At 69.4% G+C, this 461373-nt stretch carries 415 protein-coding genes, 6 tRNA genes, 20 pseudogenes and 1 riboswitch (2 of these 442 running past the window's edge); of the genes and pseudogenes, 270 read left to right on the top strand and 171 right to left on the bottom strand.

Annotated features, from left to right (window positions below; genetic code table 11):
• Together ACH492_RS08040 and ACH492_RS08045 are read left to right on the top strand one after the other, a co-directional pair.
• On the top strand, positions 1-542 hold the 3' portion of the coding sequence (locus ACH492_RS08040; protein WP_398983991.1) for an AAA family ATPase. Its footprint begins 472 nt before the window's first position; the window shows 542 of its 1014 coding nt (coding positions 473-1014); the start codon falls outside the window, past its left edge; the stop codon is at positions 540-542.
• Between the two features lie 5 nt (positions 543-547).
• On the top strand, positions 548-3799 hold the full coding sequence (locus tag ACH492_RS08045) for an SAV_2336 N-terminal domain-related protein (RefSeq protein ID WP_398984804.1): 3252 nt from the start codon (positions 548-550) through the stop codon (positions 3797-3799).
• Between the two features lie 108 nt (positions 3800-3907).
• On the opposite strand, the gene ACH492_RS08050 is transcribed toward ACH492_RS08045, so the two are convergent.
• From ACH492_RS08050 to ACH492_RS08065, 4 genes are all read right to left on the bottom strand, one after another.
• Positions 3908-7801, bottom strand: coding sequence for a multifunctional oxoglutarate decarboxylase/oxoglutarate dehydrogenase thiamine pyrophosphate-binding subunit/dihydrolipoyllysine-residue succinyltransferase subunit (locus ACH492_RS08050; RefSeq protein ID WP_398983993.1), 3894 nt, complete (start codon positions 7799-7801; stop codon positions 3908-3910).
• A 300-nt stretch (positions 7802-8101) separates the two neighbouring features.
• On the bottom strand, positions 8102-9223 hold the full coding sequence (locus tag ACH492_RS08055) for an ATP-binding protein (protein WP_398983995.1): 1122 nt from the start codon (positions 9221-9223) through the stop codon (positions 8102-8104).
• Positions 9220-9957, bottom strand: a complete 738-nt coding sequence (locus tag ACH492_RS08060) for a response regulator transcription factor (RefSeq protein ID WP_307661179.1) — start codon at positions 9955-9957, stop codon at positions 9220-9222. Before ACH492_RS08060 ends, ACH492_RS08055 begins: the two co-directional genes overlap by 4 nt.
• A gap of 91 nt (positions 9958-10048) precedes the next feature.
• Positions 10049-10732, bottom strand: coding sequence for a spermidine synthase (locus tag ACH492_RS08065; protein ID WP_398983999.1), 684 nt, complete (start codon positions 10730-10732; stop codon positions 10049-10051).
• 418 nt (positions 10733-11150) lie between these two features.
• Between ACH492_RS08065 and ACH492_RS08070 the strand changes: the two genes are divergently transcribed.
• Together ACH492_RS08070 and lon are read left to right on the top strand one after the other, a co-directional pair.
• Positions 11151-11831 carry a rhomboid-like protein gene (locus tag ACH492_RS08070; protein ID WP_398984001.1) on the top strand — a complete coding sequence of 227 codons (681 nt, stop codon included), beginning with the start codon at positions 11151-11153 and terminating at the stop codon, positions 11829-11831.
• 136 nt (positions 11832-11967) lie between these two features.
• Positions 11968-14409 carry an endopeptidase La gene (gene lon / locus ACH492_RS08075; RefSeq protein WP_398984003.1) on the top strand — a complete coding sequence of 814 codons (2442 nt, stop codon included), beginning with the start codon at positions 11968-11970 and terminating at the stop codon, positions 14407-14409.
• 123 nt (positions 14410-14532) lie between these two features.
• Here lon and ACH492_RS08080 read toward each other — a convergent pair whose 3' ends face one another.
• Together ACH492_RS08080 and ACH492_RS08085 are read right to left on the bottom strand one after the other, a co-directional pair.
• Positions 14533-15414, bottom strand: a complete 882-nt coding sequence (locus tag ACH492_RS08080) for a trypsin-like serine peptidase (RefSeq protein WP_398984006.1) — start codon at positions 15412-15414, stop codon at positions 14533-14535.
• A 26-nt stretch (positions 15415-15440) separates the two neighbouring features.
• Positions 15441-16451, bottom strand: a complete 1011-nt coding sequence (locus ACH492_RS08085; protein ID WP_398984008.1) for a helix-turn-helix domain-containing protein — start codon at positions 16449-16451, stop codon at positions 15441-15443.
• 150 nt (positions 16452-16601) lie between these two features.
• On the opposite strand from ACH492_RS08085, the gene ACH492_RS08090 reads away from it, so the two are divergent.
• Together ACH492_RS08090 and ACH492_RS08095 are read left to right on the top strand one after the other, a co-directional pair.
• Entirely contained in the window at positions 16602-19457 is a 2856-nt protein-coding gene (locus ACH492_RS08090; RefSeq protein ID WP_398984010.1) for a M4 family metallopeptidase, read from the top strand.
• 98 nt (positions 19458-19555) lie between these two features.
• A complete protein-coding gene (locus tag ACH492_RS08095) occupies positions 19556-20407 on the top strand; it encodes a pentapeptide repeat-containing protein (RefSeq protein WP_398984012.1) in 852 nt (283 codons plus the stop codon).
• Positions 20408-20439: 32 nt separating this feature from the next.
• Here the strand turns inward: ACH492_RS08095 and ACH492_RS08100 are convergent, their stop codons facing one another.
• Positions 20440-21267, bottom strand: a complete 828-nt coding sequence (locus ACH492_RS08100; protein WP_398984014.1) for a lysozyme — start codon at positions 21265-21267, stop codon at positions 20440-20442.
• 231 nt (positions 21268-21498) lie between these two features.
• Between ACH492_RS08100 and ACH492_RS08105 the strand changes: the two genes are divergently transcribed.
• On the top strand, positions 21499-21987 hold the full coding sequence (locus ACH492_RS08105; RefSeq protein ID WP_398984016.1) for a MarR family winged helix-turn-helix transcriptional regulator: 489 nt from the start codon (positions 21499-21501) through the stop codon (positions 21985-21987).
• Between the two features lie 6 nt (positions 21988-21993).
• Here ACH492_RS08105 and ACH492_RS08110 read toward each other — a convergent pair whose 3' ends face one another.
• On the bottom strand, positions 21994-22782 hold the full coding sequence (locus ACH492_RS08110) for a hypothetical protein (RefSeq protein WP_398984018.1): 789 nt from the start codon (positions 22780-22782) through the stop codon (positions 21994-21996).
• A 313-nt stretch (positions 22783-23095) separates the two neighbouring features.
• On the opposite strand from ACH492_RS08110, the gene ACH492_RS08115 reads away from it, so the two are divergent.
• The 5 genes from ACH492_RS08115 to ACH492_RS08135 are packed head-to-tail and all read left to right on the top strand — an operon-like array spanning position 23096 to position 28727.
• On the top strand, positions 23096-25951 hold the full coding sequence (locus ACH492_RS08115; protein WP_398984020.1) for a nitrate- and nitrite sensing domain-containing protein: 2856 nt from the start codon (positions 23096-23098) through the stop codon (positions 25949-25951).
• Entirely contained in the window at positions 25948-26430 is a 483-nt protein-coding gene (locus ACH492_RS08120; protein ID WP_398984022.1) for a roadblock/LC7 domain-containing protein, read from the top strand. The genes ACH492_RS08115 and ACH492_RS08120 overlap by 4 nt, the downstream gene beginning before the upstream one ends.
• Positions 26427-26840 (top strand): DUF742 domain-containing protein, encoded by a 414-nt coding sequence (locus ACH492_RS08125; protein WP_307661166.1) that lies wholly within the window; start codon positions 26427-26429, stop codon positions 26838-26840. The genes ACH492_RS08120 and ACH492_RS08125 overlap by 4 nt, the downstream gene beginning before the upstream one ends.
• Positions 26821-27456: a GTP-binding protein gene (locus tag ACH492_RS08130; RefSeq protein ID WP_398984024.1), complete on the top strand. Its 636-nt coding sequence runs from the start codon at positions 26821-26823 to the stop codon at positions 27454-27456. Before ACH492_RS08125 ends, ACH492_RS08130 begins: the two co-directional genes overlap by 20 nt.
• Before the next feature lie 23 nt (positions 27457-27479).
• Complete coding sequence (locus ACH492_RS08135; RefSeq protein WP_356221372.1) at positions 27480-28727, top strand: styrene monooxygenase/indole monooxygenase family protein; 1248 nt, start codon at positions 27480-27482, stop codon at positions 28725-28727.
• On the opposite strand, the gene ACH492_RS08140 is transcribed toward ACH492_RS08135, so the two are convergent.
• The 3 genes from ACH492_RS08140 to ACH492_RS08150 all read right to left on the bottom strand — a co-directional run bounded on the left by ACH492_RS08140 (position 28688) and on the right by ACH492_RS08150 (position 32768).
• Complete coding sequence (locus tag ACH492_RS08140; RefSeq protein ID WP_398984026.1) at positions 28688-29860, bottom strand: NlpC/P60 family protein; 1173 nt, start codon at positions 29858-29860, stop codon at positions 28688-28690. The genes ACH492_RS08135 and ACH492_RS08140 overlap by 40 nt on opposite strands.
• A 144-nt stretch (positions 29861-30004) precedes the next feature.
• Positions 30005-32455 carry a PQQ-binding-like beta-propeller repeat protein gene (locus tag ACH492_RS08145; protein ID WP_398984028.1) on the bottom strand — a complete coding sequence of 817 codons (2451 nt, stop codon included), beginning with the start codon at positions 32453-32455 and terminating at the stop codon, positions 30005-30007.
• Positions 32456-32492: 37 nt separating this feature from the next.
• Positions 32493-32768 (bottom strand): hypothetical protein, encoded by a 276-nt coding sequence (locus ACH492_RS08150; protein ID WP_398984030.1) that lies wholly within the window; start codon positions 32766-32768, stop codon positions 32493-32495.
• 202 nt (positions 32769-32970) lie between these two features.
• Here ACH492_RS08150 and ACH492_RS08155 point away from each other — a divergent pair, with 202 nt between their 5' ends.
• The 7 genes from ACH492_RS08155 (at position 32971) to ACH492_RS08185 (ending at position 40790) form a co-directional block, all read left to right on the top strand.
• The gene (locus ACH492_RS08155) at positions 32971-35007 is read left to right on the top strand and encodes a hypothetical protein (protein WP_398984032.1); all 2037 of its coding nucleotides are present in this window, start codon (positions 32971-32973) and stop codon (positions 35005-35007) included.
• Positions 35008-35179: 172 nt separating this feature from the next.
• Complete coding sequence (locus tag ACH492_RS08160; protein WP_398984034.1) at positions 35180-36436, top strand: extracellular solute-binding protein; 1257 nt, start codon at positions 35180-35182, stop codon at positions 36434-36436.
• A complete protein-coding gene (locus ACH492_RS08165; protein ID WP_398984036.1) occupies positions 36433-37383 on the top strand; it encodes a carbohydrate ABC transporter permease in 951 nt (316 codons plus the stop codon). The genes ACH492_RS08160 and ACH492_RS08165 overlap by 4 nt, the downstream gene beginning before the upstream one ends.
• Positions 37383-38186 (top strand): carbohydrate ABC transporter permease, encoded by an 804-nt coding sequence (locus ACH492_RS08170; protein ID WP_398984038.1) that lies wholly within the window; start codon positions 37383-37385, stop codon positions 38184-38186. The genes ACH492_RS08165 and ACH492_RS08170 overlap by 1 nt, the downstream gene beginning before the upstream one ends.
• Complete coding sequence (locus tag ACH492_RS08175) at positions 38183-38902, top strand: amidohydrolase family protein (protein WP_398984040.1); 720 nt, start codon at positions 38183-38185, stop codon at positions 38900-38902. Before ACH492_RS08170 ends, ACH492_RS08175 begins: the two co-directional genes overlap by 4 nt.
• Positions 38899-39651 (top strand): amidohydrolase family protein, encoded by a 753-nt coding sequence (locus ACH492_RS08180; protein ID WP_398984042.1) that lies wholly within the window; start codon positions 38899-38901, stop codon positions 39649-39651. Before ACH492_RS08175 ends, ACH492_RS08180 begins: the two co-directional genes overlap by 4 nt.
• Positions 39648-40790, top strand: coding sequence for a DegT/DnrJ/EryC1/StrS family aminotransferase (locus ACH492_RS08185; RefSeq protein ID WP_398984044.1), 1143 nt, complete (start codon positions 39648-39650; stop codon positions 40788-40790). The genes ACH492_RS08180 and ACH492_RS08185 overlap by 4 nt, the downstream gene beginning before the upstream one ends.
• Here ACH492_RS08185 and ACH492_RS08190 read toward each other — a convergent pair.
• A complete protein-coding gene (locus tag ACH492_RS08190) occupies positions 40780-41778 on the bottom strand; it encodes an LLM class flavin-dependent oxidoreductase (RefSeq protein ID WP_398984046.1) in 999 nt (332 codons plus the stop codon). The two genes, ACH492_RS08185 and ACH492_RS08190, sit on opposite strands and share 11 nt — an antisense overlap.
• Before the next feature lie 81 nt (positions 41779-41859).
• On the opposite strand from ACH492_RS08190, the gene ACH492_RS08195 reads away from it, so the two are divergent.
• Positions 41860-42840, top strand: coding sequence for a dihydrodipicolinate synthase family protein (locus ACH492_RS08195; RefSeq protein ID WP_398984048.1), 981 nt, complete (start codon positions 41860-41862; stop codon positions 42838-42840).
• A gap of 334 nt (positions 42841-43174) precedes the next feature.
• On the opposite strand, the gene ACH492_RS08200 is transcribed toward ACH492_RS08195, so the two are convergent.
• Genes ACH492_RS08200 through ACH492_RS08210 form a run of 3 tightly spaced genes read right to left on the bottom strand, consistent with a single transcriptional unit; the run spans position 43175 to position 45875 of the window.
• Positions 43175-43936 (bottom strand): amidohydrolase family protein, encoded by a 762-nt coding sequence (locus ACH492_RS08200; RefSeq protein ID WP_398984050.1) that lies wholly within the window; start codon positions 43934-43936, stop codon positions 43175-43177.
• Complete coding sequence (locus tag ACH492_RS08205) at positions 43936-44679, bottom strand: amidohydrolase family protein (RefSeq protein ID WP_398984052.1); 744 nt, start codon at positions 44677-44679, stop codon at positions 43936-43938. Before ACH492_RS08205 ends, ACH492_RS08200 begins: the two co-directional genes overlap by 1 nt.
• Positions 44680-44684: 5 nt before the next feature.
• Positions 44685-45875 (bottom strand): DegT/DnrJ/EryC1/StrS family aminotransferase, encoded by a 1191-nt coding sequence (locus tag ACH492_RS08210; RefSeq protein WP_398984054.1) that lies wholly within the window; start codon positions 45873-45875, stop codon positions 44685-44687.
• A 124-nt stretch (positions 45876-45999) separates the two neighbouring features.
• On the opposite strand from ACH492_RS08210, the gene ACH492_RS08215 reads away from it, so the two are divergent.
• Positions 46000-47238 carry a hypothetical protein gene (locus ACH492_RS08215; RefSeq protein WP_307661149.1) on the top strand — a complete coding sequence of 413 codons (1239 nt, stop codon included), beginning with the start codon at positions 46000-46002 and terminating at the stop codon, positions 47236-47238.
• 42 nt (positions 47239-47280) lie between these two features.
• Positions 47281-48357 (top strand): mandelate racemase/muconate lactonizing enzyme family protein, encoded by a 1077-nt coding sequence (locus ACH492_RS08220; protein ID WP_398984056.1) that lies wholly within the window; start codon positions 47281-47283, stop codon positions 48355-48357.
• A gap of 33 nt (positions 48358-48390) precedes the next feature.
• On the opposite strand, the pseudogene ACH492_RS08225 reads toward ACH492_RS08220, so the two are convergent.
• Positions 48391-48549, bottom strand: a pseudogene (locus ACH492_RS08225) (IS1380 family transposase); the annotation flags it as partial.
• Positions 48550-48927: 378 nt separating this feature from the next.
• Here ACH492_RS08225 and ACH492_RS08230 point away from each other — a divergent pair.
• From ACH492_RS08230 to ACH492_RS08285, 12 genes are all read left to right on the top strand, one after another.
• A complete protein-coding gene (locus ACH492_RS08230; RefSeq protein WP_398984058.1) occupies positions 48928-49389 on the top strand; it encodes a hypothetical protein in 462 nt (153 codons plus the stop codon).
• Positions 49390-49439: 50 nt separating this feature from the next.
• Positions 49440-50417 carry a phosphate ABC transporter permease subunit PstC gene (pstC, locus tag ACH492_RS08235; protein ID WP_398984060.1) on the top strand — a complete coding sequence of 326 codons (978 nt, stop codon included), beginning with the start codon at positions 49440-49442 and terminating at the stop codon, positions 50415-50417.
• 1 nt (position 50418) lies between these two features.
• Entirely contained in the window at positions 50419-51663 is a 1245-nt protein-coding gene (gene pstA / locus ACH492_RS08240; protein WP_398984062.1) for a phosphate ABC transporter permease PstA, read from the top strand.
• A gap of 145 nt (positions 51664-51808) precedes the next feature.
• Positions 51809-53536, top strand: coding sequence for a phosphate ABC transporter substrate-binding protein PstS (gene pstS, locus ACH492_RS08245; RefSeq protein ID WP_398984064.1), 1728 nt, complete (start codon positions 51809-51811; stop codon positions 53534-53536).
• Positions 53533-56100, top strand: coding sequence for a hypothetical protein (locus ACH492_RS08250; RefSeq protein ID WP_398984066.1), 2568 nt, complete (start codon positions 53533-53535; stop codon positions 56098-56100). The genes pstS and ACH492_RS08250 overlap by 4 nt, the downstream gene beginning before the upstream one ends.
• A 97-nt stretch (positions 56101-56197) precedes the next feature.
• On the top strand, positions 56198-57196 hold the full coding sequence (locus ACH492_RS08255; RefSeq protein ID WP_398984068.1) for a hypothetical protein: 999 nt from the start codon (positions 56198-56200) through the stop codon (positions 57194-57196).
• 80 nt (positions 57197-57276) lie between these two features.
• Entirely contained in the window at positions 57277-58851 is a 1575-nt protein-coding gene (locus ACH492_RS08260) for an Ig-like domain repeat protein (protein WP_398984070.1), read from the top strand.
• 147 nt (positions 58852-58998) lie between these two features.
• Positions 58999-60849, top strand: a complete 1851-nt coding sequence (locus ACH492_RS08265; RefSeq protein ID WP_398984072.1) for a WxL protein peptidoglycan domain-containing protein — start codon at positions 58999-59001, stop codon at positions 60847-60849.
• 52 nt (positions 60850-60901) lie between these two features.
• A complete protein-coding gene (locus ACH492_RS08270; protein ID WP_398984074.1) occupies positions 60902-61798 on the top strand; it encodes a hypothetical protein in 897 nt (298 codons plus the stop codon).
• 15 nt (positions 61799-61813) lie between these two features.
• Positions 61814-63112 carry an Ig-like domain repeat protein gene (locus ACH492_RS08275; protein ID WP_398984076.1) on the top strand — a complete coding sequence of 433 codons (1299 nt, stop codon included), beginning with the start codon at positions 61814-61816 and terminating at the stop codon, positions 63110-63112.
• Complete coding sequence (locus ACH492_RS08280; RefSeq protein WP_398984078.1) at positions 63109-64080, top strand: sortase domain-bontaining protein; 972 nt, start codon at positions 63109-63111, stop codon at positions 64078-64080. The genes ACH492_RS08275 and ACH492_RS08280 overlap by 4 nt, the downstream gene beginning before the upstream one ends.
• A gap of 196 nt (positions 64081-64276) precedes the next feature.
• Positions 64277-65026, top strand: coding sequence for a phosphate ABC transporter ATP-binding protein (locus tag ACH492_RS08285; protein WP_398984806.1), 750 nt, complete (start codon positions 64277-64279; stop codon positions 65024-65026).
• Between the two features lie 59 nt (positions 65027-65085).
• On the opposite strand, the gene ACH492_RS08290 is transcribed toward ACH492_RS08285, so the two are convergent.
• Positions 65086-65814 (bottom strand): TetR/AcrR family transcriptional regulator, encoded by a 729-nt coding sequence (locus ACH492_RS08290; protein WP_398984080.1) that lies wholly within the window; start codon positions 65812-65814, stop codon positions 65086-65088.
• A gap of 29 nt (positions 65815-65843) precedes the next feature.
• A complete protein-coding gene (locus ACH492_RS08295; RefSeq protein ID WP_398984082.1) occupies positions 65844-66779 on the bottom strand; it encodes a diiron oxygenase in 936 nt (311 codons plus the stop codon).
• A 166-nt stretch (positions 66780-66945) separates the two neighbouring features.
• On the opposite strand from ACH492_RS08295, the gene ACH492_RS08300 reads away from it, so the two are divergent.
• Positions 66946-68058 (top strand): ferritin-like domain-containing protein, encoded by a 1113-nt coding sequence (locus ACH492_RS08300; protein WP_398984084.1) that lies wholly within the window; start codon positions 66946-66948, stop codon positions 68056-68058.
• 79 nt (positions 68059-68137) lie between these two features.
• On the opposite strand, the gene ACH492_RS08305 is transcribed toward ACH492_RS08300, so the two are convergent.
• The 6 genes from ACH492_RS08305 to ACH492_RS08330 all read right to left on the bottom strand — a co-directional run bounded on the left by ACH492_RS08305 (position 68138) and on the right by ACH492_RS08330 (position 75058).
• Positions 68138-68596, bottom strand: coding sequence for a DUF3291 domain-containing protein (locus ACH492_RS08305; protein ID WP_398984086.1), 459 nt, complete (start codon positions 68594-68596; stop codon positions 68138-68140).
• Positions 68593-69645, bottom strand: coding sequence for an amidase family protein (locus ACH492_RS08310; RefSeq protein ID WP_398984088.1), 1053 nt, complete (start codon positions 69643-69645; stop codon positions 68593-68595). The genes ACH492_RS08305 and ACH492_RS08310 overlap by 4 nt, the downstream gene beginning before the upstream one ends.
• A gap of 5 nt (positions 69646-69650) precedes the next feature.
• The gene (locus tag ACH492_RS08315) at positions 69651-71111 is read right to left on the bottom strand and encodes a penicillin-binding transpeptidase domain-containing protein (RefSeq protein ID WP_398984090.1); all 1461 of its coding nucleotides are present in this window, start codon (positions 71109-71111) and stop codon (positions 69651-69653) included.
• Positions 71108-72487, bottom strand: a complete 1380-nt coding sequence (locus ACH492_RS08320) for an FtsW/RodA/SpoVE family cell cycle protein (protein ID WP_398984092.1) — start codon at positions 72485-72487, stop codon at positions 71108-71110. The genes ACH492_RS08315 and ACH492_RS08320 overlap by 4 nt, the downstream gene beginning before the upstream one ends.
• A gap of 94 nt (positions 72488-72581) precedes the next feature.
• Complete coding sequence (locus tag ACH492_RS08325) at positions 72582-72884, bottom strand: zinc-ribbon domain-containing protein (protein ID WP_398984094.1); 303 nt, start codon at positions 72882-72884, stop codon at positions 72582-72584.
• Complete coding sequence (locus ACH492_RS08330; protein WP_398984096.1) at positions 72881-75058, bottom strand: HEAT repeat domain-containing protein; 2178 nt, start codon at positions 75056-75058, stop codon at positions 72881-72883. Before ACH492_RS08330 ends, ACH492_RS08325 begins: the two co-directional genes overlap by 4 nt.
• A gap of 115 nt (positions 75059-75173) precedes the next feature.
• On the opposite strand from ACH492_RS08330, the gene ACH492_RS08335 reads away from it, so the two are divergent.
• Complete coding sequence (locus ACH492_RS08335; RefSeq protein ID WP_398984098.1) at positions 75174-75974, top strand: nuclease-related domain-containing protein; 801 nt, start codon at positions 75174-75176, stop codon at positions 75972-75974.
• Between the two features lie 34 nt (positions 75975-76008).
• Here ACH492_RS08335 and ACH492_RS08340 read toward each other — a convergent pair whose 3' ends face one another.
• Entirely contained in the window at positions 76009-76914 is a 906-nt protein-coding gene (locus tag ACH492_RS08340; RefSeq protein WP_398984100.1) for an ATP-dependent DNA ligase, read from the bottom strand.
• Positions 76911-77798 (bottom strand): non-homologous end-joining DNA ligase, encoded by an 888-nt coding sequence (gene ligD, locus ACH492_RS08345; RefSeq protein WP_398984102.1) that lies wholly within the window; start codon positions 77796-77798, stop codon positions 76911-76913. Before ligD ends, ACH492_RS08340 begins: the two co-directional genes overlap by 4 nt.
• 49 nt (positions 77799-77847) lie before the next feature.
• On the opposite strand from ligD, the gene ACH492_RS08350 reads away from it, so the two are divergent.
• Positions 77848-78948, top strand: a complete 1101-nt coding sequence (locus ACH492_RS08350; RefSeq protein WP_398984104.1) for a Ku protein — start codon at positions 77848-77850, stop codon at positions 78946-78948.
• A gap of 142 nt (positions 78949-79090) precedes the next feature.
• On the opposite strand, the gene ACH492_RS08355 is transcribed toward ACH492_RS08350, so the two are convergent.
• On the bottom strand, positions 79091-79699 hold the full coding sequence (locus ACH492_RS08355; protein ID WP_398984106.1) for a TetR/AcrR family transcriptional regulator: 609 nt from the start codon (positions 79697-79699) through the stop codon (positions 79091-79093).
• 45 nt (positions 79700-79744) lie between these two features.
• On the opposite strand from ACH492_RS08355, the gene ACH492_RS08360 reads away from it, so the two are divergent.
• From ACH492_RS08360 to ACH492_RS08370, 3 genes are read left to right on the top strand one after another with little or no spacing between them, the layout of a single operon-like run.
• Positions 79745-80671: a DUF2867 domain-containing protein gene (locus ACH492_RS08360; RefSeq protein ID WP_398984108.1), complete on the top strand. Its 927-nt coding sequence runs from the start codon at positions 79745-79747 to the stop codon at positions 80669-80671.
• 42 nt (positions 80672-80713) lie between these two features.
• On the top strand, positions 80714-81964 hold the full coding sequence (cbiE, locus tag ACH492_RS08365) for a precorrin-6y C5,15-methyltransferase (decarboxylating) subunit CbiE (protein ID WP_398984110.1): 1251 nt from the start codon (positions 80714-80716) through the stop codon (positions 81962-81964).
• Between the two features lie 10 nt (positions 81965-81974).
• The gene (locus ACH492_RS08370) at positions 81975-82709 is read left to right on the top strand and encodes a cobalt-precorrin-6A reductase (protein WP_398984112.1); all 735 of its coding nucleotides are present in this window, start codon (positions 81975-81977) and stop codon (positions 82707-82709) included.
• A 58-nt stretch (positions 82710-82767) separates the two neighbouring features.
• On the opposite strand, the gene ACH492_RS08375 is transcribed toward ACH492_RS08370, so the two are convergent.
• Positions 82768-83394: a precorrin-8X methylmutase gene (locus tag ACH492_RS08375; protein ID WP_398984808.1), complete on the bottom strand. Its 627-nt coding sequence runs from the start codon at positions 83392-83394 to the stop codon at positions 82768-82770.
• 65 nt (positions 83395-83459) lie between these two features.
• Positions 83460-84083, bottom strand: a complete 624-nt coding sequence (locus ACH492_RS08380) for a MerR family transcriptional regulator (protein ID WP_398984114.1) — start codon at positions 84081-84083, stop codon at positions 83460-83462.
• Between the two features lie 94 nt (positions 84084-84177).
• Here ACH492_RS08380 and ACH492_RS08385 point away from each other — a divergent pair, with 94 nt between their 5' ends.
• From ACH492_RS08385 to ACH492_RS08395, 3 genes are all read left to right on the top strand, one after another.
• A complete protein-coding gene (locus ACH492_RS08385; RefSeq protein WP_398984116.1) occupies positions 84178-84591 on the top strand; it encodes a DUF3291 domain-containing protein in 414 nt (137 codons plus the stop codon).
• A gap of 1065 nt (positions 84592-85656) precedes the next feature.
• Positions 85657-86250 (top strand): carbonic anhydrase, encoded by a 594-nt coding sequence (locus ACH492_RS08390; protein ID WP_398984118.1) that lies wholly within the window; start codon positions 85657-85659, stop codon positions 86248-86250.
• Positions 86247-87800: a SulP family inorganic anion transporter gene (locus ACH492_RS08395; protein WP_398984120.1), complete on the top strand. Its 1554-nt coding sequence runs from the start codon at positions 86247-86249 to the stop codon at positions 87798-87800. The genes ACH492_RS08390 and ACH492_RS08395 overlap by 4 nt, the downstream gene beginning before the upstream one ends.
• A gap of 61 nt (positions 87801-87861) precedes the next feature.
• Here ACH492_RS08395 and ACH492_RS08400 read toward each other — a convergent pair whose 3' ends face one another.
• Together ACH492_RS08400 and ACH492_RS08405 are read right to left on the bottom strand one after the other, a co-directional pair.
• Positions 87862-88251 (bottom strand): VOC family protein, encoded by a 390-nt coding sequence (locus tag ACH492_RS08400; protein ID WP_398984123.1) that lies wholly within the window; start codon positions 88249-88251, stop codon positions 87862-87864.
• Between the two features lie 24 nt (positions 88252-88275).
• Entirely contained in the window at positions 88276-88404 is a 129-nt protein-coding gene (locus ACH492_RS08405) for a hypothetical protein (RefSeq protein ID WP_398984125.1), read from the bottom strand.
• Between the two features lie 179 nt (positions 88405-88583).
• Here ACH492_RS08405 and ACH492_RS08410 point away from each other — a divergent pair, with 179 nt between their 5' ends.
• Positions 88584-89090 carry a DUF6624 domain-containing protein gene (locus ACH492_RS08410; protein WP_398984127.1) on the top strand — a complete coding sequence of 169 codons (507 nt, stop codon included), beginning with the start codon at positions 88584-88586 and terminating at the stop codon, positions 89088-89090.
• A 114-nt stretch (positions 89091-89204) separates the two neighbouring features.
• Here the strand turns inward: ACH492_RS08410 and ACH492_RS08415 are convergent, their stop codons facing one another.
• Positions 89205-89558, bottom strand: a complete 354-nt coding sequence (locus ACH492_RS08415) for a hypothetical protein (protein ID WP_398984129.1) — start codon at positions 89556-89558, stop codon at positions 89205-89207.
• 348 nt (positions 89559-89906) lie between these two features.
• A complete protein-coding gene (locus ACH492_RS08420; protein WP_398984131.1) occupies positions 89907-90260 on the bottom strand; it encodes a hypothetical protein in 354 nt (117 codons plus the stop codon).
• Positions 90261-90474: 214 nt separating this feature from the next.
• Here ACH492_RS08420 and ACH492_RS08425 point away from each other — a divergent pair, with 214 nt between their 5' ends.
• Positions 90475-90642, top strand: coding sequence for a hypothetical protein (locus ACH492_RS08425; protein ID WP_398984133.1), 168 nt, complete (start codon positions 90475-90477; stop codon positions 90640-90642).
• 212 nt (positions 90643-90854) lie between these two features.
• Here ACH492_RS08425 and ACH492_RS08430 read toward each other — a convergent pair whose 3' ends face one another.
• Together ACH492_RS08430 and ACH492_RS08435 are read right to left on the bottom strand one after the other, a co-directional pair.
• A complete protein-coding gene (locus ACH492_RS08430) occupies positions 90855-92651 on the bottom strand; it encodes a S8 family serine peptidase (RefSeq protein ID WP_398984135.1) in 1797 nt (598 codons plus the stop codon).
• 182 nt (positions 92652-92833) lie between these two features.
• Positions 92834-93391 (bottom strand): hypothetical protein, encoded by a 558-nt coding sequence (locus ACH492_RS08435; RefSeq protein WP_398984137.1) that lies wholly within the window; start codon positions 93389-93391, stop codon positions 92834-92836.
• A gap of 270 nt (positions 93392-93661) precedes the next feature.
• On the opposite strand from ACH492_RS08435, the gene ACH492_RS08440 reads away from it, so the two are divergent.
• A complete protein-coding gene (locus ACH492_RS08440) occupies positions 93662-94309 on the top strand; it encodes a hypothetical protein (RefSeq protein ID WP_398984139.1) in 648 nt (215 codons plus the stop codon).
• A gap of 148 nt (positions 94310-94457) precedes the next feature.
• On the opposite strand, the gene ACH492_RS08445 is transcribed toward ACH492_RS08440, so the two are convergent.
• The 4 genes from ACH492_RS08445 to ACH492_RS08460 all read right to left on the bottom strand — a co-directional run bounded on the left by ACH492_RS08445 (position 94458) and on the right by ACH492_RS08460 (position 97849).
• Positions 94458-95438, bottom strand: coding sequence for a hypothetical protein (locus tag ACH492_RS08445; protein ID WP_398984141.1), 981 nt, complete (start codon positions 95436-95438; stop codon positions 94458-94460).
• A gap of 254 nt (positions 95439-95692) precedes the next feature.
• The gene (locus tag ACH492_RS08450; protein ID WP_398984143.1) at positions 95693-96271 is read right to left on the bottom strand and encodes an esterase/lipase family protein; all 579 of its coding nucleotides are present in this window, start codon (positions 96269-96271) and stop codon (positions 95693-95695) included.
• 888 nt (positions 96272-97159) lie between these two features.
• Positions 97160-97552 (bottom strand): DNA-binding protein, encoded by a 393-nt coding sequence (locus tag ACH492_RS08455; protein ID WP_398984145.1) that lies wholly within the window; start codon positions 97550-97552, stop codon positions 97160-97162.
• A 78-nt stretch (positions 97553-97630) separates the two neighbouring features.
• Positions 97631-97849, bottom strand: a complete 219-nt coding sequence (locus tag ACH492_RS08460) for a hypothetical protein (RefSeq protein ID WP_398984147.1) — start codon at positions 97847-97849, stop codon at positions 97631-97633.
• Between the two features lie 109 nt (positions 97850-97958).
• Here ACH492_RS08460 and ACH492_RS08465 point away from each other — a divergent pair, with 109 nt between their 5' ends.
• From ACH492_RS08465 to ACH492_RS08495, 7 genes and pseudogenes are all read left to right on the top strand, one after another.
• Positions 97959-98837: a Scr1 family TA system antitoxin-like transcriptional regulator gene (locus tag ACH492_RS08465; RefSeq protein ID WP_398984810.1), complete on the top strand. Its 879-nt coding sequence runs from the start codon at positions 97959-97961 to the stop codon at positions 98835-98837.
• The gene (locus ACH492_RS08470) at positions 98834-99040 is read left to right on the top strand and encodes a DUF397 domain-containing protein (RefSeq protein WP_398984149.1); all 207 of its coding nucleotides are present in this window, start codon (positions 98834-98836) and stop codon (positions 99038-99040) included. Before ACH492_RS08465 ends, ACH492_RS08470 begins: the two co-directional genes overlap by 4 nt.
• A gap of 307 nt (positions 99041-99347) precedes the next feature.
• A complete protein-coding gene (locus ACH492_RS08475; RefSeq protein ID WP_398984151.1) occupies positions 99348-100637 on the top strand; it encodes a pentapeptide repeat-containing protein in 1290 nt (429 codons plus the stop codon).
• An 851-nt stretch (positions 100638-101488) separates the two neighbouring features.
• Positions 101489-102145 (top strand): annotated as a pseudogene (locus tag ACH492_RS08480) (HAD-IB family hydrolase); the annotation flags it as partial.
• Between the two features lie 77 nt (positions 102146-102222).
• Positions 102223-102883 (top strand): annotated as a pseudogene (locus tag ACH492_RS08485) (IS630 family transposase); the annotation flags it as partial.
• Between the two features lie 36 nt (positions 102884-102919).
• On the top strand, positions 102920-103489 hold the full coding sequence (locus ACH492_RS08490; RefSeq protein WP_398984812.1) for a DinB family protein: 570 nt from the start codon (positions 102920-102922) through the stop codon (positions 103487-103489).
• 370 nt (positions 103490-103859) lie between these two features.
• Positions 103860-104213 carry an ankyrin repeat domain-containing protein gene (locus ACH492_RS08495; protein WP_398984152.1) on the top strand — a complete coding sequence of 118 codons (354 nt, stop codon included), beginning with the start codon at positions 103860-103862 and terminating at the stop codon, positions 104211-104213.
• A 208-nt stretch (positions 104214-104421) separates the two neighbouring features.
• Here ACH492_RS08495 and ACH492_RS08500 read toward each other — a convergent pair whose 3' ends face one another.
• The gene (locus ACH492_RS08500; protein ID WP_398984154.1) at positions 104422-104973 is read right to left on the bottom strand and encodes a tellurite resistance TerB family protein; all 552 of its coding nucleotides are present in this window, start codon (positions 104971-104973) and stop codon (positions 104422-104424) included.
• Between the two features lie 557 nt (positions 104974-105530).
• On the opposite strand from ACH492_RS08500, the gene ACH492_RS08505 reads away from it, so the two are divergent.
• The 4 genes and pseudogenes from ACH492_RS08505 to ACH492_RS08520 all read left to right on the top strand — a co-directional run bounded on the left by ACH492_RS08505 (position 105531) and on the right by ACH492_RS08520 (position 110081).
• Positions 105531-106460 carry a DUF4344 domain-containing metallopeptidase gene (locus ACH492_RS08505; protein WP_398984156.1) on the top strand — a complete coding sequence of 310 codons (930 nt, stop codon included), beginning with the start codon at positions 105531-105533 and terminating at the stop codon, positions 106458-106460.
• A 563-nt stretch (positions 106461-107023) separates the two neighbouring features.
• Positions 107024-107683 carry a hypothetical protein gene (locus tag ACH492_RS08510; protein ID WP_398984158.1) on the top strand — a complete coding sequence of 220 codons (660 nt, stop codon included), beginning with the start codon at positions 107024-107026 and terminating at the stop codon, positions 107681-107683.
• An 84-nt stretch (positions 107684-107767) separates the two neighbouring features.
• Positions 107768-108625 (top strand): annotated as a pseudogene (locus ACH492_RS08515) (tyrosine-type recombinase/integrase); the annotation flags it as partial.
• A gap of 229 nt (positions 108626-108854) precedes the next feature.
• Positions 108855-110081 (top strand): RNA polymerase sigma factor, encoded by a 1227-nt coding sequence (locus tag ACH492_RS08520; protein ID WP_398984160.1) that lies wholly within the window; start codon positions 108855-108857, stop codon positions 110079-110081.
• Between the two features lie 39 nt (positions 110082-110120).
• On the opposite strand, the gene ACH492_RS08525 is transcribed toward ACH492_RS08520, so the two are convergent.
• Positions 110121-110786, bottom strand: a complete 666-nt coding sequence (locus tag ACH492_RS08525) for a CDP-alcohol phosphatidyltransferase family protein (protein WP_398984162.1) — start codon at positions 110784-110786, stop codon at positions 110121-110123.
• Between the two features lie 379 nt (positions 110787-111165).
• Here ACH492_RS08525 and ACH492_RS08530 point away from each other — a divergent pair, with 379 nt between their 5' ends.
• Positions 111166-111522, top strand: a complete 357-nt coding sequence (locus tag ACH492_RS08530) for a hypothetical protein (RefSeq protein ID WP_398984164.1) — start codon at positions 111166-111168, stop codon at positions 111520-111522.
• A gap of 5 nt (positions 111523-111527) precedes the next feature.
• Here the strand turns inward: ACH492_RS08530 and ACH492_RS08535 are convergent, their stop codons facing one another.
• Positions 111528-111824 (bottom strand): hypothetical protein, encoded by a 297-nt coding sequence (locus ACH492_RS08535; protein ID WP_398984166.1) that lies wholly within the window; start codon positions 111822-111824, stop codon positions 111528-111530.
• A gap of 132 nt (positions 111825-111956) precedes the next feature.
• Entirely contained in the window at positions 111957-112229 is a 273-nt protein-coding gene (locus ACH492_RS08540; RefSeq protein ID WP_398984168.1) for a hypothetical protein, read from the bottom strand.
• Between the two features lie 188 nt (positions 112230-112417).
• Here ACH492_RS08540 and ACH492_RS08545 point away from each other — a divergent pair, with 188 nt between their 5' ends.
• The 6 genes from ACH492_RS08545 (at position 112418) to ACH492_RS08570 (ending at position 117890) form a co-directional block, all read left to right on the top strand.
• Positions 112418-114046: a radical SAM protein gene (locus tag ACH492_RS08545; RefSeq protein WP_398984170.1), complete on the top strand. Its 1629-nt coding sequence runs from the start codon at positions 112418-112420 to the stop codon at positions 114044-114046.
• Positions 114043-114843 carry a class I SAM-dependent methyltransferase gene (locus ACH492_RS08550; RefSeq protein ID WP_398984172.1) on the top strand — a complete coding sequence of 267 codons (801 nt, stop codon included), beginning with the start codon at positions 114043-114045 and terminating at the stop codon, positions 114841-114843. The genes ACH492_RS08545 and ACH492_RS08550 overlap by 4 nt, the downstream gene beginning before the upstream one ends.
• A 117-nt stretch (positions 114844-114960) precedes the next feature.
• Positions 114961-115446, top strand: coding sequence for a hypothetical protein (locus ACH492_RS08555; protein WP_398984175.1), 486 nt, complete (start codon positions 114961-114963; stop codon positions 115444-115446).
• A gap of 176 nt (positions 115447-115622) precedes the next feature.
• A complete protein-coding gene (locus ACH492_RS08560) occupies positions 115623-116324 on the top strand; it encodes a Crp/Fnr family transcriptional regulator (RefSeq protein WP_398984177.1) in 702 nt (233 codons plus the stop codon).
• An 86-nt stretch (positions 116325-116410) separates the two neighbouring features.
• Entirely contained in the window at positions 116411-116986 is a 576-nt protein-coding gene (locus tag ACH492_RS08565; RefSeq protein ID WP_398984179.1) for a redoxin domain-containing protein, read from the top strand.
• A 7-nt stretch (positions 116987-116993) separates the two neighbouring features.
• Positions 116994-117890 (top strand): cytochrome c biogenesis CcdA family protein, encoded by an 897-nt coding sequence (locus ACH492_RS08570; protein ID WP_398984181.1) that lies wholly within the window; start codon positions 116994-116996, stop codon positions 117888-117890.
• A 57-nt stretch (positions 117891-117947) separates the two neighbouring features.
• Here ACH492_RS08570 and ACH492_RS08575 read toward each other — a convergent pair whose 3' ends face one another.
• Complete coding sequence (locus tag ACH492_RS08575) at positions 117948-118277, bottom strand: TfoX/Sxy family protein (protein WP_398984183.1); 330 nt, start codon at positions 118275-118277, stop codon at positions 117948-117950.
• 746 nt (positions 118278-119023) lie between these two features.
• Here ACH492_RS08575 and ACH492_RS08580 point away from each other — a divergent pair.
• On the top strand, positions 119024-119488 hold the full coding sequence (locus ACH492_RS08580) for a hypothetical protein (protein WP_398984185.1): 465 nt from the start codon (positions 119024-119026) through the stop codon (positions 119486-119488).
• A 12-nt stretch (positions 119489-119500) separates the two neighbouring features.
• On the opposite strand, the gene ACH492_RS08585 is transcribed toward ACH492_RS08580, so the two are convergent.
• The gene (locus ACH492_RS08585; protein WP_398984842.1) at positions 119501-119686 is read right to left on the bottom strand and encodes a hypothetical protein; all 186 of its coding nucleotides are present in this window, start codon (positions 119684-119686) and stop codon (positions 119501-119503) included.
• Positions 119687-120327: 641 nt separating this feature from the next.
• On the opposite strand from ACH492_RS08585, the gene ACH492_RS08590 reads away from it, so the two are divergent.
• A complete protein-coding gene (locus ACH492_RS08590) occupies positions 120328-120735 on the top strand; it encodes a DUF3040 domain-containing protein (RefSeq protein WP_398984187.1) in 408 nt (135 codons plus the stop codon).
• A 189-nt stretch (positions 120736-120924) separates the two neighbouring features.
• Here ACH492_RS08590 and ACH492_RS08595 read toward each other — a convergent pair whose 3' ends face one another.
• Positions 120925-121245 (bottom strand): hypothetical protein, encoded by a 321-nt coding sequence (locus tag ACH492_RS08595; RefSeq protein WP_398984189.1) that lies wholly within the window; start codon positions 121243-121245, stop codon positions 120925-120927.
• A gap of 210 nt (positions 121246-121455) precedes the next feature.
• Complete coding sequence (locus ACH492_RS08600) at positions 121456-121809, bottom strand: STAS domain-containing protein (protein WP_398984191.1); 354 nt, start codon at positions 121807-121809, stop codon at positions 121456-121458.
• 728 nt (positions 121810-122537) lie between these two features.
• On the opposite strand from ACH492_RS08600, the gene ACH492_RS08605 reads away from it, so the two are divergent.
• The gene (locus ACH492_RS08605) at positions 122538-122681 is read left to right on the top strand and encodes a hypothetical protein (protein ID WP_398984193.1); all 144 of its coding nucleotides are present in this window, start codon (positions 122538-122540) and stop codon (positions 122679-122681) included.
• Between the two features lie 334 nt (positions 122682-123015).
• On the opposite strand, the gene ACH492_RS08610 is transcribed toward ACH492_RS08605, so the two are convergent.
• On the bottom strand, positions 123016-123306 hold the full coding sequence (locus ACH492_RS08610; protein WP_398984194.1) for a hypothetical protein: 291 nt from the start codon (positions 123304-123306) through the stop codon (positions 123016-123018).
• 160 nt (positions 123307-123466) lie between these two features.
• Between ACH492_RS08610 and ACH492_RS08615 the strand changes: the two genes are divergently transcribed.
• The gene (locus tag ACH492_RS08615; RefSeq protein ID WP_398984196.1) at positions 123467-124027 is read left to right on the top strand and encodes a hypothetical protein; all 561 of its coding nucleotides are present in this window, start codon (positions 123467-123469) and stop codon (positions 124025-124027) included.
• A 23-nt stretch (positions 124028-124050) separates the two neighbouring features.
• Here ACH492_RS08615 and ACH492_RS08620 read toward each other — a convergent pair whose 3' ends face one another.
• The 7 genes from ACH492_RS08620 to ACH492_RS08650 all read right to left on the bottom strand — a co-directional run bounded on the left by ACH492_RS08620 (position 124051) and on the right by ACH492_RS08650 (position 129174).
• Positions 124051-124536 carry a CBS domain-containing protein gene (locus tag ACH492_RS08620; RefSeq protein WP_398984198.1) on the bottom strand — a complete coding sequence of 162 codons (486 nt, stop codon included), beginning with the start codon at positions 124534-124536 and terminating at the stop codon, positions 124051-124053.
• A gap of 120 nt (positions 124537-124656) precedes the next feature.
• Positions 124657-124809 (bottom strand): hypothetical protein, encoded by a 153-nt coding sequence (locus ACH492_RS08625; protein ID WP_398984200.1) that lies wholly within the window; start codon positions 124807-124809, stop codon positions 124657-124659.
• Positions 124806-125081, bottom strand: a complete 276-nt coding sequence (locus tag ACH492_RS08630; RefSeq protein WP_398984202.1) for a hypothetical protein — start codon at positions 125079-125081, stop codon at positions 124806-124808. The genes ACH492_RS08625 and ACH492_RS08630 overlap by 4 nt, the downstream gene beginning before the upstream one ends.
• A 3-nt stretch (positions 125082-125084) precedes the next feature.
• Positions 125085-126383 carry an SLC13 family permease gene (locus ACH492_RS08635; RefSeq protein ID WP_398984204.1) on the bottom strand — a complete coding sequence of 433 codons (1299 nt, stop codon included), beginning with the start codon at positions 126381-126383 and terminating at the stop codon, positions 125085-125087.
• Positions 126380-126838, bottom strand: a complete 459-nt coding sequence (locus tag ACH492_RS08640; protein ID WP_398984206.1) for a CBS domain-containing protein — start codon at positions 126836-126838, stop codon at positions 126380-126382. The genes ACH492_RS08635 and ACH492_RS08640 overlap by 4 nt, the downstream gene beginning before the upstream one ends.
• Positions 126825-128066: a cation:proton antiporter gene (locus ACH492_RS08645; RefSeq protein ID WP_398984207.1), complete on the bottom strand. Its 1242-nt coding sequence runs from the start codon at positions 128064-128066 to the stop codon at positions 126825-126827. Before ACH492_RS08645 ends, ACH492_RS08640 begins: the two co-directional genes overlap by 14 nt.
• Positions 128067-128520: 454 nt before the next feature.
• Positions 128521-129174 carry a DUF4142 domain-containing protein gene (locus ACH492_RS08650; RefSeq protein WP_398984209.1) on the bottom strand — a complete coding sequence of 218 codons (654 nt, stop codon included), beginning with the start codon at positions 129172-129174 and terminating at the stop codon, positions 128521-128523.
• A gap of 251 nt (positions 129175-129425) precedes the next feature.
• On the opposite strand from ACH492_RS08650, the pseudogene ACH492_RS08655 reads away from it, so the two are divergent.
• The 3 genes and pseudogenes from ACH492_RS08655 to ACH492_RS08665 all read left to right on the top strand — a co-directional run.
• A pseudogene (locus tag ACH492_RS08655) lies at positions 129426-130415 on the top strand (PP2C family protein-serine/threonine phosphatase); the annotation flags it as partial.
• A gap of 72 nt (positions 130416-130487) precedes the next feature.
• Complete coding sequence (locus ACH492_RS08660) at positions 130488-131018, top strand: MarR family winged helix-turn-helix transcriptional regulator (protein WP_398984211.1); 531 nt, start codon at positions 130488-130490, stop codon at positions 131016-131018.
• A 593-nt stretch (positions 131019-131611) separates the two neighbouring features.
• Positions 131612-131812, top strand: a pseudogene (locus ACH492_RS08665) (helix-turn-helix domain-containing protein); the annotation flags it as partial.
• Between the two features lie 75 nt (positions 131813-131887).
• On the opposite strand, the pseudogene ACH492_RS08670 reads toward ACH492_RS08665, so the two are convergent.
• The 5 genes and pseudogenes from ACH492_RS08670 to ACH492_RS08690 all read right to left on the bottom strand — a co-directional run.
• Positions 131888-132007: pseudogene (locus ACH492_RS08670) on the bottom strand (transposase); the annotation flags it as partial.
• Positions 131965-132195, bottom strand: a complete 231-nt coding sequence (locus tag ACH492_RS08675; protein WP_398984844.1) for a hypothetical protein — start codon at positions 132193-132195, stop codon at positions 131965-131967. The gene ACH492_RS08675 and the pseudogene ACH492_RS08670, both read right to left, overlap by 43 nt.
• A gap of 80 nt (positions 132196-132275) precedes the next feature.
• Complete coding sequence (locus ACH492_RS08680) at positions 132276-137168, bottom strand: DNA repair ATPase (RefSeq protein WP_398984213.1); 4893 nt, start codon at positions 137166-137168, stop codon at positions 132276-132278.
• Between the two features lie 133 nt (positions 137169-137301).
• The gene (locus ACH492_RS08685; RefSeq protein WP_398984215.1) at positions 137302-139335 is read right to left on the bottom strand and encodes a flotillin family protein; all 2034 of its coding nucleotides are present in this window, start codon (positions 139333-139335) and stop codon (positions 137302-137304) included.
• 72 nt (positions 139336-139407) lie between these two features.
• Complete coding sequence (locus ACH492_RS08690; protein ID WP_398984217.1) at positions 139408-139899, bottom strand: hypothetical protein; 492 nt, start codon at positions 139897-139899, stop codon at positions 139408-139410.
• Positions 139900-140145: 246 nt separating this feature from the next.
• Between ACH492_RS08690 and ACH492_RS08695 the strand changes: the two genes are divergently transcribed.
• Both ACH492_RS08695 and ACH492_RS08700 read left to right on the top strand, forming a co-directional pair.
• A complete protein-coding gene (locus ACH492_RS08695) occupies positions 140146-141204 on the top strand; it encodes a PucR family transcriptional regulator (RefSeq protein WP_398984219.1) in 1059 nt (352 codons plus the stop codon).
• Between the two features lie 661 nt (positions 141205-141865).
• The gene (locus ACH492_RS08700) at positions 141866-142393 is read left to right on the top strand and encodes a TerD family protein (RefSeq protein WP_398984221.1); all 528 of its coding nucleotides are present in this window, start codon (positions 141866-141868) and stop codon (positions 142391-142393) included.
• Positions 142394-142655: 262 nt separating this feature from the next.
• On the opposite strand, the gene ACH492_RS08705 is transcribed toward ACH492_RS08700, so the two are convergent.
• The 3 genes and pseudogenes from ACH492_RS08705 to ACH492_RS08715 form a co-directional block, all read right to left on the bottom strand.
• The gene (locus ACH492_RS08705; protein ID WP_398984223.1) at positions 142656-143693 is read right to left on the bottom strand and encodes an SPFH domain-containing protein; all 1038 of its coding nucleotides are present in this window, start codon (positions 143691-143693) and stop codon (positions 142656-142658) included.
• A 4-nt stretch (positions 143694-143697) separates the two neighbouring features.
• Complete coding sequence (locus ACH492_RS08710; protein ID WP_398984225.1) at positions 143698-144129, bottom strand: NfeD family protein; 432 nt, start codon at positions 144127-144129, stop codon at positions 143698-143700.
• 159 nt (positions 144130-144288) lie between these two features.
• Positions 144289-144644: pseudogene (locus ACH492_RS08715) on the bottom strand (MerR family transcriptional regulator).
• A 514-nt stretch (positions 144645-145158) separates the two neighbouring features.
• On the opposite strand from ACH492_RS08715, the gene ACH492_RS08720 reads away from it, so the two are divergent.
• Positions 145159-146181: a DNA-directed RNA polymerase subunit alpha gene (locus tag ACH492_RS08720; RefSeq protein WP_398984227.1), complete on the top strand. Its 1023-nt coding sequence runs from the start codon at positions 145159-145161 to the stop codon at positions 146179-146181.
• On the opposite strand, the pseudogene ACH492_RS08725 reads toward ACH492_RS08720, so the two are convergent.
• The 4 genes and pseudogenes from ACH492_RS08725 to ACH492_RS08740 form a co-directional block, all read right to left on the bottom strand.
• Positions 146081-146290, bottom strand: a pseudogene (locus ACH492_RS08725) (hypothetical protein); the annotation flags it as partial. The gene ACH492_RS08720 and the pseudogene ACH492_RS08725 sit on opposite strands and share 101 nt — an antisense overlap.
• Before the next feature lie 352 nt (positions 146291-146642).
• Positions 146643-147215: a hypothetical protein gene (locus ACH492_RS08730; protein WP_398984229.1), complete on the bottom strand. Its 573-nt coding sequence runs from the start codon at positions 147213-147215 to the stop codon at positions 146643-146645.
• Between the two features lie 321 nt (positions 147216-147536).
• Positions 147537-148604, bottom strand: coding sequence for an ATP-binding protein (locus ACH492_RS08735; protein ID WP_398984231.1), 1068 nt, complete (start codon positions 148602-148604; stop codon positions 147537-147539).
• 836 nt (positions 148605-149440) lie between these two features.
• The gene (locus tag ACH492_RS08740) at positions 149441-149806 is read right to left on the bottom strand and encodes a deaminase (RefSeq protein ID WP_398984233.1); all 366 of its coding nucleotides are present in this window, start codon (positions 149804-149806) and stop codon (positions 149441-149443) included.
• Between the two features lie 591 nt (positions 149807-150397).
• On the opposite strand from ACH492_RS08740, the gene ACH492_RS08745 reads away from it, so the two are divergent.
• Positions 150398-150640, top strand: a complete 243-nt coding sequence (locus ACH492_RS08745) for a hypothetical protein (protein ID WP_398984234.1) — start codon at positions 150398-150400, stop codon at positions 150638-150640.
• Positions 150641-150855: 215 nt separating this feature from the next.
• Here ACH492_RS08745 and ACH492_RS08750 read toward each other — a convergent pair whose 3' ends face one another.
• Together ACH492_RS08750 and ACH492_RS08755 are read right to left on the bottom strand one after the other, a co-directional pair.
• Positions 150856-151386: a flavoprotein gene (locus tag ACH492_RS08750; protein WP_398984236.1), complete on the bottom strand. Its 531-nt coding sequence runs from the start codon at positions 151384-151386 to the stop codon at positions 150856-150858.
• Positions 151387-151415: 29 nt separating this feature from the next.
• Positions 151416-151967: a hypothetical protein gene (locus ACH492_RS08755; RefSeq protein ID WP_398984238.1), complete on the bottom strand. Its 552-nt coding sequence runs from the start codon at positions 151965-151967 to the stop codon at positions 151416-151418.
• Between the two features lie 418 nt (positions 151968-152385).
• On the opposite strand from ACH492_RS08755, the gene ACH492_RS08760 reads away from it, so the two are divergent.
• Both ACH492_RS08760 and ACH492_RS08765 read left to right on the top strand, forming a co-directional pair.
• On the top strand, positions 152386-152847 hold the full coding sequence (locus ACH492_RS08760) for a hypothetical protein (protein WP_398984240.1): 462 nt from the start codon (positions 152386-152388) through the stop codon (positions 152845-152847).
• 773 nt (positions 152848-153620) lie between these two features.
• Positions 153621-153860, top strand: coding sequence for a hypothetical protein (locus ACH492_RS08765; RefSeq protein WP_398984242.1), 240 nt, complete (start codon positions 153621-153623; stop codon positions 153858-153860).
• A gap of 810 nt (positions 153861-154670) precedes the next feature.
• Here ACH492_RS08765 and ACH492_RS08770 read toward each other — a convergent pair.
• The 4 genes from ACH492_RS08770 to ACH492_RS08785 form a co-directional block, all read right to left on the bottom strand.
• Positions 154671-154967 carry a GYD domain-containing protein gene (locus ACH492_RS08770; protein WP_398984245.1) on the bottom strand — a complete coding sequence of 99 codons (297 nt, stop codon included), beginning with the start codon at positions 154965-154967 and terminating at the stop codon, positions 154671-154673.
• A gap of 40 nt (positions 154968-155007) precedes the next feature.
• Positions 155008-155436 carry a YciI family protein gene (locus tag ACH492_RS08775; protein ID WP_398984247.1) on the bottom strand — a complete coding sequence of 143 codons (429 nt, stop codon included), beginning with the start codon at positions 155434-155436 and terminating at the stop codon, positions 155008-155010.
• Positions 155437-155486: 50 nt separating this feature from the next.
• Positions 155487-155813: a DUF427 domain-containing protein gene (locus ACH492_RS08780; RefSeq protein WP_398984250.1), complete on the bottom strand. Its 327-nt coding sequence runs from the start codon at positions 155811-155813 to the stop codon at positions 155487-155489.
• 212 nt (positions 155814-156025) lie between these two features.
• A complete protein-coding gene (locus ACH492_RS08785) occupies positions 156026-156475 on the bottom strand; it encodes a MauE/DoxX family redox-associated membrane protein (RefSeq protein ID WP_398984252.1) in 450 nt (149 codons plus the stop codon).
• A 117-nt stretch (positions 156476-156592) separates the two neighbouring features.
• Between ACH492_RS08785 and ACH492_RS08790 the strand changes: the two genes are divergently transcribed.
• From ACH492_RS08790 to ACH492_RS08800, 3 genes are read left to right on the top strand one after another with little or no spacing between them, the layout of a single operon-like run.
• Entirely contained in the window at positions 156593-157384 is a 792-nt protein-coding gene (locus tag ACH492_RS08790; RefSeq protein WP_398984254.1) for a DUF3179 domain-containing protein, read from the top strand.
• A complete protein-coding gene (locus ACH492_RS08795; RefSeq protein WP_398984255.1) occupies positions 157342-157623 on the top strand; it encodes a DUF3179 domain-containing (seleno)protein in 282 nt (93 codons plus the stop codon). Before ACH492_RS08790 ends, ACH492_RS08795 begins: the two co-directional genes overlap by 43 nt.
• Positions 157620-158264 (top strand): hypothetical protein, encoded by a 645-nt coding sequence (locus tag ACH492_RS08800; protein ID WP_398984257.1) that lies wholly within the window; start codon positions 157620-157622, stop codon positions 158262-158264. The genes ACH492_RS08795 and ACH492_RS08800 overlap by 4 nt, the downstream gene beginning before the upstream one ends.
• On the opposite strand, the gene ACH492_RS08805 is transcribed toward ACH492_RS08800, so the two are convergent.
• The 3 genes from ACH492_RS08805 to ACH492_RS08815 are packed head-to-tail and all read right to left on the bottom strand — an operon-like array spanning position 158249 to position 159340.
• Entirely contained in the window at positions 158249-158440 is a 192-nt protein-coding gene (locus tag ACH492_RS08805; protein ID WP_398984259.1) for a hypothetical protein, read from the bottom strand. The genes ACH492_RS08800 and ACH492_RS08805 overlap by 16 nt on opposite strands.
• A gap of 25 nt (positions 158441-158465) precedes the next feature.
• Positions 158466-159041: an SRPBCC family protein gene (locus tag ACH492_RS08810; protein WP_398984261.1), complete on the bottom strand. Its 576-nt coding sequence runs from the start codon at positions 159039-159041 to the stop codon at positions 158466-158468.
• Entirely contained in the window at positions 159038-159340 is a 303-nt protein-coding gene (locus ACH492_RS08815; RefSeq protein WP_398984263.1) for a DUF427 domain-containing protein, read from the bottom strand. Before ACH492_RS08815 ends, ACH492_RS08810 begins: the two co-directional genes overlap by 4 nt.
• Positions 159341-159498: 158 nt before the next feature.
• On the opposite strand from ACH492_RS08815, the gene ACH492_RS08820 reads away from it, so the two are divergent.
• From ACH492_RS08820 to ACH492_RS08840, 5 genes are all read left to right on the top strand, one after another.
• A complete protein-coding gene (locus tag ACH492_RS08820; RefSeq protein WP_398984265.1) occupies positions 159499-159813 on the top strand; it encodes an alkylmercury lyase in 315 nt (104 codons plus the stop codon).
• 1132 nt (positions 159814-160945) lie between these two features.
• The gene (locus ACH492_RS08825; RefSeq protein WP_398984267.1) at positions 160946-161857 is read left to right on the top strand and encodes a hypothetical protein; all 912 of its coding nucleotides are present in this window, start codon (positions 160946-160948) and stop codon (positions 161855-161857) included.
• A gap of 121 nt (positions 161858-161978) precedes the next feature.
• Complete coding sequence (locus ACH492_RS08830) at positions 161979-162770, top strand: TIGR04255 family protein (RefSeq protein ID WP_398984269.1); 792 nt, start codon at positions 161979-161981, stop codon at positions 162768-162770.
• Positions 162771-162778: 8 nt separating this feature from the next.
• On the top strand, positions 162779-163621 hold the full coding sequence (locus ACH492_RS08835) for a hypothetical protein (RefSeq protein ID WP_398984271.1): 843 nt from the start codon (positions 162779-162781) through the stop codon (positions 163619-163621).
• Positions 163622-163841: 220 nt separating this feature from the next.
• Positions 163842-164522, top strand: a complete 681-nt coding sequence (locus tag ACH492_RS08840) for an HAD family hydrolase (RefSeq protein WP_398984273.1) — start codon at positions 163842-163844, stop codon at positions 164520-164522.
• Here the strand turns inward: ACH492_RS08840 and ACH492_RS08845 are convergent.
• The 4 genes and pseudogenes from ACH492_RS08845 to ACH492_RS08860 form a co-directional block, all read right to left on the bottom strand.
• On the bottom strand, positions 164501-164875 hold the full coding sequence (locus ACH492_RS08845) for a DUF1932 domain-containing protein (RefSeq protein ID WP_398984814.1): 375 nt from the start codon (positions 164873-164875) through the stop codon (positions 164501-164503). The genes ACH492_RS08840 and ACH492_RS08845 overlap by 22 nt on opposite strands.
• Before the next feature lie 27 nt (positions 164876-164902).
• Positions 164903-165349: pseudogene (locus tag ACH492_RS08850) on the bottom strand (NAD(P)-binding domain-containing protein); the annotation flags it as partial.
• Between the two features lie 574 nt (positions 165350-165923).
• Positions 165924-166664, bottom strand: a complete 741-nt coding sequence (locus tag ACH492_RS08855; protein ID WP_398984275.1) for an AAA family ATPase — start codon at positions 166662-166664, stop codon at positions 165924-165926.
• Positions 166665-167182: 518 nt separating this feature from the next.
• Positions 167183-167560, bottom strand: coding sequence for a winged helix-turn-helix domain-containing protein (locus tag ACH492_RS08860; RefSeq protein ID WP_398984277.1), 378 nt, complete (start codon positions 167558-167560; stop codon positions 167183-167185).
• 259 nt (positions 167561-167819) lie between these two features.
• Between ACH492_RS08860 and ACH492_RS08865 the strand changes: the two genes are divergently transcribed.
• From ACH492_RS08865 to ACH492_RS08925, 13 genes are all read left to right on the top strand, one after another.
• Positions 167820-168131, top strand: coding sequence for a hypothetical protein (locus ACH492_RS08865; RefSeq protein WP_398984279.1), 312 nt, complete (start codon positions 167820-167822; stop codon positions 168129-168131).
• Entirely contained in the window at positions 168128-169114 is a 987-nt protein-coding gene (locus ACH492_RS08870; RefSeq protein WP_398984281.1) for a DUF2637 domain-containing protein, read from the top strand. Before ACH492_RS08865 ends, ACH492_RS08870 begins: the two co-directional genes overlap by 4 nt.
• A complete protein-coding gene (locus ACH492_RS08875; RefSeq protein WP_398984283.1) occupies positions 169114-169497 on the top strand; it encodes an RRQRL motif-containing zinc-binding protein in 384 nt (127 codons plus the stop codon). Before ACH492_RS08870 ends, ACH492_RS08875 begins: the two co-directional genes overlap by 1 nt.
• Positions 169498-169576: 79 nt before the next feature.
• Positions 169577-171820 (top strand): cell division protein FtsK, encoded by a 2244-nt coding sequence (locus tag ACH492_RS08880; protein WP_398984285.1) that lies wholly within the window; start codon positions 169577-169579, stop codon positions 171818-171820.
• 140 nt (positions 171821-171960) lie between these two features.
• Positions 171961-172212 (top strand): hypothetical protein, encoded by a 252-nt coding sequence (locus ACH492_RS08885; RefSeq protein WP_266487437.1) that lies wholly within the window; start codon positions 171961-171963, stop codon positions 172210-172212.
• A 36-nt stretch (positions 172213-172248) separates the two neighbouring features.
• On the top strand, positions 172249-172437 hold the full coding sequence (locus ACH492_RS08890) for a hypothetical protein (protein ID WP_398984288.1): 189 nt from the start codon (positions 172249-172251) through the stop codon (positions 172435-172437).
• 13 nt (positions 172438-172450) lie between these two features.
• Positions 172451-173056 (top strand): hypothetical protein, encoded by a 606-nt coding sequence (locus ACH492_RS08895; RefSeq protein WP_398984290.1) that lies wholly within the window; start codon positions 172451-172453, stop codon positions 173054-173056.
• A 2-nt stretch (positions 173057-173058) separates the two neighbouring features.
• Positions 173059-173424, top strand: a complete 366-nt coding sequence (locus tag ACH492_RS08900; protein ID WP_398984291.1) for a hypothetical protein — start codon at positions 173059-173061, stop codon at positions 173422-173424.
• Between the two features lie 90 nt (positions 173425-173514).
• Positions 173515-174411: a bifunctional DNA primase/polymerase gene (locus tag ACH492_RS08905; protein ID WP_398984294.1), complete on the top strand. Its 897-nt coding sequence runs from the start codon at positions 173515-173517 to the stop codon at positions 174409-174411.
• Positions 174408-175571, top strand: coding sequence for an AAA family ATPase (locus ACH492_RS08910; RefSeq protein WP_398984296.1), 1164 nt, complete (start codon positions 174408-174410; stop codon positions 175569-175571). The genes ACH492_RS08905 and ACH492_RS08910 overlap by 4 nt, the downstream gene beginning before the upstream one ends.
• 2 nt (positions 175572-175573) lie before the next feature.
• A complete protein-coding gene (locus tag ACH492_RS08915) occupies positions 175574-175759 on the top strand; it encodes a helix-turn-helix transcriptional regulator (RefSeq protein WP_398984298.1) in 186 nt (61 codons plus the stop codon).
• Positions 175756-177222: a tyrosine-type recombinase/integrase gene (locus ACH492_RS08920; protein WP_398984300.1), complete on the top strand. Its 1467-nt coding sequence runs from the start codon at positions 175756-175758 to the stop codon at positions 177220-177222. The genes ACH492_RS08915 and ACH492_RS08920 overlap by 4 nt, the downstream gene beginning before the upstream one ends.
• A 238-nt stretch (positions 177223-177460) precedes the next feature.
• On the top strand, positions 177461-178336 hold the full coding sequence (locus ACH492_RS08925) for a hypothetical protein (RefSeq protein WP_398984302.1): 876 nt from the start codon (positions 177461-177463) through the stop codon (positions 178334-178336).
• A gap of 507 nt (positions 178337-178843) precedes the next feature.
• Here the strand turns inward: ACH492_RS08925 and ACH492_RS08930 are convergent.
• A tRNA-Arg gene (locus ACH492_RS08930) sits at positions 178844-178915 on the bottom strand.
• A gap of 220 nt (positions 178916-179135) precedes the next feature.
• On the opposite strand from ACH492_RS08930, the gene ACH492_RS08935 reads away from it, so the two are divergent.
• From ACH492_RS08935 to ACH492_RS09055, 25 genes are all read left to right on the top strand, one after another.
• On the top strand, positions 179136-179570 hold the full coding sequence (locus ACH492_RS08935; RefSeq protein ID WP_398984304.1) for a response regulator: 435 nt from the start codon (positions 179136-179138) through the stop codon (positions 179568-179570).
• A gap of 55 nt (positions 179571-179625) precedes the next feature.
• Positions 179626-180609, top strand: a complete 984-nt coding sequence (gene nrtL / locus ACH492_RS08940) for an ArgS-related anticodon-binding protein NrtL (protein ID WP_398984306.1) — start codon at positions 179626-179628, stop codon at positions 180607-180609.
• A 7-nt stretch (positions 180610-180616) separates the two neighbouring features.
• A complete protein-coding gene (gene lysA, locus ACH492_RS08945) occupies positions 180617-182008 on the top strand; it encodes a diaminopimelate decarboxylase (protein WP_398984308.1) in 1392 nt (463 codons plus the stop codon).
• A 108-nt stretch (positions 182009-182116) separates the two neighbouring features.
• Positions 182117-183406, top strand: coding sequence for a homoserine dehydrogenase (locus ACH492_RS08950; RefSeq protein ID WP_398984816.1), 1290 nt, complete (start codon positions 182117-182119; stop codon positions 183404-183406).
• Between the two features lie 7 nt (positions 183407-183413).
• Positions 183414-184484 carry a threonine synthase gene (thrC, locus tag ACH492_RS08955; RefSeq protein ID WP_398984310.1) on the top strand — a complete coding sequence of 357 codons (1071 nt, stop codon included), beginning with the start codon at positions 183414-183416 and terminating at the stop codon, positions 184482-184484.
• Between the two features lie 271 nt (positions 184485-184755).
• Positions 184756-185673, top strand: a complete 918-nt coding sequence (gene thrB / locus ACH492_RS08960) for a homoserine kinase (RefSeq protein ID WP_398984312.1) — start codon at positions 184756-184758, stop codon at positions 185671-185673.
• A gap of 384 nt (positions 185674-186057) precedes the next feature.
• The gene (gene rho / locus ACH492_RS08965; RefSeq protein ID WP_398984314.1) at positions 186058-188094 is read left to right on the top strand and encodes a transcription termination factor Rho; all 2037 of its coding nucleotides are present in this window, start codon (positions 186058-186060) and stop codon (positions 188092-188094) included.
• A gap of 289 nt (positions 188095-188383) precedes the next feature.
• Positions 188384-189490: an LCP family protein gene (locus tag ACH492_RS08970; protein WP_398984316.1), complete on the top strand. Its 1107-nt coding sequence runs from the start codon at positions 188384-188386 to the stop codon at positions 189488-189490.
• Between the two features lie 145 nt (positions 189491-189635).
• Entirely contained in the window at positions 189636-189860 is a 225-nt protein-coding gene (rpmE, locus tag ACH492_RS08975) for a 50S ribosomal protein L31 (RefSeq protein ID WP_307661074.1), read from the top strand.
• Between the two features lie 107 nt (positions 189861-189967).
• Positions 189968-191047, top strand: coding sequence for a peptide chain release factor 1 (gene prfA / locus ACH492_RS08980; protein WP_398984318.1), 1080 nt, complete (start codon positions 189968-189970; stop codon positions 191045-191047).
• A gap of 40 nt (positions 191048-191087) precedes the next feature.
• Entirely contained in the window at positions 191088-191933 is an 846-nt protein-coding gene (gene prmC, locus ACH492_RS08985) for a peptide chain release factor N(5)-glutamine methyltransferase (protein ID WP_398984320.1), read from the top strand.
• 40 nt (positions 191934-191973) lie between these two features.
• On the top strand, positions 191974-192621 hold the full coding sequence (locus ACH492_RS08990) for an L-threonylcarbamoyladenylate synthase (RefSeq protein WP_307661071.1): 648 nt from the start codon (positions 191974-191976) through the stop codon (positions 192619-192621).
• Positions 192618-193292 (top strand): protein-tyrosine-phosphatase, encoded by a 675-nt coding sequence (locus ACH492_RS08995; RefSeq protein WP_398984322.1) that lies wholly within the window; start codon positions 192618-192620, stop codon positions 193290-193292. Before ACH492_RS08990 ends, ACH492_RS08995 begins: the two co-directional genes overlap by 4 nt.
• 356 nt (positions 193293-193648) lie before the next feature.
• A complete protein-coding gene (gene glyA / locus ACH492_RS09000) occupies positions 193649-194917 on the top strand; it encodes a serine hydroxymethyltransferase (RefSeq protein WP_398984324.1) in 1269 nt (422 codons plus the stop codon).
• Positions 194918-195023: 106 nt separating this feature from the next.
• Entirely contained in the window at positions 195024-196355 is a 1332-nt protein-coding gene (locus tag ACH492_RS09005; protein ID WP_398984326.1) for an MraY family glycosyltransferase, read from the top strand.
• A 263-nt stretch (positions 196356-196618) separates the two neighbouring features.
• Positions 196619-197056, top strand: a complete 438-nt coding sequence (locus ACH492_RS09010; protein WP_398984328.1) for a hypothetical protein — start codon at positions 196619-196621, stop codon at positions 197054-197056.
• A gap of 228 nt (positions 197057-197284) precedes the next feature.
• Positions 197285-198094 (top strand): F0F1 ATP synthase subunit A, encoded by an 810-nt coding sequence (atpB, locus tag ACH492_RS09015; RefSeq protein WP_398984330.1) that lies wholly within the window; start codon positions 197285-197287, stop codon positions 198092-198094.
• 80 nt (positions 198095-198174) lie between these two features.
• Entirely contained in the window at positions 198175-198405 is a 231-nt protein-coding gene (gene atpE, locus ACH492_RS09020) for an ATP synthase F0 subunit C (protein WP_137993321.1), read from the top strand.
• A gap of 45 nt (positions 198406-198450) precedes the next feature.
• Entirely contained in the window at positions 198451-199005 is a 555-nt protein-coding gene (locus ACH492_RS09025; RefSeq protein WP_398984332.1) for a F0F1 ATP synthase subunit B, read from the top strand.
• On the top strand, positions 199002-199817 hold the full coding sequence (locus tag ACH492_RS09030) for a F0F1 ATP synthase subunit delta (protein ID WP_398984333.1): 816 nt from the start codon (positions 199002-199004) through the stop codon (positions 199815-199817). Before ACH492_RS09025 ends, ACH492_RS09030 begins: the two co-directional genes overlap by 4 nt.
• Before the next feature lie 131 nt (positions 199818-199948).
• Complete coding sequence (gene atpA, locus ACH492_RS09035; protein WP_398984335.1) at positions 199949-201541, top strand: F0F1 ATP synthase subunit alpha; 1593 nt, start codon at positions 199949-199951, stop codon at positions 201539-201541.
• A gap of 20 nt (positions 201542-201561) precedes the next feature.
• The gene (locus ACH492_RS09040) at positions 201562-202479 is read left to right on the top strand and encodes a F0F1 ATP synthase subunit gamma (protein WP_398984337.1); all 918 of its coding nucleotides are present in this window, start codon (positions 201562-201564) and stop codon (positions 202477-202479) included.
• On the top strand, positions 202479-203921 hold the full coding sequence (gene atpD / locus ACH492_RS09045; RefSeq protein ID WP_398984339.1) for a F0F1 ATP synthase subunit beta: 1443 nt from the start codon (positions 202479-202481) through the stop codon (positions 203919-203921). Before ACH492_RS09040 ends, atpD begins: the two co-directional genes overlap by 1 nt.
• 110 nt (positions 203922-204031) lie before the next feature.
• Positions 204032-204406 carry a F0F1 ATP synthase subunit epsilon gene (locus ACH492_RS09050; protein WP_398984341.1) on the top strand — a complete coding sequence of 125 codons (375 nt, stop codon included), beginning with the start codon at positions 204032-204034 and terminating at the stop codon, positions 204404-204406.
• Positions 204407-204578: 172 nt separating this feature from the next.
• Positions 204579-205028, top strand: a complete 450-nt coding sequence (locus ACH492_RS09055) for a DUF2550 domain-containing protein (protein WP_307661061.1) — start codon at positions 204579-204581, stop codon at positions 205026-205028.
• Positions 205029-205104: 76 nt separating this feature from the next.
• Here ACH492_RS09055 and ACH492_RS09060 read toward each other — a convergent pair whose 3' ends face one another.
• The 3 genes from ACH492_RS09060 to ACH492_RS09070 all read right to left on the bottom strand — a co-directional run bounded on the left by ACH492_RS09060 (position 205105) and on the right by ACH492_RS09070 (position 208955).
• Entirely contained in the window at positions 205105-206952 is a 1848-nt protein-coding gene (locus ACH492_RS09060; RefSeq protein ID WP_398984343.1) for a glycosyl hydrolase family 18 protein, read from the bottom strand.
• 159 nt (positions 206953-207111) lie between these two features.
• The gene (locus ACH492_RS09065; protein WP_398984345.1) at positions 207112-207762 is read right to left on the bottom strand and encodes a response regulator; all 651 of its coding nucleotides are present in this window, start codon (positions 207760-207762) and stop codon (positions 207112-207114) included.
• Positions 207759-208955, bottom strand: a complete 1197-nt coding sequence (locus tag ACH492_RS09070; protein WP_398984347.1) for a sensor histidine kinase — start codon at positions 208953-208955, stop codon at positions 207759-207761. Before ACH492_RS09070 ends, ACH492_RS09065 begins: the two co-directional genes overlap by 4 nt.
• 162 nt (positions 208956-209117) lie before the next feature.
• Between ACH492_RS09070 and ACH492_RS09075 the strand changes: the two genes are divergently transcribed.
• On the top strand, positions 209118-209684 hold the full coding sequence (locus tag ACH492_RS09075; RefSeq protein WP_398984349.1) for a hypothetical protein: 567 nt from the start codon (positions 209118-209120) through the stop codon (positions 209682-209684).
• Here the strand turns inward: ACH492_RS09075 and ACH492_RS09080 are convergent.
• Positions 209681-210253 carry a cob(I)yrinic acid a,c-diamide adenosyltransferase gene (locus tag ACH492_RS09080; RefSeq protein WP_356226137.1) on the bottom strand — a complete coding sequence of 191 codons (573 nt, stop codon included), beginning with the start codon at positions 210251-210253 and terminating at the stop codon, positions 209681-209683. The genes ACH492_RS09075 and ACH492_RS09080 overlap by 4 nt on opposite strands.
• 237 nt (positions 210254-210490) lie before the next feature.
• Here ACH492_RS09080 and ACH492_RS09085 point away from each other — a divergent pair, with 237 nt between their 5' ends.
• The 3 genes from ACH492_RS09085 (at position 210491) to ACH492_RS09095 (ending at position 214415) form a co-directional block, all read left to right on the top strand.
• On the top strand, positions 210491-211339 hold the full coding sequence (locus ACH492_RS09085) for a 3-hydroxyacyl-CoA dehydrogenase family protein (protein ID WP_398984352.1): 849 nt from the start codon (positions 210491-210493) through the stop codon (positions 211337-211339).
• 148 nt (positions 211340-211487) lie between these two features.
• Positions 211488-211811 (top strand): STAS domain-containing protein, encoded by a 324-nt coding sequence (locus tag ACH492_RS09090; protein WP_100109176.1) that lies wholly within the window; start codon positions 211488-211490, stop codon positions 211809-211811.
• A 156-nt stretch (positions 211812-211967) separates the two neighbouring features.
• Positions 211968-214415 (top strand): ATP-binding protein, encoded by a 2448-nt coding sequence (locus ACH492_RS09095; RefSeq protein WP_398984354.1) that lies wholly within the window; start codon positions 211968-211970, stop codon positions 214413-214415.
• Positions 214416-214491: 76 nt separating this feature from the next.
• Here the strand turns inward: ACH492_RS09095 and nucS are convergent, their stop codons facing one another.
• Positions 214492-215154, bottom strand: coding sequence for an endonuclease NucS (gene nucS, locus ACH492_RS09100; protein WP_398984356.1), 663 nt, complete (start codon positions 215152-215154; stop codon positions 214492-214494).
• A 241-nt stretch (positions 215155-215395) separates the two neighbouring features.
• Between nucS and ACH492_RS09105 the strand changes: the two genes are divergently transcribed.
• Entirely contained in the window at positions 215396-215788 is a 393-nt protein-coding gene (locus ACH492_RS09105) for an SCO5389 family protein (RefSeq protein ID WP_307661054.1), read from the top strand.
• Positions 215789-215880: 92 nt separating this feature from the next.
• Here the strand turns inward: ACH492_RS09105 and ACH492_RS09110 are convergent, their stop codons facing one another.
• Positions 215881-216912 carry an LLM class flavin-dependent oxidoreductase gene (locus ACH492_RS09110; RefSeq protein ID WP_398984358.1) on the bottom strand — a complete coding sequence of 344 codons (1032 nt, stop codon included), beginning with the start codon at positions 216910-216912 and terminating at the stop codon, positions 215881-215883.
• 213 nt (positions 216913-217125) lie between these two features.
• Between ACH492_RS09110 and ACH492_RS09115 the strand changes: the two genes are divergently transcribed.
• On the top strand, positions 217126-217458 hold the full coding sequence (locus ACH492_RS09115) for an ATP/GTP-binding protein (protein WP_398984359.1): 333 nt from the start codon (positions 217126-217128) through the stop codon (positions 217456-217458).
• Between the two features lie 23 nt (positions 217459-217481).
• On the opposite strand, the gene ACH492_RS09120 is transcribed toward ACH492_RS09115, so the two are convergent.
• From ACH492_RS09120 to mce, 7 genes are all read right to left on the bottom strand, one after another.
• Positions 217482-218327: an ABC transporter permease subunit gene (locus ACH492_RS09120; RefSeq protein WP_398984361.1), complete on the bottom strand. Its 846-nt coding sequence runs from the start codon at positions 218325-218327 to the stop codon at positions 217482-217484.
• Positions 218324-219463, bottom strand: coding sequence for an ABC transporter ATP-binding protein (locus ACH492_RS09125; RefSeq protein WP_398984363.1), 1140 nt, complete (start codon positions 219461-219463; stop codon positions 218324-218326). Before ACH492_RS09125 ends, ACH492_RS09120 begins: the two co-directional genes overlap by 4 nt.
• A 146-nt stretch (positions 219464-219609) precedes the next feature.
• The gene (locus ACH492_RS09130; protein ID WP_398984365.1) at positions 219610-220389 is read right to left on the bottom strand and encodes an ABC transporter permease subunit; all 780 of its coding nucleotides are present in this window, start codon (positions 220387-220389) and stop codon (positions 219610-219612) included.
• A 3-nt stretch (positions 220390-220392) separates the two neighbouring features.
• Complete coding sequence (locus ACH492_RS09135) at positions 220393-221376, bottom strand: ABC transporter ATP-binding protein (protein ID WP_398984367.1); 984 nt, start codon at positions 221374-221376, stop codon at positions 220393-220395.
• 100 nt (positions 221377-221476) lie between these two features.
• Positions 221477-222415 (bottom strand): cellulose-binding protein, encoded by a 939-nt coding sequence (locus ACH492_RS09140; RefSeq protein WP_398984369.1) that lies wholly within the window; start codon positions 222413-222415, stop codon positions 221477-221479.
• A 114-nt stretch (positions 222416-222529) separates the two neighbouring features.
• Entirely contained in the window at positions 222530-226477 is a 3948-nt protein-coding gene (gene scy, locus ACH492_RS09145; protein ID WP_398984371.1) for a polarized growth protein Scy, read from the bottom strand.
• Between the two features lie 167 nt (positions 226478-226644).
• Positions 226645-227073 carry a methylmalonyl-CoA epimerase gene (mce, locus tag ACH492_RS09150; RefSeq protein WP_398984373.1) on the bottom strand — a complete coding sequence of 143 codons (429 nt, stop codon included), beginning with the start codon at positions 227071-227073 and terminating at the stop codon, positions 226645-226647.
• Between the two features lie 146 nt (positions 227074-227219).
• Here mce and ACH492_RS09155 point away from each other — a divergent pair, with 146 nt between their 5' ends.
• From ACH492_RS09155 to ACH492_RS09165, 3 genes and pseudogenes are all read left to right on the top strand, one after another.
• Positions 227220-228428 carry an acetyl-CoA C-acetyltransferase gene (locus tag ACH492_RS09155; protein ID WP_398984374.1) on the top strand — a complete coding sequence of 403 codons (1209 nt, stop codon included), beginning with the start codon at positions 227220-227222 and terminating at the stop codon, positions 228426-228428.
• A gap of 10 nt (positions 228429-228438) precedes the next feature.
• Positions 228439-229395 (top strand): methylmalonyl Co-A mutase-associated GTPase MeaB, encoded by a 957-nt coding sequence (gene meaB / locus ACH492_RS09160; RefSeq protein WP_398984376.1) that lies wholly within the window; start codon positions 228439-228441, stop codon positions 229393-229395.
• Between the two features lie 191 nt (positions 229396-229586).
• Positions 229587-230312 (top strand): annotated as a pseudogene (locus ACH492_RS09165) (sensor histidine kinase); the annotation flags it as partial.
• Positions 230313-230384: 72 nt separating this feature from the next.
• On the opposite strand, the gene ACH492_RS09170 reads toward ACH492_RS09165, so the two are convergent.
• The 4 genes from ACH492_RS09170 to ACH492_RS09185 all read right to left on the bottom strand — a co-directional run bounded on the left by ACH492_RS09170 (position 230385) and on the right by ACH492_RS09185 (position 233070).
• Entirely contained in the window at positions 230385-230861 is a 477-nt protein-coding gene (locus tag ACH492_RS09170) for a MarR family winged helix-turn-helix transcriptional regulator (RefSeq protein ID WP_398984378.1), read from the bottom strand.
• A 141-nt stretch (positions 230862-231002) separates the two neighbouring features.
• Complete coding sequence (locus ACH492_RS09175; protein WP_398984379.1) at positions 231003-231785, bottom strand: AIM24 family protein; 783 nt, start codon at positions 231783-231785, stop codon at positions 231003-231005.
• A complete protein-coding gene (locus tag ACH492_RS09180; RefSeq protein WP_389178037.1) occupies positions 231782-232432 on the bottom strand; it encodes an AIM24 family protein in 651 nt (216 codons plus the stop codon). Before ACH492_RS09180 ends, ACH492_RS09175 begins: the two co-directional genes overlap by 4 nt.
• Positions 232432-233070, bottom strand: coding sequence for an AIM24 family protein (locus ACH492_RS09185; RefSeq protein ID WP_356226151.1), 639 nt, complete (start codon positions 233068-233070; stop codon positions 232432-232434). The genes ACH492_RS09180 and ACH492_RS09185 overlap by 1 nt, the downstream gene beginning before the upstream one ends.
• 190 nt (positions 233071-233260) lie before the next feature.
• On the opposite strand from ACH492_RS09185, the gene ACH492_RS09190 reads away from it, so the two are divergent.
• On the top strand, positions 233261-233605 hold the full coding sequence (locus ACH492_RS09190) for a DUF3817 domain-containing protein (RefSeq protein ID WP_398984382.1): 345 nt from the start codon (positions 233261-233263) through the stop codon (positions 233603-233605).
• Positions 233602-233895: an MTH1187 family thiamine-binding protein gene (locus ACH492_RS09195; protein ID WP_307661037.1), complete on the top strand. Its 294-nt coding sequence runs from the start codon at positions 233602-233604 to the stop codon at positions 233893-233895. Before ACH492_RS09190 ends, ACH492_RS09195 begins: the two co-directional genes overlap by 4 nt.
• On the opposite strand, the gene ACH492_RS09200 is transcribed toward ACH492_RS09195, so the two are convergent.
• On the bottom strand, positions 233892-234887 hold the full coding sequence (locus ACH492_RS09200) for a DUF5937 family protein (protein WP_398984384.1): 996 nt from the start codon (positions 234885-234887) through the stop codon (positions 233892-233894). The two genes, ACH492_RS09195 and ACH492_RS09200, sit on opposite strands and share 4 nt — an antisense overlap.
• Before the next feature lie 203 nt (positions 234888-235090).
• Here ACH492_RS09200 and ACH492_RS09205 point away from each other — a divergent pair, with 203 nt between their 5' ends.
• From ACH492_RS09205 to ACH492_RS09220, 4 genes are all read left to right on the top strand, one after another.
• Positions 235091-236488: an MFS transporter gene (locus ACH492_RS09205; RefSeq protein WP_398984386.1), complete on the top strand. Its 1398-nt coding sequence runs from the start codon at positions 235091-235093 to the stop codon at positions 236486-236488.
• Positions 236489-236520: 32 nt separating this feature from the next.
• The gene (locus ACH492_RS09210) at positions 236521-237033 is read left to right on the top strand and encodes a MarR family winged helix-turn-helix transcriptional regulator (protein ID WP_398984388.1); all 513 of its coding nucleotides are present in this window, start codon (positions 236521-236523) and stop codon (positions 237031-237033) included.
• Between the two features lie 101 nt (positions 237034-237134).
• On the top strand, positions 237135-237461 hold the full coding sequence (locus tag ACH492_RS09215; protein ID WP_398984390.1) for a DUF3817 domain-containing protein: 327 nt from the start codon (positions 237135-237137) through the stop codon (positions 237459-237461).
• Between the two features lie 85 nt (positions 237462-237546).
• Positions 237547-239247, top strand: coding sequence for a methylmalonyl-CoA mutase (locus tag ACH492_RS09220; RefSeq protein ID WP_398984392.1), 1701 nt, complete (start codon positions 237547-237549; stop codon positions 239245-239247).
• A 126-nt stretch (positions 239248-239373) separates the two neighbouring features.
• On the opposite strand, the gene ACH492_RS09225 is transcribed toward ACH492_RS09220, so the two are convergent.
• The gene (locus ACH492_RS09225; RefSeq protein ID WP_398984818.1) at positions 239374-240021 is read right to left on the bottom strand and encodes a TetR/AcrR family transcriptional regulator; all 648 of its coding nucleotides are present in this window, start codon (positions 240019-240021) and stop codon (positions 239374-239376) included.
• A gap of 219 nt (positions 240022-240240) precedes the next feature.
• On the opposite strand from ACH492_RS09225, the gene ACH492_RS09230 reads away from it, so the two are divergent.
• The 4 genes from ACH492_RS09230 to ACH492_RS09245 all read left to right on the top strand — a co-directional run bounded on the left by ACH492_RS09230 (position 240241) and on the right by ACH492_RS09245 (position 244450).
• Entirely contained in the window at positions 240241-241215 is a 975-nt protein-coding gene (locus tag ACH492_RS09230; protein WP_398984394.1) for a tetratricopeptide repeat protein, read from the top strand.
• Positions 241216-241858: 643 nt separating this feature from the next.
• A complete protein-coding gene (locus ACH492_RS09235; RefSeq protein WP_398984396.1) occupies positions 241859-242491 on the top strand; it encodes a DUF6230 family protein in 633 nt (210 codons plus the stop codon).
• A gap of 113 nt (positions 242492-242604) precedes the next feature.
• A complete protein-coding gene (locus tag ACH492_RS09240; RefSeq protein WP_398984398.1) occupies positions 242605-243159 on the top strand; it encodes a DUF6114 domain-containing protein in 555 nt (184 codons plus the stop codon).
• Positions 243149-244450 carry a hypothetical protein gene (locus tag ACH492_RS09245; protein WP_398984400.1) on the top strand — a complete coding sequence of 434 codons (1302 nt, stop codon included), beginning with the start codon at positions 243149-243151 and terminating at the stop codon, positions 244448-244450. Before ACH492_RS09240 ends, ACH492_RS09245 begins: the two co-directional genes overlap by 11 nt.
• Before the next feature lie 81 nt (positions 244451-244531).
• Here the strand turns inward: ACH492_RS09245 and pyk are convergent, their stop codons facing one another.
• The 3 genes from pyk to pta form a co-directional block, all read right to left on the bottom strand.
• Positions 244532-245962, bottom strand: coding sequence for a pyruvate kinase (pyk, locus tag ACH492_RS09250; RefSeq protein ID WP_398984402.1), 1431 nt, complete (start codon positions 245960-245962; stop codon positions 244532-244534).
• Positions 245963-246062: 100 nt separating this feature from the next.
• On the bottom strand, positions 246063-247283 hold the full coding sequence (locus ACH492_RS09255) for an acetate kinase (protein ID WP_398984404.1): 1221 nt from the start codon (positions 247281-247283) through the stop codon (positions 246063-246065).
• Positions 247284-247308: 25 nt separating this feature from the next.
• Positions 247309-249495: a phosphate acetyltransferase gene (gene pta / locus ACH492_RS09260; RefSeq protein ID WP_398984407.1), complete on the bottom strand. Its 2187-nt coding sequence runs from the start codon at positions 249493-249495 to the stop codon at positions 247309-247311.
• A gap of 312 nt (positions 249496-249807) precedes the next feature.
• On the opposite strand from pta, the gene ACH492_RS09265 reads away from it, so the two are divergent.
• Both ACH492_RS09265 and ACH492_RS09270 read left to right on the top strand, forming a co-directional pair.
• The gene (locus ACH492_RS09265) at positions 249808-250833 is read left to right on the top strand and encodes an ATP-dependent 6-phosphofructokinase (protein ID WP_398984409.1); all 1026 of its coding nucleotides are present in this window, start codon (positions 249808-249810) and stop codon (positions 250831-250833) included.
• 196 nt (positions 250834-251029) lie between these two features.
• Positions 251030-252082 carry an RICIN domain-containing protein gene (locus ACH492_RS09270; protein ID WP_398984411.1) on the top strand — a complete coding sequence of 351 codons (1053 nt, stop codon included), beginning with the start codon at positions 251030-251032 and terminating at the stop codon, positions 252080-252082.
• Here ACH492_RS09270 and ACH492_RS09275 read toward each other — a convergent pair.
• The 6 genes from ACH492_RS09275 to ACH492_RS09300 all read right to left on the bottom strand — a co-directional run bounded on the left by ACH492_RS09275 (position 252079) and on the right by ACH492_RS09300 (position 258471).
• The gene (locus ACH492_RS09275; protein ID WP_398984413.1) at positions 252079-252762 is read right to left on the bottom strand and encodes a helix-turn-helix domain-containing protein; all 684 of its coding nucleotides are present in this window, start codon (positions 252760-252762) and stop codon (positions 252079-252081) included. The genes ACH492_RS09270 and ACH492_RS09275 overlap by 4 nt on opposite strands.
• Before the next feature lie 119 nt (positions 252763-252881).
• Positions 252882-253706, bottom strand: coding sequence for a carbohydrate ABC transporter permease (locus ACH492_RS09280; protein WP_398984415.1), 825 nt, complete (start codon positions 253704-253706; stop codon positions 252882-252884).
• Entirely contained in the window at positions 253706-254572 is an 867-nt protein-coding gene (locus ACH492_RS09285) for a carbohydrate ABC transporter permease (protein ID WP_398984417.1), read from the bottom strand. The genes ACH492_RS09280 and ACH492_RS09285 overlap by 1 nt, the downstream gene beginning before the upstream one ends.
• Complete coding sequence (locus ACH492_RS09290) at positions 254569-255936, bottom strand: extracellular solute-binding protein (RefSeq protein WP_398984419.1); 1368 nt, start codon at positions 255934-255936, stop codon at positions 254569-254571. Before ACH492_RS09290 ends, ACH492_RS09285 begins: the two co-directional genes overlap by 4 nt.
• Before the next feature lie 125 nt (positions 255937-256061).
• Positions 256062-256748, bottom strand: a complete 687-nt coding sequence (locus ACH492_RS09295; protein WP_398984421.1) for a response regulator — start codon at positions 256746-256748, stop codon at positions 256062-256064.
• A gap of 76 nt (positions 256749-256824) precedes the next feature.
• Positions 256825-258471, bottom strand: a complete 1647-nt coding sequence (locus tag ACH492_RS09300) for an ATP-binding protein (RefSeq protein ID WP_398984423.1) — start codon at positions 258469-258471, stop codon at positions 256825-256827.
• Between the two features lie 127 nt (positions 258472-258598).
• On the opposite strand from ACH492_RS09300, the gene ACH492_RS09305 reads away from it, so the two are divergent.
• Positions 258599-259996 (top strand): cation:dicarboxylate symporter family transporter, encoded by a 1398-nt coding sequence (locus ACH492_RS09305; RefSeq protein ID WP_398984425.1) that lies wholly within the window; start codon positions 258599-258601, stop codon positions 259994-259996.
• A gap of 133 nt (positions 259997-260129) precedes the next feature.
• On the opposite strand, the gene ACH492_RS09310 is transcribed toward ACH492_RS09305, so the two are convergent.
• Together ACH492_RS09310 and ACH492_RS09315 are read right to left on the bottom strand one after the other, a co-directional pair.
• Entirely contained in the window at positions 260130-261071 is a 942-nt protein-coding gene (locus ACH492_RS09310; protein WP_398984427.1) for a DUF1996 domain-containing protein, read from the bottom strand.
• A 17-nt stretch (positions 261072-261088) separates the two neighbouring features.
• Positions 261089-262561 carry a glycoside hydrolase family 16 protein gene (locus tag ACH492_RS09315; protein WP_398984429.1) on the bottom strand — a complete coding sequence of 491 codons (1473 nt, stop codon included), beginning with the start codon at positions 262559-262561 and terminating at the stop codon, positions 261089-261091.
• A gap of 359 nt (positions 262562-262920) precedes the next feature.
• Between ACH492_RS09315 and ACH492_RS09320 the strand changes: the two genes are divergently transcribed.
• From ACH492_RS09320 to ACH492_RS09335, 4 genes are all read left to right on the top strand, one after another.
• Entirely contained in the window at positions 262921-263805 is an 885-nt protein-coding gene (locus ACH492_RS09320; protein WP_398984431.1) for an NAD(P)-dependent oxidoreductase, read from the top strand.
• 43 nt (positions 263806-263848) lie between these two features.
• Positions 263849-264241, top strand: coding sequence for a MerR family transcriptional regulator (locus ACH492_RS09325; RefSeq protein ID WP_398984433.1), 393 nt, complete (start codon positions 263849-263851; stop codon positions 264239-264241).
• Between the two features lie 3 nt (positions 264242-264244).
• The gene (trxA, locus tag ACH492_RS09330; RefSeq protein ID WP_398984435.1) at positions 264245-264577 is read left to right on the top strand and encodes a thioredoxin; all 333 of its coding nucleotides are present in this window, start codon (positions 264245-264247) and stop codon (positions 264575-264577) included.
• Between the two features lie 79 nt (positions 264578-264656).
• The gene (locus ACH492_RS09335) at positions 264657-264836 is read left to right on the top strand and encodes a VOC family protein (protein WP_398984437.1); all 180 of its coding nucleotides are present in this window, start codon (positions 264657-264659) and stop codon (positions 264834-264836) included.
• On the opposite strand, the gene ACH492_RS09340 is transcribed toward ACH492_RS09335, so the two are convergent.
• Complete coding sequence (locus tag ACH492_RS09340) at positions 264822-265844, bottom strand: alpha/beta fold hydrolase (protein ID WP_398984439.1); 1023 nt, start codon at positions 265842-265844, stop codon at positions 264822-264824. The two genes, ACH492_RS09335 and ACH492_RS09340, sit on opposite strands and share 15 nt — an antisense overlap.
• Positions 265845-266143: 299 nt before the next feature.
• On the opposite strand from ACH492_RS09340, the gene ACH492_RS09345 reads away from it, so the two are divergent.
• Positions 266144-268429, top strand: a complete 2286-nt coding sequence (locus ACH492_RS09345; RefSeq protein ID WP_398984441.1) for a HelD family protein — start codon at positions 266144-266146, stop codon at positions 268427-268429.
• 38 nt (positions 268430-268467) lie between these two features.
• On the opposite strand, the gene glgB is transcribed toward ACH492_RS09345, so the two are convergent.
• The 5 genes from glgB to ACH492_RS09370 form a co-directional block, all read right to left on the bottom strand.
• Positions 268468-270732 (bottom strand): 1,4-alpha-glucan branching enzyme, encoded by a 2265-nt coding sequence (glgB, locus tag ACH492_RS09350; RefSeq protein WP_398984820.1) that lies wholly within the window; start codon positions 270730-270732, stop codon positions 268468-268470.
• 101 nt (positions 270733-270833) lie between these two features.
• Entirely contained in the window at positions 270834-272222 is a 1389-nt protein-coding gene (locus tag ACH492_RS09355; protein ID WP_398984443.1) for a maltokinase, read from the bottom strand.
• 164 nt (positions 272223-272386) lie between these two features.
• Positions 272387-274093: a maltose alpha-D-glucosyltransferase gene (treS, locus tag ACH492_RS09360; protein WP_398984445.1), complete on the bottom strand. Its 1707-nt coding sequence runs from the start codon at positions 274091-274093 to the stop codon at positions 272387-272389.
• Positions 274090-276090 carry an alpha-1,4-glucan--maltose-1-phosphate maltosyltransferase gene (locus ACH492_RS09365; RefSeq protein WP_398984447.1) on the bottom strand — a complete coding sequence of 667 codons (2001 nt, stop codon included), beginning with the start codon at positions 276088-276090 and terminating at the stop codon, positions 274090-274092. The genes treS and ACH492_RS09365 overlap by 4 nt, the downstream gene beginning before the upstream one ends.
• 512 nt (positions 276091-276602) lie before the next feature.
• Entirely contained in the window at positions 276603-277532 is a 930-nt protein-coding gene (locus ACH492_RS09370) for an SDR family oxidoreductase (protein ID WP_398984449.1), read from the bottom strand.
• A 120-nt stretch (positions 277533-277652) separates the two neighbouring features.
• Here ACH492_RS09370 and ACH492_RS09375 point away from each other — a divergent pair, with 120 nt between their 5' ends.
• From ACH492_RS09375 to ACH492_RS09405, 7 genes are all read left to right on the top strand, one after another.
• Entirely contained in the window at positions 277653-278606 is a 954-nt protein-coding gene (locus ACH492_RS09375) for an AraC family transcriptional regulator (RefSeq protein ID WP_398984451.1), read from the top strand.
• A 112-nt stretch (positions 278607-278718) separates the two neighbouring features.
• A complete protein-coding gene (locus ACH492_RS09380; RefSeq protein WP_398984453.1) occupies positions 278719-280167 on the top strand; it encodes a 4-hydroxyphenylacetate 3-hydroxylase family protein in 1449 nt (482 codons plus the stop codon).
• Positions 280164-281579, top strand: coding sequence for an MFS transporter (locus tag ACH492_RS09385; RefSeq protein WP_398984455.1), 1416 nt, complete (start codon positions 280164-280166; stop codon positions 281577-281579). Before ACH492_RS09380 ends, ACH492_RS09385 begins: the two co-directional genes overlap by 4 nt.
• 99 nt (positions 281580-281678) lie before the next feature.
• The gene (locus ACH492_RS09390) at positions 281679-282824 is read left to right on the top strand and encodes a monodechloroaminopyrrolnitrin synthase PrnB family protein (RefSeq protein WP_398984457.1); all 1146 of its coding nucleotides are present in this window, start codon (positions 281679-281681) and stop codon (positions 282822-282824) included.
• A 23-nt stretch (positions 282825-282847) separates the two neighbouring features.
• Positions 282848-284134: a flavin-dependent oxidoreductase gene (locus ACH492_RS09395; RefSeq protein WP_398984459.1), complete on the top strand. Its 1287-nt coding sequence runs from the start codon at positions 282848-282850 to the stop codon at positions 284132-284134.
• A 140-nt stretch (positions 284135-284274) separates the two neighbouring features.
• On the top strand, positions 284275-286950 hold the full coding sequence (gene glgP, locus ACH492_RS09400; protein WP_398984461.1) for an alpha-glucan family phosphorylase: 2676 nt from the start codon (positions 284275-284277) through the stop codon (positions 286948-286950).
• Between the two features lie 199 nt (positions 286951-287149).
• Positions 287150-288373 (top strand): alginate lyase family protein, encoded by a 1224-nt coding sequence (locus ACH492_RS09405; RefSeq protein WP_398984463.1) that lies wholly within the window; start codon positions 287150-287152, stop codon positions 288371-288373.
• 50 nt (positions 288374-288423) lie between these two features.
• Here ACH492_RS09405 and ACH492_RS09410 read toward each other — a convergent pair whose 3' ends face one another.
• From ACH492_RS09410 to ACH492_RS09420, 3 genes are all read right to left on the bottom strand, one after another.
• Positions 288424-290460 carry a M4 family metallopeptidase gene (locus ACH492_RS09410; protein ID WP_398984465.1) on the bottom strand — a complete coding sequence of 679 codons (2037 nt, stop codon included), beginning with the start codon at positions 290458-290460 and terminating at the stop codon, positions 288424-288426.
• Between the two features lie 399 nt (positions 290461-290859).
• Positions 290860-291591: a hotdog fold domain-containing protein gene (locus ACH492_RS09415; protein WP_398984468.1), complete on the bottom strand. Its 732-nt coding sequence runs from the start codon at positions 291589-291591 to the stop codon at positions 290860-290862.
• Between the two features lie 39 nt (positions 291592-291630).
• Positions 291631-291789, bottom strand: coding sequence for a hypothetical protein (locus tag ACH492_RS09420; RefSeq protein ID WP_398984470.1), 159 nt, complete (start codon positions 291787-291789; stop codon positions 291631-291633).
• A gap of 372 nt (positions 291790-292161) precedes the next feature.
• Here ACH492_RS09420 and ACH492_RS09425 point away from each other — a divergent pair, with 372 nt between their 5' ends.
• A complete protein-coding gene (locus ACH492_RS09425; RefSeq protein ID WP_398984472.1) occupies positions 292162-293991 on the top strand; it encodes a glycoside hydrolase family 15 protein in 1830 nt (609 codons plus the stop codon).
• Between the two features lie 9 nt (positions 293992-294000).
• Here ACH492_RS09425 and ACH492_RS09430 read toward each other — a convergent pair whose 3' ends face one another.
• The 3 genes from ACH492_RS09430 to glgX all read right to left on the bottom strand — a co-directional run bounded on the left by ACH492_RS09430 (position 294001) and on the right by glgX (position 300263).
• On the bottom strand, positions 294001-295839 hold the full coding sequence (locus ACH492_RS09430; RefSeq protein ID WP_398984474.1) for an ABC transporter ATP-binding protein: 1839 nt from the start codon (positions 295837-295839) through the stop codon (positions 294001-294003).
• Positions 295836-297884 (bottom strand): ABC transporter ATP-binding protein, encoded by a 2049-nt coding sequence (locus tag ACH492_RS09435; RefSeq protein ID WP_398984475.1) that lies wholly within the window; start codon positions 297882-297884, stop codon positions 295836-295838. Before ACH492_RS09435 ends, ACH492_RS09430 begins: the two co-directional genes overlap by 4 nt.
• A gap of 102 nt (positions 297885-297986) precedes the next feature.
• Positions 297987-300263, bottom strand: a complete 2277-nt coding sequence (gene glgX / locus ACH492_RS09440) for a glycogen debranching protein GlgX (protein ID WP_398984476.1) — start codon at positions 300261-300263, stop codon at positions 297987-297989.
• A gap of 202 nt (positions 300264-300465) precedes the next feature.
• On the opposite strand from glgX, the gene ACH492_RS09445 reads away from it, so the two are divergent.
• From ACH492_RS09445 to ACH492_RS09470, 6 genes are all read left to right on the top strand, one after another.
• Positions 300466-301692, top strand: a complete 1227-nt coding sequence (locus tag ACH492_RS09445; protein WP_398984478.1) for an Ig-like domain-containing protein — start codon at positions 300466-300468, stop codon at positions 301690-301692.
• 182 nt (positions 301693-301874) lie between these two features.
• The gene (locus ACH492_RS09450; protein ID WP_398984480.1) at positions 301875-303119 is read left to right on the top strand and encodes an Ig-like domain-containing protein; all 1245 of its coding nucleotides are present in this window, start codon (positions 301875-301877) and stop codon (positions 303117-303119) included.
• A 97-nt stretch (positions 303120-303216) separates the two neighbouring features.
• Entirely contained in the window at positions 303217-303984 is a 768-nt protein-coding gene (locus tag ACH492_RS09455; RefSeq protein ID WP_398984482.1) for an enoyl-CoA hydratase/isomerase family protein, read from the top strand.
• Positions 303985-304247: 263 nt separating this feature from the next.
• A complete protein-coding gene (locus ACH492_RS09460) occupies positions 304248-304751 on the top strand; it encodes an ATP-binding protein (RefSeq protein ID WP_398984484.1) in 504 nt (167 codons plus the stop codon).
• Between the two features lie 399 nt (positions 304752-305150).
• Positions 305151-305921: a polysaccharide deacetylase family protein gene (locus tag ACH492_RS09465; RefSeq protein ID WP_398984486.1), complete on the top strand. Its 771-nt coding sequence runs from the start codon at positions 305151-305153 to the stop codon at positions 305919-305921.
• Positions 305921-307111 (top strand): hypothetical protein, encoded by a 1191-nt coding sequence (locus ACH492_RS09470; RefSeq protein WP_398984488.1) that lies wholly within the window; start codon positions 305921-305923, stop codon positions 307109-307111. The genes ACH492_RS09465 and ACH492_RS09470 overlap by 1 nt, the downstream gene beginning before the upstream one ends.
• Before the next feature lie 215 nt (positions 307112-307326).
• On the opposite strand, the gene ACH492_RS09475 is transcribed toward ACH492_RS09470, so the two are convergent.
• The 3 genes from ACH492_RS09475 to ACH492_RS09485 all read right to left on the bottom strand — a co-directional run bounded on the left by ACH492_RS09475 (position 307327) and on the right by ACH492_RS09485 (position 310053).
• Positions 307327-308514 (bottom strand): cytochrome P450, encoded by a 1188-nt coding sequence (locus tag ACH492_RS09475; RefSeq protein WP_398984490.1) that lies wholly within the window; start codon positions 308512-308514, stop codon positions 307327-307329.
• Positions 308489-309220, bottom strand: a complete 732-nt coding sequence (locus ACH492_RS09480) for a tRNA-dependent cyclodipeptide synthase (protein ID WP_398984492.1) — start codon at positions 309218-309220, stop codon at positions 308489-308491. The genes ACH492_RS09475 and ACH492_RS09480 overlap by 26 nt, the downstream gene beginning before the upstream one ends.
• 194 nt (positions 309221-309414) lie before the next feature.
• Positions 309415-310053, bottom strand: a complete 639-nt coding sequence (locus ACH492_RS09485; RefSeq protein ID WP_398984494.1) for a GNAT family N-acetyltransferase — start codon at positions 310051-310053, stop codon at positions 309415-309417.
• 82 nt (positions 310054-310135) lie between these two features.
• Here ACH492_RS09485 and ACH492_RS09490 point away from each other — a divergent pair, with 82 nt between their 5' ends.
• Positions 310136-310351, top strand: coding sequence for an EF-hand domain-containing protein (locus tag ACH492_RS09490; RefSeq protein ID WP_215092733.1), 216 nt, complete (start codon positions 310136-310138; stop codon positions 310349-310351).
• A gap of 85 nt (positions 310352-310436) precedes the next feature.
• On the opposite strand, the gene ACH492_RS09495 is transcribed toward ACH492_RS09490, so the two are convergent.
• The 5 genes from ACH492_RS09495 to gcvT form a co-directional block, all read right to left on the bottom strand.
• Entirely contained in the window at positions 310437-310829 is a 393-nt protein-coding gene (locus tag ACH492_RS09495) for an STAS domain-containing protein (protein WP_398984496.1), read from the bottom strand.
• Between the two features lie 213 nt (positions 310830-311042).
• Complete coding sequence (locus tag ACH492_RS09500; protein WP_398984498.1) at positions 311043-312410, bottom strand: L-serine ammonia-lyase; 1368 nt, start codon at positions 312408-312410, stop codon at positions 311043-311045.
• A gap of 150 nt (positions 312411-312560) precedes the next feature.
• Positions 312561-313823 carry a serine hydroxymethyltransferase gene (gene glyA / locus ACH492_RS09505; RefSeq protein ID WP_307660978.1) on the bottom strand — a complete coding sequence of 421 codons (1263 nt, stop codon included), beginning with the start codon at positions 313821-313823 and terminating at the stop codon, positions 312561-312563.
• Between the two features lie 11 nt (positions 313824-313834).
• A complete protein-coding gene (gene gcvH, locus ACH492_RS09510) occupies positions 313835-314212 on the bottom strand; it encodes a glycine cleavage system protein GcvH (protein WP_398984501.1) in 378 nt (125 codons plus the stop codon).
• 61 nt (positions 314213-314273) lie between these two features.
• Positions 314274-315398: a glycine cleavage system aminomethyltransferase GcvT gene (gene gcvT / locus ACH492_RS09515; protein ID WP_398984503.1), complete on the bottom strand. Its 1125-nt coding sequence runs from the start codon at positions 315396-315398 to the stop codon at positions 314274-314276.
• Positions 315399-315546: 148 nt separating this feature from the next.
• Positions 315547-315644: riboswitch (glycine riboswitch) on the bottom strand.
• A 148-nt stretch (positions 315645-315792) separates the two neighbouring features.
• Between gcvT and ACH492_RS09520 the strand changes: the two genes are divergently transcribed.
• From ACH492_RS09520 to ACH492_RS09565, 10 genes are all read left to right on the top strand, one after another.
• Positions 315793-316482 carry an AAA family ATPase gene (locus tag ACH492_RS09520; RefSeq protein WP_398984504.1) on the top strand — a complete coding sequence of 230 codons (690 nt, stop codon included), beginning with the start codon at positions 315793-315795 and terminating at the stop codon, positions 316480-316482.
• Positions 316483-316587: 105 nt separating this feature from the next.
• Complete coding sequence (locus ACH492_RS09525; RefSeq protein ID WP_398984506.1) at positions 316588-317364, top strand: enhanced serine sensitivity protein SseB; 777 nt, start codon at positions 316588-316590, stop codon at positions 317362-317364.
• A gap of 102 nt (positions 317365-317466) precedes the next feature.
• Entirely contained in the window at positions 317467-318279 is an 813-nt protein-coding gene (locus tag ACH492_RS09530; protein WP_398984508.1) for an enhanced serine sensitivity protein SseB C-terminal domain-containing protein, read from the top strand.
• Between the two features lie 450 nt (positions 318280-318729).
• Positions 318730-319734, top strand: coding sequence for an ABC transporter permease (locus tag ACH492_RS09535; RefSeq protein WP_398984510.1), 1005 nt, complete (start codon positions 318730-318732; stop codon positions 319732-319734).
• A gap of 128 nt (positions 319735-319862) precedes the next feature.
• The gene (locus ACH492_RS09540; protein ID WP_398984512.1) at positions 319863-321638 is read left to right on the top strand and encodes an ABC transporter substrate-binding protein; all 1776 of its coding nucleotides are present in this window, start codon (positions 319863-319865) and stop codon (positions 321636-321638) included.
• 130 nt (positions 321639-321768) lie between these two features.
• Positions 321769-322767 (top strand): ABC transporter permease, encoded by a 999-nt coding sequence (locus ACH492_RS09545; RefSeq protein ID WP_398984514.1) that lies wholly within the window; start codon positions 321769-321771, stop codon positions 322765-322767.
• Positions 322764-323888, top strand: coding sequence for an ABC transporter ATP-binding protein (locus ACH492_RS09550; protein ID WP_398984516.1), 1125 nt, complete (start codon positions 322764-322766; stop codon positions 323886-323888). The genes ACH492_RS09545 and ACH492_RS09550 overlap by 4 nt, the downstream gene beginning before the upstream one ends.
• A complete protein-coding gene (locus tag ACH492_RS09555) occupies positions 323885-325207 on the top strand; it encodes an ABC transporter ATP-binding protein (protein ID WP_398984518.1) in 1323 nt (440 codons plus the stop codon). The genes ACH492_RS09550 and ACH492_RS09555 overlap by 4 nt, the downstream gene beginning before the upstream one ends.
• A gap of 18 nt (positions 325208-325225) precedes the next feature.
• On the top strand, positions 325226-325885 hold the full coding sequence (locus tag ACH492_RS09560) for a trimeric intracellular cation channel family protein (RefSeq protein ID WP_398984520.1): 660 nt from the start codon (positions 325226-325228) through the stop codon (positions 325883-325885).
• Positions 325886-325992: 107 nt separating this feature from the next.
• On the top strand, positions 325993-326841 hold the full coding sequence (locus tag ACH492_RS09565) for a thioesterase family protein (protein ID WP_398984522.1): 849 nt from the start codon (positions 325993-325995) through the stop codon (positions 326839-326841).
• 26 nt (positions 326842-326867) lie between these two features.
• Here ACH492_RS09565 and ACH492_RS09570 read toward each other — a convergent pair whose 3' ends face one another.
• Positions 326868-327719: a helix-turn-helix transcriptional regulator gene (locus ACH492_RS09570; RefSeq protein ID WP_398984524.1), complete on the bottom strand. Its 852-nt coding sequence runs from the start codon at positions 327717-327719 to the stop codon at positions 326868-326870.
• A gap of 467 nt (positions 327720-328186) precedes the next feature.
• Here ACH492_RS09570 and ACH492_RS09575 point away from each other — a divergent pair, with 467 nt between their 5' ends.
• The gene (locus ACH492_RS09575; RefSeq protein ID WP_398984822.1) at positions 328187-329017 is read left to right on the top strand and encodes a helix-turn-helix domain-containing protein; all 831 of its coding nucleotides are present in this window, start codon (positions 328187-328189) and stop codon (positions 329015-329017) included.
• 130 nt (positions 329018-329147) lie between these two features.
• Here ACH492_RS09575 and ACH492_RS09580 read toward each other — a convergent pair whose 3' ends face one another.
• Both ACH492_RS09580 and ACH492_RS09585 read right to left on the bottom strand, forming a co-directional pair.
• A complete protein-coding gene (locus tag ACH492_RS09580) occupies positions 329148-331622 on the bottom strand; it encodes an alpha/beta fold hydrolase (protein WP_398984526.1) in 2475 nt (824 codons plus the stop codon).
• 47 nt (positions 331623-331669) lie between these two features.
• Positions 331670-332071, bottom strand: coding sequence for a nuclear transport factor 2 family protein (locus tag ACH492_RS09585; protein ID WP_398984528.1), 402 nt, complete (start codon positions 332069-332071; stop codon positions 331670-331672).
• A 222-nt stretch (positions 332072-332293) separates the two neighbouring features.
• On the opposite strand from ACH492_RS09585, the gene ACH492_RS09590 reads away from it, so the two are divergent.
• The 6 genes from ACH492_RS09590 (at position 332294) to ACH492_RS09615 (ending at position 339398) form a co-directional block, all read left to right on the top strand.
• Positions 332294-333688, top strand: a complete 1395-nt coding sequence (locus ACH492_RS09590) for an MFS transporter (protein ID WP_398984530.1) — start codon at positions 332294-332296, stop codon at positions 333686-333688.
• A gap of 148 nt (positions 333689-333836) precedes the next feature.
• Positions 333837-335387 carry an FAD-dependent monooxygenase gene (locus ACH492_RS09595; protein ID WP_398984532.1) on the top strand — a complete coding sequence of 517 codons (1551 nt, stop codon included), beginning with the start codon at positions 333837-333839 and terminating at the stop codon, positions 335385-335387.
• Positions 335384-336403, top strand: a complete 1020-nt coding sequence (locus ACH492_RS09600; RefSeq protein ID WP_398984534.1) for a ketoacyl-ACP synthase III family protein — start codon at positions 335384-335386, stop codon at positions 336401-336403. Before ACH492_RS09595 ends, ACH492_RS09600 begins: the two co-directional genes overlap by 4 nt.
• Before the next feature lie 99 nt (positions 336404-336502).
• Positions 336503-337588, top strand: a complete 1086-nt coding sequence (locus tag ACH492_RS09605; protein WP_398984536.1) for a ScbA/BarX family gamma-butyrolactone biosynthesis protein — start codon at positions 336503-336505, stop codon at positions 337586-337588.
• Positions 337585-338316: an HAD family hydrolase gene (locus ACH492_RS09610; RefSeq protein ID WP_398984538.1), complete on the top strand. Its 732-nt coding sequence runs from the start codon at positions 337585-337587 to the stop codon at positions 338314-338316. The genes ACH492_RS09605 and ACH492_RS09610 overlap by 4 nt, the downstream gene beginning before the upstream one ends.
• A gap of 20 nt (positions 338317-338336) precedes the next feature.
• Positions 338337-339398 (top strand): 3-oxoacyl-ACP synthase III family protein, encoded by a 1062-nt coding sequence (locus ACH492_RS09615; RefSeq protein ID WP_398984540.1) that lies wholly within the window; start codon positions 338337-338339, stop codon positions 339396-339398.
• Between the two features lie 234 nt (positions 339399-339632).
• Here ACH492_RS09615 and ACH492_RS09620 read toward each other — a convergent pair whose 3' ends face one another.
• Positions 339633-340562 carry a LysR family transcriptional regulator gene (locus ACH492_RS09620; RefSeq protein ID WP_398984542.1) on the bottom strand — a complete coding sequence of 310 codons (930 nt, stop codon included), beginning with the start codon at positions 340560-340562 and terminating at the stop codon, positions 339633-339635.
• 199 nt (positions 340563-340761) lie between these two features.
• On the opposite strand from ACH492_RS09620, the gene ACH492_RS09625 reads away from it, so the two are divergent.
• From ACH492_RS09625 to ACH492_RS09635, 3 genes are read left to right on the top strand one after another with little or no spacing between them, the layout of a single operon-like run.
• On the top strand, positions 340762-341712 hold the full coding sequence (locus tag ACH492_RS09625; RefSeq protein WP_398984544.1) for a zinc-binding dehydrogenase: 951 nt from the start codon (positions 340762-340764) through the stop codon (positions 341710-341712).
• 2 nt (positions 341713-341714) lie between these two features.
• Positions 341715-342362 carry an NAD(P)H-binding protein gene (locus tag ACH492_RS09630; RefSeq protein WP_398984546.1) on the top strand — a complete coding sequence of 216 codons (648 nt, stop codon included), beginning with the start codon at positions 341715-341717 and terminating at the stop codon, positions 342360-342362.
• Positions 342359-343444 (top strand): hypothetical protein, encoded by a 1086-nt coding sequence (locus ACH492_RS09635; protein WP_398984548.1) that lies wholly within the window; start codon positions 342359-342361, stop codon positions 343442-343444. The genes ACH492_RS09630 and ACH492_RS09635 overlap by 4 nt, the downstream gene beginning before the upstream one ends.
• A 13-nt stretch (positions 343445-343457) precedes the next feature.
• Here the strand turns inward: ACH492_RS09635 and ACH492_RS09640 are convergent, their stop codons facing one another.
• A complete protein-coding gene (locus ACH492_RS09640) occupies positions 343458-344078 on the bottom strand; it encodes a TetR family transcriptional regulator (RefSeq protein WP_398984550.1) in 621 nt (206 codons plus the stop codon).
• A gap of 111 nt (positions 344079-344189) precedes the next feature.
• Here ACH492_RS09640 and ACH492_RS09645 point away from each other — a divergent pair, with 111 nt between their 5' ends.
• The 3 genes from ACH492_RS09645 to ACH492_RS09655 all read left to right on the top strand — a co-directional run bounded on the left by ACH492_RS09645 (position 344190) and on the right by ACH492_RS09655 (position 345934).
• On the top strand, positions 344190-344342 hold the full coding sequence (locus tag ACH492_RS09645; protein WP_307660951.1) for a hypothetical protein: 153 nt from the start codon (positions 344190-344192) through the stop codon (positions 344340-344342).
• A 14-nt stretch (positions 344343-344356) separates the two neighbouring features.
• On the top strand, positions 344357-344680 hold the full coding sequence (locus ACH492_RS09650) for a DUF4190 domain-containing protein (protein WP_398984552.1): 324 nt from the start codon (positions 344357-344359) through the stop codon (positions 344678-344680).
• 90 nt (positions 344681-344770) lie between these two features.
• Positions 344771-345934, top strand: coding sequence for a cysteine desulfurase family protein (locus ACH492_RS09655; RefSeq protein WP_398984554.1), 1164 nt, complete (start codon positions 344771-344773; stop codon positions 345932-345934).
• Here ACH492_RS09655 and ACH492_RS09660 read toward each other — a convergent pair.
• Positions 345931-346623 carry an N-acetylmuramoyl-L-alanine amidase gene (locus ACH492_RS09660; RefSeq protein ID WP_398984556.1) on the bottom strand — a complete coding sequence of 231 codons (693 nt, stop codon included), beginning with the start codon at positions 346621-346623 and terminating at the stop codon, positions 345931-345933. The genes ACH492_RS09655 and ACH492_RS09660 overlap by 4 nt on opposite strands.
• 61 nt (positions 346624-346684) lie before the next feature.
• Here ACH492_RS09660 and mnmA point away from each other — a divergent pair, with 61 nt between their 5' ends.
• On the top strand, positions 346685-347818 hold the full coding sequence (gene mnmA, locus ACH492_RS09665; RefSeq protein ID WP_398984558.1) for a tRNA 2-thiouridine(34) synthase MnmA: 1134 nt from the start codon (positions 346685-346687) through the stop codon (positions 347816-347818).
• 159 nt (positions 347819-347977) lie between these two features.
• On the opposite strand, the gene ACH492_RS09670 is transcribed toward mnmA, so the two are convergent.
• A complete protein-coding gene (locus ACH492_RS09670; protein WP_398984824.1) occupies positions 347978-348307 on the bottom strand; it encodes a DUF427 domain-containing protein in 330 nt (109 codons plus the stop codon).
• 109 nt (positions 348308-348416) lie between these two features.
• Here ACH492_RS09670 and ACH492_RS09675 point away from each other — a divergent pair, with 109 nt between their 5' ends.
• The 8 genes from ACH492_RS09675 to gatB all read left to right on the top strand — a co-directional run bounded on the left by ACH492_RS09675 (position 348417) and on the right by gatB (position 358447).
• A complete protein-coding gene (locus ACH492_RS09675; RefSeq protein ID WP_398984560.1) occupies positions 348417-349106 on the top strand; it encodes an SDR family oxidoreductase in 690 nt (229 codons plus the stop codon).
• Entirely contained in the window at positions 349103-350098 is a 996-nt protein-coding gene (locus ACH492_RS09680) for a methionine synthase (protein WP_398984562.1), read from the top strand. The genes ACH492_RS09675 and ACH492_RS09680 overlap by 4 nt, the downstream gene beginning before the upstream one ends.
• A 42-nt stretch (positions 350099-350140) precedes the next feature.
• Positions 350141-352324: an NAD-dependent DNA ligase LigA gene (gene ligA, locus ACH492_RS09685; protein WP_398984564.1), complete on the top strand. Its 2184-nt coding sequence runs from the start codon at positions 350141-350143 to the stop codon at positions 352322-352324.
• 315 nt (positions 352325-352639) lie between these two features.
• The gene (locus ACH492_RS09690; RefSeq protein WP_398984566.1) at positions 352640-354760 is read left to right on the top strand and encodes a putative bifunctional diguanylate cyclase/phosphodiesterase; all 2121 of its coding nucleotides are present in this window, start codon (positions 352640-352642) and stop codon (positions 354758-354760) included.
• A gap of 130 nt (positions 354761-354890) precedes the next feature.
• Entirely contained in the window at positions 354891-355187 is a 297-nt protein-coding gene (gene gatC / locus ACH492_RS09695; protein ID WP_356228241.1) for an Asp-tRNA(Asn)/Glu-tRNA(Gln) amidotransferase subunit GatC, read from the top strand.
• Between the two features lie 5 nt (positions 355188-355192).
• A complete protein-coding gene (gatA, locus tag ACH492_RS09700; RefSeq protein ID WP_398984568.1) occupies positions 355193-356686 on the top strand; it encodes an Asp-tRNA(Asn)/Glu-tRNA(Gln) amidotransferase subunit GatA in 1494 nt (497 codons plus the stop codon).
• A complete protein-coding gene (locus ACH492_RS09705) occupies positions 356683-356922 on the top strand; it encodes a hypothetical protein (protein ID WP_398984570.1) in 240 nt (79 codons plus the stop codon). The genes gatA and ACH492_RS09705 overlap by 4 nt, the downstream gene beginning before the upstream one ends.
• 16 nt (positions 356923-356938) lie before the next feature.
• Entirely contained in the window at positions 356939-358447 is a 1509-nt protein-coding gene (gatB, locus tag ACH492_RS09710) for an Asp-tRNA(Asn)/Glu-tRNA(Gln) amidotransferase subunit GatB (protein WP_398984572.1), read from the top strand.
• Between the two features lie 230 nt (positions 358448-358677).
• Here the strand turns inward: gatB and ACH492_RS09715 are convergent, their stop codons facing one another.
• Positions 358678-359586 carry a hypothetical protein gene (locus tag ACH492_RS09715; protein WP_398984574.1) on the bottom strand — a complete coding sequence of 303 codons (909 nt, stop codon included), beginning with the start codon at positions 359584-359586 and terminating at the stop codon, positions 358678-358680.
• 370 nt (positions 359587-359956) lie between these two features.
• Between ACH492_RS09715 and ACH492_RS09720 the strand changes: the two genes are divergently transcribed.
• The 7 genes and pseudogenes from ACH492_RS09720 to ACH492_RS09750 all read left to right on the top strand — a co-directional run bounded on the left by ACH492_RS09720 (position 359957) and on the right by ACH492_RS09750 (position 369584).
• The gene (locus tag ACH492_RS09720) at positions 359957-362047 is read left to right on the top strand and encodes a phosphocholine-specific phospholipase C (protein WP_398984576.1); all 2091 of its coding nucleotides are present in this window, start codon (positions 359957-359959) and stop codon (positions 362045-362047) included.
• 207 nt (positions 362048-362254) lie between these two features.
• The gene (locus ACH492_RS09725; RefSeq protein ID WP_398984578.1) at positions 362255-364459 is read left to right on the top strand and encodes an MMPL family transporter; all 2205 of its coding nucleotides are present in this window, start codon (positions 362255-362257) and stop codon (positions 364457-364459) included.
• A gap of 18 nt (positions 364460-364477) precedes the next feature.
• A complete protein-coding gene (locus tag ACH492_RS09730; protein WP_398984580.1) occupies positions 364478-365044 on the top strand; it encodes a GNAT family N-acetyltransferase in 567 nt (188 codons plus the stop codon).
• A gap of 99 nt (positions 365045-365143) precedes the next feature.
• Positions 365144-365692 (top strand): hypothetical protein, encoded by a 549-nt coding sequence (locus ACH492_RS09735; protein ID WP_398984582.1) that lies wholly within the window; start codon positions 365144-365146, stop codon positions 365690-365692.
• A gap of 1 nt (position 365693) precedes the next feature.
• Positions 365694-366128 (top strand): annotated as a pseudogene (locus tag ACH492_RS09740) (GNAT family N-acetyltransferase); the annotation flags it as partial.
• Between the two features lie 167 nt (positions 366129-366295).
• Positions 366296-366466 carry a hypothetical protein gene (locus tag ACH492_RS09745; RefSeq protein WP_398984584.1) on the top strand — a complete coding sequence of 57 codons (171 nt, stop codon included), beginning with the start codon at positions 366296-366298 and terminating at the stop codon, positions 366464-366466.
• Positions 366467-366536: 70 nt separating this feature from the next.
• Complete coding sequence (locus ACH492_RS09750) at positions 366537-369584, top strand: AAA family ATPase (RefSeq protein WP_398984826.1); 3048 nt, start codon at positions 366537-366539, stop codon at positions 369582-369584.
• A 402-nt stretch (positions 369585-369986) separates the two neighbouring features.
• On the opposite strand, the gene ACH492_RS09755 is transcribed toward ACH492_RS09750, so the two are convergent.
• The 3 genes from ACH492_RS09755 to ACH492_RS09765 all read right to left on the bottom strand — a co-directional run bounded on the left by ACH492_RS09755 (position 369987) and on the right by ACH492_RS09765 (position 372475).
• A complete protein-coding gene (locus ACH492_RS09755; protein WP_398984586.1) occupies positions 369987-370163 on the bottom strand; it encodes a DUF6191 domain-containing protein in 177 nt (58 codons plus the stop codon).
• 38 nt (positions 370164-370201) lie between these two features.
• Positions 370202-371353, bottom strand: coding sequence for a PQQ-dependent sugar dehydrogenase (locus ACH492_RS09760; RefSeq protein WP_398984588.1), 1152 nt, complete (start codon positions 371351-371353; stop codon positions 370202-370204).
• Between the two features lie 129 nt (positions 371354-371482).
• Positions 371483-372475 (bottom strand): aldo/keto reductase, encoded by a 993-nt coding sequence (locus tag ACH492_RS09765; RefSeq protein WP_398984590.1) that lies wholly within the window; start codon positions 372473-372475, stop codon positions 371483-371485.
• 75 nt (positions 372476-372550) lie between these two features.
• Between ACH492_RS09765 and ACH492_RS09770 the strand changes: the two genes are divergently transcribed.
• The 7 genes and pseudogenes from ACH492_RS09770 (at position 372551) to ACH492_RS09800 (ending at position 382900) form a co-directional block, all read left to right on the top strand.
• On the top strand, positions 372551-373504 hold the full coding sequence (locus ACH492_RS09770; protein WP_398984592.1) for a 2-hydroxyacid dehydrogenase: 954 nt from the start codon (positions 372551-372553) through the stop codon (positions 373502-373504).
• A gap of 334 nt (positions 373505-373838) precedes the next feature.
• On the top strand, positions 373839-376664 hold the full coding sequence (locus tag ACH492_RS09775) for a putative bifunctional diguanylate cyclase/phosphodiesterase (RefSeq protein ID WP_398984594.1): 2826 nt from the start codon (positions 373839-373841) through the stop codon (positions 376662-376664).
• 202 nt (positions 376665-376866) lie between these two features.
• A complete protein-coding gene (locus tag ACH492_RS09780; protein WP_307660929.1) occupies positions 376867-378750 on the top strand; it encodes an acetolactate synthase large subunit in 1884 nt (627 codons plus the stop codon).
• 26 nt (positions 378751-378776) lie between these two features.
• On the top strand, positions 378777-379301 hold the full coding sequence (gene ilvN / locus ACH492_RS09785; RefSeq protein ID WP_005311534.1) for an acetolactate synthase small subunit: 525 nt from the start codon (positions 378777-378779) through the stop codon (positions 379299-379301).
• A gap of 76 nt (positions 379302-379377) precedes the next feature.
• Positions 379378-380394: pseudogene (gene ilvC, locus ACH492_RS09790) on the top strand (ketol-acid reductoisomerase); the annotation flags it as partial.
• A gap of 256 nt (positions 380395-380650) precedes the next feature.
• Positions 380651-382243 (top strand): phosphoglycerate dehydrogenase, encoded by a 1593-nt coding sequence (serA, locus tag ACH492_RS09795; RefSeq protein ID WP_398984597.1) that lies wholly within the window; start codon positions 380651-380653, stop codon positions 382241-382243.
• Positions 382244-382324: 81 nt separating this feature from the next.
• Positions 382325-382900, top strand: coding sequence for a TetR/AcrR family transcriptional regulator (locus ACH492_RS09800; RefSeq protein WP_398984599.1), 576 nt, complete (start codon positions 382325-382327; stop codon positions 382898-382900).
• Positions 382901-382904: 4 nt separating this feature from the next.
• On the opposite strand, the gene ACH492_RS09805 is transcribed toward ACH492_RS09800, so the two are convergent.
• Positions 382905-384248 (bottom strand): PucR family transcriptional regulator, encoded by a 1344-nt coding sequence (locus ACH492_RS09805; RefSeq protein WP_398984602.1) that lies wholly within the window; start codon positions 384246-384248, stop codon positions 382905-382907.
• A 175-nt stretch (positions 384249-384423) separates the two neighbouring features.
• Here ACH492_RS09805 and ACH492_RS09810 point away from each other — a divergent pair, with 175 nt between their 5' ends.
• The 3 genes from ACH492_RS09810 (at position 384424) to ACH492_RS09820 (ending at position 387419) form a co-directional block, all read left to right on the top strand.
• Positions 384424-385404 (top strand): proline dehydrogenase family protein, encoded by a 981-nt coding sequence (locus ACH492_RS09810; RefSeq protein WP_398984604.1) that lies wholly within the window; start codon positions 384424-384426, stop codon positions 385402-385404.
• A 35-nt stretch (positions 385405-385439) separates the two neighbouring features.
• Complete coding sequence (gene pruA, locus ACH492_RS09815; protein ID WP_398984606.1) at positions 385440-387071, top strand: L-glutamate gamma-semialdehyde dehydrogenase; 1632 nt, start codon at positions 385440-385442, stop codon at positions 387069-387071.
• Between the two features lie 108 nt (positions 387072-387179).
• Positions 387180-387419 carry a hypothetical protein gene (locus tag ACH492_RS09820; protein WP_398984608.1) on the top strand — a complete coding sequence of 80 codons (240 nt, stop codon included), beginning with the start codon at positions 387180-387182 and terminating at the stop codon, positions 387417-387419.
• Here the strand turns inward: ACH492_RS09820 and ACH492_RS09825 are convergent.
• The 4 genes from ACH492_RS09825 to ACH492_RS09840 form a co-directional block, all read right to left on the bottom strand.
• Positions 387364-387714, bottom strand: coding sequence for an ArsR/SmtB family transcription factor (locus ACH492_RS09825; protein WP_398984828.1), 351 nt, complete (start codon positions 387712-387714; stop codon positions 387364-387366). The genes ACH492_RS09820 and ACH492_RS09825 overlap by 56 nt on opposite strands.
• A gap of 98 nt (positions 387715-387812) precedes the next feature.
• Positions 387813-388268, bottom strand: a complete 456-nt coding sequence (locus tag ACH492_RS09830) for an SRPBCC family protein (RefSeq protein WP_307660922.1) — start codon at positions 388266-388268, stop codon at positions 387813-387815.
• A gap of 21 nt (positions 388269-388289) precedes the next feature.
• Positions 388290-388778, bottom strand: coding sequence for a glycoside hydrolase family 97 C-terminal domain-containing protein (locus ACH492_RS09835; RefSeq protein WP_398984610.1), 489 nt, complete (start codon positions 388776-388778; stop codon positions 388290-388292).
• A 185-nt stretch (positions 388779-388963) separates the two neighbouring features.
• Positions 388964-389632 carry a MerR family transcriptional regulator gene (locus ACH492_RS09840; RefSeq protein ID WP_398984612.1) on the bottom strand — a complete coding sequence of 223 codons (669 nt, stop codon included), beginning with the start codon at positions 389630-389632 and terminating at the stop codon, positions 388964-388966.
• A 102-nt stretch (positions 389633-389734) separates the two neighbouring features.
• Between ACH492_RS09840 and ACH492_RS09845 the strand changes: the two genes are divergently transcribed.
• The 6 genes and pseudogenes from ACH492_RS09845 (at position 389735) to ACH492_RS09870 (ending at position 393335) form a co-directional block, all read left to right on the top strand.
• Positions 389735-390697, top strand: a complete 963-nt coding sequence (locus ACH492_RS09845) for a hypothetical protein (protein ID WP_398984613.1) — start codon at positions 389735-389737, stop codon at positions 390695-390697.
• The gene (locus ACH492_RS09850) at positions 390694-391155 is read left to right on the top strand and encodes an ABA4-like family protein (RefSeq protein ID WP_398984615.1); all 462 of its coding nucleotides are present in this window, start codon (positions 390694-390696) and stop codon (positions 391153-391155) included. Before ACH492_RS09845 ends, ACH492_RS09850 begins: the two co-directional genes overlap by 4 nt.
• A gap of 560 nt (positions 391156-391715) precedes the next feature.
• Positions 391716-392015, top strand: a complete 300-nt coding sequence (locus ACH492_RS09855; protein ID WP_398984617.1) for a hypothetical protein — start codon at positions 391716-391718, stop codon at positions 392013-392015.
• A gap of 70 nt (positions 392016-392085) precedes the next feature.
• The gene (locus tag ACH492_RS09860) at positions 392086-392628 is read left to right on the top strand and encodes a GNAT family N-acetyltransferase (protein ID WP_398984619.1); all 543 of its coding nucleotides are present in this window, start codon (positions 392086-392088) and stop codon (positions 392626-392628) included.
• A 37-nt stretch (positions 392629-392665) separates the two neighbouring features.
• Positions 392666-393035: pseudogene (locus ACH492_RS09865) on the top strand (LysR substrate-binding domain-containing protein); the annotation flags it as partial.
• Positions 393036-393206: 171 nt separating this feature from the next.
• A complete protein-coding gene (locus tag ACH492_RS09870) occupies positions 393207-393335 on the top strand; it encodes a hypothetical protein (RefSeq protein ID WP_307660919.1) in 129 nt (42 codons plus the stop codon).
• Positions 393336-393341: 6 nt separating this feature from the next.
• Here the strand turns inward: ACH492_RS09870 and ACH492_RS09875 are convergent, their stop codons facing one another.
• Entirely contained in the window at positions 393342-394940 is a 1599-nt protein-coding gene (locus ACH492_RS09875) for a purple acid phosphatase family protein (RefSeq protein WP_398984621.1), read from the bottom strand.
• Between the two features lie 139 nt (positions 394941-395079).
• Here ACH492_RS09875 and ACH492_RS09880 point away from each other — a divergent pair, with 139 nt between their 5' ends.
• Together ACH492_RS09880 and ACH492_RS09885 are read left to right on the top strand one after the other, a co-directional pair.
• The gene (locus ACH492_RS09880) at positions 395080-396123 is read left to right on the top strand and encodes a 3-isopropylmalate dehydrogenase (RefSeq protein WP_398984623.1); all 1044 of its coding nucleotides are present in this window, start codon (positions 395080-395082) and stop codon (positions 396121-396123) included.
• Positions 396124-396360: 237 nt separating this feature from the next.
• Positions 396361-397449, top strand: coding sequence for a branched-chain amino acid aminotransferase (locus tag ACH492_RS09885; protein ID WP_398984625.1), 1089 nt, complete (start codon positions 396361-396363; stop codon positions 397447-397449).
• A gap of 62 nt (positions 397450-397511) precedes the next feature.
• Here the strand turns inward: ACH492_RS09885 and ACH492_RS09890 are convergent.
• Positions 397512-397915: pseudogene (locus tag ACH492_RS09890) on the bottom strand (cytosine permease); the annotation flags it as partial.
• On the opposite strand from ACH492_RS09890, the pseudogene ACH492_RS09895 reads away from it, so the two are divergent.
• The 4 genes and pseudogenes from ACH492_RS09895 to cimA form a co-directional block, all read left to right on the top strand.
• Positions 397916-398089 (top strand): annotated as a pseudogene (locus ACH492_RS09895) (agmatine deiminase family protein); the annotation flags it as partial.
• 121 nt (positions 398090-398210) lie between these two features.
• Complete coding sequence (locus tag ACH492_RS09900) at positions 398211-398813, top strand: TetR/AcrR family transcriptional regulator (protein WP_398984627.1); 603 nt, start codon at positions 398211-398213, stop codon at positions 398811-398813.
• Between the two features lie 4 nt (positions 398814-398817).
• Positions 398818-399103, top strand: a pseudogene (locus ACH492_RS09905) (MFS transporter); the annotation flags it as partial.
• A gap of 567 nt (positions 399104-399670) precedes the next feature.
• Positions 399671-401269, top strand: a complete 1599-nt coding sequence (gene cimA, locus ACH492_RS09910) for a citramalate synthase (RefSeq protein ID WP_398984629.1) — start codon at positions 399671-399673, stop codon at positions 401267-401269.
• A gap of 13 nt (positions 401270-401282) precedes the next feature.
• Here the strand turns inward: cimA and ACH492_RS09915 are convergent.
• Positions 401283-401477: pseudogene (locus ACH492_RS09915) on the bottom strand (ricin-type beta-trefoil lectin domain protein); the annotation flags it as partial.
• A gap of 161 nt (positions 401478-401638) precedes the next feature.
• Positions 401639-402193, bottom strand: a complete 555-nt coding sequence (locus ACH492_RS09920) for a zinc ribbon domain-containing protein (RefSeq protein ID WP_398984631.1) — start codon at positions 402191-402193, stop codon at positions 401639-401641.
• Positions 402194-402421: 228 nt separating this feature from the next.
• On the opposite strand from ACH492_RS09920, the gene ACH492_RS09925 reads away from it, so the two are divergent.
• The 4 genes from ACH492_RS09925 (at position 402422) to ACH492_RS09940 (ending at position 408761) form a co-directional block, all read left to right on the top strand.
• Positions 402422-403402 (top strand): LacI family DNA-binding transcriptional regulator, encoded by a 981-nt coding sequence (locus ACH492_RS09925; RefSeq protein ID WP_398984633.1) that lies wholly within the window; start codon positions 402422-402424, stop codon positions 403400-403402.
• 35 nt (positions 403403-403437) lie between these two features.
• Positions 403438-406509, top strand: coding sequence for a glycoside hydrolase family 3 protein (locus tag ACH492_RS09930; RefSeq protein ID WP_398984635.1), 3072 nt, complete (start codon positions 403438-403440; stop codon positions 406507-406509).
• Between the two features lie 288 nt (positions 406510-406797).
• Complete coding sequence (locus tag ACH492_RS09935) at positions 406798-408138, top strand: hypothetical protein (protein WP_398984637.1); 1341 nt, start codon at positions 406798-406800, stop codon at positions 408136-408138.
• The gene (locus ACH492_RS09940; RefSeq protein ID WP_398984639.1) at positions 408138-408761 is read left to right on the top strand and encodes a class I SAM-dependent methyltransferase; all 624 of its coding nucleotides are present in this window, start codon (positions 408138-408140) and stop codon (positions 408759-408761) included. The genes ACH492_RS09935 and ACH492_RS09940 overlap by 1 nt, the downstream gene beginning before the upstream one ends.
• On the opposite strand, the gene ACH492_RS09945 is transcribed toward ACH492_RS09940, so the two are convergent.
• The 3 genes from ACH492_RS09945 to ACH492_RS09955 form a co-directional block, all read right to left on the bottom strand.
• A complete protein-coding gene (locus ACH492_RS09945; protein WP_398984641.1) occupies positions 408762-408983 on the bottom strand; it encodes a DUF397 domain-containing protein in 222 nt (73 codons plus the stop codon).
• On the bottom strand, positions 408980-409801 hold the full coding sequence (locus tag ACH492_RS09950) for a Scr1 family TA system antitoxin-like transcriptional regulator (protein ID WP_398984643.1): 822 nt from the start codon (positions 409799-409801) through the stop codon (positions 408980-408982). Before ACH492_RS09950 ends, ACH492_RS09945 begins: the two co-directional genes overlap by 4 nt.
• Before the next feature lie 149 nt (positions 409802-409950).
• On the bottom strand, positions 409951-410562 hold the full coding sequence (locus tag ACH492_RS09955; RefSeq protein ID WP_398984645.1) for a YceI family protein: 612 nt from the start codon (positions 410560-410562) through the stop codon (positions 409951-409953).
• 252 nt (positions 410563-410814) lie between these two features.
• Here ACH492_RS09955 and ACH492_RS09960 point away from each other — a divergent pair, with 252 nt between their 5' ends.
• Entirely contained in the window at positions 410815-411327 is a 513-nt protein-coding gene (locus ACH492_RS09960) for a hypothetical protein (protein WP_398984647.1), read from the top strand.
• 66 nt (positions 411328-411393) lie between these two features.
• Here ACH492_RS09960 and ACH492_RS09965 read toward each other — a convergent pair whose 3' ends face one another.
• On the bottom strand, positions 411394-412605 hold the full coding sequence (locus tag ACH492_RS09965) for a glycoside hydrolase family 64 protein (RefSeq protein WP_398984830.1): 1212 nt from the start codon (positions 412603-412605) through the stop codon (positions 411394-411396).
• Positions 412606-413092: 487 nt separating this feature from the next.
• Here ACH492_RS09965 and ACH492_RS09970 point away from each other — a divergent pair, with 487 nt between their 5' ends.
• The 6 genes and pseudogenes from ACH492_RS09970 to ACH492_RS09995 all read left to right on the top strand — a co-directional run bounded on the left by ACH492_RS09970 (position 413093) and on the right by ACH492_RS09995 (position 419328).
• On the top strand, positions 413093-415426 hold the full coding sequence (locus ACH492_RS09970; RefSeq protein ID WP_398984649.1) for a polysaccharide lyase 8 family protein: 2334 nt from the start codon (positions 413093-413095) through the stop codon (positions 415424-415426).
• A gap of 154 nt (positions 415427-415580) precedes the next feature.
• Positions 415581-417164 (top strand): acyl-CoA carboxylase subunit beta, encoded by a 1584-nt coding sequence (locus tag ACH492_RS09975; protein WP_398984651.1) that lies wholly within the window; start codon positions 415581-415583, stop codon positions 417162-417164.
• Positions 417165-417190: 26 nt separating this feature from the next.
• Positions 417191-417403: an acyl-CoA carboxylase subunit epsilon gene (locus ACH492_RS09980; RefSeq protein ID WP_356223657.1), complete on the top strand. Its 213-nt coding sequence runs from the start codon at positions 417191-417193 to the stop codon at positions 417401-417403.
• Between the two features lie 109 nt (positions 417404-417512).
• Positions 417513-417741: pseudogene (locus tag ACH492_RS09985) on the top strand (Tn3 family transposase); the annotation flags it as partial.
• A gap of 502 nt (positions 417742-418243) precedes the next feature.
• Positions 418244-418819, top strand: coding sequence for a DUF6230 family protein (locus tag ACH492_RS09990; RefSeq protein WP_398984653.1), 576 nt, complete (start codon positions 418244-418246; stop codon positions 418817-418819).
• An 86-nt stretch (positions 418820-418905) separates the two neighbouring features.
• A complete protein-coding gene (locus ACH492_RS09995; RefSeq protein ID WP_398984655.1) occupies positions 418906-419328 on the top strand; it encodes a DUF6114 domain-containing protein in 423 nt (140 codons plus the stop codon).
• A 267-nt stretch (positions 419329-419595) separates the two neighbouring features.
• On the opposite strand, the gene ACH492_RS10000 is transcribed toward ACH492_RS09995, so the two are convergent.
• From ACH492_RS10000 to ACH492_RS10035, 8 genes are all read right to left on the bottom strand, one after another.
• Positions 419596-420177, bottom strand: a complete 582-nt coding sequence (locus tag ACH492_RS10000; RefSeq protein ID WP_050791473.1) for an ATP/GTP-binding protein — start codon at positions 420175-420177, stop codon at positions 419596-419598.
• Positions 420158-420715: a DUF742 domain-containing protein gene (locus ACH492_RS10005; RefSeq protein WP_398984657.1), complete on the bottom strand. Its 558-nt coding sequence runs from the start codon at positions 420713-420715 to the stop codon at positions 420158-420160. Before ACH492_RS10005 ends, ACH492_RS10000 begins: the two co-directional genes overlap by 20 nt.
• A 92-nt stretch (positions 420716-420807) precedes the next feature.
• Complete coding sequence (locus ACH492_RS10010; protein WP_307665799.1) at positions 420808-421221, bottom strand: roadblock/LC7 domain-containing protein; 414 nt, start codon at positions 421219-421221, stop codon at positions 420808-420810.
• A 10-nt stretch (positions 421222-421231) separates the two neighbouring features.
• Positions 421232-424372, bottom strand: coding sequence for a nitrate- and nitrite sensing domain-containing protein (locus ACH492_RS10015; protein ID WP_398984659.1), 3141 nt, complete (start codon positions 424370-424372; stop codon positions 421232-421234).
• Positions 424373-424734: 362 nt separating this feature from the next.
• A complete protein-coding gene (locus ACH492_RS10020) occupies positions 424735-425316 on the bottom strand; it encodes an ATP/GTP-binding protein (protein WP_307660891.1) in 582 nt (193 codons plus the stop codon).
• A complete protein-coding gene (locus ACH492_RS10025; RefSeq protein ID WP_398984661.1) occupies positions 425297-425704 on the bottom strand; it encodes a DUF742 domain-containing protein in 408 nt (135 codons plus the stop codon). The genes ACH492_RS10020 and ACH492_RS10025 overlap by 20 nt, the downstream gene beginning before the upstream one ends.
• A gap of 127 nt (positions 425705-425831) precedes the next feature.
• A complete protein-coding gene (locus tag ACH492_RS10030) occupies positions 425832-426245 on the bottom strand; it encodes a roadblock/LC7 domain-containing protein (RefSeq protein WP_142214992.1) in 414 nt (137 codons plus the stop codon).
• Between the two features lie 9 nt (positions 426246-426254).
• Positions 426255-429794, bottom strand: coding sequence for a nitrate- and nitrite sensing domain-containing protein (locus tag ACH492_RS10035; protein WP_398984663.1), 3540 nt, complete (start codon positions 429792-429794; stop codon positions 426255-426257).
• Between the two features lie 581 nt (positions 429795-430375).
• Between ACH492_RS10035 and ACH492_RS10040 the strand changes: the two genes are divergently transcribed.
• The 12 genes and pseudogenes from ACH492_RS10040 to ACH492_RS10095 all read left to right on the top strand — a co-directional run bounded on the left by ACH492_RS10040 (position 430376) and on the right by ACH492_RS10095 (position 435625).
• Complete coding sequence (locus ACH492_RS10040) at positions 430376-430549, top strand: hypothetical protein (RefSeq protein WP_398984665.1); 174 nt, start codon at positions 430376-430378, stop codon at positions 430547-430549.
• Between the two features lie 80 nt (positions 430550-430629).
• On the top strand, positions 430630-431415 hold the full coding sequence (locus tag ACH492_RS10045; protein WP_307660887.1) for a fumarylacetoacetate hydrolase family protein: 786 nt from the start codon (positions 430630-430632) through the stop codon (positions 431413-431415).
• Positions 431408-432883, top strand: coding sequence for a glutamate--tRNA ligase (gene gltX, locus ACH492_RS10050; RefSeq protein ID WP_398984667.1), 1476 nt, complete (start codon positions 431408-431410; stop codon positions 432881-432883). Before ACH492_RS10045 ends, gltX begins: the two co-directional genes overlap by 8 nt.
• A 9-nt stretch (positions 432884-432892) precedes the next feature.
• The gene (locus tag ACH492_RS10055) at positions 432893-433612 is read left to right on the top strand and encodes an HAD family hydrolase (protein WP_398984669.1); all 720 of its coding nucleotides are present in this window, start codon (positions 432893-432895) and stop codon (positions 433610-433612) included.
• Between the two features lie 87 nt (positions 433613-433699).
• Positions 433700-433771: transfer RNA gene (locus tag ACH492_RS10060), tRNA-Gln, on the top strand.
• A 24-nt stretch (positions 433772-433795) separates the two neighbouring features.
• Positions 433796-433868 (top strand) — tRNA-Glu (locus tag ACH492_RS10065).
• Positions 433869-433951: 83 nt separating this feature from the next.
• A tRNA-Glu gene (locus ACH492_RS10070) sits at positions 433952-434024 on the top strand.
• 16 nt (positions 434025-434040) lie between these two features.
• A tRNA-Gln gene (locus ACH492_RS10075) sits at positions 434041-434112 on the top strand.
• A gap of 21 nt (positions 434113-434133) precedes the next feature.
• Positions 434134-434206: transfer RNA gene (locus tag ACH492_RS10080), tRNA-Glu, on the top strand.
• A gap of 108 nt (positions 434207-434314) precedes the next feature.
• Positions 434315-434668 carry an STAS domain-containing protein gene (locus ACH492_RS10085; protein ID WP_398984671.1) on the top strand — a complete coding sequence of 118 codons (354 nt, stop codon included), beginning with the start codon at positions 434315-434317 and terminating at the stop codon, positions 434666-434668.
• A gap of 70 nt (positions 434669-434738) precedes the next feature.
• Positions 434739-435065, top strand: a pseudogene (locus tag ACH492_RS10090) (MEDS domain-containing protein); the annotation flags it as partial.
• A gap of 356 nt (positions 435066-435421) precedes the next feature.
• Positions 435422-435625: a hypothetical protein gene (locus ACH492_RS10095; protein ID WP_398984846.1), complete on the top strand. Its 204-nt coding sequence runs from the start codon at positions 435422-435424 to the stop codon at positions 435623-435625.
• Between the two features lie 103 nt (positions 435626-435728).
• On the opposite strand, the gene ndgR is transcribed toward ACH492_RS10095, so the two are convergent.
• The gene (gene ndgR, locus ACH492_RS10100; RefSeq protein ID WP_026278050.1) at positions 435729-436445 is read right to left on the bottom strand and encodes an IclR family transcriptional regulator NdgR; all 717 of its coding nucleotides are present in this window, start codon (positions 436443-436445) and stop codon (positions 435729-435731) included.
• A gap of 144 nt (positions 436446-436589) precedes the next feature.
• On the opposite strand from ndgR, the gene leuC reads away from it, so the two are divergent.
• The 4 genes from leuC to ACH492_RS10120 all read left to right on the top strand — a co-directional run bounded on the left by leuC (position 436590) and on the right by ACH492_RS10120 (position 439730).
• Positions 436590-438014 carry a 3-isopropylmalate dehydratase large subunit gene (gene leuC, locus ACH492_RS10105; RefSeq protein ID WP_398984834.1) on the top strand — a complete coding sequence of 475 codons (1425 nt, stop codon included), beginning with the start codon at positions 436590-436592 and terminating at the stop codon, positions 438012-438014.
• A 6-nt stretch (positions 438015-438020) separates the two neighbouring features.
• Positions 438021-438614, top strand: coding sequence for a 3-isopropylmalate dehydratase small subunit (gene leuD / locus ACH492_RS10110; RefSeq protein WP_398984673.1), 594 nt, complete (start codon positions 438021-438023; stop codon positions 438612-438614).
• A 104-nt stretch (positions 438615-438718) separates the two neighbouring features.
• The gene (locus ACH492_RS10115; protein WP_398984675.1) at positions 438719-438946 is read left to right on the top strand and encodes a hypothetical protein; all 228 of its coding nucleotides are present in this window, start codon (positions 438719-438721) and stop codon (positions 438944-438946) included.
• A gap of 142 nt (positions 438947-439088) precedes the next feature.
• Complete coding sequence (locus ACH492_RS10120) at positions 439089-439730, top strand: HU family DNA-binding protein (protein WP_398984677.1); 642 nt, start codon at positions 439089-439091, stop codon at positions 439728-439730.
• A 95-nt stretch (positions 439731-439825) separates the two neighbouring features.
• Here ACH492_RS10120 and ACH492_RS10125 read toward each other — a convergent pair whose 3' ends face one another.
• Together ACH492_RS10125 and cofC are read right to left on the bottom strand one after the other, a co-directional pair.
• On the bottom strand, positions 439826-440029 hold the full coding sequence (locus ACH492_RS10125) for a hypothetical protein (RefSeq protein WP_307660878.1): 204 nt from the start codon (positions 440027-440029) through the stop codon (positions 439826-439828).
• 22 nt (positions 440030-440051) lie between these two features.
• Positions 440052-440735, bottom strand: a complete 684-nt coding sequence (cofC, locus tag ACH492_RS10130) for a 2-phospho-L-lactate guanylyltransferase (RefSeq protein ID WP_398984679.1) — start codon at positions 440733-440735, stop codon at positions 440052-440054.
• 148 nt (positions 440736-440883) lie between these two features.
• On the opposite strand from cofC, the gene ACH492_RS10135 reads away from it, so the two are divergent.
• The 3 genes from ACH492_RS10135 to ACH492_RS10145 all read left to right on the top strand — a co-directional run bounded on the left by ACH492_RS10135 (position 440884) and on the right by ACH492_RS10145 (position 443978).
• Complete coding sequence (locus tag ACH492_RS10135; RefSeq protein WP_398984681.1) at positions 440884-441636, top strand: lysophospholipid acyltransferase family protein; 753 nt, start codon at positions 440884-440886, stop codon at positions 441634-441636.
• On the top strand, positions 441633-442646 hold the full coding sequence (locus tag ACH492_RS10140; RefSeq protein WP_398984683.1) for an NAD(P)H-dependent glycerol-3-phosphate dehydrogenase: 1014 nt from the start codon (positions 441633-441635) through the stop codon (positions 442644-442646). Before ACH492_RS10135 ends, ACH492_RS10140 begins: the two co-directional genes overlap by 4 nt.
• Before the next feature lie 174 nt (positions 442647-442820).
• Positions 442821-443978 (top strand): D-alanine--D-alanine ligase family protein, encoded by a 1158-nt coding sequence (locus ACH492_RS10145; RefSeq protein WP_398984685.1) that lies wholly within the window; start codon positions 442821-442823, stop codon positions 443976-443978.
• Positions 443979-443990: 12 nt separating this feature from the next.
• On the opposite strand, the gene ACH492_RS10150 is transcribed toward ACH492_RS10145, so the two are convergent.
• Positions 443991-444467 (bottom strand): DUF3515 domain-containing protein, encoded by a 477-nt coding sequence (locus tag ACH492_RS10150; RefSeq protein WP_398984836.1) that lies wholly within the window; start codon positions 444465-444467, stop codon positions 443991-443993.
• Between the two features lie 26 nt (positions 444468-444493).
• Positions 444494-444727 carry an Lrp/AsnC family transcriptional regulator gene (locus tag ACH492_RS10155; RefSeq protein WP_108152814.1) on the bottom strand — a complete coding sequence of 78 codons (234 nt, stop codon included), beginning with the start codon at positions 444725-444727 and terminating at the stop codon, positions 444494-444496.
• Positions 444728-444954: 227 nt separating this feature from the next.
• Between ACH492_RS10155 and ACH492_RS10160 the strand changes: the two genes are divergently transcribed.
• Together ACH492_RS10160 and thiD are read left to right on the top strand one after the other, a co-directional pair.
• The gene (locus tag ACH492_RS10160) at positions 444955-445926 is read left to right on the top strand and encodes a thiamine-phosphate kinase (protein WP_307660873.1); all 972 of its coding nucleotides are present in this window, start codon (positions 444955-444957) and stop codon (positions 445924-445926) included.
• A 10-nt stretch (positions 445927-445936) separates the two neighbouring features.
• Positions 445937-446737, top strand: coding sequence for a bifunctional hydroxymethylpyrimidine kinase/phosphomethylpyrimidine kinase (gene thiD, locus ACH492_RS10165; protein WP_398984687.1), 801 nt, complete (start codon positions 445937-445939; stop codon positions 446735-446737).
• A gap of 145 nt (positions 446738-446882) precedes the next feature.
• Here the strand turns inward: thiD and rpmB are convergent, their stop codons facing one another.
• Positions 446883-447068, bottom strand: a complete 186-nt coding sequence (rpmB, locus tag ACH492_RS10170; RefSeq protein ID WP_307660871.1) for a 50S ribosomal protein L28 — start codon at positions 447066-447068, stop codon at positions 446883-446885.
• Between the two features lie 260 nt (positions 447069-447328).
• Here rpmB and ACH492_RS10175 point away from each other — a divergent pair, with 260 nt between their 5' ends.
• The 9 genes from ACH492_RS10175 to mutM all read left to right on the top strand — a co-directional run bounded on the left by ACH492_RS10175 (position 447329) and on the right by mutM (position 456423).
• Positions 447329-448921 carry a DAK2 domain-containing protein gene (locus ACH492_RS10175; RefSeq protein ID WP_398984689.1) on the top strand — a complete coding sequence of 531 codons (1593 nt, stop codon included), beginning with the start codon at positions 447329-447331 and terminating at the stop codon, positions 448919-448921.
• Positions 448922-449015: 94 nt separating this feature from the next.
• Positions 449016-451199: an ATP-dependent DNA helicase RecG gene (gene recG / locus ACH492_RS10180; protein ID WP_398984691.1), complete on the top strand. Its 2184-nt coding sequence runs from the start codon at positions 449016-449018 to the stop codon at positions 451197-451199.
• 110 nt (positions 451200-451309) lie between these two features.
• Entirely contained in the window at positions 451310-451894 is a 585-nt protein-coding gene (rsmD, locus tag ACH492_RS10185; protein WP_398984693.1) for a 16S rRNA (guanine(966)-N(2))-methyltransferase RsmD, read from the top strand.
• Between the two features lie 26 nt (positions 451895-451920).
• Positions 451921-452400 (top strand): pantetheine-phosphate adenylyltransferase, encoded by a 480-nt coding sequence (gene coaD, locus ACH492_RS10190; RefSeq protein ID WP_307665797.1) that lies wholly within the window; start codon positions 451921-451923, stop codon positions 452398-452400.
• 98 nt (positions 452401-452498) lie between these two features.
• On the top strand, positions 452499-453566 hold the full coding sequence (locus tag ACH492_RS10195; RefSeq protein ID WP_398984695.1) for an ATP synthase F0 subunit B: 1068 nt from the start codon (positions 452499-452501) through the stop codon (positions 453564-453566).
• A gap of 181 nt (positions 453567-453747) precedes the next feature.
• A complete protein-coding gene (locus ACH492_RS10200) occupies positions 453748-454353 on the top strand; it encodes a DUF177 domain-containing protein (protein WP_356223719.1) in 606 nt (201 codons plus the stop codon).
• A gap of 2 nt (positions 454354-454355) precedes the next feature.
• Positions 454356-454529, top strand: a complete 174-nt coding sequence (gene rpmF / locus ACH492_RS10205) for a 50S ribosomal protein L32 (RefSeq protein WP_026165248.1) — start codon at positions 454356-454358, stop codon at positions 454527-454529.
• Positions 454530-454548: 19 nt separating this feature from the next.
• On the top strand, positions 454549-455430 hold the full coding sequence (gene rnc, locus ACH492_RS10210; RefSeq protein ID WP_398984697.1) for a ribonuclease III: 882 nt from the start codon (positions 454549-454551) through the stop codon (positions 455428-455430).
• A 123-nt stretch (positions 455431-455553) separates the two neighbouring features.
• Complete coding sequence (gene mutM / locus ACH492_RS10215; protein ID WP_398984699.1) at positions 455554-456423, top strand: bifunctional DNA-formamidopyrimidine glycosylase/DNA-(apurinic or apyrimidinic site) lyase; 870 nt, start codon at positions 455554-455556, stop codon at positions 456421-456423.
• Here the strand turns inward: mutM and ACH492_RS10220 are convergent.
• The gene (locus ACH492_RS10220) at positions 456387-456773 is read right to left on the bottom strand and encodes a helix-turn-helix domain-containing protein (RefSeq protein ID WP_307660863.1); all 387 of its coding nucleotides are present in this window, start codon (positions 456771-456773) and stop codon (positions 456387-456389) included. The genes mutM and ACH492_RS10220 overlap by 37 nt on opposite strands.
• A gap of 55 nt (positions 456774-456828) precedes the next feature.
• Positions 456829-457605, bottom strand: a complete 777-nt coding sequence (locus ACH492_RS10225; RefSeq protein WP_398984701.1) for a CAP domain-containing protein — start codon at positions 457603-457605, stop codon at positions 456829-456831.
• A gap of 184 nt (positions 457606-457789) precedes the next feature.
• Between ACH492_RS10225 and ACH492_RS10230 the strand changes: the two genes are divergently transcribed.
• The 3 genes from ACH492_RS10230 to smc all read left to right on the top strand — a co-directional run.
• On the top strand, positions 457790-458071 hold the full coding sequence (locus ACH492_RS10230) for an acylphosphatase (protein ID WP_215097131.1): 282 nt from the start codon (positions 457790-457792) through the stop codon (positions 458069-458071).
• A gap of 391 nt (positions 458072-458462) precedes the next feature.
• Entirely contained in the window at positions 458463-458681 is a 219-nt protein-coding gene (locus ACH492_RS10235) for a hypothetical protein (protein WP_215097132.1), read from the top strand.
• Between the two features lie 157 nt (positions 458682-458838).
• A protein-coding gene (smc, locus tag ACH492_RS10240) for a chromosome segregation protein SMC (RefSeq protein WP_398984704.1) crosses the window boundary here: on the top strand, positions 458839-461373 show its 5' portion. 1020 nt of this gene lie beyond the right edge of the window; 2535 of the gene's 3555 nt are visible here — the first part of the coding sequence; the start codon lies at positions 458839-458841; its stop codon lies off the right edge, out of view.

Below are 461373 nucleotides of genomic sequence, written 5' to 3' on the forward strand. Positions count from 1 at the left end.
TGCTGCCGGCCGAGCTGCCCCGCGTCCTGCTCATCGACGAGCTCGACAAGAGCGACATCGATCTGCCGAACGACCTGCTGAATGTGGTGGAGGAGGGGGAGTTCGCCCTTCCCGAGCTGGAGCGGACGGCCGACCGGCCCGGCCAGGACGAGGTGCGGGTACTCACCGACGACGGCCGCCGGGTGCCCGTCAGGGACGGCCGGGTGCGCTGCAAGGCGTTCCCCTTCGTGGTGATGACCAGCAACGGAGAGCGCGACTTCCCCGCCCCGCTGTTGCGCCGCTGCATCCATCTGCACCTCGACCCGCCGCGCGACGAGCGGCTCGCCGCAATGGTGCAGGCCCACTTCGGAGCCGGATCCGACGAGCGGAACCTCGATCTGATCGGCCAGTTCACCCGCGAGGACGGCGACGGCGAACTGCGGCCCACCGACCAGCTGCTCAACGCCATCTACCTCACGCAGCAGGCGGTCCGCGCGGACGCCGGGCGGCGCGAGGAGATCGCCGAGCTGCTGATACGTCCGCTCGATACCCGACAGCGGTGACCGCAATGAGCCCGGCCGTCCCGCCCTCCGCACTGACCGCACTGGTCACGCGGCTGCGCGAGGCGGAACTGAAACCCACCGCCGAGGAGTTGGCGGACGCCCTGTGGCTCTCCCGGCATGTGCCCGCGGCCGCATCCCGGCGGCCGGCCCCCGCATCCGCGGGGACGGCCGGGGCGCAGCCCGCGGACCGTCCGGCCGTGGAGGTCACGGAGCAGCCCGCGCCCTCGCCGCTGCGGGCGGGAGCGCCGCCGCGCCCCCGCGTCGACCTGTACGGGCCCGCGCAGGGCGAGGGCGCGCCCAACGGCGTACCGCCCGAAGGTATGCGCCGGGTGCCCGTCCCGGCCGCCGCCGCGCTGCCGGACGCGCTCGCCCTCCAGCGCTCTCTGCGGCCCCTTCAGCGGTACCGCCCGCCCATGCGACTGGTACGCCGCGAGCTCGACGAGGTCGCGACAGCGGACCGGGCCGCCGACACAGGTCTTGTGGTGCCGGTGCTGCGCACCGCCCGGCGGCGTGAGGCGCGGCTCGCCCTGGTCATGGACGTCTCCTCGTCGAATATCGTCTGGGACAAGGCACTTGACGAGCTGCGGCAGGTCTGCGAACGCGCCGGAGCGTTCCGCGAGGTCGCCGTGCACCACCTGAGCGAGGACGCGCCGACGCCCGCCCAGCTCGGCGACCCCACCGGGCGGCAGCTGACCGTGGTGCTCAGCGACTGCGCGGGCCCCATGTGGCGCAGCGGCCGTATGCAGCGCCTGCTGTACACCTGGGCGTCGACCGCGCCGGTCGCCGTCGTGCAGCCGCTGCCGCAGCGGATGTGGAGGCGTACGCATCTGCCCGCGCGGCCGGGTCTGCTGCGGCGGCGCGAAGGACCGGCGGGGCGGCTGGAGTTCACCCCGCACCTCGGCGGCCTCGAGCGGGGTATCCCGGTTCCGGTGCTCGCGCTGCGCCGCTCCTCGTTCGAGGCCTGGACCCGACTGGTGGCGGGCGCGACCGGGCAGTCGCTGAACGCCGCCGCGGCGCTGGTGAGAGCCCGCCACGAACCCGCCTCCGGCCGGTCCCGTACCGCACTGGACATCGACGCAACGGCGCGGGTACGGGCCTTCCGCCGGACCGCGTCGCCCGCCGCCGCGCAGCTCGCGGTCTATCTGTCGGCGGTCCCGCTGGTGCTCCCGGTGATGCAGCTCGTCCAGCGCGCCATGCTGGTGCGCAGTGGCCCCGACGTACTTGCCGAGGTGCTGCTCAGCGGCCTGCTGCGGCGGGACGACGAAGGACCGGGCGACCGGGAGGGCGGACCTTCGTACGTCTTCCTGGACGGGGTGCGCGAGGAGCTGCTGGGCCAACTGGGTGCGAGCAGCGCCGCGTTGGTTCTCAAGCACTGCTCCGAGTACGTCGAGACGCGCTACGGGCGTACGGTACGCAACTTCCCCGCCATGGCCGCCGCCTTCCTCGCCGGGTCGGTCGACCCGCACCCGGTGGCATCCGGCAGCCCCGACAACCGCAGCCAGACGGCCTTCGCGCAGATCTCCGCCCAGGTGCTGCGCAGACTCGGCGGCCCCGAACCGGCCTCGCCCCCCGGCGGCCTGCCGCGACAGGGCCCGGCGGGTCTGCTGGCGCAGGCCCGCGCCTGTCTGGCGCACTTCGGCGAGTACGGCACCGTACGCGATCTGGACGCGGCGATCAGGCTGCTCGGCTCGGCCACCCAGGCAGAGCGTCGCACCGCAGAACGAGCCGTGCTGTACGGCGAGTTGGCCGAGGCGCTGCTGCGGCGCTGGCTGGTGCGTCCGCTGCCCGAGGACCTGCGCGAGGCGCTGGACGCCGCGCAGAACGCGCTCACCGGGAAGCCACAGGCGCATCTCACGCTGGCGCACGTCCTCGAGGCGATGGCGGACGAGGTGGATGAGGGCAGGCTGAGCCCCGGGCTGATGCCGGAGTGGGTACGGGTCCAGGCGGCCGCGGGCCCCGACGACGCCGGCCTGGTGGCGTCGATCCTGCTTTCGACCGCGGACGTCAGCCTCGCCGAACTGATCGAAGCCCCGCCGCGGCCGGACGGCCCGGGCGGGCTCGGCAAGGCAGCGGCGGCGGCCAGGATCCGGGTGCTGCGGCGGCTGGCCGTGACCGGCGCTCCGTACGCGCTGCGCGGTCCGGTCCGCCCCGAGGACTGGTTCACCGAGACGCTGCACATCGCCCTCGGCGTCGTACAACTGCTGCTGGCCGACGAGCGCCGGGAGTCCGCACTGCTCATCAAGGGCGGACTGCTCCTCGAACTGGCCCGCCACTACCGGGGCGAGGGGCCCGTCGCGCGGGCCGCCGACGAGGAGGACCTGATCGCCTCCCGCGCCTTCGCCGACCGGGCCGACAAGGATCTGCACGCCGGCATCGACGGGCTCGACTGGGACGCCGTCCCGCAGACGGAGCTCTGCCGTGCCTGGCTGGACTACGCCGACGCCATCGAGTTCGCCCACCAGTACCCCGACGACGACGCCAGACTGCGCATCCTCCAGGCTCTCGACCAGGCGCGTCGCTACGTCGGCAAGGACGAGGAGGCACAGGCCGACATCCTGCTGCGGATGGCCCGCGTCCTGGAGCAGCGCTATGTGTCCACCGGCGGCTGGGCGCACCGCGACTCGGCGATCGCGGCCTGGACCGAGGCCGTGCCGCTGCTGCCCTGGCACGACCCCGGCCGCGCCGTCGTGCTCACCTCGCTCGGCAGGCAGCTGACCGAACGCGGCGTGGACAAGGAGTCGCCCGCCGATGTGCACTCGGCCGTGCGTGCCCTGCGCGGGGCGATCGACGAGACACCGTCCGCCGATCCCGAACTCCCGCGCCGCAGGGCCCTGCTGGGCCACGCCTACATCGAGAGCTTCCGGGCCGAGCAGACCGTCGCCGATCTCCACGAGGCGGACTGGGCACTGGGCGCCGCCGCCCGCGCGGCCGCCGACCCCGAACTGACCGCGTACGCCTGGTGGTACCGCGCCGTGGCCGCCGCCCTGCTGGCCCAGCGCACCGCATCCCACCCGAAGCTGCAGGACGCCGCGTCCCACTACCGCCACGCCGCTGCCCAGTCCGGAACCGGCGACCTGCTGGACCGCGCGGCCACCGCCCAGTGGATGCGAGCCACTCGTCTGGAACGTACGGCGGGCTTTGAGCGCGCCCTGGAGGAACACCGGGCCGTGCTGTCCATGCTGTCCGCCGCGGGTGCGTCCGACTCGGAGGCGGCGAGCCTCATCCGCCACGAGATCGCCAGACTCGAAGAGGCCTGAACAGGCCGAAGAGCCGAAGGGCCTGAACAGCCGAAGGCGCCTGAACAGCCCGAAGGGCCCTGTCCCGCGCGGTGTGCGCGGGACAGGGCCCTCCGGTTCGTACGACGGTCAGGCCTCGAAGACCTCGTTGAGCAGCTGCTGCTGCTCCGCCTGGTGACGCTTGGCCGAGCCGACAGCCGGCGACGAGCCGTGCGGCCGCGAGATGCGGCGCAGGCGCTCGGCGCCCGGGATGTCCGCGCCGACGGCCAGGTCCAGGTGGTCGATCAGGTTCAGCGCGATGAACGGCCACGCACCCTGGTTCGCCGGCTCCTCCTGCGTCCAGAGGTACTTCTCGGCGTTCGGGAACTTGGCGATCTCCGCCTGGAGCTCGGCGCCCGGCAGCGGGTACAGACGCTCGAGACGGATGATCGCGGTGTCCGTGTTGCCGCGCTTGATCCGCTCGGCGTCCAGGTCGTAGTAGACCTTGCCGGTGCAGAAGACGACCTTGCGGATCGCGTTCGGGTCCACCTTGCCCGAATCAACCGCGGTGTCGCCGATCACCGGGCGGAAGCCGCCGTTGGTGAACTCCTCCGACTTCGACGCCGCCGCCTTCAGACGCAGCATCGACTTCGGGGTGAAGACGATCAGCGGCTTGTGGTGCGGGTTGTGGACCTGCCAGCGCAGCAGGTGGAAGTAGTTCGACGGCAGGGTCGGCATCGCGACCGTCATGTTGTTCTGCGCGCACATCTGCAGGAAGCGCTCAGGACGGGCGGACGAGTGGTCCGGGCCCTGGCCCTCGTAGCCGTGCGGCAGCAGCAGGGTCACACCGGAGGTCTGGCCCCACTTCTGCTCCGCCGAGGAGATGAACTCGTCGACGACGGTCTGCGCGCCGTTGACGAAGTCACCGAACTGCGCCTCCCACATGACCAGCGCGTCCGGGCGGGCGAGGGAGTAGCCGTACTCGAAGCCCATCGCCGCGTACTCGCTCAGCAGCGAGTCGTAGACGTTGAAACGGGCCTGGTCCTCGGAGAGGTACTGCAGCGGGGTGTAGTCCTCGCCGGTCTCCTGGTCCACCAGCACCGCGTGGCGCTGGCCGAATGTGCCACGGCGGGTGTCCTGGCCGGAGAGCCGGACCGGGGTGCCCTCCATCAGCAGCGAGCCGATGGCGAGGGTCTCGCCCATGCCCCAGTCGATCGTGCCGTCCTCCACCGAGGCCGCACGCCGCTGGAGCTGCGGCAGCAGACGCGGGTGGACGGTGACGTAGTCGGGGATGTTCACCTGGGACTCGGCGATCCGCTTCACGATCTCCTGGGAGACCGCGGTGGTGACGGCCACCGGGAACTCGGGCTGCGGTTCCGGGACATGCGCCGGGGCCGGGTGGCTGGTGGCCTCGCGCACTTCCGCGAAGACCTTCTCCAGCTGGCCCTGGAAGTCCTGGAGCGCCTGCTCCGCCTCTTCCAGCGTGATGTCGCCGCGACCGATCAGCGACTCGGTGTACAGCTTGCGCACCGAGCGCTTCTTGTCGATCAGGTTGTACATCTGCGGGTTGGTGAACTGCGGGTTGTCGCCCTCGTTGTGACCGCGGCGGCGGTAGCAGATGAGGTCGATCACGACGTCCTTGTTGAACGTCTGCCGGAACTCGAAGGCGAGCCGCGCCACCCGGACCACGGCCTCCGGGTCGTCGCCGTTCACATGGAAGATCGGCGCCTCGATCATGCGGGCCACGTCGGTCGCGTACATCGACGAACGCGACGACTCCGGGGCGGCCGTGAAGCCGACCTGGTTGTTGATGACGATGTGGACCGTGCCGCCGGTGCGGTAGCCGCGCAGCTGCGACATGTTCAGCGTCTCGGCGACGACACCCTGGCCGGCGAAGGCCGCGTCACCGTGCAGGGCGACAGGCAGGACCGTGAAGTCCGTGCCGCCCTTGTTGATGACGTCCTGCTTGGCGCGCGCGACACCCTCCAGGACCGGGTCGACCGCCTCCAGGTGCGAGGGGTTGGCGACCAGCGAGACCTTGATCTGCTCGCCGTCCAGACCGGTGAAGGTGCCGTTGGCGCCCAGGTGGTACTTCACATCGCCGGAGCCGTGCATCGACTTCGGGTCGAGGTTGCCCTCGAACTCCCGGAAGATCTGCGCGTACGACTTGCCCACGATGTTCGCGAGGACGTTGAGGCGGCCGCGGTGGGCCATGCCGATGACGACCTCGTCCAGGCGCGACTCGGCAGCCGAGTCGATGACCGCGTCGAGCAGCGGGATGACGGACTCGCCGCCCTCCAGCGAGAACCGCTTCTGACCGACGTACTTGGTCTGCAGGAAGGTCTCGAAGGCCTCCGCCGCGTTGAGGCGGCGCAGGATCCGCAGCTGCTCCTCGCGCTCGGGCTTGGTGTGCCCGCGCTCGACGCGGTCCTGGATCCACTTGCGCTGCTTCGGGTCCTGGATGTGCATGAACTCGATGCCGGTGGTGCGGCAGTACGAGTCGCGCAGGACGCCCAGCACATCGCGCAGCTTCATCAGGGACTTGCCGGAGAAGCCGCCGACGGCGAACTCGCGCTCCAGGTCCCACAGCGTGAGGCCGTGCTCGGTGATGTCCAGGTCGGGGTGCTTGCGCTGGCGGTACTCCAGCGGGTCGGTGTCGGCCATGACATGGCCGCGGACCCGGTAGGAGTGGATCAGCTCGAAGACACGCGCCGCCTTGGTGACGTCGTCGTCGTGCGAGGCGTCGATGTCCTTGAGCCAGCGGACCGGCTCGTACGGAATGCGCAGCGCCTCGAAGATGTCGTCGTAGAAGCCGTTGTCGCCGAGGAGAAGGTTGGCGACGATCCGCAGGAACTCGCCGGAGGCGGCGCCCTGGATGACCCGGTGGTCGTACGTGCTGGTGAGGGTCATCACCTTGGCGACGCCCAGCTTGTTCAGGGTGTCCTGGGAGGTGCCCTGGAACTCCGCCGGGTAGTCCATGGAGCCGACGCCCATGATGACCGACTGTCCGGGCATCAGACGCGGCACGGAGTGGACCGTGCCGAGGCCGCCGGGGTTGGTCAGCGAGACGGTGACGCCGGTGAAGTCGTCCATCGTCAGCTTGTTGTTGCGCGCGCGCCGGACGATGTCCTCGTAGGCCTGCCAGAACTCGAAGAAGTTCATGGTCTCGGCCTTCTTGATGCCGGCGACGACCAGCTGGCGGTCGCCGTTCGGCTTCACCAGGTCGATGGCCAGACCGAAGTTGATGTGCTCCGGCCTCACGAGGGCCGGCTTGCCGTCCTTCTCCGTGTACGACCAGTTCATCGACGGCATGGCCTTGATGGCCTGCACCATCGCGTACCCGATGAGGTGCGTGAAGGAGACCTTCCCGCCGCGGGCGCGCTTGAGGTGGTTGTTGATGACGATGCGGTTGTCGAAGAGCAGCTTCACCGGGACGGCGCGCACGGACGTGGCCGTGGGCACCTCCAGCGAGGCGTTCATGTTCTTCGCGACCGCGGCGGCGGGGCCGCGCAGCGGGACGAGCTGGGGGCCCTCGGACGGGGCCGGTTCAGCTGCCTTGCCGGCGGCAGCCGCCGGCTTGGAGGTGACGGTGCCTGCGGCACCGGCGCTCGCGGCGGGCTTCGCCGGTGCGGCGGGGGCCGCGGCGGCCGGAGCGGCCTGCTGGGGCGCCGCGGGTGCGACTGCCGCGGGTGCGACTGGGGTGGCCGTACCGGCCGGCGTGCCCGCAGACGCTGCGGGAGCGCTCGGGGCGACGGCAGCCGGGGCCGCGGCGGTGGCACCCGCAGCCCCCGCGGCTGCGGCGCCGGCCTGCGAGGCGGGGGCTTCGCCCACCGGCTTCGCCCCTGCGGCGGCACCCGCGCCGCCCGGCTTGTAGTCGGCGAAGAAGTCCCACCAGGCACGGTCGACCGAACTGGGGTCCTGGAGGTACTGCTGGTAGATCTCGTCGACGAGCCACTCATTGGGACCGAACGCGGCGGCAGGGTTCTTGCCCTGCCGGCCTTGGTCGGCCGAGATGCTCGAGTTACTGGGGGACTGAGACGACACGGCGGCAACCGCCCTCTTCCGCTTCACAAGGTGATGGACAGCGGAAATAAAGGCTACGCCTCCCTGGCCGGGAGGTGCAGGCGGGGCGGGTCATCGTCGCGCAAGTCACACCTGAAGGCGGGTTTCGGGGCTGGGAATGGCGGGAAACAAGCGTGGTTCCGCTTCCCCGGGGGCAAGCTCGGGTACGCCACACCGCGGCCGCAGCCCGGTCGGCTCGTACCCTCGACGGCGTACGGCCTTGTTCCGGCCACGTCCTCACTACGCACACGCAGAACGCGCGCTTCCGGTTCGAACCTTACGTCAACCGCGTGCCGAAGGGATCCCCGGAAGGGTGACCTGGATCCGGCATCCCCGGGACGATTCGGCCACCCCGATGCGCCCGCCGTGCAGATCGACCGCCCAGCGCGCGATCGCCAGGCCCAGGCCCGTGCCGCCGTCGCTGCCCTTGCCGTGCGGGGACGGGACGCTGCCCCGGTTGAAGCGCTCGAAGACCCGGTGCCGCTCCGGCTCCGGGATGCCCGGGCCTTCGTCGAGGACTTCCAGGTCGAGGGACTCCGGCTGCGGGCCGCGGCGGGCGCGTACCGTCACGCGGCCGTGCGGCGGCGAGTGCTTGACCGCGTTGTCGATCAGATTGGCGACCACCTGGTGCAGCCGCTCCGCGTCCGCGTGCGCGGTCAGCTCCGGCGGCGACACATCCAGGTGCAGATGCACGTCGGTACGGGTGTGGTTGCCCGACCCGGAGGTCAGACCGCGCTGGATCGCGGCCAGATTGGCCTCCTTCAGCACCCCGGAGAGGTACGGCCACACCTCGAATCGGCGGGCCTTGAGCGGTACGACGCCGTTGTCGAGCCGGGACAGGTCGAGCAGCGTCTCGACCAGGCGGCCCAGGCGCTCCGTCTGCTTGAGCGCCGTGCGCATCGTCTCCGGGTCGGCGGCGGAGACCCCGTCGACGACGTTCTCCAGCACGGCGCGCAGCGCGGCGATCGGGGTGCGCAGCTCGTGCGAGACATTGGCGACCAGCTCCTTGCGGTGCTGGTCCACGGCTTCCAGATCGTCGGCCATGCGGTTGATGGTGGAGGCGAGGTCGCCGAGCTCGTCACGGCGGTCGGCGCCGCGCACCCGGCGGGTGTAGTCGCCGTGCGATATGCCTTTGGCCACGGTGTTCATCTCGTCCAGCGGCGCGGTCAGTCCGTGCGCCACGAACTGGGTGATCAGCAAGGTCGCGATCACCGAGAAGACGGTGATGAAGCGGACCTCGGTCTGGGTGCGCAGGGCGACCAGCAGCAGGCCCGTGGTGATGAAGACCGAGACGACGACCAGCGTCCCGAGCTTGGTCTTGATCGAGATCGCGATGGAGGCGGACCGCGGCCGGCTCCGCCGGCCGCCGCGGCCGGGCGGCCGGTCCCAGCGCCGCCGTCTCATGGAGCCGGCGTCTCCAGCGCGTAGCCGACGCCGTGGACGGTACGGATGCGCTCGGCGCCGATCTTCCGGCGCAGGGCCTTGATGTGGCTGTCGACGGTGCGGGTGCCGGACGCGTCGGCCCAGTCCCACACCTCCGCGAGCAGTTGCTCACGGGACAGGACGGCGCGCGGCGTGTTCGCCAGGCAGACCAGCAGGTCGAACTCGGTCGGCGTGAGATGTACGTCCTCGCCGCGCACCCGGACCCGGCGCTGGGCGTGGTCGATCTCCAGCTCGCCCAGGCGCAGGATCCCGCTGCGGGGAGTGACCGCGGCGAGGGCTGCCCGCTCCACGCGGCGCAGCAGCACATGCACCCGGGCCGCGAGCTCGCGCATCGAGAACGGCTTGGTCATGTAGTCGTCGGCGCCCACGCCGAGACCGACGAGCATGTCGGTCTCGTCGTCGCGCGCCGTGAGCATCAGCACCGGAACCGGGCGCTGCGCCTGGACGCGGCGGCAGACCTCCAGGCCGTCGAACCCCGGAAGCATCACATCGAGCACCATCAGATCGGGCTGCCAGGCCTCGGCGGCGTCGACGGCGGCCGGGCCGTCCAATGCCGTCTGGACCAGGAAGCCTTCCGCCCGCAGGCGGGCGGCGATGGCGTCGACGATCGTCGAGTCGTCCTCGACGACCAGCACCCGGCGCTGGGCGCCGGGTGTGGCCGCGACGCCGTTGTGCGTGGTGTGTGTCTGCTCCATCGCCCCGCCCCTGTACGCGTTCTCGCGAGCTGCATGCCGGTGTAGATCTCGTGTGTAGGTCAGCAGCGTAAAGGCAGTGAAGGTGTCCCGGCTACGCAGGGCGAACAGCGAGGTGGACCACGTCGGGTACGCCTCGGGCAACACGGATCTCTTCGGTGGTTACCCCGGTGAATCCGGCATTCCGCAACGCATCCTCAAAAGCCGGGGAGGGCTGCGCGGACCACACCGCGAGGATGCCGCCGGGCTCCAACCGGCCCTGGCAGGCGGCGAGTCCGGCCGGCGAGTAGAGGTTTTCGTTGTCGTCGGTGACGGTCCAGTCGGGTCCGTTGTCGATGTCCAGACAGAGAGCGTCGTAGCGGTCCGTGGTCGTTCGCAGGTACGCGACGAGGTCCGTGCGAAGGATCACGCTGCGGGGGTCGGCGAGCGCGTCGCCGGAGATCTGTCCGAGGGGACCGGTGCGATGCCAGTCGATGATCGCCTGCTCGCGCTCGACGACGGCGATGTGCCGCCAGCGGGGGTTGGCGGCGGCACGGGCGAGGGAGAAACCGACGCCGAGTCCGCCGATGAGGAGGGTGGGGTCGCTCTTTCCGGCGGCGGCGAGGGCTTCGTAGGCGGCGTCGACGAGCAGCCGCTCGGAGCGGCCGTCGGAAGTGTCCATCAGGAAGCACCCATTGGCGATGATCTCGTGATGCGCACCGCGCTGCCGGAGCACGACCTCCCCGTGGGGCCCCTCTCGCCGGTCGAGGATGACGGGTCCGTCGGCTTGGAGCGGCATGGCGGGTGACCTCCGGGTGACGGGTGCGGGGCGGACGCGTTGTCGGTGGTCATGGTGGCGGGGTGGGGCGAGCGGGACAAATGGTTTCGGCCAAGCGCGGCCCGGGTCTGCCGGGCCAGGGTCGGTCCGACGTGCTCGCGACGCCTGGAAACCTGTGAAGGTTGCCCCGTGTGGCGCACGTCATAGACGGGTGTGATGGTGATCGCGTTGGGTGGGGGCTTGTTCGGGGGCTTGACGAAAGGGGCCTCACGCGGTGCATCGGCCGACGACACGCGACCCGGCCACGGGCCAGGAACTGCTGAACGCCGTCCCGACTCAGCGGACATCAGCCGCGCCGGTTGTCACGGCTCCCGTGCAGGCCCCCGTCACGCCGGCAGCTGTCGCACCAGTAGTCGCACCGGCGGTGACGCCCGCCCCGATGCCCACCGCGACGCCCGCTCCGCCCGTGGGTCTCCCGGCCTGGCGGCGCGTGCTCCAGCTGCTGCCCACGCCCACCGGGACACCGTTCACCTTCTGCTATGTCCTCGTCCTGCTCACCACCTCGCTCTTCACGCAGTACGGAGACCCCGCGACCGTCTCCTCTCTGCTCCGCGGTTCCAGCACTGATGTCGCCCATTTGGCGGACAGCCCCCTGCTCGTTCTCGGCGCCAGCGCGCTGTGGGTCGCGGGCGACCTGCTGGGCCCGTACGCCATCGCCTTCTTCTTCACACTCACCGCGCTGGAACGCCGCATCGGAGGCTGGCGCACCGCCGGCGTCTTCCTGGCCGGCCACGTCGCGGCGACGCTGGCCACCGAGATCCCGGTCGGGGTCTCGGTGGTGGCCGGACATCTGCCCGCCACTTCGCTGCACCGTCTCGACTACGGCATCAGCTTCGGCCTGATGGCGAGCATCGGCGCCCTTGCCGGGCTGCTCAGCCCGGTGCTGCGCGCGACGCTGCTCGGCTTCGTCTCCCTGATGCTCCTCCAGGACCTGCTCGCCTTCGAGGACCCGCTCACCAACTGGGGCCATCCGCTTGCCCTGCTGGCCGGCATCGCCTGCTGGCCCGCGGTGCGCCGCTGGGCGCGGTGGCGGAACGGTTTCGCGCTCCGCGACCGGTAAGCATCAGCTCCCGCCCCTGCGCGCCCCTTGACCAGGCACGAGAGTCGATCGCTGACAGCGAACACCCCCTGGGAACATCTCCGCAGCGCTGTGCATTGAGTCCATACAGCTCAACTTCACTGCCTAAGGGGAGATAATGGCTTCGACGTCCACACCGCTCACCCTGCCCGTGCTGCCGCTCGACGACGAGGTCGTGCTGCCCGGAATGGTGGTGCCGCTCGACCTGTCCGACACCGACGTACGAGCCGCGGTGGAGGCCGCCCAGGCTGCCGCGCGTTCCAGTGGTGCCAGCAAGCCGACGGTGCTGCTTGTTCCGCGCGTCGACGGGACCTACGCCGCGACCGGCGTGCTCGGAACCGTGGAGCAGGTCGGCCGGCTCTCCGACGGAGACCCCGGCGCCCTCATCCGCGGCCGGGGCCGGGTGAGGATCGGCGCGGGGACCACGGGCCCCGGCGCCGCGCTCTGGGTCGAGGGGGCGCGCGTCGAGGAGATCGTGCCCGACCCTTCCCCTGGGCCCCAGGGGGCCCGGGGAGGCTCCATGCCCGGCTCGGTCACCGAGCTGGTCAAGGAGTACAAGGCGCTCGCCACCGACTGGCTGAAGAAGCGCGGCGCATGGCAGGTCGTGGACCGTGTCCAGCAGATCGACGACATCTCGCAACTGGCCGACAACTCCGGCTACTCGCCGTTCCTGTCCACCGCCCAGAAGATCGAGCTGCTCGAGACCGCCGACCCGGTGGCCCGCCTCAAGCTCGCCACCGAGCAGCTGCGTGAGCACCTCGCCGAGCAGGACGTCGCCGAGTCCATCGCCAAGGACGTCCAGGAGGGCGTCGACAAGCAGCAGCGCGAGTTCCTGCTGCGCCGTCAGCTCGAAGCCGTACGCAAGGAGCTGCGCGAGCTCAACGGCGAGGACGGCGAAGACGAGTCCGACGACTACCGGGCCCGCGTCGAGGCCGCCGACCTCCCCGAGAAGGTGCGCGAGGCCGCGCTCAAGGAGGTCGAGAAGCTGGAGCGGTCGAGCGACCAGAGCCCTGAGGGCTCCTGGATCCGCACGTGGCTCGACACCGTCCTCGAGCTGCCGTGGAACGAACGGACAGAGGACGAGTACGACATCCAGGGCGCCAAGGCGATCCTGGACGCCGAGCACTCCGGCCTGCAGGACGTGAAGGAACGGATCACCGAATACCTGGCGGTGCGCAAGCGGCGCGCCGACCGAGGGCTCGGCGTCGTCGGCGGACGGCGCGGTGGCGCGGTCCTGGCGCTCGTCGGCCCGCCCGGCGTCGGCAAGACCTCGCTCGGTGAGTCCGTCGCGCACGCGATGGGACGGAAGTTCGTCCGGGTCGCGCTCGGCGGCGTACGGGACGAGGCGGAGATCCGCGGACACCGGCGTACGTACGTGGGTGCTCTCCCCGGCCGGATCGTGCGGGCGATCAAGGAGGCCGGTTCGATGAACCCGGTCGTCCTGCTCGATGAGATCGACAAGGTCGGCTCGGACTTCCGGGGCGACCCTGCGGCCGCGCTGCTCGAAGTCCTGGACCCGGCGCAGAACCACACCTTCCGCGACCACTACCTGGAGGTCGAACTCGACCTGTCCGACGTGGTGTTCCTCGCCACGGCGAACGTCCTGGAGGCCATCCCGGAGGCCCTGCTCGACCGGATGGAGCTGGTCAGGCTCGACGGCTACACCGAGGACGAGAAGGTCGTCATCGCCCGGGACCACCTGCTGCCGCGCCAGCTGGAGCGGGCGGGTCTTGAGCCCGGCGAGGTCGTCCTGGAGGACTCGGCGCTGCGCAAGCTCGCGGGTGAGTACACCCGGGAGGCGGGCGTCCGTAACCTGGAGCGTTCGGTGGCCCGGCTGCTGCGCAAGGTGGCCGCCCAGCACGAACTGGGCGAGCGGGAGCTGCCGTTCACGGTCGGTGCCGAGCAGCTGCGCGGCCTGATCGGACGGCCGCACCACGTGCCCGAGTCCGCGCAGGACCCGGCCGAGCGCCGGACGGCCGTGCCCGGCGTGGCCACCGGCCTCGCGGTCACCGGCGCGGGCGGCGACGTGCTGTACGTCGAGGCGTCGCTGGCCGACCCGGAGACGGGCGCGGCGGGACTGACCCTCACCGGTCAGCTCGGCGACGTGATGAAGGAGTCCGCGCAGATCGCACTCTCCTTCCTCCGCTCGCACGGGGCCGAACTGGAGCTTCCGGTCGCCGACCTGAAGGACCGGGGCGCGCACATCCACTTCCCGGCGGGCGCGGTGCCGAAGGACGGGCCGAGCGCGGGCATCACGATGACGACGGCGCTCGCATCGCTGCTGAGTGGCCGTCAGGTGCGCACGGACGTCGCCATGACCGGCGAGGTCTCGCTGACCGGCCGCGTCCTGCCCATCGGCGGTCTGAAGCAGAAGCTGCTGGCCGCGCACCGGGCGGGCATCACGACCGTCGTGATCCCCAAGCGGAACGAGGCGGACCTGGACGACGTCCCGGCGGAGATCCTCGACAAGCTGGAGGTGCACCCGGTGACGGATGTCCGCCAGGTGCTGGGGATCGCGCTCTCGCCGGCGGAGGTTCCGGTGGCTGCCGCGGCGGCCTGACCGGGGATGCGCTGTGGGCCCGGCGGTGTTCCGGCACTGCCGGGCCTTCGCGTTGTCCGGCCGCTGCCCTTTCCCGGCCGCGGCCCTTTATCCGGCCGCGGCCTCTTCTCCGGCCGCGGCCCTTTATCCGGCCCTGGCTTCGTCGTACAGCGCGCGGGCGCGGGCGTCGAAGAGGGCAGCTGTCGACTCGCTGTCCGTGTCGCCGCCGCTCAGTACGCCGATGAGCCTGCCCTGATGCCTGGCGTCCCGGTAGCCGGCGAGCCAGGGCCCGCCGCTGGTGCCTTCCCAGAAGCCCGCGCACTCCATGATCAGCGTCTTCGGCAGATCCGGGTCGGGGCGGGTGTCGGTGGTGCAGGCGACGGGGCGGTTGGTGGGGTTGTGATTCCGGTTCGGATACCCGACGACGGTGACCCGGCGCTCGGGCGGCGAGGCCCAGTCGGCGGTGGCGGCGCCGACGGCCTGCTGCACCTGACGACCCTTCGCGTCCGGCTTCAGCACGAGGAACGCGTAGTCGGCGGCATCCGCGTCGTCGTCGCCGTCCGTCCAGCGCTCGTCGACGTGGATGGCTCCGACCTTCCAGCGCCCGTACGGATACGTCCCCTTGCCCCTGCCCGAGAATCCGGGCGCGAACTCCAGCTCGCCCGGCCGGTACGCGTCCGCGCTGCCCGAGTCCTGGATGCAGTGCGCGGCGGTGGCGATGACATTGCCCCGGGGGCTGGCCACGACGCTCGCGGTGCAGAAGTGCTCGCCGTCCGGATCGATCAGCACCCCGACGGACGAGGCTCCGGCAAAGGTGGTGGCGGAGGCCCGCGGCGCGGGGGCGACGGCCCGCGCCTCGGCCGACCGGTCCGCCGCGGTGGCTTTCGGCGGCGCGGCGGAAGAGGTGGGCCCGGCGCACGCGGTCGCGGCAGTCAGCACGGCCACGGTGGTCAGCACGGCCATGGCGGGCCACACGAGCCCCCTGAACGTGCCGCTGGTTCTGTTCGTACGGCTGTGCCAACTCATCCGGACATCCTGCCCGCTCGTGGCTTTCAGTCCAGCCAGCCCCGCAACGTCGCCTGCGCCCCCGCCTGGAAGCGCGTCTCCGCGCCCAGCGTCTCCAGCAGGTGGCTGATCCTCCGGCGTGCCGTGTGCACATGGACGCCCAGGCGGCGGGCGATCGCCTCGTCCTTGAGGCCCGCCGCCAGCAGGCCGAGCAATTCCTTCTGGGCCTTCGGCAGCGCCGCGCACGCCCGGGCCGAGCCGCCCAGTGGCGTGGCATGGGCCCAGACCGTTTCGAACAGCGGCACCAGCGCGTTGCTCAGCAGCGAGTCGCCGATCACCAGTGCCGAGGCCTTCGGGTCCGCCGCTTCGGTCGGGGGGAGGAGGGTGATCCGGCGGTCAACCGCGATCAGTTTGGTGGGGACGGCCGTCGACACCCGTGCCCGCAGGCCCTGTTCGACGAGGCAGGTCACCGAGCGCATCCGGCCCGGGTAGGCGAGTCCGTCCCGGTCCAGGACGGTCCGCACCTGAACGCCCCGGTCGAGGAGCGCCTCGATGCCGAGACCCGGCTGCGCGGCGCTGCCGTCCCGCGGCCCCTTCACATACGGCGGGCGGTCCAGGATCGCCACCTCCCGTTCCGCCGACGCCAGCAGGTACTCCGCCCGTTCGCCGATCGCCCGTGGGCCCGTCACTACCTCGATGCCGCCGTCGGGCGCGCAGGGTGACCCGGACATCAGCCGGCCCGCCAGCCGGTCCGCGGTCATCCGTAATCGCTCCAACTCCGCGGACCGTAAGTGCAGTTCCGCCTGCCGGCGGTGGATGAGCGTACGGATCGCGGCGGCCGGAGCGGCCGGATGCGGCAGCCCGTCGCCGTCCCCGTCCGCGGGCAGCGCGAGGCCGTGCTCGACCAGATGGCCGAGCGCCCGGTCCAGCCGGTCCCGCGGCAGTCCCAGCAGTCGTGCCAACTCCTCGGCCCCAGCGGCCCGTTCCTTGAGCAGTGCCTCGTAAGCGCGCTCCTCGGCCTCCCCCAGGCCGAGGGTGTGCAATTCCCCCTCGGTCATGCATCGGATTCTCACTCCGCCTTCACGAGGCACACAAGTGGGCATGTCCACTTGTCAACGCGCAGGCCACATTGATCGGTTGGCGTCCCACCGGTTGCATGGCCATGACCACCTTTACGGCTTGACCAGCACGTGGGAGGGGTACGAACTGTGCGCAAGGCCAGGACAAGCACACAGAGACCGGGCATATCCAGGGGGACCGGTCTCGCCGCACTGCTCGGAGCAGCCGGGCTGCTGCTCACCGCGGTACCGGCACAGGCGGTCACTCCGCCGGCCGCCGCACCGCCCGCCGATGTCGTCCCGGGGGCCGAGACGGCCACCCCGTCGCTCGTCGACGGCATCCGGGAGGCGGCGGACGCCAAGGCCAGCCCTGCGGACGCGGCCCGCGGCCATCTCGACGCCAAGGACGGCCGCTACAGGATCGCCGACGCACGGCGCGACCTCGCGCCGCTGCAGACCGTCAGACACGGCGCGGAAGAGGTCGTGAGGCTTCAGCAGAAGCACCACGGCATCCCGGTGTTCGGCGGCCAGTACGTCGTACGCATGGAGTCCAAGGGCGGCGAGCGCTTCGTCACCGGCACCTCCGGCAAGTACTTCACCGGACTGAAGACCGGCACGAACGCGACGGTCAGCAAGGAGACGGCGGTGCGCCGCGCGGTCGCGGCGACGGTGGCGCGCCTCGGCGGCAGGACGCTGAGCAAGGCCGACGCCGTACGCGGCAAGGGGGCCAAGTCCGCGAAGGCCGCCGCGCTCACCGGCGCCGCCGGCGGTCTCGTGGTGATCCCGCGCGGCGAGGGCGTCCTCGCGTACCACGTGACCGTACGCGGCACGAACCCCACCACCGGCGAACCGGTGCTTCAGCAGGTCTACGTCGACGCCCGCGCCGGCTACCCGGTGCTGCAGTTCAGCGGCATCAAAACGCTGACCGCGACGAAGGCCGCCGCGTCCGCCGCCACCGCGTCCGGCACGGCGCCGAAGGCCGCACCGCGGTCCGCGCGCGCGGCCGACGCCGACCCCGCCGTCGGCCTCAAGGGCACCGGCGTCAAGCTGGACGGCGCCAAGGTCGACCTCGACGTCCAGCTCGACACCACCCGCGACCAGTACGTGCTGATCGACCAGTCGCGGATGGGCGCCACCAGCAAGAACACCCTCACCACCTGGGACGCGCGGGACCGCGACGTGAGCGAGGTGGCCGGCGCCTGGCCCAGCGGGCTGAAGGAATTCGGCCACCCGGCCAAGGACTTCGGCAAGGACGCAACCGAGTCCGGCGCGGTCGACGCCCACTGGGCGGGCGGCAAGGTCTACGACTACTTCAAGTCGAACCACGCCCGCGACAGCCTCGACGGCCGCGGCATGACCGTCAACTCCCTGGTCGGGGTCACCTTCTTCGGCGGTCCGTACGTCAACGCCTTCTGGGACGGCCAGAAGATGGTCTACGGCAGCGGCGACGAGGACTACAAGCCGCTCTCCGCCGACCTCGACGTGGTGGGTCACGAGATGACCCATGGCGTCGTCGAGAACACCGCCAACCTCGTCTACGCCGGCCAGTCCGGCGCCCTCAACGAGGCACTCGCCGACTACTTCGGCAACGCGATCGACACCAGCGTCTCCGGCGCCGCCATGGACGACCCGGACGCCGGTCTGATCGGCGAGGACCTCTGCCGTACGACGAAGCCGCGCGAGTGCGCCTTCCGCAATCTCAACGACGGCGCGACCACCTCGAAGAACTTCCTCGGCGTCGCCTTCGGCACCGACAACGGTGGCGTGCACCTCAACTCCACCATCTTCTCCGGCGCGCTGTGGGACCTGCGCCAGGACGTGGGCGGGGAGCTCGCCGACCGCATCGTGTACAAGGCGCTGGCCGAGTACATGACGCCGCTCGACGGCTTCACCGACGGCCGCAACGCGGTGCTCGCGGCGGCCAAGGACCTCGGTGTCACCGCGAAGCAACTCACCGCGGTGAAGCGCTCCTTCAACGCCCACGGCATCGTCCCCGGCTGGGAGGACGCGCTCGGCGTCGACTCCGACCAGCTGCTGGGCAAGGTCAACACGTCCGGCACCCGGGTCCAGGCGGGCGGCGGCTGGTGGGCCGCGTCGCAGTCCAACGACGACGGCTCGGAGCCGTACTCCGTGTACGCGGGCCGTGCCGACGGCAAGGGTGCCCCGAAGCTGATCAGCCCCAACGACGGCCGTTACCACGTCTACCCGGCGACCGACGGCAAGACGGTCGTCTGGGCGGCGTACGGCACGACCAGCCTCGACATCCTCTCCCGGCCGCTCGCGGGCGGTCCGATCAAGAAGCTCTACACCTCGTTCACGGACGTCGGCGGGCTGCGCGTGGAGAACGGCGTCGTCGTCTTCGAGAGCTTCGGCATCTTCGGCGACCGGCATGTGGGCCATCTGCGCCCCGGCGACCGTGAGCCCACTTTCGTGGACGGCGGCGGCTTCGACATACTCACCGCGCTCCCCTCGATCAAGAACGGGAAGCTCGCCTACGCCAAGCTGTATCCGACCCCCGAGGAGTACAAGCTGGGCGTCGAGGTCTACGACCTCAAGACCGGCAAGGCCACCCTCGCGGGCCAGCTCGGTGAGCCGCAGGTCCTCGGCCAGGGCGGCATCAACTCCACGCACGTCTTCTGGCTGGTGGACGAGAATCTGAACGACGAGGGCCAGATGGCCGTCCGCCGCTCGGGCCTGGACGGCACCGGCACGGTGGACATCAGCCCGGAGGCCAAGCCGACCGCGCTGCTGCCCTTCGACCTGACGGTCTCCGAGGACGCAGTCACCGTGAACAGCGTGCTGCCCGGCACGGCGTTCCGTAACGAGTCGCTGTCGAAGCTGTGGCAGCTGACGACGGACGGCTCGCGCCAGGAGCGGGTCTCCTGCAACCGCGGCGAGCAGATCTCCCCGGCCGCGGTCTCGGGCCGGCAGGTGGTCTGGATCGACGGCACGACGGGCTGGACAGACCTGGTCACCCGTGAGCGCCCGGCCGGCCTGTGCGGCTGACGAGCCCGCGATGATCTCTCGGTGAGAGACGGACCCCCGGCGCCCGTGCGCCGGGGGTTCGGGGGTCCGGCGGTGGCGGCCCGGGAGGACGCAGCACAATGGCTGGTGTGAACGACCAACGCGATGACCGGGCCCTGCGGGCGGACTGCGGGAGCTGCTTCGGACTGTGCTGCGTGGCACTGCCCTTCTCCGCATCCGCGGACTTCGCGGTCGACAAGGACGCCGGAAAGCCCTGCTCCAACCTGCAGACGGACTTCCGGTGCGGCATCCACACGCGACTGCGGCAGAGCGGCTTTCCCGGCTGCACGGTCTACGACTGCTTCGGCGCGGGACAGAAGGTCTCCCAGGTCACCTTCGGCGGCACGGACTGGCGACAGGCCCCGGAAGCCGCATCGCAGATGTTCGCGGTGTTCCCCGTCGTACGACAGCTTCATGAGCTGCTCGTGTATCTGACCGAGGCGCTCAGCCTGCACCCCGCCCGCGCGCTGCACGCCGAGCTGCGGCGGCTGCTGGAGGAGACCGAGCGCCTCACGGGGCTCGGCCCCGACGCCCTCGAAAAGCTGGACGTGGCCACGCACCGGCAGGACGTCAACGTACTGCTGCTCCGTACGAGCGAACTCGTCCGGGCCGAAGCGGCCGGCAAGATGAAGGACCGTAGGAAGAAGGACCGGAAGAAGGACCGCAGGGGCGCCGACCTCGTCGGTGCGCGGCTGCGGGGCGCGGACCTCAGGGGCGCCGATCTGCGCGGCGCGTATCTCATCGCCGCCGATCTCACCGGCGCCGATCTGCGTCTCGCCGACCTCATCGGGGCCGACCTCAGGGACGCGAACCTCACGGGCGCGGATCTGACCGGCAGCATCTTCCTCACCCAGCCGCAGCTGAACGCGGCCAAGGGCGACCTGTCAACCAGGCTGTCCCTCGGGCTGACCCGCCCCGCGCACTGGTCGTGACCAGCGGGCGCGGGACGGGCTGGGTGCGCCGCTCAGCCGTTGGCGAGCGCCACGACGCGGTCCAGCGCGCCGTTGAACTTGTTGTGGTCGCCGACGATCGGTCCTGACGAGGTGTACTGCCACATCGTCTGGTAGGCCCAGCCGGCCGGCAGGGTGCCCGGCGTGGTGTTGTACCGGGCGATCCACAGCGGGTTGGCCGCGCCGAAGCCGCTGTAGTTGCCGGTGCACTGCGTCCACCAGCTGGTGGCGGTGTAGATCACCGCGTCCCGCCCGGTGCGCGCCTTGTAGCGGTTCAGGAAGTCGCGGATCCAGGTGACCATCCCGGACCGGGTCTTGCCGAAGCAGGCGGCGCCGTACGGATTCCACTCGATGTCCAGCGCGCCCGGCAGGGTCTTGCCGTCCCGGGACCAGCCGCCGCCGTTGTTCACGAAGTAGTCGGCCTGCGCCGTGCCGGACGCGGTGTCGGGGGTGGCGAAGTGGTAGGCACCGCGGATCATCCCGATGTTGTACGAGCCGTTGTACTGCTGCGCGAAGTACGGGTTCTTGTAGTAGGTGCCCTCGGTGGCCTTGACATAGGCCCACTTCACGCCGCTGCTCCACAGGCCGGACCAGTTGACGTTGCCCTGGTGGCTGGAGACGTCGACGCCTTCCGTCTGTGCGGCGCGGTTGACCGGCGGTAGGCCTCCCTGTCCGTCGTGAGCGATGACGCCCATGCCAAGGTGCGCCGAGCCGCGCGGGGGAGCGTCAGCGGCGCCGGCGGTGGCGGGGAGGGCGAGGAGGAGGGAGAGAACTGCGAGGAGAGTGCCGGCCGCTGTCGCGAGGCGTGAGCGGTCGGTCGATCCGGATCTGAGCACGGGCATAGCGTGCCTCCGAAGACCTCGGTGGGGGTGAACTGACGATGTGTCGACATGTCGTGGCGGATTTCATGGTGTGGACATGTCAGCTAGGAAGCTACGCACGTAGAACCGCCTTGTGGAAGGGGGGCAGGGTGCTGCCGTTGGTCTACGCCTGCGAAATACTGGCCGAGCTGCGGCAATCGGTGCCGCCGAAAGAAACTTTCAGGATCCGGAAAGCGCGCGAGGGGTGCTGACGTGCACGAAAGCGGTACAGAGAGTGAAGCGGACCCCAAGGGCGAGAGTGGTGTGGACCACGAATTCCTCGCTCTGGAACGGGAGTTGGCCGTCTTTCTGCGCCGGGCCCGGGCGTCCTCCGGCGAGATGGCCCGCGAGGTCCACCCCGATCTCGAGCCCGCCGCGTACGGACTTCTCGTGCGGCTCGAGGAGGCCGGGCAGCAGCGCGCCACTGACCTCGCCGGCTACATCGGCGTCGGCAAGGCGACCATGAGCCGCCAGTTGCGCGCCCTGGAGGAGCTCGGCCTGGTGGTCCGCGAACCCGACCCGGCCGACGGCCGCGCTTCACTCGTCCGGCTCACCGACGAAGGGCGCTCGCGCTTCCGCCGGGTGCGGGACGCGCGGCGCGACCGCTATATGAGCAAACTGGCGGGCTGGGACCGCGGCGAGGTCGCGGAGCTGGCCCGGCTGCTGCACCAGCTGAACCAGCGGGCCGAGAGCGAGGAGTGACTCGGGTCAGAGCTCCGCGAAGACCGCCGCCGCGTCGTCGTGCAGTTTCCAGCGGATCACGCTCCCACGCTCCTGGGCCGAGTTCTCCAGTGCCCTGACCCGGTCGATCAGACCCTGCGGCCCCTCCTTGCGCAGCAGCCCCAGGCACTCGGCCCAGCTGCCCTCCGCGAACATCTCCACCCAGCGGGCCGCCCCATCGGTCAGCGCCGCCACGGCCCGCACCTCGCCGCGGGGCGTGCTGCCCGTCACCGCGCGGACCGCCACCCCCGGATCGGCCGCCGCGGTGAAGAACCCGCCCTCCGTATTGCGCAGCGCGTCCGCCGAGGCATGTGTACGCAGGGACTCGCGGGGCAACTGGTCGATACGGTCGTCCAGCACCGCCCGCACCTGCCCGTCCGGCGACTCCAGCAGGAGCGTCGAGTCGGACAGCACCAGATGCTCCACCGGCTCCGCCCGGCCGCCCCAGCGCGCCATGACCACCGTGGCCTGCGGTGTACGCACGTGAGAAAGGTCACAGGTGTCCCGGTGGGCGTCCGCGGTGCGCCGGATTGCCTCCGAAAGGACCTCTGCCAGTGTCATATCCCGTCGCGAACCGGACAGTTCGACCAGCGCGCCGCCGAGCCTGGCGGTGAACCACGGCACCCCGTGCACACATCCGTAGTCCCCCGCCGGTGGCGTCACACCGTCCAGCACCACGAGCGTTCCGCCCTGGCCGGAGCCCGGCAGGGCCACGGAAGCCCAGTCCTCGTTGGGGCGTTCGGGCGTGCCGGGGGTGGTCGCGAGTTCGATACGCATAATCCCCAGTCTGCATGACACCTTCACGAAGCCCGCATGACCACGCAATTGGCCCGTACAAGCAGGTCAGGACGTGTTCAGGGGCTGTGTGACGCGGGCCGTCCCGGCTGCGGGCGCGCATCCTGCCAAAGCCCGGCCGGAAGATCCAGCCGATGCCCCGCGCGTCGCCGTATCGGCCCCGGCGGCGACTTGTTCGCCAACTCCCGAGTGATGTTCACTCGTTTCCGTACCAGGGGTAGGCCCTCGCGTGTGACCGGTCGTCATCTCTGGTCGGATTCATGGGCGGACGAGTCAAGCAAGATTGCGAGCACCGGTGCAGATGAAGCGGCCTCGGGGCAACGGCGGCAGGCCCATTGAAACTCCGGACGGCTCCCCGGCCCCCCGCGCCGTACGGGTACGCAGCCGTCTGGTGGCGGGAGTCGCCGCCGTCAGCCTCGTCGTGATCGCGGCGGGCGCCCCTGGCGTCCTCGCCACCTCCGCCGAACTGACCGAGTCCCAGGACCTGGTCACCCTCGCCGCCCTGAACCGCCAGGCCGTCACCCTGGCCCACTCCCTTGCCGACGAGCGCGACGAGGTCACCGCGTACATCGCGGCGGGCCGTGACGACCAGAAGGGTGACAAGGACGACCGGCGCGAGATCTCCGCCAGCCGCAGCACCCGCGTCGACCGGCAGATCGACGAGATCCGCGGTGCCATCCCCGGCGACCACGCCGAACTGCGCCGCGACCTGTCCGCCGTGCCCTCCGTCCGCCGCACCGCCCTCACCGGCAAGGGCACGGCGATGGAGGCCTACCAGGCGTACTCCGCGGTCATCGCGAACCTGCACGCCCTCGCCGACGAGCTCGCCGACAAGACCCCACCGCGGGCCGCCGCGGGCACCCTCCCCCAGAGCCTTCGGCCTGGGGGGACCCCCAGCTCGCTGCGCTCGTCCGCCGCACTCGGCCTCGCCGTCGAGCAGGCGTCCGCCACCCGCGGGCTGCTGCTGGCCGCACTCTCCGTGCCGCGCACGGAGAGCAGCCCGAGCCTCGACCCGGTCACCGGACTGCCCGTCCAGGACGAGGGCGGGGACGACGGCGAGAGCGACCGTACGCGCAACGCGCTGAGCGCCGCCGCCCAGCAGTCCCGGGTGCGTGAACTGGCCGCGCTCGCCGATTTCGACCAGGCGGCAGGCAAGGACGCCCGCGACTCGCTGGCCGCCACCGTCACCGGATCCGAGGTCAAGGCCGCAGAGCGCTATCTCGCCCGGCTGACCGACCAGCCCGAGCTCTCCTCGGCCGACCGCAAGTCCAACCGCGAAAAGCTCGAATCCTCGCTCACCGCCCGTATCGAGCAGATGCGGGGCGTCGAGTCCTCCCTCGCCGCCGAACGGACCGAGAGTTTCGAGCAGCTGCGCGACGACGACGTCACCGCGCTGGAGATCCGGATCGCGCTGCTCGGCGGACTGCTGATCGTCGCCGTCGGCGTGTCCGCCGCCGTCGCCCGTACGCTCACCCGGCCGCTCGCAGTCCTGCGGATCGGCGCGGCCCGACTCGCGGCCGCCCCCGAGGTCGAGGAGCCGGTCCGCTTCACCGGCCGCAACGACGAGTTCGCGCAGGTCGTACGGTCCCTGAACACCCTGCACGACAAGCTGCGGGACCTCGGCGTACGGGCCGAGCGGCTGGACAGCGACCGCGGCGACCTGGCCGACGCCCGTGACACGCTGACCGCCGAAGTGGCCGCGGGCCGCGCCGAACTCCAGGCGCACACCCGCGAGCTGACCGCCGAGCTCGAACGGCTGCGGAACACCGTCCAGCACACCTTCGTCAACCTCTCGCTGCGCACCCTCGGCCTCGTCGAGCGGCAGCTCGGCGTGATCGAGAGGCTGGAGGAGCGCGAGCAGGACCCCGAGCGGCTCGCCACCCTCTTCAAGCTCGACCACATGGCCACCGTCATGCGCCGGCACAGCGAGAACCTGCTGGTCCTCGCGGGCGCCGAGCACGGCCAGGGGCACGCGAGCCCGGTGCCGCTCATCGACGTACTGCGCGCCGCCGTCAGCGAGATCGAGCGGTACGAGCGGGTGATCATCCAGTCCCTGCCGCCGCACGCGCAGGTCGCCGGATTCGCCGCGGACGACCTCAGCCATCTGATCGCCGAGCTCCTGGAGAACGCCGCCTCCTTCTCGCCGCCGGACGCCCAGGTCGAGCTGTCGGGCTGGCTGCTGGAGAGCGGCGAGGTCATGCTCTCCGTACAGGACACCGGCATCGGGATGACCGCCGGGCGGATGGCCGAGCTGAACGCGCGACTCGAGGACCCGGACGCGTACGAGAGCCGGGCCGGCCGGGACGGCGAGGGCCTCGGGCTGCGGGTGGCCGGGCTGCTGGCAGCACGGCACGGCGTACGGGTGCAGCTGCGCGAGCAGAAGCAGGGCGGGATCGCCGCGGTCGTCGTTCTCACGCAGGCGCTGCTGCCGACCGGACCGCCGGGCGCCGAGACGCACACCGTGCCGGTGGCGGGCACCGTCGGGACGCCGACGCAGCATCTGCCCGGGTCGGTGGCGGAGGCCAACTCCAATGCGCTGCCGGGCAGTTCGCGCCGAATTGACCCGTTGGTCGTGGCCGCAGAGCAGGCGATCCGCGCGGCGGAGCCGGACGCGCACGAGCGGACGGCCGACGGGGACCCGGAGAGCACCGGGGTCGACGAGGCGACGTTCGCGATGCGCATGCCGGAGTCGGTCTCCGAAGAGCCGGTGGCCGCGGTGGAGCCCGAGCCGACCGCCGGGTCCGAGCCGACCGCCGGATCCGTGCCCACGGCCGGGTCCGAGCCGGTCGCCGGATCCGTGCCCACCGCCGGGTCCGAGCCGGTCGCCGAGCCTGAACCGGTTACCGAGCCTGAGCCCGTTGCCGAGCCCGAGCCGGTCGATGAGCCGCGGCCCGCCTGGGAACGCGTCACGGACAAGGGCCTGCCCAAGCGCACCCCCAAGGTCGTCAAGCCCGCCGCCGCGCCCAGCGAGCGCGCCGGCAGCGTCGACGCCGACGCCCTGCGCCGCCGCCTGGGCGGCTTCCACCAGGGCGCGAAGGACGGCCGCCGCGACGCCGAGGCGGAGATCGCCGAGATCGCGGACCAGACGGAGACGGATGAAGGCACCGAAGCAGCAGAAGCGGGGGACACAGTCGAGGAGGCACGCAGTTGACTGCGACCGGGACATTCGGCCTGAGCAGTGAAGCCCGCAATCTGCACTGGTTGCTGAGCAATCTCGTGGAGGAGGTGCCAGGGGTTCGCTCGGTCGCCGTCGTCTCGTCCGACGGACTCCTGCTGCTCTCGTCCGACCCTGCCCAGAACGCCGCTCCGGCCGCCACCGGACGCCGGGAAGGCCCCAGGGGCTCCAGCGCGAACCTCGCCACCATCGTCTCCGGCATCGGCAGCCTCACCATCGGCGCCGCCAAGCTGATGGACGGCGGCGGCGTCAAGCAGACGATGGTCGCGATGGAGGAGGGCAGCGTCTTCGTGATGTCGATCAGCGACGGCTCGCTGCTCGGCGTGCACGCCACCCCCGACTGCGACATGACCGTCGTCGCGTACCACATGGCGCTCTTCGTCGGCCGCGCCGGACATGTCCTTACCCCCGAACTCCGCAGCGAACTGCGCAAATCGATGGAGAGCGCTCAGTGACGCCCGCCGCTGAACCCGCCCGAAGGCTTCCCGTCCGCGGCGAGAGCCGACGCCCCGCCCGGGTCCGCCCCTACTCACTCACCGGCGGCCGCACCCGCTTCGGCCACGTGCTGCTCGTCGAGACGTTCGTCGCCGCGCTCGAAGCCCCCGAGGAGCGCAGGGAACTGCCCAACGGCGACCTCTCCTCGCGCGTCATGCCCGAGCTGCGGGCGATCGTCGAGCTGTGCCGCCGTATGCGTACCGTCGCCGAGATATCGGCCCTGCTGAAGATGCCGCTCGGTGTAGTCCGGGTGCTGCTCAGCGACCTGGCCGACCAGGGAAAGATTCGCGTGTACGGGACCGGGCACGGCGCCGGCCAGCCCGACCGCGCGCTGCTCGAAAGGGTGCTGAGTGGACTCCGCCGCCTCTGACACGCTGCTTGCCCGTCCCCACCCGCAGCCGGAAGAGGAGCTGCAGGTCTGGCAGTTGGACCGCACCAGGGCACCCATCGCCACCAAGATCGTGGTCGCGGGCGGCTTCGGCGTCGGCAAGACGACCTTCGTCCGCTCGGTCTCCGAGATAACGCCGCTGCAGACCGAGGCGCTGATGACGCAGGCCAGCGAGGAGAGTGACGATCTCGCCGCGACGCCCGACAAGCTCACCACGACCGTGGCCATGGACTTCGGCCGGATCACGCTCGACGACGACCTGGTGCTGTACGTCTTCGGCACGCCGGGCCAGCAGCGCTTCTGGTTCATGTGGGACGACCTGGTGCGTGGCGCGATAGGCGCGGTCGTGCTGGCCGACACCCGCAGGCTGCCGGACTGCTTCCCGGCGCTCGACTACTTCGAGAGCAGTGGCCTGCCGTACATCGTCGCCGTCAACCACTTCGAGGGTACGGAGCTGTTCGAGGCCGCAGACGTGCGGGAAGCGCTGACGGTGCCGCCCCACGTACCGGTGGTGATCATGGACGCGCGCAACCGGATCACGGTGATCGAGTCCCTGCTCACGCTGGTCGCCCACGCCCTCGAAGCAACCCCCGAATAGCTACGCAACGGAGAACACCCGCCATGCGGAAGATACTCATAGTCGGAGCCGGTCAGTCCGGTCTCCAGCTCGCCCTCGGACTCCAGTCGCAGGGCTACGAGGTCACCCTCATGTCCAACCGCACGGCCGACGAGATCCGGTCCGGGCGGGTCATGTCCACACAGTGCATGTTCCACACCGCGCTGCAGCACGAGCGCGATCTGGGCATCAACTTCTGGGAGTCCCAGGCCCCGCGCATCGAGGGCCTGGGCGTCTCCGTTGCGGCCCCGGACTCCACCCGCGCCATCGACTGGGTCGGCAAGCTCGACGGCTACGCCCAGTCCGTCGACCAGCGCGTGAAGATGGCCGGCTGGATGGAGACGTTCGCGCAGCGCGGCGGCCAGCTCGTCATCCACGGCGCGGCGGTCTCCGACCTGGACTACTTCTCCCGTACGTACGACCTGGTGATGGTCTCGGCGGGCAAGGGCGAGCTGGTCTCGATGTTCGGCCGTGACGCCTCCCGCTCCCCGTACGACGCACCGCAGCGCGCGCTCGCCGTCGCCTACGTCCACGGCCTGGGCCCGCGCCCCGAGCACCCCGACTACGACGCGGTCCGCTGCAACCTGGTCCCCGGTGTCGGCGAGCTCTTCGTGATGCCGACGCTCACCAACAGCGGCCGCGCGGACATCCTCTTCTGGGAGGGCATCCCGGGCGGACCGCTCGATGCCTTCCAGGGGGTGAAGGACCCCGCCGAGCACCTCTCCCTGACCCTGGAGCTCATGGAGAAGTTCACGCCCTGGGAGTACGCACGCGCCACCAAGGTCGAGCTGACCGATCCGAACGGCACGCTCGCGGGCCGGTACGCCCCCACCGTCCGCAATCCGATCGGCCGCCTCCCCGGCGGCGGTCTGGTCCTCGGCGTCGCGGACGTCGTCGTCGCCAACGACCCGATCACCGGGCAGGGCTCCAACTCGGCGTCCAAGTGCGCCGCCTCGTACCTCGCCTCGATCACCGAGCACGGCGACCGGCCGTTCGACGAGGCGTGGATGCAGTCCACGTTCGACCGTTACTGGGACACCGCGCAGCACGTCACCAAGTGGACGAACGCGATGCTCGGCGTCCCGCCGGAGCACGTGCTCAACCTGATCGGCGCGGCCGGCGGGCTCCAGCCGGTCGCCGACCGGTTCGCGAACGGCTTCAACGATCCGGCCGACTTCGAGAACTTCTTCTTCGAGCCGGAGAAGGCGAACGCCTACTTGGCCGAGGTGTCCGGAGCCTCCGCCGCCGAGTAGCCGTGGTCCGGCCCCGCCGCGGCGCCCTTCGGGAGCCGCGGCGGTGTGTACGTGCTCAGCGGACTGCCGCCCGGGTCCGGGCGGACCGCGCCGAGCAGCGGATTCGCCGCGATGGGGGAGACCTTGACCTTGGTGCCCGGGCGGGGGGCCTGGACGACCATGCCGTTGCCGAGGTAGATGGCCACATGGGTGGCCTTGGGGAAGTAGATCACCAGATCGCCGGGGCGCAGTGAGCGCAGCGAGACCTTCGGGAGCTGGGCCCACTGCTCCTGGCTGGTCCGCGGGATCTCGCGGCCTGCCTGTGCCCAGGCCTGCGAGGTCAGCCCCGAGCAGTCGTACGATCGCGGGCCCTCCGCGCCCCAGACGTACGGCTTGCCGATCTGCTCGACCGCGTACTCCAGCGCCCGCTCGCCCTTCCGCGTCGGCGTCCGCCTACCGTCGAGCACACCCGAGGCGAGGAGCTTCTCCTGGGCCTTGGCCGCGTTGGACCGCTCCAACGCCGCCACTTCGGCGATCTCGTCGGCGGAGAGCGAGGCGAGCATCTTCTCGACGTCCTTCAGCCGCGCGGTCGCGTTGTCGCGCGCCTCCTTCTGCTTCGTCGCCAGCGTCAGCTCCCTGTCCAGCGCCTTGCGGGACGCGGCCGCCAGCCTGGCGGCCCGCTTCGCGCCCGCCTCAAGACCGGCCATCGTCGCCAGCCGCCCGGCGGCCGCGCGCTCCATCAGATGGTCCTGGTCGAGGGCCTGTTTCGGATTCCGGGCGAGCAGCAGCCACAGATACGAGGACAGCTCGGACTGGCCCCGGTACTGCTCGCGGGCCAGCCGTCCCGCTTCGCCGCGGGCCGCGACGACCGCGTTGCGCGCGCCGGCCAGCTCGCGGGCGAGCCTCGCCGTCCTGGCGCGCTGCTTGTTGAGCTCCTCCTCCGTCGCGTTGTACGTCTCGCCGGCCTCCTCCACCTGGCGGTACAGCGTCTGAAGCGCGGTCAGCATCCCGGAGACGGTCGTGGGCGGTGCGGGTGCGGGTGTGGGTGTGCCGGCCGCGGGGTCGTCGGCCGCGGGTGCGGCCGGTACCGCCGCGACGGTGGTCGCGGCCGCCAGCGCCGCCGTACAGACAGAGCGGAGCAGTCTGCCTGACACTTCATCACCTCCGGCTGCGGGGAGGGCGGGCCGTCCACCCCACGGCCGATCATGCGAGGGCGCGCGTGGGAGTGCCCCGCGAGTGGTCGGATCAGCGCAATACGGTCACTCGTCGGGGCGTAGTGCGGGGTCGCCTCCGGCGTGTCAGTCCACCGGCAGCGCGTAGAAGGTCCGCTCTCGCTGGACGACGAGATTCCGGCCGCCGCCACCCGGCAGGGGCACATAGCGGGGGCCGCCCGGGACGTCCTTCACGCCCGCCTCCTGGAACTTCCACAGCCGCCTGCCGTCGCGCGCGGCGAACGCGGTGAGCTGCGCGCCGTCGCCCGCGAGCACCGTGGCGCCGCTCGCGCTGAGGGCGGTGCCGGGGACGCCGTTCCAGACGGGCGCCTCGGTGGAGCGCCGCCACTGCTGGCGGCCGGTGGCGGTGTCGATCGCGCACACCTGCTGGTAGCGGTTGGCGACGTACAGCACCGGGCCGCGCAGGGTCCCCTTGCCGAAGGGGAAGATTCCGGTCTGGCCGGCCGCTGGGGTGGCGGCGGCCAGCCGCCACAGCCGTGCGCCGGTGCGGCTGGTGAAGGCGTGCAACTCGCTCGCCGCCGCGGCGAACAGCCTCCCCGTCGTATCGCCGACGACCGCGGCGGCAGGCACCACGCCGGGCAGCGGCAGCGACTGGCGCAGCTTGCCCGTCCTCCGGTCGAACGCGAGCAGCACGGACGCGCCTTTGGACGCGGTGCGCTGCGCGGGGGTGAGGGACGCCGCGTCCTGCCGTACGACGATGTCGGCGGGGCGGACGGCGATCAGGTCGTACCGGGGGATGCGCGGGGGGAGGCCGTTCGTGACCGGGGTGCGCCACAGCCACTTGCGCGCGACGAGGTCGTACGCGAAGAAGTACGCGGCGAGCGCGGCGCCCTTCTTCACGTGGCCGGTCATCCAGAGCGTGCTGCCTTCCCAGCCGGTGATGCTCCCGAGGGTCAGGGTCTCGCCAGGGCCGGCGAGGGCGGTCTTGGCGACCCGGTGCCTGATCTGCCCGTCCAGCGCGGAGATCCAGAGGAAGTGGGTGGGGCCGTCGACGAGACAGAGCGCGTCGTCGACGGGCACGGCGCGGGAGAGCGAGGCGGCTTCCTTGAGCTGCCAGAGCCGGCGTCCGGTGCGCACGTCCACGCCGACGGCCTGGTCACCGCCGGTCAGCACGAGCACGCGGTCGCGCCAGACGGTGGCACTGGGCGGCGCGTCGCCCTCCTTGCCGGGCTGCTCGTACCGCCAGGCGGGCTCCGGCGGCATTCCGGCGACGCGGGTGCGCCCGGGAGCGGGGCGGGCCTTGGGGGCGGCCTCTGATTCGCCGTCAGTGACGGCGTACACCCCACCGCCACCGAGGGCGACCCCGGCGAGCCCGGCGGCGATGCCTACGAGCAGGGCCCGCCGGTCGGGCTTGGCGGAGGCGGAGGCGGAGGCGGGGGCAAGGGCGGGGGTGGGCGACGGTGCGAATGCGGGTACGGGCATGGCCTGCGGCATGGGCGGGGCGCTTCGCGCGGCGGGCAGCGCGAGGGCGGCGGTCATCCGGTCACCGGGCGTCACGTTCGGTACGGGGACGCTGCCGCCGGCCTGCGGGCGCCCGCCGAACGGATGCGGGCCCGGGGCCTGGCCGGGTACGCCGACGCCCACGGGTTCGGCCACGGCGCCTGCCGAGTGCCGCGGCACCACCACACCGTGCGGAACGACCACACCGAGGGTGAGCCCCTCCACCGCTCCCGCCTGTGACTCCACCGCCTTCACCAGGCTCGGTGGCAGCCAGCCGTCCCTGGCCAGTGCCGCCGCGCCCTCCAGAGCCAAGGTCGCCGCCGCAGTGCTCGCCGACGGGCGGTCCTGAGGGAGCTTGGACAGGCAGCTCGCCACCAGCGGGCGCAACCCGGCCGGAACCCCGCCCAGCTCCGGCTCGCCGTGCGCGATGCCGTCCGCGTCGCCCAGCGGGGTGGTGCCCGTCGCGGCGTACGCGAGAAGCAGGCCCAGGACGAAGATGTCGGACGCCGGGCCCGGCTCCGAACCCGCCGACTGTTCCGGGGTCAGATAGCCGAGCTGTACGGACAGTTGCCCGCCCGGGCCCGCCTGGGCCACCGCCGCCGCGCCCAGCGCCCCGAAGGCCGTGAGCCGGGGGCCGTCCGCCGCCAGCAGCACGGTGTCGGGGGCCAGGCCGTGCAGCACCGCACCCGTGGCGTGCACCCGGGACAGCGTCTCCGCCAGCGCCGCGCCCAGTATCCGAACGGCCCGCTCCGGCAGCGGGCCGGCCAGCGCGATCGCCTCGCGCAGGGTCAGCGCCGGGATGTACGCGCTCGCCGTCCACAGTTCTTCGTCGGTGCCGGATCCGAGCGGCTCGGGCACCCACCCGCCGGCCAGCCGTTCCGCGGTCCGCGCCTCGGCCTGGAAGCGGCGCCGGAACGCCGGCACCGCGGCCAGCTCGGGCCTGGCGGCGGAGACCACCACGGTCGTGCCGTCGGGCCCCTGCGCCAGATAGCGGACGCTGCTCGCCGACTCCCACAAGCGCGCCAGTGTGGCGTAGGGGCCGAACTGGCGCGGATCGTCCTGCTGCAGCGGCTCCATGGCGAGCATCCCCCCTGGCGAAACGGTCCTCGCGATCTTATGGCGCGCCGTTCGGCTTCGACCAGGGCCACTTGAGCGCGCGTCGCACCGCGCCCTCGGGGGCGTACTCGTACTTCCAGCCGCGCCGCAGACCGAGCCGCTTGGAGTAGCCCGCGGGGACACGCCGGTATGCGTACACCGTCGGCGGCGTGCCGTCGTCGTTCGGCACGGGGACCTCGTACCACTTCGGGGGATGCCCGGTCGGCCCGACCAGAACCGGCAGCACGCGCCCGTCCAGCGGCCCGCCCACGAAGGGGGTGTTCTCACTTCTCACACCATCAGTCTCACGCAGGCCCGCCGTGCCGCCGGCACCGGGCGCGCCGCTGTCCGGTGGATGGAGCTGAATGGCCATGACGTGGGCCCGTTGGAGTGCTGTCCCGGAGCCGCTCGGTCGGCGCCGTTGACGCCCCACGGGGGGTGGCGTATCACTTTCGGCTAGTGCCGTAACTCCCGTTCCTTTCGGAGGTGTTACCCCTGTGACGACGCGACGAGCGTTTCTCGCCGGCTCGACCGCAGCACTGTCCGCCTCTGTACTGTCGTTAGCAGCTCCGAGCACCGCGTCCGCCGAGGAGGCGCTGATGCGCGACCCCGTATCGCTGGGTGTACCGCTCGCCGACGTCCTGCTTCTGGGCGGCACGGTCGCTCCGGGGCCGGGCGGCAAACCGGCCCTGTGGAACGCGTCGACGGGCAAGCCCGCCTATCTCAACGCCATCGACCCGGCCACCGGAGAACAACTGGTCAGCGCGCCCCTCACCGGAGCTGACGGCTCCTGGGCCGTCGCCGCCGCGCCGGACGGGGTGTACGCGGGGACCTACGGCAACGCTCATCTCTACCGCTGGCGGCCCGGCGCCGGCGACGTCGCCGAGGACCTCGGCCTGCCGATCGCCGCGCAGACCTTCATCTGGTCGCTGACCTCGGACGCGGACGGCAAGATCTGGGGCGGCACCTTCCCCGGCGGAAAGGTCTTCCGCTTCGACCCGGCGACCAAGGAGTACACCAACTTCGGACAGGTGGTCGTGGGTCAGACGTATGTGCGGAGCATCGCCTGCGCGGGCGGCAAGGTCTACTCCGGCTCGTACGCCGCGGCACACATCGCCGAGCTGGACCCGGCGACCGGCTCGGTCACCGAACTCCCCAAGCCGCCCGGCCTCAGCACCATAGAGGGCAAGGCCGTGTACGACCTGGACGCTCTGGGCGGACGGCTCTACGCGCGGATCGGCTCCGACCTGCCGGGTCCGCTCTTCGTCTACGACCTCGCCACGCGCGCCTGGACCGATGAGATCCCCGACGCACACGGCCTGAAGATCGCCCCGCCCGACTCCGGCGGCGGCATCCACCTCATCCAGCGGGGCGAACTGCGCCGCTACGACCCGGCCACCAAACAGCTCACCGGCACCGGCCTCACCCTCACCGGCAAGGTGCAGAACACCCGGTCCATCGGCTGGGCCGAGCTGGGCGTCGCGGACTATCCGGGGCGCAGTGTCGTCGGCACGCTCTGGCGCGGCGAGATGTTCCGCTACAACCCCACCACCGGGGCGCACGCGATCCTGGAGACCAAGGTCCGCAAGGAGCCCATAGAGATCCTGGCGGTGGCCGGGGGCGGGCGCAGAACCGTCTACGCCGGCGGGTTCCTCAACGGCGGCCTGGGCGCGGTCCGTACGGACACCGGGGCCTCTTCGTTCCACCGCTTCGCGCAGATCGAATCTATCCTTCAGTCCTCGGACGGCTCGGTCTGGCTCGGCGTCTATCCCGAGTCCAGGCTCTACCGCTACCGGCCCGACAAGCCCTGGAACAGTCCCGAGTACTCACCCGGCGGCCCGCCGGGGACCACCCCCAACCCCGAGCTGATCTTCAACCTGGGGCCACAGCTGCAGGCCCGCAGCAAATGCCTCGCCGAGGCGGATGACGGGAAGATCGCCGTGGGCACCGTCCCGTCCGGCGACCGGCTCGGCGGCGGGCTCGCCATCTACGATCCGTCATCCCGGGACTGGCAGTTCACCCGCAATGTCTCGCAGGATCAGAGCCTCTTCGCGCTCGCCGCGTACGACGGCGTGGTCTACGGCGGCGGGTCCGTGACCGGCGGGCTCAGCACCACGCCGCCCACGAGGAAGGCGGGTGCGGTCTTCGCCTGGGACGTGGACCGCGGCCAGAAGCTCTGGGAGTTCGAGCCGGTCAGCACGGAGGGGACGGTCAGCGCGCTGGCCATCGGCCCCGACCGGAAGCTGTGGGGGCTCGCCGGGCACACGCTCTTCGCCGTCGACCGGCAGAGCCGGCAGATCGTTCACCGCTATGAGCTGGGCACCAGGAGCACCGGCGGCTCGATAGTGGTGTCGCGCTCGAAGCTGTACGTGAGCGTGGACGGCGGCTTGATATACCGCATCGATCCGTTCGCCCCGCACCGCGACCCGGTGCTGATCGTCGCGTATCCGCACCGGCGGCTGACGGGGCATCAGGACGGACGGTTGTACTTCAACCGTGTCGCCGAGCTGTTCGTCGTCGATCCCCGGCACTGATCTCCCGGCCCGGTCACACGATCTGATCGCCGGATCTGAACCGCGGTCTGACCTCGCGACATTGACCCCCCGTCATCAAGGCATTGACATGCCAAAACCGCCCGGCTAGTTTCGGCCCAGGCCGAAACTAGCCGGGCTCTGGCTCCCCTTCTCAGGCCTTCCGGAGGCCCCCATGAAGACAGGCTTCAAGCGCGCCGCCGCACCACTCGCGTTGTTCACGCTCGCCGCCCTGATCACCGGGTGCGGCGGCGACAGCAGCTCGGGGTCGAAGAAGGTCACCGTCTGGATGTACCCGGTGATCGCCGACCCCAAGGCCAACTCCGCCTACTGGACACAGATCGAGAAGGACTTCGCCAAGGCCGAGCCCGGCGTGCAGCTCACCGTGGAGCAGCAGCCGTGGGAGAACCGCGACGAGAAGCTCGCCACCGCCTTCAGCAGCGGCAAGGGCCCGGACGTCGTGCTGCTCGGCCCCGACCAGATCCCGCAGTATCTGAGCAATGGAGCCATCAGGCCGGTCGACGGGGCGCTCAAGGGCACCGAGGGCAAGTTCCTGCCGGCCGCACTCGAAGCCATGAAGCAGGACGGCAAGGTCTACGCGGCGCCGATCTACCACACCGTCACCACAACGCTCTACAACAAGAAGTTGCTGGACCAGGCGGGCATCACCAAGCCCCCGGCCACCTGGGACGAGATCAAGGCGGCCGCCCCCAAACTGAAGCAGGCGGGCGCCGCGGCCCTCGACTACTCCGCGGGCAACGAAGCGACGCAGAACCTCAACTTCTACCCCCTGCTCTGGCAGGCGGGCGGCAAGGTCTTCGCCGACGACGGCAAGAAGGTCGCCTTCAACGGGCCCGAGGGCGTCGCGGCCCTCACCTTCGTCACCGACCTGTACAAATCCGGCGCGATCCCCAAGTCCGCCCTGACCAACGCCAACGTCGTCGCCGACCAGGCGCTCGGCAAGCAGCAGGCGGCGATGGGCTTCTCCAACACCCCCGCGGACGCCGTGACCGCGGCCCAGGCCTGGGGCGCGGAGAACGTCGTCGTCGGCCCGCCGCTCACCGGGGCCAAGCAGGTGACCTTCGGCATCCCGGGCGGGCTCGGCATCAACGCCAAGTCCAAGAACGTCTCCGGGTCGGAGAAGTTCCTCGCGTTCATGACGAAGCCGGAGCAGCTCCAGAGCATGGGCAAGGCAAGCGGCTTCCTCTCGCCGCGTACGGACGTCACCGTGCCGAGCGACGCCCCGCACGCCAAGGAGTTCCAGGAGGCGCTCGCCAACGCCTACCCCGGTGAGCCCAACCCCACCGCACGCCAGCTGATGTCACTGATCGCGCCCGAGATCCAGGCCGCGCTGACCGGCAAGAAGAGCCCCAAGGAAGCCCTCGACGCGGCGGCGAAGCAGGCCGACGACCTCCTGGCGCGGCAGCGTTGAGTCAGACGTCCCTGACCAAGATCTCCCCGGGCGAGGTCCCTCCCCGCAAGGCCTCGCCCGGCAGGAGCTCTTTCAGCAGGGCCGTACGACGGCGTGAGGCCCGCGTCGGGCTTCTCTTCGTGGCCCCGATGCTCCTGCTGTTCATCGTCTTCCGCTTCGGACCGACCCTCGGCGCCGCGTTCCTCTCGCTCACCGACTACCGGCTGAACGGCGAGTGGCAGTTCATCGGGGCCGAGAACTACAGCCGTCTCCTGGACGACGACGTGTTCTGGTCCAGCCTCGGCGTCACCGCCCTGTACACCGCGTTCTTCGTGCCGCTGACCGTCCTGCTCTCCCTGGGCACGGCCCTGCTGCTGCACCGCACCGTCTGGGCGCGCGGGTTCTTCCGCGGGGTGTTCTTCCTGCCGTACGTCACCAGCATCGTGCTGGCCGCCGTCATCTGGAAGTGGATCTACGAGGTCCAGGACGGCCTGCTCAATGCCGCGCTCGGCGTCATCTCCCTCGGCCCCGTCGACTTCCTCGGCAACGAGCACCTCGTCCTGCCCTCCATCGCCGTCACCTCCGCGTGGAAGGGCTTCGGCTACTCGATGCTGATCCTGCTGGCCGGACTCCAGTCGATCCCGCAGCACGTCATCGAGGCGGCCACCATCGACGGGGCGAACGGCTGGCAGCGGTTTCGCTGGGTGACCCTCCCGCTGCTGCGGCCGGTGCTGTTCTTCGTTCTCGTCATCGAGGCCATCGGCTCCTTCCAGGTCTTCGACCAGATGTATGTGATGACGGCCGGCGGACCCGTGCGCTCCAGCTACTCGCTCGTCTATTTCCTCTACGACTCCGGCTTCAAGTTCTTCGACTTCGGATACGCGAGCGCGATCGGCCTGGTGCTCTTCCTCGTCGTACTGATCTTCTCGCTCATCCAGCGACGGCTCATCGGAAGGGACGCGGACTGATGGCGCGGCTGCGACTGCCCGTCCTGCTGGTCCTGGTGGCGCTCGTGACCGTCATCCCCTTCGTGGTGATGGTGCTCGTCGCCTTCGCGCCGCCCGGCGGGCAGACGCTGCCGGGCGCGTTCGACCTGACCCGGGCCACCTGGCAGAACTTCTCCGACGTGCTCAGCAGCGCGGACATCATGCGCTGGGCGGTCAACTCACTGATCTACTCGGTGGTCTCCGTCGCGCTCATCCTGCTGTTCTCGTCCATGGCCGGATACGCGTTCGCGAAGAAGCGGTTCCCGGGCCGTGAGGTGCTGTTCTGGTCGTTCCTGGCGACCCTGATGGTGCCGTTCCAGGCCACCCTCATCCCGTACTACATCCTCGTCTCGGAGCTGGGCGGCGTCGACACGTACTGGGGAATGATCGTGCCTACGCTCGCCAACTCCCAGGCGGTCTTCCTCATGCGGCAGTTCATCCAGCAGCTGCCCGACGAACTCTTCGAGGCCGCGAAGATCGACGGCGCCTCGGAGTGGCGCATCTACACCACCGTCGTCATCCCGCTGATCCGGCCGGTCCTGGCGACCCTGGGCGTCTTCGTCTTCCTCTGGCACTGGAACGACTTCCTGTGGCCGCTCGTCATCGGCCAGTCCGCCGAGATGCGCACGCTCACGGTCGGCCTCGCCACCCTTGAAGGCGAGAATGTCGCGGTCAACCAGATCATGGCCGGGGCCACCATCACCGTGATCCCCTGTCTGCTCGTCTTCGGACTGCTGCAGCGGTATCTGACCGACTCGATCGCCACCACCGGCCTCAAGACATGACCGTCGTCGACATCAACCGGCTGCTCGGCCCGCTGCCGTACGACGAGGTGGCGAGCCGGGCCCCGGCCGGGCTCGTCGGCGAACTCGACCGGCTGCGCATCGACAGCGCATGCGTGGTCCACACGCATGCCGTGTACGGCGACCCGCGCGACGGCAACGAGTCGCTCACGGCCGTCGAGGAGGCCGACAGCGTACGGCTGCGTCCGGTGCCGGTGCTGATTCCCGGGCCGCTCGGCACACCACAGTGGCAGGGCGGCGCCCGGCTGGTGCGGCTGTGCCCCGGCGAACACCGCTGGTCCCTCACCGGCGGGCACGCCCTCGCCCTCGCCGCCGCGCTGGCGAAGACGCGCACCACCGTCCTGCTCGGCTGGGAGACGGTGACCGCCGCCGAGATCCATCAATTGGCGAGCGCCCTGCCGACCCTGCGCATCATTCTCACCGGCACCGGCTACCGCAGCCTGCGCGAGCTCGCCGAACTCATGGACTCACACGTGGAGTTGTACGTGGACACCTCGACACTCGCCGGGCATCTGCAGGTCGAGTGGTTCGCCGGACGGTACGGAGCCCGCCGCGTCCTGTTCGGCACGGGCGCGCCCGTCACCGACGACGCGGGACCCCGCTACCAGCTGGACACCCTGGCGCTGCCGGACGCCGACACGGTGCTGATCGCGGGCGGCAACGCCCTGCGGCTGCTCGGCGAGGGCGAAGACCCGTGACCGTCATCGACGCCCACGGCCACCTCGGGCGCTGGTCCGACTTCGCCATCCCGGACGGCTCCGCCCGCAGCCTCGTCGAGGTCATGGACCGGTGCGGCGTCGCCACGGCCTGTGTCTCGCATCTGCTCGCCGTCGGCCCCGACGCCCGCGCCGGAAACGCCCTGCTGCTCACCGAGCTCGCACAGCACCCCGGACGCCTCCTCGGTTACGCCGTCTTCAATCCGCACGATTCCGAGGCACCGGCCCGGCTGCGCGACCTGATGGACGCGCCCGGCGTCATCGGGGTCAAGCTCCACCCCGAAGTCCATGAACTCCCGCTCGACCACCGCGCCTACACCCAGGCTTTCGACATCGCCGCCGACCGCGGCCGCATCGTGCTCGCGCACAGCCAGCAGGCATCCGCCTTCTCCGAGCCGGTGCGCTTTTCGGCCGTGGCCCCCCACTACCCGGAACTGCCGCTTCTGATGGGCCACTCGGGCCTGTGGACCAGCGGCTTCGCACCCGCCGCCGAAGCCGCGGCCCGCTGCCCCAATCTGGTCCTGGAGACGTGCGGCTCCCGGATGACCGCCCGCCATCTTCTGCGGCTGGTCGCCGAGACCGGGGCCGAGCGCATCGCCTTCGGCTCCGACGCCGTCTTCCTCGATCTGCGGGTGGGACTCGGGCGCGTACTGCTCGCCGACCTCGACGAGGCCGACCGGGCGCAGATTCTGCACGGCACCATGGACCGCCTGCTGAAGGGCCTGAAATGACGCCCGTACGCACCGAAGGGTGGCCGCAGTGGCCGCCGCCGGCCGGCGAGGAGCAGCGCGAGCGGCTGCTGCGGGTGCTGGAGAGCGGAGAGTGGGGAGCGACCACGGGCAGCGAGACCGAGTCCTTCGCGGCGGCCTTTGCCGAGAGCGTCGGCGCTTCTCACGGCGTCTGCACGGTCAATGGCACTGTGGCGCTCTTCCTGGCGCTGCGCGCGCTCGGGGTACGGCCGGGTGACGAAGTGATCGTGCCCGCCTATACGTTCGTGGCCAGCGCCACCGCGGTGGTGCTGGCGGGTGCCCGGCCCGTTGTCGCCGACGTACTGCCCGAGACCCTGCACCTGGATCCGGCGGCGGCGCGGCGGCTCGTGGGACCACGGACCCGGGCCGTCATGCCGGTGCATCTGGCGGGCGCGCCTGCCGACACCGAGGCGCTGCGCTCCTGGGACATCCCGGTGGTGGAGGACGCGGCCCAGGCGCACGGTGCGCGGCGGCACGGACGGGCGGCCGGGAACCTCGGGGACGCGGGCTGTTTCAGCTTCCAGTCCAGCAAGGCGATGACCGCGGGGGAGGGCGGCATCGTGGTGACGGACGACCGGCGCACGTACGAGCGACTGTGGTCGCTGCACAATGTCGGCCGCCGCCGGGACGGGGGCTGGTACGAGCACCCGGAACTGGGCTGGAATCTGCGGATGACGGAGTTCCAGGCCGCTGTGCTGCATCCCCAACTGTCGGTACTCGAACAGCAGTTGGCTCACCGGGCGGCGCGGGCGGCGACGCTGGAGGCGGCTCTGAAGGAGGTAGAGGGCCTGGATCTGATCGGGTCCCCTGACGGGACCACCCGGCACACCTGGCACCTGGCCATGCTCCGTTATGAACCGGCGGCCTTCGGCGGCCACCCCAAGGCGGCGTTCCTGGAGGCCATGACCGCTCAGGGCATCCCGCTGGACGCGGGCTACCGCTCCCTGTCGCGCGAGCCCTGCACCGCGGGCGGTCCGTGCCCGGTCGCAGAGGCGGCCGAGGACACGGTCGTCTGGGTGCGCCAGCCGATGCTGATGGCCGACGACGCGGCCATGGCGGACATCGCCCGCGCCGCGCTCCTGGTCCAGCAGGCTTTCCGGCAGCGCCCGTTCACCCGTTGAGACGCGGCAGCACCTCGGACCCGAACGACTCGATCGCGCTCAGGGCGTCCTTCTGAGGCATGCCCGGCGGCTGAATACGCAGCACTACACCGTCGGCGCCCATCTCGCCGTACGCCCCCAGACGCTGCACGCACTGGTCCACCGAGCCGATCACGGAGCGCGCCTCGATGTCGTCCCACTGCTGAGCGTAGCGCGCGGCATCCGCGGAGGTGCGCTTCCAGTCGCCGTAGGCGTCGTACAGACCACGCAGCGGGGCCTCCAGGGCGGAGCGGGCCTGCTGCGAAGAGGGCGCGGCGTAGCCCTCGCGGCAGACGATGACCTCCGCGCCCAGACTCGCCGCTCCGCGCGGGTAGGAGCGGTACTCCGCGATCTTTTCCGGGAGTTCGGAGTCGAGTTCGTTGAAGGAGGTCGTCCAGCCGTCGCACATCAGGGCCGTGCGCTCCAGCGCCGCCGACACCCGCCCGCCGTTCCAGATCCGGGGGCGTGGGGACTGCACCGGACGCGGCGACAGGAAGGCCTCGTCCACCGAGGTCCAGCGGCCGTGGTGGGTGACCGCGTCCTCCGTCCACAGCCGGGTGACAAGCTCCAGACACTCCTCGAAGCGCGACACGCGCTCGCGCGGCTGGGTGCCGTACAGAGTGAACTCCTCGGGCCGGTAGCCCAGTACGAATCCCGCCGTGAGCCGCCCTCCTGACAGCACGTCGATGTGCGCGAGGGTCTCGGCCAGCCACACCGGCTGGTAGACGGGCGCGATCAGCCCGGCCGTCGCGAGTCCGATCCGCTCGGTGTGCGCGGCGAGATACGCCAGGGAGGTGAGGGCCTCGTGGTATCCGGGCCGGTGCAGATGCCGTTCGCCCAGCACCACCCAGTCGAATCCGGCCTGTTCGGCAAGGAGCACCTGCTCCACCGCGTCGGCGAGCCGGGGCCGGTCGGCCTTGTCCGCGTAGAGATTGACGTACAGGCCGAGACGCATGGCGCGCTTGGGCATTCTCGCTGGCCTTTCCTTTACGGTCCGGACCGTAAAGGCTAGCGTGTCGACAACGACCGCAACAGACGGGAGAGATCGCTCATGTCTGCGACGGAGAACCTGGTGCACAGGCTGCGCGGTGCCGTACTGCCCGCGGTGGCCACACCCATGGATCCCCGGGGAGTCGTGGACCTGGACGCGCTGCGCGGATACGCGGAGCGGATCGCGGCCGCCCGGATCGGCGGCGTCGCGGTATGGGCCCACACGGGTCGCGGTCTTCATCTCTCCGAACCCGACCGACAGCAGGTGCTGAGCATCTGGCGGGAGGCGGTCGATGGGCCGATCGTGGCAGGCGTGGGGGTGCCACGATCGGTCCGCCCCAGGACCCTGCAGGAGGCCGCGTCCGCCACGGTCGCCATGGCCGTGCAGGCGGCGGAGGGCGGTGCGGACGCGGTCATGGTCTATCCGCTCGCGCAGCTCGACGGGGACGACGACGAGGCCGTACGGCTGCACGAGAGCGTGGCCGCGGTGAGCGGGCTGCCCGTGCTCGGCTTCTTCCTGCACGGCGAGGCGGGCGGCTATCCGTATCCGCCGGCGCTGATCCGCCGACTGATGGCTCTTCCGTCGGCCGCGGGGATCAAACTCGCCACCCTGGACCGGGCGATGGCGTGCCAGGACGCGATCCGCGCGACCGAGGAGAGCGGAAAGCTGGTGGTCACCGGCGAGGACCGGATGTTCGGCCCGTCCCTGATGTGGGGTGCGGACTCGGCACTGGTGGGCATCGCGGCGGCCCGGGTCGGCCTGACGAGCGCGGTGCTGGACGCCTGGTGCGCGGGCGACCACGCCGGTTTCGTGCGCGCGTCGGGCCGCCTGGACCGGTTCGCGGAGGCGACGTTCCTGGCGCCCATCGAGGGGTATGTGCAGCGGATGCTGTGGGCGGCGGTGTGGGAGGGGCTGCTTCCGGAGTCGTCGGCGTGTGATCCGTACGGGCCGGGGTTGGCTGTGGGGGAGCGGCGGGTGGTGGTGGACTGCCTGGAGGAGCTGGCAAAGGAGCCGGACGAGGCCGAGGCGGGGGCTGTCTGAACCGGGCTCGGCCCCCGGACCCCGCGCCTCAATCGCCGGCGAGGCTGAAATTCGCGTCCGGGACCGCGCCCTGAACGTCGACGGCGCTTGATTTCGCTGTCCGGGACCGCGCCCTCAACGTCGGCGGGGCTTGATTCGCGTCCGGGACCGCGCCTCAAACTCCTCCCGACTTCGTCCGGGGATCCCCACGAGGCTGGAATTTCCCGCCGGTCGGCGTGAAATTCCAGGCCGACCGGCGGAAATCAAGCCCGTTGGGGGTCCGCCCGGACGAAGTCTGGGGGAGATTGAGGACACGGCCGGAGGCCGTACGGGGGCCCGGGGGGCTTGCCCCCGGTTACGGGAAGGGGCGGGGTGGGGAAAGAACCCCCTCCAAGCCGAACAGCCCCACCGCGTTCCGCCACAACACCCCCTCCCGCTCCTCAAACGAAAAGCCCGCATCCCGGACCACCCCCAGCGCCACCGACGGATCGATCAGCGTCGAGTCCGTCCCGAACAGCAGCCGCTCCACCGGCACCCCCGCCGCCCGCGCGTAGTCGATCCGGCCGGCGTCCGTGACCGTACGGCAGTGTTCGAGGTAGAGCCGGTCGCACGCCGCCGCCGCGTGCGCGGCCTCGCGCCAGGCGTCGCCGCCCGCGTGGCCCATGATGATCCGCAGCCGCGGCCGGCTCTCCAGCAGCTCGGGCAGCAGCGCGACCTCCGGGCCCCAGGTGTGCAGCAGCAGCGGCACCCCCGCCTCGTCGACAACGTCGAAGGCCTCGGCCATCTCCCGCGTGCCGATCAGCCGCCCCGGATAGTGGGTGTGGATCTTCGCGCCGACGAACCGGCCGGTGTCCAGACAGCGCCGCAGATCCTCGGCGCTCTCCTCGATACGGTTCGGGTTCACCACGGCGTAGCCGAGCAGCCGCGGGTGCACGGCCAGCACCTCGCGCAGCGCGGCGTTGCCCGCCACGGCGTCGTACACCACCGCCTCGGCGGCCGACACCAGCTGCAGATCGATGCCGTACTTGTCCATCAGGCGGATGTTGAACGCCGCGTCGCCCGTGTCCATGTGGAATGGCCACGGGCCCACATGCGCATGCACATCGATGATCGGCATCAGCCCAGCAACTCCTCGACGTTCCCGCCCGCGATCGCCGCGCGCTCCGCCTCCCCGATGCCCGCGTAGCGCAGCCGCAGCGTCTGCGGGGAGATGTCCATGAAGGGGGTGCGCGAGCCGAAGACCAGATGGCGCGCGCCTGCCGTGTCGACGACCCGCTCGATCGCGTCGGGGGCGGAGAGCAGCCGGGTGGTGGCCCGGAAACCCGGTTCGCTCCGGGCGAGGAGCAGGAAGTCGGCCAGCACATACGAGTGCACGTCGAGGAAGACGACATCCGCGCCGCGCCCGGCGAGCACCGGCCCGTAGTGGCGCGGGTCCCCGTCGTGCAGGAGGACCAGACCGCGGGCGACTGCCTGCCCGATCACATGCCGGTAGCCGGGGAAGTCCGGTTCCACGTCCTGCTGCTCGGTGAACAGCCGCAGGAAGCGCACGCCCTCCGCGTCCAGGGCGTCAAGACGATCGTCGGCGGCGAGCGCGTCCCGCAGATCCACGGTGCCGACCGGCAGCAGCTCGGGGCAGTCGGCGAGGTCCTTGACCGTACGGATGTTGCCCGCGGCGTCGTCGAAGAGCGCGCCCCGCGTCGACATGGCCAGCGCCCTGGAGACGGGAGAGCGGGCGAGGCGGGCCCTGACCTCGGCGAGGCCGATGTCGGCGTGATGCCTGGGCCACGGGCCGTACAGCACGTCGACGTCCCAGCCGATGAGTTCCTCGGGCGCGGTCCGCAGCCAGTCGTAGTCGGTCACCGCGGTCACCGTGCGTGGGCCCGGTCGTGGACGGTGCGGATCGCGCGGGCGATGTACTCCACGTCCGCCTCGGTGTATCCCTCGTTCCAGGGGAGGGCGAGCAGGGTCCGGCCGATCAGCTGCTCCGCCTGCGGACACAGCCCCGGCGGGTACCCCGGCAGGGCGGGATTGGCGTACAGCGGACGTTCGAGATAGCCCGGCATGGTGGGGACGCCCTCGGCCTGAAGGTCCTTTGCCCAGCGGGAGTTGTCGTCGACGAGCAGCGGGAAGAGCCACCAAGCGTGGCCCGGCAGCGGCTCGGGCACGGTGACCCGGTCGAGCCCGGCGAGCGCGGCGACGAGCTGCCCGGCCCGCTCCCGCCGCACGCGTACGACGTCCGCCACCTTGGCCAGCTGCGCGCGGGCCACCGCCGCGGTGAGCTCGGTCATCCGGTAGTTGAGGCCCATCTCGCGGTGGATCCGGCCCTCTGTGCGGTCCCAGCCCTTGTCCATGAACAGCCGCATATGGCGAGCGAGCCCGGGGTCGTCGGTGAGCGCGAGGCCGCCGTCGCCCGCGGTGATGTGCTTGTACTGCTGAAGGCTGAAGCAGGCGATGTCCCCGACCGTGCCGAGCAGTCGGCCGGTGCTGTCCTCGCCGAGCCAGGCCTGCGCGCAGTCCTCGATGAGCACAAGTCCGTGCCGGTCGCAGATGGCGCGCAGCGCGTCGATGTCGGCGGCGGCGCCGAAGAGATGCACGGCGATGACGGCCTTGGTGCGCGAGGTGAGCGCCGCCTCGACGGCGCCGGGGTCGAGGTTTCCGTCGTCGGGGCGTACGTCGGCGAACACCACCCGGCCGCCCTGCGCGACGACCGGTGCCACCGTGCCGAAGTCCGACAGCGGTGTGGTGATCACCTCGTCGCCCGGGCCGACCCCGGCCGCCGCGACCGCCAGATGCAGCGCGGCCGTACCCGAACTGCAGGCGACCGTTTCCCCGCGGGACGGGCGGGACGGGCGGGACGGGCGGGACGGGCCGGACCCGCGGGCCCCGCGGGAGTACAACCGCGTCATCTCGGCTTCAAGGGAACGTGCTTCACTGCCGAAGGCGCTGCACAGCACCGCGGAGTCCAGGACGCGCAGCACCGCGGCCCGTTCCTCCTCACCGAAGGTGCGGCCGCGCGGGCCGAGAACTGTGGGCAGCGGCATTTCCCGTTCGGGCATCGGGGCACTATCCTCTCCGCAAGCATGCGGTTATGGCCTGGGCCGAAATTAAAGCCGCGGTTGTCGGGCGTCAACCCCGTCCAGAAGTACCCCAGAACCACTCCAGAAGAACGGAGACCGGCCGATGGCTCTCACGGTCGGCGTCATCGGTCCCGAGGACCTTGTGCACAAGGTGGTCGCGGTCGGCGGCTCGGCCGGGGCGGACCGGCTGGTGCCCCTCCCGTACCGGCACGAGGACGAGACCCTCGACGTGGTCGGCAGGGCGCAGGCCGAGGTGGACGCGCTGCTCTTCACCGGCGTCGTGCCGCACACGCTCGCCACCGCCGCCGGAATCGTCGACCGGCCCGCGATGTATGTGCCGTACAGCGGCGCGACCCTGCTGCGTGCCCTGGTCGAACTGCTCCGCCTCGGCCACGACGTATCCCGTATCTCCATCGACACGCTGCGCCGCAGCGAGGTGATGGAGACGCTCACCGAGGCCAAGCTGCCCACCGACCATGTGCATGTACTGCCCTACCGGCCCGGGCTGACCTCGCAGGACCTGGCGGAGTTCCATCTCGCCGCGCGGGACAGGAAGCAGACGCGGGTCGCCCTCACCTGCCTCGGCTCGGCGTTCCATCTCCTCGACCACGAGATGCACGCCGTACGTCTCGCGCCGTCCCGGCACTCCATACGCTCCACGCTCCAGGCCCTTGTGCTCGCCACCGCGGGACAGCACAGCGGCGACGCCCAGGTCGCCCTCGGCATCATCGATCTTCCGGCGGCCGACAGTGAACTGGCCGCGGATCTGCGAGTGCTGGGCGGCAGCCTCGCCGATCTGGCGGACGGGCAGCGGCTGGTCGTCACCACCCGGGGCGTCCTGGAGGAGGTGAGCGGGCAGTTCACCCGCCTCCCCTTCCTCGACGACCTCGCGGCCCGGCACGGCGCCGCTCATGTGGGCTTCGGCCTCGGCCGCACCGCCGCGGAGGCCGAATCGCTGGCCAGGCGCGCGGTCAACAGGGCCCGCTCGGTGGGCCCGGTGGCCGGAGTCGTCTCGATGACCGACGACGTCGACATCGTGATCGACGCGGAACGCTCCGCGTCCACGCTGTCCGCGGCGGCGGCCGGGCCGGAGAGCACGGTCACGCTCGCCCGCCGCGTCGGACTGAACCCCAAGACGCTGGACCGGCTGCGTGAACTGGCCGCTCAGGAGCAGGACGAGGGCATCACCGCGCACCGCGTGGCGGAGCACCTCGCCGTCCAGCAGCGCACGGCCCGCCGCATCCTCAAGCGCCTGGAACGGGCCGGGGTGGCCGTACCGACGGGCAGCCGGCAGCTGGGCCAGACGGGCCGCCCGCCGATCGTCTACCGCGTACGCCTCTAAGCCCACCCTTACGGTCCGGGCCGTAACTCGAAGGAGCCGTGCTTGAAGATCGTCTCGGTCCACACCCGCGTTGTCAGGGCCCCCTATCGGCGACCCTTCGTCATCAGCAGTGGAACCAGCCCCGAACTCATCAGCCTGGTCGTCGAAGTACGCACGGCAGACGGCGATACCGGCTTCGGTGAGGCCTCCCCGATGACCGCGTACACCGGCGAGACCCTCGCGGGCCTTGAGGCGGCGCTCACCGAACACGCCGCCCCGGCGCTGATCGGCCGCGACCCCCGCGACCTGGCGGGAGCGCACGCCGCCATGGACGCCGCCATCCGCGGCCAGAAGCTGGCCAAGGCGGCGCTGGACATCGCGCTGCACGATGTGGCGGCGCGGGCGGCGGGCTGGCCCGTGCATCTGCTGCTCGGCGGCTGTGTCCGCCCGCGCATCCCCACCACCTGGGTGGTCGGTCTCGGGACGGTCGAGGAGATGGTTGAGGAGGCGGCCGTGTACGCCGCACGCGGCTTCACCCACATCAAGGTGAAGGGCGGCGAGGACCCGGAACTGGATGTGCGGCTGGTCCATTCCGTGCGCGATGCCGTGCCGGACTTTGTGGAGCTCAGCCTCGACGCGAACGAGGGCTACGACCCCGGCATCGCGGGCCGGACCGTCGGCCGGCTCGCCGACGCCGGGCTCGATCTGATCGAACAGCCGCTGCCCCGCTGGGACTTGACCGGCATGGCCGCGCTGCGCAGCCGCGGCGGCGCGCGCGTCATGGCCGACGAGAGCGTGCACTCGCTGCACGACGCCCTGGAGATCGTCCGCCGAGGGGCGGCCGATGTCCTCAATATCAAGATCCTGAAGGTGGGCGGGCTGTACAGGGCCCGGCAGATCGCAGCGCTCGCCGAGTCCGCGGGCCTCGCCGTAAAGATCGGCACCATGCCGGAGTTGGGCGTCGCCACCCTGGCCGCTGCCCATCTGACCGCCGCCCTGCCGCACGCCACGGTCCCGGCGGACCTGGTGGGCCCGCTGCTGGTGGATACGGAACCGCTGGCGCCGACGGCGTTCGCGGCGACGGCGGAGACGGGGTGGGTGGACGTACCGGTGGGACCGGGCCTGGGCCACGACCTGTGATCCGGACGGCTGAAGGCCCCGGCTGGGACTCCGCAAGCGCAGGCGGCGGCCGCCTCGGGTGAGGCGGGCGGCGACGTGCGGCAGCCGGTAGCGGAGTTTCTCGGGTTCGGCAGCGGCCGGCTCGCTGTCCAGCAGCAGGACGCGCGTGCAGGCCAGGAGAACGATTGCCGCGAGGCTGAGTTCGAGCCAGGCCTACGGGGGCCATGATGCGCGGCCCCAGGTCTCAGGAGGCTTCCGACTGCCCCTTCATCACACGGTTGGTGCGAAGCCACGGTTCCGCGACAACGGGCGAGGGGCGAAGGCGCCGGCGGCGGCCGGAACGCGACGGTCAAGCCCTGGAGAAACCTCGCGGGAGCCGCGCAGCGTCACCAGAGGCTTGATCATGATTACGTTGCGTTCGCCGGAGCTGCCCATTCATCTTCTCTCCGTTCGGCCTTCACCCTTCTGTGCTCACAGGCCCCACACAACCAGCGACTGTCAGGTGCGCTGGGGAGGGGTTTCAGCCTGTGGCGTGAAGCGTTCGGGCAGAAGGGGGTGGTTTCGATGGTTCGGCCGCGGTTTTTGTACGTAGTGCGCGTATCGCAGCAGAGACCGGACGGAGAGGAGAAGCCGGTCGGGTGGCGGTTGGTCGGTGCGAACAACCGGGAACTCGGCCGCAGTGCCGAGGTGTTCGGCAGCCTCGCGGAGTGTCAGACCGCAGTGACCCGGCTCCGGGAGAAGGTGGCGGGGGCCCGTGTTCTCCTGACCATGCCGGATGCCGCGGGCAGCTGGACATGGCACCTGGAGATCGAGGGGCGGGCTGTCGCTGTTGCCGGGCGGCGCTATCTGCGCCAGCGGGAGTGCCAGTACAACCTCAGCCAGTTCCTGGTCGCGGTCCCCGTGGCCCAGCTGGCCGTGGGGATGACGAACCGCCCGAGGTCGCGCGGTCTGCCCCCGCGCGGTCTTGAGGGGGCGCGGTCCACGCGAGCAGACCAGGAAGACGAAGGACACGCCTCGCCGCGCACCGTCGTCCGGACGGCCGGTGCGCGATGACCGTTGCCGTGCCCGGGCCGGTACGCCCGGCGGAGTCAGGGCCGGATCCCGTGGACGTGCCGCGTGCCGTGCGGGGCAGGGGTGAGCCGGGGGACCGCCTCTTCCGTGGGGCGGCGCGCGGAAGCGGGGCCGTCGTACTGGCCATCATGCTGCTGGTCGGTGTCTTCCTCACCTACCGTGCGTCTCAGGCGCTCGATGTGGCCAAGGGCTCGTTCCTCACCACGTCCGCGTGGGAGCCGGATGCCCACCGCTTCGGGATCGCCGCGGTGCTCACCGGCACCGTGCTCATCGGCCTGGTGGCGATCAGCATCGCGGTGCCGCTGGCGATCGGCACGGCGCTGTACATCTCGGAGTACGCGCCGCGGCGTCTGAAGCGGACGTTCGTCAGTCTTGTGGACCTCATGGCCGCGGTGCCGAGTGTGGTGTACGGGCTGTGGGGTGCCTTCTTCCTGCAGGGGCATGTCGTGGGGCTCTCCCGCTGGATCGCGACGTACTTCTCCTGGATACCGCTCTTCAAGGTCGACGGGAGCGACCCGCACGACCCGCTGGAGACGGCGACCGTCTACACGTCCTCCACCTTCATCGCCGGCATCGTCGTGGCGCTCATGGTCACGCCGATCGCCTGCTCGGTGATGCGGGAGACGTTCTCCCAGGCGCCTCCGGGAGAGCGCGAGGGCGCGTTCGCGCTCGGGGCCACCCGGTGGGGAATGATCCGCGCGGTCGTGCTGCCGTTCGGCTGGGGCGGCGTGATCGGCGGCACCATGCTCGGTCTGGGCCGGGCCCTGGGCGAGACGATCGCCGTCTACATGATCATCTCGCCGGTCTTCGCCGTACAGCCGCACATCCTGCAGAACGGCTCCAACTCCGTGTCGGCACTGATCGCGCTGCGCTACGGATCGGCGAGCGGATTCGGCATGTCGGCCCTGATGGCCGCGGGACTGGCCCTGTTCCTGATGACCCTTGTCGTGAACTTCATCGCGTCCTCGATCGCGGCCCGCAGCCGCTCGGGCAGCGGGACGGAGGCCTGAGATGACCGACCTCCTCAAAGAGCGGCCGGCGCAGACCGTACGGCCGGCAACCGAAGGACAGGGCAAATCCCCGGAAGTCCGCCGGAACACCTCGTCGGTGCAAGGCTCGGATCTGCTCGCTCTGGCGGGCGCCACCGTGGGGTCCCTCTCCCTGACGGCCCTACTCTTCACCTGGATCGCGCCGTTCGACTCGATCCTGGGCTTCCTGGTCGTCGCCTACGTGTTCTTCCTCGGCGTCTACGCCGTGCTTGTCTCCTTCGACGAGAACGGCGTGGCGGTACGGGACAAGGTCGCGGCGGTGCTGTGGCAGAGCCTCGCGCTGCTGCTGCTGGCGGCGCTGGTCCTGGTCGTGGTGTACACCCTGTGGCGCGGCAAGTCGGCCCTGGTGCATCTGAACTTCTTCACCGAGGACATGTCGCGCACCGGCCCGCTCCAGCCGCTCACCGACGGCGGCATGGTGCACGCCATCATCGGCACGCTGGAGCAGATCGCCATCTCACTGGTGATCACTGTGCCGCTGGGGCTTGCCTGCGCGGTGTTCCTCAATGAAGTCCCGGGCCGGTACGCCCGGTTCGTACGGACCATCGTGGAGGCGATGACGGCACTGCCGTCGATCGTGGCCGGCCTGTTCATCTACGCCACGGTGATCCTCATCCTCGGCGTCGACAAGTCCGGCTTCGCCGCCTCCCTGGCGCTCAGCGTGATGATGCTGCCCATCATCATCCGTGCCTCCGACGTCGTCATCCGGCTGGTGCCCAGCTCGCTGCGCGAGGCGTCGTATGCCCTCGGCGCGAGCCAGTGGCGCACGGTGTGGACCGTGGTCCTGCCCACCGCACGCTCCGGGCTCACCACCGCGGTGATCCTGGGCACCGCCCGCGGGATCGGCGAAACCTCGCCGGTGCTGCTCACCTCCGGCTTCACGGCCGACCTCAACACCAGCGCGCTCAGCGGTCCACAGGTCTCGCTGCCGCTGGCGACCTTCCAGCTGGTGGGATCCCCCCAGCCCAGCCTGATCGCCCGCGGGTTCGGATCCGCGGCCCTGCTGATGGCTCTCGTACTGCTGCTCTTCATCGTGGCCCGGGTGGTCGGCGGACGCGGTCCCGGCGAGCTGACCCGCAACCAGCAGCACCGGCGCGTGGTGGCCTCGCGCCGCGACACCGAGCGCATGAGCAAGCGCGCACGGCTCAGGCCACAAGGCCCCGAGCCGCACGCCCGCCCCGGTGCCCCCGGCAGCCCCTCCGACTGAGACCCGTCCAGCCGCACGGCTCCCACCCGCACGGCTCCCACCCGCACGGCTCCCACCCGCACGGCTCCCACCCGCACCGCTCCCACCCGCACCCACGGATTCCGCACTGCCCTGTACCGACGACACCGACCAGGAGTCACCAGCCATGCCCGGATCGCCTCCGGCAACGTCCGCACGCTTCCGCCTGAGAGTCGTGACCGCCTTCACCCTCTTGGCCGCCCTCCTGTTCGGCGCCGCGCTGCCCGGCGCCGAGCCCGCCCATGCCGCGACGTATGTCCCGATCTCGGGTGCCGGATCCACCTGGAGCCAGAACGCCCTCGACCAGTGGCGGGCCAACGTCAAGCAGTACGGAATGACGGTGAACTACAACGGCACCGGGTCCTCCGACGGCCGTAACCAGTTCCGCAACGGCACCGTGGACTACGGCGTCTCCGAGATCCCGTACGGCATCAAGGACTCGGGCGTCGTCGACTCTCCGCCGTCCCGCAAGTACGCCTATATGCCGATCGTGGCCGGCGGTACCTCGTTCATGTACAACCTCAAGATCGGCAACAAGCGGGTGACCAACCTCCGGCTGTCCGGAGAGGTCATCGCCAAGATCTTCACCGGGCAGATCAAGACCTGGAACGACCCGGCGATCAAGGCCGACAACCCGGCGCTCGCCTCGGCGCTGCCCGCCCGCAGGGTCGTCCCCGTGGTGCGCTCCGACGGCTCCGGCACCACCGCGCAGTTCACCACCTGGATGAGCAAGCAGCACTCCTCGCTGTGGGACGCCTACTGCCGCCGGGCCGGCCGCGACACGCCCTGCGGCGCGACGTCGAACTACCCGCTCGTCCCGGGCAGCGGCTTCGTCGGCCAGTCGGGCTCGAACGGTGTGTCCGGCTATGTCGCCCAGGGGGGCAACGTCGGCACGATCACCTACGTCGAGTACTCCTACGCGGTCTACACGACCGGGTTCCCGGTGGCCAAGGTGCTCAACTCGGCCGGGTACTACACCGAGCCGACCGCGAAGAACGTGGCGGTGGCCCTCACAAAGGCGCGGATCAACGAGAACAGCTCATCGCCGGGCTATCTGACGCAGATCCTCGACGACGTCTACAACGACCGGGACGCGCGCGCCTATCCGCTCTCCAGCTACAGCTACATGGTCATCCCGACGGCGCTGGAGTCGAACTTCAACACCCAGAAGGGCAAGACCCTCGGTGCCTTCGCGTACTACTTCCTCTGCCAGGGGCAGCAGCACGTGGACAACCTCGGCTACTCGCCACTGCCGATCAACCTCGTGCAGGCCGGCCTGAAGCAGGTCCGCAGGATTCCCGGGGTCGACGTCGAGAAGATCAATATCAAGGACTGCCGCAACCCAACGTTCTCCAGCGACGGCAGCAACACCCTTGCCAAGACCGCCCCTTACCCGCCGGCCTGTGACAAGAAGGGCGCGGCGCAGTGCTCGACCGGCACGGGCGGAGCCAAGACCCCGACCACCGTCAACGGCAACGGCTCCGGCTCCGGCTCCGGCTCCTCCGGCGGTTCATCCGGATCCGCACAGGGCGCCACCGGAGGCGGCAGCACCGGCTCCGGCGGGTCGGCCTCGGGCGCGGGCGGCAAGGGTACGGGCGGGGCGGCGGCCGGCAGCGGCGGCGCGTCCGCCGGCCCCGGGGCCACGATCGACCCGGACACCGGGCAGGTCATCGGGGACAACGGCGCGGCGGCCGACGGCGGCAGCGGTGACGCCTTCGCCGTACCCGTCATGACATCCCGGAGCATCGGGGGTGGCATGCGGACCGCGCTGATGGTGGTGGCGGGTGTGCTGCTGATCGTGGTGACGGTCGGACCTCCGCTGCTGAACAGACGGCTGAAGCGGAGCACGTCATGATCGGGGCGCTCCGCCGGTTCCTCCGCGCGACGTCTGTCGTCGCGCTCGTCCTGCTCACCGCGGTAACGGCTGCCGTCGCCGTGACCATGGCTTCCCAGCCGGCCGACGCCGCCGAGGGGAGCGGGTCCGGGTCCGGGGTGACTGTCTCCGGACGAGGCCCCTACGCGGACCTGAAGGTGACCGTCAGCCAGACCCGGAACCTGGTCAACCAGGTGGTGAAGATCTCCTGGAAGGGCGGCGCACCCACGGTCTCTGACACCAACTATGCGGCCAACTACCTCCAGGTCATGCAGTGCTGGGGGGACAAAGCCGGCGGACCCGACCCCGAGCAGTGCCAGTTCGGCGGCTCGTCCGCGCTGGGTGGGGGCTCGGGCAGTCAGGCCGCCGGCGCGTACACCAACACCCGGCAGCTGACCTATGGCGGGCTGAAGGACCCGGAGCAGCAGCTTCCGCCTGCGACCGGCACCGGCATCTCCTACGTCCCGTTCAAGTCGGCGGCCGGCGATGTGATCACCAAGGGGAACTGGAACGAGTTCTACGACGTGAACACCACGAACGAGGCCCCCTACGCCCGCAGCGGTCCCGACGGCAAGGGCGAGGTGTACTTCGAGGCCCAGACGGCGCTGGAGGCGCCCGGCCTGGGCTGCGGCGAGGTGCCGGCCGGGGCCTCGAACGCGACGGCCGGCCGGCCCTGCTGGCTGGTGATCGTGCCGCGCGGCGAGAGTGAGGTGGACGGCAGCTCGTACGGCTCCCAGCCGAGCGGGCTCCTGCAGTCCTCGCCGCTCACCGCGAGCAACTGGAAGCACCGTCTCGTCGTGCCGATGCGCTTCGAACCGATGGGCCGTTTCTGCCCGATCGGCGCCGACGAGCGGAGCACGCTCGGCAACGAGATCGTCGCCGAGGCCATCGCCCGCTGGCAGCCCGCCCTGTGCCAGTCCGCGAGCAAGACGATCTACGGCTATGCACAGGTGACCGACGACACCGCCCGCGCCAAGCTGGTCTCCGGCAAGCCCGGCCTTGTCTTTCTGGGCCGCCCGGCCACCGGCAGCCAGGTGCCCGCCGGCCTGCGTCCCATCTACGCACCCTTGGCGCTGTCCGGGCTGACCATCGGCTTCTTCATCGAGAGCCAGGCCGGCTTCAACGCGCCCGGCGCGGTCAAGGCGCGCGACGGAGCACGGCTGACCAGCCTCAACCTCACCCCGAGGCTGGTCGCCAAGCTGCTCACCGAGTCGTACCAGGACGGCAATTCGCGCTTCGCGCCGAGCACCGCCGACAACCCGTTCAACCTGGGCCGCGACCCGGAGTTCCGCAAGTTCAACCCCGATTACAAGGACCTGGACTTCGGCGGCAGCCTCGGCGACGCGCTCGTACCCGAGGCGCTCTCCGATGCGGCGTGGCAGCTGTGGAACTGGGTGGACCAGGACCCCGCCGCCCGGGAGTTCCTGAGCGGCACCGCCGACAACAAGGGACGGTACGGCGACGCCGCCCTGTCGGGTATGAAGGTCAACCCGCACTACCGGGACCTCAAGCTGCCGCTGAACGACTTCCCGAAGAGCGACCCGTTCTGCCAGGAGTTCGAGGACCACCCGGACCACCCGCTGTGCATCCAGGACAAGCATCCGTACGCCTCCGACATGCACGCGGCCGCCCGGGCCGCCGCCCGCGGTGACACGCTGGCCCGGGCCGGCTGGGACAACACCACCACGCCGCCCGGCTACAAGAAGAACCCTCCGCAGCCCACGGGCCGACGGGCGGTCCTCGCCGTGACCGACACGGCGACGGCGAGCCGCTACGGGCTGGTGACGGCGAAGCTCCAGAACGCCGCGGGCCGCTTCGTCGGCCCCGATACGGCCGCTCTGCTCGCCGGCCAGGCGGCCATGAAGCCCAGTGGAGTCACCGGGGTTGTGAGCCCCAACCCGGCCACGAAGACAAAGAACGCCTACCCGCTCACCCTCCTCACCTACGCGGCGACCGTGCCCGAACAGCTGACCAAGAAGGAAGGCCAGGACTACGCGGCCCTCCTGAGGTACGCGGCGGGCAACGGACAGCGGCCGGGGGTGGCGGCAGGGACTCTCCCCGAGGGGTACGCCCCGCTGCCGCGGACTGTGCGCGCGGGGACCCTTGCCGCCGCCGACGCCATCGCGTCCCGGGCCGGCACCTCGCCGTCACCTCCCGGCCCCGGCGGTGACGCCGAAGGCTCCATCGCGGGCTCGGACTCGTCCGGAGGCGGCGCTGCGGGCGGTGGTGGGGGCGACGCGAGCGGCGGTGCCGGGTCGGCCGACGGGCAGTCGAGCCCGGCGGGCGGCGCCGGGGCGCCCCCGTCCGCGACCACGAAGCCGTCCGGTTCGCCGTCCGCGGCGGCAGCCGCCGCCTCCGACGAGCCGATCATCCGCACCCCGGCCTGGGCGCTCGGCGCTGTGCGCTACGCCCTCCTGACCGCCCTCATCGTCGGGCTCGCCGCCGCGGTCAGCGGCCCCCTTCTGCCGAGGGTGCTGCCGCGGCTGTCGGCAGGTTTGTCGGCCTGGCGCGCCGGGGCCAACAAGTCCGGCAGCGAAGGGAGGTGATGCCCGAACTCGAAACATCGACAGGTCCGCGCCAACGAACTGTCTGAACACCGTGCCGGGCACCACCCGGCGAAAGCCTATCCGAGAGGTAACGCAAGTGAACAAGAGAAAGATAGCCGTCGCCGCTGTCGGCATCACCGGTCTCCTCACCGGCACCGTCTGCGCGAGCCAGGCCGTCGCCGACCCCTCCGGGCCGCCGCCCTACCGCCAGCTCTCCGGCGTAGGTTCCGACACCACCCAGGACGTGATGAACGGCCTGGCCAACGCCATCACCATCAATGGCACCAAGGTCATCGGCTCGTACGACTCCACCGGCTCGGCGCAGATCACCACCAAGGACCCCGCCACCACCCCGGGCTGCACCGTCAACCGCCCGAACGGATCCGGCGCCGGACGCACCGCCCTGCTGAACTCCCTGCAGGCGGGCAACGGCTGTCTGGACTTCGCCCGCTCCTCCAGCCTCAACCTGAGTGCGGCGAACCCTGGACTGACCTATGTCCCGTTCGCCGTGGACGCGGTGAGCTACTCGATCACGCCGACCAGCACCGTGCCGCGCAAGCTCTCGCTGGCCGACCTCAAGGCCATCTACCACTGCGACCCCAACTACGTGGGCACCGCGCCCAACTTCAGCCTCACCGTGTACCTGCCGCAGGCGGGCTCGGGCACCCGTAGCTTCTGGGAGTCCCAGATGGGCATCACGGACGCGGATGTGGTCGCGGGCGTCTACCCCTGCATCAAGGACACCAAGAGCGGCGCGCCCGTCCAGGAGCACGACGGCCGAGTGCTCGACGACAAGTCGATCGCCCCGTTCTCCATCGCGCAGTACAACTCGCAGGCCACGCAGACCATCGCGGACCTGCGAGGCCGCGCCATCCTCGGCACCATCGACGGTCTCGCGCCGAACACGCTGAACAGCAACTTCGGTGTGAAGCGCGACGTTTACAACGTCATCCCGACCAGCAAGATCGGGACCGCGCCGTACAGCGCCGTCTTCGTCGGCTCGAACTCCCTCGTCTGCCAGCAGTCGGCAGTGATCAACACCTACGGCTTCGCGACCAACGCGAATTGCGGCGACACCAGCAAGCAGACCCCCTGACGCTGTCCCGGCTTCTCAACCCCCCATGCCTGACCCATCGCTTTCGTCACTTTCATCCTTCCAAGAAGGAGAGCACGACTGTGTGGAAGAACACCCTCTCGCGAACCCTGGCGGGCGGTCTCGCGAGCCTGGTCGCCGTGCTGGCAGGCGGCCTGATCCTGGCCCCCTCGGCACATGCGGCCGACATCGGCACCGCGGCCGTCACCCCGGCGACCGGCTCCGACACCTCCAGCATGACGCTGACCACGTCGGGAGCCTGCCCGGCCAACGCCACCAACGTCATTGTCTCGGTGACCGGTTCGGGCTTCCCGGCCGGCGGCCAGAACGTGGTCGGCAACTCGCCGATCAGCACCTACGGATCGACGGCGGACGGTGGGCTCGTCATCCCGCTCTCGCAGACGATGCGTGACTACGCCAACACGGCCGGCTTCAGCAACCTGACCGGCAAGTACACCTTCCAGGTCACCTGCCGCACGGCCTTCAACGGCACCAGCCTCGGAGACTTCCCGGGCGCGGTCTGGTTCACCTCCAACACGGCCTACCAGAACACCGACCCGGCCGTGAAGACCGACACCACCACCTCCCTCGCGGTGTCCCCGGCGAGCCCGGTCACCGCGGGTACTCCCGTGACGCTGACCGCGACCGTCGGCCCGGCCGGCGCCGCGGGCACGGTGCAGTTCAGCGACAACGGCGCTGCGCTGGGCAACCCGGTGACCGTGTCCGGCGGCCAGGCCGCGCTCACCACGAGCAGCCTGGGCGCGGGCAGCCACTCGCTGACGGCCGCCTTCACGCCGAGCGGCACCGCCTACAACCCGTCCGCCTCCTCCGCGGTCTCGTACACGGTCAACGCCGCTCCGGCGACCGCGACGACCACCGCGCTGGCCGTCTCGCCGGCCGGCACTTCGGCGCAGTTCAGCCCGGTCAGCATGTCGGCCACGGTGGCGCCCGCCTCGGCGGCCGGTTCCGTGAAATTCCAGGACACCGTGGGCGGCACCACCACCACGCTGGCCACGGTGCCCCTCGCCGCGGGTCAGGCGGCCTACACCACCAGCAGCCTGGCTGCCGGTGACCACTCCTTCTCGGCGGTCTTCGTCCCGTCGAACCCGGCCGCGTACCTCGGCTCGGACTCCAGTGCCGTTCCCTACGTGATCGGTGCCTTCGCCGGTGTCACCGCCTCGCAGGACATCACCACCACCGTCGAGGCCGGTGCGCTGGTCATCAGCGTCGACAACCCGCACGTCACCCTGCCTTCCCCGGTGCTCAACGCCAATGGTGACCTGCTGACCACCACGGGCGCGATCAACGCAGTCACGCTCACCGACACCCGCGCCGGTAACCCGGGCTGGTCCGTCAGCGGCCAGCTGACCGACTTCTCCGACGGCGGTACGCACCTGATCAACGGTCAGAACCTCGGCTGGACGCCGAAGGTGATCGACAAGGGCGCGTCCCAGACCGTCACGGCCGGTGCGGCGGTCGCCGCCGCCAATGGTGTCGCCCCCGCGGACGCGGGCACGGCCGGACTCAAGTCCTCCCGTTCCCTCGCCAACGGAACCGGCCTGGGCACCGCCCACGTCGGGGCGGACCTCGCCCTCAACGCGCCGACTTCGACCGTGGCCGGCACCTACACCGCCACGCTCACCCTGACGGCCATCTGACCCGGTCGGATGGCCATGGGGCGGCCCCAACCCCCTGGTGACCGCCCCGGGCCGGGACGGGCAGCGATGCCCGTCCCGGCCTCCCACCCCACCAGCAACCCACCCCACCCCGCTCCGCCCGTCCCGCGCCCGATCGGACGACCCGACATGATCACGACCTCAGCCCGCCGCATCGCCGCCGTCCTGGCCGCATGCCTCCTCGCCGTCCTCCCGGCCGCAGCCGGAGCCGCGTCGGCTGCCGCCCCGGTTCCGGCCACCCGGCCGGGCGACGGCAGACAGGGGCGTACGACCTTCGGTGTCCAGCCGTCGGCCGCGAAGAAGCCCGACGCGCGGCCGCACTTCTCGTACGGGGCGACCCCGGGCGCCGCCGTCAACGACCACATCGCCGTCTACAACTACGGCAAAGAGCCGCTCACCCTGCGGGTGTACGCGGGCGACGCCTTCACCACCGCCGACGGAGGCTTCGACCTGTTCGCGGCGAACCACAGGTCCACCGACGTGGGCTCCTGGGTGAAGCTCGGCAAGAACCTGCTGAGCGTGCCCGGCCGGTCCCACGTCATCGTGCCCTTCACCCTGACCGTCCCGCGGAATGTGACGCCCGGGGACCACACCGGCGGCATCGTCGCGTCGCTGTCGGCGGCAGGCACCGACAAGAAGGGCAGCAAGGTCGCGGTCGACCAGCGGGTGGGGGCGCGGATCTATCTGAGGGTGGCCGGTGAACTGAAGCCCCGGCTCACTGTTGAGGGCCTGCACACGACCTACCAGGGCACGGCCAACCCCTTCGGCACGGGATCGGCGACCGTCACGTACACCGTGCGCAACACCGGCAACGTCCGGCTGGCAGCCCGTCAAGCGGTCCGTGTGCGCGATCTGTTCGGCAGCGGAGCGAAGGTGGCGAACCCTCGTGACATCACCGAGCTGCTGCCCGGCGCCGCTGTGAAGATCACGGCCTCGGCCACCGGGGTCGTCCCGGCCATGCGGGACACCACCACGGTCACCGTCGACCCCAAGCCCGTACGGGGCGACATCAAGCATCGCGTGCTGCCACGGGTCACTCGGGTCGAAAACTTCTGGGCCGTGCCGTGGGCGCTGCTGGCCGTGCTGCTGGTCGCCGCCGGTGCCCCGACGCTCCGGCTCGTACGCAGGCGGCGCCGGCGCGGCGCCGGCACGAGCGCACCGGAGCAGCGCCCCGCCGCGGCCAGGTCGAAGCAGGCCGTCGGCCTCGCGGCGATCCTGCTCACCGCCGGAGCGGTCGTCGCGGGTGCACCTGCCGACGCCCGGGCGGCGGAGGCGGCGGAGTCCGGAGGACTCGCGGTCAGCCCGGCGCGGGGCAGCGACGCCCAGCCCATCACGCTCAGTTCCGCCGCGCCCTGCCCCGCGAAGACCGCCAACGTCATCGCCCGCGTCACCGGAGCGGGATTCCCCCGCGACGGCCAGATCGTCGTCGGCAACGCCCCGCTCGCCACCTATCCGAAGGTGCCCGGCGGCGGCCTGTCGATCCCGCTCACGTACACGATGCGGGACTACGCCAGCACGGCCGGCTTCACCACCCTGCGCGGCACCTACACCTTCACGGTCAGCTGCCTCAAGGGCGCATTCGACCTGACGAGTCTGCGGGACTTCACGGGGTCCCTGCGGTTCACCGCGAAAGACGCGTACCGGGACGGTACGCGGGTCGCGGTCAAGGCCCCGGACGCGAAAGCGCCGGGGCAATCGGAGCAGCCCGTACCGCCGACCGTGTCGGGGGGCGGTACGGGCGCTGAAACAGGGAGCGCGGCGGGCGCCGGGGCGGCGGCACCTTCCGCGCCCGCGAACGGGTCCGCCGCACCCGCGGGTGCGCCCGCCGCGACGGAAGCCGCCGCTCAGGACTCCAACACCTCGCTCGTCGTCTGGTCGGTGGCCGGTTTCGCCGCCGCCCTGCTGGCACTCCTCATGGGTGCCGCTCACTGGGCGCGGGGACGCCGGGCGCGTGCCGCCGAACCCGAGCCGGGCGACTGAACACCACCACCATCCACACCTCTTGAACCATCAGTCACAGGGAGAGAACACCGTGTCCATCACAACCAAGTCCCGCACCTTGATATCCTGGCCCGCTGCCGTCCTGCTCGGATCGCTGATCGCGGCGACCGGCGCGGCCGGGGTGCTCACCGCGACCGCCGCGCACGCCGAGGTCGTCGGTACGGCGGAGGTGGCCCCGGCCACCGGCACGGACACCAGCGGGATTTCGCTGACCACGTCGAAGGCGTGCCCGGAGGCGGCCACGAACCTCATCGTCGCGGTGAAGGGCTTGGGCTTCCCGGCCGAGGGCCAGAACGTGGTCGGCAACTCGCCGCTCAGCACCTACGGATCGACGGCGGACGGCGGGCTCATCATCCCGCTCTCCCAGACGATGCGTGACTACGCCAACACGGCGGGGTTCACCACGCTGAAGGGCCGCTACGACTTCACGGTGACCTGCCGCACCGCCTTCAACGGCACCAGCCTCGGCGACTTCACCGCGCCGATCTGGTTCACCTCCAACACCGCGTACCGCAACACCGACCCCGCCGGGCCCACGGCCACGCCGTCCTCCACGGCGCCCACCAGCACCGCCTCCCCGTCGCCCACGGGGACCGCCTCGCCGACCGACACCGCGTCTCCGACGGACACCGCCTCGCCCACCGACACGGCGCTGCCGACCGACACCGCGACGCCCACCGACACGGCGCTGCCGACCGACACCGCGACGCCGACGGAGACCGCGACCCCGGGCGGCGGCTCCCAGGGCATCTCCACCGACGTCAACGGCGGTGCCTCGGGCGGCGGCAAGGGATCCCTCGCTGCCACCGGCACCGATGTGGCCATGGTCGGCGCGGTTTCGGCCCTTCTGGTCGCGGCGGGCATCACCGTCGTCCGGCGGAACCGCAAGCGCGACGAGTTCTCCGTCACTGACACCCCGAACGTCTGAGGCGGGGGAGACACCATGAAGTTCAGAACTGCACGCCGACCCCTGTCGGTCGCCCTCGCATCGCTCCTCGCCGCCGGCGCGCTCGCGCTCGGCACCACCGGAGCCAGGGCCGATGTCCTCGGCCCGATGGAGGTGACCCCGGCCACCGGTACGGACACCAGCGGGGTCACGCTGACCACCGCCGGGCCGTGCCCGGCCGAGGCCACCAACCTCATCGTCGCGGTGAAGGGCTCGGGCTTCCCGGCCGAGGGCCAGATCGTGGTGAGCAACTCACCGCTCGAGACGTACGGCTCCACGGGCAACGGCGGCATCGTGGTGCCGCTGACGCAGACGATGCGGGACTACGCCAGCACGGCGGGGTTCACCACGCTGGAGGGGCGCTACGACTTCACGCTGACCTGCCGGGCCGCCTTCGGTTCGACGACGTACGGCGATTTCACCGCCCCCATCTGGTTCACCTCCAACACCGCCTACCAGAACACCGCGCCCGCCGCCGCGACCACGACCACCCTCGCGACGGCTCCAGTGAGCCCGGTCGTCCAGGGCACGGCCGTGAAGCTGACGGCGGCGGTGGCCCCGGCCGAGGCGGCCGGTTCGGTCCGTTTCCTGGACGGGGCGACCCAACTCGGCTCCCCCGTCGCCGTGTCGGCGGGAGCGGCCACCCTGACCGCCGCCGCCCTGGCCGTCGGCGCACACTCGCTGAAAGCCGAGTTCACGCCGTCCGACCCGGCGGTGTACGGCTCTTCGGCCTCTGCGGCCCTGTCGTACACGGTCAAGATCAAGCCGCCGGCGGTCGTCACACCGGCGAAGGTGACCGGCACCCTCAAGGTCGGCTATACGGCCACCTGCACCGTGGCCTTCAGCGACGCGACGTCGATCAAGTACCTCTGGCTCCGCGACGGCGCAGTGATCAGTGGGGCCATCGCGCGCACCCGCCCCCTCGTCGCCGCCGACTACAACCACAAGACCGCCTGTCGCGCGATCGCGGCCAACAGCACCGGCAGCACCACCTCGACCAGCGCGGCCGTGACCGTGGCTGCGGGCCCGGCGCTGAAGAACGTGACGAGGCCCTCGATCACAGGCACCGCCAGGGTGGGCTACCGGCAGACCGCCAGGCCCGGCACCTTTACCCCCGCCGCCACCACGTACAGCTACACCTGGAAGCGCGACGGACGGACGATCACCGGTGCGACCCGCGTGACGTACTACCCGACCAGGGCCGACCGCGGCCACCTGCTCACCGTCACCATCACGGCCAAGCGCCCCGGATACGCCTGGGGTTACGCCACCTCGGTGTCACGGAGGATCGGATGACAGCGCCGAGTGCCCTGGCCGACGCCGTGGCACAGGGCGACCTGCCGCCGTCCGGCGGCACGTCACCTGGCAACCCGTCATCTCCGGAGTCCGGCGGGGCGCGTCAGGCGCGCCCGGCCGCGGGCCCCGGACTGCGCGTCGTCAGCGCGGCGTTGAGCATCCTCGCCGCGCTGCTGCTCGGATTCGTCGTCGACGTCGGTCTCGTGGGCGACCTCCGGCACGCCCGCGACCGGCAGGTCGACTACGCCGGTTTCCGGTCCGACCTGGCCAATGGTGTCGCCCCCATCGGCCGGTCCGCGGGTGGCGGCGTGGCGCCGGAACCCGGCGCGCCGGTGGCGATGCTGGAGATCCCCGTACTCCAGCTGCGCGAAGTCGTCCGCGAGGGCACCACGGCACAGGACCTGGCCCGGGGGGCGGGCCACCGCCGGGACACCACGCTGCCGGGCCAGGCCGGAGTCAGCGTCGTCATGGGCCGCCAGGCGACCTATGGCGGGCCGTTCCGACGCCTGGGCGACCTGACGGAGGGGGACCGGTTCACCGTGACCACCGGGCAGGGGAAGCACACGTACAAGGTCATCGGCCCGCGCCGGGAGGGCGACCCCCAGCCGTCGGCGCTCACCGCCGGCCGTGGCCGCCTCACCCTCATCACGGCCGATGGCACCCCGTTCATGCCCCGCGGCATTCTGCGGGTGGACGCCGACCTGGTCTCGGACGCCCAGCCCACACCGCCGACTGCCGTCCCGCCGGGGGCCCTGCCGGAGGACGAGAGGCCGATGGCCATGCAGCAGACGGCCTGGCTGCCACTCGTGCTGTGGGGCCAGGGGCTGGTGCTGGCGGCCGCGGCCATCGCATGGGCGCACGCCCGCTGGGGCCGGCCGCACACGTGGGTGGTGGGCGTGCCGCTGCTGGGCGCCCTCGGCCTGGCGGTCGCCGACCAGGCGGCGCTGTTGCTCCCCAACCTGCTGTAACCCAGTCTCCGCCGAAAAAGGATGTGCCGTGACCGACCAGACCACCCAGACCGAGACCACCCTCCCGGTCCCGGCGCGCGCCGATGGCTCCGGGAGCCCCGGAGCCGCCGGAGCGCCCGGAGCGCCCGGGGCGACAGGCACGACAGGCACGACAGGCACTACAGGCACGACAGGGGCGACCCTTGAGGCCCGCCGGATCTCGGCCTGGTTCAGCGACCACAAAGTCCTCGACCGCGTGTCGCTGACCATGCCGACGAGCCTGGTGACGGCACTCATCGGCCCCTCCGGATGCGGCAAGTCGACCTTCCTGCGCATCCTCAACCGCATGCACGAACTCGTCCCGTCCGCCTCCCTCGCGGGCGAGGTGCTGGTCGACGGCCAGGACGTCTACGCGCCCGGCCAACGGCTGACCGAGGCGCGGCGCCAGGTCGGCATGGTGTTCCAGAAGCCGAACCCCTTCCCGGCGATGTCCATTTACGACAACGTCACCGCGGGCCTGAAACTCACCGGCATCCGGCTGGGCGGCAGCGCCAGGGACGACCTCGTCGAGGAGTGCCTGACCAAGGCGGGCCTCTGGAAGGAGGTCCGCACCCGCCTCCGCCAGCCCGGCGGCGCACTCTCCGGCGGCCAGCAGCAACGTCTGTGCATCGCCCGCTCCCTGGCCATCCGTCCCAAGGTCCTCCTGATGGACGAACCGTGCTCGGCGCTCGACCCGACGTCCACCCGCCGCATCGAGGAAACGATCCGCGAACTGGTCCACGAGGTCACGATCGTGATCGTCACCCACAATATGCAGCAGGCGGCGCGGGTCTCCGACCAATGCGCCTTCTTCCTCGCGGAACAGGGCACGCCGGGCGCGATCGTCGAACACGGCCCCACTCCGGCGATGTTCTCCGCGCCGTCGGACCCGCGGACGGCGGACTACGTGGAGGGCCGCTTCGGATAGGCCCCGTAGCGACTCGGGGGATGGCTCACTCCGCGGACGGCTTTGACGCCCGGCGTCCGCTACAGCAAGCCCCCCGCGTCCCCCACCACCGGCCCCACCCGCCGTGCCAGCACCCCCACGGGCCCGGACGGCGTCTCCAGCGCCACCAGTTGTCTGACCGCCTCCGCCGTCTCCTCGTCGCTCGCCGCCGTCGCCGCGAGCAGCGCGATCAGATGGTCGACCAGCCAGTCCCGCAGCTCCTCCGCCGGCGGCTGCTTCCCCTCGTCCAGCCAGATCAGCGACGCCGCCTCGACCGCCGCGATCCAGGTGCGCACCATCATCCGCAGCCGCGGACCCGGCCGCGCGACGCCGATGTGGACGAGGATCTGCTCGGCCGCGGCCCGCCGCACCTCGTCGACGATCGCCGTCGTACGGGAGGTCTCGGCGACGCTGCCCCCGCGCAGCAGCGCGCTGAACCCGGCGTCGTGTTCGTCGACGAAGACGAGATAGCGGTCGAGGACCCGGGAGACCCGCTCGGTGGGCGGTCCCGCGGGCGGCTCGGTGAAGCACAGTTCCAGCTGGTCGGCGGCGGAGCGCAGAGCCGTCTCGTACAACTGCTGCTTGCCCCCGGGGAAGTAGCGGTAGACGAGGGGCCGGGAGACCCCGGCCGCCTCGGCCACGTCGTCGAGGGACACCTCGTCCGGCGGCCGGTGCGCGAAGAGCGTGAGCGCGGCGGCGAGGAGCTGCCTGCGGCGCTCCTCGACGCTGAGCCGTCGGTAGGCACGGGTCGCTGGAGCGGGACTGGTCATGCTCGCAGCGTAACCGCCCCGTTCCTGGATTACGCGAGGAGGCCCGAGCTCTTCCAGAGCCTGCGGCCCGGGCCCCGCAGGACGCCGATGTCGTCGAGGAAGTCCGTCAGCCGCTTCGCGCCCGACTGCATCACCTCGCGGCGGTGGCCGCTCGCCTTCACCTGGGCGACCGCCTCGCGCCGGTCGAGGCCGACGTCCGTGTACACCTGCGGATTCACGAAGCAGACCGAGAAGACCCGCGCCGCCTCCCCGCAGCTCAGGCGCGTGAGCTCCTGCTCCCAGCGCGGCGCTGTCACCATCTGCCGGCGCAACTCCTCGCGGGCGTATCGCACATGACGCGCCTCCTCCACCACGTGGATGCGGGTCACGCCGCGCACCAGGGTCTGGACGCGCTCGTCCGGGAAGGTGAGGCGCTGCATCCAGTCGAGGATCTCCTCGCCGAGCAGCGTCGCCGCGAACGAACCCGGTGTGGTCGAGACGGTCTTCAGGACGCGCGCCAGATTGTGGTAGAGCCGCGGTACGGGATACGCCGGCGCCCCGCCCTTCTGGATCAGCCGGGCGAACATCATCGAGTGCCGGCACTCGTCCGCGATCTCGGTGAGCGCGTACCGCACATGGCTGCTGGTCACGGGCTTGTCGTAGATGTGCCTGACCAGCAGCTGCATCAGGATGATCTCGAACCAGATGCCCAGCGAGGCGAGCGACGCGGACTCGCGCCTGGCCAGGTCCAGCCGCTGTTCCTCGGACATCCTGTGCCACAGCGGGGTGTCGTAGAGGGAGAGCAGCTCCGGCGGCCAGAACCACTTGCCCTCCTCGACCGGGGAGTCCCAGTCGAGCTCCTTGTCGGGGTCGAAGGAGTGCTTGGAGGAGGACTCGAGGAGACGCTGGGCGACCTGCTCCCGGTCCCGGAGCGGGCCGAGTGCGTCGCGGAGTTGCTGCACGTCGCTTTCGGTCACTGTTGTCATGGCTGAGGGCACCTCGCGGGTGGGGTGAGCAACGTCAACCTTTATGAGACTGCCTGTCAGTAAGACCGTCAATCCCTTGCGTACGACTTGTTGACTGGACGTCTACCAACGTGTGAGCCTGCCAACTGTACGTAGTGGTACGGGATATGAGGCGAAGGAGCCGTCAGTGTCGACTCACGACCGCTACACGCACGCCCCGGAGAGCTTCCACTGGCAGGTCCCGGCCTCCGGCGCTGCCCGCTTCAGCTGGGAGTACGAGGACGGCCGCGACCGGCTGCTCGCCCTGTACCAGAAGGGCAAGGACAAGCAGTGGGACGGCGCAAAGCGCATCGACTGGGACCTGGAGGTCGATCCGTACGACCCGCTGGGCACCCCCGACGAGGCGCTCACGCTCTACGGCTCGCGCCACTGGCCGAAGCTGACCGAGAAGGACAAGGGGGAGCTGCGCAGGCACTACACCTCCTGGCAGTTCAGCCAGTTCCTGCACGGCGAGCAGGGCGCGATGGTGTGTGCGGCGCGGATCGTGGAGTCGGTGCCCGATCTGGACGCGAAGTTCTACTCCGCCACCCAGACGATGGACGAGGCCCGGCACGCGGAGATCTACAGCCGCTTCCTGCACGACAAGATCGGGATGCTCTACCCGATCAACGACAACCTCCAGGGGCTGCTCGGCGACACCCTGCGCGACTCACGCTGGGACATGCCGTACCTGGGTATGCAGGTCCTCATCGAAGGGCTCGCGCTCGCCGCGTTCGGCCTGCTCCGGGACACGACGGACAAGCCGCTGCCGAAGCAGATCCTGGCCTACGTCATGCAGGACGAGGCACGCCATGTCGCCTTCGGGCGGATGGCGCTGCGTGACTACTACAAGCAGCTCAGCGACGCGGAGCTGCGCGAGCGCGAGGATTTCGTCATCGAGGGCTGCTACTTGATGCGCGACCGGCTCAGCGGGGTCGAGGTGCTGGAGAACTTCGGCATCCCCAAGGCCGAGGCGGCGGAGCTCTCCGAACAGTCCGAGTTCCTGCAGCTGTTCCGGAAGCTGCTGTTCAGCCGGATCGTGCCGTGCGTCAAGGACATCGGGCTGTGGGGCGAGCGCCTGCAGAAGGCCTATCTGGACATGGGCGTCTTCGAGATGGGCGACGCCAACCTCGACCTCCTCATGTCCCAGGACGAGGAGATCGCCGAGCAGCTCGACCGCGAACGCTTCGCGACGGAGGAGCAGGCGCGGGTAGCGGAAGTGGAGGAAGCGATCGCGGAGGGCGCGCAAGCGGCGGGCTGAGCCGAGGGGCCGACGGGCTGAGGCGCCGACGAGCCGACGGGCGGGGGTCGGCAGACCCGTGGGGCAGCAGCTGGGCTGATCACTCCGCCGTCGGCGGCGGGAAGCTCGTCCGCAGCGTGAACGCCCGTGGCGTCGGGCCGTGTTCGCGTACATGGAGCAGGCGATCCTCCGCCTCCTGGACCGTCGGGCGGTGGCCCCGCTCCACCCACCACTGCGTGCTCATGACCTCCTGGACGCGTTCGAACCACTCGTAGCGCCGCCCCAGCAGCTCCCTGTGCTGTCCCTGGTACATGAACGCGGTCAGGGCGTCCGTGTCCCGCCACACCGACATGTTCAGGATCAGCCACTCGTCCCCGAAAACCGGCACATCCGTGGCATTTCCGGTCTCGCTCTGGAGTCGCCAGATGAAGCCGTCCGCCGCGTCCGCGACAGCGTTCACCGGGTCCAGGCCGTCGACGAAGTCCTTCAACTCCGGGGAATCCAGCGGGAATTTGAGTCGGGCTATGTTCACCTGGGCGAGCTCGTGGGTCATGGTCATGGGCGCACCATAATCGTGTACCGCTCCGCCGCCACCGCCATTTCGAGGAGCGAGACGTCCGCGCCGCGCGCCGCGACCAGTTGCAGGCCGGCCGGGCAGCCGTCGCTCGTGAAGCCGGCCGGGACGCTTGCGGCCGGGTGGCCGCTGAGGTTGAACGCCCAGGTCAGGGCGGTGGAGTAGAGCTCGCCCGGGCCTTCGTGGCCGTGCGGGCGGTTCGGGGTGGCCGGGGTGAGGAGCAGCTCCGCCTCCGCGAACAGCGCGCCGAGACGGCGGTCGTTCTCCGCGCGCACCGCCGACCCCGCCGAAGGCTGTCCGCGCCGTACCGCCTGCCAGGCGTCCCGCGGGTCGAGCAGCGCGAACGGCCGCTCGTCGAGGCGTACGACTCCGGCCGAGACCAGCCGCTCCACCGCAGCCCTCGCGACCGACTCCACCTCCGGGTCCGTCCGCGCGAAACCCAGGTCGGGCGACCAGCGCGCCCGTACCGGGAACGGCGGCCGCACCTCCGCGTACCCGTCAAGGACGCAGCGCAGATACGCCCGCGCGTCCGCCGCCGTGCGCGTCAGCACCCCCGCCGTCGTCAGACCGGTCCGGTCGGGTGAGGGCAGCAGGCCGTTCGTCGTCTTCAGGCCGAACACCCCGCACCAGGCCGCCGGGATGCGCACCGACCCCGCCCCGTCGCTGCCGGTGGCCAGGCCCACCATCCCCGCCGCGACCGCCACCGCCGAACCGGCCGACGAGCCGCCCGGCGTACGGTCCGGGCGCCAGGGGTTGACCGTGCGGCCGTGCGCGCCGAGGCCCCAGGTCTGCCAGTACGTGCCGGGGCCCGGCACCGCCGTCGAGCCGACCGGCACCGCGCCCGCCGCGATCAGCCGCCGGGCCGCGTACGAACGGATACCCAAGGGCCCCTTCACCGCGAACGGGATCCCAGTGAGGGGCAGTTCGGGCGAAACCCCGCATGCCGAAGACGCCGCCTCGCCCCACACCTCGATGAAAGCGCACAACTGCGGGTCGAGCCGCGCGATGCGCTCCAGGGCCTCCTCCACCGTCATACGGCTCAGTGTCGCAGCGCCGCCTCCATCACCGCCCGCGCGATCGGCGCCGCGCTGCCACCGCCGCTGATCTCGCCGCGGTCGGCCGACACGTCCTCCTCGACGACCACGGCGACCGCGACCGCCGGCTGGCCCGCGTCGGCCGCCTGCGCCCAGGAGATGAACCAGGCATAGGGCCGACCGGTGTTGTCCAAGCCGTGCTGCGCCGTACCGGTCTTGCCGCCCACCGTCGCCCCTTCGATCGCCGCGTTCTCACCGGTGCCCTCCTCCACGGCCTGGACCATCATCCGCTGGAGCTGCTGCGCGGTCGCGGGGTTCATCGCCTGCTGGTACGACTGCGGGTAGTTCCGTGCGACCGTGCGACCGTCCGACCTGGTCACCCGGTTCACCAGATAGGGGCGTTTGAGATCCCCGCCGTTGGCGACAGCGGCCGACACCATCGCCATCTGCAGCGGCGTCGCCGTGGTGTCGAACTGCCCGATCGAGGAGAGCGCCAGCTGATCGACGGTCATATGGCGGTCGAAGTTGGACACGGCGACGCCCGAGGGGATCCGCAGCCTGCGGTCGTTGAAGCCGAACCTGCCGACCGTGTCCAGCATTCCGGCCAGGCCCACCTTCACCCCCAGATGCGCCATCACGGTGTTGCAGGACCACTGGATGGCGTACGCGAGCGAGGCGTCGCCGCAGCCGTCCGTCGCGTTGGGGAGCGTCGTTCTCGTGCCGGGCAGAACATACGGATCGGGCGCGCCGGACGGCGCGTCGATGTCCGTGACCACACCCGCGTCCAGCGCGGCGGCCGCCGTCACGATCTTGAAGGCGGAGCCGGGCGGATACGTCTGCCGGATGGCCCGGTTGAGCATCGGCTGGCTGCCCGAAGCATTGAGCCTCGCCCACTCGGTCTTGACCGGCGGCCCGGTACCGGAGAGCAGCCCGGGGTCGTACGAAGGGCTGCTGACCAGTACCAGGATCTTCCCGGTCGACGGTTCGAGCGCGGCGACCGCGCCCCGTTTGCCGCCGAGCCCGTCGAACGCGGCGCGCTGCATCGAGGGCCTGATGGTGGTGACGACATCGCCGCCGGGCTGCTGGATGCGGCTGATGTCGTTCCAGAAGGGCAGCGGCGCGAGCATGGCGGCCGTGCCGGTCAGGACGCCGTCCTCGGCGTTCTCGACGAGGGTGGTGCCGTACGTCTGCGAGGCGTAGCCGGTGACGGGCGCGTACATCGGGCCCTGGGTGTAGGTGCGTTCGTACCGCAGTTGCTGGCCGGTGTCCTTGGAGCCGGTGACGGGCTTGCCGCCGACCAGGATGTCGCCGCGCGGCTCGTCGTAACGGGCAATGGCAAGGCGCCGGTTGGCCGGGTTCTTGTCGAGCGACGAGGATTCGATGATCTGCACGCGGGCGGCATTGACCAGCAGCGCGACCAGGAGCAGCAGACACAGAGCGGCGGCGCGCCGGATGTAGCGGATCACCGTTCGTCCTCCAGGACCGGCGCGATGACGCCGGTAACGACCACGTCGGGATGCGGTGAGCGGGCCGAGTCGCTGACCCTGATGAGCAGCGCCACGATGATCCAGTTGGTGACGACGGACGAACCGCCCTGGGCAAGGAAGGGCATCGCCATGCCGGTCAGCGGGATCAGACCCATCACGCCGCCCGCGATGACGAACACCTGGAGGGCGATGATCGAGGCGAGCCCGATGGCGAGCAGTCGTCCGAAGGGGTCGCGCAGGGCGAGCCCGGCGCGGTAGCCGCGCGCCACCATCAGCGCGTACAGCATGAAGATCGCGGTCAGGCCCACCAGGCCGAGCTCCTCGCCCGCGGTGGCGAGGATGAAGTCCGACTTGGCTGCGAAGCCGATGAGGATGGAGTGCCCGAGGCCGAGGCCCGCGCCGAGCATCCCGCCGGCGGCGAAGGCGAAGAGCGACTGGGCGAGCTGGCTGGGGCCCTGGCCCGCCCTGATGGTGGCGAAGGGGTCGAGCCAGTCCTCGACCCGGCTGTGGACGTGCGGTTCGAGGGCGCCGACGGCGAACGCGCCGGCCGCCGCGAGCAGCAGTCCGACCGCGATCCAGCCGGTCCGGCCGGTCGCCACGTACAGCATGATCACGAAGAGTCCGAAGAAGAGCAGCGAGGTCCCGAGGTCGCGTTCGAGGACCAGTACGACGACGCTGAGCAGCCAGATCGCGACGATCGGGCCGAGCACCCGGCCGGTGGGCAGCTGGAGCCGCCAGATCCGGCGGCCGGTGTAGGCCAGGGCGTTGCGGTTGGCCGCGAGATACGCGGCGAAGAAGACGGCGAGCAGGATCTTGGCGAACTCGCCCGGCTGGAAGGAGAGTCCGCCGATCCGGATCCAGATCCTGGCGCCGTTCACGGCGGGGAAGAGGATCGGCACGATCATCAGGACGAGGGCGGCGACGACCGAGAGATACGCGTAGCGCTGCAGGACCCGGTGGTCGCGCAGGAAAACGACGGCCACGATGAACAGCGCGACACCGAGGGTGGACCAGATCAGCTGGGCGGGCGCGGCCTCGTCGAGCGGGGTCTCCAGGTCGAGACGGTAGATGAGCACCAGGCCGAGGCCGTTGAGGAGGACCGCGATGGGCAGCAGCAGCGGGTCGGCGTAGGGGGCGCAAAAGCGCACGGCGAGATGCGCGAGGAGGGCCAGTACGCCGAGGCCCGCTCCATAGCGCATGGCGTCCGGCGGAACCGCGCTGTTCTTCGTCAGGCCGACGTCGATGTAGCCGTAGACGCACATGAGGACGGCGCAGACGAGGAGCGAGAGCTCGACGCCCCGCCGCTTGGTGAGGCGTAGTTCGGGCGGAGGAGCGTCGCCCGTCGTTGCGGTCATGCCACGCAACGTAGCAAGACGCAGGCCTTTTTCCCTTTATGTCATAGAGCGCCGAAAATGAGCAGACGGGCCGTAAGCTCCGGCTCGGGGCCCGTCAGTACTGGTACGGCTGCTGGCCGGGCTGCTGCTGAGGCTGCCCGTACGCCTGATCGCCCGGCCCGCCCGCGCCCTGGAGCTGCAGCTGCTCCGCCTGCTCCTTGGTCACCTGCTGCTCCATGCCGCAGAAGGTGCACTGCGTCGCGTACTTCGTCGAGAACGGGAACAGCGGCACGAAGAACAGCGTGAACTTCGTGACGCGCTTCCTGAGCGTGTGCGCCGAGGGATTGCCGCAGTGCCCGCACACCAGCGTGAGTATCGCCAGCTGGTAGAGGTAGCCCTTGGTGCCGAAGATGATCATGCTGTTCTCTCCCTCGTCAGTGCCCGCCGGCACAGGGCCAGCAGCTTCTCGTCCGTAAAGATGTCATGGCTGCCGTATCCGCCGTCGATCGCGTTGTGACGTCGTACGGCCGCGAGCTCGTCGCGCAGGATCCGCTCCGCGCCCTCGGCCGTCAGCTCCGCCAGGCACTCGGCGATCGGGACCCGGGTGTTCGGCAGCCCCTCCCAGGCCGCCAGCAGCACCGGCCATGCCCGCCCATGATCGCCCGTCACCCGCCAGAGCGCGATCGCCCCGTCCACCCGGGTCCACGGCTCCGCCGCCCGCAGCAGGTCACCCAGCGCCCCGGCGGCCTCCTCGCCCGCCGGCCCCAGCGCGCCGAGCGCCCTCGCGGCCGACCGCCGGGCCCCGGAGTCCGCGCCGGACAACGCCGCACGCAGCACCGGCAGTACGGGCTCGGCGTCACCCTCGATCGCCCACAGCGCCCCCGCCGTCCGTGCCGCGAGGGACTCCGAGAAGCCGGAGCCGACGCCCACGCAGCGCAGCAGCTCCCGCAGCTCCGGAACGGCCTCCCGCGCACCGGGCCCGAAGGCGGTGAGCGCCCGCAGCGCCGACTCGGCCACCCACTCCCTGCGGTAGTCGGGCGCGCCCCGCAGCACCCGCAGCACCTCGGGCACCGCGTCGGCGGCCCGCAGCGCCGTCAGCCCGTACAGCAGCGGCCCGGCCCGGTCGTAAAGCCGCTCGTCCAGCTCGATTTCGCCGAGACGGTGGCGCAGTGCGGGGGCGAGCGACGCCGCGGCCGCGCCCAGATGGTCCAGCACATAGCCCAGATCGTGCGGCGCCTCGGGCCGCTGAAGCGTCCGCGCGAGCACCGGCACCGCGCGCCGGTCGCCCGCCCGGGCCAGCGCGGCGAGCGCGCTGCCGAGCGTGGGCGGCCCGTTCTCCCACTCCCGGACCCAGGCGCCGGGGTCCGCGGCCACCCGGTCCGCCAGCGCGTCCGCGGCGGGCGCGGCGAGGCCGAACAGCTCCCCGAGCGCGTCGGCGGCCGCGTCCGCAAGCCGTTTCTCCGGGTCGGCGAGCTGCTCCCCGATCAGGCCGACCAACTCGTGGTACGCACCGCGCCAGGTCCGCAGCAGCCCGCTGCTCATCCGTACGGCATCGATCCGCTGGCTCCAGTCGGGGCTGCACAACTGGTCGGCGAGCAGGGCGATCCGGTCGTCGACGCGGTCGCCGAGTCCGGAGTGGAGCGTACGCAGCAGATCCGCCGTCCAGGGCGCGCCGCGGCCCGCACGGTCCGCCTCGTGCATCTCGCGCAGCCGGCCGAGGAGCGTGGGCGTCGACGGCCGCTCGGGCACGGGTTCCGTGGCGGGTGCCGCGGGCTCGGCGCAGGAGCCGACCGACTCCGCGCAGGGGCCCACCGGTTCCGCGGCGGTGCCCGCCGACCCGGCCGCCGGGCTTGCCGTCACCGGCTCGGCGCGCAGTTCGCGCAGCAGGCCCGTCACCCCCGGCACGACATCGGCCGGCAGCGCATCCGGCGCGCAGCGGGCGAGCTGCGCGAGCGCGGCCAGCCGCAGCCCCGGGTGGTACGGCGCCCGGGTCAGCCCGGTGAGCCACTCCACCACCTCGGGCGCCAGACCCCGGTGGCGCAGCGCGATCCGGCCCGCGGCCTCGACGCAGGCGAACCGCACCTCCACATCCGGCTCGACGCCGAGCCGCTCCCGCAGCAGTCCGAGCACCAGCTCGGGATCGTCGTGCAGCGTGGCGAGCGCGAGCGGAGCCGTGAGCCGCACGCCGCGGTCCTCCGCGTCGACCAGCGCGAGGAAGACGTCCGCGCCCGCGGTCACGGCGGACGAAGCCATCGCGTAGTTCGCGGCGTGCTCGAACTCCTCGTCCTCCGGGTCGAGTTCGTCGTCGCCGTCCAGATCGATGCCGCCGATGCTGGTCAGCAGCTCGACGATGCCACCCCGGTCCTGAACCGCGGGATCCGCCACGAGCTCGATGAGGAAGGGAATGCAGGCGAGCGTCGAGTCGTACACATCGCCCTGGTGGTGCACCGATCCGTACATCCCGTCGAGTGCCGTCTCGCGCTCCGCGGGATCCGCGGACGCGAGTCCGAACAGCATGTGAGGCACATCGTCCGCCGGCCCATAGGCGTGCGCCAGTGATGCCCAGTCGACCTCGTCGATCCCCCCGAACACGCTTGCCCCCTCCCAAGAACCTTGCGCTTGGGGAGAGTGTGCACTACGGCTCCGGCATCGCGCGGTTATTGCTCCGAAGGCCCCACGGCTGTTCCCATGGTCGAGGGGTGGTGGCATGACGGAACTGCGCGTCACACCGGCACGAGAGCAGGGCCGGGACAGGCTGTACGTCAGCCTCCCGGACGGCCGCAACGTCGCCTGGTACGACAGGGACAGCGGCCGCGTCAGCCTGGTCTCCGAACGCCACCGCGCCGATGCGCTGGCCGCCCTCGCCCCGTATCTGACCGGCGAGGTCACCGTCGGACCTCCGCCCGTGCCCACCTCCGCCGATCTCGCCAGGCTGACCCTGCACCCGGACGACGACCTCGCCCCCAACCGCCCCGGCGAGGCGCTCCACGCCGAGCTGGACCACCTCCCCGCCGGGCGCCGCTTCCGGCAGGACCCGCGCCGCGCGGAACTCGCCGCCCAGCAGCTGCTCGGCGACGCTCTCGACCGGCTGGAGGGCGCGGGCTGGCGGATCATTCACTCGGTGCCGCTGCCGGGCGCCGACCGCATCGACCATCTGGCCGTCGGCCCGGGCGGGGTGCTGGCCGTGCACACCCTGGCGGCCCGCCGGCTGCGGGTGCGGATCGCCGACCCGATGGTCCGGGCCGGCCGCGGAGTGCCGGGCCCGCTGCTGCGGCTGACCCGCCGCCGGGCCGAGCGGGCGACCCTCGCGCTGACGGCGGCGGTGCGCCCGGTCCTCGCCGTGGTGGGGGCGGCGCGGCTGGATGTGCTGCCCGCGCCACCGGACGTACGGATTCTGCGGGAGAACGAGGTGCCCGCGCTGGCCAGGCTCAGCGGCGTACTGAAGCCCGCGGACATCGAGGCGCTCTACGCGGCGGCGCGCGACCGCCGCACCTGGCTGCGCGCGTAATCCGGCCCTGTCCGGCCCTGCCAGTCGTGGTCCTCTAGTCGTGGTCCTCGGGGAGCCGCAGCCGCAGCACTGTGGTGACCGTGTGCCGTGTCGTGCCCTGCTCCACCTCGGCCGTCAGCCCGGTCTCCACGGCCCGGTACTCGACCTCGCCCACGCCGACCGCCATCGCCGTCCCCGTCCCGGTGCTCGTCCGGCCGGTCAGCGCGGCGGCCGCCTGTGCCCGCAGTGCGGGTGCCAGGGGGCTCGATACCAGCGGCGTGTCGTCGTCCGGCAGTACCAGTACGAGCGCGCTCGGCCGCGCCTGCGGCCCGGTGAAGCCGACGACCGCCGCATCGCGCGCGGAGGTGTGCCGAAGTTTCTGCCACGCGCGCGTGCCGCTCCGATACGTCTGGTCGAGGCGCTTGACCACCAGGCCCTCGACGCCTATCGCGGGCAGCGACTCGAACCAGGTGGCCGCCTCCCCGGCGTCCAGGGTCATCGGCACGGGCTGCAACGGCGGACCGAGCGGGCCGAGCAGCGCGACCAGCCGCGCGCGCCGTTTCTCGTACGCCGACAGCCGCAGATCCTCGCCTCCCTCGGCGAGCAGATCGAAGGCGGCGTACGAGGCGGGCAGCCGGCGTGCGAGGGCCGGTGCGCGCCCCGGAGTGGCGGCCGCGCGCTTCTGTACGGCGGCGAAGTCGATGCGCCCTTCCGTCCAGACCACCACCTCCCCGTCAAGCACCGTGCCGTCGGGCAACTGCCGTGCCGCGTCCGCGAGATCGGGGAACGCGGCGGTGATGATCCGGCCCGAACGGGCCTGGAGCAACACCTCGCCGCCGAGCCGGAAGATCACCATCCGGTGGCCGTCGAACTTCGGCTCGTACGCCAGACCGCGCCCACGCGGCAGGACGCTCACCGATTCGGCGAGCGCGACCTTCAGGGGCGGCCTGGGCGCGTTCATGGCGGCCCGTCCGGCAGCCGCCCGGCCCGGTTGAGATTGATGAGCGGGCCGAGCAGATCCCCGTACCGGTCGAGCCGTGGCGCGATGTCGCCGATCCGGAAGACGAGATTCTGGTGCGCCTCGATCTCCTCCCAGGTGACGGGCGTCGAGACGGTCGGCTCGGTGCGGGCGCGCAGGGTGTAGGGGGCGGCGGTGGTCTTCGCGGCGGCGTTCTGGCTGTGGTCGACGAAGACCTTGCCGGGCCGCAGGGAGCGCTTCATCCGGTGCAGGATCAGGCCGGGCAGCGCGGCCTCGCCCTCGACGGCCAGGCTCTTGGCGTACGCCGACACCTCCTCCGAGGGGGTGGGCTCCACCGGCACGAGGACATGCAGCCCCTTGGAGCCCGAGGTCTTGGCGTACGCGTGCAGTCCGTCGGCCGCGAGCCGCTCGCGCAACCAGAGCGCGACGGAACAGCACTCGGCGATCGTCGCGGGGGCGCCCGGATCGAGGTCGAAGACCATGCGGTCGGCCATCGCCGGCTCGTCCGCCTGCCACTGCGGCGTATGGAACTCCACGACCAGATTCGCCGCCCACATCAGCGACGCGAGGTCCTGCACGACGACCTGCCGGGCGTTCTTGTCCTCCGAACGGGGGACGGCGACGGTCCGGACCCAGTCGGGCGTTCCTGGCGGCGGGTTCTTGGTGAAGAACAGCTGGCCGTCGGGCCCGTCCGGGTACCGCAGGAAGGACAGCGGACGGTTGTGGAGATGGGCGAGGATCGCACCGGCGGTGGTGGCGTAGTAGTGCAGGATCTCGCCCTTGGTGGTGCCGGTGGCGGGGTGGATGACCTTCTCCAGATTGCTGAGCGCCAGGCGCCGCCCCTCCACCTCCGTGATCGGCGTCATACGATGAGAATCCCACGAATCCCGAAATTTCTGATGAAAGGGATGAAACGTGCGATCCATATGGAACGGCGCGATCTCCTTCGGTCTGGTCAGCATTCCGATCAAGCTGGTGAACGCCACCGAGAGCCACTCGGTCTCCTTCCGGCAGATCCACACCGTCGACGGCGGCCGGATCCGCTACCGCAAGGCCTGCGAGCTGGAGGAGAAGGAAGTGCCGGCCTCCGAGATCGGCAAGGGGTACGAGGACGCGGACGGATCGATCATCCCGATCACCGATGAGGATCTCGCGGCCCTGCCGCTGCCCACGGCGAAGACGATAGAGATCGTCGCGTTCGTGCCGGCGGAGCGGATCGATCCGCTCCAGATGGACGCGGCGTACTACCTGTCCGCCAACGGCGTCCCGGCCGCCAAGCCGTACACGCTGCTGCGTGAGGCGCTCAAGCGGAGCCAGAAGGTCGCCGTCGCCAAGTTCGCCCTGCGCGGCCGGGAACGCCTCGGCATGCTGCGCGTCGTCGACAATGTGATCGCCATGCACGGGCTGCTCTGGCCCGACGAGATCCGCTCTCCGCGGGAGGCGGCCCCGGACACCGAGGTGACGGTCCGGGAGGCGGAACTCGACCTGGCCGACGCTCTGATGGACACGCTCGGCGACGTCGACCTGGATTCGCTGCACGACGACTACCGGACGGCGGTGGAGGCGATGATCGCCGCGAAGGTGGAGGGCGGCGAGGTGGCTCCCGAGACCGCGCCGGCCGAGCGCGCGGGCGGCAAGGTCATCGACCTGATGGCCGCGCTGGAGAAGAGCGTTCAGGCGGCGAAGGAGGCGCGCGGGGAGGAGGGCGAGGAGGTCGCAGAGGTCACCTCGATCAAGGGGCGCAAGCGGGCGGCGGCTTCGCCGAAATCGACGGGCGGTGCGGGCGCGGGCGAGGGCGCGAAGAAGTCCACCGCGAAGACGGCGAAGAAGACGGCGGCGAGCGCGAAGAAGACCACGGCGGCCAAGTCGACGGCGAGCAAGCCGGCGGCGAGCAAGTCGACAGCGAGCAAGTCCACCGCCACGAAGTCCACCGCCACGAAGTCCACGGCCGCGAAGAAGACGACGAAGAAGGCCGTGGCCAAGAAGGCGACCCCGAAGAAGCGCGCCTCGGCGTGAGGCTGACTGCGCAGCCTGCGCGCCACGCGCAGCTCGCCCGCCGCGCCTCGCGTTCGCGCCTAAGGTCGAGGCGGCCTGTTGCGGCCTCCAGCGGCGCCTCACAGGCACAGGTGCGGCGACTGTTCTGCCTCGGCGGCGCCGTCTATGCGCGGCGCAGCAGGTTGTCCAGCACGGACTCCAGATAGTCGGCGCGCTCGGCCCCGACGGGCAGCGTCTGCGGCACGGCATGGCTCAGCTGCGTGTGCCCGAGATAGCTGGTGTAAGCGAGCAGCCCGCGCTGCCGCGCCTGGTCCGGCGGGAAGCCCAGCTCCTCGAAGAGATGCGCCACATAGCCGACCCGGCGCTCCGTCACCCGCGCCAGTACGGCGGCGACTTGGGGATGGTCGGCAGTCGCGAGCAGCGAGACCTCGAGGGGGTCGTCGGCGGCGGACGCCGTCACCTGCGCGAAGAGGGTGCGCAGCCGCCGCTCCGGGTCCGGCTCGGACTCCATCGCGGTGATGATCTCCTCGGTGCAGATCTCTTCCCACCGGGCCAGCGCCGCCTCGATCAGCGCATCCCGGTTGGTGAAGTGCCAGTAGAAGCTGCCCTTGGTCGTGCCGAGCCGGGCGGCGAGCGGCTCCACCGCGACGGCGGCGAGCCCGCGCTCCCCGATGGCGGCGAGCGCCGCGTCGGCCCAGTCGCGGGCCGAGAGCCTCTTGCGGCCCTGCCCCGGTCCTGTCTGCGGGGCCTCTTCTGCTTGCACCATGACCATACGCTACCGTACGGTGAAACATACGCCACCGTATGGAGGTGCGTGATGCGCACGGTACGGAACGTTCACGAGCGGCTGATCGACGCCCCGGCGGAGGTGGTCGGCGCCCTGCTCGACCGCATCTCCTCCCCGGACGACCCGCTCAGCCCGAGCCCCGTCTGGCCCCCGATCCGGTTCGACGGCCCCCTCGGCGTCGGCGCGGACGGCGGCCACGGCTTCGTCCGCTACTCGATCGGCGCGTACGACCCGGGGCGCAGCATCCGCTTCGACTTCAGCCCGCCGGGCAACGGCTTCCACGCCCTCGCGATAGAACCGCTGGACGCCGGCCGCTGCCGGGTCCGCCATGTCCTCGAACAGGAACAGGGCCTCAAGGCATGGCTGTTGTGGACCCTGGCGATCCGCCCGATGCACGACACGATGATCGAAGAACTCTTCGACAACATCGAGCGCGCCGCGTCCCCCGCCGGTCTGCCACGTCCCTACCGCTGGACCCGCTGGGCCCGCCTGATGCACGGTCTGGTCCGGGAGCGCCCGACCGCCACGAGTGTCCCGACGGAAGCCGAACTGGCCCACCAGGCATTCGCCGCCCCGGACTTCGCCGACGCGTACACCCTCCCCCTGCGCCCGGGCATGCCCCGCGACCCCCAGGCCTGGCGCAAGGTCCTGCCCTTCCCGGTCCGGGCCACGGCCCCGGACGAACTCCTGCTCGGCGAGGACGGCGGCCATCTCGACTTCCGCGCCTCGGTCCTGATCGCCGGCGACAAGGTCACGCTCACCACGGTGGTGAAGTTCCACAACTGGCGCGGCAGGCTCTACTTCGCGGCGGTCCGCCGCCTCCACCCCCTCATGGCCCGCAGGATGCTCCGCCGCACCCACCGCCGCCTGACCTTCGCGGCCCCGCCCGCGCCTGACCGGACACCGTCGCCGCCCGACCTGTCACCAGCACGGATGGACGAAACGGCCGACCAGTAGAGTGCGCCTTCGTTCCTCTCTCCGTTCCCGAGGTGTCCGTCCGTGAGTTCCGCGAGTTCCGCGTCCCCCAGCACACCGGCCGTGACCGTCGTAGGGGTCGGAGCAGACGGCTGGGACGGAATTCCCGCCGCCTCGCAGCAGGCGCTCCTCGACGCCGAGGTCCTCGTCGGGGGGCCGCGCCAGCTGGAGTTGCTGCCGCCCGCCTGCGCGGGGGATCGAGTGGCCTGGCCGTCGCCGCTGCGGCCCGCCGTGCCCGGGCTGCTCGCGGCCCACGCCGGGCGTCGTGTCGCCGTGCTGGCCAGCGGCGATCCCATGTTCTACGGGATCGGGCGGGCGCTCACCGAAGTGCTCGGCGCCGGTGTGCCGCGGGTACTGCCGCACCCGTCCTCGGTGTCGTACGCCTGTGCGCGCCTGGGCTGGCCGCTGGAGGACACCGAGGTCGTGACGCTCGTCGGCAGGCCCACCGCGCGGCTCGGCGCGGCGCTGCACGACGGGCGGCGGCTGCTCGTCCTCAGCGCCGGGGCCGCGACGCCCGCCGACGTCGCGGCCTTCCTGCGCGAGTACGGGTTCGGCCCCAGCCGGATGCGGGTGCTGGAGCAGCTGGGCGGGGAGCGCGAACAGCGGGCGGAAGGGACCGCCGACGCCTGGGACCTGCCGCCCGGCGATCCGCTGAACGTCATCGCCATCGACTGCCGCCGTGCCCCGGGCGCTCTGCGCCTCGGCGCCGTACCAGGGCTGCCGGACGCCGCGTACGAACACGACGGGCAGCTCACCAAGCGCCATGTGCGTGCCGCAACGCTCGGCGTGCTCGCCCCCGCCCCCGGCGAACTGCTGTGGGACATCGGCGGCGGCTCCGGCTCCATCGCCGTCGAGTGGATGCGTACGCACCGCTCAAGCCGGGCCGTCACCGTAGAGCGCGACCCCGCCCGGGCAGAGCGCATCTCCCGCAACGCTGACCGGCTCGGGGTGCCGGGGCTGCGGGTCGTCACCGGCACCGCGCCCGAGGCGCTCGCCGGGCTGCCCATGCCGGACGCGGTGTTCGTCGGTGGCGGGCTGACCGTGCCGGGGCTGCTCGAAGCGTGCTGGGAGGCGCTGCCTCCGGGCGGGCGGCTGGTCGCCAACACCGTGACGCTGGAGTCCGAGGCGCTGCTGGCCGACTGGTACCGGCGCCGCGGCGGCGAGTTGGTACGGCTCGCTGTGGCGCACGCCGTCCCGGTGGGCGGCTTCACCGGCTGGCGGCAGGCCATGCCCGTGACGCAGTGGGCTGTCACCAAGTCGGGAGACGAACGATGACCGGCGCCCGATGCACGTACTGATACTCGGCGGGACCACAGAGGCCCGCCGCCTCGCCGAGTCCCTGCAGCCGGCTGCGCGGGTCACCACCTCGCTCGCCGGACGCGTCACCGGCCCCACGCTGCCCGCGGGCGAGGTCCGCATCGGCGGCTTCGGCGGGGCCGAGGGCCTGGCGCAGTGGCTGCGCACCCACCAAGTGGACGCGCTCGTCGACGCCACCCATCCCTTCGCGGAGACGATCAGCTTCAACGCGGCGTCGGCCGCGGTCACGGCACACGTTCCCCTGCTGGCCCTGCGCAGGCCCGGCTGGGCCGCGGGCGCGGGCGACGACTGGCACATCGCCGGCTCACTGGAACAGGCCGCCGGGATGCTTCCCGCCCTCGGCCGGCGGGTCTTCCTCACCACCGGACGGATGGGCCTCGCCGCCTTCGCGGGCCTCGACCAACTCTGGTTCCTCATGCGGTCGGTGGACGCCCCGGAGCCGCCGATGCCGTCCCGGACGGAGGTGCTGCTGGACCGGGGCCCCTTCACGCTCGACAGCGAGCGCGAGCTGTTGCGCCGCCACCGCATCGACCTCCTGGTCACCAAGGACAGCGGCGGGGCCGCCACCGCCCCCAAGCTCACCGCCGCCCGCGAGGCCGGACTGCCGGTGGTGGTGGTCCGGCGACCACCGGTCCCGGACGGGGTGGAGGTGGCGGTCACCGTGGACGAGGCGGCCGCCTGGCTGAGTCAGTTCTCCGGATAGCGGCGAGGACCCGGCCCGCTCACTGTTCCTCTCACTCTCCCTCTTCCTCCTGTTTCTCTCACTCTTCCTCGCTCGCTAGAGCGTTGACCGCGGCGGCGGCGATGGCGCTGCCGCCCCGGCGTCCGCGCACCACCAAGAAATCGAGACCCGAGGGGTGTTCGGCAAGCGCGTCCTTGGACTCGGCCGCCCCTACGAAGCCGACCGGCACTCCGATGACCGCCGCCGGGCGCGGTGCGCCCTCCTCGATCATCTCCAGCAGCCGGAAGAGAGCCGTGGGCGCATTGCCGACGGCCACCACCGCGCCCTCCATGCGGTCGCGCCACAGCTCCAGGGCAGCGGCGCTACGAGTGGTGCCGAGCTCGGCCGCGAGGCCCGGAACCGACGGGTCGGACAGCGTGCACACCACGTCGTTGTCCGCGGGCAGCCGCTTGCGGGTCACCCCGCTCGCGACCATGGAGACATCGCACAGGACGGGCGCGCCGGCGCGCAGCGCCGCGCGGGCGCGGGCCACCACGTCCGGGGTGAACGAGAGGTCGCGTACCAGGTCGACCATGCCGCAGGCGTGGATCATCCGGACCGCGACCCGGCTGACATCGGCGGGCAGCCCCGCGAGATCCGCTTCCGCGCGGATGGTGGCAAAGGACTGGCGGTAGATCTCCGCGCCGTCCTTCTCGTACTCGAACACTGTGCTCTCGCTCATCTCTTCAACGCGTTACGGCCGGAACCGGCCGACTGTATCCGCCACCCGGATCAACCGCGGTATCGGACGGTCGACTCGGCTTCCTGCGCGAGGCGGCGCAGGGCCATCAGCGCAGGCTCCAGGAGAAACGTAAGCAGTACGGCGCGCTCGGCCTTCTCGAGCGGATCGTCCGGCCCTTCGAGCTGGTCCAGGTCCAGGGTGGCGGTTTTCTCGGCGAGCTGCGCGTAGGGAACGAGGGAGTGCCAGTCGTAGTCCACGCCGAGAGAGCGCAGGGTGTGGAGCGTCTGTGTGATGACGTCACGGGCGGGATTGTGCTCCGTGACCTCCCAGCCCATCTCCGCCAGCAGCGCGCTCACCTCGGAGTCGTCCGCATCGCCGTCCTCGTCCTTGGCGGCGCCGGAGGCAGGCCAGACACCGAACACGAGGCCGAGCAGCTCATGCAGGTTGGTCGCGTGCTCGGAGACGGCTTCCAGCACGTCCTTGGCTGCACTGACCGACAGTCCTCGCACGCCGATCAGAGCGCGGATCAGCCGGAGGCGCCGCACATGCGACTCTCCGTACTCCGCCTGGGTCGCCGCGGTTGCGCGGCCCGGCGGCAGGAGCCCTTCGCGCAGGTAGTACTTGATCGTCGCTGTGGACACCCCGCTGCGGCGGCTCAACTCAGAAATTCGCATCCCGGTCCTGTTTCCCTGCTTCCAACCGGCCATTGGGTAGCGGTACTGTCTAATATAGATACTGCTACTCACCAACTGTGGAGGCGAGACTATCGTGCCGACTCTTCCCTGGACGAAGCCGAACCCGGCTCGGCCCAACACCCGCGCCTTCGTCATGGCCTCCCGCCTTGAGGTGAAGTCCATCAAGAACGTGCCGGGCTTCTTTCTGAAGGCGCTCTCCGCCTGGAGGCAGGTGCGCTCGGCGCCGGGCGCGCTGGGTGCGTCCCTCGAAGCCCGGCTGCTGAAGGGTGTTTTCTTCACCCTGTCCGCCTGGGAGGACAAGGAGGCGCTCTATACCTACGCGAGGACCGAGCCCCACAAGAGCATCATGATCGGCCTGCGATCCACGATGCGCAGCTCGACCTTCACGTTCTGGGAGGTGTCGGTGGAGGAGCTGCCGATCGCCTGGAAGGACGCCAAGGCGCGCATCGACGCCCAGGCCCGCGCGGACGCGGAGGGTGCCCGCTGATCGCAGGACGCGAGTCGGGCGCGGCCCCGGGCGCCGCCATCCTCATCTTCATCCCCGCCGACCGCATCATCCGCAGCCACGACGTGCACCGCCGGCCGCATGAGCGCGGTGATCGTGAACGCCTCGCGGCCCGCGCTCGGTTGACCGGCCCCCTCCCCGCAACTCGCCCTCACCGGCTCCCACGTGGAGCCGAGTGGTCGCCGAACCCGCCCGTGAAGGATTTCGCTCCCCGGCGGTCCGTACGGCGGACCGTACGGCGGTGTCGGACGCAATCGGCGTCTCAACTGGGGTGACCCGCGGTAGCGTCGCCAGACTGCCGCTGTCAAGTGGTGTGACGCTCACGAATGTTTAACGAATCGCTGACTTTTGCGCCGTCGTGCTGTCACAGTGACTGAAGAGGCTGGAGTTACTGACCAGTTGGACCAATTGCTGAGGACCGAAGTCGGGGAGGGACCGTGACACGGCGTATCGCAGCAGCGGACGCACTCGCCGCGCTGTGCACCCTGTTGCTCGCGGTCCTCCTGTTCTGCCAGGCGGCCGTAGACGCCGCCGGAGAAGTGGAATTGGACGCCGGAGGGACTTCCCGAGAGGCCGACTCCATACCTGAGTCGCCCGGCGAACCCGAGCCACCGGGCCCACCGGAGTCATCAGACTCACCGAGCCCACCCGGTGAGCTCAACTCACCCAACGAACACGGCTTGCGCGGCTCACACGCCGACTCGTCCCGGGACGATCCGAATCCCCTGGACAAGCCGCCCCCCTACCGCAACGGCGGCCGGCCCAACAGCCTGCTGACCGCCCACGCCCCGCCCACAGGCGATCGTCCCCCCTCCGCCCGACCGGTGAGGGTGACCCCGCCGCCTCCCGGGTGCTCCACCGACTCCTGGTGCACGGGGCACAACCCCGCTCCACCCGGACAGCACCCCGCAGCACGGCCCGCCGTGCTGCAAGTGTTCCGCCTCTGATCGATTCGTCGGCTCCCGCACGGCTTCCCCCACTCAGCACCTGCGATCCGACATGACGACTCACCACCGCGCGCCTTGGGCGCGCTGGAGGAACACCCCCATGCACATGCTCATGAAGAATGCCCGCGCCTTCCGGGACCGGGCCGCCGCCTGCGCCGACGAGTTCGGCCGCCTCGCGGAAGGCCAGTCCCCACAGGCGCTGTTCATCACCTGCTCCGACTCGCGGGTGATCCCCTCGCTGATCACCGCAGCCCGCCCCGGCGAGCTCTTCGAACTCCGCACGGCAGGCAGCATCATCCCCGAACACGACCCCGAGCGGCACTCGAGCGAGGCGGCCACCATCGAGTACGCCGTCGAGGTGCTCGGCGTCGCCGACATCGTCGTCTGCGGCCACTCCCACTGCGGTGCCGTCGGCGCGATGGTGCGCCGCGAAGACCTCTCCGCCGTCCCCGCGGTCCGCGGCTGGCTGGAGAGTGCGTCACCCCCGCCCCTCTTCGCCGACCCTTCGTCACCGGCCATCGCCGAGGCCGTCCAGCACCATGTGCTGCGCCAGCTCCGGCAGTTGCGCGACTACCCATGCGTCGCCCGCCGGGTCGCGGAAGGGCGCCTCAGCCTGCACGGCTGGTTCTACGAGATAGACACCGGCTCCGTGCTCGTCCACCGGCCGCACGATGACGCGTTCCTTCCGCTGTGAGCGCCGCCGCCACCCGCGAACGCGGGAACCGCGGACGCCACCGGCGGGCGGCGCCGCAGCGCGCGGAGCGACCCTCCGCCTCGACGCTGCGAACCGATCTCACCGCGTCCGTCGTCGTATTCCTCGTCGCCCTGCCGCTGTGCGTGGGCGTGGCCGTTGCCTCCGGCGTCCCGGCGGAACTCGGCCTGGTCACCGGCATCGTCGGCGGACTCGTCACCGGACTGCTCCCCGGGAGCAGCCTCCAGGTCAGCGGACCCGCCGCGGGGCTGACCGTCCTCGTCCTCGAAGCCGTCAACGAATTCGGACTCGGGGCCCTGGGCGTCTTCGTCCTCACGGCGGGCGTGCTCCAGCTGGTCATGGGCGCGCTGCGGCTGGGCCGCTGGTTCCGCGCCATCTCCATCGCCGTGGTGGAAGGGATGCTGGCCGGGATCGGCCTCGTGCTGATCGCCGGTCAGCTCTACGCCATGGCCGACGCGAAGGCGCCCGGCTCGGGCCCCGCCAACCTCGCGGGCCTGCCAGAGATGCTCATCCGTACGGCCCGCACGCCGGAGGCTCTGACCGCCTTCGCTCTCGGCGCGGTCACCGTAGTACTGATGGCCTTCTGGAAGCATCTGCCGCCCAAGGTCCGAGTGGTCCCCGCACCACTGGCCGCCGTGGCTTTGACCACCACCGTCGTGGCGCTGTTCGCACTGCCCGTCAAGCGGGTCGAGGTGCAGGGGCTGCTGGGCGCGATCCGGCCACCGTCCACCGACGACCTCGGCAGGATTACGGATGCCGGAGTGGTCGGGGCGATCGGCACGGTCGTCGCCATCACGCTCATCGCCTCGGCGGAGAGTCTGTTCAGCGCCGCCGCCGTCGACCGTCTCCACACAGGACCCGGCACCGACTACGACAAGGAGTTGATGGCGCAGGGCGCGGGCAACGCCGTCTGCGGCGCCCTCGGGGCGCTGCCGATGACCGCGGTCATCGTGCGCAGCGCGGCCAATGTGCAAGCGGGCGCCCGGACCAAGGCGTCACGGGTGCTGCACGGCGTATGGCTGCTGCTCTTCGCGGCACTCGTACCGGCCGCGCTCGGCCTCATACCGGTCGCCGCGCTCGCCGGAATCCTGGTCTTCTCCGGCTGGAAGCTCATCCCGCTGAAGGAACTCGGGCCGCTGTGGCGCGAGCACCGCGGTGAGGCGCTGATCCTGATGGCCACCGCGGTGGCCATCGTCGCGACCAACATGTTCGAGGGCGTGCTGGCCGGGCTGCTGCTCGCCGTCGCCAAGACGGCGTGGGAGACGTCGCACGTCCAGGTGCACGTCGACGAAGACTCCGACCGCAGCGGCCCCCTCCGTGTGGTCGTCTCGGGCAACGCGACCTTCCTCCGGCTGCCCAGGATCCTCGACAGCCTCGAGGGACTGCCGAAGGACCGGCACATCGAGCTCGACCTGCTGGACCTGCGCCATCTCGATCACGCGTGCAGTACGGCCCTCGCCAACTGGGCCGACCGGCACAACAGGCACAACAAGGAGGAAGGAGCCACCCGCGTCCTGATGCCCACGGGCTGACCGGCCCCGGACGCCTCCGCTTCGCCCGTTTCGCCGCGGCGAGGTGGAGGCGTCCGGTCTGTCAGCCGTGACTGGTGCCGATGGCACCGTGACCGGTGTCGATGACACAGAAGCGATTGCCCTCGGGATCGGCGAGTACGACGAAGTCGGCGTCGTCCGGATAGAGGTCCCAGTCGACGCGCTGGGCGCCGAGGGACACCAGCCGCTCGACCTCGGCGGCCTGGTCGGCCGCGTCCCCGGCGTACAGGTCGAGATGGATCCGCGGATGCTCCTGCACCGGCGTCTCGCTGAGACCGAGCGACAACTGGGGCCCGACCCCATCCGCAGGCACCAGCACCACCCAGTCGTCTTGCATCTCCTCGCGCGGGACGTATCCCAGGGCCTCCATCCAGAAGGCGGCCGCGCGCGGCACATCCGAGACGCCCAGAACAACGGATCCGATTCTCAGCATGCGCCGATTCTGGCGGCACCAACCTCAGACCAGTGCCAGGTACACCGTGAACGGGACCGGGATCACCACGGCCGTGCCGAGCCACCTGCCAAGCCGGTCACCGCGCCGCAGCGGCAGGAGCACCTCCACGATGAGGATCAGGCGGCACGACAAGCGTCTTCCACCGCAGCGTCACCGTGGCCGCCATCCGGCTCTGGCTTCGCGGGTAGATCCAGTATCCCAGCGCACGGACGCGCCTGTCACCGTTCTCCTGAATGATCTTTGTGTGCCATATGCGCCTTTAGATTTGCCGTCTGGCAGTACAACGCATCGACCGGACCGAGGAGTTGAGAGTGGCGCACGACATGGCCGCATTGGCAACCGAACTCGCGAGCATGGCTGAGGCGGATCACCAGGCCGCTGTCCACGCCAACAGCGATGATCCGAACGAGCAGTTGGCGTGGCGGCGTCTGACCGCACGACACGGCGATCGCCTGAACGAGATCATGGATGAGTTCGGCTGGCCCACGGCGGATCTCGTCGGTGAGGAAGCCGCCCGCGCCGCTTGGCTCGTCGCCCAACATGCCGACCGGCAACTCGACGTGCAGCGACGCGCACTCCAACTGCTCCAGCAGGCGGTCACAGCAGGCTCAGCCAGCCGTCGCGAACTGGCATTCTTGCGCGACCGCATGCTCGTCAACGAAGGACGCAGGCAGATCTGCGGCACACAGATCGCCGGCGTGCGCGACGGCGCGCCCGTTCCGTGGCCGAGTGAGGATCCGGATCGTATGGATGCGCTGCGCGCGGAGGTCGGCATCGAACCCTTCGACGAGTACGTCGCCAAGTTCTCGGCACCCTGACTCCCTGTTCCTGACCGGTTCGGGCGGTCCGAGGCCCAAGGCCCCTCTCAGACTTGACTCCTCGGACAGGCCCTGGGCAGGACCGCGTGCAGCGAGCGAAGCTGGAGAACAAGCTTAAGACGCCGGAGCATGCACAACGACGACGTGCCCTTGCGCATCGACGGTCAGGGCGACCCGCTCGACCCTGTTCGTCGCCATGAGAACGACCCACACCATGGCCCACAGAAAGCAGGTGACGAGGCTGAGGATGGCGTGCAGCACATGGTTCACCGGCTGACCACGGACCAGTACCGCCTGCGTCTCTGAACGGGACTCCACGCGCCATCCGCTCGCGATCCGCTGGCTCACTGCCCAGTCGAGGATGAGGCGCCGCTGCGCCTCATCGGGCACGCTCCCTTCGGGTCCGAAGTAGCCGGGCGGTGGCTGGAGTAGTTCCCCCCACCCGGCTCTCACTCTGCGGAGCCTCATGAGCTCACCTCCAGACGTGGGGCCCTCCGTCTCGCCATTCAATGAGCGCGGACGATTCCACCGCGCAGGCTGTGGACCGGGCCGAGGCCATCCACCTGCGGGGACAGGCGAGGCCATGTGTCCAGGGTGCGTCGCGCGGCCGGTCACGGCACGCCGAGATCGGTGTCGGGCGGGCAAGGAACGCGGAATGCCGTCCTCCGTGATTGCGCGGAAGGCCTGCTCGCGGCTTCATCTCCCCGACGGCTCGGTTATCCGGCCCGTCCAGCGAGTCCAGAAGCGCATCTACGGCGACGCCTCGGAGAGCACATCGGCCTACGCCGCCGCGATTTGAGCGCGGTCTGAGCTCAGTCAGAGCGGGTACTCCTCGCCGTCGTCGCCCTGCACTTTCGCACCCAGCAGAGCGGCGACGGCTTTCATCTTGCCGAGCAGCACCTCGTCCGGGTTCTTGACGGTGATCACTCCCTCCCGCCAGTCCAGCCAGGCACCCTCGGTCCCGAGCCCCGGGTGAGTGACCAACCGGGCCAGCAGCGGATTCTCGTACCGCAGCCCGGCAGCGCCCTCCTCCACGGTGGCCTCCGCGGCTCCCGCCATCTCCAGCTCGGGGTCGCGCTCGACCACCGCGGCCCACTTCTCACCGCAGATCGGCTCGTCCTCCTCGTCCCACCAGAATTCGCGTCGCGTGATGTGTACGTCGTAGCCCACGGGCCGCATCGTACGAGCACCTGCAGGATTGCCTGGTGAGTTGAATCCTCGGGCAGGCGTGGGACAGCGTGTGCCGTCCTCGCCGCGGCTCTGGCCCCGGCGGCCACCGCGTTCGAGAAGGTGATTCGAACCTGCACACGGCTCCGGAGCCCGGACCGGCACCACGGCCGTCACCCGGCTCCGCCGCCGGCTCGGCGGCGGACTGCTTCTGCTGATGGGCGCGTACGCGGCGTACCGCGGCTGGTACGAGATCCGCGTCCAGCGCACCCCGGCCGTCCGGGACCCGGTCATCGACGCACCGGGCGCCGTCCTGCGCAAGATCACCGACGCCCTTGACGCCGTCGCGCTGCAGCGATTGCCGGCGTCTTCACGGGCCTGCTGATCGCGGCTCTGGCGCTGGTGCGGGTCGGCGGGTCCGACGCCGGCGCGCCGCGGACATGCCCCGCACACCCCCTGAGGCCCTTGAGGCGCTGCCGTCGGCCCGTTATCGGGGTCTGGCCGCCGTCAGCGGCTGATCCGGCGTGATCCGGCTGACCAGGGCCGTCCCCGGCGCGTGGCGTCCGACGCCGGGGACGGAGCATGCGGAGCCGTTCTTCAGCCTCGAGGAAACACCCCGGCCGCCGCATACAGGTGTTCGCTGCGGTAGTCCTGCTCCCAGGTGGTGGGGATGCCGAGCGCGGTGGGGGCATCGGCGATCCCGGCACCGATGCGGGCCGGGTCGGCGCCGGGCAGAGGGCGGCAGGCGGTCCGCAGCAGGGTGTGCACAAGGTCGGCGCGGGCCGGGGTGCGCGGGACGGCCTGAGTGCGCAAGTGGTCATGGTGCGCCAGCAGCAGCGCCGCCAGCCCCGTGACGTGGGCAGCGGCGATCGCGGTGCCGTCGGCGGGGGTGTAGCCGTCGCCGAGGCCGGTGGTGATCACCGCCGCGCCGGGGGCGACCAGGTCGACGCCGGGTCCGGTGGGGGTGAACGGGGCCGAATAGGGCCCGGGCCAGGGCGGTTGTACGGCCGCGAGGGGGCTGTTGGCGGGACATGTGCCGGTGTGGGCGATCGCCCCTACCGCAAGGACGCCGGGCAGGGCGGCGGGGTGGGTGAGCGGGCCGGGGGTGTCGCCGGCCGGGGCGATGACGGTGATGCCGGCAGCGTGCGCGTCCAGCAGCTTCCACGCGACCAGCTGGGAAGGGGCCTCGTACGCGAGGCTGAGCTGGGCGACATCGATGTTGTTTGCTACGCAGTAGTCGACCGCCTGCAGCAGATCGCTGACGTGCCCGCCGGGGAAAAGCTTGAGGGCGTGGAGCTCGGCCTCCGCGGCGATCCCGGTGATGCCGGTGCGGTTGTCGGCTGCGGCGATGATCCCGGCGCACCAGGTGCCCCGGCCGGTGAGGTCCACTCCCCATGTGCCGTTTCCGGTGCCGGTGAAGTCGTGGCCGTTCCGGACGGTGTCCTTCAGATCGGGGTGGGCGGTGTTCACGCCGGAGTCGAGGAGGGCGATACGGATGCCGTGGCCGCGATAGGTCGGGGGGATCTGGTGGAGTCGCATGGCCTGAACTCCCCAGCCGCTCACCGCCCGGCCGGGGAAGCCCTCGAACGTCTCGGACAGGGCCTGCACTTCGACCACGGCCTCTCCGCTGTCGCCCGTGGGGCGGGGGCAGCCGGTTCGCAGGGGCCAGTAGCCGCCCACCGGCCGCACACATACGGCCTGGACGGTGTCCGGGGTGTCCGCGGACAGGGTGAGGGTCACCCGGCCGTCCGGGCCGGTGACCCCGTGCGCGGTCGCGCCCGTGCCGATCGTCCACACGTGCGCGCCCCGAACTGCCTCCCCGTCGCTGCCCTTGACCTGCAGCGTGAAGTGCCCGGGCTCCTCCAGCACGACGGCCAGTGCCGGATCCATCACGGACACGGTCGTGCCGGCTCCGCCGCCGACCGATGGGGTGGGCGTGTAGGAGAGGGGCTGGTCGATCTCAACGACGACCTGGGGGTTCGCCGCCAGGGCGTGGGCCCGTTCGTCCGGCATCGCGACCACCGCAACCGGCGGGCACGCGAGATGCGGCTCGGCGATCGCCCCGAGCCCCCGCGAGCGTGACGGCCGTACCTGTGCCAGAGGTTCCACGTCGGGGTCCTCCTCCAGCAGCGCGAACAGCGCGGCGGCCTCGATCGGCGGCACCCCACCGCCCATCAGGCCCACCGGGCGTGGCGCTACCAGATACCGACCCCACCCGGCCCGCACACCCCGCCCCGGCACACGGGACTCGGGTCGCTCGTGCCGTCCCTCGTCCCTACCGCGCGGCTCGCTCGTGGCCGGCGGCTGCTTGCCCGCGCCCCCCTGCGTGCCCTGGGCCTTCGCGCCCTTGCCTCCGTTGCCCGGCTTCATGCCGCTGCCGCCCTGCTCACTCATCACCCAACCGCCATCTCAGACTCAAAGGGTCGTTACGTGTCCTGGATCTTCCGTTGTTGCTGGTGGGAGCGGGCGTGTCTCCGCTCCCACCAGCGGCCCGCCGCCCGGTGCCTCGCACCGGGCCGCGGATCCGGTCGGGCGGCCTGCCCATCGGGAGTGGGGCAGGCGGCGCCCGGCCGGTCTCACATGCCCATCTGCGACAGCTGCCCGTACTGCGGCTGCTGCCCGAACTGACCCTGACCCTGGAGCTGGCCGAACTGGCCCTGCGGCTGCTGGCTGGGGAACTGACCGAACTGCTGGCCGTACTGGCCGGCCTGGCCCTGCGGCTGCTGGCTGGGGGACTGACCGAACTGCTGGCCGTACTGGCCGGCCTGCCCCTGGCCGGTGATCTGGGCCAGCGTGGTGTGAACGACGGGGGCGATCCGGCGGGCGCATTCGGTCAGCACGTTGCTCCAGGCGTGCGGCGGGATCTGCCCCTGAGCCTGGATCCCCATCAGGATCTGCGGGTCCATCCGCAGCTGCTCCACCACCGCGCTCACCGCAGTCACGGCACAGCGCAGCGACAGCTCCGTCACCAGCTGCGGCAGCTGCTGCTGTCCCTGCATCCCGAACTGGCCCTGCTGGCCGAACGATGACGAGCCGAACATCTGCTGCGCGATGGGGGGCTGACCGTACGGCTGCTGGCTCCAGGGCTGCTGGATCTGCGGCTGGCCGATCTGCTGGGGGGTGTAGACGGACATACGGGCTCCTCCTTGAGTTTCCGGATGCACACGATGAGCGACGAACCGAAGCTCGGCCGCCGCCACGAAGCAGCAAACCACCAACCGACGAAGGGTGCATTCCGTGACATACCGCCAAGTGATGTGGTCGCACGCCGACGACATCGGCCATCCACGCGGTCGCGGCAACAGCCCTGCGCACGACTGCTCCGACCTGCTCACGACTGCTCCGAACGCACCGGCGGGGCGGGCGGGTGGCCGATCCGCGCCAATGGGCGCACGCTGGAAACCATGGGCGTGCACTCATCCTCCGGCGCTCAACGTGTGCTGCCCGCGCTGTCGCCGATGCTGGCGGTGATCGGCCCGCCGCCCGGGCCGGAAGCCGAGGCCGAGTACGCGTACGAAACCCTCTGGAACGGGGCCCGCGTGATCTCCCACCTGCCCGGGGACGGCAGCGTGCGGCTACTGGCCGCCACCGGGCTGGACGTCACCGCCCAGTACCCCGAACTCCAGGCGCTGGCCGCTGTGCTGCCCGGGCCGGAGGCAGTGCTCGACGGGGAGATCGTCACCCGGGACAGCGAGGGGCGCCCGTCCGTGCAGCGGCTGCAGCAGCGCATGAGTCTGCACCACCCGGACGCGGTCACCCACGCAGCCAGGGACCTGCCCGTCAGGCTGATGCTCTTCGACATCCTCTACCTCGGGGAGCCGACCGTGCAGCTGCCGTACACCGCCCGCCGCGACCTCCTCGACGACCTCGCGCTGGCTGGACCGGGCATCGCCGTGCCCGCGGCCTGGCCCGCGATGGCAGCCGAGGCACTGGAGCAGAGCGTCCTCGAGGGCTACGACGGCGTGGTCGCGAAACGCCTCACCAGCCCCTACCTGCCCGGACGCCGCTCCCGCGACTGGATCAAGATCAAGCACCTGAACCGGGACACGTGAACCGCTCGCGCAGGACCGTCGGGCTCGATTTCGTCTCCGCCGCAAAATACGCGCTGGGCCCGCGCGCAGAGGCCGTCCGCGGCGGGCCCACGAAGGGAGCGGGATCCCAAACCCCTTCCCGGATCCCGAACCCCTCACAACCAGCCAGTCAGTCGTAGGCTCGCACGACCGCTGAAAGGATGGTGGCGCGTGCTTGATGGCGGCGTTCGTAGTCCAAGACTCGCCAGGCGAGGCCCGATTCGGTGTCCTGGAGGCGTTTGAGGATTTCGTCCGCGGTCATGCTGTCGTAGCCCGGCCAGGGCTCGTGCCCGAGCAGATCCGCAATCCTGCTCAAGATCACGGGGCGGCCCGCGTGAGAACGCTCATAGGCGTCGACTGTGGCCAGGTCAGCCTGGGGCAGGTGCGGAAGCCGGTCGAGGATCGACTTGGTGCTGCGTCTGCGGTAATCCGGGATCGGCAATTCGGCCTCCGTGATGAAGGCTCCCTGCGGTGCACTCTGGAGCCGCTCCACACCCGGCACACGCTCGGCGGATTCCCGCAGCCAGTTGCTCCAGGCGCGGACCGTCCGGGTGATGCCTGCCGCCGGTGAGCCGTCAGCGGTCTCGGCGGCCACCACTTCCTCGGCGCGCTGTTCGAGGCTGCTGCCCAGCTCCTCCAGTGCCTCCTCGCCGTCGCGCCGGATGGAGTTGAGCAGATCCGAACTGCCGGCGTCCTCGGCGTCCTGAGCCATGCGCTCGGCGGCCCGGCAGACGGCCACGGCGAGCGCGGTGACTGCATACTCGTCCTCAGCGTTCTTCAGCAACTGATGCTTCGTTGTCTTCCCCTGACCTCGCAGCATGACCTGCGGGACAGCCATCGCCGCGTCGAAAGGCAGCCGGGCGGCTCGCCCGGTGAGGTGCCAGGCATTGCCGAGAACGGTCTGCACCCCGCCGCGGGGCCGCAGCGCGCGCAGGTGTTCGTCGATGCGGTATACGTGGCCCCGGGCGTCGCCGGCGCGGCGCTCCAATGCCTCCCGGTGCTCCCCGGGGGGCGTGACCGCGAGATGGCTTCTGAAACGGTCAGCAAGCGCAGCCTCGGTCTCGCGTACCTCGCGCAACGCCGGAATGAGTAGGTCTGTCGTTACGGCCATCGCGTTCCCTCCGGGTGATGCGATGCTCGGCAAGGACCAGTCCTTTCCACCGTTGCTGAAAGCGGCCGCTCCCGCATCTGGGGGACCGGCTCCGGCATCAGAACTTCAGCGACGACCGGAACTTCCCACATGGGGTTCGTCAAGCGCCGTCGGAGATGGCCGTTCGGTGGGGGCGGTTCACCTGCCCCCGGCTGCCTGGGCTGGGGTGCGCCCGTGGTTGTGGAGTTCGAGGGTGCATACCCTGCCCCCGAACGCTACGTTGCCGACGGCCACTGATCAGATGCAGGCGGTGTGAGGGGCAGTTCGGGCTGCCCGGCCGGAGATGTGAGCGCGTGACAGACGGCGTCGATCATGCCGCGGTGGAACAGCATCGACAGGTGGCCGACACCATGAACGGCTACGTGGTCGACGAGCAGATCCGGGTGACTGATCCGGGCATGACCGGAGGGGATGACCATCTCGTCGAGTTCGCTGTGGAAGGCGACGAAACGGGTCCGGCATCCCGGCGAAGGCAAGGCCAGTTCGGCGAGCAGGGCACTACCCGGCCGGATCTGCCCGATCATTGGGGACGGGCCCGGCACGATCGCGGCCCAGGTCCCCTGATGGGGCGCTCCCAGAGTGACCACGGTGTCCACCCGGGCATCGCCGCCCAAGCGTTGCGCGTAGTAACGGGCAATCAGGCCACCGAGGCTGTGACCGACTACCTTGACTCGCTCGGAGCCACCGTGCTCGCACAACCGTCGCACTTCCACGGCCAGTTGCTGCGCGGCATCACCGATATCCCCTGCCAGGGAACGGTAGTTCATCGCCGACCACGCACGGGAAGCCACCACGCAGCAGTCCCTTGCGCAGGACCGTGAGGACCGCCCGGCTGCCGCCCAGCCCGTGTACGAGCAGCACGGGAGCGTGAGCGGCGGTCTCCCCGGGCACGATGCCGTGCGCGGTCGGCAGGCGCGGCAACGAGGTGTGACCGGTGCAGACGCTCCCGCGACTGTCGCCGGTGCCGAAAGGAAGAAGAGCCAGGGCCGCAGTGACGGGACGGCAGCTGCCTCCGTGACCGCGCCACGCGCCATCCAGCCGACTCTTTGTGCTGGGTATCGGTCCATCCCCTGCGTACCTCCTGCGTCCCGCGCCCACATGGGAACAGCGGCCCCTCCGGTATGCCACCGCCAGGAATCGTGCCGTCGCGGCACTCATTGCATGCAAAGCAGTCGCCGCCCAACCTGGCCGTGAGCCATGGCCGGATTGTCCCTATTGTGCTTTGAGGCCGCTGGGCCCGGCGGATCAGGCGTCGGAGGGTTCCTGTCGGAGGGTTCTTGCCGGGTGCCACAAGGGCGCGGGAGGTCACCCAGGCTTCACGCCGGGGTCATCCAGACTTCATGCGGGAACTGGTGGACACGGCCGTAGGAGCCATCGGTCCGCCGCCTCGCTCAGCGCATCGGGCACCGGGACGCCGCACGGGTCCCCCGCGGTCGCAATCCCCGGACGCCGCACGAAGCCCGGCTCGCAACGCACAAGCGCACGGCGGAGCCGAGGCCGTGGCAGACCCAGGTATTGTCCCAGGTCAGGGGCTTAAGTGGCGATCCGTCAGGCTCGCGGTCCCGCGCAGGTCCCGCGGAAATGAAATGCCCTATATGCCGCCCAGGTGTCGACGGATGGCCTACACAATCCCCCGCTGGGGCATCAGTCCCTGGCCTCACTGCACCTGGAGGAGCGTCGGGTCAGACCTTGATGACGGTGACGCGTCCACCGCACAGGGCGGTGAGGTCCTCCGGGTCCGAGGCGAGGATCGTGACCGGTCCGGGGGCGACGAGGGCGGTGGCACCGAGCATGGCGTCGATGGCGTACTTGTGCCCGTGAAGGCCGGCGTCGGCGAGGAGGGCGGCGGCGTGGCGGGCGATCGGCTCGGTGACCGGTTCGATGATGAGGCGGGACAGGGTCCACTCCAGGGCAGGGCGGTTGATCCGAGGGTGGACCACTTCGACGAAGGTGGCCGCGCTAGTGATCACACGCATGTCGTCCGCCCGGGCCAGGGCGAGCCATCCGGTGACGTCGCGGTCGCGCAGCACGGCCTTTGCCAGCCCTTCGCTGTCGAGGACCAGGGAGCTCGGCACTCGCTTAGGGCAGTGGTTGAGCTTGGCAAGAACCGCTGCGGTGATCGCCCGACTCCGCTGAGAGGACAGATCCGAAAGTCACGGGCCGGGCTTGTGGCCGTGGGGGACCGCGTCGTGGCGGGCGACGAGAAGCGCTGTGGTCTGCACGGTCTCGCTGTCTCTGGCCCAACCGCAGTCGGGCAGTTGCTGAACGGTGAGCAGCCGCGCAAGGCGGGCGCCGTGCCGGGTGGAGCTGAGCGGCTGCTTGAAGCGAGCTGTGGGGGTGCTGAGTTGAGGCGAGTGGATTTCCGACTTCATGTGACAGAGCGTGGCCGGATACCCGTACGCTGACCAGGGAAAAATTCCGGCACGGAGAGTGCGTGTACCGGTACGTTCGGTTGTCTGTCCGGGGTGGCGGGTGGTCGTGGTGGTGAACGAGGCTCAACAGAGGGACGCCGAGAGGCGGCCGGATCCGCCGGAGGACGCGGACGGCGCGGCGGATCTGTACCGAGCCGTGGGCAAGCAACTGAAGCTGCTGCGGGAGCGGGCGGGGCTGACGCAGAAGGAACTGGGCGACCGGCTGGGGTACGGAGAGGACCTGATCTCGTCCCTGGAGCGGGGCCGCAGAACGCCGCAGCCGGAGCTGCTGGATGCGGCGGACGATCTGCTCGGCGCGGGCGGCCTGTTGAAGGCAACGAAGGCGGACGTGGCTCGGGCGAAGGCTCGGGCGCGGGTACGGCACCCGGCTTGGTTCCGCGACTATGCACGCCTCGAGGCAGAGGCCGTCGAGGTCAACTTCTACAGCACGCTGACGGTGCCGGGGCTGTTACAGACGGAGGGGTACGCGCGGCTTACCTTTGCCGTCAGGCAACCCCTGCTGGCCGAGAACGTCATCGAACAACGGGTGGCCGCACGGTTGGCGCGGCAGGAGATCCTGACGCGGTGGCCTTCACCGATCGTCACGGCGATTATCGACGAGTCTGTACTGCGGAGGCAGATCAGTGGCTGGGAAGTTCAACAGGGGCAGCTGAGGCACCTTTTGCGCCTGGGCAAGCTGCGCAGCACGACGATTCAGGTGTTGCCGCTCGACTGCGAGGAGAACGCCGGCATCGACGGTCCGTTCATCCTGCTCACCCCCAAGGGGAAGCAGCAGGTGGCGTATGTGGAGGTGCAGGGCGTCAGCCGACTGATCACGGAGCCCGAGGACGTCCGTATGCTGGCTGTGCGGTATGGGAGCATCCGGGGGCAGGCCCTAACTCCCCGCGAGTCCTTGACTCTGATCGAGAAGATGCTGGGAGAAGCATGAACACCGAGGTATCCGCGTCCGGCACCGCTGAACTCGGCTGGTTCAAGAGCAGCTACAGCGGAGGCGAGGGCGGCGAGTGCGTAGAGGTCGCCGTTGAGACGTCCACCGTCCACATCCGTGACTCCAAGGACATTCGGCGCCCGTACCTCTCGATCCGGGCAGCCGGGTGGGCGGCGTTCTTGGGCTTCGCGGCGGGACGCTGACCCCTCGGTCCGCAATGACTAAGGGCGCTGGGGATGACAGCCCGCAGCGCCCTCGCGCGAATAACGCAGCCGCTAACTCGCAGGTCAGCCAAGCAGCTTGGCGATGGTGAGGGCGATCCGCTCGATCGCATGGGTCACGAGAGCGCCGGCTTTCTGCCTGGCCGGGCGAGTGTGACTTGGCGCGTTGGCAACAGGTCGGGCGACACGGCTCTCATCACGATACGGCCGCAACCACTGGCGGCAGCCCTTCACCAGATATCCCGACACCTCAACCTCAAATCCCGCTCTAAACAACCCACTTCACTGCATGTCGCACATCGCGCCAGGACATCATCCCGCCATGACGCCAACGACGAAGCGCAAACTCGTCTGGGGAGTAACTGGTGCTGCGGCCGGAGCCCTCCTCCTCGCTGCCCTCGTCTGGGGCCCCTGGTACTTCGAAGGCCACCACGTCCGCGACAACAGGCTCGCCCCCAGTGCCGGCATCATCGTCACCGGCTTTCGAACCATGCTCGTCGCCCTCGCCGCAGGCGCCATCGGAGCACTCGGCCTCTACTACACCGGCAAGAACCACCGCCTGGCTCGCAAGCAGTTCGCCCAGAGTCAAGACCAGTTCAGCCTGGCGCAACAGCAGTTCGAGCACGCGCAGGAACAGTTCAGGCACACCCAAACCAGGGACCGAGAGCAAGCGGAGTTGACCCTCGAAGCCCAAGTAACAAATCGATACGTCGAAGCGATCAAGATCCTCAGTTCCGACAACATCACCCAGAGGCTGGGCGGCATTTACTCACTGGAACGCATCATGCGAGACAGCGTTAAGGACCGCCGAACCGTCCTCGAAGTACTCTCCGCCTTCATCCGCAACCCGCCGCGCCCCGAGGAAAAGGACAAGGGGGAGCCCGCGAAGCCAGAGGACCCATGGATGGAACCCCCGGACATCACCGTGGACGTCCAAGCCGCCTTGACGGTGATAGCGCGACGAGACTATGCAGAAGGAACCGAGAGCATCGACCTAACAGCCTCCTCCCTGCGACGAGCCAACCTGCAGCGGGCCCGCCTCGCCGGTATCAACCTGCAGGGCTCTGACCTCTGTCTGGCGCAGATGGACCAAGTGGATCTAGCCGGTGCTGATCTCAGCGACGCAGTTATGAGGGGTGCTCAGATGCAAGGCGCGGTGCTCCGCAAAGCAAGCCTGAAGGGAGCAGACCTGAGGAATGCGAATCTTGCCAATGCAGACCTCGCAGAGGCAGTACTGGCGTCGGTCCAGCTTGAGGATGTTAACGGCCTGAAGGTTCCACAGCTCGTCAGGGCACTGATCGACAGCAGTACGGAACTATCGGAAGATCTCGCAAGCAACGGCATAGTCAAGGATCGAATCGCCAAGGTCGAAAAGGGGCGCAAGCGGGCCACCCAGCGCGGCTTCGAACGCAGCGGAATCATCCGGTGCGGTCTGTCAGCCGATGAACGGGCCAGGCGAGAGCAAGTGCCGTTCGAGGCTGTCGACATGTGCGCTGAGGATGCGACGGAACGGGAGGTCTCCGGCCCTTACGGGTCTCGCGGATCTTGGCGAGGCGCGCCCACCGCAGCCTGCGGATGAGGCGGCCAGTCGCAGCCCGCGACCGGCCGCACGTCTACTACCTGTCGCACTAGCGTGGGCCCACCTCAAGACGCCGTTGGCCAACTCGCAAGGCTGGTCAAGCCCGGCCCAGTGCCGACTCACCTCTGGGCCACTGCGCCACGCTGACCTGGAAGTCGTAGTCGACGGGACTGCCGATCCCGGCCTACGGGGCTGTCTCATCATCGAGCGATGGGCTCGGGAATCCCAAGCGCGCGACCGGCTGTTCACGGAAAAGAACTGGGCAAAATTGATCATCTAAAACACGGCCCAGAACCAAGGGAAGTCGCAGTCAGGGAGAACGCAATCAAAGCCCCCGGACCGACACCAATAGGCGTCGATCCGGGAACTCGCTTACATCCCACAAAAGCGACACGCGTCAATTTCGCTGAAGCGATTCTCAATTTCGATCGGCATCGCCACCACGGCTCTGCCAATTACAGATCGCCAATACCGCCGCCGTTCCAACCCCTGCAATCGCAGCTGCGGCCGACGTCTGTTCTGCACCAAGAACCCCCGCGAACACGAGTGCACAGAGAACTCCGGCCACTGCCAACACGCTGCTGACCAGCAGATTCCGGTGCCGAGTTAGCCGAGGTGGCTGGACTTGCGACGGTTCGGATGGGCTTTCGTGGCCATCCGCCGTAGAATGGGACATGGAGAAGGCTCTCCCTTCTTGGGATCTGCGATAAGCCACTCCAGGCGGCCTCCTGTTACAGCAGGGGGCCGCCATTTTCCATTCATGCGGCCTAGGCCATCCGGGTGACCCGGTGGCTTCCATGGTGTACCCGAGAGCCTTCTCAGGCAAACCCACGCGCCCCAGCTTACGCCGAATGGTGGGCGCCTATGCTCGGCTCGTGGAAAACCGCTTTCCTTTGAAGATCGACGCCTTCTTTGATCTGGACAAGACGGTCATTACGAAGTCCAGCACGCTGACTTTCAGCAAGTCGTTCTACCAAGGCGGCCTGGTCAACTGCAGAGCTGTGCTGCGCACGGCGTACGCACGGTTCGTCTTCCTCGCGGGCGTACCGACCACGACCAGATGGAGCGGATGCGGGCCTACCTGTCCGCGCCCTGCAAGGGCTCGAACGTCCAGCAGGCCGAGGAGATCGTCGCCGAGACCCTGCACGACCACATCGACCCGATCATCTACGACAAGGCCGTCCCACTTACCGAGGAGCACCACACCGCGGGCCGCAAATCCGAGCCGATCGGGCGGCTTCTCGGCGCCGACCGGGTCGTCGCCACTCGTACGGAGGTCGGCGAGGACTCCCGATTCACGGGCGAAGTGGAGTACTACGCATACGGCCCACCAAGGCAGAGGCCGTGTCAGGGAGCCAGCCGAGTCCGAGGGGGTGGACCTGGAGCGCTGCTACGCGTACAGCGACTCCTTCACCGATGTGCCGATGCTGGAGTCGGTTGGCCGTCCGTACGCCGTCAATCCGAACTGGGCACTGGACTGGGGTAGAAAGGAATCAACGGCCCGCGAGACCAAGGGCACGCGGCGGCCCCGGCATTGATCCTGCGTGAGGGAGATCGGGGGAGCTGTCCCGGTTGACCCGGTCGAGTGGGCATCTCGGATGCGACCGTGGCCAAGGCGTGGCGGGAGTACCGGTCCAGCCGTGGCGGGCCGAGAGCTTCCGGTTCTCCGCCGACCCGGAGCTGGTCGGGAAGGTCACCGACGTGGTCGGGCGCGCTACCTGAACCCAGCGGAGAACGCGATCGTGCTGTGCGTGGATGAGAAGTCCCAGATCCAGGCGTTGGACCGGACCCCGCCGATCCTGCCGCTGCAGCCCGGGCCGGCCGAGCGCCGCACCCACAACTACGTCCGGCACGGCACCTCGACCCTGTTCGCGCGCTCTGGATATCGCCACCGGCCAGGTCACCGGGGCCTGCAAGCCCCCGGCACCGGCACCAAGAGTTCCTCGCCTTCCTCAAGCAGGTCACCCGCGCCTACCCCGAAGGCGGTCTGCACCGGGTGATGGACAACTGCGCCCGCCCACAAGCACCCGAACGTGAAGAAGTGGCTGGGCGACAACCCGCGGGTCGTCGTGCACTTCACACCGACCCACGCGTCGTGGATGAACCTGATCGAGGTCTGGTTCTCCCTGATCGTGCGTCAAGCCATCCACCGCGGCACCTTCCGGTCCGTCCGCGACCTCAGCTCCAAGATCCGCGCGTTCATCGACGGCTGGAACGACCGCGCACACCCGTTCGTCTGGACCAAGAAACTGACTAGCGAGCTTGGGCCCTCACGGACGAACATGGAACGCATGAGTGACCAACCCGCACGATGGAGCCGGGCAAGCATCTACCCCGACATGTGGGCTGACCCGGACGACGACCCCCGCAACAGCGAAGGAGTCACTCCGGACGGCGAGCTTGCGACGCTGCAGGACTTCCTGACGAACTACCGCATGACCCTGCGGATGAAGTGCGAGGGCCTGGACGCGGAGCAACTGGCCCGTCGGTCGGTTTCGCCGTCGACGATGTCGCTGCTCGGCCTGATTCGGCACCTCGCCGAGGTGGAACGGGACTGGCGCAACTGGATCAGCGACGGTGATCCGCTGCCGAAGCTGTACGGCGAGAGTGACGCGGACTTCGACGGAGCTGTCGCCGAGCAGGCCGAGGTCGACGCTGCGTACTCCGCTCTGGCGCGCGAGCAGGCCGCGACCGACGCCGCGCTGGCCGAGCACCCGGATCTGAGCGAGCGTCTGGGGAAGGACGGGATCGCAGTCCGGGAGCTGATGGTGCACAGGATCGAGGAGTATGCCCGTCACTGCGGGCACGCCGATCTGTTGCGCGAGTGCATCGACGGAAGGGTGGGCCAGTGAAGTGGGCCGGGGGTCACATCCGCCGCCGGAGGCGCATGCAGGATTGCGGTGAACGACAATTCGGCTCGAACGCTCCTCACAATCCAGCCAGACTTCCGCAGTAGTTGAAGCGCGAGCGCAGTTCGTCCACGCTCAGCGGAGTCTCGTCGGTCGTAGCTGAGATGCGTCACGCTGTCACTGACCCCTCACTGTGCCGGCACAGCGGACCGCTTACGCCCGATCTTGCCGCTGGTCGGGGCCGGACGATTTGCCATCTCAGAGCCCCGCGTACGACCGTTGTTTCCCGTTGTTTCCCGGCTTGGCGGGCACGTGGGGGGCACGGGCTAAAAGTGCGGCGCCCGCGCTCGTGCATCCTGCTTGGATCGACGGCATGACCGAACTCGTAGACCGATACGAAATGTCACCCGTCCATCTCGCAGTGGAGACTGACGACCTCGCGGAGCTGACTCGCCTCCTGGACGTCGGCCACGACCCGAATGAGTTCGACAGCTACAGCGGCTGGACTCCCCTGCTCAGGGCCATCGACGGTGAGGCGGATGGTTCTGCCCAGACCGGTCAACCGTTGGAAGCTGCGGGTACTGCTGTCCTGCTTGCATATGGGGCGGACCCGCAGCAGCCCTCAAGGGATGGACTCACCCCGTACCACCTCGCGTTCCAGTCCGGGCATGAGATGGCCGTTCGGCTGATCGAAGCGCATACAGCCCGCCGCCGTACCGCAGGCTGAGCACGTGAGGTCGGTGGAGTGGCTCTGGCCGGTGTCCTGCCCGGTTTGGGGTCGTGCGTGATCACCGAGCAGCGGTAGCACGCGGTCAGGGAGGTGGCCGCAGGAGGTCCGGTCACTCAGGTCGCAGCCCGGTATGGGGTCTCAAGGCAGTCGGCGCACTCCTGGACTCCGCCGGCCGACGGCGACAGGCGGTGCGGTGGGCAGATGGTCAGATGCCGAACTCCTGCGGGGACAGGCCGAGCACAGAGCATGCCTCTCGCAGGACCTGCTCTTCGGCCGACGCGACGAATCCGTCCGCACCGGCGACGACGAAGCCGGTCTGCACGACCGCCCTGGCCTCCGTCGGCTTCTTCGCCGCCTTGGCGATTTCCTGCATGGCCTCCGCCTTGCCCTGCTGGAAGTTGAACGCCAGCTGGTCGACGTGCTTGTTGAACCGCTGCCGCAGCTGGTCGGAGGGGAAGTTCTGCAGGACGTCGTTGTTCAGGATCAGCGACTCCACATGCTGCCGCTCGGCGGGGTCGACATGCCCGTCGGCGGCCGCGACCAGGGCGCACATCGCCATGCTGGCGTCCCGGTAGGCGCCACTCTTCAGCTCCGCCTTGAGGGAGGTGAGCTGGGACTTGAGCGTGTTCACCAGCTGAGCCCGCGATCCGCCAGCGGACCCCGCACCCGGCCGCCCGTGTCCGCCAGAGCCCCGCGTCCCCGGCGACTGCTGCTGCAGATTCTTCGCCTGGTCCTTGATCCGATCCCACATCGCCACTCGTGCCACCTCGGCTTCTACCCGTGTCGTTCCGGTCGTCCGCGCGCTTTCCGCCCGGCGTCGTGCCAACGCCTCCCGGCCCCTCGAAGTTCCGCGAACGGCCTGTCGGCGCGCCCGGTGCGTGAAGGACAGACGTCAAGCATCACCCGACGGGGAATCGTCAACCATCACCTGAGACTCGACACAGTCCCTGTCCTGACGCTGTGGCAGCTCTGGGCAAGCTCCGTCGCGTACGGCACGAAGCGGACCCGCTGACGTGTGGCATCGAGCGTGGGTGGCCAGCGCACACGGGACGAAAACCGCCGCAAACGGATCATTGCGGACGCAGGGTCCGTCGATCATAATCCGCGTGTCAGGTTCGAGTCCTGCCTCCGGCATCCGGCCGTCGGCACGATCGAACCTGCGATACCGCTCGCCGTTCTCGGCTCGTTACGTTCGAGTCCCTCCTCCGGCATCGGGAAGTGGCTCCGGAGACCACGAAAGTGCGACCGCCCGCCCCAACGCCCTGACCAAGGAAAGAGCTGACTAGGGTGCTGAGCAGTGGTGGGTACTCGGCCATGTCCAGGACTGCTTTCGCGGGGGCGCTGCTCGTCGCCGGCTTCGCAGTCGCCTCGTGTGGCGGTGACGGCAACAAGGCTGACGCGAACGGCAAGGTCACGGTCGTCTACCAGGACAACGCGATCAAGCCTAAGGACCGGCAGGCCGTAGAGGTGATCCGGAAGTCCCGCGTGCTCGAGCAGGTCGCCGACTGGGTGAACAAGTCGGTCGCCCTCCCGCATGACCTGGTGGTGAAAGTCACCGACAAGGTCCCACCGGGGGTTACGGATGCGGTCACCCAGCCCGACGGCAGGACGATCTTTGTGCCCCCACCGTTCCTGACTCAGATCGAAGGGGTCCTCAGCAAGGTGGTCAAGACCGTCAAGCGTCCCGCCCTGTTCCCCGAGGCCGGGTTCAACGCCGACGACCTGACCGCGCTGTCGACCCAGTTCATCATGGGCCACGAGATGGGCCATGCTCTGCAGCGTCAGCTTCTGCTTCCGAACCTCGGCCTCGAGGAGGACGCCGCCGACGGGTTCGCGTCGTTCTACACCGTCAACGAGGTTGGACCGGAGCCGTCGCTGGCAGCCGCAATCCTTTTCGACGAGATCGCCCGCGAGGAGGGCAAGCTGACGCTGGAGGGGCTCTCGAGCGATCACCCCGTCACCCAGCAACGGGTCTTCAACTTCCTTTGCTACCTCGAGGGGAGCGACCCGAAGAGGTTCCGCGGGCCCCTGGTCGGTGCCGGTTACCTGCCGAAAACCCGCGCCCCGTTGTGTCCGCAGGCATGGGCGATGCTGGACTTCGGCTGGTGGACCCAACTCAAGCCACATTTCAGCGGGGCATTCAAGGACCAGGGCGGCAAGACGCAGGAGAACGCACGCGACCGGCTGATCGCGGAGACGAAGGCCTTTGCGAAGGAGCTCGACAAGTTCCGCAGCGGGCAATGAGCATTCAGAGCCATCGGCCCGCATCTCCGGCCGTCCCTTAAGAGCGCGGGCCTGTGATCGGTAGCGGGTCCTCCGCCACCGTCACGGTGGTACGTGGAGGCGCCCTGATCCGGGCGACGGGTGGTGTGTCGGACGTGTGTCGCGAACAGTGAGAGGCAACGAGAAAGAGCGGGAGTCAGTGAGACTGACTCCCGCTCTCTCATGTCGGCATCCGCCCTGGTCAGAGCTTGATTCTTGCTGACTGACTGGCGAGTGCCCCCGGCAGGATTCGAACCCGCGCACACGGCTCCGGAGGCCCCTTGAGTCCCAGGCGTTCGCGCTGGTCACAGGCCTGAATGGTGATCCTCTTGCTTCTTCGCGTCCACGAACAGACCGCAGACTGATGACGGGTCTCCACTTCGTCGCGTCTGGAGCCATCACGTCACACCGTCCGTGCCCCGTGACGGCCTTGTCCCGGCTCTGTGACACCAGGAGTTCCAGTGCTGCGGTGCGACGAGGCCGTTGCTACGGTCCCGCTTCGGGGAGCGGCCGATTGGGCCGCCTGTGAACAGGGGGACGTCCACATGAATGCCAATCGCCTCAGACCCGTTGTCCTCGCGCTCGCGGCCGTCGCGCTGACCGCTGTACTCACCGGGTGCAGGGAGGACGGGTCTGCCGCCGGGGCGGACGCGGCGCCGAGCGCGGGAGCTAAGGCCACTCCGTCGCCAAGCACGACTGCCGGGGAGCCCGACGCGATGCCGAGCGTGGCCGCCACGGCCCCCTCGTCGCCCGGCGCGGGCGGTAGCGGCACGCCCGCTGGCAAGCCCGACGCCAAGCACACCGGATCAGCCGCGACCAGCGCACCCGCCGCTGACTGTGCCAGCGAGCCGCCGAGCCCGGACCAGGTCGACCCCGACGAGATCGCCGTCTACCGAGTTGAGGAACTCGACGGCAGCACCGGGAAGGTGAACCTGGTCATTGAGCACGGTGCCTGGGGATGCCCGGGGAAGGACACTGACGGCGCGCCCTTCGTCGTCACAGGCGAGCACAGCCGCTGGGCTCTCGACCAGGCCGCGTATGTCACCGCCACCAACCCCGTCACCGACAGCAGTGAGAACCAGCGGATCGGCGTGCAGGAGCTGATCGACTGGATCAATGCGCACCCCGACTCCGGCCTGGTGTTCAGATATGAGACCGGCGAGGACGGCGCTATCCACCGCCTGGAGCAGGTCTTCACACCGTAGTCAGTGCGGAGCACTGCTGGTCTCCGCCCTGGCTGTACCCGTACGCCAAGAGCAACGCACAAGACCGACCTGCACCATCTGTTGACCGGTCGCGCCGTCCTGGACTCTCTCAAACTCCGGTTGGACGGAGCGGCTGCCGCTGCTGAAACGGTGCGACGTAAGCGCCGAACCCTGGTCAATGCCATGCATTACGCCGTCGATCTTGGGGAATTTCAAGAGAATCCCCTCTCCACGGTGCGCTGGCAGAAGCCCAAGGTGTCCAGCGAGGTAGATCCGCGCGTCGTTGCAAACCCTCAACAGGCTCGATCTTTGCTGCACGCCGTCTCGTACGTCGGCGGCTTCCGGCGGGCCCGTGGTCGACGTCTGGTCGGCCTTTTTGCCTGCATGTACTTCGGAGGTTTCCGCCCTGCTGAGGCGGTGGGGCTGACCGAAGCCGATCTCACGTTGCAGGATTCGGGGTGGGGGTCCGTCCTCCTGCACCGCACCCGTCCCAGCGTCGGCAAGCGGTGGACCGACTCCGGGGAGAGTCACGACGACCGCGGGCTGAAGAACCGTCCGGCCGAGGACGTACGGCGCGTCCCGTTTCCGCCTCAGCTCGTGTTGCTGCTTCGCGAACACCTGGAGACCTTCGGCACGGCCGCTGATGGACGGCTGTTCTTCAGCGAAGGCGGGGGAGTGGTCGCCTCATCCACGTACTACCGGGCCTGGCAGGAAGCCCGGACGTTGGCTCTCTCGCCGGCCGTGGTGGCTTCGCCGCTGGCCAAGCGTCCGTACGACCTGCGGCACTCCGCGCTCTCCACGTGGCTCAACGCAGGCGTGGACCCGACCGAGGTTGCGGAGCGCGCGGGCAACAGCGTTGAGGTGTTGCTCAGTTGGTACGCCAAGTGCCTCGACGGCCGCCAGGAGGTCGCCAATCGCCGTATCGAGGATCTGTTACGTGAGGCCCCTGGATCTGTCCGGGGGCCTTCGCCATGTCGCAAACCGACCTGGCCGATGCCCGGCATTCCTGTCCACAGACAGTCCGCAGCGGTGAGCTTCGGGACTCGGTGTTTCGAGGATGTCGGGCGGGGCTGTGACGCCAGACCCGACCGGCCGACGTCACCACCCTGAGCGCTGCTGACTTCAGTGTCCGTCCCTTCGCGGGCTTCGCTGCGTAGCCGGGAGACTGACCTTGCCGGTCATCGACGAGGCCGCGGTCGGCCGGATCTTCCGCGAGGAATCCGGCCGATCGGTCGCTGCTCTGATCCGCGTCTTCGGCGATATCGACGTCGCCGAGGATGCGGTGCAGGAGGCGTTCGCCGTCGCCCTGCGCATCTGGCCGGACCGCGGCCTGCCGCCCAACCCGGGCGGCTGGATCACCACGACCGCCCGCAGGCGTGCCATCGACCGGCTGCGCCACGAGTCGCGTGAAAGGGAACTGCTCGGCGAGGCAGCGGCGGTCTCGCCCGGCTATGACGGTTGCGGCATGTCCGAGGAGGCAGGGCCCGTGCGGGACGACCGGCTTCGCCTCATCTTCACCTGCTGCCACCCGGCACTCTCCACGGAAGCGCAGGTGGCTCTCACCCTTCGACTGCTCGGCGGCCTGTCGACCGTGGAGGTCGCGCGATCCTTCCTGGTGGCCGAAGCGACGATGGCGCAGCGTCTGGTGCGTGCCAAGCACAAGATCAAGGCCGCCCGGATCCCCTACCGCGTGCCGGAGGATCACGAGCTGCCCGATCGCCTTCCCCCTGTGCTGGCCGTGGTCTACCTCGTCTACAACGCGGGGCTGACGGGCACGGCCGAACGGGGTCTGTGCTCGGAGGCGATCCGGCTGGCACGGATCCTGGCGACGCTCATGCCCGACGAGCCGGAGGTGGACGGCCTGCTGGCGCTGTTGCTCCTGACCGAATCCCGTCGCGCCTCGCGCATGCGGGCAGACGGCTCCCTGGTGCTGCTCGGCGAGCAGGACCGCAGCCGATGGGATCGGGCCCTGATCGAGGAGGGCCAGGCGATCGTCCGCCGGTGCCTTCGCCGCGACCACCCCGGTCCGTCTCAGCTCCAGGCCGCCATCAACGCCGTACATGCGGACGCCGCGACATTCGAGCAGACCGACTGGTCACAGATCCTCGCCCTGTACGACCAGTTGCTCGCCATCGCCCCCACGCCCGTCGTGGCCCTCAACCACGCCATCGCCGTCGGCGAGGTGCACGGCCCCGCCGCCGCGCTGGCCCTGGTGGACGAGCTGGACCTGGACAACTACCACCCGTTCCACGCCACGCGAGCTGATCTGCTTCAACGACTGGGCCGGAACAGCGAGGCCGCGGCCGCCTACAAGCGCGCCGCCTCCTTGGCGCCGACGGACGCCGAGCGGGACTTCCTCAGGCTCGGCGGCCGAGCTGCGCGCCGAGCGAAACTGTGACTTCGCGTATCCGTGGGCTTCGCTGAGGTGGGGGGCATCTCAGCGCACCAGGTGGCGCAGTGCGACGACACACTGCATCGCGGCGGCCGGGCGCAACAGCGTGGGACGGGGCCGCTCAGGCATGGTGCCGCGGCGGATACCGATGGCGGTGACCGTGACGACAGGCAGCGCCCATGCGGTGATCGCCGCTGCCCGTACCGTGCGGCTGGGTTCGTGGCGCAGGGTGAGCCAGGTCCAGTAGGCGGCGTCGGCGAAGGTGTCGGCGTAGTCGCCGAAGGGGGACACGGTGCCCTGCCTCCGGGCCAGTCGGCCGTCGGCCAGGTCCAGGGCGATTGCCAGTACCCCGGACCATCGGCTCGCGCTCCCGGGCAGGGCCGGGAGGTTCGCGCGGATCAAGGTGAGTGCGTCGGCGGCCGCTAGCCGCTCACGGTGCTCCAGCAGACCCATGTGCAGGACGCTGAGGGTCCAGCTGGTTGCCACCCATCGCCTTCCCGGCCGTCGGTCACGGGAGACAGCGAGCATCAGGCCGTGCAGCACGGTGAGCTGTACCAGCGCCCGGGGGCGGCGGGTTGCCTGCCGCAGTGACCGGTCCGCGGCCCGCCAAATGAACCGGGCGACGGCGTGCGGGGTCCAATGGCCCTGTCTGAGCATCCCCAGCAGAGCGTCGGTGGCGGCACGGCTGTCGGCGAGATCGGATACGGACACGTCGGCCAGCTCTTTCTTCCACGGTCAGTGCGTTGCGCTCACGGTAGGCGGCCGAGGCGTTGCCTGAAGGTGAGCGCGCTCACCGATCCGTGAGGGGGTGGGCCGCAGCGTCGTTGTGCGGATGGCGCAAAGGGAGAGAGGGCCAGACCTGGCGTGGATCAGTCGGCTGGCGGTCGTGGCGGTTACGGGCGGTGGCGCGGTTGCCGGGTATCTGGGGCTGGTCACCGGGGCGATGCCGCTGGACGTGGGTGTCGGCCGGCGGATCCGCCCGTTGTGGCCCGCAGACTGTCGACATCGCGGCGCAGCGGGAGGTGGTTTTCGATGTGATCGACCAGCCGTATCTCGGTCGGACCACCCGAGCGATGCGGGAGAAGTGCGGGTGCTGGAGCGCGGCAGTGACATGGTCCTCGCCGCCCACTTCACCCCGGTGGCGGGTGGGTGGCTGACGGCGACGACGGTGGAGTCGGTGCGGTTCACCCGTCCCGGCCGGATCGACTTCCGCCTCGTCCGCGGACCGGTGCCCGCCGTCGTCGAGTCGTTCCGGCTCAGCGAGTACGAGTCGGGCACGCGGCTGGAGTACGAGGGGGAGCTGGGTACCGACGTGTGGGCGCTTGGGCAACGCTGGGGGCAACTGGTGGCCGGACGTTGGGTCGTGGACCGTGCGCGTCCGAGGCAGGACGGTCCGAGGCTGCTCGCGCTGCCTCTGCTCGGGGCCGCGCCCGGCCGTGCCGAGTAATGGCTCTACTTCACTCGCTTCGTGCCGGCGATCAGTTTGCTGACATATTTCTCGCCGTCGGCGTACGCGAGGTCGTGGGTGTAGTTCTCGGAGACGTACTGGCGGCGCCCGGTTTCCGTGTCGGTGACCACCACGCGGAACCCGAGGGCGCTGCAGCCGCGCCTGAACGGGACCCCGACGCCCATCAAGCCCTCTGCGATGTCGATAGCGAAACGCTCGCGGCTCAGCGAGCCGTCTATCGGGGGCACCGGACGGCGACCGAATCCGATATGGAATGGTCCGATTCGCATTATGTGGCGCATGACGCCTCCCCGCGGGTACGCGTGTAGTTTACGCGTGGTCAGGCGCAGGGCTGTTTGCTGACCTGCGTCGTCACGCAACACAGCCGACGGTTCGAGCCTCCTTTACGGGCGGTGCCTGTTCGGTGAGCGGCCTTACAGTTCTCGGCTCGTTCCGGGCGTAGCGTCCTGGCCATGGTGCTGCGATTGGTGCTGGGCGGTGTACACGGTGATGGCTGTCGGCCAGCTCGCCTCGTTCGGGGAGATGCCGGGCATCCTCGCCGCATACGGGCCGGTAAGAACACAGTCGCGGCCGCGCCGGTGCGTGGTGTGGATCATGGGCGAGCTGGTGTGCCGGGTGTGGTTCCTGGCCCGCCCGCGCTCGAAGGCGATCACCCCTGTATGGGTGCACACGGGCGTGTCACTCATCTGGAGCACGCTCGCTGTGCAGGCGTTCGCCAGGGGAAGGTGGTTCGTGCTGGTCCAGGACGGGCTGACCCTCCTGTATGCCGCGCTGCTGCTGCGCACTGCACGCGCCGGACCATTCCTGCCTCGGAGGGCGACGCCTCTGGTGGAAACAGCTCATGCGATGTCACGGAATCGGAGAGGCGATGACGGTGGACGAGACAGCACAGGCACCCGGCGCGGTGGGGAATGAAGGCGCGCCACGGAAACGGGACAGGGACGAGGTGTTCGTGGAGTTCACCAAGTCGATCTGCCCGATGTGCAAGACGCCCGTCGACGCACAGGTCAACATTCGCGAGAACAAGGTGTTCCTACGGAAACGCTGCCGCGAGCACGGTGAGTTCGAGGCTCTTGTCTACGGCGATGCCCAGGAGTACGTGTCGTCGGCGCGGTTCAACAAGCCGGGCACGATTCCGTTAGTCTTCCAGACCGAGGTGAAGGACGGCTGTCCGAGCGACTGCGGGCTGTGTCCGGAGCACAAGCAGCACGCCTGCCTGGGGATCATCGAGGTCAACACCGGCTGCAACCTGGACTGCCCGATCTGCTTCGCCGACTCCGGCCACCAACCCGACGGCTACTCCATCACCCACGCCCAGTGCGAGCAGATGCTGGACGCGTTCGTCGCGTCCGAGGGCGAGGCGGAAGTGGTGATGTTCTCCGGCGGCGAGCCCACCATCCACAAGCACATCCTCGACTTCATCGACCTCGCCCAGCAGCGCCCCATCAAGAACGTCAATCTCAACACCAACGGCATCCGACTCGCCTCGGACCAGCGGTTCGTCGCCGAACTCGGCAAGCGCAACCAGGTGCCGGGCAGGTCGGTGAACATCTATCTCCAGTTCGACGGCTTCGACGAGCGCACCCACCGCGAGATCCGGGGCCGGGACCTGCGTACGTTCAAGCAACGGGCCCTGGACAACTGCGCCAAAGCCGGGCTGACCGTCACCCTCGTCGCCGCCGTCGAGCGCGGCCTGAACGAGCACGAACTCGGCGACATCATCGAGTTCGGCATCGACCACCCCGCCGTGCGCTCCGTGGCCTTCCAGCCCGTCACCCACTCCGGGCGCCATGTGGAGTTCGACCCGCTGAACCGGCTCACCAACCCCGACGTCATCCGGCTCATCAACGCCCAGCGCCCGCAATGGTTCCAGAAGGGCGACTTCTTCCCCGTCCCCTGCTGCTTCCCCACCTGCCGCTCCATCACCTACCTCCTGGTCGACGGCGAGACAGGCAACCGAACCGTCGTGCCCATCCCACGTCTGCTGCAGGTCGAGGACTACCTCGACTACATCACCAACCGCGTCATGCCCGACGCCGGCATCCGCGAGGCCCTGGAGAAACTCTGGTCCGCCTCCGCCTTCATGGGCACGGAGACGACCGAAGAGAACCTGCGCGCCACCGCCGAGGCCCTGGACTGCGCTGGGGGTACCTCCCGTGCCGAAGGCTACGGGGGAGCCTGCGGCATCGACCTCCCGCAGGCGGTGAAGGACCTCAATGACAAGGCGTTCATGATCGTCGTCCAGGACTTCCAGGACCCCTACACGCTCAACGTCAAGCAGCTGATGAAGTGCTGCGTCGAGGAGATCACCCCTGACGGGCGGCTCATCCCGTTCTGCGCGTACAACTCCGTCGGCTACCGCGAACAGGTCCGTGCCCAGATGTCCGGCGTCCCGGTCGACCAGGTCGTCCCCAACGCCCTGCCCCTCGCCGACCGCCTCGCCACGACTCCGTACGGATCCAAGACCGCACGGGCCGCGACTGGACAGGAGCCCACCCCATGACACAGCCGCCCGCCGGTGAGGAGATGAAGGCGTGCTGTGCCGCCGCGTACTCCTCCGACGTCGTCGCCCTGCTGCTGGGCGACTCCTACCACCCCGGCGGCACCGCTCTGACCCGCCGCCTCGCCGACGCCCTCACCCTCGGCCCGGGTGAGCGGGTGCTCGATGTCGCCTCCGGCCGGGGCACCACCGCCCTGCTCCTCGCCGACAGATACCAGGCGCGGGTCGACGGCGTGGACTACTCCGCCGCCAACACCGCCCTCGCGCAAGGAGCCGCCCAGGCCGCGGGGCTGACCGCACGAGCGCGCTTCACGACCGGAGACGCCGAACGACTGCCGTACCCGGACGGCGTCTTCGATGCGGTGGTGTGCGAGTGCGCGCTGTGCACCTTCCCCGACAAGGCGAAGGCCGCCGCGGAGTTCGCCCGCGTCCTGCGCCCGGGCGGCCGGCTCGGCATCACTGATGTCACCGCCCGCCCCGACCGGCTTCCGCTCGAACTCACCACCCTGGGTGCCCGGATCGCCTGCGTCGCCGACGCCCAGCCGCTCCAGGAGTACGCGCGCATCCTGTCCGGTGCCGGCCTGCGCACCGTCACGACGGAACGCCACGACCAGGCGATGCTGCGCATGATCGACCAGATCGAGGCCCGTCTGAGCCTGCTGCGTATGACAGCCCCGGACAGACTCACCGCCGCCGGCGTCGATCTCGACGCCGCCGAGGACGTGCTCGGCGCAGCCCGCACAGCCGCTGCCGATGGCGCTCTGGGATACGCCCTGCTCATCGCAGCAAAGGGCCAGTAGCAGCCGATCGGGACTACCACCCGGTAGGTAAGCGCGCTCACATACCTGCCCCCGCCACTGGTCCTAGCGTCAGCGGCGGAGAAACGAGACAGCCGCATTATCGAGAGGACGCTCACCATGGCCAGCACAGTGCAGGTATCCCCCAGGACCGCCGCCATCCCGGTCCACGCCGCCTGGGGTGCCGCGGCCGGTCTGATCGGCGGCATCGGCATGGGCATCTGGATGTCGGTGTCCACACCGATGCCGGACACTGCGATGATCACGATGGTCGCCGGCCTCCTCGGCTCGACCAACGCCTTGGCGGGCTGGCTGATCCACCTGTCCATCGCACTCTTCGCAGGCATCACCTTCGGCGCCCTGCTCGGCCAGTTCGCCCAGCGCCTCGCGCCCGCCGTCGTTCTCGGCCTGGTCTACGGCGCCGCCTGGTGGTTCATCGGCGCGCTGTGGATCATGCCCGCCAACATGGGCATGCCCGTCTTCGGATGGAACGACGTCACCAGCTCCAGCCTCGGCGCCCACCTGGTGTTCGGGCTCCTCGCCGGAGGGGCCTTCGCCGCCATAGCCCAGATGGGCGGCAACCGGACGAGCCGGTCCGGAGGATGACCCGCATACCCCCGGCGTCAACACCCGGCCCCGGCGCACCGCTCCGGGGTGCTGCGCAGCATCGCAGCACCCGGGACGGCTACTGTCTCGCCGACAGCACGGGTGCGCTGGCCAGCCCGCCGTGGGGGGCCGCGCCCCCGCCCTGGGCACCGGGACGACGCGAGGAGATACACCACATGACCCACGCCCGTGAGGACGCCGAGAGGACGTGGTGCATGTCCGAGGTCGACATCTTCCGCGACCTCAGCGAGCGGGAAATGGACGCCATCGCCGCCGCGGCCCCGATGAAGACCTACAGCGCGGGTGAACTGCTCTACTCCCCCTCACAGCCGTCCGAGGTGCTGTTCATCCTGAAGAAGGGCAGAGTCCGCATCTTCCGCGTCTCCGCCGACGGCCGCGCCCTGACCTGCGCCATCATCACTCCTGGCACCATCTTCGGCGAGATGGTGCTCCTCGGTCAGCGCATGTACGACAACTTCGCCGAAGCCCTTGACGACGTCACCGTATGCGTCATGAGCCGCGCCGACGTCCACCGCTTCCTGCTCGCCGACGCCCGGATCTCCGCCCGCATCACCGAGATCCTCGGCCGCCGCCTCACCGACCTCGAACAGCGCCTGTCCGACAGCGTCTTCAAGTCCGTACCGCAACGGATCGCCACCACCCTGCTGACCCTCGCCGCCGAGACCCGGCCCCGGCTGCTCGGCGCCCGCGCCCCGCAGGTCGCCCTGACCCATCAGCAGATCGCGGCCCTCGCCGGCACCTCCCGCGAGACCTGCACCAAGGTCCTGCGCGACTACGCCGGCCAAGGTCTGATTCACCTCGCCCGGGGCCGCATCACCGTCCTGGACCCCGAGCGGCTCAAGGACCAGGCCGGCTGACGTCACCGAACCGTAAGGATCCGGCCGTCCCCTCCGCCGGGTCGGCGATCTACATTCAGAGCCGATCCCGAACACCAGGAGTCCACATGCGTGCCCGCTCGTTCCTCCCGGCCCTCCTGGCCGCAGCCACGCTCACCCTGACCGGCTGCGGCTCAGAGAACGGCGCCACCGCCAGCGATGCCGCAGGAACGGACAGCTCCACGACAGCCAGCGCCCCCGCCACGGCGGACAGCGGTTCCGCCACTGCGGCGGGGGTCCCCGAGGCGCTGCGGTTCACCGGCACGACCATCGACGGGAAGCAGTTCGACGGCGCGTCGCTGGCGGGCAAGCCCACCGTGCTGTGGTTCTGGGCCCCGTGGTGCCCCAAGTGCAAGGCCCAGGGGCCGGAGACCGCGAAGGTCGCCAAGGAATTCGCGGGGAAGGCCAACGTCGTCGGGGTGGCCGGGCTGGACAAGCCGACGGCCATGAAGGACTTCGTCGCCTCCACGAACGTCGGCGGCTTCCCGAACCTGTCCGACGAACCCGGGGACATCTGGAAGAAGTTCGAGATCACCGAGCAGAGCATCTACGTCCTGCTCGACAAGGACGGCAAGACCGTCTTCACCGGAAACCTGCCCGCCGGTAAGGGGCTTGCCGACAAGGTCAGCAAGCTCGTCGGCTGACCGGCCCATGTCCGACCTTCCGCTCGCCCTCGCCCTGTCCGCCGGGATGCTCGCCGCGGTGAACCCGTGCGGCTTCGCCCTGCTGCCCGCCTACCTCTCACTGCTCGTTCTGGGCGACGACTCGCCCACCCGGGCCGCAGCCGTCGGCCGCGCCCTGGCCGCAACTGCCGCCATGACGACCGGATTCGCAGCCGTCTTCGCCCTCTTCGGACTGGCCGTCGCACCGGTCGCGGGACAGGTGCAGCAGCATCTGCCCTGGTTCACCGTCGCCTTCGGGCTGCTGCTGGCTGCCGTCGGCGGCTGGCTGCTGGCCGGCCGCGCGCTGCCCGCGCTACTGCCCAAGCTCCGCCGCGCCCCCGCCGTCACCCGCTCCCTGCCCTCGATGGCGCTGTTCGGCGCCGCGTACGCGATCGCCTCGCTGGGCTGCACCATCGCCCCGTTCCTCGCCATCGTGGTCTCCGCGTTCCGCAGCGGATCGACGCTCGAAGGGGTGGTGCTGTTCGGCGCGTACGCGGCCGGCATGGGCGTGATCGTCGGCGCCGCCGCCCTGTCCGTGGCACTGACCCGCACCACCAAAGTGGGCCACCTCCGCCGCCTCGGCGCGGTCGCCTCCCGCCTCGGCGGCGGCCTGCTGCTCCTGGTCGGCGCGTACGTGGCGTACTACGGCTGGTACGAGATCCGGGTGCTCCGCGGCGGCGAGATCACCGACCCCGTGATCGACGCCGCAGGCAGCGTCCAGCGTTGGATCGCGGAGAGCCTGGACCGCATCGGCGTCCCCGTGATCGCCGCCGTACTCGCCCTGCTGCTCCTGACCGCCCTGGCACTCCACCGGCTGGCCAAGGCCCGCCGGGGTGATTCCCGTACGGCCGAGGACACCCCGGCCGTCCAGCAGCCCCTCACCTGACACCGCGAACTCTGCCGTTGGCATCGGGACAGCGTCCCCGGAACCCTCGCGGTCGGCCTACTTGGGCGGCAGGCCGGCCGCGAAGGTGTGGCCTTCGTCGATCCAGGCGTCGAGCTCGGTGTCCTCGGCGAGTACGGATGCGGCGACGACGACCCAGCCGCGCATCGGGCGGCCGGTGAAGTCGAAGACGCGCGCACCGGGCCGGGCCAGCGCGATGTCGGTGCCGTCGGGTCCGACGCGGACCATGAGTTCGTCCCCGATGACGCCTACGGCCATGTTGCCCTGATGGAGGAATGCCAGGCCGCCGAACATGTGCTTCTCGGTGATCGCCGGATCCGTGCTCAGGCGATCGCGGATTCGTTCAGCCAGTCCTTCGTCGAATGCCATGACAGACCTCGCTCCCTAAAGTGCTTGGACCGCCGCGGTGTGGACCGGCGGTCATGACGGTGGCTCCAGCAGCTTGCGCTCGAGGTCGCGCAGGTCCTTGCCAATGGAGGTGCGGACCTTCTTGTAAGCCTGCACCCGGCTGCCGACGGAAGCCGTCCGTATGGACACGGCCCGGCTCAGGTCCGGACCCTACCGCCGCCGCTGAAACACTCCGGAGGGCGGGACGGCCCGGCGGCAGCAGGACCGATGCCGCCCCTGCCGGGTCAGACGGTTGGTTGCCGGCCGATTGACGCGAGGGTCGCGGACACCGCCTTCTCCAGGGTGTGCGCATCGGCTCCGGCGCGAGAGCGCAGGTTCACGCCATAGGCGAGCGGGGCCAGTACGTCGGCGGCGGTGGCGGAGGCCAGCTACCCGTGGGCCTCGGCGGTGGTGAGGGCCACGTGCAGTGCGCCGGTGCGCTGCGGGCGGCGCGCTCGGCCAGTGCGCGCAATCCGGGTTCCGGTTCCACGGACACGAGGCGTTTCACTTCGGGCGGATAGTGAGGGAGGTTCAGGCCGTTGCCGGCGCCGATCTCGACGATCTCGCCGGACAGGCCCGCCACCAGGCGCTTGCGATGTTCCGTGGTGTCCGCCTTCTCCAGCGCGGGACCTGCGACCTTCGCGTAGACGCGGCGAAGACCGGACGTCGTGTGATCATTGCGGCGGCCCCTATGTGTTTGGTCAAGCTGTGTGGCTCACAATGCGGGCATGGATGACCAGGGTGGGGACTCGGTGTCGGTGTGGCGGGTGGAGGGGCCGGCTCTCGTGGCGGCCTATGTGATTCCCGCTGTCGTAGGGGTGAGGGCGGTCATTGGCTGGGGCGGGTGGGCTTCGTCTCCGGCAGCGGAGACGGCACGGTCGGCCGGACTGTGGACGGGGCTGGCCGTCGGCGTTGCGTTGTTCTTCTGGTGGGCGATTCTCAGGGTCCGGCTTGAGGTCGGCTCCGACGGCATCGTGGCGGTCAACCCATGGGGGACCCACCGCCTTCTCCTGGATGAGGTGGCTTCCGTGCGGCTTGGTGCGTGGGGTGCGGAGTTCCATCACGGAGACGGCTTCAAGACCACGGCTTATGCGCTGAGCGAGCTGGCCGCGGGGACCTCGCAGGACCAGCGCTTCGCGGAGCTGCTGGCTGTTCTGGAGGCAGACCCTGATTCCTCACCGCGGTGCGCCTGACAGGGACGGCGGTCATGGGCTGGCCGGGCGCATTTCGTAGAAGGTGCCGTCGCGGAGCATGGCGAAGAGGACATCTGCCCGCCGTCGGGCGAGGCAGAGCAGGGCCTGGGTGTGGTGCTTGCCCTGCGCGATCTTCTGGGGCCCGCGGTGGGCACTCCATGCCGAGATGGGCGCTGTAGGTGGTCTGCCAGTGCGCACGCTGTACCTCGGCCAGCTCGTCACCCTGCTCGTATCCCGCCACCTTGATCGCTCCCTTGCTCTTCTCCCCGCCGGCGCCAAGGCTGCCGCAGAACAGAGTAGATCTCGCAACTGCGCGACTGTCGGCTGTCTGCGGCGGACTGGAGCTGAGCTCAGCCGCTCGGCTCCTGACGATCGACTACGTTCATCCTGCTTGAGGCAGGCCTGCCCGGAACACCCGGCGGCCCGCCTCACGGCATCCGACGGGGGCGGAGCACGGCAGGGATACGCAACACCGACGCGGGTAGATCTCCTGACAGGAGCAGCAACCTGGGGTCGCGCTCGGGGACTGAAGGGGTCCTGCACCGTGCCCATGCTCACCGTCGCCGATACCAGCGGCAGGTCAAGGACACGATCTGCCCGAGGTCGGGCTGCGCGTCATCGCTTTACAGGGGAAGGCTGGGGGCAATCGCCGGGGCGACGCAGTTCAGGGTTCAGCGAGGCCGCCGGGATTCTGGCCGACGCCACACACGGCACGACGGCCATCCCGCAGCACGCACTGAGCATCGCAGCCCCCACGCCCGAGTTCCCCGCCGAGCGGCTCCACGCCGGTCTTCTCGCCGTCGTGTCTCACGATCCAGGTGATCGGTATGAATCCCTCGATGGATGACCGCCGCATCTTCGCAGAGATCGAGCGACGCCTTGCCCGGGACGACCCCGCATTGGCCTCGCTCCTGGACGCGCTCAATCAGCAGTTCATTGAAGACGATAGTGACGGTGTTCATGACGAGCACCGACGGCGCGACTGGCGATGGGTGACTGCTGTCGTACTCGTGGTCGTGGCCCTTCTGGCGATGATCCTCACCGCTGTGTTCGCGGCGCCTCCTCCGACCGAGGGGGACAAGGGACGGCTTGACGGCCGTGTGCCGGCCGTGTCGGTTCATACGCAGCGGCGCGATCAGCGAGCCCGGACGCATCATGTCCCCGTGCCAGGGACGGGGACATACACGGTCGGGGCCCGGCGCAGGAAGTCGCCCGCGTCACTGAGGGGCTCCAGGGCGTCCAGGTGACGGTTGCACGCCGACGGACTGCACGAGCTGCGCCCGCGAAGAAGAGACTCTGCAGCATGAGTCCGGTGACAGCGAGAAGCGGACTCCTGGCGTGCAGACCTTGGCACGGGATTGCGGTGAGTGGGAAGGCTGCACCGGCAAGCTAGAGCCAGAAGGGCATTACGCACGGCCTGTGAAGGTCCGGTCTGCTCAGGCCCGTCCGTCCTTCGCCGCCCGGTGGTCCTTGCGGTCGGCGAGGAAGAACAGGACTCCCGTAGCCGCGATGAAGGCGAAGCCGACGTTCATGCATGCCATGACCGTCTCGTACGAGGCGTGGGCCAGGCGCGGAATCGCGTTTGCGAGCGCGAGCCCGTATATGCACAGCAGTGCGCAGGCGCGTAGCCGGACTCCTGCTGCGTACTTCTTCTGCCACGGCGGTACCCAGCCCAGGAGCATGGCGGCCGGCATGGGCACCAACAACGCCGTGGCGATGCCGAGGCCGATCCAGTGATAGAGCGGGTTGCCGTTCATGAGTGCCTCCTCGTGGACGGGGACAGGCTAGAGGGCACTCGTGGGTGTTCCCATGCCGGGATCCGGCAGTGTTCATGGGTCCTGGGCGGCCGGCTCAAGGTACGTCCATGCTTGGCCAGCGGCTAAAGGGGCCTCGGCGGAACGCCGGACCCGTCCTCGGGCCCGCCCGTAGGCGCGTGCGCTGCTCGGGAAACGGGTGGCTCCGAAGTGTCAGGAGAGGGTCAGCAGACGTCCCAGCCCGACACGTTGGAGCACCCAGCGCACGTGGGCCTGCGGGTGGGTGACGACCAGGCGAGTCCCCGTGGATCGCGCTTCCACCACCGCGGCGAAGAAGATGAGCGTGCCGTCGGTGCTCACGTGGGTCACATGGGTGAGATCCACTTCAAGGATCAACGGGGACATGCGAAGGGCATCGAGCAGTGTCCGTTGCGTCCGCTTCGAAGTCTCTGCGTTGATCTCGCCCCTGAGCGTTACGACGATGCGTCCCGGGGCGCTCGACTTCTTGTGGAGAAAGGCGAGTTTGCGCCAGGGCAATCGCCAGCCCGCTGGCGGGGGGTGCGGCATCGGCTCGCTCCAGGGCAGGGGGCTCCTATTGCCGACCAGGCTTCCCGGCGCACCCGGCGGCCAGCCTACGCATCTCCTGCGGTCGGATCTGCCCTGTGGAGCGCGTGCCGGGCAGGGCCACTCGTACGTACGATCAGCCCAGTGACGGGCCCGTGGCACTGACCCTGGCTGTGTGGCTGGCCGGCGGCCGGGAAGAGTGCCCTTACTTCGCGGTGTTCACAGCCTCCGCCCTGTGCCGGCCGCTGCTCCGCACGGCAAGGGCCAGAGCTGACTGGCCGTGTGCCACCGAGGACTGAGCGGATCTCGTGCATCCAACAGCGCGCCGCTGTCTGCCTGCGCGGGCCGACGGCGTTCAGCAAGGGCCCTTCTCAGGCCTCGCGAATCAGCGCCTCGTAGCCGCCGGCGCACGAAGCGCTGCGGCTCCGCCTCCAGTGCACGGGTGGCCCCGTGTACGGCGCCCCGCAACTCTCCCTCACTCCAGGCCGAACTCGCGTTCGGCTGCAAGCCGATGGCGGGCGAGGGCCTGCTCGTCACGGCCGAGTCGAGCCGCAGGTCTGAGGCCGTTTCGGACGCAGAGGTCCTCCAGGTGGCCCGCGTCGGAGACAGCGCGCAGGGCCGCCGGCCAGTTCACGTGTGAGGGGCGGCTCGGTGAACGGCCTGGTGAAGTCGACCTCACGGAATGGACCGCACGGCCCGTCGGCCGGGCCACGGGCACCTGCCGAGATGTTGTGACCGGGCGCGAGGCCGCTCGTCTGCGCATCACGACGGTCTCCGAGGCGCCCGCAGGACGCGCACTGACCGAACAGTGCACCCTGAGCCAGGGCAAGTTGGGCCGCTTCCGCGTGACTGCCTACTACGGCCCCCTCGGCTGAGCAGGAAATGCATCTCGACGGCAAGTATCCGGGAAGGTCAAAGGCGCGCGCGTGCCCGCACGCTCGAGTGCGGAGTCGCGATCGGGACTGCCTAACTTCAAGCTCGTACGCATCAACGACAAATCCCCAGACGGCACTTCCGGTAACCACGCAACGGGCGATCCGGAGACGCTGAACCGGATGCCGGCGTCGTACGCCACTGCCTCGGCGGACGGGCACGCTGCCCCGCCGTCTGACAGGCACAGCCGTCGGTTCAGAGCGGAGACCCGGGGTCCGCGTCCAGGGCTGCACGGTGCTGACGTCGGTCATCGGCTCCGTATCGGCTGCGCAGTCCTCACTGAGTTCGGACATTCGGGATTCCGGTCTCTGCTGCGCGCCGATGCCGCCGGATCTCGCCGAGCGCGACCACAAGAGTCGCGACGTTCAGGGGAAACGCCACAGCTGCGGCGATCGCAGTGATTCCGGTGGCCCGGGTGAGGCCGGCGGCCAGCGCCGCGCACAGCAACACTGCGGGCAGACGTCGGCGCCAGGTGGGAAGGTCTCGCATGCGCCATACGCGCGCGCTCAAGATCACATTGAGGGCCAGGAACGTCACGGCCCAGGCGGCGAGCACGATCAGGGTCAAGGGCATCGGCAGAGCCTCCACAGCAGAAGGAATTCACGCCGACCAGACTTCCCGGCTCACCTGCCGTGATCCTAGTGGGTGCGTGCGCTGGTCAACAGGGGCGCACCGAACGTGCCGCGGGGTAGGGACATGCGACAGCGGAGTCCCTACTGTGGGCGGCATGGGACGGCACATCGGACGGCGTCCGCCATCGTGGTGCGCGCGCCGGACAGCAATCTCCGGTGAGATTGCTCGCGACGCGTGCTGGGGCCGGGAGTTGAGGGATGCGCTGGGCTGTGCATGCCTGCTGTTCGCGGCGCTGGTCGCGCTCGACTGGGGAACAGGGAATCTCTCCTTCCCACGGGTTGGCCTGTGGGCCGGCCTCGGGGTGCTGCTCTTCGTCGTCCTGCTGCCGCCTCTGGTGACCGGGGGCGAGGGATGGCTTGCGTCGCGTGGTGTCCTTCGCATGCGGGAGGTGCGGACCGACTGCCTGGTCTCGGTGAGGCTGTACGACGGTGTGGCGGCGCGTCTGGTACTGCGCGATGTGCACGGCGAGCGGGTGCAGTTGGACCCACGGGTGCTGACTTCCAACCCGCTGATCTGGCACCTGCTGGAACAAGGTGCGCATCGCTCCTACGAGAGCGGAACCCTGCTGTGCGGGATGACGGCGCTGGAGCGGCTGGGTAAGCGGATCGACGGCGAGACGTGCCGCGCGGTCCTGCGGGCATCCGGGCTGAGTTAGCCCGCGCGAGCCGTCCTCGGCAATCACGGCTGTCTCGTACCGCCGTCGCCGCCCACGGCGCCGAGGAGTTCGTGCAGCAGGTGGGCGGCGGTGATCACGCCGAGCATGTGGGTGCCGTCCTTGGCCCTCTCGGCCACTGCCACCAGCGGGCTGCGGACCCGTGCCATGAGCGCGGCCACCTCCAGTGCGGTGTCGTCGGGTGCGGCGATCGGCGGCGGGGCTGCCCGGGCGGGCAGACAGTCGCCGACCCGGCGTCCGACCAGTGCCTGGCACAGCCGGTCGGCGTGCCTCTCGTCGACAACCGCGGCCAGGGTAGGGTCCTCGACCACATACTCGGGCACGAGGACCTTGACCATCTGGGAGGCGGGCAGGATCGCCTTGGGCTCGCCGCGCTCGTCGAGCACCAGGAGGCCGGGGAGTCTGTGCTCGGCCATCAGCCGGGCCGCCTCCAGTGCGTCGCTGTCGACGCTCACCGATTCGTACTCAACCGCCAAGTCTCGTGCCCGCACGGCCGGCTCCTCGTCTGTTCAGAATGTCCCTGATCCCAGCGTCGTCCACTGCCGGGATTCCAGCGATGACCTTGACGCGAAATATACGGACCTCGATCCGGTCCGCCCCGTCGTCCGCGGTCATCCGAGAGCCCACTGGGCAACGGCGATGAGCACCATGGGGAGCGGGCTCCACGCGAGGTACGGGCGGCCGTGCTGCCGGCGCTCGCCGGTCGGTGCGGGGCGGATCTCCCAGTGATGGGCCATGCCGTCACCGCCGTCGGGCCCAGTCACGATTCCGCCATGAGCCGGTCGACGATGAAAGCGGTCAGGATCCCGCCGAGCAGCGCCCATGCGGCATGGCCCGGACCCAGTCCGCTCACGGCCACCGCCATGCCGAGGGCAGCGGCGGACGCAACCCCCGCCACCACGGCCGTTGTGTTGGTCAGGAACCGCCACTGCTGTCGAGCGGTGCCCGGGCGGCGGATCTCGCCGAGTCCGGTGCGGATGACGAGTGCCGCAACGACGATGCCGCATCCGAGTGCCAAATGTGTCCATGCGGTCATCGGTCAGGCCAGGGCGAAGTAGCGCAGCCAGACGTACACCGCCGAGATCGCCACGGTGACGGCGGTGACGACGAGTCCGTACTTGGTGAACTGCCAGAAGGAGATGGGGGTGCGGTTGCGCTCGGCGATGCCGAGAACGACGACGTTAGCGCTGGCGCCGATCGCGGTGGCGTTGCCGCCGAGGTCCGCGCCGATGGCCAGGGCCCACCACATGACATGGTTGGTGTCGCCGCCCATCGCCTCGACCAGGTCGCTGGTGATGGGTGCCATGGTGGCGACGTACGGGATGTTGTCGATGATGCCGGACAGCACGGCGGAGGCACTGAGCAGCAGCATAGTGCCGCCCAGCTCGTTGTCGCCGATGGCGTCGGCCAGCGCCGTGGACACCTCGCCGATCACGCCGGTCTCGATCAAGGCGCCGATCATGATGAACAGCCCGGCGAAGAAGGCGAGCGTGGGCCACTCGACTTCTTTGAGTACGTCCCCGGTCTCCGCGGTGGACAGGGCGATCAGCAGGCCGGCGCCGAGGAGCGCGACGACGCTGGGCTCGTAGTGGAGCACCGGGTGCAGGACGAATCCGGCGACGACGAGTGCGAGGACGATCAGGCCCTGGACGAGGAGCCGGGGGTCACGGATGGCTTCGCGCTCCTCCAGCTCCATCACCTCGGCCGCGCGGTCCTCGTCGTACAGGAACGCCTTGCGGAACAGGAAGCGGCACATGGCGATCAGCACCACGATCAGCAGAGCGGACAGCGGGGCGAGGTGGACGAGGAAGTCGTTGAAGGTGAGGCCGGCCCGGCTGGCGATGATGATGTTCGGCGGGTCGCCGACGAGAGTCGACATACCGCCGATGTTGGAGGCCAGGACCTCGGCGATCAGGAACGGGGCGACCGGAAGCGCCAGCCGCTCGCACACCAGCAGGGTCACGGGCGCGATGAGCAGCACGGTGGTGACGTTGTCGAGCAGAGCGGAGGCCACGGCGGTGATCACGATCAGCATGACCATCACCCGGAAGGGCCTGGCCTTGGCTCGCTTCACGGACCAGATGGCCAGGTACTCGAACATGCCGGTCTTCTTCAGCACGCCGACGATCATCATCATGCCCATCAGCAGGAAGATGACGTTCCAGTCGATGCCGCTGTGCTGGGAGTAGAAGGCGGACTTGTCGTCGGTCGCCCCGATCGCCAGCATCAGCCCGGCGCCCCCGAGGGCGGCCCCCACCCGGTGGATCTTCTCGCTGATGATCAGGGCGTACGTGCCGGCGAAGACGGCGATCGCCGCCCAGCTCTGCCAGTCGTTCACGATCCTCCGATCAGCCGCTGCATGAGGCGGGCGGCCGTGATGGCACCCACGAACCGGACCTGGTCCCCGTCGCGTTCGATGACGGCGACGAGCGGGCTGTGGGTCCGGGCCATGAGGGCCGCCACCTGCAGCGCTCCCGCGTCGGGCCCGACCACCGGCGGCGCGTATGTCCGCGGCGGCAGCCACTGGGTGACCGTCAGGCCCGCGATCTTCTCCGTGACCTCGGCGAGGTGCCGGTCGTCGATCACGGCGGCGACGTGCGGGGCCTCCAGGACGTAGTCCGGTACCAACTGCTTGATCAGCTGGGAGCCCGGCACGATGGCGTACGGCTGCTGGTCCGCATCGAGCACGAGCAGTGCGGGCAGCTTGCGCTCGGCCAGCAACCGTGCCGCATCCAACGCGCTGTCGTCCGTCGAGACGGAGGGGTAGGGCTCTGCGAGTTCATGCGCGCGCATGGCCGGTCTCCTTGCTGTGGTGTGTTGTCACTTCGTCATGGTCGGCAGGGATGTCCGCCAGGTCATCGACGTGGAAGAGCCGGGCGATCGGCACGTCGGTGCTGCTGTGGGCGATGATCGAGGCCGCGATGCAGACGGCGATGAGGGTGTATGCCTCTTGGCCCTGCGGGATGCCGGACTGAAGCACCAGCAGGCCGTAGACCACCGATGCGAAGCCCTTGGGCCCGAACCAGGCCGCGACCAGCTTCTCGCGGCGGTCGAACCGCGTTCCGATGAGCGATATCAGCAGCGATGCCGGGCGGATGAGCACGATCGCCAAAACCACGGCGACGTACCCGCCGATGGACAGGTCGCCGAACAGCTGCGGAGTGAGCAGCGCGCCGAAGACCAGCAGGGCCGCGAACTTGGCCAGCTCGGCCAGCGCCTCACCGAGCGGCTCGAACGCTGCCGTCGCCTCCGGAGAGGCCGAAGCGAGCACGGCACCCGCGGAGAAGGCCGCGAGGTAGGGGTTGGCGTGGGTGAGGTGGCACAGCCCGTACAGGATGATCCCGGTGGCCAGCGGCAGCAGCGGCTGCAGTTTCGCTTCCGCGCCGAGCAGCCGGAACCGCACGAGGCCCGTGACGAGCAGCGGCAGCACGATGCCAAGGGCGAGGCCGCCTCCCAGCTCCAGGGCGATCTTCCCGAGCGATGCCTCGGCGTGGCCGGCCGTGGGGCCGGCCGCGGCGATGAGGATCAGGACGACCGGCAGGGCGAGGCCGTCGTTGATGCCGCTTTCCACATTCAGCAGCTGCCGTAGTTTGGCGGGGACTTCCTTGCGGCCGACGATCGCGGAGGCGAACACTGGGTCGGTGGGCGCCAGCACCGCACCGACAAGGAACGACGTCGTCCAGTCCAGACCCACCACGTAGTGCGTGATCAGGGCCATGCCGACGAACGCGAGCGGCATGCCCAGGCCCAGAGCACGCGCCGGGTTCTTCCAGTTGGCGCGCAACTTGGGGAACGAGACGTGCATGCCGTCGGTGAACAGGACCGCGAACAGGGCGAGGTCCGCGGTGACCGCGACGATCTCGCTGTCCGGTGTGATGTGGATCAGGCCGAGGAAGCCGTCACTGACCAGCGCTCCGCCGACGAGAAAGAGGAACGAGGTGGACAGGACGGTACGGGCGGCAAGCCCGGAGAGCAGCACGGCAATCAGCAGTGCGACTCCGAAGACGGCAACGAGCACCATGAGGGTGTCCCCCGATCGGCAAGGTCGGCAAAGAGAGCTCTCTCGAATTCGCCGACCAGGCTTCCCGGCACACCGCTGGGAACCTTACCCGCTCTTTACGCAATATTGGCAGGTCTCTAGCGCACATCCCGGGCGCTCCTACGCTGCCGGGCCCCGGCAGCGGTTTCTGGGGTGAGCATGCGGTGCAGCGCGCTCGGTCTCGCGGCGGCTGAAATGCTCGCAGACCCCGCGGGGCAAACCCGCCCCGGAGTTCGGCTTTGGCGAGGAGGGCTCCGGTGGATGGGCCGGCGTGCCGTGTCGAGCTGCGTCACCGTGCCAGCGCCGAGCTCCCGGGCAGGGGCCGCTTCGCGCCGGGCCCTCCTCGCCAAGGAGCATTGCACAGTGCAAAGGAGAGTTCCAGAGTTCGGACCCCACCCGGCGCACGTCGCCGGCCCATCCACAGTCCCGGCGTTCCCTACTGAGGTGTCACTGCTGCTTCGACTTCCTTGAAGGTCGCGCTGTCGACGAGTCCGGTGTCTTCCAGGACTTCGAGGTGGTCCAGGACGGTCTGGTTGGCCTGGCGCGCGTGCCGGCGGATGAGGTCGTTCTGGGTGGCTGCCCTGACTTCACCGATCGTGGCGAAGATCTTCCCGTGCGAGGCGCGCAGCAGGTTGGCGAAGAGGCGGTCGAACTCGTCCCCGTGGGCGTTCTCCAACTGCTCGACGAAGCCCTGCTGTTCAGGAGTTGCCTGGTCGGGGAGCGCGACGCCGAGGATCTTGGCGTCTTCCCGTACGAGCTGGTCGAGCTTGCTGTGGCCGTCGATCAGATGCAGTCCCGCGCGCCTCACGGCGTCGCTGGAGGCGTGTGTCTGCGCCAGCCGCCCGGCGGGAATCTCCCACAGTCCGGCCTGCCGCACCTTGACCAGGAACGTCTTGTCCACCTCCGTCACCGGCTGCGGGCCCGACTGGGCCCGGCCCGAGACGCCGGTGGTGGTGGAGTGGCCGCTGCCGTGCAGCGAACTCCCGGCCGCGGCCTGGCCGGCCGATGCTTCGCCACTGCTGCCCCGTATCAGGATCAGGACGGTCGCGACCGTGGCACAGGCCGCAGCGATGATTGCAATCGTCCGCATCGAAATCCTGGGCCGTGCTGCGCGTCGGTTCGTACGCATGATGCCTCCCGGTTCGGCATGGAGAACTTGTCGTTCATGTCGTCGGGAGCTGGTTGTGGCGACTGGCACGGCGCGCAACAAGGGGTACGAGTGTGAGCACCGAGATGTTCAACAGGACTTGAAGGACTGCGCGGTCGGGCCGGATTCCAGCCGTACGAAGGGGATCGACTCCCCGGCCCGGCGGAAGGCCTCCAAGGAGCCGTCGACTCGAGGCCGTGATCGACGTCATCGCGGGACCCTCGGTGGGGTACCTGCCCCTGGTGTCCCTGGGCCCCGCCTTCGCCGGGCTGGTCGGCGGCTGGCGGCGCACGGCGCTGATCGGCGGGCTTGCTCTGGTCCTCTGCGTGGGGCTCGGCATGTACGACGGGCTGTTCGCCGGCCGCCGCGGCTTCACCGCGCTGGCGTCGGTGGCCGGGGTGACGGCGGCCGGGCTACTGGCGGCAGTCATGCGGCAGCGGCGGGAGGCCGAGTTGGCCAGTGTGCGTTCGATCGCGGAAGTCGCTCAGCGGGTGCTGCTGCGGCCGGTGCCGCGCAGCGCCGGACATCTGTGGGTGGCCGTGTCGTACACGTCCGCGGTCGCCGAGGCCCGGATCGGCGGGGATCTGTACGAGGTCGTCGCCTCGCCGGGCGGCGTCCGAGTGATCGTGGGAGATGTGCAGGGCAAGGGCTTGGAGGCGGTGGAGACCGCGGCTGTCGTGCTGGGCGCCTTCCGGGAGGCCGCGCACGACGAACCCGATCTGCGCAGCGTCGGCGCACGGCTCGAACGGGTCGCCGACCGGGAGCTGCAGGGGGAGAAGTTCGTGACCGCCGTCCTCGCCGAAGTCGGCGACGACCGGAGAGTGACCCTGCTCAACTACGGCCATCCAGCACCCGTGATCGTATGCCCCGACGGCACGGTGCGCTTCGTCGAACCGCCCCACAGTGCGCTGCCGCTCGGCCTCGGCATACACGGGACCCAGGGACCGCAGCCGTACGAGACGGAATTCACGCCCGGGGACCAGCTGCTGCTCTACACCGACGGAGTCACGGAGGCCCGGGACCGCACGAACAGCTTCTACCCCCTCGGTGAGCGAGCCGTTCTGCTCAAGGACCCGGACCCCGAGACGGCGCTTCAGACACTGCGGGGAGATCTGGTCCAGCACGTGGAAGGGCCTCTCCACGACGATGCGGCGATGCTGCTGCTGAGGTACCACGAGCGATGACGGAGGGGCTGTCGTCGTGGACTGCAGGGGGCAGCGAGTAGCGGAGCGGCCGGGGCACGGTAGAAAAGGGGTATGGCCGAGAGCGATCAGCCCCTGCGGGGCATGGACGACGTCGACGCGGTGACCCGCGCGGTGCTGACCGCGTCCCGGCTGCTGGTCGCCGTCTCCGCGCGCTCCCTGGCTGCTGTCGAGGACCGGGTGACGTTGCCCCAGTTCCGGCTGCTGGTGGTGCTGTCCACCCACGGCTCGGCCAAGCTCGTGGTGCTCGCCGACCGGCTCGGTGTCAATCCTTCCACTGCCATGCGCATGCTCGACCGGCTGATCGCGGCCGGCCTGGCGGACCGTCAGATCAACCCGGACAACCGGCGCGAGACGGTGCTGCAGTTGACGCGCGAGGGCCGCAGGCTCGTCGAGGACGTCACCGCCAGACGCCGACAGGAGATTACGACGATCGTGGAACGCCTCGCCCCGGAACAGCGCTCCGCCCTGATCGATGCGCTGACGGCATTCACCGAGGCGGGCGGAGAACCGGCCGTGCCGACGGGAGACGGCAGCCTCCACCCGCTGGGTTGGGCGGATACACCCTTGCAGCAAGGCGGTTGAGCGCTTGCCATGATGCACCTGGCTCCCGGGCACTACGCTTCCGTGCCGGGAGCCGGCCCGCTGCCTGGAGGGTGGACAGATGAGCCAGTCGGATCATGATGTGGCTGCGGGATTCCGCTATGTCATGCAGTGGATATGCGGCCTTATAGCGCTTGGTGCCCTGGCTGTGGTCGGCTTGGTGGTGCTCGTGGCAGCTCCCAGCGACTTGGTCTTCATCTTCAAGCGAGGGTCATTGCTGCCTGAGATCTTGGTATTCGCTGTCTCTGCCATGGTCTGGTTGGGTCTTATGGTCTACAGGGCGGCGTCACGTTCCGGCGGCCAGGCAGAGGGTGACGAGTGAGTCTGCTCGCGCGGCAAAGGCACCGGCCATTCCTGATGAAGACCTCCGCGAACTGGCGGACAGCTTGGTCATCGACCTGGGAGATTGCCGGTTGAGAGAGGCCCCTATCTGGATGGCTTGGACCAGACAGGGGCCTCTCCGCATGTCCGGGATGAGCTGGCCTGGCTTCTTCAAGGCGGCCAGCGGATCTGTGACTGGGCTCCCGCGGGAAATGCCCGGCTAGGTGCACCCGATGACGGCGTAGCGTAGGAGCATGTGCTCTGAGCACCTGGGTGACCGGCTGAATCGTCTGCGTCGCCTCGCTGATCTGACGCAAGAGGGTTGGTCGGAGCGATCCGGCGTATCCGTCGACGTCATACGCAAGTTGGAGCAGAAGAGCAGGCACAGTGCGCGGCTCCCAACTCTGCACGACCTTGCGCGTGGGTTGGGCATAGAGCTGACGAGCCTGCTTGGCTGTCGGCGAAACCTCAAAAATGTGGTTCAGTCTCACTTTCCGTGCTTGGGCCACGGAGGGTCACCGAAACCGCGATCACGAACGGCCCACGTCTGCGAGGAGGACTCGTTTGCGGAGCAGGTCGAAGTTGGCGCGGCCGAACATCTGCCGCTTCAGCATTTTGATCTTGTTGTTGTGACCCTCGACCGCGCCGGAGCCATGCCGATCAGGGTCCGTGCGGTGACCCTGGTCGTCGTGTGGCGCGCCGACGGGCGTTCCCCGCACAGCTCACCGAGCAGGAGGAAGCCGAGGGGAGCAGCCACCAGCCCCAGTACGGTCCCGAACCGGCGTGCCTCGGCGATGCTGCCGAAGACGAAGCGAAGCACCAGCAGTGTCGCCACCATGCCCGTACGCGCTCGCCGACGGGTCGTGACCAAGCCGGGCGACTTCCCGGGGCAGCTGCGCCGTACAGGCACGCGGCGTCTCACTGCTCCCCTTGGCCCGGCGCCGGACGCACCGCGTGCCGGGCCGCTGGGTTCGCCGTCAGACGGCGCGAGTCGGCGGCACGGTTGATCGCCGACTCGACGGCGGCGATCCGGTCGCCGAGGAGCCCGAGCGCGGCGACGGCTCGGGCAAACTGGTCGCCCTCCGGGCCACCGAGGGCCTGTGTTCGCACGTACGCCGTCTTCAACTCGGCCCAGCGCAGAGCCTGTTCAGCGGTGAGCATGCCGCGCAGCTCGGCCAGCTTCAGCAGGTTGGACTCGGCGCCGGTGGCGAGAGTCTGGGCCTCGGCCGTGTAGTGGTCGTCGATCAACGCCGCCAACTCGGTGTCATTCATGACCGGCTGGATGCGCTGGGCGATCTTGTTCATGTTGCGGTAGGAGCCCTGGAGCTGGAAGGGCGGCTCGGTGCGGGTCGCGTCCGATCGGGCCGCCGAGGCGATGTACGCGGCGTTCACCGCCAGGACCGTCTCGCGGGCCGTCAGCAGGTGGCGCAGCACGGCCAGGATCCGCTCCAGCTCGGCGCGCGCGTACGGGTGGGTCAGCCGGTCGGCGCGGGCCGTCAGGTCGCCCTCGGCCAAGCGGATCAGCAGCTCCAGGTCCGTGCGGTCGCGGCCGGCGAGCGGGGCGAGGACCGGGTTCGACGTCAGCGCGTTCTCGATGAAGCTGACCGCGAAGGCGCCCTCCTTGCCGGTCAGGACCTCGCCCAAGTTCCACACGTCGGCGCGGTTGGCGAGCATGTCGGGCACGCGGAAGCGGCTGCCGGACTCGGTGTAGGGGTTGCCGGCCATGCACACGGCGAACCGCTTGCCCCGCAGGTCGTAGGTGCGTGGCTCCCCATTCCGCACGCCCTCCATGCGGCGCGTGGCATCGCACAGCGGGATGAACTTCTGCAGCAGCTCGGGCGAGGTGTGCTGGATGTCGTCCAGGTAGAGGAGGGTGTTGTTGCCCGCCTCCAGCGCGAAGTTGATCTTCTCGATCTCCTGGCGGGCCGTGGCGTTCGGGGCCTCGCCCGGGTCGAGAGAGGTGATGCGGTGCCCCAGCGCCGGGCCGTTGACCTTCACCAGGATCAGACCGAGCCGGTCGGCGACATACTCCATGAGCGTCGTCTTGCCGTAGCCCGGCGGGGAGACGAGCAGGAGCAGACCGCCCGTGTCGGTGCGCTTGGTGGCGCCGGTGGTGCCGAGCTGCTTGGCGAAGCTGTCGCCGATCAGGGGCAGGTACACCTCGTCGATGAGCCTGCTGCGCACGAACTCCGACATCACCCGCGGCCGGTACTCGTCCAAACGGATCCGGGTGCGCTCGGCGGCCACCAAGGCCGTTCGGCGGCGCTGGTAGGCTCGGTGGGCGGGGACCTCGTGGGCGCGGAACTCTCGTGTCCGGGGGAGGAGTTCGTCGATACGGACGGTGAGCGTACGGCCGATGACGCGTGGGTGGGTGCCGAGCAGCCCCTCGACGGTCTCGGTCAGTGGAGCGTCGGACTCGTAGCGGGCCAGGTCCGGGCACAGCTCGGCGGCCACCGCCTCGGCCAGGTCACCGGGGGCGATGTTCGCGTCGGTGGCGGAGGTGTACGAGGTCAGCCACGTCTCGACTAGCTGCTTGCGGGCGGCCAGGTCACCGAGGGCGGCGAGGTCGTCGTCATATGCCGAAGTGCCGACCGTACGGCGGAACTTGTCGAGCAGCGTGCGGCTGCCACTGCTGATGACGAAGCCGTCGGGGCCGCTGGTCAGCTCCTCGAAGAGGTATGCGGCGGCGGCACCGGCAACCGGGCCGGTGATCGCCTCGGCCAACTCTCCCTGCAGGGCGGCGATCGCGGGCGCCAGTCCGAAAGTGTCCCGGGCCCGGGCCATGGACACCGCGCGCCGGGTCAAGCTCTCGCGTACCTCGGGCGTCGTGCCGTGCGCCCAGTACATCTGGGCGGCGGCGCGGGCGGCGGCCTCGTGGCGGAGCAGGCCGGCGCCCTCGTGCAGACGCAGGAGGGCGGTGAGGATCAGGGTCGCGTCGTGGTCGTGGACGCCGCGCTCGTAGCCCTCGTCGTACGCCGCCTCGGCCGCCATCCGGACCAGGGCGGGCAGGTCGTCTGCCTCCGCGAGCGCCGCCGGGCCGTGCTCGTCGAGCAGGCGGGCGGCGAGGTGTTCGGCGCGGTAGACCTCGGTCGACTCCGACGGCAGCGGGCGGTCCCAGTACGGACGGGTCTCGGCGAAGTCCGGGTCCGTAACCGGGGAGCGGTAGTCCGTGCCGGCGAGCGCAAAGGCGAGGGAGTCGCCGTGCGGGACCAGCATAAGGTTCAGTGGCTGAGTGTTGACGGCGAAGCGGTGGGTGCCCAGCCGCAGGGTGCGGCCGTCGTCGGTGAACAGGTCGGTGCGGTCGCGTAGGGCACGCAGTGCCTCCTGGCGGGCGGACTTGAGGCGGCCGTCCAGTTCCTCCGCGCGCACTTGGTCGCCGAGTTCGCGCAGCTCGTCGGCGATGCGGCCGACCTTGGCGGGCATCGGGTCGGAGGCGAAGTACGTGGCGACGTCGTCCGCGTCAGGGAGGGCGGCGGCGCGCCGGGTGAGCGTCTCCAGGACGCGAGCCGCCGAGTCGGCGAGGCGCTCGGCGCGGCGGGCGCGGGCGTCGGCGAGGGTCTGCTTGCGGGCCGAGAACGCCTCGTGGACCTCCTCGCGCTTGTCCGCGAGATCTCTGAGGAAGTCGTCGAACGCGGCGAACCGGGACTCCAGATTCTCCACCTGCACGAGCAGGCGGGCAAGCTGTTCGTCGCACGTCTCGGGGCTGTCGGCGGACGCGAGCGCGCCGGTGACGGCCTGGCCGAGCAGCGCGAACTCGGCGGCGAACTCGGCGCGTCCCTCCCGGTCGAGCAGTGCGCGGCGGCGGCCGTCGAGGGTGGCGCGGGCGCGGTTGACACCACCCAGTACTTCAGCGATCCGCTCCAGGATCGACGTACGGACCGTCGCGTCACCGATGTCGAAGCCGGCCACCACCTCAGTCACCGTCCGCAGACCGTCGGCGAGTTCGTCGAGGAGGGCGGTGACGGGCGCGGCCTCGGCGACCGTGGCGATCGCTTCGGCATCGGCGACGAGCCGCTCGATGTCGGCCCGGTGGCCGGCGAACGCGTCCTCGCGGGCGAGGTGGGCGACGGCCCGCTGCCCGAAGGCGGCAAGGTCCAACTCCGCGTCGGCGGCGAGCTCGTCGATGCGGACGGTGTCGGCGTACCGCATGTCCTTGAGGGTGAGCAGGTGCCCATGGGCGTGCCGGAGTTCGGTTAGCCCCGACACCCACGCGGCGGCGCTGCGGGGGGCCTCGCCACGCAGACGTCGTACGACCGTGGCGACGCGCGCGGCAGCGTCGGCGAGCGCGTCGGCGGCCTGGCGGGTGAGGGCCTGGACGGTCTCGAACTCGGCCAGCACCTGCTCGGCGGTGGACCTCAACTGCTCCAACGGCCCGTGCAGGTCGCCGAGTTCGGTATCGCCCAGCCAGTGGTAGGAGTCGGCGGCCCGGACGCACGCGGTGGCCAGCGCCTCGTAGACCTCGCTCGTCGGGGTGGTCTCTGCGACGGCGCGGGTGATGGACAGGCAGTCGGAGATGCCACGGACGAGGTCGGCGTTGCCGACGCGGGCGAGCGGGCCGGTGCCGGCCGGCTGGGCGGCGGCATGGGTGTCGGAGACGTACGGGGAGTTCCACAGCTGGAGCGGGTGCACGCGGGCCGGCTCGTCGCTGTCGGCGCGCAGGACCATGAGTGTGCCGTCGTCGAAGAGGGCCCAGCCGTGGCAGGACAGCGGGGTGGCGACTTCCTTGCGGATCATGTTGTACGGCAGCAGCAGGCTGCGGCCTTCCAGGCGCGCGTGGAAGGCGAACAGGACATCCTCGCCGTTTGGCGAGCGCACCTCGCGTTCGAATTCCAGGTCGCTGGTGTCGAGGTCGTACGTCTTGTGCGCGCCGGTGGCCAGGTAGTAACCGCCGGGGAAGACGATGCCCTGGTCCTCGGGCAGGCGGTGGCAGGCCCGGCCGATGCCGTCGAGGCGGACGACCGTTCTGGTGAGGGTGTTGAAGACCAGGTAACGGTGGACATCCTCCTTGTAAGGGAGGATGTCCAGCACGATGAGCGCGCCCACGCGCGCGTACGCGATGTCCGCGTCGGCGAGCGACTGCAGCGGCTCGTCCACCGGCTCGGTATAGATCCCCTCGCCCGCATCCGTATTGTCCTCGACCTTGACGGTCAGCGACCCCCCGACCGTCTCGACGAAGACCTCGCCCTCGATGGAGACGTGCGGGTGGCGGCCGAGGACGTGATCCTCGCGGGTCGGCCGGGTCCACGCGAAGTCGTGGGAGGGCGGGAAGACGTGGTCGCGGTCGCCTCGCGCGTCCAGGAAGGTCGCCCGGCCGTCGTCGGTGAGCGCCCAGCGCAGCACGCGGATGTCGCCGGCCTTCTCCCCGGTTTGGAAGACGGCCAGCAGTTTGCCGTCGACGCGGCGGAGTTGAAGGAGGTGGGCCTGGCGGTAGTAGCGGTAGAGGGCGGCGAACTCGCGGACGAAGGCGGGGCCGTCGAGCAGGCTAGGCACGGCGTCGTCGGGCAACCGGTTCAGGTCTCGGTCGTGCAGCGTGAAGACGTCGCCGACGGTGGTCTCGGGCCCCCGGCCGGGGAAGATGTTGTGGCCGAAGAGGAGGGCGTCGCCGACGGAGACGATGTCGCGGGGCGTACAGGTGTGTTCGGTGCGCAGCCGCTCGGTGCGCGTCAGCTCCAGCCGGGTTGAGCCGAACTCCTCGGTGCGGCGGGCGTTGAGCGCCTCTGCGCGGCGGGCGAGGTCGGCGGCCTGCACGGTGAGGCGGTCGCGCAACACCTCATACGTGCCGGCGTCCGGACCGGTGGTCCCGGTGGTCATGGAGTCCCTCTCGGAGGTCGGAGAAACGTGGTCCGGAGCTGCCGTCCCCTGTGCGGCAGCTCCGGACCACGGGCCGGGTGGGCCGTGTCGGCGCAGCTCGGATCCTGGCCTGCCGGCAGGACCCGGCGGCAGGTCAGGCCCTGGCGGTGCCGTTGAGAGCGGCGAGCGAGGTGTCGGCGAGGCCCAGCTCGCCGGCCTTGTCCAGCAGTTGCTTCACCTGTCCGGCGTTCGTGCCACCGCTGTTCATGAGCTTCATCAGCAGGGCGGACACGGTCAGGTTCTGCACGTCGGCCGTGGAGACCGCGCCGAGAACACGGCTGAGGTCGTCGGTGAAGCTCGACGTGCCGTCCAGCCAGGGCTTTGCCAGCGCCTGCGCGGTCTCGGAGTGCTGGACGAAGCCGTCGACGCCCTTGCCGAGTGCGATGGAGGACATCAACCGGTCGAAGAAGACCGACTCCCCGCCGACGATGCTGATGTCGGCGTTCTCCAGCCCGGTGGCGAGCACCGTGGCCTGCGCCTCAGCGACCTGCCGCTGCACGTCCAGCCCTGCAAGGCGGATGTCCTTCTCCGCCTCCAGGCGCAGCCGGTACTCCTCGTGGCCGCGGGAGGCGTCGTCCAGGGCGGCCATCGCGGCCGCCTTCTCGGTGAGACCGGCAGCCTCGGCCTTCAGCTTCCCGCTGATACCCTCCGCCTCGGCCAGCGCCTTGGCCCGCGCACCGTCGGCTTCGGCACGCAGCCGGGCCTGGGTCGCCTCCGCCTCCGCGCGGCCGGCCTTCTCGAGGACCTCGGCCTCCTTGTCGCGGACCTGGACGGCCGCGAGCCCCTCTGCCGCGCATTCGGCCTGAACACCCTCGGCGAGCCGCAGTTTGGCCTGCGCGTCGAGGTCAGCGCTCTTCAACCGGGCCTCGGCCAGGGTCACTTCCTCGGCGGCGCGGTGCACGGCGGCCTGCTCGGCGGCTTCGGCGGCCTTGATGTCCTTGACCAGCTGCTCCTGCGCCTCGGCCTCGGCGGCGATGATGACGGCCTGCCGCTGCCGCTCCGCCTCCTCGACGGCGCGCAGCTTCTTGATGGACTCCTCCTGCTCGGCGACCGTACGGTCCACCGCGATGCGCTCGCGGACGACTTCGGCTATGTCCCGCTTCTCGGCCTCGACCTCCTTCGAGGCGGAGATCCGAGTCAGCTCGGTCTCCCGCTCCCGTGCGATGACTTCGAGGAGCCGGTCCTTCTCGATGCGCTCGTTCTCGATGGCGATGACCCGCTCGCGGTTCTTCGCAGCCACGGCGACCTCGCGGGCCTGGTTCTCACGCTGGATGCCGAGCTGCTCCTCGGTCTTCAGGAACGCGCCCTGGGCCCGCAGCCGCTCCTCCTCCATGACCCGTGCCGTCTCGGCCTCCTCGCGGGCCCGTACGGTGTCGATCTCCCGCTTCTGCTTGATCTCGGCGTCGGCCTGGCGGCGCTCCAGCTCCAGGATCGCTTCACGCGCGTCGACGTTCTGCCGAGTGATCTCCTTCTCCTCCGTGCGCTGGGCCTCGTTGGTGCGCACGTGCTCCACGGCCGTCAACTCGGTGATCTTCCGGATGCCCTGGGCGTCCAGGACGTTGGCCGGGTCGAGCTGGGTCAGCGGCGTCTGCTCCAGGTAGTCGATCGCCGCGTCCTCCAGGTGGTAACCGTTGAGGTCGACGCCGATGACCTCGATGATCCGGTACCGCAGCTCCTCCCGCTTGGTGTACAGGTCGGTGAAGTCCAGCTGTTTGCCGACGGTCTTCAGCGCCTCGGAGAACTTCGCGTGGAACAGCTCCTGCAGCGTCTTCTGGTCGCTCGCCCGCGCGGTGCCGACGGCCTGGGCGACCTTGATGACGTCCTCGACGGTCTTGTTGACCTTCACGAAGAACGAGATCCGGATGTCAGCACGGATGTTGTCCCGGCAGATAAGCCCATCCTTGCCGGCCCGGGTGATCTCGATGGCCTTCACCGAGATGTCCATCACCTCGGCCTTGTGCAGCACCGGCAGAACGACCTGCCCGGTGAAGGTCACGTCGACCTTCCGCAGCTTGGAGACGATCAGCGCCTTGCCCTGCTCCACCTTGCGGAACAGCTGTGAGACAACGAGTACGACAAGGAGGCAGACGGCGACGAGCACGCCGATGCCCACGATCATGGCAGTCATGGCATACGTCCTTGAGGCGTAAGGGAGTTGAGGAAGAGGAAGGCTGAAGGTGAGATCCGGCGGCGCCGAGGCTCAGGCGGCGCGGTCCCGCGGCTGGAGCACGGCGTCACGGGACGCGCCCCCATATTGATCGCGGCACCCGGCACCTCGTAGCCCGGTGCCGTCGCCCGTGCGAGCCTCGCTCAGCACGGGCAGCGCGGGTTCATCCGGGAAGAGGCAGTGCAACGGCCGCACGATCAGGCAGGTCGTGGCCCAAGCGACCAGCAGAGCTCCCACGGGCACCACCAGGCGCAGCAGCCCGGTGACAGGTCCGGGGAGCACGAATACGGCAACCACAACCGCCGCTCCGACACTCAAAGACCAGGCGAGCACCGTCAGCACAGAGAAGGCGACCGCCACGGGCACCCCGCCCAAGCGCCATGCCCGAAGGTCCACGTCCGTGTCGAAGCTGTCGATGCCGACGGCCCCCACGCCGGCCAAAAGCCAGAAGCAGACGACCACGACGACGGCAGCGGTCAGCAGGATCGTGGGCAGGCCCGTGGCCGCTACCAGAAATGTCCGCATCTCCTGGCCCCCCTTTCCACCCGCGGCGCGCATCAGTCGTCTCCGACAGCGCACGGCCGTTCTGGGCCTCGGTGCCGGGCACCTGCCGGTGTCCGGCATCGAAACCATCCGCCGTGCCCCCTCGAGCCATGCTGCACGATCCGATCCCGGCCGCGCATTGCCGGTTTCCGGAAGTGTTCATTAGGGTCTGCATGCCGGTGGCCGCTAAGAAACCGTCACCGGCGCGTCAAGAATCCGGGGGACGATGTGACGGACCGGGAAGTTCCCGAGCAGTATTTGGACGGTTACGCCGAGATCCTGGCCGAGGTGTCGGCCACCGGGCGACGCCTCACCCGGGACGAGATCTCCTCCCGCCGCGCCCTCGGTGAGCAGGCCGCCGAGGCAGGCCACGGGCTGCGCGCCCTCGTCAGCGCGCATCTGGCCGCTGCCCGCACGGCCTGGCCCGCTTCGCCCGGCTCCGCCGACGGCGCGCTTTCCGCCGTGCAGCAGGTCATCGACGCCTTCGCCGAGGGATACGAACGCGCCCAGCTTGTCGCCGTGCGCCAGGAAGAGGCCGCCCGCCGGGAGTTCATCGACGACCTCCTCTACGGCCGCAGCGACCTCGGCCGCCTCGCTGAACGCGCCGAGCGCTTCGGTCTGCGCCTGTCCCACGCTCACGCGGTCGCCGTCGCTCAGGGCCCCACCGCCTACGACGAGGGCGACCCGGTGCCCCGACAGGTGGAAGGCTCCCTCATAGCCCGGTTCGGCGACCGCAATGTCCTGCTCACCACCAAGGACGGCCGCCTGCTGTGCATCGCCCCCGGCCACCAGGACGAGGTACTCGCCCACTTCGCCAAGCAGGCGCACGCGGCCACCGACGGCGGCCGGGTCGCCATCGGCCGCCCCCAGCCCGGTCCCGGCGGCGTCGTCCAGTCCTACGAGGAAGCTCTCAACGCCCTCGAACTCGCCGAGCGCCTCGACCTCGACGACCCGGTCCTGCGCTCCGCGGACTTGCTGGTCTACCCCGTCCTCACCCGCGACCGCCAAGCCATGTCCGACCTCGTCGCCGACACTCTGGGCCCGCTCACTACGGCCCGCGGCGGCGCCCAGCCCCTCCTCGACACCCTCACCGCCTACTTCGATTCCGGCTGTGTGGCCGCCGAGGCCGCCCGCCGCCTCTCCCTCAGCGTGCGCGCCCTGACCTACCGCCTGGAACGCATCCACAAACTCACCGGCGCCAATCCCGCCGACCCCGCCCACCGCTACATGCTCCAGACCGCGGTGATCGGCGCCCGGCTGCTGGACTGGCCCGCCAAGGACCTCTGACACCCGGCCTCCCGAGCGCACCGTGCCAAGTGACCGCGCCCGGAAGGGCCGGACATGTCAAGCCTGGGCAAGGATCGCCGAGCGCAAAACTGGCCGGCTCCTGGGCAGACAGTCCCGACAGGTGCTCATTCCACCCGTCGGCCCAGTCGCCCAAGGCCATACGGTCCACCCGGTTGGGGCCGGCGGAGGTGCAAATGTTCCGGCGGGCTCCAGACGCGGATCACCACGGTGCGTGATATGAGCTCGATCAAACGGCTGTGAGCCTGGCGAGCCCATGACGAGATATGCGGAGGATCATGGAAATACATGTCCCCGCTGGCCGACAAGCGAGCCAGAGTCTTCAATGTCCACAGCGTGTGGACAGACCCGCCCGAATACCCGAATCCAGTGTCTGCGGGCGAACCTGTCATGGACAACCAGTGCCACCTCGACCGCGTCATCGACGGAGTGCCTGCCCCGCCCTGCACACCATTACCCGGGCGGTCCGATCTGTTCGTGCACGGGACGCCGGAAGGCCAGTACTTCAGTGCCACCCGAGGAACGCACCGGCTGCCGCAGGAGCCAGCCGCACAAGGCTTCAACAGGTCAGCCAAGAGCCATACTTGACCTTGCGGGGGGGGACCATCCAGTGGTGGCTTGACATGGGAGAGGCAGCAATCGGGTGGGCAACGACAGCCAGGGAGTGGGGAAGGCCCAGGTACGGCTCAAGTGGGACCCGAGTCCCTGGAATCAGCCACCTCACCATCTCGACATCATCGCCACGACGTACTCGACGGATGCCCCCTACGGGCGGCCTGGGTACGTCGTCCACTTCGACAGCCGCTCACCGGACGGCACCATCAACATGAGCCGGCACAGCCAGACCGGTCAGGGCTTGGGCTACGTCGAAGTGATGACCCTGGAGCTCGATCGCCTCGCTCCCTCCTTCGCACGGGTGGTCGTAGGCGTGGCGATCCACCAGAACAGCGGCCCAAAGACATTCGGCGACATATCGAACGCCGGAGTGCTCGTTATCGAGGGGTACAAGGAGCTGCTGAAGGATGAGTTCGCGCAGGTCGCCGGATCCACCGCCGCGACCGTCGCGGAGTTCGCCCGGGATACCTCCGGAGCGTGGGAGTTTCACGAGATGGTCCGAGGGCTCGACAGCGACCCCGTGGTCTTCGCTGCAGAGATGGGCAGCGCCCCATAACGCTGACCGCCAGCAGCGCAGAAACGTACCGCCGATCACGGTGGCGCCTTGATGAGCGCGTGGAACCGGAGCAGCAGGCAACCCGAAAGCGTTCTCGGCCCTGGCGTTACTCGTCCGACTCGGGCGGCTGGGCGTAGGCCCATCCGGATGTCTCCGCACGGGTGCACTCAAGCGGCGCACGGTGACGAGCGGCGATTGCCAGATCGTCAGGCGCTCGGAGGCTTCCGTGTGCGAGTTGCGCTGGCAGAAACGCCGCCCGCCGTCAGCGAGGCCGGTGAGACGGGAGGGCATCGGGGGTGACGCCCTCGGCCTTGGCTGCGTCGGCGAGGGCCGCGGCAGCGGCTTCTTCCGCCTGAGCCTTGTCGTTGGCGGCCTGGGCAACCATGTCGTCCGAGGGCTTCTCGCGAGTGGCCGGCGACTGGGGCAGCACCTCAGTGAAAGCGCGGGACACGCCCTGGAGTGCGGCGGTGATCTCGCTGGGGATCACCCAGAAATTGTTGCCCGAGCCTTGCGCGAGTTGGGGCAGCGCCTGGAGGTACTGGTAGGCAAGCAGCTTGGGGTCGGGATCGTTGCGATGTACGGCCTGGAAAACCTCGTCGATGGCCCGGGACTGGCCCTCGGCCTGGAGGATCGCAGCGGTACGGTTACCCTCCGCTCGCAGGACAGCGGCCTGTTTGTCGCCTTCGGCGGTGAGGATCTGCGACTGACGCTGCCCCTCGGCCCCCAGAATCGCGGCCCGCTTGTCCCGCTCGGCCCGCATCTGCTTCTGCATCGCGTCCTTGATGGACTGCGGCGGGTCGATGGCCTTGATCTCCACCCGGTTGACCCTCAGCCCCCACTTTCCGGTGGCCTCGTCCAACACGCCACGGAGCTGGCTGTTGATGGTGTCCCGTGAGGTGAGCGTCTTTTCCAGGTCCATGGATCCCACGACGTTGCGCAAGGTGGTGACCGTGAGCTGCTCGACCGCCTGAAGGAAATTCGCGATCTCGTAGAAAGCCGCTCGCGGGTCCGTGACCTGGAAGTACAGAACGGTGTCGATCTCGACAACCAGATTGTCCTCGGTGATGACCGGCTGCGGTTTGAAGGAAACGACCTGTTCCCGCAGATCGATCACCGGATGAACGCGGTCGATGTAAGGGATCACGAGGCTGAGGCCGGGATTCAGGGTCCGGTGGTAGCGACCGAGCCGCTCGACATTACGAGCGCGTGCCTGGGGCACGATACGGACCGCCCGCACCACGGTGAAAACCGCGATCAGCGCGACGATCAGGCCGGCAATCAAGAACGCCGAGGTTTCCATGGTTTCAGTCCCGGGGGTAGACGATCGCGGTGGCGCCGCTGATCTCCATAACTTCGACAGTCGTTCCTGGAGGAATCACCAGCGTCTCGTCGTAGGCGCGGGCCGTCCATTCCTCACCGTCGATGCGGACCCTGCCGCCCAGGCCCGTCACCTCTGAGACGACATAGGCAGCCCTGCCGACCAGTGCGTCTACGCCGAACCGCTTCGCTTGGGGCTGGAGGACGTGGCGCAGCGCAATGGGGCGTACGAACAGCACGGTGATCGTAGCGACGACGGTGAACACCAAGAACTGCAACGGCAGTGGCAGCCCGACCGCGGCGGACCCTGCCGTGACCAAAGCGGCCGCACTCAGCATTCCGAGCGCAGCAGTAAGGGTGAAGATCTCCGCCGCAGCCAACACGGCTGCGATGATCAACCAGATCAGCCATGGATCCATTGCGTGCCTCTTCTGACCGGTGCGGGCGCGAAGGGCCTGACTCCCACCATTGGGCCCCGATACGGGACAGCCGCGATACCTCTGGGAAAGGAAACCCTGCCCCAACGATCGGGAGGTGTACTGGTGCTATGTGCATCCCGAACAAGCTACGTCGTATCTTTACGGCAATTTTACCCATGAGGGAAGATCCGCGAACTCCTCAGCGCGGGCAAGCTGGGTGCGAGGATCGACCATCCGCTGCTGAGCGGCCTGTTCGAAGCCGCGTATCCGCTCCAGCAGTTCCTCTCCGGTCGGTGGCCTCGAGCAGGCCGCGCATCTCGTCGAGGGTGAAAGCCCGGCAGCTTCATACGGCGGATGACCATCAGGCGGGCGACGTCGGCCTCGGTGCAGACGCGGAAGCCGTCCTGGGCGGGCGGAGGGGACGCCAAGGCCGGTCTCTCGTAGTGCCGGATGGTGCGCAGCGACAGCTCGGTCCGTGCGGCGCCCTCGCCGATCTGTATGTGCTCGCTGCTCACGCGGCGACCCCGCCGGCAAGACCGTCGACGACGTCCGGCCCATCCGCGACGACATCGAGCACCGCGTCCGCCGACTCCTCGACGACCTCGGCGTCCCGGCTCAGCACTGACAGCGCAGATTAGTACGGCCGTCCGGTCCACGACTGTCTTCGCCGACGTGCACAGCGACTGAGGCGACGGAGGTTCCGTGCCAGGACGTATCGGCTAGGCACAGCGCTGTGAGCGGTGCACACCACCCCTGCCAACTGTCCCGGCCAACGCCATGATCACGACATCACCCGGCCATGGCCGCGGGGGGCCTTCCTGGCCGTCCTGCGCGCCCGCGAGCTGGACGCGGGCAAAGCAGAAACGGCCGTGGGGACGGCGGGAGGAAGGGAGGCCCGAAGCCTCCTCGCTGGGTTGGCGATACGAGCGGTTCGGCCTCTGCGGAGACCGTATCGCCCGTATCGCCCGTACCCTTCGTGGTGTCTACGGCGTCGCATAGCGGGCGCCAAACCACTGGAGGCAACACCCCGTGCTGATTGCTCAGCGTCCGTCCCTGACCGAAGAGGTCGTCGACGAGTACCGCTCCCGGTTCGTGATCGAGCCGCTGGAGCCGGGCTTCGGCTACACCCTCGGCAACTCCCTGCGCCGTACGCTCCTCTCCTCGATCCCGGGTGCGGCGGTCACGTCCATCCGCGTCGACGGCGTTCTGCACGAGTTCACCACCGTGCCGGGCGTCAAGGAGGACGTCACCGACATGATCCTCAACATCAAGCAGCTGGTCGTGACCAGCGAGCAGGACGAGCCGGTCGTGATGTACCTGCGCAAGCAGGGCCCGGGTCTGGTCACCGCCGCCGACATCGCGCCCCCGGCCGGTGTCGAGGTGCACAACCCCGACCTCGTCCTCGCCACGCTCAACGGCAAGGGCAAGCTGGAGATGGAGCTGACCGTCGAACGCGGTCGCGGTTACGTCTCCGCCGTCCAGAACAAGCAGGTGGGCCAGGAGATCGGCCGCATCCCGGTCGACTCGATCTACTCGCCGGTTCTGAAGGTCACGTACAAGGTCGAGGCGACCCGTGTCGAGCAGCGCACCGACTTCGACAAGCTGATCGTCGACGTCGAGACCAAGCAGGCCATGCGTCCGCGTGACGCCGTGGCCTCGGCTGGCAAGACGCTGGTCGAGCTGTTCGGTCTGGCGCGCGAGCTCAACATCGACGCCGAGGGCATCGACATGGGCCCGTCCCCCACGGACGCCGCCCTCGCCGCCGACCTGGTACTGCCGATCGAGGAGCTGGATCTCACGGTCCGCTCCTACAACTGCCTCAAGCGCGAGGGCGTCCACTCCGTGGGTGAGCTCGTCGCCCGCTCCGAGGCCGACCTCCTGGACATCCGCAACTTCGGTGCGAAGTCCATCGACGAGGTCAAGGCGAAGCTCGCCGGCATGGGCCTGGGCCTCAAGGACAGCCCGCCCGGATTCGACCCGACCGCCGCTGCCGACGCCTTCGGCGCGAATAGCGACGCGGACGCGGGTTTCGTGGAGACCGAGCAATACTGAACGCTGCGCTGCGCCGGTCATAGAGACACTTCGCGTACGGGGACGGGAGAACCTCCACGCTGTTCCCTGCCCGCTGGGCGACCTCGGCCGGGTCCACGCCCGCGCACAAAACCTGGCGAAGGCAGCCGACGACAAAGGGGCACAGTTCCGGCGCTTCACGCACAACCCGCCGCTCGGCCAGCCGACGGTCACCGGCTTCCGGCCTAGCCTGCTGTGCCCGTCACCCCAGCTGGTCTGGCGCAAGGCGACCCCGGCCGGCATCTACCACACGGGGCGTACGTCAGGCGCCTGGCCGCAGAGAAACTACGTCCGTGACGTCCACTGACAGCGCCTACCTCGCGGCGGCCCGGGCCTCCCGCCCTGTGCGGGTCAGGCGGGCCGTTCGGAGCGCTTCCCGACGACTCCACCCGGTCGTTCCATCAGCTCGATTGCTGAGAGGGGTTGAGTACGCGCCGATCAGATCAGTCCTGGCCGTCCTCCGAGGATGGTGACGGGTCGGGGCCGTCACTGAGACTGGGCGGCAGGAATTGGGCATGCTTTGAACGCAGGTATTCCACTCCGTCGTCGTGATTAGCCCGGTAATCGAGGCTGCGTTCCACAAACTTCAGACGGTGCCGGGCATCATTGATCACCTCGGACCAGGTACGCACCCGAACACGATGACGGTCGGTGCGCTGAATGTAGCCGAACGGCAGCCCTGTCTGGTTCCGGCGGGACTCGGCGAACTCGTCAAGGGAGTTGCCGATAATCCAGAAGTCCCACGAGACGTTCCGCTTGTTGAACCGCTCGTCACGCATGACCGCCAGCGCATACTTTTCGATCTGCATGAGCTCGTCCGCACCGATTACCTGACTCGGCCGCTTCAGCTCGACGACGATATTCTCAACTCGGTCCTGCGCGATCTCGCACGTGCGAGTGAATACAAGGTCGGGAATCGGATTGGTGCCGTCGTGACGCAGCACGGGCCGCGTGTGACCGGCGAGTTCGACGTCCTCGCCCAGGAAGTGGAGATATTTCGCGAGCACCTTGGTCAAGGGCTCATCGTCACCGGTCAGAGCGTATTCCTCGGCGAATACCCACGTCTCGTTGGCGAGGATCCGGTGAAGCTGCCTCCGCTCCAGCGTCTCGCGCCGCGGCTCGCTATCGAACAGTATCGTGTCGATTCCGGCCAGGAAGCTGAGCCGATCTCCGACCTTCTTCGAGGTGGCGATGATCGACGCGAGGGTAGTTCTGTTGAGCAGCTCGCTGAGCTCGGCTAGGCGCTCCGCCGACAGTTCGAGAACTCCCCTCAGAACGTTGTGGAGATTCCCCGGGTTCGACGCGAGGGCTTCACGGAGAAGCCTCAGAGTGAACTTTCACGAACGGAAGTCACCGTCGTTGATCACTTTCGACGCGCTGAAGGCGACGATGTCAAAAACCTGCCGCTCTGCGTTCTCGGCAGCAGAGGACGATCCATCGCTGTACGGGTAACTGCCTTCCGACACCCATTCCCTGATGATCGACTTGCGCTTGTCCGCACTGCGGCGTTTGAAGTGCTCACGCAGCTTCTCTTTTGCCGCCACGACAACGGAACTCATGGGCTCCAGACCGGACTCGGCAAGCAACACGTCATGCCCTCTGAATCCGCCCCACTTGAGATATGCGGTGAACTCGAATCCAGGGGCCTGAATTCCTGGCTTGATATCGTGGAGCGCCATACCGGCCTCATCGCACAGATACAAGGCCCGGTCGACCTGGCGACGCCACTCGATGACAACAAGTTGTGGCCGGTCATCCAGCCCGTCGACTTCCAGGTCGTATTCCTCGCGTTCAACTTGCAGTGCCGCCGGATTGAGCTTCTGGCCGCGCCACGAAATCTCAACGTGCCGGTAGGATTCAAGATAGATCGCAAATTCGGCCGAGAGTGTATCGATCAGCGAGTCCTGCTCAAGCTGCTTGCCGGCCGCTTCATTGACCGAGACAACTGAGACCCTGGTGCCGATGTCTCCCTCGGCCGGGGAGGTGGTGATGTCGAAGCGGCGCAGGTTGTGGCGCTCGGCGCGGATTCTCGTCTCAGTCGCAGAGTCTCCCTCATGCACCGTGCACCATTCGACGACATCACCGATGCCGAATGCCGCGAACCGCCCTTTGCCCTGCTCTCCGTGGAGGCGTCTTCCCTGCTGCCGCGTGGTCCTGGTGGACCTCTTCCATGAGCCCCCCAACGCGCCGAATCCCTGCTGCACGTCATCCGGCGACATGCCGTGACCGCGATCTGCGACGAGGACGCGTTCCACGGCACCCAGCGTGCTGAACTCGAGTCGCCCATCGACGACGTCCGCGTCCGCGTCGAGGGCGTTCCAGATGAGCTCCGTCAGGCCAGCGCGCGGACTGCGAACAAGGCGGGCCAGGTGATCTCCGTCCACCTGCACGGTCAGGGAATGCATGCGTGCATGAAAGCACAAGGTGGGCCACTCGTGTCCGACTTCGTCCAGACGCCCACCCCCCTCAACAGGTAATCCACCACCACCCGGCGCTCGCTGGGCGCCCTCCGCGCCTACGACCCGGAGCCCGCCGTCTTGCGGCACGGCACGTCCGACACTCTGTGGCAAGGACCGGCTCGCGCTGGCCGACCATTTCATCGCCGAAGCCGCCAAGGCCCGCAGCGGCCCCTCCGGCCTGTCCGCCTACGTCGCCGCCGCCCGCCAGATTGAGCGCGACAATCCCAGCGAACTCATCCAGGTCGCCGAGGCCGAGCACGGTCCCGTCGCCGGCGCGAGCCCGGAAGCCCCGCTCCTGGCCCTCCAACGCAACTCGCGCTCCAAAGGTCATGGGCAGGGGCAGCTTCCCATCGGACCGTTCACGCACTCCCCGGCGATGGCCGCTATTCCACCGACCAACTGGCCCCTAGGCCCTCAGGAAATCCGTTCAAAAAATCCACGATGGCCCTCAGTGCCCGTTCCCGCGTCACCAGGTCGGACCGCTCGAAGTTGCCCAATTGACCACCGCACACGAGCTTCACTTCGTGTGAACCGGAGCCAGGTTCCTTGAGCTGGAGAATATCCCCATCCGCTGACTCCCCCGTAACCAGGTAAAGGTCCGGGCCACCCGCAATGGACAGATATCGAAAAGGATCGTCCTCTGTGATGGAAGTCTCAGTGCGCCGTCGACCATCGAGATCCGAGATCGACTCGCTGATACGCTCCAGCGTGGGGTTCTCAACCTCCCAGTCGTTTGTCTTTGAACCGGACCTCTCGTCTCCTGCCAGTCTAATCACGGCGTTCTATCCCAACGGTTTTGGTGTGGAAGGTCTTCGAGTTGCATTGATTACAAAGATCCCTGAAGGCGAGTGAACCAGCAGTTCTTCGACGCCTAGGCCACGCATCAATGACCCGACTCCGCCAGTCGCACCACACGACCGGCAGAAATCTCGATCCACATACAGAACCGCTCTGGTTCCGGTCGCCCCGGCGTCCTTTGCCTGCTGGAATACGTCTGCTTCAGCGTGAGTCTTGGTCTGGGCGTTAACCCGGATATTAACGGGCCTACCATGCGCATTCCTGCCGAAGAAAGCTTGCCCACCGATCCGGAGACTGGCGGCGGTGAAAGTATCGTCAGCGCTACCACGTGGACCGTCATCCGGTGCCACAGCTCAACCGGGGTACCCAGGGCCAGTTCGACGAAATCGGTATCGCTGACGACCTGATGACCGCCGATGTACCTACGCATAGAGCTCTCCTGAGTCGGAGGAACAGGGAGAACCGGGGCGGCAGGCGACCTTGCTGGGGAGTCCTGCCGCCGTGGCGGAGTCGGGCAGATCCGGCTCCCCCTCACCGCCCCTGCAAGAGGGGCGGATCAGGCAACCGGCAGCGGCACGTTCGGCCGCTGAGCCGTCGGGTTGAGCAGTGCACGGATCAGTGATCCGGGCGGGCCGCCTTATCAGCGGAGGCGGTGGCCATATGGAGTTCTCAAGGAACAGCCGCTGCCTTCCGGCCCGTTTCACGGGGCCCTCCGGGCGTGGATTCAGATTGCCATGTCAATCTGACTGTCAACAGGCTTCGCCGAACACCTGAGATTGACCTAGGTCCGGTTACCCTCGGGTCTATGGATTCGAGCCCTGTCGCACCCAAGCCGACGGCCAAGGACATCGCAGCGAAGTACCGAAGAGAGATCACCGACGGCGAACGTGAACCCGGGTCGCAGCTGCCGGCAGCTCGCCAAAGATCTCGGCGTACAGCTCATGACCGTGCAGAGCGCTTACGGTCAACTTCGGGATGAGGGCCTGGTTCTCACCCAGCAGGGACGCGGGACCTTCGTCCGCGACCCCTCGGTACCGCTCGGCACCGAGCCGGGCAGCAGCCCTGCCTACGTCGCCCTGGCGGAAGAGCTCACCTCGATTCATGACGCTCTCCGTCAGCTCGGTGAGCGGCTGGACCGTCTTGAGCAAGCCGTGGGCGACGGCCAGACACCACCGCCGCGGTGAGCGCATCAGCCCGCCGTAGCAGCTGGTCCGCTCGGGCGCGCGCTGCAGCCAAACTCGCCTTGAGCAAGGCGAATTCGGCGGGAGTCATGCCTCCCGGATCGACGCTGTACTGAGTGGTCCCTGTCATGCCTTGAGCATGTTGCCCGGAACGGAAGAGGACCCGGACAGTTTGTCCGGGTCCTCTTTCCTTGCAGGTCAGGCGGGTTGACGATCCGTCATTGAGTGACTGCGTCCACCGCCTGCAGCAATGCCGCCCACGGGAGTTCACGAGCCGAAGGTGCCTCACGCGGCTCGAACAGGGGCCACACTTCTGGCCCGTAGACGAGATGGACCCCACCTGCCCGCAGGGTGTCCATGTGACGCTCCCATGCCGGGTGACGGGCGTGCGCCGCGTTCACCCGAGGGAAGACGATGACGGGCAAGCCAATGGTCCCGATTGCTTCGCCAACCTGCGTCAACGCCTGATTGTCCATGAGGCCGGTGGCCAGTTTGGCGACCATGTTGGCCGAGGCGGGAGCTACGACGTAGCAGTCAACCGGTGGGTGCGGCCGCGCTTCTTCGGGAAGCCGCGGTTCATCTCGTACGGGCAGGCCGGTCACCGTCTCCAGCCTGTCAACCTCGCCGCTCTTCCGCAGCCACTGGCCAGCGGTCGGCGTCAGCGTTACGGCCACCTGCCAGCCACGTTCCATCGCAGGCTCGACCAGCCCAGTGCGGAGCGCTTCCACTCCGTCGGCCGCCGAACCCACGATTCCGAGAACTCCGCGCTTCCCAGTACTCACTGCACCGCCCTGCATCGTTGGGCCATCACGAACACCTCGGACGAGCGAGAGCCCGCAGTCACAGGCGACTGCTTGGTCAGATCACGCAGCGTCTCGCGCACTCTGGGATTGTTGCGCACGAGCTGCGGCGACGTGCGTTCGGCCGTGCGCAGTTCTGCAAAGGCATCGTCACCGTGTCCCGCGAGTGAGAGCGCGCGAGCGAAGTCGATCCGGTGGGAGACGCTGCGCTCCTGAGGCATGTGATCCACGTTGAGACGGCCGTGTTCCACCACGTACGAGACGTTGTCGAGGTCCAGCTCGATGGACAGGCGGTGCAGGACCACATTCGTCGGCCCGAACGTCGTGTGCCAGTAGTTCTCATCCGAGCCAAGGTCGTCCGCAAGTTCTTCGGCGCGGTTCAAGAGGCGGGTGGCAGTAGCGCGGTCCTGGTGCCGCGCTGCGGCGACAGCGGCCCGAAGGTGAATCATGCCGAGCAGGCTCAGTGCGGCCGGATCGTTCTCCGCTACTCGCGGGGACAGCCAGGTCGCCGTGGCGTCTCCCAGCTGCATCGCAGCCTCATAACGGCCGTTGGCAAGCAGAGCGTGTGTCCCTGAACGTGCCGCCGTACTGCCTCCTGGCGAGTAGGGGCCTGCTTCACCGTACCGAGACGGCGGCAGAGCGGACAGACGGTCTCTGACCTGGCTGCTTCACCCGATGGTGAAAGGTGCGATACGGAAAGACCCGGACGGAGTGTCCGGGTCTGCGATGGCTACAGCGGTTGGTGCCTCAGCTGTCCAACCAATCGGACAGCAAAGAGACGGCCTGTCCGGGGTGTCCGCGTACAGGCGACTTAATCACCCTTTTCTATGGATGCTTCAGCTCGTCAGCAAAGCCGTCCCCCGGCGGTCGTTACAGCTGGCCACGCATGTAGGCTCCTTGCCACCTGCGCTCGCCGGGTGAAGTAGTTGTGAACGAAGAGGAGTTGTGATGCGTCTTAATCAGCTGGCCAAAATAGCCACAGTGGCCGCGACCACTGTCAGTGCGGCAGTTCTCGCGATCGGTCCTGCCGCCGCTGCACCAACTTGGCAGCCCTGGGTGAAGACGGACGACTCCGTGTGCGGGGGCACTGAGCACCATGTGGTTTCCACCAAGGTCCTCTTCCAGACCTGCATGGTCATCAACTACAGCAACTACACCGCGCAGCCGGTGCTGGTCGTGCGAAACAATGCCAGTGTAAGTATCACGATGAAGAGTGGATATACACACTCGAACTGGGGCGGTTCCAACACCTACTGCTACGACAAGGTGCTAGCAGCCGGTCAAGTCCTTGCCTGCTACGGCGAATCAGCGCCATACATTGACGGCGAAAACATCTCGTGGGGCGGATTCACGTACAACGGGCAGTCAGACAAGACCCTGAACCTGAGCCAGTACCTGGTCAGACCGTAAGACTCAAGTGCTGCAGTGGGTAGCGACCGAAGCATGGGGCACGCCGCATATTCGCATATCACGACACGCGTGACTAACGCCTCACCTGCGGCAAAAAGTAGAACGGGTCCGGTTCCCCTGAGAGGGAACCGGACCCTGCTCGCGCTGGACTCGAACCCAGCAGAAGTCGAATCCATGATCGGATTGCTTCGGGACTCAGCGAAGCGTGGCCCGCAACTCATCGGGGGTCGGAGGCTCAGGATCACGAACGGGATGGCCGATTCGGATGACCAATTAGGGCGGAAGCGATCAACGAAGTCCGTGAAGTGCTCCGCAGATACCGAGAATCGGAAGGCTTCAGCCGGATCTGATGGCGGCTGTCAGCCCACCAGATCTCAAACTCGGCAACCGTGCCTTCCGCCGGCCAGCCCTCACTCTGTTTCGGTAGCATCAGGACGTCGACGAAGCCTCCGACGCTCAGGCCAATGTCCACAAAGATCCCGATCGCACCGGGTCGAGAACCCTTCACGACTGTGCCCTCAAAAACCTGTCCGAAGCGCAGGCCCCTCCGGATCCGAGACCACTCGGCATCTGTCACCACGGACGAATCATCGCATCATCTTCCGGATCGGTGAGTGCCTGTCACGATGGAGATATGCCGAAGCCTGGAATCCCCTGCCGCGCCACGCTGATACCGAACTGCAGCACCGTGAAAGCCCACAGCACCGCCTACGAGGAAGCCAAGGCGAGCGAGATGGTCTTCGTGTGCATTGCTCGTCAGGGGCGGGTCGAAGGTGGAGCTCGATGCCATGTCGACGTCCCAACACGTTGTCCCGAACGAGGCTGCCGCCGTCATCGAGGGCGCGGTAACCAAGCTGGTCGCTACCGGTGTTGCCGGTGACGGCGCCGCTGTTGGCCCCGACTACATTTCTCTGTCAAAGATCGAGAGCGAAGAGAGGGCTCGGGAACTCGCCGCGATATTTCACGCTGCGATGTACGGACTCCAGCAGCCCCTTCAGATCGCCATCCCATAGGCACCGAGCAACGGGTCGATCAACTGCTGACAGGGGACACAGGGGCGGATTGCTAGTGACGGGCGTGCCGAACCGTTCCGGAAGTGTCCCAGCTGTCCGACTGTCCGGTTAAGGCTCTGACCAGCAACAACGAACCGGACAGTCAAAACGGGAGCTGTCCGGGCTGTCCGGTTACAGATGGCTGCAACACCCCGGGATGTTGCAGCGCGTCAGCGAAGCTGACCCCGATAGGTCGCAGGTGCCGAAGGCGCCTTCCGATGGAAGCATGTAACACCAACTGACACACAACGGGGTCGTACTGCAGCGCACAACCACGGACGTTCAGGGACTGTTTCGCCAGCTCAGACTCGTACCGGGCTCAGCTCAGCTCCATGATCGGATTACTTCGGGACGAAGCAGTCGAGGGCTCTCAATCGGCAACCACGAGTGAGTAGCGAGTGAGTTGGGCACCGGTCCAAGCCTGGTCAAGCGTTCTCGCAGCTGAGGTGGGTAGCCGAGCCTCATAGAGCTACGCCCTCCGGAGCCGTGTGCGCAGGTTCGAATCCTGCCGGGGGCACCCTGCATGAGGTGCCCCAAGACCCCGCCATCAGCGCTTTAGCTGAAGACGGGGTCTTGGCGTATGTGCAGCCGTATGCCACTCGAAGCGGCCGTATGTCGGGGTCCGTGAACTATTCGTGGACAGGAAAGCCGGTCATCGGCACAGGTCGGCCCACGACATGGCGAAGCCCCGGGACAGATCCAGGGGCTTCAGAGTGTCCCGCCCTGGGCGGTCACTCGTACTCGGGAAACGGGTCCTCGATCTGAAAAGCCTCAGCCCGTGGCTTTGGCGATGATGCGGTCCATCTCCTCCCGGCCGAAGGCCCGCAGGGTGGAGGTGCGGACGTTGCCCAACCCGGCGACCTGCAGGAGCACCGCAGTGGCGGTCTCGTCATCGGGCGCCTCTACGACGGCCACCATGTCGTACGGACCGACTGTCCAGTAGAGGTTCAGGACCTTCACCCCCAGCTTCTGTGCCGCTGCGGCGAAGGCCTCGGCGCGCTGCGAGGTGTCCTTGTAGCCCCGGACTCCCTGATCGGTCCAGTTCAGCAACGAGACATACGTCGGCATGGTCTTCCACCTCTGTGAAGGAGACACAACACATCGTCGATCAATTCTGAGCACAATGCGCGTAATGCGCATTTAGGAGCACGCCGGACGAGTGATACGAGCGATCAGCGATCGAACTCGTCAAGCGGTGGCCAGCTCGCCGACACGAACCAAGGTGATGACGGCAGCGCTGACGGCACGAGGGCGGACGGCGCTCGATCGGCGCCTTGATGGCGTCGGTGACCTTCGACGCCCAGGCGATCGCGGCGTCCAGGTCCGGGGCCTCGATGATGTAGAAGCCGCCGAGGTGTTCCCTCGACTCCGCGAAGGGGCCGTCCGTGGTCAGCACCTTGCCGTCGGACATGCGCACAACGGTGGCAGTGTCGGGTCCGTGCAGGCGGCCGGAGAAGACCCAGGCGCCGGCCGACTTCATCTCCTGCTCGATGATGCCGACTTGCTTGTGGGACTGCTGCATCTCCTCGTCGGTCATCGGGGGGCGGGCCTCGCCCTCGACGCTGTGGACGGACAACAGGTAGTGCGTCATGGTGATGCTCCTCGTGATGGGCAGGCACTTCCTGCCTCACCCCCACTACGAACGGGCCGCGGCTCAAATCGACACGAGCATTCAAGAGAAGCTCGTGTAATCAAGAAAGCTCGGTCACCGCACATGCCAGTGAGTCGCTGACGGGCCTTGCCCCAGGCGCCGACTGCGCTGCCCTTCACCGGTTCCTGTGTGCCTTCCACGACCACTCCCCGCAGGAACGCCACGTGTTCCTTGATCTTCCTGGCCAGAGGGCTCGGCCTCGGGTAGGACCAGGCGGCATACCGGTTGGTCAGCCCACCGACCGGCTTACTGCCCGGCACCACGGCGGGCCCGGTAGCGCAGGAGGCGGACGACAGCGGTAAGCACCATCACCGTGCCGACGGCGATCAGCCACGCATTGCGCCGCGAAACGCCGACGGCGACGGCCACCCTTCCGCCACGAGCAGTGGGCCCGCGCAGGACAGCAATTTCAGCAGCCCCCGACCGATTGCGGCCGGCATGCCGCGCAGACCGGAGGGTTCGCGGGATTCGGACATCAGGCATCGGCCTCCTCCCTCACGTCCGGGCACTCGGCAGGTGCGGCAGGGCGCCTGCGTGCCCCGCGCAGAAGCAGCCCCGCGTAGAGCAGCAGGAGTGCGTCCTGGGCGAGTACGAACCAGCTCAGCCGCTGGGTCAGGTACATGCCGAAGCAGCCGCAGTTGGCCACCGTGAGCCCGCGTGCGTACGCCTGCACGGCCAGCAGCGCCCACACGACCGCGAGTCCCGTGAACACCCACACCGGGACCCTCGCGCGGGACCGCGGGCGAGCCAGAAACCAGACCCCGCACACCAGCTCGCCCACGATCAGTGCCACGGCGAGCGCGGTCGCACCCGAGCCGGCGACCAGCCCGTACTCGGCCAGAATCCCGGGCATGTGCCCGAAGGAGGCGAGCTGCCCGGCCGCCATCGCGGCGTACAGCGCGCCCAGCACGATCCGCAGCACCATGCCCCCACGCTATTGCTGGGGCGAGGCCGAGAACTGTAAGCGCGCTCACCGAACGGGCACTCGCTGCGCGGGACCATCGGGAGTGTGGGAACCGTGTTCCGAAGCGGGTGATGCACGGTGAACGGTCAGCGGCAGCCCAGGCGGGCCCGGCGGCAGGTCATCAAGGGCGCCGGCGTAATCGGGGGAGTCGTCGTCCTGCTCGTGGGCGGGGGCGTGATTGGCTGGCAGGCCATCTCGGACCGCCCGTCCGAGCCAGTGACAGCCGTGCAGCCCGGGCAGGATCCGTCGCTGGAAGCGCTGGCCGGTGCGGCGGTCTCCGGCGGGCCGGGCAAGGACGGAATCCCCTCTGTCGACCGGCCGCGGTTCGTCCCGGCTCGCGACGCGGACTTCCTCGCCGACGACGATCCTGTGTTCGGACTGGAGTACCGTGGCGAGGTCCGGGCCTACCCGCAGCTTGTGCTGGTGTGGCACGAGGTCGTCAACGACACCGTGGGCGGCGAGCCGCTGGCCGTCACCTACTGTCCGCTGACCGGCACGGTGATCGGGTTCTCCGCTCCGCCCGGCACGCAGGAGCTGACGTTCGGCACCACAGGCCGGCTGGTCAACTCCAACCTGCTGATGTACGACCGTGAGACCGGCTCGGAGTGGCCGCAGCTGCTCGGCATGGCGGTCAGCGGTCCGCTCAAGGGCACGCGGCTGGACACCGTCCCGTTGGTGTGGACGACGTGGAAGGAGTGGCGGGCCGCGCATCCCGACACCCGCGTGCTGTCCACCGACACCGGCGCGCTTCGCAGTTATGGCAGTGATCCGTACGGCTCCTATCCGGACCGCAGCGGCTACTACGTTGGGGTCGCCCGTTCTTCCCGGTGCTGGCCACCAGCGACCGCTTCCCCGACAAGGACGTGGTGATCGGCGTGCGGGTCGGCGAGAAGCGGCTGGCGATCCACAAGGACCTCGTCCGCACAGCTGGAACCGTGCGCGCCGAGATCGCGGGCACGCAGCTCGAAGCGCGCTGGGACGACAAGCTTGACACCGCCCGGGTCCTCCAGCGCGTCGGCGGCGTCGATCGGTGGGAGCCCGCCGACTTCCTCGACTCCATGTGGTTCGCCTGGTACGCGTTCTACCCGAACACCCAGGTGCGGCAATGAAGATGCTACTGGCGGGCCTCGCCAGGACCGGTGATGCCTGGGACGCCTCGGTCGCCGCCACCGCGGCCACCCCTCGCATCGTGCGTACCGCCCTCGCCGTACGCCGCCACCGTCGGATCGGGCTGTTCGCCGCTGCCGTCGTGCTGGTGGCGTACCTGCTCTCCATCGGTGATCTCGCGGTGTCGGCCTCCGGCCGCTTCACTGGCGTCCCCGTGTTCCAGACCGATTGGGAGCAACTGTTCCAGGCCCGGGCGCCGTACCTGTTCGAGCCGGTGCTCGCGCTGCACCCGAGTTCATACGTGGAGGTGTTCCTCAGCCCGCTCAACCTGCTGCTCGGCGCGATCGTGGCTGCGCTGGTCGGCTGCAATGCCGCGATCGCCGGGCTCGCGGCGCGGCAAGGGACTTCCTGCCGACGGACCAGATACGCGCGGCTGCTCGGCGTGCTGCCGGCGTTCCTGCTCGGATTCGCCTGCTGCGTACCGACCTTCCTGCTCGTCCTCGGCGCCGGCACCGCCGCCGCGCTCCTGCCGGTACTGATCCCGCTCCGCCCGGTGTTCTACCCGCTCACGCTGGTGGTGCTCATCAGCACGCTGGTGTGGGGCGCATCACGGATCGACGTGCCCACTCATCGCCCGGGCTGATCACGTCCGGCTGGTGGCGGCAGCCAGCAGAACACCGCGCACCTGAGCGCCCGGACCAGCCGGTCACCCACCCGATGCCGCAATGATGGCGAGCCGGTGGAAGCGGCAGTCTCGGCCGCGTCCGCGGGCAGATCTGCCAGCAGCGGGGCCAGCTCATCCTCTGTATGAGCGGCCACAGCCCGCTCGACACGATCCTCGAACTCACCGGCGGGCCGCGCGCCGTTCGGCCTCCTCCTTGACCGATGTCAGCGACGCCGCGACTGTGTCCTCCCAGCGTCTGGCGACCAGCTGCCCCCAGCGTTGCCCGACCGCCCACAGGTCGGTGCCCAGCTCTCCCTCGTACACCAGGCGCGTACCCGACGCGTGAATGGTGAGGACGAACGCTTCGACAACATGCGGCACCGGCCCGCGCACCAGACGGAAGTCGATGCGCTCGGGCCGGGTGAAGCGGACCGTCTCGACCGTGACGGCCGTCCACCGGCCGCCCACGGGGGTGGAGTGGGCCGCGAGCACCATGTCGCTTCCGCGCTCCAGCACTTGGACCTTCTCCCGCATGGCCCGGGTGGACCGCCCCAGATACGGCTGAGCGATCACCTCGAAAACGACCTCCCGGGGAGCCGCGATATCCACGGTCTGCGGCCCGAGCCGCCTGATACGCCGGCCCACTCCCAGGTCGACAGGCAGCGCGCCGGAGACCAGCCCGGCATAGCCACCGACGGCAACAGCTGCGGCCCCCACCGTCCAGGCACCCGCCCGGACCAGGCGACGGCCGGTCACGGCGCGTTCTCCGGCTCGCCCTCGACCCTCACGCTCTGCCAGAACGCGACATGGTTCTTGATCCGGCGCGCGAGGGGGCTCGGGTGCGGGTAGTACCAGGCCGCGTTCGGGTTGGTCCGCCCGTCGACGGTGACGGTGTAGTACCGGGCGAGCCCCTTCCAGAAGCACAACGACCGAGTGCGACTCTCGGTGAAGTACTGGCGGTGCAGCGCCTCGGCCGGGAAGTAGTGATTGCCCTCGACTATCACGGTGCGCGGGGTTTCCGCGATCACCGTGCCGTTCCATACAGCCCGCAGCATGGCCATGCTCCTCGTCGTGCCTCGGTTGAGACCTGCCTCGTATTGCCACGCTATGCACGACAGTTCCACGGTTTCGGTGACCGCGCTCACGGTTCTCTGCAGGAGGAGATCTACCGTGGCCATTACAAGGCCAACCCGCAGCGCCCCAGAGGAAGATCATGGAACTCACTGTGCTCGCGGTGCCGGACTGCCCGAACGTTGAGGCGATGCTGCAGTGCCTGGAGCAGGTGGCACCAGACGATGCCGCCCGGATTGACGTGCTGGTGATCACCGACCAGGTCCAGGCGGCCCGGCATGGCATGCATGGATCCCCGACCCTGCTGATCAACGGCACCGACCCCTTCGCCGCGCCGAACGCCACCGCCAGCGTGTCGTGCCGGATCTACCGCGACGCCGACGGGCGTGCCGCCGGCGCCCCCAGCATTGAACAGCTCAGAGAAGCTCTCCAGCACGCACACCAGGCTGAGCACTGAGGCGCCCGGCCCGATGTCCCCTCGTGACGAGGTTCAGGGCCGCCGGGTGCGTTGGCTCGCCGCGAAGCCGCGCGTGCCAAGCCGGAATCTGCGACGTTGGCGACGGAGGGAGCGCCAGGTTTCCGCTCACACCTGCTCGCCGCTACAGCTTCGCTGCCGCCTCGCCAGGTCCCGCCTGCAGTGCGCGACGCCGGGGCAGCGTGCGGGCCAGTTCGTCGACCGGCCTGTCGCCGGGTGAGTGTTCCAGCGGGGCGCGGTGCACCGCTTATCGCTGGTCTGGCGCGAGGCCCGCACCTACGACTTGCGACACTCGGCCTTGTCCATCTGGCTGTGCGCGGGCGCGGACCCCGCCGAAGTCGCCCAGCCGACCGGGCTAGAGCGTCGAGGTCCTCCTTTCCCTCAACAACCAACGCATCGAAGGCCCGTTGCGCGCGTACGACCAGCTGCCTGAGGTGGATCAGTACCGTCCGGGCCGAAACGGTGACGACCTACGAAACCGTGTGTGTTTCGTGTCACTGTCAGACGCATTTCGCAGGTCAATGGCGGTTTCCGCGAAGCAGCGCCGTGAGGATCTGCGGTTCGAATCACGGTTGGGTTCTTAGGCCGAGCGCGGCCATCGAATGCCAATTGAAAGGCACCTGACCAGCACAAATATCTCAACAGAAGGGAATAGCCACAGCGTTCGGGTCGTCGAGCGGCTCGAAAAGAGCAACGGTCAAAAGACCGTGTGCGTTTTGGCGTGGACGCAAAAAACCCTGATCTGCATTCCTGCAGGTCAGGGTCTTGATCCGGAGTGCCCCCGGCAGGATTCGAACCTGCGCACACGGCTCCGGAGGGCATTGGTCGCTAGCAGGTGTCGTGCTTCTGACCTGCGCGAATGGCATTCCGTTGGCAAGCGGGCTTGGTACTCACACACTCCTCACGCGAACAACCTGCTGTGACCCAGGCGTGGTCGATTCGAACTCTCGTCGCTGAGATGTGAGTCAGGCGAGGCCCTGCCTGCGTGATCATGATCTGGCGCAGTGTCAGGTATACGCGGAGGTCCAGTATCGTGACTGCCCGTACTCCTTGAACGAACAAGGGGGCTAGTGCCAACTCCGCTGCGGAGTTGCCTGACAGGCCGGGGGGCCAGATGGCTAGCTTCGTCGATGATGGGTTGCCGCGGACGCGTGACGGCTGGCCCGAAGGCGTGCTGAGCGCTCTGGAGGAGCTGACGCAAGGCGATGTGGTTCCGTGCCCTCAACTCGTCTTTCATGGCAGCCCTGCATGCCCTGTCACGCGGACCAGCAGGGATTACGCGCTTGACCATGAGGGCGACATGCCCATGCAGGTGGACGAGGAGGATTCTCCTCGGTGGGCGCTGATCACGTCGGGCACGTGTGACCTTGCAGAAGCCGATGCAGCGCTTCCACTGAAACCCTTCGTACAGCTCTCCCCGATCGTGGATCTGTCGGCCGTGGATGGCGGCAAGAGGAAACTCGTGCGCGAAGGCAAGTACAACTACCTGTTGCACGTCCCGCGGCTCACCGAGCATGCCGCTGGCTTCTGGGTCGCTGACCTGAGGATCGAGTATCCGGTTGAGAAAGGCTGGCTGGCGAGGCAGAAGCCTCTCAAGGGCTTCACTAGCGAGCATGAGCAGGAAGTGGTGGGGCGTGCCATCGCCTGGTTGCGTGAGCGCCCGGCCATGGGCCGCGCCTTCATCGACTTCGTGGCGCGCCCACTACGCACGCTGCTGGGGGAGTTGCGGGCAGGCGAGCCCGAGGCGGCGCAAGCGATGGACGACGAGATCGCTGAGTGGGCGGTATCCGTGGACAGCCGGCTGAATCCTCGGCGGGTAGAGGTCATCTTGCTCTCCGATGGAAGCGATCCCAGTGCTGCGACGCAGCGATGGTGGCGGGAAGCTGTAGACCGCCTGCGGGAGAGCGCGGGCGACGGCCTCGCCATCCTTGGACCTCGCTTCGAACGCCTCGATCAATTGTCCGTGAGTGACTATCGACGGCTGACGGCGTTGGCCAAGCCGCATCAGAAGTTTAGCAATGAGTGAGCAAAGTTCACTTTAAGTTATCTCGTCTACTGATGTTGCGGTTGACAGTCAGCCGACTTGGGCGGGACAGTCTGGAGTGCAGGTTTGTGAAAGTTAGCCTGGGGGGCCTGGTGGAGAAGCTATGCACGGTGCAGGGGTGCAAGTGATGGGTTGGCTTACGCGCGAGCCGGAAGATCGGCGGCTCAGTCGCCCCCCCGTAGTGTTGGTCGTCTGCCAAGTTAGACACGAGACGGAGTATGCAGCTAGCGACGCGGCCAGGGCCCTCAAGGTCAAGGCGGCCCTCGACTGGCCCACAGAGCTGACAGAAAACGTGGTCCAGGGCCTCAACCTCGCAGTTGCGCATGGAACGGGCCTAACCGCTTCGCAGACCCCCGCCGTCCGTGGCTGGCAGCTCAAGACGCCCGATGGGCGTTGGACCGTTTCACTTCAGCCTGATCACTTTGCCCTCGAAACGGTTGCCTACAACGGATGGAGTGAGTTTCGAGAGCGCTTGGAGCAACTGGCGGCCGCAGTGGGAGAGCATGTGGCGCCGGCATTGGAGCATCGAATCGGGTTGAGGTATGTCAATCAGATCACGCATCCTGATGTGAAAGCACCACTTGACTGGCGCAAGTTCATCAGCGAAGAACTATTCCAAGAAAAGCTCTACGAGGGCCTGGGAGACGGCTTCCGCGCGGCCATGCAAGTTGTGGAAGTACTCCCTTCTGCGCATCAAAGTTTGGTGATTCGTCATGGACTGCAGCTTGGGCAGGGTAATGGGCTGACCTACGTCCTGGATAATGACTCTGCTCGCCAGGGCTCACGCTCATTTGATGTGCAATCCATTCTGAATTCCGTGGAGAAACTGCATCTGAATTCTCTCCGCGCATTTGAAATGGAGACAACAGAAGTGCTGCGCAGCTACTACGCCTAGGGGGTTAAATGAGTACCGTCTCTGAGATCCTGGATAGCTACGCGAGGGACTGGGAAATTGATCAAACTCCATCAAGTGTGATCAGTCCTTACGCCAGCGTTGGCGGCGGTTTGGCCCCGGCTATCGCCGCTGCAGCAGCGGTGCGGGATCACCTGCAGAAGATACTTGATGTACTTCCGAACCTGGTCGTTCCGGCGAACATGGCGTCCACTCTGGATCCGTTCAAAGGGCGGTATACGGGTGCGTCGCAGCTGGTGGTCGAGGACCTCTACCCGCATGTGGAGCACTGGACCAGGGCCTCTTTGGAGCGCGATGAAATGCTGCGGCGTGAGCTGGTGCGCTCAATTCAGGGCCTTGAGCGAGGTGTCTCATCACGGCGTGAAGAGACGCGATCCGAACGAGCGCTCGCGGCTGTGGAGGATCTGGCCAATTGGCTGGGTTTGACGGAGTCGAAGGCTGCGGATGTTGCTGGAGGGTACAGGAGGTCCTATTACAACTGGGTGAAGGGGATCCAGCCCTACGAAGCAACGACGCTGAATTTGTTCGAGGCTCATGCTTTCGTGGCTGCTCTGGTTGATGCACTTGACGTTCGCGGTGCGAGAGAGTGGCTAGCAATCGAATTGGCCTCTCGGCCTAGGCTGAGCTACTTGGGTGACAATTCGGGAAGAAATAGACTCTCGAAGCTGGCGGCCAAACTCCTATTCAAGCCGAGCGAGCCTCCTACGTGGTCTCCTGATGAGGACGCACGGCACATAGACGCACAGCACGACGCAGCGACTCCGGCGGGTGTTAGGCGAAGGGTTGCGAAGGGGCTGGCCGCGCCTCCCAAACGCAGAGCGACTCGCAAATGAGCACGCTGAGCCTCAGCACACGCGCACGCCGCCGAAGCCTCTCGGGTAGCTGCAACACCCTGGGGTGTTGCAGCCGTCTGTAGCCTGACCCGACAGGTGGGACAGGGCCCATTTGAGCTGTCCCACTCGTTTGCGCAGGCCAGGTACCCTAACCGGACAGTGGGACAGCTGGGACACGTCCAGCACGGTTCGGGCAGACGCCGGGCGTATTGTGCACCGGGTGCAGCTACTCGCTCTCTTCGATCTCGACAACACCCTGATTGACCGGCAAGGTGCCTTGGAGGAGTGGGCCCGCGACTTCAGCGGGAGTCGCGGGCTGCCGTCTGAGGCGGAACGCCTGATTGGCGGCGCACTCCGCGAGAGGGCGTACCCCGCGGACTTCGAGCGGCTCCGGGACTCCCTTGGTCTCGCCGATCCGGTGGACTCGTTGTGGGGCGAGTACGTCAACGGGATGGCTTCCCGGGCACGCTGTCCCGAGGGGCTACACAGCGACCTCCGCAGGATGCGGGCGGCAGGCTGGACGCTAGGTGTCGTCACGAACGGAGCCGCGGATATCCAACGGGCGAAGTTGGAGAGGGCGGGGCTGTCCGCACTGGTCGACGGGGTGTGCATCTCCGACGAAGTCGGAGTGCGGAAGGCGTCTCGGGCGATATTCCAAGCGGCCGCCGATCGTTGCGGCGCCACCCTCGCTGCGGGCGGGTGGATGGTGGGCGACAACGCTGAGAGTGACATCGAGGGTGGTCGCTCTGCGGGGCTGCGGACGGTATGGATCGCGGCCGGACGGCAGTGGCCGGCGGATGTCCGCACCCCTGATGTGATGGCGGAGGATGCCTCAGCCGCGGTCGGTTCGCTCATGGCATGGGGCACGTATTCCGCGCCTCACTCCTCTGGCACCTCGTGAAGCTGTGCGAGCGCCTCGCCCAATTCGATTGACTGATCTCTGCAGTTCGCCCACCGTTCCATGACCGAGGCTGAGGCTTCCGCTAGTTCGGTCGGCAGGCTTGCTTCACGGAGTGCGCTCGCGACCTCTCGCATCTCCGGGGCCCATCGCCATGCCCGTGCGGCAACCTTGGGGATGTAGGCGGTCTCAGCGAGATAGCTGGTCGTACGACCCTTCGCGATGTCGAGGAGTTCGTCCTCCAACCCGTGGTTATTGGCGAGCGCGTAGGCGACGGCTGCGAGTGCTCGGCTGGTCTTCTGGTAACTGCTGTAGGCCAGCTTCAGCGCGGAAGCCTTGCCGACTCCTCCGGCCAAGAGATGTGGCTCTACGGCCGTATCTTCGAAGAGCCGTGCGACAGCAGCCAGAGCGTTCTCCGGACCGGACAAGTACAGCCGCGGGGTCTTCGATTCCGAAGGCGGGGAACCAATGACTGAGCCATCCACCACGGCCGCGCCGGTTGGCAGCATGATGGCGCTGATTCGCGCTATGCGCGCAGGCGAGATCGCGTTGCCATCGACGTAGACCCCTGAAAAGGACTCCGCAGCAACCGCTGCCGCTACTTCCTCCGCGTTGGTCGGCGGGCACAGGCTCAGGATGACGTCGCACCGCTGGGACATCTCCGATAGGTCGAGCGCTGCCGTGAGGCCGTACCTCAGCGCTCTTTCCTTGCTCGCCTCGCTGCGCCCTTCCGGGCACCAAAGGACCTCGGTCCCCGTGCGCTTGGCCTGAGCAGCGACGGCTGCACCCATACTTCCCGGGTGCAGGATGCCGAGTGTCGTCATCCGACTAGCCTTCGAATGTCGCGTACCTCGGCAGCCGCTCCGGTAGCGACGGCTTCATTGATGGCGCGTGCTGTCTCTGCGGGGGCGAGATGCTGCGTCTGGATGAGGAGAGACCACGGCTCGTTCGCATGGTCCAAGAGGTCTTGTCGGGTCTCATGCCAGACCTTGAGCCGCGCATCCACGTCCTTGTCTCCGCGTCCCTTGCAGCGCGCCTTCGTGACGTCCAGAGGGCACCAAAGGAGAACCTTCACCCAGCGGATAGGGAAGGCTCCAACTGCGCTCGCACCAGCGACCTGACCCATATGCAGAACGGGAATCCGCCCAGAGTCCACAAGTTCAGACACCCCGCGCCGGTCGATGGCGTACTCAGCGCCGTACCTCGCATTGCGGTATAGCAGCTCTCCCGCTCGCGACAGTTCCTCGATGTGCTCAGCCGTGGTGAGCCGATAACCCCTGGTTCGGCCGGGTCCTGCCTTGAGCCGTTGGCAGAGCGCGAACTCGGGGCGGAGACGCGACAGCTCAGCCGTTACCGTGTCTTTCCCTGAACTTGGCGGTCCGTAGAGGATCACGCCGGACGGTGTCACAGGTCGCCTCCGCTCAGTACGTCCCTGGCTTCATCCACCATCGCAACGGCAGCGCCAAGCCGGTTGTCCACCACGAAGTGAGGGCCCTGCGGGCGCAATTCCAGATCGACCGTGGCGATGTACTCATCCCAGGATTCCATCTTCCAAGCGTCGCGTGCTGCACCGCGAAACTCGATGTACTCCCGCATGGACTCTGGGTCGCACACAACCCATATCGTCGCCACCGAGACTCGCTTTGATCGGCAGCGGTTCTGGAACCGCTGCATCCATTCGGCTTGAGAGAACTCGGAGATGAACGGGGCATCGAGGATGGTTGAGATACCGCAATCCACGTTGTCCCATGCGGCTTCCATGAGGCAGCGGTATTCGAGCGGTCGTACCTTTTCGCGGTAGAGCGCGGAGCTTCTATCGTGAGCCTCGCCACCAAGTGCGACCAAGAGCTGATCCACCAATGGGCGTGTGAGTGAGTCCTTGTCGAGGATGGGCCACCCAGTCAAGCCGCCGAGGAACTTGGCGAACTCGGACTTGCCCGATCCAGCGAATCCCCCGACCAGCACCACAGACGGTCCGTCCATACTTCCGCCCGTGGTGCGGCGCCTCCACGCATCAACGACGCGGTCGCGCAGGGCTTCGCCATCGGCGTCGGCAGTCCCTTCGCGAATACTGCTGAGTGCTTGCCTCACAGCTTGCGACTGGTCCGGAAGACTGCGGTCTATGGCCGCGGGGACGGATTCCACTGGGGCATCCTCTCCGGGCAGGGCTCCGCGGAAGCCGAGTTGGGCTTCATTGCGACGATAGAGACGCAATACGCCCGGCGATAATGCGGTCCGGGATATACCGTTCCTCTCTCGTGTCCCCAGATAGTTTGGAAATTGGCGGCGATATTAAAGCCGTGTCGCTCGGCGATCTCGCGCAACTTTTCCCCGGTGTCTTCCAGGGTTAGCCCGATTTTCTCCCTGTGCTGGCGCAGGAGTTCGGGTTTCCAATCTGGGTGCTTGCGAGCCATCTGCCCCTCCTAGATAGCTGCTCGGAGCCGTGAGTGTAGCGGTCCGAGTAGGCCCATGGAAATTCGTGATAGCGCATGTATAAGCGGATGTGTAAAACCGCTGAGAGTTTGTCAGGTAGCGGGACGTGATACCGGTTTTCTTGCCGTGACGGTGAACTAGCACCACATCCGATCGAGGAGGTGCTCATGCGTCACAGCAAGGCCGGGGCCGCACGGCGTCGGCAGCCTCAACCTCTCTCGCCCCGAGCCTCAGTTGGCTTCCAGGGCGGTCAAGCGCTCTCGGAGCTCCCCCACCTCGCGTCTGAGCTTCGCGACCTCGTCGCGCAGTTCGGCGATGGCTCCCTCGGGGCTGGCGAGCTTCGCGGCCTCTGCGGAGTCCTGGGTCAGGAACGCGCCCTTGCCCTGGTGGCTCACCGCGAGTCCATCGGTCTTGAGCTGGCGGATGGCATCCCGCGCCACGGTGGCCGTGACGCCGTACGCCTCCTGAAGCTCTGCCAGGGACGGCAGCTTCCCGGACTCCGTGAATTCGTCGGCCGCGATCCTGCGCCGCAGTTCCTCCGCCACCTGTTGGTAGGCGGGCTTGCCGGTCCACTCGACCATCTGCACCCCAAGTCTCTTCTCGGTCACTGCCTCATAGTGCCCAAGCCGCAGAGGGAGAACCAGTGCCGCCCCGCCCTTGTTCCGCGAGGGTTGACTAAGTCTGCCTCAGAGTGCACTCTGAGGCAGAGTTAACCGAGGTGCTCACCCTTCCTTCGTGAGGGGCGGACACCTGACGAGACCTGCCTGACCTGCGTCATCGCACGACCAGCCCGGGGCGGCGGCACTTCCGCGCAATGGACAGCCTGCCGCCCCGGTTCCTCCCTCCCGCCGACTTCCAGGAGAGATCGTGAGTAGTTCGAGGTTGCGCACGTTCGTTGCAGGCCATGAGGCCCTGACTGCGAATGAGTTTGTGGAACTGGCCCTGGGTACCCCGGTTGAGCTGTGGCTTGGGGTTGAGGGCGAGAGCGAGATGGAGCGGGCGGCCCGGCTGGACGCGGCCCGCGACATCCTCGCGGACAACCCGGAGCTCCCGGACCGAGTCAGCCAGGTTGCCGCTGAGGCGATCGAGGCGTTCGCGCCGGAGCTGTTCAACGTCGTCCCGCTCGCGGGGGCCAAGGTCCGCCGTCGGCAGTCGCGCCGGAACGGGGTGGCGGCATGACGACCGCAACCGGCGCGACGCGGCCCGCGGTGCCGCCGCTGTCGAAGCCCGAGTTATGGCTGTTGGGCGCGGTCGCTGTGCTCGCGGCCGGGGTGGGCGGTCTGGGTCTGGCCTCTTCCTTCGCGGCGGTGTCCGAGGCTGCGGCCCGTTGGGGGTTTGGTTCCCCGTGGATGCTGCCGGTTGGCATCGACATCGCGATCCCGGTGTTCACCGCGGCGTTCCTGTTGCTGATCCGCACCGATATGCCGCTTGGGTGGGTGCGGTTTGTGCCGTGGGTGCTGACCGGAGTGACGTGCTGGCTGAACGTGGCGGCCGGGCACTCGCTGTCCGCGAAGCTCGCGCACGGGACGATGCCGCTGCTGTGGGTGGTCCTGTCCGAGGTTGCCGCCCACGTCTACGCCTCCCGGATCGGCGCGGTCACCGGTCGGCGGATGGAGAAGATCCGCCGCTCCCGGTGGCTGCTCGCGCCGCTGTCGACGTTCGCCCTGTGGCGCCGGATGACGCTGTGGGAGATCACTTCATACTCCGAGGCGCTGGGGCGCGAACGGGAGCGGCAGCTGGCCCGTGCTCAGCTGCGGGAGCGGCACGGACGTCGGTGGCGGTCCAAGACCCCGCGTCCGGAGCGGGTGCTCCTCAAGCTCGGGGAGCTGAGCCCCGCAAGCGAGGAACTGCCGCCGGTCACCCCCACGGTTCCGGCGCCGCCGGTACCGCCGAAGGCTGAGGCTCCCAAGTCCCCGCGCAAGCGCACCGCGAAAGCCAAGGCACCGAAGGCGCAGCGGACCCCGGCAGAGCTCCTTGCCGAGGCGCGTGAAGCTACGGCCAAGTGGGCGGATGACGCGATCAACGCGGAAGCCATCCGTACGACGCTGCACTGCTCGGCGGCCAACTCCCGTGTGCTGCGAGACGCCCTGCTGACCGAGAGGGCCGATGGCCGGCGCCTGCGGTCGATCGAGGGTGATGAGTCGGATGAGGCGGCTGCCTGATGTCGCGGACGTTCGGCAAGTGCTTCGACCCGAGCGGAAACCGGTACGGCATACCAACCTACCCGTGGCGGTTCGCGCCGGACGGGCTGGCTACCCGCCGCCAGCTCCGCGCCCGCGGCTTACGGCCTGGCGGGCAGCCGATCGCCGCGCAGGTGATGCGCGGCAATCGCCGGGCGGGCGGTGTCCGCGTCGCCTACCTGTACCGGCTCGACCGCGCGAAGCCGGTCCGCCCCATGACCCGCGGCAAGTCGGTGGCGCTCGCCAAGGCGATGACAGCCCGTCGTACCTGCCCTGCCTGCCAGACAGACGCCGGATACGTCATCCCGACCTCGCTCGGCATGTGCGTCACCTGCGCCTACCCCGAGGAACAGCGCGCCGCGTAAGCGAAACGACAGGGCCCGACCGCTCACCTCTCACAGCGTCGGCCGGGCCCGTCATCCCTCACCTCTGGAAGGAAGTTCAGTGAAACACCCCGATGACGACAACGAACTGTTCAACCGGCTGGAAGCCGAGATGAGCACCGACTCCGGCGGGCACGTCGTGGACCTGGACAAGGCCCGCGCCGCCCGCGGCGAGTCGCCCGACTCCCACCTTGATGGGTCGGGCGACCGGTCCGCCGACTCGAAGGCCACCGGGTCGGGCGACCCCAGCCCCGACTCGTCGGCCGACTCCGAGACCGTCGCCGTCGACATGGCGGTGTCGACTCAGTCGGGCCCGGGGCTGCTCGACCGTGTGAAGAACTCGAAGCGGCTGGACGTCATCCCCGGGTGGATGAAGTCGGGCACAGAGTTCAAGGACGCGATGCGGTGGCTTGGCGGGCATGTCTGGCACACCTTCGCCTTCCACGCGGTCCGGGTGCCGTTCCTCTACCTCCCCAAGCTTGTGGTCCGCTCCCCGCGCGGCCTGTTCAACACCCTGGGCAAGGTGGGGCGTTGGTCGGTTGATGCGGAGGGCGAGCCGCTGCGGCAGGCGGAGGCGCGCCGTGAGAACTCCGAGCTGTACCTGAAGCTGTCCCGGCAGCGCGACCGCCGGGTACGGCTGCGGATGGTCCTCACCATCCTGGGCGCCCTCGCGGCCCTGGTCGGCCTGCTCTACCTGGTCTACGGCGCGGGGCTGATGACGCAGGTCATCGCCGTCGCGCTGGCGGTGCTCGGGTTCGGGTACGCGGGTGCGCCGGCCGATGCGCCGCTGTCCACGCGGGCGGTCATCAAGACCGAAGTGCAGAAGCTGACCGGTGACATGGTGGTCAAGGCCATGGCGTCGATCGGCATCGGGCAGATCGCCTCCGCGGTGGCCAAGGGCGGGGACGGCATCAAGTTCGTCGCCCCGATCACCCGCGAGGGACCGGGCTGGCGCGCGGACATAGACCTCCCGCTCGGGGTGACCGTCGCAGACGTCGCCGACCGCCGCCCCCGGCTTGCCTCCGGTCTGCGCCGCCCGCTGGGCTGCGTGTGGGTGGATGCCGACCCGAACGAGCACGAGGGGCGCATGGTCCTGTGGGTCGGCGACCGGGACCTGTCCAAGACCGAGAAAGTCACGTGGCCGCTCGCCAAGGGCGGGTCGCATGACATCTTCAAGCCGATCCCCTTCGGCATGGACCCACGCGGGCGCGCGCAGGCGATGCCGGTCATCCAGCACAACATGCTCTTCGGCTCCCTCCCGGGCCAGGGCAAGACCAGTTCCGTGCGCGTGATCCTGTCCGGGGCTGCACTGGATCCGACGGTGGAGCTGTGGCCGCACGAGCTCAAAGGCACTGGAGATGCGGACTCGTTCGAGCCGCTCTCGCACCGGTTCGTGTCCGGCATCGATGACGAGTCGATCAAGTACGCGGCCGACTCGATGAAGCTGCTGCGCGAGGAGGTCATGCGCCGCGCTGCGGCGATGAAGAAGCTGCCGCGGGACCTGTGCCCGGACAAGCGCGTCACCCGGCAGATCGCCGACAAGCGCTCTTTGAAGCTGTGGCCGCTGATGGCCGTGTTCGATGAGTGCCAGAACCTGTTCGCCCACGCCAAGTACGGCAAGCAGGCAGGCGAGGATGCCGAGTTCGTCATCAAGGTCGGCCGCGCCCTCGGTGTCGTGCTGGTCTTGGCGACGCAGCGGCCGGACAAGGATTCGCTGCCGACCGGGATCAGCGGCAACGTGTCCATCCGGTTCTGCCTCAAAGTCGCAGGCCAGATCGAGAACGACATGATCCTCGGCACCTCCGCGTACAAGAACGGCGTACGCGCCACGGCCTTCCGCCCCGAGATCGACGCGGGTATCGGCTACCTCGCAGGCGCGACCACTCTCCCGGTTGTGGTCCGCACCGCGTACCTGGACACCCCCGCCACCGAGAAGATCGCTCAGCGTGCGCTCGCGGCCCGCAAGGCCGCAGGCACCCTGTCCGGTCACGCGCTCGGCGAGGAAGCCGAGAGCGCCAAGGGCCCGTCATACGACCTGCTCGCCGACGTTGCCGCCGTCGTCCCCACCACGGAGGAGCGGGTGTGGAACGAGCGGATCGCGGCCCGGCTCGCAGAGTTGCGGCCGGAGGTCTACGGCGGCTGGAAGGGCGAGAACGTCACCAGCGCGCTCAAACCGCACGGCATCAAGACCACCGGAGTGGCCGGCATGACCGACGACGGTGACCGCACCACGCGGCGCGGCATCGTCCGCGCCGACCTCACCAAGACGATTGCGGAGCGTGACGGAACGTCGGGGGCTGCATAGCCCCACCGGGGCGCTACCGGTAGCGGGGTGACCTGCTACCGGTAGCACCCCCGCTAGCACCCCAAATGGCACCCCACCAGCGATCTAGCACATAGCACCCCACCAGCGCAAACCCTCAAAACCGGCCTGGGAGGGCCCTGATGACCCCCATCGCTGCTGCTATCGCCTGCCTACTCGTCGTCACGCTCTGTTATGCGGCGATGTGCGCGGGCAGCCCCTTCGGCCGCTGCCGCAAGTGCAACGGCTGGGGCTTCCAGATGAAGACCGACCGCAAGGGACAGCTCAAGCGCGGCAAGGACTGCCGCCGCTGCAAGGCCACCGGCCGCCGCATACGCATCGGCCGCTGGCTCTTCAACCGCGCCCAGCGGATCTACCGCGAAGGCACCCGCTGACCACCCCGCCCCACATCCCGAAAGGAGGTTCCGCCCATGGCCGTCACTGTCTCGCTCGTGGCCCTGTTCGGACTGGTCCTGTTCTTCCTGCTCCGCTCCAAGACCCTCGGCTACGGCGCCGCGTTCGTCGCCGCGATGTTCGGCTTCTTCCTCGCCTCCACCGGCGCTGCCGGGCCCATCAACCAACTCGCCACCGCCGTCATCGCGGCCGTCCGTGACCTGTAGGGGAGAGCTTCCGATGAACGAACAGATCATCGCGCGGCACTGGCTCGCCGCCGCGCTACCGAAGGCGGCCCCGGTGCTGGCCACGTCCACCGTGCTCATCCTCGCGCGGATCTGGAACGCGAACGGAGCCGAACACTCCGTCGGCAACGCCGCGTTGATGACCGCGCTCGCCATCGGCGCGGCGGCGGCCGGCGCGTTCGCCGCGGCGGGCCGCTCCGGTGACGGGGTGCTCGCCGGAACCGCGTTCGCCACCTCTGGCGGACTCGCCCTCGCAGGGGTGGCCGGATACGCCGACGGCATCTCACTGCCGCTGCTGCTGTGGGCTCTCGCGACTGCCGTCGCCTACGGGCTCGCGGCCCGCTACTGGCGCACCGACCGCCGCGAGAGCGTCGCGTACGAGCGGCACATCAGCGAGCGGCGTGAGGAACACGACCACATCGAGCGTGTGGAGACCCTGCGCGCTCACACGCAGATCGAGGTTGCCCGCGAGGCCAGCACCTACGCCACGGCACTTGCCGAGGCGATGACCGCCCGGGCCTCGCTGCCCGGCTTCGACCCTGCCGCCCTCAACAAGGCCGGACTGCCCGAACTCCCTGCCATCGGCCTCGCCAAGGAGTGAACATGCCCCACAAGCCCCTGACTGCCGCCGAACTCTCCGACGCGGCGGCAAAAGCCATCCGCGACCTCAACCACGCCACCCGCCAGACGAACGGCGGCCTGGAGTACCCGGGCGACGCCTACACCACCGTCGCCAACCTCTCCACCGTGGCCATGCGCCTCCCGCAGGCATTCGACCAGATCCGCGACTTCATTGACCGCCTGGGCACAAAGGGCCACCTGCAAAGCGACAACGGGCTGGACGACCTCGCCCAGCGCCTGGAAGACCTCCGCGCCGCGATGGCGACGGCAGGTCGCTGCGCTGACGCCCTCCACACCTGCCTGAACCAGGCCCACACCGCACTGAGCCCGATCGGCTACGCCGAATAGCTGCGCCCGGGGCGGCGGCACTTCCGCGCAAGGACAGCCCGCCGCCCCGGTCTCCCTGGCCGTCCGAAGACTGAACAGGAGACCTTCAGCATGACGCATAACCTGTCCAGGGCGCTGCTGTGCGCAGCACTGGAAGCCGCCGAACGTGGCTGGCATGTCTTTCCCCTCCGTCCTGGTGACAAGCGGCCCGCAGTCACCGATTGGGAGAACCGCGCCACCACCGACCCGGAGCGCGTCGCCCGGTGCTGGGCCCACGCGCCATACAACATCGGCATTGCAACCGGCCCGTCCGGCTTGGTCGTTGTCGACCTCGACACCGCCAAAGACCCCGAGGACGTTCCGCCGGCCGAATGGGACCGGCCCGGCATCCACAGCGGCTACGACGTCTTCCTCGCCCTCTGTGAGAAGCACACGGGCCGCGCGGAACTGGCCCCAGACACGTACACCGTGCGCACCCCCAGCGGCGGTACCCACCTGTACTTCACCTCCCCCGAGGACATCGAGCTGCGCAATACCGCGGGCAAGCTCGGGTGGAAGATCGACACCCGCGCGCACGGCGGCTACGTCGTCGGCTCCGGCAGCGTCCTCGCCACCCGGTTGGACGCCTACCGCGCCCCCGTGACCGTGGTGCCCTCGCCGCTCCCGGAGTGGCTGGTTGAGCTGCTGCGCCCGGCGCCGCTGCCGCCGCAGACGCCCATCACCGTCGCGCTCGCCTCGGACCGGCGCGGCAAGTGGCTGCGGTCCGCGGTCAACGGGGAGCTGGAGCGCGTCAGGCGTAGCGGGGATCACCAGCACAACACCGCGCTCTACCTCGCCTCGGTCGCTCTCGGACAGCTTGTTGCCGGGGGAGAGCTGGGCGAGACCGACGTGACCGAGTGGCTCACTGCCGCCGCCCTCCAAGTGGGCCAGGGCGAGCGCGAGGCACGGCGCACCATCGCCTCCGGCCTGCGGGCCGGAGCCAACCGGCCCCGGACGGTGGCGGCATGAGCGCCAACCTGATTCCCCCGCTGCACTTGTACTCCGTTCCGAACGACTCCCAGCCCACCCCGGTGGCATCGGCGAAGCGGGATCGTCCACGGACCTCGTGGACCGCGGATCAGCTCATGGCCACGGAGTTCCCGGAACCGAAATGGGCAGTGCCCGGCATCCTCGCCGAAGGCGTCAGCCTGCTCGCCGGACCTCCCAAGGTCGGCAAGTCCTGGCTGTCCCTCGGACTTGGCCTCTCGGTCGCGGCCGGGGGACAGGCCTTCGACTCCGTGCCGGTCAAGGGCGGCCCGGTGCTCTACCTAGCTCTGGAGGACACCCCACGCCGTCTGAAGACCCGCATGGGCAAACTGCTGGGCGGACAGAAAGCGCCGTCCGGTCTGACCCTTGTCACCGAGTGCCCGCCCTTCCCTCAGGGCGGGGTGGAAGCCATCGCGCAATGGCTGGACCGCAACCCGGACGCCCGCATGGTCGTCATCGACGTATTCGCCAGGATGCGCGGCCAGGCACCACAGGGCGTGTCCGCCTACGACGCGGATTACATCTCCGTCGGCTACGCCAAGCGGCTCGCGGACCACTACGGCATCGCCGTCGTTCTGGTCCACCACGTCCGCAAGATGGCATCCGAGGACTTCCTTACTGAGGTCTCCGGAACCAACGGCATCGCGGGTGCCGCAGACGCCACCCTCGTACTCAAGCGGGCCCGCGGGCAGGCCGACGGCATCCTGCACGTCACCGGACGCGACGTGAACGAAGCCGAATACGCGCTCCAGTTCCAAGAGGGCTCTGGCGCCTGGCACTTGCTCGATGGGCCCGTATCCGACCACACCATCGGCGACACCCGCGCGGCCATCCTTCAGCACGTCCGGGCCAACCCCGGCGCGCGCCCCAAGGACATCGCCGACGCCCTTCCGCACCTCGATGGGGACAACGTCCGCCGCACCTGCGCCCGCATGGCCGCAGACGGCCAGCTCACCAAGGACGGCAGCGGCCGGTACTACCCCGACACCGAGACCCGGGCCCAGGGCACCCAGGAGGAGTCCCAGTTGTCCCACTGTCCCGCTACCCCCTCTGATCAGCACGAACGGGTGGGACAGCCGGAATTGGAGCTGTCCCACCTGTCCGACCTTCCCCCTGCCGTCAGCCAGAACGGAAGGAAGTGACCATGGCCCGAGAAGAGATGCTCACGATCTCCCAGGTCATCGCCGAGATTGGCGTACCCCGCGCGACCTTCTACCGCTGGCGGCAGCTCAGGAAGGGACCGAAGGCAATCAAGCTTCCGAACGGCGCGGTACGCATCCGCCGCTCCGAACTGGACCGCTGGATCGCGACCTTGGAGGAAGCCGCGTGACCCATCGCAAGGACAACCAGGGTCCAGGCGACCGCAACGGCGGTCGCCTGGCACGGCCGGATGAGCCCACGCTTTCCACCGACGTACGTGTCTGGAAGGTAAGCAAGATCGCCAGCAAGAAGGCTCCTTACCAACTGCGCTGGGTCGTTGCCGGGAAGGTTCGCCACGCCACCTTCCCTACGGTGGCGCTCGCTGAGAGCCGCCGCTCCGAGCTGTGGCAAGCGATGCGCAGGGGCGAGGCGTTCGATGTGGATACGGGCCTTCCGGAGTCCGAACTACGCGCTGCCGCCGCGAAGAAGAACACAAGGCCCGATCCGTCATGGTGGGACTTCAGCCGCGAGTACATGGCGGCCCGCTGGCGCACTACGGCAGCTAAGACGCGTGAGGGTCTCGCGGACAGCCTCGCCACAGTGGCGCTTGCCATGATGGGCGAGGGTGTGAAAGCGCCCACGCTTGAGGAGACTCGGCTCGCGGTGCGCTGGGCTGCCGTACCTGGTCACAGGGACGAAGAGCCCCCGTCAGAACTGCAAGCCGCCTGTACGTGGCTGTCGGCCCGCTCGCTGCCTCTGTCGGCTCTCATGGACCCGAAGGTTCTGCGAGACGTTCAGTACCGGCTCTCGTTCAAGCTGGACGACACCCCGGCGTCGGGGGAGACGTACAAGCGGCGCCGCCGCGGGTTCAACACGGCGATGGAGTACGCGATCGAGGCGGGCTACCTGGATGAGAACCCGCTCGCCAAGGTGAAGCGGACCGCGTCCAAGGTCGATGACGTAGTGGACCCTCGGGTCTTGGTCAATCAGGTGCAAGGTGCGCAACTCCTCACCGCCGTTTCCTACGTGGGGTCCGTTCACCGCAACCGCGGGCGGCGACTGGTCGGGTTCTTCGCCTGCCAGTTGTACGCCGCGATGCGGCCGGCGGAAGCGGTCGGGTTGCGGGAGACGGACTGCTACCTCCCTGAGAAGGGGTGGGGCACCCTCACCCTGCGGGAGACGCGCCCCGTGTCCGGCAAGAAGTGGACCGACTCGGGGAAGCGCCACGACAAGCGGGGGCTGAAGGCGCGCGAGGCCAACACGGACCGGCCGGTACCGGCGCCGCCCTTGCTGGTCGCGGTACTCCGGGCGCACATCAAGGAGTTCGGCACGGCCAAGGACGGCAGGCTCTTCGCCAACGAACGCGGCGAGGTGCTCGGTACGTCCAGCTACTGGCGAGTGTGGCAGGAAGCCCGGCCGATCGGGCTGCCGCCGGACAAGGCGTCCTCTCCTCTGGGTCGCCGACCGTACGACCTGCGGCATACGTGCATCACGAACTGGCTCAACGCAGGAGTACCCGTAGCTGAGGTCGCCCGGCGCGCGGGTAACTCGCCGGAGGTCATACATCGCCGGTACGAAGGCTGTATCGATGGACATGAAGAGCTAAACAACAAGAAGATCGAGAGAGCGATGGGCTGGGTCACGCTGCAGTAGGCGCATTTCGCTGGACTGTGCGATGCCGATCGCCGTGTTGGTTGTGGGCGCCGTAGGACTGCCGGCGCCTGCTTGTCCCCGGGATGCTGGTGTTTTGCATGGTGAGACACCAGCATCCCCAGTTGAAATCAGTCGCAAGGAGCGGGTCGACAGGTCGTCCCCGAGCCGAGGTGCAACAGTTGGGCGTGTGCCATAGCCTGGACATATAGGTTCAATCCCTCATTGAAGGGGAGGAGCCGTGAATCTCGGTCCCATACCGCTGAACAAGCGCCTCGTTGCGGTACTCGTGAGTTGGCAGCTCGGGGTACTGCTAGCTGTAGCTACCGCAGTTCTCGGCCCATTGATCGCGATATCTCACGGCGACGCGAAGGGGTGGCTCGTCGGAGGGTTGGCGTTCGTGGCCGCAATCACGGCCCTGACCGTGGCTGTACGCGGTGGAAAGATGAGGGGCTACAAGTGGTTTGCTCGTCAGGTCTATCAGCGCGTCTGCGGTAGCGGCGTCCCCGTTCTTGACGATCTGAAGAGTTTTTGCGCCATAACTGACAAGGCGTCAATTAATGGTGAGCTGGGCCGTCTGCGTCGCAGCGTCTTGGATACCGCGATCAATGTTTGCGGAAGCCCTAGCCTTGAGGCGCAACGCCGGGCCGTCATCTACGAGTTCAGAGCAGGCAGCCCCGATCTAATCTTGACGGAGTTCAAAGGACGGCCTCATCTGGGTGCGCCACGACCTCGGTTCTCCGCTGCGCACCCCGAGGACGGCAACGTTGTGACGTGGTGTGAGGGAGTTCGGAAAGGTGGTCGTCCCCTTGTTGACCATTCTCCGGATGCAAAAAGTAACAGCCGTGGACACGTCGGCTCACTGGCCCACTATGAGAGCTACATGTCCGCACCGGTCTATACCAACATGAGTGATGGCACTGACCCTCAACTTGGAACGACTTACGGCCTACTTGGGATCGACGCGACAGATTCGAACGATCTGGTTGAAGAAGACAAGCAAAGCATGATAATGCTTGCGAGCATATTGGCTGCTGGCTATGCGCACAGGGCCGCGGTTCTCGGCTTTCCTGCATCAATCGCTACACAGAGCAACAGTAGAGAGAGTGGACAATGACCGACACCGAGCGCCCCAGGCCAAGGATCGTCCCCTCCGTCGATGATCTTTTGGAGATGGCTCAGAATGTCTCTGCTGGGCTGGTGAGTCGTGAAGAGTACTTCGCCGCTTGCAAGCTACGCGCTGAGAGGGCAGTAGAGGAAAGCGCAGACCGATACGCCTCCTTCCACCCGTGGCGCTTTTCGCGTGTGCATGGCAATCGATGATGGCGAGCGCAAGCGGATCGTGTGGGCGTTGGTGATCAACGTTGCAGGCTGGCTGCATGTTCGAAGCCGTTCGCCTGAGACGTCCGCGCGCTTTCCAGGACGGCCGTGGATGGGCCGAGGTGGATGGGCGGCTGGCACCCCTTGAAGGCGGGAGAGTTCCCGGTGCAACCTTCCCACACGCTCCCCACACGCGATTGGCGATGGAGAGCGACAAAGAGCCGGACCTAGTGGGACTGGGTCCGGCTCTTGAAGTCTGGCACTTCCGCAGGTCAGCGGGTTGATCACGCTGGTCCGGATGAAGTGCCCCCGGCAGGATTCGAACCTGCGCACACGGCTCCGGAGGCCGTTGCTCTATCCCCTGAGCTACGGGGGCGTACGCCCCGCTACTGCGTGGCGACGGGTAGAACCCTACCAGCTCCTACACGGTCCCCGTGAACAGGTATTTCCGCCTCCCGAGCCCTACCCCGAGCGCCTCCCCGACCCCGCCCCGAGGCCCGTCCCGGCCCCCGCCAACCGTCGGCTCAGGTCGCCCGCACGGGGTGGAAGTGGGCAAAACCCGGACGCAGCCCTGCCCGCCGACCTACTCTCGAGTTGTGTCAGGCGCGTTCGGCCGAGTGCTCGTTGTCGACGACAACCGGGTCATCCGGCAGTTGATCAGGGTCAACCTCGAGCTGGAGGGCTTCGAGGTCGTGACCGCGGCTGATGGTGCCGAGTGCCTGGAGGTCGTGCATCGGGTCTGTCCCGATGTCGTCACCCTCGATGTCGTGATGCCCCGCCTCGACGGGCTCCGGACCGCCGCGCTGCTGCGGGACGATCCGCGGACCAGGCATCTGCCGGTCGCGATCATCAGCGCCTGTACGCAGTACGAGGTGGAGAGCGGCCTCGATGCCGGTGTGGACGCCTTTCTCGCCAAGCCCTTCGAGCCGGCCGAGCTGGTCCGTCTCGTACGGCAGTTGATGCACCGGGAGGGCCCGCCGTCCGTCGACGGCAGGCATGGTGCCGGGCGGGCGGAAAGCGCACGGGGCTGACCGCATCGCGAAACCGGTTCGCGAAGGGCCCCCCTCCCTCCCATACGCTTGTCCCGTGACCCCCGCTGAGCTCTCCCGTACCGTGCTGCACGCCGTGTGCCGCGCGGTGGAGGACGGTGTGCTGCGCGCGCCCGTGCCCGAGAGCGTCAGCGTCGAGCGGCCGCGGCCCGGGGGGTCCGGGGACTACGCCACCAATGTCGCCCTCCGACTGGCGGGGCCCGCGGGCCAGCAGCCACGCGCCGTCGCCGAAGTCCTGCGGCCCCGTATCGCCCAGGCCCCTGGGATTGCCGGGATCGAGATCACCGGCCCGGGCTTCCTCAACATCACCCTGGACGACGGTGCGCAGCAAGATCTCGTACGGCGGGTGCTGGAGCAGAGGTCCCGATACGGGCATGGGGACTCAGCCGTCGGCGTCTCCGTTCGCTTCCACGCCGTCGACGAGCTCCGCGCCCGCATCTGGGCCGAGACCGTCCTCCAGCTCCTTCGCTCTCAGGGGGCCGACGTCACGCACGGCGCCCCCGAAGCCCTGCATGTCGTCCCCGCCCCCGCCCCGGACCTCTTCGAGAGGCTCGGTCCCGACGCCGCCCGCTGGGCCCTCCTCCGGCCCGCCGCCCACGATCGCCCCTCCGCCGGGGACGAGCTCCTCGTACAGCAGGAGAGCAATCCTCTCTTCCGGGTCCGGTACGCCCACTCCCGTGCCCGCGCCCTCACCCGCAACGCCGAGCAGCTCGGCTTCGACAGCGTCCCCCAGACGCATGTCGATGCCCCTGCCCTCACCACCGCCATAGGCGACTACCCCGCCGTCCTCGCCTCCGCGGCCCGCCTTCGCGCGCCTGACCGGCTCGCCCGGCATCTGGAAAGCACCGCCGACGCCCTTCTCGCCTTCCAGCACACTGTGCTTCCGCTCGGCGAGCTGCCCGTTGGCGACGAGAAACCCATGGCCGCCCACCGTTCCCGGCTCGCTCTCGCCGAAGCCGCCGGGGTGGTGCTCGCCGGTGGCCTGTCCCTGCTCGGCATCACCGCCCCTGACTACCTGTGAGAGAAGAATGAGCCGTTCCGCACACCCCGCCGGGCCCCGCCACGCAGACGTCCTGCCCGAAGGGCACTACACCGCCCCGCCCACCGACCTCAACGTCCTCGACGAGAAGGTCTGGGCGAGGACCGTCGCCAGAAACGACGACGGCGCCGTCACCGTCGGCGGGATCGAAGTGACGCGGCTCGCCGAGGAGTTCGGCACCCCCGCCTACTTCCTCGACGAGGCCGACTTCCGTGCCCGCTGCCGCGCCTGGGCCGACGCCTTCGGCAAGGACGCCGACGTGTTCTACGCCGGGAAGGCGTTCCTCTCGCGGGCAGTAGTGAAGTGGCTCTACGAAGAAGGGCTCAACCTCGACGTCTGCTCCGGCGGCGAGCTCACCACCGCCCTCGACGCCGGCATGCCGGCCGACCGCATCGCCTTCCACGGCAACAACAAGTCAGAGGAAGAGATCGAACGAGCCGTGAGCCTCGGCGTCGGGCGCATCGTCCTCGACTCCTTCCAGGAGATCGTCCGCGTCGCGCACACCGCCCAGCGCCTCGGCAAGCGCCAGCGTGTCCAGATCCGCGTGACGGTGGGAGTGGAAGCGCACACCCATGAATTCATCGCGACCGCGCACGAGGATCAGAAGTTCGGGATTCCGCTCGCCGGCGGGCAGGCGGCCGAAGCCGTACGACGCGCCCTCAAGCTCGACGGGCTCGAGCTCATCGGCATCCACTCCCACATCGGTTCGCAGATCTTCGACACCTCCGGCTTCGAGGTCGCCGCCCATCGCGTCGTCCGCCTCCTCGCCGAGATCCGGGACGAGTACGGGATCGAGCTGCCCGAGATCGACCTCGGCGGCGGCCTCGGTATCGCGTACACCTCCGACGACGATCCGCGTGAGCCGCACGACATCGCCAAGGCTCTCAACGAAATCGTCACCCGCGAGTGCGAGGCCGCGAAGCTGCGTACGCCCCGTATTTCCGTCGAGCCCGGCCGCGCGATCGTCGGGCCAACCGCCTTCACCCTGTACGAGGTCGGCACCATCAAGCCGCTCGACGGCCTGCGTACATACGTCAGCGTCGACGGCGGAATGTCGGACAACATCCGTACCGCGCTGTACGACGCCGAGTACAGCGTCGCGCTCGTGTCGAGGACGTCCGACGCCGCGCCGATGCTCGCCCGCGTCGTCGGCAAGCACTGCGAGAGCGGCGACATCGTGGTCAAGGACGCGTTCCTGCCCGCAGACCTCGCGCCCGGTGATCTGATCGCCGTGCCCGCCACCGGCGCGTACTGCCGCTCCATGGCGAGCAATTACAACCACGCACTCCGCCCGCCCGTCGTCGCGGTCAAGGACGGCGAGGCGCGCGTGATCGTCCGGCGTGAGACGGAGGAAGATCTCCTGCGTCTCGATGTCGGCTGATGAAATAGACGTCTCGTAATCTGGACAAGGGATAGAAACTTCCGTCCGGTGCGTGAGACTGGATCGCACTCAAGCTGTGAAGCTGAAGCAAGGAAACGAGGTCGGATGATGCGTACGCGTCCGCTGAAGGTGGCGCTGCTGGGCTGTGGAGTGGTCGGCTCAGAGGTGGCGCGCATCATGACGACGCACGCCGAAGACCTCGCCGCGCGTATCGGCGCCCCGGTGGAGCTCGCCGGGGTCGCCGTCCGCCGGCCCTCCAAGGTGCGGGAGGGCATCGACCCCGCGCTCATCACCACCGACGCGACCGCCCTCGTCAAACGCGGTGACATCGACGTCGTCATCGAGGTCATCGGCGGCATCGAGCCTGCCCGCACCCTCATCACCTCCGCCTTCGAGCACGGCGCGTCCGTCGTCTCCGCCAACAAGGCGCTGCTCGCCGAGGACGGCGCGACCCTCTACGCCGCCGCCGAGGAGCATGAGAAGGATCTCTACTTCGAGGCAGCGGTCGCCGGCGCGATTCCGCTGATCAGGCCGCTGCGCGAGTCGCTCGCCGGCGACAAGGTCAACCGGGTGCTGGGAATCGTCAATGGGACGACGAACTTCATCCTGGACAAGATGGACAGCTCCGGTGCGGGCTACTCCGAGGCGCTCGACGAGGCCACCGCCCTCGGATACGCCGAGGCCGACCCGACCGCCGACGTCGAGGGCTTCGACGCCGCCGCCAAGGCCGCCATCCTCGCCGGGATCGCCTTCCACACCCGCGTACGCCTCGACGACGTCTACCGCGAGGGCCTGACCGACGTCAGCGCCGCCGACATCGCCTCCGCCAAGCGCATGGGCTGCACCGTCAAGCTCCTCGCCATCTGCGAGCGCGCGGCCGACGGGAAGTCCGTCACCGCGCGTGTCCACCCGGCGATGATCCCGCTCAGCCACCCGCTCGCCTCCGTCCGCGAGGCGTACAACGCCGTCTTCGTCGAGGCCGAGGCCGCCGGGCAGCTGATGTTCTACGGTCCGGGCGCGGGCGGTTCGCCCACCGCGTCCGCGGTCCTCGGCGACCTCGTCGCCGTATGCCGCAACAAGCTCGCCGAGGCCACCGGGCCCGGCGAGTCCGCGTACACCCAGCTGCCCGTGAGCCCCATGGGCGACGTGGTGACGCGGTACCACATCAGCCTCGACGTGGCCGACAAGCCGGGCGTGCTCGCCCAGGTCGCGACGGTCTTCGCCGAGCACGGCGTATCGATCGATACGGTTCGCCAGCAGGGCAAGGACGGCGAGGCATCCCTCGTCGTCGTCACCCACCGCGCGCCCGACGCCGCCCTCTCGGGGACCGTCGAGGCGCTGCGCAAGCTCGACACCGTGCGCGGTGTCGCCAGCATCATGCGTGTTGAAGGGGAGTAAGGGACCCATGACGACCAACGGCACCCACCAGTGGCGCGGCATCATCGAGGAGTACCGGGACCGGCTTCCGGTGACGGAAACGACGCCGGTCGTCACGCTGCGTGAGGGTGGCACGCCGCTCGTCCCGGCGCAGGTCCTCTCCGAGCGCACGGGCTGCGAGGTGCACCTCAAGGTCGAGGGCGCCAACCCCACCGGGTCCTTCAAGGATCGCGGTATGACCATGGCCATCACCAAGGCCAAGGAGGAGGGCGCGAAGGCGGTCATCTGCGCCTCCACCGGCAACACGTCCGCCTCGGCCGCCGCCTATGCCGTACGGGCCGGAATGGTCTGCGCGGTCCTGGTTCCCCAGGGCAAGATCGCCCTCGGCAAGATGGGGCAGGCGCTGGTGTACGGCTCGCGCATCCTCCAGGTCGACGGGAACTTCGACGACTGCCTGAACCTCGCCCGCCGCCTCTCGGAGAACTACCCGGTGGCACTGGTCAATTCGGTCAATCCGTTCCGCATCGAGGGGCAGAAGACCGCCGCGTTCGAAATCGTCGACGCGCTCGGCGATGCGCCCGATGTGCATGTGCTGCCGGTCGGCAACGCCGGCAACATCACGGCGTACTGGAAGGGGTACAAGGAGTACGCCGCGGACAAGATGTCGACGCGGGCTCCCCGGATGTGGGGCTTCCAGGCCTCCGGCTCGGCCCCGATCGTCCGCGGCGAGGTGGTCAAGGACCCCTCCACCATCGCCACCGCGATCCGGATCGGCAACCCGGCCTCCTGGCAGTACGCGCTCGCCGCGCGCGACGAGTCGGGCGGTCTCATCGATGAGGTGACGGACCGTGAGATTCTGCGCGCGTACCGGCTGTTGGCCGCGCAGGAGGGCGTCTTCGTGGAGCCCGCGTCGGCCGCGTCCGTCGCGGGTCTGCTGAAGGCCGCCGAGGCCGGCAAGGTCGACCCGGGCCAGCGGATCGTCTGCACGGTCACCGGCAACGGACTGAAGGACCCGGACTGGGCGGTCGCCGGAGCGCCGCAGCCGGTCACCGTGCCGGTGGACGCCGCCGCGGCCGCCCAGCACCTCGGTCTGGCGTAACCGCGCCACTTCTGCTTTCCCCGGGTTCCGGGTGCGCCCGCCCCGGGGAAAGCAAGGCAAGCCGGACAACGGCGTACGTAGGGGCACAGGAGGCTTCCGACACGCATCGTGCGCCTACCGTGCGCCCTATGTCGCCACTGAACCTTCCTTCGATAAGCTGTACCGAACCCGCCCCGCCGCATATGCCGCGGTGTTGTTGCCATTACGGCCCACGGGTGTTCGTACCTCTCGAAAAAATCTCGCAGTCAGAACCAAGGAGAGTCATCGAACGATGGCCGGTCCAGCGTTCCGCGCCGCCGCCGTCCGGGTGCGCGTCCCCGCCACCAGCGCCAATCTCGGCCCGGGCTTCGACGCCCTCGGGCTGTCCCTGGGGCTGTACGACGACGTCGTCGTCCGGGTCGCGGACTCCGGGTTGCACATCGACATCGCGGGCGAGGGCGCCACGACGCTGCCCCGCGATGAGAGCCATCTGCTCGTACGTTCCCTGCGTACGGCATTCGACCTGCTCGGAGGCCAGCCGCGCGGCCTCGAGGTGGTCTGTGCCAACCGCATCCCGCACGGGCGGGGCCTAGGATCGTCGTCCGCGGCCATCTGCGCCGGCATCGTCGCCGCACGCGCCGTGACCATAGGGGGCGACGCCAAGCTCGACGACGCGGCGCTGCTGGAGCTCGCCACCGAGATCGAGGGGCACCCCGACAATGTCGCCGCCTGTCTGCTGGGCGGCTTCACGCTTGCCTGGACCGACGGGGGAGCGGCGCGCGCCATCAGGATGGACCCTGTCGATTCCGTCGTTCCGGTGGTTTTCGTCCCCGGCAGGCCGGTGCTCACCGAGACGGCACGCGGACTGCTTCCGCGCACCGTCCCCCATGTGGACGCCGCGGCCAACGCGGGCCGGGCCGCCCTGCTCGTCGAGGCGCTGACCAGGCGTCCTGAGCTGCTGCTGCCGGCCACCGAGGACCGCCTCCACCAGGAGTACCGCGCCCCGGCGATGCCGGAGAGCGTGGCCCTGGTCAACCGACTGCGCGCCGACGGCGTCCCCGCAGTCATCTCCGGTGCGGGCCCCACGGTGCTCGCGCTGACCGAGGACGGTGTGGCCGACAAGGTCGCACGACTGGCGGGCGAGGGATGGGCGGCCAACCGGCTCACCTTCGACGCCGCGGGAGCGAGTGTTCTGCCGCTCGCCCCGTAGTGACACGAGATTGCCGGTGATGGAGAGGGGGAATGTTTGTTGGAGCCGGTAGTGTTAACCTCAAGTCTGCAGCCGACGTCTTTGTGGCGCAGTGCTTCGTGTCCCCATTCGGGACCAACATTCTTCCGGGAGCCTCCCCAACTGCCTGAGCAGCCTGCCTGTGCAGTTTCGAGCACGCTCCGGAACCGGCACGACCACCCCTCGCTTTTCCAGGAGTGGGCCGAGCAGGGGGACCTCGGGCCGGGCCTTGCATGTTTATCTCTCCGCCGTTAATTCCCGGCGGGACCACCGCCCCGGCACGGTCCGCACACCAGGACCGACGTCGGACAGCACAACCGGTCGCCGAGCCAGAAGGCCGACGTCCGCTCCAGGGAAGGACCCTTCGTGAGCGACACCACCGATCTGATGGGCGTGAGCGCCGACAGCAGTGTCGACACCTCCGCGCCCGCCGCAGGTGCTGCCTCTGGCACCACCTCACGGCGCCGCCGCTCCGGCACCGGCCTCGAGGGCATGGTCCTGGCCGAGCTGCAGCAGGTCGCGTCCGGCCTCGGGATCAGGGGCACCGCGCGGATGCGCAAGAGCCAGCTGATCGAGGTCATCAAGGAGGCGCAGGGCGGCTCCGCCGCTCCGGCCAAGAGTGCCGAGGCAGGCACCGGCGGCGCCGAGACCAAGCCGAAGCGGCGCGCCACCTCCAAGGCGCGTACGGGCGATGATGCCGCCGTCGCGGAGAAGTCCGACAAGGCCGACAAGGCCGAGAAGGCCGTGGCCCAGCAGCAGATCGACATTCCCGGCCAGCCTGCCAGCGACGACCAGCCGGCCGGCGAGCGCCGCCGTCGTCGGGCCACCGCGCAGGCGGGCAGCCCGGACGCCAAGACCGACGTCAAGGCCGAGGGTGCCGTCGACGTGAAGACGGAGGCGCCAGAGGCCAAGGCCGAGGCCGCCACCGCCGTGTCCCAGGACGGCGCCGAGGGCCGTCGCGACCGCCAGGAGCGCGGCCAGCGCGGTGAGCGTGGCGACCGTGGTGAGCGCGGCGGCGAGCGCCGTGACCGTCAGCGCGACCGCCGTGGCGGCAAGGGCGACGAGCAGCAGGGCGGCCAGCGCCAGCAGCGTCAGGGCGGCCAGCAGGGCCCGCAGGGCCCGCAGGGCGCCGGCCCGCAGGACGACTTCGACGACGAGGCAGGCGGCCGTCGTGGCCGTCGTGGCCGTTACCGCGACCGCCGTGGCCGTCGTGGCCGCGACGACTTCGCCACCGGCGAGCCGCAGGTCTCCGAGGACGACGTCCTGATCCCCGTCGCGGGCATCCTGGACATCCTCGACAACTACGCGTTCATTCGTACGTCCGGCTACCTGCCGGGTCCGAACGACGTGTACGTCTCGCTCGCCCAGGTCCGTAAGAACGGTCTGCGCAAGGGTGACCACGTCACCGGCGCCGTGCGCCAGCCGAAGGAGGGTGAGCGCCGCGAGAAGTTCAACGCGCTGGTCCGCCTCGACTCGGCCAACGGCATGGCGGCCGAATCCGGCCGCGGGCGCCCGGAGTTCCAGAAGCTGACTCCGCTGTACCCGCAGGACCGGCTGCGCCTCGAGACCGACCCGGGCGTCCTGACGACCCGGATCGTCGACCTCGTCGCGCCGATCGGAAAGGGCCAGCGAGGCCTGATCGTGGCCCCGCCGAAGACCGGCAAGACCATGATTCTTCAGGCGATCGCCAACGCGATCACCGTCAACAGCCCCGAGTGCCACCTGATGGTCGTCCTGGTCGACGAGCGTCCGGAAGAGGTCACGGACATGCAGCGGTCGGTGAAGGGCGAGGTCATCTCCTCGACCTTCGACCGCCCGGCCGAGGACCACACCACGGTCGCCGAGCTGGCCATCGAGCGCGCCAAGCGTCTCGTCGAGCTGGGTCACGACGTGGTCGTCCTGCTGGACTCGATCACCCGCCTGGGCCGTGCGTACAACCTGGCGGCCCCGGCCTCCGGCCGCATCCTGTCCGGTGGTGTCGACTCGACCGCGCTCTACCCGCCGAAGCGCTTCTTCGGTGCCGCGCGCAACATCGAGGACGGCGGCTCGCTGACCATCCTGGCCACCGCGCTGGTCGAGACCGGCTCGCGCATGGACGAGGTGATCTTCGAGGAGTTCAAGGGCACCGGCAACATGGAGCTCAAGCTCGACCGCAAGCTCTCCGACAAGCGCATCTTCCCGGCGGTGGACGTGGACGCGTCCAGCACCCGTAAGGAAGAGATCCTGCTCGCCAGCGACGAGCTCGCCGTCGTCTGGAAGCTGCGCCGGGTGCTGCACGCGCTCGACCAGCAGCAGGCCATCGAGCTGCTGCTGGACAAGATGAAGCAGACGAAGTCGAACGCAGAGTTCCTGCTGCAGATCCAGAAGACGACCCCGTCCGCCGGAGGCAACGGCAACGACTGAGGTTCGCCGAGGCCGCGTGCGGGAGATCTTCGCCACAGCCGTCAGGCGTGACGCAGCTCCCGCGCCCCGACTCACCGCCCGCCGAACTCGCAGGTGAGGACGGAGAGTCGGGCCCCGCAAGCAGTACGCCGCGCCCACCGTGCACCGCACGGTGGGCGCAACGCGTTCTTAAGGAGTTCTCAGGCTGCTGTGCAACCCTTCATGCTCCCTCGCCGTCTGGACAAGTGCGACAGACCGCGCCTGATCACCACGGCAGGGGGTAGCGGGAACAGCGAGAGCCGAGGAGACCATGGCCGACCAGAGCAGCCGCGGCAGCCGAATACGCAGCCGCGGCAAACGCCGAAAAGCGCCCACCAAGAGCCGCAGAGCCATGACCGTGGCCGGATGGTCCCTCGCAGGTCTGGTGCTGGTCGGTGGATCCGGTCTCGGTTACGGCTACTTCAAGCTCAACGGCAACCTCCAGGGCGTCGACATCAACGCCGCACTCGGCGACGACCGCCCTCAGAACGTCGACAACGGCTCCATGGACATTCTGGTCCTGGGCTCCGACTCCCGCTCCGGCGCCAACGGCGAATACGGCGTGGACGAAGGCGCTGCGCGCTCCGACACCGCGATGGTCGTGCACGTCTACGAGGGCCACAAGAAGGCCAGTGTCGTCTCCATCCCGCGTGACACCCTCGTCGACCGCCCCCAGTGCGCGAACGGGGAGGGCAAGACCGTCTCCGGCGAGAAGCGCGCCATGTTCAACACGGCGTACGAGGTCGGCGGCCCCGCCTGCGCGGTGAAGACCATCGAGAAGATGTCCCGCATCCGCATGGACCACTACATCGAGGTCGACTTCACCGGCTTCAAGAAGCTCATCGACGAGCTGGGCGGCGTGGAGATCACCACCGCCAAGCCCATCGACGACAGCAAGAGCCATCTGGACCTGCCGCCCGGCACGCACACTCTCAACGGGGAGCAGTCGCTCGGTCTCGTACGCACCCGCAAGAGCGTCGGCGACGGCAGCGACCTGGGCCGAATACAGCTCCAGCAGGCCTTTATGAAGGCCTTCATCAATCAGGTCAAGGACGTCGGCGTCTTCACCAACCCGAAGAAGCTCCTCGACATCGCCGACACCGCGACCAAGGCGATCAAGCCCGACTCCGAGCTTGACTCCGTCAACGAGCTGATGAGCTTCGCCAGGGGGCTGAGCGGCCTCGGTGCGCAGGACGTGCACATGATCACGATGCCGGTGGAGTACGACCCGGCGGATCCCAACCGCGTGGTCCCGCTCAAGGCCGCGTCCCAGCAGGTCTGGACGGCGCTGGCGCAGGACAAACCGATCCCCGCATCCGCCGTCAAGGACTCCGCGGGCGACAAGGGCGACGCCGGCACGTTCGTCCGGAGCCGCTAGGGAGCCCCGCCCTGGGGAATAGTTCCGGCGGTACCCCGGTTTTGGGAGTTACGGCCGGTCCTGGCAGACTGGTACGTCGGCCCCGGTTCACGTACGAGCAATCCGCGCGTGCGACCCGGTGCCCTCCCGAAACTAGGAGACACCCTTGAAGCGCGACATCCACCCCGAGTACGTCGAGACGCAGGTCAGCTGCACCTGTGGCGCGTCGTTCACCACCCGTAGCACCATCGCGTCCGGCACCGTCCGGGCCGAGGTCTGCTCCGAGTGCCACCCGTTCTACACGGGCAAGCAGAAGATCCTCGACACCGGTGGCCGTGTGGCCCGCTTCGAGGCCCGCTTCGGCAAGGCTGCCGGCTCCGCCAAGAAGTAGCGAGCCACTGCGCCGGCCCTCGGCCGCCCCTGACCGGGGGTGGCCGAGGCCGGCGCTTTGTCCGTTCTGAGCAGCCCCTTTTCGCGTACCAAACCCAGGAGCCCCCGATGTTCGAGGCGGTCGAGGAACTGATCGGCGAACACGCCGATCTCGAGAAGAAGCTCGCCGACCCTTCGGTCCACGCGGACCAGGCGAACGCGCGCAAGCTGGGCAAGCGCTACGCCGAGCTGACCCCGATCGTCGGCACGTACCGCTCCTGGAAGCAGACCGGGGACGACCTCCAGACCGCGCGTGAACTCGCCGCCGACGACCCGGACTTCGCCGCCGAGGTCAAGGAGCTCGACAAGCAGCGCGAGGAGCTCACCGAGAAGCTGCGGCTGCTGCTCGTACCGCGCGACCCCAGCGACGACAAGGACGTCATCCTCGAGGTCAAGGCGGGCGCCGGCGGCGACGAGTCGGCGCTGTTCGCCGGTGATCTGCTGCGGATGTATCTGCGCTACGCCGAGCGCGTCGGCTGGAAGACCGAGATCATCGACGCCACCGAGTCCGAGCTCGGCGGCTACAAGGATGTCCAGGTCGCGGTGAAGACCAAGGGCGGCAACGGCGCGACCGAGCCCGGGCAGGGCGTCTGGGCGCGGATGAAGTACGAGGGCGGAGTGCACCGCGTGCAGCGCGTGCCCGCCACCGAGTCCCAGGGCCGTATCCACACCTCGGCGGCCGGCGTGCTGGTCACGCCCGAGGCGGAGGAGATCGACGTCGAGATCCACGCCAACGATCTGCGGATCGACGTCTACCGCTCATCGGGCCCCGGCGGCCAGTCCGTCAACACCACCGACTCCGCGGTGCGCATCACGCACCTGCCGACCGGCATCGTCGCCTCCTGCCAGAACGAGAAGAGCCAGCTCCAGAACAAGGAGCAGGCGATGCGTATCCTGCGCTCCAGGCTGCTGGCCGCGGCCCAGGAGGAGGCCGAGAAGGAAGCCGCGAGTGCCAGGCGCAGCCAGGTCCGCACAGTTGACCGCTCGGAGAAGATCCGTACGTACAACTTCCCGGAAAACCGCATCTCGGACCACCGTGTCGGCTTCAAGGCGTACAACTTGGACCAGGTGCTCGACGGTGATCTGGACGCGGTGATCCAGGCCTGTGTCGACGCCGACTCCGCCGCCAAGCTCGCCGACGCCCAGTAACACCCCCTGCAACAACCCCCTGCAGTCCCGGAGGACCAAGGTGAACCTGCTGCTTGCCGAGGTGGCCCAGGCCACCCAGCGGCTGGCCGACGCCGGCGTGCCCTCACCACGCTTCGACGCGGAGGAGCTCGCCGCGTTCGTGCACGGCGTGAAGCGGGGAGAGCTGCACAACGTCCCGGACGGTGACTTCGACGCCCGCTACTGGGAGGCGGTCGCCCGCCGCGAGGCCCGCGAACCGCTCCAGCACATCACCGGGCGCACTTTCTTCCGCTTTCTGGAGCTCCAGGTCGGGCCCGGCGTCTTCGTGCCCCGCCCGGAGACCGAGTCGGTCGTCGGCTGGGCCATAGACGCCGTACGGGCCATGGATGTCGTCGAGCCGCTCATCGTCGATCTGTGTACGGGATCCGGGGCCATCGCGCTCGCCATGGCGCAGGAGGTGCCGCGCTCGCGGGTGCACGGCGTGGAGCTCTCCGAGGACGCGCTGAGGTGGACCCGTAAGAACGCCGAGGGCTCGCGCGTCACCATTCACCAGGGCGACGCCCTGTCCGCGCTTCCTGAGCTGGACGGGCAGGTCGACCTGGTCATCTCGAATCCGCCGTACATCCCGCTCACGGAGTGGGAGTATGTCGCCCCCGAGGCTCGCGACCACGACCCGGACATGGCTCTGTTCTCCGGCGAGGACGGCCTGGACACGATTCGTGGCATCGAGCGCACCGCCCACCGGCTGCTGCGGCCCGGCGGCCTCGTCGTCGTCGAGCACGCCGACACGCAGGGCGGCCAGGTGCCGTGGATCTTCAGCGAAGAGGCGGGCTGGGCGGACGCGGCCGACCACCCCGACCTGAACAAGCGGCCGCGCTTCGCGACCGCGCGCAAGGCAACGCCATGACCAAGCTTGTGTACGTGTCCATGTACGAGGAGGCCCGCTGATGGCTCGGCGATACGACTGCAACGACGCGACGGATCGCACCACCGGTCTGCGTGAAGCCGCATCGGCCGTCCGCCGCGGCGAGCTGGTCGTGCTGCCCACCGACACCGTGTACGGGATCGGTGCGGACGCCTTCGGTTCCGAGGCCGTCGCCGACCTGCTGGAAGCCAAGGGGCGCGGCCGCAATATGCCCACGCCTGTCCTCATCGGATCCCCGAACACCCTGCACGGCCTGGTCACCGACTTCTCCGAGCAGGCCTGGGAGCTTGTCGACGCCTTCTGGCCGGGTGCGCTGACGCTGGTCGCCAAGCACCAGCCGTCACTGCAGTGGGACCTGGGCGACACCCGGGGCACCGTCGCGATCCGGATGCCGCTGCACCCGGTCGCGATCGAGCTGCTCACCGAGGTCGGCCCGATGGCGGTCTCCAGCGCCAACCTCACCGGGCACCCTGCGCCCGAGGACTGCGACGCCGCGCAGGAGATGCTCGGCGACTCGGTCTCGGTCTACCTGGACGGCGGCCCGACCCCGGGCAACGTGCCGTCCTCGATCGTCGACGTCACGGGCAAGGTCCCGGTGCTGCTGCGCGAGGGAGCGCTCTCACCGGACGAGCTGCGCAAAGTCGTACCCGACCTCGAGGTGGCCAATTGACCGCCCCTGAGGGGCGTGGCATAGCGGAATCCTGGGGGTCCCCCCGGACGGAGTCTGGAGGAAGCACCTCCGCCTTCCGCATCCTCCACGTCAGCACCGGCAATGTCTGCCGCTCGCCGATCACCGAGCGGCTGACCCGCCATGCCCTGAGCGACCGCCTCGGCGATGGGCTCACGGGCGGCCTGATCGTGGAGAGCGCGGGCACCTGGGGTCACGAGGGCGCCCCGATGGAAGCCAACGCGGAGATCGTCCTGGCCGACTTCGGCGCGGACGCGACGGGTTTCGTGGGCCGCGAGCTGCTCGACGAGCATGTGATCCGCGCGGATCTGGTCCTCACGGCGACCAGGGACCACCGGGCGCAGGTGATCTCGATGGGCCATTCGGCGGGCCTGCGGACCTTCACGCTCAAGGAGTTCACCCGGCTGGTGCGCGCCATAGACCCGGCGACGCTGCCCGACCCGCGCGACGAGGGCGTCGTCGAACGCGCCCGCGCCCTGGTGCGCGCTGCGGCGGCGCTGCGGGGCTGGCTGCTTGCGCCGAGCCCGGACGCGGATGAGGTGTACGACCCGTACGGTGCGCCGATCACGTTCTTCCGATCGATCGGGGACGAGATCAACCAGGCGCTGGATCCTGTGGTGACGGCGCTGACGGGAGTCCCGGCCCGCCGCTGAGCCCCTGCGGGGGCCTGCCTCACCCCGCCCCTTCCCGGACTGGGGCTCCGCCCCAGACCCCGCGCCTCAAAACGCCGGCGGGGCTGAACATTCGGCCCTGACCGGGGCTCCGCCCCGCGCCCCCCTCCTCAATCGACGGAGGGCTCCGATGGAGCCCGTTGGGGGTCCCCCCGGACGAAGTCTGGGGGAGATTGAGGACAACGCCCGAAGGGCGTACGGGAGTCTGGGGGCGAAACCCACAGTTATGGGAAGGGGCGGGGTGGGGAAAGAAAGATCCCCCGGACACCGGGCAGGCCGCCGGACCCCGGCCTACATTGGAGGGGCCGCAACCCCACGCGCGAGGCCCGGAGCCCACCATGCCGGTCAGCACTGCACCTACCGCCGCCGCCCCCGCGGCTTACGCGGACTTCGACGCCCTGCGCCGCCAGGACCCCGAGATCGCCGAAGTGATCCTGGGTGAGTTGGGACGCCAGAGCGACAGCCTTCAGCTCATCGCCGCCGAGAACTTCACCTCACCCGCAGTCCTCGCCGCTCTCGGCTCCCCGCTCGCCAACAAGTACGCCGAGGGCTATCCCGGTGCTCGGCACCACGGCGGCTGTGAGCTCGTCGACGCCGCCGAGCGGATCGCCGTCGAGCGCGCCACCGCCCTGTTCGGCGCCGACCACGCCAACGTGCAGTCGCACTCCGGCTCCTCCGCCGTCCTCGCGGCATACGCTGCGCTGCTCAAGCCCGGTGACACCGTGCTCGCCATGGGCCTGACGTACGGCGGTCATCTCACCCACGGCTCGCCCGCCAACTTCTCCGGCCGCTGGTTCGACTTCGTCGGATACGGCGTCGAGGCGGAGTCCGGCCTCATCGACTACGACCAGGTGAGCACCCTCGCCCGGCATCACCGGCCCAAAGCCATCGTCTGCGGCTCGATTTCCTACCCCCGCCACCCCGACTACGCCACCTTCCGCGAGATCGCGGACGACGTAGGCGCGTATCTCATCGCGGATGCCGCCCACCCGATGGGTCTGATCGCGGGCGGCGCGGCCCCCAGTCCCGTGCCGTTCGCCGATGTGGTGTGCGCCACCACACACAAGGTGCTGCGCGGGCCGCGCGGCGGGATGATCCTTTGCGGGGCGGAGCTGGCCGAGCGCATCGACCGGGCGGTCTTTCCGTTCACTCAGGGCGGCGCCCAGATGCACACGATCGCCGCCAAGGCCGTCGCCTTCGGCGAGGCGGCGACCCCCGCGTTCACGGCGTACGCCCATCAGGTGGTCGCCAATGCCCGGGTGCTCGCCGACGAGCTCGAGGCCGAAGGCTTCGCGGTGCTGACCGGCGGCACCGACACCCATCTGATCAGCGCGGATCCGGCCCCGCTCGGCGTGGACGGCAGGACGGCCCGCGGCCGTCTCGCCGCGGCCGGACTGGTCCTCGACACCTGCGCCCTGCCGTACGGCGACGGCCGCGGCATCCGACTTGGCTCCGCGGCCATCACCACGCAGGGCATGGGCGAGGCCGAGATGAGACGCATCGCCGCGCTGTTCACGGCGGCGATGCGTGAAGAGGGGGAGGAGGCGCTGAAGGTACGTACGGAAGTACGCGCGCTGGCCGGTAGATTTCCCCCTTATCCGAGGTAGTCGCGAACTCTTGCAACCATCGCCGCCACCCGAATGTCCTCAAGCATGTGGCTACCAGAGCTAGGGTGTGGGGCTGAGATGGCCAGCGATTCCTGTGGGGCAGCCCGTGCGTGATTACCTGCTTACGCTCTGTGTCACGGCTGCGGTGACCTATCTGCTGACCGGTCCGGTGCGGAAGTTCGCCATCGCGACTGGAGCGATGCCGGAGATCCGCGCCCGCGATGTACACCGAGAGCCGACACCGCGACTCGGCGGCATCGCCATGTTCTTCGGGCTGTGCGCGGGACTTCTGGTCGCCGATCACCTGCAGAATCTGAACAGCGTCTTCGAGCTGTCGAACGAACCGCGCGCGCTGCTCTCCGGCGCCGCCCTGATCTGGATCATCGGCGTCCTGGACGACAAGTTCGAGATCGACGCCCTGATCAAGCTCGGCGGCCAGATGATCGCCGCGGGTGTGATGGTGATGCAGGGTCTGACGATCCTGTGGATCCCCGTCCCCGGCATCGGCACGGTCTCGCTGACCTCCTGGCAGGGCACCCTGCTGACAGTCGCGCTCGTCGTCATCACCATCAACGCGGTGAACTTCGTGGACGGCCTGGACGGCCTCGCCGCCGGCATGGTCTGCATCGCCGCCGCGGCCTTCTTCCTCTACTCGTACCGGATCTGGTTCGGGTACATGATCGAGGCGGCCGCCCCCGCGACCCTTTTCACCGCGATCCTGATGGGCATGTGCCTGGGCTTCCTGCCGCACAACATGCATCCCGCCCGGATCTTCATGGGCGACTCGGGCTCGATGCTGATCGGCCTGGTGCTCGCGGCGGCGGCGATCTCGGTGACCGGCCAGGTGGACCCGGACGCCCTGAAGATCTTCGAAGGCAGCACCCGCCAGGCCACGCACGCGGCGCTGCCGGTCTTCATCCCGCTGCTGCTGCCGCTGACCATCATCGCGATCCCGGTCGCCGACCTGGTGCTCGCCATCGTGCGCCGTACCTGGAACGGACAGTCGCCGTTCGCCGCCGACCGCGGCCATCTCCACCACCGGCTCCTGGAGATCGGACACTCGCACAGCCGCGCAGTCCTGATCATGTACTTCTGGTCGGCGCTGATCGCCTTCGGCGTCGTCGCGTACTCCGTGCATTCGGCGTCGATGTGGATCGTGATGCTCATCGTCGCGCTGAGCGCGGTGGGCCTGGTGCTTCTGTTGCTGCCGCGCTTCACCCCGCGCGCCCCGCGCTGGGCGGAGGCCTTCGTGCCGCCGCGCTACCGGCGCCGCAAGACGCTGCCCCAGACGGTGCCTCCGCTCTCGTACAGAGCGGGGGAGCAGGCCGAAGAGGTCCCCGAGGAGCTCACCCCGGTCCCGGCGGGCGTCAACGGGGCGACCGCCATCGGCCCCCGTTCGCGGTTCCCGGACCGAAGGAAGGCCGGGACGCGCGGCTGACGAGTCACCGTATGGCCGCCTAATAGCAGACATACCGCCCGCTTGTCCTGCACACACGCGCGCGGTAACTCTCATGTGTGATGGTTGGCACACTCTCTGGGTAAAGACCTATTCAAATAGTTTGTGATACGGTTCACGAGACCCGGAGACAGCGCCGAAGGACCGTAGTGCGACGGTCCCTTGGCCCCGAGGCACAACTCGGACCGGGATTACGCTCGTCCATGACGACACCACTGCCCCCACCAGCAAGCGGAGCTGCCGCCATGCCGTCCAACGACGTCCGGACTCTCCTGTACACCGCCGTACCCACAGCTGTCGCCGGCGCTGTCGCCGTTGCGATCAGTGCGGGTGTCGCCGGTGGAAAGGGAGCGCTCGGGGCGGCCGTCGGCACCCTGGTGGTCATCCTCTTCATGGGGATCGGAATGGTCGTGCTCCAGCGGACGGCCAAATCGCTTCCGCAGCTGTTCCAGGCCATGGGGCTGATGCTCTATACCGCGCAGTTGCTGCTGCTCTTCATCTTCATGGCGGTGTTCAAGGACACCACCCTGTTCAACCCCAAGGTCTTCGCCATCACCATCGTCGCGGTGACCGTCGTCTGGGTATCCGCACAGGCCCGTGCCTACCTGAAGGCAAAGATCCTCTACGTCGACCCCGAGTCCTCGAAGGCCGAAAAGCCCGAGAAGACGGGGTCGTCGTCATGACGGGTAGGGCCGGGATAAAAGCCAGTTCGGGATCCTGCTATCGTCCGAAGCCAACTGCGGCACTGCGGGCGCGGGCATCCGAGCTGACGCCTGTCCCAGCGCGAGGCTCGACGCCGAACCGCCGCCCCCACATCTGTAAGACCACCAGTCCAGTGCCGAACCGCGGCTGCGCGCCGCGCCGACACAACGAGGTTGCCGTACCTATGCGCCACGCTGAAGGAGCCCGCGGTGAGTGCTGACCAAACGCTTGCCTTTGACGCGAGCTGCCACATCTTCACCGGATGCGGATTCCCAGCTCCGGGCCTGCACACGTTCATGTACGAGCCCATGTTCAAGGTGGCCGGCTTCGAATTCACCAAGCCGATGCTGCTCGCGTTCCTGGGCTCGGCCGTGGTCGTCGGATTCTTCTGGGCCGCCTTCCACAAGCCGAAGCTGGTGCCGGGCAAGCTCCAGATGGTCGGTGAGGCCGGGTACGAGTTCGTACGGCGCGGAATCGTCTACGAAATCATCGGCAAGAAGGACGGCGAGAAGTACGTCCCGCTGATGGTCTCACTGTTCTTCTTCGTATGGATGCTGAACCTCTGGTCGATCATTCCGCTCGCCCAGTTCCCGGTGACTTCGCTCATCGCGTTCCCCGCGGCGCTCGCCCTGATCGTCTACGTCGTGTGGGTCAGCCTCACCTTCAAGAAGCACGGTTTCGTCGGCGGCTGGAAGAACATCACCGGCTACGACAAGTCGCTCGGTGCCATCCTCCCGCTGGTCGTCGTACTCGAGTTCTTCTCGAACATGATCATCCGGCCCTTCACCCACGCGGTCCGGCTCTTCGCGAACATGTTCGCGGGTCACCTGCTGATCGCGATGTTCGCGATCGCGACCTGGTACCTGGCGAACGGCATCGGCCTCGTCTACGCCGGCACGTCCTTTGTGATGGCCGTCGTGATGACCGGCTTCGAACTCTTCATCCAGGCTGTCCAGGCGTACGTCTTCGTCCTCCTGGCCTGCAGCTACATCCAGGGCGCGCTCGCCGAGCACCACTGAGCAAGCCCCACCCGCTCACTACAACCAGTCCTCCGGTGGCCAACCCCCACCGGGTCCTTGAAAGAGAAGGAAGAACCGGCATGTCCGCTCTCCAGACCCTCGCCGCTGTCGAAGGTAACGTTGCCTCGATCGGTTACGGCCTCGCTGCGATCGGCCCCGGCGTCGGCGTCGGCATCATCTTCGGAAACGGCACCCAGGCCCTGGCCCGTCAGCCCGAGGCGGCCGGTCTGATCCGTACCAACCAGATCATGGGTTTCGCCTTCTGTGAGGCGCTCGCCCTCATCGGCATCGTCATGGGCTTCGTCTACTAATCCGGTATCGACGACAGCCCGATCATTTTCACGGAAGGCACTGATGTGAACGCTCTGTTCCTTGCGGCGGCGGAGGAGCCCCAGCCTCCTCTCATCCCGCATCTCGACGAGCTCGTCATCGGCCTGATCGCCTTCGCCATCGTCTTCGGCTTCCTCGCCAAGAAGCTCCTCCCGAACATCAACAGGGTTCTGGAAGAGCGCCGCGAGGCCATCGAGGGTGGCATCGAGAAGGCCGATGCGGCCAAGATCGAGGCCGAGAGCGTGCTCGAGCAGTACAAGGCTCAGCTCGCCGAGGCCCGCCACGAGGCCGCCCGGATGCGCCAGGAGGCGACCGAGCAGGGCACCGCGATCATCCAGGAGATGAAGGCGGAAGGCCAGCGGCAGCGTGAGGAGATCATCGCGGCCGGCCACGCCCAGATCGAGGCCGACCGCAAGGCAGCGGCTGCGGCGCTGCGTCAGGACGTGGGCAAGCTCGCCACCGTCCTGGCCGGCAAGCTCGTCGGTGAGTCCCTCGAGGACCACGCCCGGCAGAGCCGTACCATCGACCGCTTCCTCGATGAACTCGAGGACAGCGCTTCGAAGGCCGAGGCCGCGCGATGAACGGAGCGAGCCGCGAGGCGCTGGCTGCCGCACGCGAGTCCCTTGACGCGCTGACCGACAACACGTCGGTCGACGTCGCCAAGCTCGCCGAGGAGCTCGCCGCCGTCACCACGCTGCTCCACCGTGAGGTGTCGCTGCGTCGGGTCCTGACCGACCCGGCGCAGGCCGGTGAGGCCAAGGCCGAGCTGGTGGGACGCCTGCTGGCCGGTCAGGTGGGCGGCGAGACCGTCGACCTGATCTCCGGCATGGTGCGTTCCCGCTGGTCGCAGTCGCGCGACCTGGTCGACTCGGTCGAGGAGCTGGCGGCCACCGCCGACCTCACCGTGGCCCAGCGGGCCGACGCGCTCGACAACGTCGAGGACGAGCTGTTCCGGTTCGGCCGGATCATCGACTCCAGCCCCGAGCTGCGGTCCGCGCTGACCGACAAGTCGGCTCCGGCGTCCGCCAAGGGCGAGCTGCTGCGCAGCCTGCTCGGCGGGAAGGCCAACCCGGTCACCGAGCGTCTGGTTGTCCGTCTTGTTACCCAGCCCCGGGGACGTAGCCTGGAAGCGGGACTCGAGTCCCTGTCCAAGCTCGCCGCGGCGCGCCGGGACCGGATGGTCGCGGTCGTCACCTCGGCGGTGCCGCTGACCGATCAGCAGAAGCAGCGCCTCGGCGCGAGCCTCGCGCGGATCTACGGCCGTGAGATGCACCTCAACCTCGACGTGGACCCCGAGGTCCTCGGCGGGATCTCGGTGCGCGTCGGCGACGAGATGATCAACGGCACCATCGCGGACCGTTTCGACGAGGCGACTCGTCGCATCGCCGGCTGACCAGCCACCAACTGAACACAGCAGTACGAGCGGCCCGGTTGGGCCGTGCAGAGATTGCAGAAGATTCCTGGGGGTCGGCCCCCAGACCCCTTAAGAAACTTCGGGCCCAACAAGGAGAGCAGGGAACCCAGATGGCGGAGCTCACGATCCGGCCGGAGGAGATCCGGGACGCGCTGGAGAACTTTGTCCAGTCGTACCAGCCGGACGCGGCCTCGCGCGAGGAGGTCGGTACGGTCAGCGTTGCCGGCGACGGCATCGCGAAGGTCGAGGGTCTTCCCTCGGCCATGGCGAACGAGCTGCTGAAGTTCGAGGACGGCACCCTCGGTCTCGCCCTCAACCTCGAGGAGCGCGAGATTGGTTGCGTCGTCCTCGGTGAGTTCAGCGGTATCGAGGAGGGACAGCCGGTGCAGCGCACTGGTGAGGTTCTCTCCGTCGGCGTCGGCGAGGGCTACCTCGGCCGCGTTGTCGACCCGCTCGGCAACCCGATCGACGGCCTCGGCGAGATCGCGACCGACAGCCGCCGCGCCCTCGAGCTGCAGGCACCGGGCGTCATGGTCCGTAAGTCGGTGCACGAGCCGATGCAGACCGGCTACAAGGCCGTCGACGCCATGGTGCCGATCGGCCGCGGCCAGCGTCAGCTGATCATTGGCGACCGTCAGACCGGCAAGACCGCTCTGGCCGTCGACACGATCATCAACCAGCGCGACAACTGGCGCTCGGGCGACCCGAAGAAGCAGGTCCGCTGCATCTACGTCGCCATCGGCCAGAAGGGCTCCACCATCGCGTCCGTGCGCGGTGCGCTGGAGGAGGCCGGCGCCCTCGAGTACACGACGATCGTCGCCGCCCCGGCGTCCGACCCCGCCGGCTTCAAGTACCTGGCGCCGTACACCGGTTCGGCCATCGGCCAGCACTGGATGTACCAGGGCAAGCACGTCCTGATCATCTTCGACGACCTCTCGAAGCAGGCCGACGCCTACCGCGCCGTTTCCCTGCTGCTGCGCCGCCCGCCGGGCCGTGAGGCCTACCCGGGTGACGTCTTCTACCTGCACTCGCGTCTGCTGGAGCGCTGCGCGAAGCTGTCGGACGAGATGGGCGCCGGTTCGATGACGGGCCTCCCGATCGTCGAGACCAAGGCGAACGACGTGTCGGCGTTCATCCCGACCAACGTCATCTCCATCACCGACGGCCAGTGCTTCCTGGAGTCCGACCTGTTCAACGCCGGCCAGCGTCCGGCCCTGAACGTCGGTATCTCGGTCTCCCGTGTCGGTGGCTCCGCCCAGCACAAGGCCATGAAGCAGGTCTCCGGTCGGCTTCGTGTGGACCTCGCCCAGTACCGCGAGCTGGAGGCGTTCGCCGCCTTCGGTTCCGACCTGGACGCGGCCTCCAAGGCGCAGATGGAGCGCGGCAAGCGCATGGTCGAGCTGCTCAAGCAGGCTCAGTACCAGCCCATGCCCATCGAGGAGCAGGTCGTCTCCGTCTGGGCCGGTACCACCGGCAAGATGGACGACGTCCCGGTCCAGGACATCCGTCGCTTCGAGTCCGAGCTGCTCGAGCACCTGCGCCGTGAGCGCAAGGAGCTGCTGACCAGCATCGCCGAGGGCGGCAAGATGTCGGACGACACGCTGCAGTCCGTCGCGGACGCGATCACCGCCTTCAAGCGTCAGTTCGAGACCTCGGACGGCAAGCTTCTGGGCGAAGACGCGCCGGTCAGCACGGCCAAGTGACGACGGAAGGGACCTGACTCATGGGAGCCCAGCTCCGGGTCTACAAGCGTCGCATCAAATCCGTCACCGCGACCAAGAAGATCACCAAGGCGATGGAGATGATCGCCGCCTCGCGCATCGTCAAGGCGCAGCGCCAGGTGGCGGCCTCCACTCCGTACGCGACCGAGCTCACCCGCGCGGTGACCGCGGTGGCGACGGGGTCGAACACCAAGCACGCCCTCACCACCGAGGTGGACGCTCCGGTCCGCGCCGCGATCCTGCTCATCACGAGCGACCGCGGCCTGGCCGGCGGCTACTCGGCCAACGCCATCAAGGCGGCGGAGCAGCTCACCGAGCGGCTCCGCGGCGAGGGCAAGGAGGTCGACACGTACATCGTCGGCCGCAAGGGTGTCTCGTACTACGGCTTCCGTGAGCGCAAGGTCACGGAGTCGTGGACCGGCTTCACCGACAACCCGACCTACGCCGACGCCAAGAAGGTCGCAGGACCGCTGATCGCGGCCGTCCAGCAGGACACGGCCGAGGGCGGCGTGGACGAGCTCCACATCGTCTTCACCGAGTTCGTCTCGATGCTGACGCAGACGCCGGTGCAGAACCGGCTGCTGCCGCTCAGCCTCGAGAAGGCCGCGGAAGAGTCCCGCACCAAGGGCGAGATCCTTCCGCTGTTCGACTTCGAGCCGTCGGCGGAGGACGTCCTCGACGCCCTGCTGCCGCGCTACGTCGAGAGCCGGATCTACAACGCGCTGCTCCAGGCCGCTGCTTCCAAGCACGCTGCCACCCGCCGCGCGATGAAGTCGGCGACCGACAACGCCGGGGACCTCATCAAGAGCCTCTCCCGGCTTGCCAACGCGGCCCGCCAGGCCGAAATCACCCAGGAAATCAGCGAGATCGTCGGTGGCGCCAGCGCCCTGGCCGACGCGACCGCGGGGAGTGACAAGTAATGACGACGACAGTTGAGACGGCCGCCGCCACGGGCCGCGTCGCCCGGGTGATCGGCCCGGTCGTCGACGTGGAGTTCCCCGTCGACGCGATGCCGGAGATCTACAACGCGCTGACGGTCCAGGTCGCTGACCCGGCCGAGGACGGCAAGCTCAAGACGCTGACCCTCGAAGTCGCCCAGCACCTGGGTGAAGGCCTGGTCCGTGCGATCTCGATGCAGCCCACCGACGGTCTGGTCCGCCAGGCCACGGTGACCGACACCGGCAACGGCATCACCGTTCCCGTCGGGGACGTCACCAAGGGCAAGGTGTTCAACACGCTCGGTGAGGTGCTGAACGCCTCCGGAGCCGACGCCGAGGTGACCGAGCGCTGGCCGATCCACCGCAAGGCACCGGCCTTCGACCAGCTCGAGTCCAAGACCGAGATGTTCGAGACCGGCGTCAAGGTCATCGACCTTCTCACCCCGTACGTCAAGGGTGGAAAGATCGGTCTGTTCGGTGGTGCCGGTGTCGGCAAGACCGTTCTGATCCAGGAAATGATCTACCGCGTCGCCAACCTGCACGAGGGTGTGTCGGTGTTCGCGGGCGTCGGTGAGCGTACCCGTGAGGGCAACGACCTCATCGAGGAGATGACCGAGTCCGGCGTCATCGACAAGACGGCGCTTGTCTTCGGTCAGATGGACGAGCCCCCGGGCACCCGTCTGCGCGTCGCCCTGTCCGCTCTGACCATGGCGGAGTACTTCCGCGATGTGCAGAAGCAGGACGTGCTGCTCTTCATCGACAACATCTTCCGGTTCACCCAGGCCGGCTCCGAGGTGTCCACCCTGCTCGGCCGTATGCCGTCCGCGGTGGGTTACCAGCCGAACCTGGCCGACGAGATGGGCATCCTGCAGGAGCGCATCACCTCGACGCGTGGTCACTCGATCACCTCGATGCAGGCGATCTACGTCCCCGCGGACGACCTGACCGACCCGGCCCCGGCCACCACCTTCGCCCACCTCGACGCGACGACGGTTCTGTCCCGTCCGATCTCCGAGAAGGGCATCTACCCGGCCGTGGACCCGCTGGACTCCACGTCCCGGATCCTGGACCCGCGCTACATCGCGCAGGACCACTACGACGCCGCCACGCGCGTCAAGGGAATCCTGCAGAAGTACAAGGACCTCCAGGACATCATTGCGATCCTCGGTATCGACGAGCTGGGCGAGGAGGACAAGCTTGTTGTCCACCGTGCCCGTCGCGTCGAGCGCTTCCTGTCGCAGAACACTCACGTCGCCAAGCAGTTCACCGGCGTGGACGGTTCGGACGTGCCGCTCGAGGAGTCGATCGCCGCGTTCAACTCGATCTGCGACGGTGAGTACGACCACTTCCCCGAGCAGGCGTTCTTCATGTGCGGTGGCATTGAGGACCTCAAGGCCAACGCCAAGGAGCTCGGCGTCTCCTGAGTCTGCTGACTCGTGAAGGGGGGCGGGTGCGTCCTGCCCCCCTTCGTACGCCTACTAGAATTGACCCAACACCCGGCAGTTGTGCCGGGTGGTGACCCGAGGAGCCACCCTTGGCTGCTGAGCTGCATGTCGAGCTGGTCGCCGCGGACCGCAGTGTCTGGTCCGGCGAGGCCACCCTGGTCGTCGCGCGCACCACGTCCGGCGACATCGGCGTCATGCCCGGTCACCAGCCGCTGCTCGGTGTGCTGGAGTCGGGCCCGGTGACCATCCGTACGAGCGAGGGCGGGACCGTCGTCGCCGCTGTGCACGGCGGTTTCATCTCGTTCGCCGACAACAAGCTGTCCCTGCTGGCGGAGATCGCCGAGCTGGCGGACGAGATCGATGCCCAGCGCGCGGAGCGTGCGCTGGAGCGCGCCAAGTCGGACGACGACGACGCCGCCGAGCGGCGCGCCGATGTCCGGCTGCGTGCGGTGGCGGTGCACTGAGCACCCCGCTGACATTCCCTTCGGGGGTCTGGGGGTCGCTCCCCGGACAGACTCAGTCTCAGCCGCGGCCCGGGCTGGATTTCTCCAGACCGTGCCGCGGCTGAGGCAATGCAGGTGCACGTGGGATTGCGTGTGCGACTAGGACGAAAACGATGCGAGGAGGTCGGTGGAGATGTTCCTCGCTCTGCTTGTGAGCGGCCTGGTTGTCGTCACACTGGTCGCGGTCGGGCTGTTTGTCTTCGGACTGCGACGGCGGCTGATCCAGCGCTCTGGCGGCACCTTCGACTGCAGTCTGCGCTGGAATGTCCCGGAGGAGACCGACCTCTCCGGCAAGGGCTGGGTGTATGGCGTCGCCCGCTACAGCGGTGACCGGATCATGTGGTTCCGGGTCTTCTCGTACGCCCCCCGCCCGCGGCGTGTCCTGGAGCGCTCGGCGATCGAGGTCATCGCGCGCCGCACTCCCGAGGGCGAGGAGGAGCTGGCGCTGCTCTCCGACGCGGTGGTGCTGGGCTGTCTGCACCGGGGGACACGGCTGGAGCTGGCGATGAGCGAGGACGCGCTGACCGGCTTCCTCGCCTGGCTGGAGGCGGCGCCGCCCGGCCAGAGAGTCAATGTCGCCTAGACGCAAGACGCAAGACGCAAGACGCACAGCGAAGCCCCGGGAGTCAGGCTCTCCCGGGGCTTCGCCGTCCGTACGGCTACTGCAGACCGCTGCTGATCGCGTTCGCCAGTTCGCCGTTGCTGGTGTCGCCGCTGAACTCCCAGAAGAACGCGCCCTTGAGGCCCTGGCTCTTCACGTAGTTCATCTTCCCGCTGACGGTGGCCGGGGTGTCATAGCTCCACCACTGCGTGCCGCAGTGTGCGTAGGCGGTCCCGGCGACGGTGCCGGTGGCGGGGCACTTGGTCTTGAGCTCCTTGTAGTCGTCGATGCCCTGCTCGTACTTTCCGGGGGCCGGTCCCGTGGCCGAGCCGCCGGGCGCCGCCTGGGTGACGCCGGTCCAGCCGCGGCCGTAGAAGCCGATGCCCAGGTTCAGCTTGCTGCCCGCGATCCCCTTGCCCTTGAGCTTCTGGATCGCCGCGTCGGAGTTGAAGCCCTGCTGCGGGATGCCGGAGTACGAGGTGAGAGGGGAGTGCGGGGCGGTCGGGCCCTGTGCGGCCCAGGCGCCGAAGAAGTCGTACGTCATCACGTTGTAGAAGTCCACGTACTGGGCGGCGCCGGCGTAGTCGGCCGCGTCGATCTTGCCGCCGGAGGACGCGTCCGCGGTGATGGCCGCGGTGACGAGCTTGCTGCCGAACTTGGCGCGCATCGCCTGCATCATGTTCTTGAAGGACGCGGCGCCGCTGGTGTCGCAGGACAGACCGCAGGCGTTCGGGTACTCCCAGTCCAGGTCGATGCCGTCGAAGAGCCCGGCCCAGCGTGGGTCGTTGACCAGGTCGTAGCAGGACTGGGCGAAGGCCGTCGGGTTCGCCGCGGCCTGGCCGAAGCCGCCGGACCAGGTCCAGCCGCCGAACGACCACAGCACCTTGATGTTCGGGTACTGCGCCTTGAGCTTCTTCAGCTGGTTGAAGTTTCCGCGCAGCGGCTGGTCCCAGGTGTCGGCGACGCCGTCGACGCTCTGGTCGGCGGTGTACGACTTCTCGTACGCCGGGAAGGCCTCGCCGACTGTGCACTTACCGCCTTGGACGTTGCCGAAGGCGTAGTTGATGTGCGTGATCTTCGAGGCGGAGCCGCTGGTGACCAGATTCTTGACGTGGTAGTTGCGGTCGTAGACGCCCCACTCGGTGAAGTAGCCGAGCTTGACCTTGCTGCCCGGGTCGGGGTTGGTGCCGCCGGTGGTGCGCACCGCGCGGGCGCCGCTGACCGGTCCTGTCTGGTCGGCGGTGTCACGGGCCTGGACGGCGTACGAGTAGTCGGTACCGGCGGTCAGCCCGGTGTTCGTGTACGTCGTGCCGGTCACCGTCGCGATCTTGGCGCCGTCACGCAGTACGTCGTAGTTCTTGATGCCCTTGTCGTCGGTGGCGGCGGTCCAGGTCAGCTTCACCGAGGTGTTGGTGATGTCGGACGCGCTCGGGGTGCCGGGGGCGGACGGCGGGTTGTCGCCGGGGACGCTGCCGCCGTCGCAGGAGGCGCCGTTGAGCTTGCAGCCGGAGGGGGCGCCGGAGCCGGTGCCGTTGAAGCCGAAGGAGACGGATGCACCCGCGGCGAGAGTGCCGTTGTACGACTTGTTCTTGGCGGTCCAGTGGGTGCCGGAGCTGGTGACGTCCGCGTCCCAGGCGGAGGTGACCGCGGTGCCCGAGGGGAAGTCCCACTCGACGGTCCAGGAACTGAGCGATGTGGTGCCGGTGTTCTTCACCGTCCACTTGCCTTCGAAGCCGGTGCCCCAGTCGGAGACCTTGGTGTAGGTGGCGGTCGCCGAGGGGGCGGCCTCGGCGGGGGAGGCGAGGCCGACCATGGCGGCCAGGGGGAGGAGCAGCGCGGTCAGTCCCGCGACGGCTCTGGATCTGAGTCTGAATCTGGTGCTGTGCAGTGGGGGTTGCGTGTTCACGGGTACTCCTCGAGGAGGTCCGGACGATCGGGGTGGTCCGTGCACTGCGCACCCTGCGTGGCTCACCGCAGCGTGTGTTTGCGGTGAGACTAGGAAGGTCTGGACCAATCGTCAATAGGTCCAGACCAAAGGCGTGAGAGGTGGGGAAGGGGAGGGGAGCTAGATGCCCAACTCCTGTGCCAGAACCGCCGCTTGGACCCGGCTGCGCATCTCCAGCTTGCCCAGCAGCCGGCTCACATGGGTCTTCACCGTCGCCTCCGCCATGTCGAGGTGTCCCGCGATCTCTGCGTTCGACATGCCCTTGCCGAGACACGACAGCACCTCGCGCTCGCGCCGGGTCAGCACATCGAGGATCGCGGAGTCGGGCGCGTCCGGGGACCGCGGGGGAGACGGCGCAGCGAACTCCGCGATCAGCCGACGGGTCACAGCAGGCGCGATCAGCCCCTCGCCGCGCGCCACCGTGCGCACCGCCTCCAGCAGATCCTTGGCGTCGGTGTTCTTCAGCAGGAAGCCCGCGGCCCCCGCCCGCAGCGCCCCGAAGACGTACTCGTCCAGATCGAACGTGGTCAGTACGAGTACGTCGGCAAGCTGTTCGGCGGCGACCTGCCCGGTCGCCGACACCCCGTCGAGCCGCGGCATCTGAACATCCATCAGCACCAGGTCCGGGCGCAGCTCGCGGGCCAGCCGCACGGCTTCCTCGCCGTCCGCCGCCTCGCCGGCCACCTCGATGTCCGGCGCGCTGCCCAGAATGAGGACCAGACCCGCGCGTACGGCACTCTGGTCCTCCGCGACCAGTACCCGGATCGTCATGCCTTCCCGTTCCCTTCCTCGACGGGCAGCTCCACCCGTACCTGCCAGATCTTGCGGCCGCCGCCATCGGTCACCGGTCCCGACTCGAACTGCCCGTCCAGCAGCGCCACGCGCTCGCGCATGCCGACCAGACCGGCCCCCGAGCCAGGGGCGCGCGGCCCGCGCCGGTCGCCGTACGGGCTGGTGATCCGTACCGTCAGCGTCCGCTCGTCCTGCGCCAGGGCCACCGTGATCCGGCCCGGCGACGCGTGCTTGAGGGCGTTGGTCAGCGACTCCTGGATGATGCGGTACGCAGCGAGCTCGACCGGCGCGGGCAGCGCCAGGCCCGCCTCGCGGGTGTCGTCGAGCGTGCATTCCAGGCCGCTGGCGGCGCCGTTCGTCCGTGACTGATCGAGGAGCGCGTCGACACCGGCGAGTGTCGGCGCGGCCGCGGGCTCCGCGTCGCCCCCGCTGTCCCGCAGCAGCCCGATCAGCCGGCGCATCTCGGCGAGCCCGTCGACGCTGTTCTCGCGGATGACGCCGAGCGCCTCGCGGGAGGTCCTCGGGTCGTCGAGGGAGAGCGCGGCCGTGGAGTGGATCGCGATCGCCGAGAGATGTCCCGCGACCAGGTCGTGCAGCTCTCGGGCCATCCGGGCGCGCTCGGCGGTGACCGCCTGGGTGCGGTCGACCTCGGCGAGCAGCGCGGTCTGCTCGGCGCGCAGCTGGGCGGCTTCGGCGGCGTCGCGATGGGTGCGTACGCACACGCCGGTCCAGGCCGGGACCACCGTCAGTACGGCGAAGAGGAGGCCGGGCAGAATGGCCTGCGCATCCTGGTAGATGACCAGTGCGGTGACCGTGACGGCTGCGGTGGCCACCATGGACACGGCGGGGATACGGCGTGCGGCCGCGGGTGTGCCGTACAGAACGGCCGCGTAGACCAGATCCGTGAACATCGCGATGGTGGCGACATTCCCGACGGTGAACTGGTCGGCCAGCATCGTCAGACAGCCGAGCGCCAGCGAGGTGTTCGGCATCGTCCGGCGCAGCAGCTCCGCTCCGCTCATCACGGCCAGCGGCACCAGCGCGAGCGAGCGCGGTTCGAAGCCCTGGTCGCTATGGGTGTCCAGCCCCAGCGACCACAGCAGCAGGCCGCCGAGAAATCCGGCCACGGCGATGAGCAGGTCGTCGCGGTGCGGGCGCGGGAAAGCGGTCACGGACCCATCAAACACGGCGGGCGGCGCGCGGGCCTCCACGTCCAGGGTGAAGGCCCGCCACATCCGGCTACATCGAAGGATGCAGTGCCACTTCGTCACTGGCGACGACGATCGGCGGCCGAGCGGACGGGAGGCTGGAATCCAGAACGAAGGGAGAGTGCTGTGATCGTCACGCTGATCGTGATCTGCGAGGTCGGCTTCTGGGTGCTGCTGGTCGCCGGACTGGCCTTGCGCTACCTGGCGAAGATGCCGCGTCTCGGGGCGGCCGTCCTGCTCTGCGAGCCGCTGCTGGAGGTCATCCTGCTGGCCGTGACGGCGATCGACGTCAAGAACGGCGCAGAGCCGGACTGGAAGCACGGGCTCGCCGCCGTCTACATCGGCTTCACCGTGGCGCTGGGACACCACACGATCAAGTGGGTCGACGCGAAGTTCGCGCACCGCTTCGCGGGCGGCCCGCGGCCTGTCAAGCCGCCGAAATACGGCGCGGCCCGCACGGTCCACGAGTGGAAGACGGCCATCCGCTGGATCACCGCCGCGGTGATCGCCATGGGCCTGCTGCAGGCCGCGATCTGGTACGTCGGCGGCGACGGCGACATCGGCTCGCTGCGCAGCTGGCAGGAGACGATGCTCTTCGTCATCGGCATCAACGTGATCATCGCGGGGAGCTACACGCTCTTCCCGAAACAGGCCCCGAAGTCCAAGCGCGAGCCCGTGCGCACTGAGCGTTAGCGCTCGCCGCCCGGCACCCAGAGCACGTCTCCGACCTCCTTGTTGGCCGTACGGGCCAGGATGAACAGGAGGTCGGAGAGGCGGTTGAGATACGTCGCGGTGAGCGGATTCATGATCTCCCCGTGCACCTCGAGCGCCGCCCACGTCGAGCGCTCCGCGCGCCGTACGACCGTGCAGGACTGGTGCAGCAGCGCCGCGCCCGGTGTACCGCCGGGCAGGATGAAGCTGCGGAGCTTCTCCAGCTCCTCGTTGAAGCGGTCACAGTCCGCCTCCAGCTTGTCGATGTAGAACTGCTCGACCCGCAGCGGCGGATACTCCGGGTTCTCGACGACCGGGGTGGCGAGGTCCGCACCCACGTCGAACAGGTCGTTCTGGACGCGGACGAGGACCTTCACGACCTCCTGCGGGAGCTGCCCGAGGGCGATGGCCGTGCCGATGACGGCATTGGCCTCATTGGCATCGGCGTACGCCGCGATCCGCAGATCGGTCTTGGCCGTGCGGCTCATGTCGCCGAGGGCTGTCGTGCCCTGGTCGCCGGTGCGGGTGTAGATGCGCGTCAGATTGACCATGCACCCAGCCTAGGTTCTGTCCGTCGATCAGGCCGGATCAGGGAGCGCGGGGTGATCGGCGCGCGAGGTGGGGGAGAAGGTGCTCAAGTAGGCGGTATGTGACCCTTGATGGGCCGTGCTGGTGTGATGTCCGTCATCTGAGACGTGACGCGCATCTCTTCACCGCCACACGGTCGCTCACGAGCGCTAACCTCCGCCGGAGAGGCGAAATGTAAACAGGTGTTAAGGGGTGCCGCAGTGGCCAGGAAGCTCGCCGTCATCGGGGCCGGACTCATGGGGTCCGGTATCGCGCAGGTCTCGGCCCAGGCGGGCTGGGAAGTCGTGCTGCGCGATGTCACCGACGCGGCGCTGACCCGCGGCACGGACGGCATCAAGGCCTCATACGACAAGTTCGTCTCCAAGGGCAAGCTCGAAGCGGCCGATGCCGAGGCGGCATTGGCGCGCATCACCACCACCACCGACCTGGACGCCGCCGCCGACGCGGACATCGTCGTCGAGGCGGTCTTCGAGAAGCTCGAGGTCAAGCACGAGATCTTCCGTACGCTCGACAAGCTCGTACGGGACGACGCAGTCCTCGCCTCCAACACCTCCGCCATCCCGATCACGAAGATCGCGGCGGCGACGGAGCGTCCGGACCGCGTCGTCGGTGCGCACTTCTTCTCGCCCGTCCCGATGATGCAGCTGTGCGAGCTGGTACGCGGCTACAAGACGAGCGACGAAACCCTCGCCACCACGCGGGAGTTCGCCGAGTCCGTCGGCAAGACCTGCATCGTCGTCAACCGCGATGTCGCCGGTTTTGTCACCACCCGCCTCATTTCGGCGCTGGTCGTCGAGGCCGCCAAGCTCTACGAATCGGGCGTAGCGTCCGCCGAGGACATCGACATCGCCTGCAAGCTGGGCTTCGGCCACGCCATGGGGCCGCTCGCCACCGCCGACCTGACGGGCGTGGACATCCTGCTGCATGCCACGAGCAACATCTACACCGAGTCCCAGGACGAGAAGTTCGCGCCGCCGGAGCTGATGCGCCGGATGGTGGACGCGGGTGACATCGGTCGCAAGAGCGGGCAGGGCTTCTACAAGCACTGACCGTCATTGACCGGTTTGGTATCACCCTCTGGGGTGAATTCGGTATCGGTTCGCTTACAGACGGCAACTTCCTCGCCCACGCGGCAGTCAGTTGTTGCAAGACAGAAGAGACAGACACAGGGCACTGAAGCACTCACGGGGAGCGCATATGCACATCAGGGGCGACCACGCCGAGCTGGTCGTCGGGGGCCGCCTCGACGTCCGCAGCGCGGCGGACGCCCGTACGGTCCTGCACTCGGCAGTCGACGACGGAGTCGGCGACCTCGTGCTCGACCTGACCGACCTCGATTCCTGGGATGCCACCGGGCTCGGGGTCATCATGGGCGCGCACCGGCGGGCCGGCCGGTGCGGTCGCCGGCTGGTGCTGCGCGGTGTGCCGCCACAGATGCAGAGACTGCTCGTCGCCACCCGGCTGCACCGCATTCTCGCCATCGAAGGCGGCCTCGCGGCCGAATCGCTCCCTCGGGTCTGAACCGTACGACGCTCGCAATCCTCACGAGACTGTGACGTCACGGGCGGGGTGGCACCCCGGCCGTTCGTAGATACTGAGCGAACGTCTAGGGTTCGGTCGCCTGCCGAATTGACGGACCCGTGTGACAGGCACAGAGCATCCTGGGGGGCTTGGACCATGGACAACGACAGCTTCGGCGAGGGCGCGGGACAGGCGCGGCCCCCGCGCGACGCAGGCACGCCCGACTTCGGACAGTCCACGCCGGCGCTCGCCCGTACCGTCGAGCTCGTCGCGGGCGACTTCCTGCTCACGGTCAACCCCGTCGACGGCAGCGAGATAGAGCCCTGCCCGCCCGGCGGCCCCTCCCAGGTCGATGGCCATGAGGGAGAACAGCCCGCGCGGCCTGCCCGGTACAGCGCCGAGGAGCGCACCGAGCGGCAGCGCGCTGCGCAGCCGCCCGTGCCGGCGGGCCCGCCCGCGCCGCGGCTCCCGCTGCTCGAGCGCGACGAGGAGCGCGAGCGGCTGGTACGGCTGCTGGGCCGCGGTCGCTCGGTGCGGCTCACAGGACCCGCGGGATCCGGGCGCAGCACCCTGCTCGACATCGTCGCCGAAGACTGCGCGAACCTCGCACCCGACGGAGTCGTACGCCTCAGCGGCTACCACCGCACCCCCACCGAGCTGCTGTACGAGCTCTTCGCCGTCGTCCACAGCGCGCCGCGGCACCGGCCCGACCGGGCGGGGCTGCTCGAGCATGTGAGGGACATCGGCGCGATCGTCGTACTCGACGACCTGGAGTTCGGCGGCGCTGCCCTCGGCGAGCTGCTGGACGCCGCGCCCGAGTGCGCCTTCCTGGTCGCCGCCACACCCGACATCGCGGCGCCCGCCGCCGACTCGCACCTCGAAGAGGTCTTCCTCGCGGGCCTCGGCCGCAGCGCCTCGCTGGAACTGCTGCAGCGCACCGTGGAGCGGCCGCTCACCGAGGACGAGGCGAACTGGGCGGGTGACCTCTGGTTCGAGTCCGAGGGCCTGCCGCTGCGCTTCGTACAGGCAGGCGCGCTGCTGCGGCAGGCCGACAGCCGGCGTCCCGACCCGGAGGACTCCGACGGGTTCGGCGTTTTCGACGCGGTCGACGGTGTCGAGGTCCCGCTGCCGACGCTGGGCGAGGGGGCCGCGCCGGCGGCGCTGCTCGCCTCCCGGCTCAGCGAGTCCGCCCGCGACACCCTGCGCTTCGCCGTCGCGCTCGGCGGTGAAGTCCCGCACCAGGCGCATCTGCCGGCCCTCGTCGGTGACACGCACGCGGACGCCGCGCTCGGCGAGCTGATGAACTGCGGGCTGCTCTCCCCGGTCGGCCCCCGCTACCGGCTGGCGGCCGGCGTGATCGCGCAGCTGACGGAGAAGGGTTACGCCGACGACGCGGCCGCTCACGCCCACACCGCCGCCCAGCACTACGCCTGGTGGGCCGGACATCCCTCCGTCACCCCCGAGCGGGCGGTGGCCGAGGCGGACGCCGTCCTCGCCGCGCTGACCGCGCTGGTTCCGGGGCAGGAGGCCGGACACCCCAGCGCGGCCGTACTGCTGGCCCGCAGCGCCGCACCCGCCTTCGCAGCGGGGCTGCACTGGAGCGCCTGGGAGCGGGCCCTGCGGATCGGCTCCGAAGCGGCCCGGATATCGGGTGAAGTGGCCGAAGAGGCGTATTTCCACCATGAGTTGGGCGTACTGGCGCTCTGCACCGGCAGCCTGGAGCGTGCGCGCGCCGAGCTGGAGGCCTCGATCGGCATGCGCGGGGCGCTCGCCGACAAGCGCGGCACCGTCGCGGGACGCAGGGCGCTGGCACTCGTCGCGGACCGCGCGGGCGGCCTCGTACTCGGCGGACGCACCCCGGCGGGCGAGGAGGTGCCGGCCGCGCGCTACGAGGTGTCGGCGTCGCCGCCCGGAGGCGTAGCGGCCGCCGTGCTGCCGCTGGGGGCCTCGGGGAAGTCGAAGCCGCAGGATGAGCCCGCCACGCTGGTGGCGCGGCCGAAGTCGCCCGCGGGCGGCGCGAAGCTGCGCGGCCCCCTCTCCATCATCGGTGGCGCACGCCGCAACCTGGTCGCCGCGGGCGCGGGCGCGCTGCTGGCCGCGGTGCTCGGCACGGTGGTGACGCTCGGAGCGACCTCGGACCAGCAGGACCCGCCCGGCGGCAAGGTCAGGAACGGTCAGTCCGCGAACGAGGACGACGCGGACAACGGCCTGGACGCGGACGAGCCGACCTACGGCTCGACCCGTCGGCCGGGCGGCCCCGCGGACCCGACGGGGGCGGTGACGCCGGGCTCCAGCTCATCGGCGAGTGAATCGTCGAAGCCGGGGGGTGAGCCGTCGCCGAGTTCGTCGAAGCCGGGCAGCAAGCCGACGTCGTCAGGCAGGCCCCCGACGAATCCGGTGACCAAACCGCCGACGACCCCGCCGACGAAGCCTCCGACGACTCCGCCCTCTACGCCGCCGCCCACCACGCCGCCGCCCACGTCGACCAGCCCGTCACCGTCGGCGTCGACCGCGCCCGAAGGGTCAACCTCCGCCAGCGCTCCTATCACAACCAGCAGCGCCCCCGCGTCCTCCGCGAGCTCCAGCAGCTCGCCCGTCATCTGACGGCCACGAGAACGCAGTACGGCCCCGAGCGGCATCGCCGCCCGGGGCCGTCTCCGTACCCGTATCAGTACTGTTCTCAGAACAGCCTGAGCTTGTCGTCCTCGATGCCCCGCAGCGCGTCGTAGTCCAGCACCACACACCCGATCCCGCGGTCCGTCGCCAGCACACGCGCCTGCGGTTTGATCTCCTGCGCCGCGAACAGGCCCTTCACCGGCGCCAGATGGGGGTCGCGGTTCAGCAGCTCCAGATAGCGCGTGAGCTGCTCGACCCCGTCGATCTCACCGCGCCGCTTGATCTCCACGGCCACCGTCGCGCCGTCGGAGTCCCGGCACAGGATGTCCACCGGGCCGATGGCCGTGGGGTATTCGCGCCGGATCAGGCTGTATCCCTCGCCCAGCGTCTCGATGCGGTCGGCGAGCAGCTCCTGGAGGTGCGCCTCCACGCCGTCCTTGATCAGGCCGGGGTCCACGCCCAGTTCGTGCGAGGAGTCGTGGAGGATTTCCTCCATCGTGATGATCAGTTTCTCGCCCGCTTTGTTGATGACGGTCCAGACGCTGTCGTCACCCTCTTTGAGTGTGCAGGGAGGAGACATCCAGTTCAGTGGTTTGTACGCCCTGTCGTCCGCGTGGATGGAGACGCTGCCGTCTGCCTTGACCAGGATCAGACGGGGAGCGGAGGGCAGGTGGGCGGTGAGCCGGCCCGCGTAGTCGACGGAGCAGCGGGCGATGACAAGACGCATGGTCGGCAACGCTACTCGACACACACCGCTGCGCGCGATTCGCCCCGGAAGCCCCGTTCGTAATTGGCCGGTTGTGTTCCCAATCTCCTGGTGCGCTCCGGACAGCGCACTTAACGTGGAAGCAGGAGGTCGTCGGTCGTGCACTCTGAGTCGTCATGCGTCGTTCGTATGCCGTCGTCGCCCGTCATCCTCCTTCCCTGCCCGTAAGACCCCGTTCACCGGGGTCGCGAGAGGAGAACCCATGTCGCTCGACGTCTCACCGGCGCTGTTGGAACAGGCCGAGCGAGGCGAGGTCGACGAAGATGCCTTCGTCGACTGCGTCCGGACCTCCCTGCCCTTCGCATGGGAGATGATCAGTTCTCTGGTGGCTCAGCTGAAGGTGGACGGCGGGGACTTCGCCGACAACCAGACGCCTCCGCCGGACGAGCAGGCACGTGGTCAGCTGCTGCGCGCGCTCGCGAGTGACGCGATTCGCGGGGCGCTCCAGCGGCACTTCGGGGTGCGTCTGGCATTCCAGAACTGCCACCGCGTCGCGGTGTTCCCGCTGGACTCTTCGGTGGATGAGCGGCTCGCCCGCTTTACTTCCGTGCGAGCCCAGTTGCTCAACCAGTCGCCCGAACTGCGCGACTGCTGAAGTCTTTTGCTGCCGCTCCACACCGCGGGAGGTGCAACTGGTGTCGGAGCGGCAGCACCTCCGGTACGGCCCGGGTCGCAACGATCGGGGGCTCAACTCAGCAGCGGCAGGACCTCTGTGCCGAGGCGCCGCACATTCTCCTCGGTGGCCGCGAGATCGCCCGAGCCCTCGGCGAGCAGCGCGAAGCGTGTGATGCCGGTACGTTCCGCGGTGGCCGCGATGCGGTCCGCGGCGAGCCGCGGCGGGCCCACCGGGTGCATCTCGCAGAGCAGTTCTGTGTACGCCACGGGGTCCCGCATCGCGCGGCGCCGCCCGTCGACCGTCACATGGGCGTCCAGGCCCCGCTTGAGCCAGCCCGGCATCGCCTTCAGCAGCGTCTCGGAGGCATCGGCCCTGCGTTCCGCGATCTGGGCCACGCCGGCCGACACATGCCCGGCGTGCGCGACCTCCTCGGGCGGGCGGCCCGCGGCGAGCGCGTCCGTACGCCACCGGGCGACCATCTCCGCCTTCTCCTCGTCGTCGCAGTGCATCCCGAGCAGCATCGGCAGCCCGCGCTCGGCGGCGAGCTTCACGCTCGTCGGGGACGTACACGCGACGATCACCTCGGGGCCCTCGGGGGGACCGCCGATCAGCTCGTCCGGCCTTGGCACGACAGGGACTTCACGGAAGGTGAACCGTTCGCCCCGGGTGGCGACGCGGGGTTCGCGCAGCCAGCGCAGCAACAGGTCCAGGGACTCCGGAAAGTCCTTCTCGTACGCATCGAGGCCCGTGCCGAAGACCTCCAGATCGACCCAGGGGCCGCCCCGCCCCACGCCGAGGGAGAACCGCCCTCCGCTTGTGAGATGCAGCAGCGCCGTCTGCTCACCCAGCGAGACGGGATGGGCGTTCGGCAGCACGCTCACGGCTGTGCCCACCCGGAGCCGCCGGGTGCGGCCGAGCAGCAGCGCGGCGAGTGTCACGGCCGACGGGCACACGCCGTACGGTACAAAATGGTGCTCGGCGAGCCAGACCGAATCCAGCCCGGACTCCTCCGCGACCTCGGCGGACCGCACCGCACGGTGCAGCGCCTCCCCCTGCCCCTGGCCCGGGAATTGGGCCGCCAGTACGAAAGTTCCCACGCGCATCGCCTATTGCCTCCTTGCGGCCGACGCGTCACTCCCCCTACCGGCAACAACGTCTGACACGTGCCAAAGGCACGGCCATTCGTGAAGTTGTTGCGATTTTCCGGTAACTGGCCCCTATGGGTGCCACGGTCTCACGCTGTGCGGTACGTGTACCCCGGACTGCGGCCCGTAGGCTGGATGAGAACTGTCCGGACTTGCCCCGTGAGGTGTCACGTGTCCCCGCGCCGCAACCGCCCCCGAGGCGGCGAGAAGCCCACCGAGCAGCCCGGCGAGCCGGGCGACAGGTACGGCGGCTTCGGCCGGAGCGAGTCCTGGCAGGGTGAGGAGTGGTTGGTCCGCCATGTCGCCGGCGCAAGTGCCGCCGGCAAGCGGTACCGCTGCCCCGGCTGCGACCAGGAGATCCCCTCGGGCGTCCCGCATGTGGTGGCCTGGCCGGAGCACGGCGGTGGCATCGATGAACGGCGGCACTGGCACAAGGCGTGCTGGAACGCGAAGGACCGCCGCACCACGCGGGTGCAGCGGTCCCGTAACGCGCCGAAGTACTGAGGCTTCAGGAGCCTCGCGTGCCTTTAGACGTCGCGCGCCTTGAGCGAGGCGTACGCGCCGGCCAGTGCCGCCGCCGTCACGCCCAGCATGATCCACAGCGGGTCCCAGCCGGCCGGACCCGACTCGGTGACGGCGGTGTCGTACAGCACGCCGATCTGGTTGGGGATCGAGTACTCGAAAAGCGCCTGCTGCAGATCCCGCAGCGACTCCGAGAACATGAACATGGCCAGCACCAGCGGCAGCAGCACGACGCCGATCATGACCGTGATCGCGCCCGCCGAGTGGCGGATCAGGGTGCCGACGGCGAGCGAGAGCAGGCCGAGGGTCGCGACGTAGAGGGCGATGCCGATCGTCGCGCGGAACCAGTCTTCGCCGGTGGACGAGCCCTGGTCCACGATCGCGGTCTGCAGGGCGCCCACGATCGCGGTGATCACCGTGGTGAGGATGAAGACGAGCAGGAAGAAGACGATCGCCTTGGCGGTCAGCACGCGGGCGCGGCTGGGGCAGGCGGTCAGCGTGGTCCTGATCATCCCCGTGCCGTACTCGGAGGCGATGGTCAGCACGCCCAGCGTGATCACGCAGATGGAGCCGAGCAGTACGCCGAAGAAGCCGAGGGAGAGGACCGACTGATCCTGGAGATCGGCGTCCGCGGCGGAGACGGCGACCGCGGAGAGCGCGCCGATGCCGACCATCAGCACGATCATGACGCCGAGCGTCCACATCGTGGAGCGTACGGAACGGATCTTGGTCCACTCGGAGGCGAGGGCGTCGCCGAGGTGGGCGTCGCGCACCGGGATCGGCGAGGAGTACACGGTGCCGGGCGCGCCCTGCTGCTGGTAGGGCGCTTGCTGCTGGTAGGGGGTGGTCATCGGGCGTCCTCGGGCTTGGTCAGGTCGGCGGGGCCGGCGGAGGCCGGGGGAACGGGCGGAGCGCCGGCGGGCGCGACAGGAGCCGCGCCGGCGTACGGGTTCTGGCCGGGCTGGGGCGGCGGCGGGGCGTACCAGCCCTGCTGCGGCACCTCGGGGATCTGCTGCTGCGGCGGGAGGTAGCCCATCGGCGGCTGCTGCATCAGGCCCGACTTCTGGTCGGCGGTCGAGCGGTAGTCGACCGCGCCCTGTGTCATCCGCATGTAGGCCTCCTCCAGCGAGGCCTGGTGCGGCGACAGCTCCCACAGCCGGACGTCGGCGGAGTGCGCCAGATCGCTGATCTGCGGCAGCGGCAGCCCGGTGACCCGCAGTGCGCCGTCCGGCTCCGGCATGACCTGACCGCCGGCCTCGGTGAGCGCGGCGGACAGCTTCTCGCGCTGCTGCGGCTCGGTCTGCGGCGTACGCACCCGGGCGAAGTCCGCGGAGTTGTGCGAGATGAAGTCCTTGACACTCATGTCCGAGAGCAGCTGGCCACGGCCGATCACGATCAAGTGGTCGGCGGTGAGCGCCATTTCGCTCATCAGGTGCGAGGAGACGAAGACCGTACGGCCTTCGGCGGCAAGCTGCTTCATCAGATTGCGGACCCAGAGGATGCCTTCCGGGTCCAGGCCGTTGACCGGCTCGTCGAAGAGCAGCACCTGCGGGTCGCCGAGGAGCGCCGCCGCGATACCGAGCCGCTGCCCCATACCGAGCGAGAAGCCCTTGGAGCGCTTCTTGGCGACTTCCTGAAGCCCGACGACACCGAGCACCTCGTCGACCCGGCGGGCCGGGATACCGGAGAGCTGCGCCAGCGAAAGCAGGTGATTGCGCGCGCTGCGGCCACCGTGCACCGCCTTGGCGTCGAGCAGGGCACCGACCTGCCGGGGCGCGTTCGGCAGCTGCCGGAAGGGGCGGCCGCCGATGGTCACATGACCCTCGGTCGCCTGGTCGAGCCCGAGGATCATCCGCATCGTCGTCGACTTGCCGGCGCCGTTGGGGCCGAGGAACCCGGTGACGGCGCCGGGCCGTACCTGGAAGGAAAGGTTGTACACGGCCGTCTTCGCGCCATAGCGCTTCGTCAGGCCGACTGCCTCGATCATTCTCCAGCCCCATCGACATTCGGGTCGTCGGGGCCCAGGCCGTCCGGCCGTACGCCCCCGTAAGAGTTAGGAGGATATCCGGGCCTTGACGGTTCCGGCCAAGCCGTAACGCTACGGTTTCGGCCGCGCCGAGTCGCCGCCGCCCTCTAGGCGTCGCGCTTCTTGAGCACCAGATAGCCGCCGAGCAACGCCACCGCCACCCAGATCACCATGATCCCGAGCCCGCCCCACGGCCCGTACGGCGCCTTGTCGCCGCCCATCGCGTCCGGAACCACCTGCATGATCTTGGATCCTGCCTGGTCGGGGAAGTAGCGCGCGACCGTCTTCGCCTTCGGTACGGACACGAGGATCTGCGAGACCAGGAAGAAGAACGGCATCAGGATGCCGAGCGAGAGCGTCGAGCTGCGCAGCATCGTCGCCACGCCCATCGAGAACAGCGCAATCAGGCCCATGTACAGGCCGCCGCCGACCACCGCGCGCAGGACGTTGTCCGCGCCGATCGTCGTACGGTGCTCGCCCAGCAGTGCCTGGCCGAGGAAGAAGGCGAGAAGGCTGGTCGCCATCCCGACGACCAGCGCCAGCACCGTGGCCACCGCGATCTTGCTGAAGATGAAGGTGGCGCGCTGGGGTACGGCGGCGAGCGAGGTACGGATCATGCCCGAGCTGTACTCCGTGCCCACCACCAGCACCCCGAAGACCACCATCGCCAGCTGACCCAGGATCATCCCGGAGAAGCTGATGAGGGTCGGGTCGAAGGTGAGCTGCTCCTGAGGCGACAGATCGTCGAACGTCGACTTCAGCAGCGCGCTGAGCGCCGCGCCCATCGCGACGGTGACGACCAACGCGCTCACCAGCGTCCAGGTGGTCGAGGAAACGGTACGGATCTTGGTCCACTCGGACTGGAGAACAGCGGGTACCGAGGCCATGGGTCAGGCTCCCTTGCTGCTCTGGTAGCTCTGGCCCCACTGGGGACCCGGTGGGGGTGCCGACGGCGGCGCCGCCTCACCCGTCGAATGCGCGTGGTACTCCACCGCTCCCGCCGTCATCTGCATGAACGCCTCCTCCAGCGAGGCGCGCTGCGCGCTCAGTTCATGCAGGACGAGCTGGTGCCGGGCGGCCAGCTCACCGATCGCCTCGGTGGTGGCGCCGTCGATCTCCAGCGTTCCGTTGCCCGACTCGACCGCCGTGAAGCCCGATTCGTGCAGCACATCGCGCAGGCGCTCCGGCTGCGGGGAGCGCAGCCGTACATAACTCCGGGAGTTCTCGTGGATGAAATCGGCCATCGAGGTATCGGCCAGAAGCCGCCCCTGTCCGATAACGATCAAGTGGTCGGCGGTGAGCGCCATTTCACTCATCAGATGCGAGGAGACGAAGATCGTGCGTCCTTCCGATGCAAGAGTCTTCATCAAATTGCGGATCCAGTGAATTCCTTCGGGATCAAGACCGTTGACCGGCTCGTCGAACATCAGGATCTCCGGATCGCCCAGCAGAGCCGACGCGATGCCCAGCCGCTGTCCCATACCGAGCGAGAAGCCCTTGGGCTTCCTCCTCGCCACCGCCGTCAGCCCGACGACGTCCAGGACCTCGGCGACCCGCGAGGCGGGGATGCGGTTCGACTGGGCGAGACAGAGCAGGTTGTTGTACGCGCTCCGCCCGCCGTGCATCGCCTTCGCGTCCAGCAGCGCGCCGATGTACTTCAGTGGCTCCTCGAGATCGCGGTAGTGCTTGCCGTCGATCCGCACCGTTCCGCTGGTCGGGTTGTCGAGATCGAGCATCATCCGCATCGTCGTGGACTTGCCCGCGCCGTTGGGGCCGAGGAAGCCGGTCACCACACCCGGCCTGACCTGAAACGAGAGATGGTCGACCGCGGTGGTGGTGCCGAAGCGCTTCGTCAGGCCCTCGAGCTCGATCATGCGGCCACGCTAAGTGCGCGCAAAGCCCCCCGCCACTGGAGTGACAGGGGGCTTGACGCATTCTTGACTTACGCGACGGACCCCGCGAAAGGGGACATACTCAGCGGGTCTGCTGAGCCGGGACGCCGCGGGAGATCGGCTCGTCGTCGGCGGGGGTACCGGCCGCGGCCACCGCCGCACCGGTCAGCGTGGCCAGCATCTCGCGGACGTTGGTCAGCTGCGCGTTGATCGAGTCGCGACGGTTGGTGAGCGCCGCCAGCTCGCGCTCCGATTCACTGCGGATCCGGTCGGCCTTGGCGTTCGCGTCAGCCACGATGTCCTCGGCCTGGCGCTGCGCGGTCTCCACCGTCTGACGGGCCCGGCGCTCCGCGTCCGTACGCAGCTTTTCGGCCTCCAGGCGCAGCTGCTCGGCGCGGTGCTCGATCTCCGCCAGGCGCTTCTCCGCCTTCGCCTGACGCGAAGCCAGGTCCCGCTCGGACTGCTCGCGGCGCTTGGCGAGGTTCGTCTCGAAGTCCGCGGCGGCCTGGGCGGCCTTGGCGCGGGTCTCCTCGAAGAGCGCGTCGGCCTCCTCGCGCTTGGACTGCGCGTCCTTCTGTGCCTCGCTGCGCAGCGTAGAGGCTTCGCCCTTCGCCTTCTCGACGATACGGACGCCCTCGTCCTCGGCCTTCGCCTTGCGCTCGGCCGCGAACGACTCGGCGTCGTTGCGCACCTGCTGGGCGGCGGACTCGGCGAGCTCACGGTGCTGCTCGGCCGCGCGACGGGCCTCCTCGCGCAGGTCCTTCGCCTCCTCCTCGGCGAGGCGGAGGATCTTCTCGACGCGTGCACCGAGACCGGCGTACGACGGCTCCGCGTCGCTGACCTGGGCCTGGGCGTTCTGCGTCTCGAGGTGGAGTTCCTCGATGCGCTTTTCCAGAGAGGTGATTCGGGCCAGAGCACTATCACGGTCGGCGACGAGTTTGGTAATGCGGTCGTCCACCTGACCGCGGTCGTAACCACGCCGCACGAGCTCGAAGCCGAAGGGGGAGGAAGTGTCGCTCATGGGGTTCCTGTCGAATGAGACCGGTGAGGTGATAGGGGGAATCCTAGGGGCCGAAGCGGCGTGTCATCGAGCGGATGACCGTTTGATCTGGAGAATGTCCAGCCTTTTGAGTGGCTAGCCGTCGGACGACTTGCCACTCGAACGTGTAACCCCTGCTGTCGCGCCCGCTCTGACGGCACCTGCGGCGGAGCCGCTGGTGGATGCAGCCTTGGTGCCCCCTGACGGAGCCTCGAATGACTCCAACGCTTCAAGCACGTCCTGGACACGGGAAATCTCCGCCTGAATGTCCTCGCGCCGGCGCACGAGCACATCGAGCTCGCGCCGGCCCTCGGTGACCAGCCGCTCGGCCTCGGCCTCGGCCTCCGCCTTGACCCGCTCGGCCTCGCGGACCAGCTCGGCCTTCTTCTGCTCGGCCTCCTTGAGGAGCCCCTCCGCCTTGCGCACCGCGGCGATGCGGACCTTACTGGCCTCCGAATTGGCATCGGACACCAGCTCCTTGGCCTTCGCCTCGGCCTCTGCCCGCTGTTCCTCGGCGGTCTTCACCAGATGATCGACGCGCTCGCCGGCCGTCTTCATCTGCTCGGCCGTCTCCCGGCGGGCGCGCTCGTGCAGCTCCTCGATCTCGCCTTCGACACGGGTACGCAGCTCCTCGCCGCGCTCCCTTATGGCGGTGGCGTCCCGGCGCGCGCCGACCAGCAGCTCGTCCGCGTCCGTGCGGGCCTTCTCCACCAGGGAGTTGCCCTCCACGGTCGCCTCGGAGACCAGCCGCTCGGCCTCGTTGCGGGCCGCGCCGACCATGGTGTCGGCCTGCTCCTCGGCCTCGGTGGCCGCGCGCAGCGCCTCCTCCTGGGCCTTGTTGATGAGCTGGTCGGCCTGCTCGGCGGCGTCCGCACGACGCTTGGCCGCCGCCTCGCGCGCCTCGTCGAGCGCACGGTCGGCCTCTTCGCGGGCCCTCGCAAGCATCTGCTCGGCCGCCGCTTCCGCGTCCGCCTTGACATTCTGGGCCTCGGACTTGATGCGCTCGGCGGCCTGCTGGGCAGAGCCCACCATCTCCGCCGCCTCGGCGCGCAGCCTCTCGGCCTCGCCGCTCGCCTCGGAGATCAGCTGGTCGGCCTGGGCCGCGGCATCGGCACGGCGCTTGTCGGCGGCCTGGCGCGCCTCGTCCAGGATCTGCTCGCCGTCCGCGCGGATCGCGGCGTGCAGCCGCTCGGCCTCGGCCTCGGCCTCCGCCTTGACCTGCTCGGCGCCGGACAGCGCCTCGGCCGCCTCCCTGCGCAGCCGCTCGCTCTCGCTCGACGCCTCGCCGATCAGCCGGTCGGCCTGGGAGGCGGCGTCCGAGCGGATACGGTTGGCGTCCTCGCGGGCCTCGGCACGGGCGCGCGAAGCGTCCTGCTCGGCGGAGGCGAGCGCGTCCGTCGCTTCCGTACGCATCCGCTGCGCGTACTCGGCGGTGTCGGCGCGCAGCCGGTCCGACTCGGTGATCGCCTCCCCGACGGTCCGCTCCGCGAGCGCATTGGCCGCGTCGGTCTCCTCCTGGGCCCTGGCCCGCAGCCGGCTCGCGTCCTCCGCCGCCCGCTCCCGCTCGGCATACGCGTCGGCGCGGACCCGGTCCGCCTCTTCCTGCGCCTCGGTCCTGGTGCGGTCGGCAGCGTGCTCGGCGGCCGAGCGCAGCCCGGCGATCTCCTGCTCGGCCTGCTCCTGGAGGCCATTGACCGAGTCCCGTACCTGCTGGGCGGTCTGCTCGGCGGCGGAAACCATTTCGGTGGCGCGGCGGTCGGCCTCCTCGACCAGCCGCTGTGCCTCGGTCTGCGCCTCCTCGACCCGCTTGCGGGCGGAGGCCAGCAGCTCCTCGCTCTGCTCGCGGGCCAGCTCGCGTTCCTGATCCGCCTCGCCACGCGCGGAGTCGAGGATCTCCTCGGCCTCCCGGCGGCGGCGGTTCGCCTCCTCCTGCGCGGCGGCCAGCGCCTCGGCGGCCTCGGTGCCCACGCGTTCGGCGGCGGCCGCCGCTTCCGCGCGCAGCCGGTCGGCGCTGTCCTGCGCCTCGTTCTTGAGCCGCTCCGCCTCGTTGGCCGCGTCGCTGCGCAGCCGCACCGCGACGTTCTCCGCCTCGGCGCGGGTGGTCGCCGCGTCCGACGCCGCCTCGCTACGCAGTCGCTCGGCCTCGTGCTCGGCCTGCGCCTGGAGCGTACGGATCCGCTCGGCGGCCTCGGCGCGCTGCCGCTCGGTCTCCTCGGCGGCCTCGCGGCGGATCCGCTCGGCCTCGCCGCGGGAGTCGGCGAGGTTCTGCTCGGCGGCGGCGAGGCGGGACTCGGCCTCGGTGTGCAGCCGGGTCAGCTCCTCGGCGGCCTCGGCCTGGCGTGCCGTGATGCCGCGCTCGGCCTCCTCGCGCAGTACGGCCGCAGCCCGCTCGGCCGCGGACTTGACGCTCTCCGCCTGCTCCTCGGCATCCGCGCGCAGCCGCTCGGCCTCGGCGCGGGTGCGCTCCAGGGTCTCCTCGGCCTGCTTGCGCAGGGTGGTGGCTCGCTCGATCGCCTCGGTGCGGACCCGCTCGCTGTCGCTGCTCGCCGTGGCGCGCATCTCGTCGGCGTCGGCCCGCGCCTTCGTGAGCAGCTCCTCGGCGGTACTGGCCGCCTCCTCGATCTGCTGGACGGCCTCCCGGCGGGCCTCGCCGCGGATCCGCTCACCCTCGGCGACCGCCTCGGCGCGCAGCTGCTCGGCCTCGCCGCGCAGCCGGCGCGCCTCCTCCTGCAGCTCGACGGTCTTGGCGCGGTACTCCTTGGTGTCGTCCTTGGCCGCGCCCTTGAGCTGATCGGCCTGCTCGGCGGCCTCGCCGCGCAGCCGGTCCGCCTCCGCCTCCGCCTCGCGGCGGATCCGCTCGGCCTCCTCGCTCGCCGCGCGCGTGGTGGCCTGGGCGTCGTCGGAGGCCTTGGTCAGGACCTCCTCGGCGGTACGGGCCGCCTTGGCGAGCTGCGCCGCGGAGTCCTCCGCGGCGACCGTACGGGCCTTCTCCCCCGCGGCCGCGACCAGCTTCTCGGCCTCGGCCCGGGCGTCGGCGACCGCCTGCTCGGCCTCCGCCTTGAGCGCCTCGGACTCCTTGGTGGCCTCGCTGACCAGCCGGGCGATCTCCGCCTTGGCGGTACGGGTGCGCTGTTCATTGACCGACTCGGCGGACGCCAGCTGCTTGGCCGCCGACTCCTTGGCCTCGGTCAGGAGCTTCTCGGACTCCGCGCGGGCCTCGCGCAGCTTCTCCTCGGCCTCCTGGATCCGCTGCTCGGCGGTGCGGCTCAACTCGGCGGCCTGCTGTCGGGCCTGGTCCGACTCTGCGGTGGTGGAGGAGCGCAGCTGCTCGGCGTGGCTGGTGGCCTCCTCCGCCTGGTTGGAGGCGGCGTTCAGCAGGCGTTCGGCGTCCTTGCGGGCGCGCAGCAGGATCGCCTCGGCCCCGGCCCGGGCGGACTCCGCCTCGGAGCCGAGCCGCTGACGGGCCTCTTCGGCGACCCTGGCGGCCTCCGCGCGGGCGGCGGCCAGGGACTGCTCGGCCTCGGCGCGGGACTCGTCGAGGAGCCGGCGGGCCTGTGCCTCGGTGCGGGCACGCAGTTGCTCGGCCCAGGCGACGTTCTCGTTGACGTGCGTCTCGACCGTCTGGCGGCGCTCGGCCAGCTCCTGGTCCAGGCGCTGGCGGCGCTGGACCGCCTCGGAGTGCAGCTCGGCCTGGAGGCGGGCCTGGTGCTCGGCGTGCTCCTGGAGGATGCGCTGGGTCTGTGCGCGGACCTCACGCAGCTCGCGCTCGGCGTCGGAGCGCAGCTGGTCGGCCTGGATCTGGGCGTTACGGAGCAGCTGTTCGGCCTGGTAGCCGATGTCGGCGCTGTCGTAGGCAGGACGGGAGGCGAGGTTGCGGCGCGCCTCGTGGAGCTTGGCGCGCAAGACCTCGACCTGGTAACCGAGGTCCTCGGCGTGCTGGACGGCCTTCTCTCGCTCGGTCTTCAGCCGGTCCATCTCGGCTTCGAACCGCGAGAGGTGGTCGTCGTCAGCTCGGTGGCTCTCCTGGCGTTCGTAGCCCCGCACTGCGCGGTCCCATCCGTCCCCTGGTCGCAACTTTCTCCGTACGAGCACCGTTCGCCGGCGAACGGTCCCCCGGGGAATGGTGACAGATCCAACGGAGGGGACGCGGCGCGGCCCCGACCCGGCCCCGGCCCGGAATCGCCCACTCTACCGGGCCGGGAATCCGGAGGTCAGTGCTCCGTTGCAGAGGTGACGAGTTCGGTGAGAACGCCGTGGCAGTCCTTGGGGTGGAGAAAGGTAATACGGGAGCCCATGGAGCCGATACGTGGCTCGTCGTAGAGAACGCGCACACCCTTGTCCCGGATCGCCTGTGCGTCACCGTCCACGTCCGCGGTGCCGAAGGCGATGTGGTGGACCCCCTCGCCATTCTTGGCCAGCCACTTTCCGACCGCGGAGTCCTCGCGGGTCGGCTCCAGGAGCTGGAGGTAGGAGGCGCCGCCGTCGGACGTCTCATTGATCTTGAGCATGGCTTCACGTACGCCCTGCTCCTCGTTGACCTCGGTGTGGAACACCTCGAAGCCGTATGTGGCCCGGTAGAACTCGACAGTCTTGTCGAGGTCGAAGCAGGCGATCCCGATGTGGTCGATTCGCGTCAGCATTCCCCCAGTGCAGCGCCCTGGCCGTGGTTACGCAACGTGCGCGCGATCACACTGGCTGCCCGGTGACCGCAGCACGTACCGCTCAGTACATTTGAGGTAAACCCTCGTTCACTCCTCAGCTTCGCGCTGGAAGGGGATCGTGCCTCATGTCAGGAACGACCGGTAACACCTCAGTGATCGTCGCGGGCGCCCGTACGCCCATGGGACGCCTGCTCGGCTCGCTCAAAACCTTCTCCGGCGCTGATCTCGGCGGCTTCGCCATCAAGGCGGCGCTGGACCGGGCGGGCATCGGCGGTGACCAGGTGCAGTACGTGATCATGGGCCAGGTGCTGCAGGCCGGGGCAGGGCAGATCCCGGCGCGCCAGGCCGCGGTCAAGGCGGGCATCCCGATGGGCGTGCCCGCGCTCACCGTCAACAAAGTCTGTCTCTCCGGGCTGGACGCCATCGCGCTGGCCGACCAGCTGATCCGTGCCGGTGAGTTCGACGTGATCGTCGCAGGCGGCCAGGAGTCCATGACCAACGCGCCGCATCTGCTGCCGAAGTCACGCGAAGGGGTCAAGTACGGCGCGATCGAGATGCTCGACTCGATGGCGTACGACGGCCTCACCGACTCCTTCGAGGGCATCGCCATGGGCGAGTCCACCGAGAATCACAACAAGCGCCTCGGCATCGGCCGACGCGAGCAGGACGAGATCGCGGCGCTCTCGCACCAGCGGGCCGCGGCCGCTCAGAAGAACGGCATCTTCGAGGCCGAGATCACACCGGTCGAGGTCCCGCAGCGCAAGGGCGAGCCGGTCGTCTGCACCAAGGACGAGGGCATCCGCCCCGAGACCACGGCCGACACGCTCGGCAAGCTGCGACCCTCGTTCGCCAAGGACGGCACGATCACGGCGGGTTCGTCGTCGCCGATCTCGGACGGCGCGGCGGCGGTCGTGGTGATGAGCAAGGCGAAGGCGGAGGAGCTCGGCCTTCAGTGGATCGCGGAGATCGGCGCCCACGGCAATGTGGCGGGTCCGGACAACTCCCTGCAGTCGCAGCCGTCGAACGCGATCCGCAATGCGATCGGCAAGGAGGGCATCGGCGTCGAGGACCTCGACCTCATCGAGATCAACGAGGCGTTCGGCTCGGTCCTGGTGCAGTCAATGAAGGACCTCGGGGTGTCCCCGGAAAAGGTGAATGTAAACGGCGGCGCGATCGCACTCGGACACCCGATCGGCATGTCCGGCGCGCGGGTGGTGCTCCACCTGGCGCTGGAGCTGAAGCGGCGCGGCGGCGGCGTGGGTGCGGCGGCGCTGTGCGGTGGCGGCGGGCAGGGCGACGCGCTGATCGTGCGTGTCCCGGGCAACGGCAAGTAGGAGCACTCACATGGTGGACGTCCCCCAGCTGGTTGCCCAGGCGAGGGAGGGCCGGCCACGGGCCGTGGCCCGGCTGATCTCACTCGTCGAGGGGGCGTCCCCGCAGCTGCGCGAGGTGATGGCGGCGCTGGCTCCGCTGACCGGCGGGGCTTACGTGATCGGCCTGACCGGCTCGCCGGGTGTCGGCAAGTCGACATCCACATCGGCGCTGGTGACGGCGTACCGGCGGGCCGGGAAGCGGGTCGGCGTCCTGGCCGTCGACCCGTCCTCGCCCTTCTCGGGCGGAGCGCTGCTCGGCGACCGGGTCCGGATGTCGGAGCACGCCTCCGACCCGGGCGTCTACATCCGCTCGATGGCCACGCGCGGGCATCTGGGCGGCCTCGCCTGGGCCGCGCCGCAGGCGATCCGCGTTCTGGACGCGGCCGGCTGCGACGTGATCCTGGTGGAGACGGTGGGCGTCGGCCAGTCCGAGGTCGAGATCGCGGCCCAGGCGGACACGTCGGTCGTCCTTCTCGCTCCCGGGATGGGCGACGGCATCCAGGCGGCGAAGGCGGGCATCCTCGAGATCGGCGATGTGTACGTCGTCAACAAGGCGGACCGGGACGGGGCGGACGCGACGGCCCGCGAGCTGAACCACATGCTGGGCTTGGGCGAGTCCCGCGGCCCTGGCGACTGGCGCCCGCCGATCGTCAAGACGGTCGCGGCACGGGGCGAGGGCATCGACGAGGTCGTCGAGGCGCTGGAGAAGCACCGCGCGTGGATGGAGGAGCACGGCGTGCTCCCCGACCGTCGCGCCCGCCGCGCGGCGGGCGAGGTGGAGACGATCGCTGTGACGGCGTTGCGGGAGCGGATCGGGGACCTGCACGGGGACCGGAGGCTGGGGTCGCTGGCGGAGCGGATAGTGGCGGGGGAGCTGGATCCGTACACGGCTGCGGACGAGCTGGTGGCGGGCCTGACGGAGGGCTGAGGCGACGGGGTCCGCCGGCCCCGGTGCTTCCGCGAGGCCGGGGGCGAGCCCCCGGCCTCGCGGCTGCCCCAGGTCAGTCGTCGGAGCCCTCGTCGTGGTCGTCCTTGGAGCCCTTGTCGTCCTTGGAGTCCTTCTGACCGTCCTTGCTGTCGTCCGCGGCGCCCTTGCCGTCGTCGGTGCCGGACAGCCTCCTCTCCCGGCGCGTCCCGGAGCCCGGCTCGCGCGACGAAGTGGCGCGGCTGGCCCGTACGACCAATGAACGCTGGCCGCGCTCGAAGCGTCGGTGGAGCGGCAGCGAGGCTTCGTCGCGGACGCCTCGCACGAGCTGCGCAGCCCCATCGCCTCACTGCGGACCCAGCTCGAAGTGGGCGCGGCCCACCCGGAGTTGCTGGACGGCCCGGGCGCGGTGGCGGACACCGTACGACTGCAGCAGCTCGCCGGCGATCTGCTGCTGGCCCGCCTCGACGCGGGGGAGCGGCCGGGGCAGTCCCGGCTCGACCTTGCCGCACTGGTCCGCGAGGAGGCCTCACAGCGATCCGGGGACCGCATCCCGGTGACGGTCACCGCGGCGGACGGTCTCGAAGTGACGGGCTCGCGCGGCCAGTTGGCGCGCGTGCTGGGCAATCTGCTGGACAACGCGCAGCGCCACGCCCGTACTTTGGTCACCGCATCGGTGCGCGGGGACGGCGACACCGTGGTGCTGGCGGTCGCCGACGACGGCACGGGTGTGCCGGAGCCGGAACGGGAGCGGATCTTCGAGCGCTTCGTACGCCTCGACGACGCCCGCACCCGGGATGACGGCGGTGCGGGGCCGGTTCTGGCGATCGCCCGACGTGGCCGAGCGCCACGGCGGCACGCTCATTGTGAGCCAGGGCCCGCAGGGCGGCGCGCTGTTCGAACTCCGACCCCCACAGTCGTGTGAGCTGCCTCTGAGCGGCGCGTCGGGCTGCGCGTGCCCGCCGCCTGACGGACCGGCCTCCTGCCGCCGCCTACTGCTTGCCGCGCTGCCCGCGCAGATGCTCGGCCACCGGCGACAGCGACTCCCGCAGGTCCGCCAGCGCCTCCGGCGTCAGCAGGTCGATGAAGTGCTTGCGTACGGACGCGACATGATGCGGCGCGACCTTCTGCATCGTCTCCATGCCCTGCTCGGTCAGCACCGCGTACAGCCCGCGCCGGTCCGACTCGCAGTTCTCTCTGCGGACCAGTCCTGCGTTCTCCATGCGGGTGATCTGGTGGGAGAGCCGGCTCTTGGACTGCAGCGTTGCCGCGGCGAGGTCGCTCATCCGCAGCCGCCGCTCTGCCGACTCCGAGAGGTTGACCAGGATCTCGTAGTCGTTGTTGGTCAGGCCGAACGGCTGGAGGTCCTTCTCGAGCTGGTGCATCAGCAGTCGGCTGACGTCCAGGTGGGTGCGCCAGGCGCACTGCTCGTCATCGGTCAGCCAGCGGGTGGCCGTCTCGGTCTCCATATATGGAATCTACCTAAGAAGTTGAAAGACGGACGAAGTCGGGGGGTGTGACGCCTGGCACCCAGTGCGCGAGAAGCCGCACGAGAAGCGATCCGCGCACAAAGGTGCAGGCGTTCGACGTCACACTCCGCAGACTACCGCTCACAGGCCGAAGCGACGCTGGAGGTCCCCCAGCTGACCGGGAAGACGGGGCGTCGCCCCGTGTTGGCCTGGGGCTCCGGCCCCCGCGTGACCACCCGGGACGCCCGCCTGGTGCGGCACCGCGCCCGTCGCCGTCTCCGCCATCAGCGCCTCGGTCGACTGCAGCAGCACCGTTCCGGCGCCGACGAACTCGAACTGGTGCTCCTCGCCCGAGGCCCCCCCGATCCCCGTCATCGCCCGGAGACCGCCCATCACGCCCGTCATATAGCTGTGGTCGTAGTGGTGGCACGGGGAGGGGCAGTCCGCCCAGCCCACCAGCGCCTGCGGATCCACCCGGATCGGCGGTTCCATGAAGACCACCGGACCATTGGACGCGGCCACGAACTTCCCCGTGCCGATCAGCGTCAGGAAGCCCGGCACGATCGACTGCTTCAGTGCCAGGGTCGGCTGGTACGCCAGCAGATTCCCGGACCGGATCGTCAGATTCCCCTCGTCCAGGTCGTACGAATTCACATCGAAGGCGCGGTCGGCGAGCAGCATCTTGCCGCTGCCCTCCGCCACCACCCAGTCGCTCGCGTGCAGCGGCGAGTGGAACGACGTGCGCAGCAGCCGGTCGAGCCGGCCGTGGCCGATGCCGTTGAAGTCGATGCGCCCGTAGTAGGCGATCATCTTCCCCTTCTGCAGGAACCACTGGCTGCCCTTGAGCTCCACGCAGAAGGTGTACGGATTGACGTTCTCGTCGCTCGGCAGTGTCATCGGGTCGAAGACCACAGGACCGGTCACAGCTTCTCCTCCGAGGCCTGTACGTACACCGCGCCACTGCCGCTCAGCTCCAGCTGGAAGGCCTCGCCCGAGCCGCGCCCCACCATGTCGCGCCAACCCAGCGCGGTGGAGAGCTTGTTGCGTACGTCACCGTGGTGCGCGACGTACGCCTGCGGGTCCACATGGACCGCACGCCCCGGTGTGATCGGCAGCTCGATCACACCGCCGTGCGCCATCACCGCCACCGCGCCATGGCCCTTGAGCGTGGTTGTGAAGAGCCCCTGACCGGTCACCTGACCGCGCACCATGCCCATGACCCCGCCCTGCGAGCCCATGAACATCGTGCCCTGCTGCAAGGTCCCGTCGAAGGCGAGCAGCCGGTCCGCCTCGACGTACAGGGTGTCGCCGGTCAGCTGGATCACCTGGATGTGATGGCCGCCGTGGCCGAACATCACCGTGCCGCTGCCCTCGACCGTCATCAGCGGTGTCGCCTCATTGGCCACCCGCCGCCCGATCATCGACGCAAGGCCACCCTGGCCGCCCTGGATGTTCGGCGTGAACGAAACCTCGCCCTTGTACGCGAGCATCGCCCCGCGCTGGCTGAACATCTTCTGGCCGGGCACGACCGTCGCCTCGACCATCTTGGAATTGATCTCGCGGAACGGCATCAGACGTCGCCCCCGATGGTGTTGCGCTCGCTGGGCTGTACGTAGACGAGTCCGTCGCCCTCGAAGCGGATCTGGAAGGCCTCGCCGCCGCCCTCGCCCAGGATGGTCCTGAAGGTCACGCCGGACTGGAAGTCCTGCCGCAGATTGCCCTGGTGCGCGATGTACGCGCCGGGATCGACGGACAGCGGGTATTGCGGCGTCACCCGCAGCACCACGGCAGCGCCGTCAGACATGATCGCTGCCTGGCCGGTGCCCTCGACGGTGGTGGTGAACAGGCCATTGCCGCTCGCCCCGCCGCGCAGCCCGGTGAAGGTCGTCCCGGTACGCAGCCCGGCGTCGGTGCAGAGCAGATTGCTCGCCTCGACATAGAGCTTGTCGCCGTGCAGGTTCACCAGATTGATCTCGGACGCGCGATCGGCGAAGTAGCAGGTGCCCTGCCCCTTCACCTCCATCACGGTCATCTGCTCGCCGGTGATGCGGCGGGTGACCATCCCGCGGATGCCCTCACCGCCGCCGGACATCTTCTTGAAGGCCATCTGGCCGTCGTAGGCGACCATCGAGCCGTTTTTCGCTTTGACGGCGTCGCCGGTCATGTCGACGGCGAGCACCTTGCTGCCTTGGAGTCGGAACGTTGCCACGCAGTGACGTTAGCTGGTGGTTCCGCCCCGGAACAGGTCCTCAAGGAGGATCCCGACCCTGACACTGCGCCTTTCCTGGACACCCCGGACCCCGCCCGGCGAAGTGGGCTGCCACAATGGACCGGGCGCTTGTGCATGTGTTCACAAGAACCCCTGCAAGATAAGTCCTCCTCCCACCGAAGGTGCCCTCGTGGACATCAAGACCGCCTCGTCCCTCCACCGCCTCCGCCTGGTCTCCGCGCCGGAGGCCGTCTCCTTCCTCCTGCTGCTCGTCTGCTCGGTGCTCAAGCGCACGACGGAGTTCAACGCGGTCCCGGTCATGGGCGCGATCCACGGCGTGCTCTTCATCCTGTACGTGCTCTTCTGGCTGGACGCCTGGAACCGCACCAAGTGGAACGCGAAGACCGCGGCCCTCTACTTCGTGCTCTCCGTCCTCCCCGCCGGCGGCTTCGTCGCCGAGCGCAAGCTGAAGCGCGCGGCCGACGACGAGGTCATCGCCGCCCGCGCCCGCCGCGAGGGCAAGGTCAACGCATGATCGTCGCCTTCTCCGTCACTCCGCTGGGTGTCGGCGAGGACGTAGGCGAGTACGTCGCCGACGCCGTGCGCGTCGTCCGCGAGTCCGGTCTGCCCAACCGTACGGACGCGATGTTCACCTCGATCGAGGGTGACTGGGACGAGGTGATGGACGTCGTCAAACGCGCCGTCGCCGCGGTCGAGGCCCGCGCCCCGCGCGTGTCCGTCGTCCTCAAGGCCGACATCAGACAGGGCGTCACCGACGGTCTCAGCTCCAAGGTCGAGACCGTGGAACGGCATCTCTCCGCCTAAACCGGAACGGTGGGCTGCGACACCGCCAGCGCGATCCCCAGCGGCGTCCGCTCGTACAGCACCTGATGTCCATGGCGGCGCGAGGTCAGCAGGCCCGCATCGCGCAGTACGGCCAGATGTGCCGATACGGAGGAGGGCGCGAGGCCGAGCCGGTGTGCCAGGGCGGTGGTCGTGCCCGGCTCGTCGAGCGCGGCCAGCACGGCGGCGCGCTTGGTGCCGAGCAGCCGGGCGAGCGCCTGAGGGGTGCGGCCGGCGGGCTCGGTCCACAGGACGCCGATGCCGCGGGCCGGGTAGGCGATGGTGGGCTGCCACGGTGGCTCGAAGCCGGTCACCACATCCGGCCAGCAGAAGACGCTGGGCAGCAGCATCAGTCCCTGGCCGCCGAGTTCGCGCACATGCTCGCTCCTGCCGGACAGGGGCAGGGTGCGGTCGGCCCAGCTGAGCCGTGGATGCAGCTCGGCGAACAGCCCTTCCAGGCCGGCCTGCGCCAACCGCCCCGAATGGAACGCCACATCGGCCTCGAGCAGCGCGCGCAGCCGGGGCCACTCGGGCTCGATGAGGGTGTGCCAGGCCTGCTCCATCGCATCGGCCAACTCCCGCACGGCCCGCACGGGATCGGCGAGCAACGCGCGCCCCTGCGGGCTGTCGAGAGCCCCCGGGGTGTCGGAGAGCGCCCACGCCATGTCGTGCCGCGCCGCCTCGGGGTCCACGGCGCGTACGGCGGCGATCTCCTCGTCGAACGACGCGGCGGGCCCGATCGGCGGCGGCCCCAGAAAGTCCGGGGTGTGCCCGCGGCGCGGCATGAGCAGCCACAGAGAGATGAGGTCGAGCCCGAGCGCCGCCTGCCGGATCCGCCGCAGCCAGGGGAGGTGATAGCCGTGCCGTTCGGGGCGCTTGAGGGTGCGTACGGCTTCCTGGGTCTCCCAGAGCGGAGACACCGCGAACCGGATGCGCAGGAGGTCGGCCTCGCCGAAGTGCATGTACGACGGCATGGCTCTCGCGCCCCCCCGGAAGATTCGGCGTGTGCCGAAAGTCTACGACCCGGCCTTAAGGGCTCGGCAGGCTGTCGGCCATGCCAGAAGAGAAGTTGACGGGCCCCGTCCGGCCTGGTGCGGACGGCGTGCCCGCGTCTGCTGCGGGCTTGGGCGCTGCCCGGCCGACGGGCGGCGTGACGCCTTCGGGGCCGGGAACCGGCGTGCCCGACGGGAGCGATGCGCCCGTGCCCGCCGTGGGCCAGGGTTCCGCGCCCGCCGTTGGTCAGGGCCACGTGCCCGCCATCGGCGAGGGCCCCGCGCCCGCCCTGACGGCGGGCGGCCCCTCGCCGAAGCAACGTCGCGCCGACGAGGGCGGTCGGGCCGGGTCCCGCCGGTACCGGGATGTCTTCGAAGTACGCGAGTTCCGGGCCGTCTTCGGTGCGCACCTCATGTCGTTGCTCGGCGTCGTCGTCAGCGAGATCGCGCTCACCGTGCTCGTCTACCGGCTCACCGGGTCGCCCATGCTCAGCGCGCTCACCTTCGCCCTCGGGTTTCTGCCCTACCTCCTCGGCGGGACGCTGCTCGCCGGCGTCGCAGACAAGTACCCCGCCCGCCGGGTGCTCGTCGTGTGCGATCTCCTCTGTGCCGGGTGCGCCGCCGTCATGGTGCTGCCCGTGACGCCCGTCGCCGCTCTGCTCGTGCTGCGTTGCTTCATCGCCGCCATCTCGCCCGTGTTCAACGGCACTCGCATGGCGACCCTCGCCGACATCCTGGGAGAGGGCGACCTGTTCGTCCTCGGCCGGTCGCTGCTGCGCATCGTCTCGCAGAGCGCCGTGCTCACCGGGTTCGGACTCGGCGGGCTGCTGCTCGCCGTCGTCGCCCCGCGCGGCGCGCTCGCCATCACCGTGTGCACCTTCCTCGGCTCGGCGCTGCTGCTCCGATTCGGCACCAAGCGGCGTCCCGCCCGCAGCCGAGACAGCGGCGCCCTGCTTCGCTCCTCCCTCTCCGGCGCACGGCAGATCCTCGCCGACCGCCGACTCCGCGTGCTGATGCTGCTGTTCTGGGCGCCGCCCATGTTCAGCGTGGCGCCCGAGGCCCTCGCCGCCCCGTACGCGGACGAGATCGGCATCGGCTCCGCGGGCCTCGGCCTCCTGATGTGTGCGCTGCCGGTCGGCACGATCGCCGGAGAGCTGTACGCCGGATCCGCGCTCGGCCCCGCCGCCCGCTCCCGGATCGTCCTGCCGCTCGCCGCCACCACCCTGCTGCCGCTGACCGTCTACGCAGTCACCCCCGGCCTCGGCTGGGCGCTGCTCGCGCTCACCCTGGCCGGCGCGGGATCCGCGTACACCCTGGGTCTCGACCGGTGGCTCATCGAGGAGATCCCCGAGGAACTGCGCGGCAGGGCGATGACCCTGCTGACCGCCGGGCTGATGACGATCCAGGGCGTCGGCATGGCGCTGTCCGGAGTCGCCGCGGAGTTCCTCCAGGTGAGCACCGTCGTCGCGGGCGCCGGCGCCATCGGCACCCTGTGCTGTCTGCTGCTCGTCGCGGAGACCAGGCGGACAGAAGGGCGGACCCGGGGCGGCAGAAGGGCGGACCGAAGGGCGAGACGGGGCTGACCGCCATATGACCAGTCGGTAGGGTCGGTGCCGTGCCGAAGCCGCTCAGCCTCCCCTTCGACCCCATCGCCCGAGCCGACGAGCTCTGGCAGCAGCGATGGGGACCCGTGCCCTCGATGCCCGCGATCACCTCGATCATGCGCGCGCACCAGATCCTGCTCGCCGAGGTCGACGCCACCGTCAAACCGTACGGACTGACCTTCGCGCGCTACGAGGCGCTGGTGCTGCTCACCTTCTCCAAGGCCGGCGAGCTGCCGATGTCCAAGATCGGCGAGCGGCTGATGGTCCACCCCACCTCGGTGACGAACACCGTGGACCGGCTGGTGAGGTCCGGTCTGGTCGACAAGCGGCCCAATCCGAACGACGGGCGCGGCACGCTCGCCTCCATCACCGAGAAGGGCCGGGAAGTCGTGGAGGCGGCCACCCGCGACCTGATGGAGATGGACTTCGGGCTCGGTGCGTACGACGCCGAGGAGTGCGCGGAGATCTTCGCGATGCTCCGCCCGCTGCGCGTCGCCGCGCGGGATTTCGAGGACGTGGGCTGAGGGAGGCCGGTACGGGGTCCGGTGCTCACCCGTTCCCGCGCGATCGCATGCTCCTGGTCCCCGGGTCCGTGGGGATTTTCCGGGCCGTTACGCTCGTATGCATGAAACAAAGCGTGCTGTCCCGTTACCGGGTGATGGCGTACGTCACCGCCGTATGGCTGCTGGTCTTCACCGCGGCGATCATCCTGAAGTACGCCTTCGAGGTCGGCGACACCATGCTGATCTCGCAGGTCCACGGTGTGCTGTTCATCATCTACGTGATCTTCGCCTTCGATCTGGGCTCCAAGGCGAAGTGGCCGTTCGGCAAGCTGCTCTGGGTGCTGGCCGCTGGCTGTATCCCGGTGGCCTCCTTCTTCGTCGAGCCGAAGATCTCCCGCGAGGTCCGTCCGCTGGTCACGGACGGTAACGCGGCGACCGCTGAGGCGTAACCCTCGCGGAGCCATCTGGGCCCCGTACGCATGTGCGGGGCTTCAGCCATCGACATTTACTAGGACGTCCTAGTAAATTCAGGGTATGGACGCTGACGCCATCGAGGAAGGCCGCCGACGCTGGCAGGCCCGTTACGACAAGGCCCGCAAGCGGGACGCGGACTTCTCCACGCTCTCGGGGGACCCGGTCGAGCCCGTGTACGGGCCCAGGCCCGGGGACACCTACGACGGCTTCGAGCGGATCGGCTGGCCGGGGGAGTACCCCTTCACCCGTGGCCTGTACCCGACCGGCTACCGCGGCCGCACCTGGACCATCCGCCAGTTCGCGGGCTTCGGCAATGCCGAGCAGACGAACGAGCGCTACAAGATGATCCTGGCCAACGGCGGTGGCGGGCTCTCCGTCGCCTTCGACATGCCGACCCTGATGGGCCGTGACTCCGACGACCCGCGCTCTCTCGGCGAGGTCGGCCACTGCGGCGTGGCCATCGACTCCGCCGCCGACATGGAGGTCCTGTTCAAGGACATCCCGCTCGGTGACGTCACGACGTCCATGACGATCTCCGGGCCCGCCGTCCCGGTCTTCTGCATGTACCTGGTCGCCGCCGAGCGTCAGGGCATCGATCCGGCCGTGCTCAACGGCACACTCCAGACCGACATCTTCAAGGAGTACATCGCGCAGAAGGAGTGGCTCTTCCAGCCCGAGCCGCATCTGCGTCTGATCGGCGACCTGATGGAACACTGCGCGCAGGGCATCCCCGCGTACAAGCCGCTCTCGGTCTCCGGGTACCACATCCGCGAGGCGGGCGCGACGGCCGCGCAGGAGCTCGCGTACACGCTCGCGGACGGCTTCGGCTACGTCGAGCTGGGGCTGAGCCGCGGCCTGGACGTGGACACCTTCGCGCCCGGCCTGTCCTTCTTCTTCGACGCGCACCTCGACTTCTTCGAGGAGATCGCCAAGTTCCGCGCGGCACGCCGGATCTGGGCGCGCTGGATGAAGGAGGTGTACGGCGCGAAGACCGACAAGGCACAGTGGCTGCGCTTCCACACCCAGACCGCGGGTGTCTCGCTCACCGCCCAGCAGCCGTACAACAACGTCGTACGCACCGCGGTCGAGGCGCTCTCCGCGATTCTCGGCGGCACCAACTCCCTGCACACCAACGCCCTGGACGAGACCCTCGCCCTGCCCAGCGAGCAGGCCGCGGAGATCGCGCTGCGCACGCAGCAGGTGCTGATGGAGGAGACCGGCGTCGCCAATGTCGCCGATCCGCTGGGCGGCTCCTGGTTCGTCGAGCAGCTCACCGACCGTATCGAGGCCGACGCCGAGAAGATCTTCGACCAGATCAAGGAGCGTGGCCGTCGGGCGCACCCGGACGGGCAGCACCCGATCGGCCCGGTCACCTCCGGCATCCTGCGCGGCATCGAGGACGGCTGGTTCACCGGCGAGATCGCCGAGTCGGCCTTCCGCTACCAGCAGTCCCTGGAGAAGGGCGACAAGCGGGTCGTCGGCGTCAACGTCCACCACGGTTCGGTCACCGGCGACCTGGAGATCCTGCGGGTCAGCCACGAGGTCGAGCGCGAGCAGGTACGGGTCCTGGCGGACCGCAAGACCGGCCGTGACGACGCGCGCGTACGGTCCTCGCTGGACAAGATGCTGGCCGCGGCCCGGGACGGCTCGAACATGATCGAGCCGATGCTGGAGGCGGTCCGCGCCGAGGCCACTTTGGGCGAGATCTGCGATGCGCTGCGGGACGAGTGGGGGACGTACACCGAGCCGCCCGGCTTCTGACGTTCCGTACGGCCTGTACGCCGGCCCGGTCCGCACGCTTGCGGGGACCGGGCCGGCGGCCCTTCCGTCGGCCTTCCGTCGGCCTTCCATCGGCCTTCTGCCGGCCCTTCTGCCGGCCCTTTGTGTTCAGCCCTGCAGCGAGGCCAGCCCCGACACCAGCAGCGTCGTGAAGCTGCGCGCCCAAGCCTCGTCCACCGGCTCCGCGCTGACCAGTGCCCGGTGCACCACCGCTCCCGCGATCACGTCGAAGATCAGGTCCGCGCTGCGGGCCGCCGCCTCCACGTCCTGCTCGTACGGCAGTTCGCCGCGGGCCTGCGCGCGTGCCCGGCCCTCGAGCACCAGCCGCTTCTGCCGGTCGACGATCGCCGAGCGGATCCGTACGCGCAGGGCGTCGTCCCGCGTCGACTCCGCGACCACCGCCATCAGCGAGGTCTTCGCCTCCGGCCGGGCGAGCAGCGAGGCGAACTGCAGCACCACGCCCTCCACATCGGCGATCAGGCTTCCGCGGTCGGGGAGTTCGAGCTCGTCGAAGAGTATGGCGACGGCGTCGACGACAAGCTCGCTCTTGTTCGCCCAGCGGCGGTAGAGGGTGGTCTTGGCGACCCCCGCGCGGGTGGCCACATCCCCCATCGTCAGCTTCGACCAGCCCAGCTCGACGAGCGCCGCCCGCGTCGCCTCGAGGATCGCGGTGTCGGCCTCAACGCTGCGGGGGCGTCCCGTACGACCCGTACGTGCTGGTTTGGGGCGGGTGTGGCTGCACATGACGGCGACCATACCGGCGGGTAGGCGTCCTGTTGTGAGCCAGTTCACCGGAGGAATCTCACACGGGACGGCGCGAGTGCAGATACGCTACGACTCGTAGCGAAAGCCTTCAGCGGCTCGAGCGACGACCACAGGCGCCAGGTGGGGACCCGGTGCCGAACATTTTCGCCAGTGCGGCGGTCTCTTGGCCGTCTTTTTCACATGCGCGCGCGGAAGGGGGAGGATGTACTCATGCAGCCTAGGAACATGTCCATGAGCGGCGTCGTCGACCTCGCCGCTGTGAAGGCGGCCAGTGAGGCCAAGGCAAAGGCGGAGCAGGCCCGTGCCCAGGCCGCCCGCGAGGGCGGCGGCGGTGCCGTATCCCCTACGAGTCTTGTGATCGACGTCGATGAGGCGGGCTTCGAGCGCGACGTCCTCCAGCGCTCCACCGAAGTCCCGGTCGTCATCGACTTCTGGGCCGAGTGGTGCGAGCCGTGCAAGCAGCTCAGCCCGCTGCTGGAGCGACTGGCCCAGGAGTACAACGGCCGGTTCGTACTGACCAAGATCGACGTCGACGCCAATCAGATGCTGATGCAGCAGTTCGGGATCCAGGGCATCCCGGCCGTCTTCGCGGTGGTGGCCGGCCAAGCCCTGCCGCTCTTCCAGGGCGCGGCCCCGGAGGCCCAGATCCGCCAGACGCTGGACCAGTTGATTCAGGTCGCCGAGGAGCGCTTCGGCCTCACCGGCATCACGGTCAGCCCGGACGAGGCGGGCGTCGAGGCTTCGGCCGCACCCGTCGTGCCGGAGGGGCCGTACGACGCCCTGCTGGAAGCGGCCGTACAGGCGCTGGACGCGGGCGACTTCGGCGGCGCGGTCCAGGCGTACAAGAACGTGCTGTCCGACGACCCGGGCAACACCGAGGCGAAGCTGGGCCTGGCCCAGGCCGAACTGCTCGCCCGCGTACAGGACCTGGACCCGCAGAAGGTGCGCCAGGAAGCGGCCGACAATCCGGCCGATGTGCAGGCCCAGATCGCGGCGGCCGACCTGGATCTGGTAGGCGGTCATGTCGAGGACGCCTTCGGCCGATTGGTCGAGACGGTGCGTCGCACGACGGCGGAGGACCGCGACGCGGCACGGGTGCGGCTCCTCGAACTCTTCGAGGTGGTCGGCCCGGAGGACCCGCGGGTGACGGCGGCGCGCTCGGCGCTGGCGCGGGTGCTGTTCTGAGTCATGTTTGAAAGATCCGTCCTGAACGCTCCGTTCCGTCAGGTCTGACGGTTTTGCGGCGGCGGCGCCGGTGAAGCGCCGCCGCCGTTTTGGCGACACAGTGACAAAAGAGGCTGCGCTTTGCCAAAACTTGGCAAATGCAGACGCTGTTACTCGCAGTAAATCAGGGCTCTTGTTCTGTCCGCTTATTAGCGGCAATCCACCCTTCTGGTGCAGCACTGTGTGGCACCCTGCGTTGCCACCCGGCATCAGGCCGTCGTGGCGTGGTTATCAGGCCGTTACTAGCGAGTAACGAACCCCCTTGTGCCCCGGCCTGGAATGGACCAACATCGGCGACGCTCGGTCCAATACCGCACCAGCTCGGCCCCCAGCCGTGCCGCGGAACCTTGGGTCCCCACCGAGTCGGCCGGCGGCAGTGGCGCCGGTCGCGGACAGGGGGGTTCCTGCCGAACGGCAGGGCCTGTCCGGCAGGTTGCGCGAAGGCGTGGCCAGTGGTTGTCGCTCGGGGGTGATCGCCGGTGTTTCGGACGCAGCACGCGCCTGAAGAACGGGCGCTCTCCTTCCCGAGGACGTAGCACTTCTCCCATCCCAGGACGGACCCACGGTCCGGACCGGAGATGTACGTCCGAGAAGGAGGAAAGTCATGGAGTCTGTGGCTCGTGGCGGAACCAGATGGAAGCGGTTCGCCCTAGTCATGGTGCCGAGTGTGGCCGCAACGGCCGCGATAGGCATCGGCCTGGCACAGGGGGCGCTCGCCGCGTCCTTCAGCATTTCCGGCCAGGAATTCAAGGTCAAGGCCAAGAGCCTGACCGGCACCAACTTCGTTCAGTACGGCAGTGTGGCATCCGGTAAGACGCTGGACGGCAAGGACTTCGCGGCTCCGGTTGCGGTGTCCGGTTTCAAGACCGCCACCATCGTCGACATGTGCCAGTCGGTCGTCACTCCGAACGTGCCGTTCATCGGCAACGTGAGCCTTGAGCTGAGGGCCGGTCAGGACGAGAACAAGCCGGTCGAGGCCACGGACATCTACCTGGATGTCTCAGACCTCAAGGCGGACGCCGCGTTCGAGGACATCGACATCGGCGTCGCAGCGGGTCAGCTCAAGGACCCGGGCATTCAGCCCGGTACCAGGGCCAACCCGTACGGTTTCGCACAGCGCGCGAAGGTGGCGAAGCTGACCGGCGTGGAGCAGAAGGCGTGGGCGACCACGGCCGGCACGTTCAAGCTCAGCGGTCTGCAGCTGAAGCTTCACAAGGGCGTCAAGGAGTGCTTCTAGGAGCATCCGCTCCGTCGGCACTTCGGACGGGCCGGGGTCGTCTGTGCGAGGCCCCTGCCCGATCCACCCATCTCACTTTCTTTGAGTAAGACCGTTCCAGGGAGCTGTTTTCCATGAGCGCCGAGTCCACTGGTTCCCGCGGATTCACCTACTGGCGGCTGCGCTTCCGCGCATGGCGTGGCAACCGACCCTTCTGGGCAGGCCTGTTCACCCTGCTCGGTGGCATCCCGATCGCCTACTTGCCGTACGCCGACCTCCGGCTCGGCAATCTCACGATCGCCATGGCCACCACGGCGGGAGCGGGCTCGCTGATCATCGGCGTCCTGCTTATGACGCTCGGCCTGACGATGTGGTTCCACGCTGTCGTCCGGGTGTTCGCGGGTGTCGCCACCATCGTTCTCGGGCTGATCTCGATCCCGGTCGCGAACATCGGCGGGTTCCTGATCGGGTTCCTGCTCTCCCTGATCGGTGGCGCGATGTCGATCTCTTGGGTACCCGCCAAACCGGCGGCCGAGCCCGTCAAGGAGTTCGAGCCGGAAGGGACCCCGGGACCGGACAACGATGCGGGTGACCTGGATTTTCCCGAGCCGCGAGCTGACGAGGGATACGACCCGAACGTGACCGGAACGACAGCCCACGCCAACGGCGGGAGGAACAGTGCGGGGTGACGAAACGCAGCTGAGCGCGGCCGATGGTGGTGATTCCGCCAGGGCCAAGACCGGGCCGCGGCATGCGGCTCCAAGGAAATCGCTCCTGACCAAGCTGCAGATACCCGCGAGCAAGGCGATAGCGCTGGCCGCCATGCCCACTGCCGTATTCGTGGGCATGGGACTCACCCCCAGGCTGGCAGTTGCGGACGACAAGGAGATTCCCTTCGCCCCGGGGCCGTGCGTGACCCGCTCGGACGAGCCGGCGGAGTCCGAGTCGCCCAAGCCGTCGGAGTCGGAGAAGCCTTCCGAGTCTCCGTCGGAGGAGCCCGACCCGACCCCGAGCGGTTCGGCGGGCGGCAACGACGAGGACGAGCCGACGCCCGGCACGACCCCGTCGGCCTCGGACGCGGGCGAGCCCGCGGACGCGAACGCGCCCTCGACGAGCCCGGCTCCCACGCCGAGCGAGACGCAGACCAGAAACCCGCTGGACCCGCTGGGTGTCGGCGACGCGATCAAGGACATCCTGGACGGCCCCGACGAGGAGCCGACCAGCAGCCCGACGCCGAGCGCCACGGCTACCACCGAGCCGACGCCGTCGACAACTCCGTCCGCGAAGCCGTCCACGCAGCCGTCCACCAAGCCGTCCACGGAGCCCACCGACACGGTGGACGAGGTGGACGAGACGGTGGACAAGACCAAGGACGCCATCAAGGACGCGGCGGACAAGGCCGGGGCGACGACCGAGGAGCTGGACGAGGCGGTCAAGAGCCTCGACCCGAAATTGGACGTCGACATTCCGGACGGGGCCAAGCCGCCCTTCCCGTGCCCGACGACGGACCCGAAGGCGCTCGCCGCGGCGGACCTGGAGCCGGGCCTCCCCTTGCTCCCGGACGACCCGTGGATCCTGGAGAGCTCGCGGCTCACTCTGAACGGCCTGGACTACAAGGGCATCGTCGAAGTGAAGACGGGCAGCGGCAAGATCAAGAAGGTGCTGAAGTTCACGGCTTCGAGCGTGGACATCAAGGACCTCCACCAGCTGGTGGTCGGCCCGAACGGCACGACCGCGCACGTCGAGGCGGACAAGGGCTCCACCTCGACGATCCGCAACGGCACCGTGACGATGTACACGGAGGAGCTGAAGGGCAACCTCTTCGGCATCATCCCGGTCGTCTTCAGCCCGAAGACCCCTCCGCCGCTGAATGTTCCCTTCGCCTTCTTCACGGACGTGAAGGTGACGCAGGCAGGCCAGTTCGGCGGGACGCTGACGGTTCCCGGCCTGCACAACCACTTCACCGGTGGCAGTAACTAAGACCTTCCGGGAGCCGCACAAGGCTGTGGGCCGCACCTCGACCTGAGGTGCGGCCCACAGTCGTCCGCAGCGGACGAGACGTCAGCCGCGGTGCTCCCCGCCCAGGTGGTGCACCCGCACCATGTTCGTCGTTCCCGGGACTCCCGGCGGCGAGCCCGCCGTGATGATCATGATGTCGCCCTCGTTGTGCCGCTGGAGCTTCAGCAGCTCCGCGTCGACCAGGTCCACCATCGCGTCCGTGTTGTTCACATGCGGAACCACATACGACTCCACGCCCCAGCTCAGCGCCAGTTGGCTGCGGGTCGCCGCGTCCGTCGTGAAGGCCAGGATCGGCTGGGCCACGCGGTAGCGGGACAGGCGGCGGGCCGTGTCGCCGGACTTGGTGAAGGCGACCAGGGCCTTGCCGTCCAGGAAGTCCGCGATCTCGCAGGCCGCGCGGGCCACCGAGCCGCCCTGGGTGCGCGGTTTCTTGCCCGGGACCAGGGGCTGAAGGCCCTTGGAGAGCAGCTCCTCCTCCGCCGCGACGACGATCTTCGACATCGTCTTGACCGTCTCGATCGGGTATGCGCCGACCGAGGACTCGGCCGAGAGCATGACCGCGTCCGCGCCGTCCAGGATCGCGTTCGCGACGTCGGACGCCTCGGCGCGGGTCGGGCGGGAGTTGGTGATCATCGACTCCATCATCTGGGTCGCCACGATCACCGGCTTGGCGTTGCGGCGGCACAGCTCGATGAGGCGCTTCTGCACCATCGGGACCTTCTCGAGCGGGTACTCGACGGCCAGGTCGCCACGCGCGACCATCACGCCGTCGAACGCCATCACGACGTCCTGCATGTTCTCGACCGCCTGAGGCTTCTCCACCTTAGCGATGACCGGGACCCGGCGGCCCACCTCGTCCATCACCTTGTGGACGTCCTTGACGTCGCTCGCGTCCCGTACGAAGGAGAGAGCGACCAGGTCGCAGCCCATCCGCAGGGCGAAGCGCAGGTCCTCGACGTCCTTCTCGGACAGGGCCGGGACATTGACCGCCGCGCCGGGCAGGTTGATGCCCTTGTGGTCGGAGATCACACCGCCCTCGACGACGATCGTCTTGACCCGCGGACCCTCGACCTCGACGACCCGCAGCTCGACGTTGCCGTCGTTGATCAGGATCTGGTCGCCCTTGGACACGTCGCCGGGCAGGCCCTTGTAGGTCGTGCCGCAGATCGACTTGTTGCCGGCGACATCCTCTGTGGTGATGGTGAATTCGTCGCCGCGGACCAGTTCGACCGGCCCCTCGGCGAAGGTTTCCAGACGGATCTTGGGGCCCTGGAGGTCGGCGAGCACGCCGACCGCGCGGCCGGTGTCGTCCGACGCCTTGCGCACGCGGTGATACCGCTCCTCGTGCTCAGCGTGGGTGCCATGGCTCATGTTGAAACGGGCCACGTTCATGCCGGCCTCGATGAGCGCTTTCAGCTGCTCGTAGGAGTCGACGGCGGGGCCCAGTGTGCAGACGATTTTGGAACGGCGCATAAGGCGGATCCTATCGGTTTGTTTCGTTGCGGAATATTCCGTCTGGTGGAAAGTACAAATGGGCGGGCTGCCGCTCAGGCGAGGGCCACCGGGGCCGTTCTCAGACGCCTTCCGGAGCGACCAGAGCGAAGGTCTGCTGCGCGATCTCCAATTCCTCGTCCGTCGGGACAACGGCCACCGCGACACGTGCGTGGTTGGGCGAGATCAGCCGCGGCTCGTCGCTGCGTACGGCATTCAGGTCCGCGTCCACCGCAAGCCCCAGCTCCTCCAGGCCCGCGACGGCTGCCTCGCGCACCGGCGCCGCGTTCTCACCGACCCCGGCGGTGAACGCGATCGCGTCCACCCGGCCGAGTACCGCGTAATACGCGCCGATGTACTTCTTCAGCCGGTGGATGTAGATGTCGAAGGCGAGCCGCGCGCGCTCGTCCCCCTCATCGATCCTGCGGCGGATCTCCCGCATGTCGTTGTCGCCGCACAGACCCATCAGACCGCTCTTCTTGTTGAGCAGTTCGTCGATCTCATCCGCCGACATTCCCGCGACCCGCTTGAGGTGGAACGTAACCGCCGGGTCAATGTCACCGGAGCGGGTACCCATCACCAGGCCCTCCAGCGGCGTCAGTCCCATCGAGGTCTCCACGCACCGGCCGCCCGCAACCGCCGATGCGGACGCGCCGTTGCCCAGGTGCAGGACGATGACGTTCACCTCGGACGGGTCCTTGCCCAGCAGCGCCGCGGTCCGGCGCGAGACGTACGCGTGCGACGTGCCGTGGAAGCCGTAGCGGCGGATCCGGTGTGCGTCCGCCGTCTCTACGTCGATCGCGTAGCGGGCCGCGGACTCCGGCATCGTCGTATGGAAGGCCGTGTCGAAGACCGCGACCTGAGGGAGATCCGGGCGCAGCGCCCGGGCGGTGCGGATGCCGGCGATGTTCGCCGGGTTGTGCAGCGGGGCCACCGGGACCAGCCGCTCCACCTCCGCGAGCACCTCCTCGGTGATCAGGGTCGGCTCGGTGAACCTCAGCCCGCCGTGGACCACCCGGTGGCCGATCGCCGCCAGCTCGGGGGAGTCCAGGCCCAGCCCGTCGTGCGTCAGCTCGTCGGCGACCGCCTTGAGCGCCGCGCCGTGATCAGCGATCGGGCCGGTGCGCTCGCGCTTCTCGGCGCCGCCGGTCAGCGGGGTGTGCACAAGACGGGAGGTCTCCTCGCCGATCCGCTCGACCAGCCCGACCGCCAGGCGGGAACTGTCGCGCATGTCGAGCAGCTGGTACTTCACCGACGAGGAGCCGGAGTTGAGGACGAGGACGCGGGTGGCATTCGCGGTCACGGCGGTCGTGCTTTCTGTAGGCGTGTCATACGGATTCGGTCTGCACGGGCTGCGACTGGATCGCGGTGATCGCGACCGTGTTCACGATGTCGCTGACGAGCGCGCCGCGCGACAGGTCGTTCACCGGCTTGCGCAGACCCTGCAGCACCGGCCCGACGGCCACGGCGCCGGCCGAGCGCTGCACGGCCTTGTAGGTGTTGTTGCCGGTGTTGAGGTCCGGGAAGATCAGCACCGTCGCCTCGCCCGCCACCTCGGAGTCCGGCAGCTTCATCGCCGCGACGGACGGCTCGACCGCCGCGTCGTACTGGATCGGGCCCTCGATCCGCAGGTCCGGACGCGACGCCCGCACCAGCTTGGTCGCCTCCCGCACCTTGTCGACGTCCGCGCCGGAGCCGGAGGTGCCGGTGGAGTACGAGAGCATCGCGATCCGCGGCTCCACGCCGAAGCGGGCCGCCGTCACCGCCGACTGGACCGCGATGTCCGCGAGCTCCTCGGCGTTCGGGTCCGGGTTGACCGCGCAGTCGCCGTACACCAGCACCTTGTCGGCCAGGCACATGAAGAAGACCGACGAGACGATCGACGCTCCCCCAGAGGCTCCCCCAGAGGCTTCGCCCTGGGAGGTGCCCCCGGGCTTCGCCCTCCCGTCGCCCACCACCGCCCTACCTGACGCACTTTGCGCGGCCCCCTTTGTTCTTATGATCTCGAAGGCGGGGCGGATCGTCGCGGCCGTCGAGTGCACCGAGCCCGACACCATGCCGTCGGCCAGGCCCTCCTGGACCATCAGGGTGCCGAAGTAGTTCACATCCGCCACCACGTCGTACGCCAGCTCCACCGTCACGCCCTTGTGGGCGCGCAGCTGTGCGTAACGCTCGGCGAAGACCTGGCGCAGCTCGGAGGTCTGCGGGTCGATCAGCTGGGTGGCGCCGGCGCTCAGGTCGATGCCCAGGTCCGCGGCCTTCTTGCGGATGACCTCCGGGTCGCCGAGCAGGGTCAGCTCGCAGACGTCGCGGCGCAGCAGCACGTCGGCGGCGCGCAGCACCCGCTCCTCGGTGCCCTCGGGCAGCACGACGCGACGGCGGTCGGCGCGGGCCTGCTCCAGCAGATCGTGCTCGAACATCATCGGGGTGACCCGGCTGCTGCGGGCCACCGAGATGCGGGTCAGCAGATCGCCGGTGTCGACATGCCGCTCGAACAGGCCAAGCGCGGTCTCCGCCTTGCGCGGCGTCGACGCGTTCAACTTGCCTTCCATCGCGAAGAGTTCGGCCGCGGTGGGGAAGCTGGTACCGGAGACCAGGACCACCGGGGTGCCGGGCGCGAGCCGGGAAGCCAGCGTCAGGATCTGCTCGCTCGGCCGCTCGTTCAACGTCAGCAGTACGCCCGCGATGGGCGGGGTGCCCGCGGAGTGCGCGGCCAGCGCGCCCACCACCAGGTCGGCGCGGTCGCCGGGGGTGACCACCATGCAGCCGGGGGTCAGGGCGTTCAGGACGCCTGGCAGCATCGCCCCGCCGAAGACGAAGTCCAGCGCGTCACGGGACAGGCCCGCGTCGTCGCCGAGGAGCACAGTGCCGCCCAGCGCATGGGTGATCTGGGCGACCGTGGGAGCCGCGAGCGCCGGCTCGTCGGGCAGCACGTAGCAGGGCACCGGGAGGCGGGCCGCCAGTCGCTCGGCTATGCTCTCGCGCTCCTCGGGGACGACCCGGTTGACGACCATGGCGAGGACGTTGCAGCCCAGGACCTCGTACGCGCGACAGGCGTTACGGGTCTCGGCCCGGACCGACTCGGCGGTCTGGCCCTTTCCGCCGACCACCGGGATCACCGATGCGCCGAATTCATTGGCCAGCCGGGCATTGAGCGCGAGCTCGTCGGGGAGCTGGGTGGCGGCGTAGTCCGTGCCGAGGACGAGCACCACCTCGTAATCCCGCGCCACCTGGTGGAAGCGCTCGACGAGCCGGGTGACCAGCTCGTCGGTACCCTTCTCGGCCTGCAGCGCGGCGGCCTCGCGGTAGTCCAGGCCGTAGACGGACGCGGGGTCCTGCGACAGTCGGTAGCGGGCACGCAGCAGGTCGAACAACCGGTCGGGGCCGTCGTGGACCAGCGGGCGGAAGACACCCACCCGGTCCACCTGGCGGGTCAGGAGCTCCATGACTCCCAGCTCGACGACCTGTCGGCCGTCTCCGCGGTCGATCCCGGTCACGTACACGCTGCGCGTCACGCATGCTCTCCCGTCATGTCCATGTTTGTGCATACAAAAAAGCCGCTTGGGGCGGCATTGCCCTCTTGACAATACCTCTGCAGGTGGATAGGGCGCCCGCCGGACGGGGCCCGGATTCAGGCCCGGAATCAGGCCCGGAATCAGGCCGGGACTCAGGCCTGGATCGGGCACGGACGGAGCCGGGTCCAAAGGCCCGCGAGCAAGGGTCTGGTGCAGTACGGCGGAGTAGCTGAAAGCGCGGGTTCCCCGGGGTCCGTGGAACAATCGAACCTGGGCTCACATGCACCAATGACGAGCAGGAGACACAGCACGATGCGCATCGGAGTTCTCACGGCAGGCGGCGACTGCCCGGGCCTGAACGCAGTGATCCGGTCGGTCGTGCACCGTGCCCTGACCGGACACGGCGATGAAGTCATAGGTTTCGAGGACGGGTTCAAGGGGCTGCTCGACGGCCACTACCGCCCGCTCGACCTCAACGCCGTCAGCGGCATACTCGCCCGCGGCGGTACGATCCTGGGCTCCGCGCGCCTCGAGCGCGGCCGGCTGCGCGAAGCCGCGGAGAATTCCGCGGAGTTGGCGAAGCAGTACGGCATCGACGCGCTCATCCCGATCGGCGGCGAGGGCACGCTCACCGCGTCCCGGATGCTCGCCGAGGCGGGGATGCCCGTCGTCGGCGTACCGAAGACCATCGACAACGACATCTCCGCCACCGACCGCACCTTCGGCTTCGACACCGCCGTCACTGTCGCCACCGAGGCCATCGACCGCCTCAAGACCACGGCCGAGTCGCACCAGCGCGTGATGGTCGTCGAGGTCATGGGCCGGCACGCGGGCTGGATCGCGCTGGAGTCCGGCATGGCGGGCGGCGCGCACGGCATCTGTCTGCCCGAGCGGCGTTTCCAGGTCGAGGACCTGGTCAAGATGGTCGAGGAGCGATTCTCGCGCGGTAAGAAGTTCGCTGTGGTGTGCGTCGCGGAGGGTGCGCATCCGGCCGAGGGCTCGATGGATTACGCGAAGGGCGAGATCGACCAGTTCGGGCACGAGCGCTTCGAGGGCATCGGCAACCGCCTCGCCGCGGAGCTCGAGCTGCGGCTCGGCAAGGAGGCGCGGCCGGTGATTCTCGGTCATGTGCAGCGCGGCGGCACGCCGACCGCGTACGACCGGGTGCTGGCGACGCGCTTCGGCTGGCACGCGGTCGAGGCGGCGCACCGCGGTGAGTTCGGCATGATGACCGCGCTGCGCGGGACGGACGTTGTCATGGTGCCGCTGGCGGCGGCGGTCGCCCAGCTGAAGACCGTGCCCGAGGACCGGGTGTACGAAGCGGAGTCGGTCTTCTGACCCTGCGGGCTTCCGCTTCGGCTTCGGTTGCCCAGTGGTCTTGATCGCGACCCCCGTGCGCGATCAAGACCACTCTTTTCCGCCTTGGATGGCGCAGATCACTCTTGAGTTGACTGGCGCGTATCGCAAGGCTGTTCCGCGTCCGGGACATGTCCCAACCCTGTCCCAGCACGTGAACGTTGAAGGGGAGGGACGCATGGACTCCGACGGCCCCGCCGCTCCGGATCCCGAACAGGCCCAGAGCTCCGCCGAGTTCGTCGCGCAGATGCAGGCGCTCAAGGACTGGTCCGGCCTGACCTACCGGGAGTTGACCGCGCGGGCGGACGCGGTCGGCGACGTACTGCCGCGCTCGACCGTCGCCAATATGCTCAGCCGCAGCACGGTGCCGCGCGAGGAACTCGTGGTGGCTTTCGTACGCGCCTGCGGCTGCGGCCCCGGGACGACCGAGACCTGGCTGCGCGTACGCAAGGAGCTCAGCCGGCGCGAGCGGCAGTCCTTCGAGGTCCCGGAGTACACCGTCGGCGAACCGGAACCGGAACCGGAACCGGAACCGGAACCGGAACCGGGACCCGGGACCGAGGAGTCCGCGCCGCCCGAGCCGCCGCGCAGGCCGTGGCTCGCCCGTGCGGTGCTGCCGACGGTGGTCGTCGCGCTTGGCGTGGCCGCGCTGGCGGTGACGCTCGCCTCCCGCGACTCCGATGAGGCGGAGAACAGACAGGCGGAGAACAGACAGGTGGAGAACAGAAAGACGGAGAAGAGACAGAGCACGGAGCAGTCCGAATCTTCTCAGCCCAGCCCTCTTCAGCCCGGGCCCGTACAGATCAGGGCCGTCCACTCGGGCCTGTGTCTGGCAGAGGCCGGCGGGCAGAACGGGCAGCTCTACCAGCAGCCGTGCTCGCCCGACACCACCCCGCGCTTCAGCCTGAAGCCCATCGAACCCGCCTGGCGGATCGTGACCTTCCACAGGCAATTCGGCGAGGGCTGCACCGGTGTCAAGGACAAGTCGCTGGAGGTCGGCGCGCCGCTCGAAGACCAGGAGTGCGGCAAGCGCGGCCCCGCCGAGGCCTTCCTGCTGGAGCCGGTGGGGCAGCCGGTGCGCGGCTACCGGCTGCGGCCCCTGCACAGCGACCTGTGCGCCGGGGTGCCTGAGGCCGCGACGAAGCCCGGCGCCAAGCTACGGCAACTGGCCTGCACCAAGGACGCGAAGGGCCAGTTGTTCGCGTTCGACCGGGATCCCAACGGGATTTAGCCGCGGGCCAGTTCCCAGAAGTGTTCCACTATCCGGTCCAGGAACTCCCGGCCCGGCTCCCTGGTGTCCTGCGACGCGGTGCCCCAGTTGAGGGTGGCCACCATCCGGGACTGGTAGTCGGCGTGCAGCTCCTGCAGTACGTCCTCGAGGTGGCCGCGGTCCATCGGCAGCATCTTCCCGACCGGACGGACGTACGCCTGCCAGCGCGCCTTCACCGCGTCCCGCAGCAGGTCGGCGAGGTCCTCGTCCCGGCCGGTCGCGGTCAGCAGCTCGCGGGGGCCCAGGTCCAGCACCTCGGCGAGCGCGGTGGTCTGCCGCTCATTGCCGCGCCAGCGCCCCGACTCCTCCATCCGCACATACGAGGTGGCGTCCACGCCCACCCGCCGCGCCAGGTCGTCGGGGGCGAGACCGCGGGCCATCCGGTGCTCGCGCAGGGTGGTCGCGGCGGTAAGCAGATCGGTGGGCGCACACCACAACACCCCGGCGAGCGCGGTCAGTTCGTGCGAACCGGGGGCGTCGAGTCCGCGTTCCCAGGCGACCACCGTGTCGGGGGTGATGTGGAGTCCGTACTGGGCACGGAGGCCGTACGCGACATGGCCGGGCGCCATTCCGAGGGCCTCGCGCAGTCGGCGTGCGGCGGGGGCGTTGAAGGGTGGGGAGGGGGTGTGGTGCACGCACACACGCTAGGGGGCCGGAGGGGACGGCGACTACGGTGCGTTCCCCCAGAGCGACTTATCGTAGGAACATCTGAGCTGATCGTTACCGCTTGGTAACGTCACGTGACGGTACATGCAAGCCATCACCCCTTGACGGCGCCGCCCAGCGCGAACCCGCCGCCCAGCCTCCGGGCGATCAACATGTACAGCACCAGCACCGGCGCCGAGTACAGGATCGAGAACGCCGCGAGCTGCCCGTAGATCACCGAGCCGTAGTTGCCGAAGAAGCTGAAGATCGAGACGGACGCCGGCAACTGCTCGGGGGAGAGGATCAGCATGAACGGCACGAAGAAGTTCCCCCAGAGCTGGATGAAGGTATAGATCGTCACCACGGTCATCCCCGGGCCCATCAGCGGCAGGACGACCCTGGTCAGCGTCTGCAGATTCGACGCGCCGTCCGTCCGGGCCGCCTCCTCCAGGACGACCGGTACGCCGTCCATGAAGTTCTTCATCAGCCAGATGGAGAACGGCAGTTGGGACGTGGCGAGGAACAGGCCCGTGCCGTACATCGTGTCGATCAGATTGACCTGCACGAACAGTCCGTAGACAGGGACCATGACCGCGGTGATCGGCAGACACGTCGTGAACAGGATCGTCAGCAGATACGGACGGCCCCAGCGCGAGTGATGGCGCGAGAGCGGATACGCGGCGAGCGCCGCGCACACCACCGTCAGCAGGGTCGCGCCGCCGCACAGCAGCAGGCTGTTGAGCATCGGCGTGAGGGTGATCTCGTCGGTGAGCACCGCGTCGAAATTGTCCGCGGTGAACGACGAGGGCGCCCGCACCCGCAGATCCGCCTCCGTGTCCACCGAGGCCAGCAACAGCCACACCAGCGGAATCGCGAAAGCCGCGGCGGTCAGCAGAAGGGCGGCGTTGGCGGCGAGCCGGGCCCGGGTGGTCCGGCGCATCACACCTCCACCTTCATCAGACGCAGATAGACGATCGAGAACAGCGAGCCCACCAGTAGAAGCAGCAGCGCCACCGCCGTGCCGTAGCCGATCAGGCTCTTCAGGAACGCCTGGTCGTACATGAACACCGGCAGTGTCTGGCTGCGACTGCCCGGGCCGCCGCGCGTCATCGCCCAGATCAGGCCGAAGACCGACAGCGTCGAGAGCGTGTTCAGCATCAGATTGGTGCCGATCGAGCGGCGGATCATCGGCAGCGTGATGTGCCAGACCCGGCGCGGGCCGCTCGCCCCGTCGACTTCCGCCGCCTCCGTGATGTCGCGCGGGATCTCGGCGAGCGCGGCGGAGTAGATCAGCATCGAGAAGGCGGTGCCGCGCCAGACATTGGCGAACGACACCGCGAGTATCGGTAGTGTGAACAGCCAGTTCTGGGAGGGCAGATGGAGCCAGTCCAGCAGGGCGTTCAGCGTTCCCTCGCGGCGGAAGAAGGTGTACAGCAGGAACGCCGCGACGATCTCCGGCAGCACCCAGGCCGTGATGACGAGGGTGCCGGTGAGGGTCCGTACGGGACGCGACGCGGCCCGCATCAGACCGGCCAGCGCCAGGCCCAGCGTGTTCTGGCCGACCACGGCCGAGACGAAGGTGAAGACGAGCGTGAGCCAGACGGCGTTACGGAAATCGTCGTCGGCGAAGGCCCGGCGGAAGTTGTCCAGGCCGACGAAGTCGGAGCCGGACGCGCCCGTCAGCTGCGTGTTGGTGAACGCGATCCAGACGCAGTAGCCGATCGGTCCTGCCAGAAAGAGAAGCAGAAGGATGGTGGCGGGGGCGAGCGGTACCCATCGCCACCATCCCGTTCTGGTGGCGCTCACTTGGTGAGGACCGCGCCGTCGACGATTGTCTTCAGCTGGTCGTCGTACGCCTTCGCCGCGTCCGCCGCCGATGCGTCACCCGTCGTCACCTTCTCCATCGCCTCGCCGATGGCCGTCGAGACCTGCGGATAGACGGGCAGCGCGGGCCGGTAGTGGGTGTACTGCACAAGGCCGGTGAAGAAGTCGATGCCCGGCATGGACTTCAGATACTTCGGGTCGGCCGCCACATCCTTGCGTACGGCGATCTGCGCGGCGACCACGCACCACTGCGTCGCGTTCTCCGCCGTCTGCAGGGTCTTGATGAAGTCGAAGGCGAGATCGGGGTTCTTGGCCTTCTGCGGGATCGACCACGCCCAGCCGCCGGACATGGACACCTTGCCGGGCGCCTGCCCGGTCTGCGTCGGCATCGGGGTCTGGGCGAGCTCCTTGCTCCAGTCCGGCCACTCCTTGGGGCCCTTGTTGATCCAGTTCTGGCCCATCCAGGAGCCGTCCAGGGAGATCGCCAGCTTGCCCTCGGGGAGCCACTCGGTGGCGACGCGGGTGCCGACGTTGGGGTCGAGGGCGTCCGAGACGTCCGGGCCGAGCTTCTCCGCGTACACCGTCCGTACGAAGTCGAGCGAGTCCTTGAAGCCCTTGGCGCCCGTGACCCACTTCTTGGCGGAGGCGTCGTAGAGGGGGTCCTCGCCGGTGCCGTACAGCAGCATCTCGAAGCCCTGCATCACGGCCGCCTCGCCGGGGCCCTTGCCGGTGTAGACATTGAGCGGGATGACGCCGGGGACCTTCTGTTTGACGGTACGGGCCGCGGTGAGGATCTCCGCCCAGTTCTTGGGCTGCCAGTCGGCGGGCAGGCCCGCCTTCGCGAAGATCGCCTTGTTGAACCAGAGGCCGCGGGTGTCGGTGCCGTCGGGGATGCCATACGTCTTGCCGTCCTCCGCCTTGGCCGCCGCCTTCGCCGTGTCGACGAACTGGCTCCACTGGTCCCACTTGGGGAGATAGTCGTCCAGCGGCTTCAAGTACCCGGCCTTGATGTCGGAGTTGATGCGGAAGGTGTCCTCGTAGACCAGATCCGGGGCGGTCTTGGGGGAGCGCATCATCTGCTGCGCCTTGGTGGCGTAGTCGTTGTCCGGGGCCTGGATCGGTATGAGCTTGATCTTCTTGCCCGGGTGTTCCTTCTCGAACTGCTTCTTGGCGGCCTCGAGATGGGCGTCCTTGAAGCGGATCTTGTTGTCGGTGGACCGGTTGTAGGCGACCTTGACGGTGTCGGGGTCGCCTCCGGCGTCGCCGCCGCAGGCCGTGAGCGTTGCGGCGACAAGTGCGGTGACAGTGGTGACGAGGATCAGTGGGGCGGTGGGGCGCACGGGCACGACCTCCTCTGAGCCGGGGGCGTCCGAGCCGGAGGGCTGCGGGCACGGGGGCTGCCCGGTGACCGTAGGACCGGCCCGTTCACAGGGTCAATCCCCGTGCAGGCCAAGGTCGTTGGGTCGGCCACTCAGTGTGCGGCGGGCTTCCAGCGGTACTGGAGCTCGGGCCGCCCGATCTGCCCGTACTGCGGGCTGCGCACGGCCCGCCCTTCGGTGACGAGATGCTCGAGATACCGGCGCGCGGTGATCCGCGAGATGCCGACGGCGGCGCCGGCCTCGGCGGCGGTGAGCCCAGTGGCGGATTCGCGCAGGGTACGGGTGACGGCCGCCAGCGTGGGGGCGCTGAGTCCCTTGGGCAGACCGCCGCCCTCGGGTGCCCGGAGCGCGGCGAGCGCTCGGTCGACCTCGTCCTGGCCGCTGGCCTCACCGGCGGCGGCGCGGAACTCGGCGTACCGGCAGAGGCGGTCGCGGAGGGTGGCGAAGGTGAAGGGCTTCAGGACGTACTGGACGACCCCGAGGGAGACGCCTTCGCGGACGATGGCGAGGTCGCGGGCGGAGGTGACGGCGATGACGTCGGCCGAGTGCCCGGCGGCGCGCAGCGACCGTACGAGGTGGAGGCCGTGCCCGTCGGGAAGGTACAGGTCGAGGAGGAGCAGATCGACCTCGGCGCGCTCGAGAATCCGTACGGCTTCGGCGCGCGAGTGCGCGACCCCGGCGACGGTGAACCCGGCGACGCGGCCGACGTAGAGGGCGTGCGCGTCGGCGGCGACGGGGTCGTCCTCGACGACGAGAACTCTGATGGGGTCACTGCTCACTCGGCCGCCTCCGCGGTGCGCGGCGGCCGGGCACTTGGCGCGGCGGGGCGCGGGGGAGGCGCGGCCCGGGTGGTGGTCATGCCGGGACCTCCGCCGTGTGCAGCGGCAGTCGTACGGTGAACTCCGCGCCGCCGTCCGGTCCCTGGGCCAGGGTCACCGTGCCGTGGCTGAGGTGCGCGGCCTGATTGACCAGCGCGAGGCCAAGCCCGCGCCCCGCGCCGTGCGTGGACCAGCCGCGCCGGAACACCTCGTCCAGATCGGCCGGGTCGATGCCCGCGCCCGAGTCCGCGACCCGCAGCAGCAGTTCGGCGTGGTCCGCGCGCGCCGTGACGGCGACCCGGGCGCGCGGCGGCCGCCCGGACACGGGCCCGGGTTCGAGCGGGTCGCTGCCCCATCCCGTCGCCGCCTCCGACGCCGCGTCGACCGCGTTGTCGATCAGGTTGCCCAGGATCGTCACCAGGTCACGCGACGGCAGCGACGGCGGAAGGACCCCGTCGTCGATCCGGCTGTCTTCCGTGATGACCAGCTCAACGCCGCGCTCGTTCGCCTGCGCCGTCTTGCCGAGCAGCAGCGCGGCCAGCACCGGCTCGCCGACCGCGCCGACGACCCGGTCGGTCAGGTCCTGGGCCAGTTCCAGCTCGGCGGTCGCGAAGTCGACCGCCTCGTCCGCGCGGCCGAGCTCGATCAGCGAGACGACCGTGTGGAGGCGGTTGGCCGCCTCGTGCGCCTGTGAGCGCAGGGCCTGGGTGAAGCCGCGCTCGGAATCCAACTCCCCCGAGAGCGCCTGTAGTTCGGTGTGGTCGCGGAGCGTGACCACGGTCCCGCGCTGCTTGGCACCGACGACCGGGCTGGTGTTCACGACGATGACGCGGTCGGTGGTCAGATGCACCTCGTCGACCCGCGGCTCGGACGCCAGCAGCGCGCCCATGAGCGGGGCCGGCAGCCCGAGCTCGGCCACGGGGCGGCCGACCGCGTCGTCGTCCAGTCCGAGGAGCTCGCGCGCGCCGTCGTTGAACAGGGCGATCCGCCGCTGCCCGTCGAGCATCATCAGCCCCTCGCGCACGGCGTGCAGCGCGGCTTGGTGGTAGTCGTGCATATGGCTCAGCTCGGCCGCGTTCATGCCGTGAGTATGCCGCCGCAGCCGTGCGTTGATCACGTACGTGCCGACGCCGCCCAGTGCGAGCGCCGCCCCCGCAACGCCGAGCAGCGCGGTGACCTGCTTGCGCGCCTGCTCGCTGATCTTCTGGACGGTGATGCCCGCACTGACGAGCCCGGTGATCTTTTTGCCGTCGTACACGGGGACCACCGTCCGCACCGAGGAGCCGAGCGTGCCCACGTATGTCTCGCTGTGCACCTTGCCCTGCAGCGCAGGGCCGATGTGCCCCAGATATGTCTTGCCGATCTGGCCCGGCTCCGGGTGCGTCCAGCGCGTCCCGTCCGGGGCCATGATCACCACGAAGTTGACCCCCGTGGTCTTGCGCAATGCCTCCGCGTACGGCTGGAGCCGGCGCGACGGGTTGTCGGAGCGCGCGGCCTCGATGACGGAGGGTGAGCGCGCGGCGGCCGCGGCCGTGGCCCTGGACTGCAGGCGCGCGGTCTCCTCGGCCTGCGAGCGGTCGGTGAAGTACGCGAAGAGCGCGCAGCCCGCCACAATCGCGGCGACCAGCACGACCTGCATGGCGAAGAGCTGGCCGGCGAGGCTGCGGGGAACGGCTGTGCGCATGAAACAAGTCTGCCTGGCCGTTTTCATATGAACGAAACGCACGTAACGGTGACCCCTGTCACAGCCTCGTGAATAGTCACGGACATCCATCGGGACATGGACGCCCAATTCAACGAGGAGGCACCCCGTGGCTGCTGGAGCCGTCAGACGGGATCGTACCCACTATCTCTATATCGCCGTGATCATCGCGGTGGTGCTCGGCATCGCCGTGGGCCTGGTCGCCCCCGAGTTCGCCACTGAGCTCAAGCCGCTCGGTACCGGCTTCGTGAACCTGATCAAGATGATGATCTCGCCGATCATCTTCTGCACGATCGTGCTGGGCATCGGCTCGGTACGAAAGGCCGCAAAGGTCGGCGCGGTCGGCGGCATCGCGCTCGGCTACTTCATGGTCATGTCGCTGGTCGCCCTGACCATCGGACTGGTCGTCGGCAACATCCTGCACCCGGGTGACGGTCTGGCGGTGACCGACGCGGTCAAGGAGGCGGGCCAGGGCCAGGTGGCGGAGGAGGCCAAGGACACGGTCGAATTCCTGCTCGGGATCATCCCGACCACGATGGTCTCCGCCTTCACCGCGGGCGAGGTCCTGCAGACGCTCCTCGTCGCGCTGCTCGTCGGCTTCGCGCTGCAGGCGATGGGTTCGGTCGGTGAGCCGGTGCTGCGCGGCGTCGAGCACATTCAGCGGCTCGTCTTCCGCATCCTCGCCATGGTGATGTGGGCCGCGCCGATCGGTGCCTTCGGCGCGATCGCCGCCGTCACCGGCTCCGCCGGTCTGGACGCCCTCAAGAGCCTCGCCGTGCTCATGATCGGCTTCTACATCACCTGTTTCCTCTTCGTCTTCATCGTGCTCGCCGCGCTGTTGCGCATCGTGGCGGGCCTCAACATCCTCACGCTCTTCAGGTACCTGGGCCGTGAGTTCCTGCTGATCCTGTCCACCTCCTCCTCCGAGTCCGCGCTCCCGCGGCTCATCGCGAAGATGGAGCACTTGGGCGTGAGCAAGCCGGTGGTCGGTATCACCGTCCCGACGGGTTACTCCTTCAACCTCGACGGCACCATGATCTACATGACGATGGCCTCGCTCTTCATCGCGGACTCGATGGGCAACCCGATGTCGCTCGGGGAGCAGATCCCGCTCCTCCTCTTCCTCTTCGTCGCGTCGAAGGGAGCGGCAGGCGTCAGCGGAGCCGGGCTGGCCACGCTGGCGGGCGGTCTGCAGTCGCACCGGCCGGAGCTGGTCGACGGCGTCGGACTGATCGTCGGTATCGACCGCTTCATGAGCGAGGCGCGGGCGCTGACCAACTTCGCGGGCAACGCGGTCGCGACGGTGCTGATCGGAACGTGGACGAAGGAGATCGACAAGGCGCAGGTCGAAGAGGTGCTGGCCGGGCGGCTGCCGTTCGACGAGAAGACGCTGCTCGACGACGGTCACGGGACGCCGCAGGCGGTCGAGGACGTGGCTGTGGTCGATGGCGCGGACACGGACCTGCCGGAGCAGCGGGACGCTGACGGGGTGCGCGCCAAGGTCTGACGGTTGGCGGGCGAGTCGTGAAGCGGCTGGGCGGCGGGCGGCCTGACGGGCCGGCCCACCGACCAGCCGCTGACCGCGGTCCGGGAAGCCCTGCCCCGCAGGCCGCTGGGCGTCCCGGACCGGAAACGGTTGGTCACTGCTGGATCGGACTGCCGTCCGTCCCGCAGATGTAGCCCGCGTTGATGCAGTTGGCCACCCTGCGCTTCAGCTCACCGTCGTCCCAGGCGTTGAAGAAATCGCCGTGGAAGGTGTAGCCGGGCGCGTTCGTGACATTGGCGCCGTTCCTGGTGCCCGCGAGGGTGAGCCCGCCGCCGTTGACCGGCCAGGTGATCAGCAGCTCGAGCCGCGGCACGACCACGGGGTGCGAGGCCGGGCAGCTCTGCCCCGCCGCGTACGTCATGTGGTCCCGGTGGTTCGCGCTGTCCAGGTTCTTCCCGTCCCAGCAGGTGGGGAAGTCCAGATAGTTCTCCAGCTTGGTGCCGGGCGGGCAGTTGATGAAGTCCCGGCTGGACTCCGGCCGGCCCACGCACGACCAGCGTGCGGCGGGATTCTGGTCGGGGGAGGTGGCCAGGGCGTTGCCGACGACGTACCGCAGACCGCGCGGATGGGCGACGGCACGGGTGTGGTCGGTGATGCCCTGGTAGTAGACGGTGACCCGCTCGGGGGCCACCGGGGCTCCGTTCTGGTAGAGGGTGGGGGTCCAGTACGAGGAAAGGTCCGTCTTCGGCGTGCAGTTGGTGGTGCCGGCGGCCAGCGACTGGAGCGTCGAGGCCGCGCCCGCGGTCCGGTTCCCGTAGAACTCATGGATGTGCGAGCGGCCCGCCTGGCCGGGGAAGACGATCGGGTCGTCGCCCTGGCGGTGGCTGGAGAAGCAGTCCGCGCGGAATTCGCTGCCGCGCAACGGGGCCGCCGCCTGCGCGACGATCGCGGCCTGCTGGGCCTTGCTGAAGGTGTACGCGTGGCCTGCGTGGCGCGAGGCCGCATGGGGTGCTGGTGAGTCGATCCTCGTGGTCACCCATCCCGCCGTGACCAGGAAGATCACGGCGGCGGTGCTCGCGAGCAGTCGGCGGAGCATGTGTTCCTCCTGACCGGTCAGTCGAAGGGGATGCGTACGACGGACTGGTTGCCGACGCCGACCGTGCTGGGTCCGCCGCCGATGGCGTTCCAGACCTCGATCCGGACCTTGCCGTTCGCCAGATCGCCGAGCGATCCGGTGGACGACTTCAGGCCCTTCGCCTGCGTGTAGTGCTCATAGCCCGCCACGGGATCGGTGGCGAAGTAGTTGTACGTCTCCGTCCGGTCCCAGGTACCGTCGCCCGTACGGTCGTAACTCACCCTGATCTGCTGGCCGTTGGCGACCGTGGAGCCCGCGTCGACGAAGAGATCGAACTGTGTCGGCCCGCCGTTGTACTTCCGGGTGATCCCGGAAGAGGTGAAGACCTGCGGGTTGTGCGGGGTGCCGTCGTAATTGGCGCCGCCCGCCGACGCCAGGCTCACCGTCGAGGCCGATGCCGCGGCGTCGCCCGCGCCGCCTCCTGTACGCAGATACAGCTGCGAGGAGCCGGACGGCGGCGGGGTGGTGGGCGGGTCGGTGGTGGGCGGGGTCGTCGGGTCGGCGCCACCGCCCCTGGTCCAGACGGCGACGTAGTCGACGAGCATGGGTCGGCCGGGGACGGTCGCGGCCGTCGGGGTCTTGCCGGCCAGGGCGTCGGGGAACGCGCCACCGATCGCGACATTGAGAAGAATGAAGTAGCCCGCGTGATCGGTCATGTTCGCCCAGGTCCCGGCGTCCACGCGGTTCTGGTTGACGCTGTGGAAGAGCTGGCCGTCCACGTACCAGCGAAGCTCATTGGGGGACACGGAGCGGTCCCACTCGAAGCGGTACGTGTGGAAGGCGGACTGGCAACTGGCGCCGGGGCAGGCGCGGTTGTTGGCGATTCCGCTGGTCTCGTTGCAGGGGCCGCCGGGGTTGACCCCGCAGTGCAGCACACCCCAGACGGAGTTGATGCCGTTGACGTTCTCCATGATGTCGAACTCGCCGATGGACGGCCAGTTCCAGAAGTTGCCGCGGTACGGGGCGCCGAGGGCCCAGAACGCGGGCCAGTAGCCGAGCGCGGCCTGGCCGGTCACATTCGGCATCTGGATGCGGCTCTCGATACGCAGGGTGCCGCCCGCCGGGGCCTTGAAGTTGGCGCGCTGGGTTTCGATACGGCCGGAGGTCCAGTTTCCCGCGCCGTCCCGGAGCGGGGTGATGCGCAGATTGCCGTTGCCGTCGTGGCTGAGGTTGTCGGGGTTGTTGGTGTAGTTCTGGACTTCACCGGTGCCCCAGTTGCCGGGCCCGCCGGGGTAGGCGTGCCCGAGGTCGATCTGCCAGTTGGCGGACGAGGGCAGGGTTCTGTTGGCGCCGTTGAAGTCGTCGCTCCACTGGAGGTTCCAGCCGGGCGTGGGAGGTACGTCGCCGCGCGCCGACCCGGCGCCGGTGACAGCGATGAAGCCGGCGAGGGCGACGGCGAGGGCGACGAGGATGGTGAGGAAGGGGGTGCGTTTGATGCGGCTCGTGCTCAAGGAACACCTCCGGGAGGGTTGTGCCGAGGGTGGTTTCGGGAGGGTTGAGAGCGCTCTCAAACAGTTTTCTAGATGTATACAGTGCGGCCGTCAATGGCTGCACCCCGTTAACTTCCTGAAGGCATCGGGTAGTTTTGCTGAATGGCTGGTCAGGAGCGGGGACGTGCTGGAGCGGATCTCGGCGCTGGGGCGTACGGCGACGTCGATCGTGCTGACTGACGTCGCCGATGGAGCGGAAGCCAAGCCGCTGCTGCTGCCGCAGAGCTGACCGCGCTGACCTCGATGTTTCCCTTCCGGTGGGTACCTGACTTATTTGTAGGTACTTGTGGGGGAGTGCGGGGCGAAGAAGCATTGCGGTCATGTCCACCACCGAGAACGCCCCCCTTACTTCTGTCACCGTCATCGGCCTCGGCGCGATGGGCCAGGCGCTCGCCGGCGCCCTACTCGACGCAGGCCACCCCACCACCCTATGGAACCGCTCTCAGGGCAAGGGTGACGAGCTCGTCGCACGTGGTGCGGTCCTTGCCGCCACCGCCGAAGAGGCCGTACGCGCAACTGAATTGACCATTGTCTGCGTGGTCGACTACGACGCGTCCCACGCGATCCTGGCCCCGCTCGCCGACGCTCTCGCGGGCCGCGTCCTGGTCAACCTCACCTCCGACACCCCCGAGCGCTCCCGCGAGGCGGCGGCCTGGGCGGAGTCCCACGGCATCAGCTACCTGGACGGCGCGGTGATGGTGCCGACCCCGTTGATCGGCTCGCCCGATGCGCTGCTCTTCTACTCCGGCGCGCAGGGGGCTTTCGAGCGCTACGAGTCCACCCTGAAGTCGCTGGGCGGCAAAGCCGCCTTCGTCGGCACGGATCCCGGGCTCGCCGCGCTCTATGACCTGTCGTTGCTCGACTTCTTCTACGGCAGCATCTCGGGCCTGGTGCACGCGTACGCACTGGCCACGGCAGACGGTGTCAGGGCCGCCGACATCGCCCCGTATCTGAACACCATCGTCCAGATCCTGCCGCCCATCGCGGAGTACACGGCGGCCAACATCGACGCGGGCAGCTACCCGGGGGCGCAGGCCAACCTCGGCATGATGGCCGCGGGCGTCGAGCACATCCTGCACGCCGCGCGCACCCGCGGGCTCGACGTCTCCCAGCTGCAGGCCGTCAAGTCCGTCGCGGACCGGGCGATCGCGAAGGGCCACGGCTCCGACGACTGGGCGAGCACGTACGAGGCACTGCGGGACTGAGCCGCTTGCCTTGACGCCGACGTCAGGGATTACCGTCGAGGACATGCGAATCGGCGAGCTGGCGGAGCGGGCGGGCACCACCACACGCACCCTGCGCTACTACGAGTCCCGCGGGCTTCTGCCCGCCCGGCGCGCGGAGAACGGCTACCGCTCCTACAGCGAGGACGATGTGCGGCTGCTCCAACAGATCCGGACCTTGCAGGATTTCGGGTTCGACCTGGAGGAGACCAGACCGTTCGTCGACTGCCTGCGCGCCGGCCATCCGGCGGGGGACTCCTGCCCCGCCTCGCTCGCCGTGTACCGGGCGAAGCTCGGCGAACTGGACACGCTGATCGAGCAGTTGCAGTCGGTGCGCGCCCAGGTCGGGGCACAGCTCGCGCGGGCCGAGGCGGAGCTGCCGGCCGGCCCGGAACCACGTTGTGAATTCGGAGGCTGACGAATGATTCAGACAGAGGGCGTCGCCGCGGTGACGGATGCGGACTTCGACGCCGAGGTGCTGGGGGCGGACCGCCCGGTCCTGGTCGAGTTCACGGCGGACTGGTGCGGCCCGTGCCGCCAGCTCGCGCCGGTGCTGAGCGCGCTCGCGAGCGAGGAGACCGGCCGGCTGAAGGTCGTGCAGCTTGATGTGGACACCAACCCGGAGATCACGACGCGGTACGGCGTGCTGTCGATGCCGACGCTGATGGTGTTCCGCGAGGGCGAGCCGGTGAAGTCGATGGTGGGCGCGCGTCCGAAGCGGCGGCTGCTCCAGGAGCTGGAGGACGTGATCTAGGCAGTACCTCGGCGAAGTCGGGGATCGGGCGACCGGGTCCGTCCGTGCGTTCCCTCGTGCCGCTTAGGATCAGGTTGTGATGGCTGACCTGCAGTGTGTGGTGCTGGACTGCCCCGAGCCAGTGCAACTTGCCGAGTTCTACCAATCATTGATCGGCGGGACGGTCAATCAGCAGGATCAGCGGTGGGCGCTCGACGAATGGACGTCCCGGCCACCCCGCCCTGCTTCAGGTGGATCCGCCCGCCTATGCAGACGGTGACCCGTTATTGACACGGCCGACGACAAGCCTGATTGCGCTGATCGTCAGGTCAGGATCGCGGATCTGCACGTAGTGATCGCTTCCCGTGGCCAGGAAATGGGGGGTCTGCGGCTCCAGATCCACCAGTGTCTGCTGAACTTTCGGCCAGACCCGCTCAAGGCTTGTCAGGAGAGACTTCGGGCTTCCGGGCGGAAGGGCGAAGGGCTTCGTCTTACTGAGGACGGCGAGTGGTACTTCCGGCAGGGGTTGCGCTCTGGTAACTGCTTCGATTGCACCGTCGACGTCAATGGTCTCGAATCCACGTTTTGTGTCGAGGGCTGTACCGGGATGGTTGAGCAACTCCAGGTAGGACGTCCAGTCCTTGCCGAAGAACGGCTTCATGTTCGTTCCGAAGGCGTCGACGAAGACAAGGCCGGCCGTCTGCTTCGGATGGATCTGGGCGTACAGCCGCGTGACCATTCCTCCGAAGGAGTGGCCGACGAGTAGGTAGGGGCCGGGGACTTTCGCCGCTGTCAGGAGCTTGTCGAGATCACTGACCATGCTCGTCAAGGAGCGCGGGCCGGTCACGGGCGTGCTGCGCGCGGTGAGTGTGGGGGGCTTCGTATACCGGATGGTTCCGGGCCGGTCGTATTCGCAAACACGGGTGAACGTTGCGACACCGGGGAAGACCGCTGGGGACTTCGGCACGGGCGGTTGTGTATCGGTCACGTTCCAGGTGTCGGACGAGTCGTGGAACCCGGATTCCAGAATGACCGTGGGGCTCCCGCTTCCTTTGCAGTGCAGATAGATTTTCCGACCGCCGCCTACATCGACCTGGCCGGAGAACTCCTCGGCCGTCGGCGTAGGGGCCCGGGCGACTGCGGTGTTGGTTTCGAGCGAGGTGCTGTCGCACCCCGACAATGCGATCGGTGCTGCCGTAGCCAACACAATGCTGAAGACCAGAAGGCATTTTCGCATCAAACACTCCAGCGTGACGTTCCCGCCGAGCCTAGCGTCAATCTTGATCAATCACGCTCGCCCAGTACGGGGGTGCCACGCAGGAGTCGGCGCGATGCAGCGAGCGAGCGGGCGGGCGGGGCATAGGATCGGCAGCCGCCAGGTCGTGCACGGGGCCGCCGGCCGTAGCTCCGGCCCTGCGCCCCAGACCGTCAGTCGCTCGTGCACCGGACTTCTCGGCGCACAAAAACACCCCGGTACCGAATTGACGGCCGGGGTATTCCTCTGCGAATATTGAGTGTTTCACGTCCATGCACAACTAGGCGCATGGAGAGGTTGATTGGTGACACCATATCGCGTCAGGAGCTGAATTGTCAACCGAGGAATTGCATAATGAACAGCAATTCGTCTCTCTGCTCTACGAGCGCCTCGACGCACTCCGCGAGCAGGCCGAAGCCGCAGTCCGGACCACAATCGGGCAGGTCAGCACCGGTTTGCAGGCCCGGGTCGAGCGGGATGTGCTCGTCGCCGAGCAGTCCGGGCTGCTCTCCGGGCTGAATGCAGTGGACTCCGGGCTATGTTTCGGACGTATCGATCTCAAGGACGGCGTGCACCATCACATCGGGCGTATCGGAATGCGAGAGGGTGATACGGAACGTACCCCGTTGCTCATCGACTGGCGCGCACCCGTCGCCCGGCCCTTTTACCTCGCCACCGGGCATGAGCCGATGGGGCTGCGCCGACGGCGGCACATCACCACCAAGGGGCGCACCGTTACCGCCCTCCACGACGAGATCCTCGACCTCGCCGACACCACCCGCACCGGGTACGAGGAGCATGACGCAGACGCCGTACTGCTCGCCGCGCTCGGGGCCGCGCGCACCGGGCGGATGGCCGACATCGTGCAGACCATCCAGGCCGAGCAGGACCGCATCATCCGCGCACCGCGGCACGGCGTCCTCGTCGTCGAGGGCGGGCCCGGCACCGGGAAGACCGCGGTCGCGCTGCACCGGGCGGCGTATCTGCTCTACGCGCACCGCGAGCAGCTGGCCAGGCGCGCCGTGCTGATCGTGGGGCCCAACCCGGCGTTCCTCGGCTACATCGGCCAGGTGCTGCCTTCGCTCGGTGAGACGGGCGTGCTGCTGTCGACCATGGCCGAGCTCTTCCCCGGTGTACGGGCCGCCGGCGCCGACACCCCCGAGGCCGCCGAGGTGAAGGGCCGCGCAGAGATGGCCGACGTGCTGGCCCGTGTCGTACGCGACCGACAGGCGCTGCCCGAGTCCGCGCCGGAGTCCGACCGCGAGATTGATGAGGAGGACCCGGACCACCTGCCCGGGCCCGCGCTGGAGATCGACCACGAGGAGTACGGAATCCTGCGGCTCGACCGTGAGATGGCGTACGACGCCCGCGACCGTGCCCGTGCCACCGGGCTGCCGCACAATCTCGCCCGGCCGCACTTCGCCTTCCGGATCATCGACGCGCTGACCGCCCAGCTCACCGACCGGCTCGGCGCGGATCCCCTCGGAGGGCCGAACCTCCTCGGCCTCGACGACATCGCCCAGCTCGGCAAGGAGATCGCCACCAGTGCCGAGGTGCACGCGGCGATCGAGGAGCTGTGGCCCCTGCTCACCCCGGAGCAGCTCGTCGCGGACTTCCTTGCCGCGCCCGAGGCGCAACTGGCCGAGAAGGACGCCGAGTTGGTCCGGCGTATCACCGGTCCCTGGACACCCGCCGATGTGCCGCTGCTCGACGAGGCCGCCGAACTCCTCGGCGTCGACGACAGCGCCGAGCGCGCCGCCGAAGAGGCCGAGCGGCAGGAGCGGATCGCCTACGCGCAGGGCGTGCTGGAGCTGTCCGAGGGCTCGAAGACGTACGAGTTCGAGGACCAGGAGTCCGAAGTGCTCGCCGCGCACGACATCATCGACGCCGAGCGGATGGCGGAGCGCCAGGAGGAGGCCGACCACCGCAGCGCCGCCGAACGCGCCGCCGCCGACCGGACCTGGGCCTTCGGGCACATCATCGTCGACGAGGCGCAGGAGCTGTCCGCGATGGCGTGGCGGCTGCTGATGCGTCGCTGCCCCACCCGCTCCATGACCCTGGTCGGCGACCCTGCCCAGACCGGCGACGCGGCGGGCTGCGGCTCGTGGCAGCGCATTCTCGAGCCGTACGTCGGCGACCGCTGGCAGCACACCCGTCTCGAGGTCAACTACCGTACGCCCGCCGAGATCATGGAGCTGGCGGCGGACGTGCGGCGGAGCGAGGACCCGGCCTTCGAGCCGCCACGCTCCGTGCGCTCGACGGGCGTGCAGCCGTGGGAGGCGTCAGTGTCCCCGGACGAAGTGGCCCGTACGGTCGCCGAGCGGGTGGCCGGGGCCCCCCATGAGGGACGGCTCGCGGTGATCGCCCCGGGCGGGCTCCACGCCGCCCTCGCGGCCGAGTTGCCCGATGCCGGCCAAGGGGCCGAACCGGACCTCACCCTGCCCGTCGTGCTGATCGACCCGCGGCAGGCGAAGGGCCTGGAGTTCGACACGGTGATCGTCGTCGAGCCGGAGCTGATCCGCTCCGGCTCGGAACACGGGACGAACGACCTCTATGTGGCGCTCACCCGGGCCACCCAGCGTCTGGGGGTGGTGTCCTCAGTCACCCGACGGGCCTGAATTCCAGGCGCTCCGGCAGGCCCGTCCGGGCGCGGCGCTCACACCGGCCGCAGCCACAACGTCGCCAGCGGCGGCAGCGTCAGCTGAATGCTCGCCGGACGGCCGTGCGACGGCACCGACTCCGGCTTCAGCGGGTCCGGGTTGAGCACATCGCTGCCGCCGTACCGCGCCCCGTCCGTATTGAGTGCCTCCGTCCACGCCTGGACCGCGTCCGGCACACCGAGCCGGTACTCGTGCCGTACCACCGGCGAGAAGTGGCACACGGCGAGCAGCGGCGAGCCCGAGGCGTCGTAGCGCAGGAACGCGAAGACATTGTCCTCGGCGGCGTCGCCGTCCACCCAGGCGAAGCCCCCAGGGTCGGTGTCCCGCTGCCAGAGCGCGGGGGTGGCGCCGTACACCCTGTTCAGATCGCGCACCAGATCCCGCACCCCGCGGTGGTCCGCCTCCGCCGCGTAGGACGGGTCGAGCAGCCACCAGTCCGGGCCGTGGCCCTCCGACCACTCCGCGCCCTGCGCGAACTCCTGGCCCATGAAGAGGAGTTGCTTTCCGGGATGGGCCCACATGAAGCCCAGATAGGCGCGGTGGTTGGCGCGCTGCTGCCACCAGTCGCCGGGCATCTTGCTCACCAGCGACCGCTTGCCGTGCACGACCTCGTCGTGCGAGATCGGCAGCACATAGTTCTCGCTGTACGCGTACACCATCGAGAACGTCATCTCGTTGTGGTGGAACTTGCGGTGCACCGGCTCGTGCGAGACATAGCCCAGCGAATCGTGCATCCAGCCCATGTTCCATTTCAGGCCGAAGCCGAGGCCGCCGAAGCCGCCCGGGCCGACATGGTGGGTGGCGCGGGTGACCCCGTCCCAGGCCGTGGACTCCTCGGCGATCGTCACGACGCCGGGGCAGCGCCGGTAGACGGTGGCGTTCATCTCCTGCAGGAAGTCGACCGCGTCCAGGTTCTCCCGGCCGCCGTGCACATTCGGCGTCCACTCGCCCTGCTCGCGGGAGTAGTCGAGGTAGAGCATCGAGGCGACGGCGTCCACCCGCAGCCCGTCGATGTGGAACTCCTCGCACCAGTACGTCGCGTTGGCGACCAGGAAGTTGCGCACCTCCGTGCGGCCGTAGTCGAACTCGAGGGTGCCCCAGTCGGGGTGCGCGGCACGCGCCGGGTCCTCGTGCTCGTACAGCGGGCGGCCGTCGAACTCCGCAAGCGCCCAGTCGTCCTTCGGGAAGTGCGCCGGCACCCAGTCGACGATCACGCCGATGCCCGCCCGGTGCAGGGCGTCGACAAGATGGCGGAAGTCGTCGGGGGTGCCCATCCGGGAGGTCGGGGCGTAGAAGCCGGTGACCTGATAGCCCCACGAGCCGCCGAAGGGGTGCTCGGCGACCGGCATGAACTCCACGTGCGTGAAGCCCAAATCCTTTACGTACGCCGGGAGTTGGACGGCCAGCTGGCGGTAGGTCAGGCCCGGGCGCCAGGAGGAGAGATGCACCTCGTAGACGGAGAACGGCGACTCGTGCAACGGCCGCTCGGCGCGCTGCGCCATCCACTCCTCGTCGTGCCACACATGGTGTGACTCGGTCACGATCGAGGCGTTGGCGGGCGGCACCTCGGCGCGCCGCGCCATCGGGTCGGCCCGCAGGGTGTGCGAACTGTCCGGGCGGGTGATGTCGAACTTGTAGAGCGCCCCCTCGCCGACGCCGGGAACGAACAGCTCCCAGATGCCCGTCGAGCCGAGCGAGCGCATCGGGTGGCCGGTGCCGTCCCAGTAGTTGAAGTCGCCGACGACCCGCACCCCGCGGGCATTGGGTGCCCACAGCGTGAACCGGGTGCCGGTGACGCCCTGGTGCGCCATCGGATGCGCGCCCAGCGCCCGCCACAGCTCCTCGTGCCGCCCCTCGCCGATCAGATGCAGATCGAGCTCGCCGAGCGAGGGCAGGAAGCGGTACGGATCCTGCACCTCGATCTCGATCTCGGTCCCGGCGTCGGTGCCGTCGTCGTACGCGACCAGAAGCTGGTACTCCGGGGCCGCGCGCAGCGGCAGCACACCCGAGAAGAACCCGCCGCCGTCCTCGTGCAGCTCGGCCCGCAGCCCCTTGGCGAGCACGGTCACCGACCGCGCGAACGGACGCAGTACGCGCAGCTCCACACCGCCCCGCATCTCGTGCGCGCCGAGCAGCGCGTGCGGATCGTGATGCGCGCCTGCCAGCAGCCGCTCCCGGTCACCGTCATCGAGCGGCCGGGCGGCCCGCACGCCATGGCTGGCGCCGGCCCGCGGCTTCGGCGCCGCCGTCTTCTTCCCCAGGCGCGCGGTGTCGGCCACCTGTTTGGGCACATCGGGGTCGGAGGAATTGCGGGACGGGGGTCGGGCGCTCACGGGGGTCGGCCTCCTTGGGCAGTGGGGGATCAGGTGGTTGCGGCCAGGCGGTCGATCGCCGCCATCGGCACCGGAAGCCAGTCGGGGCGGTGCCGGGCCTCGTAGACGACCTCGTACACGGCCTTGTCTGTCTCGTACGCGCGCAGCAGTTCGGCCTCGGCACGCGGATCGTCGCCGCCGGCCTCGGCGTAGCCCTCGCAGTACGCCGCACGGCAAAGCTCGGCCCAGTCGGGGTTCCACGGGCGGTGCGTGCGGGCCGCGTAGTCGAACGAGCGGAGCATGCCGGCGACATCGCGCACCGGGGGCTGCGGCCTGCGGCGTTCACCGAGCGGCCGGGCTGGCTCGCCCTCGAAGTCGATGACCGACCAGTGGCCGTCGCCGTGCGGGCCGCCGCCGCGCAGGGTCTGCCCCAGATGGAGATCGCCGTGGACGCGCTGGGCCCGCCAGGCGCGGCCGCGACTGCCCAGCGCGGCCAGTGCGTCGAAGGCGGCCCGCAGCTGTGGCACGTACGGCAGCAGCGCGGGCACCGCCTGCGCGGCCGCTTCAAGACGCTGGCCCATCGCGTCCGCCAGGTGCTCGGTCTGCGGCCGGCGCAGCATCACGGTGGGCAGCGCGCCCGCGAGTGCGGTGTGCACCTCGGCGGTGACGCGGCCGAGCGCGCGGGCCTCGTCGGTGAAGGAGTGCCCGGCGGCCAGCGAGTCCAGCGCGAGCAGCCAGCCGTCCTGCGAGCCGCGGAGGAACGGCTGCAGCACGCCGAGGGTGTACGGCTCGGGCGAGGTGGCCTCGTACCAGGCGACCGGCACCGGCACCCGGTCGCACCCGGCGCGGGCCAGCGCGAGTGGCAGCTCCAGATCGGGGTTGGGGCCGGGGTGAACGCGGCGGAAGAACTTGAGGATGTACGCATCGCCGTACACCAGCGAGGAGTTGGACTGCTCGGCGTCCAGCGGGCGCGCGGCGAGAGAGGCGGGGATGGCGGGGGCGCGGTCGAACCGGTCGAAGCGGAGCGGCCCGAGAACGCCCGGCGTGCGCAGCCGCTCCAGGATCAGCTCCGCGAGCCGCGGATCGTGCAGGCCCTCGTAGACCGTCCGCCCGGCCAGCGGGCCCTCGGCCGGATGGCCGATCAGCGCGGGCGCGAGATGCGGCGGCAGTGTCTCGCGTACGCCGAGGAGGAGCTGGTAGCAGTCCTGCGAGGAGGGGGCCGGCAGCCCCGGCTGCTTCACGCGTACGAGCATATGCAGCAGCCCGGGACCCGACCCGCCGTCCAGCGGCAGCAGCTCGGTCGCCGAGACGAGCGAGAAGCCGGTGACCGGGTGGCCCTTGCCGGCGAACCATCGCTGGTGGGGCAGCCAGGCGTGCAGCAGAGGGGCGAGCGACGGAAGAAGAGCGACGGGAGTCCGGGTGGATGCAGCCTCCGACATGGCATCGCGTCCTTTCCCCGAGATGCACTCCAATGGCGCTGTATGCGCAGAGTGTCCCGGATTACAGCTGTGGCTGTCCGGCGGCGCGCGGGGATGAAGGGGAGAGTGCCCGGTGCGGGGCGGCGGAAACCGCCCCGCGGGAGGTACCTCTCGTTACTTGTGGGTCAGCCGGTCGCGGTGTCCTTTCTGATCCGGAACCAGTAGAAGCCGTGGCCCGCGAGAGTGAGCAGATAGGGCCACTGGCCGATGGCCGGGAATCGCACCCCGCCGATCAGCTCAACCGGATGCCGTCCGTTGAACGCCCGCAGATCGAGCTCGGTGGGCTGCGCGAACCGCGAGAAGTTGTGCACGCAGAGCACGAGATCGTCCTTGTACTCGCGGGTGAAGGCGAGCACGGCCGGGTTCGACGACGGTAGTTCGGTGTACGAGCCGAGCCCGAAGGCGCGGTTCTGCTTACGGATCTCGATCATCCGCCGGGTCCAGTGCAGCAGCGAGGACGGTGAGGCCATCGACGCCTCGACATTGGTGACCTGGTAGCCGTAGACCGGATCCATGATGGTGGGCAGATAGAGCCGGCCGGGATCGCAGGAGGAGAATCCGGCGTTCCGGTCGGGCGTCCACTGCATCGGGGTCCGCACGGCGTCCCGGTCGCCCAGCCAGATGTTGTCGCCCATCCCGATCTCGTCGCCGTAATACAGAATCGGCGATCCGGGCAGCGACAGCAGCAGCGCCGTGAACAGCTCGATCTGATTGCGGTCGTTGTCCAGCAGCGGGGCGAGCCTGCGACGGATGCCGATGTTGGCGCGCATCCGCGGGTCCTTGGCGTACTCCGCGTACATGTAGTCGCGCTCTTCGTCCGTGACCATCTCGAGGGTGAGCTCGTCGTGGTTGCGCAGAAAGATGCCCCACTGACAGTTCTGCGGGATCGCCGGGGTCTTGGAGAGAATTTCGGAGACCGGATAGCGGGACTCGCGCCGTACGGCCATGAAGATCCGCGGCATCACCGGGAAGTGGAACGCCATGTGGCATTCGTCGCCGCCGGCCGTGAAGTCGCCGAAGTAGTCGACGACGTCCTCCGGCCACTGGTTGGCCTCGGCGAGGAGCACGGTGTCCGGGTAGTGCGCGTCGATCTCCTTGCGCACCCGCCTGAGGAACGAGTGGGTGGCGGGGAGGTTCTCGCAGTTGGTGCCCTCCTCCTGGTACAGGTACGGCACGGCGTCAAGACGGAAGCCGTCGATACCCAGGTCCAGCCAGAATCGCAGCGCCGAGACGATCTCTTCCTGCACCGCGGGGTTCTCGTAATTGAGATCCGGCTGGTGGGTGAAGAAGCGGTGCCAGTAGTACTGCTTGCGCACCGGGTCGAAGGTCCAGTTGGACGTCTCGGTGTCGACGAAGATGATCCGGGCGTCCTGGTACTGCTTGTCGTCGTCCGCCCAGACGTAGTAGTCGCCGTAGGGTCCCTCAGGGTTGCTGCGGGACTCCTGGAACCACGGGTGCTGATCGCTGGTGTGGTTCATGACGAAGTCGATGATCACGCGCATGCCGCGCTGGTGCGCGGCGTCCACGAACTCCACGAAGTCGGCCAGGTCGCCGAAGTCGGGAAGGACGGCGGTGTAGTCGGAGACGTCGTAACCGCCGTCCCGCAGAGGGGACTTGAAGAAAGGTGGCAGCCAAAGGCAGTCGACGCCCAGCCACTGCAGATAGTCCAGCTTGGCGGTGATGCCCTTGAGGTCGCCGATGCCGTCGCCGTTGCTGTCCTGGAAGGATCGCACCAGGACTTCGTAGAACACGGCCCGCTTGAACCAGTCGGGGTCGCGGTCCTTGGCGGGGGTGTCCTCGAACAGGTCGTGGACGGGTTCATTGACGATCATGATGTGGGTGACCCTCCGATCGGCGGGGACGGTCGCAGAACGACGATGTGCGCGGGCGTGATGCCCGGCTCGAGGCGCACATAGTTGGCCCTGCCCCAGTGATAGGTCTCGCCGGTGAGCTCGTCGCGCACCGGTGCGCTCTCGTGCCAGTCGAGGCCGAGGTGCGGCATGTCCAACGAGACCGTGGCCTCCTGGGTGTGGTGGGGGTCGAGGTTGGCGACGACGAGGACGGTGTTCGGTCCCGAAGGGCCCTCGGCGGATTTCGAGTAGGCGATCACCGCGTCGTTGTCGGTGTGGTGGAAGTGGATGTCGCGCAGCTGCTGCAGCGCGGGGTGGCGGCGCCGGATCCGGTTGAGGGCGGTGATCAGAGGTGTGATGGTTCGACCCTCCCGTTCCGCCGACTCCCAGTCGCGCGGCCGTAGTTGGTATTTTTCCGAGTCCAGATACTCCTCGCTTCCGCCTCGGAGGGGGACGTTTTCGCACAGTTCGTAGCCGGCATACACACCCCATGAAGGCGACAGCGTCGCGGCGAGCACCGCCCGCACCTCGAACGCCGGGCGGCCGCCGTGCTGGAGGTAGGCGTGCAGGATGTCCGGGGTGTTCACAAAGAAGTTGGGGCGCATGTACGAGGCGGCGTCGCCGGAGAGCTCGGTGAGGTACTCGGTCAGCTCCTGCTTGGTGTTGCGCCAGGTGAAGTACGTGTACGACTGCTGGAAGCCGATGGCGGCGAGGGTGTGCATCATCGCCGGGCGGGTGAACGCCTCGGCCAGGAAGACCACGTCCGGGTCCGAGCGGTTGATGTCCGTGATCACCTTCTCCCAGAAGACGACGGGCTTGGTGTGCGGGTTGTCGACGCGGAAGATCCGTACGCCGTGGTCCATCCACAAGCGCAGGATGCGCACGGTCTCATTGACCAGCCCGCGCAAGTCCTGGTCGAAGGCGACCGGGTAGATGTCCTGGTACTTCTTGGGCGGGTTCTCGGCGTAGGCGATGGAGCCGTCGGCGCGGTGGTGGAACCACTCGGGGTGCTTCTCCACCCAGGGGTGGTCGGGCGAGCACTGGAGCGCGAAGTCCAGGGCGACCTCCATGCGTAGGCCGCGCGCCGTCTCGACGAAGTGGTCGAAGTCGTCGAACGTGCCGAGGTCGGGGTGGAGCGCGTCGTGACCGCCGTCTGCGGAACCGATGGCCCAGGGGACGCCGACATCGTGGGCGCTGGGGGAGAGGGTGTTGTTGGCGCCCTTGCGGTGGGTGGTGCCGATGGGGTGGACGGGCGGCAGATAGACGACGTCGAATCCCATCGCGGCGACCGCCGGCAGCCGCTCGGCGGCGGTTCGGAAGGTGCCGGATACGGGCGGCTCACCCTCGGTGACGACGGCGCCCTCGGAGCGCGGGAACAGCTCGTACCAGGAGCCGAAGAGCGCGCGCCGACGCTCGACGATGAGGGACAACGGGCGGGAGGCGGTGACCAGTTCGCGCAACGGGTGGCGGGTGAGCGCGGCGCGGGCGTCGGGGGCGAGGGCCGCGGCGAGCCGGGCGGCGGCGGGCCGCGCCTCGTCACGCAGCGCGTCGACGGCGGCGAGCACGGCCTCCCGGCCGTCGCGCTTGGGCACCCCGGCAGCGGCGCGCTCGTACAGCGCGGCGCCCTCGGCGAGCACCAGCGCGGTGTCGATGCCTGCGGGGATCTTGATCTGTGCGTTGTGCCGCCAGGTGGCGACCGGGTCGCTCCAGGCCTCGACGGCGTACGTCCAGCGCCCTTCGGAGTCCGGCGTGACATCGGCGCCCCACCGGTCGGTGCCGGGCGCGAGTTCGCGCATGGGGCTCCAGGGTCCGGGGCGTCCGCTCGGGTCGCGCAGGACGACGTTGGCGGCCACCGCGTCATGGCCCTCGCGGAACACGGTGGCGGTGACCTGGAAGGTCTCACCGGTCACGGCTTTTGCGGGCCTTCTTCCGCAGTCGACTTGGGGGCGGACGTCCAGGACGGGGATGCGACCGATCATGAGATCACCTGAGGGCTGTGCGAGCAGGGTGGATTGGGCGGGATGTGCCGTTTTATGGATACGGGTGCTTCTTTGTAGCTGCTCGGTCGACGACTGGCGTGCTGCGGGCATGGCCGCTCCTGTCCGCGTTCACTCGGGTGGGCGGAAAGAATGTTGAGAGGGGTGCGGTGGCCTGCGTACCGAATGAGCCTTCCCATAGGGTTCGGGTGGGCAATCCGGTGGATTGTTAACTACTAGGGCGTAGGTGGGTGCACAAGGACTTCGCGGCGCGGGATCTGTTTCTGCTGGGGGTCCGGGGGTCGTCCCCCGGGGGATGCAGCACTACTAGGGCGCAGGTGGGTGCACAACACTTCGCGGCGCGGGATCTGTTTCTGCTGACCCGGACAGCACGCGAGCCCCGACGCATTTCGCGCCGAGGCCCGCACCCGCACTCGTACCGCCCGTACCGCCTCAGAGCACCGCGCCCCAGTTGGGCTCCGCGCCCCAGCTCGGCTCGGGCCTCCTCGTCGCCCTCATGACTGCTCCCCCGACCACATCTGCCACGGCTGGCGCGCCACCCACTCGTCCACCGGCGCCGGCTTGACCGACAGAGCCCCAGCCGACACGCCCTTGTCGCCCGCCATCAGACGCGGCTCCAGGCCCGTCGCCATGTAGTGGTAGATCCCCGCAATCCCGGCCGCCGACTCCGCGCCAAGGATCTGCGAGAGACCCTGCTCGAAGACGAGTGGCTCCAGCGGTACGTAGCGGATCTCGCGCCCGAGGCCCTGACCGAACGCCGTCGCCAGTTCATGGCCCGTCAGCGTCTGTGCGCCGCCGATGTCGAAGGTGCGGCCCGCCAACCCATCCACCGTGAGCGCCGCGTAGACCGCCTCGGCCAGGTCCCGGTGGGAGATCCACGCGGTGGGCGCGTCGGCCGGCAGCGGGTAGGCGAGCACGCCCTCGTTCACCAGGGCCGGGCCGTTCCACGGGCTGAACAGGTTCTCCAGATAGACCGGCGGGCGTACGACCACCACCTCCACGCCGCTCTGCGCAAGGCTCTCGCGGAACACCGTCTCGGCGAGCCGGCGGGTCTCGAAGGCCGCGACATTCGTGGTCCGGTCCGGGATGCGGGTGTTCGCGTTGTAGACCAGCCGGCGCACCCCGGACTCGCGCGCCGCCTTCGCGATGTACTGGGCGTACCGCATCACCTTCTCGGCCTGGTACACCAGCGGCAGCATCACCGCCGCGTGCGTGGCACCTTCGAAGAGCTGGCGCACATCCTCGTACCGCCCGAGGTCGCCGCCGGCGACAGAGACACCGGGGAGCTCCGGGCGGTCCGCCGCGGGCTTGCGGCTCAGCGTGCGGACCCGGTGTTTCCGTTCGGCCAGCAGGCGGGCCGTCGCACCGCCCTGGAAGCCGGTCGCCCCCACGACCGCTACGCGCATCGGAATGTGATCGGACATGTGTCTTAAGGGCCCCTTCGATAGGGTGTGGCTGCCTGCCGTGAACGGCTCTTCCAGGCTCGCGTCGGTGAGTTCGGCCGATCAATTAACAAACCGGGGCGGAGGTTGAAGGATCGTCCAATGGAAGCGACGGACAGCGAAAGCGATGACCTCCTCAGCGAGCTGCTGAAACCCCTGCGTCTGACCGGGGTCTTCGACAGCCGATGGCACGTCAGCGCTCCCTGGGCCATCGAGGGCGACGCTGAACAGAGCTGCGCCGTCCTCCACTTCATCACCGAGGGCGGCTGCTGGATCACCGGCGAGGACCAGAACCCGCTCGAACTGCACGCAGGCGACCTCGCCCTCTTCCCGACCGGCACGGCCCACCGGCTCTCCGACCGGCCCGACCGGCGGGGCGTCGCGCTCGGCGCCGTACTCCCCGAGCGGGCGCCCGGCACCTCCGGCGAGATCAGGATCGAGGGGGAGGGGCCGGAGAGCCGGCTGCTCTGCGCCGGGCTGCACTACGACGCGTCCGCGGCCACCGGCCTCTACCAGGCGCTGCCCTGGGCGCTGGTGCTCGACGGCTCCCAGGTGGACAAGGAGCCGCTGCTGCGCGACACGCTGCGGCTGCTCGCGGCCACCGACCGCCCGGTCGGCCCCGGCGACCGGCTGGTCACGCTGCGCGCCTTCGAGATGGCGCTGGTGCTCGCACTGCGACCGCTGCTGCGCGAACTGGCCGACAATCCCTCCGCGCTGCCCGTGCTGCGCCATCCCGGCATCAGCAAGGCGATGGTGATCATCGCGACCCGGTTCGCGGAGCCCTGGACCATCGAGTCGCTCGCCCGCGAGGTCGGCATGTCCCGCTCCGCGTTCACCGCCGCCTTCAGGGAGCTCGTCGGCGAGGCGCCCGCCAGGCATCTGACCGGGCGTCGGATGCAGGAGGCGGCCCGGCTGCTCGGCGAGACCTCGCTGCCCCAGTCGGCAGTGCCGGAGCGCGTCGGCTACCAGAGCGCCGTCGGCTTCCACCTCGCCTTCCGCAAGTGGTACGGGATGACGCCGGGCGAGTACCGATCGGGAAGCCCCTCAGCTGCATGACTGGCCGGTTCTTAATCACCGCTGGACGGTCGTTCATTGCCCTGCGTCCTCGGCGGGAGACAGGCTCGACCGAGTCGAGAGCCCTTCCGCTTGCGCCGTTTGAGGAGAGACGTTGACCAGGTCCGGCCAGGAATACCTCGAATCGCTGTGTGACGGGCGCGAGGTGTGGCTCGACGGCGAACGGGTCAAGGACGTCACACGGCACCACGCTTTCCGCAACACCGCGGCGTCGATCGCGCACCTCTACGACCTGGCACACGACTCCGAGCACCGCGATGTGCTCACCTCCGGCGGGGTACATCGCGCCTTCGCCGTTCCCCGCAGTTACGAAGACCTGGTCGCACGGCGCAGGGCATACAAGCTGTGGGCCGAGTCGAGCTTCGGCTTCCTGGGCCGTACGCCCGACTACATGGCGGGCGGCGCCGCGGGCTTCGCCGCCGTGCCCCAGCTGTTCACCACCGACTCCTTCGACGGCGCCGAGAACGCTCTCGCGTACCACCGCAGGCTCGCCGAGGGCGACCTGTACTCGGCCTTCACCATCAGCAACCCTCAGTCCGGCGAAGGAGACGACGACCTCGTGGTGCGGGTCGTCGCCGAGAAGGACGGCGGCATCGTGGTGCGCGGCGCCAAGATGATCGGCACCGGCGCGGTCTTCGCCGACGAGGTGATCGTCGGCACGATCGAGCCGCTGGCCCCCGAGGACGCGGAGCACGCGCTGTGCTTCTCGGTGCCCGTCGACACACCCGGCCTGAAGTTCGTCTCGCGTACGTCGTACGAGGCACAGGCCCGCAGCGTCTTCGACAACCCGCTCTCCTCCCGCTTCGACGAGAACGACGCGCTGCTGGTGTGCGACGACGTCTTCGTACCGTGGGAGCGGGTGCTGACCTACCGCAACGTCGAGGCGACCGCCGCGATGTGGTGGCAGACCCCTGCCTACCTCAACTTCGGTCACCAGGCGGCCACCCGCTTCTGGACCAAGCTCGAATTCCTCACCGGTCTCGCCATCCTGTTGACCCGCACCAACAAGACGTACCAACTGCCGCCCGTCACCCAGGCGGTCGGTCGGCTGCTCGGCATGGTTGCCCAGGCCAAGGCCTTCGTGCTGGCCGCCGAGGCCGACTGCGAACAGGTCGACGGCGGCCGCGGCGGCGTCATGCCGGGCCAGGAGATCTCCTTCGCCCAGCGCATCATGGCCGGCGAGCTGTACCCGCGCGCGGTCCAGGAGATCAAGCTGCTGGCGGGCGGCGGGATCATCCAGCTGCCGGCGTCCGCCGGGGATCTGCTCCACCCCGAGCTCGGGCCCGTCGTGAGGGAGTATCTGCGCGCGCCCGGAACCTCTGCCGAGGACCGGATCAAGCTGCTCAAACTGGTCTGGGACGCGCTCGGTTCGGAGTTCGCCGGACGCCATGAGCAGTACGAGCGCTTCTACCACGGCGCCCCGCACGTCTATCTGGCCATGCAGACGCGGGCGGGCGGCGCCGATAGCTGCGAGCAGCTGGCCCAGGACTGTCTCGACGGCTACGGCCTAGGAACCGGACAGGACCTGGGGACCGGCCGGTGACCTCGGCCCGGCCGGGCGCCGCGCTCGCGCTGCTCGCCTCGACCCAGCTGCTGCTGATCATGGATACCGCGATCATCAACGTCGCGCTGCCGTCGGTCGGCGACGACCTCGGCTCCGGCTCGGCCGGGCTCTCCTGGGTCGCCAACGCCTACCTGATCACCTTCGGCGGGCTGCTGCTGCTCGGCGGCCGCACGGCCGATCTCCTCGGCCACCGGCGGCTCTACCTCACCGGACTCGGCCTGCTCGCCGCCGCGTCCGCGGCCGGCGGCCTCGCCGGGACGGCGGGCACGCTGATCGCCGCGCGGTCCGCACAGGGCGTGGGGGCCGCCCTCGCCGCCGCGGCCGCCTTCGCGCTGCTGCTGGGCCTCTTCCCGGACGGGCCAGGGCGGCACAAGGCCCTCGGCGCGTTCGCCGCGATGGGCGGACTCGGCGGCGTGCTGGGCACCGTCCTCGGCGGCGTACTCACCGATCTGCTCGGCTGGCGCTCCACGTTCTGGCTCAATGTGCTCGTCGGGCTGGTGCTCGGGCTGCTCGCACTGCGCCTTCTCGACGGGGGGACGCGCAGCGCACAGCCCGGCTTCGACCTCGGCGGCGCGCTCACCGCCACCGGCGGCCTCGGGCTCGTCGCCTACGCACTCGTCGGCGCGGGCGAGTGGGGCTGGACCAGTGCCCGCACCCTCGCCGCGGGCGGCGCCGGCCTCGTGCTGCTGGCAGCTTTCGCTGTACTGGAATCGAGGATCGCCCACCCACTCGTGCCGCCCGCCGTACTGCGGCGGCCCGCGCTGCGCGACGCCAACATCCTCAGCGCGCTCGCCCAGATGGCGCTCTTCCCGATGTTCTTCCTGGTCAGCCTCTATCTGCAGAGGGTGCTCGAACAGTCCCCGCTGACCGGCGGCCTCGGACTGCTGCCGCTGTCACTCGTCGTCGTCGCCGTCGCGCCCCAGACCGGCCGCCTCATCTTCAGGATCGGGCTCAGATCCACCATGACGCTCGGCTTCGCACTGCTCTTCGCCGGCATGGTGTGGCTGGCGCTCGCGCTCACCGCCGACGGCACCTTCGCCGGTACCGTCCTCGCGCCCAGTCTGGTCCTCGGCGTCGCTCTGCCGCTCGTCATGGTCACCACCAATGTGGCCGCCACCGCCGAGGCCGCGCCCAAGGAGACCGGGCTCGCCTCCGGACTCATCAACACCAGCCAGCAGTTCGGCTCGGTGCTCGGACTCGCCGTCCTGGTGGCCGTCGCCACCGCCTCAGGCGGATCGTCGGCCGCTGCCCAGACCTCCGGTTTCCGTTCCGCGCTGCTGGCCGGGGCCGTCTTCGCGGCCCTGGCCACCCTGCTTTCCGTACGGCTGCGGCTGCCCGTGCCCGCGATGGCGCCACGGCGCCAGGACCCTGTGGGCGGCGCCGTGGAGTGACCGTGTGCGGCGAGAGCGTGCGGTGTACGTGTACGCATGCGGCGAAAGCGTCCGGTGACCGCGTTACGCCACCAGGCCCGCATCCCACCCAATGAACCGATGTTGCCCGAGGGGGGCATTCCGTTGACCTTGTACGACCTTGTCGCGCCCGGTCTCGATCTGCACGGCGAACCGCGCTACCGGATAGCCGAGATATGCGCGGCCGACCCGCTCGGCGCCGACGCCCTGCTCGCCGCGCTGCCCGGTATGAACGCCGACGCCGATGCGCCCGCGCTCACCGTCGCCCTGCGCACCCTGGTGCCCGACCCGGACCGGGTCGCCGCCCTCGCCATCACCGACGCGCTCGCCGCCATGCGCGACCTGGGGATCCTCCTCGGCTCGCTCAAACGGCACGGCGTCGAGCCCGTCGCCGCCGTGCCCGAAGTCCTGCCGGTGCTCGAAGAGCTGGGCCGGCGCACCGACATGGTGCCGCGCGACACGGTGCACCACTACACGACGTGGAACCCCCTCGGCGCCCGGCGGCGGATGTACACCGGCGACCCGATGGAGAGCAGTCTCCAGGACGCGGTCCGGATGGTCTTCCCCAGCCTGGTCGCATCGCTCGACACCTGCGCGGAGCTCGCCCGCCTCGAACCGTACGACCCGGGCTTCGCCCTCGCTCTCGACCGCACCGCCCAGCATGTGCAGTCCATGGTCGACTCCATCGACTTCACCGTCGCCAATGTCTCCCCGGCTTTCTTCGCGCGGGAGATGCGCTCCTATTTCGAGGAGATCGACATCGCGGGCGTCGACTACCTCGGCCCCGCCGCCGCCCAGGTGCCCCTCTGGCTGGTCGATCTGACGCTGTGGCAGTGCGACCGCAGCAATCCCGCCTACGACGCCTTCCTCGACGATTCGGTGCAGTACAGCCTCCCGTCCTGGCGCGCCCACTACGCCGAGCACAAGGGCGGCACCTCCGCCGTCTCCAAGCTGTCCGCCGCCGTCAGCTGGGAGGCGACCGACCGGCTGCCCCCGCAGCTCGCCGCGTCCGCAGTCTCCCTCGCCCGCGTGCTGCGCATCCTCAAGACCTTCCGCGCCCGTCATATGACCATCGCCCGCAAGGCGTACAGCGACGAGGTACGGCTGTACGACGTGGGCAGCGGTGGCGCCCCGATCGCGCTGCTGCGCTCGGTGCTCGACCTGACCCGGGACAACGAGACCCTCGTACGCCGCTCCGTCGAGCGGCCGCGCACCCCCGCTGCCTGACCGTCCCAGGAGGTCCGACACCCATGACCCACATCATGATCGCCGGCGGTGGAATAGCCGGGCTCACCGCCGCACTCGCCCTGCACACCGCCGGATTCGAGCGCATCACCGTCGTCGAGGCGGCCTGCGAGATCCACCCGGTCGGCGCCGGGCTGAACATCATGCCCAACGCGGTACGCGAACTCGACGCGCTCGGCCTCCTCGACCGCCTCGAAGAACGCGCCGTACGCACCCGCGAGCTGCGCTACTACCACCGCAGCGGCGGCCTGATCTCCCGCGAGCCGCGCGGCCTCGGCGCCGGATACCACTGGCCGCAGCTCTCCATCCAGCGCGGCGAACTCCAGCTCGCGCTGGCCGACGCGGTACGCACCCGGCTCGGCCCCAGCGCCCTGGTGGGCGGCGTCAAGGTCACCGGCCTCGAACCGCTCCCCGACGGGCGCCCCCGGGTCCAGCTGGAGCACCGCGACGGCGCCCGCCGCGGCAAGGCGTCCCTCGAACCGGACGTCCTCATCGGCGCCGACGGCATCCGCTCGACGGTCCGCGCGGCCCTCAACCCGGGCGAGGGCGAACCGCCGTGGAACGGCATGCTCGTGTGGCGCGGCGTCTCCTCGCTGCCCGCCCACCGGAGCGGCACCTTCATGTTCATCGCGGGTGACGACCGCCAAAAGGCCGTCGTCTACCCGATGACCGAGCCCGCCACGGACACCGGCGAGGTGCTGGTCAACTGGGCGCTCGCGATGCCTGCCGAATCCGTCGACGACGCTACGCGCGGAGACTGGAACCGGCCGGTGCCGGTCGCCAAATTCCTGCACCACTACGAGGGCTGGGACTTCGACGGCGTCAGCGTCCCTGAAGTGCTCCGGGCTGCCGAGGGGGCCTTCGAGTACCCGATGGTGGACCGCGAGCCGCTGCCGCGCTGGTCCCTCGGCCGTACGACGCTGATCGGCGACGCCGCCCACGCCATGTACCCGATCGGCTCCAACGGCGCGACCCAGTCCATCGTCGACGGCCGCGCCCTCGCGCATGCCATGGCCCTGCACGCCGACCCGGCCGACGCACTCGCCGCGTACGAGGCCTGGCGCAGGCCCGCCATGACAGAGCTTCAGCGGGCCAATCGGCAGCTGGGCCCCGAGGTCGTCATCAGCCTCGCCCACGAGCGCGCCCCCGGCGGTTTCACCGACATCCACGAGGTGATCCCGCAGTCGGAACTGGACGAGATCGCCGCCCGGTACGCGGCCACCGGGGCGTTCGACCCGCAGAGCGTCAACCAGGGCTCTCCCTACGGTCCGACGGTGCGCGCGCCACGCTGAATGCCCCGGCGGGAATCCGCCGGACGGCCGTGCGCCGTGGTTGCGGGGGCAGGGCTGGCACTACCGTCTGTGGGTGACGGAGAGGCGCACACCGTCGTGCGTCCCCTCGGATGTGTACCTCCCCTGCGAAGGTGGGACCCGTGAAGGCCATTCGTCGATTCACCGTCCGCCCCGTCCTCCCCGAACCGCTCCGACCGCTCAGCGACCTAGCGCGCAATCTGCGCTGGTCCTGGCACACCGAGACCCGTGACCTCTTCCAGGCTGTCGACCCCGAGGGGTGGCAGGCGGCAGGAGGCGACCCCGTGCGGCTGCTCGGGTCCGCGTCCGCCGTCCGGCTGGCAGAACTGGCCGGAGACCGCCGATTTCTGCGCAGACTGGCCGCCGTCGCCGATGACCTGGACGACTACCTGCACGGGCGCAGGTGGTACCAGACACACAGCGGCTCCGCCGGGGACAGCGGCCCCACCGGGCCCGAATTCCCGGCAGCGGTCGCCTACTTCTCGCCCGAGTTCGGCGTCACCGCCGCACTGCCCCAGTACTCCGGCGGCCTCGGCATCCTCGCCGGCGACCATCTCAAGGCCGCGAGCGACCTCGGCGTACCGCTGATCGGCGTCGGGCTGCTCTACCGCCACGGCTACTTCCGCCAGTCGCTGTCCCGCGACGGCTGGCAGCAGGAGCACTACCCCCTCCTCGACCCCAACGAGCTGCCGGTCAGCCTGCTGCGGGAGTCCGAAGGGACACCCGCCCGGGTGTCGCTCGCGCTGCCCGGCGGGCGCTCGCTGCACGCCCACATCTGGGTGGCGAAGGTCGGCCGCGTACCACTGCTGATGCTCGACTCGGACGTCGAGGAGAACGGCCCTGGCGAGCGCGATGTCACCGACCGGCTGTACGGCGGCGGCAGCGAGCACCGGCTGCTGCAGGAGATGCTGCTGGGGATCGGGGGCGTACGTGCGGTGCGGACCTACTGCCGCCTGACCGGCCATCCGGCCCCCGAGGTGTTCCACACCAACGAGGGACACGCCGGCTTCCTCGGCCTGGAACGCATCCGCGAACTGGGGGAGCCCTCCGAAAGCGGCGGCCAGGGCCTGGACTTCGACTCCGCGCTGGAGGCCGTGCGCGCCGGGACCGTGTTCACCACCCACACCCCGGTCCCCGCCGGGATCGACCGCTTCGACCGCGAGCTCGTCGCCCGGCACTTCGGGGAGCGCGGGGAACTGGCCGGAGTGCCGGTCGAGAAGGTGCTCCAGCTCGGCATGGAGACCTATCCGGGCGGCGAGGCCAACCTGTTCAACATGGCGGTGATGGGCCTGCGGCTGGCCCAGCGCGCCAACGGCGTCTCCACCCTGCACGGTGCCGTCAGCCGCGGTATGTTCGCCGGCCTGTGGCCCGGCTTCGACGCCGAGGAGGTGCCCATCACCTCCGTCACCAACGGTGTGCACGCGCCGACCTGGGTGGCCCCGGAGGTGTTCCGGCTCGGCGCGCGCCAGATCGGCACGAGCCGGACCGAGGACGCCCTGTCCGTCGGCGGCTCCGAACGCTGGGACTCCGTCGCCGACATCCCGGACAACGACATCTGGGAGCTCCGCCGCGAGCTGCGCGAACAGCTGGTCATGGAGGTACGGGACCGGCTGCGGGCCTCCTGGCGGCAGCGCGGCGCGGGCGCCGCGGAACTGGGCTGGATCGACGGGGTGCTGGACCCCGACGTGCTCACCATCGGCTTCGCCCGCCGGGTCCCCTCGTACAAGCGGCTCACCCTGATGCTGCGCGACCGCGACCGGCTGATGGAACTGCTGCTGCATCCGACCAGGCCGATCCAGATCGTCGTCGCGGGCAAGGCGCACCCGGCGGACGACGGCGGCAAGCGTCTCGTACAGGAGCTCGTGCGGTTCGCGGACGATCCGCGGGTGCGGCACCGGATCGTCTTCCTGCCGGACTACGGCATGGCGATGGCGCAGAAGCTGTATCCCGGCTGTGACGTCTGGCTCAACAACCCTCTGCGTCCCCTGGAGGCGTGCGGGACGAGTGGGATGAAGGCCGCGCTCAACGGCTGCCTCAATCTGTCCGTGCTGGACGGCTGGTGGGACGAGTGGTTCGAGCCGGACTTCGGCTGGGCGATTCCGACCGCCGACGGCTCGGCGACCGACGAGGACCGCCGCGACGATCTGGAGGCGGGCGCGCTGTACGAGCTGATCGAGAACCGGGTGGCGCCCCGCTTCTACGACCGCGGCGCCGGCGGGCTGCCGCAGCGCTGGATCGAGATGGTCCGGCGCACGCTGACCACGCTCGGACCCAAGGTGCTCGCGGGCCGCATGGTGCGGGAGTACGTGGAGCGGTTGTACGCCCCAGCCGCGCGGGCCCACCGGTCCATGGACGCGGACGCGGCACGGGAACTGGCGGCCTGGAAGGCACGGGTGCGGGTGGCCTGGCCACAGGTGTCCGTCGACCATGTGGAGGCCCTGGAGGAGGCCGCGGCGGAGGGCACGGCGGAGCTGGGCGCGACGCTCGCGCTGCGGGTGCGGGTCGCCCTCGGCGAACTCCAGCCGGACGACGTGGATGTGCAGGCGGTGGCCGGCCGCGTCGACTCCGACGACGCGATCGCTGACGCCCAGACATCCCCGCTGAAGCCGGCGGGCGGCCCGGACCTGGAGGGCCGCTGGGTCTACGAGGGGCCGCTCTCGCTGGACCGCACGGGCCCCTTCGGCTACACGGTGCGCATCCTGCCGGCTCACCCGCTGCTTGCGGCCAGCGCGGACCTGGGTCTGGTGGCGCTGCCGACGGAGGCGACGGGGGAGGGCGCGGGAGTGCTGATGCGCTGAGGAGGGGGAGGGCGGCGTGGTGGTGCGGGTGCACCACCACGCCGCCTTTTGCATGGACTCTTTTCACGCCTTGAACTCTGAGCCTTGACGTGCCCATGGGATGCCTTTAGCTTCCTGACTCACTGCGGTGTTCACCCCCACGCCCAACGTTCATATGGGTGAACCCAGTTGGAGAGCACCCCCCACCGGAAGGCCCCCCATGCGTACCGGATCACGCGCCCTGCGCAGACCCAAAGCGCTCCTGCTCGCCCTCGCCACGGCACTGGCCACAGTGCTGGCCGCGGTGCTCATAGCCCCGGCCTCGGCGGTGAAGGACACCGCCCAACAGGCCGCCGCGCCCGCGAACTTCACCCACCCCGGCGTGCTCGTCGGCCGCCCCCAGCTCGACTTTGTGAAGGCCAAGGTCAACGCGGGTGCCCAGCCCTGGAAGTCCGCCTACGATCAGATGCTCGCGAGCAAGTACGGCTCACTGTCGCGCACCGCCAGGCCGCGCGCCGTCGTCGAGTGCGGTTCGTACTCCAACCCCAACTACGGCTGCACGGACGAGCGCGAGGACGCAATCGCCGCGTACACCCTGGCACTTGCCTGGTACATCGGCGGAGACAGCCGCTACGCCAAGAAGTCGATCGAGATCATGGACGCCTGGTCCGCGGTGATCAAGGACCACACCAACAGCAACGCCCCGCTGCAGACCGGCTGGGCCGGCTCCTCCTGGCCGCGGGCCGCCGAGATAGTCAGGTACACGTACAGCTCCTGGCCCAACTCCGGCCGCTTCGGCACGATGCTGCGCAATGTGTACCTCCCCGAGGTGATCAACGGCTCGCACTCCAACGGCAATTGGGAGCTGAGCATGATGGAGGCGGCGATCGGCATCGCGGTCTTCCTGGAGGACCGCGGGGCGTACGACAAGGCCGTGGCCAAGGTCCGCGGCCGGGTCCCCGCGTACATCTATCTCACCTCGGACGGCTCTCTGCCGAAGGCCGCGCCCGGCTCGGGCCTCGACACCCGCGAGGAGATCATCAAGTACTGGCAGGGCCAGTCGACCTTCATGAACGGCCTCAGCCAGGAGACCTGCCGCGACCTCACCCACACCGGATACGGACTCTCCGCCATCTCGCACATCGCCGAGACCAGCCGAATCCAGGGCCAGGACCTCTACCCGGAGATCGCCGACCGGCTGCGCCACGCGCTGGGCCTGCACGCCAAGTACCAGCTGGGCGAGCCCGTGCCCGGTAACCTCTGCAACGGCAGCCTCAAGGACAGGCTCGGCCCGGTCACCGAGGTCGGATTCAACGCGCTGCACAACCGCATGGGCTTCGGCATGAGCAACACCCAGCGCCTCACGGAGCAGCAGCGGCCGGCGGGCTCCAACAACCTGTTCGTGGCATGGGAGACGCTGACGCACGCGAACAACCCCGCTTGACGCGGAACTGCCCGGGGGCTCGGCCCCCGGGCAGCTCCTTGCGACAAGGCTCAGAAGGTGAGCTTGACGCTGTTGATGTAGCCGGTGTCGTACGCCGCCTTGTCCTGGACGCGCAGCTTCCAGGTGCCGTTGGCGACCTCGGAGGAGGCGTTGACCGTGTAGGTCGCCTGGACGTTGTCCGCCGAGTCGGAAGAGCTGAACGGCTTCAGGTTGTACACCGTTCCGTCCGGGGCTACCAGGTCGACGACCAGGTCACCGCGCCAGGTGTGGACGATGTCCACGCCGACCTTGAGGGCGCTCGGGGCGTTGCCCGTGCGGCCGGTGACGCTGACCGACGAGGTGACCGCGGCGCCGTTGTCCGGGATGGCGACGTCAGCGGTGTTCTCGAATACGGTGCCCGGGTCGGGGTCGCCGCCGCCGGGGCGGGCGCCGACGTTGATGCCGGCCCACGCGTCGGTCACGGCCTTGACCTCGGCGCTGGTTGCTCCGTACAGCTCCGTCGCGACCGCGATGGTGCCGGTGCGGGCTGCCGCGTAGTTCGTCGTGGAGTTGAACTTCGTGGTGAGCGCCTTGAACCAGATCAGCGAGGCCTTGTCCCGGCCGATGCCGGTAACGGGCAGACCGTCGGAGGTCGGCGAATCGTAGTTGACGCCGTTGATGGTCTTGGCGCCGCTGCCCTCGGAGAGCAGGTAGTACCAGTGGTTCGCCGGGCCCGAGGAGTAGTGGACGTCGATATTGCCGATGCCCGAGTACCAGGCGTCCTTGGACGCGCCGTCCTTGCTCGGCTTGTCCATGTAGCGCAGCGGGGTGCCGTCTCCATTGATGTCGATCTTCTCGCCGACCAGGTAGTCACCCTTGTCCTGGGCGCTGTTGGCGTAGAACTCGACCGCGGCGGCGAAGATGTCGGACGTCGCCTCGTTGAGACCGCCGGACTCGCCGCTGTAGACGAGCTTCGCGGTGGCGGAGGTGACGCCGTGGGTCATTTCGTGCGCCGCCACGTCGATCGAGGTGAGCGGCTTGGCGTTGCCCGAGCCATCGCCGTACGTCATGCAGAAGCAGCTGTCCTGCCAGAACGCGTTGACGTAGTTGTTGCCGTAGTGCACCCGGGAGTACGCGCCGACGCCGTCGCCGCGGATGCCGGAGCGGCCGTGCACGTTCTTGTAGTAGTCCCAGGTGATCCCGGCGCCGTACGCGGCATCGGCACCCGCGGTCTCCAGGTCGGAGGCCTGGCCGTTGCCCCAGACGTCGTCGGGGCCCGAGAACAGGGTGCCGGTGCCCGAGGTGCCGCGGTTGAGGTTGTACGTCTTGGTGTTGCCGCGGCCGCCGTCGGTCAGGTTGTACGTCGATCCCGACTGCGTGGAGCCGAGCGTCACCTGGCCGCTGTACTGCGTGTTGCCGGTGCCGTTCTCGACGGCCTGCCACTCGAAGAGCTTCTTGCCCGTCGTCGCGTCGGTGACGACGTGCAGCTCGTTCGGGGTGCCGTCGTGCTGGATGCCGCCGACGACCGTCTCGTACGCGAGAGTCGGCGCGTCCTGCGCCAGCCAGACCACCTTGCGCGGCGCGCGGTCGGCCTTGGTCTTCGCCGAGCCCTCCGCCCTGGCCGCGCCCAGCGCCTGCTTCTCGGCGGTGGCCGGGGCGATGTCGGCGCTGGTGTCGACGTTCTTGAGGGCCGACCTGGACGCCTTGGTGACCGACTCGGTCGCGCCCGCCCTGGTCTCGGCGACCACCAAGTCGCCGCCCAGCACGGGGAGTCCGGCGTAGGTGCGCTCGTAACGGGTGTGCGTGGTGCCGTCGCGGTCCTGGGTGACGTCCCGGACGACGAGCTTCTCCTGGGCGGTCAGGCCCAGTTCCTTGGCGGTGGCCGCCGTGGTGGCGCTCTGCTTGCGGATCAGCTCGGCGCGCTGGGCGGGGGTCAGGTTCAGCGGCAGGGCGCCGGGGTCGGCCTTCCCCGCTTTCGCCGCCGCCGGCGCGGCGGCCCGCGTCGGGTCGGCTGAGGAGGTGCCTGTCTGGAATCCGACCGCGAGGAGGGCAGCGGTGGCTATAAGAGCTCCGGTCGCGGTGGTGCGCCGGCGATGCGTGGGTCTCACGCGAACTCCTTCTGCGAGGGGGGTACCGGGCGACTGGGTGAGGTCGGCCGGGCAGAGCATGCGGAGCGTGTCGGGCGTGTGGAGCGTGGATCGGAGGAAGAGTGACAGCCCTGAACGGCTTATGTCAGGGGCGCGTCAAGAAGTTGGCCGGAAATCGTTCGCTGCCCGATTGGTCATGTTCGTTAAGCGGACGTTTCGTCGATCATTGCCGCGATGCCGGCGAGGGTTCACCGGAGCCCGAAATAGAACGGGTTTCAAGATGCGCTCGAACTCGACTGTGTGAAAAGGGTGTTGAGCAAGGGACGGCTTCCGGTCGCGGTGATCACATCGAACTGTGGCCAGTTCCGTGCCATCCGTCGAGGGCGTACCGGTGTCCTCGCGCGTGCGTGTCGGGATGCGTCAGGCCGCGGGCCTCGGGTCCAGCCACAGGGCCTCGGCCACGGCGCACAACTCGCCGTCGACCGTTGCCAGTGCCACGCCCAGTGTGTGCTTGCGGCCCGACTCGTCAAGGACCCACGCGTACGAGATGTGCGGTGCCGCCGCGGCGACCGGGCGCAGGAGCGTGCCCGTGAGGGACGCTGTCACCGCGCCCGGGCGCTGGGTGCCGAGCAGCCGGCCCGCCCAGTTGCCCGGGCAGTCCAGAGCGCCCCAGACCAGCTCGGGCGGGAGCAGGCCGTCCGGGTCCGCGAGCGCCGGATCCGGGGTCCAGCCGCAGGCCACCACGTCCCGTCCTGGCACCGGGGTGCAGTGCTGGCGCAGTCCGCGGTCGGGCGTACGGTCCAGGCCGCAGCCGAAGCAGTCGACGAGCCCGGCGGGCGGCGCGGCCCGGAACGCCTCGGCAGCGGCGACCGACTCGTCCCAGCTCGGCGCTGCCGGAGCGTCGAGGTCCAGTTCGGCAGGGGCGGCCATCGCGAGCGGCCGCCCGGTGTCGCCCAACTCGCAGCCACCGTCCGCCGTTCCGGCGATCCGCACGGGCACCCCGACCGGCACGGGGCCGCGGAAGTCCACTCGTACGGTCTTCGCCCCGGACCGCTCAGCCAGCACGCCTGCGACAAAGCCGCCGAAAGCCACCTCGGGGTAGCCGGTATACAGCTCCGGCACCAGGATCACGTCGGGCGTCGAGTCGGTCATGAACTCCACGGTAGGCGGTCGCGGCCGGCGCTCGTGGGGTCAGGAGCCCACCATCTCGCATACCAGCGGTGCCACCTTGGTGCCGAACAGCTCGATGTTGGTCATGAGTGCGCTGTGAGGCATTCCGTTCATCCCGTACCTCAGATCGAAGCGGGTCGCGCTGAGGTCCTTGAGCGCCGCCGTGATCTTGCGGGCCACGGTTTCGGGCGGTGCTCGATCCCCTGCCGATGATCACCTCGGGCGTATCGATCAGCGGAAAGTCACAGAGGGATACCCATGACCAAGATCGGGATCATCCTTGGCAGCACCCGCCCCGGACGCAAAGGGGAGGCCGTCGTCCCGCTGCGCGCCGGCTGAGACCACGCTCAGGGACTTCTTCGGCAAGGTTCGCTCCGCAGGACAGGAGAAAGCCGCCGATCTTGCCGAAGCCCCGGTCCTGAGTAGCGTCATGCCAGGTCAGACCCTGTGATGTCATTCTGGAGCGCCACTGGGCTGCGATGGCATCCGCGGCCGTGGAGATCTAGTATCACGTGTACGCACTATGCGCCCTGCGGTCGTAGGGAGGCCGATATGGCGAACCCCGGATTCGGACGAGAGGGCCTCTCGCCCTATCTGCCGATCGCCGAGCACGGCCTTATCGGCGATCTTCACACCGCGGCCCTCGTGGGCACCAACGGCACCATCGACTGGTACTGCTGCCCACGCTTTGACTCGCCGAGCGTGTTCGCCTCCATTCTGGACACGAACCGGGGCGGATCGTTCGAGCTGGCCGCCGAAGTGCCCACGCGAACCCGGCAGTTCTACTTTCCCGACACCAACGTCCTCATCACCCGGTTCTTCGCCTCCGACGGGGTGGCGGAGATCCAGGACTTCATGCCGGTCAAGGACGACTCGGGCGCGGCGGCCCGGCACCGGCTGATCCGGCGGGTGATCTGCGTTCGGGGATCGCTTCCGTTCACAGCGCGGGTGGCTCCCCGCTTCGGCTACGGGGCCGAACCGCATTCCGCGCAGCTGCAGGGCAACTATGCGATGTTCCGGTCCGAGAGTCTGTCGTTGGGGCTGACCGCCACCGCGCCGCTGGAGTGCGACGGCCTGGACGTGCGGTCGCGCTTCAAGCTCCTCGAAGGCGAGTCCGCGGTGTTCGCCCTCGACCAGATCAGTGATGACGTCGTCCCGCGGGCCTGTCCCGAGGCCGAGGCGGAGGACCAGTTCGAGACGACAGTCAGGTTCTGGCGCGACTGGCTGGCCGGTTCGCGCTACCAGGGACGGTGGCGCGAGATGGTGCACCGCTCCGCGCTCGTGCTGAAGCTGCTCACCTACGCGCCGACGGGTGCGATCGTGGCTGCCCCGACGACCAGCCTGCCCGAGCTGGTCGGCGGCGAGCGCAACTGGGACTACCGGTTCGTGTGGGTCCGGGACGCCGCCTTCTGCGTCTACGCCATGCTCAGGCTGGGCTTCACCGGAGAGGCCGAGGCGTTCATGGGCTTCCTGTCCGAGCGGGGCATCATGCGTGGCAGCGGTCCCGCGGGTCCGCTGCAGATCATGTATGGCATCGACGGGCGCGGCGAGCTGCCCGAGCTTGAGCTGCCCCACCTCGAGGGCTACATGGGGTCCGCCCCGGTGCGGGTGGGAAATGCCGCCACCGGCCAGCTCCAGCTGGACATCTACGGAGCGCTCATCGACTCCGTGTATCTGTACGACAAGTGGGGACAACCCATCAGCAGCGATCGGTGGGAGGAGATCGGTGTACTGGTGGACTGGCTCTGCGACAACTGGGACCAGGCCGACGACGGCGTGTGGGAAACGCGCGGGGGACGCAGGAGCTATCTGTATTCGCGGCTGATGAGCTGGGTGGCGATAGAACGAGCCATCCGGATGGCGAACCGGCGCGGCCTGCCCGCGGACCTCCCCCGGTGGCGGCAGAGCCGCGATGCGATCTACCGGCAAATCATGCAACGCGGCTGGAGCCCTGAACGAGGGGCGTTCGTTCAGCACCTCGACGCCCGCGTACTCGACGCCTCTGTGCTGATGATGCCGATGGCCAAATTCATCTCACCCACCGACCCCAAATGGCTCGCGACGCTGGACGCGCTCACCGCGGACCTGGTCTCCGACTCATTGGTCTACCGCTACGACTCCCAAGCCAGCCCGGACGGCCTCCGGGGGGCCGAGGGCACCTTCTCGATCTGCTCCTTCTGGTACGTCGAGGCGCTCGCCCGCGCCGGACGGCTGGAGGAGGCCCGGCTGGCCTTCGAGAAGATGCTTACCTACGCCAACCACGTCGGCCTGTACGCCGAGGAAATCGGACTGACCGGCGAACAGCTCGGCAACTTCCCACAGGCGTTCACCCACCTCTCACTGATCAGCGCCGCGTTCAACCTCGACCGCGCCCTCGGCTGACAGGCCACGTCAGACCAGGCTGTCCCGCCATGCCCGGTGCAGATCCGCGAACCGCCCCTCCCCGCCGATGAGTTCGGCCGGTGACCCGTCCTCCACGATCCGCCCGTGCTCCATCACCAGCACCCGGTCCGCGATCTCCACCGTCGACAGCCGGTGCGCGATCACGACAGCCGTACGCCCGTGCAGCACCGTGTCCATCGCCCGCTGCACCGCCCGTTCGCCCGGGATGTCGAGCGAGCTCGTCGCTTCGTCGAGGATCAGCACCGCCGGGTCGGCGAGCAGCGCGCGGGCGAATGCGACCAGTTGGCGCTGGCCGGCCGAGATCCGGCCGCCCCGTTTGCGTACGTCGGTGTCGTAGCCGTCCGGCAGGCCGCTGATGAAATCGTGCGCGCCGATAGCCTTGGCGGCGCGCTCGATCTCAGCACGCGAAGCGTCCGGCCGTCCGATCGCGATGTTCTCCGCGACCGTCCCGGAGAACAGGAACGCCTCCTGCGTCACCATCACGACCCCGCGCCGCAGTTCGGGCGTGGCCAGATCGCGCAGCTCGACGCCGTCGAGGAGGACCCGGCCCTCGGTGGGATCGTAGAAGCGGGCCAGCAGCTTGGCCAGCGTGGACTTGCCCGCGCCGGTCGAGCCGACGACGGCGACCGTCTGGCCGGCCGGGATCGTCAGGTCGAAGCGGGGCAGCACCTCGCCGCCGGTGCGGTAGGCGAAGCGGACGCCTTCGAAGGCGACCTCGCGGCCCGGGTGGTCACTGTGGGGTACGGGCAGGCCCTTGGGATCCCGCGCCTCCGGTACGGACGGCGTCTGGGCCAGCAGACCAGCGATCTTCTCGAGCGAGGCGGCCGCGGACTGATAGGAGTTGAGGAACATCCCGAGTCGGTCGATCGGGTCGTACAGCCGCCGCAGATACAGCACGGCGGCGGCCAGCACGCCGAGCGCGAGGGTGCCGGAGGCGACGCGGTACGCGCCCCAGAGGACGATCCCGGCGACGGCGGTGTTGGCGACGAGCCGGGAGCCGATGACATAGCGCGCCATCTCCAGCATGCCGTCGCCGTTGCTGCGCTCATGGCGGTGGTTGAGGCGCCGGAACTCCACGTCATTGGCGCGCTCGCGCCGGAACGCGCGCACCGGGCGGATGCCGTTCATCGTCTCCGCGAACTTCACGATGACCGCGGCGATCAGGGTGGAGCGGGTGCGGAAGACGACGGCGACGCGGCGCCGGTAGCGGCGTACCAGCAGATACAGCGGTACGAAGGAGAGCACGGCGAGCGCGCCGAGCCCGAGGTCCAGCCAGAGCAGCATGGCCGAGATGTAGACGAAGGCGAGGACGACCGTGATCAGCTCCTGGAGCCCTTCGCTGAGCAGCTCCCGCAGGGACTCCACGTCGGTGGTCGAGCGGGAGATCAACCGGCCGGAGGTGTAGCGCTCGTGGAAGTCGACGCTCAGGGCCTGGGCGTGGCGGAAGATCCGGCCGCGCAGGTCGAGGAGGACGTCCTGGTTGACGCGGGCGGAGGTCCGGATGAAGGAGTACTGGAGCAGGCCGGCGCCGAGCGCGCACACGGCGTACCCGGTGGCGACGGCGATGAGCGGCCCGTAGTCGTGCCGCTGGAAGGCGGGTACGCCGCGGTCGATGGCGTACGCGACGAGGAGGGGCCCGGCCTGGACGGCGGCCTGCTGGAGCAGCAGGAGGAGCGCGGCCAGGGCGACGCGTGCGCGTCGGGCCGCGAGGAGAGACCGCAGCAGCGCACCGGTCGCTCCTTGGGGCGTGGGCAGGGCATCCCGGTCGAAGGGATCGTCCCCGCCATGGACGCCACCGGGGGCGGCCGAGGTGGTGGTCGTGGTCATCGGGGACTCCCTTCGGCGTGGCCGGACGAGGTGGCCGGGGGCAGTTGGGCCGCACCATGGGAGGGCACGTCCCGGTGCCCCCGGCCACCGAGCGCCCCGTCGGCCACGTCCGGCCCGGCCAGGGCTGCGGCTTCGCCGCACGGCGGTCCGGCGGCAGCGTCCTCCCCGGTGGCAGCCGCTGCCGCCAGGACTGCCGTCCCGCCGCTCTCGGGCGCGGGCCGGCCGGCCTCGGCGCCTGTCGACCCACCGGACCCCACCTCGGGTCCGGCCTCGCGCCGCCGCGACTCCGCTCCCGACATCAGCCATGCGTACTCCGCATTCGTACGCAGCAGTTCCCTATGCGTGCCCACCGCCGCGATCCGGCCCCCCGACAGCAGCGCCACCCGGTCCGCCAGCATCACCGTCGACGGGCGGTGCGCCACCACCAGGGCCGTCGTGTCTTCCAGCACTCTGCGCAGGGCCGCCTCCACCAGGGCCTCCGTGTGCACGTCCAGCGCCGACAGCGGGTCGTCGAGGACCAGGAAGCGCGGGCGGCCGACCACCGCCCGGGCCAGGGCGAGGCGTTGGCGCTGGCCGCCGGAGAGACTGAGGCCCTGTTCGCCGACCTGGGTGTCCGCGCCGTACGGCAGCGCACGCACGAAACCGGCCTGCGCGACGTCCAGCGCCCGGCCCAACTCCCGCTCGCCCGCGCCCTCCGCGCCCATCAGGACGTTCTCGCCGACGCTCGCCGAGAAGAGCGTCGGTTCCTCGAACGCCACCGACACCAGCCGCCGCAGCCGCTCCAGTGGCATCGCGGCGATGTCCTCCCCGTCCAGTGTGATCCGCCCGGCACTCACTTCGTGCAGCCGCGGTACGAGCGCGGTGAGCGTCGTCTTCCCGGAGCCCGTGCCCCCGACCAGGGCCATGGTCTCCCCGGGCCGCACCCGTAGATCGATACGGGCGAGCACGGGCGCCGCCTCCGCCGGCGCGTCCGGGTAGCGGAATTCGACCGCCTCGAACCGCAGCCCGTCCTCACCCTCGGCCGCCGCTTCGGCCGGGAGTGCCGCGTCCGACTCCTCCGCCGCGTCCATCACCTCGAAGTACCGTTCTGTAGCCGTCGCCGCCTCCTGGCTCATCGCCAGCAGAAAGCCGATCGACTCCACCGGCCACCGCAGCGCCAGCGCCGTCGACAGGAACGCCACCAGCGTGCCCGCCGACAGTCCGCCGTCCGCGACCTGGACCGTGCCGAGCACCAGAGCCGCGCCGATCGTCACCTCGGGGATCGTCGTGATCAGCGCCCAGATCCCCGCCAGCAGCCGCGCCTTGCCCAGCTCCGTGCCGCGCAGCCGTTCCGACAGCTCGCGAAACGCCAGCGCCTGGCTGCGGTGGCGGCCGAAGCCCTTGATGATGCGGATGCCGAGCACGCTCTCCTCGACGACCGTCGTCAGATCGCCGACCTGGTCCTGCGCCCGCCGCGCGACGACCGCGTACCGCGACTCGAACAGCGAGCAGAGAATCACCAGCGGCACGATCGGCGCGAGCAGCACGAGACCCAGCGTCCACTCCTGGCCGAGCAGAATCACAAACCCGACCAGAATCGTCACCGCGTTGACCAGCAGAAAGGTCAGCGGGAACGCCAGGAACATCCGCAGCAGCATCAGATCCGTCGTGCCGCGCGACAGTAACTGGCCCGACGGCCACCGGTCGTGGAAGGCCACCGGCAGCCGCTGCAGATGCCGGTAGAGGTCCGCCCGCATCACCGCCTCGACCCCCGCCAGCGGCCGGGCCACCAGCCAGCGCCTCAATCCGAAGAGCCCCGCCTCGGCGACCCCCAGCAACAGCAGGGCCAGTGCTCCGAGCCAGACCCCGCCGGGGTCCCGGCCGGCCACCGGACCGTCCACGATCCACTTCAGTACGAGGGGGATGACCAGGCCCAGACAGGAGGCCACAATGGCGACAAATGACGCACTGAACAGGCGAGTTCGGACGGGGCGTACATACGGCCACAGCCGTAGCAGCGAACGTACGGTGGACCGGTCTTTGGCAGCTGTATGTGATTCGGGCATCAGGCCCGAGCCTACGGTTCACCACTGACAGCGCTCATCCGATTTTGGCCGCACCGCAGCCACCGCGCCGCAGTCGCCGCGCCGAGCCCGCCGGTGACAGGCCTACGTCCTGACCCGCAGCAGCAGCACCGACCGCGCCGGCACCATCACCGTCTCCCCGCCCGTGTGCACCGTCCCCGGCGCCGTCTCCTGGTTCTCCCGCGAGGTGTCGACCACCAGCTCGTACGACTGCGCCCACGGCGGGCCCGGCAGCTGGAAGCTCGTCGGCCGGTCCGCCGCGTGCAGGACCGTCAGGAAGCTGTCGTCCGTCACCTCCGCTCCACGCGCGTCACGTCCCGGGATGTCGCGGCCCGAGAGATAGAGGGCCAGCGTCGACGCCGGGGCGTACCAGTCCCGTTCCGCCATCTCCGTGCCGTGCGGGGTGAACCAGGCGAGGTCCCTCAGTCCGTCCGCCGCCCGGGCGCGGCCCGAGAAGAAGGCGCGGCGGCGCAGCACCGGATGGGTGTGGCGCAGGGCCAGCAGCCGGGTGGTCAGCTCCAGCAGGCCACGCGGCCCTGGGGTCTCCAGCAGCGACCAGTCCAGCCAGCCGACCTCGTTGTCCTGGCAGTAGGCGTTGTTGTTGCCGCCCTGCGTACGGCCCATCTCGTCGCCCGCGACCAGCATCGGCACACCCGTCGACACCAGCAGGGTGGTCAGCAGATTCCGCAGCTGGCGCCGCCGCAGAGCGTTGATACGCGGATCGTCACTCTCGCCTTCCGCGCCGCAGTTCCAGGACCGGTTGTCGTTCGTGCCGTCCCGATTGCCCTCCCCGTTGGCCTCGTTGTGCTTCTGCTCGTAACTGACCAGATCGCGCAGGGTGTATCCGTCGTGCGCGGTGACGAAGTTGATGGAGGCGTACGGCCGCCGCCCGCCCCACGCGTACAGATCGCTGGACCCGGAAAGCCGGTATCCCAGATCTCGTACGTCGGGCAGCGCGCCGCGCCAGAAGTCCCGTACGGCGTCGCGGTACCGGTCGTTCCACTCGGTCCACAGCGGTGGGAACGCGCCCACCTGGTAGCCGCCGTTGCCGACGTCCCACGGCTCGGCGATCAGCTTCACCCGCCGCAGCACCGGGTCCTGGGCGATCACCGCGAGGAAGGGGGAGAGCATGTCGACGTCGTGCATGGAGCGCGCCAGCGCCGCCGCCAGGTCGAAACGGAAGCCGTCGACGCCCATCTCGGTCACCCAGTAGCGCAGCGAATCGGTGATCAGCCGCAGTACATGTGGCTGCACCACATGCAACGTATTGCCGCACCCGGTGTAGTCGGCGTACGTCCGGGCGTCCGACTGGAGGCGGTAGTAGCCGCGGTTGTCGATCCCGCGCAGCGACAGCGTCGGACCCAGCTCACCCGCCTCCGCGGTGTGGTTGTAGACCACATCGAGGATGACCTCGATGCCTGCGGTGTGCAGTGCGCGCACCATCCGTTTGAACTCGCCGACCTGCTCACCCCGCGTCCCGCTCGCCGAGTACCCGGCATGCGGCGCGAAGTAGCCGATGGAGTTGTAGCCCCAGTAGTTGCGCAGCCCCCGCCTCAGCAGATGGTCCTCGTGCGCGTACTGGTGCACCGGCAGCAGCTCGACCGCCGTCACCCCGAGCCGCACCAGATGCTCGATCGCCGCCGGATGCGCGAGCCCCGCGTAGGTGCCCCGCAGCTCTTCGGGGATCCCCGGATGGAGCTTGGTGAAGCCACGCACATGAAGTTCGTATATGACCGAGTCCGCCCACGGGGTCTTGGGCCTGCGGTCGTCCATCCATTCGTCGTCGGGGGCGTCATCGTGGACGACGACGCCCTTGGGCACATGGGGTGCCGAGTCCCGGTCGTCGCGCACGGTGTCCGCGACATGCTGCTGCGGCCAGTCCCGTACGTGTCCGTACACCTCCGCGGGCAGGCCGAAGTCCCCGTCCACCGCCCGTGCGTACGGATCGAGCAGCAGCTTCGCCGGATTCCAGCGGGCACCCGTCCACGGGTCCCAGCGGCCGTGCACCCGGAAGCCGTACCGCTGACCCGGCCGGATCCCGGGCACGAAGCCGTGCCAGATCTCATGCGTCAGCTCGGTCAGCGGCAGCCGCGTCTCCGTGGCCGAATCGCCCCCGTCGTCGAAGAGGCACAGCTCGACCGACTCCGCACCGCCCGCCCAGAGCGCGAAGTTGGTCCCCGCCACCCCGTCCGGACCGACCCGGAAACGGGCCCCGAGAGGCGTCGGCGCCCCCGGCCACACCGATGGCCTGCGGGCTCCGGGCTCCCGGTGGCGGCCGTTGACCCCGGCCGCCGGAAGTGGGCCGGGCAGGTCGTCCCGCACCCCCTCCTGCACTGTCTCCTGCTCGGCTGCGCTCGACACCTGCCGGCCTCCCGCGGCTCGTCGGGCCCCGCTGGGGGTACCTCCCCGGGCGCCGGAGGGCTCTGGGGGAGTACGGCTGCTTACGGCGTCCCGGCCGCGGCAGCCACGCGTGGCCTCCCACCTGTTCTGCCCGCGCTGCTCTTGTCCCAACATGGCCCTGCTCTCACGTTTCCCCTGGAGGGGCGTGGTCGTTGGGCGGTACGTGAGACACGTAATGAAGCGGGCAGGGCAGGGCGTGGCCGTCGCCCTGACATGGGCAGGACTCATGGCCGGGCTGACCGGCTGCACCAGCGAGAAGCTGGACATCGGCAGCAAGCCCCGGTCTATCGAGGACACGATCCGAGTTGTTCCCGAGGACGGCGCGAAGGGGGTCGGCCCCGAAGGCCCCCTCGAAGTGCGGTTGCCCAGCGGGCGGCTCGAGCGGGTCAAGGTGACGCAGGTCGAGGACGCCCAGCCCACCGAGATCCAGGGCGAGATCTCCGAGGACGGCCTGAGCTGGAAGCCGGACGAGGGCACCCGCCTCGACCTGTCCGCCAAGTACAGCGTCGACGTGGTCGCGCTGGACGGGCACGGCCGCCGCTCGGCGCGCCATACGACCTTCACCACGCAGGTCCCCGAGCGCCGCTTCATCGGCTACTTCAAGCCCGAGAACCGCTCGACCGTCGGCACCGGCATGATCGTCTCCTTCGACTTCAACCGGGAGATCGAGGATCGCGAGGCCGTCGAGCGCGCCATTCGCATCAGCTCGGACCCGCCGGTCGAGATCGCGGGCCACTGGTTCGGTAGCGAGCGCCTCGACTTCCGTCCGCGCGACTACTGGAAGCCGGGCACCAAGGTCACCGTCGAGTTGCGGCTGCGCGACGTCGAGGGCGCGCCGGGGGTGTACGGCATCCAGCAGAAGACCGTCGCCTTCACCATCGGCCGTTCGCAGGTCTCGCTCGTCGACGCGGCGAAGCACACCATGCAGGTACGGCGCGACGGCGGGGTTCTGGCGACTCTCCCGATCACGGCGGGAGCGCCGAAGTCGACGACGTACAACGGAAAGATGGTGGTCATGGAGATGTTCGACGTGACCCGGATGAACGGTGCGACGGTCGGCTTCAAGAGGCGGAACGGCAGGGGCGAGTACGACATCAAGGATGTGCCGCACGCGCTGCGGCTGACCAAATCCGGCACCTTCCTGCACGGAAACTACTGGGCCGCGCCGGAGACGTTCGGATCGGCGAACGTGTCCCACGGCTGTGTCGGACTGCGTGATGTGAAGGGCGGCAGCGGGGACACCCCGGCCGGCTGGTTCTTCGACCGGACGCTGATCGGCGATGTGGTCGAGGTCTTCAATTCGCGTGACAAGAAGGTCGATCCCAGCAACGGCCTCGGCGGCTGGAACCTGGACTGGAAGACGTGGAAGGCCGGTTCCGCACTGGGCTGACCCTCGCTGACCTGCAAGGCCCGCACCGTTCAGATGAGCCCACCGGACAAGTTGGGACTGAACGGTGACATTCGCGGGGAGGATCAACTACCCGCGGTGTGATTATCTATCGCCGTGCGTGCGTGAGGCGCGCGGGGGTGCGGGCTTTGGCGGGGCCAGGCCGTGCGAGGGGGGAGACCATTTTGAACGGGCAGCCGATATCGGGGGCGTCGGCCGGGGCGGGACGCGGGCGTGGGGGCGCCCCGCTGCGGGCTCTGGTGCTGGGGGCATTGCTGGTGCTGGTCACGGCCTGCGGGGGCGGGGACTCCGACAAGGACAGCGACGGCAAGGGCAAGAAGGACGGCGGGAAGGTCGGGAACGCGGCCTCCCAGGCGGTGGTGACCATAGCGCCCAAGGACGGCGCCGACTCGGTCGCCACCAGTGGCGCGCTGAAGGTCACCGCGGCCAAGGGCAAGCTGACCACGGTCACGGTCCAGGACGACAAGGGCGCCCCGGTCGAGGGCAAGCTCGCCGCGGACGGCGCCAGTTGGCAGCCGCTGCAGCATCTGGCCGGCTCCACCAAGTACAAGGTGCACGCCGTCGCCAAGGACGCGGACGGCCGTGAGTCGGCGAAGGACACCAGCTTCACCACGCTCGTCCCGAAGAACACCTTCATCGGGCACTACAGCCCCGAGGACGGTTCGACGGTCGGCGTCGGCATGCCGGTCTCGATCAACTTCACCCGTGGCATCACCGACCCCGCCGCCGTCGAGCGGGCCGTCAAGGTGACGGCCGAGCCGTCGGTGCCGATCGAGGGCCACTGGTTCGGTAACGACCGCCTCGACTTCCGCCCGGAGAAGTACTGGGCCGCGGGCACCAAGGTGACCGTGAAGCTGAACCTGGACGGCGTCGAGGGCCGCCCGGGTGTGTACGGCGAGCAGTCCAAGACGGTGAAGTTCACCATCGGCCGCAGCCAGGTCTCCACCGTGGACGCCAAGGCGCATCGGATGAAGGTCGTACGCGACGGCAAGCAGATCAAGAACATCCCGATCACCGCGGGCGCGCCGTCGACCACGACGTACAACGGCCAGATGGTCATCAGCGAGAAGTACAAGGTGACCCGGATGAACGGCGCCACCGTCGGCTTCGGCGGCGAGTACGACATCAAGGACGTGCCGCACGCGATGCGCCTGTCCAACTCGGGCACCTTCGTCCACGGCAACTACTGGGCCTCGTCCGGGACCTTCGGATCGGCGAACGTCAGCCACGGCTGCGTGGGCCTGCGCGACGCCCGTGGCGCCGGTGACGGCTCCACTCCGGCGGCCTGGTTCTTCGACAGCTCGATCATCGGCGACGTGGTGATCGTGAAGAACTCCAAGGACAAGCAGATATCCCCGGAGAACGGCCTGAACGGCTGGAACATGTCCTGGGCGGAGTGGACCAAGTAGTTCCTGTATGACGTAGTTCCTGTACGACGAGAACGGACCCGGTGCTGTGACGGAGAGCACCGGGTCCGTTGCCGTTAACGCGGGCTAACCTCGGTCCATGACAGTCAATCTTGAGGTCTCCGAAGGCGTCGGCACCATCCGTCTCGACCGCCCGCCGATGAACGCGCTGGACATCGCAGTCCAGGACCGGCTGCGCGAGCTCGCCGATGAGGCGGCCCGCAGGGACGACGTGCGGGCGGTGATCCTGTACGGCGGCGAGAAGGTGTTCGCGGCCGGCGCGGACATCAAGGAGATGCAGGCGATGGACCACACGGCGATGGTCGTGCGGTCCCGGGCGCTCCAGGACTCCTTCACCGCCGTCGCCCGCATCCCCAAGCCCGTCGTCGCGGCCGTCACCGGCTATGCGCTGGGTGGTGGCTGCGAGCTGGCGCTCTGCGCCGACTTCCGGATCGCCGCGGACAACGCCAAGCTCGGTCAGCCGGAGATCCTGCTGGGCCTGATCCCGGGCGCCGGCGGCACCCAGCGGCTGTCGCGGCTGATCGGCCCGTCCAAGGCCAAGGACCTGATCTTCACCGGCCGCATGGTGAAGGCGGACGAGGCGCTCCAACTGGGCCTGGTGGACCGTGTCGTACCGGCCGCCGAGGTGTACGAGCAGGCCCATGCCTGGGCCGCGAGGCTTGCCCAGGGTCCCGCGCTGGCACTGCGCGCCGCCAAGGAGTCCATCGACGCGGGTCTTGAGACGGACATCGAGACGGGCCTCGCCATTGAACGCAACTGGTTCGCGGGCCTGTTCGCGACAGAGGACCGCGAGCGCGGGATGCGTAGCTTTGTGGAAGAGGGCCCGGGCAAGGCCAAGTTCCTCTGAATTCAAGTCAGTTGGACACATCGGCCGTCCGCGTCAACCCTGTGTGCGGCTTAGCTGAGTCTTAAAGCAGCCTTAAGTCCTATCGGTCCCGCAGCACTTGGCGATCATTTATAAGCGGGGCGTCAGGGCAGCTCAGGATGGGCGCGAGAGCCTGCATGCGGCCATAGTCATATGCCGTCAGATCCCCCCGGAGCAGCCGATTCCGGGGGCTCTATTCCGCCGGAACGGCCCCGGAATTCGCTCGTTGCGGCCATGATGGGGGCATGGCGGGCCTCGAAGGTGTGGAACAGCCGCGGCAGCGCGGCAACGCGGCCGCGGCGCGGTGGTTGCCTGCCGTCGAGGACGAACAGGCGCTCAGGGCGCTGGAGTTGTTCGGCGATCCCACGGATGAGGAAATAAAGCTCCCCTCCCGCCCCGAGTCGGCCGCCACCGCGCGCCGGCTGACCCAGTGCGTGGTGCTGCGCCAGTGGGCGCTCTCCCCGCAGATCGCCGAGCATGCGGTGTTACTGGTCTCGGAGCTCGTCGGCAATGCCGTACGGCACACCGGGGCGCGGGTCTTCGGGCTGCGGATGCTGCGCCGCCGCGGCTGGATCAGGATCGAGGTCCGCGATCCCTCGCGAGGTCTGCCCTGTCTGATGCCGGTCCAGGAGATGGACATCAGCGGCCGCGGGCTCTTCCTCGTTGACAAGCTCTCCGACCGGTGGGGCGTGGATCTGCTGCCGCGCGGCAAGACCACGTGGTTCGAGATGCGGATCTCCGACCGCTGACACGACCCGGACCCCTTGCCCCGGACAGCGCGACCCGGACACACAGAAGCCCCCTGAGCGGGGGCTTCTGCGGAGCGCCGTGGATTGGGGGGGGTATCCACGGCGGCTTACGACGACCTGTCCCGGGTCAATGGGGGTCGTGTCCTCTGACTATGGCAGACGCGGTGCCGCACTGCCAAAAGTCCTTACTCGGGCATTAGTGAGTAAAGCGACACATCTTGGAAGTGAATCGTAGGTGAGATGGGCCACTCGCCTAGTAAATGCTGAATAAATATAGGGTTTGGCGAGTGATTCATTGCCTCGCCGACTGAAGGTGGGGCTCCGGCGGCCCGACCTGCGGATATCCCGAATTGGGTCAATCGTTATCTTTTGCCTGGTTCACCCCTACTGTGCTTTCCCGTGAGCTCGATCGACCGCCGCAGCGCACTGCGCGCAGTGGTGGGGGCCGCCGCCGCGGGCGCCCTCGCCACAGGCTGCACCGACGGCGGTCCCGCCCCGGCGCCGCCCGCCCCGCCTGCCCCGCCGTCCCGCGGTCCCCGTCCCGCACCCGCCCCGCTCCGTTTCCCCGGGCAGCCCGCCGAGATCGCGCACGGCCCACGCGACCGCGACAGGGTGGCCCTCACCTTCCACGGCCAGGGCGACCCGGCCATCGCCAAGGCCGTGCTCGCCGAGGCCGAGCGGGCCGGCGCCCGCATCACCGTGCTCGTCGTCGGCGACTGGCTCGACCAGCACCCCGAACTCGCCCGCCGGATCCTCGACGGCGCCCACGACCTCGGCAACCACACCCAGCGTCATCTGGGCATCTCATCGATGTCCGAGACCGAGGCGTACGCCGAGATCACCGACTGCGCCGAGCGGCTGCGCCGGCTCACCGGTTCCATCGGAAGCTGGTTCCGCCCCTCCCGTACGCAGCACGCGACCCCCCTCGTCGCCAGACTCGCCCACCGGGCCGGCTACCCACACGTCCTCTCGTACGACGTCGACTCCCTCGACTTCACCTCGCCCGGCGCCACGGCCGTCACCCGCAACGTCACCCGGCAGATCCAGCGCGGATCCGTGGTGAGCCTGCACTTCGGCTATGCGGAAACCGTCGCCGCACTGCCCGGCCTCCTCGACGACCTCGACCGCCGCGGACTGCGCGCGGTGACGACCACGGAGCTGCTGACCTGATGCACCCGCTCATTGCGCTCACCAAGAGAACCACCGCGCTGCTCGCCGGCGCGCTGCTCGCGCTGTTCGCCCTGTTCGTGGGCTGCAGCTCACACGGCGACGAGGCGCGCCACACCAAGTCCGCCGCGCTGCCCGCCAAGCCCAAGGCCGTTGCCCCGGCCGGACTGCCCGGCATGCCGCCGGTGCTCGACCCGGACGACATCTACTCCGCGGACCGGCCGGGCAAGCTCTCGCCGGTGGTCAGGGGCTTCCCGTCCCGGGTGTACGTGCCCAACACCGGCTCCAACACCGTCTCGGTCATCGACCCCACCACGTACAAGGTCATCGGGACGATCCCGGTCGGAGTCCAGCCGCAGCACGTCGTCCCGTCCTGGGACATGAAGACGCTCTGGGTCAACAACAACCGCGGCCACACGCTCACCCCGATCGACCCGGCCACCGGCGTCGCGGGCAAGGCGGTCGAGGTGCACGACCCGTACAACCTCTACTTCACGCCCAACGGCAAGTACGCCATCGTGATGGCCTCCCTCGACCGCGAACTCGTCTTCCGCGACCCGCACACCATGAAAAAGGTCAAGTCGACCCCGGTCTCCTGCTACGGCGTCAACCACGCGGACTTCTCCGCCGACGGCAGGTACTTCGTCGTCTCCTGCGAGTTCTCGGGCGAGCTGCTGAAGGTCGACACCGAGAAGATGGAGGTCATCGGCCGGCAGAAGCTGCCCTTCCCCGGCGCGATGCCGCAGGACGTGAAGCTCTCCCCGGACGGCAAGACGTTCTACATCGCCGACATGATGGCGCACGGCGTGTGGGTGCTGGACGGCGACAGCTTCCTGAAGCCCGGGCTGCTGCCCACCGGCAAGGGCTGCCACGGTCTCTACATCAGCCGTGACTCCAAGGAGATGTACGTCCCCAACCGGGGCGAGGGCTCCATCTCGATCTTCGACTTCAAGCAGAACAGGCTCACCAAGAAGTGGTGGCTGCCGGACGGCGGCAGCCCCGACATGGGCGGTGTCTCGGCGGACGGCAAGGTGCTGTGGCTGTCCGGGCGTTACGACTCCGAGGTGTACGCGATCGACACCACCACCGGCAGGCAGCTGGCTCGTATCGCGGTGGGCAGCGGCCCGCACGGACTCGCGGTCTACCCGCAGCCCGGTCGCTACTCGCTCGGCCACACGGGTGTCTTCCGCTAGGACGAGTGCGGGCCGAGTCCCCGGACCCCGTACGCCCTTCGGGCGTTGTCCTCAAACGCCGGACGGGCTTGATTCCCGCCGGCCGGCCTGAGTTTTCAGGCCGGCCGGCGGGAAATTCAAGGCCCGTGGGGATCCCCCCGGACGAAGCCCGGGGGAGTTTGAGGCGCGGGGTCCGGGGCGGAGCCCCAGTTAAAGGACCACCGCAGGGCCCCGCCTCACCACAGCACCGGCAGCCGCTCCGGCAGCCGTTTGATGAAGCCCGTACGCCACACCAACTGCTCGTCCGGTACGGCAAGCCGCAGCCGGGGCAGCCGGTCCACGATCGCCGCCAGCGCGGTCTCGGCGTGCAGCCGGCCCAGGCCGGAGGCCGGACAGAAGTGGCGGCCGCCCCCGAAGGAGAGATGCGGATTCGGCGCCCGCTCCAGGTCGAGGCGGTCGGGGTTCTCGAAGACCTCCGGGTCGAAGTTCGCCCCCTCCACCAGGACCAGCACCAACTCGCCCTTGCGGACGAGGACTTCACCGAGCCGGACATCGGCAAGGGCGAGCCGCGGCAGTCCGTCGCCGATCGACAGATTCCAGCGCAGCAGCTCGTCGACGGCGGGCCCCATCCGCTCCGGGTGGTCCCGCAGATACCCGATCCGCTCGGGGCGCTGGAGCAGCGCCAGCATGGCGAGGACCAGGAAGGCGGAGGTGGAGACCGCGCCCGCGCCGAACAGCGACACGGCGACGGTGGCCAGCATCTCGTCCGTCAGATGCGCGGATTCCGCGTCTTCGCGCAGCGCCGCCAGCGCGGCCAGCAGGCCGGAGCGCTCGGGGGAGTTGAGCCGGTCGACCATATGGCCGAGGTCCTTGTACCAGTTGAGGCTCGCCCCGTCGAAAGGCCGGACGCTGGTCATGAAGGCGATGTCGAGCCCCGACATCAGCCGCCGCCAGTCGGTGAACGGCACCCCGATCACCTTGCAGTGCAGGGCGGCCGAGAACGGCTCTGCGAACCCCGCCCGGAAGTCGACCGGCGGTCCCTCGGCCAGCAGGCCGTCGACGAGTTCGTCGGCCGTGGCGCGCAGCCACTCCTGCAGGCCGTCGGTCCGTGTGCTGAGCGCCTTCATCACCGCGCCGCGCAGCCCCGCGCTGTTGATGTTCCCCATGTTGTTGACGACCTCGGGCGGGATCGTCAGCGCGTACTGCCGGGGCACTCCGGGAGCGGCCGTGTCCTTGAGGCTGAACCGCTCGTCCTCCAGGACCTGCTTGGCCAGCGCGTAACTGCTCACCAGCCAGGCGCTGTCGCCGGTGAGCGTACGCACCCTGGTCACCGGCTGCTTCTCGCGCAGCCAGGCGCACTCGGCGGGCAGCACATCACCGCGCCGGGAGAGCGGGAAATCAAGCTGCTCGGGATTGGAGGTCATCGTCCGCGCTCCTTTCAGGTGCTTCGGGCCGTACGACGGCATAGGCCTGATTGCGGGCGGCTCGTAGCCCGCCGCCCTTTGAGAAGAGGAGTTCCGTCAGCGGCATCAGCGCGTGATAACAGGAGACGGAGGAAGGGACGCCGAGAATCCCCGGAGTGTCGAGGAAGAAGGGGAGTTCGGCGGCTATGTAGTCGAGACACGCGGACCGCTGCCCGGGGGAGATGGATTCACCGGCTGTCAGTTTGGGTGCCAGGAACTGCTGGACCATGAGGTCGCAGCTCTTACGGAATTCATCGTCGGTGGCGAGGAAGTGCTGGACCCGCCGGTGCAGCAGCGCGTAGACCGGATCGTCGGAGAACTCCGACAGCGCCCGCACCCCGATCCGGCGGCCCGGCGGCCCGGCCGCCGCCACTCCGCCGACAATCCGCCTGCGTACCGCCTTGAGCTCCTTGGCCGCCCGCCGGGCGGCTTGTTCGGGAGTGTGGCCCAATGACGCGAAGACGGCTGCCACATGCAGATCTGCGTAGACGATGTCCACCGCGGTGAAACGCGGGGCCGCCCAGCGTGTGAGTTCGGTGATCCGGCGGGCGGAGAAATAGCTGTTCCCCGGGGAAACCCCGATCAGGACATGGTCGCCCTCGTCCCAAATGATGTGACAGTTACGGGTGAAGGGCCGGACCGAGAAGGAGTCGGTTGTGATCGTCACGATGACATCACCTTTGCGCCGCTTGTCCCTGGGAGCCCTGTGCTCCTGGTGTGGCGGCGACGGCATGAAGTTATCTCCCGTCGGCGGAGAGTGACGAATTCCCCTCAGGGGTTTGGCCAGAACTGCATCCAGTAGGGCGGAAAATCATCTTCCACCCTACGGAAAAGGTAGTTGAAGGCTTTTCTGTCGTCTGTTCAGCCGGCCACGAACAGCGCCTCGGAGCCCACCGGTTTGAAGCCCGCGGCCTGGAATGTCCGCACGCTGCGGGCGTTTCCGGGCGACTGCTGGGCCCACACGACGGAGTCCGGCACCAGATGGCGTGCCGCCAGCGCGAGCGCCACGCCCAGGCCGAGGCCGCGCGCCCGTTCGTCCACCTCGATCGCGGTCTCCCAGCGGCCGGCCACACCCCGGCCGAGCACCACCACTCCGCCGGCGGCGGCCCAGACCCGTACGCCGTCACGGAACTTCAGGGCGCGCGCCACCCGCGGGTGGTCCGGGTCCTCGATCTCGCGCAGCTCGAGATCGGGCCTGCCCGGCAGCGCCCCGGCGACCGTCAGCATGTCGATGGTGTTCATCGAGCGGCCTGTGCGGGCCAGCATGGCGGCCAGGAACGCCGGGTTCATCGCGGCGGCAAGCCGGTCGGAGTCGGTCGCGGCGAGCTCGGCCCGTACCCACTCCGGATCCTCGTCCGTGAAGATCACCGAATGTGCGGTGAACGCGACCACGCCCGCGTCGCGCGCGTTCGGCTGCCCGATCACGGTTGTGGAACCGTCCGGTGGCGGGAACTCCCCGGCCGCCGCGGCTGCCAGGATCCTCGCCAGTGCGTCGCTCATCCCGCGTACCTCCTCGTCCTAAGTCTCCACCAGGCCGTTAATGTGACCTCCGTCAGTAATGCACCAAGAAGGGGCGGAAGCAGTGGCCGACATCGAAGAGGCGCGCCGGGCGTTCGAGCGGTACGACGTGAACGGCGACGGCCTGATCACGGCGGCGGAGTACAAGAGCGTGATGGCGCAGCTGGGGGACTTCAATGTCACCGAGACGGTCGCCGAGGCAGTGATCAAGACCAAGGACGCGAACGGCGACGGTCAGTTGACGTTCGAGGAGTTCTGGGCCTCGCTCAACAAGGGCTGAACAAGGCCTGATCCATCGGGGGGCACCTCCCAGGCCGAAGGCTCTGGGGGAGGCTCCCCGGCCAGGCCGGGGACGGCCCCGGAGTTCACCAGTCCTCGGCCGCCAGGGCGTCGTCCAGCGTCGGCAGCGTACGGAACACTTCGAGCACCGCGCCCGCCCGGAAAACGCGCAGAATCGCCGGGCGGTCGCACACCACCCACATCCGCCCGCCGTTCTCGGCGATACGCCGCCGCGCGCGGCACAGCAGGGCCAGGCCCGAGCAGTCGAAGAACGCCACATGCGTCAGATCGACCACCACATGGTGGCCGCGGACGGCGGTGACCACGTCCAGATAGGCCCCGATGGGCTTCGCCGCGGCGATGTCGACCTCGCCGTGCAGCTCGACGACGGTACGGCCCCGGGTGCGGTAAGCCCGGCCGTACGGTCCGGGGAGGGGTGCGTGTAAGCCGGACGACGTGGAAGTCAGCCCCTCGGCCATGGCTGTTCTCCTTGCTGCGGCGAGCCCGATGTGGCCACCTGAGGTTGGGCGTACTGGCTGGGAGGCTAGTGCGGGGTTTCGGGCGTACGGAGGTGAAAAAACGTTCGGAGCTCAGAAAGCTCCCCCGTGTGGGTGAACCCGCGTGAAGCGACTTGACCCGCCGAGGCCTCCGCACCGGCTCGGCAGCGGACGATGCTCAGCACTCGATGACGCTCAGCATTCGATGATGTTCACCGCGAGGCCGCCGCGCGCGGTCTCCTTGTACTTCACCGACATGTCCGCGCCGGTGTCCTTCATCGTCTTGATGACCTTGTCCAGCGAGACCTTGTGGCTGCCGTCGCCGCGCATCGCCATCCTCGCCGCCGTCACGGCCTTCACCGCCGCCATGCCGTTGCGCTCGATGCACGGAATCTGGACCAGGCCGCCGACCGGGTCGCAGGTCAGACCGAGGTTGTGCTCCATGCCGATCTCCGCGGCGTTCTCGACCTGCTCAGGGGTGCCGCCGAGCACCTCGGCGAGCGCGCCCGCGGCCATCGAGCAGGCGGAACCGACCTCGCCCTGGCAGCCGACCTCGGCGCCGGAGATGGAGGCGTTCTCCTTGAAGAGCATGCCGATCGCGCCCGCGGCCAGCAGGAAACGGACCACGCCCTCCTCGTCGGCGCCGGGCACGAAGTTCATGTAGTAGTGCAGCACGGCCGGGATGATGCCCGCGGCGCCGTTGGTGGGGGCGGTGACCACCCGGCCGCCCGCGGCGTTCTCCTCGTTCACCGCCATCGCGTACAGCGTGATCCACTCCATGGAGCGGGCCAGCGCGTCGCCCTCGGCGCGCAGCTGGCGGGCCGAGTTGGCCGCGCGGCGGCGGACCTTGAGACCGCCGGGCAGGATGCCCTCGCGGGACATGCCGCGCGCGACACAGGCCTGCATGACCCCCCAGATCTCCAGCAGGCCCTCGCGGATCTCCTGCTCGGAACGCCAGGCCTTCTCGTTCTCCAGCATCAGCGCGGAGATGGACAGACCGGTCTCCTGGGCGAGCCGCAGCAGCTCGTCACCGGTGCGGAAGGGGTACTTCAGCACGGTGTCGTCGAGCTTGATCCGGTCCTCGCCGACGGCGTCCTCGTCAACGACGAAGCCGCCGCCCACCGAGTAGTACGTCTTTTCCAGAACCGTCACGCCCTCGGCGTCGTACGCGAAGATCGTCATGCCGTTGGCGTGGTACGGCAGCGCCTTGCGGCGGTGCAGAACCAGATCCTTGTCGAAGTCGAAGCCGATCTCGTGGCTGCCGAGCAGACTGATCCGGCCGCTGGTGCGGATGCGCTCGACCTGCGCGTCCGCGGTCTCGACGTCGACGGTACGGGGGGAATTGCCCTCCAGGCCGAGCAGGACGGCCTTGGGGGTGCCGTGGCCGTGGCCGGTCGCGCCCAGGGAGCCGAAGAGCTCTGCGCGTATGGCGGCGGTGTGGGCCAGCATGCCCTCGTTCTTGAGCCGCCGGGCGAACATGGCGGCGGCGCGCATCGGGCCGACCGTGTGGGAGCTGGACGGGCCGATGCCGATCGAGAACAGGTCGAAGACCGAGATGGCCACGGAGAACTCCTAGGGTTGGTAGACGCCGTTGTCTGCCGGGGTGGTGCAGAAGCGAGCGGGGTACACGGTGCGGGGCACCGCGCGCACTGTCCAGTGTGCGCGGTGCCCCACGGGTTCGTACAAAAGCGTTTCGTACAAAACCGTACGGAACTACTTCAGGCCGGGGTAAAGCGGGTGCTTCGCGGCCAGCGCCGAGACCCGTGCGCTGAGCGCCTGAGTGTCGTACGACGGCTTCAGCGCCTCGGCGATGATGTCGGCAACCTCACGGAAGTCCTCGTCCTGGAAACCGCGGGTGGCCAGCGCCGGGGTGCCGATCCGCAGACCCGAGGTGACCATCGGCGGCCGCGGGTCGTTCGGAATGGCGTTCCGGTTGACGGTGATGCCCACCTCGTGGAGCCGGTCCTCGGCCTGCTGGCCGTCCAGCTCGGAGTTGCGCAGGTCGACCAGGACCAGGTGCACATCGGTGCCGCCCGACAGGACGGAGACCCCGTGCTCGGTCACATCGTCCCGGACCAGACGCGCGGCGAGGATCCGGGCGCCGTCGATGGTCCGCTGCTGGCGCTCCTGGAACTCCTCGGACGCCGCGACCTTGAAGGCGACCGCCTTCGCGGCGATGACGTGCTCCAGCGGACCGCCCTGCTGGCCCGGGAAGACCGCCGAGTTGATCTTCTTGGCGAGCTCCTGTGTGGACAGGATCACGCCGCCGCGCGGACCGCCGAGGGTCTTGTGCGTGGTGGTGGTGACGACATGGGCGTGCGGCACCGGGTTGGGGTGCAGCCCGGCGGCGACGAGACCCGCGAAGTGGGCCATGTCGACCATCAGATACGCGCCGACCTCGTCGGCGATCCGGCGGAAGGCCGCGAAGTCCAGGTGACGCGGGTACGCGGACCAGCCGGCCACGATCAGCTTCGGCTTCGACTCCTTGGCGAGCCGCTCGACCTCGGCCATGTCGACCTGACCGGTGGCGTCGTCGACGTGGTACGCGACCACGTTGTAGAGCTTGCCGGAGAAGTTGATCTTCATGCCGTGGGTCAGGTGCCCGCCGTGGGCGAGATTCAGACCCATGATCGTGTCGCCCGGCTTGAGCAGCGCGAACATCGCGGCCGCGTTCGCCTGGGCGCCCGAGTGCGGCTGGACGTTGGCGTGCTCGGCGCCGAAGAGCTCCTTGATGCGGTCGATGGCGATCTGCTCGACGACATCGACATGCTCGCAGCCGCCGTAGTAGCGGCGGCCGGGGTAGCCCTCGGCGTACTTGTTGGTGAGGACGGAGCCCTGCGCCTCCATGACCGCGACCGGAGCGAAGTTCTCCGAGGCGATCATCTCGAGGGTGGACTGCTGACGGTGGAGCTCGGCGTCGACAGCGGCGGCGACGTCGGGGTCCAGTTCATGGAGAGGGGTGTTGAGAACAGACATGCCATACGTCCTTAGGAGCCGGAGAACTCGGTGTACTCGTCGGAGGAGAGCAGGTCCTTCGGCTCCTCCGTGACGCGCACCTTGAAGAGCCAGCCGCCCTCGAAGGGGGCGGAGTTCACCAGCGACGGGTCGTCCACCACGTCCTGGTTGGCCTCGACGACCTCACCGCTGACCGGCGAGTACAGGTCGCTGACCGACTTGGTCGACTCCAGCTCGCCGCAGGTCTCGCCCGCGGTCACCGTGTCACCGACTTCCGGGAGCTGTACGTACACCACATCACCGAGCGCGTTGGCCGCGTGCTCCGTGATGCCGACTGTCGACACGCCGTCCTCGGCGGGCGACAGCCACTCGTGCTCCTTGCTGTAGCGCAGCTGCTGGGGGTTGCTCATGGCCTGAATTCTCCTGTACGCGGGGGAGTGATGCTGAACGGGCGTGGTGTGGTGCTGAAGATCACTTCTGGCGCTTGTAGAACGGCAGCGCGACGACCTCGTACGGCTCGTGGGCGCCGCGGATGTCGACGCCGACGCCCTCGGCGCCGGGAGCGGCGTGCGCCGCGTCCACGTACGCGATGGCGATCGGCTTGCCCAGCGTCGGCGACGGGGCGCCCGAGGTGACCTCGCCGATCACCTGACCGCCTGCGACGACCTGGTAACCGGCGCGGGGGACCCGGCGGCCCTCGGCGATCAGGCCGACGAGCTTGCGCGGCGGGTTGGTCCCGGCGCGCTCGGCGGCGGCCTCAAGGGCCTCACGGCCGACGAAGCGCCCGCCATTGGCCGTCTTCTCGAACTTCACGACCCGGCCCAGTCCCGCGTCGAACGGTGTCAGCGCGGTCGTCAGCTCGTGCCCGTACAGCGGCATGCCCGCCTCCAGGCGCAGCGTGTCGCGACAGGAGAGGCCGCAGGGGATCAGACCGGCCGGCGCTCCGGCGTCGGTCAGCGCCTGCCAGAGCTTCTCGGCGTGCTGCGGCTCGACGAAGAGCTCGAAGCCGTCCTCGCCGGTGTAACCGGTGCGGGCGATCAGCGCCGGGACACCGGCGACCGTGCCGGGCAGGCCCGCGTAGTACTTCAGCCCGTCCAGGTCGGCGTCGGTCAGCGACTTAAGAATGCCCGGGGACTCGGGGCCCTGGACGGCGATCAGGGCATACGCGTCACGGTCGTCGCGCACCTCGGCGCCGAAGCCCTCCGAGCGCCCGGTCAGAGCGTCCAGGACGATCTGCGCATTACCCGCGTTGGCGACGACCATGTATTCGGTATCGCCGAGGCGGTAGACGATCAGGTCGTCGAGGATCCCGCCGTCCTCCTGGCAGATCATGGTGTAGCGGGCGCGGCCGACGGCGACACCGCCGATGTTGCCGACCAGTGCGTAGTCGAGGAGGTCGGCGGCCTGCGGCCCGGTGACGGTGATCTCGCCCATGTGGGAGAGGTCGAAGAGGCCGGCCTTGGTGCGGACGGCGTTGTGTTCGTCGCGCTCACTGCCGTACCGCAGCGGCATGTCCCAGCCCGCGAAGTCGGTCATGGTCGCGCCCAGCGAACGGTGCAGGGCGTCGAGGGCGGTCAGACGGGGGGCGTTGCTCATAGATGTGGCTCCCAGGGCATGCTGGCGAGGACAATCCTCCCCATCTGTCATCGGAACCTGAGAGGTTCGTCGCGACCGCACGTATCGGTGGTCGTGACTTGCACCTTGGGTGGAGCCACTCGACAGCGGCTCGCTTTTCAGATCTGCCTCATCACACGCGGTACGGGGCCTGAGAGATTCAAGGGAGGGACTTGCTCCTTCGGCGCCCGGCGCACACAGTGGCCAGGACTCTCCCGCGTGGATTCAAGCGGCCGGTATGCAGTTGGCGCGCACATCATTGCACGCATCGTGGCGGAGTGGGGCGACAGGTCCTTGGCTGCAATATGGTTGTGCCTCATTACCGTTTCTTTACACTTCATGGGCAAGGGTGGGTAACCCGACATGGGGGAGGGTGATGACGTTGCACCGCTCCGAGGCGTACGCGACGACCGCGGGGGTGCCCGCCCCGCCGGGCGCGGCCGCTCGGCGACTGGCCGAGGTGCCTGCGCCCGTGCTGCGTGACCTGAGAGACCGCTCGGGTCACAGCCCGCGCAGTCTGGTCTTCGCCGCCGGTGACGTGGTGGTCGTCTCCGGCCTGCCCGGCAGCGGAAAGTCCACGCTGATCCGGCGCGCGGCGCGCGGCCGCGGCATCGACTCGCAGGACACCCGTGACCGGTGGGACGCGCGGATGCCGAAGCTCCTGCCGTACGCCGTCTACCGCCCACTGGTCCGGATCGCGCACTACGCCGGACTGCGGCGCGCGTTGCGCTCCGGCGAGAGCGTCGTCGTACACGACTGCGGCACCCAGGCCTGGGTGCGGCGCTGGCTGGCCCGCGAGGCGCGCCGCCGCGGCCGCGGCCTGCATCTGGTGCTGCTTGACGTCACGCCCGCGGTGGCCAGGGAGGGCCAGCGCGAGCGCGGCCGCGGAGTGTCGGGGTACGCATTCGCCCGGCACCGGCGGGCGGTGGGCCGTCTGGTCGGCGACGCGGAGGCCGGGCGGCTGCCCGCGGGCTGCGCGTCTGCGGTGCTGCTCGACCGGGACTCGGCGGGGGTGCTCGGCCGGGTCGGCTTCGAGGAGTCGAAAGCAGGCCCGTCCGGCGATTGAGGACAATGGGGGCCGAAGGCCGCGCCCCCACCCGCCCCGGCGGACCCCCACGGCGTTAGGGTCGTGGCGCGCAACCGTGGGAACGCAGGGGGAGAAGGACAGCACATGCAGACACCGGATCATCCGCATCCGCATCCGCATCCGTACGGCGGCTGGCCGGGGAACGAGCTCGAAGAGGTGCTCGCCGCATCCCTCGGCAACCCCTCCGCCGGAGGCCGCCTCGTCGAGGTGCTCGGCCGCAGCCAGATCTGGGTGCCGCTGCCCAACGGCGGCGGTCCGGACAGCCGCAACCTCGATCTGCCCACCATGGAGATCGACGGGGCCGCGTACGTCCCGGTCTTCAGCTCCGAGCAGCAGTTCCTGCACTGCGTCGGCAGCCATATGCCCTTCACCATCGCCCCCGCCCGCGAATTCGCCCGTGGACTGCCCCCGCAGCTCGGCATCGCCGTGAACCCGGGCGGCACGGTCGGCGCCCCGCTGCCGCCGCCCGCCGTCGCCGAGCTGTGCCGGGTGGGACGCACGCCCCTCGACGGTCCGGCGACCGGCGGCCGGGTGCGGCTCTTCGAACCCGACTGGCAGGAGGAGCCGGTGGACTTCCTCGCCGCCGCGGCCGGTGAGTTCGAGAGCTCCGGCGTCGTCGTCACCGCCCGCCGCGCGCTCGCCTCCATCGAGGGTGAGTCGCCGACCCTGTTCATCGGCGTCCAGCTCTCCTCCTGGGAGGCCGCCGAGCGCAACGCCCCGATGGATGCGCTCGGCCGGGCGCTGGGCCGGGTCCAGGTGGGCTGGCCGGTCAATCTCGTACTGCTGGATGTGGCACAGGACCCGGTCGGCATATGGATGCTGGAACGGGTGCGCCCCTTCTACCAACGACAGCACGTGTAGTCGTCAAGTCGGCGTCAGAACTCCCGATTAAGCTGGTTTGATGGCCAGGCCGGACCCGCCGCACTTGTGTGCCGGGTGGATCGAAGAGGGGCGGAACCCAGGGTGAGTGCGTCAGGCACCGCGGCGGCCGGGCAGGTCGAGCACATGCTGCGGCAGGTGACTCCTGGGCGCTACGACGCGTACGAGGCGCTGCTGCAGGCGATCGCAGACCCGGCCGGCGGCCGGCTCTGGATGCTGCTCTGGCACGGCCAGGCGGGCTCGCCCGACGCCCAGTACGGGAACATGGAGGTCGACGGCGTCGGTTACGCCCCTTGCGTCACCTCCGCCCAAGAGCTCTCGGTCTGCGGCTGGAACCGCGCCCACGAAGTGGTCAGCGGTCCGGACGTCGCCCGCGCCCTGTTCCCCGACCGCTGGGGAATCTGGCTCAACCCGCACGCCCCCGGCGGCGGCGTCGGCATCCCCTGGCTCGATCTGCGCCGGATCGCCACCGGCCTCGACCGGATGCCCGCCGGACCCCTGCGGATGTCCGAGCCCGCCATCGACATCCCGCACTTCTACGGCCTGCTCTCGCAGAACGCCCACCGCACAGCCGCGGTCCGCTCGTTGCGCCGCGCCTGGGTGCAGCCCGCCCTCGGCGCTCCGTATCTCGCCATCGGGCTCGATCTGTACGACACCGGCAGGCAGTCCGTGGACGCGGTGCGGGCCATGATGCAGCAGTCGATCGCCGCGGTTCCGGACGGGCTGCCGGTCTCCACCGTCGCGATGTCCGACGAGTACGACCCGGTGACGATGTGGCTGCGGGCCAACGCCCGTCCGTTCTACGACCGTGACGCACACGGCGGCGCACCGGTGGTGGGGGCCGCCCCGGCGGAGCCGGGGGGCGGCTACGGCTACCCTCCGCCGCACGGTCGCTGAGACCTTTACACAACGGCACCATTGCCGTCCCGGCCCAACACATTCCGTGTCCTGTAGTGATGGTCAGGGTGGGATTGTGCGCGTCTCGGGTCTCAAAGGCCTTTCAATCGAATGAGTTGACGGGTGCGGCGGATGGGTCCGCATGGCGGTACCTCACTCAACTTTCGCCCCATATGCGGTAGATGGCGATCCGCTCAGTCAGCGCTGTCGTCCGTATAACGGAACCCCCCTCCCCTCATCACGTTTGAGCAAACATTCCCCGGGGGGGCTGGCGGGTGATCGCGAGACCGTTGAAGACTCCCGCAGCAAGGGGATATTCGCCCCTGTGTACGGCGTGCTTCACGCGTACTTCTCGCACCAAAGCTTCACGTGCACCACAAGTTGTGAAAAATGCCGCTACAGCGGCGGGTACGGGCCGGTCACCTCCGGCCGAGAGGGGTCCCCACCACGATGACGGCACCATTGCACGACACGAGCGCGGACGCGGACAAGGCCGCAGCCGTCGATGTCGCGGCGGATGTAGTCAACAAGTCGGTAGAAGGGCGGTCGTTGCGACAGATCGCCTGGACCCGCCTCAAGCGGGACAAGCTGGCGCTGGCCGGCGGCGTCGTCGTCATCTTCCTGGTGCTCGTGGCGATCTTCGCGCCGCTGATCGTGAGTCTGCTCGGCCACCCGCCCAACGAGTTTCACCAGGACGAGATCGACCCGCTGTTCGGCACCCCCAAGGGCGCCTTCGGCGGCATCAGTTCGGACTTCCTGCTGGGCCTCGAGCCGCAGAACGGCCGCGACGTGTTCAGTCGCATCGTCTACGGCGCCCGCATCTCGCTGCTCGTGGCCTTCCTCGCGGCGCTGGTCGCCGTTCTGCTCGGCACCATCTTCGGCATCGTGGCCGGTTACTTCGGCGGCTGGGTCGACGCGATCATCAGCCGGGTGATGGACATGCTGCTGGCCTTCCCGCAGCTGCTCTTCATCATCTCGCTGGTCTCCGTCCTCCCCAGCGATCTGTTCGGCCTCACCGGCACCAGTGTCCGCATCGCCGTCCTGGTCATGGTGATCGGCTTCTTCGGCTGGCCGTACGTGGGACGCATCGTGCGCGGCCAGACCCTCTCGCTGCGCGAGAAGGAGTACGTCGAGGCGGCCCGGAGCCTGGGCGCCGGTCAGCGGTACGTCCTCTTCAAGGAGTTGCTGCCCAACCTGGTCGCGCCGATCACCGTCTACACCACCCTGATGATCCCCACGAACATCCTCACCGAGGCGGCGCTCAGCTTCCTCGGGGCAGGTGTGAGGCCGCCGACGGCCTCCTGGGGGCAGATGCTCTCCAAGGCCGTGGAGTACTACCAGGAAGACCCGATGTTCATGGTCGTCCCGGGTGTGGCGATCTTTGTGACGGTGCTGGCCTTCAACCTCTTCGGCGACGGAGTGCGGGACGCACTCGACCCCAAGGGCACCCGGTGACGGCACCCCCCGCGGCGCCGTCCGGCCGCAGACAAATGAACGTGCCCCTGCCACACATGTCAGGCGGCTCCCCGATGGTTCCCCGGCATCAAGCCAAGGACCGCGCTACTCCGGAGGTTGCAGAAACAATGAAACCCCTACGTTCGTCGAGGAGCAGGCAGATCGCCGGTGCGGCGGTTGTCGTGGCAGCCCTCATGTCCACCGCGGCGTGCGGTGGCGGCGGTTCCAAGGACGAGGACGGCGCCGGCAAGGCCGCCGGATACAACGCCGGTACGAAGGGCGTCGCCAACGCCTCCGCCAAGAAGGGCGGCACGCTCAAGTTCATCGGCAAGCAGGACTTCGACTCCACCGACCCGCAGCGCCAGTACTACGGCATGGCCTGGGACTTCTCCCGGTTCTACGCGCGCCAGCTGATCTCCTACGCGCCGAAGCCGGGTGCCGGCGGCGCCGAGCTCGTCCCCGACCTCGCCAAGGCGAACGGTGTGGTCTCCAACGACGGCAAGACGTACACGTACGAGCTGCGCGACGGGATCACCTGGGAGGACGGCACGCCGATCACCTCCAAGGACATCAAGTACGGCATAGAGCGCATCTGGGCCACGGACGTCATCACCGGCGGTCCCGCCTACCTGCGCCAGGTCCTCGACCCCAAGAACGAGTACAAGGGTCCCTACAAGGACACCACCCCGGACAAGCTTGGTCTGAAGGCGATCCAGACGCCGAACGACAAGACCATCGTCTTCAACCTGGCGACGCCCAACGGTGACTTCGAGCAGATGCTCGCGATGCCGGCCGGCTCCCCGGTGAAGAAGGAGAAGGACACGCAGGCCAAGTACCAGCTGAAGCCGTTCTCCTCGGGCCCGTACAAGTTCGAGTCGTACGCGCCGAAGAAGAGCGCTGTCCTCGTCCGCAACGACAAGTGGCAGAAGGCCTCCGACCCGATCCGCGCCGCGCTGCCGGACAAGATCACGGTCACGATCAACTCCAACATCGAGGCGATCGACCAGCTGCTGATCAAGGGCGACTACGACCTCGACCTGAACGCCACGGGCATGTCCCAGTCGGGCCGCACCGCAGCGCTCAAGCAGCACAAGGACAACGTCGACAACATCGAGACCAGCTTCATCCGGTACGTCGACATCGCCACCAAGGTCCCGCCGTTCGACAACGTCGAGTGCCGCAAGGCCGTGATCTACGCGGCCGACTACAAGTCGATGCAGACGGTCCGCGGTGGCCCGGACGCCGGTGGCGACATCGCCACGAACATGCTGCCGAAGTCCATCAAGGGCTCGGACGACTACGACCCGTACGGCATCCTGGCGCGCGACGGCAAGCCGGACGTCGCCAAGGCGAAGGCGGCTCTGAAGGCGTGTGGCAAGCCCGAGGGCTTCACCACCAACATCAGCGCCCGCAGCAACAACCCGGGTGAGGTTCAGGTCGCCGAGGCGCTGCAGCAGTCGCTGCAGGCCGTCGGCATCAAGGCCCAGGTGGAGTCGATCGACGGCGCCGAGTCCTCCAGCATCACCGGTGCTCCCGCGGTGGTGAAGAAGCGCGGTCTCGGTCTGGTCATGACCGGCTGGGGCCCGGACTTCCCGACCGGCCAGGGCTTCTCACAGCCGCTGGTCGACGGTCGCTTCATCGTGGCCAACGGCAACTACAACGTCTCAGAGACGAACGACCCGAAGATCAACAAGTTCTTCGACGACGCTCTCAAGGAGACCGACCCGGAGAAGGCCGGTGAGATCTACAAGCAGATGAACCACGCTGTCGCGGACCTCGCCGTGCAGATGCCGTTCATCTACGAGAAGAACTTCACCTGGCGCAGCTCGCGGCTGACCAACGCCTACTCCACCGCGGCGTACAACGGCCGTTACGACTACGTCTCCCTCGGCGTCGTCAAGTAACCGTCCCTCGTGACGAGTCACAACCCACCATCGCCCAACCCGCCAGTCCCGAAGGGCAGGTGATGGCCTCGGGCGGCGGTCCGGGGAACCCGTAATCCGGGATCTCCGGGCCGCCGCCGGGCCGCGCACAGTGCTTGCTTACGTCATCCGGCGCTTGTTCGCCGTCGCCATGATGCTGATGGTCGTTACCCTGACGACCTTCGTCATCTTCTTTGTGCTGCCGAAGTGGGCCGGAATGGACCCCGCCTACTTGTTCGCCGGCAAGCAGACCGACCCGGCCTCCATCGAGGGAATCCGTCAGAAGCTGGGGCTCGCCGATCCGGTCCTGGTGCAGTTCTGGCACTTCGTCCAGGGTCTGTTCGTCGGTCGTGACTACATCAGCGGCACGGATGTCACGCACTGTCCGGCCCCCTGCTTCGGCTACTCCTTCCGCACCGAGCAGGAGGTGTGGCCGCAGCTCACAGAGGCGATTCCGGTCACCCTGTCGCTCGCCGCGGGCGCCTGCCTGCTCTGGGTCGTCGGCGGTGTCGCCACGGGCGTCGTCTCCGCGCTGCGCCGGGGCACGCTGTGGGACCGGGCCGCGATGACCGTCGCACTGGCCGGCGTCTCGCTCCCCATCTACTTCACCGGTCTGCTGTCGCTGGCCATCTTCAGCTACCAGCTGGACTGGGTCAGCGGGGAGTTCGCGCCGTTCAGTGAGGACCCGGCCCAGTGGTTCCAGACGCTGATCCTGCCGTGGATCACCCTCGCCTTCCTCTACGCGGCGATGTACGCCCGGCTCACCCGGGCCACCATGCTGGAGATCATGGGTGAGGACTACATCCGTACGGCCCGTGCCAAGGGCCTCACGGAGAAGGTCGTCATCGGGCGGCACGCGATGCGCTCGACCTGGACGCCGGTGCTGACCCTGCTCGGCCTGGACCTGGGCGCGCTGCTGGGCGGTGCGGTGCTCACGGAGTCCACGTACAACCTGCCCGGACTCGGGCACCTGGCGATCGATTCGATCGAGACCAAGGACCTTCCGCTCATCCTCGGTGTCACCCTCATCGCGGCCCTGTTCATCTGCGTGGCAAACCTCTTCGTGGACCTTCTGTACGCAGTCATCGACCCCCGAGTGAGGATCGGATGACCAGTTTCGACAAGCCCAGTACCGAGGACCTCGCTGTGACCGGCACCGCACTGGGGGAGCCCGCCGCGGTCGGCTCGCCCGCGCCCACCGCCTTCCTGGAAGTACGCGACCTCAAGGTCCACTTCCCCACCGACGACGGTCTGGTCAAGTCCGTCGACGGCCTCAGCTTCCAGCTGGAGAAGGGCAAGACCCTCGGCATCGTGGGCGAGTCCGGCTCCGGCAAGTCCGTCACCTCGCTCGGCATCATGGGTCTGCACACCGCGGGCCAGTACGGCCGCCGCAAGGCACAGATCTCCGGCGAGGTCTGGCTGGACGGCCAGGAACTGCTCGGCGCCGACCCGGACATGGTGCGCAAGCTGCGCGGCCGCGAGATGGCGATGATCTTCCAGGATCCGCTCTCCGCGCTGCACCCGTACTACACGATCGGCCGCCAGATCACCGAGGCGTACCGGGTCCACCACGACGTCGACAAGAAGACCGCGCGCAAGCGTGCGATCGAGATGCTCGACCGGGTGGGCATCCCGCAGCCCGACAAGCGCGTGGACGGTTATCCGCACGAGTTCTCCGGCGGTATGCGCCAGCGCGCGATGATCGCCATGGCGCTCGTCAACAACCCCGAGCTGCTGATCGCCGACGAGCCGACGACCGCCCTGGACGTGACCGTCCAGGCGCAGATCCTCGACCTCATCCGGGATCTGCAGAAGGAGTTCGGCTCCGCGGTCATCATCATCACCCACGACCTGGGCGTCGTCGCCGAGCTGGCCGACGACATCCTGGTGATGTACGGCGGCCGGAGCGTCGAACGCGGCCCTGCCGAGAAGGTCTTCTACGAGCCCCAGCACCCGTACACCTGGGGTCTGCTGGGCTCGATGCCGCGCATCGACCGGGACCAGACCGAGCGCCTCATCCCGGTCAAGGGCTCCCCGCCCAGCCTCATCAACATCCCCGACGGCTGTGCCTTCAACCCGCGGTGCCCGTACGCCGATGTGCCGAAGGACAACCTGACGCGCACCGTCCGCCCCGAACTCCACGAGGTCGGCAGCCGGCACTTCTCCGCCTGCCACATGTCGCAGGACGAGCGGACGCGGATCTGGACCGAAGAGATTGCGCCCAAGCTGTGAGTGAGAACGACGTGAAGATCCCGGAGCAGCAGACCGCAGCGGCCGCCTCCTCGTCCGAGGCGCTGCTCAAGGTCGAGGGCCTGGTCAAGCACTTCCCCATCAGGAAGGGGCTGCTGCAGCGGCAGGCCGGGGCCGTGCAGGCCGTCGACGGGCTGACCTTCGATGTCCGCCCGGGCGAGACCCTGGGCGTGGTGGGCGAGTCCGGCTGCGGCAAGTCGACGATGGGCCGGCTGATCACGCGGCTGCTCGAACCGACCGGCGGGAAGATCGAGTTCGAGGGCCACGACATCACGCACCTGGGCGTCGGCAAGATGCGCCCGCTGCGGCGTGACGTCCAGATGATCTTCCAGGACCCGTACTCCTCGCTGAACCCGCGGCACACGATCGGCACGATCGTCTCCGCGCCGTTCAAGCTGCAGGGGGTACGGCCCGAGGGCGGGATCAAGAAGGAGGTCCAGCGGCTGCTCGAGCTGGTGGGCCTCAACCCCGAGCACTACAACCGCTATCCGCACGAATTCTCCGGCGGCCAGCGCCAGCGCATCGGCATCGCGCGTGCGCTCGCGCTCAAGCCGAAGCTGGTCGTGGCGGACGAGCCGGTCTCCGCGCTGGACGTCTCCATCCAGGCGCAGGTGGTCAACCTGCTGGACGACCTCCAGGAAGAGCTGGGCCTGACATACGTGATCATCGCGCACGACCTGTCGGTCATCCGGCATGTGTCGGACCGGATCGCGGTGATGTACCTCGGCAAGATCGTGGAGCTCGCGGACCGCAAGTCGCTGTACGAGTCGCCGATGCACCCGTACACGAAGGCGCTGATGTCGGCGGTGCCGGTGCCGGACCCGCGGCGTCGCGGCGGCAAGAGCGAGCGCATCCTGCTGAAGGGCGACGTGCCCTCGCCGATCGCTCCGCCGACGGGTTGCCGGTTCCACACGCGGTGCTGGAAGGCGACGGAGATCTGCAAGAAGCAGGAGCCGCCGCTGATCGCGCTGCGAGCGGGCCAGCAGGTTGCCTGCCACCACCCGGAGAACGCGCAGGACCGGGCGCCGGAGGATGTTGCGCTGGCGTCGGCGCGGGAGGCGATCGAGATCGTGACGGCGACGCCGAAGTCGGTGGAGTCGGCCAAGGCCGCGGCCGACGCGGAGTCCGGGGCGGGCCTTGCGAAGGCCGACACGGCCGGGGCGGAGCCCAAGACGGGCCTGGCCAAGGCCGGCGCCGAGGGTGACGCCGGCGACAGCCAGGACCGGCCCGCCGACGGCGAAGGCGCCGACGGCGCGGACGCCGGCCGTTCCGAGGGCTCGGGGGACATCTCCAAGGAGTAGAACCGGCACAATCGTCCGGTGCTCCAAGAACTGTTCACGCCCTCCGTCCAGCACGCGCTCGACCTCGCCGGAATCTTCGTCTTCGCGATCTCCGGCGCACTGCTCGCCGTACGCAAGAACTTCGACGTCTTCGGCATCGCAGTGCTCGCAGAGGTCACCGCGCTGGGCGGAGGGCTTCTCCGTGACCTGATCATCGGTGCCGTCCCGCCGGCCGCCTTCACCGATCTCGGGTACTTCCTCATGCCACTCGTGGCGACCGGCCTCGTGTTCTTCCTGCACCCGCAGGTCGAGCGCATCCAGGTCGGCGTCAATGTCTTCGACGCCGCCGGCCTCGGGCTGTTCTGCGTCACCGGCACCACCAAGGCGTACGAGTACGGGCTCGGCCTGACCGCCTCCGCCGCGCTCGGCCTCGCCACCGCCGTCGGCGGCGGTGTGCTGCGCGACGTACTGGCCAACGAGGTGCCCTCGCTGCTGCGCTGGGACCGCGATCTCTACGCCGTCCCCGCCATCGTCGGGGCGACCATGATCGTGCTCTGTATCCGCTTCGATGTGCTGAACGCGGCCACCAGCGGACTCGCCGTGGTGACCGCGTTCGTCCTGCGCCTGCTCGCGATGCGTTTCCACTGGCGGGCACCGCGCGCCTGGAACCGGCGTTCGGCGGCCGTCGAAGAGACCTAGGCCGCCGAAGAGACGTAGACGGCCTCCACGGCACCGCGTTCCGGCGGCCGTCACCGGGCAATCGGGGAAAGCTACCGCTCAGTAATTGTCTGTTGTACGGTGCTGCCATGGCACAGGCTGTACAGGCATCCATCGGGGACAGCGAGTTCGACCGCGACACCGCTGTCACCCTGCGCGCACCCGGCATCTACGACGCGGAGCTCTCGGCGGGCTGGACGATCATCAGCGCCGTCAACGGCGGCTATCTGCTGGCCCTGCTCGGCCGCGCGCTGGGCGAGGCGCTGCCGCACCGCGACCCCTTCACGGTCTCGGCGCACTATCTGAGCGCGTCCCAGCCGGGCCCCGCGGTGATCCGCACCGACGTCGTACGCACCGGGCGCACGCTCTCCACCGGCCAGGCGTCGCTGTTCCAGTACGGGGAGGACGGCGCCGAGATCGAGCGGATCCGTGTCCTCGCGACGTACGGGGACCTGGACGCGCTGCCCGACGACGTACGGACGTCGGCGAAGCCGCCCGCCATGCCGCCGCTTCAGGACTGCCTCGGTCCGTCCGACGGCCCCGCGCCGAAGATCCCCGGCAGTTCGGCGATCACGGACCGCCTGAACATCAAGCTGGACCCGGCGACCGTCGGATGGGCCGTCGGTGCACCGTCGGGCAAGGGCGAGATGCGCGGCTGGTTCTCCCTCGCGGACGGCCGGGACGCGGACCCCTTCTCGCTGCTGCTCACGGTCGACGCCCTGCCGCCGACGTCGTTCGAGCTGGGCCTGAAGGGCTGGACCCCCACGGTCGAACTCACCACGCACATCCGGTGCCGCCCGGCGCCGGGCCCGTTGCGGGTCTCGATCACGACCCGCAACCTGGCCGGCGGCTTCCTGGAGGAGGACGCGGAGGTCTGGGACAGCGCGGACCGGCTGGTGGCCCAGTCGCGCCAGCTGGCGAAGGCGCCGCGCGGCTGACTCGTACCCTCTCATCGGCCGGGCGGCTACGACGGGGGCTCCTGCGGCCATGCCGACCGGGCGGCGAGACGGCTGAGGGCCTTCTCCGACTCGGTGTCCGGTTCCGCGCTGAAGACAAGCACCTGCTGCCCGGGATCGTCCGGGGGCTCCACGTTCTCGAAGGCCAGCTCCATGCACCCCACCAGGGGGTGCCGGAAGAGCCGGGTGCCGAAGGCCCTGGCAGGCACGGGCGGCTGGGACCACAGCGCGGCGAACCCGGCGTCGGATTCGGCGAGTTCACCGATCAGGGCGGCCAGTCTGCCGTCCCGGGGATGGTCGTCCGAGGCGAGGCGGAGGCAGGAGGTCATCCGGCGGGCCTCCTCCGCCCACCGCGGATACAGCTCGCGGGTGCGCCGGTCGAGGAACAGCATCCTCGACAGGTTCGGGCGGTGGCGTGCGCTGAGAGGGCTGTCCCTGTCGAGGTGGCAGGCGAGCAGCGCATGCCCCAGCGGATTCCAGTAGAGGACGTCGTGGCGGTGGTTCAGGGCGACGGCAGGCATGCCCTTCAGGCCTCCCATCAGGTGCCGGACGCCTTGCCCGGTGCATTCGTCGGGTACCGGTTCGTCAGGCTGCGCGAGCCGGTACAGGTGGGCCCGCTCGTCGTCGTCGAGCCGTAACACCCGGGCGATAGCTTCGAGTACGGCGGGCGTGGCGTCACGGTGTCTGCCCTCTTCGAGGCAGATGTAGTGGGTCAGGCCCAGCCCGGCGCGTCTCGCCACCTCTTCGCGCCGCAGGCCCGGACTGCGGCGGCCCGAACCACCGGCGGGAATGGTCTCTTCCGGGGGCATGCGGGCACGCCGCGTGCGCAGAAACTCCCCCAGGTCGGCAGGTCTGTCCATGTGAACAAGTCTCCAACAGCCGGGGGGGTTGGGGAGGGGCCCAGCCTGCCCCTGTCAGCCCTACCCCGCGAATGGGCACCCACCCCGCACTATCACCAATTTTGACTGATGGTTCAACAATATCCAGAAAGTTCCGGGATCTTGGCCTATTTCACTCTCTCAATAAACCGAACAGTGCGAGACTTTGGGCATCGACTGACCGATTGTCATCTGACTGTGCGTAGCTGATCCGGTGACCCGTGAGCAGGGGATTTACATCGGCACCAAGCGGAATCACCATTCGCGACACACAGATTCAACTCCGCGACAGACGGGAAAGCGCATGCACCACATGCAGGAGTGACCTACGTCACTCTGGCTTCTTTCCGATGTCTGCCCGCCCACGGGGCATGACACAAGTCGCCCCTGTATCACCATGCGGAAGGAGATCAGCCTTGCAGAGGTCCACGGGGGATCGAAGAACCGAGTTGGGGAGATTCCTCCAGTCAGTGCGTAGCCGGCTGCGCCCGGAAGACCTCGGCCTCACCGGTGACGGTAAGCGCCGCCGGGTGGCCGGACTGAGGCGTGAGGAAGTCGCCCTTCTCGCCGGAGTGAGCGTCAACTACTACACACGGCTGGAGCAGGGACAGAACCGGAACGCTTCACCAGAGGTGCTGGACGCACTCGCCACCGCACTGAGACTGAGGCCGGACGAACGAGCCCACCTGCACGACCTCGTCCGGCCGACCCACGCCACCAAGGCACCGCGGACGACCGAGCAGGTGCGCCCGGGCCTGGAGCGGATGATCGGCTCCTTCGAGAGCGGGCCCGCCGTGCTCCTCGGAAGACAGACCAAGGTGCTCGCCTGGAATCACCTGGCCCGCATCCTCTTCACCGGATACATCGATCTCACCGGCCAGGACGGCGACTTCGAGCCGCCCAACCTGGCCCGGTTACTCTTCTGCGCCCCCGGCGCGCGGCAGCTCTACACCGACTGGGAGTACGAGGCCCAGGACCTGGTCGGCTATCTGCGACTGATGCACGGCCGCTACGCCGGCGATCCCGAACTGACCGATCTCATCGCCGAACTCTCGTCGAAAAGCCGGGAGTTCGCCGCGATGTGGTCGGAGCACCGGGTCTGGGACAAGTCCCACGGCACCCGCCGGCTCAACCACCCCGACGTCGGTGCGCTTACGCTCATTTATGAGACGTTCAGGCTTCCCGAGGCTCCTGATCAGGCCATCGTGCTGTACCAGGCCGAGCCCGGATCGCCTTCCGAAGCCACACTTCGCAGGCTTCTGGAGAAGCGGGAGGCCTGAGCGCGCCGGGTCTTCCCCGGACGCCGGACATTCGCCGTCCTTAATTTGCTGTCCTTCTTCAAACGCCGACACGGCGGATACCCGGCCACCGACAGGAGGGCCATCAGGTATCCGCCGTGAGTTCTCGGCACTACGCGGCGAGGAACTTCTCCAGCGCAGTGGCCAGTGCGATGGGGGTCTCCACCATCGGGTAATGGCCCGCGTTGCCCATGACCAGCAGCTCGGCGTTCGGGTAGTGCTTCATCCAGGTCTCGTTCATGGCGTCGGCGTTGACCGCCGGATCGTTCTCGCCGACCACCGCCAGCGCGGGCACCTCGGCCCCGGCGATGCGGGCCGAGAAGTCCGTGGAGCGGAACGAGTCGAGGTAACCGCGGAAGGCCACCGGGCCGATCTCCTTCATCGACTGCTGTGCCCAGGCGTCCACCCAGGTTGCGGAGAGCCGGTTTCCGGTGGTCATATCGATGATGATCCGCCGGTTCTCCACCTGGTGGGCGGCGTCGGCGAAGAGCGGGAAGTCCGAGTCGGGTATGGGCATACCGGTGGCCGGCACCGGGCTCAGGCCGATCAGCTTGCGCACCCGCTGGGGGGCCTTGAGGAGCACCTGCTGGATCGGCATGCCGCCCAGCGAGTGGCCGATGAGCGAGAACTCCTGCCAGCCGAGGCTGTCCGCCAGCGCGAGCGTGTCCGACGCGATCTCGTCCGTGCTGTACGTGCCCGTCACATCGAGGGCCTTGCCGAAGCCGCGGGCGTCCATGAACGCGTACGTGAACCGGGTCCCGTCCAGATAGGGCCACCAGGCGCGGAACGATTCGAGTCCGCCGAAGATCGAGTGCAGCACGATGACCCGGTGCGGGCCATTGCCGACGACATGGCTGTTGGGGACGTAGCGGCCGTTGCCGGACATGGTTTCCTCCGTGGAGTCGGTCGGACGGGCGGTGGCTTCCCGAATGTCGGGAGCCAAGTCGGGGGATGGATCGGGATCCGTGAAGATCCGGTTCAACTCCCCGTACAAAGCGTCGAGTTCGTCGTGATGTCCGTGCATGACGATGTGTCCGTCGGGGCGCACCAGGTGGAATCCCGCACGCCGGCAGTGCAGTTCCCGGTGCGCGCGGCGCAGCAGTTCGGTGCCGCGCCGCCCGCTGCCCGGTCGGCCGCCCCCGGCGTCGATCACCCGGACCTGGCGTTGCCACGGCCGGGCGAGGTGGCGTACCGCCTCGGCGAGCCGGCCGTCACCGCCCTTGGCGGCCGGGACCACCACGACGGCGAACCGCGTGGGGTCGGCTTCGGGTCCCGCGGCGCCCAGGCCGAGGGCCAGGTCTCTCGGGAGCGCGGCGCCCTGCTTGGCGTGTCGGCGCAGCGAGGACCTCATGTCGCACCAGTCGGCGGGGACGGGCAGTCGGGGGCTCTCCGCGGTGGCCGGGGCGGTGGGGTAGACCCAGCGGCGGCCGGCCGCGATGGGGACGTAGAACCGCTCGAGGGTCCGGGTGCGGTCCAGTGCGCGCATGGCGGTGTCGCGCAGCGCCACCTGCGTGCTCTTGTTCCACATGGCCGCGCGGGTCTGCAGATCGGTGTCCCGGACGACGGCGTCGGCCACAGCGGCCCGCTCGGGGGTGTAGCTCTCCAGCAGGCCGGTCCGCGCGTCACCACGGATGACGGAGGCCAGTTTCCAGGCCAGGTTCTGGGCGTCCTGGATACCGGTGTTGAGGCCCTGGCCGCCCATCGGGCTGTGTGCGTGCGCCGCGTCTCCCGCGATGAACACCCGGCCCATCTGGAAGGAGGCGGCACGGCGCCGGTGCACCCGGAAGGTGGTGACCCAGTCCGGCTCGATGAGCCGCAGGCCGCCGGGGCCGCGCACGTCCACCAGGCTCTGCATGTCCGTGAGCGTGCCGTTCTCCAGGTCCGCGGGGGCATTGGTGAAGAAGCGGTACAGGCCGTAGGGCTGGGGGACGATCGCCAGTACGCCGATCCGCGACTGGTAGTAGTGGATCTCGTCGGGGTCCAGCGGATTGTTCGCGATCCGGGCGTCGGTGATGAGGAAGCGGTTCTCGTACGTCGCGCCCTCGTACGGGATGCCGAGCTGGTTGCGTACGACGCTCGTCGCCCCGTCCGCGCCGATCACCCAGGGCACGGTGAAGCGTTCGACGGAGCCGTCGGCACGTTCCAGTGTGGCGGTCACCCGGTGGCCGGGTGTGATCCGGCCGCTGAAGTCGAGGCCCTGGAGCCCGAGCAGTCGCACCTCGCGCTCGATCGCGCCACCCAGCCCCTTGAGGCCGGAGATGAGGATCTCCTCGGTGTGCCGCTGCGGAAGGCAGTACGGGGCCATGTCGTCGGGCATCCGCATCCGGGTGACCGGGCGCCGCTCCGAGTAGTACGTCATCTGTCGTAGTTTCACGGCGACTTCGCCCACCGATCCTCCAAGACCCAGGTCCTGCAGGACATCCAGGGTGCGCGGCCAGACGAGCATCGCCTTGGAATGCACACTCGCCTGCGCAGCGGCGTCGACAAGACGCACCCTGATGCCGCGCCGCAGGAGTTCGCACGCCGCGGTCAGACCGGTCGGTCCGGCTCCGACGATGAGCACATCGCATTCATTCTCGGTGTTCATGGAGAGCCTCCTACGCGGTCGGCTACTGGGGCGGGGGTAGGACGGCTTCAGGTGAGGAAGGCCAGCGAAATGGCGTAGCTGTCCTCGTGCATGCGGTAGCGGTCGATCAGCCCGTCGGTCACGCGGAGTTCGAGGGCGAAGTCCGACGCGAAGCTCTTTCCGGTCGCATTCACCTTGTACTGGAAGTGGCCGAGCACGATGGCGAGCTCACCTTCCACCACGATCCGGTGCACCTGGAATTTCTCCGGCTCCATGTTCTCGCCGGCCTGCCGGAAGAATTCACGTACCTCGTCATGGCTCGACCGGCTGCCCATCCAGGGAATGAGGCCGGTGTCGCCGGGAGTGAACCAGTCGATCGGCTCTGAAAGCAGTTCTGTCGCACGTTCGAGATCACCGCTGCCAAGCAGCCGGAAGTATTCCTCGACGACGCTTCGTGTGGAGTTTGGCATGCGCCGAAGGTATTCACGTTTCGGCCGGATGAGACAGACCCTGCCAGTGGTAGGAACCTGGGCCATATGAGGACGCGGGTACTGGCTAGGCCTCCGTCGCGACTCGGATGCTCGTTGCCGAATCAGCCGACAGGAATCGAAAGGCCTCCCATGTCAACTGTCAATAGTGCGGACGGGACAAGGTCAGCTCCGGCCGCCGAGCCGGCCGCGCCGCCGAACCGCATGACGCGGCGTCAGACGCTGACCCTTGTGCTGCTGCTCGGCGCCCAGTTCACGCTTGCGGTGGACTTCTCGATCATGAATGTCGCGGTTCCGGTCATCGGCCGGGAACTCGACGTCGCCCAGGAAAACCTGCAGTGGATCGCCACGTCCTTCGCGCTCGGCGCGGCCGGCTTCAGCCTCCTCTTCGGCCGTATCGCGGACATGATCGGGGCACGCCGGGTGTTCCTGGCGGGCCTGGCGCTGCTCACGGTCGCCTCACTGCTCGGTGGTCTCGTCGACTCCTCGGGGCCGCTGCTGGCCGCCCGCGTCGCCCAGGGTCTGGCCACAGCGATGGTGACCCCCGCGGGCCTGGCTCTGCTCACCACCTCGTTCCCCGAAGGGCCACTGCGGGAGCGTGCGTTGGGACTCAACGGAGCCATGCTCTCCGCGGGCTTCACCTGTGGCGCGATCGTCGGCGGTCTGCTCACCGACACGCTGAGCTGGCGCTGGGGCTTCTTCATCAATGTGCCGATCGGCCTGCTGTTGATCGTCGTCACCCCCATGCTCCTCCAGGGCAGCAGCGGCCGGCGCGGCAGCAAGCTGGACATCCCCGGCGCGATCACGGTGAGCGCGGGTCTGGTCGCCCTCGTCTACGGCATCTCCGCGGCCGGCCAGTACGGCTGGGCGGACTCCACCACACTGCTCGCCTTCGGGATCGGTGTGGTGCTGCTCGCGGCCTTCGGGTTCATCGAGCTGCGCGCCGCCGAACCGCTCGCGCCGCTACGCGTGTTGAGGCTGCGCAGCGTGACGTGGGGGAACATTGGCGGCTTTGTGACGTTCATCGGCTTCACCGCCATGATCTTCCTGCTCACGCTCTACCTCCAGGAAGTGCTGGGCTACTCGGCGATGACGACCGGTCTCACCTTCGGTGTGCTGGGTGTCGGCGCCTTCCTCGGTGGCGTCACCGCGCCCCGCTGGATCGGCGTCCTCGGCAGCAGCCACGCGCTTTTGGTGGTCGGCCTGATCGTCCAGGGTGTCACCGTCGGTGTGCTGTTCTTCGCCGGCGCCGAGCGTGGCTGGCTGGTCCCGGTGCTGGTCCTCGCCTTCCTCAGCAGTTATGGCCATGTGGCCGCCATCGTGGGCTTCATGGTCACGGCGACGTCCGGGCTGCCGAACGAGCAGCAGGGCCTGGCCACCGGTATCACCACACTCACCCAGCAGGTCAGCATCACCATCGGAATTCCGATCATGAGCGCCATCGCCACCGCCCGGATCCGCTCGCAGGCGGGCGCACCGATCAGGGACGCGACGCTCAGCGGGATCAATGTGGCGATCCTTGCCAACGGTCTGCTGATCATCGCCGTCGCTCTCCTCGTCGGCTTCTTCCTCAAGAAGCGCAGGGCAGCCCTGAGCTGACCGGCCACGAGCTGAAGGGCCGGCCCTCCCCGGCCCTTCAGCCGCCGAAGTCCGGCCATCGAAGTCCCGCCCATGGCCCCCCGGCCATGGACTCCAGCCCCGCCACCAACACCAGCCCCACCAGGAACACCGCTGTCACCCAGGGGGAATGATGCATCGAGAGACGAACCACGGGTCGGTCACGCACACCGGGACCAACGTCCTGATCATCGGCGCCGGGCCGACCGGCCTCATGCTCGGCTGCGAACTGCGGCGCCGGGGCGTCGACTGTGTCGTTGTCGACCGGGAGAGCCGGATCGACCGGCGCACCCGCGCGGTGATGGTGCACGCGGCGGCCCTCGAACAATTCGAAGTACTGGGCCTGCGCGCGGAGTTGGAGGCGCGGGGCGTCCCCCAGCAGCGGATCTCCTTCCATACGTACCGCGGCGCCACACACACCATCGGCTTCGCCGGACTGGACACCGCCTACTCGTACTACCTCAATGTGCCCCAGCCCGAGGCCGAGGCGGTACTGGCCGCCGCGTACCGGGACATGGGCGGGCTGCTGATCCGCGGTCTGCGCTACGAGCGGCACACGGAGGACGACGGCGAAGTCCGGGCCGAGCTGACCGGTGAGGCGGGCCCCCACCTCGTCACCGCGCGCTATCTGGTGGGCGCCGACGGCGCCGGATCCACCGTGCGCGAGCGGCTCGGCGTCGAATTCCCCGGCGTCACCTACCCCATGAGCTACCTCCTTGCCGAGGGCACGCCCGCCGTCCCGGTCGACCGCGACGAGTCCGCCATGTACATCGGCCCGGCGGGGGCGGTCTCCCTCCTCCCGCTCCCCGACGGCCTTGTCCGCATAGCGGGCCCCGTCTGGGCCGCACAGCTCGACCGCGATACGACCGTCACCGTGACTGAGTTCCAGTCGACGGTGGACCGCCTCGGATTCGGCAGCACGCTACGGCTGGCAGAGGCGCGCCGCGTCGCCCACTACCAGGTGCACGAGCGGCTCGCCGACCGCTTCCTTACGGGCCGGGCAGTACTTGCCGGGGACGCCGCCCATCTCAACTCTCCCGCCGGCGGCCAGGCCATGAACACCGGCTTCGGCGACGCAGCCGCGCTGGCCTGGCGGCTCGGCCACCTCCTCGACGGTGCGGACCCCGGTCCGGCCGCCCCCGGTCCGCTCGACGACTACGCACGCGAGCGGCGGGCCGTCGCCGCGGATGTCGCCCGCACCACCGGAGTGCTCGGGCTCCTCGACGCCATGCGTGACGCGGTGACCCCGGCCGCGCACCAGGCCGTGGAGGACGCGCTCTCGGGACTCGCCGAGGCCTGGAGCCAGTTGTACGTCACCTACCCGGCCGCCGACTCCGATGGCGTCGGTCCCCAGGAACGGCCGCACCGCGACACCTACCGGCTGCGGCCGGGCGCCCGGGTCCCCGGCCACACCCCGGATCCGCACCGCTTCACCCTGCTCCTGCCCCCCGGCGGCGAGCTCTCGGCCGCCGCCCGGGTAACCGGCATCCCGGCGGGCACGCTCAGCGCCGCACAGACGCCCCGCCAGTCCGCGCTGTTGCCGGTCCCCGCCGCCGTACTCGTACGGCCCGACGGTCATGTCGCGGCCGTGATCACCCAGCCGCCCGGCGAACACGCGGAGCACGCGGAGCAGGCGGAGCAGGCGCACCACCACGACGTCACCAAGGGAGTCGCCGTATGAATACGCCCGTTCTCACGATCACCGGCACCGGCAGCTACCTCCCCGAGACCCGGCTGGATGTCGCCGACGCCGCCGAGCGGTACGCGGGGGAGGCCGACCGTATCCTCTCCACCGGGTACCGGACCGTATGCGCAGAGAACACCCTCTACCCGGCGGACATGGCGCTCATCGCGGCCCAGCGCGCACTGTCCGCTGCGGGTACCAAACCCGAGGACCTCCAGCTGCTGCTCGTGACCGCCATCCATCGGCACGGCCACAAGCGGCTCTGGTCACCTGCCTCCTGGCTGCAGTCCCAACTCGGCTGTCCCCAGGCACTGCCCCTCACGGTCAACCAGGGGTGCAACGCCCAGATGCTGGCACTCGACGTGGCGAGCCGGTTTCTGGCGGGAAGCAGCGGCGGGAGCGCGCTCGTCGTCGCGGCCGACCAGTTCGCCTCGTCGGGCTTCGACCGGTTCACCGCCGACTACGGCATCGTCTACGGCGACGCGGCCGCGGCAGCGGTCCTGACGTCCGGGCCGTCCGGGCAGTCCGGGCCGGGATGGCGGGTCCTGAGCACTCGTACGGTCTCCGATCCCGGCCTCGAAGGACTCCACCGCGCCGACGCGCCGGCCCCCGAACACCCCGAACTCCTCGACGCGGAGCACGACGTGCGCAGCGCCAAGCGGCGGTTCCTGAGCGAGAACGGCGCGGACCGGCTGCAGCGCGCCACCCGGGCGGCCGTCAACGAGATCGGCCGCGCCCTGCTGCCGGACGGCGACGATCCCCGGCTGCGCCGGGTCGTCTACCCCAACCTGGGGCTGCGCCTTCTCGAGGAGAACTACTTTCCCGAGTTCCCGGGCGGCGAGGCGAAGTCGCTGTGGGACTTCGGGCGGACCGTCGGACACCTGGGCAGCGGCGACCAGATCGCCGGTCTCGACCACCTCGCCGACGAGGAGTTCGCCGCCGGCGACCGGGTCCTGCTCCTCGGCGCCGGCGCCGGATTCACCTGGACAGGAATGCTCCTTGAACACGACTGAACATCCGGACACGGCCGATCGAACATGACCGAATTCTCAATTCACCGCAGGCGGTCCACCGCACAGGGCCGACCCATCTCACAAAGGCAGGCTCTGACCATGACGACCACCACTCTCTCGCTGGACGACCTCACCCCGGAGGACGCCGAGCTGACCTTCACCCGGACCGTCGACCGCGCACTGGTGCACCGGGACTCGCTGGGCGAGGTGTTCCTCACCGACCTGCGGCCGCTCAGCGACACGTGCTACGCGGCCGCCGCTCAACTCCCGCGCTCCCACGCCTATTACGGTGACCACTTGCTGCGCCCCAGCGCCTACGACCCGGTGCTGCTCCTGGAGGCCTGCAGGCAGTCCTGCCTGGCCGGTGCCCATGAGTTCTACGAGGTCCCGGCCGACCACAAGTTCATCCTCACCCATCTGCGCATCCAGCTGACGCGCCTGGAACGCATAGCCGTGGGCACTGCCCCCTGCGCGCTGTCGATGCGGGTGACGGTCGTCGCCCACCGCCGGCGAGAGGGGCGCACCACCGGACTGGACTACGAGATCGGCCTGTTCGTCGGGCGAACCGAGATCGGCACCGCCGCCGTCGGCCTGCGGTTCAAGTCACCCGCGGACTACATGGAGCTGCGGCTGAAGGGCCGCGGCGGAATGCCGCTGCCGTCGTCGGGCACGCACGAGGACACCACCCCGGCCACGGCCGTGGACCCGTACCTCGTCGGCCGGACCAACCCTCGTAATGTGGTGCTCGCCGATGCCGTGGCCAAGGACGACACCGCGCGGGCGGTGCTGCGGATACCGGGTGACCACCCGAGCATGTTCGACCACCCGCAGGACCACCTCCCCGGCATGGTGATCGCGGAGGCAGCCCGTCAGATCGCGCTGCTGACCGCGCTGGAGGCCTGCGGCATGTCCCCCTCCAAGACCCTCCCCACCGCCCTGTCCGTGGTCTTCAGTCAGTTCGGTGAGCTGGAGAAGACGACCGTGATCACCTCCCAAGTGGGCGAGGAACGGCAGGCCCCGGCCACCGACGAGCACGAGTACTACACGCAGGGCGGCACGTTGGAGCTGGACCCCGCCGCGTCCGCGTCCGCTGGCCGACTGCCGGTGCGGGTGGTGGCCGACCAGGACGGCGAGACGCTCTGCGTCTTCTCCCTCACCCTCAGCCGCGTCGGGTTCCGGTCATGAGGTATCTGAATCCGCCTGTACGGGAGACCTCGGCCGCGTTCTTCGACGTGGACGAGACGTTGATCAACGTCAAGAGCATGTTCAGCTTCCTGGAGTTCTACCTGCGCAAGCGGGGCGAGCCCGAGGCCACGTACGGGCGTCTGTCCGCCGAACTGCGCCACTCGGCCGGGCTGGGGGTACCCCGCAAGGACATCAACCGCCACTATTACCGCTTCTACGCGGGTCACAGCGCACAGCAGCTGGCCCGGGCCGGCCGCGAGTGGTTCACCGCCGAGCAGGAGAAGGGGAGTCTGTTCATCCCCGAAACGCGGACCCGGCTCCAACACCACCTGCAGCAGGGTGAGTTCGTGGTCCTGCTGTCCGGTTCCTTCTTCGCCTGCCTGGAGCCGGTCACCGAACATCTTGGCGCCCACTGGGCCATCGGCACCCGGCCGGTGATCCGCCGGGGCAGGCTCACCGGCGAGGTGCTGACCCCCATGATCGGATCGGCCAAGGGGCGCGCCGCGCGGGCCACCGCGGCGGTCCGGGGGTTCGACCTCGCCCAGTGCAGCGCCTACGGGGACCACTCGAGCGATCTCGACCTCCTCGCCTCGGTGGGCCTGCCGGTCGTCGTGGGGGACGACCCCGTTCTCGCGGACCACGCGGCCCGTGCGGGCTGGCAGCGGATCGCCCCCGGCCACACCCCCGCCCCGGCCATGGTCCCGTCAGAAGTCACCGCGGTCCGATGACCCCGACACCAGGAGGCGATATGTACGGCCCGATCGGGATCGTAAGCACAGGGTCCTACCTCCCCGCCACAGTCGTGGGGAATGAGGAGATCGCCCGGGGCGCCGGGGTGAGCGACGAATGGATCGTCCGCAAGACCGGAATCCGTCAGCGCCGACGGGCCGCCCCGGGGGAAGCCACCTCGGACCTGGCGGCCGAGGCGGCCCGGCGGGCGCTGGAGCAGGCCGGGCTGCGGCCGGCGGACCTGTCGTACATCGTGGTCGCCACCTCGACCCCGGACCAGCCGCAGCCCGCGACGGCCGGGATCGTCCAGAACCTGCTCGGCGCGCGGAACGCGGCGGGCTTCGACATCAACTCGGTGTGCAGCGGCTTCATTTACGCACTCACCGTCACCGAACGGCTGCTCCAGGGGGACAACCGGGGGTCATACGGCCTGGTCGTGGGGGCCGACATCTACTCCCGCATCCTCGACTACGCCGACCGCAAAACCGCCGCCCTCTTCGGCGACGGCGCAGGCGCCGCGGTCATCGGGCCGGTCGCCCAGGGGCAGGGAGTCATCAGGACCAGCCTGCTCACCCGGGGTGACCAGCACCACCTCATCGGCGTGACGGCGGGCGGCAGCCGGCTCCCCGCCTCCCCGGCGACTCTCGCCGAGGGCGACCACTACTTCCGGATGGAAGGGCGCGAGGTGCGTGGCTTCGTGCAGGAGCAATTGCCGACGGCCGTACGGGATCTGCTCGCCACCGAAGGGGTCACCGGCGACGCCGTCGACCACTTCGTCCCGCATCAGGCCAACGGGGTGATGCTCGCGGAGGTCTGGCCCGACCTGGGGCTCGGATCAGCCGCGCTGCATCTGACGCTGGAGCGGTACGGCAACACCGGCGCCGCCTCTGTCCCCGTCACCCTCGACGAGGCGCACCGGCAGGGCCGGCTGGCCGTGGGCGACCGCGTCCTGCTGGCCGCCTTCGGTGGTGGTATGTCCGTGGGGGCGTCCCTGATCGACTGGGCCCCCACCCGGCACGCACGGCACGGGACAGCGCAGTCCCTGGTCGGCCTCGTCCCGGCCCCCAGGAGCTCTGTTTGAGGGGCCGCCCGGTCCAACGCCCCCTGGCGCGGGGCCGGGTGGCCCCACTCAGAAGGGAGAAGCCACTGTGTACGAGAGAGCACCCCGAGTGCCGGACGAGGAGGAGAGGGCGGCCGTCATCGCCACACTCCTGGGAGCGACGCGCCACTGGATGGCCGCCGCGCATCCGGTTCAGGCCGCCGCGCATCCGGTTCAGGCCGCCGCGCATCCGGTTCAGGACGCCGCGGATCAGGTTCAGGACACCCCACCCGCCGAGGTGAGCCAGCCCGCCGATTCGGCGACAGCGGCCGCCACTTCCTCGAAGCGTGCGGTCACGGGAGGCAACTCGCCCTCCGGAAAGACGATTTGAGTCACCAGCCCGTCCACAGGGCCGGCCACCGGTGCCCAGCGCAGCCAGTCGGCCAGGCCGTCCGCCATTCCCTCCCCCACCAGACCCACCATGTGCCCGTCGCGCAGCACCCGCTGCGTGGGGTCGAACGCGACCGACCGCTCGATCAGCCGGGGCATCGCACCGGCCCGGCGGAACATCTCGACCACCTGGTCGTAGTGCGCGGGATTCGCCTCCCGCGGATGCACCACCACCGGGAACTCCGCGACGGCCGCGAGCTCCACACTCTCGGGCGCGTCGGCCGTCAGAGGATGCCCGGCCGCGACGAGCACCCCTTGCCGCTCCCGGCGCACCGGGCGCAGCCGCACCCCCGCGACCGGCTCGGGCGTACGCGCGACGCCCGCGTCCACCTGTCCGTCCAGCACCGCACGCGCGATGTCGGGCGTACGCACCGGCTCGGCGCTCACGTGTACGTCGGGGTGGCGGGCGCGCATGGCCTCGACGAGCTGCGGGACCGTGCCGTAGCCGGTGCTCGTGCTGTAGGCGAGCCGCAGCCGGCCCAGCTCACCGCGGCCCGCTCGCCGCGCGGCGTCCCAGACCTCGTCGAGGGCGGCGAGGGCGGCGGCTCCGCGCTCCTGGACCGCCCGTCCGGCGTCGGTCAGCCGCACCCGGCGCGTCGTGCGCTCCAGCAGCCGCACGCCGAGCTGGGCCTCCAGCTGACGGATCTGCGCGCTCAGGGCGGGCTGCGCGATGTGCAGCCGCTCGGCCGCCCGCGTGAAGTTGGATTCCTCGGCGACGGCCAGGAAGTAGCGGAGCAATCTCGCTTCAGGAGTCATCGCCACCAGCATAGGCATGCGGAAAACGCCGGAATCGGGATCCGCATCGGGATCCGCATCGGGATCCGCATCGGAATTGGGATCCGCATCGGCATCGGAATCGGCACCGGATCGGCATCGGGATTCAGAAGCGTCGCCTATGAGTCGAGAGCACTCCGGTCTTTCCCTCCGGCACTCCCGCGCTCCTAGCGTGAACGTCATGAATCCCACCCTTGGCCCCGCCGACCCCGTGACCATGCGCGCCTACGTCGGCACGCCCGAAGGCCCGGACCTCCGACACGTACCGGCGCCCATCCCCGAGCCCGGAGAGGCGCTGGTGCGGGTCGGGGCCTTCTCCGTCAACCGCGGGGAGCTGGGCCTGTTCGCCCGGCGTGAGGAGGGGTGGCGCCCAGGCCAGGACCTCGCGGGCACCGTGGTCCGCGCCGCGGCCGACGGCAGCGGTCCGGCAGCCGGGACGCGCATGGCGGCGATGGTCGACTTCGGCGGCTGGGCCGAGTACGTGGCGGTTCCCACCGACCGGATCGCGCCCCTGCCGGACACGGTTAAGGTGCCGCAGGCGGCGACCCTGGGCGTGGCCGGACTGACGGCTCTGCGCGCGCTGCGCCGCGGCGGGGCGCTGCTGGGGCAGCGGGTGCTGATCACCGGGGCGAGCGGCGGCGTGGGATCGTTCGCGGTCCAGCTCGCGGCGGCCGCGGGTGCCGAGGTGACGGCACTGACCGGCAGTCACAGGTCGCTGGACGTGGCGGCGCTCGGGGCCCGGACGGTCATCGATGAACTCGGCGACCTGGAAGGGGAGTTCGACTTCATCTTCGAGTCCGTCGGCGGCGAGGTGCTGACGACCGCGCTCAAACTGCTCGCCCCGCTGGGGCACATCGTGCTGCTGGGCACGTCGTCGCGGCTGCCGGCCGCTCTGACGATCTCCTCCTTCGTCCCGCATGTCCGTCAGACGCTCCATCCGTTCTGGGTGTTCGGCTCCGGAGAGCCGGTTGGCGGGGATCTCTCCGTACTGCTGCGGCTGATGGCCGCCGGACAGATGGATCCGGTCGTGGGCTGGACGGGCTCATGGGAGCGCCTCCCGGAAGCGATGGAGGCCCTCCGGGAGCGCCGCGTGGCCGGCAAGGCCGCGCTCATCGTCGACGAAGGTGCGTGACCGTGGCCCGGATCGTGGTCGCGGCATCGGGTTATCGCGGTTCCACCGGGCTGCTGGTCGTCGGCGCGGCCCGGGAGCGGGGCCATGACGTGGCCGAACTCACCGATCTCGGGGACGATTCCGCCGTCGGCCGGGCACTCGCCGGCGCGGACGCGATCGTCCTCATTCCCCGGCGCGGCAACGCCTGGCGCCATACGCACCAGGCCGTACGCGGCCTGATCGCCGCGGCCGCGCCCGTCGGCGTACGGCCGCATCTGGTGCTCCTCAGCTCCTTCGCCGTCGGCCACGGGCCGGCCCACCCCCTCAACCGGATCGATGACGCGCTGCTGCCGGGCCGGGTCGCCGCGGAGGAGGAGCTGCGCGCCGGTGGCCTGCCCTACACGATCGTGCGGCCCACCTGGTTCACCGACGATCCCCCCGGTTCACACGCGCTGACTTTCACCCAGCACCCCAGGCCGGACGGCATGGTGGCCCGCGCCGACATCGCCGCCACGCTGGTGGCCGCGGTAGAGATCCCCGCGGCCCGCTCCACCACCTTCGCCCTCTACAACGAGCCGGGGGAGCCCGTCGCCGACTGGGCCGCGGCTTTCGCCCGCCTCCGTCCGGACACGGACGACCAGCCGGGCCCCGACCCCGAGGACCTCTCATGACATCGCTCCCCGAAGCCCAGCACGCCTGGGAGTCGACGTTCCGTACAGATCCCGAGGGCCGGCCCCTTGCACCACTGTTCCACCGGCTGCTGATGCTCGACGTCGTGGATACGCCGACGCCGGACGACGCCGCCCGGCTGGAGGGTGCGCTGCGGACTCTCGAGGAGGAGTTCCCGTACGGCCCGGAGGGGCTGCTCACCGCTCTGGCCTGGGGGCCCGGCTGGTTCGAGCGGCACACTTCGCTGCGCCGCTCCCCGGTCGGGCGGCCGCTGCCCATGGCCCGTTGGGAGAATCCCGTCCTCGAAGAGATCGATGCCTGTCTTCATCTCGCGAGCGACGACGAGGAGTTGCTGGACGGCGTCAGCGGCCGGCTCTTCGGAGCGGGTCCTCTCGACCAGCGCACCCGATTGCGGCTGCGCGAGGTGCGGACCGGATTCGTGGGCCGGGGCCTGCCGGCCCGGCGGCTGCCCGGCGCGGGCCTGCCTCAGGGCGCGCCGCTGATGCTCGGCTTCCACTCGGGCCTGCGCGGCAACCAGGCCGACGAGGACAGCATCACCATCACCGAAGGGCCGCTCGCCGGTGGGACGACGATGCACGTGAGCTATCTGACGCTCGACATCGACAGCTGGTACGAGCAGGACGAGGACACCCGCAGCGCCCATATGTTCTCCCCCGGCATCAGCGCCGAGGCCGCCGGGAAACTGGTGGACGACGCACGGAGTGAGGCGGACGACCTGCCCGCCACGGCCGCGTCCCACGGGCTCGTCGGCCACGCCCAGGCCACCGGACGGGCCCGCCTGAACGGCCGCCCCCGCATCAACCGCAGGGACTTCGCCACCCTCGACCACGGCGCACCCGGCACACACTTCGTGTCCCTGCAGCGCACGATGGAGGACTTCCACGCGACCCGCGCGGTGATGAACGCGGCCGACGCACCGTCCCACCACCCCGCGGTCGGAGTCCGGCGCCGCAATGGCATCAACGGCTTCATCGAGGTCCGCAGCCGCGCGACCTTCGCCATTCCGCCGCGCGGCGCGAGGGCATTCCCTTATCTTTCGGCGCCGGCCCCCGCCACGCCCTGAAGGGGACGCGCCGTCAGTCCAGCCAGTGGCGGCGGCCGAGGCTGATCAGCCGCAACTGACGGCGCGCCACCGAACTGACCTGCTCCTCGCCCTGCGGACCGGCCTCCAGGAACGTAGAGGCCGTCATGACCATGTGGTCCACATACACACCCGCGAGCATCCTCAGATCCGCCTCGCTCCACCCCGCCGCCGCCGGCTCCCGGCCGAGCGCCGCCGCCACCTCGTCGGCGAACCGCCGCAGTTGTGCGCCTATGGCCTCCCGCACGGGCTGCACACCGCCGTGCCGCTCGCGGGCGATGAAGCGGACATGCGCGGGGGACGTACGGACCAGCTCCGCGATCAGCGCGACCGTCCGGTCGATGCGTACGTCGTCACCGCTCTCGGCGAGCGCCTCGCCGATCGTCGCGTGCAGGCTGCCGAGCGTCTCCTCGACCAGCGCTACGCCGAGATCCGCCGTGTCCCGGAAGTGCCGGTAGAACGCCGTCGGAGCCACACCCACCGCCCGGGTCACCTCGCGCAGGCCGAGGCTGCTCAGACTCTGCTCCTCGAGCAGTTGCAGCGCGGCGTCCAGAAGGGCCTGACGGGTCTTCTGCTTCTGGGCCTGACGGATCCCCACGGTGTGACTGTGACTCATGCCATTCAGTAAACAACCGTTCTCCCAAGAAGGGAAGAGTAGACTCGCCAGTCAGTGAACAAACGTACTCACAAGTGTTCACCCAAAATTCCGAAGTCTGAGAGGAAGACGATGATCGGCCTCGTCGCAGCGCTCCTTCTGCTGGGGATCATGCTGGGCGCCGTGGTCCAACTCCCCTTCTCCGTATCTCTCGTGGCCTGCACCGTCATCGGTTTGTGGCTGCTCGTCTTCGCCGTGCGCGAGCGCCGCGCCCGCCGACACTGACCCGGAGAATCGCCATGCAACTCACTGCCATCGCACGAAACGCCCGCACCAAGAGCGGGATCAAGGACTCCGACGCCCGGCCCGAGGCGCGGCCCGATGTCCGGCGGGACGCCGACGGCATGGCCGTCGCCGCGTTCGTACTCGGTCTCGTCGGCCTGCTCGTGATGAACATCGTGCTCGGCCCGATCGCCGTCGTCCTCGCCGGCATCTCCCTCTGGCGCGGCACCGCGCGCCGCGGCCGCGCCCTCCTCGGACTCGCCCTCGGCATCGCCGACCTGGCCGTCCTTGCCGTGCTCATCACCGCGAACGGAACCGTAGTCTGGGGCTTCGGGAGCTGACACCCGCGGCAAGGGGAGCGGCCCCCGCACGGCCGTACACCCCTGCGCCGCGTCCGCGCCCCCGCCACGCCTCGTAGAATCGGGGCCACCATGGCTTACCTCGACCACGCTGCGACCACTCCCATGCTGCCGGAGGCCGTCGAGGCGATGAGCGCGCAGCTCACCGTCACCGGCAACGCCTCCGCGCTGCACGCCGCCGGGCGCCGGGCCCGCCGCGCCGTCGAGGAGGCCCGCGAGACCCTCGCAGAGGCGCTCGGCGCGCGGCCCAGCGAGGTGGTCTTCACCTCCGGCGGCACCGAGGCCGACAACCTCGCGGTGAAGGGCCTGTACTGGCAGCGGCGCGACGCCGACCCGGCCAGGACCCGGGTGCTGGCCAGCCCGGTCGAGCACCACGCCGTCCTGGACGCCGTCGACTGGCTCGGCGAACACGAGGGCGCGAACGTCGAGTATCTGCCGGTGGACGCGTACGGACGGGTGCACCCCGAGGCCCTGCGCGAAGCCATCGAGCGCAACCCCGACGATGTCGCGCTCGCCACCGTCATGTGGGCCAACAACGAGATCGGCACCGTCATGCCGGTCAAGGAACTGTCTGCCGTGGCAGGGGAGTTCGACGTCCCGCTGCACGCCGACGCGGTCCAGGCCTTCGGACAGCTCGACGTCGACTTCGCCGCGTCGGGCCTCGCCGCCATGACCGTCTCCGGACACAAGATCGGCGGTCCGTACGGCATCGGCGCGCTGCTGCTCGGCCGGGAGTACACCCCCGTCCCCGTCCTGCACGGCGGCGGCCAGGAGCGTCATGTCCGCTCCGGCACCCTCGACGCCCCCGCGATCGCCGCCTTCGCCGTGGCCGGCCGCATCGCCGCCGAGCGCCGCGAGGACTTCGCCCGCGACATCGGCGCACTGCGCGACGAACTCGTCCAGGCCGTGCTCAGGGCAGTCCCGGACGCGATCCTCGGCGGCGACCCGGAGGACCGCCTCCCCGCCAACGCGCACTTCACCTTCCCCGGCTGCGAAGGCGACTCCCTGCTCCTCCTCCTCGACGCCCAGGGCATCGAATGCTCCACGGGCTCCGCCTGCACGGCCGGCGTCGCCCAGCCCAGCCATGTCCTGCTTGCCACCGGCACCGACCCGGACCTGGCCCGCGGCACCCTGCGCTTCAGCCTCGGCCACACCTCCACCAAGGCGGATGTCGAGGCGGTCGCCGAGGCCATCGGCCCCGCGGTGGAACGGGCCCGTACGGCAGGGCTCAGCTAGCCAGCCCCCGCCGCCTCGCGCGCCGTCGGCAGCGCCTTGCGTACGAGCGCGAGATAGCGGTTCCAGTCCCAGTGCGGCCCGGGATCGGTGTGGTCCGTCCCAGGCACCTCCACATGCCCGATGATGTGCTCACGGTCGGCAGGTATGTCGTACCGCACACATATCCCCGCCGTCAGCTGCGCCGAAGCCCGGTACATCGCTTCCGTGAAACCGGCCGGCCGGTCCACGAAACCCTCGTGCTCTATGCCGATGCTGCGTTCGTTGTACGAGCGGTTCCCCGCGTGGAACGCCACGTCCAGCTCGCGGATCATCTGCGCCACATGCCCGTCCTTGCGCACGACATAGTGCGTCGCCGCGCCGTGCCCCGGGTTCTTGAAGACCCTCAGGGCCGTCGGATAGCTGCCCTGGACGACATGGATGATCACGCGGTCGATGCGGTAGTCGTCGGGCCGGTCCGCCAGCCGCCAGTTCGCCCGCGACGCCGCCGTCCACTCCGCGCCCAGATGGTCGAGCTCACCCTCCTTGCGCGGCTTCGCCATCCCCGGCAGCTTCCACCAGGCACGCCGCAGCTCGTCCTGCGCCAGCGCACCGACGCCGAGCACCACGGCCCCTCCGCCGATCAGCACGGCCCGCCGGCTGACGCCCCGCCCCTTGCCGCGCTTGCCGCCGCGTTTCGATTCGCTCCCCATGCGATGCCCAACGCATACTCGCGAGCTTTCGGTTCCCGGAGCCCCTTACCCTGGTAGAGCTATGACTCCTCAGACTCCCCAGCGCCCCCTTCGAGTACTCGCCGCGATGTCCGGCGGAGTGGACTCCGCCGTCGCCGCCGCACGCGCCGCCGAGGCCGGGCACGACGTCACCGGTGTGCACCTGGCCCTGTCCGCGAACCCGCAGTCGTTCCGTACGGGCGCGCGCGGCTGTTGCACCATCGAGGACTCGCGCGACGCCCGCCGCGCCGCGGACGTCATCGGCATCCCCTTCTACGTCTGGGATCTCGCCGAGCGTTTCCGCGAGGACGTGGTCGAGGACTTCATCGCGGAGTACGAGGCCGGCCGCACCCCCAACCCCTGCCTGCGCTGCAACGAGAAGATCAAGTTCGCGGCGCTGCTGGACAAGGCGCTGGCCCTCGGCTTCGACGCCGTGTGCACCGGCCACTACGCCACGGTCGTCATGGGTGAGGACGGCAGCCGCGAGCTGCACCGCGCCAGCGACATGGCAAAGGACCAGTCGTACGTCCTCGGAGTGCTCGACGAGCGCCAGCTCGCGCACGCGATGTTCCCGCTCGGCGACACCCTCACCACCAAGGGGGAGATCCGGGCGGAGGCCGAGCGCAGGGGACTCGCGGTCGCCAAGAAGCCCGACAGCCACGACATCTGCTTCATCGCCGACGGCGACACCCAGGGCTTCCTCGCCTCACGCCTGGGCACGGCGGAGGGCGACATCGTCGACGAGTCGGGGTCGAAGCTGGGCACGCACGACGGGGCCTTCGGCTTCACCATCGGCCAGCGCAAGGGCCTGCGCATCGGCCACCCCGCCCCCGACGGCAAGCCGCGCTATGTCCTGGACATCTCACCGGTGAACAACACGGTGACGGTCGGCCCGGTCGAGGCACTGGACGTCACGGCCCTGACCGCGATCAAGCCCCGCTGGTGCGGGACGGCTCCGGCGGGCCCGGGGACGTACACCGCGCAGCTGCGCGCCCATGGCGGCGAGACGCCGGTGACCGCCGGGCTGGTCGGCGACGAGCTCCAGGTCTCCTTCGCCGAGCCGGTGCGGGGAGTGGCACCCGGCCAGGCGATCGTGCTGTACGACGGCACGCGTGTGGTCGGCTCGGCGACGATCGCGACGACCGAGCGGGCGGCCGCGTCCGTCGCCCGAACCTGAGCGCGGAGGGCTGGCCGGCGAAGATCGCGGAGGGCTAGGGCGTGTTTTAGAAGTAGCGCCGTCCGCCCGCAGGGCGGGCCCTGCGGCGTCCATATGAGCACTGACCGGCGTACGGCGCGGAACTCATCGCCCGGCCGCAGAATTCTCTGGATCCGCTGGTCAGTCCTGGACGACCTCGGTGTCGTAGAAGCACAAATACCCCTTGATCCGGGCTACTTCGTCCTTGGGCTCCGGGTACGCCCACACCAGATCAGGTGCGTCCGGCAGCGACCAGTAGTCGGCGTCACCCTTGAACGGGCAGTGGGTGTGGGTGTCCGAGCGGGTGAGCAGTTCGGTGCGTACGTCCTCCGGGGGGAGGTAGTAGCGGACCGGCAGGCCCGTCTCGTGCAGCAGCAAGGGCCGCCGGCTCTCGGCGAGGAGCTGCCCGTCGCGCACTACCCGTACATGGTCCGTGCCCTGCTCGATGGTGATCGTGTGTCCTTTGGCCATACCCGTGACAGCACCGTCGGGGCCGTAGTTCTTCCCCCGTACCGCGACCTTCTGGATATCAGCCGCTCCGCCGCGGGCGGCGGCGTGCGGTAGTGCGAGCATGTCCCGTATGGCTACACATCTGATCACCGGAGCAGGCTCCGGCATCGGCGCGGCCGTCGCGCGCCGGCTGTACGAGCGCGGCGACGAGCTCATCCTGGTGGCCCGCGACGCCGGCCGCGCCAAGGAGCTCGCGGCCGAGTACGAGGGCGCCCGCACGCTCGTCGCCGACCTTGCCGATCCGGACCGCATCTCCAGGTCGCTCGGCATGCAGCCGATGCCGGACCGGCTGGACTCTCTGCTGCACATCGCGGGCGTCGTCGACCTCGGCCCGATCGTCGAGCTCAGGCCCAAGACCTGGCACCAGCAGCTCAACGCCAACCTGGTCTCGCCCGCCGAGCTGACCCGGCTGTTCCTGCCCCAACTCAGGGCCGCTCAGGGGCATGTGCTGTTCGTCAACTCGGGCGCGGGCCTCCACGCCCATGCTCAGTGGGGTGCCTACGCCGCCTCCAAGCACGGGCTGAAGGCGCTCGCCGACTCGCTGCGCGAGGAGGAGCACGGCAATGGCGTACGCGTGACATCGGTCTACCCGGGCCGCACGGCCGGCCCCATGCAGGTCAAGGTGCACTCCCAGGAGGGCAGGGAGTACGACGCGTCCCGCTGGATCGCTCCGGAGTCGGTCGCGACGACGATCCTGACCGCGCTGGATCTGCCACGCGACGCGGAGATCAACGACCTGACGGTGCGGCCGGGACGATGAACGCATTTCCATGGGGTCCCGCCACCGGTGTCGGGTCCATGCCCGGCGGTGACGCGCACGAGGCCGCGAAGACCGTCGCCGGGTCCTTCGAGGACTTCCCGTATCTGCCCGAGCTGCCCGCCCGCGGGCCGGGCGCCGACATGATCGGCCGGACCATCGGGCTGCTCGTCGAGATGTACGCGCATGTCGAACCCAGCGGCTGGCGGATCAGCGACCGGCCGGGGCGCGAAACCCGCCGCGCCCGCTCCTGGCTCGGCGAGGACCTCGACGCGCTCGAGGAGTTCACCCAGGGCTACGAGGGCCCACTGAAGGTGCAGGCCGTGGGGCCGTGGACGCTCGCCGCCGCGCTGGAACTGCGGGGCGGCGAGGCCGCGCTGGGCGATCCCGGCGCCGTCCGGGATCTCGCGGGCTCGCTCGCGGAAGGATTGCGGGCGCATCTGGCGGAGGTACGCCGCCGGGTGCCCGGCGCCCGCGTGGTGCTGCAGCTCGACGAGCCGTCGCTCACCGCCGTACTGCGTGGACAGATCAGGACCGCCAGCGGGTATCGCACCCACAGGGCGGTGGACCGCCAGGTCGTCGAGAGCACGCTGCGGGATGTGATCGGGGTGAACGAGGAGCCCGTCACCGTCCACTCCTGCGCGCCGGACGTGCCGTTCGCGCTGCTGCGCCGGGCCGGGGTCGCGGGCGTCTCGTTCGATTTCGGTCTGCTCACCGAGCGTGACGAGGAACAGATCGGCGAGGCGGTCGAGGGTGGTACGCAGCTGTTCGCGGGCGTCGTGCCGTCCACGGACGCTCCATTGTCAGACCCTGCCGGTAGCGTCATGGGTGTCAGGACGCTGTGGCGCAGGCTGGGGCTGAATCCGGGGACTCTCACCGAGTCCGTGGTGATCACCCCGTCGTGCGGGCTCGCGGGTGCGTCACCCGCGTATGCACGCGCGGCGCTCGCCCACTGCGTCCGGGCCGCGAGATCGCTCGCGGACAACCCTGAGTAACGGGCTGAAGTAACCGGCTGAAGTAAACGGGAGGACGAGACGGTGGCTGTCGAACAGCAAGGGCAGGTGCCCGCCGAGGCACGGGAGAAGCACGCCCGGCTGGCCGAGCAGGTCGAGGAGCACCGCTTCCGGTACTACGTGAAGGACCAGCCGGTCATCAGCGACGGCGAGTTCGACAAGCTGCTGCGCTCGCTGGAGGCGCTGGAGGAGGAGTATCCCGAGCTGCGTACGCCCGACTCGCCGACCCAGAAGGTCGCCGGTCAGTACGAGACGGAGTTCACCGCGGTCGAGCACCGCGAGCGGATGCTCTCCCTCGACAACGCCTTCGACGACGAGGAGCTGGCCGCCTGGGCGGAGCGTGTCGCGCGCGAGGTCAACACCTCCGACTACCACCTGCTGTGCGAGCTGAAGGTCGACGGCCTCGCGGTCAACCTCACATACGAGAAGGGCCGGCTGACGCGGGCGGCGACCCGCGGCGACGGCCGCGTCGGCGAGGACATCACCCCCAATGTCCGGACCATCGCGGACATCCCGGACAGGCTCCAGGGCGACCGCATCCCGGATCTCGTCGAGATCCGCGGCGAGGTCTACTTCCCGATGGAGAAGTTCGAGGAGCTCAACGCCCGCTTGGTTCAGGCGGGTGACAAGCCCTTCGCCAACCCGCGCAACGCGGCCGCGGGTTCGCTGCGCCAGAAGGACCCGAAGGTCACGGCGACCCGTCCGCTGCGCATGGTGGTGCACGGCATCGGTGCCCGCCAGGGCTTCGGCATCGACCGTCTGTCGCAGGCGTACGGCCTGCTGCGTGAATGGGGCCTGCCCACGGCGCAGCACAACAAGGTGGTCGACTCCCTCGAAGGCGTACGGGAGTTCATCGCGTACTTCGGCGAGCACCGGCACTCCGTGGAGCACGAGATCGACGGCGTCGTCGTCAAGCTCGACGAAATCCCTCTTCAGGGGCGGCTCGGCTCCACCTCGCGGGCGCCGCGCTGGGCGATCGCCTGGAAGTACGCGCCGGAGGAGGTCAACACCAAGCTGGTCAACATCAGGGTGGGCGTCGGCCGCACCGGCCGCGTCACGCCGTACGCCCAGGTCGAGCCGGTCACGGTCGCGGGCTCCGAGGTCGAGTTCGCCACGCTGCACAACCAGGACGTGGTCAAGGCCAAGGGCGTGCTCATCGGCGACACGGTGGTGCTGCGCAAGGCGGGCGACGTCATTCCGGAGATCCTCGGTCCGGTCGCGGATCTGCGGGACGGCAGCGAGCGGGAGTTCGTGATGCCTGCCGAGTGCCCCGAGTGCGGCACGGCGCTGCGTCCCATGAAGGAGGGCGACGTCGACCTGCGCTGCCCCAACGCCCGCTCCTGCCCTGCCCAGTTGCGTGAACGTCTCTTCTATCTTGCCGGACGCAAGTCGCTGGACATCGAGAACTTCGGCTATGTGGCCGCGGCCGCGCTCACCAAGCCGCTGGAGCCGCCCACACCGCCGCTGACCGACGAGGGCGACCTCTTCAACCTCACCATCGAGCAGCTGCTGCCGATCAAGGCGTACGTCCTGGACCAGGACAGCGGACTGCCCAAGCGCGACCCGAAGACGGGCGAGGAGAAGGTCGTCACGGTCTTCGCCAACCAGCTCGGCGAGCCGAAGAAGAACGCCCTGGCGATGCTGGAGAACATCGCGGCGGCCAAGGAGCGCCCACTGGCCCGGATCATCACGGGTCTGTCCATCCGTCATGTCGGCCCGGTGGCGGCCGAGGCGCTGGCCCGGGAGTTCCGGTCGATCGAGCGGATCGAGCAGGCCACCGAGGAGGAGCTGGCGGCCGTCGAGGGCGTCGGGCCGACCATCGCAGCCTCGCTCAAGCAGTGGTTCGAGGAGGACTGGCACCGCGAGATCCTGCGCAAGTGGCGGGAGGCGGGCGTCCGCGTGGAGGAAGAGGGCGGGGGAGAGGACGAGGGGCCGCGTCCGCTGGAAGGACTCACCGTGGTCGTCACCGGCACCTTGCAGAACTACACCAGGGATGGCGCAAAAGAAGCCCTCCAGAGCCTCGGCGCGAAAGTGGCCGGTTCTGTTTCGAAGAAAACGGCCTTCGTGGTGGTCGGCGACAATCCCGGTTCCAAGTACGACAAGGCGATGCAGCTGAAGGTGCCGGTCCTGGACGAGGAGGGCTTCGCCGTACTGCTCGAACAGGGCCCTGACGCGGCCCGTGAGGCCGCTGTGCCTGCCGAGGCGTAACGGAGGGGGCGTGCGCGGGGCTTGGAGGGGGCTCGTACGGGAGCCCGAAGGGGGCGCACGGGGCGGTAATCAGACGCCGGAATCCGGGTCCGAACGACCGGTACAGGTCACCCGTTCAGCGCATACCAGACGGATAAGGGTGGCCAGGTCGCATTCGGGCAAGAGCTGTAGAGCGCTGCCCGTCCGAGCCTCCTGCGGCCTACTGTTGAGATGTGCGCCTGTCGTGCACGGCTGCGTGGTGGATTTCAGTCGTGGTGGCATGACAACGGGAGCCATCGCGAGGCATCGGCACCGCCGGCTGTGAGAGGGACGGGAATGAAACCGACCGAGAGCGCCGCCCCGGTCTCACGGCCGCGTGGAATCGCGGCCCTTGCGGGCACAACGCCGGGGCTGCCCGTCGGCGTCGTCGTTTGCGCCGCGGCCCTGCTCACCACCGGCATCGTCAGGGCGGTGCAGGACGGCAACGCGCTCTTCCCCAACTCCACGGTGGGCTGGTCGCTTGCCGTCCTCACCGGGATCATCGTGGGCCATCTGGTCGCGCTCGGCCGCGACCGCTGGTGGGGCGGCACCGGATCGGGCGCCGCCCTCACCCTCGCCGCCCTGCTGCTCTTCGGCTGGGTGCCGGCCGGACTTGTCAGCCTCGCCGTCGTCGCCCTGGTCGGCGCGGCCCGCAGGCACCGTTGGCGCCAGGGCCTGCTGCACGGCTCCGTTGACATCCTCGGCATCGCCGCGGCGGCGCTCGTCCTCGCTGTGTTCGGGGTGCAGCCGAGCGTCGAGCAGCCCTGGTCGCCACTCGACTGGGGTATCGCGGCCGCCCCCGAAGTGATGCTCGCGGCCACCGCCTATCTAGCGGTCACTCGGCTGCTGCTGTGGTATGTGCTGGCCCCGCAGGGCGGCGGCCTGCCCACCGTGGCCCGTACGGCCCTGCTGAGGCAGGGTCTTGTCGCGGTCGCCCTGCTCGGCATCGCCCCGCTGATCTGTGTCGTCGCGGTCGCGCTGCCACTCCTGCTGCCGCTGTTCGCCGTACCGCTGATCGCTCTGGACTCCACGCTCTGGATCGCCCGGGCCAGGGCCGAGGAGCAGCTTCGCGATCCGCTGACCGGGCTGCCCAACCGGCAGTGGCTGCTGGAGCGGACCTGGGTCGCCCTGGAGGACGCCGAGGGCAACGGTGCCCGTTCGGCTCTCGTACTGATCGATCTCGACCGGTTCCGTTCCGTCAATGACACGCTCGGCCATCTCGCGGGCGACCGGCTGCTCCTGCAGATAGCCGACCGGCTGCGGCTCGCCCTGCCGCGCGGCGCCGAGGCGGCCAGGCTCGGCGGCGACGAGTTCGCCGTGCTGCTCCCCACCGCCGACTCCACCACCAGCGCCCAGCGCGTCGCCCGCAATCTGGTGGCCGAGCTGTCGTCGCCCCTCGACCTGGACGGCCTGACCCTCGTCCTGGAGGCGAGCGCCGGCGTCGCCGTCTTCCCCGAGCACGCGCATGACGCGGAGGGCCTGCTGCGGCGCGCGGACGTGGCGATGTACCAGGCGAAGCGGGACCGCACGGGCGTGGAGGTGTACGAGTCCAAGCGGGACAGCAACACCCCCGACCGGCTCGGCCTGCTGGGCGATCTGCGCCGGGCTCTGGACGCCGGCGATGTGGAGCTCCACTACCAGCCCAAGGTCCGCTTCGACGGCCATGTCGCGGGCCTGGAAGCCCTGGTCCGCTGGGTCCACCCGGAGCGTGGCAGGGTCTCCCCGGACGAGTTCATCGCCATCGCCGAGTCTTCGGGCCTGATGCCGTATCTGACGGAGTACGTGCTCGATACCGCCCTCGCCCAGGTCGCGAAGTGGCGCGCGCAGGGGCTGAACGTGCCGGTCGCCGTCAATGTCTCGCCGCGCGATGTGCACACCCCCGGCTTCGCCGGATCCGTCGCCGCGCGCCTCGCCCGGCACGGCGTCCCGCCGGGCGCCCTCCAGCTGGAGATCACGGAACACGTCCTCCTCGAGGACCCGCAGCGCGCCGCCGACACCCTCGCCGGACTGACCGAACACGGCGTCAAGATGTCCCTGGACGACTTCGGCACCGGCTACTCCTCCCTCGTACATCTGCGCCGCCTCCCCGTCAGCGAGCTCAAGATCGACCGCTCGTTCGTCGCCCGGCTCGCCGTCGACAACGAGGACGCGGAGATCGTCCGCTGCACGGTGGACCTGGCTCACTCGCTGGGCCTGCTGGTGGTCGCCGAGGGCGTCGAGGACGACGAGACCTGGGAGCGGCTGCGCGACCTGGGCTGCGACGCCGTACAGGGCTGGCTGGTCGCGGCCGCGATGCCGCCGCAGGAGACCACCGCATGGCTGCGGGCCAGGGGCGAGCGCGGCTGGCACCGCCCGGCCGAGCTGCCCGCGGCCACCCCGACGGACGCGGACGAGCCGTCGGGCCAGGTCGTCCCCTGACGTACCGGCTTGTTCGCGCGGCCCGCCACCGGCCGTGCGGGACCCGGTCCGGACAACCGTTTCGTGGGTTGTGGCCCGCGCCCCATAGGATTGGGCCAAACCACACTCACTCACCCCTGAGGATCGCTGCATGCCTGGCATTACGCGCGAGGAGGTCGCCCACCTCGCCCGGCTGGCGCGTCTGGAGCTGAAGGACGAAGAGCTCGTGCACTTCGCCGGACAGCTCGACGACATCATCGGCGCGGTCGCCCGCGTCTCCGAGGTCGCCGACCAAGACGTACCCCCGACCTCCCACCCGCTGCCGCTGACCAATGTCATGCGCCCGGACGAGGTCCGTCCGTCGCTCACCCCCGAGCAGGCGCTCTCCGGCGCCCCGGCCCAGGAGCAGCAGCGTTTCAAGGTGCCGCAGATCCTGGGGGAGGACTAATCACCATGACGGACATCATCAAGCTCACCGCGGCCGAGATCGCCGCGAAGATCGCCGCCGGCGAGCTCACGGCCGTCGAGGTCACCGAGGCGCACCTGGCCCGGATCGACGCCGTCGACGAGAAGGTGCACGCCTTCCTGCACATCGACCGTGAGGGCGCGCTGGCGCAGGCCCGCGCGGTGGACGCAAAGCGCGAGGCGGGCGAGAAGCTCGGTCCGCTGGCCGGCGTTCCGCTCGCGCTGAAGGACATCTTCACCACCGAGGGCATCCCGACCACGGTCGGCTCGAAGATCCTCGAGGGCTGGATCCCGCCGTACGACGCGACGGTGACCAAGAAGCTCAAGTCCGCCGACGTCGTCATCCTCGGCAAGACCAACATGGACGAGTTCGCCATGGGGTCCTCGACCGAGAACAGCGCGTACGGCCCGACGGGCAACCCGTGGGACCTGACCCGTATCCCCGGCGGCTCCGGCGGCGGCTCCTCCGCCGCCCTCGCCTCGTACGAAGCCCCGCTCGCCATCGGCACGGACACCGGCGGCTCCATCCGCCAGCCCGCCGCCGTCACCGGCACGGTCGGCGTGAAGCCCACCTATGGCGGCGTCTCCCGCTTCGGCATGGTGGCGTTCTCGTCCTCCCTCGACCAGGGCGGTCCGTGCGCCCGCACGGTCCTGGACGCGGCGCTGCTGCACGAGGTCATCGCCGGCCACGACCCCCTCGACTCGACGTCCATTGACGCCCCGGTCCCGCCTGTCGTCGAGGCCGCGCGCAGCGGCTCGGTCGCCGGAATGCGCGTCGGTGTCGTCAAGCAGTTCTCGGGCGAGGGCTACCAGGCCGGTGTCGTCCAGCGCTTCAACGAGTCGGTGGAGCTGCTGCGGTCGCTCGGCGCGACGATCGTCGAGCTGGACTGCCCGTCCTTCGACCTCGCGCTCTCCGCGTACTACCTGATCGCGCCGTCCGAGTGCTCGTCCAACCTGGCCCGCTTCGACGCCATGCGCTACGGCCTGCGGGTCGGCGACGACGGCACGAGGTCCGCCGAGGATGTCACCGCGCTGACCCGCGAGGCCGGCTTCGGCGACGAGGTCAAGCGCCGCATCATGCTCGGTACGTACGCGCTCAGCTCCGGCTACTACGACGCGTACTACGGCTCCGCGCAGAAGGTCCGTACGCTCATCACCCGGGACTTCGAGAAGGCCTTCGAGCAGGTCGACGTGATCGTCTCGCCGACCACGCCGACCACCGCCTTCCCGATCGGCGAGCGCGTCGACGACCCGATGGCGATGTACCTCGCGGACCTGTGCACCATCCCGACCAACCTGGCCGGCAACGCCGCGATGTCGCTGCCCTGCGGCCTCGCGCCGGAGGACGGACTGCCGGTCGGTCTGCAGATCATCGCCCCCGCCATGAAGGACGACCGGCTGTACAAGGTCGGCGCCGCCGTCGAGGCCGCCTTCGTGGAAAAGTGGGGCCATCCGCTGCTCGAGGAGGCACCGTCGCTGTGAGCACACTTGCCAAGGCCAAGGGCTTCAAGAAGTCCAAGACCGGTACGTACCTGTCCATCGGCACCACCGCGTTCGGCGCGCTGAGCGTGATCAAGCAGGCCAAGAAGGCCCGCGCTGAGCACGACACGCTCCGGCTGATCGATGCCGCCGTATCTGCTGCCGCCATCGTCACCGGCCTGGCCCTGCTCTACCGCGAGCTGAAGCGCCTGGGCGACGACGACGTCCTGCTGGGCTGAGAGGGAATGTTTCACCGTGACCGTCACTGAACTGGTGTCGTACGAGGACGCTCTCGCGGCGTACGACCCCGTCATGGGCCTCGAAGTCCATGTCGAGCTCGGCACCAAGACCAAGATGTTCTGCGGCTGTTCGACCGAGCTGGGCGCCGTGCCCAACTCGCAGACCTGCCCCACCTGTCTCGGCATGCCCGGCTCGCTCCCCGTCGTCAACGCGATCGGCGTCGAGTCGGCCGTCAAGATCGGCCTCGCGCTCAACTGCGAGATCGCCGAGTGGTGCCGCTTCGCCAGGAAGAACTACTTCTATCCGGACATGCCGAAGAACTTCCAGACCTCGCAGTACGACGAGCCGATCGCCTTCAACGGCTATCTGGACGTCCAGCTGGAGGACGGCGAGGTCTTCCGCGTGGAGATCGAGCGCGCCCACATGGAGGAGGACACCGGCAAGTCGACGCACGTCGGCGGCGCCACCGGCCGTATCCATGGCGCGTCCCACTCGCTGCTGGACTACAACCGCGCCGGCATCCCGCTGATCGAGATCGTCACCAAGCCGATCGAGGGCGCGGGCGAGCGTGCGCCGGAGGTCGCCAAGGCGTACGTCGCTGAGCTGCGCGAGCTCATCAAGGCGCTCGGCGTCTCCGAGGCGCGCATGGAGCAGGGCCAGATGCGGTGCGACGTGAACCTGTCGCTGCGCCCGCACGGCGTCGAGAAGTTCGGCACGCGCTCCGAGACGAAGAACGTCAACTCGCTGCGCAGCGTCGAGCGTGCGGCCCGGTTCGAGATCCAGCGGCACGCCGCGGTGCTCTCGTCCGGCGGCACGATCATCCAGGAGACCCGTCACTTCCACGAGGAGGACGGCTCCACGACGTCCGGCCGGGTGAAGGAAGAGGCCGAGGACTACCGGTACTTCCCGGAGCCCGACCTGGTGCCGATCGCGCCGCCGCGCGAGTGGGTCGAGGAGCTTCGGACGACCCTGCCCGAGCTGCCGCGGGTCCGCCGGAACCGGCTGCGCGAGGAGTGGGGCGTCTCAGAGCACGACATGCAGTCGATCCTCAACGCGGGGGCGGTCGACCTGATCGCCGCCACGATCGAGGCGGGCGCGGATGCGGCTTCCGCGCGCAAGTGGTGGATGGGTGAGCTGGCCCGCCGATCCAACGAGGACGGCGTCGAGCTCGCCTCGCTCCCGATCACGCCGGCCCAGGTGGCCCGGGTGGCCGAGCTGGTCGCTGCCGGCGACCTCAACGACAAGCTGGCCCGCCAGGTCATCGAGGGCGTGCTCGCGGGCGAGGGCGACCCGGACACCGTCGTCGAGAAGCGCGGTCTGAAGGTCGTCTCGGACGAGGGCGCGCTCGGCGCGGCCGTCGACGAGGCGATCGCGGGCAATGCGGCGATCGCCGACAAGATCCGCGGCGGCAAGGTCGCGGCGGTCGGCGCGCTGGTGGGCGCGGTCATGAAGACCACCCGCGGCCAGGCGGACGCGGCGCGCGTGAAGGAACTGATCCTGGAGAAGCTCGGCGTCGAGGCCTGACGACAAGCATCAGCAGGGGGAGTGGCGGCCCGCACCGACCGGTGCGGGCCGCCACTTCGTGCTCGGCCGGGCGGCTTCGTGCTCGGTGGGCGGCGGCTGCGGGTCCGCGGTCACGCGGAAGGCCGAGGCCCGGCCGCGGGGCGCGGCGGGGCCTCGGCCGCAGTAGGCCGCGGGTCGACCCGGGCGCCGCGCGTTGCCCTGGCCTCCGTGCCGCGCAACCAGGGCGTGCGTCAGTGGCGTATGCCCAAACCCGGCAGCCACAGTTCGCCGCGGTCCTTGCAGCTGGCGTCCCTCGCTCGCAGTTCCTCCGGCACTTTCGTGCCGCGTGCCCGCAGTTCCGTGACGGTCAGGCGGGCCACCGCCGCCACCTCCCCGCGCTCCGGGTCCGGGAAGTCCGTCTGCCACCAGCCCCGGTCGCGGGACTTCCAGCCGCGCGACTGCATCAACCGCGCCCGCTCGGGGCTGTCCTCGCCGTCGCGGTCGTCGACCGAGACATGCAGCCCGTCCTCCAGCCCGTACGAGATGAGCAGCTGCCGTCCGCGGTCCGCGCCGCTGGTCACGCTGAAGCTCGCCCAGTCGTCGCCGACCTGCACCGGAAGCTGCTCCACCCACGCAGTGAGCAGCAACTCGAGCGCGCTCTCGAAGTGTTCGAGGCAGGAGGCCTGCCGGCCGCCGGGCCGCTCGGTCGGGCGCTCGCCGGGGCCGCTGCGGTCCAACTGCCACGTGTACGGCAGGAAGTCGAAGTCGTGCGGCTCGTCCGCCGACCAGGCGCCGCCCCACTCGAAGGTGCGCCGTTCCTCCTGCTCCAGGGTGTCCGTGTCGTGGACCGACAGCTGCGCCCGACTGCGGTCGCCGGCGAGCAGCACCAGCCTTCTGCCGTCCCGCCAGCGGACGTTGGGGCCTTCCGCCGAGCCGCCGTAGAGCGTCGGCTCGCCGATCCTGGCCACTATCGCGTCATACACCACGCGGAAGGCCTCCCGCCGGTCCCGGAGCGAGGCGCCCGGGTTGTACGCCAGCACCTGGACCGGGTCCCGGTCGAGGTACCCGCCGGGCGCGTCATGGAGCGTCAGGGCGAACTCCGCGGCATCGCCGGGTGTCAGGATCGGCAGGTTGGTCCCCGTGTATTCCATGTCACCCATCGTGCCAGCCGCCAACGACAACACCCGCCGCACGTTTGGGGATTCACCGCTCAGATCGCGCCGAAATCGCTTGTGTTCACAGGCCTGGCACCGGCGCGACATCATAGAGGCCCCGATCCCGCCGGCGGCTTTCAGGACGCGCCGCGATCGCCGCGCGGCGGCAAGCCGTCGTGGTGGCGGTGGGACGGCTGACCCGCCCGCCCGCGTAACCCGGCCCGTAAACCCGCCCGCGCAGCCCGGTCCCCTCCCAAGCCGCTTGGACTCTTCGCGCGGGCACTTGGACGTTCACCGCCGCGCCGTCCATGGGACTTCCCCAAGTCATCCGGCCTCACTACGTTCCGGGCGGTAGCACCGGAATCGGGAGGATCACTTGACCACGGACATGTCACGACGGCGTCTGTTCGCACTCGGCGGAGGCGCCATCGGCGCGGCGGCGGCCGGGTCGCTGCTCCCGCCCTCCCTGCAGGCGGCGCTGGCCGCCGAGCCGCCGTCGGGCGGGCTGCGGGCGGTCAAGCATGTGGTGATCCTCATGCAGGAGAACCGGTCCTTCGACCACTACTTCGGCACCCTGCGCGGCGTTCGCGGCTTCGGCGACCGCAACGCCGTCGAACTCCCCTCCGGGAAGCCCGTCTTCGAGCAGCCGGGCCCGCTGCGCACCGTGCTGCCCTTCCCCGTGCGCGACGCCGCCGAGACGCAGAAGAAGGACCTCCAGTACATCGGCGACCTCGACCACTCCTGGGGCGGCGGCGCCAAGGCCTGGCGTGACGGCTGGATGGACGGCTGGATCTCCGCGAAGACCGCGGCGACCATGGCGTACTACGACCGCCGCGACATACCCCTGCACTACGAACTCGCGGACACCTTCACCATCTGCGACGCGTACCACTCCTCGATCCATACGTCGACGAGCCCCAACCGCAACCATCTGTGGAGCGGCTGGACCGGCTTCGAGGCCGACGGCAGCCGCGCTGTCACCAACGCCGCGTACGCCGAGGGCACCCACCCCGGCTACTCCTGGCCGACGTACGCCGAGCGGCTCGAGAAGGCCGGCCGCAGCTGGAAGACGTACCAGGAGTGGGAGAACTTCACCGACAACAACATCGAGTTCTTCACCAGCTTCAAGAAGATCGCGCGCAAGGCGCTGGCCAAGGCCGGCGACTTCACCTTCATGGAGGCCTTCTACGCGAAGGTGCGCGACACCCAGGACACCGCCGAGCGCGCACGGCTGCTCGCGGCGCTCGAAGAGGGCGTGGCGACGCTGACCAAGAGCGAGCGGTCGCTCTTCGAGCGCGGGCTCCGGCGCGGTGAGACCGGCTCCCTCGCGGACCAGTTCCGCGCGGACGTGGCGGCCGGCACGCTCCCCGAGGTGTCGTACCTGGTGCCCTCCGCGATCGACTCCGAGCACCCCGGGTCCTCCTCGCCGATCGCGTCGGCCACCCTCGTCTACAAGGTGCTGGACGCCCTCGGCTCCCACCCCGACGTCTGGCGGCACACCGTCGTCCTGATCAACTACGACGAGAACGACGGCTTTTTCGACCACGTACCGCCGCCGGTCCCGCCCGCCGACAACACCGAGGAGCGCTGGCAGGGCAAGCCCACCGGCCTCGGCATCCGCGTCCCGCTGCTCGTCGTCTCACCCTGGTCGGTCGGCGGCTACGTCTGCTCCGAGGTGTTCGACCACACCTCGGTGGTCCGGCTGCTGGAGAAGTGGACAGGCATCGAGGAGCCCAACATCACCAGCTGGCGGCGCGCTGTCACCGGCGATCTGACCTCCGCCTTCGACTTCCGGCGCGGCAGGCCGCAGCCCGACGTGGAGCAGCCGGGCGCGATCCCGCCGTTCACGGGACGCTGGCGGCCCGTGCCGCCACTGCAGCAGCACATGCCCGTGCAGGAGGAGGGGACCCGGCCCGCGCGGCCACTGCCGTACCAGCCCGACGCCTACGGCAAGGTCACGGGCGACGCCTTCACCGTGGTACTCAGCAACAGCGGGCGCGCGAGCGCCCACTTCGCGCTCTATCCGTACGCCGGTGAGTTCCCCGTCCCGCAGCACAAGGACGTAAGGGGCAAGGCGCAATGGTCGGTACCCCTTACCGGCGACGCCTACCGCTTCACGATTACCGGGCCGAACGGCTTCCGGCGCGAGTTCGCGGGCGACGTCGAGGGCACCGCGCAGGTCTCTACGTCCATTGACCACCACGACCGCGACCTGCACCTCACCCTGTGCAACGGCGGCAGCAAGCCGGTCACCTTCACCATCCGCCCGCTGGCGTACGTCGACGAGGCCGACCTTGACGACTGGACTCGCACCGTCACGGTCAAGGCGGGCCGCAGCCGCACCGTCGTGCACTCGGCGGCCGACGCGCACGGCTGGTACGACATCGAGGTGACCACCGACAGGGACACCGGCTTCCGCCGCCTGATGGGCCACATCGAGAACGGGCGGGCGAGCGTCTCCGGTTGAGAGCTGAGAGCTGAGAGCTGAGAGCTGAGAGTTGAGAGGCGCGCGGGGGTCCGGGACCTTTTCCCTGGCTCCCGCACGCCCCTGTGAGTAAGCCCACGAAACGGGCAACGGATCACTATTGACTGCCAGAATGTCCCTTTGAGGTCAAGAGTTCTTTGCGGGCGGTTCCCGATCAAAGATCCACGAACCACCCAGGGAGCAAGTCTGTTGGCAGCAGTAGCCCGTTGGTGCATCACGCACCGACTCGTAGCCGTCGTGCTCTGGCTCCTCGCTTTCGGCGGCGTCGCAGCCGCCGCGGGCGTATCGGGAACCGCGTACTCCAACGACTACGACGTCCCGGGCACCGAGTCCGGCCGGGCAACCGCCCTCCTCCAAGGGGGCTTCCACGGCCAGGGTGGCGACAGCGACACCATCGTGTGGCACACGGACAGCGGCAGCGTGCGCGCCGTCGGCGTCCGGCGGCCCATGTCCGAGATGCTCGACGAGGTCGCGAAACTCGACGGGGTCGCCTCCGTCAACAGCCCGTACGGCAACGACGGTGCCGACCGGACCAGCCCCGACGCGCACACCGCGTATGCCACCGTTACCTTCGACCAGCGGGCCGACTCCATCCCCAAGTCGCAGATCGAAGCGGTCGTCGCCACGGCGAAGGCAGCCCAGAGCGACGCAGTCCAGGTCGAGCTCGGCGGCAGCGCCGTCGCACTCACCGTAGCGCCCACCTCCCATGTGGCCGAGATCGTCGGCGTGGCCGTCGCTGCCGTCGTCCTCTTCCTCGCTTTCGGCTCGCTCGCCGCCAGCGTGCTGCCCATCGCCACCGCGCTGGTCTCGGTCGGCACGGCGTACGCGGGCATCGTGCTCCTCGGGCATGTGATGACCGTCGCCGACTTCGCGCCGATGCTCGGCGTACTGATCGGGCTCGGCGTCGGCATCGACTACGCGCTGTTCATCGTCACCAGACACCGCAGGGGCCTGCGGCGCGGACTGCCGGTGGCCGAAGCGGCCCAGGACGCCGTTGCCACCACCGGCAGGGCCGTCGTCTTCGCGGGCGCCACCGTCTGCATCGCCCTGCTCGGCATGCTCATTCTGCGACTCGGCTTCCTGGGCGGCGTCGCGATCGCCGCCTCCCTGACCGTCATACTCACCGTGGCGGCGTCGGTGACCCTGCTGCCGGCCCTGCTGTCCTTCATAGGCATGCGGGCGCTCAGCCGACGCGAGCGACGACGGCTCATCGAGCGCGGCCCGCAGCCCGAGCTGCCGACCGGCTTCGCCGCCCGCTGGTCCGCCTTCGTCGAGCGCCATCCGAAGCTGCTCGGAGCGGTCGCAGCCATGGTCATGCTGATGCTCGCCCTGCCGACGTTCTCGCTGCACCTCGGCACGTCCGACCAGGGCAACGGCCCCCCCACCTCCACCACCCGCCAGGCGTACGACCTGCTCGCGGAAGGTTTCGGGCCCGGCGTCAACGGCCCGCTCACCCTCGTCGCCCGTCTCGACGGCGCGGACGACCGCCTCGCCATGGACGAGCTGCCCGACGCCCTGCGCGGCGACGACGGCATCAAGTCCGTCGGCCCGGTCACGTACAGCGGCAGTGGAGACACGGCGGTCCTCACCGTCGTACCGGACTCGTCCCCCCAGTCGAAGTCGACCAGTGAACTCGTCGACCGGCTGCGCCAGGACGTCCTTCCCACCGCGTCGGACGGCACGTCCCTGGAGGTGCACGTCGGCGGAGTCACGGCGAGCTACGACGACTTCGCCGAGATCGTCGTCGGCAAACTGCCGCTCTTCGTCGGCGTCGTGATCACACTCGGCTGTCTGCTCCTGCTGCTTGCCTTCCGCTCGATCGGCATCCCCCTCAAGGCCGCCGCGATGAACGTGGCCGCGGTCGCCTCCTCCTTCGGGATCGTCGTCGCGATCTTCCAGTGGGGGTGGGGCAGCGAGCTCCTCGGGCTCGGCAGAGCGGGCCCGATCGAGCCGTTCCTGCCGGTCATCATGGTCTCGGTGCTCTTCGGGCTCTCCATGGACTACCAGGTGTTCCTGGTCAGCCGGATGTACGAGGAGTGGCTGGAGACCGGTGACAACCGGCGGGCGGTACGGGTCGGCCTCGCCGAGACCAGCCGCGTGATCAACTCCGCGGCCGTGATCATGATTTCGGTGTTTCTCGCCTTCGTCCTCAGCGGCGACCGGGTCATCGCGATGTTCGGTATCGCGCTGGCTGCGGCAGTCGCGCTGGACGCGTTTGTGCTGCGTACGCTGCTGGTGCCCGCGCTCATGCACATGCTGGGCGGAGCGAACTGGTGGCTGCCGCGCTGGCTGGACCGCCGACTGCCGCGTATCAGCATCGAACCCCCCGAGTGCCGTGTGCATGCGAAGATCCCTGGGCAGCGCGCGAGCGAGGACGGACAGCTCGTGCCGTAACCGGGCAGGGGGAAGACGATGTTCGCGATATCGCTGGGTGACGACGGGGCGGAACTGCGGCCGCTGGAGCCCTGGCGGGCCGAGGAGTACCTCGTCCACATGGACCGGGGCCGGGAGTTCATCGGCCAGTACGTCGCACTGGCCACCGCCGCGACCGATGTCGACTCGGCGCGGGCTTTCCTCCAGTCGTACGCCGACAAGCAGGCCCGGGACGGCGGGCGCATCTACGGGATCTGGCTGGACGGGACCCTCGTCGGCGGTGTTCTGTTCCGCATCTGGGACACCGCGAGCGGCACGTGTGAGGCGGGCTGCTGGCTGGAGCCGTCGGCCGCCGGGCGCGGGCTGGTCACACGGGCCGCGCGCGTGATCATCGACTGGGCGGTGTACGAGCGTGGAATGCACCGTGTCGAGTGGCAGGTGGCCTCGGGGAACACCGCGAGCATCAATGTCGCCAAGCGGCTGGGGATGGTGCGGGAGGGCGTGCTGCGGGAGAGCTACCCGTACAGGGGCGTACGGCACGACATGGAGGTCTGGTCGGTGCTGGCGCCGGAGTGGCGGGAGCTGCGGGAGCAGGAAGGCCGCTGAGGACCCGGTCACTGAGGGGCCGGTCGCTGAAGGGCAGTCGTCAGGGGCCGGTCGTCGGGGGCCGGCTCGTTAAGAGGACTCTCAGAATCGGCCCCTAGCGTGCGGCGCATGAACCCCACGGAGACCAAAGAGACCACCCACACGACCGACGTGACAGACGCGCCCGACGCGGCTGCCACCGAGCCGGTCGAGCTCGCCGAGCCCGCGACGGCTGAGCACGAAGCGGAGGCCGAGACCGAAGCCGAGGGCACCGACGAGGTGCCGCGCGCCTCCTCCGGCCTCGCAGCCGCCGCCGGGGGCGTCGTCTCCGCCGGCCTCGGCGTCGTAGCGCTCAGCGGGAGCTGGGTCGGCAAGATCGCCGCCGAGAGGCAGGCGCTGATCGGGCAGATCAAAACCTCGCAGGGCGGCACCCCCGCCCAGCAGATTTCCGCGATCTACGGCGACGCCTGGCACTCCACCGCCATGTTCAACGGCATCTTCGCGCTGCTCGCGCTGATCGTCGGCCTGGCTGTGTTCGCCCTGCCGCAGAAGGCCGGCTGGGTACGGGCCTTCGCCGTGGCCGGAGTCGCACTGGGCGTCCTGGGGCTGATCGTCTCCGGCGGCATGTACTTCGACATCTTCCTGTCGCTGCCCAGCACAGGCTCGTAGCGAACTCCCCGACGGCATCCGGCTGGAACCGGTCACCGACGCGGCGGGCGTGGATCTCCTGGCCGACGTGCACGAGCAGGCCTTCGGCACGAGCGGGGCCCGGCTGCGCGAACAGCTCCTCACCTAGCTGGCCCAGACGCCGGACACCATCGGCATGACCGTCGCGCTGGCCGGCGAACAGCCTGTCTGCGGGGCGCGGATGGAACTCCACCCGGGCACCCACTTCGCGAGCCTCTGGGGCGGCGGCACCCTGCCCGCCTGGCGCGGCCGTGGCATCTACCGGGCGCTGATCGCCCACCGGGCCCGTATCGCCGCCGTGAGCGGCTACCGCTTCCTGCAGGTCGACGCCTCCAGCCAGAGCCGCCCGATCCTGCAACGGCTCGGCTTCGCCCCGCTGAGCACCACCACTCCTTACGTCTACGAGCAGCGGCCCTAAGGGCGGGCGAGCAGGGGCCTTAGGCGGTAGACGTACGCGTCCCCGCCGCGTCTAAGGCCCCCCGCCGCGCGAAGATGCGGCACCCTCCCGATGTGGCGGACCCCCCTGGGCGACGAGAGTCGAGGCACCGCAAGACGCCGAGAGAACTCACAACCAGGGAGTACGAGATGTTCGAGTACGAGATGCAGCAGCTCCGTCAGGCCGAGCTGATCCGCGAGGCCGACACCGAGCGGCTGGTCCGGCAGGTGCGTAAGGCCCGCCGTGCCGCGAGGCGGGCCGCCAAGGACGCGGAGGGCCGGGTGAGTCCGGACCGCGACCGCTTCACACGGGCCGCGTAAGACGGCGTGACCTCGCGTGATGACTGTCATCCCGATCAAAAAGGGTGCCGCGTTGTCAGAGGGCTGTGCGATGCTCGGCGACGTGGAGACCAGGTCCGTCAGCCCGGTGTTCGTCGGCCGCGCCGGCGAACTGACCGCGCTCACCAACGCGCTCTCCCGCGCCGCCGCGGGAGAGCCGCAGGCGTTGCTCGTCGGGGGCGAGGCGGGGGTCGGCAAGACCCGGCTCGTCGAGGAGTTGCTCGCTGAGGCCGCCCGCCGCGAGGCCGTTGTCGCGGTCGGCGGATGTGTCGAGATCGGCGCGGACGGGCTGCCGTTCGCGCCCTTCTCGACCGCGCTGCGCACGCTCCACCGCCGACTGCCCAAGGAACTGGCCGAGGCGGCCGCCGGCCAGGAGGACGAGCTGGCGCGGCTGCTGCCCGAGCTGGGGGAGACGTTCCGCGGACAGCAGGGCAGGCACGACGAGGAAGGCATGGCCCGCCTCTTCGAGCTCACCGCGCGGCTGCTCGAGCGGATCGCCGCGGACCGCACGATCGTCCTGGTGCTCGAAGACCTGCACTGGGCCGACGCCTCCACCCGTCACCTGCTCGCCTACCTCTTCCGCACACTGCGCCGCGGACGGCTCGTCGTGATCGCGACGTACCGCTCCGACGACGTCCACCGGCGCCATCCGCTGCGGCCCTTCCTCGCCGAGCTCGACCGGATGCGCACGGTCCAGCGCATCGAGCTGACCCGCTTCAACCGCGGCGAGGTCCACCGCCAGATGGCCGGGATCCTCGCCGCCGAGCCCGAACCGGCCGTGGTGGACCGGGTCTTCGAGCGCTCGGACGGCAATGCGTTCTTCGTCGAAGAGCTCGCCTGCAGCATGGCCAACGGCTGCCGCACGGGGCTGACCGACTCCCTGCGCGACATCCTTCTCGTACGCGTCGAGGCGCTGCCCGAGGACGCCCAGCGGGTGGCGCGGATCGTCGCTGAGGGCGGCTCGACCGTGGAGTACGGGCTGCTGCGCGCTGTCGCCCGGCTGTGCGAGGACGACCTCATCGAGGCGCTGCGGGCCGCGGTGGGCGCCAACATCCTGCTGGCCACGCCGGACGGCGACGGCTACCGCTTCCGGCACTCCCTCGCACGCGAGGCCGTGGGGGACGATCTGCTGCCCGGCGAGCGCTCCCGCCTCAGCCGGCGGTACGCGGAGGCGCTGGAGGCCGACCCGTCGCTCGTACGGTGCGAGGAGCGGGCCATGCGGCTCGCCAGCTACTGGTACCACGCGCACGACGCCGCGAAGGCCCTCCCCGCGGTGCTGAGCGCCTCGGTCGAGGCGCGGCGACGGCATGCGTACGCCGAGCAACTGCGGCTGCTGGGGCGGGCGATGGAGCTCTGGGACAGCGCGCCGGACGAGGTACGGGCCGCGCTGCGGCCGGTCGACTACGCGGAGGCGTACCCTCCGTGCGGCTGCGATCCGGCCACCACGCCTCTGCGCTTCCTCGACCTGATGGCCGAGGCGTCCGTCGCGGGCCGGCTCAGCGGTGAGAAGGAACGCGCGCTGAAGATCACCAAGCGCGGGCAGCGGCTGGCGGAGGCGGAGGACGACCCGCTGCGCGGCGCCTGGTTCTCCGTCCAGCGCTCCCGGCTCGTCTCGTCGCTGGGCCGCGGCGACGGGTGGGCGGAGCTGGCGGCCGCGCAGGAGCTGGTGCGCGGACTGCCGCCGTCCGCCGTCCACGCGGAGGTGCTCGCGGAGGCGGCGAACTGGGGCATGGTGCACGACCCGGGGCCGGGCAGCCTGGCGACCGCCGAGCTTGCGGTGGAGTACGCGCGCATGGTCGGCGAGGAGGCCAACGAGCTACGGGCCCGCCTCACCCTCGGCAGCCTCATGGTCGACGCGGGCAACGTCGACGAGGGGCTCGCGGAGATGTACGCGGTCAAGGAGCGGGCGGTCGCCCTCGACCTGCCCGCGCACGTGGGGCGTACGCATGTGAATCTGCCGTCCGCGCTGGAGGGCGTGGGCCGCTCACGGGAAGCGGTCGACATCCTCGCCCAGGGCGTCCAACTCTCCCGGAAATACGGCCTGTTGGACACCGAGGCCTGGGTCCTGGCCAACCTCGCCGAGTCGTACAGCTCGCTCGGGCGCTGGGAGGAGACGGCCGAGGCCGCGGAGCAGGCGTTGCGGATCGCTCTGAGCCCGAAGCCCCGGGGGTTCGCTGCGACCCGGTGCGCCTACCTGGCCCTCGACCGGGGCGACTCGGTGAAGGCGGCCGAGCACTTGGAGGCGGCGCGCGCGCACTTCGGGTCCAATAACCCGATGCCGCAGAGCTCCATCCCGCTGCACACCGTGGCGCTGAGCATCGCGGCGGAGCAGGGGCGCGTGCTGGACGCCCGGGCCGAGTTCGAAAGGGCGGCGACGGCGGGCTTCCCGCCCGGGACCCAGCCGTTCGCCTGGCCGCTGCTGCGCGCCGCGGCCACGCTGGAGGCCGATACGCGCGGCCTGCCCGCCGCGGAGCCCGGCCGCGCCGAGGCGCTGGTACGGATCCGCAAGGCGGCCAGAACGCTCGTCACCGCGGTCCCGGTATGGATGGCCCACGAGCGCTGGGTCCGCGCGGAACTGCTGCGCGCCGACGGCGAGGACACGGCCGTCGACTGGGCCGAGGCCGGCACGGCCTTCGAGGCGCTGGAGCGCCCGTACGACCTGGCGAGGGTCCGCCACCGCTGGGCGGAGGCGCTGCTCCAGTCGGACCGGGCGCAGGCGACGGAGTTGCTGCGCCAGGCGTCGGCGACGGCCCAGCAGCTGTGCGCGCGCCCCCTGTCCGAGGACATCGCCCTGCTCGCCCAGCGCGCCCGCATCTCCCTGACCGACGACCCTGCTCCTGCGACGGCCGCCACTCCGCGGCGGGGTCCGGCGCTTGGCCTGACCCGCCGCGAGGAGGATGTCCTTCGCCTGGTCGCGGTGGGCCGCAGTAACCGTCAGATCGCCGAGGAGCTGTTCATCTCCCCGAAGACGGCGAGCGTCCACGTCTCCAACATCCTGGCCAAACTGGGCGTCTCGGGCCGCGGAGAGGCAGCGGCCATGGCCCACCGCCTGCGACTGTTCCCGCCCACGGGCGAGGAGCAGTCGGCGGCGTCGGCCTGAGCAGCCAGGGCGGGGTCGCGACGCCTGGCGCCTGGCGGCGGGGGCGCCGCGGCTGGTGTCGGCCACGATCCACGCCCGGAGGCCGCGCCCTGACGGCAGCAGCGCCCCGTCCCGGGCGGCTGGTGCCGCGCCCTGGTGTCGGCCACGATCCACGCCCGGAGGGCGCTCCCAGCGACGGGGCCCGCGGCTGGTGCCCGCCGGGCATGTCCTCAACCGCCGGACGGGCTGGAAAATCCAGCCCCTCCGGCGATTGAGGAGCCGCCCGGCCGCGCACCGCACCCGGCGGCTGGTTCCCGCGAGCGGCAGCAGCTGCACCCCGCGCCCGCCCCGGGCGGCCGGTGCCCGCGCACCGCGCCTGCCAGCGCCGCCGCGATCGGGCACGGCGGGCACCCCGCACCCGCCTCACTCCCGCGGCGGCTTCTCCCCTGCACGGATCGTTACCTTGCCCGACGCAAGGTCTATCGGGCCGTGGCCCGGGTCGTTGTCGCCCACGTCGGCCCTCGTCAGGGCCAGGCGGTTGCGTTCCTCGTCGGTGTGCTTGCGGCCCGGTGCAAAGAACTCCTCGAAGACGTTGAACACAAGCCGTCCACCCCTTACTTCAGCCCCTGCTTCAGCTCCTACTTCACCTCCAGCTGGAGGATCTTGTCGTCCCCCGGCTCGGGTGATCCCCGACGGTCCGTCTCGCTCGTGACGAGCCAGACCTTGGTGCCGCCCACCGACAGGACCGTGCGAAGGCGGCCGTGCTTCCCCACCAGGAACGACTGGGGCTCCGCCGAGGGTTCCGCGCCCGCCAGAGGGATTCGCCAGAGCCGCTCGCCCTTCAGCGCCGCCATCCAGATCGAGCCCGATGCGTACGCGATGCCGCTCGGCGAGGCCTCCGACGTCCTCCACTGGGCCACCGGGTCGACGAAGCCGGACCCGCCGCCCTTGCCCTCCACCTCCGGCCAGCCGTAGTTCTTCCCCGGCTGGATCAGATTGAGCTCGTCCCAAGTGGTCTGGCCGAACTCGGCCGCCCACAGGCGCTTGTCGGAGTCCCAGGCGAGCCCCTGCACATTGCGGTGGCCCCATGAGTAGACGACGGAGCCGGCGTCCGGATTGCCGTGCACCGGCTGCCCGTCAGGGGTCATCCGCAGGATCTTCCCGCCCAGCGACTTCCTGTCCTGCGCGAGCCCTGTGTCACCCGTCTCGCCCGTGCCTGCGTAGAGCATCTTGTCCGGGCCGAACGCGATCCGCCCGCCGTTGTGCACGATGCCCTTGGGGATGCCCCTCAACACCGTGTCCGGCGCGCCCAGTTGCTGGTCGGCGGGCTTCTGCTCGTCGTACAGCAGGCGGGCGATGCGGTTGTCCGACTCGGTGGTGAAGTACGCGTACACCTGATGGTCCGAGGCGAACGAGGGGGAGACCGCCAGGCCCAACAGCCCGCCCTCGCCACCCGGGGAGACCCCCGGCACCGAGCCGATCACGGTCTGCTTGCCGCTCTCCGCGTCGACCCGGCTGATCGTCCCCTCGTCGCGCGAGGCGATCAGCAGATCGCCGTCGGGCAGCGCGGCGACGCCCCACGGCGACTTCAGGTCCTGCGTCAGTGTGGACACCACCTTCACCGAGCCCTTCGCGGGCGGGCCCGTCGGACTCGGCGACCGTCCCGAGGCGGATGCGGAGGGGGCCAGGGTGGTCGACGTCGGCCCCTTCCGGCCGGCCGGCGCCTTGTCGTCACCGGACGAGCACCCGGCCACGAGCAGAAGCACGGCAGCGGCCAACACGGCTGTCACAGCAGGACGTTGCACAGTTCTGATCCCTTCGACGGCTGCTTGAGCTGCCTGACTACTGTTCTTACACCGCAGCCGCCCCGCAGGTTCCCGATCTTCCGCCAAGAGTCAGAAGAACGAGCGACAGCTCACTCAGTCCCAGGATCCCCGCGCCGACGGCAGTCCCGCCACTTCCACCAGATCCCGCCCCGTCAGCTCAAGATCCGCCGCCCCCGCGTTCTGCACCGCCCACTCGTCGCGCTTCGTCCCCGGCACCGCCACCACATTCCGCCCCCGCCCCAGCACCCACGCCAGCGCGACTTGGGCAGGAGACGCGCCATGCCGCTGGGCGATCCGCCGCAGCCCCGCCACCACCGGCTGGTTCGCCGCCATCATCTCGGCCGTGAACCGCGGATGCCGCGCCCGCACGTCGTCAGGCTCGAAGCCCTGCCCCGGCGTGAGCGTCCCCGTCAGAAATCCGTTCCCAAGCGGCATTGCCGCCAGGAAACCCACCCCCCGCGCCTCGCACCACGGCAGCAGCCGCTCCAGCGCCTCCGGCGACCACACAGACAGCTCCGCCTGCACCGCGCTCACCGGGAACACCTGCTGCACCCGCTCCAGCTGCCGGATCGTTCCCTCGTGCAGATGCGCCCCGGAGCGCCTGGACGCGCGCGCCCCCACCGCGCACATGCCCAGCGCCCGCACCTTCCCCGCGCTCACCAGCTCCGCCATCGCGCCCCAGGTCTCCTCGACCGGAACCTCCGGATCCGCCCGGTGCAGCTGATAGAGATCGATCACATCGGTCTGCAGCCGCCGCAGCGAGGCGTCACAGGCCCGCTTCACATACCCGGGCCGCCCATTGGCGACCACATGCTGATCGCCGACGAGCAGTCCGACCTTCGTCGATACGAACGCGTCCCCGCGCCGGTCCTTGAGCGCCCGCCCGATCAGCAGCTCATTGGTGAAGGGCCCGTACATATCGGCCGTGTCCAGCAGACTGCAGCCGGCGTCCAGCGCGGCGTGCACCGTACGCAGCGATAGCTCCCCGCGCTGCTGGGAGCTGCTGTACGCCCAGCTCATCGGCATACAGCCGAGCCCGATCGCGCCCACTTCGAGGGCCGCCGCACCGATTGTCCTGCGCTCCAACTGCCCGTACCCCTCCTTTGGCCCCCGACCAAACTAACCAATGCGGACCGAGGCCCTTCGCATAGCCTCCTGACCATGACTTCAGACGTGTGGCTCCCGATTCCCGCCGACGAGATCGAAGGGCTTCCCGACCCCTCGGACTCGGGCCTCAACTACCTCTTCTGGGACGGCGGTCCCGACTTTCCCGCCGACCCCGCCGACTGTGCCTTCTACGCCGTCCCGTACATGAAGGGCATGGAGGTCGCGGTCCGCCCGCTGGCCGCGATGACGTCCGTACGTGTCGTCCAGACCCTCTCCGCGGGGATCGACCATGTGGAACCGGGACTCGGCTCGCTGCCCGTCGGCGTGCGCCTGTGCAATGCCAGAGGAGTCCACGAAGCCTCCACCGCCGAGCTCACCCTGGCCCTGATCCTCGCCTCCCTGCGCGGTGTCCCCGGCTTCGTGCACGGCCAGGACAAGGAGGAATGGCGGTCCGGCTTCTATCCGGCGCTCGCCGACAAGTCGGTGCTCATCGTGGGATACGGATCGATCGGCGCCGCGATCGAGGACCGGCTCGCGCCGTTTGAGTGCGCGCGGGTGGCGCGCGTCGCGCGCTCCGCCCGCGCTGCGGAGCGCGGCGAAGTGCGCGCACTCACCGACCTGTCCACGCTGCTCCCGGACGCGGACGTCGTGATCTTGTCCATCCCGCTCACCGAGCAGACGAAAGGCCTGGTCAACGCCGGTTTCCTGGCCCGGATGAAAAACGGCGCGCTGCTGGTGAACGTCGCCCGCGGCCCGGTCGTCGACACCAAGGCCCTGCTCGCAGAGGTGGAGAGCGGACGGATCACCGCTGCCCTCGATGTCACAGACCCGGAGCCGCTGCCCCCGGGCCACCCCCTCTGGCACGCCCCCGGTGTCCTCATCAGCCCCCATGTGGGCGGCTCCACCTCGGCTTTCATGCCACGCGCCAAGCGGCTGCTGGCCGGACAGCTCACCCGTTTCGCCGCGGGCGAGCCGTTGCGCAACGTGGTGCTCACGACTGGGAAGTGAACCCTGAGCGCCCGCGCTTCGTGCACTCTATGAAGTCGTTTGATTGCGCCACGTGCCGACAACGGCGCTGGTAGTCACGGAGAGTAGAGGGACTATGTCCCTGAGTGACGAGACTGGTGTATCGTCCCGACCTGGGGGCTGCGCCAGGCAAGGGGCGGTGCAGTAGCGCGACCTGACTGCCGATCAGACTTCGAGGGGGGCGACGGGCGATGCACAGCCATTGCACGAACGATCCGACGCGGCGAGGCCGCCGACGACGACCCTCGCACGTTGCGAAGCAAAGACCCGCTCCGATGGCTGTCACACCGACGGCGGCGCTCCCCGGGGCAGCCCCGTGAGCGCCCCCGGGGTACTCCTGGCCCGGCAGGCGTTCTCCGGCGGCGCCACAGGGCTGCGTTCCCAGATCCTCCTGGCCGCCATCTGCTCCGGTTACGGCGTGGGCGCCGCCGTCGGCTGGGGTTCGCGCGAAGTCGCTCTGGTCATGGGTGACTTCGGGCTGAGCGCCGCCGCCCTGGTCGCCGCGGTCTCCTGCTTCGTCTACGCCCGCTCCAGGCACAGCCGCTTTCGGCCCGCCTGGATGCTGTTCGCGGTCTCCTCCGCGATGGCGTCCTGCGGGAACGCCGTCTGGGGGTGGTACGAGGTTGTGCTGGACCGCGAGGTGCCGAGCCCCTCGATCGCCGACCTGTTCTTCCTCTGCTTCGCGCCGCCCGCCATCGTCGGCCTCCTTGTCCTCGCCAAGCGCCCGGTCACCAGGGCGGGCTGGGTCTGCCTCGCGCTGGACGCCTGGCTGATCGGCGGCTCGCTCCTCACCCTCTCCTGGAGCATCGCGCTCGCCCACACCGCGCGCGTCCAGGGCGAGAGCGTGGCTCCCGCCGCCCTCGCCCTCGCGTATCCGCTGCTGGACATCGTGCTGGTCAGCCTGGTGCTCGCGCTGCACTTCCGGCGCTCGGCCACCAACCGCTCCGCCATCAACACCGCCATCGCCGCCCTCGCCCTGACCGTCCTGTGCGACGCCCTGTTCACCTCGCCACTGCTGCGCGAGAGCTACCGCTCGGGCCAGCTCCTCGACGCGGGCTGGTTCGCCGGTTCGCTGCTGCTCGCGTACGCCCCCTGGGGCGCACGCCGTACGGTCGAGACGGCCAGACCCCCGCGCGGCACCCGCCACCCCAGCCGCCCCGTCGCCGGCTCGCTGGCCGCCCTCACCCCGTATCTCGCTGCTGCCGTCTGCACCCTCGGCATCCTCCACAACGTCATTGAGGGCCGCCGAGTGGACCGGGTCGTCGTCCTCACCGGCTGCACCGTGGTCCTCGCCCTGGTCGTCCGGCAGGGCATCATGCTCCTCGACAACATCGCCCTCACCCATGAGCTGGCGCAGAAGGAGAACCACTTCCGCTCGCTGGTGCAGGGGTCGAGCGACGTCATCATGATCGCCGCCCCCAGCGGGATACTGCGCTATGTCAGCCCCGCGGCCGCCGGTGTCTACGGTCGAGAGGCCGAGGAGCTCATCGGCTCCGAGCTGGCCTGTCTGATCCACCCCGAGGACCTCGACCGGGTGGTCCGTGAAGTGCGCCGGTTTCTGGCCGCCCCGCCGGCCGATGAGCCGACCATGCGGATCGATTGCCGCTTCAGATCGGGCAGTGGCGACTGGCTCAATGTGGAGTCCACGGTCAACCGACACCAGGGTGGCCTGCTCTTCAACAGTCGCGACATCACCGAACGGGTCCGGCTGCAGGCGCAGTTGCAGCACAACGCCGAGCACGATCCGCTCACCGACCTGCCCAACCGCGCCCTGTTCACCGAACGCGTCCGCCAGGCCCTCACCGGCCGCCGCGCGGGCGACTCCGGCACCGCAGTCCTCTTCATCGACCTCGACGGCTTCAAGGGGGTCAACGACCGTCTCGGCCACCTGGCCGGCGACGAGCTGCTGATCCAGGCGGCCCGCCGCCTGCAGGATTCGGTACGGTCCGGGGACACCGCAGCCCGCCTCGGCGGCGACGAGTTCGCCGCTCTCGTCGTCGGCGACGGCTCCCGCAACCAGTCCGCCCGTGAGTACCAGGTGCAGGAGATCGCCGACCGGCTGCGCCTGACCCTCTCCCAGCCGTACCGCGTGGACGGCCGCGAAGTGCGGGTGGCCGCCTCCATCGGAGTGGCCTTCGCCGAGCCATCCATCACCCCCACCGACCTGATGCGCAATGCCGACCTCGCCATGTACCGCGCCAAGGCCGCGGGCAAGGACCGCGTCGAGCTGTACGCCCCGCAGATGCAGGCCGATGTGGTACGCCGCACCGAGCTGGCCGCCCGGCTCCGCAGTGCCCTGCACGAGGGCGAGTTCGCGCTGCTCCACCAGCCCGTGGTGAGCCTTGCCACGGGCCGTATCGTCGCCGTCGCCGCCCAGGCCCGCTGGCGGTCCGCACAGGGCATCCTGTTCACCCCGGCCGAATTCCTGCGGGTCGCCGACAGTGCGGACACTCCAGAGGGCGCCCGCACCGCCGAGCTCGGCCGCTGGCTGCTCGAAGAGGCCGTGGAGCAGGCCGCCGAGCGCAGCAGGGTGGGCCACCGGGTGCCCGTATCGGTCCGGCTCTCGGCCGGCCGGCTGCTGGACAAGTCCCTGCCGCTCGGTTCCATCGAGGCCCTCCTCACCCGGCACGGGCTGCCGTCGGGCGCGCTGGTCATCGAGCTCGCCGACAGCGATCCGCGGATCTCCTTCGACGATCTGGAGCAGCGTCTCGTCGCGCTGCGCAGACTCGGCGTACGGATCGCCCTGGACGGCTTCGGCAGCGGATACGCCGCGATCAACGCACTGCGCAGGCTCCCCGTGGACGTACTGAAACTGGACAGGGGTCTGGTCGAGGGCGTCGTCGAGTCCGCCCGGCTGCACAAGATCACCGCGGGGCTGCTGAGGATCGCCTGCGATCTCGGCATGCAGTCGGTGGCGGACGGCGTGGACATGCCCGAGCAGGTGCTCGCACTGCGCGCCATGGGATGTACGCACGGCCAGGGCATGGCCTTCTCGGGCCCGCTCGACGAGTACCGGCTGCGCCGCGCCCTGGTCCGCGACGAGTTCCCGGTGCCCGGCGGAATCGCCCTGCCCGTCCTGACAGGCGGCGTCTACCCTGCTCACAATGGCTCAAATAATGAGACGCGCGTCCCACCCACTTGACAGTCATGGCGCGCCGGGGGGAGGGTCAATGCCATGCGCACCCGAATTCTCGTACTTGGAAAGCGCGTCGGCTGAGCAGGGCCGCGAAAGCCCTGCAGACCCCTCCCGACGCGCTCCCCTCGCTTGCCTCGCGGCACGAGGGGTTTTTTGTTGCACCGGCACACCCCAAACCCTCGCAAAAACCCTCAGCTTCGAGAAGAGAATGCCGATGACCGAGCAGGCCACCGGGGCCCACCATCCGCAGCCGCGGGCCCGTACCGGCGGACACACCGCTGCAGTTGAGCACGTCACGGGCGCGCAGTCCCTCATCCGTTCTCTCGAGGAAGTGGGGGCCGACACGGTGTTCGGCATCCCCGGCGGCGCCATCCTCCCCGCGTACGACCCGATGATGGACTCCACCAAGGTCCGCCACGTCCTGGTCCGCCACGAGCAGGGCGCCGGCCACGCGGCGACCGGCTACGCCCAGGCCACCGGCAAGGTCGGCGTCTGTATGGCGACGTCGGGCCCCGGCGCCACCAACCTGGTCACCCCCATCGCCGACGCGCACATGGACTCCGTGCCGCTGGTCGCGATCACCGGCCAGGTCTCCTCCAAGGCGATCGGCACGGACGCCTTCCAGGAGGCGGACATCGTCGGCATCACGATGCCGATCACCAAGCACAACTTCCTGGTCACCAAGGCCGACGACATCCCGCGCACCATCGCCGAGGCCTTCCACATCGCCTCCACGGGACGCCCGGGCCCGGTCCTCGTCGACATCGCCAAGGACGCCCTCCAGGCGCAGACCACCTTCAGCTGGCCGCCGCAGCAGGACCTGCCCGGCTACCGCCCGGTGACCAAGCCGCACGCCAAGCAGATCCGCGAGGCCGCCAAGCTGATCGTCCAGGCCCGGCGACCCGTCCTGTACGTCGGCGGCGGCGTGATCAAGGCCGGCGCCACCGCCGAGCTGAAGGTCCTCGCCGAGCTCACCGGCGCCCCCGTCACCACCACCCTGATGGCGCTGGGCTCGTTCCCCGACAGCCACCCGCTGCACGTGGGAATGCCGGGCATGCACGGTGCGGTCACCGCCGTCACCGCGCTGCAGAAGGCCGACCTGATCGTCGCCCTCGGAGCCCGCTTCGACGACCGCGTCACCGGCAAGCTGGACAGCTTCGCCCCGTACGCCAAGATCGTCCACGCCGACATCGACCCGGCCGAGATCGGCAAGAACCGCACCGCGGACGTGCCGATCGTCGGTGACGCCCGCGAGGTCATCGCCGACCTGGTCCAGGCCGTCCAGGCAGAGCACAGCGAAGGCCACACCGGCGACTACAGCGCCTGGTGGAAGGACCTCAGCCGCTGGCGCGAGACCTACCCGCTCGGCTACGACCAGCCGGACGACGGCAGCCTCTCGCCGCAGCAGGTCATCCAGCGCATCGGCCAGCTCGCCCCCGAGAACACCATCTACGCCGCGGGCGTCGGCCAGCACCAGATGTGGGCCGCCCACTTCATCGACTACGAGAAGCCCGCCACCTGGCTGAACTCCGGCGGCGCCGGAACGATGGGCTACGCGGTCCCGGCCGCGATGGGCGCCAAGGCCGGCATGCCGGACCGCACGGTCTGGGCCATCGACGGCGACGGCTGCTTCCAGATGACCAACCAGGAACTCACCACCTGCGCGCTGAACAACATCCCGATCAAGGTCGCGATCATCAACAACGGCGCGCTCGGGATGGTCCGCCAATGGCAGACCCTCTTCTACAACCAGCGCTACTCCAGCACGGTCCTGCACGCCGACGACACGGGGCACCACGTCGCCGGCTCCCAGGTCGGCGCGAGCACCACGGCGCGCCAGGGCACCCGCGTCCCCGACTTCGTCAAGCTGTCGGAGGCCATGGGCTGCTACGCGCTGCGCTGCGAGTCCCCGGACGACCTGGACAAGGTCATCGCCGAGGCCAACGCGATCAACGACCGCCCCGTCGTCATCGACTTCATCGTCCATGAGGACGCCCAGGTGTGGCCGATGGTCGCCGCCGGCACCTCCAACGACGAGGTCATGGCAGCGCGCGGCGTCCGCCCCGACTTCGGCGACAACGAAGACGACTGAGAGCCGTAGGAAGAGGAACGACGCACATGTCCAAGCACACGCTCTCCGTCCTGGTGGAGAACACGCCCGGCATCCTCGCCCGGATCGCCGCCCTGTTCTCCCGCCGCGGCTTCAACATCGACTCGCTCGCCGTCGGTGTCACCGAGCACCCCGACATCTCCCGCATCACCATCGTGGTCAATGTCGAGGATCTGCCGCTGGAGCAGGTGACCAAGCAGCTCAACAAGCTGGTCAACGTTCTGAAGATCGTCGAACTCGAGCCCGGCGGCGCGATCCAGCGCGAGCTCGTGCTGGTGAAGGTCCGCGCGGACAACGAGACCCGCTCCCAGATCGTCGAGATCGTCCAGCTCTTCCGCGCCAAGACCGTGGACGTCTCGCCCGAGGCGGTCACCATCGAGGCCACCGGTTCGAGTGACAAGCTCGAAGCGATGCTGAAGATGCTTGAGCAGTTCGGCATCAAGGAGCTTGTCCAGTCGGGCACGATCGCCATAGGGCGCGGCGCCCGGTCCATCACGGACCGGTCCCTGCGGGCCCTCGACCGTTCCGCCTAGCGAGACTCCCCGCCTTCATCACCCCCTCCCGCCGTACGGTGGGACGCAAACAGCGTCATTCCAAAGACGTGCACACCAAGGAGATATCCCAGTGGCCGAGCTGTTCTACGACGACGACGCCGACCTGTCCATCATCCAGAACCGCAAGGTCGCGGTCATCGGCTACGGCAGCCAGGGCCACGCCCACGCGCTGTCGCTCCGTGACTCGGGTGTCGACGTCCGCGTCGGTCTGCACGAGGGCTCCAAGTCCAAGGCAAAGGCCGAGGAGCAGGGCCTGCGCGTGGTGACCCCCGCCGAGGCCGCCGCCGAGGCCGACGTCATCATGATCCTCATCCCGGACCCGATCCAGGCCCAGGTCTACGAGGAGTCCATCAAGGGCAACCTGAAGGACGGCGACGCGCTGTTCTTCGCCCATGGCTTCAACGTCCGCTTCGGCTTCATCAAGGCGCCGGCCGGTGTCGACGTGGCCCTGGTCGCCCCGAAGGGCCCCGGCCACCTGGTCCGCCGCCAGTACGAGGAGGGCCGCGGCGTCCCGGCGATCGCAGCCGTCGAGCAGGACGCGACCGGCAGTGCCTTCGCGCTGGCGCTCTCGTACGCCAAGGCCATCGGCGGCACCCGCGCCGGCGTCATCAAGACGACCTTCACCGAGGAGACCGAGACCGACCTGTTCGGTGAGCAGGCCGTCCTCTGCGGTGGCGCGTCCGCGCTGGTCAAGGCGGGCTTCGAGACCCTGACGGAGGCCGGCTACCAGCCGGAGATCGCGTACTTCGAGTGCCTCCACGAGCTGAAGCTGATCGTGGACCTGATGTACGAGGGCGGCCTGGAGAAGATGCGCTGGTCGGTCTCCGAGACCGCCGAGTGGGGCGACTACGTCACCGGCCCCCGCATCATCACGGACCAGACCAAGGCCGAGATGAAGAAGGTCCTCGCCGAGATCCAGGACGGCACCTTCGCCAAGAACTGGATGGACGAGTACCACGGCGGTCTGAAGAAGTACAACGAGTACAAGAAGCAGGACGAGAACCACCTGCTGGAGACCACCGGCAAGGAGCTGCGCAAGCTCATGAGCTGGGTCGACAACGACGAGGCGTAAGCCCGCGGACGGGGGCCGGGACGAGCCGGTCCCTGCCCCCGTCGTCATGCCGCCGCGCTCCAGCGCTTCTCCACTCTGTCCAGCCACGGACGGGTGATCCTGCCTTGGAGGCGTTAAGACGCACCGGCTTGCACCACTACACTGCTCAGCACATACGCGTCAGGCCCACAGTGTCGTGCGTCTTCCACGCGGCTAGCCCCCTCCACCGCCTGCGGCCGTCGGGACGGCCGTCCGCACTGGACTTGTGAGGACCCACGTGAGCTCGAAACCTGTCGTACTCATCGCTGAAGAGCTGTCGCCCGCCACCGTCGACGCACTTGGCTCGGACTTCGAGATCCGGCACTGCAACGGCGCCGATCGCGCGGAGCTGCTCCCGGCCATCGCCGATGTCGACGCGATCCTTGTCCGCAGCGCCACCAAGGTCGACGCCGAGGCCATCGCAGTCGCGAAGAAGCTGCGCGTCGTCGCCCGCGCGGGCGTCGGTCTCGACAATGTCGACGTCTCCGCCGCCACCAAGGCCGGCGTGATGGTCGTCAACGCCCCCACCTCGAACATCGTGACCGCCGCCGAGCTGGCCTGCGGTCTGCTGGTCGCCACCGCGCGCAATATCCCGCAGGCCAACACCGCCCTGAAGAACGGCGAGTGGAAGCGCTCCAAGTACACCGGCGTCGAGCTGAGCGAGAAGATCCTCGGCGTCGTCGGCCTCGGCCGTATCGGCGTCCTGGTGGCGCAGCGGATGTCGGCCTTCGGCATGAAGATCGTCGCGTACGACCCGTATGTACAGCCCGCGCGCGCCGCGCAGATGGGCGTCAAGCTGCTCTCGCTCGACGAGCTGCTCGAGGTCTCCGACTTCGTCACCGTCCACCTGCCGAAGACGCCCGAGACGCTCGGCCTGATCGGCCACGAAGCGCTGCACAAGGTCAAGCCGTCGGTCCGGATCGTCAACGCCGCGCGCGGCGGGATCGTCGACGAGGAGGCGCTGTACTCGGCGCTCAAGGAGGGACGCGTCGCGGGCGCCGGCCTGGATGTGTACGCGAAGGAGCCGTGCACGGACTCCCCGCTGTTCGAGCTGGACCAGGTCGTCTGCACCCCGCACCTCGGCGCGTCCACCGACGAGGCGCAGGAGAAGGCCGGTATCTCCGTCGCCCGCTCGGTCCGTCTCGCCCTCGCCGGTGAGCTCGTGCCTGACGCGGTCAACGTCCAGGGCGGCGTCATCGCCGAGGACGTGCGCCCGGGTCTGCCGCTCGCCGAGAAGCTCGGCCGGATCTTCACCGCCCTGGCGGGCGAGGTCGCGGTCCGGCTCGACGTCGAGGTGTACGGCGAGATCACCCAGCACGACGTCAAGGTCCTCGAACTGTCCGCGCTCAAGGGCGTGTTCGAGGACGTGGTCGACGAGACCGTTTCGTACGTCAACGCCCCGCTGTTCGCGCAGGAGCGCGGCGTGGAGGTCCGGCTGACGACGAGCTCGGAGTCCCCGGACCACCGCAATGTCGTCACCGTTCGCGGCACGCTCTCGGGCGGCGAGGAGGTCGCGGTCTCCGGCACGCTGGCCGGCCCCAAGCACCTCCAGAAGATCGTCGCGATCGGTGACTACGACATCGACCTGGCGCTCGCCGACCACATGGTCGTACTGCGGTACGAAGACCGTCCCGGCGTCGTCGGCACGGTCGGCCGGATCCTCGGCGAGGCCGGACTGAACATCGCGGGCATGCAGGTCTCGCGCTCGGAGGAGGGCGGCGAGGCGGTGGTCGTGCTGACCGTGGACGACACCGTGCCGCCGTCGGTGCTCACCGAGATCGCGGACGAGATCGGCGCGGCGTCGGCGCGTTCGGTGAACCTCACCGACTGATCCCGGCAGCTCCCGCTCCACGTACCCGGTTCATAGACGTGCGTCTTACACAAGCGTCTGTGTGCCGGGTACGCTGCTGTCATGGGACATCGTGAGGATCTGCTCGAAGGTGCGAAGCGCTGCCTGCTGGAAAAGGGCTACGCGCGGACGACCGCGCGGGACGTCGTCGCTGCCTCCGGGACGAATCTGGCCTCCATCGGCTACCACTACGGCTCGAAGGAAGCGCTCCTCAACCAGGCCTTCCTCGCGGTGACGGAGGAGTGGGGCAATGCGGTCGGCCCGGCGAACAGGGAAGCGCCCGATCTGACGGCGGATCCCCTGGAGCGCTTCGAGAAGACCTGGGAGCAGATCATCGCCGCGTTCGACGCCAGCCGCGCAGTCTGGAAGCTCCAGCTGGAGGTCGTGTCGCGGCTGGACGACGACGAGACGCTGCGCGACGCGATCAAGGAGCCGCAGAGGGAGGGGCGTTCGGGCATGGCCGAGGCGTTCCTCGGCATGGACCCGCAGGCCGACCCGGAGAAGGCCCGGGTGGCCGGGCTCCTCTACCAGGCGCTGGTGGCGGGCGTGATGATCCAGTGGATGGTCGACCCGGAGACTGCGCCGTCGGCGAAGGATCTGACGCAGGGGCTGCGGGCGATCCTGGAGGACAAGGCGTAAGCGGCTACAGCCGCGCTGCCTTCAGGGTCATGTGCAGCAGCAGCCGGTCCTCGCCCTCCGCCAGGTCGAGTCCGGTGAGCTGCTCGACGCGGGAGAGCCGGTAGTAGAGCGTCTGCCGGTGGATGCCGAGGGCGGCCGCCGTACGGCCCGCCTGGCCCGCGTTGTCGAGGAACACCTCGGCGGTGCGGGCCAGTTCGGTGTGCGAGCGGTCGAGCAGTTCGCGCACGGCGGGGTCGTGCGCGGTGTCCGCGGGCAGCGCGGTCAGCATGCGGTACGGGCCGATCGCCGCCCACTCGGCGACGGGCCCGAGCCGAGGCTGGGCCCGGGCGGCGCGGGCAGCGGAAGTCGCCTCCAGCCAGGCGGTGTTGAGGTCGGCGAGACCGCGGCGCGGGGCGGCGACTCCGGCGGTCGCCGCGTCCCCGCCCGCCATGGCGCGGAGCCGGTCCGCGGCGGTGACGGCGGGCGCGAGGGCGTCGGCCGAGCGGAGCCGTACGAGTACGGCGAGGGCGTGGCCGGTGTCCTGGGGGTCGTCGGAGCCGTCGATGCCGCCGCTCCCGGGGCTTGTGGCTCCGCCCGCGCCGCCGCCGGGTATTCCGGCTCGGCCGGCTGCGCCACTCCCGGGAGCCCCGGCTACGCCGGTGTCCGCGTCAGGGGTCACCGCCCTGCCGCCCGCGCTCCCGCCGGCGCCGAGTTGCCCGGCCCGGGCACCGTCGGCCACTCCCCACGACACCGTGCACAGCGCCGCCGCCCCGAGCAGGGAGCGGGACGACGGGGCGTCCGGCGTTGTCCAGGGGGTCACGCACACCACCGCGTGCAGGCCGTCCGCGGACGCGCCGCCCAGAGCCGTGCGCAGTGCCGACACCGCCATGTCGTACTGCCAGCCGCGCTCCGCCGTCAGCACCGCGCGCAACTCCCGGGACAGATCCGCGCCCGCCCGCTCCTCGTCCGCGAGCAGTGTGCCGATCCTCGCCGTGACCTCCATCGCCGCCGCCAGCTGCGCCTCGGTCGGGCCCGGGGACGCGTCGAGCAGCCATACGTAACCCAGCACGATGCCCCGGTGGCGTACGGGAAGACAGATCCGGTCCCGGAAGACCCCCGCGTCCGGGGCGGCCGGGATCAGGACCGGGCCCGTCGCGCGCGCGATGCCGAAGCCCTCGAACCAGGCGCGCACCGCCGGCGTGGACTTGCGGGTCAGGATCGAGCGGGTCCTGACCGGGTCCATCGCGGTGTCGTCGTCGCTGTCGTGCGCGCCGAAGGCGATCAGCCCGAAGTCGCGGTTCTCCAGCGTCGCCGGGACGGCCAGCAGCGCCGAGATCTCGTCGACCAGGTCTTGGTAATCACCCTTCACCCGGACATTCTCGCACCTCCTTCAGACATATGTCTGAGATCCGGGCCACGGATGCGTGACAGCTGTCGATGGCACAGGATCGGAGCGATCCTTAGGTTTCACGGTGGTTCTTCGTGCCGTTCCCGATTCGTTCGGTTCCGGCCTCCTTCTGCCCCTGTTTCCGTGGAGGTGCCCCGTGCTGGGTCCCGTGATCCTCGCCGCGTCCCGCAGCGACAAGATGCGCCGCTTCGTCTCGGCCGCCCCGGGGACCAAGCAGGTCGTCGCCCGGTTCATCGCCGGTGAAACGGTTGAGCAGGTCATCCCGATCGTGAAGGAGACCGTCGCCAAGGGCCTCGAGGTCACCCTGGACGTCGTGGGCGAGGACATCACCACGCGCGATCAGGCCTACGACGCCCGCGACGCCTACATGGAACTGATCGAGTACCTCGAAGACCTCGGCCTGGGCGCGAAGGCCGAGATGTCGGTCAAGCTGTCGATGTTCGGCCAGTGTCTGGAAATCGAGGGGGACGAGCCCGCAGGGCTCTCGGCCAAGGGTGGTGGCGGGCGACGGGCGGGACACGAGCTGGCGCTCGCCAACATCCGCCCCGTCGTCGAGGCCGCCGCCTCCATCGGCACCACGGTCACGCTGGACGCGGAGGACCACACCACCCTCGACTCGATGTTCGCCATCCACGAGGAGCTGCGGAAGGACTACCCGCAGACCGGCTGCGTGATCCAGGCATACCTGTTCCGCACCGAGGACGACGCCCGCCGCCTCGCCGCGGCCGGAAGCCGCGTCCGCATCGTGAAGGGCGCCTACAAGGAGCCCGCGACCGTCGCGTACCAGGACAAGGCCGAGATCGACAAGGCGTACGTCCGCATCCTGAAGATCCTGATGGAGGGCGACGGCTACCCGATGATCGGGTCCCACGATCCGCGCCTCATTGCCGTCACACAGGAGCTCGCGCGCCGCGCCGGGCGCAAACTGGATGAGTACGAGTTCCAGATGCTGTACGGGATCCGCAGCGACGAGCACCTCCGGCTCGCGGCCGAGGGTCACCGGATGCGCGTCTACACGGCGTACGGCACCGACTGGTACGGCTACTTCATGCGCCGTCTCGCCGAGAAGCCGGCCAATCTGCTGTTCTTCCTGCGCTCGATGATCACCAAGGGCTGAGCCCTCCCACCCCTCACAAAGGAGTATCGGAACTCATGGACGCTGTGACCCAGGTCCCCGCCCCGGTCAACGAGCCGGTGCACAGCTACGCTCCCGGCAGCCCCGAGCGCGCCCGCCTGGAGGCCAAGCTCAAGGAACTGTCCGAGAACCCGATCGAGCTGCCGATGACGATCGGCGGCGTGAAGCGGATGGGCGGCGGCGAGCGCTTCGACGTCGTACAGCCGCACAACCACAAGGCCGTCATCGGCACATTCGGCGGCGCCACGCAGCAGGACGCGCAGGACGCGGTCGACGCCGCGCTGGCCGCCGCGCCGGCGTGGCGCGCGATGTCCTTCGACGACCGTGCCGCGATCATCCTGCGCGCGGCCGAGCTGCTGGCAGGGCCGTGGCGCGAGACGCTCGCCGCCTCGACCATGCTGGGTCAGTCGAAGACCGTGCAGCAGGCCGAGATCGACACCCCCTGCGAGCTTGTCGACTTCTGGCGCTTCAACGTCAAGTACGCGCGTGATCTGCTCGCCGAGCAGCCGCCGGCCAACTCGCCGGGCGTGTGGAACCGTCTGGACCACCGCCCGCTCGAGGGCTTCGTCTACGCGATCACGCCGTTCAACTTCACCGCGATCGCGGGCAACCTGCCCACCGCCCCCGCCCTGATGGGCAATGTGGTGGTCTGGAAGCCGTCCCCGACCCAGACTCACGCGGCCGTTCTGCTGATGCAGCTGCTGGAGGAGGCGGGCCTGCCCAAGGGCGTCATCAACCTGGTGACGGGCGACGGCATCGCCGTTTCCGAGGTGGCACTGAACCACCCCGAGCTGGCGGGCATCCACTTCACCGGCTCGACCAAGACCTTCCAGCACCTGTGGAAGACGGTCGGCAACAACATCGAGAAGTACCACTCCTACCCGCGCATCGTCGGCGAGACGGGCGGCAAGGACTTCGTCGTCGCCCACCCGAGCGCCGACCGTGCCGCGCTGAAGACCGCGCTGACTCGCGGCTCCTTCGAGTTCCAGGGCCAGAAGTGCTCGGCGTCCTCGCGTGCGTATGTCCCCGCCTCGATCTGGAATTCCGGCTTCAAGGAGGAGTTCGCGGCCGAGGTCGACGGCATCAAGATGGGTGACGTCACGGATCTGACGAACTTCATCGGCGCCGTGATCGACGAGCGTGCCTTCGCCAAGAACAAGGCCGCGATCGACCGTGCGAAGGAAGACCCGACCTGCACGATCGTCGCGGGCGGAACGTACGACGACTCGGTCGGCTACTTCGTCCGCCCGACGGTCGTCGAGTGCTCGGACCCGGGCAACGAGGTCTTCACGACCGAGTACTTCGGCCCGTTCCTCGCGGTGCACGTGTACGAGGACGACGAGTACGACGCGATGCTGGAGCAGATGGAGTCGGTGTCCGCGTACGCACTGACCGGTGCGGTCATCGCGAACGACCGAGCCGCGGCGGCGTACACGATGGAGAAGCTGCGGTACGCCGCGGGCAACTTCTACATCAACGACAAGTCGACCGGCGCTGTCGTCGGCCAGCAGCCCTTCGGCGGCGGCCGCGCGTCCGGCACGAACGACAAGGCGGGCGCCCCGCAGAATCTGATGCGCTGGACGCTGACCCGCGCGATCAAGGAGACGCTGGTCCCGCCGACGGACTACTCGTACCCGCACATGGGCTGACGTTCAGCTCCCTGAACCCCGCCCCCGTCCCGGCCCCCACGCCGGACGGGGGCGGTCCACGTCCGGCGGGTTTACGCTGCTTCAAGGGGGCGCCGGAAGGAGGGCGTGATGCCTGGTTCCACGACGCTGGGCGGCGGCCACGGGGTCGACTCGATCGAGCACACCGATGCCGTGCGAGTGGCTTCCGTGCTACGGGAGATGAGCGGGCTGCTGGCGGTGGACGGGCCGAACCGGCTCACGGATGCGCAGGTCAGCGCCTTGTGCGGCGGACAGGTGCATCACCGGCAGGAGTTCAGCGAGTGGATCGCCCGGGTTGCCCGGGAGCTGAGCCAGAAGGTCTCGGCGTAGCCGGGTCCGCCTCGGCGAGGCGCTTGATCGCCGAGAGCCGGGTGTCCCACTCGGAGGCGACACGGTCCATCCAGCGAGCGGTGACGCCGAGCCGCGCGGGCAGGACTGTGTACCGCGCCTCGCGGCCCTCCCGGTGGCCGGCCACCAGACCGGCCCGGGTCAGGACCGCGAGGTGCTTGACGATCGCCTGCCGACTGACAGGCAGCTCCGTCGCCAGGACTGTCGCCGTCGCCTCGCCGTGCGCAGCGATGGCGTCGAGTATCCGGCGGCGGGTCGGGTCCGCCAGCGCGGACAGGACCTCTGTGACGGCGTCCTGGTCCGTACTCCGGTGCGCGGACTGGTCCGCGCCCGGGTCGGGGTCGCGGCTGTCCGTGTCCCGGCCTGCGTCCTCTGTCATGCCGCGAGCCGCTCCGCGTACTGCTTGATGTTCTCGGCCTGTTCGGTCCAGCCGCGCGAGTGGCTCTCGTACCCAGCCGTGTCGACCCTGTCCGCGGGGATGTCGAGGCCGGCGAAGCCGGTCTCCACCACGCGAAGATGGGTGCCGTCGCCGTCCGGGGTGAGAGTGAACTCCACCAGGGTGGAGTTGCCCTCGGCGGCCTGCTCACCAGGGAAGGCGCTCGCCCAGCGGTACGAGAAGTGGTTCGGCGGGTCCACCTTCACGATCGTCGTCGGGAACTGTCCGTACTTCCCGTGGTCGAAGAGCATCGTGCCGCCCGGGCGCAGGTCGACCGGGGTCGGCTTGCCCTGTCCGAACCACGATCCGACGTGCTCCGGCTCTGTGAGCACCGCCCAAACGCGCTCGACGGGCGCGGCGATGGTGATCTCTCGTTCGATCCGGTCCTCGCTCATGATCTTCAGCTTTCTGCTCGACTATGACGTGCTACCCAATGGTTGCACGTCATAGCCGGGAAGTGCAACCCAGCGGTTGCGCAATTCTCTGTGCCGTCGGTCGCAGGTCGTACTGCCCGGATGCCGGGGGCAGGCTTTCGCCGCGAAGCCGCCGTTCGCCACGACGCGGATCTCCAGCATCGCGCCGCCGCGGGCCACCTTCGCCGTCCGGACCAGGCCCGCCGGACCTTCCGTGACCGTCTCGACCGGCCGGCTGCCCCGGCCGATCCGCAGCGGTACGGCGGCGGTGCGGGCCGCGCCCGCGTACGTACCGCCGATGAACCAGCGCGCACCGGCGCGCCGCGCCACCACCGCGCCACTGCCCGGTTCGCCCGCCAGCAGCCGGGTCTCGTCCCATGCCGCCGGGAGCTGCTCCAGGGAGCGGCGCGCCTCCGGGCGGGCGTCGTACGACGCGGGCGTTCCCGTGAGGTTCTGGATGCCGGACTCCGGCTCCGGACCGGCACCATCCACGGCCGCCTCACCCGACGAGGCCGGTCCCCGGCCGACCCTTCGGTACTGGAGCTCCGCACCCCGTGGGGGACCCTCGAACGCCGGGGGGCCCTCGAGCGCCGGGGAGGCCGAGACGGGCGCGTCGCTCCAGAGCCCGGGACTCGCGTCCGATCGCTCGCCCGCAGGGCGTAGCCGCAGGGGCGGCCTCAATCGCCCTCGATTCCCGGCATACCGCCCTCGGACTCGTCGCGCTCGTACACGCGAGCCGAGCCGTCGGCCTGTGCGAGCCGCCGCAGCGACGCGAACAGCGTGTCCCCGAGCACCGTGCCCACGACCACGCTCTCCACCAGGTCGTCAAGACCGGCCCGGCCCGCGACGTAGGCGAGGTCCGCCCGCGCGACCTGCTCCGCGGCGTCCGCGTAAGCCTCCAGCACCTGGGAGAAGGCCCCGTGGCCGACCCTCTCCAGCGCGGCGAGCGCTGCCGCCAGGGCCTCCGCGGCGGGGAAGTCCCCGTCTACCAGCCAGCCGCGTCGGGCGATCAGCTCGCGCACCTCGTGCCGTGCCGCGTCCAGTTCGGCGTCCGCTTCCTCGTCCGTGTACTTCGGGACGATCAGGTCCGTCGCCACCCCGAGGACCTTGTGCACGGACTTGCCGGGGTCGTCCACCGCCGCCAGAACATCCGCGATCGCGGCCACCCTCAGTCCGCCCACATCCAGCAGTGCGCGGATCAGCCGCAGTCTGCGCTCGTGCGCATCGTCGTAGGTCGCCTGGTTCGGGCTCGTCAGCCGGCCGGGCGGGAGCAGCCCTTCCCGAACGTAGTACTTGATCGTCGGCACCGGTACCCCGGTCCTGCGGCTCATTTCGCCAATGCGCACTGCCCGTTCACCCTTCCGCCTCTTGCCAAGGTCCCATCCATCATAGATAGTTTCACTATCGGATAGGGGATAGTGCCACTATCCATAAACCGGGAGACGCTCATGCCTTCATGGCGCACATGGCATCGGCCGCTCATGGCCTTCGTCGCATCAATGGCCGTTCTCGCGATCGTCTCGGCAGTGGGCCTCATCGTCGACGACCGGGTTCTGGTGGGCTCGCTGATCTGGTTCAAGCCGTTCAAGTTCTCGGTGTCGTTCGTCGCCTACGGGCTCTCACTGGCCTGGATGCTCTCGCTGCTTCCCCGCGGCCGGCGAGTCGGATGGTGGGCAGGCACTGTCGTCGTTGGCGCGAGCGCTGTCGAGATGGTCGCCATCACCGGCCAGGTCATCCGAGGCAGGCGCAGCCACTTCAACTTCGCAACCCCCTTCGACGCGATGGTGTTCAACGTGATGGGCGCGACCGTCGCCGTGCTGTGGGCTGCCACCCTGGTCATAGCGGTGCTGCTGTTCCGGGCACGGATCGCCGACCGGGCGTCCGCCTGGGCGATGCGGCTCGGCGCCGTGCTCGCCCTGGCGGGCGCGGGCATCGGTTTCCAGATGGCGCAGCCCACTCCCGACCAGGAGGCGGCAGGCGGCCGCGGTACGTCCACAATCATCGGCGCGCACAGCGTCGGTGTGCCGGACGGCGGCCCGTACATGCCCCTCACCGGTTGGTCGACGACCGGTGGGGATCTGCGCATCCCGCACTTCTTCGGCATGCACGCACTTCAGGTGCTGCCGTTCTTCCTGCTCACGCTGATCATTCTGGCGCCACGCTTCGCCCGGCTGCGCAATGAGCGCGTGCGGCTGCGGCTGGTGCTGGTCGCCGCGGGGACGTACGCCGCCGTATTCGCCCTGGTCACCTGGCAGGCGCTGCGCGGCCAGCCGCTGATCCACCCGGACGGCGCGACGCTCGGCGCCGCGGCCGCGATCCTCGCCGCCGCCGCCATCGCCTCGTACGCAGCCCTGAGCTCCAAGCACGCGTCCCCCGCGGCAGTGGACACCGAGAAGGAGCTTGTCGCATGACCGGATTTCTCTTCGAGCTGGCCTTCTGGCTCGTGGCGCCCGTCTGGCTGCTGATGATCTTCGCGCCCAACTGGCGCCCCACCGCCCGGATTGCCGCGTCACCACTGACCGTCATCCCGGTGCTGGTCGTCTACTTCACGATGGCGATCCCCGTCTTCCCCGAACTCTGGGCGGCCATCCGCAGCCCGGACATCGACCGCTTCCGGGACCTGACCGTCCTCGCGAACGGCGCCGGGGCGATCTGGGCGCAGGTCATCGCCTGGGACCTGCTGCTCGGCCAGTGGATGTACTTCGAGGCGAGGCGGCTCGGCATACGTCCGCTGGTGATGAGCCCACTGCTGGTGCTGACGATCCTGCTGTCGCCAATCGCCCTTGTCGTCTTCCTGGCTCTGCGTGCGGTGAAGGCCCGGTCCGCGGCCGAAGCCCGGAGCCGGGCCGTACAACCGCTCTCGTACTAACGACTCGGTCGGCGATTGATGTCGGGGCGTGCTCGCCTGGCGGTTCGGCTGGTGGTTGATCGGCAGGCGGTGTGCCGGACGAGCACCAGTTCGGTGCTGTGCACGGGCCGCGTGGCCCGCCGGGCGGCGCGGTCGGAGACCAGTCCCGCGATCGCGCGGTGTGTGTCGGCGTAGTCTTCGCGGCGTCCGGCGTAGCGCTGCAGTGGCCGCCACTGGCGCATCTCGGCGTTGGCGTGCTCGACGACGATGCGGCGGGAGGCTGGCGGCGGCGCATCTCACGCCAGGCCCGCTTCTCGCCGTCGCGCATCGGCCTTGGGCTTTGCCGGCGGGGCGCTGGGCTCACCGCCCCACCGTCACCCGCTGCGGGAAGCGGACTTTCCCGCAGTACGGCGACCGGCACGGGGCGACTGGCCGCTTCGCTGACGAGGACCTCTGTGGCGCCTGCTATCGGACCCTCACGCCGGAGGACCAGGAGCGCGCCTTCGAGCACGAGCAGCCGGGGCTCACCTGCGAATAGCCCCGAAAGGCGGGGCCCCACCACAGCGATAGGAGACCCCGCCATGGCCAACCTTGCTCTGATCTACCCGATCGCGGCCGCTGTCGGCGCTACGTACGCGGCCGCCGCATGGGCCTGGAGCCGCTTCAGAGCCGGGGCCCGGGCGGGCGTGTCCCCGGGATCCCCGCAGCACCAGGCCGCGCTCAAGTCGGTCGAGGACCGCACCGCAACCCAGTTCACGTACCTGCCGACCGCCGTGCAGGCCGCGGTAATGCCACGAGTGTCTCCTGGAGCGTGGTCCGATGCCCAGTCATCCGATGACTGGGAGGATGGGTGCAAGTTGAGTGACCGTCAAGGCTTCTGACGCCCTGGACATCGGATCAATCGCAGGCTCGTGTCGAGCTGATGGGGGCGGCGGTGCCAGAGTGGGGCGTATGACCCAGCCGCTGCGCGCCGCCCACACCTACCAGCTCTCCCCGGTCGAACTGGCCGAGATCCGCGCCCTGATGGACGACGCCTTCGAGGGCGACTTCAGTGACGAGGACTGGGACCACGCGCTCGGCGGCCTCCACGCGCTGGTACGCGACGACAAGGGCATCGCCGCGCACGGCAGCGTGATCATGCGCCGGGTGCTGTACAGGGGCCGCTCGTACCGCATCGGCTACATCGAGGCGATGGCCGTACGGCCCGACTGCCGCAGGCAAGGGCTCGGCAGCCGGGTGATGGCGGAGCTGGAACGGGTCGTCGACGGCGCGTACGAGTTCGGCGCGCTGTCAGCGTCCGACGACGGCGCCCAGCTGTACCGGACGCGCGGCTGGCAGCTGTGGCAGGGCCGGGTCGAGGCGCTCGGCCCGGACGGGGTGGTGCACCTCCCGGACGAGGAGGACTCCACGTATCTGCGCCCCGCCGCGGGCCGTCCACTGCCGCAGCCCCCTGCCGCGCTGCTCTTCGACTGGCGAGACGGGGACGTGTTGTAGCTCCAGCGCCTCAGTCGCTGACCCGTCCGGCAGACTTGCCCTGGTCCACCCGGCCGGGCATCCGGCGCCGCGCTCGCTGCCGCTGGTCGACTGGGCCGAGAACTGCACCTCGTAGACCCGCGCATGGTGGGCGGAGCAGGAGTGGCTCCCGAAGGCGACCGTCGAGGCGGAGGACGACGGAGCGGTGCTCTCGATGGTGAGCAGTGGTTTCGGGATGGCGGTCATGCCCGAGCTCTCCCCTGACCGGAGTACCGGCCACCATCGAGATCACCGATCTCGGACCGGAGCGCCCGACCCGCTCGGTCGGCTATGTCACCACCCCTGAGCTGGCCCGCACGGTCGCTGTCCGTGCGCTGATCCGAGAGCTGCGCGCTCTCGCCGTCTCAGATAGTAGGAAGTCCGAGTAATTGTGGAGACAGAGGCGCGCACCTGTCCTAACTTTGTAGAAGCCGAACGTCTCGCTCGATCCAGCGAATGGCGGTCGTGAGCCAGTGCCCCAAGCAGGCAACCCCTGCGGCCCGGCTCCCCGCCCCTTCCGGCGCCTCGAAATCATTTCTGATCTCAAGGAGTCGATCACCATGCCCGAGACGACCGTCCGCCGCGTCCGTCACACCGCCCGTTCGAGCGAGGCCGAGCGCAAGAATGCCGCCGCCGCCCTGCAGCGAGCCCTCGACCGCAGGGACAACGGCGGCTCCACCGGCCACTGAGCCGGTTTACCGAGCCGAGCGCTTCACCTCGAAGTAGTCGATGCGCTTGCCGCTTTCGGCAAGCGCGGAGACCTTCAGCTTCGGCGCCGTACCGGACTCCGCCTCCACCGCGAGGAACGAGAAGCCGGTGTATCGCACCCGCGACCACTGCACGGTGTCCGGGTCCGGCAGCCGCAGCTTGGTCCAGTGGAAGGTCACGATGGTGTCGTGGTCGTGGACGTTGCCCTCGTAGCTGTCCTGGACCCCGGGCCCGAAGCTGTACAGCTCCTTCCCGGCGCCGCCCGCCGTGACGTACACGATGCCGTCCCGCGTCGGGTCGGTGGACGCCCCGATCGGCACCGGCCTGCCGACCTCGCCGCCCTTGATCGCGTCCGTGCGCTCGTACACATGGTTGTGGCCGTTGATCACCAGATCGACCTGGTGCTTGGTGAACAGCGGCAGCCAGGCGTCGCGCATCCCGCCGTCCGAGGCGTGGGTCGCCGTCGAGTACATGCAGTGGTGGAAGAAGACCACCACGAAGTCGATCCCGGGCTGCGCCCGCAGCTCGCCCAGGCGCTTGTCGAGCCAGGCGGTCTGCTTGCCGTCCGTGTAGCCCTTGTTGGCGGGGATCTCGTACGAGACGTCATTCGCGTCCAGGGCCACGACGCCGACGTTCCCGTAGACGAATGAATAGACGCCCGGGGCGTTCTTGGCGTCCGGTCCGTTCTCGGGCAGCGACCAGCGGGCCGACTGGCCGCCGTAGCCGTTCGGCGAGTACCACGCCTCCATGTCGTGGTTGCCGGTGGTCACCATCCACGGCACCCGCGAAGCCACGCTGTCCGTCTGCGCCAGGAACTGGTCCCACACCCGCGCGTCGTAGGTGTCCGAGTCCTTGCCGTGCCCGCTGCTGTCCGCGTAGCAGATGTCGCCCGCGTGCAGATGGAACGACGGGTTCTGACCGAGGATCAACTGATCGTTGGCCAGGGCGTGATAGCTCACGCCCTGGTCGCCGAAGGCCGTGAAGACGAACTTCTCGGGCGTCGCCGGAGCCGTGCGGAACGAGCCGATCGTGGCCAACCGCTCCGGCGACGCGGGGTCGAAGCCGTCGTGGCCGACCCCGTAGTAGTACGTGGTCCCCGGCTTCAGCCCGTCCAGGCCCACATGGAGGTAGAACTGGTCGACGGCCGGAAGCTTCGTGGAGAGGGAAGGCGTGTGCAGATCGCGCACCTCGGCCTCGATCTTCCGGCTCAGCTCCCAGGGCCTGAGGCCAACGCGCAGATACGGCTGCTTCACCGCGAACGGCACCTGCCAGGAGATCCGCATCTGGGTCTTCGGGTCGGCGCCGAAGGCGAGATGCCGGCCGAACGGCGCGACCAGCGAGCCGTCCACCACGGCCGTCGCCGCAGCCGTGGCGAGTTCGGGGGAGGCCGCGGTGGCGGTGGACGCGCGGCCGAGCATCAGTCCGCCGCCGCCCGCCACACCCGCCGCGAGCCCGCCGGCCAGCGCGCCGCGGCGGGACAGCTTCGGGCGTGCGTGCTTGGCGCGCAGATACTCGTGCTGTTCCGGCATGCTCATGCGGCGGGCGAGCTGCTCGGGAATCCCGACGTGGGGGGTGTCCTCAGTCATGGCGCAGAACTTGCCAGTAACTTACAACTTCCGGCCAGACATTGAATGAATGAAATTCAAACCAGTGTTGATCGATTCATGGACGTCCGGATGGTGGACGTCGAGTGTCATGAGGTGGGACGGAGAGTAGGGTGCCGATATGTCTCGCAGCATCAATCTCGCAGTGATCCCCGGTGACGGCATCGGCCAGGAGGTCGTGGCCCAGGGCCTGAAGGTCCTCGCGGCCGTCCTCCCGCAAGATGTGAAGCTGGAGACCAAGGAGTACGACCTCGGCGCCCAGCGCTGGCACCGCACCGGAGAGACCCTCCCCGACGCGGAACTCGGCTCCCTCAAGAACCACGACGCGATCCTGCTCGGCGCGATCGGCGACCCGTCCGTGCCGTCCGGCGTGCTGGAGCGGGGGCTGCTGCTCAAGCTGCGGTTCGCCTTCGACCACTACGTCAACCTGCGTCCGTCGAAGCTCTTCCCGAACACCGCCACCCCGCTGGCCGGCCGTCCCGACATCGACTTCGTCGTCGTCCGCGAGGGCACCGAAGGCCCGTACACCGGCAACGGCGGTTCCCTGCGCACCGGTACGCCCGCCGAGGTGGCCACGGAGGTCAGCCTCAATACGGCGTACGGCGTCGAGCGCGTCGTCCGTGACGCGTACGAGCGGGCCAACTCCCGCCCCCGCAAGAAGCTGACGCTGGTTCACAAGAACAACGTCCTCGTCTACGCCGGCCACATGTGGAAGAACATCTTCGACACGGTCGGCAAGGAGTACCCCGAGGTCACCACCGACTATCTGCACGTCGACGCCGCGACGATCTTCTTCGTCACCCAGCCGGAGCGCTTCGACGTCATTGTCACCGACAACCTTTTCGGTGACATTCTCACCGACCTCGCCGCTGCCGTGACCGGCGGCATCGGCCTGGCCGCGTCCGGCAACATCAACCCGACGGGCGCCTTCCCGTCGATGTTCGAACCCGTCCACGGGTCGGCGCCCGACATCGCGGGCACCGGCAAGGCGGACCCGACGGCGACCATCCTCTCCGTCGCCCTCCTGCTGCGGCACCTCGGCTTCGAGGCCGAGGCAGCACGTATCGAGGAGGCCGTCTCCGTCGACCTCGCGGGGCGCGACGGCGCCACCTTCCGTACGACGGACGAGATCGGCGACGCGCTCGCGGTACGAGTAGCGAGCTGACCCGTCGGTTCCAGTACCACCACAGCCGCCGGGTCGCATCTGCACCCGGCGGCTTCTCTTGTGCGGCCTCCGGGTGTCACCATCAACCCTGGACCGTATTCACCCCGTTTCCTGGCACAGTCCCCCCGAGAGATAATCGGACGTGGGCCGTGGCATGCGGGAATGCTCGGACGTCCTAGCAGCAGTAGCGGCGTGAGCGCGGTCCGTCACAAACAACCGGTGAAGGACACTGCACTCATGACGACGCCCACGATCGAGCTCAAGCCCTCCTCGCACCCGCTGTCCGACGCGGAGCGCGAGGCGATCCTGGCCAGCCCCGGCTTCGGCCGCCACTTCACCGATCACATGGTGACGATCAAGTGGACGGAGGGGGTTGGCTGGCACGACGCTCAGCTCGTCCCGTATGCGCCGCTGTCGATCGACCCGGCCAACATGACGCTGCACTACGCGCAGGAGATCTTCGAGGGCCTGAAGGCGTACCGTCGCCCCGACGGTTCGATCGCGACCTTCCGCCCCGAGGCCAATGCCGAGCGCTTCCAGAGGTCGGCCCGCCGACTGGCGATGCCGGAGCTGCCGGTCGAGGCCTTCATCGCGGCGTGCGACGCGCTCGTCCAGCAGGACAACGCGTGGGTCCCGGCGCACGGCGGCGAGTCCTCGCTCTATCTGCGCCCCTTCATGATCGCGACCGAGGTCGGCCTGGGCGTGCGGCCCGCCAACGAGTACCTGTTCATCGTCATCGCCTCGCCCGCGGGCGCCTACTTCCCCGGCGGCGTCAAGCCGGTCTCCATCTGGCTGTCCGAGGACCGCGTGCGCGCCGTCCCCGGCGGCATGGGCGACGCCAAGACCGGCGGCAACTACGCCGCGTCCCTGCTCGCCCAGGCCGAGGCCGCCCAGAAGGGCTGCGACCAGGTCGCCTACCTCGACGCCGTGGAGCACAAGTGGGTCGAGGAACTGGGCGGCATGAACCTGTACTTCGTGTACGGGGACAGGATCGTCACCCCGGAGCTGACCGGCTCGCTGCTCGCGGGCATCACCCGTGACTCGCTGCTGACGCTTGCCCAGGACCTGGGTTACAAGTCCGAGGAGGGCCGGATCTCCATCGAGGACTGGAAGCGCGACACCGAGAACGGCACGCTCACCGAGGTCTTCGCCTGCGGCACGGCTGCGGTCATCACCCCGGTCGGCCTGGTCAAGTCCGCGGACGGCGAATGGAAGCAGTCCGGCGGTCAGCCGGGCGAGGTCACGCTGGAGCTGCGCAAGGCGCTGCTGGACATCCAGACGGGCAGGGCGGAGGACGTCCACGGCTGGACCCACCAGCTGGGCTGACGCGTGCCGTGCAAGGGCCCGCACCCCGCCTGTCGGGGCGCGGGCCCGTTGCCGCGCAGGGGTCAGGAGACAGCCACCTCGGGCTCCGGCTCCGGCGCACGCACGCCGCGTGCGCCCAGCGCCGCGTACGCCGCCCGCCCACCACCCCCGACAGCACGAAGCTGCGGTCCACCCCGCCCGTCAGCGCCGGCAGCGGGCCCTCGTACAGCGGGGTGGAGACCGCGCACAGGCCGAGCGTCGCGCCGATCGCCCAGCTGACCGTGGCGCGCGGGTTCCAGCCTGCGCGGAACCAGTAAATACCGCCGTGGGCACGGCAGTTGTAGACCTGCAGGGCCTCCGCGTCGTACGCGCCGCCGCACCGGGCGTGGGCGATCATCGTGATCACCGCCCAGGGCGTGCCGATCGCTGTGAGCAGCAGGACGAACGACGTCATCGCGGACTGCGCGTCCCAGGCGAAGTGGCCGACGTCTGCAACGGCGGCGTGGTGCTGTGCGCCTTCGACGACCCGCGTGACGAGATCTCGGCCGGCATCTTCCGCCGGCTCTACCCCGGCCGCACGGTCACGCTGGTCGACGCCCGGACGATCTTCGCCGGGGGCGGCGGCATCCACTGCATCACGCAGCAGCAGCCGAGGGTCTGAAAACGATTCGGTGCGGCGGGCGGTATGACAGCCTGCGGCCGGACCGTATGGCCGAGTACGGCTGCGCGATCAGGTAGAACGTACGAGTGAACGTACTGCTCCGTGATCCGGAGGCTGCCGTATGACTCCCTCCCCGCGCCGCCGCAACACCGCGCCGCCCCGCGAGGAGCTGCTCGCCGCCGCCATGGCCACCATCGCCGAGCGCGGGCTCGACGGGCTGACCATGGCCGGGCTCGGGCGGGAGGTCGGGATGAGCAGTGGGCATCTCCTCTACTACTTCCGCACCAAGGACGAGCTCCTGCTCGAGACCCTCGAATGGAGCGAAGGCCGCCTCGGCGCCCAGCGCACCGCACTGCTTTCCCAGCAGGCGCCCGTCGCCGAGCGGCTCGCCGCGTACGTCGATCTGTACGTCCCCGACGGACCCCGCGACCCGCACTGGACCCTCTGGCTGGAGGTCTGGAACCGCTCGCAGAACGCCGACGCCGAGGCCCGCGCCCGCCAGGCCGCGATCGAGGGCGCCTGGCACCGCGACCTGGTCGCGCTGCTCGCCGAGGGCATCTCCCGCGGCGAGTTCCGCACCGTCGACCCCGACCGCTTCGCCGCCCGGCTGCGCGCCCTCCTCGACGGGTTCAGCGTCCATGTCGCGGTCGGGATACCCGGCACCGGACGGCCCCAAGTCCTCGCCCACGTACGGGAGTTCCTCGACGACACTTTGCTTCCGTGAAGGCAACGAACGTCGGATCTTCGCGGTCGGCTTCTTCATGCGGCCGGTCGGCGGCTGGCTGCTCGGCCGACCGCAAGGGCCGCAAGGCCGCGCTGACCATGACCGTCACCCTCATGTCGGCGTCCGCGATCCTCATCGCGATCGCACCGACCTACGAGGTCGCGGGCTACGGCGGCGTTGCCGTCCTGCTGGTCGCCCGGCTGCTCCAGGGCCTGTCGGTCGGCGGCGAGTACGCCGCCAGCGCCACCTATCTCACCGAGGCGTCCGCACCCTCGAACCGGGGCTCCGCCCCGGACCCCGGCCCTCAACCGCCGGACGGGCTGAAGAGCTGGGGCTGTGCGCCGGAACCTGGTCCTCAATCGCCGGACGCGCTGAAGAGCTGGGGCTCCGCCCCGGACCCCGGCCCTCAATCGCCGGACGGCTGAAAATACTCGCCCGACGGGCTTGCTTTCCGCCCGGCGGGGCTGAAATTCAGCCCCGGCGGCGATTGAGGCGCGGGGGTCTGGGGGCGGAGCCCCCAGGTGCGGCCGGCCGCGGCCGGCCGCACGAGCCCCCCAGGTCACCGGGCGCCCGCATCGTGAGACCCCCGCCCGCCCGCCGCAGGCGTATGGCAGACTGCGCCCGTGCTTACGTTCGCCACGATTATGGGCAGCAGGCGCGCCGGTCCGCAGTGATCGCCTCGTACCACCACATACGACGCGACCACCGTGCCTCAGACCCGCGCGCAGACCTCTCGCACCCGCGAGAGGTTTTTTCGTTTTACGGCCTCACCCCGGCCAAGAACGAGTCGCGCGAAGATGGGGGCAAGTGGAGCCAGCATTTCCGGAGCCACGAATCCGACAGGAGTCAATTCAGCCATGACCACGGAGACCGACGACAGCTTTCATGTCTTCGACACGACGCTGCGCGACGGAGCCCAGCGCGAGGGCATCAACCTCACCGTCGCGGACAAGCTGACCATCGCCCGGCACCTGGACGACTTCGGCGTGGGGTTCATCGAGGGCGGCTGGCCCGGCGCCAATCCGCGGGACACGGAGTTCTTCTCCCGTGCCCAGCAGGAGATCACCTTCAAGCACGCCCAGCTCGTCGCCTTCGGCGCCACCCGCCGACCCGGTGCCAAGGCAGCCGAAGACCCCCAGGTCAGAGCCCTCCTCGAAGCGGGCGCCCCGGTGATCACGCTGGTCGCCAAATCGCACGACCGGCATGTGGAGCTGGCCCTGCGGACCACGCTCGAGGAGAACCTGGAGATGGTCCGCGACACTGTCTCCTACCTGCGCGAACAGGGCCGCCGGGTGTTCGTGGACTGCGAGCACTTCTTCGACGGCTACCGCGCCAATCCGGAGTACGCCAAGTCCGTCGTGCGCACGGCGGCCGGCGCCGGCGCCGACGTCGTCGTGCTGTGCGACACCAATGGCGGGATGCTGCCCGCCCAGATCCAGGCCGTCGTCGCCACCGTCCTCGCCGACACCGGCGCGCGCCTGGGCATCCACGCCCAGGACGACACGGGCTGCGCCGTCGCCAACACCCTGGCCGCGGTCGACGCGGGCGCCACCCACGTCCAGTGCACCGCCAATGGCTACGGCGAGCGCGTCGGCAACGCCAACCTCTTCCCGGTCGTGGCCGCCCTGGAGCTCAAGTACGCCAAGAAGGTGCTCCCCGAGGGCGCGCTGGCCGACATGACCCGGATCTCGCACGCGATCGCCGAGGTCGTCAACCTGACGCCCTCCACCCACCAGCCCTATGTGGGTGTATCCGCCTTCGCCCACAAGGCCGGGCTGCACGCCTCCGCCATCAAGGTCGACCCCGATCTGTACCAGCACATCGACCCCGAGCAGGTCGGCAACACCATGCGGATGCTCGTCTCCGACATGGCGGGCCGTGCCTCCATCGAGCTCAAGGGCAAGGAGCTCGGCATCGACCTCGGCGGCGACCGCGAGCTCGTCGGGCGGGTCGTCGAGCGGGTCAAGGAGCGCGAGCTCAAGGGCTACACGTACGAGGCTGCCGACGCCTCCTTCGAGCTGCTGCTGCGCGCCGAGGCCGAGGGCCGGCCCCGCCGTTACTTCCGTACGGAATCCTGGCGGGCGATTGTCGAGGACCGCCCCGACGGCACCCACGCCAACGAAGCCACCGTGAAGCTGTGGGCCAAGGGCGAGCGCATCGTCGCCACCGCCGAGGGCAACGGCCCGGTCAACGCGCTGGACCGGGCGATGCGGGTCGGCCTGGAGAAGATCTACCCGCAGCTCGCCAAGCTGGAGCTGGTCGACTACAAGGTCCGCATCCTCGAAGGCCGCCACGGCACCGAGTCCACCACTCGCGTGCTGATCACGACGGGCGACGGAAGCGGCGAATGGGCCACCGTCGGCGTCGCCGAAAATGTCATCGCCGCCTCCTGGCAGGCCCTGGAGGACGCTTACACCTACGGTCTGCTGCGCGCCGGCGTCGAACCGGCCGAGTAGCCGCCCACGCGGGTCAGGCCTGGAGCCGCCACTTCTGGTTGGCGGCTCCGGTGCACGACCAGATCTGCGCCCGGGCCCCGTTCGCTGACGAATGGTCGGTCACGTCGAGGCACTTGTCGGCCGGGGCGTTCACCAGGTCGCCGGTAGACGCCTGCCACCGCCACTGCTGCGCGCCCGAGCCGTTGCACCCGTACAGCTGGACCTTCGCGGGGCGTGCCATGGGCTGGGCTCTCTCTGGGGGACGAGGCGTGAGTCACCTTCTCGGCCGTGAACGGCCGAGCTTGTGTGTTCGGTTGCGTTCACACCTTGTCGCGCTCCCGACTGTCCCCTACGGCAGGACGGTCACGGGTCGCATCTCCTCGCGCACGGCTACGTCGGGGCGGGGACGGGCATGGTGACGAATGCCCACGCCGAGCGTGCGCGATCGCCTACGTTGACCCCGGCGACGACGTCGGCGGGCCCAGCGAGCCCGCACCGACGACACGAAAAGTGGTCCCGAGCAGGCCGGTTGGCCTTCTCGGTGTGCCCGCAGCGCGGACAGCGCTGCGAGGTGTAGGCGGCATCCACCTCAAGGAACGGCACCCCGGCCCGTCGGGCCTTGTAGGCGAGATGCTTACATACGTGGCGGCTCGGTTGCAGGCGCGCAGGCTCGCCTCCAGCGCCGCCGCCTGCTCGGGCGACGGCAGCAGCTTCACCTGCACCACCAGCTTCATGAGAACCGACCCTAGAACCGGCCGTCACACAAATACACGAGTCCCGTATATCCACACGCGATTCAGCGACTTCCAGAACAGACGTTCGCCGCGCCCGGCCCCACTGGGGCAGTGGTGGCGGACGCTCCGTGCCCGTGCAGATCGGGGATGCGGCGACGCTCCGCGTCGCAGGGGCGGGAGTCGATTCCTCCCGGCGCAAACGCCGGCGCATCCTCGACAGAAACAGGTGAACTGCCGTCGGGTACGGCCGTCAAGGGTCTGCGCATTCAGGATCTGAACGCATAACGGCCAAGATCCGCCCGGGAGTTGGGATCTGTCCAATGTAGGCGTGAAGTATTGACGGCACTCTTCCCCAGGGGTTAACTCACCGCCCAGACCCCGGGACCGGTTCCGGGACCGGTTCCGACACCTGCCCAAAACCTCGGCGCGGAGGCCCCCGATGCGAGTCACGATCGCCGACGTCGCACGTGAGGCAGGGGTCAGCAAGACCACCGTGTCCCGCGTCCTGAACACTAAGGGCGAGGTGGACTCCGGCACGGCCGCCCGTGTTCGTGAAGTGATCGCAAGCCTCGGCTATGTGCCCAGCAGCGGTGCCGTCGGCCTGGCCCGCGGCAGCAGCCGTACGGTCGGCATGCTCACGCCCCCGCTCAACTGGCCGTGGATGAGCGAAGTCCTCCAGGGAGTCGTCGACACCGTCGAGGCCGCCGGATACGGGCTGCTGCTCTTCACCTGCAACCGCGGCGCCGAGTCCGTGGAGCACTTCACCAGCCAGGTCTCGGCCCGTGCCTTCGACGGACTGCTCCTGGTCGAACCCGAGAACACCCTCGACACGATCACCGCCATGCACCGCAAGGGCCTCCCGGTCGTGTTGATCGACGACCGCGGTCACCACCCGGAGTTCCCGTCCGTCGCGACCACCAACCGCGAAGGCGGAGCCTCCGCCGCCCGCCATCTGATCGCCGCGGGCCGCACCCGCCCGCTCGTCGTCACCGGCCGCCGCCACTTCGGCTGCGTACGCGACCGGTTGGCAGGCTTCCTCGACGTCCTGCCGACCGGCCTGATCGCCGAGGGGGACTTCACCGAGGCCTCCGGTCGGCTCGCGGTCGAGCGGGCACTCGCCGGCGGCACGCCTTTCGACTCGGTCTTCGCGCACAACGACCTCAGCGCCGCGGGCGCGCTGCGGGCGCTGCGCGCGGCAGGTCGGACCGTGCCGGACGACATCGCCGTGGTCGGTTTCGACGACATACCCATGGCCCAGCACACCGAGCCGCCGCTGACCACCGTCCGCCAGCCCATGCGGGAGATGGGCGAGACGGCGGCGCGGATGCTCCTCGCACACCTGAGCGGCACCCCGGCCCCCGACGAACCCGTCGTCCTGCCCACCGAATTGATCGTCCGGCGTTCCGCACCCGCGTCGTGACCTCCGCAGTACCCGTCCGTACCGAAGGAGCCGCAATGCCACGCACCCGCCTGAGAACGAGAACAGGTACGGCGGTGCTCGCCGCGACCGCCGTACTCACCGGCCTGCTCGCCGGCGCCGCCCCCGGCGCCGCCGCCGACGACCCCGCGCCCGTCCTCGTGGACCGCTTCGAGGGTGAGATCCCCTTCGCGGGCCCCCCGGCCGAAGGCATCTTCACCTGGGGCAGCGACGCCGACGACCAGCCGAAACTGGAGCTCAAGGAGCGCGCCGACGCCCCCGAAGGCAGCAAGGTCCTCGAAGGCGCCTACGACATCAGCGGCTGGGGCGGACTCACCCACGACTTCGCCTTCGACAAGCCCGCCCACGACTGGACCGCGCACAAGGGCATCCGCTTCTGGTGGTACGGCCAGAACACCGCACCCCTCCCGCCCGGTTCCGGCAAGCGCATCAACTTCGAGCTCAAGGACGGCGGCGCCAACGGCGAAGCCTCCGAGCTGTGGACCACGTCCTTCACCGACGACTGGGAGGGCTGGCACCTCGTCGAGATCCCCTTCGCCGACTTCCAGTACCGCGCGGACTACCAGCCTGTCGGCGGTATCGACCAGATCCTCGGCCTGAACGAGATGTGGGGGTACGCCCTCACCCTGCCGCCCGGCGCGCCCGGCAAGTTCGCCATGGACGGCGTCGAACTGTACGGAAAGGCCGACCCGGCACTGAAGGCGAAGGTCGTCACCGACGCCGCCGTGTACCCGGTCGACGAGGGCGGCACGGCCCAGGTGAAGATCTCCGTCGCCACCACCGGCTCGGGCCCGATCGACGAGCCCGTGACTGTCGCGTACAAGTCCGAGGGCGGTACCGCCGAGTCGGGCAAGGACTACGAGCCCGTCTCCGGCACCGTCACCTTCCCGGCCGGTACGGCCTCCGGAACCTCCAGGACCGTCGCCGTCGCCACCAAGAAGGACCGCACGGCCGAGTCCGCCGAGACGATCCCGCTGGGGCTCACCGTCACCGGCGCGAAGCCCCCGGCCGAGACTCCGCAGGTCGTCGTGGACGCCCACGGCCTGCCGTACCTCGACGCCAGGCTCCCGGTGAAGAAGCGCGTCGCCGACCTTCTCTCCCGGATGTCCCTCGCGGAGAAGGCCGGCCAGATGACCCAGGCCGAGCGCAACGCGCTCAAGTCCCAGGGTGACATCGCGAGTTACGACCTCGGCTCGCTGCTCTCCGGCGGCGGCTCGGTCCCCACCCCCAACGCCCCCGAGGCCTGGGCCAAGATGGTCGACGCGTACCAACTGCGCGCCCAGGCAACCCGGTTCCAGATCCCGCTGATCTACGGCGTGGACGCGGTGCACGGCCACAACAACGTCATCGGGTCGACGATCATGCCGCACAACATCGGCATCGGAGCCACCCGTGACCCGTCCGTCGCTCAGAAGACCGGCGCGGTGACAGCAAAGGAAGTACGCGCCACCGGCATTCCGTGGGACTTCGCGCCCTGCCTCTGCGTCACCCGCGACGAGCGCTGGGGCCGCTCCTACGAGGCTTTCGGCGAGGACCCGGCCCTGGTCACCGCCATGGAGACGGTGATCCGCGGCATGCAGGGTTCCCCGTCCGGCAAGGACCTCGACCGCAACGACAAGGTGCTGGCCAGCGCCAAGCACTTCGTCGGCGACGGCGGCACGGAATTCGGCTCGTCCTCCACCGGCTCGTACACGATCGACCAGGGCATCACCAAGGTCACCCGGCAGGAGCTGGAGGCAGTACACCTCGCGCCCTTCGCCGAAGCCGTCAAGCGCGGCGCCGGCACGGTCATGCCCTCGTACTCCTCGCTGGACATCCTCGGCGACGCCGAGGGCCCGGTGAAGATGCACGCCAACGCGGCCATGATCAACGGTGTATTGAAGGACCGCATGGGCTTCAAGGGCTTCGTGATCAGCGACTGGCAGGCCATCGACCAGATCCCCGGCGACTACCCGAGCGACGTCCGTACGGGGATCAACGCGGGCCTCGACATGATCATGGTCCCGACGGCCTACCCGGACTTCCACAAGACGCTGCAGGACGAGGTGAAGGCGGGCCGCATCAGCGAGGCCCGGATCGACGACGCGGTCTCCCGGATCCTGACCCAGAAGTTCGCCCTGGGCCTCTTCGAGAAGCCGTACGCGGACACCTCCAACCTGTCGAAGATCGGCTCGGCCGAACACCGCGCGGTCGCCCGCGAGGCCGCCGCCAAGTCCCAGGTCCTGCTGAAGAACGACAGCGCGGTACTGCCGCTCAAGCCGTCTCAGAAGGTGTACGTCGCGGGGTCCAACGCCGACGACCTCGGCAACCAGGCAGGCGGCTGGACCATCAGCTGGCAGGGCTCTTCCGGAAAGATCACGACCGGCACGACCATCCTGGAGGGCATGAAGAAGGCCGCCCCCGAGGCGGCCCTCACCTACTCCAAGGACGCGTCCGCGCCCACCGAGGGCCATGACGTCGGCGTGGTCGTGATCGGCGAGACCCCGTACGCCGAGGGCTTCGGCGACGTCGGCAACGGCAACGACCTGGAGCTGACCGCCGCCGACAAAGCCGCCGTCGACAAGGTCTGCGCCGCGATGAAGTGCGCGGTGCTGATCGTCTCCGGCCGCCCGCAGCTCATCGGCGACCGCCTCGGCGACATCGACGCGCTCGTCGCCTCCTGGCTGCCGGGCACGGAGGGCGACGGTGTGGCCGACGTCCTCTACGGCAAGCGGGCCTTCACCGGCCAGCTCCCGGTGACCTGGCCGAAGTCCCAGGCACAGCTGCCGGTCAACGTCGGGGACAAGACGTACGACCCGCAGTACCCGTACGGCTGGGGCCTGACCACGCTGACCAGGCCGCCGTCGGGCGGTGAACTCACGCTCAAGGCCATCGCCCTCACGGCGAAGATCCTCGAGTCGGCGGGCCGGGCGGACTCCCCGGAGGCCAGGGCGCTGGTCTCGCAGGCCCGGCTGATGGTCCAGGCGAAGATCGGCCAGCACGTGACGGCGGCGTCGGCGAAGCCGTTCGCGGAGGCGGACCAGTTGCTGCTGAGGGGGGAGCTTACGGGGGCGGTGGCGAGGCTGACGTCGGCGTATCGACTGGCGTGATCCCCGTCCCGACTTGGGGCTCGACCCCGGTAACGCCCTTCGGGCGTTGTCCTCAATCGCCGGACGGGCTCCAATGGAGCCCGTCCGGCGATTGAGGCGCGGGGCCCGGGGCGGAGCCCCGAATTCAAGCCCCTCCGGCGATTGAGGAGCGGGGTTCGGGGCGGAGCCCCGGTCAGGGCCGAATGTTCAGCCTCGCCGGCGACTGAGGCGCGGGGGTCCGGGGCGGAGCCCCGGTTCTTGAACCTCGCCGCTTGTCCGAATTCGCACCCATTCAGGTAGCGTCAAGGTATGAAGACCAGGCTGCTCACCGCACTGTCCGGTCTGCTGCTCGCCTTCTCGGCCACCGCCCTCGTCGCGGCCCCCGGAGCCCAAGCAGCCACCGGCCCCGAAACTGTGGCCGAAGCCCTGAAGCAGAGCCCCGTCTACGTCGATCCGCGCGCCGCCGGCCAGCTTTCCAGCGCCGAAGCGGACTCACTCGCGAAGAAGATCAAGGACGCGGACAAGCCGCTCTTCGTGGCCGTCCTGCCCGCCGGGACGGCGGAGTTCCCGCCGAACACGGTCATGCAGAACCTCCGCACCGAGACCGGCATCACAGGGCTGTACGCCATCCGCCTCGGCGACGGCTTCAACGCGGGCGCCGACCGTAGCGTCATGACCAACCAGGCCGTACAGAACCTGGTCACCGCGGTCAAGACGCCCCCCGGCGCCGACGCCGCCACCCAGCTGAACAACTTCGTCGACCAGGCACTGCCCCAGCTGCGCGGCAGCGCCCCCTCCTCCTGGGGCTCGGCCCCGGACGAAGGCGTGAACACCGCCGGTCTGATCGCGGTCGGCGCGGTCGCCGCCGCCGGCGGCGCGAGCGTGTACAGCGTGATCCGCCGCAACCGCCGCAAGCGGGAGGAGGCGGAGCGAGCCGCCCTCGACAAGCTGCGCGTGGTCGTCGACGAGGACATCACCGCGTTCGGCGAGGAGCTGGACCGGCTGGACTTCCACCCCTCGGAGAAGGGCGCGGACGACGCCATGCGCGCGGAATACGAGCGCGCACTCGACTCGTACGACAGGGCGAAATCGCTGATGGGGTCGGCCGAGCACCCCAGTGACGTACGCGCGGTCACGCAGGCCCTGGAGGACGGCCGGTACTCGCTGGCGGCCCTGGACGCACGCCGTACGGGCCAACCCGTGCCGGAGCGCCGCCCGCCCTGCTTCTTCGACCCGCGCCACGGGCTTTCGGTCGCCGACATGACTTGGTCCCCGGCGGGCGCCATGTCCCGCGAGGTCCCGGTCTGCGCCGCCGACAAGGCCCGTCTCGAGGACGGTCAGGACCCGATGGGCCGCATGGTCGAGACGGAATCCGGCCGCCGCCCGTACTGGGAGGCGGGTCCGGCGTACGGCCCCTGGGCTGGCGGCTACTTCGGCGGCGGCCTGCTGCCGGGCCTGCTGGTGGGCACGTTGCTGGGCAACATGCTCGCCAGTCCGGCATACGGGGCGGAGTACGGCGGCGGTGAGTTCAGCGGCGGCGACTACTCCGGTGCCGACTTCAACTCCTCCGACTTCGACGGAGGAGGGGGCTGGGGCGGCGGCGGAGACTTCGGCGGCGGTGGCGGCTTCGACGGAGGTGGCGGCTTCTAGTGGGCTTCTACGCCGAGCGGGTCGTGCCGCGGATTGTCAACGTCGCCTGCGGCGTCAAGGCGGTCGGACCGCTGCGACGCCGAGTCTGCGAGGGCCTGACGGGCGAAGTCGTCGAGATCGGATTCGGTTCAGGGCACAACGTTCCCTTCTACCCGGAGGCCGTCACCGGCGTGACCGCGATCGAGCCCTCCGACGTCGGATGGACACTTGCCGCCGAACGCGTCAGGGCGTCAAGCGTTCCGGTGCGGCGCGCCGGTCTGGACGGCCAGTCGTTGCCGTTCCAGGACGACAGCTTTGACGCCGCACTGTCCACCTGGACGCTGTGCACCATCCCCGATGCCAATGCCGCCCTGCGCGAGGTGCGGCGCGTCCTCAAGCCCGGAGGGACCCTGCACTTCCTGGAGCACGGGTTGGCCCCGGAAGAGGACGAGAACGTGCGCCGCTGGCAACGACGGCTCGAGCCGATGGAGAAACGGCTCTTCGGCGGGTGTCACCTCACCCGGCAGACCGTCGACATGCTGACGACCGCCGGGTTCACGATCACGGCTCTGGACGTCTTCTACGAGAAGGGCGCGCCGAAGTTCATGGGCGCCGACTCCCTCGGCACCGCCCTGTCTCCCTAGTCAGCGCTCGGCGACGAAGGCGGCCCAGGCGTCCGGGGCGACGGTGAGGACGGGTCCCGTGGGGTTCTTGGAGTCGCGGATGTGGACGGCGAGGGGGTGAGCGGCCACCTCGACGCAGTCGCCGCCGGCGTCGCTGCTGTAGCTCGACTTCCGCCAGTCGTAGGCGACTTCGACGCAGTCCCCGCCCGCGCTGCCGCTGTAACTGGACTTGAACCAGTTCATGACTCTCCTAGCAGATCGTCCAGCAGGCCCATGCTCTCCGCGGGGGAGAGGGCCTGCGAACGCAGCATCCCATATTTCTGCTGGTACATACTGACCTGGTCGGGATCATCGACGAGGAAGCTGATGTGCTGCCCCTCGATATAGGCGAGTTGATCGTGGTCGGGGGTCTCCAGCAGCACCATCGGACCTGCGAGACCGGCGTGTGTCTCCCGGTCGGTCGGCATGATCTGAAGACCTAAGAAGGGGAGTTCGGCGCAGCGCCGCAGATGCTGGTTCTGTACGCGCAGCACCTGCCGCCCACCGATGGGCCGGTGCAGGATGGACTCCTCCAGCAGGAAGTTCACCATCGGCCGGGGCTTGCGCTCGAAGATCTTCTGCCGGACCAGCCGGGCCTGGACCCACTCCTCCAACTGCTCCTCGTCCAAGGGCGGATAGAGGCAGGAGAACACCGCCCGCGCGTACTCCTCGGTCTGGAGGAGGCCGGGCACCGCCTGGGTCTGGTAAGAGAGCAGAGTCAGCGCCTCCTGCTCGTGATCGACGAAGTCTTGCGCGAACGCGGGGAACCGCTCCCGCTCCGGCACCTTCTCGACAGCGGTCTGCAACGCCCTCTTCGTGTCGAGCATTTCGTCGAGCCTGATCGCGAAATCCAGCTTGAGCGGTCTGCGGCCCTGCTCGATCGAGGCGACGGTCTCCTCGTGCATGCCGACCGCGTCCGCCAGCCCGGCCTGGGTCAGCCGGGCTTCCCTGCGGAAGACCGCGAGTTGTGCGCCGATCACGTGCCACGAGGTGATCCGCTTGGTCCTTTTCGCTGAGTGCATGCGCACGCTCTTCCCCCTACGAAGCGCGTACGATCCATCACGAGCCGTACAAAACTGCTGTACGGGTCTGCGCGGAGGCACGACCGAGCGCCCGCCCCGGCCGTGGGGGGACGGCAGGGCGGGCGCGCTCAGGGGGGTCGGACCGACCGTCAGGCGGCGGCCTTGATCGCGGAGATGTCGAAGTTCAGCTTGACTTTGTCGCTGACCATGACGCCGCCGGTCTCCAGCGCCGCGTTCCAGGTCAGGCCCCAGTGGGAGCGCAGGATCTCGGCGCTGCCCTCGAAGCCGACGCGCTCGTTGCCGTACACATCGGTGGCGGAGCCGTTGAACTCCAGGTCGATGGCGAGCGGACGCGTGACGTCCTTGATCGTCAGGTCGCCCGTGATGCGGTACGAGTCGCCGCCGAGCTGCTCGGCCTGGGTCGAGCGGAACGTCATCAGCGGGTACTGCTCGGCCTCGAAGAAGTCACCGCTGCGCAGGTGGCCGTCGCGGTCGGCGATGCCGGTGTCGATGCTGGCGATCTTGACGTCGATCTCGGCGGTGGAGTGGTGCGGGTCGGTGCCGTTCAGGTGCAGGCTGCCGGAGAAGTCGCCGAAGGAGCCGCGGACATTGGTGACCATGGCGTGGCGGACGGTGAAGCCGATGCTGCTGTGAGCCGGGTCGATGCTGTAGTCGCCGGTCAGGGCGGCCAGCGCCGGGCCGACGGCGACCGGGGCAGCAGTGGTGGTGGCGGTGTCGGTCTTGCGGTTGAAGAGACCCATGACGCACTCCTTGGGGGACGTAGTGGCGTGTTGTTTAAGCTTCAACGGAATCCACCATAGGCCTATTCCGTTTAATATTCAACATCTTCTCGAGGGGTTCACCCAGAGGTACGCGGCAGCCCTCTGGCGGACGCGCGTAGAACTCGGGCACGATCTCCTTGCTCCACCTGCACAGCCGTACCGCCGGAATGCACCGGTCCGCACCGGAACGCACAGTCCTCAACGGTCATCAGCAGGAGGGATCCCCCCGCCATGAAAGTCCGCTCCGCGCTCAGCGCGCTCGCGCTCGTCTCGGGCGCGCTCTTCGCCCCCGGATTCGGCGTCATCAGCGGCGCGACCGAAGCGCACGCCGTCACCAAGATCAGCCATGCCACTGCGACTTCGATGTTCCGCTCGTCCGGGATCACCTGGTCCTCGTCCGGCGGCTGCTCCGACCGCAACAACCCGTCGTGTACGTCTTTCGAGCAGCTCAACCTCGCCAGCGCGAAGGGAGCGCAGACCCTCAAGAGCGCGAGCGGCTGTGCGCTCAACATCACCGGAGGTACGGAGACCGGGCACGCGGGCGGCACGTACTCGCACTGGAACGGCTACAAGCTCGACTACAGCAAGTACACCTGCGTCGGGAACTACATCAAGAACACGTTCACCTACATTGGCGCGCGTCCGGGCGACGGTGCCCCGCAGTGGAGGTCCGGCTCCGGCAACATCTACGCGGACGAGGGAAACCACTGGGACGTGACGTACTACAACTGCGGCGGCTGCTGAGCCGGTGCGGACGCGCGGGTGCCCGGCCGGTTCCCCCATGCCGGCCGGGCACCCCCACGCGTCAGGTCAGGACCCGACGGTCAGTGTGAAGCGCCGCGGGTTGCCGTCGTGCGCCGCGCCGGAGACGTCCGGCTGGCCGTCCGGGCGCACGTCGTCGTACGGGAAGGCATATCCGATCGGGGTGTTGGCGTGCACGGCCCGGGAGAAGTGGTTCGTCGCCGGGTCGCGGTAGTAGTCGGCCGAGGTCGCCCCGTTCGGCTGGTCGGGGTGGGTCAGCAGGGTCGTCCGGTTGAAGCCGGCCGCGAGCCTGGCCAGCAGACCCTTCTTGTCGTCGGGGTCACCCGGGTTGTTGGCGAAGGGCCCGTGGTTGCAGGTGAAGATGTCCTTCGAGGTGGGCTTGGCGAAGGTGTGGCCGCCGGTGAAGGTCAGCACGTCGCCGTTCACCCGCCCCGTGCGTACGCCGCGGCCGCCCTGGAGGTCGATCCGCAGATCTGTGGAGCGGTACTTGTCCCACACCCGGTTGATGTAGTTGTCGAAGACGTTCCTGAAGGGCATCTCGTTGGGCCGGTCGAAGAAGGGCGCCATCAGATTCTGTGGCGAGATGACCCGTAGGACCTGGCCGCCCGAGCCGCGGATGACCAGCTTGTCCCAGGGCTGGCCGTCGCGGCCCGCCTGGGCCACGAGCTCGTCGGCGATCTTCTGGAGCGCGCCGTTCGGCAGTGTGGCGACCGTGTGGGTGGCGTCGCCGGTCAGCGTGAGGCCGATGGGGAGGGCGGTCACCAGGTCGACATAGCTGATGTTGGCGTAGAGCTGTGTCGGGTTGAAGGTGAACTCCGCGAAGGACCAGGTGCGGCCGTAGTTGGCGTCGGAGGGGGTCGCGAAGGCCGGTTCGACGAGAGCGGGACCCGGGTTCACGAAGAAGTCCAGCTTGCTGTCGCGTACGAAATAGACGCGGGCGCCGAACATCTGAGGCAGTGTCAGCACGACCGGGCCCGCGCCCGCCGCGCGCAGCGGGATGGCGCAGTCGACGGGGAGCGGGGTCTGGGGCGCGGAGGGGGATTCGGGGTAGTAGACGCCGCCGCCCGGGCGGAGCAGCACCCAGCGTCCGGTGCCCTGCTCGTGACCGGTGACATAGGCACTGACCTGACCGGGCAACGACTTGTTCTCCAGGGCCAGTTCGCAGGTGGGGGGCGCGGCCTTGGCCCGGGGGCTGAGAGCGCTTCCCCAGGCGGGGTAGGTGAGCGCGGTCGCGGCTGCGGCGGTGCCGGACAGGAACATTCTGCGGGAAATCACGGATGAACTCCTGTACTTGTGGGGGTGTCCACCACTCTTGCGACGGTGGGAGCGGTCGTCAAGAGGTGTGACTGAGAGCGCTCTCAGATTCTTCGCCGCTTCATAAGTTGTCGTTCACGGAGGGGACTTGGACTAACGCGCGGCGGTTGACGAAGACTCCGTGCGGCGTGCGCGCTCGCCGCCGCCTCGTCCGCCGTGTTCGCCCTGGCCGGGCCCGCGCTCCCGGCCGCCGCAGCCGAGGGCGAGGCTCGTCGGTGACGGCGGCGACGGGAACGGCAACGACCACGCCGACCGGGGGAGTGCTCGCTTCCGCTGCGGCGGCTGATGAACGGCGCCTGCCCCTCGCGCTGAAGGCGAAGACCGAGGGGCAAGCGCTTGCTGCCTCTCCCTGTCATGCCCATTGAAGGTGTGGCGAAGGGCTGCTAGACCAACGGGCAACCGGTCTACACCACTTCTGTTTCCGGAGGCTCCCATGCCGCTTACGCCCGCATGGTCCCGCCGTATCTTCCTCGCCGCTGCGGGAGCAAGCGCTCTCACCCTGGGCTTCCCCTCCCAGGGACACGCCACCGAACAGGACGAGTACGAGACACTGCGCCTGCGCTGGCTGGAGATCAGCCTCGGGACCGGCTACGACCCGGCCGTGGAGCCCTACGCATCCCGCCTCGCCGAGACCGGCGTGCTGGCCGCCCGATTCCGCGCGGCCATGGCCCCCACCGACACTTCCCTGTGGCCCGGCTACACCTTCAACCCGCCCTCCGGCATCACCCAGAGCTACAGCCGCCTGTGGACCATGACCCAGGCGTACGCGCAGCAGGGCACCGGCCTCACCGGCGACACCGGACTCCTCGCCGACGTCATCCGCGGCCTCGACCACCTCGCCACGAAGATCTACAACCCCTCCACCACCCGCTACGGCAACTGGTGGGAGTGGCAGATAGGCAGCCCCCGCCTCCTCATGGACATCGTCGCCGTCCTTCAGGACAAGCTGACCCAGGACCGCCGCGACGCCGCCTTCGCCGCCGTCGACCACTTCATCCCCGACGCGATGCTCGGCGACTACAGCGGCACATCCACCGGCGCCAACCGCGTCGACCTCTGCCGCTCCGTCGCCCTGCGCGGTGTCCTCGGCAGGGCCCCGGAGAAGATCGCACTCGCCCGGGACGCCCTCTCGCCCGTCTTCCCGTACGTCACCAAGGGCGACGGCCTCTACGCCGACGGATCGTTCATCCAGCACACCTGGGTCGCCTACTCCGGCACGTACGGACAGGTCATGCTCGACGGCCTCGGTCGCCTCTTCGCCCTGCTCGCGGGCTCCACTTGGGCCGTCACCGACCCCAACCGCCAGATCATCCTGGACAGCGTCGAGCAGGCGTACGCGCCCCTGATCCACAACGGGCTGATGATGGACAGCGTCAACGGCCGTGCCATCAGCCGGGGTTACCTCAAGAACGACGAGCGCAGGATCATGCGCAGCGACCACTTCCACGGGCAGGGCCTGATCGCCGCGATCGCGCTGCTCGCGGGCGGAGCCTCCGCAGCCGAGCGGGAGCGCTGGCACGCCCGGATCAAGGGCTGGATCGAGCGGGACACTGTGACGCCGATCCTCACCGGCCGGCAGTTCGGCGTCGCCGACCTCTGCCGGCTGCACGCGGTCGCCGCGTCGCCCGTCCCTGCCGCGCCCGAGCCGGTCGGCCACCAGCTCTTCGCCTCGATGGACCGGGCCGTGCACCGCCGGCCCGGCTGGGCCGCGAACATCTCCATGGCCTCGGAGCGGATCTCGTACTACGAGTGCGGCAACGGCGAGAATCCGCGCGGCTGGCACACCGGAGCCGGAATGCTCTACTGGTGGCCGGGCGAGGCCGCGGGCGATCAGTACACCGACTGGTTCTGGCCGACCGTCGACTTCTACCGGCTGCCCGGAACGACCGTGTCGACCAAGCGACTTGCCGACCGGGCGGGCGGTGAATGGGGCGTGCCCAAGCCCGCGGCGAAATGGGTGGGCGGGGCGAGCGACGGTGAGTTCGCGGCCGTCGGCCAGCATCTGCTCGGCCTCGGCTCCACCCTTGAGGCGCGTAAGTCGTGGTTCTGCGTCGAGGACGAGGTTGTCTGCCTCGGCGCCGGCATCACGAGCAGCGACGGGGTGCCCGTCGAGACGATCGTCGACAACCGCAACCTCGGCGAGGGCGGCACCAACGCCCTGACCCTCGGTTCCCGCTGGGCGCACCTCGAAGGCCACGGCGGCTGGATCTTCCCCGGCGGCACCGCCCGGCTGCGCACCCTGCGCGAGGACCGCACGGGCGCCTGGAGCGACATCAACACCACCAGCTCCACCGAGCGCGTCACGCGCCGCTTCCAGACCCTCTGGCTCGACCACGGCACCGACCCGGTGGACGCCTCGTACGCGTATCTGCTGCTGCCGGGAGCGACCCGCCGCACCGTCACCGCGCGCGCCCGCGACGGCCGTCGGGTGGAGATCCTCGCCAATAGGGAGGCATACCAGGCGGTCGCTGTCCGCTCCCTGGGACTGACCGCCGCGAACTTCTGGCAGCCCGGTACGGTGGGCCCGCTCACCGCGACCGCACCGGCGAGTGCCCTCGTTCGGAGTAACCACCGCACAGCAACTCTTCATATCAGCGAGCCGCCGCGCACGGGGGCCCCGCTGGAGATCACCTGGCACCACCCGGTGCGCAAGGTGAACAGCAAGGATGCGTCCGTCGAGGTGCTCGCCACCGGCCGGTCGCTGCGGCTGCGAATCACCGGAGGTACCGCTGGAGCCGGCCACCACTGTGAGGTGGCTCTCAGGTGAACGCCTTGTTGAACTTCCACAAAGCTTGATGGCCGTGAGCTGGTACTAGGGCTGCAGTGCGCGATGGTTCTGTTAGAGGGCGACAGGAGAAACGTCCGGAGACTGTACGGAGTCAACGGCAGGGTTTTCTTGGTCGGATCCGTAGGGTCAATGCATGACCGTTTTGGACGAGACCACCGGCGAGCCGAATGACGCGCGCGGGCGTGTGGCCGAGCTGCACGCCCTTCGCGACGAGGCGCACCGCGGCCCCAGCGACCGTGCGACCCAGGCGCAGCACGCCAAGGGCAAGCTGACCGCCCGCGAGCGCATCGCGCTGCTGCTGGACGAGGGATCGTTCCATGAGGTCGAGCAACTGCGCCGGCACCGGGCGACCGGGTTCGGCCTGGAGGCCAAGAAGCCGTACACCGACGGTGTCATCACCGGCTGGGGCACGGTCGAGGGCCGCACGGTGTTCGTCTACGCGCACGACTTCCGGATCTTCGGCGGCGCGCTCGGCGAGGCGCACGCCACCAAGATCCACAAGATCATGGACATGGCCATCTCGGCCGGGGCTCCGCTGGTCTCGCTGAACGACGGCGCCGGTGCCCGTATCCAGGAGGGCGTCTCCGCGCTCGCCGGCTACGGCGGCATCTTCCAGCGCAACACCCGCGCCTCCGGCGTCATCCCGCAGATCAGCGTGATGCTCGGCCCCTGCGCGGGCGGCGCGGCGTACTCGCCGGCGCTCACCGACTTCGTGTTCATGGTCCGCGAGACCTCGCAGATGTTCATCACCGGGCCTGACGTCGTCAAGGCCGTCACCGGTGAGGAGATCAGCCAGAACGGCCTGGGCGGCGCGGACGTCCACGCCGAGACCTCGGGCGTCGCGCACTTCGCGTACGACGACGAGGAGACCTGCATCGCCGAGGTGCGCTACCTGCTGGCGATGCTCCCCTCCAACAACCGCGAGAACCCGCCGGTCGCCCACGCCGAGGACCCCGCGGACCGGCGCTCCGACGTCCTGCTGGACCTGGTGCCGGCCGACGGGAACCGCCCGTACGACATGCACAAGGTCATCGAGGAGCTCGTCGACGAGGGCGACTACCTCGAGATCCACGAGCGCTGGGCCCGCAACATCATCTGCGCCTTGGCTCGGCTCGACGGCCAGGTGGTCGGCATCGTCGCCAACCAGCCGCAGTCCCTGGCCGGTGTCCTGGACATCGAAGCCTCCGAGAAGGCCGCACGTTTCGTGCAGATGTGCGACGCTTTCAATATCCCGATCATCACTCTTCTGGACGTGCCCGGCTTCCTGCCCGGCGTCGACCAGGAGCACGGTGGAATCATCCGGCACGGTGCGAAGCTGCTGTACGCGTACTGCAACGCCACGGTGCCGAGGATCTCGCTGATCCTCCGCAAGGCGTACGGCGGTGCCTACATCGTCATGGACTCCCAGTCCATCGGCGCGGACCTCACCTACGCCTGGCCGACCAACGAGATTGCGGTGATGGGCGCCGAGGGTGCCGCCAATGTCATCTTCCGCAGGCAGATCGCCGAGGCCGAGGACCCCGAGGCCATGCGTATCCGCATGGTCAAGGAGTACAAGGCCGAGCTGATGCATCCGTACTACGCGGCGGAGCGCGGCCTGGTCGACGACGTCATCGACCCCGCCGAGACACGCGAGGTGCTGATCGCATCTCTCGCGATGCTCCGTACAAAGCACGCCGACCTGCCGTCCCGCAAACACGGCAACCCCCCGCAGTGACCCTGCGAGACTGGAGCCCGAAAGCCATGAGCACTGCTGCCGAGTCGTCATCTTCCCTGCTGCGCGTAGAGAAGGGTCACGCCGACCCCGAGGAGCTGGCCGCGATCACCGCGGTGCTGCTTGCCCGTGCGGCGTCCCAGTCCGAGACCGACGCTGCCCACCGCGGCCGCTCCACGGCGGGCTGGCGTCGCCTTGAGCGGCAGCGGGGCTTCCGCACGGCCCACAGCTGGCAGGGCTGAGGCTGCTGCCGCATTACGCAGACCCCAGCGCCCGGTACGGGCGCTGGGGTCTTTGCTGTCTTCTCACGGGGCTCCGCCCCCGGCCCGTGCTGCGGGTAGCCGGCTCCCTGTCACCTACCAGGTCCGCGCCCACGACCTGCCGCGGATGTTCGGCCGCGAGGGCCACCCGACCCCGCTGGGACAGGCGTTCGCCGAGTACGGGCGCATCGCCAAGGCCCTGCACCTGCTCGCCGTCGTCGATCCGGTCGACGACACCTACCGCCGCCCGATGCACAAAGCAGCTCACCGTCCGGGAATCCCGCCACAAGCTCGCTCGCGACATCTGCCACGGCAAGAAGCGTCTCCAGGCCCAAGTGCTCGAGTCCTCGGAGACCGAGTAGCCAGCAAGATCAATCTCACCGATAACCGCTGTACCGATGTTCCCCAAGGCCGTTCTGCAAGAACGGCTGGTGACCCCGTGAATAGGCCTCACCGGCCCCGCCATGTCACCCGATCGGCGGTCATTCCGAGAAGGGTTCACGAGCGAATCGGCGTATAGCATCCAAATGCGCTCGCCATCCTTCTCATGCCCTCGCCCGTAGCCGACCAAGAAACATCTGAATGTTCGAGTTACTTCTCACCGGCGACTCGGCTCATTCCTTGTCCCAGCAGACCAGATAGTGCAGTGAGTCTTCGGATTCCGTTTCGAGCTGGTCGGCGCGTTTCTTCTCAAGAGTACCCAAAGGGCTCGTGATTCCCCATCCCGGGGGAGTTCGTGGAAGGCCGGAGATGATGCCCGAGGCACACGTTCAAAAACGAGGAGGAGTCTTGTCCAGGACGCATGGCAGGATTAGATGGAGGGTGTTTGCCGTTGTCATGGTGCCCAGCCTCGTCGCTAGCGCGGCGCTGTTCGTTGCCTTGGCCCAGGGCGCGCTTGCCGCGTCGTTCCTTGTCTCCAACCAGCAATTCAAAGTAACTGCTGAGCGCACCGAAGGTATCGGGCTGATCCAGTACAGCGCCGTGGACCGGCGATACGACGGGAAGATCGTTCCCGTTACGGTCACGGGCCTGAAGCAGTCGAAGACCACGGGTCTTTGCCAGTCCGTGGTCGCTCGGAACATCCCGCTGATCGGCACGTTCACGGTAAAGGTGACCGCAAAGCAGGTCATGTCTCGTGACACGTACACCGATTCAGTCCAAAGTGACAGTGGCACTATCACGCTCAAGAACACAAACAACGGTGTTGCCGCCGGGACCAGCAGAAAGGGACCCGGCATCAGGGAAGGGGACAAAGTGGACCCCGGCCGTGCCGCGCAGGAGGCCGATTCGATTTTGGTGACCAATTCCAAGCAAATCGTGCTGGCAACGAGCGCCAGAATTACCAGGACCAGCGGAAGCAGCGTGAGATTCCACAAGGGCGTTCACGAGTGCTTCTAGACACGCCGCAACCGATGAGAAGAACTCATTCCCGCGCCCGCCCCTTCTCTTCGTCCGTAAGAAGCACGGCCCCCGGGAGCTGTTCCATGAGCGTCGATTCCCCAAGGCGCAACGTCCATTACCTCAAGGGCCTCTGGCTACACTTCGGCGACTGGCGTGGAAGCCGGCCGTTCTGGGCCGGGCTGCTGACCATGCTGGGCGGGGTGCCGATCGTGTATCTGCCGTACGCAGACCTCGCGATCGGCCAACTCACCATCCGGATGGCCACCACTGCAGGCTCCGGCTCACTGGTCATCGGCGTGCTCCTCGTGACGCTCGGCCTGACCATGTGGTTCCAGCCCGTCGTGCGGGTGTTTGCGGGTGTCGCGGCGATCGTGCTTGCCCTGTTGTCGATTCCGATGTCCAACCTCGGCGGCTTCCTCGTCGGCCTACTGCTGGCCCTCCTCGGCGCAGCTCTGTCCATCGCCTGGGCGCCCGGTGAGCCTGGGCATGAGCATCCGTCAACTTGACTGGGAACCACGAAACTTCAGCTCCTTCTTCGCCCCGGCGATGACTTGCAGCCGATGGCGTCCACCATCAGGTCAATCCGGGCGCCCTTCAGCTCGCGGGCGACCTGGCACGGGGAGGACGGTGCGCAGGTGTCCTCTCCGTCCGAGACGAGGATGATGCGGCGCAGGGGAAGGGGCGGGGTGGGGGAGACGCAACAGCAGGACGCCCCCGCGCGCCGTTAGGCGTACGAGGGCGTCCTCAACACAGACACGTGGCCGTGGCACCGGCTACCGCAGGCGCGCCATCAGCGCGTGCTCGACCAGCGTGATCAGGGCGCTCTTGGCGTCCGCGCGGTGGCGGGCGTCGGTCGTGATGATCGGGGTGTCGGGGCCGATCTGCAGCGCCTCCCGCACCTCTTCCGGGTTGTACGGCTGGTGTCCGTCGAAGCCGTTGAGAGCTATGACGAACGGCAGGCCGCTGTTCTCGAAGTAGTCGACCGCCGGGAAGCAGTCCGCGAGACGACGCGTGTCCACCAGCACCACCGCGCCGATCGCACCGCGGACCAGGTCGTCCCACATGAACCAGAAGCGGTCCTGTCCGGGCGTGCCGAACAGGTACAGGATCAGGTCCTGGTCCAGGGTGATACGGCCGAAGTCCATGGCGACGGTGGTCGTCGTCTTGTCCCCGGTGTGGGTCAGGTCGTCGATGCCTGCGGACGCGCTCGTCATGACGGCTTCAGTACGCAGCGGGTTGATCTCCGAGACGGCGCCGACGAACGTGGTCTTGCCCACGCCGAAGCCGCCCGCCACCACGATCTTCGCGCTGGTGGTTGAGCGGGCTGCACCGCCGCTAGAGCTTGCGAAGTCCACTGAGCACCCTTTCGAGCAGTGTCACGGCTGGCTGGCCGCCGGCGGCCTCGTCGCCGCCTGGCTGGTGGATGGCGACAAGTCCGGCCTCCGCCAGGTCGGCGACAAGGATCCGGGCAACGCCGAGGGGGATGGTGAGAAGTGCCGAGATCTCAGCGACCGACTTGATCTCGATGCACAGTCGGCAGATCCGCTGGTGCTCGGGCAACTGCCCTTGCAGCCGGGACGGATCGGCCGTGGTGCTGACCAGCGCCTCGATGGCGAGCTGGTAGCGCGGCCGGGTCCGGCCGCCGGTCATGGCGTACGGGCGCACCAACGGGTTGTGCGTGCCCGTAGGCGCGGGGTCCGGCGCCCGCCGCTGCACCGGCTGGATCCGGGGCTGCTGCGGCTGGTCGTACGAGGGGTCGTACGGCGACTGCTGGTAGGGCTGCTGGGCGCCCTGTCTGCTTGGCGCGGAGGGAAAGTTGAAGCGGTTCTGAGAGTGATCACCCGGCGGTTGGTGAGCACCGTCATAGGGGCGTCCGCCCGGGGGTGTTGCCACGTTTCCTCCTCCGACTGCCGGTCGCCGGTCCATGTCCCTGTGGAGCCGCGCCACCGCACCCTATGGTGCGGTGGCGTGAAACGCACTGTCTGTTAATTGAGAAGACTGCCCTGGAGCTCCGCACGGAGGTCCGGGGTCAACACGCTGCCTGCACGGTCCACCAGCAGAGCCATCTCGTAACCCACCAGGCCGATGTCGGCCTCCGGGTGTGCGAGCACGGCAAGCGAGGAACCGTCGGAGATGGACATGAGGAAGAGGAAGCCCCGATCCATCTCCACCACTGTCTGGTTGACCGCGCCGCCTTCGAAGATCCGGGACGCCCCTGCGGTCAGCGAGGTCAGACCGGAGGCGACCGCCGCCAGCTGATCGGCTCGGTCCCGCGGGAAACCTTCGGACATCGCCAGCAGGAGTCCGTCGGCGGAGACCACCACGGTGTGGGACACCCCAGGGGTGTTGTCCACGAAGTTGGTGATCAACCAGTTCAGATTCTGCGCCGCCTGGCTCATCGGGCTCACACTAACGCTCCTGGTTGTAGGTACTGCCCGAGCCGAAGCCCGGTCCGTTCGTGTCCGTTCCCGCGCTGCGTCCCTGCTGGACGCCGCGCCGCAGGTTGCTCAACCTGCCACGTACGTCCTCCGGGGCGCGGGAGACCTGGGGGCCGCCCTGCGGCGTCTGCTCCGCGGTTCCCTCGACGAGATTGGCCTTGGGTACTCGCCGTGGAAGACCGGAGGGGGTGACCCCGCCCGCCTTCGGCTCGCGGAGCTTCTCCGCCCGCTGCCAGCGCTGGTCGTTGGTCGAGCGCCAGTCCTCGGGGCCGGCGCCGTTGCCGGCCGCCTCGGCCTGACCGCTCTGCGGAGCTTGCTGGGCCTGCTCGGCGGGCTGCTGCCACTGCTGCTGGGGCTGCGGCTGCTGGGTGCCGCCGCGCCGCGGCAGACCGGCGTCGGTCAGCGCGTGGCTGCTGCTCGGAGAGGGTCCCGGACGTTCGAAGCCTACGCGCTCCGGGGCGTTCGTGGGGGCGCCGGGGGCAGATTCCGAATCGGTCCGGTACTCCGGCTCGTACGCACTCTGGTACGTACCTTGTTCCGGCCACTCTGCCTGGTGGGACTGGGTGTCGAACTGTCCGTCGTACTGCGGCTCCGGCGTCTGCGAAGCCTGGTAAGTGGCTTCCGCATATGCGGATTCCTGGTGCTCCTGGGGCCCTTGGTATCCGCCCTGCGGCTGGTAGCCGTCGTACGCCTGCGGCTGCTCCTGGGCGTAGTCCTGCGCGTACTCCTGGCCGTACTCGGAGGCGTACTGCTGCTGCTCCTGCGGGTACTGCGTCTCGTCCCGGTAGAGCGGCCGCTCGCCGCCCTGAGCCTGCGCCTCCAGCGCCGCACGGCGCTCCTCGCGTATCAGCGAGCGGCCTACCGGGTCGAGCTTCGGAGAGTCCTCGTAGCGGGAGTCGTCGAAGCCGAGCTCCGCGGCGGTGCGCATCGGGGCACTCTGGATCGGGGCGGGCTCGAAGACCTGCTGCTCCGGAATGATCTGGGAGACCGTGAAGTCGTCCTCGGGCAGCGGCTCGCCACCGCCACCGTGCGTGATGGCGTCGGGCAGCATGACCAGCGAGGTGGTGCCCGCCTGCTCGCCGGAGGGGCGCAGCTGGACGCGGATGCCGTGCCGGTCGGCAAGGCGGCCGACCACGAACAGGCCCATGCGCTGCGAGACGGCGGCGTCCACCGTCGGCGGGTTGGCCAGCTTGTGGTTGATGTCCGCGAAGTCCTCGGCGGTCAGGCCGATGCCCTTGTCGTGGATCTCGATCATCACGCGGCCGTCGGGCAGACGGGTCGCGGTGACGCGCACCTTGGTCTGCGGCGAGGAGAACGTTGTGGCGTTCTCCAGCAGCTCGGCCAGCAGGTGCACAAGGTCGGTCACGGCCTGGCCGTGGATGTCCGTCTCCGGGACGCCGGTCAGCTCGATGCGCTCGTACGACTCCACCTCGGAGGAGGCGGCACGCAGCACGTCGACCAGCGGCACCGGCTGGTTCCAGCGGCGCCCCGGCTCCTCGCCGGCGAGGACCAGCAGGTTCTCGCCGTTGCGGCGCATACGGGTCGCCAGGTGGTCCAGCTTGAAGAGGTTCTCCAGCTGGTCCGGGTCGGCCTCGTTGTTCTCCAGGTCGGTGATCAGGGTCAGCTGGCCCTCGATCAGCGACTGGTTGCGGCGCGACAGGTTGGTGAAGATCGCGTTGACGTTGCCACGGAGCATGGCCTGTTCGGCGGCGAGCCGCACGGCCTCGCGGTGGACCTGGTCGAAGGCGCGGGCAACTTCGCCGATCTCGTCCTGGCTGTCGATCGGGATCGGCTGCACGCGGGTGTCGACGCGGCCCGGCTCCGTACGCGACAGCTGGTCGACCAGCATCGGCAGGCGCTGCTCGGCGATGCCGAAGGCGGCGGTGCGCAGCTGGCGCATCGAGCGGCTCATCTGGCGGGCCATGAGGCCGGCCAGGATGAAGGCGGTGAGCAGGGCGATGACGACGATGCCGCCGTTGGTGATGGCGTCGGTCTTGGCGTCGTCGGAGATCGCCGCGGCCTCGGTCACGGCCTTGTCGACGAGTTCGTTCTCGATCTCGGTGTAGCCGTCGAACTTGGCGGTGGACGCGCCCATCCAGGTCTCGGGCGTGACGTCGAGCTTCTTCAGCTCCCTGGGGCTCAGCCCCTCGCCGATCTTGCCGGCCATGCCGGCCAGGACCTGGCCGCTCTTGTCCCGCGGGGGGTTGAGGCCCAGGGCCTTGAGCTGCTTCTCGCCCGCGGCGGCCTTGCCCGCCATGATCTGCTTCAGCTTGTCCGTGTCGGCCTGGGTGCCGCCGGAGACGTACTCGCCGATCGCGATCTGCTCGAGGTAGTTGTACGAGTTGAACGCCACGGTCTGCTGGGCGCGGACGGTGTCGTCCGCGCTGGGACGGACCAGCAGGTGCATGCCGATGGAGCGCTGGAGCGACGCGGCGGCCTTGGCCAGCTGGACCGCGTAGACCGTACGGCCGTAGCTGGTGATGTTGCCGGTGCCGAGGCCGAGCTCGTTCGAGAACTCCATCAGCGAGTGCTGGACCTTGACGTAGCCCTCTTCGGTCTTCACCGGGTCGAGGGCCTTGGTGTACGCGGCCAGGCGGAGCTTGGCGAGGGTCGGCTCCTCCGAGCGGAAGAGGCTCAGCCGGCGATCCAGACCCTGCTTGTCGGGCATGTCCTGGATGGCCAGGTCGAACTTCCTTTTCGCGGCGTCCGTGGTCTCGTACGCCTTGGTGACGACCGGCTTCTGGCGGTCTGCCTCGCTGGTGGCGGTGAGCAGCGTCGCGGCTGTGAGGTCACGCTCGTTGAGCAGCGCCTGGCCGTACTCCGAGGCGGCGCGCACGATCAGCGCCGTCTTCTCGGCGTCCTGCGCCTCGTCCCAGGTGTCGATGGAGGACTTGACCTGGAAGCCGCCCATCACCAGACCGACGAGCACGGGAATGAGGAGGATCGCGTTCAGACGGGTGGGCACCCGCCAGTTGCGCGGGGACAGCCGACTGGAGCTTCCGGCGGCCGGGGACGGACCGGGCGCATCCGCAGGCGACGCCGCTGTGCGCGGCGGCGGGGTGAAGTTGCCCCGCGCCTGCTGCTCTGCGGAGCTCGTCATGCTTCGCCTCACTCGACCAACAACCTCTCGGCGTCGGCACCTACGCTGTGCCGTGTTTCGTTCAGAGCTTTACTACTAGGGAGTTCGCCAGATTTCAGCACGTCGAGCGGCCCCCTTCCAAACAGTTGGAATCAGCCATTCCGAGTGGTGCAGGCCTCAGATAAAACGGGGCATAAGGGGCGAGCCCCGTCAAATCGCGGGGGTGATGTGAGCGCAGTGGTACTACTCGTATGCACCGGGTGTCCGAGGCCGGGTAATTCTCTGTCGAAACGTTATGAACACGGAGGCGGACCGTGTCAATCGACACAGCCCGCCCCCTCACAACTACGACAACTGCCGTACGTCGACGTCCACTTGACCGTCCATTCGACCGTCTACTTGAGCCGTGCCATCAGTGCGTGCTCGACCAGCGTGATCAGGGCGCTCTTGGCGTCCGCGCGGTGGCGGGCGTCGGTGGTGATGATCGGAGCGTCCGGACCGATCTGGAGAGCTTCGCGCACCTCCTCCGGATTGTACGGCTGGTGTCCCTCGAAGCCGTTGAGGGCGACGACGAATGGCAGGCCGCTGTTCTCGAAGTAGTCGACCGCCGGGAAGCAGTCGGCAAGTCTCCGGGTGTCCACCAGCACCACCGCGCCGATCGCACCGCGGACCAGGTCGTCCCACATGAACCAGAAGCGGTCCTGTCCGGGCGTGCCGAACAGGTACAGGATCAGGTCCTGGTCCAGGGTGATACGGCCGAAGTCCATGGCCACCGTCGTGGTGGTCTTGTCCCCGGTGTGGGTCAGGTCGTCGATGCCCGCGGACGCGCTCGTCATCACGGCTTCGGTACGGAGCGGGTTGATCTCCGAGACCGCGCCCACGAACGTGGTCTTGCCCACGCCGAAGCCGCCCGCCACCACGATCTTCGCGCTGGTGGTCGACCGGGCTGCACCGCCGCTAGATCTTGCGAAGTCCACTGAGCACCCTTTCGAGCAGTGTCACATCCGGCGTGCCGCCGGCCTCTCCGTTGCCCGGCTGATGGATTGCCACCATGCCCGCCTCCGCCAGGTCGGCCACGAGGATCCGGGCCACCCCCAGGGGCATCGACAGCAGCGCCGAGACCTCGGCCACCGACTTGACCTCACGGCACAGGTGGCAGATCCGCTGGTGCTCGGGGAGCAGTGTCCCGAGGTGCGCAGGGTCGGCCGTGGTGCTGACCAGCGCCTCTATGGCGAGCTGGTAGCGCGGCCGGGTCCGGCCACCGGTCATGGCGTACGGACGGACCAGCGGCTGATCGCCCTCAAGTCCGTACGACGCGTCGAGTGAGGCGCCGTACGGATCGTGAGAGGCGGGTGGCGGGGTCATGAATCCTCCGGGCGTGACAGCAAGTGGTCGGCGTGCCGTCTGAGTGGGCCGGTGGGGGGCCTGTGGGCGACCTGACGGTGACTGTGCGGTGGCGTATGGCTGAAGCACCTGCGTGGGGTAGGCGGGTTCAGTGCAACAGGCTTCCCTGGAGCTCGGCGCGCAGGTCCGGCGTGAGGACACTGCCCGCCCGGTCCACCAGGAGAGCCATCTCGTAGCCCACGAGGCCGATGTCGCACTCGGGGTGTGCGAGCACGGCCAGCGAGGAGCCGTCGGAGACGGACATGAGGAAGAGGAAGCCGCGCTCCATCTCGACAACGGTCTGGCTGACCGGGCCGCCTTCGAAGATCCGGGACGCCCCCGCGGTCAGCGAGGTCAGCCCGGACGCCACAGCCGCCAGTTGGTCGGCGCGGTCGCGGGGGAATCCTTCGGACATTGCCAGCAGAAGACCGTCGGCGGAGACCACCACCGTGTGGGACACCCCAGGGGTGTTGTCCACGAAGTTGGTGATCAACCAGTTCAGATTCTGCGCCGCCTGGCTCATCGGGCTCAACTAACGCTCCTGCTGGTGAGTGGGGCCGAGGTTGAAGCTGCCGGTCGTCGAGCTGTTCTGCTGACGGCCCTGCTGAATGCCCCGACGGAGATTGGTCAGTCGGCCGCGTACGTCGTCAGGCGCACGCGAAACCTGCGGACCGGCCTGGTTGTTCTGCTCCTGCGCGGTGCCCGGCACAAGGTTGGCGCGCGGGACCCGGCGAGGCAGACCAGAGGTGGTGACGCCGCCGGCCGCGGGCTTCCTGACCCGCTCCGCCTGGCGTACCAACTCGTCATTGGGCGAGGTGCGCCAAGCGGCAACACTCGCGTTGGGCGCGTTGCCCGGGGTCACCGGGGTCTGCGCCGGGGAGCGCTGCGGCATCGGTGGAACGGGACGGACCGCCGGCTGCTGCGGCTGCTGTGCCGGCTGACCGCCCTGCTGACCGTTCTGAGTGCCATGGAACCAGTTCGTCTCGAGCGTGTCGTACAGCGGCGTACGGCCGTCGCCGGGACCGGCCGGCGGCAGCGCCTCGGGCTGCGGCTGCGGGGGCAGCGCTCCCCCATGGCCTCCGGCATGGGAGGTGCCCCCAGCGGGGCGCGGCGGGGCGAAGCCGGAGTTGTCCCGGCCGCCGCGCTGGCGCGGTGCCGGAGCGTTGAAATCGGGACGAGCGAACTGAGCGGTGGACGCAGGGTCCTGCGAGCCGTTCAGATCCTGGCGGGCGTACTGGCCCGTGGACGAGGGGTCAGGCGTGCCGTACACATCGCCGCGTACGAACTGTCCTGTGGAGCCCGAAGCGGCGCCCGTGTTGGCGCCTCGCGGCGGCGGTGTGTTGAAGTCGGGCCGCGCGAACTCCGCCGTCGAGCCGGGACCGCGGGTGGAGTCGCTGTCCTCGTGGCCGCGCGGCGCGTCCGCTGCCGGACGCTGCTGCGGGGCCGACGGCTGCTCGCTGCCCCAACTGGCGGCCTGCGGACGCTGCGGGCGCTGCGGCTCCTCGCGGCGGGGGTTGCCGCCGGGGAGCTCGGCGCGCGGGCCGCCGGAGGGCGGCAGCTGCCGCCCTCCGGCGGCCGGAGCACCCTGCTGGGAGCCGTTCTGGCGTGCTTCGTTACGCGAGGGAGCGTTCTGCGCCCCGCGGCCCGCACTCGAGCCGAAGGCGCCGGCGAGACCGCCGCCCTGACCGCCCTGCTGACCCTGACCCGGGCGCGCAGCCCCGTCACGGGGCGGCAGCGCGGCACGCGGAGCACCGGCACCGAGCCGCCCGCCCGCGGGAGCACCGCCGAGACCGGGACGGCTGCCGCCGCCGGCCCCACCGGGAGCACCGCCCGGCCGGCCGCCGAGGCTCGCGGGACCGCCCTGCGCCGGGGGAACGGCGCCCTGGCCGCCCGCACCGGGCATGCCCGGGGCCTTCTTGCCGCCGTGGGCGACATCGACGGGGAGCATGACCAGCGCGGTCGTGCCACCGGAGTCGGAGGGGCGCAGCTGGATGCGGATGCCGTGCCGCAGGGACAGCCGGCCGACCACGAACAGACCCATGCGGCGCGACACCGAGACGTCCACAGTGGGCGGCGACGCCAGCCGCTCGTTGATCGCGGCGAGGTCCTCGGGGGAGAGTCCGATACCGGTGTCGTGGATCTCGACCAGGACGCGGCCGTCGGGCAGCGCGTGACCGGTGACGCGGACCTTGGTCTGCGGCGAGGAGAACGAGGTCGCGTTCTCGAGCAGCTCGGCCAGGAGGTGCACAAGGTCGTTGACGACGCGGCCCGCGACCTCGGTCGCGGGGACTGCGGCCAGTTCGATGCGCTCGTACTGCTCCACCTCGGAGGCGGCGGCACGGAGCACGTCGACCAGCGGGACCGGCCGGGTCCACCGGCGGCCCGGCTCCTCGCCCGCGAGGACGAGGAGGTTTTCGCCGTTCCGGCGCATACGGGTCGCGAGGTGGTCCAGCTTGAAGAGGGAGGACAGCTGGTCAGGGTCGGCCTCGCGGGACTCCAGCTCGGAGATGAGCGAGAGCTGACGCTGGATAAGGCCCTGGCTGCGGCGCGAGAGGTTGGTGAACATCGCGTTGACGTTGCCTCGCAGCAGCGCCTGCTCGGCGGCCAGTCGGACCGCCTCCCGGTGCACGTCGTCGAACGCCGCGGCCACCTGGCCGATCTCGTCCTTTGAGTGCACACCGACGGACTCGACGGAGGTGTCGACGTCCTGCGGGTCGGCCTCGGACAGCTGCTTGACCAGCTCGGGCAGCCGGTCCTGGGCGACCTTGGTCGCGGTGTCCTGCAGTCGGCGCAGCGAGCGGATCATGGAGCGGGCCACGACGAAGGCGCCGACGAGCGAGACGCCGAGGACGACGAGGATCAGCGCACCGTTGATGATCGCGTCGCGCTGGGACTGCTCGCGCAGCTCACGGGCCTTGCCCTCCATCTGGCCGAGCAGCGTGGCCTCGATGGTCTTCATGGCGTTGATGCGGACCGAGTAGTCGTCGGTCCAGTCCAGGTGCGAGCGCTTCTCCAGGCCGGCCAGACCGTTCCTGTTGTCCAGCGCGCGCTTGGCGTACAGCTCGGACGCGGTGATCGTCGGGTTGCCGTTCTCCATCGGCTCGGTCAGTTCGTCGGCGTTGCCGCCGGAGGACTCGTAGACCGACTTGAAGGCCTTGAGCTGGGTCTCGCCGTTGTCGCGGGCGGCCTTGCCGTAGAGCCGGTCGCTCTCCTCGAGGCCAGGACCCTTCGCGTCGGTGCCGCCCGGCGGCAGGGCGGCGGCGATGATCGCGCGCTGGATGGAGGCGTACTCCTTGGCGGCGGAGAAGGCCGCCAGGGCGCGCGTCCGCTTGATCATCTCCGGGTTACTGGTCGCCTGCGCCATGTCCTGGGAGAGGCTCAGCAGCGATTCGATCAGCCGGCTGTAGCCCTCCACCGTCAGGGAGTGCGGGACGTTCTCGGCGTAGGCGCTCTCACGGATGCCGTTGAGCTGGTTGACCTGGACGGCGATCTGGTTCGCGTTGGCGCGGATGCTCTCCAGCGCGTCGTCCTCGTCCGTGTTGGGGATGTCACGGGTGGCTTCGAGGAACGACTTCCTGGCCCGGTCGGTCGCGGCCCGCGGGCCCTGGACCTTGAAGTCGACCGGGGTTTTGTTGGACAGCGGACCCGCCGACAGGTCCCGCTCCGACTGGAGCGCCTGCGCCAGCTCGGTCGCCTGCTTGGTCATCTTGGTGAGCAGCTGCATGTGATCCAGCTGCCGCATGTCGTCCATGGACTCGTTGATACGGAGGCCGCCCAGCGTGGTCGCGGCGACGACCGGCAGGGTCAGCAGGGAGACCAGACGCGTGCTGATGCGCCAGTTGCGCAGTGCTATTCGCGAACCGGTTTCCGTGGGCCCCTTCGGCTTCAGCGGGGCCTTGGGCCCGTCGCCGCCGGGTGCCGCCGCGCCGGGGCGCGCGGCACGTTCGCCGCTGTCGCCGGGCGCTGCCGGTCCCTGGTTCTGGGTGTGCCGGGGCGAGGATCCGCGGTCGGTCCCGCCGCGCGGCTCCTGTTCCGCCGCAGCGCTGCCATCCCTCTTGAAACGTCCCTGCACTAGCGTCGCAACCTCTGGACCAGGCGTCCCTCCGCTTGCACGGCGGGACGGTGTCGGCGTCGTGGGGCGAAGAACGCGCCCCAGTGGTGGTCGTGAGTGACCGGCGCTGCTCCCCCTTCCCCGCCGCACTCGGCGCTGCGTTGCGCCGCCTTGCGCGCCGGCCTGTAAACCGCGGCGGTGCGTGGAATTCCAGCACAGTGCCGGATCTCCAACAAGGGCCGTGTACCGGGCTGTGACCTGGATGACACGGTGTGAGCACTGCGTCACAAGGCGTAGAAAGAGTTCGCGGAGGAAACGGACTTTTGCTTACGAGTTACTTAGGGGTGGGGGGTGTCCCAGTCGCCATGATCAGGAGCGGAATGCTGCCTTCAGGGATGTAATGTCCGTTTCTCTGCGGGTAGTTGCCTGTCCGGAATGACCGAATTGATCGTCGACTCGTGAGGAAACTCACATGGAGATCGCTGTCTCCCGCTGGCTTTCCCGGGGAATTGAATGTTTAGCCTGACGCTTTACAGGGATGGGAAATCCGTCAACCGGCGCTCACCTGGGTGCCCGTACTCCGACAGGGTCTGAAACAACAGATGAAGACGACGACGATGTTCCGCAACATAGCCAACCCCCGGCGCACCACCCTCGCGCACCTCAAGGACGCCGACGAGCTGCAGACGCCGGAACAGCTGGAGCACACGGTCGATCTTCCCACCCAGACGGCCAACCCCCGCCGCACCATCCTCGTGGACGCCCCCGCCCAGTAATGCGCGGGGCCGTGCCCGCACCCGCGTTAGCCTGGAGCGTCACACTCCAGTCAGCGTAAGTAGAGGGGCACCCGCATCCCGTGCGCATCGCCAGGTTCTCCATCGACGGCAATGTCGCCTTCGGCGCGGTCGAGGGCGAAGGCACCGGTGACTCCGCCGGTCTCGTCCTCGACATCATCAAGGGCATCCCGTTCGCGGACTTCGAGCTCTCCGGCACGAAGGTCCCGCTGAGCAAGGTCCGGCTGCTGCCGCCCGTGCTTCCCAACAAGGTCGTGGCCTTCGGCCGCAACTACGCGGAGCACGCGGCGGAGCTCGGCCACGAGGTCCCCGACGCGCCGTTCGCGTTCTTCAAGCCGTCCACCTCGGTGGTCGGCCCCGGCGACCCGATCGCGTACCCCTCCTTCTCGAACGAACTGCACCACGAGGCCGAACTGGCCGTGGTCATCGGCCGGATGTGCCGCGAGGTCCCGCGCGAGCGCGTCAAGGACGTCATCCTCGGCTACACCTGCGCCAATGACGTCACCGCGCGCGACGTGCAAAAGCGCGAGAAGCAATGGGCCAGGGCAAAGGGCTTCGACAGCTCCTGCCCGCTCGGCCCGTGGGTGGAGACCGACCTCGACCCGAGCGACCTGGCCATCCAGTGCACGGTCAACGGCGAACAGCGCCAGCTCGGCCGTACGAGCCAGATGATCCACTCCATCGAGGACCTGATCGTCAACATCACCGAGGCCATGACGCTGCTCCCGGGCGACGTGATCCTCACCGGCACCCCCGCCGGGGTCGGCCCTCTCAACGTCGGCGACGAGGTCGCCGTCACCATTCAAGGCATCGGCACTCTCACCAACAAGGTGATCAAGCGTGGCTAACGCGAACGTCCGCGTACGTTTCTGTCCTTCGCCGACCGGCAACCCGCATGTGGGTCTGGTCCGCACCGCCCTGTTCAACTGGGCCTTCGCCCGGCACAACGGCGGCACCATGGTCTTCCGCATCGAGGACACCGACGCGGCCCGCGACTCCGAGGAGTCGTACAACCAGCTGCTCGACTCGATGCGCTGGCTCGGCCTGGACTGGGACGAGGGCCCCGAGATCGGCGGTCCGCACACCCCCTACCGCCAGTCGCAGCGGATGGACATCTACAACGACGTCGCAGAGAAGCTGATGGCCGGCGGCTACGCGTACGAGTGCTTCTGCACCGCCGTCGAGCTGGAGGCCCGCCGGGACGCCGCCCGCCTGGCCGGCAAGCCGTCCGGCTACGACGGCACCTGCCGCAACCTCTCCGCCGAGCGCATCGCGCGGTACAAGGCCGAAGGCCGTCCGGCCATCGTTCGCTTCAAGATGCCCGACGAGCCGATCACCTTCACGGACCTGGTCCGCGGAGAGCTCACCTTCACCCCGGACAACGTCCCGGACTACGGCATCGTCCGCGCCAACGGCGCCCCGCTCTACACGCTGGTCAACCCGGTCGACGACGCGCTGATGGAGATCACGCACGTCCTGCGCGGCGAGGACCTGCTGTCCTCCACCCCGCGGCAGATCGCGCTCTACAAGGCGCTGATCGAGCTGGGCATCGCCAAACAGACGCCTGCCTTCGGGCATCTGCCGTACGTCATGGGCGAGGGCAACAAGAAGCTGTCCAAGCGCGACCCGCAGGCGTCCCTCAACGTCTACCGCGAGCGTGGCTTCCTCCCCGAGGGCCTGCTCAACTACCTCTCGCTGCTCGGCTGGTCCTTCTCCGCCGACCAGGACGTCTTCTCGGTCGCCGAGCTGGTCGAGAGGTTCGACATCGCGGACGTCAACGCCAACCCGGCCCGCTTCGACCTCAAGAAGGCGGAGGCGATCAACGCCGACCACATCCGCCGGCTGGATGTGAAGGACTTCATCGAGGCGTGCCGCCCCTGGCTGCGGGCCCCGCACGCCAACTGGGCCACGGAGAAGTTCGACGAGGCGGCCTGGCAGGCGATCGCCCCGCACGCCCAGACCCGGCTGACCGTCCTCTCGGACATCACCGCCAACGTCGACTTCCTCTTCCTGGATGCTCCGGTCGAGGACGAGGCGTCCTGGGCGAAGGCGATGAAGGAGGGCTCGGACGCCCTGCTCCGTACGGCCCGCGAGAAGCTGGCCGACGCGGAGTGGTCGAGCCCGGAGTCGCTCAAGAACGCGGTCCTCGCGGCGGGCGAGGAGCACGGCCTGAAGCTCGGCAAGGCCCAGGCCCCGGTCCGCGTCGCGGTCACCGGCCGCACGGTGGGCCTGCCGCTCTTCGAGTCGCTGGAGATCCTGGGCCGGGAGAAGACGCTGTCCCGGATCGACGCGGCGCTGACGAAGCTGGCCGCCTAAGCTCGGATCATGACGATCCGAGCCGTGCTCTGGGACATCGACGACACGATCTTCGACTACACCAGCGCCGACCGCGTCGGCATGCGAGAGCATCTGCAGATCGAGGGCATGCCCGACGGATACGAATCCGTGGGGCAGGCCCTCGACTCATGGCGCGAGATGACCGAATTCCACTGGGCCCGCTTCGCCGGCGGTGAGACCGACTTCCAGGGGCAGCGCCGGGACCGCGTCCGCAGCTTTCTCGGTACGCCGCTCAGCGACGCCGACGCCGACGCCTGGTTCGGCCGGCACGTCGCCCACTACGAGGCCGCCTGGTCGCTCTTCCCGGACACCGTGCCCGTCCTGGACCTGCTCGCGGACGACTACCGCCATGCCGTCCTGTCCAACTCCAGCATCCACAACCAGAACCGCAAGCTGCGCGTTCTCGGCGTACGGGACCGGTTCGAGGCCGTCTTGTGCGCCGTCGAACTGGGCGTGTCCAAGCCCGAACCCGGCGCCTTCCACGCCGCCTGCGACGAGCTCGCGCTCGCGCCGCACGAGGTCGCCTATGTAGGGGACCATCCCGACATCGACGCCCAGGGCGCCGTCGCCGCCGGACTGGCCGGGATCTGGCTGGACCGCACCGGTCTTGGAGGCCGGCCCGAGCTCACCCGGATCACCGGACTCGACCAGCTCCCTGGCCTGCTGCGCGGCGAATCCCGTTTTGGAGCGCCGGACACCTTCGGGTAATGTTCTTCCTGCGCCGCCCGAGAGGGCCGAGAGGTCCGGCAGGGGAGCGCAAACCAAACAAACCCCCTCCAGGGGGTTGAGTTTTGGTGGGCTATGGTGTAATTGGCAGCACGACTGATTCTGGTTCAGTTAGTCTAGGTTCGAGTCCTGGTAGCCCAGCTCGCAGAAATGATCTTCTGCAAAGCCCCCGTTGTGTAGCGGCCTAGCACGCTGCCCTCTCAAGGCAGTAGCGCCGGTTCGAATCCGGTCGGGGGTACAGATCCATCCCGTTGATCATCAGGGTCGCACCCGATGATCATGCGGTGACATCACCCGGCTCCGTCGGGTGGGATCGCTAGGGCCCCCGTTGTGTAGCGGCCTAGCACGCCGCCCTCTCAAGGCGGTAGCGCCGGTTCGAATCCGGTCGGGGGTACTGGTCTAAACCACCATGGCCTATGGTGTAATTGGCAACACTACGGTTTCTGGTACCGTCATTCTAGGTTCGAGTCCTGGTAGGCCAGCTCGCGGAGCTCATCCGCAAGGCCCCCGTTGTGTAGCGGCCTAGCACGCCGCCCTCTCAAGGCGGTAGCGCCGGTTCGAATCCGGTCGGGGGTACGCATCGAAGAGGCCCTCCGCGCATGCGGAGGGCCTCTTCGCGTCTGCCTCGCATCCTCCTCCGTCCCCCTCCTTCCTCCAGCGCTCGCAGCGGCGGATACTCCGCGCATGGAGGCTGCCGACGCGGAACCACTCGTACGCACAGCCGAGTTACGCATCACCCGCATCCGCCGGCCGCCCGGGCTGAGGATCGAGGGCGTGGTGGACGTCCACACGCACCGTCATCTGCGCGGCGCGCTCGACGTTATCGCGTCCGTCGAAGGCGATCTCCAACTCGAGCTCTCCAGGCTGGAGTTCCTCGATCTCGGCGGACTGCGCATGCTGATCGGCTTCGCCCGGACGCGAAACTCGGGCCACCGTGTGGAGTTGACCGGCCTCGCCCCGCATCTGCGGAATGTGATCGCGCTGGTCGGCTGGGACGAGACACCCGGTCTGTGGCTTGGAGACCACCGTGTCAACTGACCCGTCCCACAACGGATTTGTCCACCACGCCTGCCTGTACGGCGACGACGAGGAATTCCTGGCGACGGCCGTGCCGTTCGCCGAGGAGGGGCTGGCCGCGGGGGAGCCGGTGCTCGCCGTGACCACGCCCGCCAACATCCAACTCCTGCGGGACGCACTGGGGGAGTGGGCCCTGGCTCTCGACACCGCCGACGCCGCCCTCTTCGGCCGCCGGCCGGTGGGCCGGGTCGCCGCGTTCCTGCGGTACTCGAACCGCTACGGGGAGCAGGGCCGCCCGGTGCGGATGATCGCCGAGCCGGTGTGGGCGGGGAAGTGCCCACGCCAGATCGCCGAGTGGAAGCGGATGGAGTCCGGGCTCAATGTGCTGCTCGCGCACACCGACGCCCGGCTGATCTGCCCGTACGACACCAGAACCGTGCCCGACCACGTCGTGGAGGCCGCCTGGGCAACCCACCCGCGCCATGTCGTGGGGGACCTTGTGCTGCCCTGCGGGACGTACACGGACCCCGAGGTGTACGCGCCGGCCGGGCAGGGCCCCCTCCCGCCGCCGCCCACGAGCGCCGCGCTCCTCGAACCGCCGGCCTCTCTCGCGGCGGTACGGCGCTTCGCGCGGCTGCGGGCCGAAGCGGCGGGCCTGGCCGGGCAGCGGGTGGCGCTGGCCGAGACGCTGGCCAACGGGGCGCTGACCTGGCTGCTGGCGCGCGGTGCGACCGATGCGGAGCTACGGGTCTGGGAGGAGCCGGGCGCCGTGGTGTGGGACCTGCTGGCACTGGACCGCAGGCGGCCCTGCCGGGGCCCTACGCGGGCTTCGTACCGCCGGGGCCGGAGGCGGGGCAGCACGACGGGCTCTGGCTGCTGCGGAGCCTTTGCGAGGCGGTGGAGCTGCGCGGCGAGGACGGCGGCGGGCTGCGCCTGCGGCTGCGCTGCGCGGGGCCACGCACCTTCCAGTGGCCCTGAAAGCAGCCGAGGCCCCATCCTGCCGAGGCCTCCTCCCGGAAAGCGTGTCCCGGCCGGCCGCTGCGGCGTGGAAGCGGCCTGGCCGGTATGTGAACAGCGTGGATCAGCCGGAGCGGCGCAGCGCCTCGCTCAGGCGGGCCGCGGCGTCGATGACCGCCTGAGCGTGCATCCGGCCCGGATGGCGGGTCAGACGCTCGATCGGCCCGGATACCGAGACGGCGGCGACCACGCGGTTCGAGGGGCCGCGCACGGGCGCGGAGACGGACGCCACGCCCGGCTCGCGTTCGCCGATCGACTGGGCCCAGCCCCGGCGCCGCACGCCGGACAGGGCCGTCGCCGTGAAACGGGCGCCCTGCAGCCCGCGGTGCAGCCGCTCCGGCTCCTCCCAGGCCATCAGGATCTGGGCCGACGAGCCGGCCTTCATGGTGAGCGTGGAGCCGACCGGCACGGTGTCCCGCAGTCCGGACAGCCGCTCGGCCGCTGCCACGCAGATGCGCATGTCTCCCTGCCGGCGGTAGAGCTGCGCGCTCTCGCCGGTGACATCGCGCAGATGCGTGAGCACGGGCCCGGCCGTGGCCAGCAGCCGGTCCTCGCCCGCCGCGGCGGCGAGCTCCGCCAGCCGCGGGCCCAGGATGAACCGGCCCTGCATGTCCCTCGCCACCATCCGGTGGTGTTCCAGTGCCACAGCAAGGCGATGTGCCGTGGGTCGTGCAAGCCCTGTCGCCGCGACCAGCCCGGCGAGGGTGGCCGGACCGGACTCCAGTGCGCTCAATACCAGAGCTGCCTTGTCGAGAACGCCGACGCCGCTAGAGTTGTCCATGCAACGATATTCACGTCTCACACTGTGAAACGCAAGTTCAATTTTTCCGAGAACCCGCCACCCTGGAGTTGCGACCCGCGGACCAACGGGCTTGCGACAAGATCTCTAGTTGTGTCGGCGGAACGGCCGGCCGGAGGGAAAGCGATGGGTAGGACACTCGCGGAGAAGGTCTGGGACGACCATGTCGTCCGGCGCGCCGAGGGCGAGCCCGACCTCCTCTTCATCGATCTGCACCTGCTGCACGAGGTGACCAGCCCCCAGGCCTTCGACGGGCTGCGCCTCAACGGCCGCCAGGTGCGCAGGCTCGACCTCACCATCGCGACCGAGGATCACAACACCCCGACCCTCGACATCGACAAGCCCATCGCCGACCCGGTTTCCCGCGTCCAGTTGGAGACGCTGCGCAAGAACTGCGCCGACTTCGGCGTACGTCTGCATCCGCTGGGCGACGTCGAGCAGGGTGTCGTCCACGTCGTGGGCCCCCAGCTGGGTCTGACCCAGCCCGGCACCACCGTGGTCTGCGGTGATTCGCACACCTCCACCCACGGCGCTTTCGGCGCGCTTGCGTTCGGCATCGGCACCTCCCAGGTGGAGCATGTGCTGGCCACCCAGACGCTGCCGCTGGCCCGTCCCAAGACCATGGCCATCACGGTCGAGGGCGAACTGCCCGAGAGTGTCACCGCCAAGGACCTGATCCTGGCCATCATTGCGAAGATCGGCACCGGCGGCGGTCAGGGTTACATCCTGGAATACCGCGGCTCCGCCATCGAGAAGCTCTCGATGGAGGCCCGGATGACCATCTGCAACATGTCGATCGAGGCGGGCGCCAGGGCCGGCATGATCGCCCCCGACGAGACCACTTTCGACTATCTGCGGGGCCGCGACCACGCCCCCAAGGACGCGGAGTGGGACGCGGCCGTCGAGTACTGGACGACCCTGCGCACGGACGACGACGCCGTCTTCGACGCCGAGGTGTTCATCGACGCCGCCGAACTGGCGCCGTTCGTCACCTGGGGCACCAACCCCGGCCAGGGCGCGCCCCTGTCGGCGAACGTCCCCGACCCGGCTTCGTACGAGGACGCTTCGGAGCGGCATGCCGCAGAAAAGGCCCTGGAATACATGGGGTTGAGCGCCGGCCAGCCGCTGCGCGACATCAAGGTCGACACCGTCTTCGTAGGCTCCTGCACCAACGGCCGTATCGAGGACCTGCGCAACGCGGCCGCCATTGTGGAAGGCCGCAAAGTCGCCGACGGCGTACGGATGCTGGTGGTCCCCGGCTCCGTACGGGTCGCGCTGCAGGCCGTCGCGGAAGGCCTGGACAAGGTCTTCACCGCTGCCGGCGCCGAATGGCGGCACGCGGGCTGCTCGATGTGTCTGGGCATGAACCCCGACCAACTGGCTCCCGGCGAGCGCTCCGCGTCCACCTCCAACCGCAACTTCGAGGGCAGGCAGGGCAAGGGCGGACGCACCCATCTGGTCTCGCCCCAGGTCGCCGCGGCCACCGCGGTACTGGGCCATCTGGCCTCGCCCGCCGACCTGTCCGAAGCCCCCGCGACCGCCGGAGTCTGAGCAACCATGGAAGCTTTCACCACGCACACCGGCCGGGCTGTTCCGCTGCGCCGCAGCAACGTCGACACCGACCAGATCATCCCGGCCCACTGGCTGAAGAAGGTCACCCGCGACGGCTTCGAGGACGGGCTCTTCGAGGCCTGGCGCAAGGATTCGTCGTTCATCCTCAACCAGCCCGAGCGGCAGGGTGCCACGGTCCTGGTGGCCGGCCCGGAGTTCGGCACCGGTTCCTCTCGCGAGCACGCCGTGTGGGCCCTGCAGAACTACGGCTTCAAGGCCGTCATCTCCTCCCGGTTCGCCGACATCTTCCGAGGCAACTCGCTCAAGAACGGCCTGCTGACGGTGGTTCTGGACCAGAAGATCGTGGACGCGCTCTGGGAGGTCACCGAAGCCGACCCGACCGCCGAAATCACCGTGGACTTGGAGAAGCGACAGGTTCTGGCCACCGGAATCACGGCCGACTTCGAGCTTGACGAGAACGCCCGATGGAGGCTGCTGAACGGTCTGGACGACATCAGCCTCACCCTTCAGAACGAAGCGGACATCGCGGCTTTCGAGGCATCCCGACCCGCCTTCAAGCCCCGTACAATTGAGGCCTGAGCAGCGCTTTTCCCGTACTGCGCCCCCCACCGTCCGGTGGGGGGCGCAGTCGCTTGTTGAGACCCCGTCGGGCGACAACTCGCCCCAGATGGCACAATCGGTGCATGGAACGCGACAGCCAACTCGAGCTCTACGAGGCAGTCGCCGCCCGATTGAAGGAAGCGCACACAAGGGTGCGTGAACTGCAAGTCCCGGAGGGCGTAAGGATGGCGCTGTCCCGGAAGCTGCTGGTCGTCACGGCCGCGGCGAAGCACGATCTCCCGGATGCGGCAAGGCGTCTGGACCGCTTCATGAAGGACCTCGACGAGGGCCGATTCCCTGAAGGCGACTGACACCCAAAGTTCCGTGACGGTCGACTTCGTTGCGGCACTAGGGTGATTAGCCCGTTTCGTGTTTGATTTGCGGTATATATCTGCCTAACGTGCGAAAAAGCCTGGACGCATTCGTTCCGGCAATGTCTCCGAAGGGGAAGACGTGAACAAGGCGCAGCTCGTAGAAGCGATTGCCGACAAGGTCGGCGGCCGTCAGCAGGCCGCCGAGGCTGTCGACGCGGTACTTGACGCGATCGTCCGCGCAGTTGTCGGCGGAGACCGGGTTTCGGTCACCGGCTTCGGCTCGTTCGAGAAGGTGGACCGTCCTGCTCGTTACGCCCGCAACCCGCAGACGGGTGAGCGCGTACGGGTCAAGAAGACCTCGGTGCCGCGATTCCGTGCGGGCCAGGGCTTCAAGGACCTGGTGAGCGGCTCGAAGAAGCTCCCGAGGGGTGGCGAGGTCGCCGTCAAGAAGGCTCCCAAGGGCAGCCTTTCGGGCGGGGCTCCCAGCCGTGTGACCGCCAAGGCCGCGGCCAAGAAGGCCACCGCCAGGAAGGTGACCGCGAAGAAGGCCGCCGTCAAGAAGGTGGCGGCGAAGAAGGTCACGGCGAAGAAGGCCGCCGTCAAGAAGACGGCGGCGAAGAAGGCGACCGCCAAGAAGACCGCGGCCAAGAAGACGGCCGCCAAGAAGGCGACCGCCAAGAAGACCGCGCCGGCCAAGAAGGCCACGGCCAAGAAGGCGCCGGCCAGGAAGACGACGGCGCGCAAGACGACCGCCAAGAAGACCACCGCCAGGAAGAAGTAAGCGGCAAAGGGTCACAGAGCCACTCACGCGCCGGGCCGGGCTTCCCTTCGGGGAGCCCGGCCCGCGGCGTTGAAGAGGGGCAGAGGGGGCAGCGGTCAGAGGGTCTGCAGCGTCACCAGGGTGATCCGCAGGGACGCGCCCTCGCCCTCGGTCTCGATGCGCACGCGCTGGCCCGGCCGGAGCAGCCGCAGACCGCCCGCGTCGAAGGCCGCGGCATCGAACTCAACCGGGGTGCCGTCGTCGAGCAGCACGCTCCCGCTGCGGGTCTCGGAGTCGTAGGTGTACGAGGTCGCCTGCATGCGGGCCAGCCTAGCCGTCGCGTCAGCCGTCCAGAGCGTGGGCGCCGGCCGCCCAGCGCTCCGCGGTCCGCGGACCCACTCCCAGGGCGAGCGCGGCCGCCAGATCGTCCCCCGTGTCCACGTCCTGCCGTACCGAATCGACGCCTTCGAGCTGGATTTCCGTGGCTCCCGATGCCGAATGCCGACGCCGGGAACGGCCGCCGAAAGCGGGGCACAATTCCATGCCGGGCGCCGCCGAGAGCAATGTCGTACCGATTCCGGCCGCATCTGCCAGAAATGCCCGGGGAAATACCGAAGCGCGCGCAAGGACCCGTGACAATTCCGCGGGACGCAATGCGGGCAGATCAGCGTTGAGTGCGGCTACCGCCGCCGCGGGCCGCAGGGCCCGCACCGTGTCCGCCCCGTGTGCCAGCGCCGCGTTGAGGCCCGCCGCCGGAGAGTCCGGCACGATCCGCGCCCCCAGTGCGGCCAGCTCGGCCGTGGCCGCCGGGTCGTCCGTGACGACTGCCACATCCCGCACGGCTTCGCAGGCCAGCGCCGCGGCGACGGTGTCCTGCGCGAAGGCGAGCGCGAGATACGGCCGCAGAATGTCGTCCGCGGCCCTGGCGAGCCTGCTCTTGGCCAGTACAAGGGGCTTCAGCGGGACGACCAGGGACCAGCGGACCTTCGAGTCGGTGTTCGTGGCGAGCTCTCCGTCCATGCGCATCGGCCTTCATTGTGGCGCGAGCCCGCGAAGGTCCTGAGGGCCGGGCCCTGGACCGGGGCGTACCGTGTCCTCGACAGACCAGGGGCCTGGGGCGACACTTGACCCCCAGCAGCCGGGCGGTGGCCCGGCAATAGAGGAGGGTGTCCGAGTGTCCCGCCGTAGAATCGGCTTCTGGTACCGCCTGGCGGCGGTCATCGCGAAACCGCCGCTGTTGGTTCTGTTCAAGCGGGACTGGCGGGGGATGGAAAACATTCCGGCGGACGGCGGATTCATCACCGCCGTCAATCACAACTCGTATCTCGACATGTTCTCGTACGGCCACTTCCAGTACAACACCGGACGTGTGCCCCGATTCCTCGCCAAGGCCGCGCTCTTCGAGGCGCCCGTTGTCGGGACCCTGCTGCGAGGCACCGGCCAGATTCCCGTCTACCGCGAGTCCTCCAACGCCGTCGGCGCCTTCCGCGCCGCCGTGGATGCGGTGGTGCGCGGTGAATGCGTCGCCTTCTACCCCGAGGGCACTCTCACCCGCGATCCCGGCATGTGGCCGATGACCGCGAAGACCGGAGTCGCACGCGCGGCTCTGCTGACCAAGGCGCCCGTCATTCCGATCGCGCAGTGGGGCGCCAACTTGGCGATGCCGCCGTACGCGAAGGAGAAGAAGGTCCGCTTCTTCCCGCGCAAGACGCTTCAGGTGAAGGCAGGTCCGCCGGTCGACCTCGACCGTTTCTACGGCGAGGAGCCGACGCCCGAGGTGCTGAGGGCGGCGACGGAGGCCATCATGGCCGCGGTCACCGGCCTGCTGGAGGAACTGCGCGGCGAGCAGGCCCCCGCGGAGCCGTACGATCTGCGCCAAGTACTCGCACAGCAGCGCCGCAAGGCCGCCGAGGAGGGCACCAAGTGACGCGCGCAGCCACCAAGGCAGCGGTATTCGGAACAGGCTCGTGGGGTACGGCCTTCGGCATGGTGCTCGCGGACGCGGGCTGCGATGTGACCCTCTGGGGCCGTCGCGCCGAACTCGTCGACGCCGTCAACACCACCCGTACCAACCCCGACTATCTGCCGGGAATTGAGCTCCCCTCCTCGCTCCGGGCCACCACCGACCCGGCCGAGGCGCTGCGCGGCGCGGACTTCACCGTCCTCGCCGTCCCCTCCCAGACGCTCCGCGGCAACCTCGCCGAATGGGCGCCCAAGCTGCCCGCCGAGACCGTCCTCGTCTCCCTGATGAAGGGCGTCGAACTCGGCACCGCCAAGCGCATGAGCGAGGTCATCGCAGAGGTCGCCGAGGTCCCCGCCGAGCGCGTCGCGGTGATCACGGGCCCCAACCTCGCCAAGGAGATCGCCCAGCGCCGGCCTGCCGCGGCCGTCGTCGCCTGCCGCGACGAAGCCGTCGCCCAGCGGCTCCAGTCCGCCTGTCACACCCCGTACTTCCGCCCGTACACCAACACGGACGTGGTGGGCTGCGAACTCGGCGGCGCCGTCAAGAACGTCATCGGCCTCGCCGTCGGCATCGCGGACGGCATGGGACTCGGCGACAACGCCAAGGGCTCGCTGATCACCCGCGGGCTGGCCGAGACCACCCGCCTCGGCCTCGCGATGGGCGCGGACCCGCTGACCTTCTCCGGCCTCGCCGGACTCGGCGACCTGGTCGCGACCTGCTGCTCGCCGCTCTCCCGCAACCACACCTTCGGCACCAACCTCGGCCGCGGCATGACGCTCCAGGAGACCATCGCGGTCACCAAGCAGACCGCGGAAGGCGTCAAGTCCTGTGAATCGGTGCTCGATCTGGCACGCCGGCACGGCGTCGACATGCCGATCACCGAAACGGTCGTCGGCATCGTCCACGAGGGCAAGCCGCCGGTCGTCGCGCTCAAGGAGCTGATGTCACGCGCCGCCAAGCCCGAGCGCCGCTGATCTCTTTTTGACGCACCTCTCGCACCGCTTCGCGGCTTCGAGCTGCTGCGGCGGCCTCCGGCCACCGGCCGGGTGAACCCGGACAGTCCGCCGCGCCCTGCCGCACTGGGCAGCCCAGCGCGCCCCGTGCCTGCACTCCACGGCGCGGGACGTGCACGGTAGTCTCATCGCGATATGAGCAGCGAGAACCTCCCCCAGAGCCCTGAGCAGCAGCTCCGCAAGCCGCGCGTAGCCGTCGTCTTCGGCGGTCGCAGCTCCGAACACGGGATCTCCGTGGTCACCGCCGGCGCAGTCCTGCGCGCCATCGACCGTACGAAGTACGACGTACTGCCGATCGGCATCACCACGGACGGCCGCTGGGCGCTGACCGCGGACGAACCGGACCGGATGGCGATCGCCGACCGGCGGACGCCGAGCGTAGATCAGCTCGCCGACTCGACCGAGGGCGGTGTCGTGCTCTCCGTCGACCCCGCCAACCGCGAGGTCGTCTACAGCGAACCCGGTGCCGTGCCCAAGGCGCTCGGCGAGGTCGATGTCGTCTTCCCGGTGCTGCACGGCCCGTACGGCGAGGACGGCACCCTCCAGGGCCTCCTCGAGCTCGCCGGGATCCCTTACGTCGGCTCGGGCGTCCTCGCCTCGGCCGTCGGCCAGGACAAGGAGTACATGAAGCGCGTCTTCATCTCCTTCGGCCTGCCCGTCGGCCCATACGAGGTGATCCGCCCCCGCGAGTGGGAGCTCGACCCGACCGCCGCCCGCAAGAAGATCATCGACTTCGCGGGCGAGCACGGCTGGCCGCTCTTCGTGAAGCCGGCCCGCGCCGGGTCCTCCATGGGCATCACCAAGGTCGACGACCTCTCCGGCCTGGACGAGGCGATCAGCGAGGCGCAGCGCCACGACCCCAAGATCCTCGTGGAGTCGCTGCTGCGCGGCCGCGAGATCGAGTGCGGCGTCCTGGAGTTCGACGACGGCCCGCGCGCCAGCGTCCCGGCCGAGATCCCGTCGGTCACGGCCCATGAGTTCTACGACTTCGAGGCCAAGTACATCGACTCCGCGGCCGGTCTCGTGCCCGCGCCGCTGACCGACGAGCAGACCGCCGAGGTGCGCCGCCTCGCGGTCGAGGCCTTCGACGCCGCGTCCTGCGAGGGACTGGTCCGCGCGGACTTCTTCCTGCAGGAGAACGGCGAGTTCGTCATCAACGAGATCAACACCATGCCCGGCTTCACGCCGATCTCGATGTACCCGCGGATGTGGCAGGAGAGCGGCGTCGGCTACTCCGAGCTGGTCGACAGGCTGATCCAGGCGGCGCTGCGCCGCCCGACGGGGCTGCGCTAGGGATCAAAGGGCCTAGGGAACGTCGAGCGTGGCCGGCACCGTCTTCTTGACGGCGTCGGCCAGTTCGGCGAGCGGCGTGATGTCGTGGGCGTACCGCTTCTCCATCGTGACCTCGACATAGGTCTTGCGATATGTCGTGGTGAAGCGGGGGCCCTCGGGCTCCTCCTCCAGCAGCCAGTTGACGCCGTTCGCCTGCACGCCCTGTGACTGGGGGGCGCTCATCTTCTCCGGCCGGGGGACGCCGCAGCGCAGTACGATCGCGGCATCGCCCCAGCCGGCGGTCAGTTCGGAAGCCGGCTCAGGGTCGTTACGGTCCTGCTCGGCCACGGACTTCGGAAGCTCCTTGTGCAGCGCGCCGCACAGGGCGGCTTCCTCCGCCGGGGGGCTGGGAACCGTGATCGACGCCGCTGCGTCCGTGGAGGAGCAGCCCGCGGCAGCCAGCAGCATCAGCGCGGCAGCGGACAGACAGAGGGGCCGGCGGCGGGAAATTGTCACCGGCCAAGCGTAGACGGGGGCTACAGGTGCACGACCGGGCAGGTCAGGGTGCGGGTGATGCCGTCCACTTGCTGGACCTTGGCGACCACCATGCGACCGAGATCGTCGACCGTCTCGGCCTGGGCACGCACAATCACGTCATACGGACCGGTCACGTCCTCGGCCTGGATCACTCCCGGAATCTTGCCGATGGTCTCGGCGACGGTCGACGCCTTGCCCACCTCGGTCTGAATGAGGATGTACGCCTGTACCACGGAACCTCCAGGGCGGCCACGAGGATCATGTGGGGGGAAGGGACGCCACGGTATCGCGTCGCCGCGGGCCGCGGGGAGACCCCCGCGCGGGGTGACGCCCGCAGCGTGGCGTACGGGAAGAAGAAGTTGACGTATCTCTTGACGGTACCTACGGCGCAGACGGCTCGCGACCGCAAGCAAGCAGCACTGCCGGGCACTCCGGCAGGACGACGGAGAGGTGAGACTCGGTGAAGGGCACTGTGGGCGAGTTGGGGGAGTTCGGGCTCATCAGGGAGCTCACCTCACGGCTCACCTCCACCCCCGCGGTCCGGCTCGGACCCGGTGACGACGCCGCGGTCGTGGCCGCACCCGACCGCAGGGTGGTGGCGAGCACGGACGTCCTGCTGGAGGGACGGCATTTCCGCCGCGACTGGTCGACCGCGTACGACGTCGGCCGCAAGGCCGCCGCCCAGAATCTGGCCGACATCGCGGCGATGGGGGCGGTCCCGACCGCGCTGCTGCTCGGCCTGGTCGTACCTGCCGAACTCCCGGTCACCTGGGCCACCGAGCTGATGGACGGCATCCGCGACGAGTGCCAGGTCGCCGGAGCCGCGGTGGTCGGCGGCGATGTCGTACGCGGCGATGTCATCACCCTCGCGATCACCGCGCTCGGCGATCTGCGGAACCATGAACCGGTCACCCGGGCAGGCGCCAAGCCCGGCGATGTCGTCGCGTACACCGGCTGGTTGGGCTGGTCGGCCGCCGGGCACGCGGTGCTCTCGCGCGGCTTCCGCTCGCCGCGCGCCTTCGTCGAGGCGCACCGGCGGCCCGAGCCGCCGTACCACGCGGGACCCGCGGCGGCCGGCCTCGGCGCCACCGCCATGTGCGACATCAGCGACGGACTCGTCGCCGACCTCGGGCACATCGCGGAGGCCAGCAAGGTCCGGATCGACCTGCGCTCGGGCTCCATCGACATCCCCTCGCAGATGAACGACATCGGCCAGGCCGTCGGCGTCGACCCGCTGCAGTGGGTGCTGACCGGGGGAGAGGACCACGCGATCGTCGCGACCTTCCCGCCGGACGTGAAGCTGCCGGCCCGCTGGAAGGTGATCGGTGAGGTGCTCAACCCGTCGGCGCTGCCGCAGGTGACGGTCGACGGTGCGCCCTGGACCAGCAAGGGCGGCTGGGACCACTTCGGAGACATCGAGGACGGCAAGTAGATTCGGGGGCATGGACATACCTCCCCGGGTGCCTCCTCGCGTGCTCACCGTCGCCGGGTCCGACTCCGGCGGCGGCGCGGGCATTCAGGCGGACCTCAAGACGATGCTGGCGCTCGGCGTGCACGGCATGAGCGTGCTCACCGCGGTCACGGCGCAGAACTCCCTGGGTGTGCGGGGCGCGTGGGAGCTGCCGGTCGATGCGGTACGGGCGCAGTACCGCAGCGTCGTCGACGACATCGGGGTACAGGCCGTGAAGACCGGCATGCTGGCGTCCGCCCCGCTCGTCGAGACGGTTGCCGAGCTGCTGGCCGATGTGGACGCACCGGTGGTCGTCGACCCGGTGGGGGTCTCCAAGCACGGCGACCCGCTGCTGGCCGCCTCCGCGCTGGACTCCGTACGCAAGAAGCTGCTGCCGGTCGCCACCGTCGCCACGCCGAATCTGGACGAGGTCGGTCAGCTGACGGGTGTGGTGGTCGAGGACGAGACAGGGATGCGGCGGGCCGCGGACGCCGTGCTCGGCTTCGGGCCGCGGTGGGCGCTGATCAAGGGCGGGCATCTCGCGGGGGACGCGGTGGACCTGCTGACGGACGGCGCGGAGGAGTACTGGCTGCGCGCGCCCCGGCACGACAACCGGCACACCCATGGGACGGGCTGCACCCTGGCGTCCGCGGTCGCGTCGGGGCTGGCGAAGGGGATGGGGGTCCCGGATGCCGTGCGGGCCGCGAAGGAGTACGTCACCGGGGCGATCGCGGCCGGGTTCCCGCTGGGAGGCGGGATCGGCCCTGTCGATCACGCCTGGCGCTTCCGGTGACCGTCGCACGCGCACGTGTACGAGTGCGAGTACGAGTAAGAACACGGACAGGGGCATGGATACGGGCACGCCAAAAAGCCGGTCCACCGAGGTGGACCGGCTTTAAAGGCAACCGGAGGGGCTGCGCTACGACGAACTGTCGGCGTTAGCGCGAGACCTTGCCGGCCTTGATGCACGAGGTGCAGGCGTTGAGCCGCTTCGGCGTCCCACCGACCACGGCACGCACACGCTGGATGTTCGGGTTCCAGCGACGGGACGTACGGCGGTGCGAGTGCGAGATGCTGTTGCCGAAGCCCGGCCCCTTGCCGCAGACGTCGCAGTTGGCAGCCACGGGTCACTCCAAAGACTTCAGATGCACTTACAGTGAATTCCGGCGCGCCGGAAATCAGTGATCTGATTGGTGGCTTTGCCGGGGGAATGGCCCGACTTTCATCGGGCAACCGGAGCAGCATACAACGACTGCGTCCGAGATACGAAACTACCATGGCTTCTCCCGCCCCCGCCCCGGACCCCGCTGCCGCCCGGGGTCTACCCTGCGGTGCAACCCCGCTGCCCACGGCCCATTCCGGGCCGCTCAAGGAGGATCACCAGGTGCCGCAGACCCTCGACGCCGCAGCGGTACGCACCTGGTGCTCACTGGCGCTGGAGGCCCTGGGCCGTGAGCGCGAGGAGATCGACGCGATCAATGTCTATCCGGTCGCGGACGGGGACACCGGCACAAATCTGTATCTGACCGTGGAGTCCGCGTCGCAGGCCGTGGAGGCGGTCTTCGCCGCGCACGAGACCGGGTCGTCGGCGCCCGCGCCGGCCGACGTGGTGCGGGCGATGGCCCACGGGGCGCTGATCGGCGCCCGTGGGAACTCCGGGACGATCCTGGCGCAGCTGCTGCGGGGCATGGCGGAGCGGCTGGGAGACGGAGATCACCTGGCCGGAGCGCTGCGCCGGGCCGCCACTCTGGCGCGCGAGGCCGTCGCCCATCCCGTCGAGGGCACGATCCTGAGCGTGGCAGGAGCGGCGGCGCAGGCCGCGGGCGCGTCCCCGCAGGATGCGGTGCGGGCGGCGTACGAGGGGGCGCGACAGGCACTGGACGCCACCCCCGGACAGCTCGCCGTGCTGGAGCGCGCGGGGGTCGTGGACGCGGGCGGGCGCGGGTTGCTCATGGTGCTCGGGGCGTTGGTCGAGGCGGTGACGGGGGAGGCCCCTGTCGCGCCTGTGCTGGCTCATGTACGCCATGAGATCGGTGACCCGGGCTTGGAGCCGTGCGCCGGCGGGGGGCCGGCCTTCGAGGTGATCTACCTCCTGGAGGCGGACGACGCGGCGGTGGCACGGCTGCGGACCCGGCTCGACGGGCTCGGCGACTCGCTTGTCGTCGTCGGCGGGGACGGCCTGTGGAACGTCCACGTACACGTCGACGACGCGGGCGCGGCGGTGGAGGCGGGCGTCGAGGCGGGGCGGCCGTACCGGATCCGCATCACGCACTTCGACACCGCGGCGGCGCCCCGGGAGAGGGAACAGGTGCAGCGGGCGGTCGTCGTGGTGGTCCCCGGGGAGGGCCTGTCGGTTCTGTGCGCCGAGGCGGGCGCCACAACGGTGCTCGCCCGCCCTGGGGAGCCGCTGGCCAGCGGCGAACTGGTCGACGCGATCCGTCGCGCTCACGCGCGCGAGGTGGTCCTCCTCCCGAACTCCGCGGAGCTCCGCCACACCGCCGCAGCGGCCGCCGAACAGGCCCGCACGGAGGGCGTACGGGTCGCCCTCATCCCGACCCGCGCGGCGGTCCAGGGCATCGCGGCCCTCGCCGTGCACGAGCCGGACCGCCGATTCGACGAGGACGTGGTCGCCATGACGGCGGCGGCGGGCGCAACGCGCTATGCCGAACTCGCCGTCGCCGAGCGGCAGTCGTGGACGTCGGCGGGCGTGTGCCAGGCCGGAGACGTCCTGGGCCTGATCGACGGCGACGTGGCGGTGATCGGTGCGGACCTGGCGGCCACTGCGGAGGTGGTGCTGGACAGGATGCTGGCGGCAGGGGGCGAGCTGGTGACGCTGGTCCTGGGCGAGGACGTTCCGGACGGCGACGCGGTGACGGCGCGCCTGGAGAGGTACGTACGCGACGGCTACCTGGCGGTGGACACACTGGTGTACCGGGGCGGGCGGGGGTCGACGCCGCTGCTCGTCGGCGTGGAGTAGGGACGTCGCAGGGGCGGCGAAGGGCGGCTCGCGGCACCGTGGTGACCAGCGGATATCCACAGGTGCGCGACGTCTGTCAGTGGTGTGGTGTGCAATGGATCGCGTGCCCGCGCTCGACGAACCTCTGAAGAACACGCTCGGCGCCGCCACCGCGAAGGTGATGGCCGAGCATCTCGACCTGCATACGGTCGGCGATCTCCTGCACCACTACCCCCGCCGGTACGAGGAGCGCGGCCAGCTGACCAGGCTGGCCGATCTGCCGCTGGACGAGGACGTCACCGTGGTCGCTCAAGTCGCCGACTCCCGGGTGCTGAAGTTCAACCACGGCCGGGGCCAGCGCCTGGAGATCACCCTCACCGACGGCAGCGGCCGGCTCCAGCTGGTCTTCTTCGGCCGGGGAATCCACAAGCCGCACAAGGACCTGCCGCCGGGCAGCCGCGGGATGTTCGCCGGCAAGGTGTCCGTCTTCAACCACAAGCTGCAGCTCGCGCACCCCACGTATGTACCGCTGGGCGCGGACAGCGGCGACGACGCCGTGGACGCCTTCGCGGGCAAGCTGATCCCCATCTACCCGGCCTGCAAGGGCTTGGAGTCCTGGAAGATCACCAAAGCGGTGGACGCGGTGCTGCCCAGGGCCGTGGAAGCCGTCGATCCACTGCCGCCCGCGCTGCGCGAGGGACGTGGGTTCGCATCGCTGCCCGAGGCACTGCTCAAGGTCCACCGGCCGGACACCAAGGCGGACATCGAGGACGCGCGCCAGCGCCTGAAGTGGGACGAGGCGTTCGTCCTCCAGGTCGCCCTCGCCCGTCGGCGGTACGACGACACCCAACTCCCCGCCGTGGCACGCAGACCCAGACCGGACGGACTGCTCGACGCCTTCGACGCCAAGCTGCCCTTCACCCTCACCGAGGGCCAGCAGAAGGTCTCCAAGGAGATCTTCGACGATCTGGCGACCGAGCACCCGATGCACCGCCTCCTCCAGGGTGAGGTCGGTTCGGGCAAGACGATGGTCGCGCTGCGGGCGATGCTCACCGTCGTTGATTCGGGCGGGCAGGCCGCGATGCTCGCGCCCACCGAAGTCCTCGCCCAGCAGCACCATCGCTCGATCACCGAGATGATGGGCGAGTTGGCGGAGGGAGGAATGCTCGGCGGTGCCGAGCACGCCACCAAGGTGGTCCTGCTGACCGGCTCGATGGGCGCGGTCGCCCGGCGGCAGGCGCTGCTCGACCTGGTGACCGGCGAGGCCGGGATCGTGATCGGCACGCACGCGCTGATCGAGGACAAGGTGCAGTTCCACGATCTGGGTCTGGTCGTCGTCGACGAGCAGCACCGCTTCGGCGTGGAGCAGCGTGACGCCCTGCGCTCCAAGGGCAAGCAGCCGCCGCACCTGCTCGTCATGACCGCCACCCCCATTCCCCGTACGGTCGCGATGACGGTCTTCGGCGATCTGGAGACCTCGGTCCTGGACCAGCTGCCGGCCGGGCGTTTGCCGATCGCCAGCCATGTGGTCCCCGCCCAGGACAAGCCGCACTTCCTGGCGCGCGCCTGGGAGCGCGTGCGCGAGGAAGTCGAGAAGGGACACCAGGCGTACGTCGTCTGTCCCCGTATCGGCGACGGCGAGGACGATCCGAAGAAGAAGTCCGCCGAGGACGAGGCCGAGAAGCGCCCGCCGCTGGCCGTGATCGAGATCGCCGGGCAGCTCGCCAAGGGACCGCTGAGCGGCCTGCGCGTCGAGGTGCTGCACGGGCGGATGCAGCCCGACGACAAGGACGACGTCATGCGCCGGTTCGCCGCCGGCGATGTGGACGTCCTGATCGCCACCACCGTCATCGAGGTCGGTGTCAACGTCCCCAACGCCACCGCCATGGTGATCATGGACGCGGACCGGTTCGGCGTATCGCAGCTGCACCAGCTGCGCGGCCGGGTCGGCCGTGGCTCGGCCCCCGGGCTGTGTCTGCTGGTCACCGAGATGCCCGAGGCGAGCCCCGCCAGGGCCCGGCTCGGCGCGGTCGCCGCCACCCTCGACGGCTTCGAGCTCTCCCGTATCGACCTCGAGCAGCGCCGCGAGGGCGATGTGCTCGGCCAGGCCCAGTCCGGCGTGCGCTCCTCGCTGCGGATGCTCACCGTCATCGACGACGAGGAGGTCATCGCGGCCGCCCGCGAGGAGGCGGTGGCGATCGTCGCCGAGGACCCGGACCTCGAGCGGCTGCCCGAACTGCGTACGGCGCTGGATGCGCTGCTTGACACGGAGCGGGAGCAGTACCTCGACAAGGGCTGACGGCCAGCAGGAGAGCGGTCCGCCCCGCATCGGCCGCCTTCGAAGCAATATCCTCGGGTGTGCACCCGCCGTATCCGCACCCCCCCACAACCCGACGAGGACCGACAGCCATGACCCGCGTGATCGCCGGCGCGGCCGGCGGACGCCGTATCGCCGTCCCGCCCGGCACCGGCACCCGCCCCACATCCGACCGCGCTCGCGAGGGGCTCTTCTCCAGCTGGGAGTCGCTCCTCGGCACGCTCAGCGGCATCCGAGTCGCCGATCTGTACGCGGGCTCCGGCGCCGTCGGCCTGGAGGCGCTCTCCCGCGGCGCGTCCCACGCCCTGCTCGTCGAGGCCGACAGCCGCGCCGCCCGTATCGTCCGGGAGAACGTCCGGGCGCTCGGCCTGCCCGGCGCCGAGGTGCGTAGCGGCAAAGCGGAACAGATCGTGACAGGTCCGGCTCCCGACGCCCCGTACGACGTCGTCTTCCTCGACCCTCCGTACGCCGTCACCGACGACGATCTTCGCGAGATTCTGCTCACACTCCGCGCCCAGGGCTGGCTCGCGGACGATGCTCTCGCCACCGTGGAGCGCAGCACCAGAGGCGGCGAATTCATATGGCCGCAGGGCTTCGAGCCATTGCGGGCCCGTCGTTACGGCGAGGGCACGCTTTGGTACGGTCGCGCCGCCTCTACGTATGAAGACGCACGATGACCGGACCGGAGAGCGAGGGACGTAAGTTGCGCCGCGCAGTCTGTCCGGGGTCTTTCGACCCCATCACCAATGGACACCTCGACATCATTGCCCGCGCCTCCAAGCTGTACGACGTCGTACATGTCGCGGTGATGATCAACCAGTCCAAGCAGGGACTGTTCACCGTCGAAGAGCGGATGGACATGATCCGCCAGGTCACCAGTGAGTACGGGAACGTCGAGGTGGAGTCCCATCACGGCCTCCTCGTCGACTTCTGCAAGCAGCGCGACATCCCGGCCATCGTCAAGGGCCTGCGGGCGGTCAGCGACTTCGACTACGAGCTGCAGATGGCCCAGATGAACAACGGCCTCTCGGGCGTCGAGACCCTCTTCGTCCCGACCAACCCCACCTACAGCTTCCTCTCCTCCAGTCTGGTCAAGGAGGTCGCCGCCTGGGGCGGGGACGTCTCCCACCTGCTGCCGCCCGTGGTCCATGAGGCACTGACCCGGCGCCTCGCCGAGAAGTGACGGGCTGACAGTCCGTCACCCGGTGTCGGGCGGGCGCCGACTGCCCGTACAGTCGTCCCGTCCGTCTCCCATCAGCTGTAGAGAGTGGCGAACACACGGTGGACGTCCAAAAGAAGCTCGACGAGATCGTCGAGGCGGTCGGGAACGCCCGGTCCATGCCCATGTCGGCCTCCTGCGTGGTCAACCGCGCCGAGCTGCTCGCCATGCTCGAAGAGGTCAGGCAGGCCCTGCCGGGATCCCTGGCCCAGGCCCAGGAGCTGATCGGCGGCCGTGAGCAGCTGGTCGAGCAGGCCCGCCAGGAGGCCGAGCGCATCATCGAGAGCGCCCACGCCGAGCGCGGCTCGCTGATCTCGGACACGCAGGTCGCCCGCCAGTCCCAGGACGAGGCGGACCGCATCCTCGCCGAGGCCCGCAGGGAAGCCGAGGAGATCCGCGCCGAGGCCGACGACTACGTCGACTCCAAGCTCGCCAACTTCGAGGTCGTCCTCACCAAGACCATCGGCTCCGTCGACCGCGGCCGCGAGAAACTGCTCGGCCGCGGCCCCGGCCTGGACGAGCAGGGCTACATCGACCCTGCCGAGGACGACGCCCCGGAGTACAGCGCGGACCCGCAGACCCTCATCCAGCGCGCGGACGAGTACGTCGACGCCAAGCTCGGCGCCTTCGAGGCGGTGCTCTCCAAGACCCGTGACGCGGTGGGCCGGGGCCGTCAGAAGCTGCACGGCCGGACCACCAGCGACGCTCTCGGCGAGCACATGGCCGCCCAGGACGCGGCGGGCCCGCAGCAGCACGCGAGCGACGCCGACTATCTGGCCGGTCTGGCGGAGCTGGCCGATCCGCAGGCCCAGCCGCAGCACCAGTACCAGCCGCAGGCCGAGCCGCAGCAGCAGATCCCGGCCCAGATCCCGCAGCAGGATCCGTACGCCTACCAGCCGCAGGAGGCGTACGCCGGCTACCAGACGGATCCGTACGCCGCGTACCAGCAGCAGGGCTACGACCAGCAGTACGTCCAGCAGGACCCGTACGCCTACCAGCAGCCGGTACAGCAGCAGGACCAGCACCAGCAGCAGGTCCAGCAGCAGGGCGCGGCCCTCGACGAGACCAGCCTGTTCGACACCAGCATGATCGACCTCGAGCAGCTGCGCCGTTATGAGCAGGGGCGCTGAAGAAGCCGCCCGGAAGCACCGGATTGGGTCTACAGCGGCCCGTCCAGTATCCTGGCTCTTCGGTCGCGCGTAGTTTCGCGATCCCGGCTGCCCGCTTCGTATCCGAATCGGGACGGCCCCTCCCCACGATCCGAAAGCAGGAAAAGCCCTGAGCACGCGCCTTGACCACCGCAACCCCCTCGTGTTCGACACACACGAGCTGGGGCGGCGTCCCGGTGCTCTCCAGCGGCTGACCCGCTCGGTCCCGGCCCCCAAGGACTTCGGTATCGAAGGGGTCATCGGCGTGCCTCTGGGCTCGCCCGTGGAGATCGACCTCCGCCTGGAGTCGGTCATGGAAGGTGTGCTTGTTACAGGCACCGCCCGTGCATCGGCCGAGGGGGAGTGCGTAAGGTGTCTGGAGCCGCTCAGCCAGGAGGTTGCGGCGGATTTCCAGGAGATGTTCACGTACCCCGACGCCGATGACCGGGGCCGCAGTCGCACTGCGGAGCCGGTCGACGACGCCGAGGACGAGGACACGCTTTTTCTCGAGGACGGCCTGTTCGACCTCGAGCCCGTGCTGCGTGATGCGGTGGTGCTCGCACTGCCGATGCAGCCGGTGTGCCGGGAGACCTGCGCCGGCCTGTGCCCCCAGTGCGGGGTCAGGCTGGACGAGAACCCGGACCACCATCACGATGCCGTCGACATTCGTTGGGCGGCTTTGCAGGGACTCGCCGAGACCATTCAGGACGGCGAGAAGGACAACATGGGCGGCGCCGAAGCGGGCGTCGACGAGAAGCAGGAGAAGTAGCCGTGGCTGTTCCGAAGCGGAAGATGTCGCGCAGCAACACGCGCCACCGCCGGTCGCAGTGGAAGGCTGCGGTCCCCACCCTGGTTTCGTGTGAGCGTTGCCAGGAGCCGAAGCAGCAGCACATCGCGTGCCCGAGCTGCGGCACCTATAACAAGCGCCAGGTCCTCGAGGTCTGAGCGGCTGGTGAGAGGCCCGATGTCTGAGCTGTCCAATGCCAAGAAGCAGGCGGACGCAGTAAACACAGCCAACGCAGCCTCGTCCCACACGCTTCTGGAAGGGCGGCTCGGGTATCACCTCGAGTCCGCCCTTCTGGTGCGTGCGCTGACCCACCGTTCGTACGCGTACGAGAACGGCGGTCTGCCCACCAACGAGCGGCTCGAATTCCTCGGGGATTCGGTGCTCGGTCTGGTGGTCACCGACACGCTGTACCGCACCCACCCCGACCTGCCCGAAGGCCAACTGGCCAAGTTGCGGGCCGCGGTGGTCAATTCGCGTGCGCTGGCGGAGGTCGGTCGCGGCCTCGAACTCGGCTCCTTCATCCGGCTCGGCCGGGGCGAAGAGGGCACGGGTGGCCGGGACAAGGCGTCCATCCTCGCCGACACCCTGGAAGCGGTGATCGGTGCGGTCTATCTCGACCAGGGCCTCGAGGCGGCCTCGGAGCTGGTGCACCGGCTCTTCGACCCGCTGATCGAGAAGTCCTCGAACCTTGGCGCGGGCCTGGACTGGAAGACCAGTCTCCAGGAGCTCACCGCCGCCGAGGGGCTCGGAGTCCCGGAGTATCTCGTCACCGAGACCGGCCCGGACCACGAGAAGACCTTCACTGCTGCCGCCCGCGTCGGTGGTGTCTCGTACGGCACCGGCACCGGCCGCAGCAAGAAGGAAGCGGAGCAGCAGGCGGCGGAGTCCGCATGGCGGGAGATCCGTGCCGCCGCGGACGAGCGCCTGGCCGCGGCGAAGGCCGAAGCCGAAGCGGCGGCCGACGCGACGCCCGAGGCGTCCGACGAATCCGAGGAATCCGACGGAGGGGCCGCCGACACCCTTTCGACCTCGGAACCCGCGGACCGGGCCACGGCCTGAGTCGACGTATCCGCTTTCCCGTGAGGCCCCTCGCTCCCCTGGAGCGCAGGGGCCTCACCGGTTCGTCGTCCGGCACAGCGGTACGCTGCGGGCACCACCGTGAGAGTTGCCCGAAGGAGCCCAGTGCCCGAGCTGCCCGAGGTCGAGGTCGTACGTCGCGGACTCCAGCGCTGGGTCAGCGGCCGTACGATCGCCGAGGTGCAGGTCCTGCACCCGCGTGCGGTCCGCCGCCATCCGGCCGGCGCCGAGGACTTCGCGGCGCATCTCAAGGGACATAGGGTCGGCGTCGCCCGCCGCCGCGGCAAGTACCTCTGGCTGCCGCTCGCGGACACGGACGCCTCGATCCTCGGTCATCTGGGCATGAGCGGGCAGCTGCTCGTCCAGCCCGAGGACGCCGCCGACGAGAAGCATCTGCGGATCCGGATCCGCTTCGACGACCCTCTCGGCACCGAGCTGCGCTTCGTCGACCAGCGCACCTTCGGCGGTCTTTCGCTGCACGACAACACCCCCGAGGGGCTGCCCGACGTCATCGCACACATCGCGCGCGATCCGCTCGACCCGGCCTTCGACGACGCGGCCTTCCACACAGCGCTGCGCCTGCGCCGTACGACCGTCAAGCGCGCGCTGCTGGACCAGTCGCTGATCAGCGGGGTCGGAAACATCTACGCGGACGAGGCGCTGTGGCGCGCGAAGCTCCACTACGAGCGCCCCACCGCGACTCTTACACGCCCCCACTCGACTGAACTGCTCCGTCATGTACGGGACGTGATGAACGCGGCCCTGGCCGTCGGCGGCACGAGCTTTGACAGTCTCTATGTGAACGTGAACGGCGAATCAGGCTATTTCGACCGGTCGTTGGACGCTTACGGGCGAGAGGACGAGCCCTGCCGTCGCTGCGGCACACCCATGCGCCGGCGCCCCTGGATGAACCGGTCCAGCTACTTCTGCCCGCGCTGTCAGCGGCCGCCACGGCTGACGAGCACACTGTCGTAACGCTCGCGCGCCGCCAGCACCTCGGGCATCCGGCCCTCCACCAGGTGGATCAGCCCGAGCAGCCGCTCGGCCACGGCGCGTCCCAGCGGGGTCAGCTCGTAGTCCACCCGCGGCGGATTCGTGGGCTGTGCGTCCCTGTGCACCAGGCCGTCGCGCTCCAGGGCCTGCAGTGTCTGGGAGAGCATCTTCTCGCTGACTCCGTCGACGCGCCGCCGCAGTTCGTTGAAGCGGAGGGTCCCTTCGTACAGGGCCCCGATGGTCAAACTGCCCCAGCGGCCCGTCACATGCTCGAGCGTGCCGCGCGAGGGGCACTGCTTCGAGAACACGTCGAAGAGGTGGCCGTCGTCCATGACGGCCACCTTACTCCGACGCAGCGCTGACCAAGAGAAAGTGAGACGCAGAGCCTCAGAAGCCGAAGTCCTGGGTCCACCAGGGGCCGCCGTCACCCAGGTACACACCGACGCCCAGCGTCTTGTACTCGCAGTTGAGTATGTTCGCGCGGTGACCGTCGCTGTTCATCCAGGAGTTCATCACAGCGGCCGCGTCGGCCTGCCCGCGGGCGATGTTCTCGCCGCCGAGCCCCTGTACGCCCGCTTTCGCGGCGCGGTCCCAGGGGGTCGCTCCGCCCGGGTCCGTGTGGTCGAAGAACCCACGCGCGGCCATGTCGGCGCTGAAGTCCCCGGCGAGATCCGCCAGTGCGGCATCGGACCGCACCGGGCTGCACCCCACCTTCGCGCGCTCCTTGTTGACCAGGCTGAGCACCTCGGCCTCGACGGCCGCAGCGCCCGTGGCCACGGGCTTGGCCCGCTCGGAAGCACGGTCGGAGGCGCGCGTCTCGGTACGGGACGGAGGTGCGGTGCTCTCTTTCCGCTTCTCCGGGGCCTTCGTCTGCTTGGAAGGCGTCGCCGACGGCTTGGCCGGCGTGGGGGAGGGGGTCTTCGACGGCGCCTGCGGGCGGGTGACACTCGGGCTGGCGGAGGCCGAGGCCTCGTTCGTCGGCTCGGCGCTCGCGTCGCCCTGCGTCTGCAGCTTCGCCGAGCCCTCGGTGCGTACCTGCCCGCTCGACTCGCTGCCGCCGCTGACGTTGAACTTGTCGCCGCCCGGCAGCAGGCCGGACGCGACGGCCACGGCGCCTACCGCCATGGCTGCGGAAGCACCGAGCAGCCCGGTGCGCACGGGCACAGCTGCCCGCCTCTTCCGGCTATGGCGTCCCATCTGCAGTGCCTTCCTCGTGCTCGACGATGCTTGACGGTCGAATATCAAAGCAGACTCACCCATACGGGTGAGGCTCATTCCGACCGGACTGTACGCCATGACGGGTGGGGGCGAAGTGCTCAGAGAGGAATTGGCCGGTTAGCTTGCACCCATGGATGATGTTGCACGGCTCACCGCCTGGGTACGCGGCCGAGTACAGGGAGTGGGCTTCCGCTGGTTCACCAGGGCAAATGCTCTGGAGATCGGCGGCCTTACGGGATTCGCCGTCAATCTCGACGACGGCAGAGTGCAGGTTGTGGCAGAGGGGTCACGTGAGAATTGCCACCGTTTACTGGAGTGGCTGCGCTCCGGCGACACACCCGGGCGGGTCGACGGTGTCACTGAGATCTGGGGCACTCCGCGAGGCGGTTACGAGGACTTCGCGATCCGCTGAAGATCACCACGGATTTCGTCGCCTCAGCGGCCCAAAACGCATGCCTCAGGCACCTGCCTTTGGCGGAATGACCTGGTGGTTGCCAAGAAGGGCTTGTCGTGCGAGGCTGCGCCAGGAAGAATGATCTCTACGCCCCAAGGGCCCCGCAGATGAGGCTCCGCCGCAGCTTTCGCGGCCGGATGCCCCCGGGTTTGCCCGCTGATGCGGGGCGTGATCGTGTTGACCGTCAAACTTTTTGGTGAGACTCTGGAAGTCCCCGCGCACCTTAGCTGTTTGGCAGTAAGAACCGCAGCAATATCAGCAGTAACAAGCACTGTCGAACACCGCGGGTGCGATTCCCTCACGACCCACACCGCTTCGGTCGGTCACTCAGTGTGGAGGACCATCCATCATGGCAAAGGCGCTTCTCGGTTACGTCGGCGGTTCCGACCCGCGACTCCTCGCCGAGATGCGACGGCTTCAGCAGCGCGTCCAGGACCTGGAATCCGAGCTTGTACGGATCCAGTCCGAGAACGACGCGCTCAACGCTGCCGTCGCTCAGCACCCCGGAGAGTCGCTGCTTGACGGCATCGACATCGACGTACCCCAGGCGGAGCCTGCGCTCACCTGAGCACGGCGATCTCTGGAGATACATCGCGCAAGATATGCAAGGGACGCTTCGGCGTCCCTTCTTTCTTTGCCCCCGCCCCTACGGTGCCTCTCTTAACGTCTGATGTGCCCTGCACCTTCATGGGTGAAACCGCGAGTGAAAGGTAGAGTCCGGCGGCGTGCACCTCAAGGCCATGACCCTGCGCGGGTTCAAATCCTTCGCCTCCGCCACGACACTGCGGTTCGAGCCCGGCATCACCTGTGTCGTGGGGCCCAACGGCTCCGGCAAGTCCAATGTGGTGGACGCACTCTCCTGGGTCATGGGTGAGCAGGGAGCCAAGTCGCTGCGCGGCGGCAAGATGGAGGACGTCATCTTCGCCGGGACGACCGGGCGGCCGCCTCTCGGCCGCGCCGAGGTCTCTCTCACCATCGACAACTCCGACGGCGCGCTCCCGATCGACTACGCCGAGGTCACCATCACGCGGATCATGTTCCGCAACGGCGGCAGCGAGTACCAGCTCAACGGCGACACCTGCCGGCTCCTCGACATCCAGGAACTGCTGTCCGACTCCGGCATCGGCCGCGAGATGCACGTCATCGTCGGGCAGGGCCAGCTCGACTCCGTACTGCATGCCGATCCGATGGGCCGCAGGGCCTTCATCGAAGAGGCCGCCGGCGTCCTCAAGCACCGCAAGCGCAAGGAGAAGGCGCTGCGGAAGCTGGACGCGATGCAGGCCAACCTCGCCCGTGTACAGGACCTGACCGACGAGCTGCGCCGGCAGCTCAAGCCGCTGGGGCGGCAGGCCGCGGTGGCGCGGCGGGCCGCCGTCATCCAGGCCGATCTGCGCGACGCCCGGCTGCGGCTGCTCGCCGACGATCTCGTACGGCTGCGGGAGGCGCTGCGCAGCGAGATCGCCGACGAGGCCGCGCTCAAGGAACGCAAAGACGCCGCGGAGGCGGAGCTCAAGGCGGCGCTGAGCCGCGAGGCGGAGCTGGAGGACGACGTACGGCGCCTCGCACCGCGGCTGCAGCGGGCGCAGCAGAGCTGGTACGAGCTGTCCCAGCTGGCCGAGCGGGTGCGCGGCACGATCTCGCTGGCCGACGCGCGGGTGAAGAGCGCGACCGCGGCGCCCGCGGACGAGCGGCGCGGCCGCGACCCCGAGGACATGGAGCGCGAGGCCGCCAGGATCCGCGAGCAGGAGGCGGAGCTCGAGGCCGCTCTGGAGGCGGCCGAGCGCGCGCTGGAGGACACCGTCGCGCACCGCGCCGAACTGGAGCGGGAGCTGGCCGTCGAGGAGCGGCGGCTCAAGGATGTCGCGCGGGCGATCGCCGACCGGCGCGAGGGACTGGCCCGCCTCAACGGTCAGGTCAACGCCGCCCGTTCGCGGGCCGGATCGGCCCAGGCCGAGATCGACCGGCTGGCCGCCGCACGCGACGAGGCCCAGGAACGGGCTGTGGCCGCCCAGGAGGAGTACGAGCAGCTGAAGGCAGAGGTCGACGGGCTCGACGCCGACGACTCCGCGCTCGGCGAGCGGCACGACGCGGCCAAGCGCGAACTGGCGGAGGCGGAGGCGGCACTGAGCGCGGCCCGCGAGGCCCTCACCGCCGCCGAACGCAAGCGCGCAGCCATGGCCGCCCGCCGCGAGGCGCTCGCCCTGGGCCTGCGCCGCAAGGACGGCACGGGCGCGCTGCTCGCCGCGAAGGACCGGCTGAGCGGTCTGCTCGGCCCGGCGTCCGAGCTCCTCACCGTCGCTCCCGGCTACGAGGTGCCGGTCGCGGCGGCTCTGGGCGCGGCCGCGGACGCCATCGCCGTGTCGACCCCTGCGACCGCCGCCGAGGCGCTGCGGCTGCTCCGCAAGACGGACGCGGGGCGCGCGGCAATACTGCTGGGCGGCGCCCCCGAATCCGTACCGCCGGAGCGGCACGCGGATGCGCCCGCGTACGCCGCCGATCTGGTGCGCGGGCCCGATGAGCTGATGCCCGCCGTGCGCCGGCTGCTGCGGGGCATGGTCGTCGTCGGGACGCTGGAGGAGGCCGAGGATCTGGTCTACTCGCGGCCCGAACTCACCGCCGTGACCGCCGAAGGCGACGTCCTAGGGGCGCACTTCGCGCAGGGCGGATCCGCCGGAGCGCCGAGCCTGCTGGAGGTGCAGGCATCCGTCGACGAGGCGGCCGCCGAGCTGGAGGAGCTGGCCGTCCAGTGCGAGGAGCTGGCCGCCGCCCAGCAGCTGGCCACCGCGCGTCGCCGCGAATGTGCCGCGCTGGTGGAGGAGTTGGGGGAGCGCCGCCGGGCCGCCGACCGTGAGAAGTCGGCCGTGTCGGGGCAGCTGGGACGGCTCGCCGGGCAGGCCCGCGGCGCCGCGGGCGAGGCCGAGCGGACGACCGCGGCCGTCGCCAGGGCGCAGGAGGCGCTGGAGCGGGCGCGGGAGGAGGCCGAGGAGCTGGCCGAGCGGCTGCTCGTCGCCGAGGAGGCTCCCATCGAGGAGGAGCCCGACACGCATGTACGGGACCGGCTCGCCGCCGACGGCGCCAACGCACGCCAGACCGAGATGGAGGCCCGCCTCCAGGTCCGTACGCACGAGGAGCGCGTCAAGGGGCTCGCGGGGCGCGCGGACGCACTCGACCGGGGAGCGCGCGCCGAGCGCGAGGCACGGGCGCGCGCCGAACAGCGGCGCGCCCGGCTGCGCCACGAGGCGGAGGTCGCGTCCGCTGTG

Origin of the sequence: Streptomyces sp. NPDC019443, from assembly GCF_044389785.1 — a bacterium.
In the GTDB taxonomy this organism is placed as follows: domain Bacteria; phylum Actinomycetota; class Actinomycetes; order Streptomycetales; family Streptomycetaceae; genus Streptomyces.

Bases quoted from the DNA above. Each gene is read 5' to 3' on its own strand.
- ACH492_RS08045 (WP_398984804.1), top strand. From the start codon at position 548: ATGAGCCCGGCCGTCCCGCCCTCCGCACTGACCGCACTGGTCACGCGG.
- ACH492_RS08055 (WP_398983995.1), bottom strand. From the start codon at position 9,223: ATGAGACGGCGGCGCTGGGACCGGCCGCCCGGCCGCGGCGGCCGGCGG.
- ACH492_RS08060 (WP_307661179.1), bottom strand. From the start codon at position 9,957: ATGGAGCAGACACACACCACGCACAACGGCGTCGCGGCCACACCCGGC.
- ACH492_RS08065 (WP_398983999.1), bottom strand. From the start codon at position 10,732: ATGCCGCTCCAAGCCGACGGACCCGTCATCCTCGACCGGCGAGAGGGG.
- ACH492_RS08070 (WP_398984001.1), top strand. From the start codon at position 11,151: ATGCCCACCGCGACGCCCGCTCCGCCCGTGGGTCTCCCGGCCTGGCGG.
- lon (WP_398984003.1), top strand. From the start codon at position 11,968: ATGGCTTCGACGTCCACACCGCTCACCCTGCCCGTGCTGCCGCTCGAC.
- ACH492_RS08080 (WP_398984006.1), bottom strand. From the start codon at position 15,414: ATGAGTTGGCACAGCCGTACGAACAGAACCAGCGGCACGTTCAGGGGG.
- ACH492_RS08085 (WP_398984008.1), bottom strand. From the start codon at position 16,451: ATGACCGAGGGGGAATTGCACACCCTCGGCCTGGGGGAGGCCGAGGAG.
- ACH492_RS08095 (WP_398984012.1), top strand. From the start codon at position 19,556: ATGGCTGGTGTGAACGACCAACGCGATGACCGGGCCCTGCGGGCGGAC.
- ACH492_RS08100 (WP_398984014.1), bottom strand. From the start codon at position 21,267: ATGCCCGTGCTCAGATCCGGATCGACCGACCGCTCACGCCTCGCGACA.
- ACH492_RS08110 (WP_398984018.1), bottom strand. From the start codon at position 22,782: ATGCGTATCGAACTCGCGACCACCCCCGGCACGCCCGAACGCCCCAAC.
- ACH492_RS08135 (WP_356221372.1), top strand. From the start codon at position 27,480: ATGCGGAAGATACTCATAGTCGGAGCCGGTCAGTCCGGTCTCCAGCTC.
- ACH492_RS08145 (WP_398984028.1), bottom strand. From the start codon at position 32,455: ATGGAGCCGCTGCAGCAGGACGATCCGCGCCAGTTCGGCCCCTACGCC.
- ACH492_RS08160 (WP_398984034.1), top strand. From the start codon at position 35,180: ATGAAGACAGGCTTCAAGCGCGCCGCCGCACCACTCGCGTTGTTCACG.
- ACH492_RS08170 (WP_398984038.1), top strand. From the start codon at position 37,383: ATGGCGCGGCTGCGACTGCCCGTCCTGCTGGTCCTGGTGGCGCTCGTG.
- ACH492_RS08175 (WP_398984040.1), top strand. From the start codon at position 38,183: ATGACCGTCGTCGACATCAACCGGCTGCTCGGCCCGCTGCCGTACGAC.
- ACH492_RS08185 (WP_398984044.1), top strand. From the start codon at position 39,648: ATGACGCCCGTACGCACCGAAGGGTGGCCGCAGTGGCCGCCGCCGGCC.
- ACH492_RS08190 (WP_398984046.1), bottom strand. From the start codon at position 41,778: ATGCCCAAGCGCGCCATGCGTCTCGGCCTGTACGTCAATCTCTACGCG.
- ACH492_RS08195 (WP_398984048.1), top strand. From the start codon at position 41,860: ATGTCTGCGACGGAGAACCTGGTGCACAGGCTGCGCGGTGCCGTACTG.
- ACH492_RS08200 (WP_398984050.1), bottom strand. From the start codon at position 43,936: ATGCCGATCATCGATGTGCATGCGCATGTGGGCCCGTGGCCATTCCAC.
- ACH492_RS08210 (WP_398984054.1), bottom strand. From the start codon at position 45,875: ATGCCCGAACGGGAAATGCCGCTGCCCACAGTTCTCGGCCCGCGCGGC.
- ACH492_RS08215 (WP_307661149.1), top strand. From the start codon at position 46,000: ATGGCTCTCACGGTCGGCGTCATCGGTCCCGAGGACCTTGTGCACAAG.
- pstA (WP_398984062.1), top strand. From the start codon at position 50,419: ATGACCGACCTCCTCAAAGAGCGGCCGGCGCAGACCGTACGGCCGGCA.
- pstS (WP_398984064.1), top strand. From the start codon at position 51,809: ATGCCCGGATCGCCTCCGGCAACGTCCGCACGCTTCCGCCTGAGAGTC.
- ACH492_RS08250 (WP_398984066.1), top strand. From the start codon at position 53,533: ATGATCGGGGCGCTCCGCCGGTTCCTCCGCGCGACGTCTGTCGTCGCG.
- ACH492_RS08265 (WP_398984072.1), top strand. From the start codon at position 58,999: ATGATCACGACCTCAGCCCGCCGCATCGCCGCCGTCCTGGCCGCATGC.
- ACH492_RS08275 (WP_398984076.1), top strand. From the start codon at position 61,814: ATGAAGTTCAGAACTGCACGCCGACCCCTGTCGGTCGCCCTCGCATCG.
- ACH492_RS08280 (WP_398984078.1), top strand. From the start codon at position 63,109: ATGACAGCGCCGAGTGCCCTGGCCGACGCCGTGGCACAGGGCGACCTG.
- ACH492_RS08290 (WP_398984080.1), bottom strand. From the start codon at position 65,814: ATGACCAGTCCCGCTCCAGCGACCCGTGCCTACCGACGGCTCAGCGTC.
- ACH492_RS08295 (WP_398984082.1), bottom strand. From the start codon at position 66,779: ATGACAACAGTGACCGAAAGCGACGTGCAGCAACTCCGCGACGCACTC.
- ACH492_RS08305 (WP_398984086.1), bottom strand. From the start codon at position 68,596: ATGACCATGACCCACGAGCTCGCCCAGGTGAACATAGCCCGACTCAAA.
- ACH492_RS08310 (WP_398984088.1), bottom strand. From the start codon at position 69,645: ATGACGGTGGAGGAGGCCCTGGAGCGCATCGCGCGGCTCGACCCGCAG.
- ACH492_RS08320 (WP_398984092.1), bottom strand. From the start codon at position 72,487: ATGACCGCAACGACGGGCGACGCTCCTCCGCCCGAACTACGCCTCACC.
- ACH492_RS08325 (WP_398984094.1), bottom strand. From the start codon at position 72,884: ATGATCATCTTCGGCACCAAGGGCTACCTCTACCAGCTGGCGATACTC.
- ACH492_RS08335 (WP_398984098.1), top strand. From the start codon at position 75,174: ATGACGGAACTGCGCGTCACACCGGCACGAGAGCAGGGCCGGGACAGG.
- ACH492_RS08340 (WP_398984100.1), bottom strand. From the start codon at position 76,914: ATGAACGCGCCCAGGCCGCCCCTGAAGGTCGCGCTCGCCGAATCGGTG.
- ligD (WP_398984102.1), bottom strand. From the start codon at position 77,798: ATGACGCCGATCACGGAGGTGGAGGGGCGGCGCCTGGCGCTCAGCAAT.
- ACH492_RS08355 (WP_398984106.1), bottom strand. From the start codon at position 79,699: ATGGTCATGGTGCAAGCAGAAGAGGCCCCGCAGACAGGACCGGGGCAG.
- ACH492_RS08360 (WP_398984108.1), top strand. From the start codon at position 79,745: ATGCGCACGGTACGGAACGTTCACGAGCGGCTGATCGACGCCCCGGCG.
- ACH492_RS08370 (WP_398984112.1), top strand. From the start codon at position 81,975: ATGCACGTACTGATACTCGGCGGGACCACAGAGGCCCGCCGCCTCGCC.
- ACH492_RS08380 (WP_398984114.1), bottom strand. From the start codon at position 84,083: ATGCGAATTTCTGAGTTGAGCCGCCGCAGCGGGGTGTCCACAGCGACG.
- ACH492_RS08390 (WP_398984118.1), top strand. From the start codon at position 85,657: ATGCACATGCTCATGAAGAATGCCCGCGCCTTCCGGGACCGGGCCGCC.
- ACH492_RS08400 (WP_398984123.1), bottom strand. From the start codon at position 88,251: ATGCTGAGAATCGGATCCGTTGTTCTGGGCGTCTCGGATGTGCCGCGC.
- ACH492_RS08415 (WP_398984129.1), bottom strand. From the start codon at position 89,558: ATGAGGCTCCGCAGAGTGAGAGCCGGGTGGGGGGAACTACTCCAGCCA.
- ACH492_RS08425 (WP_398984133.1), top strand. From the start codon at position 90,475: ATGGGCGCGTACGCGGCGTACCGCGGCTGGTACGAGATCCGCGTCCAG.
- ACH492_RS08430 (WP_398984135.1), bottom strand. From the start codon at position 92,651: ATGAGTGAGCAGGGCGGCAGCGGCATGAAGCCGGGCAACGGAGGCAAG.
- ACH492_RS08435 (WP_398984137.1), bottom strand. From the start codon at position 93,391: ATGTCCGTCTACACCCCCCAGCAGATCGGCCAGCCGCAGATCCAGCAG.
- ACH492_RS08440 (WP_398984139.1), top strand. From the start codon at position 93,662: ATGGGCGTGCACTCATCCTCCGGCGCTCAACGTGTGCTGCCCGCGCTG.
- ACH492_RS08445 (WP_398984141.1), bottom strand. From the start codon at position 95,438: ATGGCCGTAACGACAGACCTACTCATTCCGGCGTTGCGCGAGGTACGC.
- ACH492_RS08460 (WP_398984147.1), bottom strand. From the start codon at position 97,849: ATGAAGTCGGAAATCCACTCGCCTCAACTCAGCACCCCCACAGCTCGC.
- ACH492_RS08470 (WP_398984149.1), top strand. From the start codon at position 98,834: ATGAACACCGAGGTATCCGCGTCCGGCACCGCTGAACTCGGCTGGTTC.
- ACH492_RS08475 (WP_398984151.1), top strand. From the start codon at position 99,348: ATGTCGCACATCGCGCCAGGACATCATCCCGCCATGACGCCAACGACG.
- ACH492_RS08490 (WP_398984812.1), top strand. From the start codon at position 102,920: ATGGAACGCATGAGTGACCAACCCGCACGATGGAGCCGGGCAAGCATC.
- ACH492_RS08495 (WP_398984152.1), top strand. From the start codon at position 103,860: ATGACCGAACTCGTAGACCGATACGAAATGTCACCCGTCCATCTCGCA.
- ACH492_RS08505 (WP_398984156.1), top strand. From the start codon at position 105,531: ATGTCCAGGACTGCTTTCGCGGGGGCGCTGCTCGTCGCCGGCTTCGCA.
- ACH492_RS08510 (WP_398984158.1), top strand. From the start codon at position 107,024: ATGAATGCCAATCGCCTCAGACCCGTTGTCCTCGCGCTCGCGGCCGTC.
- ACH492_RS08535 (WP_398984166.1), bottom strand. From the start codon at position 111,824: ATGCGCCACATAATGCGAATCGGACCATTCCATATCGGATTCGGTCGC.
- ACH492_RS08540 (WP_398984168.1), bottom strand. From the start codon at position 112,229: ATGAGTGACACGCCCGTGTGCACCCATACAGGGGTGATCGCCTTCGAG.
- ACH492_RS08550 (WP_398984172.1), top strand. From the start codon at position 114,043: ATGACACAGCCGCCCGCCGGTGAGGAGATGAAGGCGTGCTGTGCCGCC.
- ACH492_RS08555 (WP_398984175.1), top strand. From the start codon at position 114,961: ATGGCCAGCACAGTGCAGGTATCCCCCAGGACCGCCGCCATCCCGGTC.
- ACH492_RS08560 (WP_398984177.1), top strand. From the start codon at position 115,623: ATGACCCACGCCCGTGAGGACGCCGAGAGGACGTGGTGCATGTCCGAG.
- ACH492_RS08565 (WP_398984179.1), top strand. From the start codon at position 116,411: ATGCGTGCCCGCTCGTTCCTCCCGGCCCTCCTGGCCGCAGCCACGCTC.
- ACH492_RS08570 (WP_398984181.1), top strand. From the start codon at position 116,994: ATGTCCGACCTTCCGCTCGCCCTCGCCCTGTCCGCCGGGATGCTCGCC.
- ACH492_RS08575 (WP_398984183.1), bottom strand. From the start codon at position 118,277: ATGGCATTCGACGAAGGACTGGCTGAACGAATCCGCGATCGCCTGAGC.
- ACH492_RS08580 (WP_398984185.1), top strand. From the start codon at position 119,024: ATGGATGACCAGGGTGGGGACTCGGTGTCGGTGTGGCGGGTGGAGGGG.
- ACH492_RS08590 (WP_398984187.1), top strand. From the start codon at position 120,328: ATGGATGACCGCCGCATCTTCGCAGAGATCGAGCGACGCCTTGCCCGG.
- ACH492_RS08595 (WP_398984189.1), bottom strand. From the start codon at position 121,245: ATGAACGGCAACCCGCTCTATCACTGGATCGGCCTCGGCATCGCCACG.
- ACH492_RS08600 (WP_398984191.1), bottom strand. From the start codon at position 121,809: ATGCCGCACCCCCCGCCAGCGGGCTGGCGATTGCCCTGGCGCAAACTC.
- ACH492_RS08615 (WP_398984196.1), top strand. From the start codon at position 123,467: ATGGGACGGCACATCGGACGGCGTCCGCCATCGTGGTGCGCGCGCCGG.
- ACH492_RS08630 (WP_398984202.1), bottom strand. From the start codon at position 125,081: ATGACCGCATGGACACATTTGGCACTCGGATGCGGCATCGTCGTTGCG.
- ACH492_RS08640 (WP_398984206.1), bottom strand. From the start codon at position 126,838: ATGCGCGCGCATGAACTCGCAGAGCCCTACCCCTCCGTCTCGACGGAC.
- ACH492_RS08645 (WP_398984207.1), bottom strand. From the start codon at position 128,066: ATGGTGCTCGTTGCCGTCTTCGGAGTCGCACTGCTGATTGCCGTGCTG.
- ACH492_RS08650 (WP_398984209.1), bottom strand. From the start codon at position 129,174: ATGCGGACGATTGCAATCATCGCTGCGGCCTGTGCCACGGTCGCGACC.
- ACH492_RS08660 (WP_398984211.1), top strand. From the start codon at position 130,488: ATGGCCGAGAGCGATCAGCCCCTGCGGGGCATGGACGACGTCGACGCG.
- ACH492_RS08675 (WP_398984844.1), bottom strand. From the start codon at position 132,195: ATGGTGGCGACACTGCTGGTGCTTCGCTTCGTCTTCGGCAGCATCGCC.
- ACH492_RS08680 (WP_398984213.1), bottom strand. From the start codon at position 137,168: ATGACCACCGGGACCACCGGTCCGGACGCCGGCACGTATGAGGTGTTG.
- ACH492_RS08685 (WP_398984215.1), bottom strand. From the start codon at position 139,335: ATGACTGCCATGATCGTGGGCATCGGCGTGCTCGTCGCCGTCTGCCTC.
- ACH492_RS08690 (WP_398984217.1), bottom strand. From the start codon at position 139,899: ATGCGGACATTTCTGGTAGCGGCCACGGGCCTGCCCACGATCCTGCTG.
- ACH492_RS08705 (WP_398984223.1), bottom strand. From the start codon at position 143,693: ATGGAAACCTCGGCGTTCTTGATTGCCGGCCTGATCGTCGCGCTGATC.
- ACH492_RS08710 (WP_398984225.1), bottom strand. From the start codon at position 144,129: ATGGATCCATGGCTGATCTGGTTGATCATCGCAGCCGTGTTGGCTGCG.
- ACH492_RS08735 (WP_398984231.1), bottom strand. From the start codon at position 148,604: ATGCATTCCCTGACCGTGCAGGTGGACGGAGATCACCTGGCCCGCCTT.
- ACH492_RS08745 (WP_398984234.1), top strand. From the start codon at position 150,398: ATGACCGTGCAGAGCGCTTACGGTCAACTTCGGGATGAGGGCCTGGTT.
- ACH492_RS08755 (WP_398984238.1), bottom strand. From the start codon at position 151,967: ATGCAGCTGGGAGACGCCACGGCGACCTGGCTGTCCCCGCGAGTAGCG.
- ACH492_RS08760 (WP_398984240.1), top strand. From the start codon at position 152,386: ATGCGTCTTAATCAGCTGGCCAAAATAGCCACAGTGGCCGCGACCACT.
- ACH492_RS08770 (WP_398984245.1), bottom strand. From the start codon at position 154,967: ATGCCGACGTATGTCTCGTTGCTGAACTGGACCGATCAGGGAGTCCGG.
- ACH492_RS08775 (WP_398984247.1), bottom strand. From the start codon at position 155,436: ATGACCGACGAGGAGATGCAGCAGTCCCACAAGCAAGTCGGCATCATC.
- ACH492_RS08785 (WP_398984252.1), bottom strand. From the start codon at position 156,475: ATGGTGCTGCGGATCGTGCTGGGCGCGCTGTACGCCGCGATGGCGGCC.
- ACH492_RS08800 (WP_398984257.1), top strand. From the start codon at position 157,620: ATGAAGATGCTACTGGCGGGCCTCGCCAGGACCGGTGATGCCTGGGAC.
- ACH492_RS08815 (WP_398984263.1), bottom strand. From the start codon at position 159,340: ATGCTGCGGGCTGTATGGAACGGCACGGTGATCGCGGAAACCCCGCGC.
- ACH492_RS08820 (WP_398984265.1), top strand. From the start codon at position 159,499: ATGGAACTCACTGTGCTCGCGGTGCCGGACTGCCCGAACGTTGAGGCG.
- ACH492_RS08825 (WP_398984267.1), top strand. From the start codon at position 160,946: ATGGCTAGCTTCGTCGATGATGGGTTGCCGCGGACGCGTGACGGCTGG.
- ACH492_RS08830 (WP_398984269.1), top strand. From the start codon at position 161,979: ATGCACGGTGCAGGGGTGCAAGTGATGGGTTGGCTTACGCGCGAGCCG.
- ACH492_RS08835 (WP_398984271.1), top strand. From the start codon at position 162,779: ATGAGTACCGTCTCTGAGATCCTGGATAGCTACGCGAGGGACTGGGAA.
- ACH492_RS08870 (WP_398984281.1), top strand. From the start codon at position 168,128: ATGACGACCGCAACCGGCGCGACGCGGCCCGCGGTGCCGCCGCTGTCG.
- ACH492_RS08875 (WP_398984283.1), top strand. From the start codon at position 169,114: ATGTCGCGGACGTTCGGCAAGTGCTTCGACCCGAGCGGAAACCGGTAC.
- ACH492_RS08885 (WP_266487437.1), top strand. From the start codon at position 171,961: ATGACCCCCATCGCTGCTGCTATCGCCTGCCTACTCGTCGTCACGCTC.
- ACH492_RS08890 (WP_398984288.1), top strand. From the start codon at position 172,249: ATGGCCGTCACTGTCTCGCTCGTGGCCCTGTTCGGACTGGTCCTGTTC.
- ACH492_RS08895 (WP_398984290.1), top strand. From the start codon at position 172,451: ATGAACGAACAGATCATCGCGCGGCACTGGCTCGCCGCCGCGCTACCG.
- ACH492_RS08900 (WP_398984291.1), top strand. From the start codon at position 173,059: ATGCCCCACAAGCCCCTGACTGCCGCCGAACTCTCCGACGCGGCGGCA.
- ACH492_RS08905 (WP_398984294.1), top strand. From the start codon at position 173,515: ATGACGCATAACCTGTCCAGGGCGCTGCTGTGCGCAGCACTGGAAGCC.
- ACH492_RS08910 (WP_398984296.1), top strand. From the start codon at position 174,408: ATGAGCGCCAACCTGATTCCCCCGCTGCACTTGTACTCCGTTCCGAAC.
- ACH492_RS08915 (WP_398984298.1), top strand. From the start codon at position 175,574: ATGGCCCGAGAAGAGATGCTCACGATCTCCCAGGTCATCGCCGAGATT.
- lysA (WP_398984308.1), top strand. From the start codon at position 180,617: ATGAGCCGTTCCGCACACCCCGCCGGGCCCCGCCACGCAGACGTCCTG.
- ACH492_RS08950 (WP_398984816.1), top strand. From the start codon at position 182,117: ATGCGTACGCGTCCGCTGAAGGTGGCGCTGCTGGGCTGTGGAGTGGTC.
- thrC (WP_398984310.1), top strand. From the start codon at position 183,414: ATGACGACCAACGGCACCCACCAGTGGCGCGGCATCATCGAGGAGTAC.
- thrB (WP_398984312.1), top strand. From the start codon at position 184,756: ATGGCCGGTCCAGCGTTCCGCGCCGCCGCCGTCCGGGTGCGCGTCCCC.
- ACH492_RS08970 (WP_398984316.1), top strand. From the start codon at position 188,384: ATGGCCGACCAGAGCAGCCGCGGCAGCCGAATACGCAGCCGCGGCAAA.
- prfA (WP_398984318.1), top strand. From the start codon at position 189,968: ATGTTCGAGGCGGTCGAGGAACTGATCGGCGAACACGCCGATCTCGAG.
- ACH492_RS08990 (WP_307661071.1), top strand. From the start codon at position 191,974: ATGGCTCGGCGATACGACTGCAACGACGCGACGGATCGCACCACCGGT.
- glyA (WP_398984324.1), top strand. From the start codon at position 193,649: ATGCCGGTCAGCACTGCACCTACCGCCGCCGCCCCCGCGGCTTACGCG.
- ACH492_RS09010 (WP_398984328.1), top strand. From the start codon at position 196,619: ATGCCGTCCAACGACGTCCGGACTCTCCTGTACACCGCCGTACCCACA.
- atpE (WP_137993321.1), top strand. From the start codon at position 198,175: ATGTCCGCTCTCCAGACCCTCGCCGCTGTCGAAGGTAACGTTGCCTCG.
- ACH492_RS09030 (WP_398984333.1), top strand. From the start codon at position 199,002: ATGAACGGAGCGAGCCGCGAGGCGCTGGCTGCCGCACGCGAGTCCCTT.
- atpA (WP_398984335.1), top strand. From the start codon at position 199,949: ATGGCGGAGCTCACGATCCGGCCGGAGGAGATCCGGGACGCGCTGGAG.
- ACH492_RS09040 (WP_398984337.1), top strand. From the start codon at position 201,562: ATGGGAGCCCAGCTCCGGGTCTACAAGCGTCGCATCAAATCCGTCACC.
- atpD (WP_398984339.1), top strand. From the start codon at position 202,479: ATGACGACGACAGTTGAGACGGCCGCCGCCACGGGCCGCGTCGCCCGG.
- ACH492_RS09055 (WP_307661061.1), top strand. From the start codon at position 204,579: ATGTTCCTCGCTCTGCTTGTGAGCGGCCTGGTTGTCGTCACACTGGTC.
- ACH492_RS09065 (WP_398984345.1), bottom strand. From the start codon at position 207,762: ATGACGATCCGGGTACTGGTCGCGGAGGACCAGAGTGCCGTACGCGCG.
- ACH492_RS09080 (WP_356226137.1), bottom strand. From the start codon at position 210,253: ATGGTCAATCTGACGCGCATCTACACCCGCACCGGCGACCAGGGCACG.
- ACH492_RS09090 (WP_100109176.1), top strand. From the start codon at position 211,488: ATGCACATCAGGGGCGACCACGCCGAGCTGGTCGTCGGGGGCCGCCTC.
- ACH492_RS09095 (WP_398984354.1), top strand. From the start codon at position 211,968: ATGGACAACGACAGCTTCGGCGAGGGCGCGGGACAGGCGCGGCCCCCG.
- nucS (WP_398984356.1), bottom strand. From the start codon at position 215,154: ATGCGTCTTGTCATCGCCCGCTGCTCCGTCGACTACGCGGGCCGGCTC.
- ACH492_RS09105 (WP_307661054.1), top strand. From the start codon at position 215,396: ATGTCGCTCGACGTCTCACCGGCGCTGTTGGAACAGGCCGAGCGAGGC.
- ACH492_RS09110 (WP_398984358.1), bottom strand. From the start codon at position 216,912: ATGCGCGTGGGAACTTTCGTACTGGCGGCCCAATTCCCGGGCCAGGGG.
- ACH492_RS09120 (WP_398984361.1), bottom strand. From the start codon at position 218,327: ATGACCACCCCCTACCAGCAGCAAGCGCCCTACCAGCAGCAGGGCGCG.
- ACH492_RS09125 (WP_398984363.1), bottom strand. From the start codon at position 219,463: ATGATCGAGGCAGTCGGCCTGACGAAGCGCTATGGCGCGAAGACGGCC.
- ACH492_RS09130 (WP_398984365.1), bottom strand. From the start codon at position 220,389: ATGGCCTCGGTACCCGCTGTTCTCCAGTCCGAGTGGACCAAGATCCGT.
- ACH492_RS09135 (WP_398984367.1), bottom strand. From the start codon at position 221,376: ATGATCGAGCTCGAGGGCCTGACGAAGCGCTTCGGCACCACCACCGCG.
- ACH492_RS09140 (WP_398984369.1), bottom strand. From the start codon at position 222,415: ATGAGCGACACTTCCTCCCCCTTCGGCTTCGAGCTCGTGCGGCGTGGT.
- mce (WP_398984373.1), bottom strand. From the start codon at position 227,073: ATGCTGACGCGAATCGACCACATCGGGATCGCCTGCTTCGACCTCGAC.
- ACH492_RS09155 (WP_398984374.1), top strand. From the start codon at position 227,220: ATGTCAGGAACGACCGGTAACACCTCAGTGATCGTCGCGGGCGCCCGT.
- meaB (WP_398984376.1), top strand. From the start codon at position 228,439: ATGGTGGACGTCCCCCAGCTGGTTGCCCAGGCGAGGGAGGGCCGGCCA.
- ACH492_RS09170 (WP_398984378.1), bottom strand. From the start codon at position 230,861: ATGGAGACCGAGACGGCCACCCGCTGGCTGACCGATGACGAGCAGTGC.
- ACH492_RS09180 (WP_389178037.1), bottom strand. From the start codon at position 232,432: ATGCCGTTCCGCGAGATCAATTCCAAGATGGTCGAGGCGACGGTCGTG.
- ACH492_RS09195 (WP_307661037.1), top strand. From the start codon at position 233,602: ATGATCGTCGCCTTCTCCGTCACTCCGCTGGGTGTCGGCGAGGACGTA.
- ACH492_RS09200 (WP_398984384.1), bottom strand. From the start codon at position 234,887: ATGCCGTCGTACATGCACTTCGGCGAGGCCGACCTCCTGCGCATCCGG.
- ACH492_RS09215 (WP_398984390.1), top strand. From the start codon at position 237,135: ATGAAACAAAGCGTGCTGTCCCGTTACCGGGTGATGGCGTACGTCACC.
- ACH492_RS09220 (WP_398984392.1), top strand. From the start codon at position 237,547: ATGGACGCTGACGCCATCGAGGAAGGCCGCCGACGCTGGCAGGCCCGT.
- ACH492_RS09225 (WP_398984818.1), bottom strand. From the start codon at position 240,021: ATGGTCGCCGTCATGTGCAGCCACACCCGCCCCAAACCAGCACGTACG.
- ACH492_RS09230 (WP_398984394.1), top strand. From the start codon at position 240,241: ATGCAGCCTAGGAACATGTCCATGAGCGGCGTCGTCGACCTCGCCGCT.
- ACH492_RS09235 (WP_398984396.1), top strand. From the start codon at position 241,859: ATGGAGTCTGTGGCTCGTGGCGGAACCAGATGGAAGCGGTTCGCCCTA.
- ACH492_RS09240 (WP_398984398.1), top strand. From the start codon at position 242,605: ATGAGCGCCGAGTCCACTGGTTCCCGCGGATTCACCTACTGGCGGCTG.
- pyk (WP_398984402.1), bottom strand. From the start codon at position 245,962: ATGCGCCGTTCCAAAATCGTCTGCACACTGGGCCCCGCCGTCGACTCC.
- ACH492_RS09265 (WP_398984409.1), top strand. From the start codon at position 249,808: ATGCGCATCGGAGTTCTCACGGCAGGCGGCGACTGCCCGGGCCTGAAC.
- ACH492_RS09270 (WP_398984411.1), top strand. From the start codon at position 251,030: ATGGACTCCGACGGCCCCGCCGCTCCGGATCCCGAACAGGCCCAGAGC.
- ACH492_RS09280 (WP_398984415.1), bottom strand. From the start codon at position 253,706: ATGCGCCGGACCACCCGGGCCCGGCTCGCCGCCAACGCCGCCCTTCTG.
- ACH492_RS09300 (WP_398984423.1), bottom strand. From the start codon at position 258,471: ATGCGCACAGCCGTTCCCCGCAGCCTCGCCGGCCAGCTCTTCGCCATG.
- ACH492_RS09310 (WP_398984427.1), bottom strand. From the start codon at position 261,071: ATGCTCCGCCGACTGCTCGCGAGCACCGCCGCCGTGATCTTCCTGGTC.
- ACH492_RS09320 (WP_398984431.1), top strand. From the start codon at position 262,921: ATGTCCACCACCGAGAACGCCCCCCTTACTTCTGTCACCGTCATCGGC.
- ACH492_RS09325 (WP_398984433.1), top strand. From the start codon at position 263,849: ATGCGAATCGGCGAGCTGGCGGAGCGGGCGGGCACCACCACACGCACC.
- trxA (WP_398984435.1), top strand. From the start codon at position 264,245: ATGATTCAGACAGAGGGCGTCGCCGCGGTGACGGATGCGGACTTCGAC.
- ACH492_RS09335 (WP_398984437.1), top strand. From the start codon at position 264,657: ATGGCTGACCTGCAGTGTGTGGTGCTGGACTGCCCCGAGCCAGTGCAA.
- ACH492_RS09355 (WP_398984443.1), bottom strand. From the start codon at position 272,222: ATGTCGGAGGCTGCATCCACCCGGACTCCCGTCGCTCTTCTTCCGTCG.
- treS (WP_398984445.1), bottom strand. From the start codon at position 274,093: ATGATCGTCAATGAACCCGTCCACGACCTGTTCGAGGACACCCCCGCC.
- ACH492_RS09365 (WP_398984447.1), bottom strand. From the start codon at position 276,090: ATGATCGGTCGCATCCCCGTCCTGGACGTCCGCCCCCAAGTCGACTGC.
- ACH492_RS09370 (WP_398984449.1), bottom strand. From the start codon at position 277,532: ATGTCCGATCACATTCCGATGCGCGTAGCGGTCGTGGGGGCGACCGGC.
- ACH492_RS09375 (WP_398984451.1), top strand. From the start codon at position 277,653: ATGGAAGCGACGGACAGCGAAAGCGATGACCTCCTCAGCGAGCTGCTG.
- ACH492_RS09390 (WP_398984457.1), top strand. From the start codon at position 281,679: ATGTTGCCCGAGGGGGGCATTCCGTTGACCTTGTACGACCTTGTCGCG.
- ACH492_RS09395 (WP_398984459.1), top strand. From the start codon at position 282,848: ATGACCCACATCATGATCGCCGGCGGTGGAATAGCCGGGCTCACCGCC.
- ACH492_RS09405 (WP_398984463.1), top strand. From the start codon at position 287,150: ATGCGTACCGGATCACGCGCCCTGCGCAGACCCAAAGCGCTCCTGCTC.
- ACH492_RS09415 (WP_398984468.1), bottom strand. From the start codon at position 291,591: ATGACCGACTCGACGCCCGACGTGATCCTGGTGCCGGAGCTGTATACC.
- ACH492_RS09425 (WP_398984472.1), top strand. From the start codon at position 292,162: ATGGCGAACCCCGGATTCGGACGAGAGGGCCTCTCGCCCTATCTGCCG.
- ACH492_RS09430 (WP_398984474.1), bottom strand. From the start codon at position 295,839: ATGACCACGACCACCACCTCGGCCGCCCCCGGTGGCGTCCATGGCGGG.
- ACH492_RS09435 (WP_398984475.1), bottom strand. From the start codon at position 297,884: ATGCCCGAATCACATACAGCTGCCAAAGACCGGTCCACCGTACGTTCG.
- ACH492_RS09455 (WP_398984482.1), top strand. From the start codon at position 303,217: ATGACAGTCAATCTTGAGGTCTCCGAAGGCGTCGGCACCATCCGTCTC.
- ACH492_RS09460 (WP_398984484.1), top strand. From the start codon at position 304,248: ATGGCGGGCCTCGAAGGTGTGGAACAGCCGCGGCAGCGCGGCAACGCG.
- ACH492_RS09470 (WP_398984488.1), top strand. From the start codon at position 305,921: ATGCACCCGCTCATTGCGCTCACCAAGAGAACCACCGCGCTGCTCGCC.
- ACH492_RS09475 (WP_398984490.1), bottom strand. From the start codon at position 308,514: ATGACCTCCAATCCCGAGCAGCTTGATTTCCCGCTCTCCCGGCGCGGT.
- ACH492_RS09485 (WP_398984494.1), bottom strand. From the start codon at position 310,053: ATGAGCGACGCACTGGCGAGGATCCTGGCAGCCGCGGCGGCCGGGGAG.
- ACH492_RS09495 (WP_398984496.1), bottom strand. From the start codon at position 310,829: ATGGCCGAGGGGCTGACTTCCACGTCGTCCGGCTTACACGCACCCCTC.
- glyA (WP_307660978.1), bottom strand. From the start codon at position 313,823: ATGTCTGTTCTCAACACCCCTCTCCATGAACTGGACCCCGACGTCGCC.
- gcvH (WP_398984501.1), bottom strand. From the start codon at position 314,212: ATGAGCAACCCCCAGCAGCTGCGCTACAGCAAGGAGCACGAGTGGCTG.
- gcvT (WP_398984503.1), bottom strand. From the start codon at position 315,398: ATGAGCAACGCCCCCCGTCTGACCGCCCTCGACGCCCTGCACCGTTCG.
- ACH492_RS09520 (WP_398984504.1), top strand. From the start codon at position 315,793: ATGACGTTGCACCGCTCCGAGGCGTACGCGACGACCGCGGGGGTGCCC.
- ACH492_RS09525 (WP_398984506.1), top strand. From the start codon at position 316,588: ATGCAGACACCGGATCATCCGCATCCGCATCCGCATCCGTACGGCGGC.
- ACH492_RS09535 (WP_398984510.1), top strand. From the start codon at position 318,730: ATGACGGCACCATTGCACGACACGAGCGCGGACGCGGACAAGGCCGCA.
- ACH492_RS09540 (WP_398984512.1), top strand. From the start codon at position 319,863: ATGAAACCCCTACGTTCGTCGAGGAGCAGGCAGATCGCCGGTGCGGCG.
- ACH492_RS09550 (WP_398984516.1), top strand. From the start codon at position 322,764: ATGACCAGTTTCGACAAGCCCAGTACCGAGGACCTCGCTGTGACCGGC.
- ACH492_RS09565 (WP_398984522.1), top strand. From the start codon at position 325,993: ATGGCACAGGCTGTACAGGCATCCATCGGGGACAGCGAGTTCGACCGC.
- ACH492_RS09570 (WP_398984524.1), bottom strand. From the start codon at position 327,719: ATGGACAGACCTGCCGACCTGGGGGAGTTTCTGCGCACGCGGCGTGCC.
- ACH492_RS09580 (WP_398984526.1), bottom strand. From the start codon at position 331,622: ATGAACACCGAGAATGAATGCGATGTGCTCATCGTCGGAGCCGGACCG.
- ACH492_RS09585 (WP_398984528.1), bottom strand. From the start codon at position 332,071: ATGCCAAACTCCACACGAAGCGTCGTCGAGGAATACTTCCGGCTGCTT.
- ACH492_RS09590 (WP_398984530.1), top strand. From the start codon at position 332,294: ATGACGCGGCGTCAGACGCTGACCCTTGTGCTGCTGCTCGGCGCCCAG.
- ACH492_RS09595 (WP_398984532.1), top strand. From the start codon at position 333,837: ATGATGCATCGAGAGACGAACCACGGGTCGGTCACGCACACCGGGACC.
- ACH492_RS09600 (WP_398984534.1), top strand. From the start codon at position 335,384: ATGAATACGCCCGTTCTCACGATCACCGGCACCGGCAGCTACCTCCCC.
- ACH492_RS09605 (WP_398984536.1), top strand. From the start codon at position 336,503: ATGACGACCACCACTCTCTCGCTGGACGACCTCACCCCGGAGGACGCC.
- ACH492_RS09610 (WP_398984538.1), top strand. From the start codon at position 337,585: ATGAGGTATCTGAATCCGCCTGTACGGGAGACCTCGGCCGCGTTCTTC.
- ACH492_RS09615 (WP_398984540.1), top strand. From the start codon at position 338,337: ATGTACGGCCCGATCGGGATCGTAAGCACAGGGTCCTACCTCCCCGCC.
- ACH492_RS09620 (WP_398984542.1), bottom strand. From the start codon at position 340,562: ATGACTCCTGAAGCGAGATTGCTCCGCTACTTCCTGGCCGTCGCCGAG.
- ACH492_RS09625 (WP_398984544.1), top strand. From the start codon at position 340,762: ATGAATCCCACCCTTGGCCCCGCCGACCCCGTGACCATGCGCGCCTAC.
- ACH492_RS09635 (WP_398984548.1), top strand. From the start codon at position 342,359: ATGACATCGCTCCCCGAAGCCCAGCACGCCTGGGAGTCGACGTTCCGT.
- ACH492_RS09640 (WP_398984550.1), bottom strand. From the start codon at position 344,078: ATGAGTCACAGTCACACCGTGGGGATCCGTCAGGCCCAGAAGCAGAAG.
- ACH492_RS09645 (WP_307660951.1), top strand. From the start codon at position 344,190: ATGATCGGCCTCGTCGCAGCGCTCCTTCTGCTGGGGATCATGCTGGGC.
- ACH492_RS09650 (WP_398984552.1), top strand. From the start codon at position 344,357: ATGCAACTCACTGCCATCGCACGAAACGCCCGCACCAAGAGCGGGATC.
- ACH492_RS09655 (WP_398984554.1), top strand. From the start codon at position 344,771: ATGGCTTACCTCGACCACGCTGCGACCACTCCCATGCTGCCGGAGGCC.
- ACH492_RS09660 (WP_398984556.1), bottom strand. From the start codon at position 346,623: ATGGGGAGCGAATCGAAACGCGGCGGCAAGCGCGGCAAGGGGCGGGGC.
- mnmA (WP_398984558.1), top strand. From the start codon at position 346,685: ATGACTCCTCAGACTCCCCAGCGCCCCCTTCGAGTACTCGCCGCGATG.
- ACH492_RS09670 (WP_398984824.1), bottom strand. From the start codon at position 348,307: ATGGCCAAAGGACACACGATCACCATCGAGCAGGGCACGGACCATGTA.
- ACH492_RS09675 (WP_398984560.1), top strand. From the start codon at position 348,417: ATGGCTACACATCTGATCACCGGAGCAGGCTCCGGCATCGGCGCGGCC.
- ACH492_RS09680 (WP_398984562.1), top strand. From the start codon at position 349,103: ATGAACGCATTTCCATGGGGTCCCGCCACCGGTGTCGGGTCCATGCCC.
- ACH492_RS09690 (WP_398984566.1), top strand. From the start codon at position 352,640: ATGAAACCGACCGAGAGCGCCGCCCCGGTCTCACGGCCGCGTGGAATC.
- gatC (WP_356228241.1), top strand. From the start codon at position 354,891: ATGCCTGGCATTACGCGCGAGGAGGTCGCCCACCTCGCCCGGCTGGCG.
- gatA (WP_398984568.1), top strand. From the start codon at position 355,193: ATGACGGACATCATCAAGCTCACCGCGGCCGAGATCGCCGCGAAGATC.
- ACH492_RS09715 (WP_398984574.1), bottom strand. From the start codon at position 359,586: ATGGGTGACATGGAATACACGGGGACCAACCTGCCGATCCTGACACCC.
- ACH492_RS09730 (WP_398984580.1), top strand. From the start codon at position 364,478: ATGTTCGCGATATCGCTGGGTGACGACGGGGCGGAACTGCGGCCGCTG.
- ACH492_RS09745 (WP_398984584.1), top strand. From the start codon at position 366,296: ATGTTCGAGTACGAGATGCAGCAGCTCCGTCAGGCCGAGCTGATCCGC.
- ACH492_RS09750 (WP_398984826.1), top strand. From the start codon at position 366,537: ATGCTCGGCGACGTGGAGACCAGGTCCGTCAGCCCGGTGTTCGTCGGC.
- ACH492_RS09770 (WP_398984592.1), top strand. From the start codon at position 372,551: ATGACTTCAGACGTGTGGCTCCCGATTCCCGCCGACGAGATCGAAGGG.
- ACH492_RS09780 (WP_307660929.1), top strand. From the start codon at position 376,867: ATGCCGATGACCGAGCAGGCCACCGGGGCCCACCATCCGCAGCCGCGG.
- ilvN (WP_005311534.1), top strand. From the start codon at position 378,777: ATGTCCAAGCACACGCTCTCCGTCCTGGTGGAGAACACGCCCGGCATC.
- ACH492_RS09800 (WP_398984599.1), top strand. From the start codon at position 382,325: ATGGGACATCGTGAGGATCTGCTCGAAGGTGCGAAGCGCTGCCTGCTG.
- pruA (WP_398984606.1), top strand. From the start codon at position 385,440: ATGGACGCTGTGACCCAGGTCCCCGCCCCGGTCAACGAGCCGGTGCAC.
- ACH492_RS09820 (WP_398984608.1), top strand. From the start codon at position 387,180: ATGCCTGGTTCCACGACGCTGGGCGGCGGCCACGGGGTCGACTCGATC.
- ACH492_RS09830 (WP_307660922.1), bottom strand. From the start codon at position 388,268: ATGAGCGAGGACCGGATCGAACGAGAGATCACCATCGCCGCGCCCGTC.
- ACH492_RS09845 (WP_398984613.1), top strand. From the start codon at position 389,735: ATGCCTTCATGGCGCACATGGCATCGGCCGCTCATGGCCTTCGTCGCA.
- ACH492_RS09850 (WP_398984615.1), top strand. From the start codon at position 390,694: ATGACCGGATTTCTCTTCGAGCTGGCCTTCTGGCTCGTGGCGCCCGTC.
- ACH492_RS09855 (WP_398984617.1), top strand. From the start codon at position 391,716: ATGGCCAACCTTGCTCTGATCTACCCGATCGCGGCCGCTGTCGGCGCT.
- ACH492_RS09860 (WP_398984619.1), top strand. From the start codon at position 392,086: ATGACCCAGCCGCTGCGCGCCGCCCACACCTACCAGCTCTCCCCGGTC.
- ACH492_RS09870 (WP_307660919.1), top strand. From the start codon at position 393,207: ATGCCCGAGACGACCGTCCGCCGCGTCCGTCACACCGCCCGTTCGAGC.
- ACH492_RS09875 (WP_398984621.1), bottom strand. From the start codon at position 394,940: ATGACTGAGGACACCCCCCACGTCGGGATTCCCGAGCAGCTCGCCCGC.
- ACH492_RS09880 (WP_398984623.1), top strand. From the start codon at position 395,080: ATGTCTCGCAGCATCAATCTCGCAGTGATCCCCGGTGACGGCATCGGC.
- ACH492_RS09885 (WP_398984625.1), top strand. From the start codon at position 396,361: ATGACGACGCCCACGATCGAGCTCAAGCCCTCCTCGCACCCGCTGTCC.
- ACH492_RS09900 (WP_398984627.1), top strand. From the start codon at position 398,211: ATGACTCCCTCCCCGCGCCGCCGCAACACCGCGCCGCCCCGCGAGGAG.
- cimA (WP_398984629.1), top strand. From the start codon at position 399,671: ATGACCACGGAGACCGACGACAGCTTTCATGTCTTCGACACGACGCTG.
- ACH492_RS09920 (WP_398984631.1), bottom strand. From the start codon at position 402,193: ATGCGCCGGCGTTTGCGCCGGGAGGAATCGACTCCCGCCCCTGCGACG.
- ACH492_RS09925 (WP_398984633.1), top strand. From the start codon at position 402,422: ATGCGAGTCACGATCGCCGACGTCGCACGTGAGGCAGGGGTCAGCAAG.
- ACH492_RS09930 (WP_398984635.1), top strand. From the start codon at position 403,438: ATGCCACGCACCCGCCTGAGAACGAGAACAGGTACGGCGGTGCTCGCC.
- ACH492_RS09935 (WP_398984637.1), top strand. From the start codon at position 406,798: ATGAAGACCAGGCTGCTCACCGCACTGTCCGGTCTGCTGCTCGCCTTC.
- ACH492_RS09945 (WP_398984641.1), bottom strand. From the start codon at position 408,983: ATGAACTGGTTCAAGTCCAGTTACAGCGGCAGCGCGGGCGGGGACTGC.
- ACH492_RS09950 (WP_398984643.1), bottom strand. From the start codon at position 409,801: ATGCACTCAGCGAAAAGGACCAAGCGGATCACCTCGTGGCACGTGATC.
- ACH492_RS09955 (WP_398984645.1), bottom strand. From the start codon at position 410,562: ATGGGTCTCTTCAACCGCAAGACCGACACCGCCACCACCACTGCTGCC.
- ACH492_RS09960 (WP_398984647.1), top strand. From the start codon at position 410,815: ATGAAAGTCCGCTCCGCGCTCAGCGCGCTCGCGCTCGTCTCGGGCGCG.
- ACH492_RS09965 (WP_398984830.1), bottom strand. From the start codon at position 412,605: ATGTTCCTGTCCGGCACCGCCGCAGCCGCGACCGCGCTCACCTACCCC.
- ACH492_RS09970 (WP_398984649.1), top strand. From the start codon at position 413,093: ATGCCGCTTACGCCCGCATGGTCCCGCCGTATCTTCCTCGCCGCTGCG.
- ACH492_RS09975 (WP_398984651.1), top strand. From the start codon at position 415,581: ATGACCGTTTTGGACGAGACCACCGGCGAGCCGAATGACGCGCGCGGG.
- ACH492_RS09980 (WP_356223657.1), top strand. From the start codon at position 417,191: ATGAGCACTGCTGCCGAGTCGTCATCTTCCCTGCTGCGCGTAGAGAAG.
- ACH492_RS09995 (WP_398984655.1), top strand. From the start codon at position 418,906: ATGAGCGTCGATTCCCCAAGGCGCAACGTCCATTACCTCAAGGGCCTC.
- ACH492_RS10010 (WP_307665799.1), bottom strand. From the start codon at position 421,221: ATGAGCCAGGCGGCGCAGAATCTGAACTGGTTGATCACCAACTTCGTG.
- ACH492_RS10025 (WP_398984661.1), bottom strand. From the start codon at position 425,704: ATGACCCCGCCACCCGCCTCTCACGATCCGTACGGCGCCTCACTCGAC.
- ACH492_RS10030 (WP_142214992.1), bottom strand. From the start codon at position 426,245: ATGAGCCAGGCGGCGCAGAATCTGAACTGGTTGATCACCAACTTCGTG.
- ACH492_RS10040 (WP_398984665.1), top strand. From the start codon at position 430,376: ATGAAGACGACGACGATGTTCCGCAACATAGCCAACCCCCGGCGCACC.
- ACH492_RS10055 (WP_398984669.1), top strand. From the start codon at position 432,893: ATGACGATCCGAGCCGTGCTCTGGGACATCGACGACACGATCTTCGAC.
- ACH492_RS10085 (WP_398984671.1), top strand. From the start codon at position 434,315: ATGGAGGCTGCCGACGCGGAACCACTCGTACGCACAGCCGAGTTACGC.
- ndgR (WP_026278050.1), bottom strand. From the start codon at position 436,445: ATGGACAACTCTAGCGGCGTCGGCGTTCTCGACAAGGCAGCTCTGGTA.
- leuC (WP_398984834.1), top strand. From the start codon at position 436,590: ATGGGTAGGACACTCGCGGAGAAGGTCTGGGACGACCATGTCGTCCGG.
- leuD (WP_398984673.1), top strand. From the start codon at position 438,021: ATGGAAGCTTTCACCACGCACACCGGCCGGGCTGTTCCGCTGCGCCGC.
- ACH492_RS10115 (WP_398984675.1), top strand. From the start codon at position 438,719: ATGGAACGCGACAGCCAACTCGAGCTCTACGAGGCAGTCGCCGCCCGA.
- ACH492_RS10125 (WP_307660878.1), bottom strand. From the start codon at position 440,029: ATGCAGGCGACCTCGTACACCTACGACTCCGAGACCCGCAGCGGGAGC.
- cofC (WP_398984679.1), bottom strand. From the start codon at position 440,735: ATGCGCATGGACGGAGAGCTCGCCACGAACACCGACTCGAAGGTCCGC.
- ACH492_RS10145 (WP_398984685.1), top strand. From the start codon at position 442,821: ATGAGCAGCGAGAACCTCCCCCAGAGCCCTGAGCAGCAGCTCCGCAAG.
- thiD (WP_398984687.1), top strand. From the start codon at position 445,937: ATGGACATACCTCCCCGGGTGCCTCCTCGCGTGCTCACCGTCGCCGGG.
- recG (WP_398984691.1), top strand. From the start codon at position 449,016: ATGGATCGCGTGCCCGCGCTCGACGAACCTCTGAAGAACACGCTCGGC.
- rsmD (WP_398984693.1), top strand. From the start codon at position 451,310: ATGACCCGCGTGATCGCCGGCGCGGCCGGCGGACGCCGTATCGCCGTC.
- rnc (WP_398984697.1), top strand. From the start codon at position 454,549: ATGTCTGAGCTGTCCAATGCCAAGAAGCAGGCGGACGCAGTAAACACA.
- ACH492_RS10220 (WP_307660863.1), bottom strand. From the start codon at position 456,773: ATGGACGACGGCCACCTCTTCGACGTGTTCTCGAAGCAGTGCCCCTCG.
- ACH492_RS10230 (WP_215097131.1), top strand. From the start codon at position 457,790: ATGGATGATGTTGCACGGCTCACCGCCTGGGTACGCGGCCGAGTACAG.
- ACH492_RS10235 (WP_215097132.1), top strand. From the start codon at position 458,463: ATGGCAAAGGCGCTTCTCGGTTACGTCGGCGGTTCCGACCCGCGACTC.